This is a genomic window from Microbacterium saperdae (assembly GCF_006716345.1).
In the GTDB taxonomy this organism is placed as follows: domain Bacteria; phylum Actinomycetota; class Actinomycetes; order Actinomycetales; family Microbacteriaceae; genus Microbacterium; species Microbacterium saperdae.
In genome coordinates, this window is the sequence record NZ_VFOX01000001.1 from 1,183,606 (window position 1) to 1,644,978 (window position 461,373).

The 461,373-nt window shown below is 66.9% G+C and carries 425 protein-coding genes, 4 tRNA genes and 8 pseudogenes (2 of these 437 cut by a window edge); 269 read left to right on the forward strand and 168 right to left on the reverse strand.

Going from position 1 to position 461,373, the window contains the following annotated elements; genetic code table 11:
* From FB560_RS05630 to FB560_RS05665, 8 genes are all read right to left on the reverse strand, one after another.
* A protein-coding gene (locus tag FB560_RS05630; RefSeq protein ID WP_141871460.1) for a TetR/AcrR family transcriptional regulator crosses the window boundary here: on the reverse strand, positions 1-284 show its 5' portion. 448 nt of this gene lie to the left of the window's left edge; 284 of the gene's 732 nt are visible here — the first part of the coding sequence; its start codon is at positions 282-284; the stop codon falls past the left edge of the window.
* Positions 285-288: 4 nt separating this feature from the next.
* Complete coding sequence (locus tag FB560_RS05635; protein WP_141871461.1) at positions 289-2,052, reverse strand: ABC transporter ATP-binding protein; 1,764 nt, start codon at positions 2,050-2,052, stop codon at positions 289-291.
* A complete protein-coding gene (locus FB560_RS05640; RefSeq protein WP_141871462.1) occupies positions 2,052-3,818 on the reverse strand; it encodes an ABC transporter ATP-binding protein in 1,767 nt (588 codons plus the stop codon). Before FB560_RS05640 ends, FB560_RS05635 begins: the two co-directional genes overlap by 1 nt.
* Positions 3,815-4,615: an ABC transporter ATP-binding protein gene (locus FB560_RS05645; RefSeq protein WP_141871463.1), complete on the reverse strand. Its 801-nt coding sequence runs from the start codon at positions 4,613-4,615 to the stop codon at positions 3,815-3,817. Before FB560_RS05645 ends, FB560_RS05640 begins: the two co-directional genes overlap by 4 nt.
* Positions 4,612-5,565, reverse strand: coding sequence for a FecCD family ABC transporter permease (locus tag FB560_RS05650; RefSeq protein WP_229673398.1), 954 nt, complete (start codon positions 5,563-5,565; stop codon positions 4,612-4,614). The genes FB560_RS05645 and FB560_RS05650 overlap by 4 nt, the downstream gene beginning before the upstream one ends.
* A 35-nt stretch (positions 5,566-5,600) precedes the next feature.
* On the reverse strand, positions 5,601-6,590 hold the full coding sequence (locus FB560_RS05655; RefSeq protein WP_170198060.1) for a FecCD family ABC transporter permease: 990 nt from the start codon (positions 6,588-6,590) through the stop codon (positions 5,601-5,603).
* An 82-nt stretch (positions 6,591-6,672) separates the two neighbouring features.
* Complete coding sequence (locus FB560_RS05660; RefSeq protein ID WP_141871466.1) at positions 6,673-7,698, reverse strand: ABC transporter substrate-binding protein; 1,026 nt, start codon at positions 7,696-7,698, stop codon at positions 6,673-6,675.
* Between the two features lie 108 nt (positions 7,699-7,806).
* Positions 7,807-8,820: an ABC transporter substrate-binding protein gene (locus FB560_RS05665; protein ID WP_141871467.1), complete on the reverse strand. Its 1,014-nt coding sequence runs from the start codon at positions 8,818-8,820 to the stop codon at positions 7,807-7,809.
* Between the two features lie 431 nt (positions 8,821-9,251).
* On the opposite strand from FB560_RS05665, the gene mobF reads away from it, so the two are divergent.
* Entirely contained in the window at positions 9,252-12,755 is a 3,504-nt protein-coding gene (gene mobF, locus FB560_RS05670) for a MobF family relaxase (RefSeq protein ID WP_229673396.1), read from the forward strand.
* Positions 12,756-12,956: 201 nt separating this feature from the next.
* Positions 12,957-13,298: a hypothetical protein gene (locus tag FB560_RS05675; RefSeq protein ID WP_141871468.1), complete on the forward strand. Its 342-nt coding sequence runs from the start codon at positions 12,957-12,959 to the stop codon at positions 13,296-13,298.
* A 42-nt stretch (positions 13,299-13,340) separates the two neighbouring features.
* Here FB560_RS05675 and FB560_RS05680 read toward each other — a convergent pair whose 3' ends face one another.
* Positions 13,341-13,907: a hypothetical protein gene (locus tag FB560_RS05680; protein ID WP_141871469.1), complete on the reverse strand. Its 567-nt coding sequence runs from the start codon at positions 13,905-13,907 to the stop codon at positions 13,341-13,343.
* A gap of 377 nt (positions 13,908-14,284) precedes the next feature.
* On the opposite strand from FB560_RS05680, the gene FB560_RS05685 reads away from it, so the two are divergent.
* The 5 genes from FB560_RS05685 to FB560_RS05705 all read left to right on the forward strand — a co-directional run bounded on the left by FB560_RS05685 (position 14,285) and on the right by FB560_RS05705 (position 19,762).
* Positions 14,285-15,256, forward strand: a complete 972-nt coding sequence (locus FB560_RS05685; RefSeq protein WP_267901900.1) for a tyrosine-type recombinase/integrase — start codon at positions 14,285-14,287, stop codon at positions 15,254-15,256.
* A gap of 132 nt (positions 15,257-15,388) precedes the next feature.
* Positions 15,389-17,044, forward strand: coding sequence for an HsdM family class I SAM-dependent methyltransferase (locus FB560_RS05690; protein ID WP_141871471.1), 1,656 nt, complete (start codon positions 15,389-15,391; stop codon positions 17,042-17,044).
* On the forward strand, positions 17,034-18,068 hold the full coding sequence (locus FB560_RS05695) for a hypothetical protein (protein WP_141871472.1): 1,035 nt from the start codon (positions 17,034-17,036) through the stop codon (positions 18,066-18,068). The genes FB560_RS05690 and FB560_RS05695 overlap by 11 nt, the downstream gene beginning before the upstream one ends.
* Before the next feature lie 230 nt (positions 18,069-18,298).
* Positions 18,299-19,084: a hypothetical protein gene (locus tag FB560_RS05700; protein WP_141871473.1), complete on the forward strand. Its 786-nt coding sequence runs from the start codon at positions 18,299-18,301 to the stop codon at positions 19,082-19,084.
* A 39-nt stretch (positions 19,085-19,123) separates the two neighbouring features.
* Positions 19,124-19,762, forward strand: a complete 639-nt coding sequence (locus tag FB560_RS05705; protein ID WP_141871474.1) for a hypothetical protein — start codon at positions 19,124-19,126, stop codon at positions 19,760-19,762.
* A 579-nt stretch (positions 19,763-20,341) separates the two neighbouring features.
* Here the strand turns inward: FB560_RS05705 and FB560_RS05710 are convergent.
* Both FB560_RS05710 and FB560_RS05715 read right to left on the reverse strand, forming a co-directional pair.
* A complete protein-coding gene (locus FB560_RS05710; RefSeq protein ID WP_141871475.1) occupies positions 20,342-20,848 on the reverse strand; it encodes a GNAT family N-acetyltransferase in 507 nt (168 codons plus the stop codon).
* Entirely contained in the window at positions 20,845-21,195 is a 351-nt protein-coding gene (locus FB560_RS05715; RefSeq protein ID WP_141871476.1) for an ArsR/SmtB family transcription factor, read from the reverse strand. The genes FB560_RS05710 and FB560_RS05715 overlap by 4 nt, the downstream gene beginning before the upstream one ends.
* A gap of 92 nt (positions 21,196-21,287) precedes the next feature.
* Between FB560_RS05715 and FB560_RS05720 the strand changes: the two genes are divergently transcribed.
* The gene (locus tag FB560_RS05720) at positions 21,288-22,649 is read left to right on the forward strand and encodes an NAD(P)-binding domain-containing protein (protein ID WP_141871477.1); all 1,362 of its coding nucleotides are present in this window, start codon (positions 21,288-21,290) and stop codon (positions 22,647-22,649) included.
* Entirely contained in the window at positions 22,643-23,065 is a 423-nt protein-coding gene (locus tag FB560_RS05725) for an arsenate reductase ArsC (RefSeq protein WP_141871478.1), read from the forward strand. Before FB560_RS05720 ends, FB560_RS05725 begins: the two co-directional genes overlap by 7 nt.
* 90 nt (positions 23,066-23,155) lie before the next feature.
* Here FB560_RS05725 and FB560_RS05730 read toward each other — a convergent pair whose 3' ends face one another.
* The 4 genes from FB560_RS05730 to FB560_RS05745 all read right to left on the reverse strand — a co-directional run bounded on the left by FB560_RS05730 (position 23,156) and on the right by FB560_RS05745 (position 26,245).
* Positions 23,156-23,812 (reverse strand): family 16 glycoside hydrolase, encoded by a 657-nt coding sequence (locus tag FB560_RS05730; protein ID WP_211349948.1) that lies wholly within the window; start codon positions 23,810-23,812, stop codon positions 23,156-23,158.
* A gap of 62 nt (positions 23,813-23,874) precedes the next feature.
* On the reverse strand, positions 23,875-24,855 hold the full coding sequence (locus tag FB560_RS05735) for a zinc-binding alcohol dehydrogenase family protein (protein WP_141871479.1): 981 nt from the start codon (positions 24,853-24,855) through the stop codon (positions 23,875-23,877).
* A complete protein-coding gene (locus tag FB560_RS05740) occupies positions 24,852-25,301 on the reverse strand; it encodes a MarR family winged helix-turn-helix transcriptional regulator (RefSeq protein ID WP_141871480.1) in 450 nt (149 codons plus the stop codon). The genes FB560_RS05735 and FB560_RS05740 overlap by 4 nt, the downstream gene beginning before the upstream one ends.
* Positions 25,302-25,654: 353 nt before the next feature.
* Complete coding sequence (locus FB560_RS05745) at positions 25,655-26,245, reverse strand: TetR/AcrR family transcriptional regulator (RefSeq protein WP_141871481.1); 591 nt, start codon at positions 26,243-26,245, stop codon at positions 25,655-25,657.
* 141 nt (positions 26,246-26,386) lie between these two features.
* Here FB560_RS05745 and FB560_RS05750 point away from each other — a divergent pair, with 141 nt between their 5' ends.
* Positions 26,387-27,862, forward strand: coding sequence for a DHA2 family efflux MFS transporter permease subunit (locus tag FB560_RS05750; RefSeq protein WP_141871482.1), 1,476 nt, complete (start codon positions 26,387-26,389; stop codon positions 27,860-27,862).
* A gap of 97 nt (positions 27,863-27,959) precedes the next feature.
* On the opposite strand, the gene FB560_RS20885 is transcribed toward FB560_RS05750, so the two are convergent.
* From FB560_RS20885 to FB560_RS05760, 3 genes are all read right to left on the reverse strand, one after another.
* Positions 27,960-28,328, reverse strand: coding sequence for a transposase (locus FB560_RS20885; protein ID WP_325058560.1), 369 nt, complete (start codon positions 28,326-28,328; stop codon positions 27,960-27,962).
* A 12-nt stretch (positions 28,329-28,340) separates the two neighbouring features.
* Entirely contained in the window at positions 28,341-29,030 is a 690-nt protein-coding gene (locus FB560_RS20890) for an IS110 family transposase (protein ID WP_229673390.1), read from the reverse strand.
* Positions 29,031-29,503: 473 nt separating this feature from the next.
* On the reverse strand, positions 29,504-30,184 hold the full coding sequence (locus tag FB560_RS05760; RefSeq protein ID WP_141871483.1) for a TetR/AcrR family transcriptional regulator: 681 nt from the start codon (positions 30,182-30,184) through the stop codon (positions 29,504-29,506).
* A gap of 118 nt (positions 30,185-30,302) precedes the next feature.
* Between FB560_RS05760 and FB560_RS05765 the strand changes: the two genes are divergently transcribed.
* The 6 genes and pseudogenes from FB560_RS05765 (at position 30,303) to FB560_RS05780 (ending at position 36,277) form a co-directional block, all read left to right on the forward strand.
* Positions 30,303-31,772: an MFS transporter gene (locus FB560_RS05765; protein ID WP_141871484.1), complete on the forward strand. Its 1,470-nt coding sequence runs from the start codon at positions 30,303-30,305 to the stop codon at positions 31,770-31,772.
* Positions 31,773-32,927 (forward strand): AI-2E family transporter, encoded by a 1,155-nt coding sequence (locus FB560_RS05770; protein ID WP_141871485.1) that lies wholly within the window; start codon positions 31,773-31,775, stop codon positions 32,925-32,927.
* Positions 32,928-33,028: 101 nt separating this feature from the next.
* A complete protein-coding gene (locus FB560_RS05775) occupies positions 33,029-34,063 on the forward strand; it encodes a hypothetical protein (protein WP_141871486.1) in 1,035 nt (344 codons plus the stop codon).
* Between the two features lie 259 nt (positions 34,064-34,322).
* A complete protein-coding gene (locus FB560_RS20665; RefSeq protein ID WP_170197991.1) occupies positions 34,323-34,499 on the forward strand; it encodes a hypothetical protein in 177 nt (58 codons plus the stop codon).
* 221 nt (positions 34,500-34,720) lie between these two features.
* Positions 34,721-34,849, forward strand: a pseudogene (locus FB560_RS21095) (transposase); the annotation flags it as partial.
* Positions 34,844-36,277 (forward strand): annotated as a pseudogene (locus FB560_RS05780) (IS30 family transposase). The pseudogenes FB560_RS21095 and FB560_RS05780, both read left to right, overlap by 6 nt.
* Before the next feature lies 1 nt (position 36,278).
* Here the strand turns inward: FB560_RS05780 and FB560_RS05785 are convergent.
* Both FB560_RS05785 and FB560_RS05790 read right to left on the reverse strand, forming a co-directional pair.
* Positions 36,279-36,713, reverse strand: coding sequence for an IS3 family transposase (locus FB560_RS05785; RefSeq protein ID WP_141871487.1), 435 nt, complete (start codon positions 36,711-36,713; stop codon positions 36,279-36,281).
* Entirely contained in the window at positions 36,713-37,027 is a 315-nt protein-coding gene (locus FB560_RS05790) for a transposase (protein ID WP_170198061.1), read from the reverse strand. Before FB560_RS05790 ends, FB560_RS05785 begins: the two co-directional genes overlap by 1 nt.
* 110 nt (positions 37,028-37,137) lie before the next feature.
* Between FB560_RS05790 and FB560_RS20895 the strand changes: the two genes are divergently transcribed.
* From FB560_RS20895 to FB560_RS05805, 4 genes are all read left to right on the forward strand, one after another.
* Positions 37,138-37,422, forward strand: a complete 285-nt coding sequence (locus FB560_RS20895) for an ABC transporter permease family protein (RefSeq protein WP_229673388.1) — start codon at positions 37,138-37,140, stop codon at positions 37,420-37,422.
* Positions 37,423-37,431: 9 nt separating this feature from the next.
* Positions 37,432-37,926 carry a carbohydrate ABC transporter permease gene (locus tag FB560_RS20900; protein ID WP_267901911.1) on the forward strand — a complete coding sequence of 165 codons (495 nt, stop codon included), beginning with the start codon at positions 37,432-37,434 and terminating at the stop codon, positions 37,924-37,926.
* 480 nt (positions 37,927-38,406) lie between these two features.
* A complete protein-coding gene (locus FB560_RS21155; RefSeq protein WP_188895296.1) occupies positions 38,407-38,811 on the forward strand; it encodes an ROK family protein in 405 nt (134 codons plus the stop codon).
* A 758-nt stretch (positions 38,812-39,569) separates the two neighbouring features.
* Positions 39,570-39,872, forward strand: a complete 303-nt coding sequence (locus FB560_RS05805; RefSeq protein WP_267901912.1) for a TetR family transcriptional regulator C-terminal domain-containing protein — start codon at positions 39,570-39,572, stop codon at positions 39,870-39,872.
* A 50-nt stretch (positions 39,873-39,922) separates the two neighbouring features.
* On the opposite strand, the gene FB560_RS05810 is transcribed toward FB560_RS05805, so the two are convergent.
* A complete protein-coding gene (locus FB560_RS05810) occupies positions 39,923-40,834 on the reverse strand; it encodes a sugar phosphate isomerase/epimerase family protein (RefSeq protein WP_170198064.1) in 912 nt (303 codons plus the stop codon).
* A complete protein-coding gene (locus FB560_RS05815) occupies positions 40,831-41,703 on the reverse strand; it encodes a 3-keto-disaccharide hydrolase (protein WP_141871492.1) in 873 nt (290 codons plus the stop codon). Before FB560_RS05815 ends, FB560_RS05810 begins: the two co-directional genes overlap by 4 nt.
* A 170-nt stretch (positions 41,704-41,873) precedes the next feature.
* Here FB560_RS05815 and FB560_RS05820 point away from each other — a divergent pair, with 170 nt between their 5' ends.
* The 8 genes from FB560_RS05820 (at position 41,874) to FB560_RS05855 (ending at position 50,738) form a co-directional block, all read left to right on the forward strand.
* Positions 41,874-42,767: a sugar phosphate isomerase/epimerase family protein gene (locus FB560_RS05820; RefSeq protein ID WP_141871493.1), complete on the forward strand. Its 894-nt coding sequence runs from the start codon at positions 41,874-41,876 to the stop codon at positions 42,765-42,767.
* Entirely contained in the window at positions 42,764-43,813 is a 1,050-nt protein-coding gene (locus FB560_RS05825; RefSeq protein WP_229673387.1) for a Gfo/Idh/MocA family protein, read from the forward strand. Before FB560_RS05820 ends, FB560_RS05825 begins: the two co-directional genes overlap by 4 nt.
* Complete coding sequence (locus tag FB560_RS05830; RefSeq protein ID WP_141871494.1) at positions 43,810-44,595, forward strand: hypothetical protein; 786 nt, start codon at positions 43,810-43,812, stop codon at positions 44,593-44,595. The genes FB560_RS05825 and FB560_RS05830 overlap by 4 nt, the downstream gene beginning before the upstream one ends.
* Before the next feature lie 208 nt (positions 44,596-44,803).
* A complete protein-coding gene (locus tag FB560_RS05835; RefSeq protein WP_170198065.1) occupies positions 44,804-46,372 on the forward strand; it encodes an ABC transporter substrate-binding protein in 1,569 nt (522 codons plus the stop codon).
* 86 nt (positions 46,373-46,458) lie between these two features.
* Complete coding sequence (locus FB560_RS05840; RefSeq protein ID WP_141871496.1) at positions 46,459-47,400, forward strand: ABC transporter permease; 942 nt, start codon at positions 46,459-46,461, stop codon at positions 47,398-47,400.
* The gene (locus tag FB560_RS05845) at positions 47,397-49,214 is read left to right on the forward strand and encodes a dipeptide/oligopeptide/nickel ABC transporter permease/ATP-binding protein (RefSeq protein ID WP_141871497.1); all 1,818 of its coding nucleotides are present in this window, start codon (positions 47,397-47,399) and stop codon (positions 49,212-49,214) included. The genes FB560_RS05840 and FB560_RS05845 overlap by 4 nt, the downstream gene beginning before the upstream one ends.
* Positions 49,201-50,058: an ATP-binding cassette domain-containing protein gene (locus tag FB560_RS05850; protein ID WP_141871498.1), complete on the forward strand. Its 858-nt coding sequence runs from the start codon at positions 49,201-49,203 to the stop codon at positions 50,056-50,058. The genes FB560_RS05845 and FB560_RS05850 overlap by 14 nt, the downstream gene beginning before the upstream one ends.
* 53 nt (positions 50,059-50,111) lie before the next feature.
* Entirely contained in the window at positions 50,112-50,738 is a 627-nt protein-coding gene (locus FB560_RS05855; RefSeq protein ID WP_141871499.1) for a TetR/AcrR family transcriptional regulator, read from the forward strand.
* A gap of 686 nt (positions 50,739-51,424) precedes the next feature.
* Here the strand turns inward: FB560_RS05855 and FB560_RS05860 are convergent.
* The 7 genes from FB560_RS05860 to FB560_RS05890 are packed head-to-tail and all read right to left on the reverse strand — an operon-like array spanning position 51,425 to position 57,724.
* The gene (locus FB560_RS05860) at positions 51,425-52,198 is read right to left on the reverse strand and encodes an ROK family protein (protein ID WP_141871500.1); all 774 of its coding nucleotides are present in this window, start codon (positions 52,196-52,198) and stop codon (positions 51,425-51,427) included.
* Complete coding sequence (locus tag FB560_RS05865) at positions 52,195-53,208, reverse strand: sugar phosphate isomerase/epimerase family protein (protein WP_170198066.1); 1,014 nt, start codon at positions 53,206-53,208, stop codon at positions 52,195-52,197. The genes FB560_RS05860 and FB560_RS05865 overlap by 4 nt, the downstream gene beginning before the upstream one ends.
* Positions 53,205-54,359: a Gfo/Idh/MocA family protein gene (locus tag FB560_RS05870; protein WP_141871501.1), complete on the reverse strand. Its 1,155-nt coding sequence runs from the start codon at positions 54,357-54,359 to the stop codon at positions 53,205-53,207. Before FB560_RS05870 ends, FB560_RS05865 begins: the two co-directional genes overlap by 4 nt.
* Complete coding sequence (locus FB560_RS05875; protein ID WP_211349949.1) at positions 54,356-55,255, reverse strand: sugar phosphate isomerase/epimerase family protein; 900 nt, start codon at positions 55,253-55,255, stop codon at positions 54,356-54,358. The genes FB560_RS05870 and FB560_RS05875 overlap by 4 nt, the downstream gene beginning before the upstream one ends.
* The gene (locus FB560_RS05880) at positions 55,252-56,196 is read right to left on the reverse strand and encodes a TolB family protein (protein ID WP_141871502.1); all 945 of its coding nucleotides are present in this window, start codon (positions 56,194-56,196) and stop codon (positions 55,252-55,254) included. The genes FB560_RS05875 and FB560_RS05880 overlap by 4 nt, the downstream gene beginning before the upstream one ends.
* Positions 56,193-56,660, reverse strand: a complete 468-nt coding sequence (locus FB560_RS05885; protein WP_141871503.1) for a heme-degrading domain-containing protein — start codon at positions 56,658-56,660, stop codon at positions 56,193-56,195. The genes FB560_RS05880 and FB560_RS05885 overlap by 4 nt, the downstream gene beginning before the upstream one ends.
* Before the next feature lie 29 nt (positions 56,661-56,689).
* Positions 56,690-57,724 (reverse strand): Gfo/Idh/MocA family protein, encoded by a 1,035-nt coding sequence (locus FB560_RS05890; RefSeq protein WP_141871504.1) that lies wholly within the window; start codon positions 57,722-57,724, stop codon positions 56,690-56,692.
* A gap of 137 nt (positions 57,725-57,861) precedes the next feature.
* Here FB560_RS05890 and FB560_RS05895 point away from each other — a divergent pair, with 137 nt between their 5' ends.
* Positions 57,862-59,127, forward strand: coding sequence for an MFS transporter (locus FB560_RS05895; RefSeq protein WP_141871505.1), 1,266 nt, complete (start codon positions 57,862-57,864; stop codon positions 59,125-59,127).
* Positions 59,128-59,232: 105 nt separating this feature from the next.
* On the opposite strand, the gene FB560_RS05900 is transcribed toward FB560_RS05895, so the two are convergent.
* On the reverse strand, positions 59,233-60,216 hold the full coding sequence (locus FB560_RS05900; RefSeq protein ID WP_141871506.1) for a LacI family DNA-binding transcriptional regulator: 984 nt from the start codon (positions 60,214-60,216) through the stop codon (positions 59,233-59,235).
* Positions 60,217-60,335: 119 nt separating this feature from the next.
* Between FB560_RS05900 and FB560_RS05905 the strand changes: the two genes are divergently transcribed.
* The 8 genes and pseudogenes from FB560_RS05905 to FB560_RS21225 form a co-directional block, all read left to right on the forward strand.
* A complete protein-coding gene (locus FB560_RS05905) occupies positions 60,336-60,770 on the forward strand; it encodes a TetR/AcrR family transcriptional regulator (RefSeq protein WP_170198067.1) in 435 nt (144 codons plus the stop codon).
* 229 nt (positions 60,771-60,999) lie between these two features.
* The gene (locus FB560_RS05910; protein ID WP_170198068.1) at positions 61,000-61,980 is read left to right on the forward strand and encodes a sensor histidine kinase; all 981 of its coding nucleotides are present in this window, start codon (positions 61,000-61,002) and stop codon (positions 61,978-61,980) included.
* Positions 61,977-62,642 carry a response regulator transcription factor gene (locus FB560_RS05915; protein WP_141871509.1) on the forward strand — a complete coding sequence of 222 codons (666 nt, stop codon included), beginning with the start codon at positions 61,977-61,979 and terminating at the stop codon, positions 62,640-62,642. The genes FB560_RS05910 and FB560_RS05915 overlap by 4 nt, the downstream gene beginning before the upstream one ends.
* Positions 62,643-62,705: 63 nt before the next feature.
* Positions 62,706-63,461, forward strand: a complete 756-nt coding sequence (locus FB560_RS05920; RefSeq protein WP_141871510.1) for an ABC transporter ATP-binding protein — start codon at positions 62,706-62,708, stop codon at positions 63,459-63,461.
* Positions 63,458-64,213 carry an ABC transporter permease gene (locus FB560_RS05925; RefSeq protein WP_141871511.1) on the forward strand — a complete coding sequence of 252 codons (756 nt, stop codon included), beginning with the start codon at positions 63,458-63,460 and terminating at the stop codon, positions 64,211-64,213. Before FB560_RS05920 ends, FB560_RS05925 begins: the two co-directional genes overlap by 4 nt.
* Positions 64,214-64,222: 9 nt before the next feature.
* Entirely contained in the window at positions 64,223-64,978 is a 756-nt protein-coding gene (locus FB560_RS05930; RefSeq protein WP_170198069.1) for an ABC transporter permease, read from the forward strand.
* 321 nt (positions 64,979-65,299) lie between these two features.
* Entirely contained in the window at positions 65,300-65,515 is a 216-nt protein-coding gene (locus tag FB560_RS05935; RefSeq protein WP_170198070.1) for a transposase, read from the forward strand.
* 168 nt (positions 65,516-65,683) lie between these two features.
* Positions 65,684-65,995: pseudogene (locus tag FB560_RS21225) on the forward strand (IS30 family transposase); the annotation flags it as partial.
* Here the strand turns inward: FB560_RS21225 and FB560_RS21165 are convergent.
* A pseudogene (locus tag FB560_RS21165) lies at positions 65,984-66,562 on the reverse strand (nucleotide kinase domain-containing protein); the annotation flags it as partial. The pseudogenes FB560_RS21225 and FB560_RS21165 overlap by 12 nt on opposite strands.
* Before the next feature lie 75 nt (positions 66,563-66,637).
* The gene (locus FB560_RS05950; protein ID WP_141871514.1) at positions 66,638-66,988 is read right to left on the reverse strand and encodes a RipA family octameric membrane protein; all 351 of its coding nucleotides are present in this window, start codon (positions 66,986-66,988) and stop codon (positions 66,638-66,640) included.
* 240 nt (positions 66,989-67,228) lie between these two features.
* Here FB560_RS05950 and FB560_RS05955 point away from each other — a divergent pair, with 240 nt between their 5' ends.
* Both FB560_RS05955 and FB560_RS05960 read left to right on the forward strand, forming a co-directional pair.
* Positions 67,229-68,140 carry a helix-turn-helix domain-containing protein gene (locus tag FB560_RS05955; RefSeq protein ID WP_141871515.1) on the forward strand — a complete coding sequence of 304 codons (912 nt, stop codon included), beginning with the start codon at positions 67,229-67,231 and terminating at the stop codon, positions 68,138-68,140.
* Positions 68,137-69,003, forward strand: a complete 867-nt coding sequence (locus FB560_RS05960; protein WP_141871516.1) for a hypothetical protein — start codon at positions 68,137-68,139, stop codon at positions 69,001-69,003. The genes FB560_RS05955 and FB560_RS05960 overlap by 4 nt, the downstream gene beginning before the upstream one ends.
* 471 nt (positions 69,004-69,474) lie before the next feature.
* Here the strand turns inward: FB560_RS05960 and FB560_RS05965 are convergent, their stop codons facing one another.
* The 3 genes from FB560_RS05965 to FB560_RS05975 all read right to left on the reverse strand — a co-directional run bounded on the left by FB560_RS05965 (position 69,475) and on the right by FB560_RS05975 (position 73,237).
* Positions 69,475-69,864 (reverse strand): Rossmann-fold NAD(P)-binding domain-containing protein, encoded by a 390-nt coding sequence (locus FB560_RS05965; RefSeq protein WP_141871517.1) that lies wholly within the window; start codon positions 69,862-69,864, stop codon positions 69,475-69,477.
* 1,239 nt (positions 69,865-71,103) lie between these two features.
* Positions 71,104-71,694 (reverse strand): TetR/AcrR family transcriptional regulator, encoded by a 591-nt coding sequence (locus FB560_RS05970; protein WP_211349950.1) that lies wholly within the window; start codon positions 71,692-71,694, stop codon positions 71,104-71,106.
* A gap of 10 nt (positions 71,695-71,704) precedes the next feature.
* Positions 71,705-73,237: an MFS transporter gene (locus FB560_RS05975; RefSeq protein WP_141871518.1), complete on the reverse strand. Its 1,533-nt coding sequence runs from the start codon at positions 73,235-73,237 to the stop codon at positions 71,705-71,707.
* 292 nt (positions 73,238-73,529) lie between these two features.
* Between FB560_RS05975 and FB560_RS05980 the strand changes: the two genes are divergently transcribed.
* Positions 73,530-73,817, forward strand: coding sequence for a ClbS/DfsB family four-helix bundle protein (locus FB560_RS05980; protein ID WP_141871519.1), 288 nt, complete (start codon positions 73,530-73,532; stop codon positions 73,815-73,817).
* A gap of 582 nt (positions 73,818-74,399) precedes the next feature.
* On the opposite strand, the gene FB560_RS21170 is transcribed toward FB560_RS05980, so the two are convergent.
* From FB560_RS21170 to FB560_RS05995, 3 genes are read right to left on the reverse strand one after another with little or no spacing between them, the layout of a single operon-like run.
* Positions 74,400-74,564, reverse strand: coding sequence for a DUF6112 family protein (locus FB560_RS21170; RefSeq protein ID WP_407662547.1), 165 nt, complete (start codon positions 74,562-74,564; stop codon positions 74,400-74,402).
* Positions 74,561-74,878, reverse strand: coding sequence for a hypothetical protein (locus tag FB560_RS05990; protein WP_141871520.1), 318 nt, complete (start codon positions 74,876-74,878; stop codon positions 74,561-74,563). The genes FB560_RS21170 and FB560_RS05990 overlap by 4 nt, the downstream gene beginning before the upstream one ends.
* 43 nt (positions 74,879-74,921) lie before the next feature.
* On the reverse strand, positions 74,922-76,019 hold the full coding sequence (locus FB560_RS05995; protein WP_170198072.1) for an MFS transporter: 1,098 nt from the start codon (positions 76,017-76,019) through the stop codon (positions 74,922-74,924).
* A gap of 362 nt (positions 76,020-76,381) precedes the next feature.
* On the opposite strand from FB560_RS05995, the gene FB560_RS06000 reads away from it, so the two are divergent.
* The 9 genes from FB560_RS06000 to cofD all read left to right on the forward strand — a co-directional run bounded on the left by FB560_RS06000 (position 76,382) and on the right by cofD (position 86,399).
* On the forward strand, positions 76,382-77,287 hold the full coding sequence (locus tag FB560_RS06000; protein WP_141871522.1) for an LLM class flavin-dependent oxidoreductase: 906 nt from the start codon (positions 76,382-76,384) through the stop codon (positions 77,285-77,287).
* Positions 77,288-77,324: 37 nt separating this feature from the next.
* Positions 77,325-78,182 carry a DUF1028 domain-containing protein gene (locus tag FB560_RS06005; RefSeq protein WP_141871523.1) on the forward strand — a complete coding sequence of 286 codons (858 nt, stop codon included), beginning with the start codon at positions 77,325-77,327 and terminating at the stop codon, positions 78,180-78,182.
* Entirely contained in the window at positions 78,179-79,069 is an 891-nt protein-coding gene (locus FB560_RS06010; RefSeq protein ID WP_141871524.1) for a dimethylarginine dimethylaminohydrolase family protein, read from the forward strand. The genes FB560_RS06005 and FB560_RS06010 overlap by 4 nt, the downstream gene beginning before the upstream one ends.
* Before the next feature lies 1 nt (position 79,070).
* Positions 79,071-80,099, forward strand: coding sequence for a glucose-6-phosphate dehydrogenase (coenzyme-F420) (fgd, locus tag FB560_RS06015; protein ID WP_141871525.1), 1,029 nt, complete (start codon positions 79,071-79,073; stop codon positions 80,097-80,099).
* 92 nt (positions 80,100-80,191) lie between these two features.
* Positions 80,192-80,971, forward strand: a complete 780-nt coding sequence (gene cofE / locus FB560_RS06020) for a coenzyme F420-0:L-glutamate ligase (protein ID WP_141871526.1) — start codon at positions 80,192-80,194, stop codon at positions 80,969-80,971.
* Between the two features lie 43 nt (positions 80,972-81,014).
* Positions 81,015-83,291 (forward strand): 7,8-didemethyl-8-hydroxy-5-deazariboflavin synthase CofG, encoded by a 2,277-nt coding sequence (cofG, locus tag FB560_RS06025; protein ID WP_141871527.1) that lies wholly within the window; start codon positions 81,015-81,017, stop codon positions 83,289-83,291.
* The gene (locus FB560_RS06030) at positions 83,288-84,763 is read left to right on the forward strand and encodes a flavin-containing monooxygenase (RefSeq protein ID WP_170198073.1); all 1,476 of its coding nucleotides are present in this window, start codon (positions 83,288-83,290) and stop codon (positions 84,761-84,763) included. Before cofG ends, FB560_RS06030 begins: the two co-directional genes overlap by 4 nt.
* Positions 84,760-85,404, forward strand: a complete 645-nt coding sequence (gene cofC / locus FB560_RS06035; protein WP_141871528.1) for a 2-phospho-L-lactate guanylyltransferase — start codon at positions 84,760-84,762, stop codon at positions 85,402-85,404. The genes FB560_RS06030 and cofC overlap by 4 nt, the downstream gene beginning before the upstream one ends.
* Complete coding sequence (gene cofD, locus FB560_RS06040; RefSeq protein WP_141871529.1) at positions 85,401-86,399, forward strand: 2-phospho-L-lactate transferase; 999 nt, start codon at positions 85,401-85,403, stop codon at positions 86,397-86,399. The genes cofC and cofD overlap by 4 nt, the downstream gene beginning before the upstream one ends.
* Before the next feature lie 46 nt (positions 86,400-86,445).
* Here the strand turns inward: cofD and ctlX are convergent, their stop codons facing one another.
* The 6 genes from ctlX to FB560_RS06070 all read right to left on the reverse strand — a co-directional run bounded on the left by ctlX (position 86,446) and on the right by FB560_RS06070 (position 93,038).
* Positions 86,446-87,351 (reverse strand): citrulline utilization hydrolase CtlX, encoded by a 906-nt coding sequence (gene ctlX, locus FB560_RS06045; RefSeq protein WP_211349951.1) that lies wholly within the window; start codon positions 87,349-87,351, stop codon positions 86,446-86,448.
* A gap of 25 nt (positions 87,352-87,376) precedes the next feature.
* The gene (locus FB560_RS06050; protein ID WP_141871531.1) at positions 87,377-88,405 is read right to left on the reverse strand and encodes an ornithine cyclodeaminase; all 1,029 of its coding nucleotides are present in this window, start codon (positions 88,403-88,405) and stop codon (positions 87,377-87,379) included.
* A gap of 70 nt (positions 88,406-88,475) precedes the next feature.
* Entirely contained in the window at positions 88,476-89,609 is a 1,134-nt protein-coding gene (locus FB560_RS06055; protein WP_141871532.1) for a M20 family metallopeptidase, read from the reverse strand.
* A complete protein-coding gene (locus FB560_RS06060; protein WP_141871533.1) occupies positions 89,606-91,609 on the reverse strand; it encodes a hydantoinase/carbamoylase family amidase in 2,004 nt (667 codons plus the stop codon). The genes FB560_RS06055 and FB560_RS06060 overlap by 4 nt, the downstream gene beginning before the upstream one ends.
* 1 nt (position 91,610) lies before the next feature.
* Positions 91,611-92,066, reverse strand: a complete 456-nt coding sequence (locus tag FB560_RS06065) for a YybH family protein (RefSeq protein WP_141871534.1) — start codon at positions 92,064-92,066, stop codon at positions 91,611-91,613.
* A gap of 27 nt (positions 92,067-92,093) precedes the next feature.
* Positions 92,094-93,038: an LLM class flavin-dependent oxidoreductase gene (locus FB560_RS06070; RefSeq protein ID WP_141871535.1), complete on the reverse strand. Its 945-nt coding sequence runs from the start codon at positions 93,036-93,038 to the stop codon at positions 92,094-92,096.
* A 65-nt stretch (positions 93,039-93,103) separates the two neighbouring features.
* On the opposite strand from FB560_RS06070, the gene FB560_RS06075 reads away from it, so the two are divergent.
* From FB560_RS06075 to FB560_RS06130, 12 genes are all read left to right on the forward strand, one after another.
* Entirely contained in the window at positions 93,104-93,721 is a 618-nt protein-coding gene (locus tag FB560_RS06075; protein WP_141871536.1) for a TetR/AcrR family transcriptional regulator, read from the forward strand.
* Positions 93,722-93,796: 75 nt separating this feature from the next.
* Complete coding sequence (locus FB560_RS06080; RefSeq protein WP_141871537.1) at positions 93,797-94,759, forward strand: ABC transporter permease; 963 nt, start codon at positions 93,797-93,799, stop codon at positions 94,757-94,759.
* A 116-nt stretch (positions 94,760-94,875) separates the two neighbouring features.
* Positions 94,876-95,649, forward strand: coding sequence for an ABC transporter permease (locus FB560_RS06085; protein WP_170198074.1), 774 nt, complete (start codon positions 94,876-94,878; stop codon positions 95,647-95,649).
* Positions 95,646-96,557, forward strand: a complete 912-nt coding sequence (locus FB560_RS06090; RefSeq protein WP_141871539.1) for an ABC transporter ATP-binding protein — start codon at positions 95,646-95,648, stop codon at positions 96,555-96,557. Before FB560_RS06085 ends, FB560_RS06090 begins: the two co-directional genes overlap by 4 nt.
* Positions 96,554-97,324: an ABC transporter ATP-binding protein gene (locus FB560_RS06095; protein WP_141871540.1), complete on the forward strand. Its 771-nt coding sequence runs from the start codon at positions 96,554-96,556 to the stop codon at positions 97,322-97,324. Before FB560_RS06090 ends, FB560_RS06095 begins: the two co-directional genes overlap by 4 nt.
* 11 nt (positions 97,325-97,335) lie before the next feature.
* Positions 97,336-98,919: an ABC transporter substrate-binding protein gene (locus FB560_RS06100; protein ID WP_141871541.1), complete on the forward strand. Its 1,584-nt coding sequence runs from the start codon at positions 97,336-97,338 to the stop codon at positions 98,917-98,919.
* Positions 98,920-99,114: 195 nt separating this feature from the next.
* Positions 99,115-100,272: a CaiB/BaiF CoA transferase family protein gene (locus FB560_RS06105; RefSeq protein ID WP_229673384.1), complete on the forward strand. Its 1,158-nt coding sequence runs from the start codon at positions 99,115-99,117 to the stop codon at positions 100,270-100,272.
* Entirely contained in the window at positions 100,253-101,449 is a 1,197-nt protein-coding gene (locus FB560_RS06110) for an acyl-CoA dehydrogenase family protein (protein ID WP_141873141.1), read from the forward strand. Before FB560_RS06105 ends, FB560_RS06110 begins: the two co-directional genes overlap by 20 nt.
* A 15-nt stretch (positions 101,450-101,464) precedes the next feature.
* Complete coding sequence (gene fabG / locus FB560_RS06115; RefSeq protein ID WP_141871543.1) at positions 101,465-102,265, forward strand: 3-oxoacyl-ACP reductase FabG; 801 nt, start codon at positions 101,465-101,467, stop codon at positions 102,263-102,265.
* On the forward strand, positions 102,265-103,440 hold the full coding sequence (locus FB560_RS06120; RefSeq protein WP_141871544.1) for a thiolase family protein: 1,176 nt from the start codon (positions 102,265-102,267) through the stop codon (positions 103,438-103,440). The genes fabG and FB560_RS06120 overlap by 1 nt, the downstream gene beginning before the upstream one ends.
* Positions 103,437-103,910 carry a MaoC family dehydratase gene (locus tag FB560_RS06125; RefSeq protein ID WP_211349952.1) on the forward strand — a complete coding sequence of 158 codons (474 nt, stop codon included), beginning with the start codon at positions 103,437-103,439 and terminating at the stop codon, positions 103,908-103,910. Before FB560_RS06120 ends, FB560_RS06125 begins: the two co-directional genes overlap by 4 nt.
* Positions 103,907-105,064 carry an acyl-CoA dehydrogenase family protein gene (locus tag FB560_RS06130; RefSeq protein WP_141871545.1) on the forward strand — a complete coding sequence of 386 codons (1,158 nt, stop codon included), beginning with the start codon at positions 103,907-103,909 and terminating at the stop codon, positions 105,062-105,064. The genes FB560_RS06125 and FB560_RS06130 overlap by 4 nt, the downstream gene beginning before the upstream one ends.
* A gap of 296 nt (positions 105,065-105,360) precedes the next feature.
* Here FB560_RS06130 and FB560_RS06135 read toward each other — a convergent pair whose 3' ends face one another.
* The 3 genes from FB560_RS06135 to FB560_RS06145 are packed head-to-tail and all read right to left on the reverse strand — an operon-like array spanning position 105,361 to position 107,581.
* Entirely contained in the window at positions 105,361-106,530 is a 1,170-nt protein-coding gene (locus tag FB560_RS06135) for an MFS transporter (RefSeq protein WP_141871546.1), read from the reverse strand.
* Positions 106,527-107,162, reverse strand: coding sequence for a cysteine hydrolase (locus tag FB560_RS06140; protein ID WP_141871547.1), 636 nt, complete (start codon positions 107,160-107,162; stop codon positions 106,527-106,529). The genes FB560_RS06135 and FB560_RS06140 overlap by 4 nt, the downstream gene beginning before the upstream one ends.
* A gap of 26 nt (positions 107,163-107,188) precedes the next feature.
* Entirely contained in the window at positions 107,189-107,581 is a 393-nt protein-coding gene (locus FB560_RS06145) for a heme-binding protein (protein ID WP_141871548.1), read from the reverse strand.
* 123 nt (positions 107,582-107,704) lie between these two features.
* On the opposite strand from FB560_RS06145, the gene FB560_RS06150 reads away from it, so the two are divergent.
* Positions 107,705-108,424, forward strand: coding sequence for an IclR family transcriptional regulator (locus FB560_RS06150; protein WP_141871549.1), 720 nt, complete (start codon positions 107,705-107,707; stop codon positions 108,422-108,424).
* A gap of 95 nt (positions 108,425-108,519) precedes the next feature.
* Here the strand turns inward: FB560_RS06150 and FB560_RS06155 are convergent, their stop codons facing one another.
* Positions 108,520-109,524, reverse strand: a complete 1,005-nt coding sequence (locus FB560_RS06155; RefSeq protein WP_267901901.1) for a LacI family DNA-binding transcriptional regulator — start codon at positions 109,522-109,524, stop codon at positions 108,520-108,522.
* Between the two features lie 155 nt (positions 109,525-109,679).
* On the opposite strand from FB560_RS06155, the gene FB560_RS06160 reads away from it, so the two are divergent.
* From FB560_RS06160 to FB560_RS06190, 7 genes are read left to right on the forward strand one after another with little or no spacing between them, the layout of a single operon-like run.
* Entirely contained in the window at positions 109,680-111,029 is a 1,350-nt protein-coding gene (locus FB560_RS06160; protein WP_141871551.1) for an FAD-dependent oxidoreductase, read from the forward strand.
* Positions 111,029-112,045: a zinc-dependent alcohol dehydrogenase gene (locus tag FB560_RS06165; protein WP_170198076.1), complete on the forward strand. Its 1,017-nt coding sequence runs from the start codon at positions 111,029-111,031 to the stop codon at positions 112,043-112,045. The genes FB560_RS06160 and FB560_RS06165 overlap by 1 nt, the downstream gene beginning before the upstream one ends.
* A 42-nt stretch (positions 112,046-112,087) precedes the next feature.
* Positions 112,088-113,479 carry an MFS transporter gene (locus FB560_RS06170; protein WP_211349953.1) on the forward strand — a complete coding sequence of 464 codons (1,392 nt, stop codon included), beginning with the start codon at positions 112,088-112,090 and terminating at the stop codon, positions 113,477-113,479.
* Complete coding sequence (locus tag FB560_RS06175; RefSeq protein ID WP_188895290.1) at positions 113,476-114,597, forward strand: Gfo/Idh/MocA family protein; 1,122 nt, start codon at positions 113,476-113,478, stop codon at positions 114,595-114,597. The genes FB560_RS06170 and FB560_RS06175 overlap by 4 nt, the downstream gene beginning before the upstream one ends.
* Positions 114,594-115,448, forward strand: a complete 855-nt coding sequence (locus tag FB560_RS06180) for a sugar phosphate isomerase/epimerase family protein (protein ID WP_141871553.1) — start codon at positions 114,594-114,596, stop codon at positions 115,446-115,448. Before FB560_RS06175 ends, FB560_RS06180 begins: the two co-directional genes overlap by 4 nt.
* The gene (locus FB560_RS06185; protein ID WP_141871554.1) at positions 115,445-116,611 is read left to right on the forward strand and encodes a dihydrodipicolinate synthase family protein; all 1,167 of its coding nucleotides are present in this window, start codon (positions 115,445-115,447) and stop codon (positions 116,609-116,611) included. The genes FB560_RS06180 and FB560_RS06185 overlap by 4 nt, the downstream gene beginning before the upstream one ends.
* Positions 116,612-116,671: 60 nt before the next feature.
* A complete protein-coding gene (locus FB560_RS06190) occupies positions 116,672-117,853 on the forward strand; it encodes a glycerate kinase (RefSeq protein WP_141871555.1) in 1,182 nt (393 codons plus the stop codon).
* A 94-nt stretch (positions 117,854-117,947) separates the two neighbouring features.
* On the opposite strand, the gene FB560_RS06195 is transcribed toward FB560_RS06190, so the two are convergent.
* The 6 genes from FB560_RS06195 to FB560_RS06220 all read right to left on the reverse strand — a co-directional run bounded on the left by FB560_RS06195 (position 117,948) and on the right by FB560_RS06220 (position 127,346).
* Positions 117,948-120,629, reverse strand: a complete 2,682-nt coding sequence (locus tag FB560_RS06195; RefSeq protein WP_141871556.1) for a right-handed parallel beta-helix repeat-containing protein — start codon at positions 120,627-120,629, stop codon at positions 117,948-117,950.
* A gap of 31 nt (positions 120,630-120,660) precedes the next feature.
* Positions 120,661-121,548 carry a nucleoside hydrolase gene (locus tag FB560_RS06200; RefSeq protein ID WP_141871557.1) on the reverse strand — a complete coding sequence of 296 codons (888 nt, stop codon included), beginning with the start codon at positions 121,546-121,548 and terminating at the stop codon, positions 120,661-120,663.
* On the reverse strand, positions 121,545-124,205 hold the full coding sequence (locus tag FB560_RS06205; protein ID WP_141871558.1) for an alpha-L-rhamnosidase: 2,661 nt from the start codon (positions 124,203-124,205) through the stop codon (positions 121,545-121,547). The genes FB560_RS06200 and FB560_RS06205 overlap by 4 nt, the downstream gene beginning before the upstream one ends.
* Positions 124,202-125,053 carry a carbohydrate ABC transporter permease gene (locus FB560_RS06210; protein ID WP_141871559.1) on the reverse strand — a complete coding sequence of 284 codons (852 nt, stop codon included), beginning with the start codon at positions 125,051-125,053 and terminating at the stop codon, positions 124,202-124,204. Before FB560_RS06210 ends, FB560_RS06205 begins: the two co-directional genes overlap by 4 nt.
* The gene (locus FB560_RS06215) at positions 125,050-125,970 is read right to left on the reverse strand and encodes a carbohydrate ABC transporter permease (protein ID WP_141871560.1); all 921 of its coding nucleotides are present in this window, start codon (positions 125,968-125,970) and stop codon (positions 125,050-125,052) included. Before FB560_RS06215 ends, FB560_RS06210 begins: the two co-directional genes overlap by 4 nt.
* Positions 125,971-126,047: 77 nt before the next feature.
* Positions 126,048-127,346, reverse strand: coding sequence for an ABC transporter substrate-binding protein (locus FB560_RS06220; RefSeq protein WP_141871561.1), 1,299 nt, complete (start codon positions 127,344-127,346; stop codon positions 126,048-126,050).
* A gap of 227 nt (positions 127,347-127,573) precedes the next feature.
* Here FB560_RS06220 and FB560_RS06225 point away from each other — a divergent pair, with 227 nt between their 5' ends.
* From FB560_RS06225 to FB560_RS20905, 5 genes and pseudogenes are all read left to right on the forward strand, one after another.
* Positions 127,574-128,584: a LacI family DNA-binding transcriptional regulator gene (locus tag FB560_RS06225; RefSeq protein WP_229673383.1), complete on the forward strand. Its 1,011-nt coding sequence runs from the start codon at positions 127,574-127,576 to the stop codon at positions 128,582-128,584.
* A 134-nt stretch (positions 128,585-128,718) separates the two neighbouring features.
* Positions 128,719-128,865 (forward strand): LacI family DNA-binding transcriptional regulator, encoded by a 147-nt coding sequence (locus tag FB560_RS21175; RefSeq protein ID WP_407662563.1) that lies wholly within the window; start codon positions 128,719-128,721, stop codon positions 128,863-128,865.
* Positions 128,866-129,477: 612 nt separating this feature from the next.
* On the forward strand, positions 129,478-129,771 hold the full coding sequence (locus FB560_RS21180) for a TetR/AcrR family transcriptional regulator (protein ID WP_141871564.1): 294 nt from the start codon (positions 129,478-129,480) through the stop codon (positions 129,769-129,771).
* Between the two features lie 324 nt (positions 129,772-130,095).
* Positions 130,096-130,278: a hypothetical protein gene (locus tag FB560_RS21185; protein ID WP_407662564.1), complete on the forward strand. Its 183-nt coding sequence runs from the start codon at positions 130,096-130,098 to the stop codon at positions 130,276-130,278.
* 218 nt (positions 130,279-130,496) lie between these two features.
* Positions 130,497-130,783 (forward strand): annotated as a pseudogene (locus tag FB560_RS20905) (transposase); the annotation flags it as partial.
* A gap of 129 nt (positions 130,784-130,912) precedes the next feature.
* Here FB560_RS20905 and FB560_RS20910 read toward each other — a convergent pair.
* Positions 130,913-131,605: a TetR/AcrR family transcriptional regulator gene (locus tag FB560_RS20910; protein WP_229673418.1), complete on the reverse strand. Its 693-nt coding sequence runs from the start codon at positions 131,603-131,605 to the stop codon at positions 130,913-130,915.
* Here FB560_RS20910 and FB560_RS06250 point away from each other — a divergent pair.
* Positions 131,582-132,019, forward strand: a pseudogene (locus FB560_RS06250) (transposase); the annotation flags it as partial. The gene FB560_RS20910 and the pseudogene FB560_RS06250 sit on opposite strands and share 24 nt — an antisense overlap.
* Before the next feature lie 117 nt (positions 132,020-132,136).
* On the opposite strand, the gene FB560_RS06255 reads toward FB560_RS06250, so the two are convergent.
* Together FB560_RS06255 and FB560_RS06260 are read right to left on the reverse strand one after the other, a co-directional pair.
* Positions 132,137-132,376: a tyrosine-type recombinase/integrase gene (locus FB560_RS06255; protein ID WP_267901902.1), complete on the reverse strand. Its 240-nt coding sequence runs from the start codon at positions 132,374-132,376 to the stop codon at positions 132,137-132,139.
* Positions 132,377-132,481: 105 nt separating this feature from the next.
* A pseudogene (locus tag FB560_RS06260) lies at positions 132,482-133,735 on the reverse strand (IS3 family transposase).
* 99 nt (positions 133,736-133,834) lie between these two features.
* On the opposite strand from FB560_RS06260, the gene FB560_RS06265 reads away from it, so the two are divergent.
* Positions 133,835-134,083: a GntR family transcriptional regulator gene (locus FB560_RS06265; RefSeq protein ID WP_141871566.1), complete on the forward strand. Its 249-nt coding sequence runs from the start codon at positions 133,835-133,837 to the stop codon at positions 134,081-134,083.
* Positions 134,047-134,487, forward strand: a complete 441-nt coding sequence (locus tag FB560_RS06270; RefSeq protein ID WP_407662570.1) for an FCD domain-containing protein — start codon at positions 134,047-134,049, stop codon at positions 134,485-134,487. The genes FB560_RS06265 and FB560_RS06270 overlap by 37 nt, the downstream gene beginning before the upstream one ends.
* A 365-nt stretch (positions 134,488-134,852) precedes the next feature.
* Here the strand turns inward: FB560_RS06270 and FB560_RS20675 are convergent, their stop codons facing one another.
* Together FB560_RS20675 and FB560_RS06275 are read right to left on the reverse strand one after the other, a co-directional pair.
* Positions 134,853-134,990, reverse strand: a complete 138-nt coding sequence (locus FB560_RS20675; protein ID WP_170198078.1) for a hypothetical protein — start codon at positions 134,988-134,990, stop codon at positions 134,853-134,855.
* Positions 134,991-135,496: 506 nt separating this feature from the next.
* On the reverse strand, positions 135,497-136,213 hold the full coding sequence (locus FB560_RS06275) for a VIT1/CCC1 transporter family protein (RefSeq protein ID WP_141871568.1): 717 nt from the start codon (positions 136,211-136,213) through the stop codon (positions 135,497-135,499).
* A gap of 326 nt (positions 136,214-136,539) precedes the next feature.
* On the opposite strand from FB560_RS06275, the gene FB560_RS06280 reads away from it, so the two are divergent.
* Both FB560_RS06280 and FB560_RS06285 read left to right on the forward strand, forming a co-directional pair.
* Positions 136,540-137,208: a GntR family transcriptional regulator gene (locus FB560_RS06280; protein WP_141871569.1), complete on the forward strand. Its 669-nt coding sequence runs from the start codon at positions 136,540-136,542 to the stop codon at positions 137,206-137,208.
* A 63-nt stretch (positions 137,209-137,271) separates the two neighbouring features.
* Positions 137,272-138,054, forward strand: a complete 783-nt coding sequence (locus tag FB560_RS06285; protein ID WP_087132791.1) for an acetoin reductase — start codon at positions 137,272-137,274, stop codon at positions 138,052-138,054.
* Between the two features lie 245 nt (positions 138,055-138,299).
* Here the strand turns inward: FB560_RS06285 and FB560_RS06290 are convergent, their stop codons facing one another.
* The 4 genes from FB560_RS06290 to FB560_RS06305 all read right to left on the reverse strand — a co-directional run bounded on the left by FB560_RS06290 (position 138,300) and on the right by FB560_RS06305 (position 142,249).
* A complete protein-coding gene (locus FB560_RS06290) occupies positions 138,300-139,079 on the reverse strand; it encodes an amino acid ABC transporter ATP-binding protein (protein WP_141871570.1) in 780 nt (259 codons plus the stop codon).
* Positions 139,072-140,016, reverse strand: coding sequence for an amino acid ABC transporter permease (locus FB560_RS06295; RefSeq protein ID WP_211349954.1), 945 nt, complete (start codon positions 140,014-140,016; stop codon positions 139,072-139,074). The genes FB560_RS06290 and FB560_RS06295 overlap by 8 nt, the downstream gene beginning before the upstream one ends.
* A gap of 61 nt (positions 140,017-140,077) precedes the next feature.
* Positions 140,078-141,016, reverse strand: a complete 939-nt coding sequence (locus FB560_RS06300) for an ABC transporter substrate-binding protein (RefSeq protein ID WP_141871572.1) — start codon at positions 141,014-141,016, stop codon at positions 140,078-140,080.
* Positions 141,017-141,046: 30 nt separating this feature from the next.
* Entirely contained in the window at positions 141,047-142,249 is a 1,203-nt protein-coding gene (locus FB560_RS06305; protein ID WP_141871573.1) for a cysteine desulfurase-like protein, read from the reverse strand.
* Positions 142,250-142,765: 516 nt separating this feature from the next.
* Between FB560_RS06305 and FB560_RS06310 the strand changes: the two genes are divergently transcribed.
* Both FB560_RS06310 and FB560_RS06315 read left to right on the forward strand, forming a co-directional pair.
* The gene (locus FB560_RS06310; RefSeq protein WP_211349955.1) at positions 142,766-143,422 is read left to right on the forward strand and encodes a GntR family transcriptional regulator; all 657 of its coding nucleotides are present in this window, start codon (positions 142,766-142,768) and stop codon (positions 143,420-143,422) included.
* 59 nt (positions 143,423-143,481) lie between these two features.
* Positions 143,482-144,651, forward strand: a complete 1,170-nt coding sequence (locus FB560_RS06315; protein WP_325058561.1) for an MFS transporter — start codon at positions 143,482-143,484, stop codon at positions 144,649-144,651.
* Positions 144,652-145,097: 446 nt separating this feature from the next.
* Here the strand turns inward: FB560_RS06315 and FB560_RS06320 are convergent, their stop codons facing one another.
* The 3 genes from FB560_RS06320 to FB560_RS06330 all read right to left on the reverse strand — a co-directional run bounded on the left by FB560_RS06320 (position 145,098) and on the right by FB560_RS06330 (position 150,692).
* A complete protein-coding gene (locus tag FB560_RS06320; RefSeq protein ID WP_141871575.1) occupies positions 145,098-146,681 on the reverse strand; it encodes an APC family permease in 1,584 nt (527 codons plus the stop codon).
* A 27-nt stretch (positions 146,682-146,708) separates the two neighbouring features.
* The gene (locus FB560_RS06325; protein ID WP_141871576.1) at positions 146,709-148,112 is read right to left on the reverse strand and encodes a glutamate decarboxylase; all 1,404 of its coding nucleotides are present in this window, start codon (positions 148,110-148,112) and stop codon (positions 146,709-146,711) included.
* 450 nt (positions 148,113-148,562) lie between these two features.
* The gene (locus FB560_RS06330; protein ID WP_141871577.1) at positions 148,563-150,692 is read right to left on the reverse strand and encodes a DUF5979 domain-containing protein; all 2,130 of its coding nucleotides are present in this window, start codon (positions 150,690-150,692) and stop codon (positions 148,563-148,565) included.
* Positions 150,693-151,205: 513 nt separating this feature from the next.
* On the opposite strand from FB560_RS06330, the gene FB560_RS06335 reads away from it, so the two are divergent.
* Positions 151,206-152,945 (forward strand): lipase family protein, encoded by a 1,740-nt coding sequence (locus FB560_RS06335; protein ID WP_141871578.1) that lies wholly within the window; start codon positions 151,206-151,208, stop codon positions 152,943-152,945.
* 244 nt (positions 152,946-153,189) lie between these two features.
* On the opposite strand, the pseudogene FB560_RS21100 reads toward FB560_RS06335, so the two are convergent.
* Positions 153,190-154,061: pseudogene (locus FB560_RS21100) on the reverse strand (integrase core domain-containing protein).
* Between the two features lie 461 nt (positions 154,062-154,522).
* Positions 154,523-155,968: an AraC family transcriptional regulator gene (locus tag FB560_RS06345; protein ID WP_170198079.1), complete on the reverse strand. Its 1,446-nt coding sequence runs from the start codon at positions 155,966-155,968 to the stop codon at positions 154,523-154,525.
* A 151-nt stretch (positions 155,969-156,119) separates the two neighbouring features.
* Between FB560_RS06345 and fepB the strand changes: the two genes are divergently transcribed.
* The 6 genes from fepB (at position 156,120) to FB560_RS06375 (ending at position 162,101) form a co-directional block, all read left to right on the forward strand.
* Positions 156,120-157,112, forward strand: a complete 993-nt coding sequence (gene fepB, locus FB560_RS06350) for a Fe2+-enterobactin ABC transporter substrate-binding protein (protein WP_141871580.1) — start codon at positions 156,120-156,122, stop codon at positions 157,110-157,112.
* A 49-nt stretch (positions 157,113-157,161) separates the two neighbouring features.
* Entirely contained in the window at positions 157,162-158,214 is a 1,053-nt protein-coding gene (locus tag FB560_RS06355; protein ID WP_141871581.1) for a FecCD family ABC transporter permease, read from the forward strand.
* 38 nt (positions 158,215-158,252) lie between these two features.
* Positions 158,253-159,290 carry a FecCD family ABC transporter permease gene (locus tag FB560_RS06360; protein ID WP_141871582.1) on the forward strand — a complete coding sequence of 346 codons (1,038 nt, stop codon included), beginning with the start codon at positions 158,253-158,255 and terminating at the stop codon, positions 159,288-159,290.
* Positions 159,290-160,102: an ABC transporter ATP-binding protein gene (locus tag FB560_RS06365; protein WP_141871583.1), complete on the forward strand. Its 813-nt coding sequence runs from the start codon at positions 159,290-159,292 to the stop codon at positions 160,100-160,102. The genes FB560_RS06360 and FB560_RS06365 overlap by 1 nt, the downstream gene beginning before the upstream one ends.
* Positions 160,099-161,181 (forward strand): LLM class flavin-dependent oxidoreductase, encoded by a 1,083-nt coding sequence (locus FB560_RS06370; RefSeq protein WP_141871584.1) that lies wholly within the window; start codon positions 160,099-160,101, stop codon positions 161,179-161,181. The genes FB560_RS06365 and FB560_RS06370 overlap by 4 nt, the downstream gene beginning before the upstream one ends.
* Positions 161,182-161,408: 227 nt before the next feature.
* On the forward strand, positions 161,409-162,101 hold the full coding sequence (locus tag FB560_RS06375; protein ID WP_141871585.1) for a hypothetical protein: 693 nt from the start codon (positions 161,409-161,411) through the stop codon (positions 162,099-162,101).
* Positions 162,102-162,532: 431 nt separating this feature from the next.
* Here FB560_RS06375 and FB560_RS06380 read toward each other — a convergent pair whose 3' ends face one another.
* The 9 genes from FB560_RS06380 to FB560_RS06420 all read right to left on the reverse strand — a co-directional run bounded on the left by FB560_RS06380 (position 162,533) and on the right by FB560_RS06420 (position 179,095).
* Complete coding sequence (locus FB560_RS06380) at positions 162,533-166,027, reverse strand: DEAD/DEAH box helicase (RefSeq protein WP_141871586.1); 3,495 nt, start codon at positions 166,025-166,027, stop codon at positions 162,533-162,535.
* A complete protein-coding gene (locus tag FB560_RS06385; RefSeq protein WP_170198080.1) occupies positions 166,011-166,718 on the reverse strand; it encodes a Hachiman antiphage defense system protein HamA in 708 nt (235 codons plus the stop codon). The genes FB560_RS06380 and FB560_RS06385 overlap by 17 nt, the downstream gene beginning before the upstream one ends.
* Positions 166,719-166,896: 178 nt before the next feature.
* On the reverse strand, positions 166,897-168,786 hold the full coding sequence (locus tag FB560_RS06390; RefSeq protein ID WP_141871588.1) for a hypothetical protein: 1,890 nt from the start codon (positions 168,784-168,786) through the stop codon (positions 166,897-166,899).
* 622 nt (positions 168,787-169,408) lie between these two features.
* Positions 169,409-170,626 carry a phospholipase D-like domain-containing protein gene (locus tag FB560_RS06395; RefSeq protein ID WP_141871589.1) on the reverse strand — a complete coding sequence of 406 codons (1,218 nt, stop codon included), beginning with the start codon at positions 170,624-170,626 and terminating at the stop codon, positions 169,409-169,411.
* Positions 170,623-174,015 carry a serine/threonine-protein kinase gene (locus FB560_RS06400; protein ID WP_141871590.1) on the reverse strand — a complete coding sequence of 1,131 codons (3,393 nt, stop codon included), beginning with the start codon at positions 174,013-174,015 and terminating at the stop codon, positions 170,623-170,625. Before FB560_RS06400 ends, FB560_RS06395 begins: the two co-directional genes overlap by 4 nt.
* Positions 174,016-175,092: 1,077 nt before the next feature.
* The gene (locus FB560_RS06405; protein ID WP_141871591.1) at positions 175,093-176,019 is read right to left on the reverse strand and encodes a toll/interleukin-1 receptor domain-containing protein; all 927 of its coding nucleotides are present in this window, start codon (positions 176,017-176,019) and stop codon (positions 175,093-175,095) included.
* A 439-nt stretch (positions 176,020-176,458) separates the two neighbouring features.
* Positions 176,459-177,157, reverse strand: coding sequence for an SIP domain-containing protein (locus FB560_RS06410; RefSeq protein WP_141871592.1), 699 nt, complete (start codon positions 177,155-177,157; stop codon positions 176,459-176,461).
* 70 nt (positions 177,158-177,227) lie between these two features.
* Positions 177,228-177,623 (reverse strand): RidA family protein, encoded by a 396-nt coding sequence (locus FB560_RS06415; RefSeq protein ID WP_141871593.1) that lies wholly within the window; start codon positions 177,621-177,623, stop codon positions 177,228-177,230.
* On the reverse strand, positions 177,620-179,095 hold the full coding sequence (locus tag FB560_RS06420) for an FAD-dependent monooxygenase (RefSeq protein ID WP_141871594.1): 1,476 nt from the start codon (positions 179,093-179,095) through the stop codon (positions 177,620-177,622). Before FB560_RS06420 ends, FB560_RS06415 begins: the two co-directional genes overlap by 4 nt.
* A gap of 50 nt (positions 179,096-179,145) precedes the next feature.
* Here FB560_RS06420 and FB560_RS06425 point away from each other — a divergent pair, with 50 nt between their 5' ends.
* Positions 179,146-179,766 (forward strand): TetR/AcrR family transcriptional regulator C-terminal domain-containing protein, encoded by a 621-nt coding sequence (locus FB560_RS06425; RefSeq protein ID WP_170198081.1) that lies wholly within the window; start codon positions 179,146-179,148, stop codon positions 179,764-179,766.
* Between the two features lie 64 nt (positions 179,767-179,830).
* Here FB560_RS06425 and FB560_RS06430 read toward each other — a convergent pair whose 3' ends face one another.
* A complete protein-coding gene (locus FB560_RS06430) occupies positions 179,831-180,343 on the reverse strand; it encodes a hypothetical protein (protein ID WP_141871596.1) in 513 nt (170 codons plus the stop codon).
* Positions 180,344-180,380: 37 nt separating this feature from the next.
* Complete coding sequence (locus FB560_RS06435) at positions 180,381-181,202, reverse strand: leucine-rich repeat domain-containing protein (protein WP_141871597.1); 822 nt, start codon at positions 181,200-181,202, stop codon at positions 180,381-180,383.
* Positions 181,203-181,373: 171 nt separating this feature from the next.
* Between FB560_RS06435 and FB560_RS06440 the strand changes: the two genes are divergently transcribed.
* The 4 genes from FB560_RS06440 (at position 181,374) to FB560_RS06455 (ending at position 185,831) form a co-directional block, all read left to right on the forward strand.
* Positions 181,374-182,060, forward strand: a complete 687-nt coding sequence (locus tag FB560_RS06440; protein WP_141871598.1) for a hypothetical protein — start codon at positions 181,374-181,376, stop codon at positions 182,058-182,060.
* Between the two features lie 230 nt (positions 182,061-182,290).
* Positions 182,291-182,635 carry a hypothetical protein gene (locus tag FB560_RS06445; protein ID WP_141871599.1) on the forward strand — a complete coding sequence of 115 codons (345 nt, stop codon included), beginning with the start codon at positions 182,291-182,293 and terminating at the stop codon, positions 182,633-182,635.
* A 114-nt stretch (positions 182,636-182,749) separates the two neighbouring features.
* Positions 182,750-184,195: a hypothetical protein gene (locus FB560_RS06450; RefSeq protein WP_141871600.1), complete on the forward strand. Its 1,446-nt coding sequence runs from the start codon at positions 182,750-182,752 to the stop codon at positions 184,193-184,195.
* A gap of 514 nt (positions 184,196-184,709) precedes the next feature.
* On the forward strand, positions 184,710-185,831 hold the full coding sequence (locus tag FB560_RS06455; protein WP_141871601.1) for an FUSC family protein: 1,122 nt from the start codon (positions 184,710-184,712) through the stop codon (positions 185,829-185,831).
* 6 nt (positions 185,832-185,837) lie between these two features.
* On the opposite strand, the gene FB560_RS06460 is transcribed toward FB560_RS06455, so the two are convergent.
* Positions 185,838-186,434 (reverse strand): TetR/AcrR family transcriptional regulator, encoded by a 597-nt coding sequence (locus tag FB560_RS06460; protein WP_141871602.1) that lies wholly within the window; start codon positions 186,432-186,434, stop codon positions 185,838-185,840.
* Positions 186,435-186,467: 33 nt separating this feature from the next.
* Here FB560_RS06460 and FB560_RS06465 point away from each other — a divergent pair, with 33 nt between their 5' ends.
* Positions 186,468-187,433, forward strand: coding sequence for a DMT family transporter (locus tag FB560_RS06465; protein WP_141871603.1), 966 nt, complete (start codon positions 186,468-186,470; stop codon positions 187,431-187,433).
* On the opposite strand, the gene FB560_RS06470 is transcribed toward FB560_RS06465, so the two are convergent.
* The 4 genes from FB560_RS06470 to pdhA all read right to left on the reverse strand — a co-directional run bounded on the left by FB560_RS06470 (position 187,390) and on the right by pdhA (position 192,103).
* Positions 187,390-188,565 (reverse strand): ice-binding family protein, encoded by a 1,176-nt coding sequence (locus FB560_RS06470; RefSeq protein WP_170198082.1) that lies wholly within the window; start codon positions 188,563-188,565, stop codon positions 187,390-187,392. The two genes, FB560_RS06465 and FB560_RS06470, sit on opposite strands and share 44 nt — an antisense overlap.
* Before the next feature lie 236 nt (positions 188,566-188,801).
* Positions 188,802-190,007 carry a dihydrolipoamide acetyltransferase family protein gene (locus FB560_RS06475; protein ID WP_141871605.1) on the reverse strand — a complete coding sequence of 402 codons (1,206 nt, stop codon included), beginning with the start codon at positions 190,005-190,007 and terminating at the stop codon, positions 188,802-188,804.
* 9 nt (positions 190,008-190,016) lie between these two features.
* Positions 190,017-191,009, reverse strand: coding sequence for an alpha-ketoacid dehydrogenase subunit beta (locus FB560_RS06480; protein WP_141871606.1), 993 nt, complete (start codon positions 191,007-191,009; stop codon positions 190,017-190,019).
* The gene (gene pdhA / locus FB560_RS06485) at positions 191,006-192,103 is read right to left on the reverse strand and encodes a pyruvate dehydrogenase (acetyl-transferring) E1 component subunit alpha (protein ID WP_141871607.1); all 1,098 of its coding nucleotides are present in this window, start codon (positions 192,101-192,103) and stop codon (positions 191,006-191,008) included. The genes FB560_RS06480 and pdhA overlap by 4 nt, the downstream gene beginning before the upstream one ends.
* Before the next feature lie 143 nt (positions 192,104-192,246).
* Between pdhA and FB560_RS06490 the strand changes: the two genes are divergently transcribed.
* A complete protein-coding gene (locus tag FB560_RS06490) occupies positions 192,247-192,843 on the forward strand; it encodes a TetR/AcrR family transcriptional regulator (RefSeq protein ID WP_141871608.1) in 597 nt (198 codons plus the stop codon).
* Positions 192,844-192,849: 6 nt separating this feature from the next.
* Here FB560_RS06490 and helR read toward each other — a convergent pair whose 3' ends face one another.
* Positions 192,850-194,994, reverse strand: a complete 2,145-nt coding sequence (gene helR / locus FB560_RS06495; protein ID WP_141871609.1) for an RNA polymerase recycling motor ATPase HelR — start codon at positions 194,992-194,994, stop codon at positions 192,850-192,852.
* A gap of 507 nt (positions 194,995-195,501) precedes the next feature.
* Here helR and FB560_RS06500 point away from each other — a divergent pair.
* Positions 195,502-195,885 carry a hypothetical protein gene (locus FB560_RS06500; protein ID WP_141871610.1) on the forward strand — a complete coding sequence of 128 codons (384 nt, stop codon included), beginning with the start codon at positions 195,502-195,504 and terminating at the stop codon, positions 195,883-195,885.
* An 11-nt stretch (positions 195,886-195,896) separates the two neighbouring features.
* Here FB560_RS06500 and FB560_RS06505 read toward each other — a convergent pair whose 3' ends face one another.
* Genes FB560_RS06505 through FB560_RS06515 form a run of 3 tightly spaced genes read right to left on the reverse strand, consistent with a single transcriptional unit; the run spans position 195,897 to position 201,714 of the window.
* A complete protein-coding gene (locus tag FB560_RS06505; RefSeq protein WP_141871611.1) occupies positions 195,897-199,361 on the reverse strand; it encodes an error-prone DNA polymerase in 3,465 nt (1,154 codons plus the stop codon).
* Positions 199,361-200,899 carry a DNA polymerase Y family protein gene (locus FB560_RS06510; RefSeq protein WP_141871612.1) on the reverse strand — a complete coding sequence of 513 codons (1,539 nt, stop codon included), beginning with the start codon at positions 200,897-200,899 and terminating at the stop codon, positions 199,361-199,363. The genes FB560_RS06505 and FB560_RS06510 overlap by 1 nt, the downstream gene beginning before the upstream one ends.
* Positions 200,896-201,714 carry a hypothetical protein gene (locus FB560_RS06515; protein WP_141871613.1) on the reverse strand — a complete coding sequence of 273 codons (819 nt, stop codon included), beginning with the start codon at positions 201,712-201,714 and terminating at the stop codon, positions 200,896-200,898. Before FB560_RS06515 ends, FB560_RS06510 begins: the two co-directional genes overlap by 4 nt.
* A gap of 167 nt (positions 201,715-201,881) precedes the next feature.
* Between FB560_RS06515 and FB560_RS06520 the strand changes: the two genes are divergently transcribed.
* From FB560_RS06520 to FB560_RS06545, 6 genes are all read left to right on the forward strand, one after another.
* Positions 201,882-202,352 (forward strand): prepilin peptidase, encoded by a 471-nt coding sequence (locus FB560_RS06520; protein ID WP_141871614.1) that lies wholly within the window; start codon positions 201,882-201,884, stop codon positions 202,350-202,352.
* 55 nt (positions 202,353-202,407) lie between these two features.
* Complete coding sequence (locus FB560_RS06525) at positions 202,408-202,620, forward strand: response regulator (protein WP_141871615.1); 213 nt, start codon at positions 202,408-202,410, stop codon at positions 202,618-202,620.
* A complete protein-coding gene (locus FB560_RS06530; protein ID WP_141871616.1) occupies positions 202,613-203,227 on the forward strand; it encodes a CYTH domain-containing protein in 615 nt (204 codons plus the stop codon). The genes FB560_RS06525 and FB560_RS06530 overlap by 8 nt, the downstream gene beginning before the upstream one ends.
* Before the next feature lie 105 nt (positions 203,228-203,332).
* Positions 203,333-204,517, forward strand: coding sequence for a type III polyketide synthase (locus tag FB560_RS06535; protein ID WP_170198083.1), 1,185 nt, complete (start codon positions 203,333-203,335; stop codon positions 204,515-204,517).
* The gene (locus tag FB560_RS06540) at positions 204,507-205,229 is read left to right on the forward strand and encodes a methyltransferase domain-containing protein (RefSeq protein WP_141871617.1); all 723 of its coding nucleotides are present in this window, start codon (positions 204,507-204,509) and stop codon (positions 205,227-205,229) included. Before FB560_RS06535 ends, FB560_RS06540 begins: the two co-directional genes overlap by 11 nt.
* Complete coding sequence (locus tag FB560_RS06545; RefSeq protein ID WP_141871618.1) at positions 205,216-206,340, forward strand: FAD-dependent oxidoreductase; 1,125 nt, start codon at positions 205,216-205,218, stop codon at positions 206,338-206,340. The genes FB560_RS06540 and FB560_RS06545 overlap by 14 nt, the downstream gene beginning before the upstream one ends.
* Positions 206,341-206,392: 52 nt before the next feature.
* Here the strand turns inward: FB560_RS06545 and lpdA are convergent, their stop codons facing one another.
* The gene (lpdA, locus tag FB560_RS06550; RefSeq protein ID WP_141871619.1) at positions 206,393-207,790 is read right to left on the reverse strand and encodes a dihydrolipoyl dehydrogenase; all 1,398 of its coding nucleotides are present in this window, start codon (positions 207,788-207,790) and stop codon (positions 206,393-206,395) included.
* A gap of 9 nt (positions 207,791-207,799) precedes the next feature.
* Positions 207,800-208,450: a copper resistance CopC family protein gene (locus tag FB560_RS06555; protein ID WP_141871620.1), complete on the reverse strand. Its 651-nt coding sequence runs from the start codon at positions 208,448-208,450 to the stop codon at positions 207,800-207,802.
* Between the two features lie 100 nt (positions 208,451-208,550).
* Here FB560_RS06555 and FB560_RS06560 point away from each other — a divergent pair, with 100 nt between their 5' ends.
* The 3 genes from FB560_RS06560 (at position 208,551) to FB560_RS06570 (ending at position 210,367) form a co-directional block, all read left to right on the forward strand.
* Entirely contained in the window at positions 208,551-209,036 is a 486-nt protein-coding gene (locus FB560_RS06560) for an FHA domain-containing protein (protein WP_141871621.1), read from the forward strand.
* Entirely contained in the window at positions 209,036-209,722 is a 687-nt protein-coding gene (gene ftsR, locus FB560_RS06565; RefSeq protein WP_141871622.1) for a transcriptional regulator FtsR, read from the forward strand. The genes FB560_RS06560 and ftsR overlap by 1 nt, the downstream gene beginning before the upstream one ends.
* 99 nt (positions 209,723-209,821) lie before the next feature.
* Positions 209,822-210,367 (forward strand): MerR family transcriptional regulator, encoded by a 546-nt coding sequence (locus FB560_RS06570; protein ID WP_141871623.1) that lies wholly within the window; start codon positions 209,822-209,824, stop codon positions 210,365-210,367.
* A gap of 72 nt (positions 210,368-210,439) precedes the next feature.
* On the opposite strand, the gene FB560_RS06575 is transcribed toward FB560_RS06570, so the two are convergent.
* Entirely contained in the window at positions 210,440-211,252 is an 813-nt protein-coding gene (locus FB560_RS06575) for a ParA family protein (RefSeq protein WP_141871624.1), read from the reverse strand.
* A 93-nt stretch (positions 211,253-211,345) separates the two neighbouring features.
* On the opposite strand from FB560_RS06575, the gene FB560_RS06580 reads away from it, so the two are divergent.
* The 3 genes from FB560_RS06580 (at position 211,346) to def (FB560_RS06590) (ending at position 217,269) form a co-directional block, all read left to right on the forward strand.
* Positions 211,346-214,753, forward strand: coding sequence for a pyruvate carboxylase (locus FB560_RS06580; RefSeq protein ID WP_141871625.1), 3,408 nt, complete (start codon positions 211,346-211,348; stop codon positions 214,751-214,753).
* A gap of 66 nt (positions 214,754-214,819) precedes the next feature.
* Complete coding sequence (locus FB560_RS06585; protein WP_141871626.1) at positions 214,820-216,778, forward strand: MinD/ParA family ATP-binding protein; 1,959 nt, start codon at positions 214,820-214,822, stop codon at positions 216,776-216,778.
* Complete coding sequence (gene def / locus FB560_RS06590; RefSeq protein ID WP_141871627.1) at positions 216,778-217,269, forward strand: peptide deformylase; 492 nt, start codon at positions 216,778-216,780, stop codon at positions 217,267-217,269. The genes FB560_RS06585 and def (FB560_RS06590) overlap by 1 nt, the downstream gene beginning before the upstream one ends.
* A gap of 74 nt (positions 217,270-217,343) precedes the next feature.
* Here the strand turns inward: def (FB560_RS06590) and FB560_RS06595 are convergent, their stop codons facing one another.
* On the reverse strand, positions 217,344-219,176 hold the full coding sequence (locus tag FB560_RS06595) for an AMP-dependent synthetase/ligase (RefSeq protein WP_141871628.1): 1,833 nt from the start codon (positions 219,174-219,176) through the stop codon (positions 217,344-217,346).
* A gap of 150 nt (positions 219,177-219,326) precedes the next feature.
* Here FB560_RS06595 and FB560_RS06600 point away from each other — a divergent pair, with 150 nt between their 5' ends.
* The gene (locus tag FB560_RS06600; protein ID WP_141871629.1) at positions 219,327-220,025 is read left to right on the forward strand and encodes a lysophospholipid acyltransferase family protein; all 699 of its coding nucleotides are present in this window, start codon (positions 219,327-219,329) and stop codon (positions 220,023-220,025) included.
* Positions 220,026-220,062: 37 nt separating this feature from the next.
* Entirely contained in the window at positions 220,063-221,403 is a 1,341-nt protein-coding gene (locus tag FB560_RS06605; RefSeq protein ID WP_141871630.1) for a class II 3-deoxy-7-phosphoheptulonate synthase, read from the forward strand.
* Between the two features lie 101 nt (positions 221,404-221,504).
* On the opposite strand, the gene pknB is transcribed toward FB560_RS06605, so the two are convergent.
* Positions 221,505-223,454, reverse strand: a complete 1,950-nt coding sequence (pknB, locus tag FB560_RS06610) for a Stk1 family PASTA domain-containing Ser/Thr kinase (RefSeq protein WP_141871631.1) — start codon at positions 223,452-223,454, stop codon at positions 221,505-221,507.
* A gap of 78 nt (positions 223,455-223,532) precedes the next feature.
* On the reverse strand, positions 223,533-224,699 hold the full coding sequence (locus tag FB560_RS06615) for a LysM peptidoglycan-binding domain-containing protein (protein WP_141871632.1): 1,167 nt from the start codon (positions 224,697-224,699) through the stop codon (positions 223,533-223,535).
* A 122-nt stretch (positions 224,700-224,821) separates the two neighbouring features.
* Here FB560_RS06615 and FB560_RS06620 point away from each other — a divergent pair, with 122 nt between their 5' ends.
* Positions 224,822-225,181: an Rv2175c family DNA-binding protein gene (locus FB560_RS06620; protein WP_407662548.1), complete on the forward strand. Its 360-nt coding sequence runs from the start codon at positions 224,822-224,824 to the stop codon at positions 225,179-225,181.
* A gap of 26 nt (positions 225,182-225,207) precedes the next feature.
* Here the strand turns inward: FB560_RS06620 and FB560_RS06625 are convergent, their stop codons facing one another.
* Entirely contained in the window at positions 225,208-226,233 is a 1,026-nt protein-coding gene (locus FB560_RS06625) for a polyprenyl synthetase family protein (protein WP_407662565.1), read from the reverse strand.
* A gap of 159 nt (positions 226,234-226,392) precedes the next feature.
* Here FB560_RS06625 and FB560_RS06630 point away from each other — a divergent pair, with 159 nt between their 5' ends.
* From FB560_RS06630 to FB560_RS06760, 27 genes are all read left to right on the forward strand, one after another.
* On the forward strand, positions 226,393-226,767 hold the full coding sequence (locus tag FB560_RS06630; protein ID WP_141871634.1) for a DUF3040 domain-containing protein: 375 nt from the start codon (positions 226,393-226,395) through the stop codon (positions 226,765-226,767).
* 289 nt (positions 226,768-227,056) lie between these two features.
* Positions 227,057-227,488 (forward strand): division/cell wall cluster transcriptional repressor MraZ, encoded by a 432-nt coding sequence (gene mraZ, locus FB560_RS06635; protein ID WP_029261553.1) that lies wholly within the window; start codon positions 227,057-227,059, stop codon positions 227,486-227,488.
* Between the two features lie 102 nt (positions 227,489-227,590).
* Positions 227,591-228,529: a 16S rRNA (cytosine(1402)-N(4))-methyltransferase RsmH gene (gene rsmH / locus FB560_RS06640; RefSeq protein ID WP_141871635.1), complete on the forward strand. Its 939-nt coding sequence runs from the start codon at positions 227,591-227,593 to the stop codon at positions 228,527-228,529.
* Complete coding sequence (locus FB560_RS06645) at positions 228,526-229,086, forward strand: hypothetical protein (protein ID WP_141871636.1); 561 nt, start codon at positions 228,526-228,528, stop codon at positions 229,084-229,086. Before rsmH ends, FB560_RS06645 begins: the two co-directional genes overlap by 4 nt.
* A 44-nt stretch (positions 229,087-229,130) precedes the next feature.
* Entirely contained in the window at positions 229,131-230,897 is a 1,767-nt protein-coding gene (locus tag FB560_RS06650) for a peptidoglycan D,D-transpeptidase FtsI family protein (RefSeq protein WP_141871637.1), read from the forward strand.
* Positions 230,898-230,924: 27 nt separating this feature from the next.
* Positions 230,925-232,337 (forward strand): UDP-N-acetylmuramoyl-tripeptide--D-alanyl-D-alanine ligase, encoded by a 1,413-nt coding sequence (locus tag FB560_RS06655; RefSeq protein ID WP_141871638.1) that lies wholly within the window; start codon positions 230,925-230,927, stop codon positions 232,335-232,337.
* A complete protein-coding gene (gene mraY, locus FB560_RS06660) occupies positions 232,334-233,440 on the forward strand; it encodes a phospho-N-acetylmuramoyl-pentapeptide-transferase (RefSeq protein WP_141871639.1) in 1,107 nt (368 codons plus the stop codon). Before FB560_RS06655 ends, mraY begins: the two co-directional genes overlap by 4 nt.
* Positions 233,430-234,965, forward strand: coding sequence for a UDP-N-acetylmuramoyl-L-alanine--D-glutamate ligase (gene murD / locus FB560_RS06665; RefSeq protein WP_141871640.1), 1,536 nt, complete (start codon positions 233,430-233,432; stop codon positions 234,963-234,965). Before mraY ends, murD begins: the two co-directional genes overlap by 11 nt.
* Positions 234,934-236,175: a putative lipid II flippase FtsW gene (gene ftsW, locus FB560_RS06670; RefSeq protein WP_141871641.1), complete on the forward strand. Its 1,242-nt coding sequence runs from the start codon at positions 234,934-234,936 to the stop codon at positions 236,173-236,175. Before murD ends, ftsW begins: the two co-directional genes overlap by 32 nt.
* Positions 236,172-237,251, forward strand: a complete 1,080-nt coding sequence (locus FB560_RS06675) for a UDP-N-acetylglucosamine--N-acetylmuramyl-(pentapeptide) pyrophosphoryl-undecaprenol N-acetylglucosamine transferase (protein ID WP_141871642.1) — start codon at positions 236,172-236,174, stop codon at positions 237,249-237,251. Before ftsW ends, FB560_RS06675 begins: the two co-directional genes overlap by 4 nt.
* Positions 237,252-237,263: 12 nt before the next feature.
* Positions 237,264-238,664 carry a UDP-N-acetylmuramate--L-alanine ligase gene (gene murC / locus FB560_RS06680; RefSeq protein WP_141871643.1) on the forward strand — a complete coding sequence of 467 codons (1,401 nt, stop codon included), beginning with the start codon at positions 237,264-237,266 and terminating at the stop codon, positions 238,662-238,664.
* Between the two features lie 3 nt (positions 238,665-238,667).
* Positions 238,668-239,606 carry an FtsQ-type POTRA domain-containing protein gene (locus FB560_RS06685; protein WP_141871644.1) on the forward strand — a complete coding sequence of 313 codons (939 nt, stop codon included), beginning with the start codon at positions 238,668-238,670 and terminating at the stop codon, positions 239,604-239,606.
* A gap of 223 nt (positions 239,607-239,829) precedes the next feature.
* Positions 239,830-240,972: a cell division protein FtsZ gene (ftsZ, locus tag FB560_RS06690; protein ID WP_141871645.1), complete on the forward strand. Its 1,143-nt coding sequence runs from the start codon at positions 239,830-239,832 to the stop codon at positions 240,970-240,972.
* Positions 240,969-241,673 (forward strand): YggS family pyridoxal phosphate-dependent enzyme, encoded by a 705-nt coding sequence (locus tag FB560_RS06695; protein WP_188895207.1) that lies wholly within the window; start codon positions 240,969-240,971, stop codon positions 241,671-241,673. The genes ftsZ and FB560_RS06695 overlap by 4 nt, the downstream gene beginning before the upstream one ends.
* A 42-nt stretch (positions 241,674-241,715) precedes the next feature.
* Positions 241,716-242,189: a cell division protein SepF gene (locus tag FB560_RS06700; RefSeq protein ID WP_141871646.1), complete on the forward strand. Its 474-nt coding sequence runs from the start codon at positions 241,716-241,718 to the stop codon at positions 242,187-242,189.
* Between the two features lie 3 nt (positions 242,190-242,192).
* Positions 242,193-242,489 carry a YggT family protein gene (locus FB560_RS06705; RefSeq protein ID WP_141871647.1) on the forward strand — a complete coding sequence of 99 codons (297 nt, stop codon included), beginning with the start codon at positions 242,193-242,195 and terminating at the stop codon, positions 242,487-242,489.
* 151 nt (positions 242,490-242,640) lie between these two features.
* Entirely contained in the window at positions 242,641-243,249 is a 609-nt protein-coding gene (locus FB560_RS06710) for a DivIVA domain-containing protein (RefSeq protein WP_141871648.1), read from the forward strand.
* Between the two features lie 10 nt (positions 243,250-243,259).
* Positions 243,260-243,922 (forward strand): signal peptidase II, encoded by a 663-nt coding sequence (lspA, locus tag FB560_RS06715; protein WP_229673201.1) that lies wholly within the window; start codon positions 243,260-243,262, stop codon positions 243,920-243,922.
* Positions 243,923-243,925: 3 nt separating this feature from the next.
* Positions 243,926-244,846: an RluA family pseudouridine synthase gene (locus FB560_RS06720; protein WP_141871649.1), complete on the forward strand. Its 921-nt coding sequence runs from the start codon at positions 243,926-243,928 to the stop codon at positions 244,844-244,846.
* Between the two features lie 45 nt (positions 244,847-244,891).
* Positions 244,892-245,470 carry a GNAT family N-acetyltransferase gene (locus tag FB560_RS06725; RefSeq protein WP_141871650.1) on the forward strand — a complete coding sequence of 193 codons (579 nt, stop codon included), beginning with the start codon at positions 244,892-244,894 and terminating at the stop codon, positions 245,468-245,470.
* Between the two features lie 52 nt (positions 245,471-245,522).
* Positions 245,523-246,128, forward strand: coding sequence for an RNA polymerase sigma factor (locus FB560_RS06730; RefSeq protein ID WP_141871651.1), 606 nt, complete (start codon positions 245,523-245,525; stop codon positions 246,126-246,128).
* A complete protein-coding gene (locus FB560_RS06735; RefSeq protein WP_141871652.1) occupies positions 246,103-247,179 on the forward strand; it encodes a hypothetical protein in 1,077 nt (358 codons plus the stop codon). The genes FB560_RS06730 and FB560_RS06735 overlap by 26 nt, the downstream gene beginning before the upstream one ends.
* Positions 247,180-247,324: 145 nt before the next feature.
* Positions 247,325-250,843 (forward strand): DNA polymerase III subunit alpha, encoded by a 3,519-nt coding sequence (dnaE, locus tag FB560_RS06740; RefSeq protein WP_141871653.1) that lies wholly within the window; start codon positions 247,325-247,327, stop codon positions 250,841-250,843.
* 72 nt (positions 250,844-250,915) lie between these two features.
* Complete coding sequence (locus tag FB560_RS06745) at positions 250,916-252,118, forward strand: hypothetical protein (protein ID WP_141871654.1); 1,203 nt, start codon at positions 250,916-250,918, stop codon at positions 252,116-252,118.
* Positions 252,119-252,120: 2 nt separating this feature from the next.
* The gene (hisD, locus tag FB560_RS06750; RefSeq protein WP_141871655.1) at positions 252,121-253,425 is read left to right on the forward strand and encodes a histidinol dehydrogenase; all 1,305 of its coding nucleotides are present in this window, start codon (positions 252,121-252,123) and stop codon (positions 253,423-253,425) included.
* A gap of 9 nt (positions 253,426-253,434) precedes the next feature.
* Positions 253,435-253,905: a transcriptional regulator NrdR gene (gene nrdR, locus FB560_RS06755; RefSeq protein WP_141871656.1), complete on the forward strand. Its 471-nt coding sequence runs from the start codon at positions 253,435-253,437 to the stop codon at positions 253,903-253,905.
* 10 nt (positions 253,906-253,915) lie between these two features.
* The gene (locus tag FB560_RS06760; protein WP_141871657.1) at positions 253,916-254,938 is read left to right on the forward strand and encodes a quinone-dependent dihydroorotate dehydrogenase; all 1,023 of its coding nucleotides are present in this window, start codon (positions 253,916-253,918) and stop codon (positions 254,936-254,938) included.
* 68 nt (positions 254,939-255,006) lie between these two features.
* Here FB560_RS06760 and FB560_RS06765 read toward each other — a convergent pair whose 3' ends face one another.
* Positions 255,007-255,579: a DUF3043 domain-containing protein gene (locus FB560_RS06765; RefSeq protein WP_141871658.1), complete on the reverse strand. Its 573-nt coding sequence runs from the start codon at positions 255,577-255,579 to the stop codon at positions 255,007-255,009.
* Between the two features lie 46 nt (positions 255,580-255,625).
* Here FB560_RS06765 and FB560_RS06770 point away from each other — a divergent pair, with 46 nt between their 5' ends.
* The 5 genes from FB560_RS06770 (at position 255,626) to FB560_RS06790 (ending at position 260,720) form a co-directional block, all read left to right on the forward strand.
* The gene (locus FB560_RS06770; protein WP_141871659.1) at positions 255,626-257,035 is read left to right on the forward strand and encodes a dipeptidase; all 1,410 of its coding nucleotides are present in this window, start codon (positions 255,626-255,628) and stop codon (positions 257,033-257,035) included.
* 102 nt (positions 257,036-257,137) lie between these two features.
* Positions 257,138-257,506, forward strand: a complete 369-nt coding sequence (erpA, locus tag FB560_RS06775; RefSeq protein WP_141871660.1) for an iron-sulfur cluster insertion protein ErpA — start codon at positions 257,138-257,140, stop codon at positions 257,504-257,506.
* A gap of 142 nt (positions 257,507-257,648) precedes the next feature.
* A complete protein-coding gene (gene ctaC, locus FB560_RS06780) occupies positions 257,649-258,545 on the forward strand; it encodes an aa3-type cytochrome oxidase subunit II (RefSeq protein ID WP_141871661.1) in 897 nt (298 codons plus the stop codon).
* Between the two features lie 3 nt (positions 258,546-258,548).
* Entirely contained in the window at positions 258,549-260,282 is a 1,734-nt protein-coding gene (ctaD, locus tag FB560_RS06785; RefSeq protein WP_188895205.1) for an aa3-type cytochrome oxidase subunit I, read from the forward strand.
* 3 nt (positions 260,283-260,285) lie between these two features.
* A complete protein-coding gene (locus FB560_RS06790) occupies positions 260,286-260,720 on the forward strand; it encodes a cytochrome c oxidase subunit 4 (protein WP_141871662.1) in 435 nt (144 codons plus the stop codon).
* Positions 260,721-260,783: 63 nt separating this feature from the next.
* Here FB560_RS06790 and FB560_RS06795 read toward each other — a convergent pair whose 3' ends face one another.
* The 7 genes from FB560_RS06795 to ctaE form a co-directional block, all read right to left on the reverse strand.
* Positions 260,784-261,203, reverse strand: a complete 420-nt coding sequence (locus FB560_RS06795) for a rhodanese-like domain-containing protein (protein WP_141871663.1) — start codon at positions 261,201-261,203, stop codon at positions 260,784-260,786.
* A gap of 86 nt (positions 261,204-261,289) precedes the next feature.
* Positions 261,290-261,793 carry a GNAT family N-acetyltransferase gene (locus tag FB560_RS06800; RefSeq protein ID WP_229673198.1) on the reverse strand — a complete coding sequence of 168 codons (504 nt, stop codon included), beginning with the start codon at positions 261,791-261,793 and terminating at the stop codon, positions 261,290-261,292.
* Entirely contained in the window at positions 261,790-262,203 is a 414-nt protein-coding gene (locus tag FB560_RS06805) for a RidA family protein (RefSeq protein WP_141871664.1), read from the reverse strand. Before FB560_RS06805 ends, FB560_RS06800 begins: the two co-directional genes overlap by 4 nt.
* Before the next feature lie 79 nt (positions 262,204-262,282).
* Positions 262,283-264,097, reverse strand: coding sequence for a cytochrome bc1 complex cytochrome b subunit (gene qcrB / locus FB560_RS06810; RefSeq protein WP_141871665.1), 1,815 nt, complete (start codon positions 264,095-264,097; stop codon positions 262,283-262,285).
* On the reverse strand, positions 264,094-265,170 hold the full coding sequence (gene qcrA, locus FB560_RS06815) for a cytochrome bc1 complex Rieske iron-sulfur subunit (protein WP_141871666.1): 1,077 nt from the start codon (positions 265,168-265,170) through the stop codon (positions 264,094-264,096). The genes qcrB and qcrA overlap by 4 nt, the downstream gene beginning before the upstream one ends.
* Positions 265,171-265,206: 36 nt before the next feature.
* Positions 265,207-266,010, reverse strand: coding sequence for a cytochrome bc1 complex diheme cytochrome c subunit (gene qcrC / locus FB560_RS06820; RefSeq protein WP_141871667.1), 804 nt, complete (start codon positions 266,008-266,010; stop codon positions 265,207-265,209).
* A 20-nt stretch (positions 266,011-266,030) separates the two neighbouring features.
* The gene (ctaE, locus tag FB560_RS06825; protein WP_141871668.1) at positions 266,031-266,684 is read right to left on the reverse strand and encodes an aa3-type cytochrome oxidase subunit III; all 654 of its coding nucleotides are present in this window, start codon (positions 266,682-266,684) and stop codon (positions 266,031-266,033) included.
* Between the two features lie 191 nt (positions 266,685-266,875).
* Between ctaE and trpD the strand changes: the two genes are divergently transcribed.
* Positions 266,876-267,940 (forward strand): anthranilate phosphoribosyltransferase, encoded by a 1,065-nt coding sequence (gene trpD / locus FB560_RS06830; protein WP_141871669.1) that lies wholly within the window; start codon positions 266,876-266,878, stop codon positions 267,938-267,940.
* An 11-nt stretch (positions 267,941-267,951) separates the two neighbouring features.
* The gene (locus tag FB560_RS06835; RefSeq protein ID WP_141871670.1) at positions 267,952-268,938 is read left to right on the forward strand and encodes a PHP domain-containing protein; all 987 of its coding nucleotides are present in this window, start codon (positions 267,952-267,954) and stop codon (positions 268,936-268,938) included.
* 27 nt (positions 268,939-268,965) lie between these two features.
* Here FB560_RS06835 and FB560_RS06840 read toward each other — a convergent pair whose 3' ends face one another.
* Positions 268,966-269,898, reverse strand: coding sequence for a 5'-3' exonuclease (locus FB560_RS06840; protein ID WP_141871671.1), 933 nt, complete (start codon positions 269,896-269,898; stop codon positions 268,966-268,968).
* 86 nt (positions 269,899-269,984) lie between these two features.
* Here FB560_RS06840 and FB560_RS06845 point away from each other — a divergent pair, with 86 nt between their 5' ends.
* The gene (locus tag FB560_RS06845) at positions 269,985-270,710 is read left to right on the forward strand and encodes a hypothetical protein (protein ID WP_141871672.1); all 726 of its coding nucleotides are present in this window, start codon (positions 269,985-269,987) and stop codon (positions 270,708-270,710) included.
* 16 nt (positions 270,711-270,726) lie between these two features.
* Here FB560_RS06845 and FB560_RS06850 read toward each other — a convergent pair whose 3' ends face one another.
* Entirely contained in the window at positions 270,727-271,446 is a 720-nt protein-coding gene (locus FB560_RS06850; RefSeq protein WP_141871673.1) for a hypothetical protein, read from the reverse strand.
* Positions 271,447-271,553: 107 nt separating this feature from the next.
* Positions 271,554-272,093, reverse strand: coding sequence for a hypothetical protein (locus FB560_RS06855; protein WP_141871674.1), 540 nt, complete (start codon positions 272,091-272,093; stop codon positions 271,554-271,556).
* Positions 272,094-272,330: 237 nt separating this feature from the next.
* Between FB560_RS06855 and rpsA the strand changes: the two genes are divergently transcribed.
* From rpsA to FB560_RS06875, 4 genes are all read left to right on the forward strand, one after another.
* A complete protein-coding gene (rpsA, locus tag FB560_RS06860) occupies positions 272,331-273,788 on the forward strand; it encodes a 30S ribosomal protein S1 (RefSeq protein ID WP_141871675.1) in 1,458 nt (485 codons plus the stop codon).
* A gap of 107 nt (positions 273,789-273,895) precedes the next feature.
* A complete protein-coding gene (gene coaE / locus FB560_RS06865; protein ID WP_141871676.1) occupies positions 273,896-274,495 on the forward strand; it encodes a dephospho-CoA kinase in 600 nt (199 codons plus the stop codon).
* The gene (locus FB560_RS06870; protein WP_229673196.1) at positions 274,492-275,709 is read left to right on the forward strand and encodes an MFS transporter; all 1,218 of its coding nucleotides are present in this window, start codon (positions 274,492-274,494) and stop codon (positions 275,707-275,709) included. The genes coaE and FB560_RS06870 overlap by 4 nt, the downstream gene beginning before the upstream one ends.
* A gap of 41 nt (positions 275,710-275,750) precedes the next feature.
* Complete coding sequence (locus FB560_RS06875; protein WP_141871677.1) at positions 275,751-276,542, forward strand: GNAT family N-acetyltransferase; 792 nt, start codon at positions 275,751-275,753, stop codon at positions 276,540-276,542.
* On the opposite strand, the gene FB560_RS06880 is transcribed toward FB560_RS06875, so the two are convergent.
* Complete coding sequence (locus FB560_RS06880) at positions 276,515-277,129, reverse strand: DUF4126 domain-containing protein (RefSeq protein ID WP_141871678.1); 615 nt, start codon at positions 277,127-277,129, stop codon at positions 276,515-276,517. The two genes, FB560_RS06875 and FB560_RS06880, sit on opposite strands and share 28 nt — an antisense overlap.
* A 67-nt stretch (positions 277,130-277,196) precedes the next feature.
* On the opposite strand from FB560_RS06880, the gene uvrB reads away from it, so the two are divergent.
* Entirely contained in the window at positions 277,197-279,269 is a 2,073-nt protein-coding gene (gene uvrB / locus FB560_RS06885) for an excinuclease ABC subunit UvrB (protein WP_141871679.1), read from the forward strand.
* Positions 279,270-279,289: 20 nt separating this feature from the next.
* Complete coding sequence (locus FB560_RS06890; RefSeq protein WP_141871680.1) at positions 279,290-279,622, forward strand: TfoX/Sxy family protein; 333 nt, start codon at positions 279,290-279,292, stop codon at positions 279,620-279,622.
* 40 nt (positions 279,623-279,662) lie between these two features.
* On the opposite strand, the gene FB560_RS06895 is transcribed toward FB560_RS06890, so the two are convergent.
* Positions 279,663-279,905, reverse strand: coding sequence for a hypothetical protein (locus tag FB560_RS06895; RefSeq protein ID WP_141871681.1), 243 nt, complete (start codon positions 279,903-279,905; stop codon positions 279,663-279,665).
* A 45-nt stretch (positions 279,906-279,950) separates the two neighbouring features.
* Here FB560_RS06895 and FB560_RS06900 point away from each other — a divergent pair, with 45 nt between their 5' ends.
* The 12 genes from FB560_RS06900 (at position 279,951) to FB560_RS06955 (ending at position 292,583) form a co-directional block, all read left to right on the forward strand.
* On the forward strand, positions 279,951-280,394 hold the full coding sequence (locus FB560_RS06900) for a MarR family winged helix-turn-helix transcriptional regulator (protein ID WP_141871682.1): 444 nt from the start codon (positions 279,951-279,953) through the stop codon (positions 280,392-280,394).
* Between the two features lie 52 nt (positions 280,395-280,446).
* Entirely contained in the window at positions 280,447-283,335 is a 2,889-nt protein-coding gene (gene uvrA, locus FB560_RS06905; protein WP_141871683.1) for an excinuclease ABC subunit UvrA, read from the forward strand.
* The gene (gene uvrC, locus FB560_RS06910) at positions 283,335-285,236 is read left to right on the forward strand and encodes an excinuclease ABC subunit UvrC (protein ID WP_141871684.1); all 1,902 of its coding nucleotides are present in this window, start codon (positions 283,335-283,337) and stop codon (positions 285,234-285,236) included. The genes uvrA and uvrC overlap by 1 nt, the downstream gene beginning before the upstream one ends.
* 34 nt (positions 285,237-285,270) lie before the next feature.
* Complete coding sequence (gene rapZ / locus FB560_RS06915) at positions 285,271-286,143, forward strand: RNase adapter RapZ (protein ID WP_141871685.1); 873 nt, start codon at positions 285,271-285,273, stop codon at positions 286,141-286,143.
* A gap of 68 nt (positions 286,144-286,211) precedes the next feature.
* Complete coding sequence (gene whiA, locus FB560_RS06920; protein WP_141871686.1) at positions 286,212-287,189, forward strand: DNA-binding protein WhiA; 978 nt, start codon at positions 286,212-286,214, stop codon at positions 287,187-287,189.
* Between the two features lie 12 nt (positions 287,190-287,201).
* The gene (locus FB560_RS06925) at positions 287,202-287,978 is read left to right on the forward strand and encodes a hypothetical protein (RefSeq protein WP_141871687.1); all 777 of its coding nucleotides are present in this window, start codon (positions 287,202-287,204) and stop codon (positions 287,976-287,978) included.
* A gap of 163 nt (positions 287,979-288,141) precedes the next feature.
* On the forward strand, positions 288,142-288,768 hold the full coding sequence (locus FB560_RS06930) for a superoxide dismutase (RefSeq protein ID WP_141871688.1): 627 nt from the start codon (positions 288,142-288,144) through the stop codon (positions 288,766-288,768).
* Between the two features lie 114 nt (positions 288,769-288,882).
* Positions 288,883-289,893: a type I glyceraldehyde-3-phosphate dehydrogenase gene (gene gap, locus FB560_RS06935; protein ID WP_141871689.1), complete on the forward strand. Its 1,011-nt coding sequence runs from the start codon at positions 288,883-288,885 to the stop codon at positions 289,891-289,893.
* A gap of 10 nt (positions 289,894-289,903) precedes the next feature.
* Complete coding sequence (locus FB560_RS06940; RefSeq protein WP_141871690.1) at positions 289,904-291,118, forward strand: phosphoglycerate kinase; 1,215 nt, start codon at positions 289,904-289,906, stop codon at positions 291,116-291,118.
* Positions 291,109-291,900, forward strand: coding sequence for a triose-phosphate isomerase (tpiA, locus tag FB560_RS06945; protein ID WP_141871691.1), 792 nt, complete (start codon positions 291,109-291,111; stop codon positions 291,898-291,900). The genes FB560_RS06940 and tpiA overlap by 10 nt, the downstream gene beginning before the upstream one ends.
* 81 nt (positions 291,901-291,981) lie before the next feature.
* A complete protein-coding gene (gene secG, locus FB560_RS06950) occupies positions 291,982-292,230 on the forward strand; it encodes a preprotein translocase subunit SecG (protein ID WP_141871692.1) in 249 nt (82 codons plus the stop codon).
* On the forward strand, positions 292,230-292,583 hold the full coding sequence (locus tag FB560_RS06955; protein ID WP_141871693.1) for an RNA polymerase-binding protein RbpA: 354 nt from the start codon (positions 292,230-292,232) through the stop codon (positions 292,581-292,583). The genes secG and FB560_RS06955 overlap by 1 nt, the downstream gene beginning before the upstream one ends.
* A gap of 60 nt (positions 292,584-292,643) precedes the next feature.
* Here FB560_RS06955 and FB560_RS06960 read toward each other — a convergent pair whose 3' ends face one another.
* A complete protein-coding gene (locus tag FB560_RS06960; protein WP_141871694.1) occupies positions 292,644-293,894 on the reverse strand; it encodes a hypothetical protein in 1,251 nt (416 codons plus the stop codon).
* Positions 293,895-293,948: 54 nt separating this feature from the next.
* Between FB560_RS06960 and FB560_RS06965 the strand changes: the two genes are divergently transcribed.
* Positions 293,949-295,319, forward strand: coding sequence for a class I SAM-dependent methyltransferase (locus FB560_RS06965; protein WP_141871695.1), 1,371 nt, complete (start codon positions 293,949-293,951; stop codon positions 295,317-295,319).
* A 47-nt stretch (positions 295,320-295,366) separates the two neighbouring features.
* Here the strand turns inward: FB560_RS06965 and FB560_RS06970 are convergent.
* Positions 295,367-295,440, reverse strand: a tRNA-Gly gene (locus tag FB560_RS06970).
* A 109-nt stretch (positions 295,441-295,549) separates the two neighbouring features.
* Here FB560_RS06970 and FB560_RS06975 point away from each other — a divergent pair.
* From FB560_RS06975 to FB560_RS07025, 11 genes are all read left to right on the forward strand, one after another.
* Positions 295,550-295,623: transfer RNA gene (locus tag FB560_RS06975), tRNA-Pro, on the forward strand.
* Between the two features lie 62 nt (positions 295,624-295,685).
* Positions 295,686-297,170, forward strand: coding sequence for a trigger factor (gene tig / locus FB560_RS06980; protein ID WP_141871696.1), 1,485 nt, complete (start codon positions 295,686-295,688; stop codon positions 297,168-297,170).
* A gap of 72 nt (positions 297,171-297,242) precedes the next feature.
* Complete coding sequence (locus FB560_RS06985) at positions 297,243-297,725, forward strand: tetratricopeptide repeat protein (protein ID WP_141871697.1); 483 nt, start codon at positions 297,243-297,245, stop codon at positions 297,723-297,725.
* Between the two features lie 81 nt (positions 297,726-297,806).
* A complete protein-coding gene (locus FB560_RS06990; RefSeq protein ID WP_141871698.1) occupies positions 297,807-298,403 on the forward strand; it encodes an ATP-dependent Clp protease proteolytic subunit in 597 nt (198 codons plus the stop codon).
* 20 nt (positions 298,404-298,423) lie between these two features.
* Positions 298,424-299,065 carry an ATP-dependent Clp protease proteolytic subunit gene (locus FB560_RS06995; RefSeq protein ID WP_141871699.1) on the forward strand — a complete coding sequence of 214 codons (642 nt, stop codon included), beginning with the start codon at positions 298,424-298,426 and terminating at the stop codon, positions 299,063-299,065.
* Between the two features lie 155 nt (positions 299,066-299,220).
* Positions 299,221-300,156, forward strand: coding sequence for a sugar-binding transcriptional regulator (locus FB560_RS07000; RefSeq protein WP_229673195.1), 936 nt, complete (start codon positions 299,221-299,223; stop codon positions 300,154-300,156).
* On the forward strand, positions 300,153-301,154 hold the full coding sequence (gene deoC / locus FB560_RS07005; RefSeq protein ID WP_141871700.1) for a deoxyribose-phosphate aldolase: 1,002 nt from the start codon (positions 300,153-300,155) through the stop codon (positions 301,152-301,154). Before FB560_RS07000 ends, deoC begins: the two co-directional genes overlap by 4 nt.
* A 10-nt stretch (positions 301,155-301,164) precedes the next feature.
* On the forward strand, positions 301,165-302,607 hold the full coding sequence (locus FB560_RS07010; protein ID WP_141871701.1) for an aldehyde dehydrogenase family protein: 1,443 nt from the start codon (positions 301,165-301,167) through the stop codon (positions 302,605-302,607).
* The gene (locus tag FB560_RS07015; protein WP_141871702.1) at positions 302,604-303,455 is read left to right on the forward strand and encodes an aldehyde dehydrogenase family protein; all 852 of its coding nucleotides are present in this window, start codon (positions 302,604-302,606) and stop codon (positions 303,453-303,455) included. The genes FB560_RS07010 and FB560_RS07015 overlap by 4 nt, the downstream gene beginning before the upstream one ends.
* A 164-nt stretch (positions 303,456-303,619) precedes the next feature.
* The gene (gene clpX / locus FB560_RS07020) at positions 303,620-304,888 is read left to right on the forward strand and encodes an ATP-dependent Clp protease ATP-binding subunit ClpX (RefSeq protein ID WP_141871703.1); all 1,269 of its coding nucleotides are present in this window, start codon (positions 303,620-303,622) and stop codon (positions 304,886-304,888) included.
* A 13-nt stretch (positions 304,889-304,901) separates the two neighbouring features.
* The gene (locus FB560_RS07025; protein WP_141871704.1) at positions 304,902-305,432 is read left to right on the forward strand and encodes an NUDIX hydrolase; all 531 of its coding nucleotides are present in this window, start codon (positions 304,902-304,904) and stop codon (positions 305,430-305,432) included.
* A 9-nt stretch (positions 305,433-305,441) separates the two neighbouring features.
* Here FB560_RS07025 and FB560_RS07030 read toward each other — a convergent pair whose 3' ends face one another.
* Both FB560_RS07030 and FB560_RS07035 read right to left on the reverse strand, forming a co-directional pair.
* Complete coding sequence (locus FB560_RS07030) at positions 305,442-307,493, reverse strand: M3 family metallopeptidase (protein ID WP_141871705.1); 2,052 nt, start codon at positions 307,491-307,493, stop codon at positions 305,442-305,444.
* Positions 307,494-307,509: 16 nt separating this feature from the next.
* The gene (locus FB560_RS07035) at positions 307,510-308,442 is read right to left on the reverse strand and encodes a LysR family transcriptional regulator (RefSeq protein ID WP_141871706.1); all 933 of its coding nucleotides are present in this window, start codon (positions 308,440-308,442) and stop codon (positions 307,510-307,512) included.
* Positions 308,443-308,528: 86 nt separating this feature from the next.
* On the opposite strand from FB560_RS07035, the gene tdh reads away from it, so the two are divergent.
* Positions 308,529-309,572 carry an L-threonine 3-dehydrogenase gene (gene tdh / locus FB560_RS07040; protein ID WP_141871707.1) on the forward strand — a complete coding sequence of 348 codons (1,044 nt, stop codon included), beginning with the start codon at positions 308,529-308,531 and terminating at the stop codon, positions 309,570-309,572.
* Positions 309,572-310,750, forward strand: coding sequence for a glycine C-acetyltransferase (locus tag FB560_RS07045; protein WP_141871708.1), 1,179 nt, complete (start codon positions 309,572-309,574; stop codon positions 310,748-310,750). The genes tdh and FB560_RS07045 overlap by 1 nt, the downstream gene beginning before the upstream one ends.
* A gap of 83 nt (positions 310,751-310,833) precedes the next feature.
* Here FB560_RS07045 and FB560_RS07050 read toward each other — a convergent pair whose 3' ends face one another.
* Both FB560_RS07050 and valS read right to left on the reverse strand, forming a co-directional pair.
* Positions 310,834-311,049: a hypothetical protein gene (locus FB560_RS07050; protein ID WP_141871709.1), complete on the reverse strand. Its 216-nt coding sequence runs from the start codon at positions 311,047-311,049 to the stop codon at positions 310,834-310,836.
* Positions 311,049-313,643: a valine--tRNA ligase gene (gene valS, locus FB560_RS07055; RefSeq protein ID WP_141871710.1), complete on the reverse strand. Its 2,595-nt coding sequence runs from the start codon at positions 313,641-313,643 to the stop codon at positions 311,049-311,051. The genes FB560_RS07050 and valS overlap by 1 nt, the downstream gene beginning before the upstream one ends.
* Before the next feature lie 171 nt (positions 313,644-313,814).
* Here valS and FB560_RS07060 point away from each other — a divergent pair, with 171 nt between their 5' ends.
* From FB560_RS07060 to FB560_RS07075, 4 genes are read left to right on the forward strand one after another with little or no spacing between them, the layout of a single operon-like run.
* Positions 313,815-315,434, forward strand: a complete 1,620-nt coding sequence (locus tag FB560_RS07060) for an ABC transporter substrate-binding protein (RefSeq protein WP_141871711.1) — start codon at positions 313,815-313,817, stop codon at positions 315,432-315,434.
* Positions 315,435-315,468: 34 nt separating this feature from the next.
* Positions 315,469-316,419, forward strand: a complete 951-nt coding sequence (locus FB560_RS07065) for an ABC transporter permease (protein WP_141871712.1) — start codon at positions 315,469-315,471, stop codon at positions 316,417-316,419.
* The gene (locus FB560_RS07070) at positions 316,416-317,228 is read left to right on the forward strand and encodes an ABC transporter permease (protein ID WP_141871713.1); all 813 of its coding nucleotides are present in this window, start codon (positions 316,416-316,418) and stop codon (positions 317,226-317,228) included. The genes FB560_RS07065 and FB560_RS07070 overlap by 4 nt, the downstream gene beginning before the upstream one ends.
* On the forward strand, positions 317,225-318,775 hold the full coding sequence (locus tag FB560_RS07075) for an ATP-binding cassette domain-containing protein (protein WP_188895203.1): 1,551 nt from the start codon (positions 317,225-317,227) through the stop codon (positions 318,773-318,775). The genes FB560_RS07070 and FB560_RS07075 overlap by 4 nt, the downstream gene beginning before the upstream one ends.
* Here FB560_RS07075 and FB560_RS07080 read toward each other — a convergent pair.
* Positions 318,765-319,415, reverse strand: a complete 651-nt coding sequence (locus FB560_RS07080; protein ID WP_141871714.1) for a pentapeptide repeat-containing protein — start codon at positions 319,413-319,415, stop codon at positions 318,765-318,767. The two genes, FB560_RS07075 and FB560_RS07080, sit on opposite strands and share 11 nt — an antisense overlap.
* 247 nt (positions 319,416-319,662) lie before the next feature.
* Between FB560_RS07080 and FB560_RS07085 the strand changes: the two genes are divergently transcribed.
* The 5 genes from FB560_RS07085 (at position 319,663) to ndk (ending at position 326,434) form a co-directional block, all read left to right on the forward strand.
* Complete coding sequence (locus FB560_RS07085; RefSeq protein WP_141871715.1) at positions 319,663-320,505, forward strand: endonuclease domain-containing protein; 843 nt, start codon at positions 319,663-319,665, stop codon at positions 320,503-320,505.
* A gap of 389 nt (positions 320,506-320,894) precedes the next feature.
* Positions 320,895-324,257, forward strand: coding sequence for an isoleucine--tRNA ligase (gene ileS / locus FB560_RS07090; RefSeq protein ID WP_141871716.1), 3,363 nt, complete (start codon positions 320,895-320,897; stop codon positions 324,255-324,257).
* Entirely contained in the window at positions 324,254-325,606 is a 1,353-nt protein-coding gene (locus tag FB560_RS07095; protein ID WP_141871717.1) for a bifunctional folylpolyglutamate synthase/dihydrofolate synthase, read from the forward strand. The genes ileS and FB560_RS07095 overlap by 4 nt, the downstream gene beginning before the upstream one ends.
* Positions 325,603-326,016, forward strand: a complete 414-nt coding sequence (locus FB560_RS07100) for a DUF4233 domain-containing protein (RefSeq protein ID WP_229673194.1) — start codon at positions 325,603-325,605, stop codon at positions 326,014-326,016. The genes FB560_RS07095 and FB560_RS07100 overlap by 4 nt, the downstream gene beginning before the upstream one ends.
* Position 326,017: 1 nt before the next feature.
* On the forward strand, positions 326,018-326,434 hold the full coding sequence (gene ndk / locus FB560_RS07105; RefSeq protein ID WP_017830321.1) for a nucleoside-diphosphate kinase: 417 nt from the start codon (positions 326,018-326,020) through the stop codon (positions 326,432-326,434).
* A 175-nt stretch (positions 326,435-326,609) separates the two neighbouring features.
* On the opposite strand, the gene FB560_RS07110 is transcribed toward ndk, so the two are convergent.
* Entirely contained in the window at positions 326,610-327,227 is a 618-nt protein-coding gene (locus FB560_RS07110) for a vitamin K epoxide reductase family protein (RefSeq protein ID WP_141871719.1), read from the reverse strand.
* 280 nt (positions 327,228-327,507) lie between these two features.
* Here FB560_RS07110 and FB560_RS07115 point away from each other — a divergent pair, with 280 nt between their 5' ends.
* On the forward strand, positions 327,508-330,087 hold the full coding sequence (locus tag FB560_RS07115) for an Rne/Rng family ribonuclease (protein WP_188895200.1): 2,580 nt from the start codon (positions 327,508-327,510) through the stop codon (positions 330,085-330,087).
* On the opposite strand, the gene FB560_RS07120 is transcribed toward FB560_RS07115, so the two are convergent.
* Positions 330,052-330,318 (reverse strand): DUF4031 domain-containing protein, encoded by a 267-nt coding sequence (locus tag FB560_RS07120; RefSeq protein WP_141871720.1) that lies wholly within the window; start codon positions 330,316-330,318, stop codon positions 330,052-330,054. The two genes, FB560_RS07115 and FB560_RS07120, sit on opposite strands and share 36 nt — an antisense overlap.
* A 211-nt stretch (positions 330,319-330,529) precedes the next feature.
* Between FB560_RS07120 and rplU the strand changes: the two genes are divergently transcribed.
* From rplU to rsfS, 9 genes are all read left to right on the forward strand, one after another.
* Positions 330,530-330,838, forward strand: coding sequence for a 50S ribosomal protein L21 (gene rplU, locus FB560_RS07125; RefSeq protein WP_170198084.1), 309 nt, complete (start codon positions 330,530-330,532; stop codon positions 330,836-330,838).
* 19 nt (positions 330,839-330,857) lie between these two features.
* Positions 330,858-331,115, forward strand: a complete 258-nt coding sequence (gene rpmA / locus FB560_RS07130; protein ID WP_141871721.1) for a 50S ribosomal protein L27 — start codon at positions 330,858-330,860, stop codon at positions 331,113-331,115.
* Positions 331,116-331,194: 79 nt separating this feature from the next.
* Positions 331,195-332,691, forward strand: coding sequence for a GTPase ObgE (obgE, locus tag FB560_RS07135; RefSeq protein ID WP_141871722.1), 1,497 nt, complete (start codon positions 331,195-331,197; stop codon positions 332,689-332,691).
* Positions 332,688-333,470 (forward strand): glutamate 5-kinase, encoded by a 783-nt coding sequence (gene proB, locus FB560_RS07140; protein WP_141871723.1) that lies wholly within the window; start codon positions 332,688-332,690, stop codon positions 333,468-333,470. Before obgE ends, proB begins: the two co-directional genes overlap by 4 nt.
* Positions 333,471-333,530: 60 nt before the next feature.
* A complete protein-coding gene (locus tag FB560_RS07145; protein WP_141871724.1) occupies positions 333,531-334,784 on the forward strand; it encodes a glutamate-5-semialdehyde dehydrogenase in 1,254 nt (417 codons plus the stop codon).
* 51 nt (positions 334,785-334,835) lie between these two features.
* The gene (locus tag FB560_RS07150) at positions 334,836-335,060 is read left to right on the forward strand and encodes a hypothetical protein (RefSeq protein ID WP_141871725.1); all 225 of its coding nucleotides are present in this window, start codon (positions 334,836-334,838) and stop codon (positions 335,058-335,060) included.
* Positions 335,061-335,066: 6 nt separating this feature from the next.
* The gene (gene nadD / locus FB560_RS07155; protein ID WP_141871726.1) at positions 335,067-335,669 is read left to right on the forward strand and encodes a nicotinate-nucleotide adenylyltransferase; all 603 of its coding nucleotides are present in this window, start codon (positions 335,067-335,069) and stop codon (positions 335,667-335,669) included.
* A complete protein-coding gene (locus FB560_RS07160) occupies positions 335,666-336,820 on the forward strand; it encodes a hypothetical protein (RefSeq protein ID WP_141871727.1) in 1,155 nt (384 codons plus the stop codon). Before nadD ends, FB560_RS07160 begins: the two co-directional genes overlap by 4 nt.
* The gene (gene rsfS / locus FB560_RS07165; protein ID WP_141871728.1) at positions 336,820-337,197 is read left to right on the forward strand and encodes a ribosome silencing factor; all 378 of its coding nucleotides are present in this window, start codon (positions 336,820-336,822) and stop codon (positions 337,195-337,197) included. Before FB560_RS07160 ends, rsfS begins: the two co-directional genes overlap by 1 nt.
* 57 nt (positions 337,198-337,254) lie before the next feature.
* Here the strand turns inward: rsfS and FB560_RS07170 are convergent, their stop codons facing one another.
* Complete coding sequence (locus FB560_RS07170) at positions 337,255-338,922, reverse strand: dipeptide ABC transporter ATP-binding protein (protein WP_211349956.1); 1,668 nt, start codon at positions 338,920-338,922, stop codon at positions 337,255-337,257.
* Between the two features lie 159 nt (positions 338,923-339,081).
* On the opposite strand from FB560_RS07170, the gene FB560_RS07175 reads away from it, so the two are divergent.
* The 8 genes from FB560_RS07175 (at position 339,082) to FB560_RS07210 (ending at position 347,323) form a co-directional block, all read left to right on the forward strand.
* Entirely contained in the window at positions 339,082-340,290 is a 1,209-nt protein-coding gene (locus FB560_RS07175) for a dipeptidase (RefSeq protein WP_141871729.1), read from the forward strand.
* A complete protein-coding gene (locus FB560_RS07180; RefSeq protein ID WP_141871730.1) occupies positions 340,290-341,909 on the forward strand; it encodes an ABC transporter substrate-binding protein in 1,620 nt (539 codons plus the stop codon). The genes FB560_RS07175 and FB560_RS07180 overlap by 1 nt, the downstream gene beginning before the upstream one ends.
* A gap of 32 nt (positions 341,910-341,941) precedes the next feature.
* Positions 341,942-342,904, forward strand: coding sequence for an ABC transporter permease (locus FB560_RS07185; protein WP_141871731.1), 963 nt, complete (start codon positions 341,942-341,944; stop codon positions 342,902-342,904).
* Positions 342,901-343,800, forward strand: coding sequence for an ABC transporter permease (locus FB560_RS07190; RefSeq protein WP_141871732.1), 900 nt, complete (start codon positions 342,901-342,903; stop codon positions 343,798-343,800). The genes FB560_RS07185 and FB560_RS07190 overlap by 4 nt, the downstream gene beginning before the upstream one ends.
* A 9-nt stretch (positions 343,801-343,809) precedes the next feature.
* Positions 343,810-344,988 (forward strand): M24 family metallopeptidase, encoded by a 1,179-nt coding sequence (locus FB560_RS07195; RefSeq protein ID WP_141871733.1) that lies wholly within the window; start codon positions 343,810-343,812, stop codon positions 344,986-344,988.
* Positions 344,989-345,020: 32 nt separating this feature from the next.
* Positions 345,021-345,920, forward strand: coding sequence for an alpha/beta fold hydrolase (locus FB560_RS07200; RefSeq protein ID WP_141871734.1), 900 nt, complete (start codon positions 345,021-345,023; stop codon positions 345,918-345,920).
* Complete coding sequence (locus FB560_RS07205; RefSeq protein WP_229673193.1) at positions 345,866-346,945, forward strand: Lrp/AsnC family transcriptional regulator; 1,080 nt, start codon at positions 345,866-345,868, stop codon at positions 346,943-346,945. Before FB560_RS07200 ends, FB560_RS07205 begins: the two co-directional genes overlap by 55 nt.
* A 96-nt stretch (positions 346,946-347,041) precedes the next feature.
* Positions 347,042-347,323 carry a hypothetical protein gene (locus FB560_RS07210; protein ID WP_141871735.1) on the forward strand — a complete coding sequence of 94 codons (282 nt, stop codon included), beginning with the start codon at positions 347,042-347,044 and terminating at the stop codon, positions 347,321-347,323.
* Between the two features lie 20 nt (positions 347,324-347,343).
* On the opposite strand, the gene FB560_RS07215 is transcribed toward FB560_RS07210, so the two are convergent.
* The 3 genes from FB560_RS07215 to FB560_RS07225 all read right to left on the reverse strand — a co-directional run bounded on the left by FB560_RS07215 (position 347,344) and on the right by FB560_RS07225 (position 348,673).
* The gene (locus FB560_RS07215) at positions 347,344-347,532 is read right to left on the reverse strand and encodes a hypothetical protein (protein WP_141871736.1); all 189 of its coding nucleotides are present in this window, start codon (positions 347,530-347,532) and stop codon (positions 347,344-347,346) included.
* Between the two features lie 117 nt (positions 347,533-347,649).
* On the reverse strand, positions 347,650-348,336 hold the full coding sequence (locus FB560_RS07220; RefSeq protein ID WP_170198085.1) for a response regulator transcription factor: 687 nt from the start codon (positions 348,334-348,336) through the stop codon (positions 347,650-347,652).
* Positions 348,337-348,600: 264 nt separating this feature from the next.
* Positions 348,601-348,673, reverse strand: a tRNA-Ala gene (locus tag FB560_RS07225).
* Between the two features lie 109 nt (positions 348,674-348,782).
* Here FB560_RS07225 and FB560_RS07230 point away from each other — a divergent pair.
* The 6 genes from FB560_RS07230 (at position 348,783) to FB560_RS07255 (ending at position 353,647) form a co-directional block, all read left to right on the forward strand.
* Positions 348,783-349,223, forward strand: a complete 441-nt coding sequence (locus tag FB560_RS07230; protein WP_141871738.1) for a GNAT family N-acetyltransferase — start codon at positions 348,783-348,785, stop codon at positions 349,221-349,223.
* Between the two features lie 61 nt (positions 349,224-349,284).
* The gene (locus FB560_RS07235; RefSeq protein ID WP_141871739.1) at positions 349,285-350,355 is read left to right on the forward strand and encodes an NAD(P)-binding domain-containing protein; all 1,071 of its coding nucleotides are present in this window, start codon (positions 349,285-349,287) and stop codon (positions 350,353-350,355) included.
* A 66-nt stretch (positions 350,356-350,421) separates the two neighbouring features.
* Entirely contained in the window at positions 350,422-351,213 is a 792-nt protein-coding gene (locus tag FB560_RS07240) for a hypothetical protein (RefSeq protein ID WP_141871740.1), read from the forward strand.
* The gene (locus tag FB560_RS07245) at positions 351,210-351,737 is read left to right on the forward strand and encodes a hypothetical protein (protein WP_141871741.1); all 528 of its coding nucleotides are present in this window, start codon (positions 351,210-351,212) and stop codon (positions 351,735-351,737) included. The genes FB560_RS07240 and FB560_RS07245 overlap by 4 nt, the downstream gene beginning before the upstream one ends.
* Positions 351,738-351,766: 29 nt before the next feature.
* The gene (locus tag FB560_RS07250) at positions 351,767-352,423 is read left to right on the forward strand and encodes an NAD(P)H-binding protein (protein ID WP_141871742.1); all 657 of its coding nucleotides are present in this window, start codon (positions 351,767-351,769) and stop codon (positions 352,421-352,423) included.
* A 33-nt stretch (positions 352,424-352,456) separates the two neighbouring features.
* The gene (locus FB560_RS07255) at positions 352,457-353,647 is read left to right on the forward strand and encodes a glycoside hydrolase family 3 N-terminal domain-containing protein (protein ID WP_170198086.1); all 1,191 of its coding nucleotides are present in this window, start codon (positions 352,457-352,459) and stop codon (positions 353,645-353,647) included.
* Positions 353,648-353,651: 4 nt separating this feature from the next.
* Here FB560_RS07255 and FB560_RS07260 read toward each other — a convergent pair whose 3' ends face one another.
* Genes FB560_RS07260 through FB560_RS07270 form a run of 3 tightly spaced genes read right to left on the reverse strand, consistent with a single transcriptional unit; the run spans position 353,652 to position 356,215 of the window.
* Positions 353,652-354,512, reverse strand: a complete 861-nt coding sequence (locus tag FB560_RS07260) for a 3-methyladenine DNA glycosylase (RefSeq protein WP_141871743.1) — start codon at positions 354,510-354,512, stop codon at positions 353,652-353,654.
* A gap of 1 nt (position 354,513) precedes the next feature.
* A complete protein-coding gene (locus FB560_RS07265) occupies positions 354,514-355,539 on the reverse strand; it encodes an App1 family protein (protein WP_141871744.1) in 1,026 nt (341 codons plus the stop codon).
* 4 nt (positions 355,540-355,543) lie between these two features.
* A complete protein-coding gene (locus FB560_RS07270) occupies positions 355,544-356,215 on the reverse strand; it encodes a DedA family protein (protein ID WP_141871745.1) in 672 nt (223 codons plus the stop codon).
* A gap of 41 nt (positions 356,216-356,256) precedes the next feature.
* Here FB560_RS07270 and FB560_RS07275 point away from each other — a divergent pair, with 41 nt between their 5' ends.
* Together FB560_RS07275 and leuS are read left to right on the forward strand one after the other, a co-directional pair.
* A complete protein-coding gene (locus FB560_RS07275) occupies positions 356,257-357,573 on the forward strand; it encodes an anthranilate synthase component I family protein (RefSeq protein WP_141871746.1) in 1,317 nt (438 codons plus the stop codon).
* 34 nt (positions 357,574-357,607) lie between these two features.
* Positions 357,608-360,184: a leucine--tRNA ligase gene (leuS, locus tag FB560_RS07280; RefSeq protein WP_141871747.1), complete on the forward strand. Its 2,577-nt coding sequence runs from the start codon at positions 357,608-357,610 to the stop codon at positions 360,182-360,184.
* Between the two features lie 57 nt (positions 360,185-360,241).
* On the opposite strand, the gene FB560_RS07285 is transcribed toward leuS, so the two are convergent.
* The gene (locus FB560_RS07285) at positions 360,242-361,240 is read right to left on the reverse strand and encodes a hypothetical protein (RefSeq protein ID WP_141871748.1); all 999 of its coding nucleotides are present in this window, start codon (positions 361,238-361,240) and stop codon (positions 360,242-360,244) included.
* A 183-nt stretch (positions 361,241-361,423) separates the two neighbouring features.
* On the opposite strand from FB560_RS07285, the gene FB560_RS07290 reads away from it, so the two are divergent.
* From FB560_RS07290 to holA, 5 genes are all read left to right on the forward strand, one after another.
* The gene (locus FB560_RS07290) at positions 361,424-362,038 is read left to right on the forward strand and encodes a helix-hairpin-helix domain-containing protein (RefSeq protein ID WP_141871749.1); all 615 of its coding nucleotides are present in this window, start codon (positions 361,424-361,426) and stop codon (positions 362,036-362,038) included.
* Positions 362,039-362,103: 65 nt separating this feature from the next.
* Entirely contained in the window at positions 362,104-362,739 is a 636-nt protein-coding gene (locus tag FB560_RS07295; RefSeq protein WP_141871750.1) for a DUF1684 domain-containing protein, read from the forward strand.
* Positions 362,740-362,775: 36 nt separating this feature from the next.
* On the forward strand, positions 362,776-364,050 hold the full coding sequence (locus FB560_RS07300; RefSeq protein WP_141871751.1) for a hypothetical protein: 1,275 nt from the start codon (positions 362,776-362,778) through the stop codon (positions 364,048-364,050).
* Between the two features lie 187 nt (positions 364,051-364,237).
* A complete protein-coding gene (locus tag FB560_RS07305; RefSeq protein ID WP_141871752.1) occupies positions 364,238-366,559 on the forward strand; it encodes a ComEC/Rec2 family competence protein in 2,322 nt (773 codons plus the stop codon).
* Positions 366,560-366,568: 9 nt separating this feature from the next.
* A complete protein-coding gene (gene holA, locus FB560_RS07310) occupies positions 366,569-367,606 on the forward strand; it encodes a DNA polymerase III subunit delta (protein ID WP_141871753.1) in 1,038 nt (345 codons plus the stop codon).
* A gap of 89 nt (positions 367,607-367,695) precedes the next feature.
* On the opposite strand, the gene rpsT is transcribed toward holA, so the two are convergent.
* On the reverse strand, positions 367,696-367,956 hold the full coding sequence (rpsT, locus tag FB560_RS07315) for a 30S ribosomal protein S20 (RefSeq protein WP_141871754.1): 261 nt from the start codon (positions 367,954-367,956) through the stop codon (positions 367,696-367,698).
* A 256-nt stretch (positions 367,957-368,212) separates the two neighbouring features.
* Between rpsT and FB560_RS07320 the strand changes: the two genes are divergently transcribed.
* Complete coding sequence (locus FB560_RS07320) at positions 368,213-369,601, forward strand: GH1 family beta-glucosidase (protein ID WP_141871755.1); 1,389 nt, start codon at positions 368,213-368,215, stop codon at positions 369,599-369,601.
* Positions 369,598-370,821, forward strand: coding sequence for an MFS transporter (locus tag FB560_RS07325; protein WP_229673192.1), 1,224 nt, complete (start codon positions 369,598-369,600; stop codon positions 370,819-370,821). Before FB560_RS07320 ends, FB560_RS07325 begins: the two co-directional genes overlap by 4 nt.
* On the opposite strand, the gene FB560_RS07330 is transcribed toward FB560_RS07325, so the two are convergent.
* The 5 genes from FB560_RS07330 to FB560_RS07350 all read right to left on the reverse strand — a co-directional run bounded on the left by FB560_RS07330 (position 370,816) and on the right by FB560_RS07350 (position 377,343).
* A complete protein-coding gene (locus tag FB560_RS07330) occupies positions 370,816-371,544 on the reverse strand; it encodes an alpha/beta fold hydrolase (RefSeq protein WP_141871756.1) in 729 nt (242 codons plus the stop codon). The two genes, FB560_RS07325 and FB560_RS07330, sit on opposite strands and share 6 nt — an antisense overlap.
* A gap of 96 nt (positions 371,545-371,640) precedes the next feature.
* Positions 371,641-373,350: an ABC transporter family substrate-binding protein gene (locus FB560_RS07335; RefSeq protein ID WP_141871757.1), complete on the reverse strand. Its 1,710-nt coding sequence runs from the start codon at positions 373,348-373,350 to the stop codon at positions 371,641-371,643.
* 117 nt (positions 373,351-373,467) lie between these two features.
* Complete coding sequence (locus tag FB560_RS07340) at positions 373,468-375,426, reverse strand: ABC transporter ATP-binding protein (protein WP_141871758.1); 1,959 nt, start codon at positions 375,424-375,426, stop codon at positions 373,468-373,470.
* Positions 375,423-376,358, reverse strand: a complete 936-nt coding sequence (locus tag FB560_RS07345) for an ABC transporter permease (RefSeq protein ID WP_170198087.1) — start codon at positions 376,356-376,358, stop codon at positions 375,423-375,425. The genes FB560_RS07340 and FB560_RS07345 overlap by 4 nt, the downstream gene beginning before the upstream one ends.
* 1 nt (position 376,359) lies before the next feature.
* Complete coding sequence (locus FB560_RS07350) at positions 376,360-377,343, reverse strand: ABC transporter permease (protein ID WP_141871759.1); 984 nt, start codon at positions 377,341-377,343, stop codon at positions 376,360-376,362.
* A gap of 240 nt (positions 377,344-377,583) precedes the next feature.
* On the opposite strand from FB560_RS07350, the gene lepA reads away from it, so the two are divergent.
* The 4 genes from lepA (at position 377,584) to hemW (ending at position 381,880) form a co-directional block, all read left to right on the forward strand.
* The gene (lepA, locus tag FB560_RS07355) at positions 377,584-379,437 is read left to right on the forward strand and encodes a translation elongation factor 4 (RefSeq protein ID WP_141871760.1); all 1,854 of its coding nucleotides are present in this window, start codon (positions 377,584-377,586) and stop codon (positions 379,435-379,437) included.
* A 2-nt stretch (positions 379,438-379,439) separates the two neighbouring features.
* Positions 379,440-379,922, forward strand: a complete 483-nt coding sequence (locus FB560_RS07360; protein WP_141871761.1) for a DUF1990 family protein — start codon at positions 379,440-379,442, stop codon at positions 379,920-379,922.
* Positions 379,923-380,009: 87 nt separating this feature from the next.
* Entirely contained in the window at positions 380,010-380,663 is a 654-nt protein-coding gene (locus tag FB560_RS07365; protein ID WP_141871762.1) for a DUF1990 family protein, read from the forward strand.
* Positions 380,663-381,880 carry a radical SAM family heme chaperone HemW gene (gene hemW, locus FB560_RS07370; protein ID WP_141871763.1) on the forward strand — a complete coding sequence of 406 codons (1,218 nt, stop codon included), beginning with the start codon at positions 380,663-380,665 and terminating at the stop codon, positions 381,878-381,880. Before FB560_RS07365 ends, hemW begins: the two co-directional genes overlap by 1 nt.
* 3 nt (positions 381,881-381,883) lie before the next feature.
* Here the strand turns inward: hemW and FB560_RS07375 are convergent, their stop codons facing one another.
* The 3 genes from FB560_RS07375 to FB560_RS07385 are packed head-to-tail and all read right to left on the reverse strand — an operon-like array spanning position 381,884 to position 387,089.
* Positions 381,884-383,302 carry a carboxylesterase/lipase family protein gene (locus FB560_RS07375; RefSeq protein ID WP_229673191.1) on the reverse strand — a complete coding sequence of 473 codons (1,419 nt, stop codon included), beginning with the start codon at positions 383,300-383,302 and terminating at the stop codon, positions 381,884-381,886.
* A gap of 5 nt (positions 383,303-383,307) precedes the next feature.
* Complete coding sequence (locus tag FB560_RS07380) at positions 383,308-385,728, reverse strand: alpha-L-rhamnosidase-related protein (RefSeq protein ID WP_141871765.1); 2,421 nt, start codon at positions 385,726-385,728, stop codon at positions 383,308-383,310.
* Positions 385,725-387,089 carry an MFS transporter gene (locus FB560_RS07385; RefSeq protein ID WP_170198088.1) on the reverse strand — a complete coding sequence of 455 codons (1,365 nt, stop codon included), beginning with the start codon at positions 387,087-387,089 and terminating at the stop codon, positions 385,725-385,727. The genes FB560_RS07380 and FB560_RS07385 overlap by 4 nt, the downstream gene beginning before the upstream one ends.
* A 106-nt stretch (positions 387,090-387,195) precedes the next feature.
* Here FB560_RS07385 and FB560_RS07390 point away from each other — a divergent pair, with 106 nt between their 5' ends.
* The 15 genes from FB560_RS07390 (at position 387,196) to FB560_RS07460 (ending at position 400,552) form a co-directional block, all read left to right on the forward strand.
* Complete coding sequence (locus tag FB560_RS07390; protein WP_141871767.1) at positions 387,196-388,395, forward strand: PucR family transcriptional regulator; 1,200 nt, start codon at positions 387,196-387,198, stop codon at positions 388,393-388,395.
* A 73-nt stretch (positions 388,396-388,468) separates the two neighbouring features.
* Positions 388,469-389,500 carry a heat-inducible transcriptional repressor HrcA gene (gene hrcA, locus FB560_RS07395; RefSeq protein ID WP_141871768.1) on the forward strand — a complete coding sequence of 344 codons (1,032 nt, stop codon included), beginning with the start codon at positions 388,469-388,471 and terminating at the stop codon, positions 389,498-389,500.
* Between the two features lie 41 nt (positions 389,501-389,541).
* Positions 389,542-390,660, forward strand: a complete 1,119-nt coding sequence (dnaJ, locus tag FB560_RS07400) for a molecular chaperone DnaJ (protein WP_141871769.1) — start codon at positions 389,542-389,544, stop codon at positions 390,658-390,660.
* Between the two features lie 3 nt (positions 390,661-390,663).
* Entirely contained in the window at positions 390,664-391,392 is a 729-nt protein-coding gene (locus tag FB560_RS07405; RefSeq protein WP_141871770.1) for a 16S rRNA (uracil(1498)-N(3))-methyltransferase, read from the forward strand.
* Positions 391,393-391,437: 45 nt separating this feature from the next.
* Complete coding sequence (locus tag FB560_RS07410; protein WP_141871771.1) at positions 391,438-391,788, forward strand: histidine triad nucleotide-binding protein; 351 nt, start codon at positions 391,438-391,440, stop codon at positions 391,786-391,788.
* A 79-nt stretch (positions 391,789-391,867) separates the two neighbouring features.
* Positions 391,868-392,893 carry a PhoH family protein gene (locus tag FB560_RS07415; protein ID WP_229673238.1) on the forward strand — a complete coding sequence of 342 codons (1,026 nt, stop codon included), beginning with the start codon at positions 391,868-391,870 and terminating at the stop codon, positions 392,891-392,893.
* Positions 392,890-393,348: an rRNA maturation RNase YbeY gene (gene ybeY, locus FB560_RS07420; protein ID WP_141871772.1), complete on the forward strand. Its 459-nt coding sequence runs from the start codon at positions 392,890-392,892 to the stop codon at positions 393,346-393,348. The genes FB560_RS07415 and ybeY overlap by 4 nt, the downstream gene beginning before the upstream one ends.
* Entirely contained in the window at positions 393,345-394,640 is a 1,296-nt protein-coding gene (locus FB560_RS07425) for a hemolysin family protein (RefSeq protein WP_141871773.1), read from the forward strand. The genes ybeY and FB560_RS07425 overlap by 4 nt, the downstream gene beginning before the upstream one ends.
* Positions 394,633-395,529, forward strand: a complete 897-nt coding sequence (era, locus tag FB560_RS07430; RefSeq protein WP_188895196.1) for a GTPase Era — start codon at positions 394,633-394,635, stop codon at positions 395,527-395,529. The genes FB560_RS07425 and era overlap by 8 nt, the downstream gene beginning before the upstream one ends.
* Positions 395,530-395,583: 54 nt before the next feature.
* The gene (locus tag FB560_RS07435; RefSeq protein ID WP_141871775.1) at positions 395,584-396,135 is read left to right on the forward strand and encodes an RNA polymerase sigma factor; all 552 of its coding nucleotides are present in this window, start codon (positions 395,584-395,586) and stop codon (positions 396,133-396,135) included.
* The gene (locus FB560_RS07440; protein ID WP_229673189.1) at positions 396,119-397,108 is read left to right on the forward strand and encodes a hypothetical protein; all 990 of its coding nucleotides are present in this window, start codon (positions 396,119-396,121) and stop codon (positions 397,106-397,108) included. The genes FB560_RS07435 and FB560_RS07440 overlap by 17 nt, the downstream gene beginning before the upstream one ends.
* On the forward strand, positions 397,105-397,581 hold the full coding sequence (locus FB560_RS07445) for a hypothetical protein (RefSeq protein ID WP_141871776.1): 477 nt from the start codon (positions 397,105-397,107) through the stop codon (positions 397,579-397,581). The genes FB560_RS07440 and FB560_RS07445 overlap by 4 nt, the downstream gene beginning before the upstream one ends.
* 98 nt (positions 397,582-397,679) lie before the next feature.
* A complete protein-coding gene (locus tag FB560_RS07450) occupies positions 397,680-398,654 on the forward strand; it encodes a hypothetical protein (protein WP_141871777.1) in 975 nt (324 codons plus the stop codon).
* On the forward strand, positions 398,651-399,226 hold the full coding sequence (locus FB560_RS07455; protein WP_141871778.1) for an RNA polymerase sigma factor: 576 nt from the start codon (positions 398,651-398,653) through the stop codon (positions 399,224-399,226). Before FB560_RS07450 ends, FB560_RS07455 begins: the two co-directional genes overlap by 4 nt.
* 390 nt (positions 399,227-399,616) lie before the next feature.
* The gene (locus FB560_RS07460) at positions 399,617-400,552 is read left to right on the forward strand and encodes a quinone oxidoreductase family protein (protein ID WP_141871779.1); all 936 of its coding nucleotides are present in this window, start codon (positions 399,617-399,619) and stop codon (positions 400,550-400,552) included.
* A gap of 1 nt (position 400,553) precedes the next feature.
* Here FB560_RS07460 and FB560_RS07465 read toward each other — a convergent pair whose 3' ends face one another.
* Positions 400,554-401,201, reverse strand: a complete 648-nt coding sequence (locus FB560_RS07465; protein ID WP_141871780.1) for a hypothetical protein — start codon at positions 401,199-401,201, stop codon at positions 400,554-400,556.
* A gap of 194 nt (positions 401,202-401,395) precedes the next feature.
* Between FB560_RS07465 and leuA the strand changes: the two genes are divergently transcribed.
* Entirely contained in the window at positions 401,396-403,150 is a 1,755-nt protein-coding gene (gene leuA, locus FB560_RS07470) for a 2-isopropylmalate synthase (RefSeq protein ID WP_141871781.1), read from the forward strand.
* Between the two features lie 110 nt (positions 403,151-403,260).
* Here leuA and FB560_RS07475 read toward each other — a convergent pair whose 3' ends face one another.
* The gene (locus tag FB560_RS07475; RefSeq protein WP_141871782.1) at positions 403,261-403,959 is read right to left on the reverse strand and encodes a trimeric intracellular cation channel family protein; all 699 of its coding nucleotides are present in this window, start codon (positions 403,957-403,959) and stop codon (positions 403,261-403,263) included.
* 34 nt (positions 403,960-403,993) lie between these two features.
* Here FB560_RS07475 and recO point away from each other — a divergent pair, with 34 nt between their 5' ends.
* Both recO and FB560_RS07485 read left to right on the forward strand, forming a co-directional pair.
* Positions 403,994-404,737: a DNA repair protein RecO gene (recO, locus tag FB560_RS07480; protein ID WP_141871783.1), complete on the forward strand. Its 744-nt coding sequence runs from the start codon at positions 403,994-403,996 to the stop codon at positions 404,735-404,737.
* Complete coding sequence (locus tag FB560_RS07485) at positions 404,734-405,537, forward strand: isoprenyl transferase (RefSeq protein WP_141871784.1); 804 nt, start codon at positions 404,734-404,736, stop codon at positions 405,535-405,537. Before recO ends, FB560_RS07485 begins: the two co-directional genes overlap by 4 nt.
* On the opposite strand, the gene FB560_RS07490 is transcribed toward FB560_RS07485, so the two are convergent.
* On the reverse strand, positions 405,477-406,091 hold the full coding sequence (locus tag FB560_RS07490; RefSeq protein WP_141871785.1) for a P-loop NTPase family protein: 615 nt from the start codon (positions 406,089-406,091) through the stop codon (positions 405,477-405,479). The two genes, FB560_RS07485 and FB560_RS07490, sit on opposite strands and share 61 nt — an antisense overlap.
* 126 nt (positions 406,092-406,217) lie before the next feature.
* Positions 406,218-406,514: a GIY-YIG nuclease family protein gene (locus FB560_RS07495; protein ID WP_141871786.1), complete on the reverse strand. Its 297-nt coding sequence runs from the start codon at positions 406,512-406,514 to the stop codon at positions 406,218-406,220.
* A gap of 314 nt (positions 406,515-406,828) precedes the next feature.
* On the opposite strand from FB560_RS07495, the gene FB560_RS07500 reads away from it, so the two are divergent.
* Positions 406,829-407,515, forward strand: coding sequence for a DsbA family oxidoreductase (locus tag FB560_RS07500; RefSeq protein WP_141871787.1), 687 nt, complete (start codon positions 406,829-406,831; stop codon positions 407,513-407,515).
* Positions 407,516-407,586: 71 nt separating this feature from the next.
* On the opposite strand, the gene FB560_RS07505 is transcribed toward FB560_RS07500, so the two are convergent.
* The gene (locus FB560_RS07505; RefSeq protein ID WP_141871788.1) at positions 407,587-408,081 is read right to left on the reverse strand and encodes a glutathione peroxidase; all 495 of its coding nucleotides are present in this window, start codon (positions 408,079-408,081) and stop codon (positions 407,587-407,589) included.
* A gap of 60 nt (positions 408,082-408,141) precedes the next feature.
* Here FB560_RS07505 and dusB point away from each other — a divergent pair, with 60 nt between their 5' ends.
* The 5 genes from dusB to FB560_RS07530 all read left to right on the forward strand — a co-directional run bounded on the left by dusB (position 408,142) and on the right by FB560_RS07530 (position 413,534).
* Complete coding sequence (gene dusB / locus FB560_RS07510; protein WP_141871789.1) at positions 408,142-409,296, forward strand: tRNA dihydrouridine synthase DusB; 1,155 nt, start codon at positions 408,142-408,144, stop codon at positions 409,294-409,296.
* Entirely contained in the window at positions 409,286-410,689 is a 1,404-nt protein-coding gene (locus tag FB560_RS07515; protein ID WP_141871790.1) for a deoxyguanosinetriphosphate triphosphohydrolase, read from the forward strand. The genes dusB and FB560_RS07515 overlap by 11 nt, the downstream gene beginning before the upstream one ends.
* Positions 410,689-412,551 (forward strand): DNA primase, encoded by a 1,863-nt coding sequence (dnaG, locus tag FB560_RS07520; RefSeq protein ID WP_141871791.1) that lies wholly within the window; start codon positions 410,689-410,691, stop codon positions 412,549-412,551. The genes FB560_RS07515 and dnaG overlap by 1 nt, the downstream gene beginning before the upstream one ends.
* A gap of 36 nt (positions 412,552-412,587) precedes the next feature.
* Positions 412,588-413,361: an ATP-binding cassette domain-containing protein gene (locus FB560_RS07525; RefSeq protein WP_141871792.1), complete on the forward strand. Its 774-nt coding sequence runs from the start codon at positions 412,588-412,590 to the stop codon at positions 413,359-413,361.
* Positions 413,362-413,458: 97 nt separating this feature from the next.
* Positions 413,459-413,534: transfer RNA gene (locus FB560_RS07530), tRNA-Asn, on the forward strand.
* A 115-nt stretch (positions 413,535-413,649) separates the two neighbouring features.
* Here FB560_RS07530 and FB560_RS07535 read toward each other — a convergent pair.
* Together FB560_RS07535 and def (FB560_RS07540) are read right to left on the reverse strand one after the other, a co-directional pair.
* Complete coding sequence (locus FB560_RS07535) at positions 413,650-414,165, reverse strand: septum formation family protein (RefSeq protein ID WP_141871793.1); 516 nt, start codon at positions 414,163-414,165, stop codon at positions 413,650-413,652.
* Positions 414,166-414,304: 139 nt separating this feature from the next.
* A complete protein-coding gene (gene def / locus FB560_RS07540; protein WP_141871794.1) occupies positions 414,305-414,871 on the reverse strand; it encodes a peptide deformylase in 567 nt (188 codons plus the stop codon).
* Between the two features lie 61 nt (positions 414,872-414,932).
* Here def (FB560_RS07540) and FB560_RS07545 point away from each other — a divergent pair, with 61 nt between their 5' ends.
* A complete protein-coding gene (locus FB560_RS07545; protein ID WP_229673237.1) occupies positions 414,933-415,973 on the forward strand; it encodes a DMT family transporter in 1,041 nt (346 codons plus the stop codon).
* A gap of 36 nt (positions 415,974-416,009) precedes the next feature.
* Here FB560_RS07545 and pgl read toward each other — a convergent pair whose 3' ends face one another.
* From pgl to tkt, 6 genes are read right to left on the reverse strand one after another with little or no spacing between them, the layout of a single operon-like run.
* Positions 416,010-416,795 carry a 6-phosphogluconolactonase gene (pgl, locus tag FB560_RS07550; protein ID WP_188895192.1) on the reverse strand — a complete coding sequence of 262 codons (786 nt, stop codon included), beginning with the start codon at positions 416,793-416,795 and terminating at the stop codon, positions 416,010-416,012.
* Entirely contained in the window at positions 416,795-417,730 is a 936-nt protein-coding gene (locus FB560_RS07555) for a glucose-6-phosphate dehydrogenase assembly protein OpcA (protein WP_141871796.1), read from the reverse strand. Before FB560_RS07555 ends, pgl begins: the two co-directional genes overlap by 1 nt.
* Positions 417,727-419,277, reverse strand: coding sequence for a glucose-6-phosphate dehydrogenase (gene zwf, locus FB560_RS07560; RefSeq protein WP_141871797.1), 1,551 nt, complete (start codon positions 419,275-419,277; stop codon positions 417,727-417,729). Before zwf ends, FB560_RS07555 begins: the two co-directional genes overlap by 4 nt.
* Positions 419,278-419,299: 22 nt before the next feature.
* A complete protein-coding gene (locus FB560_RS07565) occupies positions 419,300-420,907 on the reverse strand; it encodes a glucose-6-phosphate isomerase (RefSeq protein ID WP_141871798.1) in 1,608 nt (535 codons plus the stop codon).
* Entirely contained in the window at positions 420,904-422,016 is a 1,113-nt protein-coding gene (gene tal / locus FB560_RS07570) for a transaldolase (protein ID WP_141871799.1), read from the reverse strand. The genes FB560_RS07565 and tal overlap by 4 nt, the downstream gene beginning before the upstream one ends.
* Positions 422,013-424,130, reverse strand: a complete 2,118-nt coding sequence (tkt, locus tag FB560_RS07575) for a transketolase (RefSeq protein ID WP_407662549.1) — start codon at positions 424,128-424,130, stop codon at positions 422,013-422,015. The genes tal and tkt overlap by 4 nt, the downstream gene beginning before the upstream one ends.
* A gap of 251 nt (positions 424,131-424,381) precedes the next feature.
* On the opposite strand from tkt, the gene FB560_RS07580 reads away from it, so the two are divergent.
* Positions 424,382-425,287: a heme o synthase gene (locus FB560_RS07580; protein ID WP_141873164.1), complete on the forward strand. Its 906-nt coding sequence runs from the start codon at positions 424,382-424,384 to the stop codon at positions 425,285-425,287.
* Positions 425,288-425,358: 71 nt separating this feature from the next.
* On the opposite strand, the gene FB560_RS07585 is transcribed toward FB560_RS07580, so the two are convergent.
* Together FB560_RS07585 and FB560_RS07590 are read right to left on the reverse strand one after the other, a co-directional pair.
* Complete coding sequence (locus FB560_RS07585; RefSeq protein WP_229673185.1) at positions 425,359-425,772, reverse strand: hypothetical protein; 414 nt, start codon at positions 425,770-425,772, stop codon at positions 425,359-425,361.
* Between the two features lie 83 nt (positions 425,773-425,855).
* Entirely contained in the window at positions 425,856-426,968 is a 1,113-nt protein-coding gene (locus FB560_RS07590) for a COX15/CtaA family protein (protein ID WP_141871801.1), read from the reverse strand.
* Positions 426,969-427,200: 232 nt separating this feature from the next.
* On the opposite strand from FB560_RS07590, the gene sufB reads away from it, so the two are divergent.
* From sufB to FB560_RS07625, 7 genes are read left to right on the forward strand one after another with little or no spacing between them, the layout of a single operon-like run.
* The gene (gene sufB / locus FB560_RS07595) at positions 427,201-428,619 is read left to right on the forward strand and encodes a Fe-S cluster assembly protein SufB (protein ID WP_141871802.1); all 1,419 of its coding nucleotides are present in this window, start codon (positions 427,201-427,203) and stop codon (positions 428,617-428,619) included.
* Between the two features lie 35 nt (positions 428,620-428,654).
* Positions 428,655-429,860, forward strand: a complete 1,206-nt coding sequence (gene sufD / locus FB560_RS07600) for a Fe-S cluster assembly protein SufD (protein ID WP_141871803.1) — start codon at positions 428,655-428,657, stop codon at positions 429,858-429,860.
* Positions 429,857-430,183: a Rieske 2Fe-2S domain-containing protein gene (locus FB560_RS07605; RefSeq protein ID WP_141871804.1), complete on the forward strand. Its 327-nt coding sequence runs from the start codon at positions 429,857-429,859 to the stop codon at positions 430,181-430,183. Before sufD ends, FB560_RS07605 begins: the two co-directional genes overlap by 4 nt.
* Positions 430,184-430,954: a Fe-S cluster assembly ATPase SufC gene (sufC, locus tag FB560_RS07610; protein WP_141871805.1), complete on the forward strand. Its 771-nt coding sequence runs from the start codon at positions 430,184-430,186 to the stop codon at positions 430,952-430,954.
* A 9-nt stretch (positions 430,955-430,963) separates the two neighbouring features.
* A complete protein-coding gene (locus FB560_RS07615) occupies positions 430,964-431,293 on the forward strand; it encodes a metal-sulfur cluster assembly factor (RefSeq protein ID WP_141871806.1) in 330 nt (109 codons plus the stop codon).
* 2 nt (positions 431,294-431,295) lie between these two features.
* Positions 431,296-432,450 carry a MalY/PatB family protein gene (locus FB560_RS07620; RefSeq protein ID WP_188895190.1) on the forward strand — a complete coding sequence of 385 codons (1,155 nt, stop codon included), beginning with the start codon at positions 431,296-431,298 and terminating at the stop codon, positions 432,448-432,450.
* Positions 432,447-433,817: an MFS transporter gene (locus tag FB560_RS07625; protein WP_141871808.1), complete on the forward strand. Its 1,371-nt coding sequence runs from the start codon at positions 432,447-432,449 to the stop codon at positions 433,815-433,817. Before FB560_RS07620 ends, FB560_RS07625 begins: the two co-directional genes overlap by 4 nt.
* Here FB560_RS07625 and FB560_RS07630 read toward each other — a convergent pair.
* A complete protein-coding gene (locus FB560_RS07630) occupies positions 433,780-434,376 on the reverse strand; it encodes a TetR/AcrR family transcriptional regulator (RefSeq protein ID WP_141871809.1) in 597 nt (198 codons plus the stop codon). The two genes, FB560_RS07625 and FB560_RS07630, sit on opposite strands and share 38 nt — an antisense overlap.
* Positions 434,377-434,441: 65 nt before the next feature.
* On the opposite strand from FB560_RS07630, the gene FB560_RS07635 reads away from it, so the two are divergent.
* Genes FB560_RS07635 through FB560_RS07645 form a run of 3 tightly spaced genes read left to right on the forward strand, consistent with a single transcriptional unit; the run spans position 434,442 to position 436,301 of the window.
* Positions 434,442-435,029 (forward strand): biotin transporter BioY, encoded by a 588-nt coding sequence (locus tag FB560_RS07635; RefSeq protein WP_141871810.1) that lies wholly within the window; start codon positions 434,442-434,444, stop codon positions 435,027-435,029.
* Positions 435,019-435,711, forward strand: a complete 693-nt coding sequence (locus FB560_RS07640; RefSeq protein WP_141871811.1) for an energy-coupling factor ABC transporter ATP-binding protein — start codon at positions 435,019-435,021, stop codon at positions 435,709-435,711. The genes FB560_RS07635 and FB560_RS07640 overlap by 11 nt, the downstream gene beginning before the upstream one ends.
* Entirely contained in the window at positions 435,708-436,301 is a 594-nt protein-coding gene (locus tag FB560_RS07645; protein ID WP_141871812.1) for an energy-coupling factor transporter transmembrane component T family protein, read from the forward strand. The genes FB560_RS07640 and FB560_RS07645 overlap by 4 nt, the downstream gene beginning before the upstream one ends.
* 10 nt (positions 436,302-436,311) lie before the next feature.
* Here FB560_RS07645 and FB560_RS07650 read toward each other — a convergent pair whose 3' ends face one another.
* The 4 genes from FB560_RS07650 to FB560_RS07665 form a co-directional block, all read right to left on the reverse strand.
* Positions 436,312-437,613, reverse strand: a complete 1,302-nt coding sequence (locus tag FB560_RS07650) for an acyltransferase family protein (protein ID WP_141871813.1) — start codon at positions 437,611-437,613, stop codon at positions 436,312-436,314.
* Between the two features lie 98 nt (positions 437,614-437,711).
* On the reverse strand, positions 437,712-438,383 hold the full coding sequence (locus FB560_RS07655) for a response regulator (RefSeq protein WP_141871814.1): 672 nt from the start codon (positions 438,381-438,383) through the stop codon (positions 437,712-437,714).
* Entirely contained in the window at positions 438,380-439,663 is a 1,284-nt protein-coding gene (locus tag FB560_RS07660) for a sensor histidine kinase (RefSeq protein ID WP_141871815.1), read from the reverse strand. The genes FB560_RS07655 and FB560_RS07660 overlap by 4 nt, the downstream gene beginning before the upstream one ends.
* A 5-nt stretch (positions 439,664-439,668) precedes the next feature.
* Positions 439,669-440,286, reverse strand: a complete 618-nt coding sequence (locus FB560_RS07665; protein WP_141871816.1) for a DedA family protein — start codon at positions 440,284-440,286, stop codon at positions 439,669-439,671.
* 172 nt (positions 440,287-440,458) lie between these two features.
* Here FB560_RS07665 and FB560_RS07670 point away from each other — a divergent pair, with 172 nt between their 5' ends.
* Both FB560_RS07670 and FB560_RS07675 read left to right on the forward strand, forming a co-directional pair.
* Positions 440,459-442,057 (forward strand): ABC-F family ATP-binding cassette domain-containing protein, encoded by a 1,599-nt coding sequence (locus tag FB560_RS07670; protein ID WP_141871817.1) that lies wholly within the window; start codon positions 440,459-440,461, stop codon positions 442,055-442,057.
* A gap of 31 nt (positions 442,058-442,088) precedes the next feature.
* Positions 442,089-442,673, forward strand: coding sequence for a pyridoxine/pyridoxamine 5'-phosphate oxidase (locus tag FB560_RS07675; RefSeq protein ID WP_407662550.1), 585 nt, complete (start codon positions 442,089-442,091; stop codon positions 442,671-442,673).
* 24 nt (positions 442,674-442,697) lie between these two features.
* On the opposite strand, the gene FB560_RS07680 is transcribed toward FB560_RS07675, so the two are convergent.
* The 4 genes from FB560_RS07680 to FB560_RS07695 are packed head-to-tail and all read right to left on the reverse strand — an operon-like array spanning position 442,698 to position 444,760.
* Complete coding sequence (locus FB560_RS07680; protein ID WP_141871818.1) at positions 442,698-443,513, reverse strand: SURF1 family cytochrome oxidase biogenesis protein; 816 nt, start codon at positions 443,511-443,513, stop codon at positions 442,698-442,700.
* The gene (locus FB560_RS07685) at positions 443,510-443,704 is read right to left on the reverse strand and encodes a hypothetical protein (protein ID WP_141871819.1); all 195 of its coding nucleotides are present in this window, start codon (positions 443,702-443,704) and stop codon (positions 443,510-443,512) included. The genes FB560_RS07680 and FB560_RS07685 overlap by 4 nt, the downstream gene beginning before the upstream one ends.
* On the reverse strand, positions 443,701-444,051 hold the full coding sequence (locus FB560_RS07690) for a DUF3099 domain-containing protein (protein ID WP_141871820.1): 351 nt from the start codon (positions 444,049-444,051) through the stop codon (positions 443,701-443,703). The genes FB560_RS07685 and FB560_RS07690 overlap by 4 nt, the downstream gene beginning before the upstream one ends.
* 52 nt (positions 444,052-444,103) lie before the next feature.
* The gene (locus FB560_RS07695) at positions 444,104-444,760 is read right to left on the reverse strand and encodes a DUF4190 domain-containing protein (protein WP_141871821.1); all 657 of its coding nucleotides are present in this window, start codon (positions 444,758-444,760) and stop codon (positions 444,104-444,106) included.
* 141 nt (positions 444,761-444,901) lie between these two features.
* Here FB560_RS07695 and FB560_RS07700 point away from each other — a divergent pair, with 141 nt between their 5' ends.
* A complete protein-coding gene (locus FB560_RS07700) occupies positions 444,902-445,612 on the forward strand; it encodes a beta-ketoacyl-ACP reductase (protein WP_141871822.1) in 711 nt (236 codons plus the stop codon).
* A 24-nt stretch (positions 445,613-445,636) separates the two neighbouring features.
* Here FB560_RS07700 and FB560_RS07705 read toward each other — a convergent pair whose 3' ends face one another.
* The 4 genes from FB560_RS07705 to FB560_RS07720 form a co-directional block, all read right to left on the reverse strand.
* Positions 445,637-446,332, reverse strand: a complete 696-nt coding sequence (locus FB560_RS07705) for an alpha/beta fold hydrolase (protein WP_141871823.1) — start codon at positions 446,330-446,332, stop codon at positions 445,637-445,639.
* 116 nt (positions 446,333-446,448) lie between these two features.
* The gene (locus tag FB560_RS07710; RefSeq protein WP_141871824.1) at positions 446,449-447,276 is read right to left on the reverse strand and encodes a MerR family transcriptional regulator; all 828 of its coding nucleotides are present in this window, start codon (positions 447,274-447,276) and stop codon (positions 446,449-446,451) included.
* 67 nt (positions 447,277-447,343) lie between these two features.
* Positions 447,344-447,979 carry a phosphoserine phosphatase SerB gene (serB, locus tag FB560_RS07715; protein WP_141871825.1) on the reverse strand — a complete coding sequence of 212 codons (636 nt, stop codon included), beginning with the start codon at positions 447,977-447,979 and terminating at the stop codon, positions 447,344-447,346.
* Between the two features lie 49 nt (positions 447,980-448,028).
* Positions 448,029-449,270 carry a glucose-1-phosphate adenylyltransferase gene (locus FB560_RS07720; protein WP_141871826.1) on the reverse strand — a complete coding sequence of 414 codons (1,242 nt, stop codon included), beginning with the start codon at positions 449,268-449,270 and terminating at the stop codon, positions 448,029-448,031.
* A gap of 46 nt (positions 449,271-449,316) precedes the next feature.
* Here FB560_RS07720 and glgA point away from each other — a divergent pair, with 46 nt between their 5' ends.
* The 3 genes from glgA to FB560_RS07735 all read left to right on the forward strand — a co-directional run bounded on the left by glgA (position 449,317) and on the right by FB560_RS07735 (position 451,653).
* Positions 449,317-450,501: a glycogen synthase gene (gene glgA, locus FB560_RS07725; protein WP_141871827.1), complete on the forward strand. Its 1,185-nt coding sequence runs from the start codon at positions 449,317-449,319 to the stop codon at positions 450,499-450,501.
* A 17-nt stretch (positions 450,502-450,518) separates the two neighbouring features.
* Positions 450,519-451,304, forward strand: coding sequence for an ABC transporter ATP-binding protein (locus FB560_RS07730; RefSeq protein WP_141871828.1), 786 nt, complete (start codon positions 450,519-450,521; stop codon positions 451,302-451,304).
* Between the two features lie 91 nt (positions 451,305-451,395).
* Positions 451,396-451,653 carry a type B 50S ribosomal protein L31 gene (locus FB560_RS07735; protein WP_141871829.1) on the forward strand — a complete coding sequence of 86 codons (258 nt, stop codon included), beginning with the start codon at positions 451,396-451,398 and terminating at the stop codon, positions 451,651-451,653.
* Positions 451,654-451,740: 87 nt separating this feature from the next.
* Here the strand turns inward: FB560_RS07735 and FB560_RS07740 are convergent, their stop codons facing one another.
* Positions 451,741-452,988 carry an alpha/beta fold hydrolase gene (locus FB560_RS07740; protein WP_141871830.1) on the reverse strand — a complete coding sequence of 416 codons (1,248 nt, stop codon included), beginning with the start codon at positions 452,986-452,988 and terminating at the stop codon, positions 451,741-451,743.
* A 46-nt stretch (positions 452,989-453,034) separates the two neighbouring features.
* The gene (locus FB560_RS07745) at positions 453,035-455,035 is read right to left on the reverse strand and encodes a DUF262 domain-containing protein (RefSeq protein ID WP_141871831.1); all 2,001 of its coding nucleotides are present in this window, start codon (positions 455,033-455,035) and stop codon (positions 453,035-453,037) included.
* Between the two features lie 176 nt (positions 455,036-455,211).
* On the opposite strand from FB560_RS07745, the gene FB560_RS07750 reads away from it, so the two are divergent.
* Both FB560_RS07750 and FB560_RS07755 read left to right on the forward strand, forming a co-directional pair.
* Positions 455,212-455,985 carry a hypothetical protein gene (locus FB560_RS07750; protein WP_141873166.1) on the forward strand — a complete coding sequence of 258 codons (774 nt, stop codon included), beginning with the start codon at positions 455,212-455,214 and terminating at the stop codon, positions 455,983-455,985.
* A 207-nt stretch (positions 455,986-456,192) separates the two neighbouring features.
* Complete coding sequence (locus FB560_RS07755; protein ID WP_141871832.1) at positions 456,193-456,696, forward strand: DUF3145 domain-containing protein; 504 nt, start codon at positions 456,193-456,195, stop codon at positions 456,694-456,696.
* A 159-nt stretch (positions 456,697-456,855) separates the two neighbouring features.
* Here FB560_RS07755 and FB560_RS07760 read toward each other — a convergent pair whose 3' ends face one another.
* Positions 456,856-458,259, reverse strand: coding sequence for an aminotransferase-like domain-containing protein (locus tag FB560_RS07760; RefSeq protein ID WP_141871833.1), 1,404 nt, complete (start codon positions 458,257-458,259; stop codon positions 456,856-456,858).
* Between the two features lie 95 nt (positions 458,260-458,354).
* Between FB560_RS07760 and yczE the strand changes: the two genes are divergently transcribed.
* Positions 458,355-459,020 (forward strand): membrane protein YczE, encoded by a 666-nt coding sequence (gene yczE, locus FB560_RS07765; protein ID WP_141871834.1) that lies wholly within the window; start codon positions 458,355-458,357, stop codon positions 459,018-459,020.
* A gap of 62 nt (positions 459,021-459,082) precedes the next feature.
* Here yczE and FB560_RS07770 read toward each other — a convergent pair whose 3' ends face one another.
* The 3 genes from FB560_RS07770 to FB560_RS07780 all read right to left on the reverse strand — a co-directional run.
* Positions 459,083-460,321, reverse strand: coding sequence for a beta-ketoacyl-[acyl-carrier-protein] synthase family protein (locus FB560_RS07770; protein ID WP_141871835.1), 1,239 nt, complete (start codon positions 460,319-460,321; stop codon positions 459,083-459,085).
* 95 nt (positions 460,322-460,416) lie between these two features.
* On the reverse strand, positions 460,417-460,665 hold the full coding sequence (locus FB560_RS07775; RefSeq protein WP_017830435.1) for an acyl carrier protein: 249 nt from the start codon (positions 460,663-460,665) through the stop codon (positions 460,417-460,419).
* A 68-nt stretch (positions 460,666-460,733) separates the two neighbouring features.
* On the reverse strand, positions 460,734-461,373 hold the 3' portion of the coding sequence (locus FB560_RS07780; RefSeq protein WP_141871836.1) for a beta-ketoacyl-ACP synthase III. 362 nt of this gene lie beyond the right edge of the window; only the last 640 of its 1,002 coding nucleotides appear in the window; its start codon lies beyond the right edge, outside the window; its stop codon occupies positions 460,734-460,736.

Consider the following 461,373-nt stretch of genomic DNA (forward strand, 5'->3'; position numbering starts at 1 on the left):
AGGCATTCGGCGTAGGCGAGGAGCACAGCGCGCCAGTCGCCCGCGACCGTGGGCCAGGGAATGTCATCGACGACGCGGTCCCAGGCCAGGGCGAGCATCGTTGCGCGATCGGGCACATGGCGGTAGATCGTCGCGGGGGTGACATCGAGGCGTTCGGCGACGAGTGGTACGGTCACGTCGGTGAAGCCGATGTCGAGCACCGCGGTGAGGACGTCATCGCGGGTGATCTTCGGTGGTCGGCCGATCAACGGTTCGCCCTTGGGCCGTCTGGGTGCGGTGGGCATGGATTCAGTCCATCACATTCGCAGACTTCGATATGCGCCAGCCTTCGCTCTGGTTGCGGAGTCGCCAGAAGGTGGCGTAGGTGCCGTTCTGCGCGCGGAGCTCGTCGTGGGTGCCTTGCTCCACGATGCGGCCACGGTCCATGACGATGATGCGGTCGGCGGCCACGATGGGCGCGAGCCGGTGGGTGGTGAGGAGGATGGTCCGTTCTCTTCGAAGCGTCAGCAGGGTGCGCAGCACGAGGGTTTCTGTCTCGGGGTCCAGTGCGCTTGTGGGTTCGTCGAGGATGAGGATCGGCGCCGATGTGAGGAGCGCACGCGCGAGGGCGACTCGTTGCCGCTCGCCGCCGGAGAGCTGTCGCCCGCCGGCACCGACGGCGGTGTCCCAACGGTCCGGCAACGCGTCGAGAAGTGTTGTCAATCCTGTCTTCTCGGCGATGTCGTCGAGTTCGTCATCGCTGGCCGTGCGCCGGCCGATCGCGACGTTCTCCCGCAGTGTGCCCGCGAAGACCGCGCTCTCCTGAGTGACGAGGGCGATATGGGACCCGACCTGCTCGGCGTCCATTCCTCGCACGTCGAGACCGAGGACACGGATGGTGCCGGTTGCTGGGTCGAGGTGGCGGGAGAGCAGAGCGGCGAGCGTGCTCTTGCCGCTTCCGGAGCGGCCGACGACGGCGGTCAGGGAGCCCTCTTCGACCTGGAGCGTCACATCATCGAGCACCGTCGTCGTGCCGTAGGCGGCGCTCACGCCGACCGCGGTGAGGAGCGCCGCCGGTGGTACGTACCCCGCGGGTGTATCGACGGCGAGCGGGCGCTCCGAGAGAAGTGCATCGATCTCGTCGAGATGCGCGGTCGCCATTCGGAGCGCCGCCCCGTAGGTTCCGGCCTCACCGAGGGGGCGCAGCGCGAGGAACGCGGCGACCAGCGCGGCGAGGACGGTTCCTGCCCGATCGGCGGGTAGACCTCCGGATGCCGCCGTCCCGGCGACGACGAGGAGCACTATCAGGAAGGCGAGTTGCACGATGGAATGGGTCGAGGCGATTGCGGGGATGACGCTGAGCACCTGGGCGCGCTCAGCGCGGCGATGACGGTCGAACGCCGCGTTCAGTCGGTCTCTGCCGATGGATCCCGGCCGCCCGGTGCGCAGCGTCTCCTGCCCTTGAGCGAATTCGACGATGCGGTCTGAGAGCTCGGCTTCGCTGCGGTGCACGGCGCCGTCGCGCCGCGTTCCGACGCGTTGCGCCAAGAGCATTGCCGCCAGAGCGAGGAGAATGCTCGGCACGGTGACGACAGCGACGAGCGGATCAAGGATCGCGGTCCCGGCGATCACCGTCACCGGCACGATGATCGCGCGGATGAGCGGTGTGAGCTGGTGATTGGGCAGGCCGAGGACGGCGATCGATCCTCGGTTGAGCACGGAGGATGCGCGCCCGCGATGGGCGGCGGTGAACCAGCCGGGCGGAAGCATGGCGAGGTGGTCCGCGATGCGGCGACGGAGGGTGCCGAGCAGGTCGAGGGAGACGTCGAATCCGCGCAGCGTTGAGACGTAGCTCATCAACCCTGCAAGCATGGCGAGCAGGGCGCAGGCGACCGCCGCCGTGGTTGCCGCGCTGATGTCGTTGCGGAGCAGGGCGGACAGCGCAACAGCCCCGACGACGGTGGCGATGCCGATGACGATCGCGGTGAGCAGCGAGGCGACGAGGTAGCGCGTCATGAGTGAGGCGCGGCCCGCCCCGAGGAGTCTGCGGAAGCGGCGGACGATGGTGATCATCACTGTTCCCCTTCGGTGGGGTCTTCTGGTCGCATGAGCTGGGCGTTCCAGAGCCTGCGGTAGAGCCCTGTCTGTGCGAGCAATTGCTCGTGCGCGCCCTGCTGCACGATGCTGCCGGAGTCGAGCACGATGATGCTGTCGGCATCCGCGATGGTCTCGAGGCGGTGGGAGACGACGACCGTGGTGGTCCCTGGTGCTGCTGCGAGCAGCGAGGCGAGCCCGCGCTGCACGTCATGTTCGGTCTCGACGTCCACACGGGCGGTGGGCTCGTCCAGAACGAGGACGCGGGGCGGCAGGTAGGCCACCCGGGCGATGGCCAGTCGTTGCTGCTGCCCGCCGGAGAAGGTGTGCTCCTCACCGGCTATGGTTTCGGCGGCGCGCGGCAGAGCCTGAACGAACTCCTCTGCTGAGGCCGCACGCAGTGCTGCGGCGATTCGCTCCGGGTCAGGATCGGAGGTGAGCGTGATGTTCTCGGCGACGCTTGCCCGCAGCAGGTGGCTGTGCTGGCCGAGGTAGCCGATCGCCGAGCGTCGTGCGTCCCGATCGATGGCCGAGAGCGGGACATCTCCGATGTGCACGGACCCGGAGGAGGGGGTGATCAGTCCGACGATGATCCGGGCCAGCGTGGTCTTGCCCGCACCGCTGGGCCCGACGATCGCGACTTGGGCACCCTGAGCGATGCGTAGCGTGATGCGATCGAGGATCGGGGTGCCGTCACGTTCGTAGCTCACATCGTCCAGCGTGATGTCTGCGACCGGTGGAAAGGGCTCTGTGCCCCGCGCTTGCTCGCCAGGAGTGTCGAGGATGTCCTGGATGGCCTTGGCGGAACCGCGAGCCATCTGCAGGGAGCGGGAGTTGTCGGCGATGGCGGTCAGCGGCTGGGAGACGGAGAGGCCGAGGAGGGCGACGGGGATGAGCGCGAGCGGCGAGGTCCAGCCCGCGGCGACGAATGCCGTGCCGGAGCCGATCACGATGGCCAGGAGAGTGACCGGGGAGACGAGTTGCGCCTGCAGCGTCTCGGGTTGGATGAGTGGCTTGGCCCAGCTGAGGAAGTAGTCGACGAACCGGGTGTCAGCTCGCCGCAGGCGGGTGGTGAGCGCTCCGGCGCGGCCGAAGGAGCGCAGCAGCGGCACGGTGTCGAGGAACTCGGTGATCTCGATGCCGAGCGCTCCGGCTGCCGCACCGTAGCCTGGCATCTTCTCGGCGTTGACGGCCGACATCCGCCGCCCGAGGAACACGGCCGCCACGACGGGAACCGCCAGCACCAGCAAGAGCCGAACGTCGATGACAGCGATCGCTGCGGCGGCGAATCCGGGAGCAGCGATCGCTGCGGTGAGGTCGGTGTAGGAGTGCGCGACGAGATGGTGCATCTTCGTGACGTCGTCGGCGACCACTGTGCGGATGCCGCCCGCGGGGTGATCCTGGAACCACGAGAAGGGTGCGCGCTCCAGCGCGTCGGCGAGGCGGTGGCGGATGCCGTGGGCGAGGTCGGCGTCCGCCTGATGGGTGAGCACATCGGCGAGGATTCGCAGAGCGACCCCGCCGATCAGTCCCAGCGCGATGCCCACGAGCCATCCCCACGGCGCAGCCGACGTGACGAGCAGGGCGTCGGCGAGTCCTGCGACGGCGAGGAGGCCAGCGGTGGTGCACGCGCAGGAGAGCGCCGTGAGCGCGATGGCGGCTCGGACGCGCCAGCGGACGGGGCGGATCAGCTGGGCAACCTCCGCGGGCTGTGGTCGGAGGCGGGACTGCTGCGTCGCGTTCATCGTTCGTCTCCTCCCACGCGCGGGACGACCATCGGCGTGCCCGTGACCGGGTCGGGCACGATGAGCGCGTCGAGGCCGAAGGCGTTCTGCACCGTCTCAGTGGTGAGCACCGTGTCGGGGGTGCCCTGGGCGGCGATCCGCCCCTGGTCGAGGGCGACGATGTGGGTGGCGTATCGCGCAGCCTGATTCAGGTCGTGGAGTACGAGCACGAGGGTGCGTCCGGTGTCACGGTTGAGTCGTCGGCAGAGTTCGAGGAGTTCGTACTGATGGGCGATGTCGAGGAAGGTCGTGGGTTCGTCGAGCAGCATGAGGGGGGTGTCCTGTGCGAGCACCATCGCGATGAACGCGCGCTGGCGCTGCCCGCCGGAGAGTGAGCCCACGGGATGGTCGGTCGCCTCGGTGAGGCTCGTCTGGGCCAAGGCGAGAGCAACCTTCTCGTCGTCCTCGTCGCTCCAACGCTGGAAGGTGCCGCGGTGCGGATGGCGTCCCCGGCGCACGAGATCGCGAACGGTGATCCCGTCCGGCAGCAAGGGTTGTTGCGGCAGCACTGCGAGACGCTGCGCGGCCTGTTTCGTGGGCCACTCCTGGAGGTCCCTGCCATCGAGGAGCACACGTCCTGAACTCGGTCGGAGCACGCGTGCGAGCCCGCCCAGCAGAGTCGACTTGCCGCAGCCGTTGGGGCCGATGAACACGGTGACGGAGCCTGCGGGGATCTCCAGATCGAGGTCCTCGATGATCGGGCGTCCGCCATAGCCGAGTGTCACTCGTTGGGCGATCAGTGGGGCGGGGGTGTTCATGCTTTCTTCCTGGTTTCCGAGATCAGCAGCCATACGAGGTAGACACCGCCGACGCAGACTGTGAGCACGCCGACAGGCAGTTGGATGCCGGGGATGGCATGCATTGCGATGAGGTCCGAGGCCAGCAGCACGATCGACCCCGTGAGCATCACCGTCAGCGGCTGGGTCTGCCCCGCGCCGGTGATCCGGCGGGCGATCTGCGGTGCGGCGAGGGCGACGAAGGCGATGGGCCCGGTCACCGCGGTGGCCAGGGCCACGAGCACGACCCCACCGAGGACCATGCCCCACCGCAGGCGTTCGAGCGCGACTCCTGTGCCGATCGCGAGAGTGTCACCGAGCTCGAACTGGTGCATCGACCGGGTCATCGGCAGCACTGCGGCTATCGCAACGATGAGCAGCACCGCGGTCGGCGCTGCCTGCTCCCATCGCAGGCCGCTGAGCGAGCCGATGCCCCAGACACTGGCGGCACGGGCGACTTCCACTCGGGCGGTGAGCAGAAGGTAGCCGTTGAGCGAGGTGAGCAGAGCGCTGATCCCGATGCCGACGATCACGAGGCGGAATCCATCGAGCCCACCTCGGTAGGCGAGCAGGGTGACGACGATCGCGGTGATCAGGCCGCCCCCGACCGCGCCGGCCGCGAGAGCAGCGTATCCGCCGCCGAAGAACAGCAGCGACATCAGCGCCCCCGTGTAGGCGCCGGTGGAGAAGCCGATGACGTCTGGGCTTCCGAGCGGGTTGCGCGTCAGCGTCTGGAAGATCGCGCCGGCGAGGGCGAGCGCTGCACCGATGATGATCGCGCACAGGGTTTGCGGGAGGCGCCAGCTCAGGAGCACGAGTCGTTTGAGGCCGGTCTCCTGGCCGGTGAGGACGGCGATCATGTCGGCCATGGTGACCTGCACATCGCCGAGGGAGAGCGCGGCGAGGAACAAGATCACGAGCGTGGCGATCATGACGGGTAAGACCCACTGCACAGAACGCCGGGTGATCATCGCGGGACCCCGATCATCCGGCGCGCAAGCACGATGAGCAACGGTGCGCCGATCGCCGCTGTCACGAGGCCCACCGGGACTTCCCCTGACGGCAGGACGACGCGGGCGAGGATGTCAGCGGCGAGGAAGATGGCCGGGCCGATCACGATGGCGCCGGCGACGCTCCCGCCGAGTGAGGGGCCGACGAGCCGACGCGCAATATGCGCGACAACAAGTCCGAAGAAGAGGATCGGGCCCGCCGCGGCCGTCGCGGCACCGGCGAGCACAGCGACGGCGAGGATCGCGAGAGCGTTCGTGCGGCGGACATTCACCCCGAGAGAGACCGCTGTCGTATCGCCGGACGAGAGCATCCCCAGCCCTCGCAGCGAGAAGAGCGCGACGAGGAGTCCGGCCGCGACCAGCGGCGCGGTGACCGTCACCGCGGAAAGATCGGTGGTGGCGATGGATCCGGTGTTCCAGTCCCGCAGCCGCGCGAAGGCCGTCGGGAACACGATGGTCAGAGCAGTCGTGGCTCCGCTGAGCACTGCGCCCAGGGCGACACCCGTGAGGGTGAGCCGCACCACGGCGGTGCCCTGTGCTCCGGCCGTGCCGATGAGGAACACGATCGTCATCAGGACTCCCGCGCCGAGCAGCGCCCACCATACGAAGCTCGCAGGCGCCGCGGTCCCGGCGACCGTGATGGCGACGGCGACCGCGAAGGCCGCCCCAGCGTTCACACCGAGCACGCCGGGGTCACCGAGGGGGTTGCGGGTGACGGCCTGCGCGATGCAGCCGGCGACGCCGAACGCGCAGCCGGCGAGGATCGCCACCAGGGTTCGCGGCAGACGCAGCTCCGCGACGATGACGTGCGCCGCGGAACCGTCGAAGGCGAACAGCGCAGGCAGCACATCGACAGGGCCGGCCTTCCCGGCACCGATGCACAGACTCGCCCCGGCGAGCAGGACGACGATCAGCGCCGTGGCGGCCACGATCAACGGTCGTCGCACATCATCTCCTTGGATCGGGTGGTCTCGGGCAAGGCGATGACGTCGCCAGGCGCGAATGCGCCGGGCGACATCATGGCCCCGGTCAGGAGCCGATCGCGGCCTGCAGGGCGTCCCACCGCTCGATGGCGTCGTCGATCGTGCCGAGGGGGGCAGAGACGCCGCTCGTGAGGATGGTCTCGATGTCGTCCAGCACCCACCACGTGCCGAGAGCGAAGTTCGCCGACCACAGCTCGCCATTGGCAAGGAACACGCGATCGTTCTGTGCCGCGGAGAGCGTCGAGAAGGTCGGCAGCGCCTGCACGGCAGCGGCGTTGTAGATCGAGCCGTCCATCAGCACGACCGTGTCGGCGTCATGCTCGGGCAGTTCCTCCGCCGAGAACATCACAGCGGTCGTCGACGCACCTGAGGGAACACCATCGACCTCGACCTGTGGGCGCGTGAACCCGACGGCTTCGAGGGTGAGCGACATCGGGTTGATCATCGCCGGGGAGTAGTAGATGTCCTGGAACGACCCGAGCACGGAGATCGAGCCGATATCACTGCCTGCTTCGGCGGTCACGGCATCGAGCTTCTTCTGCAGCGCGGTGGCGACGGCATCCGCCTGCTCCTCGCGCTGGAACGCCTGCCCGGTGAGCTCGAGCATCTCCTGCCACGGCTTCTCGTAGGGCAGCACGATCGTCGGGGCGATCTCGCTGAAGCTCGGGTAGGTCTCCTCGATCGTCGCACCCGGTGTCGTGAGCACGATGAGATCGGGCTCCTCGGCGGCGATCGCCTCGAAGTCGGGCTCCAGGATCATCGTCGGCGCAGCGATGAGCTCGACGCCTTCCTCTTCGAGGATGACCGCGCCCACCTCACTGCTGAGCCCACCGAACACGACGTCCGGAACCACACCGATCTCCATCATGTTGAGGGCCGCGTACTCGTCGAGCACCACAATCTTGCCCGGGTTCACCGGCACGTTCTCCGTCGTGCCCGCCTCGTGGGTGACCGAATAGGTGTCGGCGGAGGGCTCGGCGGTCTCCGAGGAGTCGGGGCCGGCTGAACAGCCCGCGAGGAGGAGGGCCGAGATGGCGGCGGCAGCGAGGAGCTGTGGTGAACGGAGGCGCATGATGCTGTGGAACCCTTCTGAGAAGCCGACTTATGAGCCGCGCATATCGAAATAGCTTAGGCCTACCTTACCTAACGTTCGATCTCTGCATGTCGCTAGCCGGGCGGATCACCCAATCGCGGCTCGGAGCGCGCGCCAGCGATCGACGGCGTCATCGATAGTTCCCAGACCCGTCTCTCCAGCGAGGATCATCTCGAGATCATCCAGTAGCCACCATGTGCCCAACGCGAAGTTTCCGGACCACAGCTCGCCATTGGCTACATACGCTCTCCCTTCCCTGACTGCCGTGAGCGAGTTGAAGGTCGGCAGCGCCTGAACGGCCTCAGCGTTGTACACAGAGCCAGAAAGCACCACTACCGCATCAGCCTCGTGCTCCGGCAGCTCCTCCGGGCTCCACGGCACAGTGGAAGTGGAGAAACCCGAGGCTTCCGCCTCTCCCTCGACCGGCGGTCGCGTGAAGCCAGCCTGCTGCAGTGTCACCGAGAGAGGATTGGTGATGACCGGGGAGTAATAGAAGTCCTGGAAAGCAGCGAGAACGGCCATGCTTCCACGGGTGCCGGGGATCGCTAGCACGTCATCGAGGCGTTGCTGCAACGCAGCGCGGGTCACCTCCGCCTCCGCCTCACGATGGAACGTCTCACCGACGACCTGCAGCATCTCCTGCCACGGCTTCTCGTATGGCAGTACGATCGTCGGCGCAATCTCGCTGAAGCTCGGAAAGCTCTCCGCGATCGACTCTCCTGGATCGGTCAGGACGATCAAGTCAGGTTCCTGCGCAGCGACAGCCTCGAAGTCCGGCTCGAGGATCATCGTCGGCGCCGCAATGAGGTTCACCCCCTCCTCCTTGAGAACGACGGCACCCACCTCGCTGCTGAGCCCACCAAAGACGACATCCGGAACCACACCGACGTCCAGCATGTTCAATGCCGCGTACTCGTCGAGCACCACAATCCTCTGTGGATGCACCGGCACGTCCGTCGTCGCCCCCGCCTCATGGGCGACGCTGTAGGTGTCGTTGGACAACTTCTCCGACTCAGGCGCGACCGCACACGACGAAAGCAGTGAACCTGCTACTCCCGCGCCCACCGCAGCCGCGACCACCCTTACCCGAACAGCCTTCATTACTCAGCTCCGCACTATCGATAACGATTATCACTATTACTATAGGCGCATCTCATAAGCGTGTCGTGCGGTCCAGACGGCTGCGGCCATTCCATGCTCATGTCACGGTGCGCTGACACGGAACGCGCTCAACGGCCGCGAGCTGTCCATCACACCGGAGAGTTCCGGAGCAGGTGAAGATCGCCCACGCCGCTACTCGTCTCCTCCGCTCACGAACAAGACAGCACGCAGGGCTACCCGCGGAGGTGAAATCACAACCAAGCAGCATGCAGCGGGTGCCACCCCTGCTCGCGGCTATGGACCAGGCGCATGCCGTCGCTTCTCCGAAGAGCGCTGTCGGCATGAAACTCTGTGCGGCATGCGTCGCAAGGGACACCGCCGTCTTCGGCGTAGTCAGCGGAAGAGTCGTCGCGTACCTGAGGGGTGTGACGGTGTCGATCAGGGTGATGACGGCCGGTGATGGATACCGGTACCTGCTGAACTCTGTCGTCACCGGAGACGGCGACCGTGACGCCGCCTCCGTGCTGACGAGGTACTACCTCGAGTCGGGAACACCCTCTGGCGCCTGGATTGGGGCTGGGCTTCCTGGTCTCTCGGGCGACATTGCCGCTGGTGCCCTCGTGAGTGAGGAGCAGTTGCGGCGGCTGATGGGCCACGGGCAGGACCCGAACAGCGGTGAGCAGCTGGGGCGTCCGTACCGGAAGTTCGCGACCGCAGCGGAACGTGTCGATCGTCGACAAGGCAAGCTCTCTGACTCGCTTACTGACGAGGAGCGTGCGACCCAGACCGCGCTGATCGAGGCCGAGGAAGCGGCGAAGCCAACGGGCGCGCCGGTGGCGGGATTCGATCTGACGTTCTCGGTTCCGAAGTCCGTCTCCACGCTGTGGGCGGTCGCTGACGTAGGCACGCAGGCGCTGATCACCCAGGCTCATCACGCGGCGATCCAAGATGTGATTGAGCTGTTCGAGCGTGATGTCGCGATGACCCGGATCGGCGCGAAAGGGCCGCGGGGCGCAGTCGCCCAGGTCGAAGTCCAGGGTGTGATCGCGGCAGCGTACGACCACTACGACTCCAGAGCATCGGATCCGCAGCTCCACACCCATGTGGTGATCGCGAATCGGGTGCAGGCCGTTCATGACTGGAAGTGGCGGACCCTCGACTCTCGGGCGATCCATGCTGCGGTGACGGGGCTGTCGGAGCATTACAACGCGGTCCTCTCCGACCATCTCACCCAGGTGCTCGGCGTGGGATGGGAGGTGCGCGAGCGGGGTGCGGGCAGGTCGACGGCGTGGGAGATCGCCGGTGTGCCGCAGGAGCTGATGGATGAGTTCTCGTCCCGCACCCGTGATATCGAGCAGGTCAAGGACCGCCTCGTCGCCGACTACGTGGCCAAGCATGGGCGGCAGCCGTCGCCGAAGTTGCTGTGGCAGTTCCGGCAACAGGCCACTTTGGAGACCCGGCCCCCGAAGCATCACCACTCGCTGAGCGGCCTCACCACCGGCTGGCGTAAGCGTGCGACCGAGCTTCTCGGGGAGGATGCTCCGACGTGGGCCACAACGCTGCTGACCGGGAGCGTTGGGGAGCCGCTGCTGCGCGCGGACGACATCCCTCTCGGCGATCTCGATCAGGTTGCCGAGGTCGTGGTGGCGCGGGTGAGTGATCGGCGGGCGACGTGGAAACGATGGAACCTGCATGCGGAGGTTGTCCGGCAGACGATGGGACTCCGGTTCGCGTCCGCGACCGACCGCGACCACATCACTCAGCAGATCGTCGACGCCGCAGAAAGCGCGTCTCTGCGGCTGACTCCGCCGGAGCTGGCGTCGAGCCCGCCGAACTTCCGCCGCATGGACGGGACGAGCGTGTTCCGCCCGAAAGCAGCGACCGTGTTCTCCTCCGAACAGCTGCTCGCTGCCGAAGACCGCCTCCTCACCGCGTCGAACAACAGGAGCGCTCCGACCGTGCCCCTCACGTGGGTCGAGCAGGCCGCGCGGAGGAAGAACCGAGACGGCCACACGTTGTCACCGGATCAGGAGCGGGCGATCGCGAAGATCGGCGTCTCTGCCCGTACCCTTGACGTCCTCGTCGGCCCCGCGGGGACGGGGAAGACCACGACGATGTCCGCGTTGCGGCGGGCGTGGGAGAAACGCCACGGCACTGGCTCCGTGATCGGTCTGGCACCGTCTGCTGCTGCCGCTGATGTCCTGGCCGGGGATTTGGGGATCTCGACGGAGAACACGGCGAAGTGGCTCCACGAACACCGCCACGGCAACTGGAACCTCACACCCGGTCAACTCGTCATCATCGACGAAGCCTCCCTCGCCGGAACCCTCGCCCTCGACACCATCACCACCCACGCCACCGAGGCCGGCGCGAAGGTACTCCTTGTCGGCGACTGGGCGCAGCTCGCGGCCGTGGATGCGGGTGGGGCGTTCGGAATGGTCGTCCGCGACCGGGACGATACCCCGGAGCTGAATGATGTGCGCCGGTTCCGCAACGAGTGGGAGAAACACGCCTCCCTCGGCCTGCGCATCGGCGACACCGACGTCATCGACACCTACCTCGACCACGACCGCATCACCCCAGGCGGCTACGAGGACATCCTCGAACAGGCATACCAGGCGTGGCGCGCCGACCAAGCCGAAGGGAAAGCATCGGTGTTGATTGCGGAGACCCTCGACACCGTCTCCGAGCTCAACACCCGCGCCCGCACCGACCGCATTCTCGCCGGTGACGTCGCCCTCGACGGCGTACGGCTCCATGACGGGAACGAGGCTTCCCGTGGCGACCTGGTCATCACCCGGAAGAACGATCGGCGACTCTCGCTGGGCCGCGGGTGGGTGAAGAACGGCGACCGGTGGACCGTCACCCAAGCTCACGACGATGGTTCCCTGACCGTCCGCCGCGCCCACTCGAAGTGGCGGACCACCATCACGCTGCCCGCTGCATACGTTGCCGCGAACGTGGAGCTGGGATACGCGATCACCGCCCACCGTGCGCAGGGCTCCACCGTCGATACCGCGCACGCGATCGTGCACTCACCCGAGATGACCCGCGAGTCCCTGTATGTGGCGATGACCCGCGGCCGGGAGTCCAACCGGGCCTACATCGCGACCGACGAGCATCACCTCGAAGAACACCAGCATCGGGATGACCTGCAGATGACTGCTCGGAGCATCCTCTACAGCATCCTGCAGCACGTCGGTGCCGAGCAGTCCGCACACGAGACCATCACCGCGGAGCAGGACATTTGGGGGTCACTCGGCCAACTGGCTGCCGAGTACGACACCATCGCCCAGGAAGCGCAGCAGGACCGGTGGGTTACCCTCCTCGAACACGGCGGCCTCACCCCACAGACGATCGACGAACTTGTCGAGGCAGAGTCGTTCGGGATCCTCACCACCGAACTGCGCCGCCTCGAAGCAGACGGCCACGACATCGACGATCTCCTGCCACGCATCACCCGCGCCGGCGGCCTCGACGGGGTGGAGGACCTCGGCTCGCTGCTGCGGTACCGGATCCAGAAGGTCGCCGCCACCTACCAGCCCTCAACTCGTCGGGGGTCACTGATCGCCGGCCTCGTCCCGCGCGCGACCGGCATCACCGACCCGGCCATGCGGCAAGCGCTCCACGAACGGGAACAGCTCATGAACCAACGCCTCGACACGCTCACCGCGAAGGCGATCGAACAAGCTGCGCCCTGGCTGGAGACCCTCAGCGATCTCGCCCCGGAAGCGCAAGCTGGAGCGGTGCGTGCGGTCGTCGCGTATCGCGACCGGTGGGGCATCACCTCCACCACCCCTCTTGGACCCGTGCCCAGTGATGACGCGCAGAGGGTCGACTACGAACGCACCCGCGGACTCATCACGAACCACCAGCCCGACCCGCACGACACGGCACCCGGAGCTCCGCACAGGCGCAGCGGCCGAACCTTGTGATCGTCACCGACCGCCCGGCGTGGATTGTGCTTCCGTTGCTGAGCGGTCGCCGGTATCCTGATGGTGGCAGGAGCAACCACACGCCAAGCCCCCAGGATCTACAAGGGGCGACGCAGACCGTTCGAGAAGAATCTCGGGCACTCAACCACTCAGGACCAGCCACACCGCAATAGTCCTGCGTGCGAAAGTGAGGCCCACATCATGCTCCTGAACAGGCTCTGGAACGCCAGCATCCACACCCGCGTCTTCTTGCGCCGCTGGATGCCCACCAACATTCTCCTCGACCGGCTCCGCACCAGAACCGGACTGAAATGGGGTGTCCCCGCGATGCTCCTCGGTGTCGTCTACCTCCTCATCGCCGCCACCTGCACCGGCCTCATCGAGCAGGGATGGAGCAAATGGCTCCACCCCATGTTCTTCCTCGCTCTGTGGAACGGGCTGAAGTTCCTCTTCTTCGGTCCGTGGAGCCTCGTGCTGCTGGTTCGTGCGCGGGTGCGTGAGATGCGAGTGCACGGCAGCGCCGGGCACACCAAGCCCGTGTAGTGCGGCAGTTTTCACCGCGGCTTTCTGTACCCGGCCACAGTTTTATGCGTCCGAACCCGAGTCGTAGAACGGGCGCACGCCATCCACCCAGTCAGGAGTTTCGATGCTCTCGGAGCGAGGGACTTCGGTTGGCCAGTTCTTGAGAAACCAATACTCGGCAGATTCAAGTGGCGCCCATAGAGGCCGGTCCTGGACGTGCCGCTGGTACCACTCTGCCCGCTGAGTGTAACGACTGGCAGTCGGCCTGGTCGTGAGCTTGGACCACGTCCAGTCAGTCAGCCCGGCGAAGTCGTACGGCAAATCCTTGAAAGGGCTGGGAGCATCAACACGCCTCGCACGATGCGTCTTCTCCCCGCGCACGAACATCAGCCCACCGACCACCTCGCCTGCAGTCGACGCGAGCAGAGCGTCGTCTTGCTTCATGTTCTTCTGGATGTCCTTGGCAATGATGTATGCCTCGAAGAGGTCGTATGCAGCGTCGAGACCCCAGTTCGCGGCAACCGCCACAGCCTCGACATCACGAGAGTGGCGCAGCTCCTTCAACAAGCCCGCCGCCCACATGAGCGATCGCAGACGGATCCGGTACATCGCCTCAAGATCCCCATCCATAAAAGAAACGTTACTGCGAGCACTTCGAGGACAACTCCGCTGAACCAGGGCTCCCTTACGCGAGGGGGCGTTTCTCACTCGCCAGACTGGACGGATGCACCAACAACTCCACAGCGACCACCACGCCGTCTCCTTCCGCATCAACTCCACAATGGAGGTGGCCATCCGTGGCTAGACCTCGCACCCCGATCGGAACCTTCGGCATCATCAGCACTCGCCGCACAGACGGCGGACGTTACGTCGCCCGCACCCGGTACCGCGACTGGGATGGCAAAAGTCGACACGTCCAGGTCACCGGTGCGACCCGGCCCGCCGCAGAACGGTCGCTGAAGAAGAAACTCGTTGAACGTGACCTCTTCCACCCAGGCTTCTCCGGGATGAGCGCAGACAGTTCCTTTCCTGCGCTTGTGTCTTATTGGCTCGAAGACATGGATCTCGAAGATCGTCTCTCGCCAACGACGAGGCTGCTGTACGAGCGCAACATGCGCACCCTCGTTCTACCCTTCTTCAAGGACGTCACACTTCGGGAGATCGGGGTGGCCCGCTGCGACTACTTCCTCAAGCAGCTCGCGAAGCAGAGCTACAACCGCGCACGCCAAGCCCGAGTCGTCCTCCGCCTCGCGCTCGGCCTCGCCGTTCGGCACGAGATTCTTCCGCGCAACCCGATGGATCATGTCTCCCGTCTCCGACGCCCCGCACGCATCCCTGACGTGTTCACCTGGGACGATCTCAAAGCCATCCGCGCAGGCATCAGCGCTTGGGAACAGCGCCCGATCAAGTCGGGTCCGAAACCGGACGGGCAACTCGGCCAGATCGTGGAAGTCATGCTCGGCACCTCAGCACGCATCGGCGAGCTCCTCGCGATACGCCTCGGAGACCTCGACCTCGAGCCCCCGATCCCGTCGCTACGGATCTCCGGAACGATCGTCAGCCGGAAGGAAGAACACACGCACCGGCAGGATCACCCCAAGACAGCCCGATCCGTCCGTCGCGTCGCCCTGCCCGGCTTCGCGCTCCGAGCGATCCAGGAGCGCCTCCGCAAGATTCGTTTCACCCACCCAGACGCGTTGCTGTTCTCCACCCGCATCGGGACACCACACACGACCAACAACATCCGCAGGCAGCTTCGCGACGTGATGGAGAAAGCCGGGGTTACTGACGTCACCCCGCACCGATTCCGCCGCACCGCAGCGACCGCGATCAACGAGATCGGGGGGCTACAGCTCGCCTCCGAGCTCCTCGGGCATAGCGACCCCTCGATCACTCGCGAGCACTACATCCGTCGCAACGAGACCGTGAACCCGATCACCGCGGACTTCCTGGAGCAAGCGTTCGGAAGACCAGCGTGACGGCACGGCAGACCGCGGCCAGGGCGCGAGACGGCGTGTCTCGCCACGCGACCTGGCGGTTTCGGTGGGGGAGAGCACGCCATGCTGGGTAGCATCCCCGTGTCTGTCGGGGGTGTACGACAGAATGGAGGCATGCTTGAAACCGCCGCACCTCCTGCCGACACGGCAGAACTACGCAAAGCTCGCGGCGCGTTCTTCACGCCCGATGCGATAACGCGCTATGTGACCGACTGGGCGATCCGAAGCTCAACGGACACCGTCCTCGAACCCTCCGCTGGTGATGCGGCGTTCCTCGTCCAAGCAGTGCGCCGCCTCCACGAGCACGGCGCTGACACGCCCGCCGTCGACGGCGTGGAGATCCACGAGCACAGCGCCGCAGTCGCGCACCGTCGGGTTGAGGAAGCCGGGGGCAGCCCGAACATCACGGTGAGCGACTTCTTCCTCGTCGAACCAGAAGCCCGTTACTCCGTCGTGGTCGGCAATCCGCCCTACATCCGCTACCAGGACTTCACCGGCGAGTCTCGAACCAGATCACGCGCAGCAGCCCTGAAAGCCGGGGTCTCTCTGACCGCGCTGGCATCAAGCTGGGCCGCGTTCACGGTCCACTCCGCCCTCTTCCTGAAGGACGGCGGGCGGATGGGGCTCGTACTCCCCGCAGAACTTCTCAGCGTGAACTACGCGGCGGCTGTTCGACAGTTCCTCTTCGACCGATTCCGCAGCGTTGAACTCGTTCTGTTCGCCGAACAGGTTTTTCCCGAAGCGGAAGCCGATGTCGTGCTGCTCCTCGCAGACGGGTTTAACGAAGGTCCCACTGATCACGCGACGATCTACCAGGCTCAAGACGCCGATGCTCTCGCGTCTCTGAGTGGTTCGCTTACCTGGAAACCTACAGATCCATCAGCGAAGTGGACGGGACTGTTGGTAGACCCTGACGCGGTGGAGCCCCTTCGCACGCTCCGAGCAGAAGGCCATTTCACGAGCCTTGACACCTGGGGTGACACCACTCTTGGAATGGTCACTGGCAATAACCGGTACTTCGCACTCTCACCGGCACGAGTCAAAGAGCTCGGTATTCCTCGCAAAGACCTCGTGCGGCTCTCGCCGCCAGGCAGCTCCCATCTCAGAGGCCTTGAACTCTCCAGCAGCGCGATGATCAAGCTCGGGCAGCAAGGCAAATCTACCTGGCTGTTCCGCCCAGCCGACAGGCCGTCTCCAGCTGCCCAGGCATACATCGACACCGGACATCTCGCGGGTGTCGACGAAGCATACAAGTGCCGGGTGCGGAACCCGTGGTATCGAGTGCCGCTGCTGCCACCCGCCGACTTGCTGCTGACATGCATGAACGCCGACACCCCGAGACTCACGACAAACACCGCAGGCGCGCACCACCTCAACTCCGTCCACGGTGTCTACCTCGACGAGCAAAACCGGGAGCTGGGGCGCGACCTCCTGCCTATCGCGAGCCTCAACTCGGTCACTCTTCTCAACGCCGAAATGGTGGGACGCGCGTATGGGGGAGGGATTCTCAAGCTCGAGCCACGCGAGGCCGACGTCTGGGCCATGCCCTCACCCGCACACGTACAAGCTCGCGCCGAGCAACTGCGTCTCATCAAGCAGGACGTCACGAAGCTCCTCCAACAAGGAGACCTCATCGCAGCAGTCAAACTCGTCGACGACGTCCTGCTCGTGGATCCCGAGCTCGTTACAGAATCCGAACTCGACCATGTGCGAGACGCCCACGCCGCCTTGGCTGGCCGACGCCAAGCAAGGGGACGAAGTGGCCACTGAACCATCGACAAAGGCGAAAGCGTGGGCGATTTTTGATCGCATCGTCGCTGATGCCGCCCCCAGCGGGGAGCACAGCAACCCTTGGGTCAAAGACGAGGGTGGAGCTCTCTCTTATGAGCCCGACTACGACACGCTCATCAAGCTTCTCGGAGTCCCGCTCTACCTGAAAGCCCCCACCACGACGGGCGTACCCGCTCTCGCGTTGGACGTCTGGCTTTCGTATGAGCTCCGTCGCTCCGGGTTCGATGCCGATGCCGCTTGGCCGCGTCCTTCGGCACCGCGAATCTTGCCTGGCCCCATCGTGAGCCTGCTCAACAAGGTCACAGCCAAGGAACGCGATGCGCTCTGGAAGAGACTTCAGGCAAAGACACCACCCACCGGAGCAGCTGCCTCCTCGGCGAACATCCTTGGCAAGAACTATCTCAAGCAGGTCGACGTCGTCATGTCGAACTGGGCAGCAGGACCAGAGCTCCTCATAAGCACAAAACGGATGGACTCCAGCTTCGGCAAGAACGCTGCCAACCGGGTCGAAGAATCATACGGCGATGCGAAGAACCTCCGTCTCCGCCACCCTCTCGCCGCACTCGGCTTCGTCTACGGGCTCCGATCAACCATCTTCGACGAGTCGCCCGACAAGGCGGAATGGCTCATCGACCTGCTCCAGAAGCTTGGACGAGAAGATGACGCCTACCACGCGGTCTGCCTCATCGTCATTGAGTACGGCAGTCACCTCTCCGTTGAAGAATCGGATGATGATCAGGGCGATGGCGAAGATCCACTCGCCGAGGCAGGTGTCGACGGCAGCGAAGACTCAGACGACGACATCGAAGAACATGTCGAGCAGTCGGATGTCGAGGTGGCACTATCAAGCCTTCCTCCGGTGCACCTTCCTTGGGGCAAGGTGCCGGTTGATTTACGACCCGACCGATTCATCGCTGAAATGGTCCGCCGAGTGATCGACGCAACTCCAGTGAACATGCACACAGAGGCCCGTTCCCGGCGTGCTCGAGCTTCACTCCGGTAATAATCACGAATGTTGCGAGGATGACACGGCAGTGCTGAAAGCTACTATGAGCCTTACTGGGTGCTTTTGTGCCCGAGCAGTGCCTTGTACATCGCTGTTGATGTATATCCCCGCCGTGGGGCAAACCGATTGGAAGTGAATTGGCTAGAAAACGTACCCAGATGAGAAGCGTCGCGGCTTACTCGATTCATGGTCGAGACGCGTCTGGAGTAATTGATTACCCAGAGTTCGTGAATGTGGTCGCAGATCTTGCTTCCGCGCGCGAGAGCCGCAAGGTCGTGCTCGGACAGGTTGTCGCAGTGACGCAGACCAGCCGCATCAGCGAGGACGTCACGGCTCTGAGGTTCATCTCTGGCAGTGAAGATCAGGTGCCGGTCTTCTACAACGAACGGACTGGCTCCGAAGAGTCGGTCGAACGAGATGAAGGCGTATTTGCGGTCGCGGTCTGGGCGATTTTCAACACGACCTCGCGCCTCGTTGCGATTGAACGTAAACGGCCAGGCGTCTCCACCGCAATCATCGAACGATACCTGCAGGCTCTTGGGCGAGATGCCGGTTATGACAGGCTGACGATCGACCTCAATCAAGTCACCTCCGAGGAGTTTGATAGGGCGGTTCAAGAACTCGAGACGGTCAAGAAGGTAACCGTTGCCGTTAACCAGCCCAACTTGGACTGGTCAGACGACAGCAACGAAATTCATAAATATGCTGAAGAATCCAGTGCAGCAAGTGCTCGCGTTGAACTTGTCGCACCAAGGGGTGAGGGCCTTTCAAAGAAGAAGGGTATTGTGCAGGACATTTTGGGTCTTGCTCGCAAGAAGATTTCCTCGCTGAAGAACGTCGTCGTTGTCGGCCAAGCTCCCGGTGAAGCCGGGAACAAGACGATCAACCTTGAGAGGTATGCAAGGAAGACCCAGGTTGAGGTTGAGCGAGGAGCTACCGCGTTCGAGGAGCTCGATGCGATCAGGGAGTCCTCTTTGGAAATGATCGCAGAAGACGAAGGTGCAACTGCGTAGTCAATTCCGTTGCTCATCGCGCAACCAAGGAGGTGGGGCATGGGAAAAAAGCGGACGCAAGGTTTCTGGAGTGGAGAAGTTTGGGGAAGGCGTAAACAACTCCTGAAGGATCCCGCGCTCTGGGTCTCTTTGGTTCTCGCATGCGTTACAGGCCTTATAGCGCCATTTATTCCGCTCGGTGCACTGTATGTTCAGGACCTAGCGAATTATGCACTCCTCTATGCTGCGCTGAGTTTTGGAGCTGCGATCGCTGGGGCGGGTATCGCGTTGGGTGTTCCTGGTGATAAACGTGTTCGCAGGTGGTCAAATCTGAAGCCTCAAGGGTCCAGGTACTCCGCTTTTCAGAATTTGCTTTTCACCTTCGCCTGGTCGGCAATGATCCAGATCGGTCTGGTCTTAGTTTCTTTTCTGGCGATCGCGTTCGGGACGGGGTTCGCAGTAATCCCACTCGGAGTTGCGTTTTCTGACGCCTGGTTTCACTACTTCGTGGTTTATCTAGCGTTTTGGCTTTGGTGGTATGCATTGTTCGAGCTATCGGCCGTAGTGAGGATTTTCATGCAGGTTGCTGGCGCGATCGTAAAGGAGAATGTGTTGAACGTTGATGAGGGGGGCAAAGAAGAGTCGGCTACCGGCGGAGGGCCGGAAGCGAAGAAGTCTCTCATCTTGCCGCATGATTAGTGTGAGATTCGGGACAGGCGATTGCTCGCGTCCAGGGTTCGCAGTCCCGACTGTCGCGACCCACGATCGCGGAGCACGCCTTCCCAGTGCGGAGACCTTCGGCGGTGTCTCCGTAAACCCCACGTAAACCCTGACGAATCTGTCAATGGCTACCAAGAGCCGGGACCTGGCCGGGACCTGATGCATGCAAACCGTGCAATCCATGACGTGAAACTGGGCCGTTTGAGTAGCAGAGAAGCCCAGAAAATCAACGATCTGGGCTGAACCGTCTACCTGGGGGTTCAGCGGTCGTAGAGCAGGTTGTGTAGGGGCCCGTTCTGGATTTTTCACCTGGTGAGGTGCTGATTCTTGCTGTCCTAGGGGCTCGCAGTTTGAAGGAAAAGACGCGGCTTCCGGGACCGGATCGGGACCACGGGCACTCTGACGCACTTGACCGCGAGTCACTCTTGTTCGCGCGACACGCTCTCGTCGTGGTTGGTCGCGTGGTGCTGCCGGGCCTAGGCGCTGTCAGGAGCGTGCAGCAATTCGGCCGGGGCTCCGACTCCTGAACTCTCATCTGTGTGGGTTCGGTCGCGCTGTTCACGTGGTGCGCCGGCGTTCGATGAGCACGGTGTCTCGCCAGGTTCCGGCGAGTGGCCCGTAGGTCATGAGGACGATGCGTTCGCGGGTGCCGACGGTGCGGAATCCGTGCTGGTGGTGCAGGCGCAGGCTGGCGGTGTTCTCGGGGAACAGCGAGGACTGGATGGTCCAGATGCCTGCCTGGTCGGCGGCGTCGATGAACGCGGTCAGGAGCCGTCCGCCGACCCCGCGCCCACGAGCGGTATCGGCCACGTAGATGGAGTGCTCGACCACTCCACAGTATACGCGCCTGGCCGACACCAGAGAGGCGGCGGCCCACCCGATCACCGCGCCCGCGTCGTCGGCGGCGACCAGCCGTGGGACGGGAACCTTGCCAGTGTCGAACGCTTCCCGGCTGGGTGGTTCGGCTTCGAAGGTGGCGTGCCCGGTCGCGATGCCCTCGGCGTAGATGCGCTCCACATCGGGCCAGTCCGCCGGGATCATCGGGCGGATGACGATGTGGCTCATCGCGGCAGCAGGGTCCGGGCCGCGGTCTCCAGCGCGCCGCCTGTGACGCGGTAGTAGGCCCACTTGCCGCGCTGCTCGCGAGTCGCCAGTCCCGCGTCGACGAGCTGCTTCATGTGATGCGACACGGTCGGTTGAGACAGCCCCACCGGGTCGGTGAGGTCACACACGCACAGCTCACCGTCGGTGCTGGCTGCGATCAGCGACAGCAGCCGCACCCTGGTCGGGTCGCCGAGCGCCTTGAACACCTTCGCGATCTGCTGCGCGTCGGCCTCGTCCAGCGCGCCGCCGGTCACGGTCGCGCAGCACGCGCCGGCGTCCTGGTCGAGCAGCGGGAGGATCGTGGTCATGCATACCATCCTGCCAGACGTATTGACATGTGTCGATGCATCGAGCACGCTCAATACATCGATGGTCTTCAATGCGAGAGGTGGGTCAGGTAATGGCGAATCGGGTGACGGTGGATCGTCCGGTGGTGGTGATCGGCGCGGGCCCGCAGGGGCTTGCGGCAGCGGCGCACCTGGTGGAGCGCGGCCTTGAGCCGCTGGTGCTGGAAGCCGGGGATGGCACTGCGGCGGCGGTATCGGAGTGGGGGCACGTCCGGCTGTTCTCGCAGTGGCCCGAGCTGGCCGACCCCGCCGCTGCCCGGATGCTCGCCCCGACCGGATGGACGGCCCCGACATCGGGGTACCCGACCGGCGCCGAGTGGGTCTCCGGCTACCTCGCGCCCCTCGCGAAGGCACTCGGCGACCGGGTGCGCTACGGGGCGCGGGTGGTCGGCGTGGGACGGAAGGGCCGGGACTTGCTCGTGGACGCTGGCCGGGCGGAGCAGCCGTTCCTCGTCCACGTGCGCGATGGCGCCGGCATCGAGTCGCGGATCGAGGCTCGCGCGGTCATGGACGCGTCCGGCACCTGGGGCACACCGAACCCCGCGGGTGCGGACGGCCTGCCCGCGCTCGGAGAGCACGCCGCCGCTGACGCGGGTCTGCTGACCTACCGCATCCCCGCGTTCGAAGGCGCCGCCGAGCTCGCGGGGCGGCACGTGGTCGTGGTCGGGAACGGGCACTCCGCAGCCACCGCGATCACCGAGCTGGGCCGGATCGCCCGCGCACACCCCGACACACGGATCACCTGGGTGCTGCGGCGCGGCACCGTGGGCACCACCTTCGGCGGCGGCGACGCCGACGAACTCCCCGCCCGCGGCGCGCTCGGACAGCGAGCCAAGGCCGCCGTCACCGACAAACTGGTCGACCTCGTCACCGGGTTCCGCACCGAACGCATCGACCTCACCGGCGGCCAGGCGGTGCTCGCCGCTGAGGACGGCCGGACCCTCGACCCCGCCGATCGGATCGTGGTGCTGACCGGGTTCCGGCCCGACCTTTCGTTCCTCTCCGAGGTGCGGCTGGAGCTGGACTACCGGATGCAAGCCCCGGTTCGGATCGCGGCGGACATCGATCCGAACACCCACTCGTGCGGGTCCGTGCGCGCCACCGGCGCGGCCGACCTCGCCCAGCCCGAGCCCGGCTTCTACATCGTCGGCGCGAAGTCCTACGGGAGAGCCCCGACGTTTCTCGCCCTCACCGGCTACGAGCAGGTCCGCTCCATCGCCGCGGAGCTGGCCGGCGACCGCGGCGCCGCCAGTCGGGTCGAGCTGGTCCTGCCCGACACCGGTGTCTGCGGCGGCTCCGGCGTGTTCGACACCAGCACCCCGACCGGGTCCTGCTGCGCCGCGCCCGGGCTCCAGCCGGTCAGCGTCGGCCTCGCGCCCGTCGCGGCGGCAGTCCCGGCGGAAGGAGAATGCTGACCATGACTCGGCCGAGCGTGCTGTTCATGTGCGTCCACAACGCGGGCCGGTCGCAAATGGCCGCCGGTTACCTGCAAGCGTTCGCCGGGGACCGGATCGAGGTCCGCTCCGCCGGTTCCCAGCCCGCCGAGCACGTCAACCCCGTCGCGGTCGAGGCGATGGCTGAGGATGGCATCGACATCACCGGCGCACAGCCCAGGGTCATCACCCCCGAAGCTGTCGAAGCATCCACGGTCGTGGTCACGATGGGCTGCGGCGACGAATGCCCCTACTATCCCGGCGTCCGCTACCTCGACTGGCAACTCGACGACCCCGCCGGACTCAGCATCGAAGCCGTGCGCCCCATCCGCGACGGCATAAGACACCGCGTCCAGATCCTCGTCGCCGAACTACTCGACCAGTCCACAGCACCGTGAGAACGTGAGCTCCGTGAACACCCCCAGGTGTCCCTGGTGAAGCGGCGATCTCTGGGGGCCTGCGTCAGCGTGTTCGGGGCGTGTGCGAGCTCACGTCGGGGTGCTGACCGTGAGCCGGGAGAAGAAGGCCTCAGTGCCGATGTCGACGAACAGCCCAACGGTTCCTGAGTGTGGCGGTATGAGCGGGCGATCGATGTCGAGCACCTCGACGTCGTTGACGGTGGCGGTGATCTGGGCTTCGCCGATGTCGACTCGGAGGGTGTTCCATTCGTCGGGGCCGATGTCGGCGCCGGCCTCATGGGGTCCGTCGGGCCGCTCGGTGCGTAGCCGGTCGAAGGGCCAGTCCGGGTAGGCGAAGTACTGGATCGCCCGCTGGTCACGGGGAGTGGGCGGGTTGACCTTCCTGCCGTTCAACGGCCGAAGGTAGACCGATTGGAACGCGGAGGCGTCCTCCTGCACGTGGAAGACGATGCCGGCGAACGCGCGGGAGGGGAAGTCGGTCTTGCCGTTGAGACGGGAGAGGATGTCGACCTCGATCACCCCGGTACGCAGCGTCACGGGCAGTTCGACGAACGTGGCCTGATCCACGTAGTCGACGCCCGGCGTGCCGTGCGCGGTGATGTCATCGGTCAGCTCGACGCGCAGCGCTGTGCGTCCGGCGATGGGCGCGGGCCGTCCGGTCACGGAGCGCAGTCGTGCCCCCTCTGGCAGTTCGGTCAACGGCGAAGTGAACGTCGGCATGGTCATGGGGCGCTCCTTGGGGTGGCGGGCGAGGTGGGCGGCGTGCGCGATCTCCAGCGGCGGGATCATCACAGGACGACCACACCCTTGCCGCCCACAGTCCCGGCTTCCATGTCCCGGTGGGCGTGGACGATGTCCTCGAGTCGGTACGTGCGTCCGACCGGGACGACGGCTCGCCCGTCGCGCACGGCATCCAGGTAGTGCTGGAGGGTCTGCGGGGACAGGTCGGCAGCTTCTCCGGAGTAGGCGCTGAGGCGGACACCGTTGGGGAGCCAGTCCATCGGGTAGAAGTCGGGGATCGTCCACTGATCCGACAGCATGCCGGTGAAGCACACCGTCCCCCCGATGCGGACGGCACGCAGGGTGTCTCTCAGCACGTTGACCCCCACCAGCTCGATCGCCCCGTCGACACCGTCGGGCAGGACGCGACGGATCTGGGCGGAGATGTCGCCGTCGTCGATGAGGACGTGATCGACCCCGACCCGCTTCATCTGTTCTCGGGCAGCTTCGCGGCGGGTGGTGGCATACACCGTCATCCCGCCGAGTTTCGCGAGCACCGTCGCGGCCAGACCGACCGACGAGGTCCCACCGCGGATCAGGATGCTATCGCCCGCACGCGCCTGCAGGCCGGTGGTGAGCGACCCGTGGGCGGTTTGCAGCATCTCCGGCACCGCGCCCAGAGCGCCCCATGGCAGGTCGCTATGGAAGGGGATGACCTGTCCGGCTGGCACGACGACGTACTCGGCGTACCCGCCGTCGAACGTCCGCCCCATGCCGCCCATCATCGTCACCACCTGCGCACCCGGGGAGAACTCGCCGCCGGGGGCGTCCTCGACGATTCCGGTCGCCTCGATGCCCGGGACACGGGGGAACGAGCCGAAGGAGGCGAGACCCTGCCGGAAGTGCAACTCGGAGCGATTCAACCCGAACGCCTTCACCCGGATCAGCACCTCACCCGGCCTGACGACCGGTACCGGGATGTCTCGCACGTTCAGGACATCGGGCGGGCCGGGAGCGTCGACAACGACCGCCCGCATCATGCGCGTCATACCAAGGCCCCCTCATCAGCCGACACGAGGCGCGCCTGGAGGCGCACCAGTGCGGCCGTGACCGCCGCCACATCCGTGGTGTCGCCGAGCACAGCCGTCAGTGTCCTGCGTGCGAGGCGTTCGCCCTCCGTGCGGGCACGTTCGCCGGCATCGGTGAGCACGATCAGCGATGACCTGCGGTCGTCCGGATGCGGACGACGCACGGCGAGGCCGTCACGCTCCAGCCGGTCCACCAGCTTGCTCGCCGCCCCGACCGTGATCGACAGCCCCGCGCGAAGGTCCCGGACTCGCCTGCCGCCACCGTGGCGGTGCAGGACACGCAACGCCATCCACGTGCCCAACCCCACCTGATCCGCGGCCAGAAGCTCACCCTCCACCCGGTTCCACAGGGCCGTCTCGACACCGACCAGAAGATCGAAGAACTCCACACCCGCCTCCAACATCATCAGCAGTAAGCATATTCCCAGGAATCTATATGTGCACGAAGCTGGGCTCGAGCCGCGCCAGATGTGAAGGGTGCGTGACGCACCAAGAGTGCGTGAGGCACCGCGTTGCCCGCCCTCCACACGCAGACTCCGCCCGCCAGGGGGCGACCGGGCATGGGAGAGTATCCGCCGTCGAAGCGCCGAGCGGAGTTGGTTCAGGAGGGTTTTGGTGTCAACGATCGATCGCACCGTCGTGCACACGGGGCACGACGGTCAGTGCGGTCGACCTGCTCGCTCAAGCATGCGCTTCACGCTCTACCGCACTCCTAGTCGGGCGGCGTGCCATCCGTTGGACCGCCGTTGTCGTCTGCGACTCACGGCATCTGGATTCCGCGGACGATGAGGCCGAGGAGATAGTCGTTGCGGGTGTCGTCGGTGGCCATGAAGAGCACGAGGCCGCCGATGAGCTGCACCAGGTCGCGTGCGGTGAGATCGGGATCGACGGCGTGTGCGGCGTGCGCTCGTTTCAGGACGTTGCCGACCGCGGTATCGATCTGCTCGGTAGTGCGACGGTCGAACTCAGGGTCATGGTTGGCGGCCTGGTTCAGCTCGCCGATGATCGCCCGGTTCATCTGCGAGAAGACCACGAAGGCGTGCAGCCACTCGACGAGCCCCTCCCACGGCTCCCGCGTCCTGGAGATCTCTGCGGCGAGGGCTCCGAGCTGTTGGAGGTTCTCCTCATAGATGGCTCGGATCAGGTCGATGCGTGTGGGGAAGTTGCGGAAGAGGGTGCCGGTGCCCACTCCGGCCCGCTTCGCGACATCGTCCATGGACGCCTCGTGCGGCTTCTCGGTGAAGACCTCGTGCGCGGCAATGAGCAGCCGTTCCCGGTTCCGGCGGGCGTCGGCTCGCATCGCCCGTCGAGGGGCGGCGGCTTCAGCGTCTGCCGGGGGACGGGGTGGCATCGTTGCTCCTCCTGCTCACTCCTCAAGCGTATCGGAGTCTGATTCCGGTTATAGTGGAGTCGTACTCCGGATAGCAGGCGTGGGGACTCGAGAGGACACCATGACGAAGACGCAGTTCACGACTGGGACGGTGGTGGGCCGGTGATCGGCGGCCAGGACTCCCCAACGCAGCTCGACTCGGATGAGTCAGCGCCGGCCGTCGGCGAGCGTCTCGCGCCCGGCACGGCACTGGTGCTGGGGTTGCTGGTGGTTGCCGCGTTCGTGGTGGTGTTGAACGAAACGATCATGAACGTGGCACTGGCGAGCCTCATCGAGGATCTCGGGATCACGGCGGCGACGGCTCAGTGGCTGACCACGGGCTACATGCTCACGATGGCGATCGTGATCCCGACCTCGGGCTATCTGTTGCAGCGCTTCACCGTCCGGCAGGTGTTCATCACCGCGATGTCGCTGTTCACGATCGGCACCCTGGTCGCTGCGCTCTCGCCGGGTTTCGGGATGCTGCTGACCGGCAGGATCGTGCAGGCCTCCGGTGCGGCGGTGATGATGCCGCTGCTGATGACGGCCGTGCTGCATACCGTGCCGGCAGGGCGCCGCGGCACGCTCATGGGCACCATCGCGATCGTCACCTCCGCCGCCCCCGCGCTCGGGCCCGCGGTGTCGGGGGCGGTGCTCAGCGTCGCGGAGTGGCCCTTCCTCTTCTGGACGGTCCTGCCGATCGCCGTCACCGCGCTCCTGCTGGGCATCTTCCGGCTGCGCAACGTGACCCAGACCCGTCGGCTCCCGATCGACGTGCTCTCGGTCGTCCTTTCCGCTCTCGCGTTCGGCGGCATCGTGTTCGGGCTCGCGAGCATCGGCGAGTCCGCGAGCGGCGAGGCTCCCATCGCCCCCTGGATCCCCCTCACCATCGGCATTGTCGTCCTGCTGGTGTTCGTCCTCCGGCAACGACGCCTCGCCCGCCGGGACCTCGCACTGCTGGATCTGCGCACGTTCCGCACACCCCAGTTCGCGGCCGCGATCATCGTCACCGCCCTGATCGCGATGACCCTGTTCGGCACCCTCACCGTCCTCCCGCTCTACCTGCAAGACGCACTCGGCGTCAACACACTTGCCACCGGCCTGCTGCTGCTGCCCGGCGGCCTCATCCTCGCCGTGCTCTCACCCGTCGTCGGGCGACTGTATGACCGGCTCGGTGCGGGTCCGCTCGTCGTGCCCGGGGCAGTGCTCCTTGCACTGTCTCAGGTCGCCTTCGCGGTGACCCTCGCGCAGCAGGGCTCCGCGCTGCTGGCGATGGGCATGTTCACCGTGATGCACGCCGCGCTGGCCTTCCTCTTCACCCCGCTGATGACCGCGGCACTCAGCCCGCTCCCGGCCGAGCTCTACTCCCACGGCAGCGCCACCTTCTCCACCGTGCAACAGCTCGCCGGCGCCGCCGGCACCGCGACCCTCGTCACCCTCATGACCATCGGCTCCACACGCGCCGGGGTCGGCAGCGGCATCGGCACCGGAATCCAATACGCCTACTGCGGCGCATCCATGATCGCCATTCTCGCTGTCCTCGGAGCAGTAGCACTCACGCTCATCACCCGACGCAACTCGTTGAAGGAAACGGGATAAAGGAATCAGTGACTGCCTCGGGCGTTCAATCGGGACTGTCTGAACAACAATGAAGATGTTCTTGATGGCTTCGGCCGGGGCTGACCTGCTGACGGCCCTATAGAAGTCGAGTGATGCCGAGGTCGGTTTTCAGGTCGTGGTAGACCTCTCGGGCGATGAAGCGTTTGAGGCAGCGAAGAACGTCTTTCTTCGAGAGTCCCTCGGTGAGCCTGCGTTGCGCGTAGGCGATCGTGGGCTCGTGGTAACGGAGTCGGCAGACGGCGATCGTGTGGAGCGCGGCGTTGGCTTGTCGATCGCCGCCGCGATGCAGACGCATCCGCTGGGTCTTGCCCGACGAGACGGGGATGGGTGCGACCCCGCAGAGCCGTGCGAACGCGGCTTCGGAGCGAAGTCGGTCGATGTTTTGCCCCGCGGTGATCAGCAATTGCGATGCGTGACCGGTGCCGATGGCGAGCTTGGAGATCAGGGTGGGCGCCGTTCAGGCGACGAGTTCTTCCAACACGACGTCGACCTCACGGATTTCAGCGGTGAGGTCCAGAACGCGCTTCGCGAGTGTCCGGAGCGAGTACTTCGTGGCGTGGAACGGGTCGGCGAGGTCGTCGCGGTCTGGTCTCAGGCCCGCGCCGCGCTCGATCAGCGCGGCGGTGGTGCGCTCGGTGATCTGTTCGCGGAGTTCGGCAGGCGCGGTGATGAGTAGATCACGGAGTTGGAGTTGCGTGCGGGTGCGGGAACGGATCGCGGAGTCCCGGCTGACCCGGAGGATTCGGATGGACTCGACGACACCAGTGGTGTTCTTCGGCACGACCGCGGCCTGGCCGGAGAGAGCCTTCATCGCCGCCGCCTCAGCATCAATCGCGTCGTCCTTGCAGCGGCGGGCACGCAGATGAGGATGAGGCTGGTTGACCTCGACGATGTCCACGCCGCGGGCGAGGAGGAACCTGGTCAACCCGGCGGCATACGATCCCGTCGACTCGATTCCGATCTTGTCGATCACGCCGAAGCTTCCGAGCCAGTCCAACGCATCTTGGTAGCCGCGGGTCGAGGCGGGGAATTCCTGGCTGCCGAGGCGGCGGCCCGACGAGTCGAGGGCGGCGACGTGGTGGGTGTTCGAATGCGCGTCGATCCGACCGACGATGATCGTGCCGGTCAGCTGGTGGTGCTCTCTCAAGGGGTTCCTCTCTGACGGAAAAGTCCCTCGGGGAGGTCGGAGCGGACGCAACAATGACGAGGCATCGTGTTCGAACAAGGTCCTATGAAGTCACGTTCCACCTGGCCCCGAGAGGCTCCGGGACAGTGACGGCGAACCTCGGCCGAGACGACTCGTCGGTGTCAGGACAACGGCACACGCCGTGTCAGTTAAACAGCAGGTCAGCCCCGGCCGAAGCCGTCAAGAACATCTTCATTGTTTATCGGACAGACCCTCGCCGCCACCTGCACCGGACTCATCGAGCGGGGATGGAGCGAGTGGCTCTACCTGGCCTTCTTCTGGGCGCTGTGGAACGGGCTGAAGTTCCTCCTCTTCGGGCCGTGGAGCGTGGTGCACGTTGGTACGTGCGCGACTTCGCGAACGCCGGGCGTACGGCTTAGCTAGCCCTGTCCGAACCTGAACAGGGCTGTGCTCACAGGTTTTCGAATGGTTGATCAGTCGGATGCCCAGACGCGCGGCAACTCGGTGGGGGTGAGGAGTGCGGTGAGGAGGTCTCGTACTGGGCCTTCGAGGTCGGTGTCGGTGGCTGCGGCGAGTGGTTGCAGCCCGGTCGTTGAGCGGAGATGTACTACCCCGAGAACTGCGGCGAGTGCGACCTGGGCGCGGAGGAGTGCTGCGTCCGTGTCGGTCTCGCCGGCGGCCCATCCGGATGCGGCGGCCATGCGTTCGGCGAATGAGCGCAGAATTTTTCGACGTAGTTCGTCTGCTCTCTCGTCGCCGGAGCGTTGCAGCAGCAGGAGAATTTGGACAGAGTCCGCTGCGGACGGTAGCTCGCCGAGTCGTTGCAGGATCGTGTCTGCAATACCCGCGACAGTGACGTCTCCCCGAGCGGTCATGTCTTCGCGGCGGTGACGGCTGAGGTGCTTACCTGCGTCCGTGATGCACGCCTCGAACAGGCCCTCTTTGGAGGAGAAATAGCGGTTGATGAGCGCGACGTTCACGCCGGCGTCGGTGGCGATGTCGCGAACGGTGGTTGCGCCGTACCCATCCCGAGCGAAGCGAGATCGGGCCGCGTCCAGGAGTCGCTGGCGGGTGGCGGTCGCGTTTCGCGCCCGGCCCGCGCGTTGTGTTGCGGGCAAGCGCTCGGCACCGGCCGGTTCGTCGGGCGTGTTCATATCGTCTCCATCGTCGTCACCGCAGCCTTCGCGTCCACCTCTCAGATAAACGACGGCTGACACGCTTGGTGTAAGTAGTAGTCTACTTAAGTCAGCGCTTGTTTACATGAGGAGTGGCATGTCGAGTTCGTCGTCTCGTCGGGGTGCGGGGGCCGCTCGAGCGGCGGGGGAGCGGCATACGAATGGAGCGCTGCTCGTTGCGTACTTGGCGTTGGGCGGGTTGTCGTTCGCGGTGCTGCAGTCACTTGTTGCTCCGGCGTTGGGTTCGATCGGCCATGACTTGGGGGTGTCGACCGGGGATGCGTCGTGGGTGCTGACGGCGTATCTGTTGGCTGCGGCGGTGCTGACCCCGGTGCTGGGGCGTCTGGGAGACATGGTCGGGAAGCGCCGCGTGCTGATCGTCGTTCTGGTTCTCCTGTTGGTCGGTACCGTGTTGGCTGCGGTGGCGCCGAACTTGACGGTGCTGATCATGGCGAGAGTATTGCAGGGGGCGGCGGGGGCGATCATGCCGTTGTCGATCGGTGTGGTGCGGGATGAGTTGGATCCGGATCGGGTGGGTGTGACGATCGGATTGTTGTCGGCGATTTTCGGCGTCGGTGCGGGGGTGGGGATCGTGGCGGCGGGCCCGATCGTGGAGGCGCTCTCGTGGAGGTGGCTGTTTTGGTTGCCTGCCGTGTTGGTGGTGATTGCGTTGTTCGGCGCGATCTTCGGAATGCCGGATTCGCCGGTGAAAACACCGGGTCGTATCGATCTTCTCGGCACGGGGATCTTGACGGTGTCGTTGGTGGCGTTGCTGCTGGGTATCGGGGAGGGGGCCACGTGGGGGTGGGCCTCGGTGGCAACAGTGTCGCTGCTGATCGTGGGGGGTGTGGCGCTGGTGGTGTTTGTGCTGGTGGAGCTGCGGCTGTCGGCGCCGTTGATCGATATTCCGTTGTGGCGGAACCGGGGAGTATGGACAGCCCACCTGGTCGCATTGGCTTTCGGGTTCGTGATGTTCGGGACCTTCGTGCTGGTGCCCACCCTGCTGCAGTTACCGACGGCGACCGGGTACGGGTTCGGGGTGTCGGTCACCGCTTCGGGTCTGTTCCTGCTGCCGACGGTGGCGATGATGGTGGTCAGCGGACCGATCGCGGGTCTCCTGGTCCGCAAGGCGGGCGCGAAGCTCCCCATGCTGATCGGCTCGGCGATCGCCATGCTCGCGTTCCTTGTTCCCGCTGTCGGACACGATCAGTTATGGCAGGTCGTGCTGTCCGGGGCGCTGACCGGCGTGGGAGTGGGGTTCGCGTTGGCGGCGACGTCGAACGCGATCATTGAAAGCGTCCCCGCGACGCAGACTGGGGAAGCGATCAGCGTGAACACGATCATGCGGACCGTGGGCAGCAGCCTCGGCACCGCGGTGATCGGCGCTGTGCTCTCCTCTCAGGGCACCTCTGCTGGTGCACCGGCGGATGCTGCGTTCACCGGGGGGTTCTGGGTCTGCGCTGTTGTCGGTGCGATCGCGATCGCCGCCGCCGTGATGGCTCCTGCTGCCCGGGACGCGGCACGCCGAGTCCCCGCAGCTCGCGACATCGACCGGAAAGATGGATAGATGCCGCTGTTCAGAAGACGCACGGAACCGCAGGCCTGGTCAACGACGGAGGCTGAGGTGCTCCCGGTGGGGATACGGATCGCCGGCGCATGGTCGTGGCGGATCCTCGCGATCGTCGGAGTGCTCACGGTGATCGGCTTTCTCGTGGTGCAGCTGAGGTTGCTGGTGATCCCGCTGCTGATCGCGGTCGTGCTGGCTGCGCTGCTCGTCCCGTTCAAGAATTTTCTGACTCGGCACCGGTGGCCGGTCTGGGCGGCGATCACTGTCGCCGAGCTGAGCGTTCTGGTGGTGGTGGGAGCACTGGGGTATCTGGTGGTCACGCAGATCACGTCAGGGTTTGGAGGACTTGCTGAGCAGACGGTGGCGTCTTTCACGGAGTTCCGGAAGTTCCTTGCGGAGTCTGCGTTGCAGGTGTCCGGGGCTGACCTGGATGCCTTCGTCCAACAGGTCTGGGCGATGATTCAGGAGGATGGAGCGGCGCTGGCGTCCGGGGCTGCGGCGTTCGGTTCCAGTGTGGGCCATGTCTTCGCTGGCGTCCTCCTGGCCCTGTTCTCGACGCTGTTCTTCCTCATCGACGGAGATCGGATCTGGGCCTGGATCGTGCGCCTGTTCCCGCGCCGCGCCCGCCCGGCCACCGATGAGGCGGGACGTGCCGGATGGGCGACCCTGCAGTCGTTCGTGAAGGTGCAGATCCTCGTCGCGTTCATCGATGCGGTCGGCATCGGCCTCGGCGCAGCACTGCTGGGAGTCCCGCTCGCTATCCCGATCGGCGTGCTCGTGTTCCTGGGATCCTTCATCCCCGTCATCGGCGCCGTCGTGACCGGCGCGGTCGCCGTGTTCATCGCACTCGTCTACAACGGATGGGTGATCGCGCTGATCATGCTGGGTATCGTCCTCCTCGTCCAACAGCTCGAAGGACACGTCCTGCAACCGCTCATCATGGGCTCCGCCGTGAAAGTGCACCCCCTCGCGGTCGTCCTCGCCGTCGCAGGCGGATCGATCGTCGCAGGCATCCCCGGAGCACTATTCGCTGTGCCGCTGGTTGCTACGGTCAATGCGATGGTCATGAGCATTGCGGGAGGAGCGTGGCGCGACCACCCCGACCTCGTGCCGTCGCCAACTGGCCCGGCGGAACGCAGGCGGGAACACCGATGAACCTTTCGCTGACGGAAGAAAAGTCCAGCCGTCGCGGGTCTCGACGTTCAGAGAAGAAATCCTCGTCTCCGGACTCTCTGCGCGTACTGATGCGTGGTGCGGTGGCGGCCGAGTCTCGTGCGCTGGCGTTCGCGTTTGTCGCGCTTGTCGTGGGGATCGTCGTTGGCGCCTTCGTGTTCGCTGGCGAGCCGGCTGCTCTCTCCGGGGCGAGATCTGTCGGGGTGACGGCAGCGTTCCTGGCTGGCGTGTCGGCCGGGGTGGCGTTCGCGACGAACTACCTGCGCTTGGTCCGCAGCACGCGGCCGCGTCCTCTCAGCATCGGGGTGAGGTGGCGGATCGGGGTGGACACGGTCGCATTGACCGTCTCCGCCGTCATCGTCGTCAGCCTGCTCACCGGAACCGTGTTCGCTGTGCTGCAGCTCGCCTTCCGCGACTTCGCCCTCGACCCGCCTGCCGCCGCTGTCGTCACCGGCGCCGTCGCCGCCGTGGCGGCATACCTGCTCACCGGTGCCGCCTCGCAACTCACCACCCGGGCGATCGCGAACCTCCTCGCCATGCTGCTGGTCAGCGGCGGGTTGGCGAGCATGCTCTCCGCGCGAAATACCACCTGGTGGCAGCACAACTTCAGTGCTCTCGGTAGCGGCGACGGCTTCTCGCCCTACACGTTCAACATCACACTCGTGTTCGCCGGCCTCGTCATCATCACGCTCACCCACCATCTCACTCATGACATCCAGCAGCTATCCGCCCCGGACGCGACTTCCCGGATCCGAGTGCTGCGGGCGTGGCTGATCACCGTCGGAGCCCTGTTCGCCGGCGTCGGGATGGTGTCCGTCGATGAAGCCGAACCTCTGCACATTGTCATCGCCACCACGATGTCGGTCGCGTTCGCTGGACTCATCGCCACGAGTACCTGGCTGGTGCCATGGTTGCCTCGCAGTTTCACCTTCGTCTCCGTCATCGTGCTTGCGGCGTTCGGGGTCGTCGCGCTCCTCATGTGGCCGATCGGCTACTTCAATCTCACCGCCATGGAACTGCTCAGCTCCATCCTCCTCCTCACCTGGCTCCTGCTCTTCGTGCGAGCCATCGCCGCCACCGCGGACGACGATCAACCAGGGGGACTGATGTCTGATTGACGGTGGATCTGGTCGTGCCTGTCCGAGAAAGAGGGCGATGACCGAGCACCCAGGCGATGAGACGCATGGCAGGCAGCACAGCCCATGAGAGCGCCGCAAAGGCACGGGGTTGAAGGCTGTGTTGACCGCGGTGCCCAGGGGCGTGACAGTTGGTTCGAGCCGAAAACCGCGAAGAAGCGGTAGCGTCGCCTGACTGGAGTGGATGAGATTGATGTGCCGGGTTCGGGGGAGGCTCATAGATCTGTGGAGGATAAGAGCTATGGCAGCGCCGAGGAAGTGGGGCGAGGAGTTGAAGAGCCAGGCCACTCGCTCGGCGTTGAGCGCTCGTCGTAACGCCGTGACGAAGACCGGAGCGATTGAACGGATCGCGGATCAGCTTTGTATCAATCCGGAAGCGCTGCGCAACTCGTTCGCCAGGCCGAGAATGATCCCGTGAAGGCGCCCGGGTGACGACCGCTGACAGGTTGCGACAGGGGCAAGGGGAAAGCTCTGCCCGGCCGGGGAGAACTCTTCTGCGTGCACCGACCCACCCTGGGCGTTGCCCTCGCACTGCAAGACTCCCCAGCGAGGTCGGACGGGGATCCGCAGCATTGTATGGATCATGAAGTAGACCTTGGATTCCAGCAGTCGTCGCAACATCAGCGGCGAGGAGCGGAGATGCCGGCGAGGAAGTACACGGAGCAGCAGAGGTTGGCGTTTCTGGCGTTAATCGATCGGGGCGGATCGGTGCGGGCAGCTGCGCTGGCCGCCGGAGTGAGTCCGGATCGCGGCTACCGATGGATGAAGCAGGCGGGGCTGTCGACGCCGCGAAGCACGCAGCGCAAGCACACCCCGGAGGACAAGGCAGAGTTCTTCAGACGGCTCGCTGTGAGCGGCAACGTCTCGGCGGTCGCACGCGAACTCGGCTTCAACTGTGTCACCTGCTACGCCTGGGCGCGTAAGGCGGGGATCTTCACGGGCGCTTACGCGGACGCGAAGCGGCAGGAGTTCCTCCGGATTCGACGTGAGGGCGTATCGCGCCGCGAGGCCGCCCAACGGCTGGGCGTCGAATCCCACCAGGCGCTGGACTGGGACAAGGGCATCCGCGTGTTCTCCAAGGGCCGGATCTACCCTGACGGCAGAGTGGTGCTCTACCGGCCCGGGGAGGTCCTGGCGAACGTGAAGAACCCGAGAACTGCATGGGTGCAAGGCGAACGTGTCCCCATTGCCCGCGTCGAGCAGGTCATCGATGCCCGCTACCCCAGCCTCCTCGAACGAGAACGGCTGAAGGACCTGATGATGACGGTCTGTCGATCCGGAAGATCGCGGCGATGATGGGGCGGGCGCCTTCGACGATTAGCCGTGAAGTGAGACGCAACACCGTCAGCAGGAGTGGCTATCTGCCTCACACGGCGCACCGCGTCTCTGCGAAGCGGCGTGAACGCCCGCGGGCAGCAAAGCTCGCGGTCGACGGCCCTCCGCGGGACTATGTCGCCGCCAAGCTCAAGAAACGATGGTCGCCGGAGCAGATCCGCCATCGGCTTCAGCGAGACTTTCCCCATGACCCGGGGATGCGCGTGAGCTGCGTGACGATCTACCAGGCCATCTATGTCCACGCGCATGGAGAGCTGAGACGCGAGTTGGCAGGCTCACTGCGTCGTGGTCGTTCGCGCCGCAAACCGCACCGTGACCCGCCGACGCGCACGAGCAGGTTCATCGACGAGATGACACCGATCTCCCAGCGCCCCGCCGACGTCGAAGGCCGCACGATCCCCGGGCACTGGGAAGGCGACCTGATCGTCGGCGCCGGCAGCGGTTCAGCCGTCGCGACACTCGTTGAAAGGACCACACGCTACGTGGTCCTCGGCCATCTTCCGATCGAGCGCACTGCCGATGCTGTTCGCGACAGCCTCGTCACCGCGTTGCAGGGGATGCCGGCCGTCCGAAGAAGACCCTCACCTGGGATCAGGGCGCGGAGATGAGCGAGCACCGGGCCTTCTCCCTTGCCACGGACATGGCGGTCACTTCTGCGAACGCGCTTCACCCTGGCAGCGCGGCACGAACGAGAACACCAACGGGCTGCTCCGGCAGTATCTGCCCAAAGGCACAAACCTCCGCACCCACGATGCCGTGGCCCTCGCCGCGATCGCCGACGAACTGAACGACCGACCGCGCAAGGCGCTGGACTGGGACACTCCGACGGAGCGGATGAGTGCTTTACTGAGCTCGGGATAGTTCACACCGTTGCGACGACTGCTGGAATCCAAGAGGTGCGCAGATACGTGATGTCGCCCACCCATATCTGGTTCAATGCTCCAACATCCCACTGCCGTTTTGCGGCGTCTGCGGGGTAAGCATCAGCGTGGCCGATGATCGTTGTCGTCCGCCACCGCTTCGGGCAGATGCCCCGCAACCCGAGGCGACGCATGGTCTTCGCGACTGTCTTCCGAGAGATGATCTCACCGTCCTCACGAAGATCAGCGAGGATATTCGGCGACCCGGACACCTCGTCAGACTCGCCATGGAACCAGGAAATCTTCTGCTCGATCCTCTCCTGGCGGACAGCGCGTTTCGATGGGGCCCGACCGAGCCAGGCGTAGTAACCGGAGCGAGCGACTTCGAGGAGCCTGGCCATCCGCACGATCGTGAAGTTGCTCTTCTCCACCCGCATCAGTTCGAACGCTTCCCGTTCGTATCCGACGCTTCCTGGGCGAAGAAGAGCGACGCTTTTTTCAAGAACGCCCGATCCATGTTCAGCTCCGCGTTTTCCTTACGCAACCGAGCAAGCTCGGCGCGCTCCGTCTCGGACAACGCCCCCGCGTCGGCCTCGTGCTGGACCTTGTAAGCCTTGACCCAGTTGCCGAGCGTCTGCTCAACAATGCCGAGCTCCCGTGCCACCGTCGCGACCGGCCGGCCGGTGCTAATCGCCAGCCTCACAGCCTCGTCTTTGTACTCAGGCGTGTATGCCTTGCGCTGGTTTCCCATACTGAACATCCTCCATTAGAGAGTGCCCACCGAACGGGGTCACGGCCAGCGCTCACTCTCGCGATCGTCTTCATGAGTCGCGGTCGCGAACGTGCGAGAAAGGCCAACTGATGCTGGAAACACGCTCCCGTAGAACGGCGGTCGGGCTTCAGATCGCCGCCACCCTCCTGATCATCCCGTTTCTGTTCCCGCTGGTGGTAACGGTGCAGGGATCCTTCGGGGGCCGCGGGTGGGGCAACTATGAAGCCGTCCTCGCGATTCCGAATCTCTGGCGGTACTTCCTCGACAGCACGGTGATCGCGCTGTCGGTGATCGCTATCGTCTTCATCTGCACCCTTCTCGCCGCTTTCGCGTTCTCGAAGCTCCGAGTGCCGGCGAAGGAGTTCTTCTTCTGACTGCTGCTTCTGGGGCTCACGCTCCCTGAGATCGTCCTGATCACGCCGCTTTTCGCCACCGCCGCGGCGACGGGGCTGTACGACACGCTCTGGGCGGTCATCATCCCGACGGCCGCCTTGCAGATTCCGTTCACCGTTCTGATCGTGCGCAGCTTTTTCGATGGCATCCCGAACGAACTCTTCGAGGCTGCGAGGGCGGAAGGTGCGAGTACTCTGCGCATGTTCGTCTCGATCGTGCTGCCGCTATCGCGCCCCATCGCGGCGACCGTCGTGATCCTCACCCTGATCACCAGCTGGAACGCCTACTTGCTGCCTCTCGTGTTCTTGCAGAGCGCCGACAACCAGACGGTCACGTTGCTGAGCCAGTTCTTCGTCGGGAAATTCGTGAACGACCAGACCAAGGTCCTTGCGGGGTCGGTCATCGTCGCTCTTCCGGAGATTCTTGCTTACGTCCTGCTGCAGCGATACTTCGAAAAGGGCTTGACTGCGGGCGCGGTCAAGTAGGAGGTAGGCACTCGTGGAGTTCACGCTCACACTGCCGGCTCCTTCGCTCTCCGCGAGCGTCAGCCGACCTGTCGTCGCGTCGACGATCGCCCGCCTCGTAGCTTCCGGCGCCGCAGACTCAAAAGCCGAGCTCGGCCGACTGACGGGTCTTTCCAGAACGATCGTGGATGCGTCAGTGCGCGCTCTCATCCAGATGGGAACTCTGCGCATTAGTGGCAGCCCAGTGCGCGTGGGCGGAGGTCGGTCGGTTGAGAAACTTGAACTCGACCCGCTCTTCGGACTCATTCTGGTCGTCGACTGCGGAGCATCGCACGCCAGCCTGACGGTGTGCGATCTCCATCAGAGGGTGCTCGCGCATCGCGAACTCGAGATCCATCTGGCGAGAGGTCCAGGACGGACGGTCGCGATGCTGGGCGATTACTTCACCGCGATGCTTTCGGATCTCGGCGTGGAAGCTCGTCCGAGAGTCGTCGTGGTGGGGTGCCCGCACCGATGGACCATCGAGCGGGCACCGTGGCTCGGCCGCCGCTCCTGCCGAGTTGGGATGGCTATCCCCTCGTCGCGACGCTGCGGGAACGACTCGAGGTTCCTGTCATATTGGAGAACGATGTCAATCTGCGAGCTCTCGGCGAGACACGTTCCCGGCCACCCGAACAGGGCCCCGTGGTCTATGTGAAGGTAGGTACAGGAATCGGTGCGGGCATCGTGAATGCTGACGGCACCATCCTGCGCGGCGCGGACGGAGCCGCTGGCGATATCGGGCACCTTCGCGTGATCGACTCCGATGCGCTCTGCTCCTGCGGCGGTCGAGGATGTCTCGAAGCCGTGGCCTCGGCGGGAGCCGTCGGCAGGGCGCTCGGGGTGCGCGACGAGGATCTCGGATAGACTCTCTCGGAGCTGATCTCCGCCAGGGATCCGGAGACAATGGCTCTGCTTGGTCGAAGCGCCCAGGCGCTGGGGCAAGCGATCGTGAATCTCGTCTATCTCCTGAACCTGGTGCGGATCGTGGTGGGGGGTGGGGGCTCTCCGAGGACAGTGATGAGCTGCTCGCCGGTATTCGATCAACGATCTACGGCCAGGCGCTCCCTCTGGCCACGCGCGATCTTCACATCGTGGAGCCGAGCCTCGGAGCCCGTTCAGGGATCGCCGGTGGGCTGGCGATCGGGATCGACGCGCTCCTGAACCCAGAAGCGATGTCCGGTCGCATGCGTCAGGGGCGGTCGCTGTCCGTGCATTGACCCATCCGTGGGCCTGAGGGGTAAGCGTGCAGCGATGGTGTGAGGGGCGTCGCGCCTTCGTGCCGCGCACACTCGAGTGACGCGCGATCACTGATCTTGCATGTTGGTAAAGTTCAGCCATGGCGCGACGTGGAGAGTATCCGAAGGGTGAGGCTCGTTGTGAGGAGATCCTCCAGACCGTCATGCGGGTCCTCGCTGCGGACAGATACCGGACATCTCGTTGCGCATGATCGGCCGCGAGATGGAGATCGAACCGGCGCACATCCTCTATTACTTCTCGAGCCGCGAAGAGCTTCTCCAGAAAATGATCGAGAGGTGGGACGAAGAGAACCTGGCGGAACTTGAGGGGACGCCGAGCCTGGATGCCCTTGCGGCAGCGGTGCGCCGCAAGGGCAGATTCCGGGCATCGTTCATCTCTATCTCACGTACGCGGCGGAGGCGGTGCACAGTGAGCACGCGGCGCACGATTTCTTCCGACAGCGATTCGCGACGAGCCGCGAGTTCTTCGCCGCGGCGATCCGCGATGAGGCGGCGCGCGGGCTCATTCGCGAGGGCGTCGATCCCGACGCGGAGGCTCGCAAGCTGCTGGCGCTCGCCGATGGGCTGCAGCTTCAGACGCTCTCGGACCCGCGCATCGATGCTGCTGCCGGCATCACCGACGCGCTGGCGGAACTACGCGTGGTCGACGCGCGCACAAGCGCACCGTGATCGCGGGGCGGACAAGACCGCCCGCCCCGCGATCGTTGGCTTCTCGACGCTCAGGCGTGGTCGGGGAAGTGGTGCCGCACCGCCTGCACGACAGATGCCGTCCGTTCCCACGGATCGCCGAGCACGCCTTCCCACTCGATACTGATGTCGCCGCTGTATCCGCTGCTCGCGACCGTCGACAGCGCGCGCTCGAGGTCGAGAAGAGGCGTGCCGTCCGAGGCGTTGTCGAACGCCTTTGCATGCACCAGTGCTGCCACCGGCGCGAGCCGGGCGATGGCGTCGTAGACAGGATCCGTGTCCAGCCCGGTGTCGATCGGGGATTCGCCGAGGAATCGCGCGTGCGAGACGCTGATCAGCGGTTCGAAGTTCCCCAGGTCGAGGAGTATGCCCAGTCGGTGCTCTCCGACGTCCGCACGGAGCGAGAGCAGGTAGTCGGGGTCGGAACTCTCGCCACCGTGATTCTCCACGAGGAGCATGAGGCCACGTTGCGCTGCGAACTCGGAGAGCTCCACGAGTGCGGCGATGAGTCCGGCGCGATCGCCTTCGTGGTTGCCGGCCGCGACGTTGCCCGTGTTCACCCGCACGTAGCGTGCCTTCAGGTCGGCGGCGATGGTGATCCATCGCTTGATGCGAAGGATATCGTCGGCCCGATGCTCGGCGTTCGCGCTGGAAAGGTCTCCGGCATCGATCGGCACGGTGAGGAGCTCCACGTCGGAGGCATCGAGTGCTGCGCGAAGTTCTGTCACCCGTTCGTCATCGGAGCGGTCGAACTGAATCTGGCAGAGTTCGACCGCCCGCACCCCCAGCTCGTCTTTCGCGAGCTGGAAGAACTCCTCGAGAGTGTGCTTCTGCGGCAGAGGGATCTCGATCTCCGTGAGCGATCCGTCCTCGCCCCGCGTCTCCATCCTCACGGGGCCGAGGGCTCGGACGAGGCTGAAGCTCGACACGGCGACGGTGCTCATGCGCTCTGCTCCTGCGACTCGATGTCCCGAACGCGGATGTTTCGCCAGCGACATTGGGCGCCGGGTGCCCACCGGGCATCTCCGAACATCTCGTCGTTGTCGTGCACCTCGAGGGCGAGGTGTCCACGGGTGCCCAGATGTGCCAGGACGGCGTCCGGATCGTAGTCGGGAGAGTCCAGCGTCGCCGTGTCGAGCTCGGCGATCTTCACGCCGTTCACCCACGTCGTGATGACGGGGAGGGCGCCGACGCAGCGGATGCGGATCTCGTTCCACTCGCCGAACTTCCACGCGTCGAGGAAGTCGTTCACGTCTGCGGCGTAGGAGAGCCGCGCGATCTTCTCCGGGGTCACGGGCTCGACGCTCGTCGGGGGGTCGTCTGCAGCCAGGCCGACGATGGTGCCGTTCTCATCCCGGCGTGAGACCACGGCGAACGGGAGAGCGGAGAAGCTGGCCAGTCCGTTGCCGAAGAATCCGCCGATTCCCCCGGATTCGCGGTGATCGATCAACACCTGGAAACCCGCCCAGTCGTCCGTCTTGCGGCGCAGCATCACACCGGTGTCTGCCGGCCAGTCCGGGCGTGCTTCCAGAACCAGCTCGAAGTCGCCGAAGGTCGCGTCGGAGACCAGGTAGCCGCCATAGCCGGGCGTCGACTGCTCGCCGATCAGGATGCCGTCCTCCACGAACCACCGCGCCGCGTGGAGCTCAGGGTGCTCCGGAATCTTCATTCCATGCTCTTCGATGTAGTCCGTCAGGTGGGGTCCTCCGGGATACAGGCTTCCGTACACGCGCGGTTCGGCGTGCCATCCCGACAGTGTCGAGCCGTCGAAGATCGGGCGGAAGCCCGTCTCATCATGTGTGTCCAGCGTCATCGCTCGGGTCCTCACCAATCGTCCTTGAAGGGGGTCTCAATATTTACGACTGTTCAATATCTCGCGCTCGATGTCAAGCGAACTCGAGCAAAAATTTGTGTGGTGTTTTATTTTTACGTTTGATAAGTTTTCACCAGCGACCACCGGCGGTCGCTGAAGGAGGATCACCAATGGCGACGACCCACCCACCCGCGATCAACCCGCTCCCCTGGATCCTGAACGATCTGGGCTACCGCCTCGATCGAGAGGTCCTGACCCGGGCGATGGCAGAACTCCACGACGTCGGGTACCGGCATCTGACGGTCGAGAAGCCACTCGAGATGTCCACCGCGGACTATCGTGCGCTTCTCTCGGATAACGGATTCGCACCCGCACCGGGGTACTTCTCCGGCAACTTCTCGGATGCCGATCAGCATGGTGCGCTTGTCGAGTCGATCAAGAAGCACGCTGCCCTGCATGCGGAACTCGGATTGGACCGCGCCTTCATCGCCGAAGACATCGTTCCGGCTCGACTGGCAGTCCCGGCCAAGGGTGTCGGCTTCGACCCTGAGCGAATCGCTGTCATCGCCGAGGGGATGCGTCTCGCGGCCGATGCGGCAGCGATCGAGGGGGTGCGGTACGGATTGCACCCCCATGTCGCCACCGGCGTCGAGACGGAAGCGGAGGCCAGGGAGGTGCTCGACCGTACAGCGGGATCTTCGCTCGGCTTCGGGCCCGACACCGGCCACATCGCGTGGGCGGGCGGAGACCCCGCGGCTCTGATCGCCGACTACTCGACCCGCGTTCTGAGCGTCCACGTGAAGGATGTCGACAACGAGGCGATCCTCGCCGCAGCGCGACACGGCGACGACTACCTCGCGGCGACCAATGCGCGAAAGGTCTGGCGGGAGCCCGGTCGCGGAGATGTCGACTGGGAAGGCGTGCTCCGTGCCCTCGCCCCTGACTTCTCCGGCTGGTTCGTCGTCGAGGTGGATGTTCCCTTCGCGTCGACGCCCGCGGAGAGTGCCGCCCAGTCCCTCGAGTTCATCCGCCGCGTGGTGTCCTTCGAGGAGGTGTCGACGTGAGCGACCCCATCTGGCTCGGCATCGTCGGCGCGGGACCGGCGACTCAGGCCATCCATATCCCGACGCTGGCACGTCTCGGCGACAGGTTCGCCGTCGCCGTCGTCATGGACATCGACGCGGCGGTGGCGAAGTCCGTCGCCGCACGAGCGGGCGCCCGCGCGACCACCGACTTTGATGACCTGATCCAGGATCCGGCGGTCGAGGTTGTCGCGATCTGCACGCCACCCTCCCTGCACGCCGAGCAGGTGATCGCGGCCATGGAGGCGGGCAAACGCGCGGTGTTCTGCGAGAAGCCGTTGGCCACGACCCTCGAAGAGGCGAACAGGATCGTCGAGGTCGCAGAGCGCACCGGCGTGCCGTTGGTCGTCGGAGCGATGCATGCCTTCGACCCCGGGTGGCTCGCCGTGCAGACCGAGGTGGAGGAACTCGCGCAGACCGCGCACACCGTGCGGTCGAGCATCGTACTCCCGTTCAACGACCGGTTCGAGGATCTCGCCACCGAGATCCTCAGCCGTCCCGCGCCGCCGGCATTCGGTGAGATGGATGCCGAGGCGCGCGCGGGGCTGCTCTCGATGGCGGTGCTCGGGCTCGCGGTGCACGATCTCCCACTCGTGAGACGATTCGTCCCCTCCCCGGAGAAGATCGACGTGACCTCGGCGAAGCTGCTGTCGCCCTTCGGTTACGCCATCTCCGGTCAGGACAGCGGGCGGACCATCGACATCTTCGGGCTCATCAACGCGCAGTGGGACGCGCATTGGACTCTGGAGGTCATCTCCGACGACATCGTGTTGCATGTCGACTTCACCCCCTCGTTCGTCCATGCAGGGTCAGCGACCGCCACGGTCATCCGTGCCGACGGCACCCGCGCAGTGCATGGCCCATTCGGTCACAACGGGTACGAGAGTGAGTGGCGCGTGATCGGCGAGATCCTCGACGGTGACGCGAGCCACGCACCCGCGCTGCAGTCCCTGGTGGACGATCTCACCTTCGTCGTCACGATCGCTGATCGATCATTCGCTCTCTTCCGAAAGGACGCGCGTTCATGAGTACACCAGTGAAGATCCACGCCGACTCGGGCGCTGAGCCGCTCTTTCGGGAGGTTCTGGCTTCTCTGCCGCTGAGCTATGCGCGCGCGCCAGAGGTGGGCGATGCCGATGTCGTGGTAGCGGACGGAGCAGCCGGGTGGCCAGGACGAGTGTCCGCGCACCTCGATGCCGGAGTCGCCACCGCGCTGATCGTCGACCCGCGGCCGGACGACTCCGCGGCAGTGCGCGATCTTGCGCAAGCGGCCGAGGCATCCGGAGCACGCCTCGCCGTGAGCGAGACGGCTGCGAGCAATCCGGCCGTTCACGACATCGCGCCTCAGCTGGAAGGACTCGACACCATCACTGTGGTGAGTCGTGGCCCTGCCTCGGCGTCGGACCTGCTCTTCGATCAGCTTCGACTCCTCAGAGCGCTGGGCATCGGACAGCTCGTGGAGAGGGACGCGACCCGCGGACGCAAGTCCGTGGTTGTCACTCTCGACGGCGCGCTGGGCGGGCGGGCTCTGCTCGTCAAGCTTCAGGCATCCACCACTGAGGCGGGGGTGTTGCAGCATCGGGTGCAGGCGTACGGGGCGGCCAGCATCGTGACCGCTGAGCTCTACGGCGCCGACACGGCACGGCCCGCTCGCGTGGAGTGCAGCACGGCCGATGCGGCGTCCACGACTCCGACGATCTTCGAGAGTGCGCATCGCGCGAGCTGGCGCGCGCTTCACAGGGAGGGATCGACCGTGGACCTGGAGGCTTTCGCAGACGATATCGACCTCCTCGGCGTTCACGCGTCGTGATCTCTCGGCGGCTCCATCTCCACATTTAGTGATCCGGATCAGGAGTTTTCAGTGCGCTTCGCTGAAGACTTCTTCGTTACTGAAAATATACTTGCGGTAAAAATTTGCTGCTGATAAATTCTGGCTCAGCCGGTTGAAGATGACCGCGCACGAGTTGCTATTCCCGACGCGATGCCGCGTTCGGTATGAGACCAATGGAGGTACAGCAATGACGGGAACGGAACAGGTCGCACACGCGACCGAACCGGTCTACAAGCGCCGGGGCATTCGTCGCCTCGCCACAGCGATGCTGGCGGTCGTCGCGCTCTCGCTCACCGCGTGCGCGAGTACGGGCGGAGCAGGGCAGGCAGAGCCTGACACACAGAAGCTCACCCTGGCGCTGGATTCGACACCCATCCTCAACTACACGCAGACCGGCATGAGTGGCACCGTCAGCTGGGTGTGGTCGTCGATCTACGACACCCTCCTGAAGGTCGAACCCGATGGCTCCGTGTCTCCGAACGCGGCCGAGAGCTTCGAGGTGAGCGAGGATGCCACCACGACGACGTTGACGCTGCGGGAGGGGATGACCTTCACCGATGGTTCCCCTGTCGACGCGTCCGCTGTCAAGGCTTCGATCGAGAACATCCGCGATGCAGGTGGCCCCGATTCCGGGCGCCTCGCGGGGGTCGAAGTCGAGGCGGTGGACGACTCCACGATCGCGCTGCATTCCCCCCAGCCCAACGGCCTGATGCCGATGTACATGGCCGTCCAGCTCGGAGCGATCGCGAACCCCGCGTTCTTCGACGGCGCTGACGCCGACACCAACCCGCAGGGCTCGGGGCCGTATGTCCTCAATGCCGAGAAGACGACCTCAGGGTCGATCTACGTCCTCGACCGCAACGTGGACTACTGGAACAAAGACGCCTACCCGTACGAACAGCTCGAGCTCCGCGTGCTCGAGGATGAGACCGCTCGAATCTCGGCTCTTCGCACCGGGCAGATCGACGGCGCGACTGTCGCCCCCACCTCCGTGAACCAGTTCGCCGAGGACCAGTTCAATCGCATCACCAGCAACAGCACGATCGAGGGTCTCTTCATCTTCGACCGCACGGGCGAGAAGGTGCCCGCGCTGGGTGACGCACGGGTGCGACAGGCCATGAACATGGTGTGGGATCGCGATTCCATCGTGAAGAACCTCTACGGAGGCGAAGCCATCACCACGTCTGAGCCGTACCAGGCCGAGAATGACCTGTATGACCCGGCGCTCGAGGAGCTGTACCCCTACGACATCGAGGGCGCGCGCAAGCTGATGGCGGAAGCCGGTTACGCAGACGGATTCGACCTGACCATCCCGTCGATCCCCGGTTTCAACAAGTCCAACCCGATGGTCGTTCAGCAGCTCGGTGAGATCGGCATCCGCGTGACGGAAGAGGACCTTCCGATCACGTCGTTCTTCACGGAGGTCCTCGGAGGTAAGTACGCCGTCATCTCTCTGGGTATCGAGTCCCGCTCGGCGCTGTGGGATCTTGCCAACATCGTGCACCGCGGGTCGGTCTGGAACATCTTCCACACCGGCTCGGACGAGCTCGATGCGCTCGTCCTCGCGGCACAGTCCGCCACCGGCGACGAAGCGGATGAGATCTTCGACCGTGTCTCGGAGATCGTGATGGAGGAGGCCTGGTTCGCGCCGTGGGCGGCCCCGACCGCGTATCTGGTGACTGCCAAAGACGTGACGGCGACACCGATCGCCGGCAGCAGCTACCCGTTCCTCTACACGTTCGCACCGGCGGACTGACCGGCACCAAAACCGCAGTGTTCGGGGTGGAGGACGCCCACGGTGGCCTCCACCCCGAATCGCCGACATCGCCCAAAGGAGAACGCATGTCGAAGTTCATTCTCAAGAAAGTGCTCGGGGCGCTGGTCCTGCTCGTGATCGGAACCGGACTCACTTTCCTCCTCGTGTTCTCGAACACGAGGGGTCTCGTCAGGCAGGTTCTCGGCGAGGGCGCCACGGAGGAGCAGATTCAGGCGCGGACCGAAGCGCTGGGTCTCAACCAGCCGGTGCTCGTGCAGTACGGGCAGTGGGTCGCCGACCTCCTCCGCGGCAACCTCGGCAGCAGCTACTACACGGGCGAGCCGGTGACGGTGGTGCTCAGCAGTCGCATCCCCGTGACTCTGTCGGTCGTCATCACCGCGGTGATCCTGATGCTGATCCTCAGCGTCGTGGTCGGCGTCGTCGCGGCGGTGAAGGGCGGTTGGATCGATCGAGTGCTGCAGGTCGGGGGAATTCTCGGCGGCGCGATTCCCGGATTCATCGTCGCGATCATCCTGGTGTTCACCCTCGCAGTCGCGATCCCCCTGTTCCCTGCCACCGGGTACGTGAGTCCCACCGACAGCGTGGAGGGATGGATCCGAACGCTCGTGCTACCGGTCACTGCGGTGCTCGTCACCTCCGTCGCCGGCGCGGCATTGCAGTTTCGAGGCGCGATGATGGATGCGCTTTCTCAGGACTACGTCCGCACGCTCCGCGCTCGCGGGGTCCCGGAGACGGCGATCGTTCTGAGGCACGCACTCCGCAACGCCGCACTGCCCGGACTCACAACCATCTCCCTGCAGACCATCGGGCTCATGGGCGGCGTGGTCATCATCGAGAAGATCTTCGCGCTTCCCGGGGTCGCCGCTCAGCTCACCACGAGCGCGATCCTGCGGGACATCCCGATCGTGATGGGCGCGGTGCTCTTCACCATCTGCGTCGTCGTGATCGTCAACATCCTGCTTGCCCTGATCACGGGTTGGATCAACCCGAAGGAGCGTGTCTCATGACCGTCGCACCCGGAACAGTCACGGTCGCTGTCGCCACCACCGACCTCGCCCCTGTCGGCGTTCTTCGCAGACTTGCCAGGAACCCCGTGGCCCTGGTCTCCACCCTCTTCCTTCTGCTGGTGCTGGTCCTGGGCATTCTCGCCCCCTGGATCGCGCCTTTCCCGCCCAACCAGACGAACCTGGACTTCACGAACGCGCCACCTTTCCAGGGGCCGTACATCCTCGGCGGTGACATGGCCGGTCGAGACATCCTCTCGCGGCTGCTGATCGCTACCGTTGGAACCCTGCAGGCAGGCGTGGTGCTGTTGCTCGTCTCCCTGGCACTCGGCGTCACGACCGGACTGGTGGCCGGCTACTTCGGAGGCACCGTCGATGCCGTGCTGTCGTGGGTGGCGAACATCACCCTGACTCTGCCCGGCATGGTTCTGCTCGTGGCGATGTACACCGTTCTCGGCCCGAACATCATCGTGTTCATGGCCATCTTCGGCCTACTGATCTTCCCTGGTTACTTCTGGCTCGTGCGCACCCTGGTGGTGAACGTGCGCAGCGAGCTGTACATCGACGCGGCACGTGTCGCTGGCCTCTCCGATTCTCGGATCATCTCCCGGCACGTCCTGCGCGCCGTGCGTGGTCCGATCATCATCCAGAGCTCCTTCGTCCTCGCTGCCGGTATCGCCGCACAGGCGTCCCTCGAGTTCATCGGTCTCGGCAACTCGACGGTGCCGTCGTGGGGCGGTGTGCTCAATGAAGCCTTCCTCGGCATCTACGTCGCACCGCTCTCGCTGGTGTGGCCGGCTCTGCTGATCACGCTGGTCACGCTCGCACTCGTCCTGCTCGGGAACACACTGCGCGACACGCTGCAGACCTCGGGATCCCGCCACGTCGCTCTGACCCGGAAGGCGGTCGCGAAGATTCAGGCCGATGCCGGCTATGCGCCAGGTGCCACGACGTCCGCCGCGCGCGCAGCGGCCGACACGATCGAGCCGCTGCTGCGCATCGAGGGACTTCGCCTCGGGTATCCCGACTCCGCGCACTCCGTCGTGCCGGTGGTCAAGGGCGTCGACCTCGCGGTCGCACCGGGCGAGATCCACGGTCTGGTGGGGGAGTCCGGATCGGGCAAGTCGCAGGTCGCCTTCTCCGTGCTCGGCATCCTGCCCAAGGAAGCGGTGATCCTCGGCGGGCGCATCGGCTTCGAGGGGCAGGAGCTGCTCGGCTCTCCGGCCGCGTTCAAGAACGTCCGGGGTCGCAAGATCGCGTACATTCCCCAAGAGCCGATGAGCAATCTCGACCCCACGTTCACCGTTGGTCAGCAACTGATCTACGGTCTGCAGGCGGTCAAGCGCATCGGTCGGGGAGCAGCACGGCGCGAGCTGGTCGAGCTGCTGCAGCGAGTCGGGATCAAGAATGCGGATGCCGTGTTCGATCTTTATCCCCACCAGGTCTCGGGCGGTATGGCCCAGCGCATCCTGATCGCCGGGGCGTTGGCGGGTGATCCGGATCTGATCATCGCCGACGAGCCCACGACCGCGTTGGATGTCACCGTCCAGGCGGAGGTCCTCGATCTCCTCCGAGATCTGCGCGCGGAGCGGAACCTCGGAATGGTCCTCGTCACCCACAACTTCGGAGTGGTCGCGGACATCTGCGACCGCATCAGCGTCATGCGCGAGGGCGTCATCGTGGAGTCCGACACCGCGGAGGCTCTCTTCGAGAACCCCACGCATGAGTACACGCAGATGCTGCTCGGGTCGTCGATGACGAACCGTCCCGCGCGTCAGCCCTTGAACACCACGGCAGGACATCATGAGCACAACTAACATCACCTCCCCGGTCGCCGTCCGCGATCAGCCGCTGCTGTCGCTGCGGAACCTCGACGTCGCCTACCGGTCGCGCGGTTTCCGTAAGCCGCCCGCGCACATCATCCGCGACGTCAGCGTGGACATCCATCCCGGCGAGATCGTGGGACTCGTCGGGGAGTCCGGGTCCGGGAAGACCACTCTCGGCCGGGCCGTGCTGGGACTCGCTCCCGTGGTCGGCGGAGAGGTGATCTTCGACGGGCAGGACATCTCCGGCCTGACGAGGCGACAGCGTCGGCCGTTCGCCAAGGACATCCAGGTCATCTTCCAGGATCCGTACTCATCGTTGAACCCGGCGTTGACCATCGAGGAGATCCTCGCTGAGCCGCTCCTGGCGAACGGGGAGAAGACGGGTCGCGAGACCGTGCGCGATCTCCTCGACAAGGTGCATCTGCCCCGGGACGCCGGTCGTCGTCTGGCGCGGGAGTTCTCCGGCGGCCAGCGCCAACGCATCGCCATCGCGCGAGCGTTGGCGCTGAACCCGCGGCTGATCATCTGTGATGAGCCCACGAGTGCGCTGGACCTGTCGACACAGGCCCGGATCGTCGACCTTCTGCTCGAACTGCAGGAGCGCACCGGGGTCGCGATGCTGTTCATCACGCACGACCTGGATGTGGTGCGCGTCGTCAGCCATCGGATCGCGGTGATGCTGCACGGCGAGATCGTGGAGACGGGACCCTCTGCCGTCATCACGAGCAACCCGCAGCATCCCTACACCCAGCGGCTGTTGATGGCGGCGCCGGTGCCTGATCCTAAGCGCCAGGCCGAGCGTCGGGAGAGTCGACGGCAACTGGCGCAATCCTGATGCGCACCGCTCTATTTCCCGAGCCTGCGCCCCTCGGGAGATAGAGTCCTCGCATGGCCAGGCAGGGAAAATACGCGAAAGGTGCCGCTCGCCGCGAAGAGATTCTGGCGGCGACGACACGAATTCTCGCGGACGACGGATACCGGAATCTCTCGCTGAGGTACATCGCCCGGGACCTCGGTATCGAACCCGCGCACATCCTGTACTACTTCGACAGCCGTGAAGAGCTACTGCAGAAGGTGCTCGAGCGGTGGGATCAGGGCAACCCGGGGATCATGCTGATCGAGCCCGGCGAGATTCTCGATCGCTACGTCGAGGCGGTCGGATCGAACCTGGCGATCCCCGGCATCGTGCACCTCTATCTGATCTTCGCCGCGGAGGCGGTTCACCCCGATCACGCCGCCCACGACTACTTTCGACAGCGGTTTCGTGCCGTGTGCGAACTTCTCACCCGCGGTCTCGAATACGAGATGTCGACAGGGAAGCTGCGTGACGATATCGACGTCACGATCGAAGCGCAGAAGCTGATCGCGTTGGCCGACGGGCTGCAATTGCAGGCGCTGAGCGATCCCTCGTTGAATCCCTCCACGATGATCGCCGGTGCGATCGCCTCGCTCCGCACGCACGTGTCTGATCCCGACGCATCGAAGGCAGTCGGCGCCTCGCGAGGAACCGTCTGATCGCGGCTACGGCCCCGCGTCCGACCGCAGAGCCGCTCGCTGCGCCAGCTCCTGGAGCGCCTCGAGATCCGCGGAAGAACGCGAAAGCGATGATCCGGTCGATCGGTGGCCGCCGCGACCAGGCGACGCATCGTTTCCGCTCCACAGCCGACGGCGCGAGCTAGCTGGTGCAGCGACCACCCCTGAGCGCGGAACTCCCGGACGATCGGGAGAAGCGGCGTCGCATCGACCGGCTCGATCCGCGGGCTTACGCCTCTTCGGCGGGCATGGTCGACGCGCGACCGCCGCCGCGCCTCTATGCACGTCAGGCCGTTCTCGCCACGCGGGCACTGGGACTCGTCCGTGCAACCGGCGAGCGCGCCGCGCGCAGTGCCGTGGTCCACGGGCTTGCCCACGCCGCTGAGCCGTTGTGCGCGGTACTGCTCCACATAGCGCCGTCGGGCCTGGGAGCACGTCACCTTCCCGAGGTTCCAGTGCGGGCACGCGCGGTCGTCGCGGCATCCGCGCCGATACCCCCATGCGGCGGGGGAGCGGCTGATCGAGCGCGAGGCGCGAGGTCTGGTAGCCGGATCGGTGTCGGATGGCGGCTTCGACGCACGTCAGCTGCCGCGTTCCTCGATTGGGGCACCCGCCGACCGACCGGCAGCCATCCGTGAATCCGGCCACGCTGCCGTGCGGCGCGTGGCTCATGTCCGTGTGCCTCCCCGCCCATCCGCGTGGTCCCCGGTGACGGAGATGGCCGCCCCGATGATGCGCGCGTCGTTGCCGTAGGCCGCCCGGATGGTGCGGATCGTCGGGGGCAGGCGCGGGGCGATCTCGTCGAAGTAGATGCTTCCGCCCCCGCCGATGATGAAGCGGGACGGGGAGAACAGACGCTGCAGCGTCGAGAGATAGCTGCTGATGCGCGTCGCCCACTCCGGCACTTCGATTCCGTCCCGGCGGAGCGCGGAGAAGGCGACGTGCTGGTCGACGAGGCGTCCGTCGACGGTGAGGTGTCCGAGTTCGGTGTTGGGCGTCAGAACTCCGTCGGTGAAGAGCACCGATCCGACGCCGGTGCCGAGAGTCACGGCGATCGTCACGCCGGCGCGGTGGGACGCGGGAAGGGCTGACACCTCCGCGAGCCCTGCCGCATCGGCGTCGTTGAGGACCCGGACGGGAGCCCGTAACGCGTCTGAGAAGAGACCGATCGCGTCGAGCCCGATCCACTCGTGGTCGATGTTCGCGGCGGTGCGGGTGGTTCCTCGATCGACCACGGCGGGCAGGCAGATGCCGATCGGGTCCCCCGCGCGCCGATCGCACCGCGCGGCGAGCTCGTGCACGGCGGCGGCGACGCCCGCAGGATGGCCTCCTGCGGGCGTCGCGACCTCATGCCGTTCGACGATCTCGGCGGTGCGGAGGTCGACGAGGCCCCCCTTGATCGAGGTGCCTCCGACGTCGATTCCGAGTATCGCTGCGCTCATTGGTTGCTGAACGCGACGTCGAACGACGTCTCGGGGAGCTTCCACAGCAGGGATCGGATGTACTGCACCGCCTCGGCGGCACCGTGCAGGCGGTCCATGCCCGCGTCCTCCCACTCGATCGAGATCGGGCCGGTGTATCCGATCGCGGAGAGGGCGCGGAATGCGTCCTCCCAGGCGATATCGCCGTGTCCGGTGGAGACGAAGTCCCAGCCGCGTCGCGGATCTCCCCATGGCAGATGCGAACCCAGGATCCCCTGTCGCCCAGACGCCGAGCGAATACGGGTGTCCTTGCAGTCGACGTGGTAGATCCGGTCGGCGAAGTCGGAGATGAACCCGACTGTGTCGATGCCTTGCCACGCCATGTGCGAGGGGTCCCAGTTGAATCCGAACGCATCGCGGCAGTCGATGGCATCGAGGGTGCGCACCGAGGTCCAGTAGTCGTACGCGATCTCCGAGGGATGCACCTCGTGCGCGAAGCGCACACCCTCGCTGTCGAACACATCGAGGATCGGGTTCCATCGGTGCGCGAAGTCCTCGTAGCCGGCGTCGATCACGCTCGCGGGCACCGGCGGGAACATCGCCACGTACGGCCAGATCTTCGATCCGGTGAAACCGACGACCGTCTCAGCGCCGAGTCTGCGAGCGACCCGCGCGGCACGTTTCATGTCCTCGGCGGCGCGCTGTCGTACACCTTCGGCCTCGCCATCGCCCCAGACGTAGTCGCGAAGGATCGCCTGGTGCCGGAAGTCGATCGGATCGTCGCACACGGCTTGACCGGCAAGGTGGTTCGAGATCGCCCACACCTTCAGCCCGTACCGATCGAGCACGTCGAGCCGTGACTGCAGGTAGGCGTCATCCTCGTCTGCGCGGCGGAGGTCGAGGTGGTCTCCTGAAGCCGCGATCTCGAGACCGTCGTATCCCCACTCCGATGCGCGACGCGCGACCTCCTCGAACGGCATGTCCGCCCACTGGCCGGTGAAAAGCGTCACCGGAGCTCGTCCGGCGCTCATGCGGCCACCTCGGCATCCTCAGCGGCGGGAGCGATCTCGGTCCATGACCCTGAGCGTGACGCGTGCAGGAAGGATTCGATGATCTCCACTGAACGCACACCGTCGGCGATGGTGGGAAGACCTTCGGGCTTCTCGCCGCGCACCGCGGCGTAGGTGTCGCGCAGGAAGGCCGCGAACGCATCCGGCCACCCCTGGGGATGCCCCGCCGGTGTCAGATTGAGACGCGCCTGATCGGGGGACACATCCCCCTCGCCCCGACGGACGATGCTCGCCCCGTTCTCGGAGCCGAACCACACCGCATCCGGCTGTTCCTGATCGAACACGGCAGACTGCTCGGAGCCGTCGACTTCGAGCCACAGCCGGTTCTTGCGCCCACCGGACACCTGGGAGAGCACGGTGTTCGCGAGAACTCCGTGCTCCGTGCGGAACGTGACCACGGCGATGTCCTCTGTCAGAGTCGCCACCCGCTTGCCCCCGACGCCGGTGCTGAACGACGGTCCTGAGGCGATCGGGCGCGTGGGGTGCGCGATCGATGCCGATGCCGTGAGCGCCGTGAACCTTTCCCCGGACACGAACTCGGCGAGGTCTGCCCAGTGCGAACCGATGTCGGCGAAGGCGCGTGAGGCGCCCCCCGCTTCCGGGTCGATGCGCCAGGTCGATGCTTCTGCGGACAGGAGCCAGTCCTGGAGGTAGGAACCGTGGACCAGGAGCACGCGACCGAGGTCGCCGGCGATTCGCCGTGCCCTGATCTCGCGCACGAGAGGGTGGTAGCGGTAGACGTAGGGGACCGTCGCCACGGTTCCGGCGCGTTCGACGGCGGCAGCGAGGTCTCTGGCATCCTCAACCGTGGTCGCCACCGGCTTCTCCACGACGATGTTCAGCCCCGCGTTCGTCACGGCCTTGGCGAGGTCGAGGTGAGTGTTGTTCGGCGTGCAGATATGCACCACATCGGGTCGTGCCTCGATGAGGTCGTCCAGGCTCGCCCACGCCGCGGGCAGAGCCCACGCCTCAGCCGCTTCCGCTGAGCGTTCGGGTCGGGAACCGAGCACGCCGACGACGATCGCGCCGGTATCGCGCGCGGCGCGGACGTGCGCCGTGGCGATCATGCCGGTGCCGATGATCCCCACGCGCAGGGCCTCTGTGGCGGTCATGATGCCGCTCCGGCGAAGTAGGGGTGAGAGTTCAAGAAGCGCAGCGATTCCGCGCTGCTCTCCTCGGCGTCGCGGAGATGTGGCACGTCGACCTCGATGATGAACCATCCGTCGAAGTCACGCGGCAGCGCAGCGACCACGGCATTGAAATCGATGTCTCCCCGGCCGGGCTCGATCCAGACGTGCGCATCGCCCGTGGCGGTCGCGTAGTCATCGCCGCGGAGTCGGGCCGTGTCGGCTGCCAGCTGGTCGACGTCCTTCAGATGCACGTTCAGAACACGATCCGCGTAGTCGTGGATGATGGTGTCGGGTCGCGTGCCGCCCCATCGGAGGTGACCGGTGTCGGGGCCGAACAGGAGGGGGCTGCCCGCGGTGGCGTCGAGCACTCCGCGGACCTCGCTCTCGACCTCGATGGCGGAGCCGACATGCGGGTGCAGTCCGTAGCGGACGCCTTCCGCCGCGGCGACCTCGGCGGCCTTCGCCATGCCTTCGGCGATGATAAGCGTGCGCTCCGCGTCGGGCTCGTGGCCGACGGCGGGGTGCGCGAGTCGACCCGGATCCATGTCGTTCGCGATGAACGCGCTGTCGACGCCGAGCGCGAGGTGATTCGCGGCGTGGCGGCGGATGTCTTCGAGCGCCTGCGCGTGTCGGGAGCGATCGTGGAACGACGCGGAGAAATACCCCGGTGCTGCTCGCAGGCCGTGGCTCGCGAGCAGGTCGTCGTAGTCCGCTGCGGTGAGCTCCGGCGGGAGCTCGATCGTGATGTGCGTGAATCCGACGCGTGCGAGAGCCGTCATCGCCGTGTCCAGCACCTCGCGATCGAGGCGATATCCGGCTCCGTTCAGAATCCAGGGCAGCGGATTGATGGCGGTGCGGTGGGGCAGGGTGGTGCTCACGCTTCGTCCTCCTCGGAGATGGTGGTGATGGGGTAGTCGACGAAACCGAAGGCCGACCCATCGGGGGCCCAGCTGGGCACGTTGATGGTGCCCTGGCCGCCGTCGAGCGCGACGATGGTCTCGGGGTGCGACCAGTCGTCGCCGCGCACCAGGCGGAGTTCCACCGGGAGATCTGCCGGATGCCCGGTCGTGCCGGACGGATAGCTGAGGTACACGGTGATGTCACCGGAGGGCGCCGGATGCGGGAACCAGTTGACGCGCTCGTCGAAGGTGAGCTGTTCGAGTTCGGTGCCGTCCGGGCGGATCCGCGCGATCTGCGCGTGACCGGGGAACTCGGAGAACTGCTCGGTGTTGAAGTAGATCCACTGCCCGTCCGGCGACCATTCGCAGCCGTCTGCAGGACCGGGGTGCGTGGTCACAGCCTGGTCGGCCGTGCCGTCGATCGAGATCGTGTGGATCGTGGCCGATGCCCACCAGTTCTCGCCGTCGGGATCCAACCTCACGTATCCGAGGCGCTGGCCATCGGGACTGATCCCGTGGAGGAAGTGCATTCCTCCGTCGTCCGGGGTGACACGAGCGGCAGCGCCCCCGGCGAGGGGGACGGCCCAGATGTGCCAGTCGTTCGCCGAGGCGTAGATGGTCGCTCCGTCGGGGGAGAGCACGTGGTCGTTGTTCACGTCCGGAAGCCCGGATGCGGCGACACCCGTGGGCGCTTCGCCCCCACGGGTGGGAAGCGTCCACAGCTCGCCATCCCCATTGATGAGAAGTCGGTCATCCTGGGTCCAGTTCGGAGCTTCGTAGAGGCGATCCGTGGTCTCGAAGATCGTGCGGATGGCGCCTCCGTCGCGCTCCCACACGCGGATGCGTGCAGACTGGCCCGCCGCCAGGATCCGCTGCGGGACCTCCGTCGTCTCCGTCTCCGTCTCCGTGGTGTCGCTCATCGGTTCGCCGCTTCCGCGAGATGCGCGCGGATGCCCTCGACCACGAGGTCGTGATCCTCCATCGAGGCGAGCCCGGAGGCGGAGACCGCCGCGACGACGCCGGCGCCTCGGACGCGGATCGGGAACGATCCTCCGGTGACCGCGTAGTCCTCGCCGAGCCAGCTCGCGAACGGGTCGATGCCCGCAGCCCGCAGCTGAGCCTCGACCAGCGCGCTGCTCTTCTCCATGCGCAGGACGACGTTGGCTTTGCGGGAGAGCCAGACGTGCTGGTCGGGAGTGACCCCGGGGAGAGCGGAGCGGAAGAGCGTGAATCCGGGGCGCTGGATGTCGATGCCCACGGCGTGCCCGGCGCGGCGTGCCGTCTCGGTGATGCGGGTGCCGAGGAGCCACGCCTGTTCGAGGTCGAATGCCTCGAATACGAGCTCCTCTTCCTGGCGGGTCAATGTGTCGATCAGTTCAGTCATGCGTTCATTCCCTTCGTCGTGTGTGAGGGTCAGCGCCGCGCGAGCTGTGCGCGGGCCTCGTCGATGGTGGCGAGGATCGAGATGGTCTCCTCGTGTGTGTGGACCGGGGACTCGACGCGTCCTTCGCCGACGAAGCGAGCCAGCGCATTGGCCTCCCAGGCCAGTCCGTCGAACCACTGGAGTCCGGTCGGATCGGCCCAGGTGATCGGGGTGGAGAGGTAGTCGGCTCCGACGATGCTGAAGGTGGTCGGGTTGTAGAACGGGCCGTCCAGTACGATGCTGGCCTCGGACCCTGCGATCACACCCGTCATCGGCGTGCGGGCGACGATCGACGAGTGCAGGGTGGACTGCGCGCCGCCCTCGTGCGTGAGGACGAGGGTGGAGAACGCGTCGACCCGGGTGTCGGTCATCCTTCCGGACGCCAGGACCTCGGTGGGGGCGCCGAGAACCATCGACGAGAACTGCACGGGGTAGATGCCGAGATCGAGCAGTGCGCCACCACCGAGCTCGGGGCGGAACAACCGGTGTTCCGGTCCGGCCGCGATGGACTGGCCGTGGTCGGCGAGAACCGCCGAGATATCGCCGAGGACGCGGTCCGCCAGTAGCTGCTGAATCACCGAGGTCTGGGGAAGGTAGCGCGTCCACATCCCCTCCATGACGAGCGTTCCCGCCGACCGGGCAGCATCCGTCAGCTGGCGGGCCTCCGCCGCGCTCACGACGATCGGCTTCTCGATCAGCACGTGCTTGCCTGCCGCGATCGCGGCGAGTCCGACCCGAAGGTGATCGCTCGGCGGGGTGGCGACGTAGATGACGTCGACCTCCGGGTCGTTCACGAGGGCGTCCAGGGATGTGTGGACGCGATCGATGCCGTGAGCGGCCGCGAACTCGCCTCCTCGCTCGGACGAACGGGAAGAGACCGCGACCAGACGCTGAGAAGTGTGCGCCCGGAGAGCCTTCGCGAACTCTCCCGCGATCCATCCGGGCCCCACGATGCCCCATCTGAGCGAGGGCTCACCGGCGTCTGCGCGGTACAGCGTGGGTGTGGGGAAATGTTCTGGGAGCATGCGCTTTCCGTTTCGACATCGTTGTGGACTTTCCACTTAGCACGAGATAAAGTAGCGGACATCACTCAGATTAGCACGTGCTAATCCGTCGTCAACAAAGGTGTTCGGAGCGATACACAGACTCAAGGAGGCGTCGCATGACTACGGAATTGCCCGCACATCCGTACACGACGGAAACCCCGGTGAAGCGGGGCAGCGGCCTGTATTTCACGGCGTTGGGGCTTGCCCAGTTCGGAATCTTCATCGCGATCCTCGCGCCGGTGATGATCAGCATGCAGCTGAAGGCGCAGGAGATAAATCCGGGCGACGCGGCTTCCGTCGTCGGAACCGTGCTTCCCTTCGGTGCGCTCGGCGCGCTGATCGGAAACCCGGTGTTCGGTGCACTGAGCGATGCCACCCGTACACGATGGGGTCGCCGCAAGCCGTGGTTGCTCGCGGGAATCCTCGGCCTGCTGGCCGGACTCGCGTGGCTCGTGGTCAGTAACAGTGTTCTCGAGCTGACCCTCGCCTGGCTGGTGTGCCAGCTCGCATCCAACGCGGCATCCGCAGCACTCATCGCGAGCTTCGCCGACAACGTCCCCGAGAATCAGCGCGGTCGCGGATCGAGCATCTTCGCCCTCGCGCAGAACGTGTCGATCCTCGCCGGCATCTACGGCGCCGTTCTCCTCGCCGACAACCTGCCCCTGCTGTTCCTGCTCCCGGGTGTGATCGGCGTGGTACTCGTCGCCATCTACGTCTTCGTGACTCCGGACCGTCTTCCCGACGTCGAGCCGAGGAAGTTCTCGTTCACTCGGATCCTCAGCACGTTCTGGACCAATCCGATCAAGTTCCCGGACTTCGGCCTTGCCTGGTGGTCGCGATTCCTGATCATCTTCGCGTCGATGCTGTTCACCACCTATCGCTTCCTCTACATGCAGGACCATCTCGGTCTGGAAGCGGATGTCGCGCTGTCCGCTGTGGCGAACGGGGTCCTGTTCTACACGATCGCGTTGATGGTCGCCGGTGTCGTCTCCGGCTGGCTCTCCGATCGCCTGGGCCGTCGCAAGATCTTCGTCTTCAGCTCCACGCTGCTCTTCGGCGTCGGGCTCGTTCTTCTCGCCTTCGCGGGAGACATCGCCGCGTTCTACATCGCCGAAGTGGTGATGGGTCTCGCCTACGGGGTCTACACGGCCGTCGACACCGCGCTGGTCGTCGATGTGCTCCCGGACCCGGACAAGCCCGGCAAGGACCTGGGCGTCATCAACATCGCGAACTCGCTGCCGCAGTCGCTCGCGCCGGCTCTCGGTCTGCTGCTTCTCAGCATCGGCGGTGGCACCGGGAACTATGTGGCGCTGCTCTGGGGTGCCGGCGTCATCGCGGTGATCGGAGCCCTCGTCGTGCTGCCGATCCGCGGCGTCCGGTAGGCGCGCACCACCGACCGAGAGGTGCCCGCCGACTCCGTCGAGGAGTCGGCGGGAACCTTCGCTGTGCGGTCGCGCCCGGCCGAGCGGATGTGCTCGGGCCTCGATCTAGCGAGCGGGAGTCGGGCCCGTCGTCTCGCGAACGACCAGGGTTGCGGGCGTGGCGATGCTCGACGGAGGTCGTTGAAAGTCTTCGAGTCGCTGCAGGATGGCCGACAGCGTCGCATCTGCGGTCGCGTCGACGTCCTGATGGACGGTCGTGAGCTGGTTGTAGGAGAGTGAGGCGACGTAGCTGTCGTCGAAACCGACGACGGAGATGCTACCCGGGACGGAGACCCCAGCGCGCGCGAAGACGGACAGGGCCCCCACGGCACTGAGGTCTCCTGCGCAGATCAACGCCGTTGGGCGTCGATCTCGGCGCAGAATCTCACGAGCGGCCGCGGCGCCGTCCTCCTCGGAGAATGCGCCGGAAATCACCTCGCTCTGCCCGGCCAGCCCGAACTTCTGCATCGCGCGCTGGTAGGAGAGCGCGCGATCGTGTCCGACTTTGCCGGCCTGCCCGCCGACGTACACAATATCGCGGTGGCCGAGAGAGACCAGATGTTCGACGACCAGTCGAAGTCCCTCGTCCTCGTCGATGTGCACATTGTCACTGGTGCCCGTGTCGTTCCATTCGCCGAGCAGGACCGTCGGAATCCGTGTGCTGGCGTCGAGGAATTCACCCGAGAAGGACTCGAGGTTGAAGGCGACGAGTGCCTCGACCCGCTCTTCGATGAGCTGAGCCACGACGTCATCCGTGGACCGATCGGGGGTCGTGGGGCCGAGGGCGATTCCGTATCCGAGCTCGGCGGCTTTCCGGAACAGCCTCTCGACGACGCGTACCTGGAACGGGCTGCCCATCCAGAAGATGGCGCCGATGAGTTTCGTGCGGTTGCGGCGGAGTAACCGTGCAGAGGCGTTCGGGCGGTAACCGAGTTCACGCGCCGCCGCCAGGATGCGCTCCCGTGACTGCTGCGACGGACCCGGCTTGTCTCTCATCACCATCGAGACCAGCGCGCGGGAGACACCTGCGCGCTCTGCCACATCGCTCATCGTCGGATGGGTCATCGAGTGGCTCTCGCCTGGCGCTGCGTTTTCCGAAACCACATCAGCAGTCTTGCATGTCGGCGGGCTGTCCTGTGTGCCGGCGCCGGGTTCGCTACGCTCGGATCATGGGATGGCGGGGCGGTTACGCCAAGGGGGTGCTGCGTCGCGAGTCGATTCTCGAAGCGACGACGGTGGAACTCGCTTCACAGCCCTTCGAGCGCAGGTCTCTTCGTTCGATCGGCAAGGCGATCGGCGTGGAACCCGCGCACATCGTCTACTACTTCGGCTCGAGAGATGGGCTGTTCGAAGCCATGATCCAACGCTGGGACGATGACACCCAGGAGGCTGCCGCATTCGATGCCGACCCGTCGCGGCCGCTGGACTTCTTCGTGTTGCACGTGCGGCTCAACGCGCTCGTTCCCGGACTCGTGCAGCTCTACCTCAGCCTCTTGTCGGACGCGACCGTCGATCACCATCCGTCGCATGCGTTCATAACTGACTTGGCTGGATTTGGGGCAGTCGCAGGTGCTCTGGGAGCAGTAGTGGGCGTTGACGGATAGGGCCGTTGGAGGCGGCGATTCTAGGATGGGGAGGGTGGAGGTCGTGAACGAAGGCTCAGGAGGGCGTGGGAAGCTGCGCGCCGGTTCTGCTGGTTCTTCACGGCTTCGGACGTGACTGGTCGCCCTGGGAACGCTGTTCTTTTCGCTGACTGGCTTCGCGGGGATGTGGCCTAGCGTCGCAGTCTCGGCCGACCTGCGCCCTTGGCAGATTGTTCTTGGAGCGGTCGCGGTGCTCGGCGCGGTGCTGAGTAGGCGGTTTCCCCTCGTCGGCGTGTTCCTGGCTGGAATCGCAACGGCGGTCGGATGGTCGTTCGGTGTGACGGTCGATCCGTTCCTCTTGGTAAGCGTTGGCGTACTCACTTTCGCCGAGCGACGCGGGTCGCGGCGGTTCCCCTGGTGGCTGCTTATCGCGTGGGCGGGGCTCATGGTGACCGCGCTCATCTTGGGGAGCCATCCCGAGGCTGCGGGGTTCGAGGACCGGATGCGGGGCGTTCTGCTGAGCGCTATCGTTCTGGCTGCTGCTTGGGTGCTCGGTGTGCGCACGCGTCAAGCTCGATTGGAGGCCGCTGCTCGTGCTCGCACGGATGAGCGGCTACGTCTGGCGCGCGATGTTCACGACGCGCTTTCGCATTCCCTTGGAGCGATCGGTGTCCAAGCAGGAGTGGCAGCGCACGTCACTGCGCTCAGTGAGCCTGAGTTGCGGGCTACCTTGCAGGAGGTGGAGTCGCAGGCGCGCAGTTCGTTGCTCGAGTTGAAGTTGTTGCTATACAGCGAACGATCCACCCGATCTGAGTCAGGCACCGTGTCACTTCCTTTGACATGTCTTCTTCGCGACACTGCGCGCACGGCGGAGCGTTCCGGCCTGGAAGTCGAACTGGACAGCATGGAGAGCGTTGACGCGCTGCCTGCTGTTGTTCGTACGACGGTGCATCGAATCGTTCAAGAAGCGGTCACGAACGCGATCCGGCATGCTAAAGCATCGAGGCTCCGCATCTCGGCGACGGTGCGGGATGCAACGGTCGAGGTGATCGTCAGCGACGACGGTATCGGTGTACCGGACGGCGTACATGAGGGTCATGGCCTGGCCGGGATGCGGGAACGGGTGGCGCTGGTGGGTGGAGAGCTCAGCGTCGAATCAGCGCCGACGGGCCTCACGGTGACCGCTCGCCTGCCGGTGTCAGCCGCGGACGAGAACGAAGTGCGGGCGTGAGCGCGATCCGGGTGCTGATCGCCGACGATGAGGCTGTGATTCGTTCTTCGCTGCGGCTCTTGGTCGAGCACGAGCCTGGCATGTCGGTGATCGGAGAGGCCGCTGATGGCGAAGAGGCTATCGATCTGGCGCGCGAGCATCGGCCTGATGTGGTGCTCATGGACGTGCAGATGCCACGCATGAGCGGGCTCGAAGCGACTCGCTCGCTGTGCTCGGAAGCGGCAGGGCCCAGGGTGATCGTGTTGACCATGTTCGACCTGGATGAGTATGTGTTCGAGGCGTTGCGTGCGGGCGCGTCCGGGTTCCTGCTCAAGAACAGCCCGCCGAGCGAGGTACTGCGCGCGATCCGCGTCGCCCACGCCGGGGAGGCGCTGCTCGCCCCGGAGGTAACACGACGCCTGATCGACCGCTTCGCCGGTCCCTCACGCGATCACACTGCCGACTCCGGCGTGAGTCGCCTCACAGAGCGGGAACGAGAGACCCTGCAACTGGTCGGGCGAGGCTTGTCGAACGCGGAGATCGCTGCTGCGTTGTTCGTCACCCAGACCACGGTGCGCACCTATGTCAGTCGTATCCTCTCGAAGCTCGGTGCGCGGGATAGGGCGCAGCTCGTCGTGGTGGCGTATGAGTCGGGGCTGGTCGGCACACTGTCTTCGGGCTGAGCACCTGGGATTGTCAACTCTCGCAGACTGACGCGGCGCGCGGTTCTCGGTTGGCTGGAAGACATGATCGAAGTCAGCCATCTCGTCAAGCGTCACGGCTCGCGCGCAGTCGTCGACGATGTCAGTTTCACCGCCACGACGGGCCGCGTCACCGGGTTTCTCGGGCCGAACGGCGCAGGCAAGTCGAGCACGCTGCGTATCCTTCTCGGCCTCGACCGGGCCGCCTCCGGAACCGCCTTGATCGGCGGGAAACCCTACCGTTCCCTGAACCGGCCACTGCTCCAAGTGGGGGCGATGCTCGACGGCCCCGGCGCGAACAAGGGACGGACGGCCAGAGCGCACCTGCGCTGGGTGGCACAGTCGAACGCGATCCCGTCCGTGCGGGTGGACGAGGTGCTGGCTCTGACCGGGTTGCAGGACGCAGCGAGGAAACGAATCGGCGGGTTCTCGCTGGGGATGGGACAGCGGCTCGGAATCGCAACCGCACTGCTCGGTGACCCGGACATTCTGGTGCTTGATGAGCCGACGAACGGCCTCGACCCTGACGGCATCCGGTGGATGCGCCGTTTTCTGCGCTCGCTCGCCTATGCGGGTAAGGCGGTGCTCGTGTCAAGTCATCTGATGAGTGAGATGGAAGACACCGCTGACGATTTCGTGGTGATCGCCCAAGGCAGAGTCGTCGCCTCCGGCACCAGAGCCGAGGTCAAGTGCGTGCACGCGAGCCTAGAAGACGCGTTCTTCGCGCTCACCGATGAACACACGGAGTATCGCGCCGCGACCGACTACCCCGACAGCAGTGACGGTGAGGGGCAGCGATGATCGCGCTGATCCGCTCGGAAACAACGAAGCTGCTGACCACGAAGGCTACTTGGATTCTCGCGTTGGTCACCGTGCTCGGCACACTGCCAATGGCGTGGACGAACTCCGCGTCCTCCGCTGATCTTCCCGCCGACAGCGAGCTGCTGTTTTCCTTAGTACCCATCCCACCCGAGTACCAGGGGTTCGAGATGGCCGGGTTCGGGTATGTGCTGATCGTCGCCCTGGCCGCGCTCTGGTCTGGCAGCGAGTACGGGAGCGGCAAACAGATTCGCACCACCCTGCTTGCTACACCGAAACGCCTGCGCGTCTTCGTCGTGAAAGCCGTGCTACTGGCCCTCGTCGTCGCTCTCATTGCCCTAGTCACCATGACCGGCACCATCATCATCACTCACGCCGCAGCCAATACCGGGATCGACCCGTGGGCCTTGACGCCCGCGATCTGGGCGAACCTCGGCGGCGTCACCCTCGCCTGGACACTGACCGCGCTGATCGCCTTCGCGGTCGGCACCATCGCCCGCACTGCGATCCTGCCGCTCATCCTGATCGTGCCGCTCGTGATCGGCGTCGGCGACTTCCTCGCAGGCTTCTGGCCGGGCGCGAAGTTCCTTCCGACAACCGCGGGCGCGGCGATGTTCAACGATCCGGCCTCCGGCACCTTCCTTGATCCCGCAATGGGTGCGCTCGTGCAAGCAGGATGGGCCATCGTTCTCCTGGTGGCTGCGGGCGTCGCCTTCACGCGCCGAGACTTGTAGGAGATGCAAATGACCCGTATCGGCTTTCGTCATACTCTGCGTGCGGAGTTCACCAAGACGCTGACGCTCCGCAGCATCCAAGGAACCCTTGCCGCAGCGCTCGTCGTGCCCGCAGCGCTCGCTCTCGCATCCGGTCTCGCCTTCGACCCCGCCCGTGGGGCGCAGTTCCCCCTCGAATCGCACGGCTTCGAGACCGCAGGGTTCGGGCAACCACTGGTGATCCTGCTCGCTGCCCTCATCACCGGTACCGAATACCTCGACGGACAACTCCGCACCACCTTGATCGCCACCCCGCAACGAGGGCGAGTGCTCGCCGCAAAACTTCTCATCGTGGCCGGCCTCGGCGCAGCGATCGGCTGGGTCGCTATCGGAGCCTCCGTGCTCATCAAACACGCGGCGCTCGGAGCGCACGGCCTCCCGCTCGATCAGTTCACGGCCGGGATGGGCTGGAACCTCGTCGGCGTCGGAATCAACTACGCCCTGATCGCGCTCATCGCCGCAGGCATCAACATCATCGCCCGCACCTTCATCGTGACCCTCGTCGTGCTCGTTCCCCTCGTCCTCGGCATCACCATCTCTCTCGTTGGCGTGACCCCACTTCTGAAGTACCTCCCCGACCTCGCCGGTATCCAGCTCCTCATGCCCTACCCAGGCGTCGGCGTACTCGAACCACTACCCGGAGGCATCGTCATGACACTGTGGGCGGTCGTACTCATCGGAGTCGCCTGGGGGTTCTTCCGCACCCGCGACACCCCAACCAGTTAGCCCGTCGCGGTTAAGTCCGAGGACTCCTCCTACGCGCAAACACCACCGGCGCCGCACCCCTCAATAGCTATCGCACCGGATGAGCTATCCGACGCCCTGCTGACGCGCGCCTCGATTTGGGTTCCGTTGACGCACCTCCCTTCTGCGAGGCGTCACCGTGGACGAACACACCTCACCCGCTACCAACATCGCTGCGGGAACGACTGGCTCAACCAGCAGCAGTTTCGAGAGCCCAGAAGGTCTACGTGCCCTGCTCACCCGCCTGCACGAGTCCGGCCGTGACCCCGTTCGGTGGGCACTCTCTAATGGAGGATGTTCAGTGTGGGAAACCAGCGCAAGGCATACACGCCTGAGTACAAAGACGAGGCTGTGAGGCTGGCGATTAGCACCGGCCGGCCGGTCGCGACGGTGGCACGGGAGCTCGGCATTGTTGAGCAGACGCTCGGCAACTGGGTCAAGGCTTACAAGGTCCAGCACGAGGCCGACGCGGGGGCGTTGTCCGAGACGGAGCGATCGATGGCCACTCACGTCGGGTGATCGGCTGGGCTATCGATGACCACATGCGCACCGATCTCGTCGAGGACGCCCTGCAGATGGCGATCACGCTCCGCGGGACGCTGCCAGAGAATGTCGTGTTTCACACCGATAGAGGGACCCAAGGCGATTTCAACTGGTCGTCGCAACACCTCGTTCAGGAGGTGTCAGATGGTTCGTCGTCAGCAGGCCGCGGACAGGGCGATTCGGCCGATGCTCCGCTCGCCGGGGCATCCGAAGTTCCAGAAGCCCGTCGAGGCGGCGTTTTGGGGCGAGATCGCGAAGGGTCTGCTTGCGGGGGAAGCGGCAGGGGGTGTCGGCGTGGCGCCCGCGGTCGGCGCGAGATGGTTCCGACACGCTGGCGGCATGGCGCCGTTCGAAATCACCCAGCAGCCATCGGGTCGCTACCGCGCCGGAGGCCAGCACGTGTTCGATGAGTCGCAGATGGTTGAGATGCTTGCGGCGCGCACCAAAGGGCGGCGGCGGAATGATGTATGCGGGTGAGTAGATGCGCTCGCCCCGCGACAACGCCTGCTCCAACATGCTGTCGATGACAGGCACGTCGAAGGACTCCGTTGACACGCTGCCAACTGCCTGTTCGATCAGGTTCCAGGTCTCGGGCTTGTTGAAGAAGCGGAATAGCAACGTCCTCAACAGCACGTCTTCGGCGCTCTGCGGCCCGTCATATTGGGTGCGGATGAGCTCCTGCGACACACGATCGGCCGCGCGATACGCGTTCGTGAAGCGGTGCGCGCTGAGGATTTCGTCCTCCGACCATGGGCCACGCATTCCGGCAAGTCGTCGATGGTAGATCCGCTGTCGCTCCGCGGCTACGTGCCAGTAGCTCCTCAGCACCGGGCTAGCTATGAGAGTGCGCGATCCCACTCGTATGGACCTCATGGCACCTCCTCTGTGTTGCCGCGCTCGACTGTGGGCAAGAGTGGCATGCGCCGGCTTATCTCGGGTTCCCACACGACGGGAGCCAGGCCGTGGCGCAATCGTACGTCGCGTATCCCGGCCCAGCGCGCAGGGGTGCCGTGTGTCCCCCATAGATCAGGGTGGACACCATCAGACCGCGCTGTCACGTCGCCGCGACGAGCAGAGCTGTCGCGAGTCCGGCGGTCATCAGGATGAGGCCCGCAACGGTGACAGCGCGAAAGACCCACGAGTACTTTGCCATTCGCCGCCAGCCGTGCGCCGTATCGGTATAGAGCACGTATCGGCAAGCATCGCCTGAAGCTCGCGAAGTGGGCGCTCGGCCAACTTCACGAGTGTTCTGTTCCGTTCTTTGAGAAGAAGAAACGCTATCGATGCGATAGCTCCGACTCCTGCGAGGGCGGCGGCGATCCAGTAGCTCTTCAGTCCGACGAAAGTGCCATAACCTGCGGTAAGCAGCGCAAATAGGACGAAGTACATGTTCATCGTCCTGATGCGCTGATCGGCATGCAGGGCGAACCAACTCCACGCATGGTCCATGGCTGCTCCGAACGGGTCCGATGGGGCCATTTTGGTGGAGCATGTGCCTACGCTACTTCGTGCGTGCGCTGTCGACCAGGCAGGCTTGGTCCGCGTAGCGGTCTGCGCCGTCCAAATGCGTCGCGGGGTCGGGTGTGCTGCCGTCGTCATCGGTCCTCCTGAAAACTCAGTGATCGGTCTGACCTAGACTGGCGCACTCCAGGGTATGATTGCGTATACGCAAACGAAGGAGGTGAAGCTGTGGACGCGGCAACGATGGTGAAGCGCGTGCGCGCGCTCAGCGGCGTCACCCGCAAGGAGCTCGCCCAGCTCGCTGGCCTTTCGCCCTCAACGATCGGGCGGATCGAACAGGGCGCACTGGACCCGACGTGGGGGACGCTCTCGCGCATCCTTGAGTCAACCGGATACCGCATCAACGGGGACACCGTGGTCTCGGCCGGCGACCAGACGGCGATCACCGCCGCCCGCCCCGTGCTGGAATCATTGCTCACCCCTGCTGCCACGGCGATGGCGGACGCTCTTGCTCCCGCGAGAGCGATTATGAACGCGGCTGCACGCGATATCAGTCGCTCGCTTGCGGACGAGATGGCAGCAGCCACCCGGGTCGCGCTCGCGCCCACGATGGAGATGTTCCAGCAGGCTGCCAGCTCTGTCGTCAACCAGTGGCTTGGCCGGTGGGCTCGCGCGGGGTGGCTGTCGGATCGAACGGACGCCGACGACGCGGTGAGTGTCGCGGTCGCTGCGGGCAACGCCTGCAAGATCGCCCGCCGTAACGTCGCCCGCCGTCATGTCGTCGCTCCCAACGGATGGCGCACGCTTGCGCGCCGGTTGGACGAGGAAGGCATCGACTACGCCGTCTCCGGACTCATTGCCGCCCGTCCGGATCGGGCGACCGCGACAGCGGTAAGCCCGGTGATCTACGTCGACGACCCATTCCTGGCGGTCACCAGGCTCGGCCTGGAGGAGACCGTGCCAGGGCGTGGTGTCCTACTGATCGCTCCCGGCGATGACGAGCTCACGCGCGTTGAAATCGATGGAGGCATCCGGTTCGTCTCACGCGCGCAGGGCGTGCTCGACGCATTCGCAGGCTCCGGTCGGGAGCCCGACAAGGCCGAGGACACGCTCCGCTCACTGCTGGCGGTCTCCGCATGACCGGCGACTTCGACGACCTCGAGATCGAGATCATCACCTCGCGGCGAGCCCTCATCGACGTTATCACCGGTCTCGCCGACCAGCGTGAAGCACTCACCGTGCTCGGCGGCCACGCGGTCGTCGAAGTCACCCAGGGCATCCTGGCGCTCCCTCCGGACGACACAACCCGCGACGGCGACCTCGGCGTCACCCCGAAGCTGCCCAGCGACGCCCCGAACCTCAGCGCCCGGATGACCGAGCTCGGCTTCGAAGCCGCGCGTCCTGAGCGCCCCGGCGTATGGTCACCGATCTCGCAGCGCGACCGCGACATCCACGACCGCGACAGCGTCGACCTCATCGCCCCGATGTCGCTCGCCCGCGGCGACCTCACCACGAACCGCAGCATCCGCGCCGCCCGCATCGGCGCCCACGGCAAGCACGCCGTCTCCGCGACACACGGCACCGAGCTCAGCATCCTCGACCGCCAGTGGCGTACGCTCCGCTCGTTCGACGGCGGGCCGACCGTCGACGCCTACGTCGCCGGCGCCTCCGCGCTGCTGTGCGCGAAGGCGTACAAAATCCACGACCGGCTCGATCCCACCGAGCTGCGCCGCAACGCCGACCGGCTGCGCCCGAAGGACTTCGCCGACCTCTACCGCCTCCTCCTCGTCATCACACCCGAGGACGCGGCGGGCGTCTTCGCCCAAGGGACCGCGGACCCGAAGATCAGCGACGCCGTCGCGCTCGGCAACGACTATCTCATCGAAATCCTCACCGACGCCTCGACTGTCGCCAGCATGGTCGCCGACGCCTGGGGCGACACCTCCCGCGAGGCCGAGTTCCACGCACACGTCGACAACTGGCGCCGACGCTTCGCTGCTTGAGGGATCGTGCGGATCGCCTCCTCGTGGTCGGCCCCTGCGTCGTGTCGCGGGGCCACTGTCGGCTCCGGGAAGAGGGCCGGCCCGGCGGCCGCGCCGTAGCGCCCAGGTCCCGGCCGGGTCGGCCTAGGCGCCGAAGCTGCCGCGCACCTCACTTGGGAGAAGACGCACTAACGGATGCTTCCATAAACCCCGCATGAACCCTTGGCGCAGGCGCGAACGACTACCAAGAGCCGGGACCTGGCCGGGACCTGATGCATGCAATCCATGCAATTCCTGACGTGAAATGGTGTCGCAATTCCTGACGTGAAATGGTGTCGTCTGAGGGGCACCGTGGCCCGAAAAATCAATGAACTGGGCTGAACCGTCTACCTGGGGGTCAGGGGGTCGCAGGTTCACATCCTGTCGTCCCGACAGAAAAGCCCAGGTGAAAGCGTTTTTCTCGCCTCGGCTTCGTCGTTTACGTTCGAGGGTTTATGGGGACCTTCGAGGACTGAGATGCATGCCGTGTTGATTCGGGCTAGACGTGTGGCCGCGCGGCCCGGAGGGTGTCGATGAGGGGTGTGGTTGCCCGGCTGATCCGGGATGCTGGGCGAGGTCGCCGGCAGCGATCGCGGTGTCGATCTCGGTGATGAGGGTGATGATCCCCTCAGGGACGCCGGCAGTGCGGAGGATCTCCGCGTGCTGATCAGCGGTGGTGTTCTGCACACTAATATCCCTGCCGAGCACTTCGGTGAGCACGGTGCCCAATTCTTGTTGTGTCCACGCGTCGTCGCCGCAGAGCTCGTAGATCGTGGCCGGGTCCTCGGTGGTGAGGACGACGGCGGCTGCGGCGGCGTAGTCGGCGCGGGACGCGCTGGCCACACGCCCGTTACCGGCGTTGGTCAGCAGTGTTCCGGTCTGGCAACAGCGTCCAGGGTCGGTAGGTAGTTCTCGCTGTACCAGCCGTTGCGCAGGATCGAGTAGTTCAGGCCGGAGGCGACCAGGTGAGCCTCGGTCTGCACATGTTCCGGGGCAACCGGGTGTAACGGTGGTGTCGGCGCCGAGCGTGTTCTCGTCACGACCACCAAGGGGTGGAAGCCGGCCGTATTAGGGTTCGGAAACCCGACCGCGATCGATTACGGAACGCGAGTCATACAAGTGCTGAAGGGGGCGAGCGGTTGATATGAGCCTTCCGAACCTGCCGATCAGTGGTCAGGTGTGTTCGAAACGGACACGGGGAATACAGCGAATAGCGCGTGGAATCTCTGAGCCGGGCGGCCGCGAGCCGATTGCCGATCAACCGCCTGATTGAGCCTCAACTGTCTGGGCGTCAACGAGAGACTATCCGCCAGCGTCCCACGTCAGAAAGCGACGGCGCCTTGTATGGTGCCACGCACAGCTGAGCCTTGTGTGTAGCTCGGTCCTATCTGAGTGAAACCGGGGACTGTTCGAGCAACCTGCTCCCAATGAGGCAACGAAGCCCTCGATCGCGATGGTTGGGATCTGATAGGGCTCATACCAGTTGCTGGTGTGCTCGTGTTCGTGACCGGCTTCGCGCCAGGACAACCCTACGGAGCCGCCGTCATAGATCGTTAAGGTAGTCGCCGGGTTTCTCGGGCGGGAGGTAGCGCCCGTGCAGCGTTGTCCGGGTCTGGCAGAAGTTCACGTCCTCGAGGGGACCGTACGGGGAGCTCCCGGAAAGCCACCATCGGGCCGCCATGGTTGCTTGGTGGGCGATGCCAGTTATCTCGTGTCGGGGCTCAACGCGCGGTCGTCCCGTGCGGGGTCGTGCAGCGCCTGCCAGCACGGCACGCTCGGCGGTGCCGGCCGCGGCCGCCATATCGTCGTAGAGCTGCTGCAGCGCTTCCTCCCGCGGCGTGCCCCGTCGAGGCGTGAACGATATGCCACTTCGAGTTGTCGCTCCTTCATCCAGAGGGTGTCCGCGCCAGTGCGAAGCGGTGCCCCAAACGCGTCGTTGCGGAACACCAGGTGGGGCGCGACCGGAATCGCGGGGATCACGAGCGCGACAGCCCGCGTGTCCGTCGGCGATGGGATGGCGAAGGCCTGGACGCCGAAGAGTTGAGCCGCGCAAGCCGCCGCCTCTGGAGCGCCGTCTCGTGGCTAGGGGGCAGGGGAGCTCGTGAGGGTGTGGGGTGGGTGCGTGAGTGCGATGAGGTCCGCTTCGAGCGTGGCGCGATCGTGGTCGGTGAGGACGGCGCCCCACAGGGGGGCACTGTTGCTGCCGTCAGTCGCTGCTATGACGATCCGAACGATCACGGGATCGAGCCCATCGGCCATGAGCGCAGCACGCCAGGTCGCAGCGTCGCGTTGAGCGAGCTCTTCCAGTCCGCCCTCCAAGGCGAGGTGCATCGTCAGAGACAGATACGCGTGGAGCCCGGTGGGGTCGTCCGCGTGCGAGAAGCCGACCCGGAGATACGCTCGGGCCAGATGCCCGGGGGAGTCTTCGGGCTCGGCGGTAGCAGTCTGTTCGACTTCCGCTCGGAATCGGCGCATGAGCTCGGTGGCAACGCCTTTCAGAAGTGCTTCCTTGTTCGGGAAGTGATACAGCAGGCCGCCCTTGGATACTCCGGCGGCGTCCGCGATCTCCGTGACAGGGATTGCGGTGCCATGTGTGCTGATCAGGGTGGCGGCGGCGTCGAGGATCTGTTGTCTGGTGTCTTCTGCGCTGCGTCCCGCGATGCGTGCCATCATGCCCTCCTCCTCATGTTTCCTCGGTCGTGATAGGTGAGTTCAGTGGTCGCCCGGTGGGGCGGTCTTTGATGTTCGGGATGAGATTGAACGCTGCGACCGCGGCGAGCACCATGACGCCGCCGGCGATGAGGGTCGTTGATTGCATAGCCGATACGAACGAGTGCTGCGCGGCCTCCCATGCGGCTGTCCCGGCATCGAGCACGGTCGCCGCGGAGGCGAGGGAGTCTTCGGCGTGCGTTGCTGCCTCCGGAGCGACGCCGTCCGGCAGATCAAGACCTCCCCGGTAGAACACCGTGATGAGAGAACCAAGGATCGCGATACCCAGAGCGACGCCGAGCTCGTAGGCGGTCTCCGAGATCGAGGCAGCAGCTCCCGCTTTCGCGGGTTTCACGGCGGAGACGACCGCGTCCACGCTGAGGGTCTCCGCGATCCCGATCCCCAATCCCAGCGGGACGATCGCCAGCAACACCCACAGGAGGTTCTCGCTGCTCTCCAGCACCGCGATGAGCCCGAGACCTGCAGCTGCGGTGAGGAGGGCGACGCCGATCGCACGGCCGCGTCCGAGTCGGGTGAGGAGGAACCCGACGGCCGCGACCGCGGACATCGCTGCGGCGGCGGCCGGGAGTTGCGCGAGGCCGGCTTGCAGCGGGGTGAGTCCTCGGGCGAGTTGCAGGTACTGGGAGAAGAAGAACAGCACTCCGCTGAGGGCGAACACCGAGATGAAGTTCACCGACACCGCGCCGCTGAACGCCGGGTTGCGGAACAGGTCCACGTCGATCATCGGCTGGGCACTGCGTCGCTGACGGCGAACGAACAACACGCCGCCGAGCATCGAGGTCACGATCGCGACCATGCCGCTTACTCCGAAGGTCCCGCCGGTGATCTGTTTGATCGTGTACACGAACGGCACGATCGCGAGCATCGACAACGCGCTGGAGAGCAAGTCGAACGTGCCCGGGTTCGGGTTCCGCGACTCCGGAAGAATCCAGATGCCGACGGCGAGCACCATGATCATCACCGGGATGTTGATCAGGAATACCGACCCCCACCAGAACTGCTCCAGCAGGGCTCCGCCGACCAATGGCCCGAGCGCGATACCGCTGGCGGACGCTGAAGACCAGATCGCGATCGCCCGGGTGCGCTCCACCTGGTCGGTGAAGATGTTCCGGATCAGGGACAGCGTCGAGGGCATGATCGTCGCGCCCGCCACGCCCAGTAGCAGCCGGGCGGCGATGAGGACTTCCGGAGTGGGCGCGAAGGCTGCGATCGCGGAAGCGATTCCGAACGCGGATGCGCCGATCAGGAGCAGCTTCTTCCTCCCGATTCGATCGGCGAGGTTCCCCATCGTCACCAGCAGACCCGCCAAGGCCAGCGAGTAGATGTCACCGATCCACAGCACCTGAGTCGCTGACGGCGACAGCTCCGCCGTTAGCGACGGCACGGCCAAGTAGAGCACCGTGCCATCGATCGCCAGCAGGAGCACCGCCCCCACCAGCACGGCCAATGCTCCCCACCGTCGTGCCGGACTCATCATCATGCTCATTCGCACATCCCTAAACTAAACCGTCGCACCGGTACAGTTTATGTCGATCGACCTGAACGTCACCTGATCGAGAAGGGATGCGCACTCGGATGATGAGTCGCTCGTGATGCGCGAAAGTGGGACAGCGGCCTGGAGGCCATAGGGACCCCAGGCCGCTGCTCCGTATGCGGCGCTGAAATGTCAGCGCCCCGTTTCGAATACATCCGACACACCACCGAGACCCCGCCTGAAGAGGCCGCCAACGGATAGTGACGGGGCGCGTTAGCGGTCGCAAAGACGATACGAGGGACGAATGGCTGTGCCGGTCAGTAAGGATGAGCATCTGGTGGCGATCGAGAAGAAATTCGCCCAACTCAGCGAAGACCTTGACAGGATCCCCGAAGAAACCCTGAGGGAATTCGTCTTGGATGGTCACGTCACGGACACGATGATGAGCCCCTCGTACCTGGTGGCGCACTTGATCGGCTGGAATCGACAGATCCTCACCAGCTTCGCCAGGATCGCATTCGGCATCCACCCATCGCGCCCCGCGTGCTTCCTAAGCGATGGGAGGATGTCCTCGCCGCATGCTTCGCGGTGAGGACGCCGCGTAGATGATTGGGGAGGAGGTCACGGACACGCTGCAATTCATCGAGGACTCACTGGCCTATCGGCTGCCATGGGGCTGGAAGCGGTCCAGGTCCGAGCGACGGCCAACGACGCCCGCCGCACCGACCGAGCTTCCCGCCGCACCCGCCCCCGCGCTTGCCCCGGCTCCGCCCCTGCACCGGCACCGGCTCCGCCGGTTACGGCGGGCGTTGCGGTCCCGGCCGTTGCCGCCGGGGCGCCGGAGGGTGGCGACGTCGGTCCGCTGCATCCGCCACTACCGCCGCCGGTGGGCTTTCCGCTGGTGTCACCGCCGCCATCGACACTGTCGCCCTTCAGCGATGCGGGAACCGGGACGGGCCGGTTCAGTGCCGACTTCGCCTCCTGCTCGCTGCTCATCGAGTGATACATGTCGAAGCCGACGAAGGACAGGAACTTGTAGGTGATGCACGGGGCGAACGCGGCGGTGAGCATCAGCACGACCCCAGTGATCGGGTCCGAGATGGAGGCACGGTCCGCCTCGATTGGTGCGGACACCTGGCCGATGTCGACTCCACCGGATCCGCGCGTTCTGCTCTCAGCACGCCGCCTGACCGGCACCGTAGTTCCGGTCAGGCGGCGTGCCGGCGTCAAGGAGGAAGTTCACCCAGGCGACCTCGGCCCCGGCGAGCGACGCTGCGCCGAGGGAGACGAACAGGCGATCAAATCCGTGCGGAGGTCCTAGGTGGCCCCCAGGGGTCACGAGGTCGTGTGCGTGCGACGTTCTCCCCGGAGTTCGCCGCTGGGCATCAGCATGCCGGCCTTTGCAGTCCCCTGGAGTTCGTCGCCGTCAAAGGTGACGGTGAAGTCGAGGTGAACCGGGAGAGGTTTCGTGACGTCGGCTCCCCAGCGTGCCGATAGCGCCGTTCCGTCCTGAGGCAGGGTCGTCACTTCCGTGAGCGGGACGGTCTCGCCGCTCGCAGTCGACGTGGGGTCGCCGTCGAAGGAGAAAACGATCGCGATGGGGCCGAGAGGGGTCTGCAGCGTGGCGTCCCAGACGCCGGTGAGAGTGGACATTGATCTCCTTGTGTCAGTGTTTTCGTGCAGGGAGGGGATAGTTTTAGCGGACGCCGCGTATCAGCCACGCGACGGCTCCACTGATCAGGACGAGCACACCGGCGATGAGGAACATCGCTGCGTAGCCGGAGAGGCTGATCAACAGTGCCGCTGCGACCGGGCCGATCGCGATCGCGATCATCGTCGCGACATTGATGATGCTCAGATCGCGTGCGCGGCGCTGTTCGTCGGGCAGCAGGCGGATGGTCATCGCCATGCTCACGGCCTCGTAGGCGCCGAAGCCGATGCCTGTGAGGGCAGCGAGTACGAGTACCCCCGTCCAGCTCGCCGTCAGCGCACCGAGGAGCGTTCCGCAGGCGAATGCAGCGGTCGCGCCGATGATGTAGATCTTGAACCGTTGCGTGCGGTCGGCGAGTGATCCTGTTAGGAGAGCCGCGACGATCACTGCTGGTCCATATAGCGCCGTCAGAATGAGCACCCCTTCATCGGTGCTGCTGTCTGGGTAGAGCTCTTCAAAGCGCACGACGTCCTGAAGATAGAAGAAGAGGTAAGTGATCGCGATGTTCTGTCCGAGCGCGAACAGGAACCGATGCACCCAGGCGAGTGCAAGATCCCGGTCGTTCGGGAGGAGTTCCCGCCATGCCGTGGAGCGGACTTGCTTCTGATCAGGGCGGGCAGTGTCCTGCCTCACGGTGAAGATGAAGAAGATCTGCGAGAGGACGATCAGACCTGCCAGAAGCGAATACGCCCGGTCGGGGGAACCCGCGAGCGTCTGCGCCAGTGTTCCGACAACCGGGGCGCAGGCCCAAGAGATCCCGAGACATGCTGACGCCGTACCGCTGCGATGGGCGGGAACCATGTCGGGGATCGTCGCCGTCAGTGGTGCCATTAGCATGTTCGCCCCCACTTGCAGCACGGTCCACCACAGGGTCAATTCGGCGACGGATCCTGCGTGTCCCGCAAGAATGGCAGCGGGTGCGATCACCAACACTCCGCCGAGAAGCCAAGGACGACGTCGCCCCCAGCGAGTGGACGTCATATCGCTCAACCAGCCGACGAGGGGATTGGTGGCGATGCCGATGAAGCCGCCGATGCCGGTGATGATCGCGAGGGAAACCACCCGGTTGTCGGGGTCGAGCACCGCGACCTGCGCGGGGAGGGTGGTGAGCACGGGGCCGAGAATGATCGCCCACAGCGCAGTGCTCGCCGCTGTCAGCGCCGGGTAATAGGCGCGGCTGACAAGACGGGGTGTTGCGTTTGCTGTCGCCATTGCCTCTCCTCAATCGTAACCACGATCCGACACATGAATGGTCGGTTGGCCAATTAAAATGTGCTGACAGGTGATGTGTCAAGTTGTGCCCTGTCGGACCCGTAGATGACGAAACTCTGCGGGAATGGCGGGAGCGGTAAGTGGGCGTGGAAAGATGTTGACAATCACCGGATCACTCTTTATATTGGCCAAAGGGCCGGAATAAGTCGGCTCCTGCACTTCGGGATGGTGACATGCGCATCAGCGTCAGCTTCAGCGGCTTCGGACCGATCGAGACCACGCTTCGCACTGCGCGCGCTGCCGAGGCCGCCGGCCTCGACGGCGTGTGGTACTGCGAGCACGTGGGTTTCCGGGATGCGGTCGTCCCTGCATCGGTGATGCTCGACCGCCATCCCGATCTCGATGTGGGGCTCGTTGGGCCCGCGCCGGTGAGCCGGCACCCAGCGGTCCTGGCGATGGAGCTCGCCGACCTCAGCGAACTCGGACCCGGGCGCGTGCGCGCCCAGCTGGGCCTCGGCGACGCGCGGCTAGTCGGCAGGATCGGAGGCGTGAGCGGATCGCTCGCGCACGTGCGGGAGTATGTCGAGGCCACGCGCATGGCGCTTGCCGGCGAACCTCTGACAGGGAAGTGGGCGGGGCACGTGTTCGACGGCTACCAGACTCTGGCGCGTCCCGAACCCCCGGCACTGGACGTCATGGCGATCCGGCCGAAGATGCTGGAGTTATCTGCGCGCGTCGCCGACGGCGTTTCGCTGTCGACAGGAGCATCGGTGGAGTACTTGTCGGCCTCTGTCCAGAGGATCGAGCAGATCCTTGAAGAGTGCGGACGGGAACGCGGGAGCTTCCGTGTCACCGCGCAGGCCTTCGGCACCCTTGCCGACACTCAGAAGGATGCCGAGGATCGGCTACGTCCTACCCTCGGCATCTTTTCGCCGGACATTCTCGGTATCCTCGCACCGAACTGCGCACCGGCAGAAGATGTCGCACGGATGGCCATCGCGACCACGCCGGAGAGGCTCGCCGAGCGCCTCGCGGAGTATCGGGACGCCGGTGTCGATGAGATCGCGCTCGATCTCTCCGCCCCGGACGATGAGATCGAAGACATCATGCGCGTTTTCGCCACGGCCCGAACCGTGTGATGCCTACTAGGCGAGAACTGGAAACGACGGAGGTCCGATGACATACTCGATCGTTGCGCGCGATGCCGAGACCGGTGAGATGGGCGTCGCCGTCGCATCTCACGCCTTTGCCGTGGGGAGCGCGGTCGCGTTCGGGGTCGCCGGCGTCGGCGCCGTCGCGACACAGGGCTCCCCCCTCGTCGGCGACGCGGAACGGCTGCTCGATGCCCTCGCCCGGGGAGAGCGCGCCGAAGACGCGCTCTCCGAACTCGTCTCGAGCAACGGCGGATCCCCGCTCCAACAGACCGCCGTGGTCGGCATGCACGGCGCTGCGGCCGCGCACACCGGAGCCTTCTGCGTGCGGTTCGCGGGACACAGCGTTGTCGACGAGGTCGCATGTCAGGGCAACCTCCTGGCGACGGACGGCGTCTGGGAGCGTATGCAGGAGGCGTACACCCACGCACGAGCTCCCTGGGAGGAGCGTCTTCTTAGTGCGCTCCGGGCCGCGCTCGCGGTCGGCGGCGACCTCCGGGGGCAACAGTCGGCAGCGCTCCTGATCGTCGGCCCGCACCGCGGCTCGCGACCTCGCATCGATCTGAGGGTCGACGACCACGCGGATCCCCTTGCGGAGATCCAGCGCCTGCTCGACCTCGACAGGGCCGATGCCCTGCTCAGGGCGGGGATCCGTGCGGTGACGGGTGGGGGCCGGGATGATGTCGTCGCCGCGCGCGATGCGTTGAACGCCGCTCAGGAGATCTTCGGACCCGAGAACCAGGAACCTACTTTCTGGGCAGGGGTCGTAGCCGAATCCTTGGGAGAGGGAAACGACCATTATCCTGCCGACCCGTCCTGGCAGGAGCTCAGACTTCGTCTGCTGCAGAGGCACATTCCGGGCGGCGAAAAGGAGAACGCATGATCCAGATATCCAATCCTTCTGACATTGCCCCTCTTCGCGAGGTCATCGTCGGCCCGTACAAAACGTTCACCTGGTGGGATCTGGTCTGGGGGTCGCTTCGCTACCCCGACGTGGCCAGCATCAGGTACGCCCGCAACAACACCGTCGCGGTGCCGAGGCATGAAATCGCCCGGCCACAGCACGAAGGATTCGTGCGGATGCTCGAAGAGCACGGCGTGCGGGTGCGCACTCTCGACAGCCTCGCCGACGTCTCCATCCAGCTTTACCCGCGCGACCTCGCTTTCGCCGTCGACGACGTCCTCTTCCTCGCGCGCTCCCGTGACCCGATTCGCCGGAAAGAGCAGCGGGCCCTCCGGCCCTACCTCGACGATATCTCTCGTGTCGAGACGTTGGCAGGCGGGCGGATCGAGGGCGGCGACGTCATCGTCACTGACGATGTTGTCCTCGTCGGCCTCAGCGAGGCCACCGATCTGACCGGCATCAGTGCTTTGCGCGAGGGGTTCGATCGCGCCGGGATCAGCCGTGAGATCCTGCCGATCGAGTTCTCGGGTCGAGGAGTCGTCCACCTGGACACCAAGTTCACGATGGTCGGCGCCCAACTCGGCTACATCCACTCGGCATCCCTCACCCCGTATTCGCGTGCACAGCTGGCCGAGAGATTTGAGCTCATCGAGGCCGATGACACGGAGGCCCGCGGTCTCATGGTCAACACCGTCGCCCTCGCTCCTGACCGCATAGTCATCGATCACCGGGCCCGTCGTCTCGCCGAGGCGCTTCGCCTTCGCGGCATCGAACCGATCCGGCACGACTTCTCAGAGGTCACCAGGTTCCCGGGCGGTTTCCGCTGCGCGACGCTGCCGCTGAGGCGCGGCGAGAAAGAGGTATGAGATGTCCCTGACCATCGGGTACAAGGCCAGCGCCGAGCAGTTCGGTCCGCGGGAGTTGGTGGAACTCGGCGTCCTCGCAGAGCGACATGGCTTCGAGTCGGCCTTCGTCAGCGACCACTTCCAGCCATGGCGTCACACGGGCGGACACGCACCTTTCTCTCTCGCGTGGCTCGCCGCGGTGGGGGAGCGGACCTCATCCATCGTGCTCGGCACCAGCGTGCTCACGCCGAGTTTCCGCTACAACCCCGCCGTTCTCGCCCAAGCGTTCGCCACACTCGGATCCTTGTATCCCGGTCGGATCGTCGCCGGTCTCGGGTCGGGCGAAGCGCTAAACGAGATCGCGACAGGAGCCCTCGACGACGCCGCGCCCTGGCCGGCTTTCGCGCAGCGTCTGGGCCGGCTGCGCGAGGCCGTGCGGCTCATGCGGCAGTTGTGGAGCGAGGAGCGGGTGAGCTTCTCGGGAGAGTACTTCCGCACGCGAGACGCATCGATCTACGACCGCCCCGACCGCCCCGTCCCGGTCTACATCGCGGCGGGCGGACCTGTCGTGGCACGGTACGCGGGTCGCGAAGCGGACGGACTCATCTGCACATCGGGGAAGGGCATGTCGTTGTACACGGAACGTCTCCTCCCGGCGCTCGACGAGGGAGCAGATGCCGCGGACCGTCCGGCGGCGTCGGTCGACCGCATGATCGAGATCAAGCTTTCGTACGAGACGGATCCGGTGCGGGCACGGGAGAACACCAGGTTCTGGGCGCCTCTGTCCTTGTCGGCCGAGCAGAAGCACACGATCTCCGACCCCGTCGAGATGGAGCGTGCGGCGGACGCGCTGCCGATCGACCAGATCACCGCCCGATGGATCGTCGGCGATGATCCCGAGCGGATCGTGGACCAGGTACGCCCTTACGTCGACGCGGGATTCACTCATCTGGTCTTCCACGCGCCCGGTGCAGAACAGCGACGGTTCCTGACGCTCTTCGAGCGTGATCTAGCGCCACGGATACGCGCGCTGTCACCTGTGGAGCGCTGAGCTGTGCTGCCTTCGCGACGGCCGTCGGCCTCGGTCGGCCCTGGGCACCGGCGACGCGGATCAGCGCGGAGCCTGAGAAGGAGGGGCCGGCGATGCTGACCGTCTTCGCCCTCGAGGGAATCCGCGAGATAGAACCCGGAGACGACCTTGTCGAGACCATCCTCGGCACCGGTATCCGGCTCGAGAACGGCGACATCCTCGTCGTCACCTCGAAGATCGTCTCCAAGGCGGAAGGCCGGTACGTGCGGGCCACCGACCGCGAGGAGGCGATCACAGCCGAGACGGTCCGTACGGTTGCCTCCCGAACGTCCCACGGCCACACGACACGCATCGTCGAGAACCGTCTGGGTATCGTCTCCGCCGCAGCCGGGGTCGACGCGAGCAACACGCCCGAGGGCTGGGTGCTGCTGCTGCCCGTCGATCCGGACGCGAGTGCGCGAGACCTCGCCGCAAGGCTGCGCGATGCCACAGGCGCCCAGGTCGGCGTGATCGTCAGTGATACCCTCGGCCGCCCCTGGAGGCAGGGACAGGCGGACGTCGCCATCGGTGGGGGAGGCGTGCGGATGATCCTCGATCTGCGCGGCACCGTTGACGCCGGAGGCAAGCCTCTCACGGTTACGGCAGTATGCGTGGCGGACGAGCTCGCGGCGACCGCTGACCTCGTCAAGGGCAAAACCGACGGAAAGCCCGTCGCAGTAGTCCGCGGTCGTGGCGACCTCGTGGGAGGACTGGATCTTCCTGGTGCGGCGGGCGTGGTTCGGCGACGCGAGGCAGACATGTTCTGGCTGGGCACCGCCGAGGCGCTGGAGCAAGGGTACCGGGAAGGGTACTCGGCGGGCGCGCAGGCAGTTTCCCAGAGGCCGCGACCATGAGCCCATCTTCTGTTCGTTCGTCGCGCCGCACCGGGGCCGCCTGATGTACGTCTCCGCGGAGGCGACCCAAGTCGAGAGGCTTCTCGGCGCTCGAGGCGACGCCCTCGACGATCTTCTCGACCACGCATCGAGCCTGCGGGACGAGGGGCTGAATAGGATCGGCCGCCCGAAGACCATCACCTATTCGAGGAAGGCCTTCATCCCGCTAACTACCCTCTGCCGTGACCGCTGCCACTACTGCACCTTCGTGGACACCCCCTCGCAACTGCGTCGCAAAGGACAGCGCCTCTACATGTCGGAGGAGCAGGTGCTCACCGTCGCACGACGTGGCGCGGCCCTCGGCTGCAAGGAAGCGCTACTCACACTGGGGGATCGGCCGGAGAGCCGGTGGCCGCAGGCCAGGGAATGGCTCGACGAGCATGGATTCGCGTCCACGCTCGACTATGTCGGAGCGATGGCCCGCCTGATACGGGAGGAGACGGGCCTGCTACCGCATCTCAACCCCGGCGTGATGAGCCACGACGAGATGGTCACACTTCGACCGACGGCCCCGTCGATGGGAATGATGCTCGAGACGACGTCGCGCGCCCTCTTCACGGAGCCCGGCCGAGCGCACTACGGCTCGCCGGACAAGGATCCGGCAGTCCGCCTCCGGGTCATCGAAGACGCGGGTCGAGCGCGGATCCCGTTCACCACTGGTGTACTGATCGGGATCGGCGAGTCTCTGGCGGACCGTGCGGAGTCCCTGCTGAGGCTTCGTGATCTGCACGAACGATACGGTCACATCCAGGAGGTGATCGTTCAGAACTTCCGTGCCAAGTCGCACACCGTCATGCAGTCGGTGCCCGACGCGCACAGACGGGACTACCTCGCGGCCGTCGCGGTCGCGAGAATCGTTTTCGGGCCCGACATGCGCATCCAAGTCCCTCCGAACCTGTCTGACCCCACGGAGTTCGAGTCGCTGATCCGGGCCGGCATCGATGATTGGGGCGGCGTGTCACCGCTGACGGCGGACCACGTGAATCCCGAACGGCCGTGGCCGCAGATCGATGACCTCGCCGCGTTGACCGCCGGTGCCGGTTTCCGGCTGCGGGAGAGGCTCACCGTGCATCCCTCATATCTGCGGGAGCCCACCGCCTGGATCGACGACGCCCTCGTGCCTGCGGTCCTTACACTGGCCGATCCGCTGACCATGCTCGCCAGCGAGCGAGAGCCGTCGTCACCGATGCGCGGGCACGGGGAGAACGAGCGCGGGAGTCGCGTGCGTCGGAGCGGACAGAGCATCGTCGACCGTGCCAGCGCTGATCCGGAGAATGTCGACGATGCGGAGTGGGCGCACCTTCTGCATCTCACCGGGGATGGGCTCGAACGACTTGCCGTCGTGGCGGACGAGGTACGCCGTTTCACCGTCGGCGAGTCGATCGGCCTCGTCGCGAACCGCAACGTGACCTCGACATACTGGAGCGCCCGTCCGATGCCGGGCAGGTTCACCATCGCCGGGTTGGCCGCGATCGTCGACGACGCCGCAGAAACCGGCGCGACGGAGATCTGTCTCCAAGGGCAGATCCCGAGGGAGGAACCAGACGACGGATACCTGCAGCTCGCGCGCATCGTCAAAGCGACGTCCCCCGACCTCCACCTGCACGCCTTCCGGCCCGGCGACATCTGCGACCATGCGGACCGCATGGGCGTGACCATCGACGACGCGGTGAGAGACCTCCGGGAAGCGGGCGTCGACACGATCCCCGGAACCGGCGTGAAGATCCTCTCGGAGAGAGTGCGCGCGCGCAGCGGACCGGAAGATATCCCCGTCGACCGGTGGATCGACGTCATCATCGCGGCGCACCGTGCCGGGCTGCGTTCTTCGTCGGTCATTCACTACGGCCACGCAGAGTCGGCGGATGAACGGGTGGCGCACCTCCGGAAGATCATCGAGATCCAGCGCCTGACGGGCGGATTCACCGAGATGGTGCCGATGCCCCATCCGCACGGGGTGCCCTTGGTCTCAGGGCGATCACCAGAAGATGAGCATCGAGCCATGTTCGCGGTGGCCAGGCTGATGCTCTCCTCAACCGTTCCGCACATTCAAGTGCCGTGGACGCGGCTGAACGACCGACACATCCTGGCCGTGCTCCGCTCCGGCGGAGACGACCTCGGTGGCACCCTCTTCGACGGGCGCATCCTCCCCGCCATCGGTGCGGAACACGGCCGGGAGATGCGGCCCTCCCGTGCCCGTGGCATCACCGCAAGTCTCTTCCGCCCCCTGCGGCAACGCACCACCGACTATAAGGATGTCCCTGCGGAACGGCGGATCCTATGACTGTCGTCGACGTCGATGTGCTCGTGGTCGGCGCGGGCTTTTCCGGGATAGCGGCGGCGATGATGCTGAAGCAGACGGGGCTGTCCTTCCAGATCCTCGAACGGGCATCCACCTTGGGAGGAACGTGGAGGGACAACGTTTATCCCGGGGTAGCCTGCGACGTCCCGTCGCACCTCTACAGCCTCGCCACCCATCCCGATCCCCGGTGGTCCCGTCTCTTCGCGCCCGGGGCTGAGATCCGAGAGTACCTCGAGCGCGTCGCCAGTGCAGAGGGGATAGACGCGCGCATGAGATTCGACTCTCCCGTCCGCCGCGCATCCTGGACGGGAAGTCAGTGGCTGGTCGAGGTCGGAGGAACGAATCCGCGTACCCTCTCCTCCCAGTCGATCGTGCTGGCGTGCGGTCGGCTGACCGAACCACAGTTTCCGCGGATACCGGGGCTCGGTGGCTTCCCGGGGCCGACGATGCACACCGCTCGCTGGTCGCCGGACACGGAACTGCGCAACCGTCGCGTCGCGCTCGTCGGAACCGGCGCCAGCGCGGTGCAGCTCCTGCCGGAGCTGGTGGCCGAGGGCGCGACCGTGACGCTGTTTCAGCGCACGCCCCCCTGGGTGCTCCCGAAGGGGGACCGGGCGATCACGCCGGAAGAGAGGGAGAGGATGTCCTCCGTCCCCGGTGCGCTGGAGGAAGTCAGGAAGCAGCTGTTCGATGAGGGCGAGGCCCGATACGCGTCCAGGTCCGGGGAACGGCAGGCGACGAAGGCGGCGCGGGAGGCGGCACGATCCCACCTCAGGTCCCAGGTCGCCGATCCGGGGCTGCGGGAAAGCCTGATGCCTCGCTATCCGTTCGGCTGCAAACGGGTTCTTCTGTCCGACGACTTCTATCCGGCTCTCGCCTCCCCGGCCGTCACCCTCGAGCCCAGTGCGCTGGCCGCGATCAGGGGTGAGGAGCTCGTCGCGGCGAGCGGGAGCATCCATCGCGCCGATCTGCTCGTGTTCGCGACCGGCTTCGAGACGATCCATCAACCGTACGCGGATATCGTCGAGGGAGAGGACGGGTACACGCTGGCTGAGCATTGGTCGTCGGGGATGGCATCGGTGGGGTCCACCCTGGTCGCGCGCTTCCCGGATCTTTACATCCTCAACGGGCCGAACGCCGCACTCGGACACAACTCCTCGCTTCTGATGATCGAAGAGCAATGCCGCCTCATCGAGCGCTGCGTGAGGGATCGTCGTCGGCCCGTCCGGGTGAGCACGCACGCGCAGGCTTCCTACACCGAGGGCATCATCCGCAGAAGCCGGGGCACGCCCTGGGTGTCGGGTGGATGCACAAACTGGTACGTCGACGAGCGCAACGGGCGACTGAGCCTGCTCTGGCCTGGCACGGTTGGTGACTTCCGCGAGGAGATCGACAGGATCTTTCCGATCGGTGCTGACGGGCGGGTACTGGCCGAGGCGGAGGCTGCACGATGAGCGTGGTCGCTCCGGCGTGGACGATCATCATCCCGCTCAAGGACTTCCGTGTTGCGAAGTCCCGACTCCTTGGTGTCGGTCGTCCGAGACTGGCACGCGCCATGGCGGCGGACACGCTCAGAGCCGTGGCTGCCTGCCGGTCGGTGGAGGAGATCGTCGTGGTCGCTTCGAACGTCGAGAGCGTGAGTCCGCTGCTTCCCCGTAAGGCACGGGTGGTCGCTGAAGGTGCACCCGGAGGCGTCAACAAGGCGATCGCGATCGGTCGGTCCTCGACGAGTCGCCGGCGACGTCGCGCGGCGCTGGTCGGTGACCTTCCTTTCCTGACCCCCGAGGATCTCGCCGAGGCGCTCGTACAGGCTGCGGAGTGCCGAGCCGGGGTCGTGCCGGACAAAGAGGGCACGGGCACGACCATGGTCACCTGGAATGCGGAGGTCGAGATCATGACCCACTTCGGTCGAGGTTCCTTTCACAGACACACCGATGCGGGATACGCGCCGCTGTTGCTCCGAAACACGTCCGGCGTTCGATGGGATGTCGATGTTCGCGAAGACCTTGCGCCGGCGCTTCCTGCTGAAGGGACGGAGACCCTTCGGGTGATCGCGTCGTTGGCGCGACGGGTCGACGTGAAGGAGTGGCGATGAACGCCCGCACGCCTCGCATCACCGTGCTCGCCGGCGGGGTCGGCGGCTCTCGTTTTCTCGTGGGGATGCGCGAGACGGTGCGCCGTCGCGGGATCGACCGCGCCCAGGACCATCTCGTTGCGATCGTGAACACGGGAGACGACCTCTGGTTGTCGGGGATCAGGCTCCAGCCCGATATCGATTCCATCCTGTACGCGCTGGCCGGGGTGAACGACGCGGAGCGTGGATGGGGACGCCGTGAGGAGACGGAACGGGTCGCTCGGGAGCTTCGAAGCTGGGGAGCCGGGTGGCCGTGGTTCACGCTGGGAGACCTCGATCTCGGAACGCACATCGCCCGCACGGGATGGCTCCGCGACGGTCTGACGCCCACGCAGGTGGTGGAGCTCCTGGGTCGTCGATGGGATCTCGGGGTTCGCATGCTCCCGATGACCGACACGGAGGTCGATACGCTCGTCACCGTGCGAGACGGCGACGATGTGCGCCAGCTGCACTTTCAAGAGTGGTGGACGAGGCATCGAGCGGCGCTGACCCCCCTACGTTTCGATAACCCCGGTATCGACAGCGCCCTTCCCGCGCCGGGGGTGACCGAGGCGATCCTCGACGCAGACGTCGTCGTCCTGGCCCCGTCGAACCCGGTCGTCTCGATCGGTCCGATCCTTGCCGTCCCGGGGATGCGCACCGCGCTCCAGTCCACGAAGGCGCGGGTCGTGGGTGTGTCTCCCATCATCGACGGCGCCGTGGTCAGGGGCATGGCGGACATCTGCCTGGAGGCCCTCGGCGTCGCCACGAGTGCAGATACGGTGGCGGCCCTGTACGGTGCGCGAGAGCGTGGCGGGCTCCTCGACGCCTGGCTCGTGGCCGAGGAGGATCGAGCGCTCGTCCCCGCCATCCGTGAGATCGGCATTCGTGCTCTCGTCGCGCCCCTGTGGATGCACGGCGGCACGGCGTCCGCGGATGTCGCGGAAGCCGCGCTCGGCGCAAGCGGGTTCGAATAGGAAGGAGAGGGGGAGATCGCCTGCGCCGGAGTGCACCACGTTCGCGTCAGGACACGGCGGGCAGCGCATCCCGGCGCCCGAGGCGGATCTCGGCGAGCATGCAGCGGACGGAACCTCCGGCGCGCTCGATCGTCGGTATGTCCAATCGAACTAGCTTCGCCCCCTTCTCCAGCGCGCGTCGCTGATCGCGCGTCAATGCAGTATGCGCTCGTGTAGACATCGCGATGATCGGGCCGGAAGGGGCATCCAATTCCAGGATGTTGGCGGCGAAGTCGCCGATCTGCGCGACGTCGAGGTCGATGACCGTGCGTTCCTGCGTCTCGAGGGCTTCTCGCAGCCGCCCGCGCTCGTCATGGTGGGGGAGGAGCTCGGGACACAGGACCGCGAAGCTCTCGCCGATGCTCAGCAGGACATTGGTGTGGTACACCGGCAATCCCTCCGAATCGGCCGTATCGAAGCGATGTGGCCGATACCCGAGGAGGTCGCACACCTGCTCGAACAGCCCGTCGTCGGTGCGCTGCGAGCGGGCCATGAACGCGATACGGGTGGAGTGATCGAAGACGATCGCCCCGGTGCCCTCCAACGCGCGGCCTTCATCTTCAGCGGCGGTCAAGTCGACGAGTTCAGAGACCTCGAACTCGTGGCGAAGATGCTCGATGACGTCCGCACGGCGCTCGCTCCTCCGATTGGGCGCATGCATGGGGTACAGGACGAGCTTTCCGTCCGCATGGGTCGAGAACCAGTTGTTGGGGAACACCGCGTCCGGACGATCGACGCGATCATCGTCGAAGAGCTCGACCTCGACACCGTGTCGGCGAAGGACGAAGGCGGCCTGATCGACCTCGTCGCGCGCTCGCCGAGAGACCTCTGAGGCGGTGACGTCGTCGGCGCTTTGGAAAGCGTTGTCGCTCAGAGTTTGAGGATTGACATGAAAATGGTGCGGTCGGATCATCACGACCGTGCGTGCCCCTCCCATCTCAACCAATGGGGGCAAGGGGACCGACGAGGCCGAACAGGTCTTTGGGATCGTCCGGGGCCACGATCAGATCGATCGGCGTCGTATACCCGGTTCCGGCGACCTGGTCGCGGACGAACCGGAGCGCGGAGAAGTCCTCGATGGCGAAGCCGACGGAGTCGAAAGTCGTGACCTCGTCCCGGCCGACGCGACCCGGTTCCGTCCCCGTCAGCACCCGCCACAGTTCTGTGACAGGGAAGCTCTCTGGCATCTGCTGGATTTCGCCTTCGATGCGCGTCTGCGGCGGATACTCCACGAACACCCTGCCGAGGGAGAGGATGGCAGGATCGAGTTCGGTCTTGCCCGGGCAATCGCCCCCGAGGGCGTTGATGTGGGTGCCCGGATCGATGTCCGACGCGGAGAGCACCACTGCGCGGGTCTTGTCCGCTGTGCATACCGTCACGATGTCGGCGCCGCGTGCGGCATGGCCGGCAGAAGACGCGACCGTCACCTCGAAGCCGAGGGGGAGCAGGTTGCGCGAGAGCTTGACCACGGCGTCAGGGTCGGTGTCGAACACGCGGACGCTCTCAATACCGAGCATCTCCCGGAACGCGATGGCCTGGAACTCCGACTGACTGCCGGCCCCCACCAACGCCATCACGGCGGAGTCGGGGCGAGCGAGTGCGCGGGCCGCCAACGCCGACGTCGCCGCCGTGCGCAATGCCGTGAGCAGGGTCATCTCAGCGACGAAGGTCGGATACCCGTTGTGTACATCGGCGAGGACGCCGAACGCGGTGACGGTCTGGAACCCGCGGGCCGGATTCTCCGGATGACCGTTGACGTACTTGAACGCGTACTCTTCCCCGTCGCTCGTCGGCATCAGCTCGATCACGCCGAACGGCGTATGGCTCGCCACTCGAGGAACCTTGTCGAAGCGCTCCCAACGTCGAAAATCGTCATCGAGATACTCGACCATGCCGCGTATGATCGTGCCCACCCCGGCATCCCGGACCCACCGCGTCATGGACCGCACATCGATCAGGCTTGTCATTGCTTCCTCCTCGGGTTCAGTGTCTGAGGCACCCGCCTGTGGTGGCGGCGTACACGGGATATCCGGTCGCTCAGGACAGCAGCCGGGACGCGAAGGACGCATGCATCGCTGCACCGACCGCGAGACAGTCGTCGTCGAGGCGGAACTGCGAGGTATGCACCGGCGAGGCCTCCGGCGAGCCGGCTCCGATGAACAAGAGCGCGGACGGCACGCGATCGGCGATGAGGGCGAAGTCCTCCGACGAGGTCAACGGCTCCGGCATCTGAAGGAACCGACCCTCCGTGATCTGGTCGGCGACGGCGGCCGCGTCGGCGAACACCACGGCATCGTTCACGAGGACGGGGGCGTATGGTCCGGACCAGTTCACGTCGACTCCCGCCGTCGTGGTGACGACTCGCTCGAGCGCCGCACGGCCTGCCTCTTCGCCCGTGGTGGAATGCGCCCGGATGGTCCCTCTGATCACCGCGGAGTCGGAGATGACGTTGCTTGCCGAGCCGGTCGTGAGCAGGGTCACGGAGAGGACGAAGCCAGAGCTCTCCGGCTGCTCGTCGACATCGGCGAGCTCGAGCGCCAGTCGTGCGGCGCCGAGCAGCGGAGTTTCCCGCGTCCCGGCCGTGGAACCGTGGCCCCCGGCACCGCGGACGACCAGTTCGAACGGCGTGCTCGACGCCATCTGCGTACCCGGTCGCCCCGCAAGGCATCCCACGGGGAGTTGCGGTGCCACATGCAGCGCGAACGCCGCGTCGATGCCGTCACAGATTCCGGCGTCGACCATCAGAGCCGCACCACCATGCCCTTCTTCTCCCGGCTGGAAGACCAGGCGTACCGTCCCTTGCAGAGTGTCGCGTTTCTCGCACAGAATGTGTGCAGCCCCCAGAAGCATGGCGGTGTGCGCATCGTGCCCGCAGGCATGCATCACGCCAGGGGCGTCCGCAAAGCAATCCGCACCCGGAGCCTCGTCCAGCGGGAGCGCGTCCATGTCTGCCCTGAGGAGCACCGTCGGACCGTCGCCGCCGGAGATGACGGCCGTGACGAAGAGATCGTCGTCGGTGCTGATGATGTCGACCCCGATATCCTCCAGCACCTCGCGGACGTAGCGGCGGGTGCGGGGCAAATCGAGACCGATCTCCGCGCGCCGATGGAGCTCCTGACGCCAATGGCGCATCGATGCGGTGAGGCGGTCCGAGATATCCCGAGGCTTCATTGATGCGCTCGCAGCACGCGGTCTGTGAGAGTGGCGAGTGCGCGCACTCCGCCGGCCAGGAGGTCGTCGTCTGTGTGCTCGTTCGCGGCGTGACTGACCCCGCCGCGGCTGGGAACGAACAGCATGACGGTCGGCACGCCGGCGGCGGAGATCTCGCAGGCATCATGAAGCGGCCCACTGACAAGGGCGTCGTGTTCTCCGGTGATCGCTGAGGCGACGGTGGAGGCTTCCCCGACGAGGTCGGACGAGAAGCGCACCGGCGGTGTGGTCCACACCGGTGTCTGTTCGCACTCGACCTCCTCCTCCTCGCTGATGCGGTGGAACTCCTCAGAGATCTCCGACCACAGCGCCTCCAGCTCTCCCGCGTCCTGATGGCGCACGTCGAGCATGAGCGTCACCTGCGCGGCGATCGCGGTGGGGGTGGGGGGCGTGGCGGAGAGCACTCCGCAGGTGATCAGACCGTTGCGCGACAGTGCCGCCGTCCGGGCGGCGACCAGGGCGCGCGAGGCAACCATGACCGGATCGTGGCGCAGGTCCATCGGAGTGCCTCCGGCATGCCCCGGCGTGCCGGTCAGAACCAGTCGATGCCGTTGCACGCCGAGGGAACCGGTGACAGCGGCGAGATCCTGCCCGGTCTTCTCGAGAACGGGCCCCTGCTCGATGTGAAGCTCGAGGTAAGCCGCCACGTCGTCGAGGTCCGCCGTCGCGAGGTGGATGCGTGTCAGGTCGACGCCGTTCTCCTTCAGCACGTCCTCACTGCGGCGACCGTCGGAGTCGACGAGTCGCCGGAGCGCATCCACGTCGAGGGCGCCCGTGAAGGCCGCAGACCCATAAAGGCTCCGCCCGAAGCGCGCGCCTTCTTCATCGGCCCAGTCGGTCAGGCGCACGGTCAGAGGCGGGGTGCCCTGAGCAGCAAGAGTGCGCAAGACTTCGAGGCCCGCCATTACTCCGAACGCACCGTCGAGATTGCCGCCGTCGGGCACCGAGTCGAGGTGGCTTCCGATCATCAGCGTGCGAGACGAGGTGCCCGGCAGCTCGGCGTGGTGGTTTCCCGCTTCGTCCGTCCAGTGACGGACCCCGGGAATCTCGTCGAGCAGAGTCGAGAAGAGTGCGCGAGCATCGCGCCAGCGGGCGCTCCAGCACAGTCGCTGCGCCCCGCGATCGTCCTGTGTCAGGCGTCGCAGCGACTCGAGGTCCGCGATGGTCCGTTCGGGACGCACCGGCGTGCTCCAGAAGCCCGTCAGCACGGACGCGATGCGGTCGGCATCCTCGAGGTGCGGGAGGTGTCCGAGGCCGGCCATCGTGAGGGGCACGCTGCCTGCCGCTTCGGCGAGGCTCGCTACCGCTTCGGGCGGACACGTCAGATCTTCGCGGCCACCCAGGACGAGGAGAGGGTGGGGAGTGGCCGAGGCGAACGAGTCCAACGGGGTGCAGAACGCCATCTCGAGAATCCCTGTGGCAGTCTCGACGTCATTGCTCGACGCACGTTCGATGGCTTGTCTCACCAGATCGGCCGGCGCATCAGGACGGTAGGAGACGTGGGGGATGACCTCGTTGAAGAATGCGCGGGGGCCGACGGCGCGGAGCGCGGCTGCGGCCTCTTCGAAACGAGCCCGGTTGCCACCGAGGGACGTTCCCACGGTGGTCACCGTGCTGACCCTGTCGGGGTGCGCCGCCGCGTAGGCGAGAGCCACGCCGCCGCCGAAGGACGACCCGACGACGTGAGCGCGGTCGATGCCGCACGCCGTCAGAAGCGCCTGAACGGACTGCACGCACACGTCAATCGAAAGCGGGCGCACCTCATGAGACCCCCCGTGCCCGGGAAGGTCGATGGCGAGAACGGAATGGTCTTCGAGACGCTCGGATAGCGCCAGCCATTCCGCAGCCTCGCCGTTCGCTCCGTGCACGAGCACGACGTGTGACGAGCCTTCGGGCCCGAGACGCCGCCACCCGGTGACCGTGCCGTTCGCCGTCGCCGCTGATACCGGGGTCGCGTTCACGTCAGCGCCCGCCCAGCAGGCCGGGGAGGTGGGGCGACCCGTGGTAGTGGATCATCTTCCACTCCCCGTCATCGCGCCGATACACCTCCGTGCATCGGAACTTTCGGTCGAGGTCTCCTCCAGCCTCTGCCCCGGCACCGTCTCCGAAGTCCACTTTGAGCAACGCATGGCAATGCACGACCGCAAGGTCTCCGCTGATCAGGTAATCGTCGCCCCATGCCTCGGAGACGGCGCGGGGGGACCCCGCTTGGGCCATCATTTCCCGCAGGCGCAACCACAGCAGGATGATCTCCGACTGTCCGTAGAAGTCAGCGCCGACCGTGTTCCACATCACGAAGTCGGGGTGTACGTGGGCTCGCAGCCAATCCACGTCCGCGGTCTCGTTGGCCACGACCCAGCCGTTATGGAGCGCTTTGAGGTCGGCGAGCTCGCGCTCGAAGTTGTCGGTGATGGACATCGTCTTCTTCCTAACTGTTTGGGTGACTCAAAGGACGGTGGTGCGGCTGTCGCGCGAGGCGGTCAGGCTGCCGAGAGCGGCAGCGAGCAGCCCGGGGGCGTGGTGGATGTCGAGCGCAACCTCATCCACGCCGGCATCGGCGTACTCCGAGAGGCGGGCGCCGAGATCCTCCGGCGTCCCCGCGATACTCATCCGCTCGGCATCGCGGCGCGGATCCAGTCCCGGGGCGAGGATCGCGAGCACCGCGGGGGAGAAGCGCGCGAGACGGGAAGCCGCGTTCTCGACGGCGCCGGCGAGCGTCTTGTCGACGCTGCCGATCGCCTGCGCGTTGATTCGGAAAGTGTCACGGGGGCGACCGATCTCCTTCAGAATCTTCTCGATCTTGCTGACGGCATGCTTGATGTAGTCGATCGAGGCCCCGGTCGACAGAGACACGCCATCGCCGGTCCGCGCGGCGAGCTCGAGCATTCGCGGACGGATCGCCATGATGTCCAGTGGGACCGAGGACGGTTCGCGGAGCTGGAAATCCTCGAATAGGTGTCCGGCCCAGACACCCGACATGCGCTGACCCGAAAGGGTGCCTCGCACGGATTCGACGTACTCTCGGACCAGTGCGACCGAATTGCTGCCCCCGCCGATGCGTTGCATGAGCGCGGTTCCGCCCAGACCGAGCTGCGCCCGTAGTCGCCCCGGAGCGATCTCGGCAAGGCTGGCGAACTCCATCGCGAGAACTGCGCCGTGTCTGCTCACCGGCGCGGGGCCGACGATGCCCACGTCCAGACCCGGATACCGATCGAGAAGCAGCGCGGTCGGTACCACTGCGTCGTGCCAACCTACATGCTCGCAGTACCACAACCCATCTAGCCCGGCGGTGTGAGCCGCCTCCGCGATCTCCATGCTCTCGCGCAGCGGAGCTATGCCACTGAAGCTAAGCGAAAGACGGAGGCGTCTGCGCGACGAGTTATCGGCCATTTGGCCAAAATAACCGATCGCCAACGTCACGGTCAAGTGCGACCCGTCGAGATAGGGTCAGGGGTATGCCGAAGATCGTTGATCATGCTGCGCGCAGACTCGAGCTAGCCGACGCGTGCTTGCGTGTCGTATCCAGAAGCGGCCTGGCCGGGGCGACGACGCGTGAGATCGCCAGGGAGGCGGGCGTGTCGCACGGCATCATCGCCCACTACTTCTCGGGCAAGGATGAGATCCTCCACGCCGCACTGCAGCGGTCACTCGATCTGTTGACCGTGAGGGTCGACGACACGGTGGCGACCCTCGTGGGGGCACGGGCTTTGCGTGCCGCGCTCGTGCAGGCGATCCCCAGTGACCCCTCTTCGCTCACTGGGGAGCAAATCGAGCTGGCATTCTGGGGACAGGCGCTGACCGATCCCCGCCTCGCGGCTGAGCGGTGGCAGTCCTATGTGCGATGGCGCCGGCTGCTGATGCCGCTTGTGCTGGAGGCCCGCCGCCTCGGAGAGATGCCGGAGAACGTCGATCCCAGCGTTGTCGTGGAGGCGCTGATCGCTCTCGTCGACGGTCTCGGCGCCCAGGCGGCTCTGTATCCGGAGCGGGTCGCGGTGGGTGACCAGCGTGCAGCTCTGGATGCGGTTCTCCGTGCCTTCGGCATCGTGATCGAAGAGCCGGGTTTCTCTGCATGAAAAGCTTGACAAACAGCGTGTGATCACTCATCCTCTGTTCATTGGCCATCTGTCCGATGAAGAAACCAGGATGTCGTGCATTCACCAGGCTTTTCCGGATTCGTCGTCCGCCGAATCCTCGCATCTGCTGCGACGTTGCTCGTGGTCGCGCTCATCGTGTTCCTGCTTATCAGGAGCATTCCCGGTGACCCGACCATCACGATCCTCGGGCTGGACTCCTCGCAGGACGAGCGGGACAGGCTGCGCGACAGACTGGGGTTGAACGCCCCGCTGTGGTCGCAGTTCACCCACTGGCTCCTCCAGATCCTGCAGGGCGACCTCGGGTATTCGTACCGCGAAGGCAGTGACATCGCTTCGATTGTCCTTCCCGCCTTTCGGGCCACGCTGTCGCTGACGCTGGCAGCGACCGTCCTGGCGGTCGCCATCGCGCTCGTGTTCGGGCTCTTAGGCACCCATGAAGTGCGCATCGTCCGGCGCGTCTCGGATGCTGTGGAGGCGTTCCTCCTCTCAGCGCCACAGTATTCGGTTGCCCTGCTCCTGCTGATCGTGTTCACGGTCCTGGTTCCCGTCTTCCCCTCCGGTGGCATCTGGAACAGCTCGGATCCCTCGCCGGCATCTGTGGCATCCCATCTCTTCCTCCCCGCCCTCGCCCTCGCTCTCGCGACCGGAGCGCAACTCGGCCGCTCTCTGAAGACCTCCGTCGACGCGATCCATTCGACAGAACTGGTTCCTTCTCTCCGGATGCGTGGATTGTCGCCCGCCCGGGTGGCGGGACACGTGTTCCACAACGCGCTTCCCCCGGTCGTGACTTTGCTCGGATTCCAGATGGGATGGATGCTCGGCGGCGCGATCTTCGTGGAGACCATCTTCTCGATCCCCGGTCTCGGCTCCCTCGTGGTCCAAGCGGTCGGGGCCCGTGACTACGACCTGGTCCAGGTCACAGCCTTCGTCATTGCTGCCGCCTTCATCCTCCTTTTGCTCATCGTCGATGTCGTCGTCGCGCTCATCGACCCCCGAATCCGAGTAGGACGACTATGACCGTTCACGCAGGAATAGCGCCCCGCACCGAGCGGATCCGCGCTCACGTCCCCGGGAAATCCCGAAGGCTCTGGACACGAATACCGCTCCGCTCCCGGGTTGCGGGCACCGTCATCGTGCTGCTGATCCTCGTCACCGGCGCCTTCGCGCTCGTTCCGATAGGCGACCCCCTCGCCGGTAACCTCGCCGAACGTCTCCTCCCGATCGGAACCGATGGCCATCCCCTCGGAACCGACGGTCAAGGCCGTGACCTGCTCATCCGTCTGGTCCATGGCACGGCGCTGTCCTTGTTCATCGGCATCGCCCCCATCATCGTCGCGTCAGTCATGGGAGTGGTCCTCGGGTTGGCCGCCGGTCTCGGACCTCGGTGGGTGAACCAACTCATCATGCGGTTCAGTGATGTCATGTTCGCGTTCCCGGGGATCCTCTTCTCGCTGCTGGTCGCCGTCACTCTCGGCGTCGGCGTCGGCACGTTGATCCTCGCGCTTACGGTCATCTGGATTGCGCCGATCGTGCGCATCGCCGAGACGGAGGTGCTCCGGGTGCGAGGGTTCGACTTCGTGGCCGCGGCGCGGGTGAGTGGCGCGGGAAACCTCAGGATCGCGGCGCAGCAGGTTCTGCCGTTGGTGCTACCAGCCGTACTCGCCTACGCGACGTCCCTGGTCGGAGCGAACATCGCGATCGGCGGAGGCCTCGGGTTCATCGGGCTCGGGGTGCCGATTCCGACCCCCGAACTCGGTGCGATCCTCCAGGAGCTCCAGGTCACGGTGTTCACGGACCCGACGCTCGCGCTGCTCCCGGTGGCGGTCATCCTGTCGCTCGCGGTGCTCTTCCCGGTGGTAGGCGACGGGCTGAGAGAGGCCCTGGACGTGAGGGGGGACAACGCATGACCGGCCTCCTCACAGTGAGAGACCTTACTGTCTCCTTCGGAGAGTTCACCGCGGTCTCGGACGTGTCGCTCGTGCTGCATGCCGGACAGATCACGGTGCTGCTCGGCGAATCGGGAAGCGGTAAGACTGTGCTCTCGCGTACGATCGCTGGGATCGGTCCGACCCGCTCGCGGCAGAGCGGAGAGATCAGATTCGACGAGGTCGACGTCATCGGCGCCCCTGAGAGAACACTGCGTCGACTACGTGGGAGTCAGATCGGGTTCGTCGCTCAGGACCCATCGACGTCGCTCGACCCCGTGCGCCGGATCGGCTCTCAGCTCGGGGAGGTGCTGCGAGTCCACGGCGTGACGTCCACGCGGAGAGAGACGACGGCGCGCGTGCGTGAGCTGCTGCACCTGGTCGAACTTCACGATGAGGTACGTGTCTTGCATTCCTATCCACATGAGCTGAGCGGTGGCATGCGTCAGAGGGTGGCGATCGCCCTCGCGCTGGCAGCGGGTCCGCGTCTGCTCGTCGCCGATGAGCCGTCGAGCGCGCTGGATGCGTCCGTCGGCGTCCGCATCGTCGATCTCATCGACGACCTCCGTGTCCGATTCGACACCTCCGTTCTCTTCGTCACCCACGATGTGCGAATCGCCGCCCGGATCGCGAATCGTCCGATCGATCGTGTCGCCGTGATGCTTCACGGACGACTTCTCGAGTACGGGCAGGCGGAGGCAGTGCTCCTTCGACCCGCCCATCCGTACACGCGCGCACTGCTGGGGGCTGAGCCTCGCCCGGGAGTTCCCCGCGGCGAGCTCGCTGTCGTCCCGGACTCGATGCGGGACCGAACGGATTGGCCTCCTCTTCGGGAGTGTGAGCCAGGACACCTCGTCGCGATCGGCGTCGGGGAGGAGGAAAGGCTATGAACGAGCGACTTCTTCGTGTCGATGGCGTGTCCAAGAGGTTCGGCAACCACCAGGCGCTGTCCGACGTCTCCTTCTCCCTGGATCCCGGTGCGACACTCGGGGTGGTAGGCGAGTCCGGGTCCGGAAAGTCGACTCTCGGGAGAATCGTCCTGGGACTGATCTCTCCGACCTCAGGTCTGGTGAGTCTCGATCATGCGTCCTTCGCTGACCGTAACAGGTCGCAGCGCCGTGCGTTTCGGCGAGCCGTGCAGCTCATTCCCCAGGATCCGCGCAACGCCCTCAACCCGACGATGACGATCGAGCAGAACTTGTTCTTCCATCTGCGGGCTCAGGGCGCGCCTCGATCGTCCTGGCGCGAGCGGGCATTGGAGTCCCTGGATCTCGTGGGGCTTCCCGCGGCCGCTTTGGCCGTGTACCCGCATGAGATCTCGGGAGGACAGGCGCAGCGCGTTGCCATAGCCCGCGCGATCTCGAACGACCCTCGACTCATCGTCTGCGACGAGGCCGTTTCTGCGCTGGACAAGTCGGTTCAGGCGCAGGTGCTGAACACGCTGTCGGCCATGCAGGCGAGCAAGACGGTCGCGATGCTCTTCATCAGCCACGACCTGGCTGTCGTCGAGCACATGAGCGACGAGGTCCTGGTCCTCAAAGACGGCGTCGTCGTCGAATCAGGGAGGGTCGCGGACGTGATGCGAAGTCCACAAGACGCCTACACACGTGACCTGATCGCCGCCAGCACCAAATCACACGCACCACAGGAACTGTGAAAGGAACCCACATGAACGGCACACGTAAACGAACGGTCGTTGCCGCGCTCGGCATCATCTTGTCCGCGTCGCTCTTCGCAGGCTGCGCCACGGGAGCCACCGAACAAGACGGAGACGCGGAGCAGACGCTCGTCATCGGTTCGCAGATGGCGACGATCTCCAACCTCGACACCACTCGCGCCACCAGCGGCGGCTACGAGAACCAGAGGCTCATCGCCCACATGATGTACGAAGGTCTGACCAAGCGCGACGTCTCGGATCCCGACGTCCCTGCGGGAGTGGCGCCGGCGCTGGCGGAGTCCTGGACCGTGGCTGACGACGGGCTCACCTACACCTTCTTCCTTCGCGAGCAGGTGACGTTCCACGACGGAACACCCTGGGATGCCGACGCGGCGGTGTACAACTTCGATCGTTATCTCAACGAGGACAACCCGAACTACGATCCCGCGCTTCTGTCCTGGTTCGATCCTGGTGCCTACATCGAGTCGGTGGAGAAAGTCGATGACATGACCATAGCGCTGCACCTTCACACCCCATACGCTTATCTGCTCGAGGATCTGTACAGCGTCTACTTCGGCAGTCCTGCGGTGCTCGAGAAGTCCGGCGGCAAGGGGATGGCGGAGAATCCGACCGGGACAGGGCCGTTCAAGTTCGAGGAGCAGAGCAGCCCGACGGAGATCTCCTTCGTCAAGAACGACGACTGGTGGGGCGAGGGGCCGAAGCTCGATCGAATCATCGTGAAGCTGATTCCCGATCCGTCCGCCCGAACGGCGGCGCTGCGAAGCGGGACGGTGGACTGGATCGAGGGCGCTCAGCCCGACGACCTTGCGAGTCTGAAAGACGCTGGGTTCACCGTCACCTCCAAGGAGTTCGATTGGGAGTGGTCGTGGCAGCTCTTCGTCGATCGCCCACCGTTCGACGATGTGCGAGTGCGGGAGGCGCTGAACTTCGCGATCGACCGTGAGACGATCGCGACCACGCTGCTCGCCGGCACCGCAGTGCCTGCCCAGCAGATCCTGTCGAGTGCGAGCCGCTTCTATGACTCGGCCAACGACACGTACGAGTACGACCCGGAGAAGGCAAGGAAGTTGCTTGATGACGCAGGATATGCGGACGGCCTCGACATCACCGTCGGCTATGTCAGCGCGGGCTCTGGCGCGATGCAGCCCAAGGCGATGAACGAGGCGATCCAGGCACAGCTGGCCGAGGTCGGAATCAATGTCACGCTGCAGCCGCTCGACTTCGGTGCGTTCTACGGAGCGCTCGCAGGAAAGGACGTCGACTGGAATGCGGCGAACGGCGCGCTCAACCTCGAGCGACCCGGAACGTGGGGCTGGCTGTTCCTCTGCGGCCAGAGCTGGTACGGGTACTGCAACCCGGAGGTGGATACCCTGCTGCAGCAGGCGGCGAGCACTCCGGACGATGACGCGCGGACTGCAAAGGTGACCGAGGCGACGGCCCTCCTCACAGAGGACGCCGCGTGGCTCTCTGTCGTAGGCGACACGGCACCGAGGGCGATGGCCTCGTCGGTGAAGGGCTTCGAGCAGCCGATGAGCTGGGCGCTCGACTTCGCCGGAGTCTACATAGAGGAGTGACCCGCTCGGGCTCTTCGCTCTCGGGTGGCACATCCACGGCCGAGAGCGAAGAGCTCGGCGAGCACCAGGACTTCTTCATCAAGAGAAAGAGTATGTGTGAACCCTCCTCCACCTGCCCCGCAGCCTTCGATTGGTGCACTCTCCGGGGTCGTCGTCGCTGACTTCAGCCGTGTGCTCGCCGGGCCATACTGCACCATGCTGCTGGCGGACATGGGGGCCACCGTGGTCAAGGTGGAGTCTCCGCGCGGTGACGACACGCGCCGGTGGATGCCTCCGGACAGAGGAGGAGAAGCCTCCTACTATCTTTCGGTGAACCGTAACAAGTTCTCGGTCGTCCTGGACCTCACTGATCCTGCTGACAGGCAAGCCGCCATACAACTGGCCGATCGCGCGGACATTCTCATCGAGAACTTCCGTCCGGGAAGCATGGACAAATACGGACTCGGTTACGAAGCCCTCAGACGGACTCGTCCTGACCTGGTATACGCATCCGTCACAGGCTTTGGTGCGGCGGGAGGCGCAGCGCTTGGGGGATACGACCTGCTGGCACAGGCGCTCTCCGGGTTCATGAGCGTCACGGGGCCGGAGGACGGAGATCCTCATCGCGCCGGCGTCGCGGTGTTCGACGTCATCACCGGTCTGCATGCCGCGATAGGAGTGCTCGCAGCACTGCGCCACCGGGACCTGACCGGGCAGGGGCAGCGAATCGAGGTGAACCTGCTGTCCTCGGCTCTTTCGGGGATGGTCAACCAGACCGCCGCGTGGGTCACTGCCGGGGTGGAGCCGGGACGCACCGGCAACGAGCATCCGAGCCTCTACCCCTATGAGCCGATGCAGACAGGGGACGGCGCATTGGTCCTGGCGGTTGGCAACGACGCTCAGTTCGTCAAGCTCTGCGATGTCCTCTGTCTTCATGACGCGGCTCGTGACCCTCGATATGCCACCGTTCGAGATCGTAACCAGCACCGTGTGGCCCTCCGTGCGGCCATCACAGAGCGCCTGGCGGCTCGAACCGCACACGAGTGGTTCGACATCTTGTCTGTGGAGGGGATTCCCTGCGCGCCGATACTCTCGATCGCGGAAGGCATCGCCTTCGCGGAACGGCTCGGTCTCGATCCCGTGGCGTGGACGGGACAGGGACCGCGGAGGATGCCGACTGTGCGTCATCCCATTGATTTCAGCGCTACCCCCGCCACACACCTCACCTCACCGCCTGAGCTGGGGCAGGATGACGCCCGGGTGCGAGCGTGGCTCCGCGAGGGAGGAGATCTCCGTTCGCCAGACGGGGCGGCAGTCATCTCACCGATCGTCACGGAACCCACGGAGGGGCACGATGAATCATCTGGCAGCTGATCGTTACCGGAGCTATTACCTGTTGGACGACACATTGGGGGCGCAGGAGCGGGACGTAGCCTCCCGCGTCCGAGCTTTCGTCGATCGCGACCTTCTGCCCGTCATCAACGAGTACTGGGAGCGGGCCGAGTTCCCTCACCAGCTCGTCCCCCTGCTCGCCGATCTGGATGTTGCAGGCGGTGCGATCGAGGGATACGGATGTCCGAGGCTCACACGGCTCGGTGTAGGAATCGTCGCGCGGGAGCTCAGCCGCGGCGATGGCTCGATGAACACCTTCCTCGCCGTCCACTCGGGGCTGACCATGGGATCCATCAGCATGCTCGGTGATGAGGAGCAGAAGAGCCGATGGCTGCCGGATATGGCCCGTCTTCGCAAGATCGGAGCCTTCGCTCTCACGGAGCCGGAGCACGGCTCGGACTCCGTGGCGCTGGAGACCAGTGCTCGTCGCGAAGGTGACTTCTATATCCTCAACGGGCGGAAGCGCTGGATCGGCAACGCGAGTTTCGCTGACATCGTTGTCATCTGGGCGCGCGACGAGGACGACGGCCATGTGAAGGGATTCGTCCTTGAGAAGCACGACGACGGTACCTTCCCGAGCGGCTATGAGACCACGGTAATCACCGGCAAGATAGGCAAAAGAGCGGTGCTCCAGCCCGATGTCGTCCTGAAAGACCTGCGTATCCCCGTCGGGAATCGTCTCGCGCACGCAGAAACGTTCCGCGACGTGTCACGAGTGCTTGCGACGACGCGCAGCGGCGCGGCCTGGGAGGCGCTGGGACATGCGACTGCCGCCTATGAGATCGCCCTCGCCTATGCGGGGGAGCGCTCACAGTTCGGGCGTCCGATCGCCTCGTTCCAACTCGTCCAGCACCGGCTCGCGAACATGCTGTCCGAGCTCACCGCAATGGAGCTGATCTGCTTCCGGCTGGCCGACCTCTCCGGTCGAGGTCAGATGACCAGTGCCATGGCGTCGCTCGCCAAGATGCACACGGCACAGAAAGGACGGTGGATCTGCTCGACAGCTCGCGACATCCTGGGCGGCAATGGACTTCTCCTCGAGAACCATGTCGCTCGCCATCTGACCGACATGGAGGTCGTCCACACCTATGAGGGAACCGACAGCATCCAGGCGCTCATCGTCGGGCGCGACATCACCGGCGTCTCGGCGTTCGCATAGATCGGAGCGATAGTCATGGAATCCAGTGGGGTGAAGCCGTCGCGGAGGTTCGGCAGCCAGATCGCTGTGGTCACCGGTGCAGCCGGGGGCATCGGTCATGCGACGGCGTTGAGACTCGCTCGTGAGGGGGCGACGTCCGTGATCATCGACCTCGACGCACAGCGCACCGAGGCTGCGGTGGCAGCGATCGGTGCGGACCTCGAGGTCGCGGACTCCGGCGGAGGGGCGTTCGGGATCGCTTGCGATGTGTCAGACAGCAGCGCCGTCGAACACACGTTCGCCGAGATCGTCGCCCGTTTCGGCGGGATAGACGTCCTCGTGAACAACGCCGGGATCACACGAGACAACCTGCTGTTCAAGCTGGAGCGACCCGACTGGGACGCGGTGATGACGACGAACCTGACAAGCGTCTACCTCTGCTGTCGCGCAGCACAGAGTTCGATGGTCGACCGCGGTCGAGGGCGTATCGTCAACGTCAGCTCGCGCTCGGCTTTGGGCAACCGCGGGCAGGCCAACTATGCGGCCGCGAAGGCAGGCGTGCAAGGGCTGACGGCGACCCTGGCCATCGAGCTCGGCCCCTTCGGGATCACCGTGAACGCGGTCGCGCCCGGCTATATCGCGACGGGAATGACCGCGTCCACTGCCCGCCGAGTGGGTTTGTCGGCCGAGGAGCATATGGCGATCGCTGCCGAACGCACGCCGTTGCGTCGCGTCGGGGTTCCCGACGACATCGCCTCGGTCATCGTCTTCTTCGCGAGTGACGATGCCGGCTATGTGTCCGGTCAGACCCTTTACGTCAACGGGGGAGCTCGCTGATGGTGGCGTTTCTGGTGGGTGGCGTGCGCACACCCGTCGGGCGATACGGCGGGGTGTTGTCGGGCGTGCGGACGGACGACCTTGCGGCCGTGGTCCTCGCTGAGGTCGTCCGCCGGGCGGGACTCGATGCGGCGCATGTCGATGAGGTCATCCTCGGCTGCACGAATCAGGCGGGGGAGGATAACCGGAACGTTGCACGGATGGCTGTGCTCCTCGCGGGCTATCCCGTCGATGTGCCCGCCATCACGGTGAATCGTCTGTGTGCGTCTGGCCTGTCGGCGATAATCTCTGCCGCGCAGATGGTGGAATGCGGGGCGGCCGACATCGTCGTCGCGGGCGGGGTCGAGTCGATGTCGCGTGCGCCGTGGGTCCTGGCGAAGCCGGAGAAGCCGTTCTCCAAGCCGGGAGAGATCGCGGAGACCTCGATCGGATCACGGTTCGTCAATCCTCGTCATCAGCCCGAGTCGACGATGTCGATGCCGGAGACGGCCGAGGCCGTCGCCCGGCTCGATGGCATAACCAGAGAGGATGCGGATTCGTTCGCTCTGCTTTCGCACCGTCGAGCAGTTACCGCGATCGACGAGGGACGACTGGATGCCGAGATCGTTCCGGTGCAGACTCCGACCTGTGTCGTCACTCGTGACGAAGGTCCGCGGCGAGACACCAGCATGGAGAGACTCGGATCACTCCGCCCCGTCGTCTCTGCCGATGGGGTGGTCACCGCGGGCAACGCGAGCTCTCTCAACGACGGCGCATCGGCGATTCTGGTGGTCAGCGAACGGGCGATCCGGCGCTTCGGCCTTCAGCCGCGCGCCCGCGTCGTTGCCGGGGCCGCAGCCGGAGTCGAGCCCCGCTTCATGGGACTGGGGCCCGTCCCGGCGACCGAGAAGGTGCTGCACCGGAGCGGATGGTCCATGGGCGGCATTGACGCCGTCGAGCTGAACGAAGCCTTCGCGACACAGTCCCTCGCCTGCCTTCGCAGGCTGGCCATCGACCCAGGCATCGTGAACACGGATGGCGGCGCGATCGCCTTGGGGCATCCTCTCGGGTCTTCCGGGGCGCGGATCACCATCACCCTTCTGGGGCGGATGGAGCGCGCTGATGCCCGGCGCGGCCTTGCCACACTCTGTGTCGGCGTCGGACAGGGCGTCGCCCTCCTCGTTGAGGCGCCATGAGCGTGCGCATGATCGACGGAGTCCGCGAGCTGCGCACCCTCGTGGGAAGCGAACTCGGCGTCAGCCCTTGGCTGGAGGTAGCTCAGGATCGGGTGGACGCGTTCGCGGACATCACCGAGGACCGGCAGTGGATCCACGTCGACCCTGAAATGGCAGCGGACGGGCCGTTCGGGGGGACGGTGGCGCACGGTTACCTGACCCTCGCGCTGCTCCCCACGCTCGCTGCGAGAACCTATCGTGTCGACGACATCTCCGCCGTGGTGAACTATGGGCTCGAGAGAGTGCGCTTCCCCAGGCCGATCCGTGTGGGAGAGCACATCCGCGATCGAATCACTCTGGCCTCGATGGGCGAGTTCCGGGCGGGTGCGCGTCTCGTGATCGACCACTACGTGGAAGTGCGCGGTTCGACTTCACCAGCTTGCGTGGCACAGACCGTGTCCCTTTTGGCATCTGCGGGCGGAGACTCATGACAACCACCATCGATACGCTCCTCGACCTGGAGAGCCGGTTGACCCCGGCCGAGATCATGTGGCGCGAGGTCGCGCGCACTCTCGTGGACGAGCACATCCGTCCTGTCATCGACGACGATTTCGAAGCGCAACGCTTTCGCCCGGAGATTCTCCGTGCTCTCGGCCGCACGGGTTTGCTCTCGCTCCCGATCGCTTCGAGGGATGACGGCGAGACAGTTGGATACGGTCTTGCCTGCATGGAACTCGAAGCCGGAGACTCGTCCTATCGCACGCTCCTCTCGGTGCAGAGCTCCCTCGCCATGACGTCGATCGACTCGTACGGCAGCGAGGAGCAGAAGGACAGGTGGCTGCCGGCGATGGCCGCGGGGGAGGCGCTGGGGTGCTTCGCGTTGACCGAACCTCACAGCGGCAGCGATCCGGGAGGGATGACGACTTCCGCGACGAGACGGGGGGACGACTGGGTGCTCTCGGGCGCCAAGCGCTGGATCGGATTGGCGAACCACGCGGACGTGGCGGTGGTGTGGGCGCGGGCGGAGGACGGCGTTCGGGGTTTCCTGGTCGACACCGCGAGCCGGGGTTTCAGTGCCGTCCCGATCGGCGGGAAGCTGTCGTTGCGAGCGTCGGTGCAGTGCGACGTGACCTTCGACGACGTCGTCGTTCCGTCTTCGGCGGCACTTCCCGGCGCCGAGGGCCTGGGAACCGCACTGGCCTGCCTCGTGAATGCGCGGTACGGGATCGCGTGGGGGGTGATGGGGGCCGCCCGGAGCAGCTTCGAGTCCGCTCTCGACCTCTCGCGGCGGAGACGGGCGTTCGGTGAGCCGCTCGCGCGCAGGCAGCTGGTCCAGGCGAAGCTAGCAGACATGTTCACCGACTATCAGCGCGGTGTCCTGGTGGCTCTGCACCTCGGGCGGCTCAAGGCCGAGAAGAGACTCAGCGCAGCGCAGGTCAGCACCGGAAAGCTCGGCAACGTCCGTCTCGCGCAGCGAATCGTGCGGACCGCGCGCGGCGTCTTGGGAGGGGACGGAGTGACCTCTGCCTTCCCCGTCATGCGACACATGGCCAATCTCGAGGCCGTCTCCACCTACGAGGGCACGGAGGAGATTCATCAGTTGATCATCGGGCGCACGTTGACGGCCGAGAACGCGATCCGGTAGCCGCTTGTCGCCGACGGACCCCCGGCGAGCGTGGATACGACGACCGCCACCGCGGTGCACCAGCGCGATCGTCAGTTCCACGCACGGGGGTGGCAACGACGACGGAGACGAGCCCACTGAAGCACCGTCGTGGTCTGCGCTGTTCGCTGGTCAGGGGGCAGCTCTGTCCCCGGCACGAGCGCTGAGAGTACGTTGGCTAGCGTGGACACGTGGATCTGTGGGTGGGGCTCTCATCTGTGTCCGGCGTGGGGCTCGAGGGTGCGGTTGGAAGTGAGAGCGCCGCTCTGCCGCGTCCCTCACCCTCGGCTGGTGCCGTGGTGCTGTGTCGGTCGAGTGATGGCCAGGCTGGTGATGAGCGCGAGGACTGCGAGTGTGAGCGCGACCCAGGGTGTCTGGGCCACGCCAGTCGTCTCGACGAGCATTCCACCAGCCCAGGATGCCAGCGCAATCCCGCCGTTGAATGCTGCGATGTTCAGGCCGCTGGCAGCTTTTTCCGCGCCCGGGCCTCGACTGCTTGCCAGTGCGACAGCATGTGTCTGCACGGGCGGAGAGATAAGGAACGCGAACACGCCCCACACCGCGATGACGATGGCGATGCCGACCGAACTGGAGGAGGTCAGGAGCAGGCTGAGAAAAGCCACGATCAGCCCGGCTAGTGCGATGCGGATGACGCGGACGGTGCCGATGCGGTCGGCGAGTGCACCGCCGGCAAGGTTCCCGATGACCGTGGCGCCGCCGAAGAGGAACAGTGCCAGAGCCACTCCTGTGGTGGTGTAACCGGCAGGCCCGGTCAGGAGGGGTTCGAGGTAGGTGAACACCGCGAAGGTTGCGCCGAAACCGAGGCCGGTGACGAGGTAGGTCATGGCGACAGGACGGTCCTTTAGCAAGGCCAGTTGCTCGCGCAGGCTCACTGATTCTCCGGTTCGAGTGGAAGGGATGAGCAGCGCGATGGCGAGCGCTGCGATTCCGCCGAGCGCGGCGACGATGACGAAGGTGGTGCGCCAGCCGACGGCGTTGCCGATGATGGTGCCCAGGGGAACCCCGATGACCATTGCGACGGTCAGACCGAGGAACATCAAGGATATGGCTCTGGCTGCTTTGTCTTTTGGGACGATCGCTGCGGCTGCTGGTGCGCCCAGGGCGAAGACAGTGCCGTGGGCGGCGCCCGCGAGGACGCGGCCGATCAGGAGTCCGGTGAATCCTCCGGCGGTGGCGACGAGCACGTTCCCGGCGGCGAAGGCGATCATGAGCGCGACCAGCGCCCATCGAGAGTCGTAGCGGCTGAGCCAGCTCGTCAGCAGCGGGGAAAGTGCTGTGATCGCGAGCGCATAGAAGGTCACCAGCAGACCAGCGGTGCCGATGCTCACGTCGGTCTCTGCGGCGATGGTGGGCAGCAGGCCGACGAGGACGAACTCGCTGATACCGATCGCGAACGCCGCGACGGTGAGGGAGAGCAGCCTGATCACCGTGCTTCTTCCTTCAAGTCGCCCTGATCGAGCGCGGCGAGGACGGCGTTCGTCTCGATGACGGGGGCGATGTCGGCGAACCCGTAGAGCAGGTCCGCAGCATGCGCGTCAGCGGTGGTCGATGCGGTCGCGTCACTGACGACAAGGGGCGTGTAGCCGAGGTCGGCGGCATCACGAGCGGTCGTTCCCACGGCATGATTGGTGTGTACCCCGGTAAGCACCAGGTGCGTTTTTCCGGCGCACCGAAGGATAGTGTCGAGCGCTGTATCGTGGAACGCGCTCATCCGGCTGCGCTCCACCCGCAGGTCACCGGTAACGGGTTCGGCGCCTGTGACCGGCGCCGCACCGTAGGTGTCTCGTTCGACGGTGCGATGGGTGGTGATCGCCTCGAACAGAGGGATGTTGGTGCCGGCTCCGCCAGTTTCGGGATCGACGACGAAGTGGACGTGGATGACCGGAACGCCGGTCTGTCTCGCCGCATCGGCGATCCGTGCTGCGTTGGCGACGACACCAACCTCACGGGCATGCACAAGCGCGGCCGTGCCACCCGATGCACCGTCGTCGGCCACGTTGTCATTCTGCAGGCCGATGACCAGCACCGCGGTGCGGGCAGGATCAAGAGTGAAGCTCATGAGGTCTCCTTCCGTGCGAGGGCGGCTCAGAAGGCGGCGGCACCGACGCGGGCAAGATCTTCGTCGGCTTCGAGGGTGGCTCCGGCCACCCCGATACCACCGACGACCTGGCCACCGTCGCGAAGGACGACGCTCCCGCCGAAGCTGATCAGTCCGCCGTTGGTGTGTTCGATCGAGTAGGTCGGCTCGCCCGGACGGGCGATCTCGGCGAAGTCGATGCCGTCCATCCCGAACAGCGCAGCGGTACGCGCTTTCTTCTGTGCCACGTCCACCGGTCCGATGAGCGCTGCGTCGGTGCGGGCGAACCCCACCAGCACCCCCGCGGCGTCGACGACGGCGACCGCGACACCGAAGCCCGCCTGCTCGGCCTTCGCGACCACCGTGTCGATGGCGGCCTGAGTCCGCATTCGCTGAGACATGATTCCTCCATGTGGAACTATGAGCGAGAAGTTCGCTAGAGATTTGGTGTACATGAAAACTGTAACGTAGATCACGACAGTACGCGAACTGCATCCCGGCTTGAGGTGATATAATTCAGCATTATGGAATGCTCAATTCGCGGACCGGTTCGCGTCATTCAGTCAGTGCAACGTGCGTTCGGGCTGGTCGAACGGCTCGCTGCCGCCCCAGAGGGGCTGAGGCTGAGTGAGCTCGCCGACGGTGCGGACTTGAACCGCAGCACGGCGCACAACCTGCTCGCTTCCCTCGACGCGATCGGCTGGGTCGAGCAGCCTTCCAAGGGCGGTCCCTACCGGCTCACCGGCAGAATGGGTCAGTTGATGTGGCGACGGATCGAGGCCGAGGAGGTTCTCCGTGCTCGAGTACACCCGATTCTGGAGTCGCTGTCCGCGCAGACCGGAGAGACCGCCTACCTGGCATTCGCCTCCGGTGAGCAATACCTGTGCGCGGACGCCGTGGAGTCCTCAGAACCCCTTCACCTGACGGTGAAGATCGGGGAGCGAGAGCCCCTGCTCGGCACCGCGATCGGGCATGCGCTCCTCGCCGCAGACGCCGCCCTGGCTGAGCGCATGGCATCTGCTGACTCTACGGGCTGGGCCGAGTCTGCCCCGGCAGTCGCGGATGCCGCAGCCCAGGGGTTTGCCGTCGATGAAGATGCATTCCATCCCGGGGTGTCCTGCGTCGCCGTCGTGGTGGGCTTTGGTGCGGCCATCGGAGTCGCCGGGCCCAGCAGCCGCCTTTCCGGCCCCCGATTGGCCGATATCGCCCGCCAGATGCTTCACCGAAGTCGGGATCTCGACTGACGCACGATCGTCGGACTCAGGGGAGGTACTCAAGGGGCGTCACGCGACGGTTTCCTTGGTCTCACTGAGCCGGGGTTGCAGTGCGTTGCCGGCCGTCAAGCGATCGGATTCCGGGGGGCGGTGGTTCGGCCCAGGCGAAGCCTGTACTCGGGGGGCACGGGAGTGCTGTGGGTCACGATGCATTCGACGGCGAGCCTGCCGAGCTCCGCCAGCGGCAACTCGATCGATGTCAGGTCGAAGACCCGGCCGGTGTCGGTGCCACCGATGCCGGCGATGGCGATGTCCTCGGGGATGCGGAGACCCGCCTGCCAGATGGCGGCGAGTGCGCCGATGGCCGTCTCATCGTTGGTGCAGATGATCGCGTCCGGTCGCGTGGCGCTTGCAAGGAGTCGTTCGGTGGCTGCGCGACCGCTTATCTGGCTCATGCCATCGAGGCCTGCAACGCGCGGGAGCCGATCCTGGTTGTACATCGCTCGCCGGTAGCCGCTGATTCGCATCTCCGCGGCGACCAGCCCCGGCAGGCCGCCCACGAAGGCGATCTGGCGGTTGCCGAGATCAAGCAGATGTGTCGTCAAGTCGTAGGAGCTCGCCTCATTGTCGATGACGATCTCGGTCGCTGCGAACCCTCGTGGTGCGAGGCTGATCACGTCCGTGCCATCTCGCATGGCGTGATTCACCTCACGCGCGAGCTCGGCGGTGCCGGGTGCGCCGTCGATATCGCTTCCGCAGAAGACGATGCCAGCCGCCCCGTGCTCACGCAAGACCTGGAACCGGCTGCGCTCCTGGTAGGGGTCGCGGTTCGCGTTGGCGAGCACGGTGACATAGCCGGCGGCGGCGGCGGCGACCTCGATTCCCCGAGTCATCTCGGCGAAGTACGGATCGAGCACATCGCTGGCGATGACGCCGATCAGGCGACTGCGGCCGTTCTTCAGTGCTCGAGCGGCAGCGCTGCGTCGATAGCCGGCCGTCTCCGCGGCGGTCGTCACGGCGGCGCGAGTGGCATCGGACACCGGATGATCCCGATCGGTGTCATTGAGCACCCGCGAAGCAGTGGTGACGGACACACCCGCCAAACGCGCTACCTCACGCAAGGTCGCCACTGTCTGCCTCCGCTCTTCATGCTGGAGCCAGCGTATGTCAATGAAGGGGTTGACATCCGCCGACTCGCGCGGATATGTTGTGGGAAACGTTACCCGTTCTGATTTAGGTCAGGACGTGGAGAACGGAAAACGTTACCCCTCAAAGGAGAGATCATATGAACGATGCAACGGAAACGTACGATCTCATCGTCGTCGGCGCAGGAGCGGCCGGACTCGCGACTGCCAATCGGGCAATTGACCTCGGTGCGCGCGTTCTCGTCCTCGAGAAGGCGGGCCAGCCCGGCGGATCCGCTGCCCTGTCGGCGGGCATCCTCTGGACCGCGCCCGACCTCGACACGCTCCACCGCATCCAGCCCGACGCCGATCCCGTCCTCGGCCCGCTCGTCGTCGAAAGCTACCAGCAGGCGGTCGACGACGTTCGAGCCGCGGGTGTGACCGTCAGTGAACCCTGGCACGACCATCTGGAGTGGGGCACCGCACGCAAGATCGACATCGCGGCGCTGTTCGAGGTCTGGTCGCAGAAGGTCGAGTCATCGGGCTCCCTCCGGACCGGTGTCAGCGGTGTAGAGCTCGTGCGCAACGGCGACGCCGTCGTCGGCGTGCGGTACCGGCACGATGACGCTCAGCGCGAGGCCCACGCCGGCGGTGTGGTGCTCGCCACTGGCGGCTTCCAGGGAGACGCCCAGCTGAAGCAGACCTTCATCGGCAACGGCGCAGACGACATCGCCGTGCGCAGCAACCCGAACTCGGTCGGCGACGGTCTGCGCCTAGGGCTCGAGGCGGGAGCGGCGACGAGCCGTCACCTCTCCGGGTTTTACGGGCACACGCTTCCGAGTCCGCTCGCGGTCGATGCGAGCGTCTTCCTGCGACTGACGCTCTACTTCTCCGCCTACGGAATCATCGTCAACAGGCAAGGACGCAGATTCACCGACGAATCGCTCGGTGACGAGGTGTCGAACCAATTCCTCGTGCGTCAGCCCGGTCATCGCGGCGTGCTGATCTGGGACGACGAGGTGCAGCAGCAGCGCGCCCTCGCCGTGCCCTACCCCAGTGGTATGGCGCTTGATCGTCACGCAGCGGCGACCAAGCACGGAGCCCGGACGGCCGAGGCTGACACCCTCGAAGAATTGGTCGAGATCGTGTCGAGCTGGAGCGTGGACGCCGCGGGGCTGACCAGCACGCTCGATGCCTACCGGCGTGCCTCGACAGGCGAGTCTGTCGCCCTTGACGCTCCTCTTCCGCACCGTCCCTCGCCGCTGAGCACGCCGCCTTTCCGTGCGGTGGAGATACAGCCGTGCATCACGATCCCCTTCGGAGGACTGCGCGTCGACGGCGATAGCCGTGTGCTCGATCATGACGGTGCTCCGGTGTCCGGGCTGTACGCGGCCGGTGCTGACGCGGGCGGTGCGCAGGATCTCCGCTACATCGGCGGTATCGTGTTCGGCTTGGTCTTCGGACGCCGCGCGGCCGACCATGCGCTCGCCTCGGTGCTGACGAGGGCATGATGCTCACCGAGCCCGCGATCCGCTGGGTCGGGCCGCGCCGAGTCGTCGCGGACGATCCCGCCGCGGACCGCGGCGTGACCCTCGCCCCTGGGCGCGTTCGCATCGAGGTCACTAGTGCCGGCCTCTGCGGCACCGACCTGTCGGTGTGGAACGGCACGAATGAGCGCGCCGAACCCGGCACGGTGCTCGGCCACGAGTTTGGAGGACGCATCATCGCCTTCGGTGACGGCGTCGACTCTATGCAGATCGGCGACCTTGTGGCGGTCGACCCCAACCTCTCATGCGGACGCTGTCAGCGGTGTCTCGACGGCCGTCGTGCTCTGTGCATCCAGCGTCGTCTTCTGGGTGTGGATGTCGATGGCGGTCTGCAACAGACGATCGATGTCGACGCCGCGCAGCTCATACCCGTCCCGGGCGCCGACCCGCGGGCGCTCGGTCTCGTCGAACCGCTCGCGGTCGGCATCCACGCCGTCGACCGGGCCGGCATCGCCGAGGGCGCGCGAGTGGGCGTCATCGGTGGAGGTCCGATCGGCATGGCCGCGGCCGTCGAGGCACATCTACGGGGTGCGGTCTGCAGCGTCCTTGAAGCCGATCCGGCGCGCCGGCGGGCGATAGTCGATGTCGGCATCGCCGACTCCGTCGAGAATCCCTGGGAGAACCGGTCGCTCGATGTGGTCATCGACTCAGTGGCGCGAGAGGCGACCGTCAGGATCGCCCTCGACGCCGTCCGCGACGGCGGATCGGTGTGTCTCGTCGGTCTCTCGCACGACGCCCACCTGCCTGGGCCGGAATCGCTCGTTCGCCGGGAGATCACCCTCACCGGGTCCTTCTGCTATCGGACGGCCGACCTGCGGCGGGCGGCCGAGATCGTCGCCGACCGTGGCGTCGGCGTCATCCCGGTCGAGCTCGTGGACGGGTTGGACGCCGTGCCGCAGCTGCTCGAATCCCTCGCCGCCGGCCGGATCGGCCGCGGCAAATCGATCGTCATTCCGCGCATCACCGCGGACATCCCCTGATCCGCACGGCCCAACCCTGACTCTGCAACGAAGGAGATCTCAGTGAATCAGTCCACAAGCGCTGTCGATCAGCGCAAGAACAGCCCCACCCGTGCGGCCATCGCCGCGATGGCCGGAGGCACGCTCGAGTACTACGACAACTACATCTACGCTCTGGCCGCCGCGCTCGTCTTCGGGCAGGTGTTCTTCCCCGGCGACGATCCCGGTCTGAGCACCGTGCTAGCGCTGGCCACGTTCGCCGTGTCGTACGTGGCCCGGCCACTCGGCGCCGTCCTGCTCGGCCACTTCGGCGATCGGATCGGTCGCAAGAAGGTGCTTGTTTTCATTCTCGTGCTCATGGGCACCTGCACCTTCGTCGTTGGGCTGCTGCCTGGCTATGCGCAGATCGGCGCCTGGGCGCCAATCCTGCTGGTGACCCTGCGCCTGCTCCAGGGCATCTCGGTGGGCGGGGAGACCGCCGCCGCAACCGTGCTCACGATCGAGATCGCGCCGGCGCGGCGTCGGGCGTTCTTCACCAGCTGGGCACCCAATGGCATCGTCGGCGGATTCGTGCTCGCGACGCTCATCTTCATCCCGATCTCCGCGCTGCCGGAGGAGGCCCTGCTGAGCTGGGGGTGGCGGCTGCCCTTCCTGCTGAGCGCAATCGTCACGGTGGCGGGCTTCGTCATACGCGCGACGCTTGACGAGCCCGAGGCATTCATCGAGGCCAAGGAGGACAACGCGCTCGTGAAGGTACCAGTGCTGGAGGTCTTTCGGTCGCACTGGGCATCCATCCTGCGCGTCGTCTTCTGCTCGCTGGCCTTCGCGATCGATACGGTAATCAAGGTGTTCGCACTCGCCTTCGCGACGAGGGAGTATGGCCTCGCCGAAAGCACCATGCTCTGGGTGCTGATCGTGAGCCACGTGGGCGCGCTCGTGACGCAGCCGATTCTCGCGATGCTCGCCGACCGCATCGGCCGCCGGCCGGTGTTCATCGCAGGCAACCTCGCATGCGCGGCGATGCTGTTCGCCTACTTCGGCGCGATCCAGGCGCAGAACGTTCCCTTGCTCTTCGTCACCGGATTCCTGTCAGTGGCTGGCGCTTATGCGGCCATCAATGCGGTATACCCGTCGATGTTCGCCGAGATGTTCAACCTCAAGGTTCGCCAGACCGGCATGGCTCTGGGCCAGCAGATCGGCCTGATCGCCGCCGGCTTCGCGCCGAGCGTGTACCTGGCCCTGACCGCGGGCGATCCGAAGAACTGGCTGCCGGTCGCGATCATCTCCGCGGTGATCGCCGGCATTGCCGCCCTCACCGCGCTCCTGTCGAAGGAGACCGCGTTCGTGCCGCTCGACGACCTGGGGTCGCCCATCACACGCAGCCACACGATCGCCGGCGGAGAACACATCGCATCGTCTGCCGAGTCGTCCACCACGATCGGGGTGCAGTCGTGAGCGCACCCATTCGCATCGGCATCGTCGGCTGTGGCAACATCGCCGACAACCATGTGGCCGCGTATCGGGCGGCCGACGGCGCAGAGGTCGTCGCGGTCTGCGACGTCGACCGAGCCCGAGCACAAGCGTTCGCCGACCAACGAGGCATCCCCTCGGCGACCGGATCCGTGGCCGAGCTTCTCGTTCTCGATCTCGACGCCATCAGCGTCTGCACACCGCACCCCACCCACGAGGAGGTCGTCGTCGCAGCCGCGCAGGCCGGCGTGCACGTGCTCTGCGAGAAGCCGATCTCGACGAGCGCGGCCGCGGCCGAGCGAATGATCGAGGCGACCGCCGCGGCCGGGGTCACGTTCGGCGTCGTGTTCCAACGTCGGTTTTGGCCCGGAGCCCAGCGGCTGCACCGCGCGATCGTCGACGGCACGCTCGGCACTCCGATGCTGGGACACTGCCGGGTGCTGCTGCACCGCGGGAAGGAATACTATGACTCCGCGCCCTGGCGCGGCACCTGGGACGCCGACGGCGGCGGCGTGCTCATGACCCAGGCCATCCACTACATCGATCTGCTGCAGTGGTTCATGGGTGAGCCCGTCGAGGTGTACGGCCGCGCTGGCTCCTTCACACTGGCTGACTCGATCGAAGTCGAGGACACGGCTGCTGCCGTGATCACTTTCGCCTCGGGTGCGATCGCCACCCTCTCGGCGACAGTGGCCGCGACGCCCAACCTCGGCAGTGAGCTCACCATCACCGGGAGTACGGGCGCGACCATTAGCATCGGGGAGTACCCCGAAGGATCGGACGCGGATGTCGAGATCTGGGCAGTTCCGGGCGACGAACAGGCGGTTTCGACCCTCGCATCCGGTGGCTTCCGTCCCGACAAGTCGGTGGCCGAGGTGAATGCATCACTGCAGCACCTCCACCGCCGTCAGATCGAGGACTTCGTCGCTGCCATCCGTGAGGGCCGCGAGCCTGCCGTGACGGGTGCGCAGGCGCTGCGCTCGCTGCAGATTGTTGAAGCGGTCTATGTCTCCGCTCGCAGCGGTGAACCGGTTCGGCTGGCCCATCGCGGCGAAGCGCGTATCTTCACCCATCTTCCCGTTCCTTCGGAGGTCTCCGCATGATCCCGCTCCTCAGTATCAACCAGGCGACCACCCGCCCGTATGCGCTCACGGACACAGCCCGCGCGTCGTCCGCCGCGGGCGTCCGTCACCTCGGGCTCTGGCTGGAGCCTGTGGCAGAGCTCGGTGCCGCTGAGACGGTGCGCCTGCTCGACGAGACGGGCATCCGGGCGACCTCCATGTCGCGAACCGGTTTCGTGGCAGACAAGTCGGGTGCCGCGTTGCACTCGGCGCTCGACGATGTGCGGCGGGCGATCGAGCTGTCCGCCGCCGTGGGCGCGCCGACGTTGTCGTTCATCGCCGGCGGTCTCGCCCCGGGGGACCGCGACCTGCGCGCCGGGGCGGGACGCGTGCGCGATGCGCTCGAGGTGCTCGCGCCGGAGGCGCGCGCGGCGGGTGTGCGGCTGCAGCTCGAGCCCCTGCACCCGTTGTTCGCGACCTCCCGCAGCGTCGTCACCACCGTGCGCCAGGCTCTCGGGATCATCGAAGGGCTGCCGGTCGAGAGCGTCGGCATCCTCGTCGACGCCTACGCGACGTTCTGGGATGCTGACCTGCACGACGCCCTGCTCGCCGCGGGAGAGCGCATAGCGGGTTACCAGGTGAATGACTTCGTCCTCCCACTGCCTGCGGAGGACCACATGCTGGGCAGGTTGCTCCCGGGCGAGGGGGGCATCGACCTCGATGCCATCACGGCCAGCGTGATCCAGGCCGGATATACAGATCCCATCGAGGTCGAGGTGTTCCATGAGCAGCTCTGGGCGCTGCCGCTCGAGACGATCATCGAGCGGACCGTGCGGACCTTCACCACAGCGGTCGTCGCCCCGATCACGGCGCGGACCGAGGTTCCCGTATGAGCACCGTTACCGCGATCTCCCTGCCGCGCGCCGACGGTTCCCTGCGTTCGGTGGGCCTGCGCCGGCCGGCCGAACTGTCGACGAGCAGCATGCCGGCCACATCGCGCGTGGCATTCGCAGCCGGACACGTGGTCGCCGACGCGCTCCGTTCGAGCGCGGGCAGTGGGACCTTTGTCGACTGGGACGCAACCCTCGGCATCCGCCATCGACTCTGGGATCTGGGTCTCGGCGTGGCCGAGAGCATGGACACGGCTCAACGCGGAATGGGCATCGCACCCCGCACCGCGCTCGAACTCGGGCGGCGAACGATCGCGGAAGCGGCGGGGCGCGGGGCGAGCGTAGTGGTCGGGATCGCGACCGACACGCTGGATCCGGCGGAGCGCGACCTGTCGGCGATCGGCGACGCGTATCTCGAGCAACTGAGCGAGATCGAGGACGCGGGCGGCCGGGTCGTCCTCATGGCCAGCCGGCAGCTCGCGGCGGCGGCCACCGGGCCGGACGACTACCTGCGCGTCTACGATCGGGTGCTGCGTGCGGCGCGGCGTCCGGTCGTGCTGCACTGGCTCGGCGAGATGTTCGACCCGGCCCTCGCCGGCTACTGGGGCAGCCCCGACCTCGCTGCATCGAGCGGGACTGTGCTCGCGCTGATCCGCGACCACGCGGAGCGCATCGATGGTCTCAAGATGTCGCTGCTCGACGAGGCGCACGAGGTCGCGTTCCGGCGACGGCTGCCGACAGGTGTGCGGCCGTACACCGGCGACGATTTCAACTATGTTCCGCTGATCGCCGGTGATGAGGAGGGGCACAGCGACGCGCTGCTGGGTGCTTTCTCGGCGATTCCGCGCTTTGCGTCGGCATCACTCGCCGCGCTCGACCGCGGAGACGTGGAAGGGTTCCGATCGATCCTCGGCCCGACGCAAGAGCTCAGCCGGCTGATCTTCGAGTCCCCGACGCAGTATTACAAAGTCGGGGTCGTCTGGCTGAGTTACCTCACCGGCTGGCAGTCGCATTTCAGGATGATCGCGGGGTTCGAGACGGGACGCAGCCTGCTGCACCTCGCGCGGGTCTTCGAGGCCGCGAACGAGATCGGGCTCTTCGTCGATCCCGATCTGGCTGCGGGGAGAGCGACCGCGTACTTCCGCGGTGTCGGCGTCGATGTGTGAGCATGCGGGGCGTCGCTGCCTGGGCGTCGGAGCCGCGTCGGGGAGCGGGCGGGCTGACTCATGACCGACTCCTCCGCCCGGCCGCTGCGCGTGCTCGTGGCACCCGACAAGTTCAAGGGCTCGCTCACCGCAGTCGAGGCCGCGGAAGCGATCGCCGCGGGTGTGCTCGATGCGGCCCCCGATGCAGTGGTGCGACAAATGCCGATCGCTGACGGCGGCGAGGGCACGCTCGAAGCCTTCGCCGCGGCCGGAGCCGAGCTCGAGACCGTCGCGGTCAGTGGCCCGCTGGGTACCACGGTCGAGGCGCGCTGGGCAGTGCACGGCTCGACCGTGGTCATCGAGCTCGCCGAGGCCTCCGGACTGCGGCTCGTCACTGAACCCGGGCCGGCGCACGCCCTCACCGCCGACACGAGGGGGGTGGGCGAGCTGATGCGCATCGCCCTCGACCGGGGGTTCCGCGACATCGTCGTCGCCGTTGGCGGCAGCGCCTCGACCGATGGCGGCTTCGGCGCGATCCGCGAGCTCGGTCTGCGGGTGCGGGATTCCGCGGATGCCGACATCGCCGACGTGCGCTCGCTGTCGGAGTGCGCGACCATCGACGTCAGCGGTCTGGATGCAAGACTGGCGGACTGTCGAATCGTGATCGCCACCGACGTCGGATCTCCGCTGACCGGCAAGACCGGCGCGGCGCGCGTGTTCGCACCGCAGAAGGGCGCCGACGAGCGTGCAGTCGGCGCTCTCGAGGATCGCCTCAACGCGTGGGGCCGGGTCCTCGACGCCCATGCGGACGCCTGCGTGAGCGCGATGCCGGGCGTGGGCGCCGCAGGCGGCTTTGCGGCCGCGTTCCTGGCCGTCGGATGTGCAGAAGTGCGATCGGGAGCCGATGAGATCGCCGCCGTCACGGGCATCGAGCGCGCCGTGCGCGAGAGTGACCTCGTCGTGATCGGCGAGGGGTCTCTCGATGAGCAGTCGCTGCTGGGCAAGGGGCCCGTGGCTCTAGCGCATCTGGCACATGCGGCCGGCTCCCGCGTCATCGCCGTCTGTGGACGCAGCACCTTGACTCGGCAGCAGCTCTCCGAAGCGCACATCAGCGTACTGCGAACGATCGTCGAGCTGGAGCCCGATCCGAAAGCATCGTTGAGTCAGGCAGCGTCGCTGTCGCGGAAAGCAGCGGCCCGAGCGACGATCGAAGCGAGCTGCTCCCTCGCGTCGCGCCCCGAGGGCGTGGTGCTTGATCGATGACCGTGCGTAGCTCCGCCCCGAGAACATCAGGAAGGGGCCGCGATTCCGTGCGATCCTTCCTTTGCGGCTGACACCCGATGAGGGCAGCTGGTCGCTAGTATGCGACGTTCGACACCGAAATCGAATCGACGTTCAGTGTGCCCGTCCCTGCGATCGGATCGAATCGGATCTGGGAGATCGTCCCCGTCCAGTTCGGGTTGCCGCCGACGAAGAACGCGTAGTCGGTGTACCCGTCGTCCTGAGGCACGACGAGCGCTGCGATGCTCTTCGGTCCGTCCCAGCCTGGTGACGTCGTCGTGGTCCAGTAGATCTGCGCGAAGTTGTTCGTGCCGTTGTTCTTCATCCTGACTTTGACGAAGCCGTAGCGTGCGGCATCGATACCGAGCGATCCGGGGGAGAAGACATAGGGGTCGGGACCCGTTGCGGTGAGGGTGTTCACGCCGCCGGAGACCGATTGAGTGACGTCGTTGCCCGCAGTCCAACCTTCTGTCGACCCGACGGTGTCGAAGCTCCACGTTCGCGCCGAAGCCGGTGCGGGTCCGCGGTTCGAGACTGAGATCGAGTCGACTGAAACTGTGCCGGCTTTGTCGATCGGGTCGAATCGCAGTTGGGTGATCGTGCCTTTCCAAGCCGCGACCCTGGTCAGGTCGAAGATGTAGGTGGTGTATCCCGGGTCGGTGGCGGTGATCGTCGCCGACACGCTCTTCGCGGCCGTCCACGTCGGGTCCGTCAGCGTCGTGAAGAAGAACTCGCCGCGTGTGCTCGACGAGGAGTTCTTCATTCGCACCTTGATGTACTCGGTGGCGTCGCTGTTGATTCGGAGCCCGCCAGGCGAGAAGAGGTACGGATCGTTCCCTGTCGCATTGATGACGTTCGATCCGGCGGAAACCGACTGCGTCGCCTGGTTGCCGACCGTCCACCCCTCGGGGTTCCCTGCCGTGTCGAAGTTCCAGGAGGCACTGACATGCTCGGCGTCGGTCGGCCCGGACGTGTACGCCACGGTGGGCATCCAGCTCGTCACGTCGCCCGTGTCGGTCGCACCGGCGGCGACCTCGAAGCGGACGACATCGCCTGCGGTGACGGAGAGCCCGTCGATGTAGGTCTCGAAACCGCCGAGGTCGTTGTAGGCGACCGATTTCGATCCGGTCGCCGGCCACACCGCTGTACCGTTGCGGGTGATCTTTGTGATCACCCCGTCACCGCTGCCGATGTCGGACTTGGCGACGCGGCCGCGGACGGAGACCGTGCCGGTCACGGGAGCGGTCCAGGCGCGGGCGACGCTGCAGTCACTGCAGGACTTGGGTGTGGCCTCGAAACGAGACACGTTGGGCACAAGGGTCGTCGCCGAGGGCTGCCACCGCTGCGCGGTCGAGTCGAAATAGGCCAAGTCGGACCATCCCGCGCCGTTCTTGGACTGATACGACCATGCCGATGTCTGCGATGGCCCGAAACCGGCCGACGAGTTGAAGACGCTGGCACGGCTCCCGATCGCGAGGTTGTGCGTGAAGGTGAAGCCGCTGAAGTTCGACCCCTCCTTGTACGTCAGCCCCTTCGGCTCGTGGAACAGGTTCTCGCGGATCGTGCCGGTAGGCGTCGCGTCGTTGCCGTAGCGACGGATGGAACCGTTCCCGTTCGAGACGAAGGTGTTGCCGGAGATATCGCTGTCGGTGAGGTTCGGGGTCGGACCGTGGATGGCCAGGTACGAGAGCCCCGCCCCGGCGTTGTCTGCGATGTAGTTCTCGCTCACCGCGACGCGCCTCGTCTCCGCCTCGAAGTCGATGGCCACCATATCGCTCGATGCGGTGTTGAGGACGTGGGTGAAGGAATTGTTGAAGAACCGCGCGTCGGACACGTCCGCGAGATAGATCGCGGCGGTGCCGGTCTGCGAGGCGCAGCTCGCCTCTCGGTCGAACGAGGAGTTCATCATGGTGACGTACTGCGCTCCGGTGATGCGCATTCCGTCGTCGCAGCCGGACGATGCGTAGTCGCCCTGATTGTCCTCGTGCAGAACGAGGTGGTTGAACAGCACGTTGCCGACGATCCGGATCGTCGGGTCGGTGATCTTGTCGTAGTCGTCGTTGAACCAGTCGAGGGAGATCGTGTCGAGGTTGCGTGTGCCTTCGATCCGGTCGAACGTGAGGCCGTCGAGGACGCGAGCGGTCGCGGGGTTCGATGGAGAGAACGTCTTCGAGGTGAACTCGATGCCGGCGGAGTTCCAGATCGCGTCGCCGGTGGCGGCGTTGCCACTGCCCGAGCCCTGGTGGATGCCGTGGATGTCGTGCAGGAAGAGGTCCTGGAACACCATCTCGCGATTGCCGACTGTGGAGTAGTTCACCAGAATGCCCGTGCCGGCGTGGCCGACTTCCAGGTCGGAGACCGTCCAGTAGCTCGGATCCTTCAGGATGATTCCGCGATCGGCTTCGTCACCGTTGCGGATAATCTTCGGACGCGCACCGGAGCCGTACGCGCCGAGAGTGATCCGATTGGTCGCCGTGCCCTTGCCGCTGAGCGTGAGCTGCTGGTTCCATTGCGAACCGCGCGCGAGAAGCAGCTGTTCGCCGGGGGCGAGGCTCCCCCGTGTGTTCACGGGGGAGAAAGTGCACCAGGGCGAACTCTGGCTCGTGCCGGGCCCCGCGTCTGAGCACGATCCGCCGTTGCTGACGTAGTGGGTGGTGCCGTCCGCATACGCGGGGGCCGAGGAGAGTGGGAGGAGCGTCGCGGAGAGGGCGGCGACGATCACTCCCTTCGCTACGAGTTTCTTCCATGTCGACTTCATCGTCGTTCAGGCCCTTCTTCGTGGGTGGGTTTCATTTCAGGTGGCTGTCGACGGCACGAGCGAGTGTCTCGTCGTCGGCTGTGGCGATCGCATATCTATGGCGTCCGTGCGGATCAGCGTCGAAAGCGTTTGCGCCCGTCGCGGAGACCGACACTCGCCCCGCGGCGGACAGGCGGAACATCGGCTGTAGCGGCGGCACGGCGAGCAGCACCGTCAGCGGATCCCAGCTCTCCCGCCCTCGCCCCGCGCCGGTGAAGTGGCGATAGGACGCTCCCACGACCGACGTCGACTGCTGCGAGACGTGCCGGCCGGATATGACGCTCACTCCAACCTCGTAACCGAGGAAATCGATGGGCGTCGGCCATTCGTCGAGGAACCGTGCGGAGAGAGCCGGAGAGTAGGCCATGTTGAACTCGGTGCCCGTGGGGAATGTGCCGGCCATGGCCACGGTTCGATGGACGCGATCATGCACGAGCTCCCGTCCCGTCAGCGGCGAGAGCTCATCAGGAGGCGAGTCGAGCAAGGCGACGAAGTTGTCGAAGAGGCCCAGTGATATGGCGGTGACCGATTCGCTGGCCGCGCCGGCGAGAGCCCGGCGGTGCACCCTCCAGGCGGGCTCGGGCTCCGCGCTTTCCGCTCGATCGGCGTGCGCGAACGTCTCTGCCACGAAGCGTGCGAAATCGTGGCTGTAGACGGAGTCGTCGCGCCAGCCGAGGTCGCCGATGGGGGCGTCGCAGGCGAGTTCGTCGAGCAGGGCGCGCACGGCCAGCGGGCCGAATCTGCTCGGGGTGTTGACACCGATGGACAGGATCTTCGCGCGGCCGGCGGCGGAGAGCGCGCAGGCGACCGCCAGTGCACCGATATCGTCGACGTCGCTGTAGACGTCGGTCTCGATGAGGAGCAGAGGTGCGCCGTTCATGCCGGTACGACCTTCGCTTCGGTGTCGGCCGCGTCGGCGGAGACCGTGAAGTTCGTGCGTCCTGCGACCCCGTGATGCGACTGATTCGGGAGGATGACGTCGGCGGAGCTGCCGGGAGGGAGGACGACGTCCAGGTGATACCCCGATTCATCCCGTGTCCAGCCCACTTCGATGAGTCCGCGAACGCTCTCGTAGCTCGCACGGACGTGATCGAAGCGATCCGTGAACTGCGGGGCGATCCGGAGTCGACGGAATCCCACCGAGTCCTCTGCCTGCTCGATGCCTGCGACGTGGCGGTAGAGCCACTCGCCGACCGAGCCCAACGAGTAGTGGTTGAACGAGTTCATCTCGACGGTCTGGAAACCGGCATGCTCGGTCCAGCCGTCCCACCGCTCCCAGATCGTGGTCGCGCCGTGACGGATCGAGTAGCCCCAAGAGGGGAACTCCTCCTGGAAGAGCAGCGCGTAGGCGAGGTCGGGGCGATTGATGTCGACGAGCGTGGGACAGAGCAGGCTGACGCCGAGGAATCCTGTCGTGAGCCGAGCCCCTCGTGACTCGAGATCTCGGACGAGATGAGCGGAGAGGGAATCACGATGGCGGTCGTCGACGAGTCGCCATGCGAGTGCGAACAGGTAGGCCGTCTGCGTGTGCCCGCACAGACGTCCGGATTCCTCCAAGAAGGTCTCCTCGAAGAGAACGCGCAGACGGCGTGCCTCGGCCCGATGATGCCGGGCATCCTGGAAGCGGCCGAGTGCGCTCGCCGCGTCGGCGATGAGATCCGTGGAGCGGATTCGGTAGGCGGCGGCGACCAGGGGGCGTGACGTATCCGCATCGACCGACAGCCAATCGCCGTAGTTGTTGCCCACCGCGTTGGTCCAGAGGCCATCCGGGTTCTGCGAGGCGACCCACTCCACCCAGGCCTGCATGCTCGGGTAGTGACGCTCGAGCAACTCGCGATCTCCATAGACCCGGTAGAGATGCCACGGCACGATTACCGCGGCGTCGCCCCAACCCGGAGCGCCGATGTCGAAGTTGTGTGACGTCGGCGGTGCCGGCACGACGTCAGGGACGACGCCACTCGGCCGTTGGCTTGCGCGGAGGTCATCGAGCCAGCGCGTCAGGAACGCGTGCACGTCGCTGTTGTACGAAGCCGTGGGCGCGAAGATCTGCGTGTCGGCAGTCCATCCCAGTCGTTCGTCGCGTTGGGGGCAATCGGTGGGGACGGCGACGAAGTTTCCTGACTGCCCCCAGGAGATGTTGGAGTAGATCTGATTGACCAGTGCCGATGACGTGGAGAAGGCGCCGGCGCGGGGAACATCGGTCGACAGCACCACGGCCGTCACCTGTGTCGGATCCAGTGGTCGGTCGAGGCCGACGATTTCGAGGTAGCGGAAGCCATGGACGGTGAAGACGGGCTCGAAGGTCTCGTCCTCACCGGAGGCGACGACGAGATCCCGTGCCTCTGCGGTGCGCAGGTTCGCTCGGTACACGCGGGTCCCGTCGAGCATCTCGCCGTGGAGAAGTTCCACGACCGAACCCGCACGCTGCCCCGTCAGGTCGAGGCGGACCCGTCCGACGAGGTTCTGCCCGAAGTCCACAACCGTCGTCCCCGCCTCGGTCACGGTGATCCCCACGGGCGTGCGTTCGTCGATGACGCGGACCGGTGGGGCGCTCTGCGCTCGGAGCATCCCGGTGTCCGCGCCGCTCACGACGGCGTTGCGCCAGCTCGAGTCGTCGAACGCCGGTTCGCGCCATCCCGCTGTGCATGAGGCATGGTCGTGGTACTCGCCCATGAGCAGGTCGGCCATCACGATGGATCCGGACCGCTCTCGCCACTGTGTGTCTGAAGATATGACGGTGGTCGTCCCGTTCGCGTGCAGAATCTCCAACGCACAGATGAGTTCCGGTCGATGCCCGTACTGGTCCGCCTGGCTCCGTGCGTTGTATCCGAGATAGCCTGACCACCATCCGTCCGCGACCTGCACGGCGAGCACGTTCTCGCCATCGCGCAGTGCGTCCGTGACGTCGTAGGCCTGGTACTCGATCCGCGACTCGTAGCGCGTCCAACCCGGTGCCAGTTCGTCGTCGCCCGCCCTGAGCCCGTTCACGTGGGCCCGGTGGATTCCCCGCGCGCTGATGTAGAGGCGGGCGCGGATGGCGGGCGTCTCGACGCGGAACGCTCGACGCAGTTGAAGCGGGGCGCCGCTGTACATCGTCCGCCAGGTCCGCGGGAGCGGAGTCGCCAGGCCGGGGTCGAGGGACTCACCGTCCGAATCGAACCATGGTGCCGCGTTGCGGGAGATCCACGAAGCGCCGAGCTCTGCCCATGTGTCGTCCTGCAGTCCCGTCTCGAAGCGCGATGTCGCGGTGCCCGTGCTTCCCGTGTCGTCGGTCGTCGTGACCGTCCAGGTGTAGAAGCTGCGCGGGCGCAGGGCGGGCCCGTCGTATCGATGCTGCACGGCATCCGATGGCACCACCCCGCTGCTCCAGCGGAAACCATCGGGGTGCGCCGGTTGCGGCTCGGCGGTGACGACCAACTCGTAGGTCGCACACTCGGCGTAGGTCTCGGAGCGGAGGCGCCAGGCGAACCAGGGGTGGGTCTCGTCGATCTCGAGGGGTTCGCGGCGGGCGTTCGTCCGCAGATCGTAGGGAATCATCCCTTCACACCTCCTCCGATCGCCAGAGATGACAGGAAGGAGCGCTGCGCGAGGAAGAACGCCAGGTAGACCGGGAGTGCCGTCAGGACCATGGCTGCGAACACAGGGGAGTATCCGTAGATGAACTTCTTCGCCGCAAGGTCGGCCACGCCGATTGGCAGGGTGAACAGTTCCGCGCTGCGGAGAGAGACCAGCGCGTAGATGTACTCGTTCCACGCCGACATGAACGCGAGGATCGCGACGGTGGCAGCGGCCGGGGCGATGAGAGGCAACATGATGTGCCGGAACGTCTGCCATGCGCTCGCGCGATCGATCTCTGCCGCTTCGGCATAGGAGGCCGGTACCGCATCGAAGTGCGTCTTCATCAGGTAGACGCCGATCGGAAGCGTTCCCGCCGCATACGGTGCGATCAATCCGATGTGGGTGTTGAGGATGCCGAGGTCTCGTGAGATGAGGAAGACAGGCAGGAGCAGTATCGGTGCAGGAACCACGAGCATTCCGAGGAACGCGAGGAACACGAGGTTGCTGCCCGGAAACCGCAACTTCGAGATCGCATAGCCCGCGCCGGCGCAGCACGCGACAGACAGGATCACCACGGCAGCAGTGACGAGGAGGCTGTTGAGGAAGTACTGCGGCAGCGGCGTCGTCTCGAACGCTCTGGCGTAGCCGGAGAAGTCAGGTGAGAGCGGCAGACCCCAAGGATCGGAGAGGATTGCGCCATCCGAGCGCAGTGACTGCATGACGAGCCAGAGGAGGGGATACGCGGAGATGAGAGCGAACGCCCAGGTCAGCATGGTCGCTGCAAGCGGGGCACGGAGACCGCGCCGTTTCAGATGGGTGGATGTCATTTGTCGACCTTCCGCCGAGCGATGAGACGTGCTGCGGCTCGGTTTCTCAAGACGGGAAGCAGAGCGACCAACACCAGAACCACGCCGATGACGAGGCCGAGCGCGTTGGCATAGCCGTACTCGTTGTTCACGAAGCCTTGGATGAAGACGTAGAGAGTGGCGATCGTCGTTGCGCCGACGGGCCCGCCGTGAGTGAGGAGATAGACGAGGTCGAACGACCGGAAGAGCTGCACGGTCAGGATGAAGGCAACGAGGACGATCGTCGGGCGCACCATGGGCAGGACCACGCGCAGCATGATCGTCGGGTGCCCGGCGCCATCGAGTTTGGCGGCTTCCATCACTTCTCCGGGCAGCGAGATCATGGCGCCGAAGATCAGCAGCATGGCAAAGGGGATGGTGACCCAGATCTGCACGAGGGAGACGCTGCCGAGTGCCGTGCCCTCACCTGTCAGCCACGGTCCGGCCCAGACTCCGAGGCCCACCGATCGCAACGCGGTGTTGACCAAGCCGTTCTCGGGCTCCAGCATGCACTGCCACAACAGGGCCGTCACCACCAGCGGCATGATGTACGGGATCATGACGAGCAACTGGAGGAATCGCCATCCCGCGACGCGGAGGAACAAGAAGTACGCGATCACGAAACCGATGGCGATGGAGAAGAACACCACGATCGCGGCGAACACGATGTTGCGGCCGAAGGCGGCGTACAGGCCGGGATCAGTGAGCGCGCGGGCATAGTTCTCGGCGCCGACTCGCTGCTTGTCGCCGAACCCGGAGGCGCTCGTGGTGCTGTAGTCCGCGGCGGTGAAGATGGGCCAGAGCAGGAACAACAGCATGAGCACGAGGGCCGGGAGCGTCATGGTGAACCCGAGGGCGCGCGAGGAGCGACGCAAGGGGCGACGGGCGGTTCGAGGCACGGTGTTCCTTTTCCGGGTATCAGGGCGGTTGCAGGGGCTCGGGGCGCGGCTCACTGCGACCGCACCCCGAGCCGGGTTCACTCTGTGACGAAGAGGCCTGCTGTCGCCTGCGCCGCCTCTTCCGGCGTGATCTTGCCGAGGATCAGGTTGGGGAGGATCTCCGTGTTGTACGTGGTCGCGCCTGCTGTCGTGAAGGAGGGCATTGCGGCCTCGTCGGCGAAGCCGTTCGCCGCGGCTTCCAAGTACGCGGTCATCAGGGGGCTCGCGGCGGCCACGTCGACGTCGGTGCTGGGGATCGTGAACTCCGACGCTGCGAGCGAGGTCTGCACCTCCGGGGAGGTGAGGTACTTCGCAAACGCCACTGCGGCGGACTGGTTATCGGAGGAGGCGCTCACTGCGAGGACGTTGGCGCCGCCGCCGCCGATGGTCCGGTTCGGCGTCTTGCCGTCGAGCGCCGGCAGAACATACGATCCGAGTTCGAAGGACGCGCCTTCGGAGACGGATTTCAAGAAGTTCTCCGGCACGGTGATGAACTGGGCGGTCTTGCCCTGGAGGAAGAGCGCGGTCTCGGCGGCGATGTCCGTCGTGATCTGGCTATCGGTCCAGCAGTCAGCCTCAGCCATCTCCTGGATGATCTCGAAGCTGCGGATGTAGCTGGGGTTCGAGACATCGAAGTCGTCTTCCGACTCGCCCTGCATGGTCTGGTCCTGGGCCAGCATCGCCCACCAATTGATCCATGCGGCACCCGTGAGGGACATGGGGATGTAGCCGGCTGACGACAGCGCTCGGCAGTTGGAGAGCAGATCGTCGAACGACGCGGGCGGCGTCACGCCGACCTCGTCGAAGACATCCTTGTTGTAGAGAGAGGCGACGCTGATCGCGGTGAAGGGGACGCCCCAGGTGCCATCCGCCTTGATGCCGGAGTTCGCTCCCGCGAGCAGGGAGGGGATGAAGGTGGAGCCCCAGTCGCTGTCGGCCGTGTCGTCGTAGTCGGGAGTCGCGAGGGCGTCGTCGAGGTCGAGCAGCTGGTCGGCGTCGGCGAGAGCAACGAGGGTGGGCCCCTGCACGGCGAACACATCCGGCAGATCGCCGCTCGACGCGAGAGTCTGCATCTTGGTCGCGTAGGAGTCCACTGCCGTGAAGTCCAGGTTGACCGTCACGTTCGGGTACTTCTTCGAGAATCCGTCGATGAGTTCTTGGTCGGCGTAAGCCCACCAGGTCGAGAACGTGATCTCTCCGGAGATCTCCGACGGATCGGTGACGAGCTCGGTGTCTCCCGAGCTGGGAGCGGTTCCGCCGACGCAGGCGGTCATGAGGAGCGCGGCGATGGTGATGCCGCCGAGGGACGCCAGTCGGCGAGGGGTGCTGCGAAACATCTTCGTTTCTCCTTGCAGGGATATGGTCGAGTGGGATCACGTTATAACGATTCAAAAGAATTATGCAACTGCCGATTCGCTCGGCGTGCGAAACGTTACATTCACGCGTGCTGTTAGAGTTAAAACGTTAAAACAACGAAGACCCTCGTCGAGGCATGTGGGCTCTCCCCCTTCGAGGTCATGTGCGCGGCGGTCATAATCGATCAAACGAACGGAAAGGCGGCATCGTGGGCGCAGTCGGGTTGCGTGAGGTCGCCGCGCGTGCGAACGTCTCAGCGGGCACGGTCTCCAATTTCCTCAACCACCCCGGCCGGGTCGCCCCGGATACTGCTGCCAGGATCCGTTCGGCGATCAACGATCTCGGATACGTCGGCAACAGCGCCGCACGCACACTCCGCGTGGGAGAGAGCCGCACGATCGGTCACATCGCATTCGAAGTGGGCAATCCGTTCTTTCACGATTTCGCTCGTGGTGTCGAGGAGCGCGCGGCGGAGGCGGGGTACTCGGTACTGATCGCGAACAGCGCGGCCTCCGCGGAGCGGGAGGCGTCATACCTCGACCTCTTCGAGTCCCAGCGTGCGAGAGGAATCCTGCTCTCACCGGTAGGGGAGGTCGATTCGCGAGTCGAGAATCTCATTCGCCGTGGTATTCCCACGGTCCTCATCGATCGAGTCGCGGATACCTCGCTGTGCTCGTCGATCTCTGTCGACGACGTCGCGGGTGGGCGCATGGCCGTCGAGCATCTCCTCGAGCAGGGACGACGCAGGATCCTGTTCGTGGGAGGCCCTCTGGCGATCGATACGGTGTCAGATCGCCTCGTCGGCGCGACCAGCGCGATCGAACGGGTCGGCGACGCAGCGCTCGAGGTCGTCGAGGTGGGTTCCCGGACGATCGCGACGGGCCGCGAGATCGGTCGACTCATCCGTGAGCGGCCAGCGGAAAACCGACCGGATGCGATCTTCGCGGTGAACGACCTCTTGGCGGTGGGCATCCTCCATGGGGTCCTCGAAGACCCGGCGATCCGGATCCCCGAGGACATCGCGCTCGTCGGCTACGACGACATCGATTTCGCTGCGGATGCGGTCGTGCCGTTGACTTCGGTCCGCCGCCACGGAGAGCTCTTCGGTCGCACCGCGCTCGACCTCCTCCAGCGTGAGATCGCACGGGGGGACGACGTCAGGCATGAGCGTGTCGTCTTCCAGCCGGAGCTCGTGGCCCGACGCAGTACCGTCGGCTGATGCTTCGGGACTTTGGCCCTGAGGCTGATGCATCGAGTTGCTCTGTCTGATTGCAAGCACTCTACGGGCAGCTCGGGCCGAGTCATCTCTCATCCCGCTGGGGGCTGCACCCGAGTACGGGGCGACCGGTGACGATGAGCGATGTCGCTGGACAGCTCGCAATCTCACGCTCTGCGGTCTCGTTCGCGCTCGACAATGAAGCCCAAGTGTCGGTCGAGACACGCGAGCGTGTCGGCGCCGAACCTGCCGAACTCGGCTCCCGGCCCAACGCGGGCGCATGAGCCCTTACGAGCTCGGCGGGCAGCTCATCGTCCAGCACGTCCGGAAGGATGTCGGCGACCCCGATCGGTTCCGGTCCGTTCACCGTGGTCTCCCTGAGCCTCAAAACGACGAGGGCGCCCTGCGGCCATGTCAACCTTTGCAAGGCAGTCAGCACGGGATTCCCCCGTGACGCCGTCGCCCGCAAGGGGATGGGCGGGTGCACCCTCCCGACGGAGAGCCGCTCACCTTCGAAATCGGGGTGGGTTCCGCATCCACGCAGTCGTGTGCTGAGCTGCAGGTCGCGGCCATGAGCGATTTCAAAGCGGGGGAGTGCGAAACGCCGCACGAGGCTTCGCGGCACCCGCCTATACAGGTGGCTCATACGCCAGGGGCGGAACCGATCACTGGCCCTGGTGCAGCGTTAGAGGACGGCGTCGAAAGGCTCGGGCGCCGGAGTCATAGCGCCACTTGTGACCGTCGCAGATCTGCATCCACAACCGGAGTGAATTTATGCAGGGCGGACGAGCAAGCGGGATCCTGCGCTTTGCGGCTGGCAGTATGAGGATGGTGACTTTTTCTGACGCAGAAGGCGAGCTCGACGAAGCCCGCCCGACACGGCAGCAGGCGCGGAGTTGACGGCTGCTATCCGGGCCGCGACTATTGCGGAGTTGACGGAGCATGGTTATGCCGGGGTGAGCTTCGAGGGGGTGGCGCGTCGGGCGCAGACGAGCAAGCCGGTGCTCTATCGTCGATACAGCTCTCGGGCTCATCTGGTTGTCGATGCGTGGTCGGATCGTGCGCCGTTGACACTTCCCGCTCTTGGTTCTGGTTCGCTCCGTGGGGATCTGATCGGCGGGTGTGAGGCGGTCAGTGAGAGGTTCCAGCGGGTCGATCGACGCGTACCGGCGGGTGATCGCCGAGGCTGACGACGAACTGCTCGAGGTGGTCACGAGGTTCACCTGGCGGCGTCGTCCGACGACACCATCTCGCGGATACTGGATGCGGCGCGCGAGCGGGGCGAGATCGGGGAGGGCTCGATACCGGAGCGCGTGGTGCTCCTGCCTCCTGTCCTGCTCCGTCACGAGTTGCTTTTCACGCGGGACGCGTTGTCTTCTCGTGATCGAGCATGGCTGGTTCGCGGGCCTGATCCACCTGCCGACGACCGGCCCGGTGGCCAGCTTCGTGCCGCTGCTGGTGATGGGGTGCTGTTTGGTCTCGCGATGGATTACCAAGTGTTCCTGGTCTCCCGGATGCGGGAGGAGCACGTCCACGGCAGGAATGCGCGCACCGCGGTCCATGCCGGGTTCCAGGGGTCGGCGAAGGTCGTCACCGCGGCGGCGATCATCATGCTCACGTGTTCGCGGCGTTCGTCCCCGATGGTGACGTACAGATCAAGGCGATCGGCGTGGGTCTGGCGGTCGGGGTGTTCGTAGACGCGTTCATCGTCCGGATGACCCTCATCCCCGCCGTGATGCATCTGCTGGGTGAGCGTGCGTGGGCGCTGCCGGGCCGGCTGGAACGACGTCTCCCCGTCTTCGATATCGAGGGCGATGGACTGCGGCGGGAACTGGAGCTGAAGGACTGGCCGGAGCCGGACTCCGCCCCGGTGATCGCGGCGGAGGATGTCTCGGTCCGAGACGGCGACGACGTGTATGCCGCGAACCTGATGTCCGTGACCCCGAAGTCTCTCTGGCCCGCGGTCAAGGCGATGCTGCACTCGGTCTACGACCACCCGACGCTGTCGCGGTGAACGCGCAGTTCGACCGATTGCTGGACTACGTTGCAGACAAGCTGCCCGCCGCGTTTGAGCACCTCGACGCGGCGCGACCGGACATCCTGGCGTTCACCGGATTCCCCGAAGGGTTCTGGACGCAGACCTGGTCCAACAACCCCAGCGATCGCCTCAACCGCGAGATACGCCGCCGAACCGACAGGGTCGAGCTAGAGCGCCACCACCTACGAGAGCCGGCTGACGCGGAGGCGGGTGCTCACCGCGCTGCCGACCCGGGGGATTCGTGTACGTCTCTTATCGCGGACGTGGCTTTGCCCGACGGCGGCTTGTGGCCTTCAGAGTCGCTCTCGGAGTCTTTCTCCGCCGTCGAGGATGAGGGCGAGTTTTCGGTTCAGCCACTGTCGTGGGGCCATGAGGACGGCATCGCGCATGGCAGCTCGTGCGCGTTGCAGCGCCGCAGTTTCGTCTTCGCGAGGTTTCCAGGAATCAGCCATCTCGATGCGTGACACGCCTGGTTCGGATGTGTGGCCGTCGAGCTTCTCTAGACCGAGACGGTGATCGATGACGGTATCGATGAGGAGCATGGCGTCGGGCATGGGGAATCCTTCGCGTTCGAGGTGGACTGCAAGGCCGAGGAAGATATCCATGGTGCGTTCCGGCATCAGTCCGGAGGAGAGGGCGGTCACGACGCCGGGGTGCTTGGCAAGCGCGTTCCACAGGCAGTCCCCGTACGCCAGCAGCACGTCATGCCAGTTCCCCTCGAGTGCCGGCCACTCGATGCTGTCGACCACCCTGTCCCATGCGAGCGAGAGCATGGTCGCGCGATCGGGCACATGCCGGTAGACGGTTGCGGGGGTGACGTCGAGCCGTTCAGCAATAAGCGGGATGGTGACCTCAGTGAAGCCGATCTCGAGGACGGCAGTGATGATGTCGTCGCGGGTGATTTTCGGTGGCCGGCCGATCAGCGGCTCGCCTTTGGGCCGTCTGCGTGGACTGGGCATGGTTTCAGCTACACCGGTCGGCAGCACCGGGACGCGATCGTGAAGTCTCTCCGCCCGGACTATACGGCCCCGTCCGAGCAGGCGGCGAAGGACCGGTTCGAGGAGTTCACCGCCGAGTGGGGCGAGCGATATCCGGCAACCATCCAGCTCTGGCGCAGCTCCTGGGCGGAGTTCGTGCCGTTCCTCGAAAACGACGTCGAGATCCGGCGGGTGATCTGCACGACCAACGCGATCGAGTCGATTAACGCCCGCTACCGCAGGGCGGTCCGTGCGCGCAGGCACTTCCCGAACGAGCAAGCGGCGTTGAAGTGCCTGTATCTCGTGGCACGGTCGCTTGAACCCACCGGCGGCGGGAGAGCACGCTGGATGATCAAGTGGAAGCCGGCACTGAACGCGTTCGCGATCACCTTCGCCGGACGGTTCGAGAGAACCACTCACTGATGAGAATCGCCGGACCTCACACACCGAATTTCGGACAGGCCCTTCGCAGTTGTTGAACAGCGACCCATTGACGTGGATAACGGGACCGGGACGCGGCGCAGGGTTCTCGACGTCTCTCTACAGGGTCCTCGGCGCGCTGCGGCGAGACTGGCCGCTGGCCTTGGCTGACCGTGCGACGAAAGCGCTGGCCTGCTCGGCGGCGGAAGCCAGAGGGCGGTCATCAGGGTGTAGGTGGCCGCGCGTGGTCTCGACGGAGGCGTGGCCGAGGATGTCCTGGGGAAAATCCAGCGGGATGCCGGCGTCGGCCATCCAGGTCGCCCCGGTGCGCCGGAGACCGTGACGGGTGAGATCGGGCAAGCCGAGATCTCCAGAAGGGTTTCCAAGGCCAGGCGCTCATCCTCGAAAACAAGTCACCTGTGTCCCTGACTCGCCCCGGCATGTCCGGAGAGCTGTTTGCTGGTGTCAGCCGGCTCTTTCAACCGGTTCGTTGCGAGCGTAGTCGAGTTGCTCGACCTCGAGGGGTGTGAGGTCGTCGATGGAGCCATGGGTGCGTTCGGTGTTGAACCAGAGCACCCAGGATGCGGTCGCCGCCTCGACCTGATCGACGTCCCGCCAGGGACCTTCGTGGTGGATGAGTTCGGACTTGTAGAGCCCGATCTGCGACTCCGCGAGAGAGTTGTCGTAGGCGTCGCCGACGGACCCGACGGACGGGTCGATGCCTTCGTCGACGAGCCGGTCGGTGAAGGCGATTGAGGTGTAGACGCTGCCCGCGTCGGTGTGGTGCGTGAGCCCCTCGAACCCGGGGTGACGCCTTCGCGGCGTCGGGTGAAGAGAGCCATGTCGAGGCAGTCGAGCACGAGCGCTGTGGTCATGCTCGTCGCGGCGCGCCAGCCGATGATGCGGCGGGAGTGCGCGTCGAACACGAACGCGACGTAGACCCATCCGGACCAGGTCCACACGTATGTGAAGTCGGCGACCCAGAGCTGGTTCGTGCGGAACCGGGCGAAGTGGCGGTCGACGAGGTCCGCGGGGCGGGTCTCCCGTGGATCCGTGTCGACGGGACGTTTCCTCTTCTCGCGGAGCACGCCGGCGATCCCAAGCTCACGCATGAGACGCTCGACCGTGCACCGGGCGATGTCGTGACCGTCACGGCGGAGCCGCAACCAGAGCTTTCGGGCGCCGAGCACCTTGCGGTGCGCCTGCCACGCGGCGAGGATGATCGGCTTCCACCGCTCATCCGACACGGTCTGGGATGACGGTCCGCGCCCGCGGGCGTCGTAGTAGGTCGATGGGGCGATCTTCACGCCGTGCTGGGTGAGCACAGCGCAGATCGACTCGACACCCATCGGAGCCCGCCCTCGGTGCGTTCCTTATGTTCGTCGATGAAGGCGACTATCGCTTGTGTGGCCGGTCGAGTTCGGCCGCGAAGAAAGCTGAAGCCGCCTTCAAGATCCCGTTCGCCCGCCGCAGCTCGGCGTTCTCCCGCTTCAGGCGCTTGATCTCCATCTGCGCGTCGGTCGTCACACCGGGCCGGTCTCCCGCGTCGACCTGCTCCCGACGGATCCAGGTGCGGATCGTTTCCGGCGACCCGATGCCGAGCATCTGCGCGACCGCGGTCATCGCCTGATACTCGCTCGGATAGTCGGCCCGCACCTCGGCGACCATACGGACAGCGCGCTCACGAAGCTCGCGCGGATACTTACTGGGACGTCCCATAAGACAGATCCTTCCAAGGAATCCTGTCTCCGGACATGCCGGGGCGAGTCACGGAGCGGCTTCGAGCGGAGCTCGTGGTTCGGGGGAGGAGCGTTGCGCATGGCAGTTGGTGCCGCACCGTCTGACCATGGCCACGAGTTGGCCGGGAAACCGCTGTCCGGCGAAGAGATCTTTCACCTGTTGGCGCGCCGGACAACCGACGGTTCCTACCCGCCTGGAACGCGGCTGCGGGATCACCGTTTAGCTGTCGAGTTTGGGGTGTCTCGTACTTCTGTTCGAGAAGCGATGCAGCGCCTCCAGTGTGTGTGGGGTTGGTCGAGGTGCATCCGTACCGCTTCACAGCGGTGACGGAGATCGACGCTGAAGTGATCCGGGAGACCCGTCAGTTCGCCGCGTTGCAGACAGCGGCAATGGCGCGACTCGCGATCCCAAGGCTCGGAGAGGGCGATCGCGCCTGGGCGTCACAGCTCGCCGACGAAGCTGCGGCGACGATTCACGGCGGTGGCGAATGGCTTCCAGCGCACGCTCGGCTACTCGAGCATCTGTTCCGCCGTACCGAGAACCGCTTGTTCAGTTTTCTGCTCGAAGACCTGTGGTTCGTCGTGTTGCGCAACCTCACGCAGACAGACCTATCCATGGATGAACGCGTAGCTATTGCCACAGCTGTGACGGACCTCGGTGCGGCGATCCTCGCAGCAGATGTGTCCCAGGCAGAGGCCGCCGCAAGGCGGATGTTCGGCAACTTCGACTGATCCACCACCGCTCGATAAGCGGATATGGCACAGCAAGACTGGCGCGCGAAGAAAGCGCAAGCCCTCCAGAATTCGGCGAAGCAGTTTCGTGCGAGAGCCCGCGCAAGAGACCGAACCGGAGGTGAACGCCCTCGCCGCTGAGCTGCTCTCGAACAGCGCGCCGCCCGGATCGAAGCCGGCGGCAACGACCACTCAAACGATCTGGCCCGATCTGCTGTGACGCGCAGTCGTCACCGCGCCGCCCCTATCGTGCCGTGACTGTTGCCACGGGGCACCTGAAATGGGGGCCTCGTAGGTATCCCTCTCAGCAACACACCATTGCTGAGAGGGATGCCGCTGGAGCTTCCGGTCCTTGTTTCCTGCGGTTAGGCGAGAGTGGCGGCGATGACGATCGCAGCACCGACGAGCAAGCCGGCGGCGATGCCTACCCCGACCCACAGTCCCGTATGCGAAGGGACGACAGGTTCGGGGAGTGTGAGCTCATCAGTGGACGGGAAAGGCATACCAGGATCATAGCCCCCACCTCGGCCATCGGTATGGTTGGTTCGTGACGGCAGGAGTGCCGGTGGGTTCAGCTCCAAGTGTGGTGGTTCGCGATGCAACGTCTCGGTGGTCAGGGCTGCTTCGGCGAACTTGGCAAGAAGATCAGCTGGGAGATCTGGGACTACGGACGACCGGATCCGCTCAGGTCCCGGTGACAACATCATGACAACGGAAGCTGTGTTTGAGTCCGCCCCAGCCTGATTCTGATGACTCACAACCCGCATGATTCCGAGCCGCAATCGAGACACTCCGGCCATTCCGCGGCGGTCACGTGGGTTCGACACTCAAGGCAACCCCTACCGGGGCCGCAGCCAACTACGACGCTGGCCTCGACACACTCGTGGGAGCGGCAATTTCCCAAGCCTCCCGATGGGAACGAAGCCCGGGGTCAATCACCTCGCATCGTTCGGAGGATGCCGATCTGCGGAGTCGTCAGGCGATTGCCCGGCCGGATCATCTCGGCCGTCTATGCGATCCCGGTCGTCCCCAGGAGCGTACCGATCAGGAAGGTGGCGCCTAGCGCGACCGCGCCGCCGACCACGACGCGGATCGTTGGACGCAGCACGGGGCTGCCCCCGAGACGCGCGCCGAGTGCACCGGTGACGGCGAGAGCGAGCAGCACGACGATGAATGTCGCGGGAATCCGTACGCCTGGCGGGAGGAGCATCGCCACGAACGGGATGATCCCGCCCGAGGTGAACGCGACTGCGGAAGCGAGGGCCGCCCGCCAGGGGCTGACCAGATCCTGACCGTCGATGTTCAGTTCCGCAGACAGGTGCGCGCCGAGGGCGTCGTGCGCGGTGAGCTCCTCGGCGACCTTCCGCGCCGTCTCCGGGGATATCCCCTTGGCCTGGTAGAGTCCGGTGAGCTCTTCGAGCTCCTGCGCGGGCATTTCCGAGAGTTCGCGGCGTTCCGTCGCGATGAGGGTCTTCTCGCTGTCGCTCTGACTGCTCACCGACACGTACTCGCCGAGTGTCATCGAGATCGCCCCGCCGACCAACGCCGCCGTCCCCGCGGTCAGGATCGGTGCCAGGTCATTGGTGGCACCGGCGACGCCGACGACGATCGCGGCGACCGACACGATCCCGTCGTTCGCGCCGAGCACTCCCGCGCGCAACCAGTTCAGTCGCCCTGCGATTCCGGCGGTACGCGGCTCACCCGTGTGTGGTCTCGTGGTGATCATGTGGGCGAAAACCTCCTCCGCCGGTCATGATATCCGGCTGCTCCATTGCACCTTACCCGCTGTGGTTCGCGGCAGAACCTTCGGTCCCCCGCACGGTCCCCGCACCGCCGGTGGTGCGCGGACGTGTCATCGCATCCACTGTCCGGTGTATGCGAGCGAGGGCTCGGGGAGTCCTGCAGGATCTGCGGGGCAGTCGCAGATACTCGAAGTGCCCATCTAGCTGAATAGCCCCATGGCGATCGCATCGATCTTGTCTCCTGCGACGGGGGGAGGTAGCCTAGCAATGATCATGTGACATACAAGTGACATACAAGTGAGGGTTTGTGATGATCGAATTAGCGACGGACCGTGCGTTCACCGATACGAAGAGGCGGATTATCTCAGGGGAGTTGGCAGCGGGGTCGATGATCAGCGAGAATGACGTCTCGACTCGGTTAGGGATTAGCCGTACGCCTGTCAGGGAGGCGTTCGCTATGTTGCAGACGAACGGCTGGATGCGTCTCTACCCCAAGCGCGGCGCGCTCATCCTGGACGTCCCTCCGGAAGAGGTTGATAACATTCTTGGAGTACGCCTCCTGATCGAGGGCGACGCGGCTTCCGCGATCGCGGATACACCCGATCGGCGCGAGGCGGTGGTGAGCCGATTGAGAGCCCACGTGGCGAACCAGGACATGGCTCGAGGTGATGACGATCTTGATGCGTTCCTGGATGAGGATAGCTCCTTCCACCGGGCCATCATCGAAGGTGGCGGCAACGGTATTTTGGTGACGTTCTTCGACACGATCCGCGACCGCCATCACCGCATGATGGCCCGTTCGGTCTGGCATCGTCCGGGGTATAGCGAGCGAGTCGTTGCCGAACACGGCGCTCTCGTGGATGCACTCGAACGAAGCGATACCGACACCTTCCGCGCGCTGCTCAGCGAGCATTTCTCGGGAATCCATGGTCGTGATGCCACCGCCTTCAGCGGCACAGCCACCACCTTCGGGCCGTAACAGGTCGGACAACCTGGGCGCGACGACGTTTCGTGTCGAAATCACTCTCATCGAAAGCAGATCATGACTACCAAGAAGGTTGCGCTCGTCACGGGCGCGGGACAGGGAATCGGAAGAGGAATCGCGCTGAAACTGGCGCAGGACGGGTTCGACATCGGTATCGCGGACATCCCGGCTCAGGAGCAGAAAGGCGAAGCAGTGGCTGCCGAGATCGCTGCGTTGGGCCGGAGTGCCGTGTTCGTGCCCACCGACGTGTCGAGCAGGAGCGATGTCGAGGCAGCTGTCGAGCAAACGGCATCCCGACTCGGCGGGTTCGACGTCATCGTCAACAACGCCGGAATCGCACAGGTGAAACCCCTTCTGGAGGTCACCGAACACGATCTCGAGACGGTCTTCTCCGTCAACGTCAACTCCGTGATCTTCGGCATTCAAGCGGCCGTGCGAAAGTTCGACGAGCTTGGAGTGAAGGGGAGGATCGTGAACGCCGCTTCGATCGCCGCTATCCGCGGCTTCCCCATCCTGGGTGCCTACTCGGCGTCGAAGTTCGCTGTTCGGGGCATCACCCAGGTCGCTGCCCAAGAGCTCGCACCGAAGGGCCACACAGTGAACGCGTATGCGCCCGGAATCGTCGGAACCGGAATGTGGGACCTGATCGACGCTGAGATGCACAAGATCAACGGAAAACCACTAGGGAAAAACCTCCAGGACAACGTGGAGGGCATCGCTCTCGGGCGGATCGAGACCCCCGAAGACGTCGCCGGAGTCGTATCGTTCCTCGCCGGCGACAACGCCGTGTACGTCACCGGGCAGGTCATCATCGTCGATGGTGGAATGCTCTACAACTGACCGCCCTCTCTGGTGAACGCAACGAGATCGGTGATCTCGTGTTCATCGGCGCATAGCCGTCATCTCCGCTCGGCGGCTTCACCCTGGCGGAGAAGTGCTTCCCCAACGTGGTTGACTTGAACAGACTGGGAGCATCGCCATCTCGCTAGAAACGCAGCCGCGCCGGTCAACGTTGTCCTCGGAGATGAGCGGCCTGATTGCTTCAGCGGGAACATCCGGAGGGGGCCACCAGCCAAAATCGCCCCTCACCCCGCTCTCGTCGAGCTTGCTATGAACTGTCGGGTGCGCTCGTGCTGCGGGTTCTCGAAGAACTCCACGGCTGAGGCATCCTCCACGATCTCGCCGCCGTGCATCAGCACGACGCGATCAGCGACTTCGCGCGCGAATCCCATTTCGTGCGTCACGACGATCATCGTCATTCCCTGCCGCGCGAGCTCGGTCATGACTTTCAACACTTCCCCGACGAGTTCAGGGTCGAGGGCGCTGGTGGGCTCGTCGAACAGCATGAGCTGCGGCTTCATCGCCAATGCCCGCGCGATCGCGACACGCTGCTGCTGTCCGCCGGAGAGCTGGGCCGGATAGTGCGCCATCTTGTCGGCGAGTCCGACGCTCTCCAGCAGCTCGCGCGCCTCCGCCTTCGCCGCGGCACCCGACAGTCGCCGCACTGCACGTGGCGCTTCCATGACGTTCTGCAGGGCGGTCATGTGCGGGAACAGGTTGAAGCGCTGGAACACCATGCCGATGTGCGCGCGCTGCGCTGCCATCCCTCGCTCGGTGAGCTCGCGGACGCCGTCGCGATACTCACCGAAGCCAACGAGCATGTCGTCCACCCAGATCTGACCGGCATCGATCTTTTCCAGCCGGTTGATCGCCCGCAGGAGCGTGCTCTTGCCCGCGCCGGAGGAACCGAGCAGACAGACGACCTCGCCCGCGCGCACGTCCATCGTGATGTCGCGGAGCACGGCGTTGTCGCCGAAGGATTTCTTGACCTGCCGGATGCGCACGAGCGCCGTGTTGTCATTCATCGATACCTCGCCGGGAGAAGGGGGGACGCACGAGTGCGTTGCGGATGGCCGTCCGGAGGTTCCGCGGACGACCGCGTCGGGTGCTGCCGTCGAAGGCCCGTTCCAGGTAGAACTGGCCAATGCTGGCGACCGTGACGATGATCATGTACCAGACCGCCGCGGCGAACAGCGTCTCCATCACCTCGAGATTGCGGCTGGAGATGTTCGCTGCCGCCTTCACGAGCTCGAAGTAGGTCACCACCGATGCGAGCGAGGTGGTCTTGAGCATGTTGATGAAGTTGTTGCCGGTTGGCGGGATGATGATGCGCATGGCCTGCGGCAAGATGATGCGTGCCAGCGTACGCATCGGGCTCATCCCGAGGGCATGTGCAGCCTCGGTCTGGCCGCTGTCGATGCCTTTGAGCCCACCGCGGATGATCTCGGCCATGTAGGCGCTCTCGTTGAGCGCGAGACCGAGGAGCGCGGCGGTGAACGCGGTCATGATGGCGTTGGTCGGCTGATCGATCAGCGTCCAGTTCGTGAACGGCACGCCGATCACGATGCGGTCGACCACGAGGGCGAGGTTGTACCAGACGAGGATCTGCACGAGCACGGGGACACCGCGGAAGATCCAGATGTATCCGGTCGCCACCGAGATGGCCACCGGATTGCGGGAGATGCGCATGATCGCGATGATGACGCCGATGATGACGGCCACCAGCTGCGCGGCGACCGCGAGGAGCACGGTGTTCCATGCGGCCTGGGCCATGGTGTCCAGCACGACGTACTGCAGCACGTGCGGCCACTGGATTCGTGCACCGGCCAGCACGATGATGATCCCGGCGACGGCGGCGAGCACGATGATCGCGCTCACCCATCGCCAGAAGTGCAGACGACGGTAGATTCTGGGCGCCGCCAGCGGAGTGCTGATGCGGGCGGTCGGGGGTGATGTCTTCACGGGTTCCTTTCGGGGAAGAGGAGCAGAAGCGGGGGACGGCCGAGACCGTCCCCCGCCCTCACTACTGTCCCGCGTTGATCTCGACCGTCTCGATGGCTCCGGCCTGGAGCCCCCAGGCCGCGAGGATCTCGCCGTACGTGCCGTCATCGATGAGGGACTGCAGCGATGCCGCGAGCGCTGCCCGCAGCTCCGGCGTCTCCTTGTTGACTCCGATGCCGTAGAGTGCCCCCTCGAGCGGGGGCAGGTCAACGACCTCGAAGTCCTCGCCGGAGTTGGCCGTCTGGGCGACGTAGACGAGGTTCGCCAGATCGTTGAGCTCGGCGGTCACGCGTCCGGTCTTGACCGAGTTCAGACGCTGCTGGTCGTTGTTCACGGTGACGACGTCGATCGCCTCGGCACCATCGGCGACGCACTTCTCGCTCAGCGCCAGAGCCCAGGCCTCCTGCGAGCTGCCGACGCCTGCCGTCACGCCGTGTCCGCACAGGTCGGCGGGCTCGACGATGCGGTCGGGGTTGCCCTTGGCGACGAGGATGCCGATGCCGGTCTGGAAGTAGTCGATGAAGTCGACCATCTCCTGGCGGTCGGGGCGATCGTTCATGCCCGCCATCGTGAAGTCGACGCGCTGCGACTGCAGGCTCGTGATGAGGTTCTCGAACGCGGAGTCGTTGTAGGCGACGTCGAGACCGAGTCGCTTCGCCATCGCGGTGGCGAGATCGACCTCGTACCCGATGGGCGTCGTCCCGTCGGCCGCGTAGAAGTTGGCAGGTGGGAACTGCAGGTTGGAGCCGACCTGCAGAACTCCGGCGTCCGAGTACTGCGCCGGCAGCAGCGCGGCGATCTCGGAATCCTCTTCCACCCCGGAGACGATCGCCGCCGCCGGCTGGTCGTCTGCGGTGGGCGCCGACGACTCGTCCGTGTCGGTGGGGAGCGTCGACGTGCACGCGGACAGGGCCGCGATGCCGACGAGGGAGAGGGCGAGGAGGGAAAGACGTGACTTCATTGTGTGTCCTTTCGGGGTGGGGTGGAACGTTCAGAGGGTGAGTGCACGCACCGCATGGAGAAGACGATCGACATCTTCGACCGAGGTGTACGGGGCGATGCCCGCGCGCACCGCGCCGTCGCGCAGATCGGCCCAATCCTCGGCCTCGATCGCATAGAAGCTGCCGCCCATCACGGCGACGTCCGCTCGCCCGAGTGCCGCGCAGACCTCGGCTGTAGTGCGGCCGTCGATACGGAAGAGGACGGTCGGCACATGCGTGCGCGGCGCACCGACGCGCTCAACGCCGTCGATCTCGGCGAGGCCGGCGATGAGCCGCTCGAAGAGAGCATCCTCGTGCTTCGCGACCGCCGCGTAGGAGCGCTCCAGCCGCTCGCGGCGCGTGCCGTCCCCGGGGATGATGTCAGCCAGGAACTCCACCGTCTCTGTCACGCCGGCCAGGAATTCATAGGGCAGAGTGCCTAGCTCGAATCGCTCGGGGACCTGCATGGTCGACGGGCGAAGCTTGTCGGGGACGAGCGCCTCCAGCTTCTCGACGTTGGATCCCAGCACGCCGATGTGAGGACCGCAGAACTTATACGGCGAGCACACGATGTAGTCGGCTCCGAGGGCGGTGGCATCGACGAGCTCGTGGGCCGTGTAGGCGACGGCGTCGACGTAGATCTCCGCTCCGACCGCGTGCACGGCTGCCGCGATCGCCGCGATGTCCGGCGCCGTGCCGTACAGGTTCGACGCCGCGGTCACGGCGACGAATCGCGTGCGGTCGCTGAGCACGCGACGCACATCGTCGACTGTCAGGTCACCGGTCTCGCGGTCGAAGTCGATCCAACGCAGGGTCGCGCCGGATAGCTCAGCGGCGAGCACCCACGGACGCACGTTCGCGTCGTGGTCGAGGCGACTCGCGACGATCTCATCGCCGGGGCCGAGGCGACGGGCGACGGCTCTGGCCACGTCGAACGTGATCTGCGTCGCGCTGCGGCCGAAGAACACAGCGCGCGGATCAACGTTCAGCAGGTCGCCCATCGCGGCACGGGCGCCGCGCACGATGCGGTCTGCGTTCTGCTCGCTGTAGTTGTTTCGACCGCGCTGCGAGACGGGACTCACCATCGCGTCGCGGATGGCGTCGGCGACGCGGGTCGGGGTCTGGGTGCCACCGGGCGCATCGAACAGGGCGCTTCCGGTGCGCAGGGCGGGGAATTGCTGGCGGACACGGGAAAGAGGGTAGGTCGAGGACATGGTCGAACTCCAGGCAGAGACAGAGGCGGCGCGTTCACGCTCCCGCGCGCTCCGGTCACTCCGGGAGCACGCGCATCACCTCAGGGATGACGGGTGGGAGAGACGTCGGTGCACCGATTCATCGGCGTGGATCGACAGAATCGCAGTCGCGATCGATCCGATTGCTACAGCACCGTCGTACGGCGGGCGCATGATCCCCCGATGCGCCCATTGCGCCGCTGGCGGTTCTCGCCGTGCGCTCCGTACATGTGTTTCTCCATCGACTAAGTGAAAGAGCCTGAACTCTGCGCTGATATTAGCACGCGAATACCGACTATCCCCTCTCAAGGCGCGCAGACCTCTCGGCTGTCGTACGGGTGAAGCCGGAGAACAACCGATCAACGCTATGCGCTCCCTCGCCGAACCCGCGGCAGGGACGGCTGTCGCATCGACAGCTTGCTCGACATCGTCGACGACACCTTGAATAGTATGCCACTAGTATCTATGATGTACTTGAAAGATAGGGGAGGGGAAGGCGTGAGCGAATCCGGCGGGGAGGGCAGCGCGTCGGCGTCCGAGGCCGCCTATCACCATGTACGTGCTCAGATCTTGGATGGCGCGTTGCTCGGGGGGAGCATGATGAGCGAGGGGACGGTGGCCGACGAGCTGGGTATGAGTCGTACTCCGGTGCGTGAGGCATTCCTGCGACTGCAAGGGGAGGGGTGGTTGCGTTTGTACCCCAAGCGCGGTGCGCTCGTCGTAGAGGTGAGGCCGCACGAACGCGAGGAGATCGTGCGGGCGCGCGTTCTCATCGAATCGGATGCCGTCGCCCGGGTCTCTGGCGACGCCCGGCTGCGTTCCGAGCTTGTCGAGCGGCTGCGGACGAGCCTCGGGGGGCAACGTGATGCCGCTGCGCGGGAGGACCTTCACGGTTTCGCGACGTTGGACGCTGACTTTCACGCCGCGATCGTCGAGGCCGGCGGAAACCGTCTGCTGTCGGACTTTTTTGCGTCGTTGAGCGATCGGCAGAGGCGGATGACGGCGCGGTCGCTGTGGAAGCGCGCGGATCGCCTCGAGGGGGTCCTCGACGACCACACCGAGCTCGTGCGGCTGATCGATGGTGCGCATAGCGACGCGTTCCGGATCGCGCTCGAATCTCACATCCGGCGTGCACATCGGGAGCTTTTGCCATGAGTATCACGCACTCCCTCCCAATCCCGGCGGCGGGTTCTCGGCACCGCATCCGCCCTTGGATGGCCGTGTGCGCGGCGCTCTTCGCGGTCGGGTGGGGTGGTAACGAATTCACTCCCCTGCTGGTGATGTACCGACAGGAGGACGAGATGACGCCTCTCGTGCTCGACGTTCTGCTCGGTGCGTACGTTCTCGGTATCGTGCCCGCTCTGATCCTCGGAGGCCCTCTCTCCGACCGATTCGGTCGTCGGCCGTTCTTCCTTCCGGCTCCGCTCGTCGCTGTCGCGGGGAGCGTTCTGCTCGCGCTCGGCGCTTCATCGCCGACCGTGTTGTTCGCCGGGCGAGTTCTCTCGGGTGTGGCGCTGGGGTTGGTTATGGCGGTGGGGACTGCCTGGGTGAAGGAGCTGTCGCAGGCGCCGTTCGACACCGGAGCTCGGGAAGGGAGCGGCGCAGGGCGTGCGGCGCTCGCCCTCACAGCGGGCTTTGCCCTGGGCGCGGGGGTTGCTGCGGCGCTCGCGCAGTTCGGGCCCTCACCGCAGCAGAGCCCGTACTTCGTGCACATCGTGCTAGCCATCGCATCATTCTCGCTGCTGTGGCGGGTGCCGGAGAGTAGGCGGACAAGTGATGACGGTCGGCCGTTGCTCGAGGACTTGAAGATTCCGTCCGCTGTGCATCGTCGCTTCCTTTTCGTCGTCGTGCCCATGGCGCCCTGGGTCTTCGGCACCGCGGCCAGTGCTTACGCGATACTGCCTGGCTTGATGATGTCGAAGGCTCCGGGCTTGGAGATCGCGATGAGCGGGCTCCTGTGTGTGATCGCACTAGGATGCGGCGTCGGCGCGCAGCGGATTGCGGGCCGTTTCGATGACCCCGGTTCGGCCCGCGGTGTCGGCTCGGCGCTCGCAGTCACCGTCGTGGGGATGGTGCTGGCGGCCGTCGCGGTCGGTCTCGACTCGTTGGCGTGGGTCGCCGTCGCCGCTACCGCGCTCGGGGCTGCGTATGGACTCTTGCTCGTTGGTGGTCTCCGCGAGATCCAGCGTATCGCCGGCCCCGACGATCTCGCGGGGCTCACGGCCGTGTACTACTCGCTGACCTACATCGGATTCTTCATCCCGGCCGTTCTTGCGCTAGTGGGTGCGTGGCTCCCATACACGGTCATGTTCGTCATCGGCGCGGTTCTTGCGCTCATCAGTTTCAGCATCGTCGCTCTGAGCTGGCGCAGGCACCTTCCGTAGCGCGTCGCCGGGCATCGCCGTCCGGTGGCACTGGCAGCGCGGTTGCTCCGGAGGCAGCCGCCAGGCTCCGAGCTGCTTGCGATCCCCGCGGGCCGGTCGCCGTCAAGGACGCCGTGCAGTCGAGGTGCAGCGGGAGTGGCATGGTGGCGTCTGCGCCCCGGGCGCCTGTGATCGCGCCTCCGCACGGCCGTGCGAAAGATCAGGTTCACCGCGTATCGCGACAGGTCGATCAGTATGGCAGCCATGAGCGGTCCGGTCGCGAGCGGATGGTCGCGACATTGAGGATGCTGAGATCGCGCGTCGCTTTCCTCAGGGGTATACGGATGGACATCGCCATGCTGCATCCAAGATATGGAGGACTCGCCCGAATCGTCGTCGACAGTCTCCCGCGACACGGAGTCCGTCGTCGGCAGTGGGCTATGTCATCATGCGGCGCCCGTAGGAGTTCAGTCCTCGTGACGTATCGGATTCACGAGAACGATGTCGGAGCTCGATTTCTCCGCTGCGCTCCGACGGTCCCAGGCCGGGCGTCGCATGGCGTAAAAGAGCAGCGGAGGGCCGCCCAGTAGCAGCACGATGACCGCGACGACCAGGGGATACGTGACATCGGAGAGCCCAAAGAACCCGGAAGGGCGGATAAAGGCGAGAATGAAGGCTGCGGCGCAGGAGACGAAACCCAAGCCCGCCACCAGTGGCATCACCGGCGTCCGATAGCTACGAACAACCCTCGGCTGCGTCCGGCGCAGCCGGATCGCGGCGGCGAACATCAGCATGTACATGATGAGGTAGAGCGCTGCTGCCATGTCCACCAGGGCGACGAACGCTGTGTTGCCATTGGGGACGAGGACGAAGAGCAGTGCGAGCAACGTCACGATCACTCCTTGCACCGCGAGGATGCCCACCTGCACCCCTGCCTTGTTCCGGCGCTGGAGCAACGGCGGAATCAGCCCCGTCCGCGCGGCGGCGAGCAGACCGCGTGAGGGCCCGGCAATCCACGTCACCACCGAGGCGAAAGCACCGAGTGCGACGAGCAGCGAGACCACCGGCGTGCCCCACGAGATGCCCCAGTGGTCGAAGAAGGTCTGGAAGGCCAGGTTGATGCCGTTGGTCACCCCGAGGTCGGTTTGCGGCACGGCCACGGCGATCGCGATTGTGGGGAGGATGAACACACCCAGGATAAGGATCGTGGCGAAGGCGATCGATCGGGGAAAGCCGCGTCCCGGGTTCTGCAGATCGTTCGCGTGCACCGCATTGACCTCCATGCCCGCATAGGCGAGAACGTTCGAGACCACGAGGACGATCGCGGCGATCCCCGTCCAGGGCGGTATGACCGCTGAGGGCTGCAGTGAGGTCTCGGAGTGTTCGCCCGTGCCCAGCCAGAGCGCTCCGAGCGCGATCAGGAGAACTGCGGGGAGGATCGTGCCGAAGATTCCGCTCCAGCTGCCGACTTTGGCGAAGAGGTTGCCGCCGGCGAGAGTGATGAGAGTCGATCCCCAGTAGAGGACGAGGATGACGATGGCGGTGTAGATCCCGCTCTGTGCGAGATCGGGGTTTCCGACGACGAACGACAGGCTTGCCGCGATGAAGGCGATCTGCGTGGGATACCAGACGACGTTCTGAATCCACTGGAGCCAGATCGCGACGAACCCTGCGCGTTCGCCGAAGGCCTCACGCACCCAGGTGAAGATGCCGCCTTTCCACCCCGTTGCCAGCTCCGCTGCCACGAGCGCGGTCGGCACGAGGAACAGAATCGCGGGGATGATGAAGAGCGTGATGGAGCCCAGGCCATAGGTGGCCATTGCGGGCAGGGATCGCAGCGACGCCACCAATACCACCGTGAGCATTGACAGTTGCACGACCGACATGTAGGTCGTCGCTCCTGCCGCGGGTGCGCCAATCGCCGGCCCTGTGTGGTTTCTTGGGCGGCGGTTACCTGATCGGCCGTACGGATGAGGTTTGACGTGTTCCGCCGTAGGGGCCTGAGTGCCGTCCGCGCGCTCGTCCGGTCCTGCGGACTCGTGGTGAGACATCAGCTCGTCCCTTCCTTGTGCGCTGGGTCAGTGGTGGAATCCGGAGTGTTGGCCTTCGGCGGGCAGCGGGCCTTCGAGGGCATCGAGGTAGGCGACTGCGTCCCGGAGGTCTGCGAGGAACGAGAAGGCGAGGTCGTGGCTGAACCCGTTGCGGACGACGATGCGCTGGACGGTGATGTCGACGAGGTCGGCCGGCATCGGGTACGCGGGCACGAGCCAACCCTTCATGCGGAGCCGTTCCGACAGGTGGTACAGATTCCAGTTCTGTGTGTAACCATCTCGTAGGCGCCACGCGAATACGGGGATGTCCGAGCCGTCGTTCCAGAGTTCGAAGGCCGGAATCTTCGCGATCTCGCTCGAGAGGTACAGTGCAACGTCTTGGGTCGACTGCTGCACGGCGTGGAAACCTGTGCGTCCCAGTCGCAGGAATAGGTAGTACTGCAGGAGGACCTGCGCGCCGGGGCGGGAGAAGTTCAGGGCGAATGTCGGCATGTTGCCGCCGAGATAGTTGACGCGGAAGATCAGGTCGTCGGGGAGCGCGGTGATGTCCCGCCAGACGACCCAACCGAGCCCCGGGTAGACGAGGCCGTATTTGTGTCCTGAAGTATTGATCGAGGCGACGCGCTCGATGCGGAAGTCCCATTCCAGATCCGGCTGCAGGAAGGGAGCGATCATGGCACCAGACGCGCCGTCGACGTGGATGGGCACGTCGATTCCGGTGGCTTCCTGGATGCGATCGAGCGCTGCGGCGATGGCCGCGACGGGCTCGTACATCCCTGTGTAGGTGACGCCGAGGATCGCGACGACGCCGATGGTGTTCTCGTCGACATACTTCTCGAGGCCGTGACCGTCGAGAACCTTATGCTCGTCGGAGATGGGAACATACCTTGGTTCGACCTCGAAGTAGTTGCAGAATTTCTCCCAGCACACCTGCACTGCGCTGGAGAGCACGATGTTCGGCTTCTCGGTGGATTCTCCAGCGCTGCGGCGCGCGTGCTGCCAGCGGCGCTTGAGAGCGAGGCCGCCTAGCATGCATGCTTCGGACGATCCGATCGTCGATGTCCCGATGGTCTCGGTGGGGTCCGGAGCGTGCCAGAGGTCGGCGAGCATACGCCAACACCGCGTCTCGATGGCTGCCGTCTGCGGATACTCGTCTTTGTCGATCATGTTTTTGTCGGCGGCTTCGAGGTAGAGCCGAGATGCGTGATCGTCCATCCAGGTGCCGACGAAGGTCGCGAGATTGAGTCGGGCATTCCCGTCGAGCATCATCTCGTCGTGGACGATCTGATGGGCGGTTTCCTGGAGCGATTCCTCTTCGGGGAAGAGGAACTTCGGAAGCGTCGTCGCCTCTCCCGGCCTGGAGAAGATCGGGTTGAGTTCGACCCGGTTGAATCCATCTTCATGCCGCGCTATGCGTTGCGTATCCGACACTATTTCCTCCTTCGCCGGTTCAGCGCAGGCGGGGTTGCCAACACCTAATTCCAGTGTAGTCCTGGCGATTTGTGCGATGATCGGGGACCGGATTGCGGTCCGCTTCGTCGACTCCCAGCCGACCGAGCACTTCAATCACGTCGCTGTGGAGGCGATGTCCAAAGGCGGCATCAGCATCACTGGCGCGCAGTCGCGGGGCATCGCCCCCGGAGGGGTCGAGCATTCATGGTTGCGGACTCACATGCACGTGTTTCTTGTGAGGCGGTATCCGAGCGAGTTTGTGGCGCGTTGCGATCCTCCCCGTCGGATGATGAAACATGGTCCCGCTCGACGAGGCAGGCGCCCTTCGCTATCGGGAAGGGCGCCTGTGTGCGCTCGGAGAACGTCGTGTTGCGACGACCGCTTGTACTCAGCCCCGGACCGGCAGGGAGCTTTCACGCCGAGTGCGCGCTATAGTTGGCGGGTCCGCCGACGCATGGCGACGAGAATCGCGCCAACGATGAGGGCACCGAAGGCCAGTCCAAGCATCCCACCGTCGGTACTCGATCCCGTCGTGGCGAGGCCTGCGGAGGGAGACGCCACGGTTGCAACGTTGGTGAGTTCGATTCGAACGCTCTCGCCGCCCGAGACGGTGACGGAGTTGTCGCTGAAGATCGGCGTTCCCCAGGTCACCCCGTCTAGCCTCTCAGGTGTGAGCTCCGACAGCTCCACGACGGCACCTTCGGGGATTGCCCCGCTAGTGGCCGCAGTCCCATCGTTGCGCACGGTCACTGTGCCCTCGCCTCGATTGTTCGGGCCGGTTCCGTTCGACCAGCTGTAGTGAACGAGAAATGCTGCATCGGCTGCAACGAGATCAGCACCGTCCCCGACGACCTTCTTGACGATGGAGAAGGTTCCCGTCGGTAGCGTCGGGTTGGTCAGAGTGACTTCTACCGGTGTCTCAGTGGAGATGTCGAAGGTGGAAGGGGAGAAGGAAGGCTCAGCCCAGAAGATTCCGTCGACTGTCGGGGGCGTTGTCTCTTCGAGAGTGACCGTGGCGTTGACGGGAATGGGCGCGCTCGTCACCGATGTCCCGTCGTTCTTGACTGTCATCGTCGCTTGGCCGTCAGAACCGGAGATGCCTCCTGTCCAGGAATACGTCACGGAAAACTCGGTCTCCGTTGGTACAAGGCCGGCGTTCGGACCGCCAACGGTCTTCGTGAGTGTAAAGGCGCCGGTTTGCAGCGCAGTCGGGTTTTCAAGCAGCACCTGGACAGGGGTGTCGCGGTTCATCGTGAAGGTACTCGGCGTAAAGCTGGGAGCCCCCCATATGATTCCAGGGATTGCGGTCGGAACCTGTTCGGAAAGGCTCACAGAGGCACCCTCCGGGATGGGGTCGCTGCTGACCGCAGCGCCATCGTTGTAGACGGTAAGAGAACCGCTACCTTCGGTTGCATCCGCACGACCCCCGGTCCACTGGTAGTCGACCGTGAACGAGGTGTCCTCCGCGACCGCCGGTGCGGCTGGGCCAGTGATTGTCTTTGAGACTTCGAACGTATTCAGCACATAGGTGGGTACCACCGCCGTGGATGTGTCTTCGACCGGAGTGGAAGACACTGTGGTGGTCCCGTTCACAGTCGCGGTGTTCTCGAACGATCCCGCGTGAGCCTCTTCGGCTGTCAGCGGGCCGTACGTGCCGGTACACACGAACGAATCCTGAATCGCGAGAGTCGTAGCCGGACAGACGACGTCGACGATCTTAGGATCGCTGAGGACGATGTTTCGGAGAGCTTCCTCGGATCCGGTATTGGTGACGAGGAAACTGTATGGAACGCGATCCCCTTCCGTGAAGGTCGTCTTCGTCGTTCCGGTCTGCGTCGAGTGATCGACGGATTTGACGAGGCTGATCGCACCGAGGGGATCGACGGTCGAGACGGCGAAGAGTTTCACGAGATGAACTTCATGACCGCCTCCGGTGGACGCCGAGAAGCCCATTTTGAACGTCGGAGGTGCGGGAACAGTCATCTGCACCGTCGAGACAACGGACCCGTCGATCGATACCGTGATGGTGGGGTACGGATCTTCTGCGCTCGTGGGGCTCACAACGATCTCCACCTCTCGGCCAGCATCGGAGAGGTCGGAGCCACGTAGATTCGGGTATGGCGTCGACGAGAGAAGGCAATAGCCCTCCGATCCGTTTCCGGGACCGCGAACTGCAACGCTTTGAGCGGCGGAGGAATGGGAGGCTTCACAGGCCTCTCCGACGTATGGCTGTCGGGAAAAGTTTCCATACACGTCGAGCCCGACGCCGAGGTAGCCGTTTTCGATTCCGTCCTGTCCGGCGATCGTCGCGTACCCCAGCGCGCCTCCGGAACCACCGCCGGTCGGACCGGGCTGGTCGAGCGTGTAGGCGCCGTCTGTGAGAAAGAATCCGATTCCGTCGGCGGGCCCGAGACCCGTGCCAGAGGTCGCGTACTGATATTGGGTGAAGCTGATTACCAGCCCCGCTGACGAGGGGAATGCGCGATCGTAGAGAACGTTGCTCGTCGACCCACCGGAGTTGTCAGTGAGCTGAAGGTACCCGGGGTCCGTGCCCAGCACGGGCGAATCGACGGATTTCCTGCATCCGCCTAGGTTGGAAGCCCCGGCCGGGCTGGCGGCGCCCGCTGGCGCGCCGGTTACGCATGCATCTCCGAAGCCGACCCATCGCGAATCGGTGACGGACGAACCCTCAAAGGTCTCGTTCGTGAGTTCCGAACCGGATGCTGCTCCTGCTGCAGGGACTGCCCCGTACGTGAGCATTCCTGTAAATGCGAGCAATACTGCAAACAGAGCCACGAGCGTCCCGCGTGGACGACGTGCGGACGACAATTTACCGATCCCTGGGGTTTCAAACACTGCACCACTCACATTCCGACACTCCTTCGCCTACCGGCGTCGCTTAGGATCGACGATAACTGCTCCCAGCGCGACGCCGAAATTTCGCGCCTGCTCACCGGGGGGAACTGTTGCGGGGCTCTGTTGATACGTACATGCGTTTCCATCACGCACTCCCCCAAAGTGGGCCCTGTTGTTCGCCAGGGCGGACACGTCGATTCCCGTAATCTGATCAGCGTGAGCCAAGTGCGCGACTTCACCCACACGATCGGCGGCCGCGTGGTCATCGCGGGGATCGGTGTTCTCCTGATCGTGATCGGCGGATTGCTTGTCGTTCGACCGCTCACCGCGGTAGCCGGTCTGGTGGGTGCCATTGCGGTCTGCTCGATCGTAGGAGCGGGGCTCATGGTCGCTGGGGAGCGAGCGATCGGGTGGCGATGGGCGGCCGCTACGGCGCTGGTTTCGGGTGCAGCCCTGTGTGTCGTGTTCTTCCCTGCTGTTGTCCGCTGGCTTCCGGCATTCGTTGCGGTCTTGCTTGTCGTCGGTGGAACGTGGCTCGTGTTCGCTTCCGTCAAGCGCGGAACGACGGTGACTCGCACGACGGGCGTCGCGTATGCGATTGCGAGCATGTTGCTGGCTGTTCTGGTCTGGGTATGGCCGGACGTCGCGACAATCGCGTGCGGTGCCGGATTCGCCCTCGCGATCTTCGGGAGCGGCATCATCCTGCTCCTGCGTGCAATTCGCTCGCGTAACGGGCGCGCCAGACCGCAGAGGCCGGTGCTGCGGATGATCGGCGCACTCGTGGTCCTGGTGTTTGTCATGGGCGCGGCATGGAGTTCGGTGCAATTGCGCGGGGATCTCCCGACCGTGGACGATTTCTACTCATGGGACACGGAGATTCCCGCGGTGCCCGGACAAGTCCTCCGAACCGCCCCTTACGACGGGGCTCTGCCGGTTGGCGTGCACGCAATTCGGATTCTCTACGCGACGACCTACTCCGATGGCTCGCCCGCGCTCGCAAGCGCCGTCGTGGCGTATTCCGATACCCCCGCACGAGAGCCGAGGCAGATCTTGGCGTGGCAGCACGGCACCACCGGAGTAGCGAGAGCATGCGCCCCCAGCGTCGGCGATCAGGCGCTCACGGAGTACGCGATCCCGGGGATATCCCGCGCTATTGACAGGGACTGGGTCGTGGTCGCCACGGACTACCCCGGCCAGGGAACCACAGGGCGGTATCCCTATCTGATCGGCGAGGGGGAAGGTCGCGCGACTCTCGACGGCATTCGCGCTGCGGGCCAGATCGACGGAGCATACGCATCCTCCAGCGCATGGGTGTGGGGGCACTCGCAAGGTGGTCATGCGACTCTTTGGGCAGCACAGATCGCAGTGGACTACGCACCAGAAATCGACATCCTCGGCGTCGCGGCCCTCTCAGCCGCTTCCGATCCACTCGCTTTGGCTGAGCGGATCACCGGTGCCCGTTCCAGCGCGCTCGGCGAAGTCGTCACCTCGCTGGTACTCGTGCCATATGCAGACGAGTATGCCGACGTTGATCTCGGCGCTTCGGTGCACCCCGCAGGCCAAGGCATCGTGGAGACTTTCGCGCGCCGGTGTGTCACCGATGCGACCACCCTCATATCGGTGCTCGTCGGCACAGCCTTGAGGCTCGACTCACCGCTCTACCGGATCGATGTCGGGTCCGGTCCGACTCACGATCGTCTTGCAGAGAACATTGCCGACGGTGTCGTGCCAGCGCCCCTCTTTCTGGGGCAAGGGACAGACGACGAGGTCATCCCCATCGACACGCAGCGGACACTGGATGCACGCCTGTGTGAGGCGCGACGCGCAGTCGAGACCCACGAGTATCCGGGACGCACTCACATGGGAGTGATCGCCGAGGATTCGCCACTCATCGACGACCTGTATAGCTGGGTCGATCTAGTGACCCAAGGTTACCTCCCCAGCACCTGCCCGTGACGTCTGCGGTTTTGGTGAGTCGGATGCTTCGTTATAGCCCTGATGATCCCGGTATGAGGATCAAGTTGCACACGCTGGCGTGGGCGTCTCCTCGCTAGGGGCGCGGCCCCTTGCTCTCCGGCTCGGGAGCAGGAGGAGTGGGCGAACCGTGTGGGCAGCGGGGGAGAATATGATATTGGTCTTGCAGCGTGTTCATCAGTGCCGGATGACTGCCGAGGTCCGTCGGTTCTTCAAGATAGGCGTGCTAGGCCCAGTTTCCTGGGACGTTGTGAACGCGGTCTGATGGTGTTTGACCGTTGACGCCGGTGTGGGGTCCGTGGTGGTTGTTGTGATGGAGCCAGGTGTCGTAAGCCGCGGCCCTGGCTTCCCCGCTGGCGTAACTCGTTGCGTAGGCCCACTCCAGGGCGAGCGTGCGGTTGAACCGCTCGACTTTCCCATCGGACTGCGGCCGGTAGGGCTTGGTGCGTCGGTGGTTGACCCGGTTCAGCGCGGCTGCGAAACGTGTGAGCAGTAGCAGGAGCCGTTTCCGGTCATAACGGCCGACACCTGGATTCCACTGGCAGAGGAACAAGCCTTCCGCGCGACGCCAGAACGCCGCCCCGGTCTCCTTCTGCTCGTCGTCGAGGATCTCGGAGTAGGCGACGCGCGAGTGGTCGTCGACCGCGTGGCGCAGGTCGGCGTATCCGCTGCCGTTGCTCCTGTTGTTGCGCGCGCCGGCCTGTCGCCCCAGTACTCGGTGCCCCCCGCCGTTCGGGAGTCGTCCGAGTCTCTTGATGTCGACGTGCACGAGGTCGCCGGGGTGATCCGCTTCGTACCTGGTCGGCTTCGGGGCGCGGATGGGGGCGCGGTCCCCATTGACGAGTGAACGGCGACGAGACGATGCGGTGCTCGAGGCGACGTAGGGATCCGCGACGGGGGGGGGAGAGAGAGAGAAAGCTGCCGGGCTCTGCGATCCGTGAGTTGTGCGTTGCAGTATCGGCGTGCCCATTCTGGTGGGGTAGACGGTGCGCACTGGAAGCGCTTAGCTGTCCGCCGTGCGCTCTGTCCGCCGTCGACGATCAACGACGCAACGCGCCGTCGAACTTCCGGTGTCAGCGGCGCGTTGGGGTGCGTCACTCGATGTCGCTGCTCTCAGCGAGGTGATCTCTTGACACCTTTCGTGCGCGGGACAGTCCGGCGCGGATCACGGTAGCTGTCCTGCCGAGGATCGATGGGACTTTCTCCTACGTGAACCCGTCCCAGTAGACCAGGCGCACGATCTCCTGGTCGATCGCGGGGAGCTAGGCGATGAGGGAGCGGACGTGCTCGTCCAGTTCGTCATCGCCCGCGGCTGCGGTCTACTGAATGGTGATATCCGCAGCGAGTGTCGCCCGAGCCCTGTCGCTCAACGCGGATCGGCGAATGCGTCCGCGGCGATATCACGACAACGTCTTGCGGGCAATGCCGAACAGCCAGGTTCGAAGCAGACCGGGCTCGACCTTGCTCGTCCAGCTGGATTGCCGGGCTGCGAGGAAGGTATCGCTCACCGGTGCGGAGTTCGTTGCACGGGGCCTGACCCGGTTTCCCGGACACCTTGATCATGTCCCAGCACTTTGAGCTTGTGCCTTTGAGAATCCTCTGGGCGAGTAGCCGTGCGCCCGACGGAATGCGCGGCTGAAGGCGGCGGCGTCGGCATACCCGACCCGGGCGGCGACCTGCGACGCATGCAGGCCCTCGCGCAGCAACCGCCGCGCCCACGACATTCGCGTGCGGGCGCGCCATGTCGCGAGCGTCGTGCCCGTCAGGGCCTCGACGGCGTTGCGGAGCTGGGCGGGGGGCATGCCGAGCTGTGTGGCGAGCTCAGCGGCCGACCTGCTGTCCTGCGGCTGCTCCGCCAGGCGTGCGAGGAGCGCGTATGTCGCATCGACGATCGGCATCGGGATGCTGTTCGGTTCTCCCAGACGCAGGAGCGTCTGCAGCACGATCCTCGGGTCGCCGCCGGTGATGGGTTCGGCGTCCGCGTACGCCCAGGCGGCAAGACGCAGGAGTGGCGCGTGCGCGTCCGTATGGGCGATGAGCCCGGCACCGACGTCGATGCCTCCGGGCAGCCACCCGAGCGGGATGACCGCGGCATCGGCGCCTGCCTGGAAGCCGCATGACGTGCCGGCGGGGAGGCACGCGATGTCGCCCGCGCGGACGAGGGCCGTGCGGTCGTCGAGGTTTAGCTGGACGCTGCCGACCGCGACCCAGATCACGATGTGGTACCCGTTGCGCTGCGGGCCGAGCTCGGCGCCGCCTCGTCGCGCCTCGACGGTTCCGCGGGCCTGCTCGGCGAGCTCGGAGGGCGCGACGCCCCACTCCCGATGGAACGCACGGGCGAACGCCTGCGGGCTCCCGTATCCGTGCTCCGCGGCGACCAGGGCCACACGGCGGCCGCGTCGCAGCTCTTCGGCGGCGCGTCCCAGCACGTGCCTGGTGCGCCAGCGCAGCGGGGTCCATCCGGTCTCGGCGCGGAACCGCCTGGCCAGCACGCTTGCGCCGACCCCGTGATCGGCGCCCACGGTCGCGGGGGAACGCGTCGGGTCCGCGAGGAGCGCGCCGGCGATACGACGCAGATCCGGAGATGACGGCATGGCGGGTGCCGTGATCGCCGCGGTCGGGTGCCCGATCCACCCGAGCACGTCGGCAGCGCGGACGCCGCCGCTGTGGAGCACGCCGAGACTGCGGGTGAATGCGGCCAGGAGCGCGGACTCGGCGTGCGGGGCGACGGCGGCGACGAATGGCGCTCGCGGACCGGCCTGGTGATCCTCCTCTCGGATGCGGATCGGCACGACGCAGCAGCCGTCCGCCCCGCGCACCACCGCCCCGGTGCCTGCGGGTACCCAGAGCGCCTGCCCGGCATCGAGCGACCACCGGGACGAGTCGAGCGTCGCTTCGGCGGAGCCCGCGGAGATCCAGATCAGCGCGGGTGCTCCCGGCCGTATCGCCGTGCGCGTCGGGGCAGAAGGGATCGCCTGGAGGACAGGGGTGGGGTGTGTGGACAAGAATGTGCCGATCCGGGTGCAGCTGGTGAAGTAAGGCCAGCCTAACCTCGATCTAGGAGCGCCCGAGTTCCACGCCGACGACGACGTACGCACCCGCATCCGCGGACGACTGCCCCGCCGGCCTCCGGCCAGGGGGCCATGGGAAGGAATCATGAACATCTACGCATCCGCACGCCGCCGCACGGCGGCCCTGATCGGCCTCGTGCTGGCGGGGGCACTCGCCCTCGCCGGCTGTGCCGCCACCGCCGAGGAGCCGACCTCCGAAGAGGACGCCTCGGCTGCGGCCGCCGAGTGGCCGCGCGTCTTCGAGAACGCAGACGGCACCACCACCGAGATCCCGGCCCAGCCGGAGCGGATCCTGTCCACAGCCGTCTCCGTCACCGGCACGCTGCTCGCGATCGACGCACCGGTCGTGGCGAGCGGATCGCAGGTGGGCGGCGTCTGGTTCGACCAGTGGGCCTACATCGCGGACGAGCGCGACGTGGCCAACCTGTGGAGCGTCGGCGAGTTCGATCTCGAAGCGGTGATGGCGAACGAGCCCGATCTGATCGTGGTGGCCACGAGCGGACGCGATGCGCTGACCGACCAGGTCGCCGACCTGCAGTCGATCGCGCCGACGATCGTGGTCGATTACGGCGCTCAGACCTGGCAGGACCTGGCGGTCGAGTTGGGCGAGGCCACGGGGCTGGAGGCCGAGGCCGAGGACACGATCGCGGACTTCGATGCCCTCGTGAGCGAGACCGCCGACACCATCACGGTGCCGGACGGCACCGCCAACGTCATCTCCTTCAACGGGCCCGGCCAGGACAACCCGATCGCCCGTGCGGGCGGATCGCACGCGGACCTGCTCGAGTCGCTCGGCTTCACGGTCGAGGATCCCGATCCGGCCTGGCACACCCAGGCGCAGGAACGAGCCGATTTCGTGTGGGCGACCTACGAGAACCTGCTGCAGCTGACGAGCGAGACGACGTTCATCCTGTCGGCCGACGACGAGACGGCGACGGGCTTCGCCGACGACCCCGTGCTGGCGAACGTGCCGTCGGTGGCCGCCGGTCAGGTGTACGGCCTCGGCCTGAATTCGTTCCGCATGGATCTGTACAGCTCGACCGAGATCGTCGAGCACGTCAGGGACCTGTTCTCCTGACGGGGATCGACCGGCCGCTCGGGGAGCGGCCGGTTGATCGTGCAACGCCATGATCGACACCACCTCGCCGCCCCAGGAGGCGACGTCCGCTCCGCCACGCGTGAGCCGCGGTCGCCTCGTCCTCGTCCTGGTCGCCGCGACCGTCCTCATCGGCACGCTCGTCGTGCTGAGTTCGATCGTCGGGACCCGGATGCTCGCCCCCGCCGACCTGTGGAACGCGGTGTGGACTTTCGACCCTTCAGACGACGCGCATCTGCTGCTGATGAACCGCCGTCTGCCCCGCGCCGCTCTGGCCTTGCTGGTGGGGGCGGCCCTGGGAGCAGCCGGTGTCGTGATGCAGTCGCTCACCCGCAACCCGATCGCGGAGCCCGGCCTTCTCGGCGTGAACGCGGGTGCTGCGGTGGCGGTGGCGCTGGCCATCGCCCTGGCCGGAGCCGTCGCCCCGATCGCGTACTTCGGAGCTGCTCTCGTCGGTGCCGCCGCCGCCGGGGCGCTGGTGATGCTGCTGGGCGGGGTGCGCCGTGGTTCGGACCCGGTGCGTCTCGTGCTCGCGGGCGCTGCCCTGTCCGTCGTGCTCGGCGCGCTGGCACAGATCGTGATCGTGAACGGAGACGACATGGTGTTCGACCGGTACCGCGCGTGGGCGGTCGGGTCCCTCGCCGGGCGCGACGGAGACGTGCTCCCACCCGCCGCGCTGCTGATCGGGATCGGACTCGTGCTCGTCCTTATGCTGTCGCGCGCGCTCGATGCGGCCTCACTCGGTCCGGAAGCGGCGCGCGCCCTGGGGTCGCGTCCCGCGGTGGTGTGGACGGTCGCGGGGGTGGCCGTTGTCGTGCTCGCGGGAGGCGCCACCGCGGCGGCCGGTCCCATCGCGTTCGTCGGCCTCACCGCACCGCACGTGGCGCGGATGCTGGTCGGCTCCGACCATCACCGCATGCTGCCGACTGCCATGGCACTGGGTGCGGCGCTCGTGCTCGTCGCGGATGTGCTGGGACGCGTGGTCGCACCCCCCGGCGAGGTGGGCGTCGGCATCATGGTCGCGGTCCTCGGCGGGCCGTTCTTCGTGGCGCTGGTGCGTCGCCGACGATTGGCCCCATTGTGACGGGGCTGACCACGACTGTGCCGCCTGGCGGCCGTCGTATGCTGCGGCTCGGCCGGGTCACGCTGCTGGTGCGACCGCGGACGATCATCGTGACGGCGGTGCTCGCCGTCGTGGCGCTCGCCGCCGGGGCGATCGCGATGACGGTGGGAAGCCTGCCGGTGCCTCTGCACGCGGTGCCAGGTGCCGTCTTCGGCATCGCCGACGACCCGACGACGATCCTGGCGGTGCAGGGCGTGCGACTGCCTCGCGTGCTCGCCGCGATCGGGGCCGGCGCGGCGTTGGGGGTGTCGGGATCGATCTTCCAGTCGCTCGCCCGCAACGCGCTCGGATCTCCCGATGTCATCGGCTTCACCACGGGCGCTGCGACGGGCGCGCTGGTGCAGATCGTCCTGTTCGGTGCGCAGCCCACGCAGGTCGCGCTCGGCACCATCGCGGGCGGTGTGGTCACCGCCGGCATCGTGATGCTGCTCGCACGACGCGGCGGTGGCATCGCCGGGCGGCAGCTCATCCTCGTCGGCATCGGCGTGGGGGCGATCGCCGCCGCGGTCAACGGTCTGCTCCTGGTGCGCGGCACCATCGACGCGTCGAGCCAGGCGAACCTGTGGCTGTCCGGTTCGCTCGATGCTCGTCAGTGGAGCCACACGCTGCCCGTGCTCGCCGGGGTCGCCGTCGTGATCCCGGTCGTGCTGGTGCTCTCACGACGGGCGAGTCTGATGGAGCTCGGCGACGACATCGCCGAGCAGCTGGGGGTGAGGGTGGAGCGCACGCGACTCGTGCTGGTGGGATGCGCCGTGGTGCTGGCCGCCCTCGCGACAGCAGCGGTCGGACCGATCGCGTTCGTGGCGCTCGCCGCACCGCAGCTGGTACGCCGGCTGATGCGCACGGATGCGCCGCCGGTGATCGGCGCGGCGGCGATGGGAGCGGCGCTGCTCGTGATCGCCGACCTTGTGACCCAGCTGCTGCCGGTGACGTTCGCGGTGCCCGTCGGCCGGATGACCGGTGTCGTGGGGGGTCTGTATCTGTTGTGGCTGCTGTTGCCGAGCCGAGGCGCGGCCGAGGGAAAGGGGTGGCGTTGATGTCGGATTCGATGGTGGCCGAGGGGCTGACGCTGCGGTACGACGACCGGACGATCGTCGACCATCTGGACGTGACGCTCCCCGAAGGCAGGATCACCGTGATCCTCGGGGCGAACGCCTGCGGGAAGTCCACGCTGCTGCGGGGACTCGCGCGCCTGCTCTCACCCGCATCCGGCAGGGTGATGCTCGGCGGTGATGACGTCAGGTCGTTTGCGCCGAAAGCACTCGCGCGTCGGGTGGGATTCCTGCCGCAGGCGGCGACCGCCCCGGGAGGGGTGACGGTGGCGGAGCTGGTGGCACGGGGACGGTATCCGCATCAGCGGCTGCTGCAGCAGTGGTCGCCGGAGGATGCGGATGCCGTGAACCGTGCGATGCGTTCGACGGGGGTGGCAGGGCTGCGCGATCGTCCGGTGGACGAGCTCTCCGGCGGGCAGCGGCAGCGCGCGTGGATCGCGATGCTGCTGGCGCAGGAGACGCCGGTGATGCTGCTCGACGAGCCGACAACATACCTCGACATCGCCCACCAGCTCGAGGTGTTGGAGCTCTGCCGGCGCCTCAACAGGGAGCAGGGACGCACGGTGGTGCTGGTGCTGCACGACCTCGACCAGGCATGCCGGTACGCCGACCATCTGGTGGTCATGCGGGAGGGGCGTGTGCTCGCGACCGGGGCTCCGGAGCAGGTGATGACGGCCGGGCTGGTCGCCGAGGCGTTCGGATTGGAGGCGCTGGTGCAGCGGCATCCCGTCACGGGGACGCCGATGGTGGTGCCCATCGCCCCTCTCTCCTCCGCAGACGACGAGGCGATCGCATGACGCTGGTGGCCGGGTTCTCGATCGCACCGACCTGGATGCGCGGCCAGGCCTGGCGGCGCGAGGACTCACGGGCGGAGGAGCTGCTGTCGGGCGGTCCGATCATCGATGCCGTGGTGCGCGCCGAGCGTGCGGGCTTCGATCTGGCGTTCCGTCCCGATGCGCTCACGCTGCCCTTGGGCACGATCGGGAGCGATCCCGCGCACCTCGGTCTGGACCCGATCGTGCAGGCGGCGCAGCTGGCCGGCGCCACCCGGCGGATCGGGCTCGTGGTGACGGTGTCGGCCACCTTCTCTGAGCCGTATCCGGTCGCCCGGCAGCTCGTGTCCCTGGAGCATCTGGCTCCAGGACACATCGGGTGGAACGTGGTCACGTCGCGTTCCGGCGACGAGCAGTTCTCGGTCGAGCGTCTTCCGGACTCCGCCGCACGATGGCGGCGGGCCGAGGAGCTGATCGACGTCGTCGAGTCGCTGCGTGCGGGATTCCCCGCGGCGGCGATGCGGGTCGACCGCGATTCCGGTGTGCTCGTCGACGTCGAGCGGGTGCGCCCCACGAATCATGCGGGGGAGAACTTCCGGGTCGCCGGGCCGCTCCCGCTTCCGGTGCCGACGCCGCAGCCCCTCCCGCTCATGGTCGCGGGAGGCGGGGAGTCGACGATCGCGCTGGCTGGACGACGCGCCGATGCGATGTTCGCGTCGGCGATCGAGATCGAGTCGGGGTCGTCGCAGCGCGCAGCCGTCCGTGCCGCGGCGAAGGACGCGGGGCGGCCCGACCGGCCCTTGCTGCTCCCCGGACTGTCTCTGGTGCTGGCCGGAACGAGGGGTGAGGCTGCCGCGATCGAGCGGGCGACGTACCCGCCGAGCGGTCAACGACGAGGCGCGGGACCCCACTGGTCGGTCGTAGGAACACCGGAGGATGCGGTGGCGTCCATCGTCGCTCGCGCGGAAGCACGGGCCATCGACGGCTTCATCGCGTTTCCGGTGGGGTCGTGGCGCTCTGTCGAGCTGCTGTGCGACGAGGTGATGCCACGCCTGCGCGTGCTCGGACTCGTCGGCGAAGGCACGCCCCTGTTCCATGCCTGATAAGGGCGAGGGTAGGCAATTCGATGATCCAAACAGGCTCGCTGAGGTTGGGAGTGCCCATACAGAGGGAGCATCAAAGGTCGGTGGCAGCGGGGGAACAATCGTCTGTCAGATTGACCCGAGCTTGGCAAACGAACCGATGGCGGCGATCACATCGCCCTGGCGGGACCGATGTCCGTGCCCGTGGCTAACGTGAGAACGTAGCAAATTGATGGAGGTCTGTTTGCATGGGTGAGATTCCGATTGCGGTGTCACGGCTCGGTGAGAATGATTCACGCGAAGCGCAGAATGCTCGTGCGGTGAAGTGGCTTCTCGCGCAGCCGGGCGGATCAGTGGTGATCGTGACGCCGCGGCGTGCCGTGGAAAGCGCAAGCCTCAAGCGGCTGATCGCCCAACCGAACGTACGTCACCACGCCTGGCGCGGATTTCGCGGCGGGCACTTCGACGGGCAGCGAGTGCTCTACGCTTGGCCCGATCGCCAGCATCTGAACGACCTGTGGAACGCTGACGCCGACGCCATCGTGGTCATCGAATGGGGCGTCGAGGAGACTGCCGAGTGGATCGAGGACGTGAATCCGATCCAGCTGTTCCCGGGCGAGACGATCGACCCATCGCCGCGTGCGGAGATCACGCTCGAGCCGTTGCCGAATGGCGTGGACGAGATCCTCGAGTACATCGCCGGCATGGCTGCCGGATACTCGTCGGGCCTGAAGTGGAACGAGGAGGACAAACTCAAGGCCGACATGATGAACCGTCCCGAACGCTGGGCCTCGATTACCGTCGATCAGGTACGAGCGACGTGCCGGGCACTCGGAATGCGCGGAGACGATGTCGACACCATCGCGGGCTTCCTGCAGCGCCGAAAGGAAGGTCGACGATTCAACGTGCGATCTTCTTATCGCACGTTCCAGTTCAACTGAACGCGTGGGCGACCGCTATCGTCGCCTGCCGCGACGCTACTCATCGAACGAGTCATTAGCCAACCATCCGTCGTCTACAGGTCGGAGAGGAAATGGGGAGACAGACGCGTTGTAGTAGGTGTGGTGATGGACCCGTTCTCGCGCGTCAATGCGGTTGAAAGACCGATCGCGCTCGTCGCGGGGCGACCCGGGACGAGTGAGGTCGAACATTCGGCGGCGGCCTCGTCGACGCGATGGTCGATCATCAGCCCGAACTGGTCCCGCGCGGACTCCTTCATCGACGGCTCTACCGGGCCGCCATCGGGGCGAACAATGAAAGCCCTGTTGTGCGATCCACGAGCCCGCTCACCATCAGGCCCGCGGCCGGTGATCGAGCCGTAGCCGTGAGTCACGGCGGTGCAATTTGCTGGAGCCATAGATGCGGCGGATGTCTACGCAAAGAGGTCGGACGGGCCACGGTACTCGAGCTCGACCGTGTCGCCGACGCTGGTCGCGGTGACTTTCAGTAGTCCCTGGCGACGTGGGCTCAGGCGCGCGGTCAGCACGCCAACTTGCCGGGCATCTGCTGTCTCGAGCACGGTTGCTCCGTTGGTCTGGGAGAGAGCCCGGTATGGCTCGCCGAAGCTCGGCTGGTAGCCGGGCATCCACGTCACTATCGACTGGTGCACCTCGTGAACCCACGTTCGCTGGCGGGAAGTGACGCTGCGCATGGCGAAGCTCTTCCACAGTTCGTGGGTGGTCGGAGTCGGCCACGTAATGCCTCCGGCTGCGAGTTGTGTCGCGTCGGACGTCATCCACTCATGTAGCCCGCCAAGCGTCGAGAACTTGGCTCCAGTCGACTCAACTGCGGCGAGCGCTCCCGACCGAGAGGCGAAGCCTGCACGCATCAGCGTTGACGCGGCTCTGTTGAGTGTGCCGGCTTCGACGGCGGCGACGCTTAGTCCGGTCTCCGGACCCGATAGATCCCAGGGGAATGCATCAGGGTCGGGATGCGCTGTAGCGCGGACACGGACGGCTTCGAGTGCCCACGGGAGTCGGTATGCGAGGGTGTCTTCGATGAACTCGGCCGTTTCGAGGCTGTCGTCGGCCGCGATTTCTGAGACTGGGCGCCCTCGCAGCCACCCGACCAGAATCTTCTCCCAGTTATCCGGTCGAGCCTTCGGAGTGAAGGGGAAGATGTCGAGCACGATCCTGGCGAAGCGGGTGATGGCGTCGATCGCTTCTTCATCCATGCCGAGTTGGATGGCCGCTTCGACGATTTGCAGGTGACGGTTGAGGTGCTCAGCATGTGAATCGAGTTCCCGGCCGGTCGCAAGCCCAACGCCGGCCAGGTAATAGCCGCGCCGCTGGTCCGGAGTCGTGTTCCGCCAGATCACTCCAGCTCGGGCCACGAGACCTGTCCGCAGTGCGTTGCGCACAGGTTCCTGATAGCGAGCGATCGTCCGGGCCCACAGCGACGAAGCGAGAACAGCATCGAGCGCGCTACCGAGATCGGCCTCCGTGATAGATGAGTCGCTGAGCAGACCAAGTATCGCGCAGTCCAGACTTGCGAGCTGGCCCGGCCAGGACTTCATAGCTTCGCTAGTGGTCTCTTCGTCCTCGGTCGCAATGACGGGGAAAGACCAGTCGGTAAGCCCTGTCACGTACTCGGTGAACTCGCCCCAGTCGACCTTACCGAGACTGTCGGACATCCTCTGGAGCAGGGTAGCGAGGAGTCGGAAGAGTCCGCTCTGCATATCCCGCAGCTGGGAATCCTCGACGAGCTGTTCCCAGTTCTGTCGTGCTCGTCGGGTGGGCTCGAACATCGGATGCACGACAAGTCCGGACGAATCGACGAACGCTCGTCCGGCGCGGCCAACGATATTGCGGAACTCGGCGGCGTCGATGATCTTCCGGTTGCGCCACAGACTGTGCACCACAAGCGAGCTCGCCGACAGGTTCAGTCCCTGCGCCAGCGTGGGGGAGGAAATCGTGATCTTCAGTTCTCCCTGTTGCAGAAGCTTCTCAACTTCTCTGCGGTACGGCCCGGGCAGAGAGCCGTGATGGATGGCGACGCCCATACGCAGGCAGGCAAGGAGAGGATGGTCGGCTCCGAACCACTCTTGACCGATGCTCAGCGCGGTGTTCAGGACAGTCGGGTCGCCATCGAAGACGCTGCGGAGCGCACCTTGCCTGGTCAGCTTGACAATCAACTTGGCAAACGCGTTGACAGAGGTCTTCAGCGGGCAGAACACCAGTACAGTCTGGCCGTCGTCGACCAGCCGCCAGGCGGTGGCCAGCGTCAGTTCTTGCGCGTCTTTCGGGAACGGGAGCTTGCGTTGCTTGCTGGGAACGGTCTCCGCGGTGAGGAACCGGGGCACATAGGGTTCCTCACCGCCGACAGTGATGTTCAGCCTCGCGTTGTCTTCGCGCCAGACGACCTCTCCGTACCGCAGGGTGGTGGGACGCCAGTCGCTGCTGATCAGTCCATCGGGTTCATCGTCTGTGAGCCAATCGACGAAGTCCTTCACCTCGTCGCCCTCGGGCAGGATCGCTGAGAGGCAGATGATGCGACGAGTCTTCGCATCGGGACGGCGGAGGAGGCGCTGGACCTGGACCTCGTACCGGACCTCCCGCTCGTTCGCGCCGATCATGTGTCCCTCGTCGAGCACGATAAGCCCGACATCATTGAGGAGATCCGGATCGTTGCGCAGCGCGAAGTCGAGCTTCTCGGGAGTCGAGACCACAATGTCGCGCTCCTGGAGGATGCTCTCATCGACATCACTGACCCCAGTGGTGCCGTACAAGGATGAGATGGTCTTGCCGAGGGGGACGAAGGTGCGCTCCAGTGCGGTCTCGGTCTGTGCGGAGAGCGCCCGGAGCGGGGTGACGAACACCACTCGTTTGCCTTCGGCCAGGGTCGCGAGGATGCACAGTTCGGCGATGCGAGTCTTGCCGGCGCTCGTGGGCAGGGAGAGCACGAGATTGTCTTGGGTGTTCAGGACCCGTGACGCAGCTTCCAGCTGGGAGGGCCAGAGGTCGATCTCGGAGCGGCGTCGGCGGAACAGCGAGGCGATGAATGTGGCGCGCAGGCGATCCCAGTCGCCAGCGTCCCCGTCTCCCGGGCCGGTCGGCAAGACCACGTGGAAGCTGGACTCCCACAGACCCCGGAGCAGGTGGATCGCCAGTCGATGACACCACCACTGTGGCACCATGCTCAGAGCGGCCACGCCGCGCATACCGACCTGCAGTCGCGCAATGGCGCCCGTGAGAAGAGTTGGCTCGCCACGTTCGAACGCCAGCATGGCCACGCTGATCGCGCCCATGAACGCGTCGGTCAGGGCGGTATCGACGACATCCAGGACATCGGCCCCGCCGTCGAGGTCGTTGTTCCTGTCGCTCGGGTCGAGCGTCGAGCGTAACTCCGCGGCGAGGTTTGCATCTGTCGTCTTTTCATCTGCGCGGGTTTCGGAGACGAGGCCCGTCAGCGTGTCAAGATCCCGGAGCATGAGCAGAACCAAGCATCTCTCGATGGGCGAGACGTTCTGATCATCGCGCGTCGCGGTCAGAAGTGAGTATGCCCGTGCTGAGTATCGTGCGAGGTGAAAGCTGGCTGCAGCGACCACGCGATGAAAGCCCAGTTCTGGTGTTGCCTCCCCTCGGGCGATGACGGATTCGATCGCTGCCGCTGCGTTCTCGAATGCCCGCCGGGACACGTCGGTAGATCCCTCCAGATCGCTCAGCTCCAGTCCGTGCTCCAGTAGCGCGTAACCGTAGGCGAGAAGATCGTGGCTCAGTAGGACGTCAAATGGGGGAGCGTCCTCCGGGAGAGCCCCATCGCGCCATATCATTGCGCGCGCTTCCCCGCGGGCGAGGAGTCGTCCACGGAAGCCCGGCGCCGTTGCCCGACCGATCGCGGTTTCGAGATCCTCAACGCGCCCGGGCATCACAGATCACCTTCTCGAAGACTCGACGGATGAACGCCTGGTGCTCTGGGACCTGTAGCCCCACGCCGAGTCGGCGGATCTTGCCCGTGTAGGCGTTGGTGTGATTGCGCAGCAACTTGAGAGGGTTGTTGCCGGAGAACGTGAACAGCAGGTGCAGTACATCGCTCGGTCGGATACGTGCGCGAAGTTGGGCTGCGAGGATCTTCACGTGCAACTCCGTCTCGCCCACCTCGCGCAGACGCGCGGCGACGAACATCAGTGCATGGGGCGTCGGCAGGCCGTGATCGCTCAGCAACGCCGTCTCAGCCTCGTCCAGAGTCGAAGTCGACAGACTCGCGCGACTCTTCGCCTCACCCTTGAGGAACTCGAGCTTGTCGTCGTCCACCAGGCGAACGCCGAGGAGATCATCGCCGCGCATGGGCATATCGCGGCTGTCCTTCCACCGCAGGCGCGCGATCATGCGATAGCCGAGTTCTCGCGCCACATATTGGGTGCCAAGGATCTCTCCGAGTTCGCCCGACCGGGTCCGCTTGCTGACCGGCAGCTTTCCGCTGAGGACTTCCGCCGCCTCGGGCTTGCCGAGCTCGCGTAGCATTGCCGCGATCTCATCTGCAGAAACATAGTGACGGGGCACAGCGGCAGCGGCCCATGTCACCCCCGCGTTCACCGCGGCTTCGTCGGGCGGCACCATCCTCACAACTTTGTGAGGGCCGACGTCCTCCCGCGTGGTGGTCACCCACGACTTAATCCGAGCCATCCGAGCAGTCCTCCAAAAGTTGCCTGGTAAAACGAATCGTCCGGCCTGCAGGGCGCGTGAGCTTGCGCATGATTAGCCATCGGTGGAAATGATGCGGCTGGTCGGGGTGACTTCACTGGTCGGCGCCGATGACTGAGAATTGCGCGCCGACGCTCCGACACGTCGCCTCTGCCTCGAGCAGGAGGGTGCTGAGCTGCGCGTGTCGACCCCTCAGGCTCGGAGTCGCACCTCCGGTGTCGATCTCGTACTGGCCCCTTAGCGTGTGCGGGTGGAGCACCACGACTCGGCGCCTGATCTTCCTTCCCCTGCGGAGGAGTTCGTCCGCGAAGCCGGAGGCATCGAGGCCAGGGTCTTCCTCGTTCCAAACTCGGGCATTCGCGGACAGCGCTCGGAGCTTCGCGGCGATCGCTTCCGGTTCTGCGTAAGCGAGGTTCTTGATTGCCTGGGCGATGACCACCTCGTACTCGCTCACTGACAGCCCACGATCGGAGTCCCCGCTCTTGCCACCTTTCGCGTGGATGAAGGTCAGCAGGCTCTCCCCGTCATCATCGAGCGGTGCTAGATGAAGGAAGTCCGCGATCTCGCCGCTCCCGTCATCGCACAACAGGAGTCCGGGACGCCCTTCGCCCCACCGGTCGTACGCCCAGCTGAACAATGAGTCGTCACCCATCTCGCCGATGCGAGAGAGGTCAGCCGCGCGCCGATCGGTCGCACCCAGGCGGATCGGCTTCTCCTTCGTGACGTCCACTGCGCGCGGCGTTGTGAAGTCGACCCACTCCCACCCCGTGAATGGTACTGCTGAGTAGTGCGGGAGGTACGCCACTTTCCCGGACACCACGTGGCCGTCGGAGTAGCGAATCTTCCCCCATCCCTCCTCCACGAGGATGGTCTCGATAGCCTGCTCGTAACTGTCGAGCTCGTCCGTCTGCCGCGCCGGAACGACCCTCAAGGCAACCGTGTTCGATGCCTGCGGGTATCGGATCTCGAGCATCACATCGGTGACGGGGGCCCCTTGTGCGACGAGATGAACCACCATGTGAACGGTCCGGTCTCCGGTGTCATCGTCCTCGATGATCTTCGAGTCCGTCGTGTCGAGGTCAAGACTCACCCGCTCGAGTAGAGCAAAAGCGTCGGCGGCCTCCGACGTCCACGAATCGCGTTCACCCTGAGGCGCCCAACCGATCTCGTCCGGAACTCCGAGTTTGTCCAGCGACCCGAGTGGCTGTGCAAGCTCGGCGATCGGGGCTGCTACCGCTGACGCGCCCGAGAGTAACTTCAGCGCCCACTCCGTTCGCGCACAGAAGTCGGCGAAATCTGCCGGCTGGCCCAGCCAGATCCGATGCTTGGACGGCGATAGACCGATCGACTCGTAGTCGCCAACTCCGAGCGGTACTCGCGAGCGACCGGACGAGAAGTGGTAGGTCTGATCGCCGAATTGATCGATCACCGAGCGGACGTTGAGCCCCGTGAGCTGCTTGCTATCGGCCTTCGTCTGGACAGGATGGTGCAGGCCTTTCATCCAGACCGTGGGCATCGCCCAAGTGCTATGGGTGAACGCACCGTTGATGAGATCTGCAGGCATCGGTCTTACCTTCGTCACGCTTCCGTCTTCCACGGCGCGCACAACCCGCCCCCAGTCGGACGGATGCGAGGTGTACACGGCGATCGAACGTGCGCACTTCACTACGAGGACGAGGTGCAGGACGTCGTTGAGGACTGGACTGTCGTGACGAGCGCCGGGGGGAGTGCTGATTGCAGGTCCGCGCCACCAAGAGGGGGTATCGCGTACGCGGTACACAAATCCCTTTCCCTCGACGGACGCTTTCGTGAACTTCTCGACCGCGTGCACGCTGCGGGGTTCGCCCTGCTCGCTGTTCGGACGCCCCGAGAACACCGCATTTCGGATCTCGGCGAGGAGCGTGGCCACGCTCCGGTTCGCCGAGCCGGCCATGAGCAGGCCGAGCGACAGGTACGGCCCGAAGTGGGATGGGTCGATCGTCATGGTTGAGAGCATATGGGAGCGGTGGTGCTCAGGATGTACTGTGGCGGGCCGAACTCGACCACACGGACGCGAGCCGGATTCACCATGGCCGTTATCCGGCGCTCTGCGGCCCGTGTTTCCTTCTGCTCCTCGCCTTCGTCGCGGCAATGTCCGAGGCTCCGAGCAGGATGGTCCAGCGGCAGAGCTATAGACAAAGAACGACCGGCCGCTTCGACGTTGAGGTGACAAGCTGTTGCGCGTTCGGGAACGCGTGTGGACAGAATCGAGAGCGACTAAGCGTTTGAACCCTCGGGGCGCTATGCGGGGCGCGATCCTGGGAGAGCGCCGCCCCTCGCTCCACGCACTCCGCGAGGATGGTGAGCTCGTCCTTGCGAAGCGCGCGGCCGCCAGGCATTCGGACCTGAAGGACACCGGCATAAGACCGCCCCCGGGGTGCGCCCCTATGGCTGCCAAGCGCCGAACCGACCGGGATCTGACGCACGGCGACGCGTAGCATGAAACGCGCCCTCTGCGCGGGTGGAGACGCCTAGAAGATTGGGGGAGATACACGATCCTGCTACCAACGGCCCATGGGCCGCAGGTTCAAATCTTTGTAATCCGGAATCGATGCATGCCGCGTCTATCAGCGGCGTAGTCGCGCCTCAGCTTCACTGGTGTAGGTGCTCGATTGCGTGCGTCGCCCGGCACTCCAGCTGTACTCCGAGCCCGTTCGGCCACCCGACAGCCAATCGAAAGTTGTCTCTATAGTGACGTCATCGGATATGAGATAGGACGTTCCGGACAGGTTCGCGTATGACACGGTGATGTTCGGTGTGGTCCGGGATAGCCTTCGAAGGCGTTCGGCAGCGCTCTGCTCCACGCGAGACTCCTCGGCGATGATGATCACCACACTGGTGCCGGTGCGTGCTCGATCCCTGAGGTACCTACAGAACGTTTCATTCACGACATCGCCGCGTGCTGACTGTGAGGCGATGAGCAGTCGCCTTCTCGAGTGCAACACCGCTTCCAGCAGATAGTCGAGGTGCTCGATGGATAGCACGTCGGACTGCCCCGCGTCGGGCGTCGCGTTCATCCCGAACCGGGGATCGGGAATGAAGGGGGGACGTGCGACGGCCATGTGAAGTTGCCCCGCGGCAGCGGTGGTCTGGAGCGCTGATTCATGGGCAACTGAGATTTCGTCGTCGACATACACGGCCAGCTCGAGCTCCTGCGATGAGCTGTCTCCAAACACGAGCAACTTCGCTGGAGCCCAGAGATGGCGCCGGCCAGCAAGCCTGTTGACCCGAAGAATTGTGGAGCGCCGGCCAGGCACGATTCGATTCAGATCAGCGATCTTGATGTCGTTTACGCCAATCGCGGCGGTGGCTGCGGCGGGAACGAGCGTCAGTCCTCGCTGTGTTGCTTCGCGGCGCCTCATGAGGGTCGACTGTGGGTAGGCAACGGGCTGCCAGGCGAGCCGGTCGAAGACGAAGGCAATCTCTTTGATCTCTGGCTGCGTCGCAGTCAGATCACGATTGAACGCCATTCCCTGCGCAGTCAGGGTGAACCGTGTCGAGTCTTGTCGGGTGAGGTTGCCCGCGCTTGTTTGGCGCACGGCTGCATCGAGGAGGAGATCGTGTGGCAGGCCCATGTACTTCGCGACGTCGTCGATCGTGTCGACGCCCGTCGCTGTGAAGCGAAGGAGGAACTCATCGATTGCCGGCAGGCTTCGCCGGTCTTGGATCAAGACGTCCGTGCGGAGAAGGGATACAGGCAGAGCTGCGTCCTCAACACTGAGCAGCTTGAGTCCCGGTCGCGCGTCTGAGTATCGGCGGAAAATACTCGTGTAGGTCTGGATCATTTGTCTACCGGCCTGAGCTCGCACTCTCCCGGGTGGCGCTCGACATAGTCGAGGACCTTCGAGAGCCCGCTGTCCTGGGACCTTATGAACTCGGCGTCGCCGATGATCGACAAGCCGAAACGTGCCCGGGAGAGAGCCACATTGATGCGGCGCCAGTAATCCGGACCAAGGAATCCTAGACTCCCTCTGTCGTTACTGCGGGTTACTGAAAAGAAGGCGATGTCTGCCTCCCGCCCCTGTACCGCGTCTACGGACATCGCCGTCACTGAGAGGTTCTTGAATGATCCGGCCGCGAGACGGCGGCGGATGTCGGCGACCTGGCTCATATATGGCGCAATGGCGAGAACTCTGAGCTTCTGGCCCGATTGGGGACGAATGACTCCTCGTTCGAGTGCCCGGTCGAGGCTGAGAATCTTCTCCACCATAAGTTTCGCCTCGGCGCGGTTGGCTACAGAGGTCCCCGCAGCACTTGCCTCCCGGCGTTCGTTACCGAGGGAAGAGGTATCGATCCATGTCACTGGTGCGCCAGCCCAGAGATCGTATCCGGGTAGGCCATCGTTACGCGGCGACTGAAGAAGGCCCTCGTAGAAGCACTCCGAGATCATCGCACCTATGGGGTTGATCATTCGATATTGATGTTGAAGTAAGACCTGCGAGTCAGCTGGCAGATGGTCGACGAGCCGTTGAAAGAGAGTTTCGGCGATGTCGGACGGCGTCAGGTTGTGTTCGGCCAGGATCCCGGGGCTCCGAACGAGATCTTCGTCGCTTGGAGGCAGTTGTCTGGTGTCGCCCACCACGATCCACTGCTTGGAACGCGACAGAGGAATCAAGGCTTCGGTCAACGTTGCCCGCGAAGCTTCGTCGACGATGCAGACGTCAAACTCTGTGTGGGCAACGGCCTTGTGGCGCAGGAGGCCAACGCACGTGCCGGCGACGACCGATGTGGTCGCCAAGAAAAACTCCGCGATGTCCTCGTCTGATTCGATGCGGTCAATCCACTGGGCCTGGAGCTCAACGCGAGCTAGGAAGACCTGCGCGTGTGGCTTCCCGGTGAGGATGGCGGCGAGTGCTTCTCGCGCACCGACGGGCGAAAGGTCGCTGTCCAGTAGGAGGTCGCTGCCGAGGAACGCCTGAGCGCCTCTAACGTGTTCTTTAATGCGTTCGTTAAGGTGCTCGATCCGGCCCTGGATGTCATCGGGTTGATCGACCGGTTCATCGTCTTCAAGGCCCGTGACGGAACCTGTCGATACCGGTTTCTCGTTGAGCCTGGATGCCAGAAGGAGGCGTTCGGTCCCAAGGGTAGCGACTTGTTCCAGGAGGACTGCAGCGCGGGCGTGATGCACAGGGATGTCGTACTTGATCGCCTCCTGCTCGATTGTTGCTTGAGCTCGTTTGCGTATGTCGTCTGCCCAACGGGGGAGTCGGTTCTCAAGGAGTAGTGAGTGAACAGCGGGGTCTACCGCTGACTGGTCGGATCCCGCCAGACGGACGATGTTGGTGAGGCCCACTTGGGAGATTCGTTCGAGCGCGTTGTCGACTGCTGGGTTGGTCTGCGATGCGATGAGTATGCGTTTTCGTGGGTCGCTGCGAAGCAACTGGTAGACCAGCTCCGCGATGAGTCGGGTTTTGCCTGTACCGGGAGGCCCTTCGATGACCATAAGCCCAGAGTTGCCCAGCGCGAGTTCAATCGCACGCTGCTTGTCGGCGTCCATGTCAGAGTGCCAACTGGTGACGCTGTGCCGAACGGGGGAGGCACTCGCCGAGGGGTCAACGACAATCTCGCGGATCGTGCTGTTCGGCACCTTGCCGTCGCGGATGAAGTTGAGAGCTGACCTCTGCCGTGAGAGAGCAATCGTGCTCGGGGCATCAAACGGTCGGAGGGTGCCTCGCGGCGGGATCGACTTCGCCTTCCTCCGAAGCAGGATCGTCAGATCCTTCCCGTCCTGTTCGACAACCTCGCCGCTGACACCGCGGAAGGGCTTCTCGGGAGAGATGGCCTCCCAAAATGTGCCCACGAGGTCGATGTCGGGCTCATTCAGGAGTGCGAAGGTGACCCGGCGTTCCACTTGTCCGCAGTGTCGGTATGCCATGGGTTGGGCAGACCCACGCGCGAGTTCGGCGCGGGCATCGAGGATGCGGCTCCACAGATCGAACAGCTCGTTGACTTCTGTGTCCGCGTGTGGGGAGAGCCGGGCGTCGAGATGGGCTTCGAGTAGGCGTTGCAGCGCCTGCCATCCACGCACTGCCGCGGCTGGATTTGTGGGTCGTCTCAACTCCCATCGAAAGACGGCTGGAAGCTGAACCGACCGGCGACGTTCTCGCTCGATCGTTTCGAAGTCCCGATGGGAGGCCGCGCTGATCGTAAGTGGGTCACCGTCTCGCCGAGGAGCCGATAGCGAAAATCGGTAAGAGGCGCCGTAGAGGAACATCCAGGAGCGATCAGGTGCCCCTGACTCTTGAATCCCGAACTCGGCGTGGATGGCTCCTTCGAGATCCTGGGCGACCACTGATTCTGCTGTTGCCCCCGGCGCGCGTTGTTCCAGGTCCTGACGTGCGCGACTGCTGAGACTGAGCCAGAGAGTGTTCTGACGTTTCCCGGCGTCGTCCGCTATCAGGTGCCAGGCATCCTCGAGGATGCCCTCAAGCTCCGTGGCCGACGACGGCCGCAGGTTGGGATCGAAGTCGACGCAGCGTGCGAGTATGTCGCGGACGCCGTCAGGAACGCTCGCGGCAATCAGTGCAGGCCGGATCTGGTCATAGTCAGAGATTGGTCCACCTGTCATGCATCGGATGGCGAGCACCCCGAGGCTGAAGACGTCGCGAACGTACGGTCTACGCGTCTCTTCCTCGGGCGGCGCGTAAGGGACCGAACGGAACCGTCTGACCGTGTGGGTACTGGGCGGACCCGACGCTTGGACCGTAGCGATCCCAAAATCGGCGACAAGGGGGCGCTGTTCAGCGTCGACAAGGATGTTGGCCGGTTTGATATCGCGATGCTCCATGTTGTTGAGATGCGCATACGAGATCGCGGAGACGATCGGCCGGAACATGTTGATGTAGAAGTCGTCCCAGCGGTCCCAACTGCGTTCCAACAACAGTTGATCGAGACTGGAGTCGACCCAGTCGAGCACAACGTAGGGGGTCTCGGTGTCATCGACTCCCGAATCCCGAATCCCGATAATGTTTGGGTGAGACAGACGCTGGAGGGCTTCGGTCTCACGCTCGAACATCCGCTTGGCGAATTCGTCTCGCCGTGGCTGGATGAACTTCACCGCCACGTAGTCGAAGGCCTTCAGATCAAACGCACGCACGACGGTGGACTGATTGCCTTGCGGAATCTTCGGCCCATCACTCTGAAGCGCATACTGCTTCTTGAGCACCTCACCCATGGATCTCCTCTTCAGACGCTGTAACACTATCGACAGTGTCGGACAGCTCGCGCGTGGAGAAATCGGTGGAGACGAGCCCGTCACGGACTCGCCAACATCGGGGCGCGAGAGATCGGGTCGAGAGACCGGGGGCAGGCTTCGTCGCCTTCAAGCAGCGCTAAGCGTGTCTCAGATGCCGGCACGCGGCGGAGGATTTCTTCCTCAGTATTCTGCTGGGTCACCTCAGCGCATGCGACTCGTTATCAAGGACCCGCTCGCCTTTCGCGATGTCGTAGTGTGGACCGCTTCATCCGGCGGCGTCTCGAACGAGTGCGGGCTGAACTCGGTCTTGAACTTCTTTCGACGGAACGCCGTCACCGGCGGGAGCCGATCTTCGATGCGTGGGATCGCTTCAAGACTGCGAGGTGCTCGGATCGTGGCTGCTGCTCTGTCAGCTCGTGGGCGCTGCTGTCACCGAGGCTGACCAGCGAGATCTCGCCGCTCGGGAGCTTGCAGAAAGAGCGACAGCTCAAGCCCTTGCCCACACAGCGTTATCCCGAGCGTGTGTCGAGGTCGCTCGGCTGCGCGGCTCGTTTGAGCATGACCCCGGCGTACGCTCACTCGCCGATCTGCGTAGTCGCTACGGTGCTCTGTAGGAGGTCTATCAAATCGTTCAGCGTGTACTGTCCGACATCCTGTTCGCGATCGCTTTCTGGCACATCGACGATCGAGACAGTCGCGACGGCTCCCGCGGTCTGTTTTCTGCTCTTGCAGTGGAGGATTAGAGCGACTTTGGGGGCAGTGGCGTGGGCACTGAACATCCAGAGCGGGTGCGGGATGGCATTCCGATGTGCTTGCTCCTCGCGACATCTGGTGCAACTGCTCGATCTTCTATTTCCCTGTCGTCTCGTCCGACGGCAGGTGAGCGATGCGGTCTTGCAGGTAATTGATCCTTCCGTGGACCGCCAGGAGTCAGCCAAGGATCTCGAAAAACTCTGGAGGCGCCGGGTCGCGGAAGGCAGCGGCCGGAACTCCGCACGCGCCGACAGCTGTGTCAAGACTCGTCGTGGTGCAATGTTCCCTCTCCTCGACGCACCGCTAGAGCGCTCTCGCGGCGCGTTGCCCGGCCACTGTTGCCTGAGCGTGCGCGGTGCCATCGAGTGTCGTGGTCACACGGCCGATGAGGCGCTCCATCTCGAGAACTGATACGAGCGCGTGAAGTGTTTCACGATCTGTCTCGTCGAAGCCGCCCGACGAACCGTGATTGACGAAGTGCGTGAGGAGCTCGTCGTGCAGCCCGTCGACATCGATCCCTCGTTTCCTCAGAACCGCCAACCAGACTCTCGGACGCAGCCTTGTGATTGTCGTTCCGCCAAAGGACCTCGAAACCTCAACAAGTCTCTGGTCAGCGAGGGAGGAGATGGCCTCTTCAACAAGCTCATGACTCAGGTCGAGATCAGCTAGCCGCTCAAGCAGCTGCCTCGAGCCGACTGATCCAGCGCCGTTCTCGAGGATCATGTCGACAGTCGCGTTCATCACGGCATCGTCCACGGGGTTTGGTAAGAGCTTCGGTGCGCGGCGTGAGTAGGCTGGCGGAGCTCCGAGTGGAGGCGCGACGTCTGTACTGAACAGCGTCCCGGAAATGTCTGAGACGACCCCCTGCGGCCCGAGCGACGCGAGGGAGCTGTAGCGCAGATGCTGCAGCGCGGGTGGCACTTCCACGTCGTCGATCAAAACGGGGATGATGCGTGTCCCTCTTTGAATCCGTCGGATCACTCCGGCGTCGAGCTCCTCAGCGACCCACGGCTTGGTGATCGAAGTGTTCGACAGAACAACGATGAAGACGTCCGCTTTGTCGATGCCGTGCGCGAAGACCTTGTCGACGAGTGAGTCGCCTGCTCGGATTTCCCACTCATCGACCCACGCGTCTATTCCCGCGGCTCGAAGGTTAGTGGCGAACTCGGTCACGAACCGTCCCTTGTCCTCGCTGGCGTGGCTTATGAAGGCTTTCGGTGCGTCGGGCATGCGCTCAGGTTAGCCGGACCGGCGGACACAAAGCGTAGTGAAGGAGAGAGTCTCGGTTTTTTCGGACGCCCGTGCCCTGGCGCCCCGGTGCCGGCTCGACCTGCCTGTGTGCCGACGTCGGCACGCACCTTACTGAGGGGTGAAAACGATGCCACCAACTCCGCAAAAACTCTAGAGAATCTGTGGGCGACTACCAAGAGCCGGGACCTCGCCGGGACCTGATGCATGCAAACCGTGCAATCCATGACGTGAGATGGGGTCCTCTGAGGGGCAGAGATGCCCGGAAAATCAAGGAATCCGGTCGAACCGTCTACCTGGGGGTCAAGGGGTCGCAGGTTCAAATCCTGTCAGCCCGACACAGAAAGCCCTGATGAGACATCAATCTCATCAGGGCTTTGTCGTGTCCGGCAGCAAGCTTTTCAGCCATTCGCATACGGCATCACAGCCCTGCCCGTCCGGTCGCCCAGTAGGGCTTGGTCGTGACGGCTCGGCGGTCGAGGAGTCCGTGGCCCACGAGCATCCGGCGCTGCTGCTGAAGGGAGCCGGCGTGTCCGAGGAGCAGCGCGCCGTGGATTCCGTTGAGGCGGCCGTCCGCGACAGCTTCTTCGAGCCACGCCTGTATCGCGGTTCCCGGCTCCGTGCGGCCGGGGAGGAGCTGAAACTGGGGCCATCTCTCCCGCAACGCAGCAACGGAACTCGGAGCGGTTTCGAGCGCCACAATCGATGACGGAACGGCGCGAGCGTAGGCGTCGATGGTGCCGAGTGCTGACCCGTCGCCGAGGATGAGGCGTGGGGCGGGAGGAAGTCGCAGCGGTCGGTGCTTGGTGGCGACCAACGTCACGTCTTCTCCTCTGCGCAGCCGGCGTACCCAGGCGGTTCCTGGTCCGTCGGCGTCGAGAGCGACGAGGATGCCGAGCCGGTCATGCCCGGTGACGCGGTAGGCGGTGTAACGACGTGCCTGGGTTGAGGTCACCATGATCTGAATCTCGTGACCGGGTTGCCAGCCTCCTGTGGGTGGGCTCGCCCGGAACTCGATGTCGAGGAAACCCGGCGCGGGCGCCGCGATATCGAGAACGTGGGCGGAGTAGCCGCTCAGTGTCTGGGCGAGCGTGCCGACCAGCGCGGGAAATGTGGGCATGCGGGTGCTCCGGCAGTCATTCGGTAAGGGGCGGATTCGTGTCGGCAGTGGAGGACCGCTCAGCGTGCGGTCATGGCTCCAGGTCGACGACGAGTTCCACTTCCATGAGTGCCTCGGGTGCGAAGAGGGCGTGGACGCCGATCAGCGTGCTTGCGGGCGGTTCGCTGCGCCCGTCGCGAAGCGGACCGACGACGTCGAGGAGCAGCGCGGGGTCATAGTCGACGACATAGACGGTCTCTTTCACGATGGCGTCTCGGGAGAGGCCGAGTTCATCGAGCGTGACGTCGATGTTTCGTGCGATCTGCTCCGCCTGTTCCCGGTGGCTGCCGATCCCCGCCCACGTGCCATCCACCCGTTGGGAGACCTGCCCGGAGATGAAGGCGAGCGGTCCGGTCGCCCGGACGATCTGGCTGGTGAACCCGGGCGCCCCGTGCAGGGCGGCGGGGTTCGACCGGTGGGCGGTCATCGGTGGGTTCCGTCTGCCGTCGGAGCGCCGCTGATACCAGAGAGGCCGTATCCGTCGGGGCGGACGATGATCGACCCGGCCGGGGGAAGGTCATCGGCGCGGATTCGCACCGCCTGGACATCGACAACCGGCGCCTTGCTGAGAACCGCGGGCATCGAGAGGGGAGGATGACCCGGCACGCTCACGCGGACGAAGTGTCCGTCGGACAGTGCGCGGTGCACCGATGATCCGTCGGTCAGCGGCAGGTCGGGAATCCGTCGTCCCACCCAGGAATCCGCCTCCGCCTCCGCAGCCAGCGGCTCGGGGTAGGAGACCGAGAAGCCGGACACCTCTCCGGCCATGGCGCGGTTGGCCTCCGGAACCGCGAGCAGGCCGCTGACGACCTCGCGGAGGGAGGCGTTCGCGGGGGTGAAGGTGGATACGAGCTGATACTGGGCGACAGTGTTGGCGAACAGTCGTTCTCCGATGGGTCGTCTCTCGCTCTCGTAGGTGTCGAGGAGGTACTCGGGAGCGCGGCCGGTCGCGGTCAGTGCGAGCTTCCAGCCCAGGTTCATCGCATCCTGCACTCCCACGTTCAGTCCTTGACCGCCCATCGGTGCGTGGATGTGTGCGGCGTCTCCGGCCAGGAGGATCCTGCCCGCGCGGTACGTGGAGGCAAGCCGGGTCTCGTTGGTGAAGCGGGTCAGCCAGGAAGCGTCGCGCGCGCCGAAGTCGCTGCCGGTGGTCCGTCGCAGCGACTCGCTCAGCTCGTCCAGGGTGAGGGGCTCATGCTGCGGTACGTGACGGCGCGCGGTGTCCAAGACGATGACCCGCGAATGGACGCCGTCGCCGGACGGGATAATGTTCGCCCCACCGAACTCGTTCTGGCCGCCACCGAGCGGCGCGCCGGCAGGAAGGTCGAGTACGACATCACCCATCGCGATGGAGTCCGTGGCAGGCAGCCCCGGGAAGTCGATCCCCGCGGTTCGACGCACGATGCTCCGCGCACCGTCCGTGCCCACCACCCACCGCGACGAGACCGCCGTGCCGTCCTCCAGTGCGAGATCGACCCGATCGCCGCGGTCTTCCACCGCCGTGACGAGCGCGCCGCGCCGCACCTCGACGCCGACCTCGAGCGCGTGTGCCTCGAGGATGGCCTCGGTGCGCGACTGCGGGATGAACAGCGTGAACGGGTGCGGCGAATCGAATGATGAGAAGTCCAGGCGCGTATCCAGGCCGGCGAAGTGCCAGGTCGGCATCGGGCGCCCGACTTCCAGGAAACGCGACGAGAGTCCGCGCAATCCGAAGGTCTCCAGCGTGCGCCCGTGGATCGTCAACGCGCGAGACTGGGTGACCCGCTTCCGTCGTCGCTCCAGCAGCACGACGCGCGCTCCGCCCAGGCTCGCTTCGGCGGCCAACCAGAAGCCCACCGGACCGCCTCCCACGACGGCGATGTCGTAGCCAGAAACCTGTTCCCTTACATCGTTAGTCATACCGGGAGTATTGCTCTAACAGTGTTAGGCTGTCAAGCGGAGGGATGCAGATGGACCGTCAAGAGATCGTCGATGCCGCGCTGGACCTGCTCGATGAAGGGGGCGAGGCAGGCGTCAGCATGCGAGCCGTCGCCACCCGTCTCGACGTCAAGGCGCCCTCTCTGTACTGGCATTTCCGCTCGAAACAGGATCTCCTCGAGGCCATGGCGGATGCGATCGTCGCCGAGATGGGAGATGTCGCGGTCGGCGACGGCGATCCTTCCGAGCAGCTCGTCACGCTGTTGGCTCGGTTCCGCACGTCGTTGCTCGCCCATCGCGACGGCGGCAGGGTCTTCGCCGGCACCTTCGCGCTCGGGCCGCACGTCCTCGACCTCAGCGAAGCGGCCGTGCCTCTGCTCCTGCGCAGCGGCGTCGACGATCCCGGTGATGCGTTGGATTCCTGGTTCAACCTGGTGCGGTTCACGGTGGGGTCCGTCATCGAACAGCAGTCCGCTGTCGATCAACCCCATCAGGTCGACCGCCGTAGCCTGTTCGAGCAGCTCAACGCAGAGAGACCGACGATGCTGCGGGTGGCCGCACGCATCTTCGAGCCGGACGAAGACCGACGATACGAGCGGGGAGTGCGACAGCTCCTGCGCGGCGCTGATTCACCTCGAGCCTCGACGGACTGAGCTCTCTTCTCGCGCGAGCAGCGGCACGCCATCCGCGCTCTCGAACCGCCGCAAGCGCTTCCCGTCAACTGCCGGCGGCATCGAACAGCAACCTGTCGACGACCTGTTCGCGCCGGGCTGGCCATGCGCTGATGTACCTCAGCAGATCCTCGAAGTGAGAGAACGCGACGACCGCCTCTTCGAACTCGGGCTCCGTCCCGTGGACGACTGCTCCGTCGTCGCGCACGGCCACGTACTCGTACCCGTTGCGAACGGAAAGCAGGATAGGGAGGTGACGCTTCCAGAATCGGGAGACCGTGGCCGCCTCGTCATCCGATGTCGTCGCCTGGAGGCTCAGCTGTTCCCACTCGTTCCACGCGAACGCGCCCTCGGCGTCGGTCGAGTAGTCGTCACGGGACAGGAACCACACGGTGTCGTCTGAGTTCGACAGCACCGAGAACGAGGACGCCCAGCGGATCACCGTCTCGGGTGCGGTGTGCAGCGCGGCGGGAATTCCGTCTTCCGCGGACGTCGACGGCTCGTACGCCCACCCGGCGCCCTGCAGGCATCTGATGGCACTTCGGAAGAGTTCCGTCATGCCCCCAGGCTGCCGAGCAGCTTCTTCGGGCAGACGATCACCACGTCGCGCCGGTGTTGGCCCAATCCAGTGTCGACAACTTCGCCTCGATCTTTTCGAGGCCGATGGTCCCGCATCCGACCAGGGTGAGCCTGCGCAGTCGGGGGAGGTCGTTGATGGCGGCGATACCGGTGATCTTCTTGCAGTACTGGATGTTCACGATCTCGAGTTGCTGCAGAGTGGCGAGCTCCGAGATGTCCCCCAGAGAGGTGAGGTTCTTCAGGCGCAACGACTCCAACTGGGGGAGCGCGCTGATCCCGGTGAGGCTTGTCAGCGTGCGTCCACCGATCAGTCCGAGACGGCGAAGCCCGACCGGTTCGACGAGACGGAAGATCTCCTCGTCCGTGGGCACGTTCAACAGGTTCAATTCTTCCAGCGGGAGTTCGAGCGCCTGCCGCACATTGTTCAGAGATCTCTGCGGGTAGAGGGAGAGAGCGCGGAGCCGGGGGAAGTGCTCGTTCTTGAAACGGAAGGGTTCGCCGACGTAGAGGGTCTTCAGGTTCGGCACCACGACATCCGGCCACACGAGGGTCCGATCGCTGATGTGCACCGAAAGCTCTTCCAGGCTGTCAGGGAGATCGCCCTGCCGCAGTTCGGTGACGACGGTGGGGAGGACCTTTCCTGGGCCGATGCTGAGCGATCTCAGATTCGTCATCGCCGTGATGATCTCGGGGAGACGATCGATGGGCCCCTCGAGGGGAGACCACAGGTGCACATCGGTGACGCGAGAGAGATGCTCGGTGTCGTAGGGCTGGTCGTAGAAGACGAGGTCCCTGTCCGGCACATCGAACTGGTCCTGGTGCGCGCTGTGCAACACCATGGTCCGCTTCGTCGTTGACACACTCATCCGCTCACCCCTGAATCCGTCGGCTGTCGTCGTCGCCACGACCAGATTACCGGCGCGCGCTGTCGTCCTTCCGGCCGCGGCGCGCCGGTCCCGCAATGCCTGCGCGCGCATCAGGTGCGTCCCGGTGGTCGGGATAATGGAGGGGTGACATCGAATCAGGAGGTCGTGACCTACGACGGATTGCCGGCCTCGGCGGGTGGTGCGCACTCGCTCCGCACGAAGAATCCCCGTGCGGCCGCCGAGCGCGTGCAGGCGTTCGTCGATGCCACCGTGCTGACCGTCGGTGCGCCGGAGATGTCCTTCCAACTCTGGGCCGGAGGCCCGCCCGACGTCACCGGCCGCTTCGAATCGTTCGCGGCAGCGCACTTCGGCGGACCGCAGAGTCGCCAGCGCACGCACACCCAGTGGCGGGTTCGCTCAGAGGACGTCGATGCCACGCTCGACGCCCTCAGCGGTGCTGACTCCGGAGCGGTGACCGGCCACGGTCATCCGCTGGCCTCGCTGGTCTGGAACGCGCAGGTGGCTCTGATCGACCCCGAGACAGGAACGTCGTACGAGGGGATCGATGCCGATGCGTTCGGCCGGTTCGCGGTAGATGGTTACGGGCGCCTCCTCGGTACGTCCGGGGTGCGTGCCACGTTCGGCACGACCGCCTCCTCGCTCTCGCTCTGGCTCGCCTTTCCCGCCGATGATCGCTTGCACGATGCCGCCGCTCACGTGCAGCAGCATCTGCCTTTCCGGATGTCGACGAAGCACTGGCGTCGGTGGCGTGCCACGAAGGATAGGCAGTCGTACCGCGCGGCCAAGATCACATCACCGCTGGTGTCATGAGCACGCCGTCGAAGCTCCATCGGCTCTGCGTCTTCATGACGCCCGCGGATGAAGCACGGTTCAGCGACGCCGTGCGAACCAGTCTCCCCGCGGTGAGGTTCGTCGACGCCTCTCAACAACCCGAGACACCCCTCCCGACGTTTCGCTCATCACTGAGCGAGTGCGCGGGCCCTCACGTCACACTCGTGGATACGAGCATCATCTCCGAGAGCACCTTTCATCGTGACTATGTGGTGCGTCACCCGTCCGGTCGGGGGTGGGTGTACGCGATCGTCGGTTCCGGTCTCGCGAGCCTCGTGCGGTCACGTTCCGAGGATGACAGCCTGCGGAACGGCGAGGTGCGGGCATCCGTGCCGACCGAAGACGCTCGCACCGCCGAGTACATCCGTGAACTGACGAACCTGGTGCGCGCCGGCGGGACGGGCGTGTTCGCTGTCGACCCGCTCACCGGTGACACCGCGCGTCGCGCGGAGAGGAACTTCGTCGCCTGGCCAGACGCCGCATCCCGTTTCGGGGCGAGGGCGGCGCCGTCGCTCACGAATGGCCCCACGGCGTGGTTCACCGTCGATCGCTGACGGGATCTCGTGCGGGTGCGCCGGGAACGTGGAAAGCGCGGCTGCGATACTCTGTGACCCGTGGGATTCCGGCCAACAGAGACGCCTGCTGACGTGCAGGAGCTTCACGTTCCGGTGTCGGAAGATGCACCGCATCACTTCCCCACGGCCACGGTGGTGCTCGACAGTCGCATCCTGCTCACCTCCTGGGTCGAGGGCCGCGCGACGCACCGACTCGGCATGCTCGACCTGCACACCGGGCAGTGGCGCATGTTGCCGGGGCTCCGCGGGATGCTGCGCGACGCGCTCGTCCTCTCCGGTGACCGTGCGCTGGTGCTGACCGACCACGCTCTGACCGAGATCGACGTGACCGCCGTGGAGACCACTCGGCGGTTGACCGCGGGGATCGGCAAGTACAACACCTTCCTCCGCCGCGAAGGAGACGACGTGGTCGCTGTCGGGAACTCCGCCGCGGCCATGGAATCGCTGGTCTCGTTGTCCACGATGACCCTGTGGAAGCGGAGGCGTCGGAGTCCGCATCCGCAGGACACGATTCCTGAGGGGGCTGCGCGAGCAGGCGCTGCCCGTCTCCTGCATCACGGGCCGGAGCTGCTGGTCGCCGCCACGCAGATCCGCGAGTCGGCTCCCCAGCGCCTCCTCGTGCTCTCTTCGGAGGATCTCTCGGAGATCACCTCCGTCGACTTCCCGCTCGGACTGAACAGCGCGCACGTCGTCAGTGACGGCGTGATCGCTGTGGGGCCGGACATCGGACGCGCCCGCACCCTCACAGTGATGCCGGGGCTGATTCCTCGCGTCTCGGATTCGGGTTCTCTGCCCCTCGCCGAGCTGGTGCTCATGGCGAACGAATCGGCCGCGGATCTGCGGAAGAAGAGTGCCCGCCGGAATCCGCCGCGCACCGTCTATCGTGACCACCGGCTCGAACCGGGCGACGAACTGGCTGCTGTGACCGGTCGACGTATCACCCTGGAGAACTGCGTCGCGGCCCGAGCCACGCACCGCCACGAGCGCCCCCGGATCTCGCGCGTGCAGATCACCGACCTCGAACTGCAATCCAGCTCGCTCAACGGCGCCGTGCTCGAAGACGTCACCGTCGATGGTCTGCGCTGCCCGCATGGCTCCGGGTTCCTCTTCGGCTGCGAACTCCGCCGCGTCACGCTGCGCGGACGCGTGCGCGGACTGATCCTCAACCCGACCCTCGACGACCCCGACACCGAGACGACCGCTCGCTATGCGCGCTGGCACCGCGAACGCATGCAGGACCCCGAGTGGATGCTCGACCTCACGGACGCCACAGGGGACATCACCATCCGCGGATACCCGTCACGATTCATCCGCCGCAACCCCGAACTCCAGGCCGTCGTCACTGCCGAGGCCGCGCGCACTCTCGACTGGCGTGCAATCGATCCGGGACGCTCTTCGCTCAGAATCGCTCTCCAGGAACTCGTCCGATCCGATTGGGAAGACGTGACCCTCATCGCCGACACCCATGGTGCGCGCGCCGGCGACGACCTCCGCTACATCCGGCAATTGCGAGCGTCGGGGATCGCTCGCGCAGACTAGGGCGGATCCCCACCTGAGGGCACGGGATGCGGGATGGTGTCTCCGCGTCAGAGCTCTACGGGTTGCGAAGCCTGTGTGCGGACTCGGGTGCCTGGGTCTGTCTCGACACGACCTCGCCTCGTCATCCCCTCGGCGCCGACCGCCTGGCGCACATCATCACGATGCTCGTCGATCGCGGGCATCGAGACCAGCTCCTTCTCAGGGCCGACACGACGATTGCGAGCGCCACGGCCCCGCGGCCCTGCTCTCGAGTGTGGCCCCGCGCCTGTAGGAGACGGTGGATCCCGACTCGGTGTCACGGCTCCTCGTCGCCGATCCCGCCCACGCGTGGGCAATCGCGGGGTGACGCGGAGTCCTCTGCGAGTCGGCGAGGGGCTCGAGTCCGTGGCGGCCGGCGCGCCCCGCATCCGCCGCTGTCAACCCGATCGGCGCACTGATGTTCGCCCCGTAGGGTGGGGCGCTCGTGCCATCCGGCCGACGAGCAGCCCACCTGTATCGAGAGAAGGCGACACGCATGACAGACACTGCATCGCGCGGACGAGTGCGCGCTCACGCGTCCGCCATCCGACGAGCGGCACGCCAGGCGACGGAACCGGCTCGGCTGCTCCTTGTCGCCAAGACGGCGCTGGCGGTGGGGCTCGCATGGTGGGTGGCACCGCACATGCCTGGCGTCGTGGACGACTATCCGTACTACGCACCGCTCGGGGCGCTGATCAGCATGTATCCGACGTTGATGGGGTCGGTGCGCTCCGGGTTGCAGACCATCCTCGGGCTCGCTGCCGGCATCGGACTGGCGACGCTCGTCATCCTGACGGTCGGGCCGAACTGGTGGACGATCCCCGTCGTCGTCGGTCTCGCCGTGCTCATCTCCGGGACCGGATGGTTCGGATCCGGCCGCGAGTACGTGCCGATGGCCGCTCTGTTCGTCCTCATCATCGGAGGCCAGAACGCCGATGACTACTCGCTCGGATACCTGGTGCAGACCGCGGTGGGCGTGACGATCGGCCTGCTCGTCAACGTGCTGATCGCTCCGGCGCCGCTCACCGCGCAGGCCGCGGCACGTGTCGATGCCTTCCGCGCGCACCTCGCGACGCACCTGCACGACATCGGAGACGCGATCTCCGCGTCTTGGCCGCCCGAGCGCGACCAGTGGGCGGATGATGCGGCGTCGCTCGCCGACACCACCCGGGAGATCCGCACGGCCCTGGCGGATGCCGACGACAGCCGCCGCGGCAATCCGCGTGCCCTGCTCACCCGCGCCCGACCGCGTGATGTCTGGGCCGAGATGGATGCGCTGGATGCGATCGCGCACCACATCCGTGACATCTCGGATGCTGTCGCCGACACGATCTGGGAACGCCCTGCTGCCATCGAACTCGACCCCGTCCTCCCGGATCCTCTGACCGCAGCGTGCCACGCGGTCGCCGACGCCCTCGCGTTCGGTGCGGACGACACCTCAGAAGCGCACCTCGCCCGGGGTCAGGCGGCTCGCGCGCTGCGGCACCTGCTCGAGACCGTGGACGACCGCACGATCGAAGTGCACCGCTCGATGGGGCCTGGCGTGCTCACGGCGATGCACCTGCGACGGATCCTGATCCTTGCGCGGCCGGCGCGGGAGTCGGCGGAAGAGACCTGACCCGCCTCACGCCCCGGCGTTCTCCAGCAACCCGCGCGCCAGACCGCGCGCGACCTGGAACGGCTGCGCGAACGTCTCCATCCCGACCGTGACGATGGCACCTTCGTAGAGCAGCATCATCGCCCGCGCCATCGACGCGGCATCCGTCACTCCTGCCTCCCGGCAGAGGTCGGTGAAGACGTCGAGCAGCCATGCCTTCTGCCTGGCCACCTCGGGGAACACGGGGTGCCCGTCGTGCCCGTCGCCGATCTCGGCGCGCGCGTTGATCGCGCTGCAGCCCTTCGGGCTGTACTCGTCCGACCACGTGATCGCGGCGTCGAAGATCGCCAGCACGCGGGGGATGCCCGGGGTCGCCACGCGCGACAGGTGATCGGCGACGTGTACGCGCCACTTCGCGTCCCTGTGCTGCAGGTACGCGACGACCAACGCCTCCTTCGAACCGAATCGGTCGTAGAGCGTCTTCTTGGTGACGCCGGCGGCCTCGGCGATCGTGTCGACGCCCACCGCGTGGATGCCGCGCTCGTAGAACAGGCGCGAGGCGGCGTCGAGCACACGCGAGGCTCCGGGGGTGAGCGGGGCGAGCTCGGGAACGGAGGTGGCCATGCGTCGAGTATACCAACCTGTATAGTCGTTCCAATGAGTAAACAGATCGGTGTACTTCGGCTCGGCGTCACCATCCTGGCCTCCGCGGCCTTCGTCGCGACCTGGAGTTCCGGCTTCCTCGTGCCGGCCATCGCCACCGATGCCTCTCCGCTGACCCTGCTGGTGTGGCGGTTCGTGCCGCTCGCGGTGGTGCTGATCGTCGTCGTGCTGGCATCGGGCGCGGCGCGAGGCGTGCCCCGAGCTGACATGCGCCGTCAGGCCCTGATCGGCATCTTCGCGCAGTTCGGCTACTGCGCCGCCGTGTATGCGGCGGTCGCGGCCGGTGTCGCCACCGGTACGACGGCGCTGATCGATGCCGTGCAGCCCCTGGTCGTCGCGATGCTCGTCGGGCCGCTGCTGGGGCTCCGCGTGCGCGCGGCGCAGTGGGCGGGCCTCGTGCTCGGTGCGCTCGGCGTCCTGCTGGTGGTGCGCTCACAACTCGGCGGTTCCGATGCTCCGCCTTCGGCGTACCTGCTGCCGGCGCTGGCGATGGTCTGCCTGATCATCGGCACCTTCCTCCAGCGGCGCTCCGCGGTGCACACCGGAGTCCTCCTGACGCTCGCGATCCACGTGACCGTGACCGCCGTGGCACTCCTGCTGATCGCCGCGTTCGCGGGAGCGCTCGTGCCGCCGGCATCCGGGTCGTTCTGGATCGCCGCAGCGTTCTCCGCAGCCTTCCCGACTCTCGCCGCGTACGGCCTCTACTGGTGGCTGCTGCGTCGTGTCGGGATCACCGCGCTCAATGCGCTGCTGTTCCTGGTCGCTCCCGCCACGGCAGCGGCGGGAGCGCTCCTGCTCGGCGAGCAGCTCACGGTGGTGACCCTCATCGGATTCGTGTTGTGCGGCGCAGGTGTGGGCGTGGTGCTGGCGAGCGAGTCGCGCGCATCACGCCCTCGTGACCCGCATTCGAACCCGCTCAGGCGGCGGATCGCGAGCGACGAGCCCGCGACATCGCGATGATGAGCCCACCCGTGATGAGCGCGAGGACAGCGAGGATCGGCGACAGCCCCACCTCGGCCCCGCTCTCGGCGAGCTGATCGCCAGAGCCCGTGTCTCCCGAACCGGGTGCCGGGGCCGCCGGCCCTTCGGAGATCGCCGCGGGGGCGACCGTGAGCTCGTACGTGACCGTGGCGTCGGGCTGCGTGCCGTTGGTCACGACGACGGTGACGGTGTACGTCCCCGAGGTCGTCGGCTGGCCGCTGAGGACACCGGTGGTCTCGTTCAGCGTCAGCCCTGGCGGGAGCGACCCGGAACCGACGGTGTACGTCGACGTCGGCGTGCCGGACGAGGTGATCGTGTGCGAGTAGTCGGTACCGACCACCCCGCTCGGCGGCGCGGCAGAGGTGATCGCGGGGCTCGTCCGCACGGTGCCGGGCGCTGTGGTGCAACCCGTCGGCGCGGTGATCGTGTTGGTGTCGAGCGTCACGGCACCGGTGCGGGCGAGGAGGCGGCCTGTCACCGTCGCCGCCGTCTGCGCGGTGACGGACACATCCGCCATCACGGTGCCGACGAACTGCGCACCGGTTCTGATCGTCGCGGAACTGCCGACCTGCCAGAAGACGTTGCAGGCGCTGGCGCCGTCGGTCAGGGTGATGATCGCGCCCGAGCCGATCGTCAGGGTGGAGGCGGCTTGGAAGATCCAGACGGATTCGGCCGTGCCGGAAAGCGTCAGCGCGCCGGTCAATGCGAGTTCGCCGCCTGAGTACACGCCAGGAGTCAGCGATGCGCCCGTCAGATCGCCGAGGCCGGAGGTGAGCGGAGTCAGTCCCGCTGCCACGTTGTACGCCGTGGTGAGGTCGGCCTGCGCTTGAGCGGCGACCGCATCGGTCTGGTGCAGCGTTCCGTTCACGACGGCAGGTGGGAAGCCGGTCACGGCCGTCTCGGGGCTCAGCCCGACGTCGCCGTTGAGGACCGACGGTCCGGTGTTGGTGACGGCCGACGCGGCAAGGACGGCGAAGGGGGTCGCCGTTCCGAGGTCGATAGGGCCGTCGATGGTCGTCGCGGCGTTCGCCGACGAGGCGGAGGAGAGGAGAACGAGTGCCGCGAGCAAAGAGGCAGCGACGACTGGGGTGCGTCCGCCGATAGGGGACATGACGAGCCTTCCGATAGGGAGGGGCATCGTCATCAACAGGGTCAACAGGTCCGCGCCTAGTCGTAGGTCTATCAGTACGGCGAGTTCAGCGACGGCGGGCCGGGAAACTGACAGCACAACCGTGACCTCCGCCGATCTCCGCACCCGGAGCGGCGGGGAGCCGAGAACCACGGGGCGCGGTTCCCGGCTCGATCGCTCAGCCCATCGCGGAGACGTTCTCCGTGGGGGCCGTGCGGTCAGGTCACGATCCGCAGCGGATTCTCCAGCAGTGCGACCAGCGTCGAGAGGAATCCGGCGGCGGCCGCGCCATCGATGATCCGGTGATCCGCCGTGAGTGTCACGCGCAGGCGTCGGCGCTCCACGACCTCGCCGTCGATCAGTGCGAGTTCGTCGCGGATGCCTCCGACCGCGAGGATCGCGCCCTGCGGTGGGTTGATGATCGCCGTGAAGTGCTCGATGCCGAACATGCCGAGGTTGCTGATGGTGAACGTCCCGTCGCTCATCTCGGCAGTCGTCAGCGTGCGGTCGGCCGCCTTCGCGATGAGTTCACGGGTCGTCGCGGCAAGGGTCGAGACGGCGGCGCGATCGGCGTCGCGCACCACGGGCACGACCAGTCCGGCCGGTGAGGCGACGGCGATTCCGATGTGGATCCGGGAGTGCAGGAGGGTCTGCCCTCGCCCCTCCGGAGCGTAGGAGGCGTTGATCTCCGGATGCTGCCGCAACGCGATGGCGGTGGCGCGCACCATCAGGTCGTTCACGCTGATCTTCGTCGGTGCTCCCGCGTTCGCGTCGTTGATCTGCGCCCGCAGCGACAGCAGCTCCCCGACATCGGCGGATGCCGTGGCCGTGAAGCTCGGTACCGTCGTGGCGCTCGTCGTGAGCCGCGACGCGATGGCCTGTCGCACGGCATCGAACGGCACAGGCAGCGGGTCCCGGTCGTCAGAAGGCGTGGCGGACGAGGCCGTGGAGTGCACGTAGACCGCGGAAGCGCCTACGGCCTCCAGGTCAGCGCGCACGATGCGACCGCCGGGACCGCTGCCGGAGACATCGCGGAGGTCGACACCGCGCTCCCGGGCGAGCCGACGGACCAGTGGGGTCGCCGCTCGGCGTGCGGGCGCGACATCCGCGGGCGCAGGTGCCGGTGCCGGAGCAGGAGTGGGTGCCGGTGCGGCTGCGGCTGCGGGAGGAGACGGAGCGACTTCGTCGCGGCCGTCATCCAGTCGTGCGATCGGCGTGCCGATGGCGACGTTCTCGCCCTCGGCGACGAGGATCTCGACGAGCACTCCGGCGTCGTAGGCCTCCTGTTCCATGAGCGCCTTGTCGGTCTCGATCTCGACCAGCACGTCGCCGGGCGATACGGAGTCGCCCGGCTTCTTGCGCCAGGCGGCGATCGCGCCCTCCGTCATGGTGTCGGACAGGCGTGGCATGAGGATGTCGATCATGGTGACCTTTCAGGCTCGTCGGGCGACGGCGTCGAGAGTTTCGCGGATCGCCGTGATGGCGTCGTCCACGGAGGGGAGGGCCGCGGTCTCCAGCGGCTTCGCGTACGGCATCGGAACCTCCGCCATCGCGACACGGCGCACGGGGGCGTCGAGCCAGTCGAAGGCGCCGTCGGAGATGGTCGCGGCGATCTCCGCGCCGATCCCGTACGTCAACCAGTCGTCCTCCAGCACGACGGCGCAGCTCGTCCGGCGCACCGAGTCGACGATCGTCTCGCGGTCGAGCGGGCGGAGGCTGCGCAGGTCGATCACCTCGACGTCGATGCCTTCATCGGACAGGCGCTCTGCTGCTTCCCGGGCGACCATCGCCATGCGCGAGTAGGCGACCACCGTGATGTCGCGCCCGGGGCGGGCGACCACGGCCCTCCCGATCTCGGCGGGCTCGATGTCGTCCGGCACCTCTCCGGTGGTGTTGTACAGTGCGAGGTTCTCCAGTACCAGTACCGGGTCGTCGTCGCGGATCGCGGCGAGCATGAGCGCTTTCGCATCGGCGGGTGTGGACGGTGCCACGACCTTCATGCCCGGCACGAACGCGTAATAGAGCTCGACGTTCTGCGAGTGGGTCGCGCCGAGCTGCTGCCCGCCGCCACCGGGAGTCCGGATCACCAGCGGCGCGCGCGCCTGCCCGCCGAACATGCCGTAGATCTTCGCGGCATGGTTGACGATCTGATCCAGCGCCAGCAGAGAGAAGTTGATCGTCATGATCTCCACGACCGGTCGCAGTCCGACCATCGCGGCACCGATCGCGGCGCCGGTGAACCCCTCTTCGGCGATCGGGGTGTCCCGGACGCGCTGCGGGCCGAACTCCTCGAGCATGCCGGCGGTGATCTTGTAGGACCCTTCGAACAGGCCGATCTCCTCACCGATCAGGAAGACGGCCGGATCACGGAGCATCTCCTCGCGCAGCGCGTCGTGGAGCGCCTGGCGGTAGCTGATGACGCTCATGCCATCACCTCCGTGTGCGCGGCGGACGGTCGGGGCGGCGCGGGGAACAAGGCGTCGCCAGGGAGGCGACGCGAGTCGTTGGGCACGGCCGTGGCGTAGGTGTAGTCGAACAGGGTCGAGACATCGGGGTGTGGACTCGCTTCGGCGAACGCGGCGGCAGCGGATGCGCGGGCGATGGCCTCGCGGTCGATCTCGGCGATCATGTCGTCCGTCAGGAGGTCGCGCTCGAGGAGCCGCGTGGCGAAGGCCGCGATCGGATCACCGGCCTGCGCCCGCGCGGTGTCATCTGCACTGCGGTATCGCGCGGGATCCACGACCGAGTGGCCCTTCATGCGTCCGGTCATCGTCTCCAGGAGGTAGGGGACGCCCGCGCGAGCGCTCGACAGTGCCACCCGCATCGCCGCGTGCACCGCCGCAGGGTCGTTGCCGTCGACGCGTGCAGAAGGCATGCGGTACGAGGCCGCGCGCTTGTACAGTTCCGGCTCGGCGGAGGACTGCTCGACCGTCGTGCCCATGCCCAGCCCGTTGTTGTTCACGACGTAGACGATCGGAAGGCCCCACAGTGCGGCGATGTTGAGGGATTCGTGGAAGGCGCCGATGTTCGTCGTGCCGTCACCCATCAGGCAGACGACGGCCTCGGTACCCGCGCGGTACTCGATCGCCAACGCGGTCCCGGTCGCCAGTGGCACCTGACCGCCGACGATGCCGTAGCCGCCCATGAACCGGCTCGCGATGTCGAACATGTGCATCGACCCGCCCCACCCCTTCGATACTCCATCGCTACGGCCGTACAGCTCCGCCATGATGCGTTCGGGTGCGATGCCGCGGGCCAGCGCGTAGCCGTGCTCCCGGTAGTTCGTGTAGACGTAGTCGCTGTCGTCCAGTGCCCCCATGACGCCGACGACGGTCGCCTCCTCGCCGAGATTCAGATGGCAGTAGCCCCCGACTTTCGCCTCGGCGTAGGCGCGTGCTGCCCGTTCCTCGAACCGGCGGATCATCACCATCCGTCGGTAGAACTCCTGCGACAGCTCGTCGGAGCTCGGAGGCGACGGCGGTCGGGTGGAGGTGCGGGGAGCTCTGGCTTTCGCGGACATGCGGGTTCCTCTCGTCCGGTGTGACGGGGCGCCCGCGGGGTGAGCGGACGCCTGTTGCGCCGCTGCCACGGCGCATCAGTAATGATACGTATTCCGTCTCATTATAGAATGGAAGAGGCGAGAGAGATCCACGAGGGGGCAGTATGGCGGCGGAGCACGCTCAGGCACCGCGGAAGCGGGGTCGACCGACCGAGGCGGAGCGCGCACAACGGCGCGATGACATCCTGGATGTCGCCGTGCAGCTGTTCACCGCGCGCGGATTCCATCAGGTCACGCTGGACGAGATCGCCGCCGAGGCGCATGTGACCAAGCGGACCATCTACGCCTACTTCGGCGACCGCACCGAGATCTTCCTCGCGAGCGTCGAGCGGTTGCGGGATCGTACGGTCCACCGCGACGACGCCGGAAGCAGCCTGGACGAGCTGGCGGTCACGATGGTGCGCGCGCTGCACTCCGATGAGGCGATCGGACTGCACCGACTGATGATCATCGAAGCCGCGGCCTTTCCCGAGCTGGCGCGACGCTTCTACGACGAGGGCCCGCGTGCCTACATCGCCGCCCTCAGGGACCGCATCCCCGAGGGGCAGGATGCCACCGCATCGGCACTGTTCGCCCTCCTGCTCGGAGAGCCGCATCGTCAGCGTCTGCTCGGGCTCGCACCGGCGCCCAGCGAAGCCACCGCGAGGCGGCACGCACGTGCCGCGCTCGCCCAGCTCGGCCTCTCCCCAGCGACACCCTGAGCCGTCTCACCGCAGGATGACGAGCTCCTGCGTGGCGCGGGTCATCGCGACGTAGCGGTCCACGGCGCCGGTGACGCCGTCCCCGAACTGCTCAGGTCGCACGAGCATCACGAGGTCGAACTCGAGTCCCTTGGCGCCTGCGGGGGTCAGCGAACGGACGCGTGGGGTGGGCGCGAACGACGAGTCGCCGATCACGCATGCGATTCCCTGCGTGTGCGTCGACAGCCACTCGGCGAGGATCTCCGAGAGGGCCGATGCCGTGGTCACGCGCACCGGGATGCCGCTGTCTCGTACCGAGGCCGGCACGTTCGCATCGGGGATCGCCGCACGGATGCCGGGGGCTGCCACCGCCATGACCTCGGACGGCGTGCGGTAGTTCACTCCGAGGTGCGCGATCCGCACGTCGCGGAGACCGATCCGCTCCAGTCGCTCCACCCAGCTCTCCGTGAAGCCGTGGCGCGCCTGCGCGCGATCACCCACGACCGTCAGGCTGCGCGAGGGGCAGCGCGCCAGCAACATCCGCCATTCCGCATCGCTGAGCTCCTGCGCTTCATCGACCACGATGTGCGCGAACGGACCGGCGAGTTCATCCGGCGCGGACACCGGAGGAGTATCGACGCCGATGAGCACGTTCCGGGCGTCCTGGCCCTTGAGGATCGACATGACCTTCATCTCGCTGTCGTCATCCTCGATGAGGTGGTCGACCACGTGCGACATCTGCTCCTGCGCCGAGGCGATCACCGCCTGTCGGCGATGCTCTGCTCGCGTCGCCTCCGGGTCGCCGATCCGGCGGTGCGCGGCGTCGAGGAGCGGAAGGTCGGCGTCTGTCCACGCCGTGTCCGCTTCTCTGTGCAGGAGGGCGATCTCGGCGGCGGTCAGGGCGGGGGCGCATCGTCCGAGGAACTCCGAGTCGCTCCACAGGCGACGGACGATCGCCGTGGGGGAGAGCAGCGGCCAGGCGCGCACGAACGTGCCGGTGAGCTCCTCGTCCTGTCGCAGCCACCGCCTCACGGCGTGCGGAGGCACGTCCTCGTCGTGGATCTGATCGGTGAGCATCTCGAGCAGTTCCTCCCACACCTCGTCTCGCGCTGCGTTGTGCGTGGAGGAGGGGTCGGGGGCGGAGAAGGCCTCAGCCCACTCCTCGCTGCTCAGCCACAGGTCCGCCCAGGGGGACTCCAGCCTCAGGGCTCGCTGAGGGGGCTGCTCGGAGGCGGAGGTCGCCGCCTCGATCAACGCGCCAGGATCCAGAGCCTCCTTGAGCCGAGCGACGCGCGGGTCCGTCTCACTGACCGCGTCGTGCCCCTCCGGCACGAGGTCGCGAAGCGTGCTCAGTCGGACGCTGTCCTCGCCGAGGCTCGGCAGCACATCCTCGACGTACGAGAGGTACTGGGCATTCGGTCCGACGAGCAGCATGCCGCCTCCGCCGTGCGTGAGGCGCGGTTCGGCGTAGAGCAGATGCGCCGCGCGGTGCAGGGCGACGACGGTCTTGCCCGTGCCCGGTCCGCCGTCGACGACCAGCGCTCCCGGCGACGGTGTGCGGATGATCGCGTCCTGATCGGATTGGATGGTGGACAGCACGTCGCGCATCCGCGAGGAGCGATCGGAGCCCAGGCTGGCGATGAAGGAGGACTGGTCGTCGAGTGCGTCCGGATCGCCGAACCCGTCTTCCGTGAGTGCCTCGTCCCAGTAGTCGGAGATGCGACCGTCGCTCCAGCGGTAGCGGCGGCGGGACGAGATTCCCCGTGGATCCTCCATCGTGGCGGCGAAGTACGGTTCGGCCGCCGGAGTCCGCCAGTCGATGAGAAGGCGTGTGCCGTCGTCGGCCGCGAGGCCGGAACGACCGATGTAGAGCGGCGGGCTGCCGTCGCTCGGCGTCATCCTCCCCAGGCAGAGGTCCAGCCCGAACCGGTCGAGCAGCCGCAGTCGGCTGCTGAGTCGACGGATCTCCAGGTCGCGATCGACCGCCGTGCTGCCGGTGCCGGCATGCGTCTGTCGTGCGGTGAGGAGGCGCGCCTCGGTCTCTTCGCGCTGCGCGCGCAGGGCGTCGGCGATGCGCAGGAACTGCGCGCGGTCGGCTTCGATGAGTGCGGATGCCGTCTTTCGGTGTGAAGAGGGCGGCAGCTGGAACGGGTCGAGGAAAGTCGTGGGCATGGGAGTCTCCTTCGCGCTCAGGCGGTGAGGGCGTGAGCGAGGATCGATCCTGCCCCATACAGGGGGTCTTGTGGCAAGCCCCCCTGTCGGAGATATCCTGAAAGTGGAGGAACTTCGTGTTCCTCTTCTTCGTGCCCGGGCGCGGGGCGACATGCCGACGTGACGATCGGCAGACGGATCCGCGGACGATGTCGGCGACCCGAGATCGGTGCGCGCCGTGCGGCCGACGGGTTACGGACGCGAGATGGCGGGGATTTGCCCTCTCGAGTTTCCGCCCCAGACGTGTTCTCGAGAGGGCGCACCGCCCAACCCGGACGGTAGGGGAGGCGGCGAAGATCTCGCTGCTCTCATCGGCCGATTCCCCAGGTCTCAGCCTGTAGCCCCCGCTACGCATAGCAGAATATCGCGATTTCGTCTTGTCCGCCATTTGGGGGACAAACTTTTTTGAGAAATGTGTTCGTCACACAAGGTGTTTGCCGCGACGGCCTGCGTTCCTAAGGTGGAGACATGGACAGAACGCTCGTGTGGACAGCTCAGGTCGCCATCCCCTCCGGCCACCGGGTCGAGGTGACCGAGCAGGCCGATCCGCTCACGCAGGAGCCGGTGCTCCTGTCTCTGGTCGACCTGGACACCGGCGTCCGATACCGGCGCGTCGAGGATCCACGGGGCGAGCTCGCGCGGTGGGTGGGGCGGGTCCTGGAGTGCACCGTGATCATCGGTGATCGCAGCGCGCGCACCATCCTCACCGTCGATCCCATCGGGCCGGGCGCGGTGGGAGCCAAGGTGGCACTGCGCGGAGCGGATGCGGCGGCGGACGCGGCGAAGGCGGAGGCCGACCGTTGGGGTGGGAGCGATCGCCCTCCGGCCGAGGAGCCCGAGCGGTTCTGGTGACGCCGCCTCGCTCATCGGAAGTCCCGTGAGCGATGGGTCAGACCCGTGCGCAGATCCTCGAAAGCGTCAGCCAGCACGTTCACCACACCCTCGGGTGAGCGCTCCAGGATGCCGCGGATGATCAGCGCGGGAGAGTCGCGAGCGACGCGGCGGTAACGGTTCCACACCCCGGTCGAGCAGACGACGTTGACCAGACCGCTCTCGTCCTCCAGGTTCACGAAGGTGACGCCGGCGGCCGTCGCCGGGCGCTGGCGGTGCGTGACGAGTCCGGCGACCTCGATACGGCGGCCCACCTCGTGCTCCTGCAGATCCTGTGCCGTGAGCACCCCGCGCTCCGTCAGTGCTGAGCGGAAGTGCGCCATCGGATGATCGTCGGTGGAGACGCCCGTCGCCCAGAGGTCGGCTGAGAGCTGCTCGTAACTGGTCTGATCGGAGAACAGCGGCGGCTGCACGGACACCGTCGTGCCCGGCAGGAAGCGAGCTCGGTCCTCGGCGGCGGCCCCCGCAAGCCAGATCGCCTCTCTCCGCTCCAGTCCGAGACAGGCGAAGGCTCCGGCGGTGGCGAGAGCTTCCAGCTGCGCAGCCGTGGCATCCGTGCGGCGCACCAGATCATGCAGGTCCCGGTAGGGGCCGTTCTCCTCGCGCTCGGCGACGATCCGCTCGGCCAGGGGCGCGCCGATCCCGCGTACTCCGCCGAGTCCCAGCCGTACGGCATACCCGCCGTCTCTGCGGTGGGCGACGGCCTCATCGGGAGCATCCCTGTTGAAGCGCAGCGTGGGCGGCTGCGGATCCGCAAGGCAGGAGTCGAGACCGGTGGGTGAGCGCGGCGTGGCCGCGGTGAGCGGTTCCATCGTCTCTGTCGCCCCGGAGGTCTGCAGATCGGGGCGCCGTACCTCCACGCCATGCCGCCGCGCATCGGCGGTGAGCGTCGCCGCGGAGTAGAAGCCCATCGGCTGGGAACGCAGGAGTCCCGCCAGGAACGCCCCGGGATAGTGCAGCTTCACCCAGGAGCTGGCATAGACCAGCAACGCGAACGACAGGGAATGGGACTCGGCGAAGCCGAAGTTCGCGAATGCCTGGATCTGCGCGTAGATACGGTCGGCGTCGTCGCCGACCAGCCCGCGCCTCGTCATCCCGGCGTAGAGCTTCGCCTTGACCTTCTCGATCTTCTCGAGGCCGCGCTTGGAGCCCATGGCCCGCCGCAGCAGATCGGCTTCGTCGGCCGTGCAGTCGCCCACGGCGGTCGCCATCTGGATCAGCTGCTCCTGGAAGATCGGGATGCCCAGGGTCCGCTTCAGGATGTCCTCCAGGTCGGGGTGAGGGTAGGGGATCGTGAAATCCACCGGCTTCTCACCGCGTGCCACCCGCTCCCGGTTCTCCTCGTCGTTGCGGTCCTTCGCCATCTTGCGGCGCACGAAGGGATGCACGGCTCCGCCCTGGATGGGGCCAGGCCGGATCAGGGCGATCTGGATGGTGAGGTCGTAGAAGCTCCGCGGCTGCAGGCGGGGGAGCAGGCCGATCTGAGCGCGGGACTCGACCTGGAACACCCCGATCGAGTCTGCACGGCAGAGCATGTCGTAGACGGCGGGCTCCTCCTTCGGGATGGTCTCCAGGGTCCACCTCTCACCCGTGGCCTCGTGGATCAGGTCGAAGCAGTGCTGCAGCGCGGCGAGCATCCCCAACCCCAGCAGGTCGAACTTCACCAGCCCCATCCACGCCGCGTCGTCCTTGTCCCACTGGATGACGGTGCGATCCTCCATCCGCGCATGTTCCACCGGCACGACCTCGCCCACAGGACGGGCCGTGAGCACCATTCCGCCGGAGTGGATGCCGAGATGGCGGGGTGCCTTCAACAGCTCGCCCGCGTACTCGATCACGTTCGCGGGGATGTCGTGCTCGTCGGCGACCTCCAGTCCCGTGCTCCAGCCATCGACCTGCCGTGACCACGCATCCTGTTGGCCGGGGGAGAACCCGAGAGCCCTGGCCATGTCGCGCACGGCGTTCTTCGGCCGGTACTGGATGACGTTCGCGACCTGCGCGGCCCGCTCGCGCCCGTATCGGCGATACACCCACTGGATGATCTCCTCACGCCGACGGGAGTCGAAGTCCACGTCGATGTCCGGCTCCTCTTGGCGGGTGGTCGCGAGGAAGCGTTCGAAGGGGAGCCTGTAGAGGATCGGATCCACGGCGGTGATGCCCAGCAGGTAGCAGACGGCGCTCGCCGCAGCCGACCCTCGGCCCTGGCAGAGGATGCCACGTCGCCGTGCCTCCGCGACGATGTCGTGCACGATGAGGAAGTACCCGGGGAAGTCCTTCTCCTCGATGACGTCGAGCTCGCGGCCGATGCGGCGCCGACCGTCGTCGTCCAGACGCGGGTACTTCGTGGGTACGGCCTCCCAGACCAGGGAACGCAGCCAGCTCATCGGAGTATGTCCCTCCGGCACCTCCTGCTGTGGGAGGGCAGGGCGGGCCCGGCGCAGGGGGAACGCCGACTCGGCAGCCAGCTCGAGGCCGTAGGAGATCGCTCCGGGGTAGCGCCGGAAGCGCGCGGTCATCTCCGCACCGCTGCGGAGGTGTGCGCCACCGTGAGCGGGGAGCCAGCCGTCGAGATCGTCCATGCTGCGCACTGCCCGTACCGCGGCGACGGCCTCTGCCAGCGGGGCGCGGGACGGTGTCGCATAGTGCACGTTGTTCGTCGCCACCACCGGCAGATGCATCCGGCCGGCGAGTTCGGCGAGGACGTCGTTACGGCGGGTGTCCTGCGGGTCACCGTGGTCGAAGAGCTCGACGGCGACGTGATCCGCGCCGAACAGGTCGACGAGCAGACGGAGGGGGGTTTCGGCATCCCCGTTCTCCAGTCCCCGACGCACGCTGCCCTTGCGGCATCCGGTGAGGATCGTCCACTGTCCGCCCGCGCTCGCCGCGAGCTCCTCGAGGTCGTAGACAGGGCGCCCCTTCTCAGCACCGCGCAGTTGGGCGGTCGTGATGGCCCCCGACAGCCGGTGATACCCCTCCATGCCGCGAGCGAGGACCAGCAGATGGTCGCCCAGCGGATCGGGGGTGCCCCGCTGGGGAGCGGGCAACTCGAGCGACAGCTCGGCGCCGAACACGGTCTGCAGAGGTGCCTCCATGAGGTCGGCCACCTCGGCGAAGCGGGCCGCCCCGTAGAAGCCGTCGTGATCCGTCAGCGCCAGAGCCGTGAGGCCGAGGCGTTCAGCCTCGGCCAGGAGCTCCTCCGGTGATGAGGCGCCGTCGAGGAAGGAGTAGGAGGAGTGCGCGTGCAACTCGGCGTAGGGCACGGCATCCGCAGGGCGGATGACCGGGGAGGGCGGGGTGCGCTTCCGGTGCCGACTCACGGGGCCGGGATCGACGCGGACCCCACGGGGTTCCGCTGCGGTCGGATGCGGCGGGAGATCTTCTCCGCTGAGCGTGCGCTCCAGCTCGTTCCATGACAGCGGTGGATTGTGCCAGCCCATCAGCGGTATCTCCCTTCCGCCCACCAGCGCTCGCCGGTGCAGAACACCAGCCAGGCGCGGTCGTGGTCATCGACGATCTGCAGCCGATGGCCCTTCTTCCCTCCGTCTTTCGCCCATCGGTGCTCATGGATCGGCCAGGGGCCGGCCCACCCCTGCACGGCGCTCCCGTTGATCCGTGCGGGGGCTGCGGAGAGCGCACCGCGTTCATCGACGCTGATGGTGCCGCCGTCTGCCGCATCCACTCCGATGGGGCGCGGGGGACGGAACACCTCGGCGGGGAGCGGATCGGGCAGACTCCCCGGCCAGGGGCGAGCGGGATCGCGCGGAGCGACCGTCCGCTCTCCCCACGGTGTGAGCACCTGTCGGTCGGCGAGCCACCGTCCACCCGAGAGCGCGGCGGTGACCACTCCCTCGTGGCCGAGCATCGTCTGCACGCGGGAGACGGCATGGTGCAGGCGTTCATCCGTGCCGGAACCGAACAGGCCCGGCTGATGATGGGCCGCGTCGTCCACGGCGACGGGCACGATGCGCACCACGCAGATGCCACCGAACGCGCGCGCCTCGTCGACCGGATCCTTCGCGTTCTGCGCGCCCCAGGCCTCCAACTGCCACCGGATGCGGTCGACCAGGTCGGAGGCATCGAAGCAGGTCGGATGCAGCCAGGTGCGGGAGAACACCGCTCCGTTGTCATCGGTCAGATCGATCCGGACCTCGGTGCACACGAGCGAGGCGTCGCCCAGGGCCACCAGTACCCCGTCGGCGCTCTGCCGCACGGCGAAGGCCACCTGGTCGGCGCCGGCCAGAGGCGTCTCGAACTCCACGCTCCGCACGAGCTCGGGATCGGGCGGACGCGGGGTCAGCGGCCGGGAATCCGCGCCGGCGGCGAGAGCATGCAGGCGTGCCCCGCGCTCACCGAAGCGGTCTCGCACCTCGAGCGCCGGGAGTGCCGTGAACTCGCCGAGCGTGCGTACGCCCAGTCTGATCAGGAGGTCGGGGATCTGCTCGTCTCGCAGCACCTGCACGGGGTAGGGGGCCAGGAAGTCCTTCGACAGCCCGGCGGGGACGACGGTGCGGGGCCGAGGCCCTCTGGCGGCGATCTCTGCGGTGAAGGGGCCGTCCGCGACGCCGATGCGCACTTCGGGCAGACCCGCCTCGGTGAGGACGGCGGCGAGTGCGTCCGCGGCCTCCGCCTCCCCACCGTGATAGCGGGAGACCCCTCTCGCGCGCAGTACGGCGAGTCCGGGGCGGAGCTGGGCGACACCGGGCGCGTGCTTCTCGATGAGCTGCAGCACGGGAAGGAAGGCGCGCTCGTCTCGGGCGGCATCGTGGGGCAGGACCTGCAGCGAGGAGAGGTGTCCTTGCGCGACCCGTCGACGCTGCCCTGACCGCACCCCGTGCTCCCGCGCAGAGGCCGTGCACGCCACGACGGTGTTCGCCTGCACCAGCGCAGTGGGCGGGTGCGGCGGTGGTCCGCCGAGAGCGGCACGCAGCGGCCAGTCGGGGAACCACAGCACGAGGACGCGGAGCGGTGCGTTCATCCGGCCTCCGCCCAGAGGGAGAGCTCGCGGTCGAGGACGGTGTTCCGCGGGGAGGCCTCGGGGGGCAGGGAGGGCAGTGCGGTGAGCTCGGGTCCTCGCTGCGCCTGCGCGACGCCCTGCAGCTCGGAGCCCAACGCCTCGACGAGGCCGCGGCTGCCCGGGAGTCGCACCTGCACACGGGAGGGCTGGGGAGCGCGCCTGGTGCGGGCGGTCACCGTGACCGTGCAGTCGGAGAGCAGCCCCCAGCCGGCGCCGAGGCCATGCCAGTGCGGGCCGTCGATGCGGATCGACCCTTCGCTCTGCGGCCACTCTCCTGCGGAGGATTCGGTGACCAGCAGCGTGCAGCCGCGGTCGCGCAGACGTGCGCTCAGGCGGGAGACGTCGGCATCGCGCGCGCGGCTCCCCGGATGGACGACGATCAGGGGGACGACCTCCGCGAGGGCGGATGTCGCGGCGAGCCAGCGGTCGGCGGGCTCGGGGACGAGGATCAGTCGGGTGAGGTCGATGCCGAAGGCGGCCGCGGCTTCCACGCCGAGGGTCGGCATGCCCACGACCGCGCTCCAGTGCCCCTTGCGGGAGGCGGCGCTGAGCAGGGCGAGCACCAGGCTCGGCGAGGGGGAGACGGTGTATGCGGTGCCGGTCAGCAGTCCCTCCTCCGGCAGCAACGAGGCGAATGCGGGGTCGAGGGGGAGCAGCGCATCGTCACTGCGGCGGCGCTGCATCCTGCTGATCTCACGGCGTAGCCGCAGCACCTCTCCGGCGCGGGAGTCGCCCGTCGGAGAGAGCGCGGTCACCGCTTCGAGCCCGATCCCCATGTTTCCATCCTCGAAGATATATTCGAATAAAGCAAGTCGTCTCGATCACGCTAATTCGTACATCCGACATCGTGAGAAGGGGTCGTGGAGAACGCGCGATCCGGGTCATCGGTGCGGTTATCCACAGCCGTCCGGCACCGCAGGCGACCGTTCTCTAGCCTGCGGACATGGATCTGCGCACCGTACTCGTGGCCCTCGTGCACCTGGCTCTGGCCGGTATCGGAGGATGGCTGGTCGTGATCGATGCCCGCACGCATCGCCTGCCGAATCGGATCGTGCTGCCGACGCTGGCGGGGCTGCTCGTCCTCGTGCTCCTCGACGCGGCGGGCACCGGTGAGACGCACGGCCTGATCCGCGCCCTCCTGGGAGCACTGATCCTCGGCGGTTTCTACGTCGTGCTGCGTCTGCTCAGCCCCGCGGGGATGGGCGGGGGCGACGTCAAACTCGCCCTCGTCATCGGACTGGTCCTCGGTTGGCACGGCTGGCAGGCGCTCGCCGTGGGAGCCGCCTCGGCCTTCGTGCTCGGTGCACTCTACGCACTGGCGCTGATCGCGCTCCATCGTGCGGACGGCGCGACCCGCATCGCCTTCGGGCCGTGGATGATCGCCGGCGCTGCCGTGGGCATCGTGTTCACCTGAACGGAACACCGCCCGCCCTCGCCTCGTCGGGGGAGGTCAGGGCTAGGGTGAAGTCATGGCACTCGCGCGACTTCACGGCGGCCCGCTGGACGGGCAGATCATTCCTCTCGGCGACGCGGACGACAAGCTGATCGTCCCCTACAGCGAGACGCAGGTGGTGTACAACCGCCGTGGCGAGCCCGCGAACACCGGCACCGACGACGGTCCCACCGAGATCGACTACTGGTACGACGAGGCTCTCGAGGACATCAGTCCTTCGGATGACTGAGCCCTCTCGCACGGTCGAGGTCGAGCGCAAGTACGACGTCGACGTCGCCACGCCCCTGCCGCTCTGGGAGGGGATTCCCGGGGTCGACGCCGTGACGACGGGCGAGGCCCGTGCGCTCGATGCGCGTTACCTCGACACCGAAGACGGTGCGCTGGCTCGCGCCGGGGTGGCATTGCGCCGCCGTACCGGAGGTCCGGACGAGGGCTGGCATGTGAAGGGCCCGCGTGAGGGCGACGGCCGTCTCGAACTCGGCTGGCCGCTCGGCGAGGGCGAAGACCTGCCTGAGGCCGTCGCGACCACGATCGCACGCTGGACCACTGCGCCGTTGCATCCCATCGCCCGCATCGAGAACGACCGCACCGCCTATCTCCTCACCGGGTCGGCCGGTGTCGTGGCGGAGTTCGTCGACGACCGCGTCCGCGCCACGGATCTGCGCCAGGGCGTGCAGCGCGAATGGCGCGAGTGGGAGATGGAACTGGGCCCGGCCGCGCCGGCGGATGCCGCGGGCAGGGAGTCCTTCTTCGCGGCGGTCGAGCACGCGATACGTGCGGCGGGCGGACGAGACTCCGCCTCCGGCTCCAAGCTCGCACGCGCCCTGGGATTCTGACCCGAGGTCGTCCGGCCGCGGCGTCGTTGACCACCGGTCTTCGCAGAGGTGCCGACACGGCGCAAGCCCCTTCCTCGATGGGCTCAGGGGTGCTTGAGTGACATCATGAGTCGCCCTGCCGTGTTGAGATCACTCCAGACGATCGTTCCCGACACCGTGCTGCGGCAGGACGAGGTCCGTGACGTCTTCGGCTCGCAGCCCGACCTCGGGCGGCTGGCCCAGCGGATCGTCTCCACGTCCTTCAACGTCTCGGGCATCGACACCCGGCACACCGTGATCGACGAGTTGTCGCTGACCGCGGTGGCGGAGAACCCGGTCTTCTTCGACCGCGCGACCGGCGGCCTGCTGTCTCCGAGCACGAAGACACGCAACGAGGTCTACGTCCGCGAGGCGTTCCCGCTCTTCGTCGCTGCGGCCCGTCGCGCGGTGGAGGCGGATCCGGACATCTCGGCGAGCGACATCACGCATGTCATCACCGTCTCGTGCACCGGCTTCTTCGCGCCCGGCCCCGACTACGAGATCGTGCGCTCCCTCGGGCTGAGCGACGGCGTGCAGCGCTATCACCTCGGTTTCATGGGGTGCTACGCGGCGATGCCCGCACTGCGCGCGGCGAGCCAGTTCTGCGCGGCCGATCAGGACGCGGTCGTCCTGATCGTCAGCGTCGAGCTGTGCACCCTGCATCTGCGCTCCTCCGAGGACCCCGATACGATCGTGGCCTCCTCGCTGTTCGCCGACGGTGCGGCGGCCGGCATCGTGACCGCGCGGTCCCTCGCGACCGCGCGGTCCCTCGCGACCGCGGTGCCCGGCCTGCGGCTGGACGGGTTCCACACCGCGATCGCTCCGCAGGGCGAGAGCGACATGGCCTGGATGATCGGGGACTCCGGGTTCGAGATGATCCTGTCGACCGCCGTGCCGCAGATCATCGGCGAGACCATCATCGATGCTCTCCGTCCGCTCTACGCCAGGGAAGACGGCCTGATCGCGGCCTTCGACGGCGGGACGATCGGCGAGAGCGTCGAGCACTGGGCGATCCATCCCGGGGGCCGCAGCATCCTGGATCGGGTGCAGGAGCGGCTGCACCTCAGCGACGCGCAACTGCATCCGGCCAGGGAGGTGCTCCGCGAGAACGGCAACATGTCCAGCGCGACCGTGCTGTTCGTGCTGAAGCGCATCCTGGAGCAGGAGGGCGCCCAGCCGGGTGAGCGCGTCGCCGCCATGGCGTTCGGTCCGGGACTGACCGCCGAGAGTGCCCTCTTCACCGTCGACCGGTCAGGGACCCGTGGGGCCTGACCTGTCGGCCCGGGCGGTCGATGCCCGCGAGCTGATGGACGAGCCCGATGCGGATGAGCGGATGCTCGGTCTCACCTACGACCGATTCCGCCTCGTGAACGCCCTGGTCTCGCGCCCTGGCGGTGTCTATCGACGCGACATCCGGGCCCGCGCCCGTCGCGGTCGCATACGCATCCTCGATGTGGGAGCAGGTGGGGGAGACCTGTGCCGCGATCTCGCCCGGCGCCTCCGCCGGGACGGTCTGGCCGCAGACATCACGGCGCTGGATGCCGATGAGCGGGCCATCCGGTGGGCGGCGGCGCACGACGACGGCGCCGGGATCGGGTACCGCTGCGCGCTCGCGGACGAGCTGGTCGGGGAAGGCGCGCAGTTCGATGTGGTGCTGTCCAATCATGTGCTGCACCATCTCTCCGCTGCCGAGCTGTCGCAGCTGCTCCATGACACCCGGACGCTCGTCGGCGAGTCGGGGGTGGTCGTGCATCACGACATCGCGCGGGCCGGCGCGGCTTACGCACTCTTCCGCGCCGCCACGGCGCCGTTCGCCCGCACGGTCCTGGCCGGGACCTTCATCCGCGAGGACGGGTTGATCAGCATCCGCCGCTCGTACACGCGGGAGGAGCTCGCGGCCGCTGCCCCGGAGGGGTGGTCGGTACGCGCGCGGGCGCCCTTCCGGCTCGAACTGCGGTGGGAGCCGGGCGATGCCCGACCATGAGGTCGTGATCGTGGGTGCAGGCCCCGTCGGCCTGCTGCTCGCCTGTCTGCTCGTGCAGGACGGGGTCGATGTCGTGGTGTGCGAGCGGCGCGCTGCGGCCGATCCGCGTACGCGCGCGATCGGCATCCACCGGCCGGGGCTGGATGCGCTCGATGCGGTGGAACTCGGACCGTCGGTCCGCCGGGAGGCGCTCCGGTTGGACGGCGGTGATGTGATCAGCCGAGGGCGCACGCTGGCCTCGCTCACCTTCACCTCCGATCGGCCGGTCCTCGTCCTCCCGCAGCAGCAGACCGACGCGCTGCTGCGGGAGCGGTTGAGACTGCTGTCGCCCGCCGCACTCCTCTCTGGGCACGCCGTGCGGACGGTGCGTGACGAGGGGCCGTTCGTTCGCATATCCGTCCACACGGGTGACGGCGTCCGCGAGATCACCGGGGCGCTGGTCGTGGCGGCAGACGGTGTGCGCAGTGCGCGACGCGAGGAGCTCGGGATCGCCTGGCGTCCCCGCGCGGGATCCGGCGCCTACGCGATGGCAGACGCCGCAGACCTCTCGGGCGACAGGCGCGCACGCCTGTACTGCGAGCCCGACGGTCTGGTCGAGTCCTTTCCGCTGCCCGCGGGTCGGCGGCGCTGGGTCGTGCGTCAGGGATCCACGGGAGCTGAGCCGGTGACCGCTGCGGCGTTCCTGGCCGTCGTGGAGGCCCGCACCGGTGTCCGGCCCGATGTTCCGGACGAAATGGCGCCGAGCGTCTTCGACGCCGCTCAGCACACGGCACGATCCCACGGACGGGGACGGGTGGTCCTGCTCGGCGACGCACAGCATGAGATCAGCCCGATCGGCGGGCAGGGCATGAACCTCGGGTGGATGGACGCGGTGCACCTCGCCGAGAGGATCGTGCGCGATCGCGACAGAGGGAGCTACGACTTCCGCGGCTACGGGCGGCGCACGCGACGATCCGCGCGGGTCGCGCAACGGCGCTCGGCCTTCTACATGTCGATGGGCAGACCGTCGAACGGGATACCGCTCGCCGCGCGGGACGGTCTCATCCGCTTGCTCGGCAGCCGCCCGCTGCGCCGGGCGAGTGCGGGTTTGATCACGATGCGGGGTATCTGACGCAGAAGGCCCGATCCGCGTGAGCGGACCGGGCCTTCGTGATGCGGATGGATCAGAAGTTGATCATGTGGCCGGCGAGACCGTGGAAGCCCTCCTGCAGCGCTTCCGACAGCGTCGGGTGCGTGTGCACGTTGCGTGCCAGCTCGAGCGCCGTGAGGTCCCACTTCTGGGCCAGGGTCAGTTCCGGCAGGAGCTCCGACACGTCCGGACCGATCATGTGCGCGCCGATGAGCTCGAGGTGCTCGGCGTCGGCGATCAGCTTGACGAAGCCGACGGGCTCGCCCAGGCCGTGGGCCTTGCCGTTGGCCATGAACGGGAAGGACACGACCTTGATCTCGCGTCCCTCGTCCTTCGCCTGCTGCTCCGTGAGACCGAACGAGGCGACCTGCGGCGAGCAGAACGTCGCACGCGGCATCATGCGGTAGTCGCCGAGGGTCTGTGTCTCCGCGCCGCCGATGGTCTCGGCAGCGACGACGCCCTGGGCCTCGGCCACGTGAGCCAGCTGCAGCTTGGCGGTCACGTCACCGATCGCGTAGATGCCCTCGACGTTGGTGCGCATGTGGTCGTCGATGTCGATCGCACCGCGCTCGGTGAGCTTCACGCCGGTGTTCTCCAGGCCGAAGCCCTCGATGTTCGGGGCGAAGCCGACCGACATGAGCACCTTGCCGGCATCGATCGAGCTCTGCTGCCCGTCCTTGCCGGTGTAGGTGACCGTGACGGAGGAACCGTTGTCGACGATCGTCTCGACCTTGGTGGAGGTGAGGATGTCGACGCCGTAGTTCTTGTACTGCTTCGTGATCTCCTTCGACACGTCGGCGTCCTCGTTGGGGAGCGCGCGGTCGAGGAACTCGATGATCGTGACCTTCACGCCGTAGTTCGTCAGGACGTAGGCGAACTCCATGCCGATGGCACCGGCGCCGACGATGACGATCGACTCCGGCAGCTCACGGGTCATGATCTGCTCTTCGTAGGTCACCACGTTCTCGCTCAGCGTGACGCCCGGGAGCAGTCGCACCTTGGAGCCGGTCGCGATGATCACGTTGTCGAACGTGACCTCTTCCGTCGAGCCGTCGGCCTTGGCGACCGAGATCGCCTTGGGGCCGGTGAAGGTGCCGCGACCGTTGTACTCGGTCACCTTGTTCTTCTTCATCAGGAAGTGGATGCCCTTGACGCGGCCCTCCGCGACCTCGCGGCTGCGATCGAACGCCTTGCCGAAGTCGATCGTGAACTCACCCGAGATGCCGAAGAACTCGGCCTTGTGGTTCAGGGTGTGCGCGAGCTCCGCGTTCTTCAGGAGGGCCTTGGACGGGATGCAGCCCACGTTGAGGCAGACACCGCCCCAGTACTTCTCCTCGATGATGGCGGTGGACAGGCCGAGCTGCGCGCTGCGAACCGCAGCGACGTATCCACCAGGACCTGCACCGAGGATGACGACGTCGTAATGAGGCATGCGTTAAGCCTATCGCTCCGAAGAGGGGTCGGAATCGGTCGTGGAGCCGTTCCGCCGGGCGCGAACGGTGTACCAGACGATCAGCGCCGCGATGACCGCGATGCCGCCGATCGACAGCGCCCAGATCCAGGCGGACGCGCCGGATGAGGAATCCGCCTCCGCTGCCGGAGCGGTGGTCGCATCCGGGGCGGTGGTCGGCTCCGATGAGGGAGTGGTCGTGGCCGGAGCCGTCGTGGGGGTGGCGGTGGGCGTCGATGCGGTGCCGGTGCTGACGGTGAAGAAGAACTCCTCCGATGTGGGGTGACCGTCGCTCGAGACGACCTTCCAGATGACGTGGTACTCGCCGGCTGCGGCTGCGGCCTGCAGAGGCTGCGTCACGATCGCCCCGTCCACGGTCGGTTCGCCGTCGGTGACCGAGTTCCCGTCCGCGTCGGTCACGACGACCTCGGTCGCTCCGTCGCCTGTGATCAGCTTGGCGCTGAAGGTCAGCGTCAATTCACTCGGAAGAGTGTCGACGGTGCTGTCGGCCTCCGGAGACGACGACACCAGGGCGTCGTGCGCGGAGGCGGCGAGGGGTGAGAAGAGCACCAGGAATGCGGCGAGGAGGGTCGCGGCCAGCGCGACGGGGACGACGGGGAAGCGACGGGCTGTGGTCTGCACCCTCCCAGCCTATGAAACTCCGGTCGGGGATGGCTGAGTGTGAAGGCGGCCTCCCAGGAGGGCTTCGGAATCCGTTAGTCTGGATGGTGAGGAGGGCACAGTGACAGACAGCGACAGCCGACCGGCAGGTGACTCGGCCATTCACCGTTCCGGCGAACAACGACATGACGTGACGCAGACGTTCGGACACGATTCGGACCTGTCCTTCGTGCCGTTCGGCGTGGAACTCACCGATGTGGAGCAGACCGCGATCGCGGCGCTGCCTTCGGGATCCGCGCTCCTTCTGGTGCGTTCCGGCGCTCTCGCCGGTGCGCGGTACCTCCTGGACACGGACGTGACCACGGTCGGACGCCACCCCGAGGCCGACATCTTCTTCGACGACGTGACCGTGTCCCGTCGTCATGCCGAGGTCACCCGCAACGGAGCGACCTTCGAGATCATCGACCAGCGTTCCCTGAACGGCACCTACGTGAACGGCGAACGCGTCGACCGCAGCCCGTTGGTGGACGGATCAGAGGTCCGTGTCGGCAAATTCCGCCTGAACTTCTTCGTGTCACCCGTCGATCGCCCCACGGCGAACATCTGATGGCGGCCTCTCCCGCCCGCGAACGCTCTGCGTCCGCGGGCCTGTTGAGTATCGGCCAGGTGCTGGCCAGACTCACACCGGAGTTCCCCGAGCTCACCTCCAGCAAGCTGCGCTTCCTCGAGGTCCAGGGCATCGTCACTCCCTCTCGGACTGAGTCCGGATATCGCAAGTTCTCCACGGCGGACATCGAACGGCTCCGTCTGGGTCTCACGCTGCAGCGTGATCACTATCTCCCGCTGAGCGTCATCCGTGAGCAGCTCGACGAGGCGGATGCGCGCGGCGAGGGTGCCTCCCTCACGCCGCCTCCCTCGATCGCGCCGGCGCCGCGGCGCTACCGTCGTGACGAGCTCCTCGCCGCAGCAGGGGCCGGCCCTCAGCTGCTCAACGATGCGATCAGCACGGGCGTCATCACGGCGCAGGAGAACTACTCGGAGTCGGTCGTCACGCTGCTGCGTGGTCTCGTGGCGCTCGACCGTCACGGCATCGAGCCCCGGCACCTCCGCTCACTGCGCCAGGGCGCTGAACGCGAGGTCGCGCTCATCGAGTCGGCGATGTCGGCTCTGCTCCGCCGGACGGATGCGACGTCGCGCGCCAAGGCGAGCGAGCTGGCGCCTGAACTGGCCACGAAGATCGACGAGGTGCGCTCGCTCTTCGTCAAGGATGCGTTGTCGCGGGTCCTTTCGTAACGAACTGATTGCGACACACCTTCGGCGTCGCACGGATGTCATTGCTGCTGCCTGGGCACTGCTCTACCGTGGAGATAACCGTTCCAGGGAGGAATTCAGATGAATGCGGATGAGCTCGCAGGAGACCCGCGCTTCGTGCCCGAACTCCTCTTCACGGACGGTCTTCCGGCCATGGACGACGAGGTCGGCTATCGCGGAGCCGTCGCGGCCCGTGCCGCCGGTATCACCTACCGTCAGCTCGACTACTGGGCTCGTACCGAGCTCGTGGAGCCCACCGTGCGCGGCGCCAGCGGCTCCGGTTCGCAGCGTCTGTACGGCTTCCGCGACATCCTCGTGCTCAAGCTCGTGAAGAGCCTGCTCGACACCGGCATCTCGCTCCAGCAGATCCGCACCGCGGTGGAGGAACTCCGCCGGGCCGGCATCCGCGATCTCGCCGGAACGACTCTGATGAGCGACGGCGCCTCGGTCTACCTCTGCACCTCCAACGACGAGGTCATCGACCTGGTCAGCCGGGGGCAGGGAGTGTTCGGCATCGCCGTGGGCAAAGTCCTGCGCGAGGTCGAGTCGACGCTCGTGCAGTTCGACGCGACGGTCCCCGACCCGGTGGACGAGCTCAGCGCCCGTCGATCCCAGCGTTCCGCCTAGAACAGCTTCCGCTTCACGCAGAACGGCCATCCTCGATGAGGATGGCCGTTTCGCTGTGTGCGCGTGTACTGGTCAGTTCTGCGTGCCGTTGTCCGCGACGGCGATGCGTCCGGTGCGGATGATGCGGTCGAGAAGCTGGTCGAAGTCCGCGGCGAGCTCCTGTGCGGAATCGCCGGGCCAGATGTGCAGGGGCTTCGCGGCGCCCTGGGCCTGCTGCAATGAGGTGCGCTCGGGGAGCTGGGGCGAGAGGACGAGCGGCCCGAACATGTCGCGGAGCTCCTTGATGCGGAACTGGTGCTCGATGGACTGCGGACGCACGCGGTTCACCACGATGCCGAGGGGCTGAAGACGGGGCGAGAGGCCGCGACGGATCTCCTCGATCGCGCGGAGGGCACGGTCGGCGGCGGCCACGGAGAAGAGACCGGGCTCGGTGACGACCATGACGCGGTCACTGGCCGCCCACGCCGTGCGCGTCAGGGCGTTCAAGGACGGTGCGCAGTCGATGAGCACGAGGTCGTAATCGGCTTCGACGGCGGCGAGTGCCTCCTCGAGCTTCCACACGTCGCGCACGCTGGGGTGCGGCCCGTCGAAGTTGATCGCCGAGGGGCTGCCGATGAGGACGTCGATGGTGCCGGGGTGCACCTTCGCCCATCCGCTGGAGGTGATCGCCTGTCGGACGACCTTCTCCTTCGGATTCGCCAGGACATCGGCGATGTTGAGCCGACCGGCCACCTGGATATCCATCCCGGTGGACACATCGGACTGAGGGTCGAGGTCGACGACGAGAGTACGGACGCCCCGGGCGAAGGCCGCTGAGGCCAGGCCGAGGGTCACGGTCGTCTTGCCGACGCCTCCCTTGAGAGAGCTGACGCTGAGTACGTGCACGGACTCCACGTTACCTTCCCCTAGGCTGGGGGAACACTCAGCCCCGCCCCATGTGCGTCGAAAACGCCGCACATCGAGCTTTCAGAGGTGTGCATGTTCAAGAAGATCCTTGTGGCCAATCGCGGCGAGATCGCGATCCGTGCCTTCCGTGCGGCTGTCGAAGTCGGAGCGAGGACCGTCGCCGTCTTCCCGCACGAGGACCGCGGTTCCGTGCATCGGCTGAAGGCTGATGAAGCCTACGAGATCGGCGAGCGGGGTCACCCCGTCCGCGCCTACCTCAGCGTCGACGAGATCATCCGTGTCGCGCGCGAGTCCGGCGCCGACGCGATCTACCCGGGCTACGGCTTCCTCTCCGAGAACCCGGAGCTGGCGGAGAAGGCCGCCGCGAACGGGATCGTCTTCATCGGGCCCCCAGCTGCCGTGCTCGAGATGGCCGGCAACAAGGTCGAGGCCAAGCGGCACGCGATCGAGGCCGGCGTGCCGGTGCTGCGCTCCACGGAGGCGTCGGACGACGTCGAGCTCCTCGTCTCCCAGGCGGCCGAGATCGGGTTCCCGCTCTTCGCGAAGGCGGTGGCGGGTGGCGGCGGTCGCGGGATGCGGCGTGTCGCGACCGCAGACGAGCTCGCACCGGCGCTCGCTGAGGCGATGCGCGAGGCAGCGAGTGCTTTCGGTGACGCGCGCATGTTCCTGGAGCAGGCCGTGGTGCGGCCCCGCCACATCGAGGTGCAGATCCTCGCCGACAAGACCGGCGAGACCGTCCACCTGTTCGAGCGCGACTGCTCGGTGCAGCGTCGTCACCAGAAGGTCGTCGAGATCGCTCCGGCCCCGAACCTGGATGACAGCATCCGCACCGCCCTCCACGGCTACGCGGTCGCCTTCGCGCGGTCCATCGGCTACGAGAACGCCGGTACGGTCGAGTTCCTGCTGGAGACGGCGGGGGAGCGCGCCGGCGAAGTGGTGTTCATCGAGATGAACCCGCGCATCCAGGTCGAGCACACGGTCACGGAGGAGGTCACCGACGTCGACCTCGTTCAGAGCCAGATGCGGATCGCCGCCGGGCAGTCCCTCGCGCAGCTGGGCCTGCAGCAGGAGAACCTGCACGTGCGCGGTGCGGCGCTGCAGTGCCGCATCACCACGGAGGACCCGACCCAGGGATTCCGCCCGGACACGGGAAAGATCACGACATACCGCTCGCCCGGTGGAGCCGGCATCCGTCTCGATGGCGGAACCGTGCACCAGGGCGCGCAGATCAGCCCGCATTTCGACTCGATGCTCGCCAAGCTCACCTGTCGCGGGCGTGATTTCCCCGCCGCCGTGGCCCGTGCGCGCCGCGCACTGGCGGAGTTCCGCATCCGCGGTGTCTCCACCAACATCCCGTTCCTCCAGGCGCTGCTCGAAGACGATGCCTTCATCGCCGGCGATGTCAGCACCTCGTTCATCGACGAGCGCCCTGAGCTCCTGCGTGGGCGGGTGTCGAAGGACCGTGGCACGAAGATGCTGAACTGGCTCGTGGACGTCACCGTCAACAAGCCTCACGGTGCGCATCCCGGTGCCGTCGACCCGCGGACCAAGCTCCCTGCCGTCGACCTGACCGCGCAGCCTGCCGCCGGTTCACGTCAGCGACTGCTCGAGCTCGGCCCTGAGGGCTTCGCGCGCAGCCTGCGTGAGCAGACCGCCCTGGCGATCACCGACACGACCTTCCGTGACGCCCACCAGTCCCTGCTGGCCACACGGGTGCGCACGAAGGATCTCGTCGCCGTGGCGCCGTACATCTCGCAGCTGACCCCCGGTCTGCTCTCGGTCGAGGCATGGGGTGGCGCGACGTACGATGTCGCGCTCCGGTTCCTCGGCGAAGATCCCTGGGAGCGTCTCGACAAGCTGCGGGAGGCGCTGCCGAACGTCGCGATCCAGATGCTGCTGCGCGGACGCAACACCGTCGGATACACCCCCTACCCGACGGCCGTGACCGATGCCTTCGTGGCAGAGGCGGCGGCGAGCGGCGTCGACATCTTCCGCATCTTCGACGCGCTCAACGACGTCGAGCAGATGCGGCCGGCGATCGAGGCGGTGCGCCGCACCGGCACCGCGGTCGCCGAGGTGGCGCTGTGCTACACGGGAGACCTGCTCAACCCGGCCGAGGATCTCTACACACTCGACTACTACCTCGGGCTCGCTCAGCAGATCGTCGACGCCGGAGCGCACATCATCGCGATCAAGGACATGGCGGGACTCCTGCGTCCTGCGGCCGCCGCGAAGCTCGTCGCTGCGCTCCGCGAGCGTTTCGACCTGCCGGTGCACCTGCACACCCACGACACCCCGGGTGGTCAGCTCGCGACTCTGCTCGCGGCCAGCGCGGTGGGAGTCGACGCCGTGGATGCGGCATCCGCCCCGCTGTCGGGGACCACCAGTCAGCCCTCGCTGTCGGCACTCGTCGCCGCACTCGCGCACACCGAGCGCGACAGCGGCATCGATCTCGGGGGAGTCTCCGACCTCGAGCCGTACTGGGAGGCTGTCCGTCACCAGTACGCGCCGTTCGAGTCGGGTCTGCCCGGCCCCACCGGCCGTGTCTACCACCACGAGATCCCGGGTGGTCAGCTGTCGAACCTGCGCCAGCAGGCGAAGGCGCTCGGTCTCGCCGACGACTTCGAACTCATCGAGGACATGTACGCCGCGGCGGACCGCATCCTCGGGCGCGTGCCGAAGGTGACCCCGTCGTCGAAGGTGGTCGGTGATCTCGCCCTGCACCTCGCGGCCGTCAAGGCCGACCCGGCCGACTTCGAGGCGAACCCCGAGAAGTACGACGTGCCGGACTCGGTCGTGGGCTTCATGGCCGGAGAGCTGGGCGATCTGCCCGGTGGATGGCCGGAGCCCTTCCGCACCAAGGTGCTCGCCGGTCGCTCCGTGCGCCCCGGCGTGACGGCCATCACCGCGGACGATGAAGCGGCCCTCGCGGGGGACAGCCTCACCCGGCGTGCGCGACTGAACACCCTGCTGTTCCCTGCGCCGACTCAGGAGTTCACGCAGATGCGCGAGCTGTTCGGCGACCTCTCGGTGCTCGACACGAGCGACTACCTCTACGGTCTGGTGCAGGGTCAGGAGCATCTGATCGAGATCGATCGCGGCGTGCAGCTCTACGTCGGGCTCGAAGCCATCGGCGACGCCGACGAGCGGGGCATGCGCACCGTGATGACGACGCTGAACGGCCAGCTGCGCCCGGTGTTCATACGTGATCGCTCCATCACGGTGGATGCACACGAGGTCGAGAAGGCCGACACCTCGGTGCCCGGTCAGGTGGCCGCTCCGTTCTCGGGCGTGGTGACGCTCAAGGCCGAGATCGGTGCCGTCGTCAGGGCCGGGGAACCGGTCGCTTCGATCGAGGCGATGAAGATGGAAGCGGCGATCACCTCGCCCGTCGATGGAGTCGTCGAACGCCATGCGATCGCCGAGACGCAGCAGGTGGATGCCGGAGATCTTTTGGTCGTGATCCGTCCCGCGCACTAATCTTGGGCGGGCGAGGGCCGCGCACCAGGTGCGCACCCGAGGCCCGCACAGGCTTGGAGCGACACCGTGACCCCGAAGAACACTTCAGAACCTCTCGATGAGAACTCGCTGGGGGTGCTCGATGACGCCGCGTCCGTGGACACGGCGGTCATCGGCATCCTCGGCGGGACCGCGCAGGTCAATGTCGTCCTTCCGCAGGACGAGGACGACGACCCCGATGATGAAGGGGTCCTGGACGGCGAAGTCGTCGCCGACCTCATCGTCGACGAGGTGTCCATCGAAGGCGTGAAGATGCCCGATGCGGTGTCGCCGACCACGGCGATCTCGCCGCTCGAGGCCGAGGTGGTCGCTCCCATCTCTGCGTCCGCCGCGTCTGCCGCGAAACCGGAACCGCATCCGCTCGTCTCCGAGACCGTCGGCACCGGACTCCTCAAGTCGGCGTCGAAGGCGAACACGACGAAGAAGGCGAAGAAGAAGTCGTCAACAGTGGAGAAGCCGGCGCCCGCAGAAGCGGTTCCCGAGACCGTCGCTGCCGAGGTGACGGTTCCCGAGGCCAAGGTTCCTGAGGTGAAGGCTCCCGAGGTGAGCGTTCCCGAACCGAAGGCTCCCGAGGTGAAGGCTGCCGAGGTGACGGTTCCCGAGGCCAAGGTTCCTGAAGTGAGCGTTCCCGAGGTCGAGGGTCCCGCCCCGTCTGCGCCCGCCACGCCGCCCGCCGAACCGATCGCCATGACACCGCCCGCAGATGACATCGTCATCGATGCGGTGATCGACGAGGCGCCGGCGACGCAGGTGCCGGCCGCGACGCCCACCGAGACCATCACGGACGCGGTCGTCGTCGACGAGAAGACCTCCGCAGACGACGAAGCCGCGATCGCCGCGCGATTCCTGGCCAGAGCAGACGCCGATGCGTCGGCCGAGAAGGTGACGTCCGCGTCTGCCGCATCCGCGCCGATCGAGAAGGAGACCACCGCCGTGCCCACCCCCGAAGAGAAGGCGGTCGTCACTCAGCCCACGCGCGCCGCAGCGCGTGCGGAGGTGACGCTGACCTCGAAGCGACTGGACGATCTGAGCGAGTCGGGGCGGGAGACCGCCGACCTGCTCACCGCCGATCGACTGCTCGATCCGCACCGGGTCGCCAAGCCGGAGCCGGAGGGAGCATGGAGCCACTTGCTCTACTCGATGTCCGGTCGTCGCATCAACATCGGAGACGGGAAGCGTGCCCGAGAGCGCAAGGCGCTGACCGCCCGGATCGCGGCGCCTCTCGTGGGCGGCGCTCGCTTCGTCCCCGTGTTGTCGCGCAAGGGCGGCGTCGGAAAGACGACGATCACCGCGCTCCTGGGCATGGCGCTCGCGGATGCGCGGGAGGACCGCGTGATCGCGGTCGACGCGAACCCCGACCGCGGTACGCTTGCCGACCGCGTCGTTCGTCCGCACCACTCGAAGTCGGTACGCGACCTCGTCCGCATCCACGACGAGGTGAGGGGCTACCACGACATCTCGGCGATCGTCGCACGAGATGCGACACGGCTCGACGTCCTGGCCTCGGACTCGGACCCCCGTATCGCCGAGGCGTTCAGCGACGACGACTATCGAGACGTCGCCGGCGTGGCCGCGCACTACTACTCGCTGGTGCTCACCGACACCGGAACCGGGATCGTGCACTCCGTGATGGCCGCGACGCTCGATCTCGCCGATCAGATCGTGATCGTGTCGGGGCTCAGCGTCGACGAGGCCCGACTCGCCTCCGAGACTCTCACCTGGCTCGAGACGAACGGATATGCGGAGCAGGCGCGCGACGCGATCGTCGTGCTGAACCAGTCGACGCCGGGCGCTCCGCTCGTGCGCCTGAACGAGCTGGAGTCGCACTTCGCCACCCGCGCCAAGCGCGTGGTCCGGATGCCGTACGACACCCAGATCGCAGGGGGCGGCACGATCGTCTTCGCGAACCTGCAGCCGGAGACGCGAGCGGCGGCGCGAGAGCTCGCGGCGCTGCTGGTCGAGGGTCTTCGGGGCAAGGCCGCCTGATGACCGTTCGCGAGATCCGCATCTTCGGCGACCCCGTGCTGCGCACCGTCTGCGCGCCGATAGATGAGATCGACGACGGAGTACGGGCGTTGGTGACCGACCTCATCGACACGGTCGAACTGCCAGGGCGTGCCGGTGTGGCCGCTCCGCAGATCGGAGTGGCGCTCCGCGCCTTCAGCTACAACATCGACGGCGATATCGGCTACGTGCTCAATCCGGTGCTGACCGAGGTGCGAGGCGAGGCGGTGCCGACCGGTGAAGGCTGCCTCTCCGTGCCTGGCCTGTGGCATGACGCCCTGCGGCACCCGTGGGCGCGCGTCGAGGGTATCGATCTCGACGGACAGCCGATCGTGATCGAGGGAGAGGGGCTGATGGCACAGGCGCTCCAGCACGAGACCGATCATCTCGACGGCAAGCTCTACCTCTCGCGCCTCGACGCCGAGACCCGGCGGACCGCGATGCGCGAGGTCCGCGAGAGCGCCTGGTTCTGAGCGGCGCGTCCCGCTGACACGAAAGGGCCCCCTGCGCGCACGCACAGGGGGCCCTTTCGAGGTGAAACGGGAGATCAGCCGCCGATCGCGACGTTGGTCGTGGAGACCGGCTCGTCGTACAGCGCGGAGATCTCATCCGCGAAGTCGCTCATGATCACGTTGCGCTTGATCGAGAGCTTCGGGGTGAGGTGACCGGAGGCCTCGGTCCACTCCGAGTCGAGGATCGTGAACTTGCGGATCGACTCGGCGCGGGAGACCCGCGCGTTGGCCGCATCCACCGCGCTCTGCACCTCGGCGCGGACGGCGGCGTTCTTCGACGCGTCCACGAGCGACAAGTCGGACGGGAGCCCGTTGTTGGCGAGCCAGGTCGGCAGCATCTCCGGGTCGAGGGTGACCAGCGCCGAGATGAACGGCTTCTGGTCGCCGACCACGACGACCTGCCCGATGATCGGGTTCGCGCGGATGGGATCCTCGAGCGCTGCCGGGGCGACGTTCTTGCCGCCGGCGGTGACGATGATCTCCTTCTTGCGACCCGTGATCGTGAGGAATCCCTCGGAGTCGAAGCTGCCGATGTCGCCGGTGCGGAACCATCCGCCCTCGCTGAACGCCTCGGTCGTGGCCGCCTCGTTGTTCCAGTACTCCTTGAAGACGTTGATGCCGCGGACCTCGATCTCGCCGTCATCCGCGAGGCGGACGCCGACGCCGGGGAGAGCCGGGCCGACCGTGCCGATCTTCGACTTGTCGGCCAGGTTCACTGTCGCGGGAGCCGTCGTCTCGGTCAGGCCATAGCCCTCGAGGATGACGACACCGAGGCTGTGGAAGAAGTGGCCGAGGCGCGAGCCGAGCGGGGCGGATCCGGAGACGGCGTAGACGACGTTGCCGCCCATGGCCTCGCGCAGCTTGCTGTAGACGAGCTTGTTGAACAGCGCGAACTTCAGCTTCATCCCGAACGGGATCTTCGACCCGGCCTCGATGAGCTTGGAGTGCTCGATCGCGACATCCGCCGCCGCGCGGAAGATCTTGCCCTTGCCGCCGGCCTCGGCCTTCTGCTCGGCCGAGTTGTAGACCTTCTCGAAGACGCGGGGCACGGCGAGGAGGAAGGTGGGCTTGAACGATCCGAGCGCCGGGAGCAGTTGACGGGTGTCGGGCTGGTGTCCGGTGCGCACGCCGGCATGGATGTCGAGGATCGAGATGAATCGCGCGAACACGTGTGCGGTCGTGATGAACAGCAGCGTGGATGCGCCCGGCGTCTGCACGACCTCGTTCAGCGCCTTCGCCGAGTTGCGGGAGAGCTCGACGAAGTTGCTGTGCGTCAGCACGCAGCCCTTGGGGCGGCCGGTCGAACCGGAGGTGTAGATGAGCGTCGCGATATCGGAACCGACGGCCAGGCTGCGACGTCGCTCGATCTCGGCGTCGTCGATCGAGGCTCCCTGCGCGGTGAGCGAGTCGATGGCGCCCAGGTGCAGCTGCCAGATCTCGCGGATCAGCGGCAGCTCGCTGCGCACCTCGTCGACCCGCGCGAAGTGCTCAGGGGACTCGACGATCAGCGAGATCGCCCCGGAGTCCTCCATGATCCACTGGATCTGCGAGGGGGAGCTGGTCTCGTAGATCGGCACCATCACCGCTCCCGCGTAGAAGAGCGCGAAGTCGATCAGCGTCCACTCGTATGTGGTGCGTGCCAGGAATCCGACCTTCTCGCCGGGCTGGATGCCGGCGGCGACGAACCCCTTGGCCACGGCGATGACCGCGGTCTGGAAGTCGGCGGCGGAGATGTCACGCCAGCCGTCGCCATCGGGCACGGAGAACAGAGCTCGGTCCGGGGTGGCCTTCACGCGTTCGACCAGGAGGTCGGCGATGTTCGCTTGAGGGTCGGCGGGGACGATCGCGGGGACTTCGAACTGGACCACGGCAGCTCCTTCGGTACCTGTCGGGACGGGTTGCGTTCGAGTCTAGAGCATGAGACGCGGTCGCAGAGAAGGTGAAACCGAGTCGCGAGATGAGGGTTCCGAAGCGAGACGCCCTGGTGGACGCCGAGCGCGGCGCTAGACTTCACCTCGATGTTCTACTGGCTGATGAAGTACGTGGTGATCGGCCCCTTGGTCAAAGGGATCTTCCGTCCTTGGATCGTGGGCCGAAACAACGTGCCCGCGAACGGCGCGGCGATCCTGGCCAGCAACCATCTCTCCTTCGCCGATTCGATCTTCCTTCCGCTGGTGATCGACCGCCGGATGTCATTCCTCGCCAAGAGCGATTACTTCACCGGTCGGGGCCCCAAGGGCTGGGCGACGAAGTTCTTCATGAAGGCCACGGGGCAGCTGCCGATCGACCGCTCTGGGGGCAAGGCATCCGAGGCCTCGCTGAACACCGGATTGCAGGTGCTCGGGGGAGGAGATCTGCTCGGGATCTACCCCGAGGGCACACGCAGCCCCGACGGCAAGCTGTACCGCGGACGAACCGGCATCGCACGGATGGCGTTGGAGGCCAAGGTCCCCGTCATCCCTGTCGTCATGGTCGACACCGACACCGCGATGCCGATCGGGCAGCGTCTGCCGCGCGTGGTGCGTGTCGGGATCGTGATCGGCGAGCCCCTCGACTTCTCGCGGTACGCGGGCATGGAGAACGACCGTTACATCCTCCGCTCCGTCACGGACGAGATCATGGTCGCCCTCCAGCGGCTCGGTGAACAGCACTACGAGGACGTCTACGCGTCGACCGTGAAGGACCGTCTTCCGTCGCGCGTCACACAGCGCTCCTGAGGCGTCCACGCCCCGGTGCGCCCACTAGGCTGGGGGGATGCTCCCGCACGACATCGACGCCCTGGACGCGTGGCGCTCGCTCCCCATCAAACAGCAGCCGCAGTGGCATGACGCCGCCCGCGTCGCCGAGGTCTCCAAGCAGATCGCCGGGCTTCCGCCTCTGGTGTTCGCCGGTGAGGTCGACAACCTCCGGGATCGCCTCGCTCGCGCGGCATCCGGCCGGGCTTTCCTGCTCCAGGGCGGCGACTGCGCAGAGACCTTCGCCGGTGCGACCGCGGAGCAGATCCGCAACCGCATCAAGACCGTTCTGCAGATGGCGGTCGTGCTGACCTATGGCGCATCCATGCCTATCGTCAAGATGGGCCGCATGGCCGGGCAGTTCGCCAAGCCGCGCTCCAGCGACACCGAGACGCGCGGGGATGTGACGCTGCCCGCCTACCGCGGTGACATCGTCAACGGATACGACTTCACGGAAGGCTCGCGTCAGGCGGACCCCGGTCGGCTGCTGCAGGGATACCACACCGCCGCGTCGACGCTGAACCTCATCCGCGCGTTCACGCAGGGTGGCTTCGCCGACCTTCGCGAGGTGCACTCGTGGAACAAGGGCTTCGCGCAGAACCCGGCGAACCAGCGTTACGAGCGCATGGCCGCCGAGATCGACCGCGCGATCAAGTTCATGGAGGCCGCAGGCGCGGACTTCGACGAGCTGAAGCGCGTCGAGTTCTTCACCGGGCACGAGGGCCTGCTCATGGACTACGAGCGGCCGATGACGCGCATCGACTCCCGCACGGACACCCCGTACAACACGTCGGCCCACTTCCTCTGGATCGGTGAGCGCACGCGTGAACTCGACGGCGCCCACGTCGACTACTTCTCGAAGATCCGCAACCCCATCGGCGTCAAGCTCGGACCGACGACCTCGCCCGACACCGCCCTCGCGCTGATCGACAAGCTCGACCCGAACCGTGAGCCGGGACGCCTGACCTTCATCACGCGCATGGGTGCGGGCAAGATCCGCGATGCGCTCCCGCCGCTGCTGGAAGCCGTCCGCGACTCGGGTGCACAGCCGCTGTGGGTCACCGACCCGATGCACGGCAACGGCATCACCACGCCGACCGGCTACAAGACCCGTCGTTTCGACGACGTCGTCGACGAGGTCCGTGGCTTCTTCGAGGCGCACCGCGCTGTGGGCACATTCCCCGGAGGCATCCACGTCGAGCTCACTGGCGACGACGTCACGGAGTGCCTGGGTGGATCGGAGCAGATCGACGAGGCCGCGCTCGGTACGCGCTACGAGAGCCTGTGCGATCCGCGTCTGAACCACATGCAGTCGCTCGAGCTCGCCTTCCTCGTGGCTGAGGAGCTCGAGAAGCGCTGACGTCACGTACGCGAACGACGAAGCCGCCCTTCCCGATCGGGGGAGGGCGGCTTTCTCGTCTCCCCGGAAGCCGTGCGCGCAGGCAGGGGCAGGGGGAAGGGTCAGCCCGTGAGCTGGATGGACAGCTTGACGGTGCCGCCGCGGGGGAGGGACTTGTCCGATCCGGGGTCCTGGCCGGTGACCTGCGCCATCTCCGCGAAGCCGGGAAGGTCGCCCCACGGGGCGTAGGAGGCGGAGAAACCGTTGTCCTCGAGGATCTGACGTGCCTCCACCAAGGATCGTCCGGTCACATCCGGGACGGGGAAGAGCTCCGGGCCCTTCGACACGATGAGCTGCACCGTGTCGCCGGGGCGCCAGTTGCCTTCGCTCGCACGATCCGAGACGCCGATCACACGGTCCTTCTCGACGCTGCCGCTGAACTCGTAGCGGGACTCGTCGGCGATCAGCAGCTTCTTGTCGGTCAGGGTCGACGTGGCCTCGTCGACGCTCATGCCCGACACGTCGGGGAAGGCGCCGGCGGAGACGTAGAGCTCCACCGTGTCGTCCTCGAGAAGGTCGCATCCTTCGCCGCAGGCGTAGGCGTCACCGCCCGCGCGGGGGGTGACGTAGGCGTTGATGACGACGCCGGCATCCGCATCGGAGAACAGGATGAGCGGCTCGTCCGTCACGTTGACGTTGAGCCCGCTGAGGTACTCCCTGGCATCGCTCTCGGTCTTCCCGTTCAGTGCTTCCGCGGCGTGCGACGCCGGCCCGAGCGAGATGTAGACGGTCACCTCGGTGCCCTTGTCGAGCCGTTCTCCTGCGCCGGGGGTGCTGCGGATCGCGATGTCGCGATCGATGTCGATGGAGTTCTCTTCAGCTCTGACCGGCACGAAGCCGGCATCGATGAGCGCTGCGGAGGCGTCTTCGTACGTGCCTCCTGCGACGCTGGGCACGGTGATGAGCGATCCAGGGCCGGATCCGAACCACCAGCCCACGCCGCCCGCCAGCACCGCCAGCAGCAGCACGAGAGTGAGGAGGAATGCGCCCCGCGCCCGCCGTTTCGACGCCCGTCGGCGCAGGATGGTCGCGTTGTCGACCGCCTGCGGCACGGGAGCCGTCGGATCGGCGATGACCATGGTCCCCGGCATCACCTTCGTGAGGTCGCCCGAGTCCGCCTGGGAGCGCATCGGCTGCGCGCTGGGTGCGGCGGCGACCGGCGCGACCCCCAGCGACCGTTCGATCTCACGGAGGCGCTCCAGCATCTGCTGGGCGTCGTCCGGACGCTCGTCGGGGGACTTCTCCGTCGCCCAGAGCACGAGCTCGTCGAGCTGCTCGGGTACGGCGGGGTTGCGTACGCTCGGGCGCGGCACGGATTCCGTCGCGTGCTGGAAGGCGATCTGCATCGGCTGCTCGCCCTTGTACGGCTGCTCGCCGACCAGCATCTCGTAGAGCATGATGCCGAGGGCGTAGATATCGCTGCGGGCATCCGCGGTTCCCCGCGTCACCAGCTCCGGCGCGAGGTAGGCGATCGTACCGAGCAGTTGCTGCCCGGTCGCCGTGTTCGCCGTGGTCGCCCGTGCCAGACCGAAGTCGCCGATCTTGATGCGGCCGTCCTCAGCGAGGAGCACGTTCTCCGGCTTGACGTCGCGGTGGACGATACCGGCGCGATGCGCCGCGGACAGCCCTGCGAGCACCGCGTCCATGATCGTGATGGTCTGGGGGATCGTGAGGCGCTTCTGCTCGCGGAGGAGCTCGCGCAGCGTGATGCCAGGCAGATACTCCATCACCAGGTACGCGAGCTCGCCGTCCTGCCCCTGGTCGAAGACGTTGACGACATGCGGATCCGCCAGGCGGGCAGCGGAGCGCGCCTCCTGGATGAAGCGACTCTGGAAGGCGGAATCGTCGCTGAGGTGCGCGTGCATCACCTTGAGCGCGATGCGACGCTCGAGTCGCAGATCGGTCGCGACGTAGACCGTGGCCATGCCGCCGCGGGCGATTCTGGCGCGTACCCGGTAGCGACCGTCGACAAGCCGCCCGATGAGGGGGTCGGCCTGCTGATTGGACGTCACGTCAGAATTCTATGGAGAACTGCCTGAAAGCCTGGGGAACGGCTCACCCCTGGAGCCTTCGGGTTTTCAGAATCGCGGTCATCCATGCGCGGCGAGCCACTGGTACGCCTGCGTCTCCCACTGGCCGTATCTGCTCGGATACGCCGAGATCTGGACCGCCTGAGCGGCATCCGTGAACGCCATCTTCTCCCACCCGGGGATGTCGAGCAGACCGCGCGTCACGGTTCCGTTGGGATCGTGCTGGCCGCCGTAGAAGACGCGCGTGCTGCGGTCGGCGTCCTGCACCTGGGCGGGAGTGCCCCAGCCGGTGCTCGGACGCTGCTGGAAGATGCCGAGCGAGTCCCGGTCGCCCCAGTTCAGATTCCGCAGGCCGGACTCCACCATTCCGGTCGCCAGGGCGATCGCGATCCCGCGGTCGGAGACACCGAGCTCCCGACCGATCCGGATGATGAGGGCGGCCGTGGCGATCTGCTCGGCATCGAGGGAAGCGGTGTGCTGCGCGGACGTCGTGGCAGCCGCAGCCGCCTGCGCGACGATCAGCTGCTGGCCCGGATAGATGACCGACGACGAGGCGAGACCGTTCAGGGCGAACACCGTCTGGGTGCTCGTGCCGTACTTCCGGGCGATCGCGAAGACGGTGTCACCGGCGACGACGGTGTGCGTGCGAGAGGCACCCGTGGCGGCCGGAGCCGCGACCACGGCGGGCGCGGCGGCCGCTGCCGGTGCGGAACTCCCGGAGACGGCGAGCCTCTGGCCGGGGTAGATGATCGATGCCCGGGTGAGCCCGTTCGCCGCGAGGACGGCATCGACGCTCGTGCCGTACTTGTTCGCGATGCCGTAGACGGTGTCGCCGGCGACCACGGTGTGCGTGGCTGTGGTGGGGGTGGACGCGGGTGGGGCTGCCGGTGCGGCGGCTGCTTCGGGTGCGAGGAGGCGGAGTGTCTGCCCCGGATAGATCACGGACCGCCAGGAGAGGCCGTTCCAGGTCAGCACATCGACAGTGCGGAGGCCGAACCGGCCGGCGATCGCCGAGATGGTGTCTCCGGCGCGCACGACGTAGCTCGCCGGCGCTGCCTGAGCCGGCACGAGGCGGGTGGCGCCGTTGAGCCGTTCGATCGGTGCCGTCTCCTGCGTGGCGGCGGCCGCCGGGGAGACGGCGAGGGTCCCCGCGAGTGCTCCCAGAACAGCTGCGGGCACTCCCAGCTGGATGTGACGCGCGCGACGCGTGGCGGTGTGCAGTCTCAAGGTTGCCCCCTTTTCGAGCTCCTGACACGCTGACACGGAAGTAAACAGAAGTCAACAGAAGTGACTGAAGTGACGGATGTGACTGGAGTGCCGACATGCGGTGCGCGTTCTGAGATGAGATAGTGGGCAACGTGTCTGAGAACGTTGCTGTGAACCCTGCTGCCGAGTGGCTGACGATGCCCGACCTCGTCGAAGCGCTCGATGAACCGCTCGGACGTGTGCGCCGACTCATCGACGACCACTATCTGGTCGGTTCCCGCCGCACGGGCGTCTTCGCCGTTCCCGCCGTGTTCATCGTCGACGGCCACCCCCTCAGCTCTCTGCGCGGCACGATCATCGTGCTGCAGGACGCCGGATTCACCGACGACGAACTCATCGACTGGCTGCTCGAAGACGATGAGAGCCTCGGGCGTTCTCCGATCGCCGCATTGCTGGCGGGGCACAAGAGCGAAGTCCGTCGCGTCGCACGCACCCTCGTCTGAGGCGCAGGCGGTACGGCCGGATCCGGTCAGGCGGAGCGAACTGTCGCTGCGCGTGCCAGGTCCCGCAGATCTCCGACGGCGGCGTTGTCGAGCCGAGCCCCGCTGAGGGCGAGATCGGCCTCCCGCGCATAATCGGTGATCATCGTCTCGATGCGTGCCAGGGCGCCCGACCCCTGGATCGTCGCCTGCAGGAACGACACCTGCTGTGCCGTCAGCTCGGGGTCGCCGAGCAACTCGTCGAAGACGGTCCGGGCGGGGGAATCCAGTGCCTCGCGGGTGAGCGCGACCAGAACGGTCCGCTTGCCCTCCCGAAGATCGTCGCCGGCCGGCTTTCCGGTGACGGAAGCGTCGCCGAAGACCCCGAGGACATCATCGCGCAGCTGGAAAGCCATCCCGACGGGGCGGCCGAAGCGGCGCAGTGCCTGCACTTGATCGACCTCCGCACCGGCGAACGCGGCGCCCAGGATCAACGGCTGCTCGATGCTGTAGCGCGCCGACTTGAGCGACGCGACGCGCAGCGCGCGCTCGGCATGGCTGGCGTTGTCGTTCACGATCCAGGCGGATTCCTCCGCGATGTCGAGGAACTGTCCTGTCGTGACGTCGCGTCTCATGCGCGCGTACTCGGTGCGGACCGTCCCGGCGTAGGGGTGCACCCGGAGCGCGGTCTCCAGAAGATCGTCGCTCCAGGCGACGAGCAGGTCGCCGAGCAGGATCGCGGATGCGCGTCCGAACGCGGCGGCGTCGCCGGTCCAGCGCGCGGTGCGATGCGAGTTCTCGAGAGCGCGGTGCGCGGCGGGGCGGCCTCGGCGGGTGTCGGAGTTGTCGATGAGATCGTCGTGCACGAGCGCGGCAGACTGGAAGATCTCCAAGGCGGCGCAGATGTCCCACAGTGCGTCGGTCTCGGCCGCGTTCCGATCGGAGAATCGCGCGGTGGCGCGCCAGCCCGCGTGGCAGAAGCGCGCGCGCAGTCGTTTCCCCCCGATCAGAGTCTCCGCCGCGGCACCGAGGAACCCGGCGGCGTCTGCGCCGTACTCGTCGGATTCGGTGCGCATCTGTGCGATGAATCGCTCCAGACGGAGGGCGACGGCGTCCTGGATCGGAGTGGGGGATGGCACACTCCCAGCATACGTAAAGCAAGCAGGAGCCGAACTGCTAGCCCCGGATGCCCGGGCGCGCGTAGAATGGATGAACGAATACCCGAGGGGGACGAAATGCCACTCTCCGAACAGGAGCAGCGTCTGCTCGATGAGATGGAACGCCATCTCCTCCACAACGACGCAGACGTCGTGAGCGCGCCGTCAGGCGATCGCACACTGAGCTATCGCAACCTCGTCTACGGCGCACTGCTGCTGCTGGCCGGTGTCGGCGCTCTGGTCGCCGGCGTGATCCTCGGCGACGTCTGGGGCATCGTGGTCGGTGTCATCGGATTCGCCGCGATGCTGGCGGGCGTGATGTTCGCTGTGACGCCCGTGCGACGTGCCACTCCGGTGACGCCGCGCGAGGCGACGTCCGCCAAGCGGCAGGACTCCGCGTCCTTCATGGATCGCATGAACGACCGATGGGATCGGCGACAGGACGGTCGCTGACCACCCTCTCCACTTTCTTCCCGAGAAGGCCCGGATGCTCTGAGCATCCGGGCCTTCTTGCGTCTGCGGTCCGGTGATGCTCATTCCAGGGCGCGCGGGGGCGTGTCTCGCTGCTGACCCATCCCTCCACATTCCCTCCACCCTCCTCCACCCTGAGATTCCGCGGATTATCGAGGCCGATCAAGCGTGACCGCGCCGTCGGGCGCGGATTGACCGTAGGAATGTGGAGGAAAGTGGAGTAAAGTGGGGCGCACCTCGAGTTGGCCGGACGCAGAGGGGGTGATGGCCGATGTTGCTGGGTACGCACTCACCGAAGCTGGACGACAAAGGAAGGGTCATCCTTCCCGCGAAGTTCCGTGAGGACCTCGGCGGCGGCATCGTCGTCACCCGAGGCCAGGAACGCTGCCTCTACGTCTTCAGCACGGCCGAGTTCGAGGCGATGCACGAGCGGATCCGTCAGGCTCCGCTCGCGAACAAACAGGCGCGTGACTTCATGCGACTGTTCCTCTCCGGTGCGAGTGCGGAGATGCCAGACAGCCAGAACCGCATCACCATCCCCGCGCACCTGCGTCAGTACGCAGGACTGCAGAAGGAACTCATCGTCACCGGAGTCGGCGCCCATGCCGAGATCTGGGATGCCGAGAGCTGGAACACCTACCTCGCTGCCGGCGAGGAGACCTACTCCGACCTCGAGCAGGAGGTGATTCCGGGACTCTTCTGACCACGGCTGTGATGCCCCGCCGCTCCCGCCCCGACACACTTCCCCGGTGCCGGGTCGAGAAGCGGAGGGGGATCAGAGCCGAAGGTCACCCCGAGAAAGATCATGAACCTCCGAGACATTCACACCCCCGTACTGCTCGACCGCTGCGTCGAGCTGCTCGCCCCTGCCCTGCAGGCGGACGGAGCCGTGCTCGTCGATGCCACCCTCGGCATGGGCGGACACTCCGAGGCGTTCCTGGAGCGCTTCCCCCACATCCGTCTCATCGGACTCGACCGAGACACCGATGCCCTGCGTATCGCGGGGGAGCGGCTCGCCCGCTTCACGGACCGCGTCACGCTCGTCCACACCGTCTACGACGAGATCGGGTTGCACGCACAGGGAGCCTCTGCGATCCTCTTCGACCTCGGCGTCTCCTCGCTGCAGCTCGACGAGGCCGAGCGCGGCTTCGCGTACTCCAAGGATGCGCCGCTCGACATGCGGATGGACCAGACCAAGGGCATCACCGCCGCCGAGGTCATCGCGACCTACAACGAGGGCAACCTCCGGCGCATCTTCGAGCGCTACGGAGAGGAGAAGCTCGCCGGTCGGTACGCGCGCTTCATCATCGACGCCCGTCAGAAGAAGCCGATCCTGCGCTCGGGCGAGCTCGTCGAGATCCTGATCGCGGCGACGCCGGCGGCCGCCCAGCGTGCCGGACACCCGGCCAAGCGGGTCTTCCAGGCGCTGCGCATCGAGGTGAACGCCGAACTCAACGTGCTCGCCGACGCCATCCCGTCTGCCATGGAGTCGCTGAACGTCGGCGGGCGTATCGCCGTGATGTCGTATCAGTCGCTCGAGGACCGCCTCGTGAAGCAGGCATTCGCGGCTGCTGCGGCGTCGACCGCCCCCGCAGGGCTTCCCGTCGAACTGCCGGAGCACGCCCCTCGATTCCGCATCCTCACCAAGGGGGCCGAGTTGGCGGACGACGCCGAACGCGCACGCAATCCCCGGGCGATCCCGGTGCGCCTGCGTGCCGCGGAGAAGGTCAGGGACCGCGCATGAGCCTGAACGCCACCGTCCGCAAGCCGGCGCTGCCGGTCACCCCGGCGCGCGCTCCCGAGCGTCGACTGCGTCCGGTCACCGAGAGCAGGCCTCGGCGCAAGCCCAAGCTGGCGTACGCGCTGATGGCTCTCGGCGGCGCGCTCGCCATCGGAGCCGCGCAGATCGGGCTGTCGCTGGCGATCACACAGGACTCGTTCGTGCTCGCCGACCTGTCGTCGCAACAGCGCGAACTCAATCTGCGCTCGCATGCCCTGCAGGAGGAGCTGACCGGACTCAGTTCGCCGCAGGCCCTCGCGAGCGCCGCCGCCGACCTCGGCATGGTCGTGGCGGGTTCGCCCTCCTACCTGCGTCTGAGCGACGGCGCCGTCTTCGGCGTCGGAGCAGGCGCCGACTGGACATCGACCGTCGACCCGAACGGCAGCGGCGCGGTGAGCAACTCGCTCATCACCGCTCCTCCCGTCGACACCCCGGTGCCGGAGAACGGCACGCTCGATCCCGCCACGCAGGACCTTCCGCCGGCGATCACCGACGGTCTCCCCAGCCCCACGACGCACTAGCCGCACCGCCCAGCCGACCGCCCACCATCCGACGGAGAGATCCCATGACGACACGAGCCACCCGCGGACCGCGGCGACGGACCGTCGTCGCCCTCGCCGTGATCCTCTCGGTCCTCGCCGTGTTCGTCGTGCGTCTCGTCGATATCCAGGTCGTGAGCGCGGACGAGCACGTCAACGATTCCCTCAAGCACATCGGCAAGGGCGACAGCATCTCCGGGCAGCGGGGCACGATCGTCGATGCGAGCGGTACCGTGCTGGCTTCGAGCGTGATGGTCTACGACGCGGAGCTCAGCCCGCTCGTGATCACCGAGCTGGAGAAGAAGGAGCCGAAGGTCCCCTGGGACGAAGCCGCGGACAAGATCGCGGCGGTCACCGGGCAGACCGGCGACGAGGTGCGCGCGCTCGTCGCGAACGCCCTCGCAGAGAACGCCGAGAGCCAGTACGTGCAGCTGAAGAAGTCGCTCACGACGGATCAGTACATCGAACTGCGCGATCTGAAGCTCGCCTATCTGCATATGACGGCACGCGAGACCCGGGTGTATCCCAACGGGGCGGTCGCCGGGAACATCGTCGGATTCCTCGACGGCAGCGGCAAGGCGCAGGCGGGCATCGAGAAGATGGAGCAGTCCTGCCTCGCTCCCGTCAACGGCGAGGAGAGCTATCGCATCGGAAAGGACGGGGTCGTGATCCCCGGGAGCGAGCGCACCGTGAACGCGGTGGACGGCGGCACCGTTCAGCTGACCATCAACAGCGACCTGAACTGGTACCTGCAGCAGATGATCACCGAAGAAGCTCAGAAGCAGGGCGCCAAGGGCGGAACGGTCACGGTCGTCGAGGTCAAGACCGGAAAGATCCGTGCCGCAGCGGAGTGGCCGGCGCTCGACCCCAACGACCTCGGGTCGATGACGGCGGATGACTGGGGCAGCGAGATCTTCCACCACGACTTCGAGCCTGGATCGACCTTCAAGGCCATCACCGCGGCTGCAGCGATGGAGGGGGCCGGTCTCACGCCGCTCAGCACTGTGAGCGCCTCGTCTCGCGAGAAGTTCCCGAACGGCGCCGTGATCAACGACGCGTTCTCGCATGCGGCCTACAACTACACGCTCGCCGGTGCGCTGATCGACTCCTCGAACGTCGCTCTGTCGAAGTTCGGAACGACCGTCAGCCCCGACGTGCGCTACGACTACCTGCAGCGTTTCGGAGTCGGAAAGGACACGATCGGCTTCCCGACCGAGGTCTCCGGCACTCTGCATCCGGTGAGCGAATGGGACAACCAGTCGCTGTACACCACGACGTTCGGTCAGTTCTTCACGGTCACCGCCGCACAGGTCGCGGGGGCCTACCAGGCGATCGCCAACGGCGGCGAGAAGATCGACCTGTCGCTGATCGAATCCTGCACGAAGCCGGACGGCACCGTGGTGGCCGCTGACGCGCCGAAGCACGAGCAGATCGTGACGGAGCAGACCGCCGCCGACCTCACCCGCATGCTCGAGAACGTCGCAGTGCAGGGTGGCAACGCCGAGCGCATCCAGGTTCCTGGCTATCGCGTGACCAGCAAGACCGGTACCGCGCAGGTTCCGGATGGCAAGGGCGGATACAAGGCAGGCGTGTACTACACGAGCATGGTGGGCTTCGCGCCCGTCGACGATCCGCAGTACGTCGTCGTGGTCACTCTGGACGAGCCGACTAAGGTTGTATCGTCCGCGGCCACCGCATCCGCCTTCCAGAAGGCGATGACGCAGGTGATGAAGACCTATCGCGTGATGCCGTCCTCCGTGCCGATGGATGAGTTGCTGCCCAAGTTCGAATAGCCGGCGAAAGCCGCGCCTGGAGATGTCATGATCGCCCTGTCGCTTGCTGAGATCGCCGCTACTGTCGGCGGTGAACTGCGCCTCGCCGGAAGCGATTCCGCCGAGACCGTCGTTGACGGCGTCGTCGACACCGATTCCCGCGTGATGACTCCCGGATCGATCTTCGTGGCCAAGCCGGGAGCCGAGACAGACGGGCATCGATTCGTCGGCGCGGCTGTCGCGGCGGGAGCGGCTCTGGCGATCGTCGAGCACCCGGTGGACGAGGACATCACTCAGATCGTGGTCGCTGACGTGATCACGGCGCTGGCCGACCTGGCGCGGGAGGTCGTCGCGCGCGTGCGTGCCGAGGGCGACCTGCGCATCGTGGGCATCACCGGCTCGAACGGCAAGACCACCACCAAGAACTTCCTCGCCCGCATCCTCGCCGACGAAGGGGAGACGGTCGCCCCGATCAACTCCTACAACAACGAGGTCGGTGCTCCGGTCACCATGCTGCGTGTCACGCGGAGCACCCGCTTCCTCGTGAGCGAGTTCGGCGCGGCGGCTCCGGGGAGCATCGCCCGGCTGGCCGGCCTGGTCGAGCCCGACATCGCCGTCGTGCTGATGGTCGGGATGGCGCATGCCGGCGGTTTCGGCGGTATCGAGGAGACAGCCAAGGCCAAGTCGGAGCTCGTCTCCGCGGCGAAGGCCGACGGCACCGCCGTGCTCGGCATCGACGACTCGCGCGTCGCCGCGATGCGCGATCTCGCGCAGTCGCGTGGCATGCGCGTCGTGGGGTTCGGGCAGGGTCCTGCGGCAGATGTGCGCGCGCAGGACATCGAGGTCACCGCAGCAGGAACCCGCTGCGTCATCGAGGCTGACGGCGAGCGGATCCCCCTGCACCTGCGCGTGCTCGGCGCCCACCACATCACCAACGCCCTCGCAGCCATCGCCGCGGCCCGGGCGCTCGGTGTCGCGACCGCGGACGCGATCGCGCGTCTGGAGACGGTCGAGATCGCCGAACGCTGGCGCATGCAGCCGATGGGCAGCGATCGCGTGCGCATCATCAACGACGCGTACAACGCCAGCCCCGACTCGATGGCCGCGGCGCTGCGGACCCTCGCTCAGATCACCGGGCCGGAGGAGCGGACCGTCGCGGTCCTGGGCGCCATGACCGAACTGGGCGAGAGCGCAGGGGAGGAGCACGACCGCATCGGGCTGCTCGCCGTGCGGCTGAACATCCAGCGCATCGTGGTGGTCGGTCCCGAAGCGCGCCGACTCTATCTCTCCGCCGTCGGCGAAGGCTCCTGGGACAGTGAAGCCGTCCATCTGCCCGACCAGGACGCCGCGTTCGAGTACCTCCGCACGGAACTCCGTGACGGTGATCGCGTGCTCGTCAAGTCATCCAATTCCGTGGGCCTCCGGCATCTCGGCGATCGTCTGGGAGAATTGTTCTCGTGAGGTCACTCATCATGGCGGCGGCGATCTCGCTCGCCTTCACACTGTTCCTGACTCCCGTCTTCCTCCGGCTCTTCCGGAAGTGGGGCTGGGGGCAGGTCATCCGCACCCCCGAGGCCGTGGAGAACCCGAGCCACGAGGCGAAACGCGGTACCCCCACGATGGGCGGCGTGATCTTCATCGCCGGCTCGATCGTCGGCTACTTCACCGGTGTCTACGTGAGCGGGGAGCAGCCTGCGTTGTCGGCGCTCCTGGTCATCTGGCTGATGGTCGGTTTCGGCGCCGTCGGATTCATCGACGACTACATGAAGGTGCGCAGCCAGCGCAGCCTGGGTCTCTCGGGCTGGCGCAAGGTGATCGGCCAACTGCTCGTGATCATCCCCTTCGGCATCGTCGCGCTCAACTTCCCGAACAAGTTCGGCCAGACGCCCGCGAGCGAGTCGATCTCGCTGTTCCGTGACATCACCTGGCTGAACCTCTTCGCGTTCGGCATCGTGCTCGGCTGGGCCCTGTACCTGGCCTGGATCGCCGTGATCGGTGTCGCGACGTCGAACAGCGTCAACCTCACCGACGGTCTCGACGGGCTCGCGGCCGGTGCCGGTGTCATCGTGGTCGGCGCGTACAGCGTCATCGCCTTCTGGCAGTTCAAGCAGCCCTGTGCCGGGGGAGACCCCGGTTCGCTCGGTGGCTGCTATGAAGTGCGCGATCCGTTCAACCTCGCGATCATCGCGGCATCCGTCGCCGCCGGTCTGATCGGCTTCCTCTGGTGGAACGCTCCCAAGGCGAAGGTCTTCATGGGCGACGTGGGCTCGATGGCCATCGGCGGCGTGATCACCGCGATGGCGATCCTCACCCGCACCGAGCTGCTGCTCCTCGTGATCGCCGGCGTGTTCGTCCTCTCGTCCGGTTCGGTGATCCTGCAGCGCGGCTACTTCAAGCTGACTCGTGGCAAGCGACTGTTCCTGATGAGCCCGTTCCATCATCACCTCGAGATGCGCGGCTGGGCTGAGGTCACGATCGTCGTGCGCCTGTGGATCATCGCGGGTCTGCTGGCGGTCTCGGCCGTCGGCCTGTTCTACGTCGAGTGGCTGACACGTGTCGGCTGAGCGTCTGCAGACCCTGACCAGCTGGCATGCCGACTGGAAGGGCCTGCGCGTCGCGGTTCTCGGACTGTCGATGACCGGTTTCTCGGTCGCCGACACGCTGGCGGAACTCGGCGCCGACGTGCTGGTGCTGAGCGAATCGGCGGAGGAGGAATACGCCCGGTTGTTGCCGATCATCGGCGCCAGGCTCGAGCTGGGCTCGCTCGCCGACATCCCTGAGGCGCTTGTCGACTTCGACCCCGAACTCGTCATCGCCTCGCCCGGCTTCTCGCCGACGCATCCCGTGATCCGGTGGACGCAGGAGTCGGACATCGCGCTCTGGGGTGACATCGAGCTCGCCTGGCGTCTGCGTGACAAGGTCGTGCGCGATGACGGATCCCCGGCTGACTGGGTGCTGATCACCGGTACCAACGGCAAGACCACCACGACCCAGCTCACTGCCACGCTGCTCGCTGCAGGCGGGCTGCGGGCGGCGCCCTGCGGCAACATCGGCGTCCCGGTCCTCGATGCCGTGCGCGACCCCGCCGGTTTCGATGTGCTGGTCGTGGAGCTCTCCAGCCACCAGCTCTGGTACCTCGGGCAGTCAGACGCCGAGGGGGAGCTGTTCCCGCACACCTCGGTCTGCCTCAACCTCGCCGACGACCACCTGGTGTGGCACGGCAGCGCGCAGGCCTACCGCGATGCGAAGGCCCTGGTCTACCGCAACACCCGGGTCGCGTGCGTCTACAACAAGGCCGATGAGGCCACCCGTCGCATGGTGGAGGATGCGGAGGTCGTCGACGGCGCCCGTGCCATCGGCTTCGATCTGGGGATTCCCGGTCCCAGCGACCTCGGGATCGTGGAGGGGCTGCTGGTCGACCGCGCGTTCCTCGACGATCGGTCCCGCAGCGCGCTCGAACTGACCACGCTCGCCGACCTCGATCGGGTGGGCCTCGCCGCTCCGCACATCGTGCAGAACATCCTGGCGGCCAGTGCTCTGGCGCGGTCGCTCGGAGTGGAGCCGGAGGCGATCCACTCGGCCCTCCAGGACTTCCGTCTCGACGCGCACCGCATCCAGATCATCGCCCGGCATCGCGGCATCACCTGGGTCGATGACTCCAAGGCGACGAACCCGCATGCGGCGGCATCCTCGCTCCGCGCCTACCCGGGTGCCGTGTGGGTCGTCGGTGGCGATCTCAAGGGCGTGGACCTGTCGGATCTCGTCGCCGATGCCGGACGCACCGCGAGTGCCGCCGTCGTGATCGGCGTCGAGCGGGTCGAGGTCGTGACGGCGTTCCGACGACACGCGCCCGGGGTGCCGGTGTTCGAGGTCGATGCCGGTGACACTGGACAGGTCATGAATCGTGTCGTGGAGATCGCGGCCGGGATCGTCGACGGCGAGGGAACAGTTCTGCTGGCTCCCGCTGCGGCGTCCTTCGATCAGTTCTCCAGCTACGCGGATCGCGGCCGTCGCTTCGCCGAAGCGGTGCGAGAGTGGATCGACCGGGGGAGCGACGATGACGCAGGTGGCCCGCCCTCCGGGATCTGAGTCCGGCGGTCTCGCAGCCCGCGTGTCGCTCGGACGCCGCTTCGTGCCGGTGTCGAGCGAGTTCCTCATGATCGCGTCCACCGCGCTGCTGCTGACGCTGTTCGGACTCGTGATGGTGCTGTCGGCGACCAGCGCGACGGCCATCGGCAACGGCGAGAGCCCCTGGAGCGCCGCCCTGCGTCAAGGGATCTTCGCCCTGCTCGGCGTGCCGCTGATGTTCCTCGTGAGCAGGCTCCCGATCGCCTTCCTCAAGCGCATGGCCTGGCCGGCGCTGTTCGGGGCGGTCGCCCTCCAGCTGCTGGTGTTCACGCCGCTCGGAATCGCTGACGGAGGAAACCGGAACTGGATCCAGATCGCGGGGTTCCAGCTCCAGCCGTCCGAGTTCCTCAAGCTGGCCCTCGCCCTCTGGATCGGCTACGTCCTGCTTCGCAAACAGGCGATGCTCGGCACCTGGCACCACGTCTTCATCCCGGTCGTACCCGTCGGTGCGCTTGCGATCGGCACCGTGCTCGGTGGGAAGGACCTCGGTACCGCCATGGTGCTCGTCCTGATCCTGCTCGGGTGCCTGTTCTTCTCGGGAGTGAAGCTGCGGCTGTTCATCATCCCGGTGATCCTCGGCGTCGGCGCCGTGCTCGCCTACGCGCTCTCCAGCGTCGACCGCATGCGACGCATCACGGCGTCGTGCGACAACCTCGACCTGTACTACACCGACTGCTACCAGTCGATCCACGGCATCTGGGGAATGGCGAGCGGCGGGATCTTCGGTCTCGGTCTCGGCAACTCCCAGGAGAAGTACGGATGGCTGCCCGCAGCGGGCAACGACTTCATCTTCGCGATCGTCGGAGAGGAACTCGGGCTGATCGGCTGCATCGTCGTGCTGGCGCTGTTCACGTTCTTCACGATCGGTGCGTTCCACATCATCCGCAAGACGAACGATCCCTTCATCCGCGTCGCCGCGGGTGGCATCACCGTCTGGATCGTCGGACAGGCCGTGCTCAACATCGGCGTCGTGATCGGCATCTTCCCCGTCATGGGTGTTCCGCTCCCGTTCATGTCCCAGGGCGGCACCGCGCTGTTGGCGGTCCTGCTCGCCTGCGGCGTGCTGCTGGCGTTCGCGCGCACCATCCCCGCGGTCGAGCCGGGCGGCGCCACGCAGCGTCCGGCGGCTCCCCGGGGTTCTTCGGCAGGGCGGGGTAGGGTCACCAAGTGACCTCGTACTTGCTCGCCGGCGGAGGAACCGCCGGCCATGTCAACCCCCTGCTCGCCGTCGCCGATGGGCTGCGTGCGCGCGACCCTCAGGCCGATGTGCTCGTCCTCGGCACCGCCGAAGGGCTGGAATCCCGGCTCGTCCCCGCCCGCGGCTACGAGTTGCTCATCGTCGACAAGGTCCCCTTCCCGCGCCGGCCCAACCGGCAGGCGGCGGCGTTCCCCGGCCGCTTCCGCCGGGCCATCGCCCAGGTGCGCGCACACATCCGCCAGCACGGCATCGACGTGGTCGTCGGCTTCGGGGGCTACGCCTCCGCGCCCGCCTACGTCGCGGCCCGTCGCGAGCGCATCCCCTTCGTCGTGCATGAGGCCAATGCGAAGCCCGGTCTCGCCAACGTCCTGGGGGCGCGCTGGGCCGCCGCCGTGGGCGTGGCGTTCGACGGCACCCCTCTGCGCGGTGGCGAGGTCGTCGGGATGCCACTGCGCCGCGAAGTCATCGCGCTGGACCGTGCCGCGCTCCGCGGGGAGGCGGCCGCCGCCTTCGGACTCGACGCCGACCGACCCGTCCTGCTCGTGTTCGGCGGGTCGCTCGGAGCGCAGCGCCTGAACGAGGCTCTGGCGGATTCCTGGCGTGACATCCTCGACGCCGGCTGGCAGCTGCTGCACGTCACGGGCGAGCGCAGCGACATGCCCGACCCCGGCGTGCCGGGATATTCTCTGCGCCGCTACGTCGACCGGATGGATCTGGCCTTCGCGCTCGCGGATCTGATCGTGTCGCGCTCGGGTTCGGCGACCGTCAGCGAAGTGAGCGCTCTGGGAATCCCCGCCCTCTATGTGCCGTACTCCGTGGGGAACGGTGAGCAGCGCCTCAACGCCGGCTCCGCCGTCGCTGCGGGGGCCGCGGAACTGCTCGACGACGCCACGTTCGACGGCGACGCGGTCCGGCGGATCGTCGTGCCGTTGCTCCATGACCGCGACCGCATCGCCACGATGGCGACGGCGGCCGAGAAGGTCGGCACCCGCACCGGCACCGAGAACGTGATCGCGCTCATCGATCGCGCCGTCGGTGCCCCGAACTAGACTGAGCTGGACATGATCAGACCCGACCTCTCCCTCCCGATTCCCGAGACGATCACCTCCGCGCACTTCATCGGCATCGGCGGTTCCGGCATGAGCGGACTCGCCAAGATGTTCCTCGATGCCGGCATCCGCGTTTCCGGATCCGACCGTGCCGACAGCGCCAATCTCCAGGCGCTGGCCGCTGCCGGGGCGACCGTGCACGTGGGGCACGATGCCACGCATCTCGGCGACGCCGACACGGTCGTGCACACCGGAGCGATCTGGCCGGAGAACCCGGAGTTCCTTCTCGCCAAGGAGCGCGGGCTCCATGTCATCCACCGTTCGCAGGCGCTGTACTGGCTGATCGGCTCACGCCGCCTGGTGTCCGTCGCCGGCGCGCACGGAAAGACCACGTCGACGGGCATGATCGTCACGGCGTTGCGCGACCTCGGCCTCGACCCGCACTTCGTCAACGGGGGAGTGATCGAGCAGCTCGGCATCTCCAGCGCGACGGGCACGGGCGACCTCTTCGTGATCGAGGCCGACGAGTCGGACGGCACGTTCCTGCTGTACGACACCGCCGTGGCGCTCATCACGAACGTCGACCCCGACCACCTCGACCACTTCGGATCCGAGGAAGCGTTCCACGATGCCTTCGTGCGGTTCGCGGACGCGGCCAGCGAAGCTGTCGTGATCTCGAGCGACGACGCCGGCGCACTGCGCGTCGGCGCCGGCCTCTCGCACCCGAATGTACTCACCTTCGGCCAGGCGGCGGATGCCGATATGCGCGTGACGGATGTCGTCGCCCACGGGCCGGTGGCCGCGACCATCACCCACGGTGACGACAGCGTGCGCATGCAGCTCGCGGTGCCGGGAGTGCACAACGCGATCAATGCCGCAGGATCCGTCGCGGTGCTGCGCGCACTGGGGATCGGCCTGGTCGATGCGGTGCGCGCGGTGGAAGGATTCGCCGGCACGGTGCGCCGCCTCGAGCAGCATGGCGTCGAGCGCGGGGTCACCGTCTATGACGACTACTCGCATCACCCCACCGAAGTCCGTGCCGCGCTCGAGGCGATGCGCAGCATCTCGGGTCCAGGACGCATCATCGCGATCCAGCAGCCCCACACGTACTCGCGCACGCAGCACATGTACCAGGAGTTCGCCGATGTGCTCGAGGAGTTCGCCGATCACACGGTGATGCTCGACGTGTACGGCGCGCGTGAGGATCCGGTCCCGGGAGTCACCGGAGAGCTCGTGAGCGGCGCGTTCCGCGACCCCGCCCATGTGCACTTCGTCGCCGACTGGCAGGAGGCCGCGGACTACACCGCCACCGTCGCCCGCGACGGTGATTTCGTGATCACTCTCGGCTGCGGCAACGTCTACCAGATCATCCCGCAGGTGCTCGAGTCGTTGCGCCAGACCGTCGAGGCGTAGTCCGTGCGTCGGCCCCCACCGCCTCCGACCTCCCCGGAGAGCCAGGGGGAGCAGGAGCCTGCCTCACCGTCGGTCCTCCGCCCGGCTCGGCGCGAATCGCTGGGCGCGAAGAAGCCGTCGGGCTCGATCTCACCGCCGGATGACGGCACCGAGGCCCTCGTCGGAGCCACCGATACCGAGACGCCGCCGACATCCACACGCGACGTCTGGCGAGCCGCGCGTGCCCGGCGCAAGGCACTGCGGGCGGAGATCCGTCGCTTCACGCAGCGTTCGCGACGCCGTCGGATCATCTGGTGGAGCGCCATCGGCGCCGTCGTCCTCCTGGTGGGCGGGAGCGTTGCTGCCGCCTACAGTCCCTTGTTCGCGGTGGAGAAGATCACCGTCGCCGGCGCTTCCACTCTCGACCCCGCTGCTGTCGAGGCGGCGCTGAGCGGTCAGATCGGCACGCCTCTGGCGCTCGTCGACTCGAGCGAGGTCAAGGCGGCACTGCTGGCCTTCCCGCTGATCGAGACCTATGCGCTCGAGGCCAGGCCTCCGCACGATCTGACCGTGCGGATCGTCGAGCGCACGCCGATCGGGGTGATCCGTTCGGACGCCGGTTACACCCTCGTGGATGCTGCCGGCGTGGCACTGTCGACCACCTCCGATCAACCCGCCGGACAGCCTCTGATCGACATCGCCACCGGCACCGACTCATCGGCGTTCCAGAGCGCCGGGCTCGTCGTGCGTTCCCTGCCCGCCGACCTGCGCGCACAGCTGACCGGTGTGAGCGCCAGCACCGCCGACGATGTGACCCTCACGCTCAGCAGCGGGTTGACGGTCGTGTGGGGGAGTGCCGAGAAGTCGGCACTCAAGGCTCTCGTGCTCGAGAAGGCGTTGACGGCGAAACCGGATGCCTCCACGGTCGATGTCTCGTCCGCCGAGACCGCCGTCGTCGGCTGAGTGAGCGACCCCGTGGCGGGGTCCGAGTCCTCTGTGGCGCGCAGAGCGCGTGTCGAACGCGCATTCCGACGGGAATGAAGCGACACGCCCAGCGCGCTGCGCCCACGAGCTCACGCGGCGCTTACCTTCGATCAAGAGAACGCAATACCGGGAAATACTTTACACCTCTACTTGAGGTTTAAGGTTCACCCACTTCCAAGGCTCGACTAATCGGAGGCCGGCCATGAGCCAGAACCAGAACTACCTCGCCGTGATCAAGGTCGTCGGCGTCGGCGGTGGCGGCGTCAACGCCGTCAACCGCATGATCGATCTCGGTCTCCGCGGAGTCGAGTTCATCGCCGTCAACACCGACGCGCAGGCGCTGCTCATGAGCGACGCCGACGTCAAGCTCGACGTCGGTCGTGAGCTCACGCGCGGTCTCGGCGCCGGTGCCGACCCCGAAGTGGGTCGTCGCGCCGCAGAGGACCACGCCGAGGAGATCGAGCAGGCGCTCACCGGCGCCGACATGGTCTTCGTCACCGCCGGCGAAGGCGGTGGCACCGGAACGGGTGGCGCCCCGGTCGTCGCTCGCATCGCGAAGTCGATCGGCGCCCTCACGATCGGTGTCGTCACGAAGCCGTTCTCGTTCGAAGGCCGTCGCCGCCAGAGCCAGGCCGAGGCAGGTGTGGCCAAGCTCAAGGAAGAGGTCGACACCCTCATCGTCGTGCCGAACGACCGTCTCCTCGAGATCAGCGACCGCGGCATCTCGATGATCGAGGCGTTCGCGACCGCCGACCAGGTGCTTCTCGCCGGTGTCCAGGGCATCACGGATCTGATCACGACCCCCGGTCTGATCAACCTCGACTTCGCCGACGTCAAGTCGGTCATGCAGGGTGCCGGTTCCGCGCTGATGGGTATCGGCTCCGCGCGCGGCGCTGATCGTGCGATCAAGGCCGCAGAGTTGGCCGTCGAGTCTCCGCTGCTCGAGGCGAGCATCGAAGGCGCCCACGGCGTGCTGCTCTCCATCCAGGGTGGATCGAACCTCGGTATCTTCGAGATCCACGACGCGGCCGACCTCGTCAAGGAAGCCGCGCACCCGGAGGCGAACATCATCTTCGGTACGGTCATCGACGACAGCCTCGGAGACGAGGTGCGCGTGACCGTGATCGCCGCAGGATTCGACGGTGGCGAGCCCTCGCTCCGACTGGACCCGATGGTCGTGAGCCGCCCCGCGGCGACGCTGCCCGAGGTCGCACTCTCCGATGACACCGCCGCGCCTGCTGCCGGTGCCTCGGAGCCTGAGTCCGCCCCGCAGCGCGTGACGGCGACGAGCATCGAGCCGGCGTTCGCCGACGACGACATCGACATCCCCGAATTCCTGAAGTGACGCTCGACCAGGCTCAGCAGTCACCGAGCCTGGCAGCGCGGCTGTCGGCGATCGACACACGGATCGCCGACGCCGCGCGGCTCGCCGGCCGCGACCCCGCCGAGATCACACGGATCGTCGTGACGAAGTTCCACCCGGCGTCCCTCGTGCGTGAGTTGCACGAACTGGGCGTGCGGGAAGTCGGGGAGAACCGGCAGCAGGAACTCACCTCCAAGCAGGGCGAACTCGCGGAGCTCGACCTGCGCTGGCATTTCATCGGCCAGGCGCAGACCAACAAGGCGGCCTCGATCCGCCGGAGCGCCGACGTCGTCCACTCGCTCGATCGCGACCGCCTCGCCGACGCGCTCGATCGTGTGGCCGACAGCGACGATGTGCTCGACGTGCTGGTGCAGATCAACCTCACGGATGACGAGGGCCGCGGGGGAGTGTCTCCTGCCGACGCCCCCGCGCTCGCGGAGCATGTCCTCTCGCTGCCGTCGCTGCGTCTCCGCGGTGTGATGGCCGTCGCTCCGCTCGATGAGGAACCGGCATCCGCCTTCGCTCGTCTCCATGACGTCGCGGAGAGCGTCCGAGGGCTCGCTCCGGACGCCACGTGGATCTCCGCGGGGATGACGGGCGACTTCGTCGAAGCCATCGCCGCGGGCGCGACACACCTGCGGATCGGCTCCGCAATCACGGGACCCCGGCCCGACCGGGGTTAACCTCTAACCAGACCAGCCCGAACGTTCGAACCGGAGGACACGATGGGTAACCCGCTGAAGAAGACCATGGTGTATCTCGGCCTCGCCGACGAGGAAGAAGCCTATGAAGAAGAGCAGCAGGCGCCCGCCCGCTCTCACCGTGAACGCGATCGTGACCGCGAAGAGCCCGCTCCGGCTCCGGTCACCCCGCTGCGTCGACCTGTCGCCGTGCGACAGCCTGCGGCGGGCGCTGTGAACGAGATCCTCACCGTGCACCCGAAGCAGTACCGCGACGCGCAGCTCATCGCGGAGAGCTTCCGTGAAGGCGTGCCGGTCATCATCAACCTCTCGCAGATGAGCGATGCCGACGCGCGTCGACTGATCGACTTCGCCAGTGGTCTCTCGCTCGGCCTCTACGGTCGCATCGAGCGCGTCACCTCGAAGGTCTTCCTGCTCTCGCCGGAGAACATCGCGGTGTCGGGTCATGGCGGTATCGCCCACGCAGACGCCGAGTCTGCGGGCTTCGACCAGTCGTAGCCCGTGCAACTGGTCTCTGTCGTCGCGAGCATCGTCCACCTGGTTCTGCTGCTCTACATCTTCGTGCTCTTCGCGCGCCTCGTCCTCGACTACATCCCGCTCTTCAACCGGGAATGGCGTCCCAAGGGCTTCGGCCTCGTCGCCGCGGAAGCCGTGTACACGTTGACCGATCCGCCGATCCGGTTCTTCCGGCGGATCATTCCTCCTCTGCGTATCGGCTCCCTCTCGCTCGACTTCGGATTCGCGCTCACGATGCTCATCGTGTTGATTCTGATGAACATCGTCAGACTGTTCATCTGAACCGCGAGTTCGCCCTCTTCGGGTGTCGCGTCATCGCGCCACAAAGGTGCGGGGGCTATGCTGGCACCCAGGTGCGCCCCCCGGGTTCGCGCCACATCACGACCGCGCCATACAAAACTGGCAACCGAACTCATCGAAAGAGGAGCCACTCATGGCACTTACCCCGGATGACGTCGTCACCAAGCAGTTCCAGCACGTCCGCTTCAAGGACGGGTTCGACCCCGATGAGGTGGACGACTTCCTCGACGAGATCGTCATCGAGTGGCGCAAGGCCCTCGAGGAGAACGTCGAGCTGAAGGCCAAGCTGGCCGCATACGAGTCCGGTGAGGCTCCTGCTGCCGCTCCGGCCGCCGAGGCGCCCGCCGCCGAGGTCCCCGCACCTGCTCCGGCTGCTGCCGTCGAGACCCCGGCCGAGCCGGCACCCACGGTGTCCGCCACCGCCACCGCCGGCATCATCGAGCTGGCTCAGCGCCTGCACGACGAGCATGTCGCCGAGGGTGAGGCGAAGCGCAACCAGCTGATCGCCGACGCCGAGAACGAGGTGAACCGCATCCGCAGCGAGGCCGAGGCCAAGCAGCGCGAAGAGGCCGCCCGTCTGGAGCGCGAGCGCAACACGCTCGAGGCTCGCATCACCGAACTCCGCAACTTCGAGCGCGACTACCGCTCGCAGCTGCGCGGCTACATCGAGGGCCAGCTCCGCGACCTCGACGAGAAGTCGGCGTCCACGGACTCCACGCCGGTCTCCGCGATCGGACTGTAGGTCGTAGGTCTTGTCACGACGTCGTCCCCTTCGTCGGTCGGCGGCCGGTGCGATCGTTGCGGTTCTCGCAGCGATCGTCCTGGCCGCCGATCAGTTTGTGAAGTACCTCACGATCACGAACCTGCCGTTGCAGGAGCCCGTGCCCGTGCTCGGAGAGTTCCTCCAGCTGTACTACGTGCGAAACCCCGGAGCGGCTTTCTCGCTCGGCTCCGAGGTGACGTGGATCTTCACCATCGCCTTGTCGGTGGTGGCGGCCGTGATCATCTGGAAGGCGTTCGGGTTGCGTTCGCGCCTCTGGGCCGTCGTACTCGGCTGCCTGCTGGGCGGCGTGCTCGGCAACCTCGGTGATCGGCTGTTCCGCGAACCCGGGTTCCCGGTCGGCCACGTCGTCGACATGATCTCGATGCCCTGGATGATGCCGGCGATCTTCAACGTCGCTGACGTGTTCATCGTCACCGGCATGATCTCGGTCGCTCTCCTGGTGGTCTTCGGCTTGCGTTTCGACGGTTCGCGCGAGCGCGATCACGTCGCGGTCGAGACCGAGGAGGAAGCGGAGGCGGTTGCGATCGCCGACGCCGAGAAGGCTCGTGTGGATGACGTGGACGGGTCGTCACCCGAACATGGGGCCGACGTGACCTCCGAAGGCAGCGCACCGGCCGCAGAGGGACGCTGACGCGTGGAATCGCGGTCTCTTCCCGTGCCTGACGGGCTGGAAGGCGCACGCGTCGATGCCGCCCTGGCCAAGATGCTGGGCTTCTCACGCACGTTCGCCGCCGACGTCGCGGCCGCCGGAGGCGTGCGTCTGGATGGCGTGACTCTCGACAAGTCCGACCGCCTGCGCGGTGGCGCCTGGCTCGAGGTCGAGTGGGCTCCCAAAGAGGGGCCGAAGATCGTCCCCATCGCGGTGCCGGAACTCGGCATCGTGTACGACGACGATGACATCGTGGTCGTGGACAAGCCCACCGGAGTCGCCGCTCACCCCTCGCTCGGATGGGAGGGGCCGACCGTGGTCGGCGCTCTCGCAGCTGCAGGTTTCCGTGTGGCCACCACGGGCGCTCCGGAACGGCAGGGCGTCGTGCACCGGCTGGATGTCGGCACCAGCGGCCTGATGGTCGTCGCCAAGTCCGAACAGGCGTATACGGCGCTCAAACGTGCCTTCAAGGAGCGCACGGTCGAGAAGATCTACCACGCGGTCGTCCAGGGTCATCCGGACCCCTTGGCCGGCACGATCGATGCGCCGATCGGCCGCCACCCGAACCACTCCTGGAAGTTCGCCGTCGTCCCCGACGGCAAGCCCTCCGTGACGCACTACGAGACGCTGGAGGCGTTCCCCGGTGCGTCACTCCTCGAGATCCATCTCGAGACCGGGCGCACGCACCAGATCCGCGTGCACATGGCCGCGCATCGTCATCCGTGTGTGGGTGATCCGCTCTATGGTGCCGATCCGACGCTGTCCGCTCGCCTGGGCCTGACCCGCCAGTGGCTGCACGCCCACAAGCTCGGCTTCGCGCACCCGGCCACGGGCGACTGGGTGCAGTTCGAGTCTCCGTATCCCGCGGACTTCCGCCACGCGCTCGACGTGCTGCGCGGCGAGTAACTCCCGCTACCGCGCCGTGTCGGCGGTGTGCGGGACACTGGTCGCATGGACATCGAGGTTCGCCCCGCGACCGAGTTCGACGACGTCGCTGCGCTCGTGGGGCCGAAGAAACCGACGTCGAACGTGTGCTTCTGCCTGAGCTACCGCATCGGCAGCAAGGAGAACCTCGCGCTGAAGGGCTCGGCACGCGCCGATCGGGTACGGGAGCTGTGCCACGAGGATCCGCCGCCGGGCGTGATCGCCTATCTCGATGACGAACCGGTCGGCTGGGCGGCGGTGCACCCGCGGAGCGGCACGAGCTTCGCCCGCAACCGGCTGATCCCCCACATCGACGAGCTCGACGTGTGGTCGCTCTGGTGCGTGCGCGTGCGTCCGGGGCACCGCAAGCAGGGGATCTCCCACGCCCTCATCGACGGGGCGGTCGCCTATGCGAGGGAACGCGGCGCGCCGGCGATCGAGGGATACCCGGTCGACAACGGCGGCGCGCGGGTGAATCTGACGATGGCGTACGTCGGCACGCGCAGGCTGTTCGAAAGCGCCGGTTTCACGAAGGCGGCGGATACGCAGTCGGTGCTCGACGGATTCCCGCGGGTGTTGATGCGGCTCGACCTGAGGAGCTCGTGAACTCCGACGAAGAATCCGTGAACCGTTCTCGCGGGCAGGGGCAATACTCAGTGTGAGCACCGACAGCGAGATCATCCACCGATCGCTCGACGAGCCCGGAGTCTTCTCCGAGATCTTCGAGCGGCACGTCCGGCCCGTCGGCGGCTATATCCGGCGACGGATCGGAGCCGATGCCGTTGACGACGTCCTCAGCGAGACCTTCCTCGTCGCCTTCCGCCGGCGTGCCTCGTTCGATACCCGATGGGAGTCCGCCCGCCCGTGGCTGCTGGGCATCGCGACCAAGCTGGTGAAGAGTCATCGCGCCGATGAGGCACGCCAGTGGCGGGCTTTCGAGGCCTCGTCGGCGGCGGATGCCGTGGTGCGAGAGGTACCGCACGCAGCAGCCGACGCACGCCTCGACGCCGATGCCGCGCTCCGACGCCTGGCTCCGCGGATCGCTTCTCTGGCGGCCCGTGATCGCGACACGTTGCTGCTCCATGCCTGGGGAGACCTGACGTACGAGCAGATCGCCGATGCGCTGGGCGTGCCTGTCGGCACTGTCCGATCTCGACTGAACCGCGTCCGGCGCAAGCTCGCACCACCGGGGTCGCATTCCGCGGCCCGATTGACCTGGATGGCGAAGGAGGAGAGCGATGCTGCTTTTGGAACAAGTGCGTGAGATCGGGGCCGACGAGGCCCCTGTGGAAGAGGACACCGTCCGCGTCGCGCGTCAGGCGCTCCTGCGGGAGGTCGCGCGAGCCGCTCGACCCGATCGTGTGCGTCGCCCGCACCGCAGGGCATGGGCGGGCTTCGGCATCGGAGCGGTCGTCGCGGGTACCGCCGTGACCGCGATCGTGATGGGCTCCGTCGTGGTGGCACCTGTGCCGGATGTCGCGGCCGCGGCGGTGCTCGAGAGCGCCGCCGAGGTCACGGTGGGTGCCCAGGACACGCAGTTGGAGCCGGGACAGTTCCTGCGTATCGAGACGCAGGGGGAGTATCTGCAGTTCTGGGATGCCGCATGGGCAGACGATGATGACGAGAGCACCTTCGCATTCAACGCATCTCGTGAACGCGCCGATGCCGCGGTGCTGGTGCGAGATTCTCGCGTTCTCTACGTCCCTGCCGATCGCTCGGGTGATTGGTTCTTCGACTGGGGCACCGCGGATGTCGTGAAGTCCTTCGGGGACCGAGGCGCGGAGGCTGCCGAGAAGTTCGCCGACTGGCCCGCCGCCACGGGACGCGAGAGCGGCACGATCCAGACTCTGCCGGCGGGGGAGTTCCTCGCGCCTGATGGCGACACACCTCCGCAGCCGTATCTGGCCGACACCTACAGGCCGTACTACTCGGAGATGCCGCGTGAACCGGAGAAGCTCCTGGACTGGCTTCGTGCGCGGTCGGGGATGTCCGGCGTCGAGGCCGACCGCTGGCTGGTCGCAGGCCTCTCCGACCCGTCCTCGATCAACTTGATGCCCCCTGAGCTTCGTGCCGCCTTCTTCCGGGCGATCGCGATGATCCCGGGCTTCGAGGTCGTCTCGGTCGACGACGATCAGGCCACCCTGCGCTATGTCGTGACCGGCCACCGGACGACGACGATCGCGATCGACACCGCGCACGGACTCGTGGATTCGATCGCCGAGGGGTACGGCACCGGAGGGGTGACGGGTGATGTCCCCGAGTCGGTCATCCGCGTGAGCACCACGGTCGTCGATTCGGCACCCGATCCGCGGTAGCGCCCGGATCTGAAGAGCGAGATCTGCGGTTCCGTGCACGACTGCCCAGCGGAACCGCAGATCTCTGCTCCGGTCACTCCGGACGGGCGGTCGAAACGGGCGTATCTGGCACCCGATGTCGGATGCCGAAAGTAGAATCGAACCCATGGCATCCGACTCCTTCGTCCACCTGCACGTCCACAGCGAGTACTCGATGCTGGACGGCGCGGCGAAGATCGGATCGATGACGCAGGCGGCCGCGGAGTACGGTATGCCGGCCATCGCGGTGACCGACCACGGCAACACCTTCGCCGCCTTCGAGTTCTACAAGGCGGCCAATGCCGCAGGCGTGAAGCCGATCATCGGCTTGGAGGCGTACGTCACCCCGGGCACGCACCGCAGCGACAAGACCCGCGTGCAGTGGGGCTCGCCGGATCAGAAGGGCGACGACGTCTCCGGTTCCGGTGCGTACACCCACATGACGATGTGGAGCCAGAGCACCGAGGGCATGCACAATCTCTTCCGGCTCAGCTCCCGGTCGAGCATGGAGGGCTACTACTTCAAGCCGCGCATGGACCGCGAGTTGCTCCAGACCTACTCGAAGGGCCTGATCGCGACGACCGGATGCCCCTCGGGCGAGATCCAGACCCGTCTCCGCCTCGGCCAGTACGACGCGGCCCGTGCCGCCGCCGCCGAGTTCCAGGATCTCTTCGGCAAGGAGAACTACTTCGCCGAGATCATGGACCACGGTCTGTCGATCGAGCGGCGCGTGATGACGGATCTGCTGCGCCTCGCGAAGGACCTGAACATCCCGCTGGTCGGTACCAACGACTCGCACTACACGCACCAGCATGAGGCCGACGCGCACGCCGCGCTGCTCTGCGTGCAGTCCGGTTCGACCATGGACGACCCGAACCGCTTCAAGTTCGACGGCGACGGGTACTACATCAAGACCGCGGCCGAGATGCGCCAGCTCTTCCGTGACCACCCCGAGGCCTGCGACAACACGCTGCTGATCGCGGAGCGCTGCGAGGTCGAGTTCAACACGGCGGCGAACTACATGCCCCGGTTCCCTGTACCTGACGGCGAGACCGAGGACAGCTGGCTCATCAAGGAGGTCGAAGACGGCCTCCACTACCGTTACCCCGCGGGCATTCCCGACAAGGTGCGCAAGCAGGCCGAGTACGAGACCGGCATCATCCTGCAGATGGGTTTCCCCGGATACTTCCTGGTGGTCGCCGACTTCATCAACTGGGCGAAGGACAACGGCATCCGCGTCGGTCCCGGCCGTGGTTCCGGTGCCGGTTCGATGGTCGCCTACGCCATGAAGATCACCGACCTCGACCCGCTCGAGCACGGTCTGATCTTCGAGCGGTTCCTCAACCCCGACCGCGTCTCGATGCCTGACTTCGACGTCGACTTCGATGACCGTCGTCGTGGCGAGGTCATCGACTACGTCACGGCGAAGTACGGTTCCGAGCGCGTCGCGCAGATCGTCACCTACGGCACCATCAAGTCCAAGCAGGCGCTGAAGGACGCCGGGCGCGTGCTCGGCTTCCCCTTCAGCATGGGGGAGCGGCTCACCAAGGCGATGCCGCCGCCCGTGATGGGAAAGGACATGCCGCTCGACGGCATGTTCGACTCCGCGCACCCCCGGTACAAGGAGGCGAGCGAGTTCCGTGCGCTCATCGACACCGATCCTGAAGCGAAGACGGTGTTCGATCGCGCGCTCGGCCTCGAAGGGCTGAAGCGACAGTGGGGCGTGCACGCCGCCGGTGTCATCATGTCGTCCGAGCCGCTGCTCGACATCATCCCGATCATGCGCCGCGAGCAGGACGGCCAGATCGTCACCCAGTTCGACTATCCGTCGTGCGAGTCCCTCGGCCTGATCAAGATGGACTTCCTCGGGCTGCGAAACCTGACGATCATCTCCGACGCGCTCGACAACATCCGCACGAACCGTGGCGAGGAGCTCGATCTCGAGCACCTCGCACTGGATGACCAGGGTGCGTACGACCTGCTCGGTCGCGGCGAGTCGCTCGGCGTGTTCCAGCTCGACGGCGGGCCGATGCGTTCGCTCATGCGGCTGATGCGTCCCGACAACTTCGGTGACATCTCCGCGCTCATCGCCCTCTACCGTCCGGGCCCCATGGGCGCGAACTCCCACACGAACTACGCGCTCCGCAAGAACGGCGCGCAGCCGATCACGCCGATCCACCCCGAGTTCGAGGAATCGCTCGCCGACATCCTCGAGGAGTCCTACGGTCTGATCATCTATCAGGAGCAGGTCATGGCGATCGCCCAGCGCGTCGCCGGCTTCTCGCTCGGTCAGGCCGACATCCTCCGTCGCGCGATGGGCAAGAAGAAGAAGTCGGAGCTGGACAAGCAGTTCGAAGGCTTCCAAGCGGGAATGCACGCGAACGGCTACTCCGACGGAGCGGTGAACGCGCTCTGGGAGATCCTGCTGCCGTTCTCCGACTACGCTTTCAACAAAGCGCACTCCGCGGCGTACGGCGTCGTCTCGTACTGGACCGCCTACCTCAAGGCGCATTACCCGGCCGAGTACATGGCTGCTCTTCTCACCAGCGTCGGCGACTCCAAAGACAAGATGGCGCTGTACTTGAACGAGTGCCGCCGCATGGGTATCAAGGTGCTCCCGCCCGACGTGTCCGAGTCGATCAACTTCTTCGCGGCCGTCGGCGACGACATCCGTTTCGGACTCGGCGCGGTTCGGAACGTCGGCAGCAACGTGGTCGAGGGCATCGTGAACGCGCGGAAGGACGAGCGGTTCACGTCGTTCCACCACTTCCTCGACAAGGTGCCACTGCACGTCTCGAACAAGCGCACGGTGGAATCCCTGATCAAGGCGGGCGCCTTCGACACGATGGGCGACACCCGTCGTGCCCTCATGGAAGTGCATGAGGATGCCGTGGAAGCGGCCGTCGACCGCAAGCGCAACGAAGCGCAGGGAGCAATCGGCTTCGACTTCGACAGCCTGTACGACGGCATGGAGGAGGCGGCTCCGGCGAAGGTTCCGGCGCGCCCCGAGTGGATCAAGAAGGACAAGCTCGCGTTCGAGCGGGAGATGCTCGGTCTGTACGTGTCCGACCACCCGCTCGCCGGGCTGGAGGTTCCGCTGGCGAAGCACGCATCGATCTCGATCCACGACCTCAACAACTCGGAAGACCTGCAGGACGGCGACCAGGTCACCGTCGCCGGGCTCGTCACGAGCGTGCAGCACCGCGTCGCGAAGGCCAGCGGAAATCCTTACGGCATGATCACCGTCGAGGACTTCAACGGCGAGGTCACCGTGATGTTCATGGGTAAGACCTACACCGAGTTCCAGCACACCCTGCAGCAGGACTCGATCCTCGCGGTCCGCGGTCGCGTCTCGCGACGTGACGACGGGCTCAACCTGCACGCGCAGTCGGCGTTCTCGCCGGACATCGGATCCTTCGACGCCGCGGGTCCCCTGTCACTCGTGCTCGCCGAACAGCGGGCGACCGAACGTGTCATGAGCGAGTTGGCGGAGATCCTCCGGCGTCACAACGGCGACACCGAGGTGATGCTGCGCGTGCACCGAGGAGGCACGGCGAAGGTCTTCGAGGTGCCGATGCCGGTGAAGGTCACAGCCGACCTGTTCGGCGACCTCAAGTCGCTTCTCGGACCGACCTGCCTGGGGTGAGCGGGTAGGATCGTGAGCCGTCGGGAAGCATGACGCCCCTCCCTGTCGTGCACCGTGACGAAAGGACCACTGATGAGCACGGAACTCCCTGAGATCCCGGACGCCGAGAGCGAGCCGTTCATCGACGACGACGGCGTGCTCTACGACGACGACGTCACACCCGAGTTCGGCATCCTCGGCTTCACGCTCCGCGAACTCCTCATCGTCGGCGTATGGCTGGTGGCCTTCGTCGTGTCGTTCTTCCCGTTCGCGCAGGGTGTCTCGATCTGGGGGACGGGGATCCAGTGGATCCTCCCCATCGGCGTACCGACCGTCGCGGTGTTCCTCGTGGTCCTGCGCCGGTTCTCGCCGGACGGGATCCGCCGGGTCGGATCGCTGGGCATCGATCAGTTCGCCTCCGTGGCGTTCTCGGTCGCCGCGGTGTTCTGGGTCGGTCTGCTGTGGAGCGCGGTGGCGTCCGTGATCGAGGTGGGCGTGTTCAGCCTGTGGTGGGGCGGCGTCGTCCAGTTGGTGGCCGCGCTGGCCCTCGTGGTGCTCACGGTCTTCGCCCCGATCATCCCCGGACTGAAGGAAGACTTCCATGGGCGTCTGGTGACGCTCGCACACCGCAACGCCAACCCGGTACGTCCGGTGATCCCGCGTCCGCGACCCGAGCCGGCTCCGATCGTGGCCGATCTGGAGTCGCCGGCCCCCGATTCCGACGTGACGGCGCCCGAGATCGACACCGAACCGGCGACGCACGCCGTGGACGTGGTCGAGCTGGACGTCGAGCTGTCCGGAGAGCAGGCGACCGACGAGGTGGCACGGCTCGACCTCGCCGCACAGATGCCGATCGCCTCGCACGTGTCGGGCGGCGACACCGGGACCGAAGAGGCGACGGCCGACGAGGACTACGTGCCGACGTACTCGCGACGCTCCCGGAACCAGGAGATCGTCTCCGACACGGGCAGCATCGAGTCTCTCCTCGAGACGGCGCAGACGGTCGAGACCCCCGGTTCTGCGGATACGGATGTGATCGGCGACGAGCAGTTCACAGAGGAGTCCGACGTCGAAGCCACGAACCCTCGCGAGGCTGCGGTGGCGGCGGCACAGCCGTTCTGGATCCTCGCTCCTTCCGAGCGCGACGTGCACGATGAGCGCGGAGAGCCCCTGTTCCGCATCGGTCCTGGCGCCTGGGCCCTCGTGATCGAAGACCGCGGTGGGGCGTTCGTCGTGCGCCATGATGACGGCCGAATCGGCTATCTCCACGACATCTCAGACATCACGAAGGGTTGACAGTGCGCACCATCGATCTGCGGGGGCGCGAGCTCTCGCTCGCAGGCATGCTCGCAGCAGTACCTCGGGCCACACAGGCCAGAGCAGAAGCTCTCGAGACGGCCGCCCGCATCGTCGACGACGTGCGCGAGCGCGGTGAGGACGCACTGCGCGAGCAGGCGGAGAAGTTCGACCACGTCTCGGGTCACGACGTGCGCGTGCCGGCCGAGCACATCGAGGAGGCCCTGGCGTCCGTGGATCCGGCGGTGAGAGCCGCACTCGAGGAAGCGATCGTCCGCGTGCGTCAGGGATCCGCGGCGCAGGTTCCCGCCCCCCAGACCACCGTGATCGGACCGGGCGCGCAGATCCTGCAGCGGTGGCAGCCGGTCTCGCGCGCTGGCGTCTACATCCCGGGCGGAAAAGCCCCCCTCGCGTCGAGCGTGGTCATGAACGTCGTTCCCGCTCAGGTTGCCGGCGTGCAGCAGATCGCGCTGGCCTCCCCGCCGCAGGCGGCTCACGACGGACGGATTCACCCGACGATCCTCGCCGCCGCCGGGCTGCTCGGAATCACCGAGGTCTATGCGATCGGTGGCGCAGGCGCCATCGGGGCTCTCGCCTGGGGAGTGTCCGCCATCGGGCTCGATCCTGTGGATGTCGTCTCCGGCCCGGGGAACAACTACGTCGCCTCCGCCAAGCGTGCCGTCGCCGGAGTCGTCGGCACGGACTCGGAAGCGGGAGCGACCGAGATCCTCATCGTGGCGGATGCCGGCGCCGACGCGCGTCTCGTTGCCGCCGACCTGATCAGTCAGGCCGAGCACGACGAGCAGGCATCCGCAGTGCTCGTCACCGATGCGCCCGAGCTGGCCGCCGCCGTCGATGCCGAACTGGAGCGTCAGGCTGCGGCCACGCGGCACAGTGTCCGCGTCGGTGTGGCGTTGGACGGGCCGCAGTCGGCCATCGTCCTCGTCGACGACCTGGCCATGGCGACGGACTTCAGCAATGCCTACGCGCCGGAGCACCTGGAGCTGCACGTGGCAGATGCGGCCGACGTGGCGTCTCGCTTCACGAGTGCCGGTGCGGTCTTCGTCGGAGATCAGACGCCCGTCAGCCTCGGTGACTACATGGCCGGGAGCAACCACGTCCTGCCCACGGGGGGACAGGCACGCTACGCACCGGGACTCGGCGCCTACACGTTCCTGCGTCCGCAGCAGGTCATCTCCTACGACCGCGATGCTCTCGCCGCCGTGCGGGAGGGCGTGGTCGCGCTCGCGAACGCCGAGGTGCTCCCCGCGCACGGTGAGGCGATCGAGGCTCGTTTCACGGCGTAGGTTAGACAGATGCATTGCCCTTTCTGCCGCCATTCCGACTCTCGCGTGATCGATTCGCGTACCAGCGATGACGGCTTGTCGATTCGTCGACGTCGGCAGTGCCCCGAATGCGGGGGACGCTTCACCACGACGGAGACCGCGAGCCTCAACGTGATCAAGCGGTCGGGCGTGATGGAGCCGTTCAGTCGCGAGAAGGTGATCTCGGGCGTCCGCAAGGCGTGCCAGGGGCGTCCGGTGACGGAGGCGGACCTCGCGATCCTCGCCCAGCGCGTCGAGGAGGCCGTGCGGCAGACCGGGGTGTCTCAGCTCGACACGAACGAGATCGGCCTGGCGATCCTGGGCCCGCTGCGCGACCTCGATGAGGTGGCCTTCCTGCGGTTCGCGAGCGTCTACCAGGCGTTCGATTCGCTCGAGGATTTCGAGAGTGCGATCACCGACCTTCGCGCCGATCACGCGGAGCAGGGGTCCGTCGACCGGTAATCTGGCAGGGATGTATCCGCTGCTCTTTCGCGCTGTCCTGTCGCGCTTCGACCCCGAGTTCGCCCATCACGCCGGCATGGCGGTGATCCGTGTGCTCGGCACGCCCCCGTTCTCCTGGGCGACCCGTGCACTGACACGCCCTGATCCGTCCCTGCGGGTCGAAGCGCTCGGGTTGACGTTCCCGTCGCCGTTCGGCGTCGCCGCCGGCTTCGACAAGAACGCCGTCGGCGTGCGCGGCCTCGCCGCGCTCGGCTTCGGCCACGTCGAGGTCGGCACGGTGACGGCGATCCCCCAGGAGGGCAACCCGAAGCCGCGGCTGTTCCGACTGATCGCCGACCGCGCCGTGATCAACCGCATGGGTTTCAACAATGCGGGCGCCGATGCCGCGGCTCGCCGGCTGGCGTCGCTGAAGCGCGGCGCACCCGACACCATCATCGGCGTGAACATCGGCAAGAGCCGAGTCGTCGACGTCGAGAACGCGACAGCGGACTACGTGGCCTCTGCCACGCGTCTCGCACCGCTCGCGGACTACCTCGCGGTGAACGTCTCGTCGCCGAACACTCCGGGACTGCGCGGGCTGCAGGCGGTGGAGACCCTCGCGCCGCTGCTGCGCGCCGTCCGTGCCGCCGCCGGTGCGACCCCGCTCCTGGTCAAGATCGCCCCCGACCTCCCGGATGAGGAGATCACGGCGATTGCCGAGCTGGCAGTCGCGGAAGGCCTCGACGGCATCATCGCGCACAACACCACCATCAGTCGCGAAGGGCTGTTGACCGATTCGGCGACGGTCGAGGCAGCAGGTGCCGGGGGTCTGTCCGGCGCGCCGCTCAAGGAGCGTTCGCTGCAGGTCCTGCGCCTCGTGCGCGCGGCCGTTCCGGCGGAGTTCTGCGTGATCGCGGTCGGGGGAGTCGAGACGCCCGCCGATGTGCAGGAACGTCTGGATGCCGGCGCGAACCTGGTTCAGGGCTATACCGCCTTTCTCTACCGCGGTCCGTTCTGGGGACGAGAGATCAACCGCGGGCTCATCGCCCGCTGAGATCGCCGCACACGAAGAAGGCCTCCTGCTCTGTCGAGCGAGGAGGCCTTCTTGTTGAATATGCAGCGTCAGGCGGGGTACTGGCCTCGCTTGACCTGAGGCTTCGGCAGACGCATGAAGCGCATCTGCAGCGCGCGCATCGCGGCATACCAGCCAAGACCGCGCTCCATGCGCTCCTTGCCGAACTTCTCTGCGACCTTGCGCTTGACGCGCAGGCCGAGCAGGATCATGCCGCCGACCGCGATGAGCAGGTACGCCATCATCGCGATGTACGCGTAGTAGGCGATCGCGAGCTGCGCCGGCACGAGCGAGGCGAGGATCACGAGGACCATCACGGCCATCACGAACTCTGCGGGGTGCCAGCCGGCATCCACGTAGTCACGGACCCATCGGCGCTGGGGGCCCTTGTCGCGGGCGGGGAGATACTTCTCCTCGCCGGCTGCCATACCGGCCTGCGCGCGGTTGCGTCGCTCGTTCAGCTCGGCACGCGCTGCGGCCTTCGCTTCCTTGGTGTTCGCGACCAGGGGGCGGCGGCGCGCCGCTTCCTGCTCCGCGCGGGTCGGCGTCGCACGGCCCTTGCCGACGGCGGTCGTCTCAGGGGCGTCGTCGTTCGTCGATGGGGGGACAGGGGTAGTGGCCACGAGATTCCTCGGTTCGCTGATGGTGGATCACCTTAAGATTACTCGCATGACCTCTCCTGCTCTCCCCAGTGCGTCCGACTCGGCTGTCCTCGAGGCGGTGGCGACGGGAATCCCTGCCGCGCTCTCCGACCTCGGGCACCTCGTGCGCATCCCCGGCATGGCCTGGCCCGCGTTCGATCAGACCCAGTTGCAGCGCAGCGCGGATGCCGTCGCTGCGCTCGCGCAGGACACCGGTGTCTTCGACGAGGTGCGGGTGCTGCGCGCCGCGATCCCCGGATCCGGCGAGCTGGGTCAGCCGGCCGTGCTCGCGAGCCGGGCGGCCCGCAATGGCAGACCCACGATCCTCCTGTACGCGCACCACGACGTGCAGCCTCCCGGAGACGACTCGCTGTGGGAGACGCCGCCGTTCGAGCCCACCGTCCGTGACGGTCGTCTCTACGGCCGTGGCGCCGCCGACGACAAGGCCGGCGTCATGGCGCACATCGCATCGATCCGCGCCGTTTCCGAGGTGCTGGGCGATGACCTCGATCTGGGCATCGCGCTGTTCATCGAAGGCGAGGAGGAGTACGGCTCCGCCTCGTTCGCGCAGTTCCTCTCCGACAACAAGGAGGCGCTGCGCGCCGACGCCATCGTGGTCGCGGACTCGGGCAACTGGGATTCGGTCACGCCCGGACTGACCGTGTCGCTCCGTGGGAACGCACGTTTCGTCCTCCGCGTCCGCACGCTGGATCACGCCTCGCACTCCGGGATGTTCGGGGGAGCGGTGCCCGACGCGATGATGGCGACCGTGAAGCTGCTCTCGACGCTGTGGAACGACGATGGATCCGTCGCCGTCGAAGGGCTCACCGAACGGGACTCGCCGACACCCGACTACTCGGAGGAGACTCTCCGCGATGAGGCCGGGCTGTTGCCGACGACGCAGCCGATCGGAAACGGGACGATCCTGAGCCGCATCTGGAACAAGCCGGCCGTCACGATCATCGGCATCGACACGACGAGCGTGGCATCCGCGTCCAACACGCTGCTGCCGGAGACGACGGTGGTCCTCAGTGCTCGTGTCGCCCCCGGACAGAGCGGGGCGGACGCGTACGCCGCTCTCGAGCGGCATCTCCGCGCGCATGCTCCGTTCGGGGCGGAGCTGACGTTCTCGGATGTGGATCTCGGCGATGGCTTCCTCGTCGACACCAGCGGTTGGGCGGTCGGTCTCACTCGCGATGCGATGCACGACGGGTACGGCGTCGCACCGGTCGATCTCGGCGTGGGTGGCTCCATCCCGTTCATCGCCGACCTCGTGCGGGAGTTCCCGCAGGCGCAGATCCTGGTCACCGGCGTCGAGGATCCGCATTCGAGGGCGCACAGCCCGAACGAGTCCCTGCACCTGGACACGTTCCGTCATGCCGTCGCCACGGAGGCGCTGCTGCTCGCGCGGATGAACGGGCTCGAGCGTCCGCTCTGAACGTCCTCGTGCACGGCTCTCCCGCGATCTCGCCGCCTTCACCGCATGCGACGGTAGAATTGCGGGAAAGCCGTGCCACCGCGGCCCGTCACAAGGAGCGACATGAGCGACACCACACTGACTTCGGACACCACCGGTACCAAGCCCCACGGCATCAGCCTGACTGACGCTGCCGCGGTGAAGGTCAAGAACCTCCTCGAGCAGGAGGGACGCGACGACCTGCGTCTGCGCGTCGCCGTGCAGCCCGGCGGATGCTCCGGCCTGATCTACCAGCTCTACTTCGACGAGCGCTACCTCGAGGGCGACGAGACCGTCGACTTCGACGGCGTCGAGGTCATCGTCGACAACATGAGCGTGCCGTACCTCGATGGTGCATCCATCGATTTCAAGGACACGATCTCGGAGCAGGGCTTCACGATCGACAACCCGAATGCTGCGGGCAGCTGCGCCTGCGGAGACAGCTTCCACTGATCCGCGGTGTTCGGGTGCCGTGCGCGGCCGCATGGTTCGCGACGGCGCCCGGAACCCTCCGCAACCTGCGTGGTTGGCATGAATCAGGTGTGAGGTTGCCCTAGACTTGGATGTGCCCTGTCCGCAATCTGAAAGGTGCATCGTGCCCTCGAAACACCGCCTTCGTTGGGCCGCACTCCCTGTGGGAGTCGTGGCAGCCGTGGTCCTGGCGGGATGTACCACCACCGAGTTGAACGGCTATCTGCCGGGCTTCGTGGAGGGTGAGCCTGCGGCCACCAACCAGACCGAGCGCGTGTCGTCTCTCTGGGTCAACTCCTGGATCGTCCTTCTCGCCGTCGGCGTCATCACCTGGGGCCTGATGGCCTGGGCCGCGATCGCCTACCGCCGTCGCAAGGGCCAGACCGGTCTGCCCGTGCAGATGCGGTACAACATGCCGATCGAGATCTTCTACACGATCGTGCCCCTGATCCTCGTGCTGGGAATGTTCTTCTTCACCGCGCGCGATCAGTCCGAGATCGAAGCCAAGTGGGACGACCCCGACGTCGAGATCACCGCGATCGCCAAACAGTGGGCGTGGGACTTCCAGTACGACGCCGACTCGGACGAAGACACCGTGTGGACGATGGGCATCCAGGCCCAGCCGGACAAGGACGGCAACATCGACCAGGCTCAGCTGCCGACGCTCGTGCTTCCGGTCGATGAGAAGGTCACGATCAACCTGCAGTCGCGCGATGTCATCCACTCCTTCTGGATCATCGACTTCCTCTACAAGAAGGACATGTACATCGGGAAGGACAATTCCTGGTCCTTCATCCCGACGCGTGTAGGCGAGTATGCCGGCAAGTGCGCCGAACTCTGCGGCGAGTACCACTCGATGATGCTCTTCAACGTCAAGGTCGTCGAACAGGACGAGTACGACGCCTATCTCCAGCAGCTCAAGGAGAAGGGCAACACCGGTGACATCACGGACGAGTACGACCGTCTGACTAACCTCCCCGGAACCACGCCCAAGACCGACTCCGAGGAAGGAGAGGAGTAAGCCATGTCGACAACTGAAGCCCCCCGCACCGACGAGGCCCCTCGCTCCCGACCCACTGCTCTCCCTGCCCGTCAGGCCGCTCTGATGAGCTCCTCGCGTGTCGAGCAGAAGGGCAACATCGTCGTCAAGTGGATCACGTCCACTGACCACAAGACCATCGGGTACATGTACCTGATCGCCTCTGTGCTGTTCTTCCTCCTCGGCGGTGTGATGGCTCTCGTCATCCGCGCCGAGCTGTTCGCGCCGGGAATGCAGATCATCCCGACCAAGGAGCAGTACAACCAGCTGTTCACGATGCACGGCACGATCATGCTGCTGATGTTCGCGACGCCGCTCTTCGCCGGCTTCGCGAACGCGATCCTGCCGCTGCAGCTCGGTGCGCCGGATGTCGCGTTCCCGCGTCTGAACGCCTTCGCGTTCTGGCTCTTCCTCTTCGGCTCCACGATCGCCGTCGCCGGCTTCCTCACCCCGCAGGGTGCGGCGTCGTTCGGATGGTTCGCCTACCAGCCGTTGGCGAGTGCATCGTTCTCCCCGGGTGTCGGCGGAAACCTCTGGATGGTCGGCCTCGGAATCTCGGGCTTCGGCACGATCCTCGGAGCCGTCAACTTCATCACGACCGTGATCACGATGCGTGCCCCCGGAATGACGATGTGGCGCATGCCGATCTTCTCCTGGAACACGCTCATCACGAGCCTCCTGATCCTGATGGCGTTCCCTGTGCTCGCCGCCGCGATCTTCGCCGCTGCCGCCGACCGCATCCTCGGTGCACACGTCTACGACCCGGCCAATGGCGGAGTGCTCCTCTGGCAGCACCTGTTCTGGTTCTTCGGTCACCCTGAGGTGTACATCATCGCGCTGCCGTTCTTCGGCATCGTCTCCGAGATCTTCCCGGTGTTCAGCCGCAAGCCGATCTTCGGATACAAGACGCTCGTCTACGCGACGATCGCGATCGCCGCCCTGTCCGTCGCCGTGTGGGCTCACCACATGTACGTGACCGGATCGGTGCTGCTGCCGTTCTTCGCCCTCATGACCATGCTGATCGCGGTGCCGACGGGTGTGAAGATCTTCAACTGGATCGGCACGCTCTGGCGAGGGTCCGTGACCTTCGAGACGCCGATGGTGTTCGCGCTCGGGTTCCTGGTCTCCTTCGTCTTCGGCGGTCTGACCGGTGTGATCCTCGCGGCTCCGCCGCTCGACTTCGCACTCTCCGACTCCTACTTCGTGGTCGCGCACTTCCACTACGTCGTGTTCGGTACCGTCGTGTTCGCGATGTTCGCCGGCTTCTACTTCTGGTGGCCGAAGTGGACGGGACGGATGCTCAACGAGCGTCTCGGCTACGTGCACTTCTGGATGCTGTTCATCGGCTTCCACATGACCTTCCTCATCCAGCACTGGCTGGGCGTCGACGGCATGGTGCGCCGCTACGCGGACTACTCGGCGGCCGACGGCTGGACCTGGCAGAACCAGGTGTCGACCATCGGTGCGATGATCCTCGGTGCTTCGATGCTGCCGTTCTTCCTGAACGTGTGGATCACGGCGCGCAAGGCACCCAAGGTCACCGTCAACGACCCGTGGGGCTACGGCGCATCGCTCGAGTGGGCGACGTCCTGCCCGCCGCCGCGTCACAACTTCACGTCGATCCCGCGCATCCGCAGCGAGCGGCCCGCGTTCGACCTGAATCACCCGGAAGCTGCGGAGTTCGCCACGACGGCTCCGGGCGAGCGAGAGGTCCACTGAGTCATGCGCGATAACGTCATCCTCTGGTGGGTGCTGACAGCCTTCTTCGCCCTCATCGGCGTCGTCTACACCGGCTGGCACATCCTGGCGACACCGTCCGAGAACTTCGCGGAGCGGATCGAGTGGGTCGGCACGGTCGCCCTGTTCTTCGCCGCCTTCATGGGCGCGATGATCGCGTTCTACCTCGACCGCACGCACGCCGCTCAGAAGGGCGAGCTGCCGGAAGACATCCTGACTGCGGACATCGACGACGGAGACCCCGAGCTCGGCGAGTTCAGCCCGTGGTCCTGGTGGCCGATCGTCCTCGCCGGATCCGCCGCGGTCTTCGTCGTGGGTCTGGCCGTCGGACACTTCCTGCTGCCGATCGGTCTCGCGATCTTCGTCGTCGCGATCGTCGGCTGGGTGTACGAGTACTACCGCGGCAACTTCGCCCGCTGAGCACCACCATATGAAGAAGGCCCTCGGATTCGTCCGGGGGCCTTCTTCGTCGTGGCGGGAGGGTCAGGCGTGCGAACGGATACGGGCGATCCCGGTCAGCGGGTCGACGGGGCGGTGGTGCACGCCATCCGCGTCCTCGATCGCGTACCCCTCGCGCACCCAGTACTCGAAGCCACCGATCATCTCGCGCACCCGGTAGCCGAGCTTCGCGAACTCCTGGGCGCCCTTCGCGCCGGCGTTGCAACCGGGGCTCCAGCAGTACACCACGACCTCAGCGTCGGCGCTGATCTCGAGGGGAGCTCGTGTGGCGATCTCGCTGTAGTGCATGTGCGTGGCGCCGGCGACGCGGCCCTGGGCCCACGCCTCGTCCGAGCGCACATCGATCACGACGATGCTCTCCCCGGCTTTCAGCGCGGCATGCACGTCGCTGGGGTCGGTTTCGTAGGCGAGCTTGGCGGCGTAGTAGTCGGCGCGATCGATCATGCCTCCCAGCCTAGGAGTGCGCGCCGACGATGCGCCGTCGTGTTCCGGACGCTGATGAGCGCAATTCGGTCAGCGCCCGGTCGTCGTCAGAGCTCGACGGTCATCTGCACACGGCGGCCGTAGCGGTCCAGACCGAGAGAGGCCTCGACGTCGACCAGTTCGCGCAGGAACGGCGTCTCGGGGATGCTCTCGAGAAAGCCGCACGAGGCGTAGAACGGCGCGTTCCACGGAACCTCCGCGTAGGTGCGCAAGGTGACGCGCGAATAGCCCCGTGCACGGGCCTCGTCGAGTGCCGCGGTGACGAGTTGCCGCCCGTGTCCCTGTCGGGCCGCAGAGGGCAGCACAGAGAGCTGCTCGAGGTGGGCGTGGCCGTCGACGTCGAGGACGTGGACGAAGCCCACGGGGGAGTGCGCGGGCCGGTCTTCGCCGATGAGGACGAATCCCGGTGCGGAGAGACGCTCTGCCCCGTCGCCGGATGGAGGCCACTGCCAGGCACCTAGCGCGTCGATCAGCAGCGCGTCGGCCGCTGTCTCGATCACGTGGATCATCTCGGCATCGGAGGCCTCTGCCGTGCGGATGGAGCCGTTCACGACTCTTCTCCTGCCACCGCAGCGATCGCCTCGATCTCGACGAGCTGGTGGTCGTACCCGAGTACAGTCACGCCCAGGAGAGTGCTGGGGACGTCGTGTGTGCCGAACGCAGCGTGGATGACGTCCCAGGCTGTCACGAGGTCCTGCTGTCGTGTGGAGGCCACGAGGACGCGCGTGCTGATGATGTCCGTGAGGGAAGCCCCGGCAGCCGCCAGCGCGTCCTTCAGCGTCTCGACGCATCGCTCGGCCTGGGCGGCGTAGTCACCAGGTGCGGTCGTCGTCCCGTCGTCTTCGAGAGGACAGGCACCGGCGAGGAAGATGAGGCGTGAACCGGCCGGAGCAGTTGCGGCGTACGCGTAGGGGGCATCGGCGAGGGCATCGGATCGGATGAGTCTGACTGCGGATGTCATACCTTCGATCCTTCCATGGGTACATGAAAGGGCCCTGTCCGGGTGGACAGGGCCCTTTCAAGGGGGGGAGCGGACGAGGTTACTCGCCGTCCTCCGACTTCTTCTTGCGAGGCTTCTTCACCGGCTCGGTCGCGATGACCGTGCTCGGGGTGTTCGGCGTCTCGTCGACGTGCGTCTCATCCACCGTGAGCGGGGCATCCGGGAAGCCGGCGCGCTCGTGAGCGCCCTGGATCTCGGCGACCTCGGTCTCGTCGTTGTGCGCCGTGACGTGGTGCTGGTGCGCGTCGGCCTCTTCGATCTGCGACTGCGTCAGCGGAGCCAGACGGTCTTCGAAGAACCAGCGCGAGAGCGAAGAACGGAGGTTCTCGGTCCACGGGATGCGGCCCTTGGCGTTCGGACGGACGACGAGGGGCTCGTAGCCGTCGACATCGATGAGCTTCCAGCGGTCGTACTGGTCGACCGGCTGGTGCACCTCGATGAACTCGCCACCGGGGAGGCGGACGATGCGGCCCGACTCGAAGCCGTGCAGCACGATCTCGCGGTCCTTCTTCTGGAGCGCGATGCAGATGCGCTTCGTGACGAAGTAACCGAGGATCGGTCCGATGAACAGGAGCGCCTGCAGCGTGTGGATGACACCTTCCATCGTGAGCATGAAGTGCGTCGCGATGAGGTCGGAGGATGCCGCAGCCCACAGCACCGCGTAGAAGACGACGCCGGCGACGCCGATGGCGGTGCGGGTCGCCGCGTTGCGCGGACGCTGAGCGATGTGGTGCTCGCGCTTGTCGCCCGTGACCCACGCCTCGATGAAGGGGTAGATCGCGACGAGCACGATGAACAGACCGAGCACGACCAGCGGCAGCAGGATTCCGAACGACCAGGTGCGGTCGAGGAACACGATGTCGAGGTTCGACGGTGCGAGACGCAGCGCGCCGTCCGCGAATCCGATGTACCAGTCGGGCTGGGTTCCGGCGGAGACGGGGGAGGGGTCGTACGGTCCGTAGTTCCAGATCGGGTTGATCTGGAAGAACGTCGCCATGAGCACGATCGTGCCGAAGACGATGAACAGGTAGCCGCCCATCTTCGACATGTACACCGGCATCATCGGGTAGCCCACGACGTTGTCGTTCGTGCGGCCGGGGCCGGCGAACTGCGTGTGCTTGTTGATGATCATCAGCATGAGGTGCACCACGATGAGCGCGATGACGAGCATCGGCAGCAGCAGGATGTGGAGCGTGTACAGGCGTCCGACGATGTCGGTTCCGGGGAACTCGCCACCGAACAGCAGGAACGACGTCCACGTACCGATGAGCGGGATGCCCTTGATCATGCCGTCGATGATGCGCAGACCGTTACCCGAGAGCAGGTCGTCGGGGAGCGAGTAGCCGGTGAAGCCCTCTGCCATCGCCAGGACGAACAGCACGAAGCCGATCACCCAGTTGAGCTCGCGCGGCTTGCGGAACGCACCGGTGAAGAACACGCGGAGCATGTGCACGCCGATACCGGCCACGAAGACCAGAGCGGCCCAGTGGTGGATCTGGCGGACCAGGAGTCCACCGCGCAGGTCGAAGGAGATGTGGAGCGACGACTCGAGAGCCGCCGACATCTCGATGCCACGCATCGGAGCGTAGGCGCCGGTGTAGTGGGTCTCGACCATCGAGGCCTGGAAGAAGAACGTCAGGAAGGTTCCGGAGAGGAACACGACCACGAAGCTCCACAGGGCGATCTCGCCGAGCATGAACGACCAGTGGTCAGGGAAGATCTTGCGACCGAGCTCCTTGACGAAGCCAGACAGGCTGGTGCGCTCATCGATGTAGTTCGACGCGGCACCGACGAAGCGACCGCCGAGCGGTGCCTTGGTTTCCTTGTCGTCTTTGGACAGCGTTGCGGTGCTCAATGGCGCTCCCAGAAGCTCGGGCCGACGGGTTCCTTGAAGTCGCTGCGTGCGACGAGGTAGCCCTCGTCGTCGACCGTGATGGGCAGCTGCGGCAGCGGACGTGCAGCCGGTCCGAAGATCACCTTGGCGTGATCGGTGACATCGAACTGCGACTGGTGGCACGGGCACAGCAGGTGGTGGGTCTGCTGTTCGTACAGGGCGACAGGGCAGCCGACGTGCGTGCAGACCTTGGAGTACGCGACGATGCCGTCGTACGACCAGTCCTTGCGGTCCTCGGCCTCGATGAGCTGCTCGGGACGCAGGCGCATCATCAGCACGATCGCCTTCGCCTTCTCCTCGAGGTAGCCGTCGTGGTGGCTGAGCTCGGCGAGGTCGGCGGGGATCACGTGGAATGCGGATCCGAGCGTGACGTCCGAGGCGCGGATGGGCGTGCCGTCCGGGTCGCGGACCAGGCGCATGCCTTCGTCCCACATCGTGTGCTTGAGCAGCGTGACCGGGTCACCGGCAGTGGGATCTTCCGGCGTCGAGTGCGGCGCGAGGCCACGGAACAGCGTGACGCCGGGGATGATCGACGCCACGACCGCTGCGAACAGCGAGTTGCGGATCATCGTGCGGCGTCCGAAGCCGGACTCCTCGTTCGCGTCGGAGAACGCCTGGATGGCCGCTTCGCGCGTCGAGTCCTTGCCCCGGGTGGGGTGGCGGTACTCGATGTGCTCCTTGTCGGACATCAGAGCCTTCGACCAGTGGATCGCGCCGATGCCGATGCTCAGCAGGGCCAGGGCGATGCCCAGACCGATGAAGAGGTTGTTCTGACGGATGTCGATGAGCGCGCCGCTCTCGATCGGGAACAGCATGTAGGCGGCGACCGCCCAGATGCTGCCCGCGAGCGAGAGGTAGAACAGGGTGTAGACAGTGCGGTCCGCGGTCTTCTCAGCGCGCGGGTCCTTGTCGGTCATCCGCTCGCGGTGCGGCGGAAGCCCCGGGTTCTGCACGGGATCGCTGACTGCGACACCCAGCCCTGGAGAGGGCTGGTAGGCCCTGTCAAGAGCCTGCGAGTCGTCGTCGTGTGCCATGGTGCTCCTCGTACGTTCCTCTTCGATGAATAAGCGTCAGTTGGACTTCGCCGTGATCCACACGGTGATGGCGACGAGCGCGCCGATGCCGAAGATCCACACGAACAGGCCCTCAGAGACGGGGCCCAGCGAACCGAGCGAGAATCCGCCGATCTGCACGGACTGCTGCTGGAAGAGGAGCGCGGAGATGATGTCGCGCTTGTCCTCGTCCGACAGGTTCATGTCTCCGAAGACCGGCATGTTCTGGGGGCCGGTGACCATGGCGGCGTACATGTGCAGCGCGCTGGTCTCGGTCAGAGCCGGGGCGTACTTGCCCTCGGTGAGTGCACCACCTGCGGCGGCCACGTTGTGGCACATCGCGCAGTTGACGCGGAAAAGCTCAGCACCGTTCGCCACATCGCCGCCACCATCGAGGATGTGGTCAGCGGGGAAGGTCGGGCCGGGAGCGGACTCCTGAACGAAGGACGAGATCGCGAGGATCTGGTCCTCGGTGAACTGCGGCGCCTTCTGAGGAGCCTGCGGTCCCTGCATCTGGAGCGGCATGCGACCGGTCGAGAGCTGGAACTCGGTCGCGAGCTCGCCCACACCGTACAGGCTGGGGCCGTTGGCCGTGCCCTGCAGGTCGAGTCCGTGACAGGTCGCGCAGTTCGCCTGGAACAGCTTCTCGCCGTCTTCGACGGTCAGCTGCGAGGTCGCAGCGGTCTGGGTGTCCGTCGCAGCGAATGCAGCGGACGCGCCGACGTATACCGCGCCGGTGATCATGAGGCCTGCTCCGATGAGCGCTGCCGCAGCCAGGGGGCTGCGACGGCCATTCGAACGGCGCTTCTTCTCTCGTGCCATCTCGGGGATCAGCTCCGCTCTTATTTCAGGAAGTAGATAACGACGAACAGCACGATCCAGACGACGTCGACGAAGTGCCAGTAGTAGGACACCACGATCGAGGACGTCGCCTCCTTGTGCCGGAAATTCTTGACGGCGTATGCGCGTCCGATGACGAGCAGGAACGCGATGAGTCCGCCGGTGACGTGCAGGGCGTGGAAGCCGGTGGTGAGGTAGAACGCAGAGGCGTAGGAGTCAGCCTGGATCGGCATTCCCTCGGCGACGAGCTGTGCGTACTCCCAGACCTGGCCGGAGACGAAGATCGCTCCGAGCGCGAAGGTCAGGAAGAACCACTCGACCATGCCCCAGCCGAAGAGGCGACGGCGGCCGGCGCCGTTCTTCTGGCCCTTGCCGATCTTGTAGGGCTGCAGGTCCTCGGCCGCGAACACGCCCATCTGGCACGTGAACGAGGAGAGCACGAGGATCGCGGTGTTGACGAACGCGAACGGTACGTTCAGCAGTTCGGTCCGCGCCGCCCAGAGCTCCGGGGAGGTGCTGCGAAGGGTGAAGTAGATCGCGAAGAGTCCCGCGAAGAACATCACCTCACTGCCGAGCCACACAATGGTGCCGACAGCTACCGGGTTGGGCCGCTTGATGGTTCTCGCCGCCGGGGCATACGTCGCTGAGGTCGTCACCCTTCCATTATGGCCGATCCCCAGGCGTGATTCTTGCACCGGACACCCTCGTTTTGCCCGTATTTGACTTAGGTAACCCTAAGAAAACACTGCGAATAGTCGGTGAATCCGCGGGAAACAGGGGAACCCGCCCTGACGGTCACACGTTCGGAACGATCTGCACGTTTTCCCGCGCCGATAGGATCGCACACATGGCTGATTCGCTGACCTGGTCCGATGTGCTCACCTCTCTGCTGGAGCGTCGCGATCTCAGCGTCTGGGAGTCGACGTGGGCGATGCGGCAGATCATGAACGGCGACGTCACGGAGGCACAGCTCGGCGGCTTCCTCATCGCTCTGCGCGCCAAGGGGGAGACGATCGACGAGATCGTCGGATTCCGCGACGCCATCCTCGAAGCGGCGGTGCCGCTGCCGGTGTCGCCGAACGTCCTCGACATCGTCGGCACCGGGGGGGATCGGGTGGGTACGGTGAACGTCTCGACCACCGCGGCCATTATCATCGGCGCCACGGGCATCCCCGTCGTCAAGCACGGCAACCGCGCCGCCAGCTCGGCCTCGGGGTCGTCGGATGTGCTGGGCGCTCTCGGCCTGGAGCTGTCGCTCAACCCCGAGGCCGTCGCTTCGATCCTCGACCGCACCGGTATCACGTTCGCGTGGGCCGGAGCATTCCACCCCGGCTTCAAGCATGCCGGGCCTGTGCGTTCCGAACTGGGCGTGCCCACGGTGTTCAACATGCTCGGACCGCTCTGCAACCCTGCCCGTGCCGAGGCGAACGCCGTCGGTGTCGCGCAGATCGAACGCGTCCCCCTCATCACGGGCGTGTTCCGCACCCGCGGGGCCACGGCGCTCGTGTTCCGCGGTGACGACGGCCTCGATGAGCTCACCACGACCGGCCACAGTCGGATCTGGGAGGTCACCCGTGGCGACATCCACGAGCACGACCTCGATCCTCGCGATCTGGGCATCCCCCTCGCGGAGCTCGCGGACCTCCTGGGAGGCTCGCCCGAGCACAACGCGGAAGTGCTGCGGCGCACGCTCCAGGGCGAGGTCGGCGCCGTCCGCGACATCGTGCTGCTCAACGCGGCGGCCGGCATCGTCGCCTACGAGCTGTCGCAAGACGCGACCCAGGTGCAGGTGCCGATCCTCGAGCGACTGCGCGAGGGATACCGTCGCGCGTCGGACGCGGTGGACGATGGTCGTGCCGCCGCCAAGCTGGACCAGTGGATCAGCGTGAGCCGCGAGCTCGCGACGGCCTAGGAGGCTCGAAAGTGGACCCGGTCGCCGCGCTGCTCGAGATCGCCTCGCTGCTCGAGCGCGAGCGCGCATCCCGCTATCGGGCCAAGGCGTTCCGGCAGGCTGCGGCCACGTTCGAGGAGCTTCCGGAAGAGGTGCGCACCGACCCCACACGTCTCCGTGCGAGCCGAGGTATCGGCGAGTCGACCTTCGCGGTGATCCGTCAGGCGCAGAACGGCGCCGTGCCCGACTACCTGGTGGAACTGCGCGGAGATGTCGAGCCTGAGCGGGTGTCGGAGCTGCGCCGAAAGCTCCGGGGCGACCTGCACGCCCACACGGACTGGTCGGACGGCACCACCTCGATCGCCGTGATGGCGGCGGCCGCACGCGCGCAGGGGCATGAGTACCAGGCCATCACGGATCATTCGCCACGGTTGAGGGTCGCTCGCGGGCTGTCTGCCGAGCGATTGCGCGAGCAGATCCCGCTCGTCCGCGCCGAGTCCGGCGACGGGTTCACGCTGTTGGCGGGGATCGAGGTCGACATCCTCGAAGACGGGGCACTCGATCAGGACCCCGATCTGCTCGCGGAGCTCGACGTGGTCGTCGCGTCCGTGCATTCGAAGCTGCGCATGGATGCCCGCCCGATGACGGCGCGGATGATCGCCGCTGTCTCGCATCCTCGGGTCAACGTGCTCGGACACTGCACCGGCCGCCTGGTGGAGGGCGACAGAGGAACGCGGCCGCCGTCCGTTTTCGACGCTGCGGCCGTCTTCGCCGCCTGCGCGGAGAACGGCGTGGCCGTGGAGATCAACTCTCGCCCCGAACGTCAGGACCCACCGGACGAGCTCATCGCGATCGCCTTGGCCGCAGGCTGTCTGTTCTCGATCGACTCGGACGCTCACGCGCCGGGACAGCTGTCGCTCCTCGATCACGGTGCGGAGACGGCCGAGCGTGCGGGTGTTCCTGCCGCTCGGATCGTCACCACGTGGGGGCTGGAGCGGCTGCTGGCCTGGACCGAGTGACTCTTCAGCCGGATTCCGGCTTAAGTGTCAGACCGCGGCTGCTGCGGTGACCGCGGCGATCGCGCGATCCATCGAGCTGCCCAGGTTCCACTTCGCCGCCAGTGCCAGAGCCGTGGAGGATTCCGCGTCATCGAGCCCGTGCAGTCGTGTGCCGGGTGCCGAGATCGGCAGGGACGTCGCCACCGCAACCACGGTCGGGGCGACGTCGAGGTAGGCGGAGGCTGCGAGGACCTTGGCGCGGACGCCGGCGCTCATGCCCTCACCCGCTTCGGCGGCTGCGCGGATTCCGGCGAGATCGACGTGGTTCTGCAACAGGGTCGCAGCCGTCTTCTCTCCGACGCCGGCGACTCCGGGAAGTCCGTCGGACGCGTCTCCGCGCATCGTGGCGAAGTCGGCGTACTGCGAGGGGAGCACGCCGTACTTCGCGACGACCGTGGCGTCGGTGACGATCTCGAGGTTGCTCATCCCTCGTGCGGTGTAGATCACGCGAACGTCGCGGGAGTCGTCGACGAGTTGGAAGAGGTCGCGGTCGCCCGTGACGATGTCGACGGCCATGTCGGCGTCGGTGGCGAGCGTGCCGATCACGTCGTCGGCCTCATGCTCGGCGATGCCGATGATCGGGATGTCGAGGGCCGCGAGCGTCTGGCGGATGAGCGGGATCTGCGCTTCGAGCGGGTCCGGCACCTCTTCGACATCGGGGCCTGCGGCGACGACTTCGACGACCCGGTGAGCCTTGTAGCTGGGGATGAGATCGACCCGCCACTGAGGGCGCCAGTCGTCGTCCCAGCACGCGATCACGTGCGTGGGTTGGTACAGGGTGACGAGCTTCGCGATGATGTCGAGCAGACCGCGAGCCGCATTGATGGGGGATCCATCGGGCGCGGTCACCTTGTCGGGTACGCCGTAGAACGCGCGGAAGTACAGGCTGGCGGTATCGAGCAACATGAGACGGTCGGTCACGAATCACAGTCTGGCACGGGCAGCGGACACGGGTGGGGTGTTGTGCCGGGTCTGAGACGGTTCGCCTCGCTCCGACACTCAGGGGTATGACGGTTTCTCTTCGCGCGTTCTCCTCTCTCGCCCTGGGCGGGCTCCTGCTCGCCTCCGTGTTGGTGGGCTGCTCGACGAATGCCGGGAGTTCTCCGGCGCCCGAGTCGACGGGCGAGCCGATCTCCGCAGACACGTCGTACGCGCCGCAGGCCGCGTGGCTGGACTCGACTGCTTTCGTGCTGAAGACCTGGAGCGACGCGTGCGCTCCTCAGGTGGGAGACCTCGTCGCCGGGAACCAGTCGCTCGAGATCGTGCTCGTGAAGAACGAGGACGAGATGTGCGCGACGGTGCAGACCGCGCACGGCACCTACCTCGGCCTGCCTGCCGGGTTCGATTCGTCGCGTCCGGTCGAGCTCACCATCACCGACGTGGGAGGGACGGAGACCGACCTCACCTTGCCTGCACTCGACGGCGGCGAGATCATTCCGGCGGACAGGATGAGCGGGCAGATTCCCGCCGCGGCCTGGTTCGGAGATCAGGAGCTCGCCGTGCTCACCTGGGGATCCTCGACGTGCATGCCCGGGTCCGGTGAGGTGGAGGCGGTGAGTGAGACCGAGGCCGTCGTCAGACTGCACTCGCATACGGACACGATCTGCACGAGGGACCTGGTGCCGCAGATCACGTTCGTGCCGGCGAAGGGGATCGCGGCGGACGCTGTGCTGACCCTCGCTGACCACGTGGATGCAGAAGGTGAGCCTGTGGTGTTGAGAGTCGTCAGCTAGTCGGAGACGGTATGTCTCAGCAGCCGGGGCCTGTCGGCTTCTGCGCGCAGGTGAAGGCCACGAGGGCGGTGTGGGCTTCGAAGATGCGGATCTCCTGATCAGGACCGTCGCTCGTCAGCTCGCCGGATACAGGGAACCAACCGATGCCGAGATCGACCTCGGCGGTGTAGCGCACGTCCACGTCGGCCAGGTAGGTGCCGCGCTCCTGATAGACGTGGCTCGTGGAGGTGGGGGTGAACTGCGCCTGCCCGAGGCTGCTCCACGTCTCACCGCCGGTGGCCGTCGTCGCACGATAGTCGTCGCCGTAGTCGAAGTCGTACCCGACGGGAGTGAAGCGTACGGAGATCGGGAAGCCGAAGAGCGTCCCGGTGCGGGTGTGCGCGGACGCGGCCGCGACGAAGTTCGTCGGCATGCCCGCGATGCCGACATTGCCCGGTTCACCGACGGCGGTCGTCGGATCGGGGGCGAAGGCGGCGAGGTCGGTCATCGTGATGGCCGGTAGGGCCGGTTCCTCGGGATCCGCGGGGTCCGCCTCTTCAGGCTCCTCGGTGGCTCGGAAGCAGCGGAGGTAGCTGTTCCAGTTCGCGAGGCAGTCATCGAAGCTGAACTCCTTCGGTGGAGTCCAGGTGCCGGTGTTGGTGTCGGGGATGTTGCCGGGAGCGGACGGCCCAGGCGAGCCAGGGGAGTTGCGATCGCCGGTGACCGTGAGAGTGGTGCCTGTGTTTGTGGTGCACAAGCCGGCCAAGTGAGCGTCAAACGAACATGTGCTCCCGCTCGCTGGCACGACAAGTGCCATCAACAGTGACGAGGCTGCTGTCGCGATAGCGCCCGGTGCGAGGTGCCTCAACAATCCGCGCCGTCCAGAACAGTGGAATCTGAGATCAGCAACATGTCATCGACGTGGACAAAAGTCACCTCGAGTGAGGAGGCATCCGGCCGATCTGCGGGGGTGACGTCATTCCCCTCGACATCGACCAAACGTGTGTTTGCGGCGATTATGCACACCGTTGCACTGACAACCTCTGGTGAAGAGCTGAGCAGCGTCGAAGTGCCTGTGAACGATGCGAGCGATGCCTCGCCTTCGAGGTGAAGGTCTTTCTCCGACAGCAGATTGGCGGTGTCGATGTCGGCTTCGAGTGCGCTTCCGGTAAGAAGCAACCGCGGATCGGGTGTGCTGCTACCGGATATTCGTGCGTTGCCGGCATCTATGTACGCCCGATACGTCTCCTCCGCAGCGGCGAAGGCTTCTTCCTCCGAGGCGAACGCGGGCGTCGGCGACGGTTCAGGCTCCGGGATGGGGGAGCATCCGAGGATGCCGACGGCGGACAGCGCGATGAAGCAGACGGCGAGCGGAGGGCGATGAGCGGAGTGGAGGCGAGGCACCCGGACAAGCTAATGGAATGCCGCCGCTGCCGCCGGAGTTATCCACAGCGATGTCGATGATGACACCGGCCCCATCAGCATCCGAACTTCTGATAATCTGAAGTGTCACTCGTGGCGTGCACTTGCATGCGCTCGTGACGTGCAATCCCAATCCATCCGCTGTGAAGCATGATGTCGGCCGTGCGCGGCCGTTGCCTCGCAGCCCTGAGTTCCCATTCAACAAGGACAACCCACTACATGACTACCGCAACGACCGCCCCGGCCACCAAGCAGGTCGCCATCAACGACATCGGATCTGCTGAGGACTTCCTGGCCGCGGTCGAGAAGACCCTGAAGTTCTTCAACGACGGCGACATCATCGAAGGCACGATCGTCAAGATCGACCGCGATGAGGTCCTCCTCGATGTCGGATACAAGACCGAGGGTGTCATCCCCTCGCGCGAGCTTTCGATCAAGCACGACGTCGACCCCAACGAGGTCGTCGCTGTCGGCGACCTGGTCGAGGCCCTCGTTCTCCAGAAGGAGGACAAGGAAGGCCGTCTGATCCTCTCCAAGAAGCGCGCACAGTACGAGCGTGCCTGGGGAGACGTCGAGAAGATCAAGGAGAACGACGGCGTCGTCACCGGTACCGTCATCGAGGTCGTCAAGGGTGGCCTCATCGTCGACATCGGACTCCGTGGCTTCCTTCCGGCTTCGCTCATCGAGCTGCGTCGCGTCCGCGACCTCACGCCGTACCTGGGCCAGGAGATCGAGGCGAAGATCCTCGAGCTCGACAAGAACCGCAACAACGTCGTCCTCAGCCGCCGTGCGCTGCTCGAGCAGACGCAGTCGGAGTCGCGCACCACGTTCCTGAACAACCTGCACAAGGGTCAGGTCCGCAAGGGTGTCGTGTCGTCGATCGTCAACTTCGGTGCGTTCGTCGACCTGGGTGGCGTTGACGGCCTCGTGCACGTCTCCGAGCTGTCCTGGAAGCACATCGAGCACGCCTCCGAGGTCGTCGAGGTCGGCCAGGAGGTCACCGTCGAGATCCTCGAGGTCGACCTGGACCGCGAGCGCGTCTCCCTGTCGCTGAAGGCGACGCAGGAGGACCCGTGGCAGGTCTTCGCCCGCACCCACGCGATCGGACAGGTCACGCCGGGTAAGGTCACGAAGCTCGTTCCGTTCGGTGCGTTCGTTCGCGTCGCAGACGGCATCGAGGGCCTCGTCCACATCTCCGAGCTCTCCAGCAAGCACGTCGAGCTGGCCGAGCAGGTCGTCTCCGTCGGCGAAGAGGTCTTCGTCAAGGTCATCGACATCGACCTGGAGCGTCGCCGCATCTCGCTGTCGCTCAAGCAGGCCAACGAGTCGGTCGACCCCAACGGCACCGAGTTCGACCCGGCCCTCTACGGCATGGTCGCGGAGTACGACGAGAACGGCGAGTACAAGTACCCGGAGGGCTTCGACGCCGAGACCGGTGCGTGGAAGGAAGGCTTCGACGCCCAGCGCGAGGCATGGGAGCAGGAGTACGCTGCAGCCCAGGCTCGCTGGGAGGCGCACAAGGCTCAGGTCACCAAGGCGGCCGAGGCCGAGGCAGCAGCCGGCGAGGACTTCGGCGGCGGCCAGACCTTCTCCAGCGAGACCGCTGGTGCGGGCACGCTGGCGGACGACGAGGCACTCGCGGCTCTCCGCGAGAAGCTCTCGGGCGGCAACGCTTAAGCATCACGCTCTGGAACGGGCCGTCACCTTCGGGTGGCGGCCCGTTTCGCGTCTCCCGCGCTGACGCACGACGCGGCACGGAACCGACGCGTGCCAGGATGGACACCATGCCTCTCATCGCACTCACCGGCGGCATCGCATCCGGGAAGTCGACCATCGCCCGCCGGCTCGCGGAGAACGGCGCCGTCATCGTCGACGCAGACCAGATCGTCCGAGACGTGCAGGCTCCGGGGACACCTGTGCTGCAACAGATCTCCGAGACGTTCGGGGCCGACGTGATCAGCCCGGATGGTGCGCTCGATCGTGCGGCCCTCGGCGCCAAGGTGTTCGGGGCGCCGGCTCTGCTGCAGCAGCTGAACGCGATCGTGCACCCCGCCGTGCGTGCAGAGTCGCAGCATCGGTTCGAGTCGGCACTCGCGGCAGACCCTTCTGCGGTCATCGTCTACGACGTGCCTCTGCTGGTCGAGGCCCGGGTCGACGATCCTTGGGACACCATCGTGGTGGCACATGCACCGGCCGACGAGCGCCGACGCAGGCTCGTGGAGTTGCGCGGCATGGACGAGTCCGCAGCGCAGGCGCGCATCGAGGCTCAGGTCTCCGACGAGAAGCGCCTGGCGATCGCCGACGTCGTGATCGACACCGCAGGCACACTCGCCGACACTCTCGCGCAGACGGACGCACTCTGGGAGCGGATCCGCCCGCAGTGAACCGGGAACCTTTCACAGGACACGCACCGGGGTCACCTCTCTACCGCCGTCTGATCGCCGGTCTCTTCTTCGCCGGCATCGCGACGTTCGCGCAGCTCTACTCGACGCAGGCGGTGCTGCCGCAGATCGCTGCCGATCTCACCGTGTCGCCCGCCACCGCTGCTCTCACCGTCTCCGCGACCACGCTCGGACTCGCCGCAGCAGTGATCCCGTGGTCGATCGTGGCGGACCGCATCGGCCGGATCCCCGCCATGGCGATCGGGGTCCTCGCGGCGACGGTCCTCGGTCTCTGCGCCCCGTTGAGCGGGGAGATCGGCCTGTTCCTCGTCGTGCGCGTGGCCGAGGGCGTCGCGCTGGGGGCGGTTCCCGCCGTGGCTCTCGCCTACCTCAGCGAGGAGGTCCGTCCCCGTCACGCCGCCGCCGCGGCCGGCAGCTACATCGCCGGCACGACCGTCGGGGGTCTGCTGGGTCGAATCGTCTCGGGCGTGGTGGGGGAACTCGCCGGGTGGCGGATCGGGATCTGGACGGTCGCGATCGTCTGCGCGTTCGCCGCCGTGCTGTTCCTCCTGCTCACTCCGAAGGCGCAGGGGTTCGTGCCGCGACGTTTCGACGAGCAGGGCCCCGGGATCCTCGCTCGGCTGGCCGTGTCCCTGCGCTCTCCGCAGCTGCTCGCGCTCTATGCCCAGGGATTCCTGCTCATGGGCGCCTTCGTCGCCGTCTACAACTATCTGGGGTTCCATCTCTCCGAAGCGCCCTTCCTCCTGCCCGCGTGGGTGGTCACACTGCTGTTCCTCGCCTACCTCGCCGGAACCCTCTCGTCTCCATGGGCAGGGTCGCTCGCCTCGCGCTTCGGACGTTTTCCCGTGCTGCTCGTGTCGATCCTCGTGACCGCGTGTGGTGCGCTGCTGATGTTGATCCCGAGCACGCCACTCGTGATGGGTGGGCTGCTCCTTTTCACGGCCGGATTCTTCGGCGCCCATGCAGTGGCATCGGGGTGGACACCCGTGGCGGCCACGCCGCACACGCGCGCGCAGGCGTCGTCGCTGTACTACTTCGGCTACTACGCGGGGTCGAGCCTGTTCGGGTGGGCGCTCGGGCTGGTCTTCGGAGGGGCGAGCTGGACCTGGTTCGTCTTGTTGATCGTCGCGATGTGCGCGATGTCGGCAGGGATCGCGACGCTCGGGCTCCGCGCAGCACGGACCGGTCGGCCCTGACGGCGGCTGCACCGTGAGGGAGGTCTGTCAGAGTGGCAGGTATGAGTGAAGACCTTCTCGCGGCCTACGACGCCCAGCTCCGTACGAGCGCCGAGACCGCCCACGCACTGACGGTCCACGCCCACGGGCCGCTGCGTCTCGCTGTCTTCCCCGGCGGACGGGGCTTCGTCAGCTATTCGGATCTCGGCGGCGCGGATGCCGCGCAGATCGAACTGCTCATCGATGCGGCGCTCCGCCACTTCCGCGACCAGGACGGCATCACGTCCGTCGAGTGGAAGACGCGGGGACACGACCGGGCGCCCGGTCTGCAGGAGGCGCTCGAGACGCGAGGATTCGTCGCAGAGGAGACGGAATCCATCATGATCGGTGAGGCGGCGCTGCTCGCCCACGACGTCGCGATTCCCGACGGCGTCCGCATTCGGCGCGCACGCACCGAAGCAGACGTCTGGGCGATGGAGGAGATGCAGGGTCTCGTGTTCGATGACCCGAACTGGCGTGTGCGTGCGGAGACGACCGTCCGTCGCATCCAGGAAGGTGATGAGGTCGAGCTCTGGATCGCGGAGGCCGCTGGCCGCGTCGTCAGCGCCGGCAGGTTGGAGCCGGTCGCCGGGACGCTCTTCGCGGGCCTGTGGGGCGGCGCGACGGTGGAGCCGTGGCGCGGCCGGGGGATCTATCGTGCGCTGACGGCCCAGCGCGCGCGAGCGGCATTGGCGCGAGGGAAGCGATACCTGAACTCGGATTCGACGGAGTTCTCACGGCCGATCCTGGAGCGCGCGGGTCTCGTCAAGGTGTCGACCACGACCCCCTACGTGTGGACTCCGCCATCTGGATGACCGCCCACTCGGCGCTTTCGCGCTCGACGCCTCAGCACCACCACTGCGGCGACGATGAGGCCGATGAGGAGGATCGCGGCCACGAGGGGGACGATGATCGCTGCGGCGGCCAGAATGAACGACGCGCCGTCTTCTGCGGTGCTCAGCACCGGGGCAGCGAGGCCACCGGTCGTGGCGTTGGCGGCCACGCGGGCGGTGGCCTTCACCACGTGGACCACCAGGGCGATCGCGATTCCGGAGGCGATCGGAATCCACGAGCCGGTCGAGAAGAAGGACGCGGGGTCGTCGACGGCGACCGTCTGCGCGCTGGCTCCCGCACCGAACGCGACGCCGCCGGCGGCGGGCCGGATGATGCTCTGGACGAGGTCGTTCACAGAATCGAGGGCGGGGATCTTGTCGGCCACGATCTCGAGCACGAGCAGAGCGCCGACGATCCAGAGCGCGAGGTCGCTGGAGAGCCAGGACCATCCGGTGGGCAGTTCCACGGCCGGAAGGAATCGATCGGCGAGCCCGAGCAGGAAGAGCGGCATCCAGGCATTGAGACCGGCGGCTGCGGCGAGGCTGGAGCCGACGATGAACTCGATCACGCTCCCACCTTAGGCGGAGGTGGCATCGCCGGCCCGAATGTCGGAGGGGCGGCTTACGCTGGAAGGTATGCAACCCACTCGTAGCGTCCGTCCTTTCGAGGTCATCAGCGAGTACGCCCCCGCAGGCGATCAGCCGCAGGCGATCGCCGAGCTCGCCTCGCGCATCAACGCGGGCGAGACCGACGTGGTGCTCCTCGGAGCCACCGGTACGGGCAAGTCGGCGACCACCGCATGGCTGATCGAGCAGGTGCAGCGACCGACCCTCGTGCTCGCGCACAACAAGACGCTCGCGGCGCAGCTCGCCAACGAGTTCCGCGAGCTGATGCCCAACAACGCCGTCGAGTATTTCGTCTCGTACTACGACTACTACCAGCCCGAGGCCTACGTTCCCCAGACGGACACCTTCATCGAGAAGGACTCGTCGATCAACGCCGAGGTCGAGCGTCTGCGCCATTCCACGACGAACTCGCTGCTCAGCCGGCGTGACGTCATCGTGGTGTCGACCGTCTCGTGCATCTACGGCCTCGGCGCTCCCGAAGAGTACCTGCGCGCGATGGTGGCGCTGCAGGTGGGGGAGCGGTACGACCGTGATGCGCTGATCCGTCAGTTCATCGCGATGCAGTACAACCGCAACGACGTCGATTTCTCCCGAGGGAACTTCCGTGTGCGCGGAGACACGATCGAGATCATCCCGGTGTACGAGGAGCACGCGATCAGGATCGAGCTGTTCGGCGACGAGATCGAGGCCCTCTACTCGCTGCACCCCCTCACCGGGGAGGTCATCGAGAAGCTCGCCTCCGTGCCGATCTTCCCTGCGTCGCACTACGTCGCCGGCACCGATGTGATCCAGCGCTCGATCGGCACGATCGAGAAGGAGCTCGAAGACCGACTCGCGGAGTTCGAGCGTCAGGGCAAGCTCCTCGAAGCGCAGCGTCTCCGCATGCGTACGAGCTTCGACCTCGAGATGCTCCAGCAGCTCGGGTTCTGCTCGGGTATCGAGAACTACTCGCGTCACATGGACGGGCGAGAGCCCGGCGAGCCGCCGCATACGCTGCTCGACTTCTTCCCCGATGACTTCCTGCTCGTGATCGACGAGTCCCACGTGGCCGTGCCTCAGATCGGCGCGATGTACGAGGGCGACGCCTCTCGCAAGCGCACTCTGGTCGACCACGGATTCCGCCTTCCGAGCGCGATGGACAACCGTCCGCTGCGATGGGACGAGTTCAAGAACCGCATCGGGCAGACCGTGTATCTCTCCGCCACGCCGGGCAAGTACGAGATGGGTATCGCCGACGGTGTGGTGGAGCAGATCATCCGCCCGACAGGTCTGGTCGACCCGCACATCATCGTGAAGCCGTCCAAGGGGCAGATCGACGATCTGCTCGAAGAGATCCGACTGCGCGTGGAGCGCAACGAGCGAGTGCTCGTCACGACTCTCACGAAGAAGATGTCGGAGGAGCTCACCGACTTCCTCGGAGAGCATGGAGTGCGCGTGCGGTATCTGCACTCGGATGTCGACACACTTCGCCGCGTCGAGTTGCTGAGCGAACTTCGTGCGGGCGTGTATGACGTGCTCGTCGGCATCAACCTGCTCCGCGAAGGACTGGATCTCCCCGAGGTATCGCTGGTGGCGATCCTCGACGCCGACAAGGAGGGCTTCCTGCGATCGGGGACCTCACTCATCCAGACGATCGGTCGCGCGGCACGAAACGTGTCGGGCGAGGTGCACATGTACGCCGACAAGATCACCGACTCGATGGCGAAGGCCATCGAAGAGACCGATCGTCGGCGTGAGAAGCAGGTCGCCTACAACACGGAGCACGGCATCGACCCGCAGCCGCTGCGCAAGCGGATCGCCGACATCACCGAAGTGCTGGCGCGCGAAGGCGCGGACACCGCGGAGCTGATGTCGGGGCGCGGTCGAGCCAGCGGCAAGGGCAAGTCCCCGACGCCGAACCTGCGCCGCACCGGTATCGCCGCCGAGGGTGCCCAACAGCTCGAGGCGACGATCCAGGATCTCTCGGATCAGATGCTCGCTGCAGCGGCGGAACTCAAGTTCGAGCTGGCCGGTCGTCTCCGCGATGAGGTCCAGGACCTCAAGAAGGAGTTGCGGGCGATGGAGCGTGCCGGACACGCCTGAGCGTGCGGAAGGAGCGGGCGATGGATGCGGCGGGTGAGGAACTGGCTGACCGCGTCCGCGCGCTGCTGGGCGGGTCGGCCGATGTCGAGGAGCGACGTATGTTCGGCACGCGGGCGTTTCTCGTCGACGGCCACATCCTCGTCGGCGCCCGACCAGGGGGGACGCTCCTGGTGCGCGTGGACGGACAGAGCGGTGCCGCGCTGTCCACCCGTGCCGGAGTCGCTCGCGCAGTGATGGGCGCGAGGACCATGGGGACCGGGTGGCTCGATGTGTCGAGCGGTGCCCTGGCCGACGACGGCGAGCTCATGTTCTGGCTGGACGTCGCGCGTGAGAACAGGGAGGAATCAGGCTGAGCGGCCGCATCCTCCGAGTCGCCGCGGAGGATGCGCGATGTCAGGGGCAGTGCACGAGCGTCTTGACGCCGGAGCGGTCGATCTCGTGTTCGGTCATCGGCGCGCCGCACAACGGGCAGGCGCGCTCAGCGCGCTCGGAGGCGCTGGGGGGAGGCGTCTTCTCGTAGGGGCCCACCGACGCCGGTCCCGCGAACCGGATGAGGTTGGTGTTGACCCAGGCGTAGAGCCCTCCCGCCTCGCGGATGCGCGTGCGGAGTGGTGGGCGGTCCTGGTCATGTGCCATGTTGCTTAGTGTACTAATGATTAGTGCAGATGTATAGTTGCCCTCGTGACGGCATCCGATGATCTGCTCCGGCTGGAGAACCAGCTCTGCTTCGCCTTGGTGACGGCCGCGCGCAACGTTGTGGCGATCTATCGCCCGATCCTCGAGCCACTGGGGCTCACGCACCCGCAGTACCTCGTGATGCTGGCTCTGTGGGAGCGCGACCCCCGCCCGTTGAACGATCTCGCCGCGGAGCTCGCCATGGAGCCGGCCACCGCGTCTCCGTTGGTCAAACGGTTGGAAGCCGAAGGCCTCATCGCTCGCCAACGCAGCAGCGAGGACGAGCGCCGGCTCGACATCACCCTGACCGCCACGGGGCGAGCGTTGCGCGAGCGCGCGGTGAACGTTCCGCAGCAGGTGATGGAAGCCGTCGGGATGAACGTGGGGGAGATCTCCGCCCTGCGCGACGGCCTGGGACCTTTCGTCGGGCGGCGCGCCGAATCCGACTGACGCTCGCAGCGTACGCGGAGCCAATGTCCGTGGCCCCTCGTAGACTTGTCCGGTGCCTATCGTCCCTGTAGTTTCGCCAGGAAAACTGAGTGTCCGCGGTGCCCGCGTACACAATCTCAAGAACGTCGACATCGACATTCCCCGCGACTCTCTCGTCGTGTTCACCGGCCTGTCCGGTTCGGGAAAGTCCAGCCTCGCGTTCGACACGATCTTCGCGGAAGGCCAGCGCCGGTACGTCGAATCGCTGAGCGCGTACGCGCGTCAGTTCCTCGGTCAGGTCGACCGTCCTGATGTGGACTTCATCGAAGGACTGAGCCCGGCCGTCTCGATCGACCAGAAGTCGACGAACCGCAACCCGCGCTCGACCGTGGGAACGATCACCGAGATCTACGACTACATGCGTCTGCTCTGGGCACGCATCGGCATTCCGCACTGCCCCGAGTGCGGTGAACGCATCCAGCGTCAGACCGTGCAGCAGATCGCGGATCAGCTCATGGAGCTGCCCGAGCGTACGCGCTATCAGATCGTCGCGCCCATCGTCTCGCAGAAGAAGGGCGAATTCGTCGACCTGTTCCGCGAGCTCGGCGCGAAGGGATACTCGCGCGCGATCGTCGATGGAGACCTCGTGCAGCTCGCGGAGCCCCCGACGCTCAAGAAGAGCTACAAGCACGACATCGCCGTCGTCGTAGACCGTCTCGTGGCGGCGGACGACATCCTCGGACGCGTGACGGATTCGGTCGAGACCGCGATCGGCCTCGCCGGCGGCGTCGTGCAGGTCAACTTCGTCGACGAGGAGGGCGACGCCGCCTGGCAGTCGTTCTCGGAGAAGCTCGCCTGCCCGAACGGACACGCGCTGACTCTCACGGAGATCGAGCCGCGCACGTTCTCGTTCAACGCGCCGTTCGGAGCCTGCCCGGCATGCTCCGGTCTCGGAACCCGCATGTCGGTCGACGTCGACCTCATGCTCGGCGATGAAGACCTCTCCATTCGCGAGGGCGTCATCATCCCGTGGACGACACAGGGGAAGGGCCTGTTCCAGTACTACGATCGACTGCTCGAAGGTCTGTCGCGGGACCTTGACTTCTCCCTCGACACTCCCTGGCGAGAGCTGCACTCGGACGTGCAGGACGCCGTGCTCCGTGGCGAGAACTACAAGGTCACCGTCAAGTGGAAGAACCGCTACGGACGGGAGATGCGCTACGCCTCCGGATTCGAGGGAGTGGTGCCTTACATCGAGCGGCAGTACCTGCAGGCGGAGTCGGACAACCAGCGCAACCGCTGGGGCGAGTACCTCCGAGAGGTCCCGTGCCCGGTGTGCGATGGCAATCGTCTGAAGCCCGAGGTGCTGGCAGTGCAGGTGCACGGGCACTCGATCGCCGAGGTGTCGCACCTCAGCCTCGCCGATGCGCGAGCCTTCATGGAGACCCTGGTCCTCACGGACCGCGAGTCCCAGATCGCCGCCCAGGTGCTGCGCGAGATCCGCCTCCGCCTCGACTTCCTCCTGCAGGTCGGCCTGTCCTATCTCAACCTGAGTCGTTCCGCGGGTTCGCTGTCCGGTGGCGAGGCTCAGCGCATCCGTCTGGCGACCCAGATCGGTTCGGGTCTCACGGGAGTGCTGTACGTGTTGGACGAGCCGTCGATCGGACTCCACCAGCGTGACAACCGTCGACTGATCGAGACCCTGCTGGCGTTGCGCGATCTCGGCAACACGCTCATCGTCGTGGAGCACGATGAAGAGACGATCGAGGCCGCAGACTGGGTCGTCGACATCGGCCCCGGCGCAGGTGTGAACGGTGGAGAAGTGGTCCACTCGGGTCCCTACGCCGCGTTGTTGGATGACAGCGCGTCGATGACGGGGGAGTACCTCTCCGGTCGTCGCGAGATCCCGATGCCCGAGAAGCGACGCAAGATCGACAAGAAGCGACTGCTCAGCGTGGTCGGAGCCCGTGCCAACAACCTGCAGAACGTCACGGCGGACTTCCCGCTGGGCGTGCTGACGGCGGTCACCGGGGTCAGCGGTTCGGGCAAGTCGTCCCTCGTGAACGACATCCTCTATCAGGTGCTCGCGTCGCGCCTCAACGGTGCGCGCACGGTTCCCGGCAAGCACACCCGGGTGACCGGACTCGACAACCTCGACAAGGTCGTGCACGTCGACCAGGCTCCGATCGGCCGCACTCCGCGCTCGAACCCGGCGACCTACACCGGTGTGTTCGACCGCATCCGCTCGCTGTTCAGCGAGACGCCCGAGGCGAAGGTGCGCGGCTACCAGCCGGGTCGATTCAGCTTCAACGTCAAGGGTGGCCGGTGTGAGGCGTGCTCGGGTGACGGCACGATCAAGATCGAGATGAACTTCCTCCCCGACGTGTACGTCGACTGCGAGGTCTGCCACGGCAAGCGCTACAACCGCGACACGCTCGCCGTGCACTACAAGGGCAAGAACATCGCCGAGGTGCTCGAGATGCCGATCGAGGAAGCAGCAGACTTCTTCGAGCCGATCCAGGCGATCCACCGCTACATGAAGACGCTCGTCGACGTCGGCCTCGGCTACGTCCGCCTCGGGCAGTCCGCGACCACGCTCTCCGGTGGAGAGGCGCAGCGCGTCAAGCTCGCCACCGAGCTCCAGCGCCGCAGCAACGGACGCAGCATCTACGTTCTCGACGAGCCCACCACGGGTCTCCACTTCGAAGATGTGCGCAAGCTCCTTGAGGTGCTCAACGGCCTGGTCGACAAGGGAAACACGGTCATCGTCATCGAGCACAACCTCGACGTGATCAAGTCCGCGGACTGGGTCATCGACCTCGGTCCTGAGGGCGGATCCGGCGGCGGCCAGATCATCGCGACCGGAACCCCCGAGCAGATCGCTCGTGCCGAGGGCAGCCACACCGGGCAGTTCCTCGCAGAGATCCTCGGGGAAGGGCGCTCCGCGCGGAAGGCCAGCTGATGGCCGACGTTCTGCCTTACAAGCCGAGGGCGGGGGAGATCCCGACGGATCCGGGGGTCTATCGCTTCCGCGACGCCGACGGGCGTGTGCTCTACGTGGGTAAGGCCAAGAACCTCCGTCAGCGGCTGTCGAACTACTTCGCGCCTCTGCGTACCCTCCACGAGCGCACGCGGAGGATGGTCACGACGGCGTCGTCGGTCGAGTGGACCGTCGTGCCGACCGACGTGGACTCCCTCCAGCTGGAGTACATGTGGATCAAGGAGTTCGATCCACCGTTCAACGTGCGCTACAAAGACGACAAGTCGTACCCGTTCATGGCGGTCACTCTTGCCGATGAAGCACCACGCGTGATCGTCACGAGGAACCGCAAGATCCCGGGCGCGCGTTACTTCGGGCCGTACCCGAAGGTCTGGGCCGTGCACGAGACGATCGATCTGATGATCAAGGCGTTCCCCATCCGCACCTGCAGTGATGCGAGCTATAAGCGGGCGATGCAGACCGGCCGTCCCTGCTTCCCCGGACAGATCGGCAAGTGCGGCGGCCCGTGCTCGATGACGGTGACGATCGAAGAGCACCGGGCAATGGTCGACGACTTCGTCGCGTTCATGGCCGGCGGCGACGAACGCTTCACCCGCGAACTGACCAAGCGGATGCTGTCCGCCTCCGCGGGCATGGACTACGAGGCCGCGGCGAAGTACCGTGACAAGCTCTCGGCCATCGAGGCGGTACTCGGAAAGAGCGCACTGGTACTGCCCTCCGACGAGGATGCAGACCTGTTCGGCATCGCAGAGGACGAGCTCTCCGCGGCCGTGCAGCACTTCGTGATCCGCAAGGGGCGCGTGCGCGGCGTGCGGGCGATGACCATCGAGAAGGAGATCGACATCTCGCGGGGCGAGCTCGTCGATCAGGTACTGCAGCGCGCATACGGGGAGGCGCAGGACGTCCCGCGTCGTATCCTCGTGCCCACGCTTCCCGACGACGCCCTCGAACTCGAGGAATGGCTCCGCACCAGACGCGGCCGCAAGGTCGAGCTCGCCGTCGCACAACGAGGTCAGCGCGCCGATCTGATGCGCACCGCCACACTCAATGCGCAACAGGCGCTGATCCGGCACAAGACTCGTCGCACCAGCGACTACATCGCCCGCACGCAGGCGCTCACCGATCTGCAGGACGCTCTGGGGATGACCGAGGCCCCGCTGCGCATCGAGTGCTTCGACATCTCGCACCTCAGCGGCACGAACGTCGTGGCCTCGATGGTGGTCTTCGAAGATGGGCTGCCCCGCAAGGACCAGTACCGCTCGTTCGGGATCGCCGAAACGACCGATGATACGGACTCGATGTACCAGGTGCTGCGGCGTCGGCTCGCGTACCTGGACAGACCGGAGCCCGTGGTCACGATCGACCCGACCACCGACGAGGTCGTCGGCGAGGACGGCGAGGTCGTCGGAAAGCGGAAGCCGCGGTTCGCGTACCCGCCACAGCTTCTGCTGGTCGACGGTGGCAAGCCGCAGGTCGAGGCGGCCGCGCGGGCGCTGCGCGACGCCAACCACACCGAGATCGCCGTGTGCGGCATCGCCAAGCGACTGGAGGAGGTGTGGTTGCCGGGTGAGGACTTCCCGGTGATCCTGCCGCGCACCAGCGAGGCGCTCTATCTGCTGCAACGGCTGCGCGATGAGGCGCATCGATTCGCGATCATCCACCAGCGCAAGAAGCGGAAGAACGACATCACGTCCGTGCTCGCGGAGGTACCGGGACTGGGAGCGTCACGCATCAAAGTGCTGCTCAAGCACTTCGGTTCCGTCACCGCCCTGCGTGCCGCGCCGCCGGGAGCGATCGAAGAGGTTCAGGGCATCGGGCCGGTGCTCGCGCAGAATATCCACACCCATCTCTCCACTCGCTAGTCTGGGAAGCGAGGGGGAGAAGGAGTAGTGAACCATGGCTGACGGGGACAAGGGCGAGTTCCTCATTGTCACAGGTATGTCCGGCGCCGGCCGGACGACCGTGGCCAACGCGCTGGAAGACCTCGGATGGTACGTGGTCGACAACCTCCCTCCGCAGATCCTCCGCCCGTTGCTCGACCTCACGGACATGGGCGGCAAGGCATTGCCCAAGGTCGCCGCAGTGGTCGATGTGCGTGGAGGCAACCTCTTCGACGACTTCCCCGGAGTGGCCAGGGCTCTGCGCTCGCGCGGTTCTGTGCGGGTGCTGTTCCTCGACGCCGCAGACGACGTGCTCGTTCGCCGCTTCGAAGCGGTGCGCCGACCCCAACCCCTGCAGGGCGACGGGACGCTGCTCGACGGCATCCGGATCGAGCGCAACCGCCTCGCGCCGATCCGCGAGGCCGCTGATCTCGTGATCGACACCTCCTCGCTGAACATCCACCAGCTGGCCACCCAGGTCTCCGACCTCTTCTCGGAGGAGGGCGAGGCCAGGCACCGGGTGACGCTGCTCAGTTTCGGGTTCAAGTACGGACTGCCCACCGACGTCGACCTCGTCGCCGACATGCGCTTCCTGCCCAACCCGTTCTGGAACGAGGAACTGCGCGGACTCACCGGTCAGGACGAACCCGTGCGCGACTATGTCCTCACCCGTGAGGGGGCGAAGGAGTTCCTGGACGCCTACGCCGCCGCACTCGTGCCGGTGCTGGAGGGCTATCAGCGCGAGAACAAGAGCCACTCGACGGTCGCCATCGGCTGCACGGGTGGGAAACATCGCTCCGTGGCGATGTCTGAAGAGCTCGCTCGGAGGATCGCCGCGATCCCCGGTGTCGCCGTCAATGTGCGTCACAGGGACCTCGGCCGGGAGTGAGAAGCGCGCCCAGCCGGGTAAGCTGGACGTTTGCGTCGCGATCCGGCGCGTGAACGTAGAGGAGCCTCGTGGCACTAACCACCGACGTCAAGGCCGAGCTGGTCAGCATCCGTAACGCACCCCCGACGGTGCGCGTCGCGGAGGTGACCGCCATCCTCCGGTTCGCCGGTGGATTGCACTCCATCGCCGGCCGTGTCGCCGTGGAGGCCGAGGTGGACGCGGAGACGCTCGCACGTCGCGTCGCCCGCGATCTCGCCGAGATCTACGGTGTCCGGCCCGAGATCGCGCAGGTGCAGTCGAGCACCGCGAACGAGGGTGCGCGCTGGGCCGTCCGCGTGATCGGCGCAGGAGAGACCCTCGCACGTCAGACCGGTCTGCTCGACCAGCGCCGTCGCCCGGTCCGGGGGCTGCCGAACCGCCTGACCACGGGATCGCGCGCCGAGATCGCCGGACTCTGGCGCGGTGCCTTCCTCGCCGCCGGAACCCTCAGCGAGCCGGGTCGCTCCGCGATGCTCGAGGTCGCCTGCCCGTCGTCCGAGGCGGCGATGGCCCTGGTCGGTGCCGCGCATCGTCTGGGCGTCGCCGCGAAGGCGCGCGAAGTACGCGGGATGCCGCGCGTCGTCGTCCGAGAAGGCGAGGCCATCCGCACCGTGCTCAGCGAGATGGGTGCGCAGAAGACCGCGATCGCGTGGGAAGAGCTGCGCCAGCGCCGCGAGGTGCGTGCGGGCGTCAACCGCCTCGTGAACTTCGATGACGCGAACCTGCGACGCTCGGCGCAGGCCGCCGTCGCCGCCTGCGCCCGTGTGGAGCGCGCGCTCGAGATCCTCGCCGACGAAGTTCCCGACCACCTCAAGGTGGCGGGGGAGCTGCGTCTGGCGCACCGCGATGCCAGCCTCGACGAACTCGGACACCATGCCGATCCGCCTCTGACGAAGGATGCCGTCGCCGGCCGCATCCGTCGCCTGCTCGCCATGGCCGACAAGCGGGCGCAGCAGGAGGGCATCCCCGGGACCGAAGCCGCGGTGCCGGCAGGCCTCGACGTCTGACAAGCTCGTCGTATGAGCCACATCGACTGGAGCAGTGCTGGTCTCGGATCGACGACGGTGCAGAAGCCGTTCGCCGACCTCCTCCGGGAGGCGACGGGTGTTCTGGGAGACGTTCCGACGATCACGGAAGGCCCCGTCGTCCGCTGGTACGACCGCGAGCGGCAGATCACGCTCACTCCGCTGGGTGCGGATGCCGCTCACGTCATCGTCGAAAGGGCCGATGCCGCGGCCGACGAGGAGTATCGCAGCTTCGAGTCGCTGCCGGATTCGGCCCTCCCTTACCGGTGGCGGGCGGACGATCTGGCTCTGCTCCCGAACGGGACATCGCTGCCGGGAGAGCGCGCCGTCGAGGATCTCGAGGCGCTCGCTCCCGTGCTGACACACACACTCGTCTCGCTGTGCACCGCGACGGTGACCGTCGCCGCGGCGACGGGCAGGAGCGAGATCCAGTTGCACCTGTGGCACGCCGACCCCGCACATGCCGACCTCGCCAAGGCCGACCGCTGGGCGGCGCGGAGGATGACATCGCTGACGCTCCTGCGCAAGGCGGGCGCCGGAGACATCCGTGTGATGCCGGTGGGGGAGAAGGCACTCGCGAATCGGCTCTCCTTCGCACCGACGGCGGAGGGTGCGACGGAGGCGGCCGCGTATCTCCTGACGCAGATCTCCGCGACGGGCGTGCGCATACCCGCTGACCTCCGGCTGGCGTCGACACTCACCCTCGAGCGCCGCACGCTCACGCTCAGTCCGTTCGCCCTCGGCATCATCGAGACGGGTCTCTGGGCCTGAGCGGTCGACCCGATGTGTCGGAGCAAAGCGTCATACGGCGGAAGGTTCCAGGACACGCGCGCGTTGTCGTCAGTAGGATGAGTTACGTCCGCTCTACGCCGCACATCGGTGGCGCGGAGGATCGGCAAGCGCCGCGGCGCGGCGCGGATTGGATGAAAGCGACATGGCGACCTACACGCTCCCTGACCTTCCCTACGACTTCGCAGCTCTCGAGCCGCACATCAGCGGCAAGATCATGGAACTCCACCATGACAAGCATCACGCGGCGTACGTCGCCGGTGCCAACACGGCACTCGACCAGCTCGCCGAGGCCCGTGACAGCGGCAATCTCGCCAACGTGAACAAGCTCGAGAAGGACCTCGCGTTCAACCTCGGCGGACACGTCAACCACTCGATCTTCTGGACCAACCTTTCGCCGAACGGCGGCGGCCAGCCCGAGGGCGAGCTCCAGGCCGCCATCGACGAGTACTTCGGCTCCTTCGAGAAGTTCCAGGCGCACTTCACCGCTGCAGCGACGGGCATCCAGGGCTCCGGCTGGGCCGTGCTGAGCTGGGACTCCATCGGATCGCGCCTCATCATCCAGCAGCTGTTCGACCAGCAGTCGAACACCGCCCAGGGCACCATCCCGCTGTTCCAGCTGGACATGTGGGAGCACGCCTTCTACCTGGACTACCTGAATGTCAAGGCCGACTACGTCAAGGCGGCGTGGAACATCGCCAACTGGGAGAACGTCGCCCAGCGCTTCGAGGTCGCCCGCAAGCAGACGAACGGCCTGCTGGTACTGTCGTAATCGGGTCGCGTCCCGGCGGGTCTGGCTCGTCGGGACGCCATCTCAGCCAAAAACCCCCCGCGCTTCACGCACGCAGGAATGCTGCGTGAGCGCACGAGAAACAGGGAGACCTGAGTGTCTGTCAAGATCGGTATCAACGGCTTCGGCCGTATCGGACGCAACTACTTCCGCGCGGCTCTCGCGCAGGGAGCAGACCTTGAGATCGTCGCGGTCAACGACCTCACCGACAACAAGACCCTTGCCCACTTGCTGAAGTACGACTCGGTCGGTGGCGTCCTCGACGCTGAGATCAGCTTCGACGACGACAGCATCACGGTCAACGGCAAGCAGATCAAGGCGTTCGCCGAGCGCGACCCCGCCAACCTCCCGTGGGGCGAGCTGGGTGTCGACATCGTCATCGAGTCGACCGGCTTCTTCACCAAGGCCGAGCTCGCGCGCAAGCACATCGATGCCGGCGCGAAGAAGGTCCTCATCTCGGCGCCGGGAACCGGCGTCGACGGCACGTTCGTCATGGGCGTGAACGAGGACACGTACAACGCGGAGACGGACCACATCATCTCCAACGCGTCGTGCACCACCAACTGCCTCGCGCCGCTCGCGCAGGTCTTCAACGACGCGTTCGGCATCGACCGCGGTTTCATGATGACCGCGCACGCCTACACCGCCGACCAGAACCTGCAGGACGGCCCGCACAGCGACCTCCGTCGTGCCCGCGCTGCGGCGATCAACATCACCCCGGCCTCGACCGGTGCCGCCAAGGCCATCGGCGAGGTGCTCCCCGAGCTCCAGGGCAAGCTGAGCGGCTCGTCGTACCGCGTTCCGGTTCCCACCGGATCGATCGTCGACCTGACGCTGATCACCGACCGCGAGAACCTCACGGTCGAAGAGGTCAACGAGGCGTACAAGAAGGCTGCTGCCGAGGGTCGCCTCGCCGGCTTCCTCCAGTACAACGAGGACCAGATCGTCTCCAGCGACATCGTGCACAACCCGCACTCCTCGATCTTCGACGCGACGCTGACCAACGTCAGCGGCAACCTGGTCAAGGTCTCCAGCTGGTACGACAACGAGTGGGGCTACTCCAACCGTCTCGTCGACCTGACCGAGTACGTGGCCGAGCGCCTCTAAGCTCAGACACATGACTCTGCGCACCCTGGATACGCTGGGGTCGCTCGAGGGCAAGCGCGTCATCGTCCGTTGTGATCTCAACGTCCCCCTGCGGGATGGGATCATCACGGACGATGGCCGCGTCCGCGCCTCGCTGCCGACTCTCAATGCACTGATCAACGCGGGTGCCCGCGTCGTCGTGTGCTCCCACCTCGGACGCCCGGATGGCGCGCCCGATCCTCAGTACAGCCTCGAGCCCGTCGCCCAGCGGCTGTCGGAGCTGCTCGGCAAGCCGGTCGCGTTCGCTCGCGACACGGTCGGCGAGTCCGCACAGGAAGCGGTGGCATCGCTCGAAGACGGCGGAGTCGTCGTGATCGAGAACCTCCGCTTCAATGCCGGCGAGACCGCGAAGGATGACGCCACCCGTGCGGTTTTCGCCGCGGAACTGGCTGAACTCGGCGACGTGCTGGTGTCGGACGGCTTCGGTGTCGTCCACCGCAAGCAGGCGAGCGTCTACGAGCTCGCCGAGCTCCTGCCCTCCGCCGCCGGTCTGCTGATCGCTGCAGAGCTCGACGTGCTCGACCGCCTCACCGAGAACCCGGAGCGCCCGTACGCGGTCGTGCTGGGCGGATCGAAGGTCAGCGACAAGCTCGGCGTCATCTCGCATCTGCTTCCCCGGGTCGACAAGATCCTGGTCGGTGGAGGCATGCTCTTCACCTTCCTCAAGGCGCAGGGTCACGCTGTGGCCTCGAGCCTTCTGGAAGAGGATCAGCTCGAGACCGTTCGCGGGTACCTCGCGGAAGCGGCAGAGCGCGGCGTGGAGATCGTGCTCCCCACGGACGTCGTCGTTGCGGCATCCTTCGGTGCTGATGCCGCGCATGAGGTCGCGGCGGCCGATGCGATCGAGTCGACGCCGTTCGGCGCCTCGGGTATCGGCCTCGACATCGGACCGGAGACCGCGGCACGATTCGCCGAGGTCATCCGCGGATCCCAGACGGTGTTCTGGAACGGCCCCATGGGCGTGTTCGAGTTCCCGGCCTTCGCGGCCGGCACCAAGACCGTCGCGCAGGCGCTCACCGAGGTCGACGGCCTCAGTGTGGTCGGCGGCGGCGATTCCGCTGCTGCCGTGCGTCAGCTCGGCTTCACCGACGACCAGTTCGGTCATATCTCGACCGGCGGCGGCGCAAGCCTCGAGTTCCTCGAGGGCAAGAAACTACCCGGCCTGGAGGTGCTCGGATGGGCATAACGACCCGTACCCCGCTGATCGCGGGCAACTGGAAGATGAACCTGGATCACCTGCAGGCGGTCGCGTTCGTGCAGAAGCTGCATTGGACGCTCAAGGACGCGAAGCACGAGGACGGCTCGGTCGAGGTGGCGGTCTTCCCGCCGTTCACCGACATCCGCAGCGTGCAGACGCTGATCGATGCCGACAAGATACCGTTCTCGCTCGGCGCCCAGGATGTCTCGGCGCACGACTCCGGCGCCTACACCGGCGAGGTCTCGGGCGCATTCCTTGCGAAGCTCGACGCGAAGTACGTCATCATCGGCCACTCGGAGCGACGTGAGTACCACGCCGAGGGTGACGACGTGGTGGCTGCCAAGGTGCAGGCATCGCTGAAGCACGGACTCGTGCCGGTGATCTGCGTCGGCGAGACGGCGGAGGACCTCGAGAAGTTCGGCGCCAGCGCCGTTCCCGTGGGCCAGCTCGAGGCTGCGCTGCAGGGTGTCGCCCCGACGGCGGACATCGTCGTCGCGTATGAGCCCGTCTGGGCCATCGGCTCGGGACAGGCGGCCACGCCGCAGCAGGCGCAGGACGTCTGTGCCACGCTCCGCGGCGTGATCGCGAAGGTCCTCGGCGAGGATGCAGCGGCTCGTACGCGTATCCTCTACGGCGGCTCGGTGAAGTCCGCCAACATCGCGAGCTACATGCGTGAGCCCGATGTGGACGGTGCCCTGGTCGGCGGAGCAAGCCTCGTCGTCGACGAGTTCGCCGCGATCATCCGCTTCGAGAAGCACGTCGGCGTGTGAGTGCGGCGGGGCTTCGGCCCCGCTGCACCGTATACTTGACCGTTACGGGGGCGCTCCTGCCCCAGCGAAAGGCTCTTTCTCGTGGCAATTCTCGAGTTCGTCCTGCAGGTCGTGCTGGGTATCACCAGTGTCCTGCTGACCCTCCTCATCCTTCTGCACAAGGGTCGCGGTGGTGGCCTCTCCGACATGTTCGGTGGCGGCATGACCTCTGCAGTGGGTTCCTCCGGTCTCGCGGAGCGGAACCTCAACCGCTTCACTGTCGTTCTGGCCCTGGCCTGGTTCGTGGCAATCGTCGCGCTCGGCCTCATCACGAAGTTCGAGGTGATCTGATGGCTACCGGTGGTAACGCCATTCGCGGTACACGTGTCGGTTCCGGCCCCATGGGGGAGCAGGACCACGGCTACCATGCCGACCGCATCGCGGTCTCCTACTGGGACGGACTCGGCAACGAGACGGTGCGCTACTTCGCCGCCGGTCTTCCCGAGGACGAGATCCCGGAGACGATCGATCACCCGCAGTCCGGACTCCCCGCCGGTCGCGACAAGGAGAACCCTCCTGCGCTCGCGAAGGCGGAGCCGTACAAGACGCACCTCGCCTACGTGAAGGAGCGTCGTACGGACGAAGAGGCTGTCCAGCTTCTCGACGACGCTCTGACCCAGCTGCGCGAGCGCCGGGGGCAGTGACCTCCCTCTGACGAACGACGAAGCCGCCGCGATCACTCGCGGCGGCTTTTTCGTTCCGTCTCAGCGGCAGCCCGCAGCCGCGTCGATGTAGTTCTGGGGCGGGTACCCGTATGCCCAGACGCCGTTCGCGTCATCCGTGTATCCCATGCTGATCGCCCAGGCGGTCGCCCACTTCTCGATGCTGTCCTGCGTGGAGGCGTCGTACATGTCCGCGCACTTCACGCTGATCGCATGACCGACCTCGTGCACGACCAGCGCCTTGCTCCGGTCCGCGGGCCACTGCTCGGCGACGGAGTTCGACAGTTCGATCGTCGCCCGACCGGGGTCGTCCCACCACCAGGTGGTGTAGCCGCCCATGCTGCCGTTGTATCCGACGCCGTTGACGATCGGCGCCCAATCGAAATCCAGCAGGACACCAGGGGCGAGGGAGCGGGCGAACTCCTCGATCTCCAGCCGCGCGCCCAGCAACGGACCGGACTTCTCAGCAAGCTCCGCGTCCTCCGAGGCGATGAGCTGCGCGGCCGTTGCTTGCAGGGCGCGGAATGCCGTGACCGCGTCGTCGTCGATCGTCGCGATCGCCGACGCCGTTGCGGCGGCCTCCCGCAGAGCGATGATGTCGTCGTTGCGTGCCGAGACGTGGGCGGATTCGTGCGCCCCCGCGGCCGAAGCCGTCGTCGTGAGCAACGCGACGCCGGATTCCGTCAGGGTGTTGCCGGCCGTGCCGATGGTCTCGACTTCGTCCTGCAACTGCCGGTCGAGGCGCTCCACGCGTTGCCGGTCCTCGTCGAGCGAACCGGCTCCGGTGTACAGCTCCCAGAACCACGTCGGCTTCTCGCCGATGACGGGAACAGGTTCAGCGAGAAGGGCATCGGCGGAAGACGTGGCGTCGCCGGCAGTGGCGACGGCGGCTGTCAGACTCTCCTTCGCGGCAGGGTCGACCAGGATGCCCGTGTCGCTCTCCAGGAGGAGCACTGCCGAGCCCTCGGTGTCACGGAGCTCCGTGTTCGCCTCGTCGAGTGTCAGCCGCGTGGCGGAGGTGGTGTGCGCGACCTCGCGGAACTGCTCCTCGGCCGCGTCATAGCTCCCATTCGCCGTCAGCTGCAACGTGGTGATCGTCACGATGACGGCGATCGCGCCCACGACTCCCCACACGAGGCCCGGTCGTCTCTTCCGGACGGAGGGCGCGGATGCGGATGCCGACGCGAAACGCAGGGGTAGGGCGTGCCCGCCGGGCAGTGCGCCCGACTGCCCCTCGTGCGAGCTCGCGTCGTCCACGGATTCCCTTCCCGGCCCACGCGACGGCGTGGACATTGCGATGAGTTTAGTCAGCGATTCTCGGCCCGAGCCCGACGCTAGGGTGAACTCATGCCCGCACCCGACGTCGCTGCGACAGCGATCGCCAGCGCACTGTTCGACCTGACATCCGGCCTCGCTGCCGGCACGAGCCAGACGGAAGCCGACGACGCGGTCGCGCCGGAGAGCCTGCAGCGCCGGCTCAACGGAGGCACCGAGGCCCACATCGGAGCGCACTACGCGGACGTCGTCATGAAGGACCGTTCACTCCCGGCCGATGCGCGCATCCTCGACCTCGGCTGCGGTTACGGGCGTGTGGCGTTGGACCTCGCGGAGAGACTCTCCGACGACCAGCGGTACGTCGGGCTCGACCCGCACGCCGAGGCCATCGAGTGGGCGCAGGAGAACATCGGCAGGGAGCGACCGAACTTCCGGTTCGAGCTCATCGATGTGGTGAGCAAGCCCTACAACCCCGATGGCGAACTGGACGGTGCCCGCTTCCGCTTCCCGTTCGAGGACGACAGCCTCGATCGTGTCTTCATGATCTCGGTGCTGACGCATGTCGACCTCGCCACCGTGCGCAACTACCTCGAGGAGGCGGCGCGCGTCCTCAAACCCGACACGGGGCGCCTCGTCGCCACGATCTTCCTCCTCGACAGGGAGGTCGACCGGCTGATCGCCGCTGGTCGCTCCGAGTACCGGCTCGCGTGGCAGATCGGGGAGAGCCGTGTCGAGAACCGCGAAAACCCCGAACTCGTGATCGCGCATCCCCTGGATCGTGTGCTCGACATCCTCCACGACGCAGGGTTCCCCGATTTCCGGGTGCGTCAGGGGCACTGGAGCGGCCGTCCGGCGTCCAACGTCGTCGACTTCCAGGACATGCTCGTCGCGGACTTCGGCACCGTCACCGCTGCGGCGCTGAGCGCAGAGGAGCAGGCGGAAGCGTCCGAACATGCCGCTCTGGCCGCGCGACTCGTCGAGCACGGGCTGCCCGCCGAACACCTCGCGCCCTACCTGGTGTGGTCTTTCAGCGCCATGATCAACCTGCTCAGGTGGGAGAAGCAGGGCATACAGCTCCTGCTGCGGGGAGCGGACGCGGGGGAGAGGCGCCCACTCGCTCTGGCGAGAGTCCGTGACATCGACTTCAGCGCGTGCATACCCGCGACGGCGCCCGCAGACGCATTCGTGCCGGTCGATGAGGCCGCCATCCTGGCTGCGGTCCGTGAGGCGGACCCGCGACTCGCCCGGCCCGCCCTGGTCGCGCTGCTCGGCGACGTCGTCCAGAACGGCATCGCCCTGGAGACCTCGGTTCGTGAGGGCAATGCGATCCAACGGCTCGCCGACAGCTCAGAGCGCCCGGCGCCTATCCCGCTCCCGCCCGCGGCGGAGAGCCCGGTGCGGGGGTGGCTCGCCGGCATCCTGGCCCGGTTCGGCAGGCACTGACGCAGAAATCCCGGCCGGACCATCTCTGGTCTGACCGGGATTTCAGGTGGAGGGGCTGACGAGAATCGAACTCGCATCATCTGTTTGGAAGACAGAGGCTTTACCACTAAGCTACAGCCCCGATGTCGGGCGATCTCGAGGATCAAGAACCGACATGTCGATCATAGCGGACTGTCGAGGGTGCTCCTGTCCGTTAGACTCGGTGGGGCTGAATCTGCGTGCGGATTCCCCGGGGCGTAGCTCAGTTTGGTAGAGCGCCCGCTTTGGGAGCGGGAGGTCGCAGGTTCAACTCCTGTCGCCCCGACACGGCTCGACAAGCCTTCAAGCCGCGTGTCAGCGCGGAAACCACAAGGAGAACACACCAGCATGGCGAACAGCACCGTCGAGAAGCTGACCCCGACCCGGGTCAAGCTCAGCATCACGGTCACCCCGGACGACCTCAAGCCGAGCATCGCTCACGCGTATGAGCACATCGCTCAGGACGTCTCGATCCCCGGATTCCGCAAGGGCAAGGTCCCCGCTCCGATCATCGATCAGCGCATCGGTCGCGGCGCGGTCATCGAGCATGCCGTCAACGAGGGCCTCGACAAGTTCTTCCGGGAGGCCACGGTCGAGCACAAGCTGCGCGTCGTCGGACGCCCGGCTGCCGACATCACGCAGTGGCCGAACGAGAAGGACTTCTCCGGAGACCTGCTCGTCGACATCGAGGTGGACGTGCGCCCCGAGATCGAGCTTCCCTCGTACGACGGCATCACCGTGACCGTCGACGCCGTCGAGGCCGATGAGGCCGCACTCGACGCCGAGCTCGACAACATGCGCGCGCGCTTCGGCACGCTCATCCCGGTCGACCGTCCCGCCGCGAAGGGCGACTTCGTCGAGCTCGACCTCGTCGCCACGATCGACGGCGCCGAGATCGACCGCGCCGAGGGTGTCTCCTACGAGATCGGCTCCGGAGAGCTCCTCGAGGGCATCGACGACGCGATCGAGTCGCTCACCGCCGGTGAGGACACGACCTTCCGCTCCGCGCTCGTGGGCGGCGACCACGCCGGCTCCGAGGCCGAGGTGTCCGTGAGCGTCAAGGCCGTCAAGGAGCGCGAGCTTCCTGCCGCCGACGACGACTTCGCGCAGATCGCGAGCGAGTTCGACACGATCGCCGAACTGCGCGACAGCCTCGCCGAGCGCGTGGCGCAGCAGGGCGTCTTCACGCAGGGTTCTGCGGCCCGCGACAAGCTCGTCGAGGTGCTCCTCGAGCAGATCGAGATCCCCGTTCCGCCGAAGCTCATCGAGGACGAGGTGCACAACCACCTCGAGGGCGAAGGCCGTCTCGAGGACGACGTGCACCGTGCCGAGGTCACCGAGGCGAGCGAGAAGCAGTTCCGCACGCAGGTGCTGCTCGACACGATCGCCGAGCAGGCCGACGTGCAGGTCTCGCAGGAGGAGCTCAGCCAGTACCTCGTGCAGTCCGCTGCGCAGTACGGTATGGCTCCCCAGGAGTTCGTCGAGGCGCTCCAGTCCTCGAACCAGCTCCCCGCGCTCGTCGGAGAGGTCGCGCGCAACAAGGCGCTCGCGATCGCTCTCGGCAAGGTGAACGTCGTCGACAGCAACGGCAAGACCGTCGACCTGTCCGACTTCATCGTCGTCGACGACGAGACCGCTGAGGCCGAGGCTGAGGCTGAGGAGAAGCCGGCCAAGAAGGCTCCTGCCAAGAAGCCGGCTGCGAAGAAGGCTCCTGCCAAGAAGGCCGCCGAGGCGGAGGACTCCGAGAAGGAGCCTGCCGAGAAGAAGCCCGCGGCCAAGAAGCCGGCTGCGAAGAAGGCTCCCGCGAAGAAGGCCGCCGACAAGGCGGAGTGATCGCGGATCGAATCACAGGAAGGGGCGGATGCTGCGGCATCCGCCCCTTCTCTCGTCACACGGAGGATCACGATGGACACCTGGGATGCGCGCATCGACGCGGTGTGGGGCGACGACGCTCTGACGGACGCGGAACGCATCGAACGGATCGATGATCTGGCGCGCGAGCGCCCGGACAGCGACGGGCGGGCGCTGTTCGAGCGGGCGGGCGCACGTGACTCCGCGGGAATCGAAGCAGAGGCCGAGGTCCTGTATCGGGAGGCGCTGGCGGCCGGACTGGATGACGAGCACCGTCCTCAGGCGGTGATCCAACTCGCCAGCACGCTGCGCAATCTCGATCGCGTCGATGAGGCCGTCGAGATGCTGCGCGTCGAGCGCGAGCGCGGAGGGGCATTCGCCGACGCGGCGTCCGCCTTCTACGCGCTGGCGCTGGTCTCACAGGGTGACGCCCGCGCGGGCGCCGCCGTGGCACTCGAAGCCCTCGCGCCGCACCTGCCCCGGTACACGCGCTCGGTCTCCGCCTACGCCCGCGAGCTGACCGCTCCGCCACGCTGATATGCCGACGGCGAACACGGCCTGGGGGCTGCGTTGTCGCCGGTAGATTCGAATCACTGAAACACGGAATCAGGAGCTGACATGGCTGCAGAACCCCTCGTCGCAACGAGCGTCTTCGACAGACTGCTGAAAGATCGCATCATCTGGCTGGGCTCAGAGGTGCGAGACCAGAATGCCAACGAGATCTGCGCGAAGATCCTTCTTCTCGCCGCAGAGGACTCTGAGAAGGACATCTACCTCTACATCAACTCGCCCGGTGGATCGATCACCGCCGGCATGGCGATCTACGACACGATGCAGTTCGTGCCGAACGACATCGTCACGGTCGGAATCGGCATGGCCGCCTCCATGGGCCAGCTGCTGCTGACCAGCGGCACCAAGGGCAAGCGCTACATCACGCCGAACGCGCGCGTGCTGCTGCACCAGCCCCACGGTGGCTTCGGCGGCACGTCGAGCGACATCCAGACCCAGGCGCAGCTCATCCTCTCGATGAAGAAGCGTCTGGCGGAGATCACGGCTGGACAGACCGGAAAGTCTGTCGAGCAGATCAACGAAGACGGCGACCGCGACCGCTGGTTCACGGCGGAAGAGGCGCTCGCCTACGGCTTCGTGGACCACATCCGCGAGCACGCCAGCGACGTCGCCGGTGGCGGCGGCACTGCGGACGCCGCAGAGTAACCCGGATTCGAAAGGACATCATGTACACCCCCACTTTCCAATCCGCAGGGAATCTTCCTTCCAGCCGCTACGTGCTCCCGCAGTTCGAGGAGCGCACGGCCTACGGCTTCAAGCGCCAGGACCCGTACAACAAGCTGTTCGAAGACCGCGTCATCTTCCTGGGCGTCCAGGTCGACGATGCGTCGGCAGACGACGTGATGGCGCAGCTGCTCGTGCTGGAGAGCCAGGACGCCGAGCGTGACATCACGATGTACATCAACTCGCCCGGTGGCTCGTTCACCGCGATGACGGCGATCTACGACACGATGCAGTACGTCGCGCCGCAGATCCAGACCGTCGTGCTCGGTCAGGCGGCTTCCGCTGCGTCCGTGCTGCTCGCGGCCGGTGCGCCCGGGAAGCGTCTCGCGCTGCCGAACGCCCGTGTGCTGATCCACCAGCCCGCGATGGGCGAGGCAGGTCAGGGGCAGGCGTCCGACATCGAGATCCAGGCGGCGGAGATCCTCCGTATGCGCACCTGGCTCGAGGAGACCATGGCCAAGCACACCGGCAAGCCGGTCGAGCAGATCAACCGTGACATCGACCGCGACAACATCCTCTCGGCCGCGCAGGCGCTCGAGTACGGCATCGTCGACCAGGTGCTCACCTCGCGCAAGCGCGCGTAACGATCATCCAGAAGGGGCGGCAGTCATCGCGACTGCCGCCCCTTCTGCGCGTCCGTGCGGCAGATGCGCAGGCCTCTGCAGCCCACATGCTCATATGAGCAAAGACGTGCACCTCCGCGGGAACAGTCGTACGCTGTACACGGAAGGAGGTTGCCGTGGAAGACGAACTGCTCATGGTCCGCATCGCCGAGCTGTACTACGACGAGGACAAGACTCAGGACGAGATCGGCGCCCTCCTCAAGGTGTCGCGCTGGAAGGTCGGGCGTCTGCTCACCCAGGCGCGGGAACGTGGCATCGTCCGCATCGAGATCGTGCACCCGCGCGCACGGCGCCTGGGGCTGGAGAGGCTGCTCGTCGAGCGCCACGGCCTGGCCGAAGCCGTCGTGGTGCCTGCGCCGGACGGCGACGACGGCACGCTCGAGCGCGTGGCGCAGGCCGCGGCCGACTACCTGACGGCGCTGCGCCCCGTTCCCCGGACGCTCGGCGTGAGCTGGGGTCGCACCTTGCGCGCCGTCGCCGAAGCGCTGCCGGACGGCTGGGCCAGCGGAGTGACCGTCGTGCAGCTCAACGGTGGGGTCAGCCTCAACCGTCGGTCCGGGGGAGCAGCAGGCCTTGCGGTCACGATCGCCCAGCGCGCATCCGGACACGTGTCGCTGCTGCCGAGTCCCGCGATCCTCGAGCGCGTCGAGACCAAACAGGCGATCGAGTCGGACCGCACCGTGGCCGCGATCCTCGAGGAGGCGGCGGATGCGCAGGCCTTCCTGTTCACGGCCGGCCCCTGCGACGCGACATCCGCTCATGTCGAGAACGGCTACCTCACTGCGGAGGACGTCGAGGAGCTCGCGCGACGAGGAGCGGTGGGGGATGTCCTCGGGCGCTACGTCGACGCCGAGGGGAACATCGTCGACTCGCAGCTTGACGCCCGTACGGTGGGCGTCGCGCTGGACCGACTTCGCGGCGCGGAGCGGGCGATCTTCGTGACCGCCGGCCGTGCCAAGCACGACATCGCGCGCACCGTGGTCACCAGTGGCCTGTGCAGCGTTCTGGTGACCGATGAGACCACAGCACGAGCATTGTTGGAGGAACAGTGACGACCACAGAACTCAGCCGCAGGACGGCGGTGGATGTCCTCGGCGGTGAGCCGGATGACGCCACGCTCCGTCGCTTCCTGCACGGCCTTCCCGGCGTCGACGCCGTCGGCCTGGAGCAGCGCGCCGCCGGACTCGGCACGCGCTCGATCAAGACGACGTCGAAGGCCTGGGCCCTCGACAAGATCATCACGCTGATCGACCTCACCACGCTCGAGGGTTCAGACACCCCCGGCAAGGTGCGCTCGCTCGTCGCCAAGGCGAAGAATCCCGATGCCGCCGATCCATCGACACCCAAGGTCGCCGCCGTCTGCGTCTACGGCGACATGGTGCCGGATGCGGTCGCCGCCCTCGGTGCACTGCACGGCGACCCCGATGACGGCCTGATCTCGGTCGCCGCCGTCGCGACCGCCTTCCCCAGCGGTCGCTCCTCGCTCGCGATCAAGCTCGCCGACACCGCCGAGGCGGTCGCCGCCGGTGCGGACGAGATCGACATGGTGATCGATCGTGGGGCGTTCCTGTCCGGACGGTACGGGCTGGTGTTCGACCAGATCTCCCAGGTGAAGGAGGCCTGCCGCCGCGCGGACGGCTCCTACGCCTCGCTCAAGGTCATCCTCGAGACCGGTGAACTGAACACGTACGACAACATCAAGCGCGCTTCGTGGCTCGGCATCCTCGCGGGTGGCGACTTCATCAAGACGTCGACCGGGAAGGTACAGCCGGCCGCGACCCTTCCCACCACGCTGCTGATGCTCGAGACGGTGCGCGACTGGCACCAGGGCACGGGCGAGAAGATCGGCGTCAAGCCTGCCGGCGGCATCCGCACGTCCAAGGACGCGGTGAAGTACCTCGTCACCGTCGCCGAGACGGTCGGCGAGGAGTGGCTTCAGCCGCATCTGTTCCGCTTCGGCGCTTCGAGCCTTCTGAACGACGTGCTGCTGCAGCGCCAGAAGCTCACCACCGGCCACTACTCCGGCCCCGACTACGTCACGATCGACTAGGAGCCCTCATATGTCTTTCCTGGAATACGCTCCGGCCCCCGAGTCCACGGCGGTCCTGAACCTCAAGGACAGCTACGGGCTGTTCATCGACGGCGAGTTCGTCGACGGCACCGGCTCCAGCTTCACCACGATCTCTCCCTCGAGCGAGAAGCGCATCGCCGAGATCGCCTCGGCGAGCGATGAGGACGTAGACCGCGCTGTCGCCGCCGCCCGCCGTGCCTACGACAAGACGTGGTCGAAGATGAGCGGCCGCGACCGCGGCAAGTACCTGTTCCGCATCGCTCGTCTGGTGCAGGAGCGCGCCCGCGAGCTCGCCGTCGCCGAGAGCCTCGACAACGGCAAGCCCATCAAGGAGAGCCGTGACGTCGACGTGCCTCTCGTCGCCTCCTGGTTCTTCTACTACGCCGGCTGGGCAGACAAGCTGGATCACGCCGGACTCGGCGCGAACCCGCGAGCGCTCGGCGTCGCCGGGCAGATCATCCCGTGGAACTTCCCGCTGCTGATGCTCGCGTGGAAGGTCGCTCCGGCCCTTGCGGCCGGGAACACGGTCGTGCTCAAGCCCGCCGAGACCACGCCGTTGACGGCGCTGATCTTCGCCGAGATCCTGCAGCAGGCCGACCTCCCCGCCGGAGTCGTGAACATCGTCACCGGTGCCGGCGCGACGGGGGCGTCTCTCGTCCGCCACCCGGACGTCGACAAGGTGGCCTTCACCGGCTCCACCGGCGTCGGACGCGACATCGCCCGCGCGGTCGCCGGTACGCAGAAGAAGCTGACACTCGAGCTCGGCGGCAAAGCCGCGAACATCGTGTTCGACGACGCTCCGATCGACCAGGCCGTCGAGGGCATCGTCAACGGCATCTTCTTCAACCAGGGGCATGTGTGCTGCGCCGGTAGCCGCCTTCTCGTTCAGGAGTCGATCCACGACGAAGTCATCGATCGGCTGAAGAACCGTCTGTCGACGCTGCGTCTGGGCGACCCGCTCGACAAGAACACCGACATCGGCGCCATCAACTCGGCCGCCCAGCTGGCCCGCATCCGCGAGCTCAGCGACATCGGAGAGGCCGAAGGCGCGGAGCGCTGGACCGCCGACTGCGTGATCCCCGAGAAGGGCTTCTGGTTCGCTCCGACGATCTTCACGGGTGTCGAGGCCTCGCACCGCATCGCTCGCGACGAGGTGTTCGGCCCGGTGCTCTCGGTGCTCACGTTCCGCACGCCTGCCGAGGCGATCGCCAAGGCGAACAACACGCCCTACGGGCTCTCGGCCGGCATCTGGTCGGACAAAGGATCGCGGATCCTCGCGGTCGCCGACCGTCTGCGCGCCGGTGTCATCTGGGCGAACACGTTCAACCGTTTCGATCCGTCGAGCCCGTTCGGCGGTTACAAGGAGTCCGGATACGGCCGTGAAGGCGGCCGTCAGGGTCTCACCGCGTACCTGAAGGGAGCCGCCTCGTGAGCAAGCGACTGAGCGTGCCGAAGACGTACAAGCTGGCGATCGGCGGGGCCTTCCCGCGGAGCGAGTCCGGCCGCACCTACGAAGTGCTCTCGGCGAAGGGCGCGTTCCTCGCGAACGCCGCACAGGGATCGCGCAAGGATGCCCGTGACGCCGTGGTGGCCGCTCGGGCTGCGGTGAAGGGCTGGTCGGGCGCGACCGCGTACAACCGCGGGCAGGTGCTCTACCGCGTCGCGGAGGTGCTGGAAGGCCGCCGTGCGCAGTTCGTCGACGAGATCGTCGCCCAGGAGGGCGTGTCGGCCGCGGCCGCGGGCGCGCAGGTGGACGATGCGATCGACCTGTGGGTCTGGTACGCCGGATGGTGCGACAAGTACGCGCAGGTCGCCGGCAACGCGAACCCGGTCTCCGGTCCGTACTTCAACATCTCCGTGCCCGAACCGACCGGAGTCGTGGCGATCGTCGCGCCGCAGGACTCCGCGCTGCTGGGCTTCGTCTCGGTGGTCGCCCCGGCACTCGTCGCTGGCAACACGGTCGTCGTGATCGCCAGCGAGCGGCACCCGCTCTCGGCGATCAGCCTCGCCGAGGTGCTCGCGACGAGTGACGTGCCGGGGGGAGTCGTCAACGTGCTCACCGGGTCGCCGGCCGAGATCGCGCCGTGGCTCGCTTCGCATCAGGACGTGAACGCCCTCGATCTCGCCGGCGCCGGCGACATCGACTGGGTCGACCTGCAGATCGCCGCCGCCGAGACGCTCACCCGCGTGCTCGCGCCGGGGGAGGTCGTGGCATCGCCCGAGCGGATCGGTGCCTTCACCGAGATCAAGACGGTATGGCACACGAAGAGCATGGTCTGATCTGACACGGACCTCGCGGGGCCCGCATCACGCATGTCGTGGTGCGGGCCCCCTTCTGTATCGTCTCGGACTCGGCCCCGCGGGAATCCGCGCCAATGCGTCCCGGTGTCGGATGCAGAGGTTAGGCTCGGAGGACGATCTCTGGATCCCCTAGGAGGACGCGCATGGCCCGTATCGGTGAAAGCGCTGACCTGTTCAAGTGCTCATTCTGTGGAAAGAGCCAGAAGCAGGTGCAGCAGCTCATCGCTGGCCCCGGTGTGTACATCTGCGACGAATGCGTCGAGCTGTGCAACGAGATCATCGAGGAGCGCATGGCGGAGTCTTCCGCCGACGGCGTCGCCGAGTTCGATCTGCCCAAGCCGCGAGAGATCTTCTCGTTCCTCGAGGAGTACGTCGTCGGTCAGGAGCCCGCGAAGCGCGCACTCGCCGTGGCCGTCTACAACCATTACAAGCGGATCCGTGCACGCGGAACACTGCAGACGGCCGAGCAGAAGGCCGACGAGGTCGAGATCGCCAAGAGCAACATCCTGCTCATCGGTCCGACCGGGTGCGGCAAGACCTACCTCGCGCAGACGCTCGCGAAGCAGCTCAACGTCCCGTTCGCCGTCGCCGACGCGACGGCGCTGACCGAGGCCGGCTACGTCGGTGAAGACGTCGAGAACATCCTCCTCAAGCTCATCCAGGCCGCCGACTACGACGTCAAGCGCGCCGAGCAGGGCATCATCTACATCGACGAGGTCGACAAGATCGCCCGCAAGGCCGAGAACCCGTCGATCACGCGCGACGTCTCCGGCGAGGGCGTGCAGCAGGCACTGCTGAAGATCATCGAGGGCACGGTCGCCTCGGTGCCGCCGCAGGGCGGACGTAAGCACCCGCATCAGGAGTTCCTGCAGATCGACACCTCGAACGTGCTGTTCATCGTGGCCGGTGCGTTCGCCGGGCTCGAGGACATCGTCTCGGCACGCGTCGGCAAGCACGGCATCGGCTTCGGCGCCCCGCTGCACGACAAGGGCAAGGACCTCGATCTGTTCAGCGAGGTGCTGCCCGAGGACCTGCACAAGTTCGGTCTGATCCCCGAGTTCATCGGGCGTCTGCCCGTGGTGACCTCGGTGTCGCCGCTGGATCAGGCTGCGCTCATCGACATCCTCACCGGTCCGCGCAATGCGCTGGTGAAGCAGTACCAGCGCATGTTCGAGATCGACGGTGTGCAGCTCGAGTTCGACGAGGACGCACTGCGCTCGATCGCCGACCTCGCCGTGGAGCGCAAGACCGGGGCGCGCGGACTCCGCGCGATCCTGGAAGACGTCCTCGGTCCGATCATGTTCGAGATCCCCTCGGCAGACGACGTCGCGAAGGTCATCATCACGCGCGCTGCGGTCGACGAAGGGGCACCTCCCACGATCGTCCTCGAGCGCAAGCGCAAGAGCGCCTGACCGTCGCCCGACCGTGGTTCCGGAAGCCTGGCGGACCACCGCGCGATCGATGGTCGTGGAAGACCGTTGGATCCGCCTGCGGGCCGACGACTGCGTCGATGCCGACGGACGGACGATCGCACCGTACTACGTCCTGGAACAGGCCGAATGGGTCTCGATCGTGGCGCTCACCGACGAGGGATACGCCGTGGCGATCGAGGAGTACCACCACGGCGCCGGCGTGGTCGGTGCGGGGTTGCCCGGTGGCGCGGTAGACGCGACCGAGTCCCCTTCAGCTGCGGCGTCGAGGGAGCTGGCGGAGGAGACCGGATACGTCGCCGACGAGATCGTCGACCTCGGGTGGAGCTGGGCGAACTGGGGCAACCAGGACAACCGGGTCCATCACTTCCTCGCCCGCGGATGCCGGCACGACCGCCCGCAGGAGCTCGACGCGGGTGAGACGATCGACGTGCGCGTCGTGCCGTTCGCCGAGCTCGGCGAGCAGCTCGCGCAGAGCTATCACCAGCTCACCTGGTTCAAGGCCGACGCGAGGCTCTCCGGCTGACGGCGCCTCTCAGGCCTCCAGGCCGCGGCGCTTGAGCAGCGGCGCGATGTCGGCGACGCGCCCGCGGAAGTCGTGGTACGCCTCGAGAGGGTCCTTGGATCCGCCGACGCCGAGCAGTCGCTGCCGGAACCGATCGCCGTTCTCGCGCGTGAGCCCGCCGTTCTCGCGGAACCAGTCGACGGTGTCGGCGTCGAGCACCTCGCTCCAGATGTACGAGTAGTAGCCGGCGCTGTACCCACCGGAGAAGACGTGTGCGAAGTAGGTCGAGGAGTACCGCGTCGGCACGACGGGGTCGTTCAGGCCGATGTCGGCGAGGGCCGCTGCCTCGAACGCCGCGACATCCTCGATGTCGGCATCCGTGCCCACGCGATGCCACGCCTGGTCGAGCCACGCCGCTGCCAGGTACTCGCTCGTCGCGTGTCCCTGGTCGAAGGTCTCGGTGGCGCGGAGGCGCTCCACGATCGCGGGGTCCAGAGCCTCGCCCGTCTCGTGATGCCGTGCGTAGTTGTCGAGGACCTCGGGCCAGAGGATCCACATCTCGTTGACCTGGCTCGGGAACTCGACGAAGTCGCGGAACACGTTCGTCCCGGCGAAGTGCGGGTAGGTGACCGTCGCGAAGAGGCCGTGGAGCGCGTGGCCGAACTCATGGAACAGGGTCGTGACCTCATCGAGCGTCAGCAGAGTGGGCTCGCCGTCGCCGGGCAACGGCACGTTGAGATTGTTCACCACGACGGGGGAGGTGCCACGCAGCCGTGACTGGCTCACGATCGGGTTCATCCACGCTCCGCCGCGCTTGGAGTCGCGGGTGTAGAGATCGAGGATGTAGAGCCCCAGAGGCGAGCCGTCGGCGTTGCTGACCTCGAACACCCGGGCACCGGGGTGGTAGGAGACCAGATCAGAACGCTCGGTGAAGGTCACGCCGTACAGGCGCGTCGCCGCGAAGAAGACGCCGTCCTGCAGCACCCGCTCCGCCTCGAACCAGGGGCGCAGTGCGCTCGTGTCGATGTCGTACAGCGCCTCGCGGACCTTCTCCGTGTAGAACGCCCAGTCGTGGGCCTCGACGGGGAACGGCTCCGGCTCGGTACGGTCGACGAGCAGTTGCAGCGCCTCCCGCTCCGCGCGCGCGTTCACGGCGGACGGAGCGGCCAGGGCGCGCAGCATGTCCTCGACCGCGCCGGGGTTGCCGGCGGTCTCGTCGGCGGTGATGTAGGCCGCGTGCGACTCGTACCCGAGAAGGGCGGCACGCTCGGCGCGCAGGCGGACGATCTCGCGCAGCACCGGGCGGTTGTCGTTCGCGTTGTCGCGAGACCCGCGCGCCTGCGAGGCGGCCATGATGTCCCGTCGCGAGTTCCGATTGCGCAGCTGCGCCAGGTACGGGTGGCCGGTGAAGAGCGTGAGCGAGACGAGATAGTGCCCGTCGAGCCCGCGCTCCGCGGCAGAGCGCGCGGCCGCCGAGAGCTCACCGGCACTGAGGCCGTCGAGCTGCTCTGCGGCGTCGAACACGACGGCCAGATCATTCGTATCGTTCAGGAGGTTGCGCTCGAACGTGTTGCTCAGCGTGGAGAGCTGCTGGTTGAGCAGGGTCAGGTGGGCCTTCGCCTCGTCGTCGAGGGCTGCTCCTGCGTGCGTCATCTCGCGGTGGTGACGCTCGACGAGGTAGCGCTGCTCCGGATCGAGATCGAGGGAGTCGAGCTGATCGAACACCTGCTGCACGCGCCAGTAGAGCGGGCCGTTCAGCGACACGGCATCGTTGTGGGCCGCCATCAGTGGGGCGAGCTGCTCGTCCACGGCCTGGATCTCGGGCGTCGCATCGGCGGAGCTGACCGTATAGAACGCGTGGGCCACGCGATCGAGCGTCTCACCTGCGCGTTCCAGTGCCTCGATCGTGTTCTCGAACGTCGGCATCGAGCGCACCATCGTGATCCGGGAGATCTCGTGGAGGTGCTCATCGAACGCGGCGCGGAACGCGGGAATGTAGTGCTCGGGACGGATCGCACGATAGTCGGGGATGCCGTAGGGCAAGGTCGACGGCTGGAGCAGCGGGTTCGCGGTATCGGTCATCCTCCGAGCCTAACCATCACCGGCCGCACGGGCACGAGACCCACTCGCTCAGGCGCGTCATCACCCGCTGCAGCGCGTCCACCACGACGCGCACTGATCGGCGGCGGAGGTTCTCAGGGCGCGCGAGGACATCGATCATGCGGTGCGTGCTGACGCCGTCCAGGGGCAGGCGCACGATGTCGCGATCCTGGATGCTGCGCGAGGTGAACCGCGGGAGCATGCCGATCACTCCGCCCGCGGCGACCACCGCCGAGACGGCTCCGTAGTCGTTGATGCGGTGGCGCACCTCCACGGGGCGATTCGCGACGGCGGTGATCGCACGGAGCACGTCGTCGGGGGAGTAGCCGATCCGGCTGGTCACCCACGGCTCGTCGGCGACGTCGTCGGGAGTCAATGAACGCCGTGATGCCAGCGGATGAGTGGAGGCGACGGCCACGTCGAGGGGCTCGCGCACCAGCGTGAGACTGCGCACGCCCTGCGTGGGCCAGCTCGGGGAGTGCTCCATGCGGTGGGCGAGCACGAGGTCGTAGCGCGCGGTGAGCGCGGGGAACTCGCTCTGGGCGACGTCCTCGTCCGTGAGCTGCACGGTCGGGGCGTGCTCGAGTGTCTGGAGTTCGCGCAGCAGCGCACCGAACAGCACCTGCCCCACGCTGTGGAAGCCGCTGATGCTGACGACTCCGGTCGCGGCACCTTCGAAGTCGTCCAGTGCGGTGCGCGCGGCGGCCATGGCGTCGATCGCCTCCGCCCCGGCTGCCGCGAGGACCTCTCCGGCCGGCGTGAGCACGAGCGTCCGCCCTGCACGACGGGTGAGCGGGGTCTCGATGCCGCGCTGCAATGCGGCGAGCTGCTGGGAGACGGCGGACGGCGTCACGCGCAGTGCCTCGGCGACCGCCGTCACACTGCCCAGTGCCCCGAGCTCGCGCAGGATCTGCAGCTGATGGAGTTCCACCGGTCGATTCTAGATGAAGAGGAACTTCATCGATCATGCAGGTGTTGGTGATTGTTCTACACCCGGATCTGCGGTCTGATCGAGACATGAAGGCTCTGTTCAAAGAAGCACCGGGCGCCGGATTGGCCCTCGGCGACCGCCCGGATCCCGTGGGTGGCGCGGACGATGTGATCATCCGTGTGCTGCGCACGGGGATCTGCGGCACCGATCTGCACATCCGACGATGGGACGACTGGGCGGCGTCCGCGATCTCCGCACCGCTCATCCCCGGCCACGAGTTCTACGGCGAGGTGGTCGAGGTCGGCTCTCTCGTGCACGACATCAGCGTGGGCGACCGGGTGTCCGGTGAGGGTCACATCGTGTGCGGGACATGCCGCAACTGCCGGGCGGGGAGACGCCAGATGTGCATCCGCACCATCGGCCTGGGGTTGCAGCGCGACGGCGCATTCGCGGAGTACCTCGCGCTGCCGGCCGCGAACGTCTGGGTGCACCACGCGCAGGTCTCACCGGAGCTCGGGGCGATCTTCGATCCGCTCGGCAACGCCGTGCACACCGCGCTGACCTATCCGCTGGTGGGAGAGGACGTGCTGGTCACCGGTTGCGGCCCGATCGGACTGATGGCGATCGCTGTGGCCCGTCACGCCGGTGCCCGATTCATCACCGCGACCGATGTGAGCGCACCCCGGTTGGCGATGGCACGGCAGATGGGCGCGAACGAGGTGGTCGACGTCTCGATCGGCGACATCCGCTCGGCGCAGCAGGCGCTCGGAATGCGCGAGGGCTTCGACATCGGGTTCGAGATGAGTGGCGCGCCCTCCGCGCTTCCCTCGATGATCGACAACATGAACCATGGTGGTCGCATCGCGATGCTGGGTCTGCCGAATGCGGACTTCAGCGTCGACTGGGGCAAGCTCGTCACGCACATGCTCACGATCAAGGGCATCTACGGCCGCGAGATGTTCGAGACCTGGAACGCGATGGGCGCGATGCTGCAGACGAGCGAGACGCTGCGGTCGGCGATCGGCCGAGTGATCGCCGAGGTCGTGCCGGCACGGGACTGGGAACGCGGATTCGCGGCGGCCGAGTCCGCCGGTACGGGCAAGATCATCCTCGATTGGACGGAGCTGTGATGTACGGGACTTTTCAGGCGCATCTGGAGGCGGAACTCGCCGGTATCGAGGAAGCAGGGCTCACGAAGCACGAGCGGGGCATCCGCGGTCCGCAGCGCACCGAGATCGTCGCCGACGGCTCCGAGGTGCTGAACTTCTGCGCCAACAACTACCTCGGGCTGGCCGATGATCCGCGGATCCTGGACGCGGCGACCACAGCCCTGCAGGAGTGGGGCTACGGCCTCGCCAGTGTGCGCTTCATCTGCGGCACGCAGGAGCAGCACCTGGAACTCGAGCGGCGGCTGGCCGGCTTCCTCGGTACCGACGACGCGATCCTCTACTCCTCGTGCTTCGACGCGAACGGGGGCGTGTTCGAGACGCTGTTCGGCGCGGACGACGCGATCATCTCCGACGAGCTCAACCACGCCTCGATCATCGACGGCATCCGCCTCTCCAAGGCACGGCGACTGCGGTACCGCAACCGTGACATGGCCGACCTCGAGGAGCAGCTGCGCGCGGCATCCGATGCACGGTTCCGCGTCGTGGTCACCGATGGCGTGTTCTCGATGGACGGCTACATCGCCCCGCTCGCCGAGATCTGCGACCTGGCCGAGCGGTACGACGCGCTGGTGTTCGTCGACGATTCCCACGCGGTCGGCTTCGTCGGCGAGAACGGACGGGGCACCCCGGAGTTCTGCGGAGTCGCTGACCGGGTGGACATCTACACGGGGACGTTCGGCAAGGCGCTGGGCGGTGCATCCGGCGGCTATGTGGCCGCGCACGCCGACATCGTCGCGCTGCTGCGGCAGCGGTCGCGCCCGTATCTCTTCTCGAACACCCTGGCTCCGGCGATCGTCGCCGGGACTCTGACGGCGCTGGATCTGGTCGAGGGGTCCGCCGAGCTGCGGGCGACTCTGCGCGAGAACGCCGCACTGTTCCGACGTCGGATGGCAGAGGAGGGGTTCGAGCTGCTTCCGGGCGAGCATCCGATCGTCCCGGTGATGTTCGGTGATGCCGCCCTCACAGCGCAGATCGCTCGGGAGATGCAGGCGCAGGGCATCTACGTCACCGCCTTCAGCTTCCCCGTCGTGCCGCGCGGCCTGGCGCGCATCCGCGTGCAGCTCTCGGCCGCGCACACCGCCGAGCAGGTGGAACGCTGTGTCGCGGCGTTCGTCTCGGCGCGTGCGTCGGTCGGCTGACGCCGGGACCCCCTCCTGACGTCGAGACCCCCTCCTGCGCAAAACGGCAGGAGGGGGTCTCGATGTCGCGAGAGCTGCGAGGGTCAGTCTTCGAACGGACGGGCGATGATCTCACCGGATGCCGACTGGAGGACTTCCCAGCCTGCGTCGAGCTCGGCGATCGCGCGACCCTCGAGCCACGTGAGCGTCCAGTGGCCGACGAGTCCGCGGCCCTCCACCTCGGCGATCGCCGGGCGCAGGGACGCGGGGACAGAGGCCGGTGCCGCGGTACCGGTCGCCCAACGTGTGCCCAGCTGCATCAGGAGGCCTCGACCGGGGCGAGCTCGATCGCCGTGACGGCGAACGCCTCTGCCTCGGTGAACTCGAGCTCCGCGATGCGACCGACGGCGCGCAGGTCGTCCGCGGCGGCACGCAGAGCGTCGAGCTTGCCGGCGGGTGCTGCGATGGCCGCGCGCGAGACCGGAGTCTTCTGCGATGCCTTGGCCTCGGTCTTGGCGCGGCGGATGCCGATCAGCGCCTCGCTGGCGGCGGCGAGGACGGCAGGGTCGCCGTCGATGCCGAGAGCCTCAGGCCAGGACGCGGTGTGGATCGAGCCTTCCTCGAACCACGACCACGCCTCCTCCGTCGCGAACGACAGCACCGGGGCGAGCAGCCGAAGGAGCGTGGACAGCGCCAGCCGCAGGGCGAGCGCAGCCGAGGCCTGACCCACGTCGTTCTGGTTGTATGCGCGTTCCTTCACGAGCTCCAGGTAGTCGTCGCAGAATGTCCAGAAGAACGCCTCCGTGATCTCGAGCGCGCGGGCCTGGTCGTACTTCTCGAACGCCGCGGTCGCGTCGGCGATCACGCCGTCGAGCGATGCGAGCATCGACGCGTCGAGCGCGTGCGTGACCTGTGCTCCTTCGGGAACCGGGAATGACAGCACGAACTTCGCCGCGTTCAGGACCTTGATCGCGAGGCGGCGTCCGATCTTCACCTGCGTCGGGTTCTGCGGGTCGAAGGCCGCGTCCGTGCCGAGCCTGCTCGATGCGGACCAGTAGCGGACGGCATCCGAACCGTGCGCGTCGAGGATGTCCGCCGGGGTGACGACGTTGCCCTTCGACTTCGACATCTTCTTGCGGTCCGGGTCGACGATGAAGCCCGAGATCGCGGCGCTGCGCCACGGGGCGCGGCTGTCCTCGAGCGTCGAGCGGAGCATCGTCGAGAACAGCCAGGTGCGGATGATGTCCTGACCCTGCGGCCGCAGGTCGAACGGCGCCGTGAGCTGCCACAGCTCCTCGTCGCGCTGCCATCCGCCGGCGAGCTGCGGAGTCAGCGACGACGTCGCCCAGGTGTCGAGGATGTCCGCCTCGGCGTCGAAGCCTCCGGCCGCGCCGCGCTGGTCTTCGGTGTATCCGGCCGGGACGTCGATCGTGGGGTCGATCGGCAGCGATGCGGTGTCGGGAGCCAGCACGCGGTCGTAGTCGCGCTCGCCGTTCTCGTCGAGGCCGTACCAGAGCGGGATCGGCACGCCGAAGAAGCGCTGGCGGGACACCAGCCAGTCGCCGGTGAGGCCGCCGACCCAGTTCTCGTAGCGCACGCGCATGAAGTCGGGGTGCCACGTGAGCTCCTGACCGCGCGCGACGAGCTCGTCGCGCAGTGCCACGTCACGGGCGCCGTTGCGGATGTACCACTGGCGCGTCGACACGATCTCGAGGGGGCGGTCGCCCTTCTCGAAGAACTTCACGGCGTGGTTGAAGGGCTTGCCGACCGCGGTGACGTCGCCGGTCTCCTGCAGCTTCTCCACCAGGGCCTTGCGCGCACTGAACACGGTCTTGCCCGCGAGGCTCTCGGCGTACCAGTCGATGGCCTCCGCGTTCGCGACCGACTCCGGCGCGGTCGGCAGGAAACGGCCGTCCAGGCCGATCGTGGTCATGTTCGGGAGGTGCTGGTCGGCCACCGTGTGCAGCTCACGCCACCAGACGATGTCGGTCACATCGCCGAACGTGCAGACCATCGCCGCGCCCGTGCCCTTGTCGGGCTGTGCGAGGTGGTGTCCGTGGATCTCGATCTCGGCGCCGAAGAAGGGCGTGCGCACCTTCGTGCCGATGAGGTGCTTGTGCGGACCTTCCGGGTGCGTCACGATCGCGATGCACGCGGGCAGCAGCTCGGGGCGCGTCGTGTCGATCGCGATGGAGCCGGTACCGTCCGCGAAGGGGAACTCGATGGTGTGGTACGCGGCCTGCTGGTCGCGGTCCTCGAGTTCGGCCTGGGCGATCGCAGAGCGGAAGTCGATGTCCCACAGAGTGGGGGCGAGGTCCTGGTACGCCTCGCCACGCTCGATGTTGCGCAGGAACGCGAGCTGGCTCTGGCGGATCGTCTCGTCGGAGATGGTCCGGTAGGTCTGCGTCCAGTCGACGCTCAGCCCGAGCTGGCGGAACAGCGCCTCGAACTGCTTCTCGTCCTCGATGGTCAGGCGCTCGCACAGCTCGATGAAGTTGCGGCGGCTGATCGGCACCTGGTCGGCGGCGCGGCTGGACTTGTTGTCGCCGCCCTCGAACGGAGGAGTGAAGTCATCCGTGTAGGGGAGGGTGGGGTCGCAGCGCACGCCGTAGTAGTTCTGCACGCGACGCTCGGTGGGCAGGCCGTTGTCGTCCCAGCCCATCGGGTAGAACACGGTCTTGCCGCGCATGCGCTCGAAGCGCGCCTTGACGTCGGTGTGGGTGTACGAGAACACGTGGCCGATGTGGAGGCTGCCCGATGCGGTCGGCGGCGGGGTGTCGATCGAGTAGACACCCTCGCGGCCGGACTGTGCGGCGCGGAGGCGGTCGAACAGGTACGTGCCCTGTTCTGCCCAGGTGCTGTCCCACTTCGCTTCGAGACCTTCGAGTGCGGGCTTGTCTGGAATCACGGACATGAGGGTCTCCTTGAGCGATGTATGCGGCACTGTGTGAGCGTGCCTGAGTGTGGGGTGTGCGCCTCATTCTATCGAGGGTCCGGCAGCGACGGATGCCGTCACTCTTCGACCCAGTCCAAGAATCCGCCCTAGACTGGGGACATCCCGATCCGTTCTTCCTGAGGAATCGCCATGCCCGCAAGACCCGTGCGCCGTCTCCTGCCCTTCGCCGCGCTCGCCGCGACCGCCGCGCTCGTGCTCAGCGCCTGCGCCACTCCCGCCGCGCAGAACGGCGGCGACGACGACGCCGAACTCGTCTGGTCGATCGAGGGGGCGAACCTGTCCGCAGGCCACATGGACCCGCAGGTCAGTCAGCTCGACGTGTCGGGCATGGTGCAGCGTGCGGTGCTGGACTCGCTCGTCTTCCAGGAGGACGACGGCACGTTCTCGCCGTGGCTCGCGACCGACTGGACGGTCTCGCCCGACAGCACCGAGTACACCTTCACGCTCCGCGACGACGTGACCTTCCACGACGGGGAGCCGTTCGACGCGGCGGCCGTCAAGGCGAACCTCGACCGCATCGTCGACCCCGAGACCGCATCGGCGCAGGCGGCCAGCATGCTCGGCGCCGACTTCTACGAGGGCACGGAGGTCGTCGACGATCACACCGTCACGGTGAGGTTCTCGCAGCCTTACGCCCCGTTCCTGCAGGCGGCGAGCACACCGCAGCTCGGCTTCTACTCGCCCGCCGTGTTGGCGGACTCGGCGGACAAGCTCAAGGCCGGAGGCCCCGGTATCACGGTCGGCACCGGGCCGTTCGAGCTGACCGAGTACACGCCCGATCAGGAGCTCGTGTACACCCGGAACGATGACTACGCCTGGGGTCCCCACGGCGAGAAGGCACCGGCCTTCGAGACGCTGCGGGTGGAGATCCAGCCCGAGGCGTCCGTGCGTGCCGGTGTGGTGGAGAGCGGAGAGTCGGACCTCGCGAGCAACATCCCGCCGAACCTCGCCAAGGACCTCGGCGCCGGAGTCACGGTCGACTCGATCGAGTACCCGGGCCTTCCGTACTCCCTGTACCTGAACGAGAAGTACGGCGTGTTCTCCGACGAGAAGGTGCGTCAGGCGTTCGCACGCGGCATCGACATCGATGCGGCCGTCGAGGAGATCTTCTTCGGACAGTTCCCGCGCGCGTGGAGCGTGCTCGGATCGACCACCCCCGGTTACGACGCGGCGTTGGAGGGCACCTGGGCGTTCGACCCGGATGCGGCGAACACGCTCCTCGACGAGGCGGGCTGGACGGAGCGCGACGACGAGGGGTACCGCACCAAAGACGGCAAGCGCCTCTCCGTGCGCTGGATCGCCTGGACTCCTGTACCTGACGACCGCGCGGCCCTGGCCAACGCCATCCAGTCCGATCTGAAGGACATCGGGTTCGAGGTCGTGCGCGAGGTGCTCGAGCCGGGCGCTTACAACGAGCAGTACGGTCCCAAGACCTTCGACCTGACGGACTGGGGCTTCTCCGGCGTCGACCCCGATCTGCTGCGCAGCCACCTGCACACCGACGGATTCCAGAACGCATCCCAGGTGTCGGATCCCGAGCTGGACACGCTGCTCGACACGGCCGTCGCGACGAGCGACCAGGACGAGCGCAACGCGCTCTACACGCAGCTGCAGGAGTGGAACGCCGAGTACACGGCGATCGTGCCCCTCTACAGCCCGTCCGCGATCACGGCGGTGGGCGAACGTCTGGACGGCCTCGACTACGACCTCTACGGTCGGCCCCTGTTCTACGATGTGACGGTCGGCTGAGCGCGGGGCGATTCCGCGGCGTGGAGGGGGAGCGGTGAAGGCTGTGCTCCTGCGGATCGCCGGGCTCGTCGCCTCCGTGGTCATCGTGCTGTGGGGTGCCGCCACGGTCGCGTTCCTCGCGTTCCGTGTGATCCCCGGCGACCCGGTGTCGGTCATGCTCGGCCCGCAGGCTCAGGTCAGCGAGGCCGTGAAGGACGGCATCCGCACCGAGCTCGGATTGGATCGCCCGCCGTTCGAGCAGTACCTGGCGTACCTCGGGCAGCTCGTGCGTGGAGACCTCGGTGAGTCCTACCAGCTACGGCTGCCGGTGACCGAGGTCATCGGTCGGCAGCTCGGCGCGACGTTGCAGCTGTCGGCTCTCGCGCTCGGGATCGCGGTGGTGGTCGCCCTCGTGGTCGCCCTGCTCGCGCGCGGCGAGGTGGCGCGCGCGGTGGCCACCGGGATCGAACTCATCGTGCTGTCATCGCCGGTGTTCTGGATCGGTCTGGTGCTCCTGAGTGTGTTCGCCTTCGGCCTCGGGTGGTTCCCGGTCTCCGGCAGTCGCAATCCGGCGACGATCGTCTTGCCGGCGGTTACTCTCGCCCTGCCGGTCGCTGCGCTGCTCGGACAGGTGCTGCGCGATGGACTCATTCAGGCGGAGCGGATGCCGTTCGCCGAGACCGTGCGCGCGCGGGGCGCCAGTCGTGGATGGTTCACGCTGCGGCATGGACTGCGACACGGTGCGTCCAGTGCGGTGACGCTCACCGCATATCTCACCGGGTCGGTGCTCGGTGGCGCGGTGCTGGTCGAGACGGTGTTCGCCCGCCCGGGACTCGGCCGCGTCACCCTCGCTGCGATCAGCGACCGGGATCTTCCCGTCATCTCCGGCATCATCCTGCTCAGCGCCCTCGTGTTCGTGATCGTGAACGTGATCGTCGAGCTGGTGCATCCGCTCATCGATCCCCGCCTGCACCGGGCCGCCCCCGTCTCAGGGGCGCGACGATGAGGCGGGCGCAGCGAGTGCTGCTGTGGTGCGCGGTCGCCGTCCTGCTCCTGATCGCGTTCGCAGCGGCCTTCCCCGGTGTGCTCGCGACGCACGATCCGCTGCAGACCGACGTGCGCGGGGCGCTGCTGCCCCCGGGGGACGGGCATCTGTTCGGCACCGATCAGAGCGGCCGTGACGTGTACTCCCGTGTGGTGTACGGCGCTGGACGCTCGGTGGGCGTCGGGCTGCTCGCGACCGCGATCGCCGTCGTCGTCGGGCTCGCGGTCGGAGCGCTCGCCGGTATCGCGCCTCGGGGCGTGGATGTCACCCTGATGCGCGTCAACGATGTGCTGATGGCTTTCCCCGAGTTCCTCGTCGCGCTCGTGGTGATCGCGATCCTCGGCCCCGGGCCGATCAACGTCGCTCTGGCCGTGACGTTGGCGGCCGTGCCCGTGTACATCCGCCTGGCACGGGTGCAGACCCGCACGCTGGGCGTCGCCGAACATGTGGAGGCCGCACGGATCCTCGGAGTGCCGGCCGTGCCGGCGTTCCTGCGCCACGTGCTGCCCGGTGTGCTCGGTTCGTTGAGTGTGCTCGCGACGATCGGTATCGGATCGGCCATCCTCGCGGCCTCGGGACTCAGCTTCCTCGGACTCGGTCCCGCAGAGCCGACTCCCGAGTGGGGGCTGATGCTCGCGGGAGGCCGCAACGTGCTGGGTCAGGCGTGGTGGATCTCGGTGTTCCCCGGCATCGCGATCACCCTCACGGTGGTCGCGGCGACGGTCGTCGGACGGATGCTGAGAGCCCGCTCCGAGGGGAGGACGCGATGACCGACATGTCACCGTCCGTGCTCGATGTGCAGAATCTGCGGATCGGCTTCGAGGGCGCACTCGTGGTGGACGGAGTCTCCTTCACGGTGTCCGCCGGGGAATGCGTCGCGATCGTCGGGGAGTCGGGCGCCGGGAAGTCGCTGACCGCGCGCGCCCTGCTCGGTCTCGCTCCGTCGACTGCGCGAGTGGATGCCGATCGTCTGCGTGTCGGGGGAGACGACGTGCGAGGGTGGAAGGAGTCCGCCTGGCGGCGCATCCGGGGCGCGGAGATCGCCCTGGTCTCGCAAGACGCGCTCGTCGCGCTCGACCCTCTGCAGCGGATCGGCTCGGAGATCGCGGAGCCGCTGCGGTTGCATCCCGCAGCACGGGGAGACGATGCCATCGGCGACCGGGTGCAGGCGCTGCTACGACGCGTGTGGATGCCGGAACCGGAACGCCGCGCCAGGCAGTACCCGCATGAGCTGTCCGGAGGTCTCCGCCAGCGCGCGCTGATCGCCTCGGCGATAGCGGCCGCGCCGGCCGTGCTCGTCGCGGATGAGCCCACGACCGCACTCGACGCGACCGTGCAGGCGCGCATCCTCGACCTGCTGCGAGCGATCGCGGATGCCGGGACCGCGGTCGTGTTCGTGAGTCATGACTTCGCTGCCGTGCGGCGCCTCGCGGATCGGGTGCTGGTGATGCGGCGGGGCGAGGTCGTGGAGTCCGGCACCGTGACGGAGGTGCTGGAGTCGCCGCAGCATCCGTACACGCGCCAGCTCATCGCGGCCACCATCCATGAGCCGCGGATCTCGGACCTCGGTGCCGCCGCACCCGTGCTGACAGCGACCGCGGTGTCGAAGGCGTTCGCGGGGCTGCCCGCCGTGATCGACGCCACCTTCGTCGTCTCGCAGGGACGCACGCTGGGGATCGTGGGAGAGTCCGGTTCCGGCAAGACGACGCTCGCGCGCATGATCATGGGAGTGGAGCAGCCCGACCAGGGGGAGCTGCACGAGGAGCCGGGGCACCGCGTCCAGCTCGTGCATCAGAATCCCCTCGGCGCCTTCGACCCGCGGTGGTCGATCGGCCGCTCCCTGCGCGAGGCGCTCGCTGCCGGTGGTGTGCCGCGGGCGCAGCGGCAGCGTCGGGTCGAGGAGCTTCTCGGCGAGGTCGACCTCGACCCAGGGCTCGCCGCGCGGCGTCCGGCAGAGTTGTCGGGCGGTCAGCGACAGCGTGCGGCGATCGCCCGGGCACTCGCCGCAGATCCGGACGTGCTGGTGTTGGATGAACCGGTGTCAGCGCTCGACCCGTCGGTGCGGGAGCGGGTGCTGCAGCTGCTGTTGCGCCTGCAGCGCGAACGCCGGCTCACGATGGTCTTCGTCTCGCACGACCTCGACGTGGTCCGGGCCGTGGCCGACGAGGTGCTCGTGATGCAGGACGGACGCATCGTCGAACAGGGCAGTATCGCCGAGGTGTTCGACACGCCCCGGCATCCGTTCACGCGGGAATTGCTCGCCGCGAACGGCGGTGGCGTTCCTCCCACGGAAGCGGAGCCGTCCGTCAGCCCTTGATCTGGATGCCGAGGCCGGCCGCGATGACCGGGGCCAGCTGCTGCACCTGGAATTCGGTGAGTGTGGTGCCGCGGAGACTGATCGCGTCGAGGAACGACAGAGCGTCGAGGCCGCGCAGGTCGACGTCGGTGGCACGCATGCCGCGCGGATCGACCTCATCGCACGTGGTGCGGGTGAACCGCACGCGGGTGAGCTCCGCCTGAGGGATGTCGAGCGTGCGGATGCGGCAGTCCGAGATCTCGACGTCGGCTGCGCGCGCTGCTCCGAGGTTGAGGTAGTCGATGCGCACCCCGGTCAGCTCGAGCTCCGAGATGCGCGCCGTGCTCAGATCGAGAGTGCCGATGCGTCCGCCCACGATGCGCAGTCGGCGCACACCGGCGCCACGCAGGCGGAGCGAGGCGATACGCGCGTCGGCGAGCTCGACATCGAGGATCGTGCCACCGGTCAGGTCGACGGCATCGGCATCCGCCGTCACCCGGCACTGCTCGAGCGAGGCATAGGCGAGGTCGACGGTGCCGCTGACGTCGAGCGTCGCCGCGATGAGGTCGGCATTCCGGGCCGGGAGAGCCGGGGTGAACTCGTCGGGAAGGTCGGGCGGTGAGACCCGCGGCGCAGCGGGGGATTCGGTCGAGCGGGCCATGCTCCGAGCGTACGGGGTGTTGCCGACACGGGGAGGGGCAGGTCGCGGTCCCGCAGCGCTTCCCTCGGCCATACGCGCTTCCCTCGGCCGAATCCGCGGAATCCGGCCGAGGGAACTGTCATTGGCCGAGCGAGGTGTCGGGGTGGGACGGCGAGAGCTCGCCTTCACAGCTGCGCGGCCTGGCGTGCTCTGCACAGATTGCGGTTTCAGCGCCTGACCTGACCACGGATGCTCGGATGCTGGAGGGATGTCCAGAAGCGTGGAGGCACTGTTGGCGCTGGTCGAGGCGCTCGGTGGGGTCGTGCGAACTGCTCGGCTGGTCGAGCACGGATTCAGGCGCACGACGTTGGATGCCGCCACAGCCAGCAACGCCCTCTCCCGGCCTCGTCGGGGATGGATCGCGTCGGAGAACGCGGACCCTCTCCTGGTGCAGGCTGCTCGCCATGGTGTCGTGGTGACATGCCGCACGCAAGCGGCCCGACTGGGGCTGTGGCTGCATGACGCAGGTGGACTGCCGCACGTGGCCGTCTCGCCGAACGCCGCGAGCGGCCGACCGATCGCCGTCAAGAAGCACTGGGGTGCGCCGCTCGTGCCGCGGCATCCCGATTCTCTGGTCGATGGAATCGAGAACGTGCTGGCCTCTCTCGCGGAGTGCGAGTCGTTCGAGCACGGACTGGCCACGTGGGAGTCCGCTTTGAGCAAGTCCCTCGTCACGATCGACGGACTGCGAGGGTACGCGTGGCGGCCGGCCGCTCGGCGAATCCTCGAGCGCGCCATGCCCTTCGCGGACGCCGGACTCGAGACCTACCTTCGCGAGCGTCTGCGCTGGCTGCGCCTGCCGATCCGGGTGCAGATCTGGATCGCGGGTCATCGGGTGGACACGTTGGTGGGCGACCGGCTGGTGCTTCAGATCGACGGCTCGCATCACGTGGGATCGCAGCGCACCGAGGACATCCGGCACGATGCTGATTTGATGCTGATGGGCTATCACGTCATTCGGATGTCGTACACGCAGGTCATGTTCGAGTGGCCGACCGTGCAGGAGACGGTCATGCGGGCGATCGCGCAAGGGCTGCACAGACCGCGGTAAGTGCGGCTCCTCCGCTCGGCCACGTACGCGTGCCTCGGCCGAATTCTCCGATTCTGGCCGAGGGAGCTGCACAAGGCCGAGTCAGGCGTCCGATGGGGGGCCGCGCGCCCGGAGCAGCGGCCGCGAAGCGCTCCTGAACACGACAGAACTCCGAAGCCCGACACACGCGTACACTGGAGGCACGAGCATCGATCCGGCATCACCGGGGAGCTCTCGGAAGAACAGTCCGGCAACGGACCCAGTAGAACCGAGCGGGGCAGGCCCGTCACAGCCGCAGTGAGAGTGGTGCGACCGAACCGCAGGGGGAGGGCGTGCACGTGAGGTGGTACCGCGGTCCGTGAGGATCGTCCTCGCAGGAGCATCCGCCACGACGACCACTGCGAGACACGATGACCTACCCCCGTTCCTCCTTCGGCCCCGCCGCCGACACTTCGAACAGCACCGTCGCGCCCAGCCCGCGCTTCCCGCAGATCGAGGAGGAGGTGCTCGCGTTCTGGGAAGCGGATGACACCTTCCGCGCCTCGATCGCGCAGCGTGAAGGCTCGCCCGAGTGGGTGTTCTACGACGGTCCCCCCTTCGCCAACGGCCTGCCCCACTACGGTCACCTGCTCACGGGGTATGCCAAGGACGTGTTCCCGCGTTTCCAGACCATGACCGGTCACAAGGTCGACCGGGTCTTCGGATGGGACACGCACGGTCTCCCCGCCGAGCTCGAGGCGATGAAGCAGCTCGGGATCACCGAGAAGAGCGAGATCGAGGCCATGGGCATCGACGTCTTCAACGCGAAGGCCAAGAGCTCCGTCCTCGCCTACACGCACGAGTGGCAGGACTACGTCACCCGCCAGGCGCGCTGGGTCGACTTCGAGCGCGGCTACAAGACGCTCGACCTCGGCTATATGGAGAGCGTGCTCTGGGCTTTCAAGACGCTCTACGACAAGGGGCTCGCGTACGAGGGCTACCGGGTGCTGCCGTACTGCTGGCGCGACGAGACTCCGCTGTCCGCGCACGAGCTGCGCATGGATGACGACGTCTACCAGATGCGCCAGGACCCGTCCGTCACGGTCACCTTCCCGCTCACCGGCGCCAAGGCCGAGGCTCTCGGTCTCACCGGCGTGCGCGCCCTCGCCTGGACGACCACGCCCTGGACCCTTCCGACCAACCTCGCGCTCGCCGTGGGGCCCGAGATCGAGTACGTGGTGCTTCCCGCCGGTCCGAACGGGGCGGCTGACGTGCACCAGGCCGCCGGCACGACGGATGCTGCGGTCGAAGCCTCCGCGCATCGCTACCTCCTCGCACGTGAACTCCTCGGCGGGTATGCCAAGGACCTCGGCTACGAGGGCATCGATGACGCGCTCGCCGCGGTCGATGCGACGGTTCGCGGCGCCGAGCTCGAGGATGTCACCTACGACCGCCTGTTCGACTACTACGCGGATGAGGAGACCTACGGTACGGAGAACGCCTGGCGCATCCTGGTCGACGACTACGTCACGGTCAGCGACGGCACCGGCATCGTGCACCAGGCCCCGGCCTACGGTGAGGACGACCAGCGCGTCGCCGGCGCCGCCGGCATCCCGACGATCCTCTCGCTCGACGACGGTGGACGCTTCCTCCCGAACGTCACCGACGTCGCCGGCGAGCTCTGGATGGACGCGAACACCCCGCTGGTGCGCCTCATCCGCGAGAACGGGCGCCTGATCCGCCTGCAGAGCTACGAGCACTCGTACCCGCACTGCTGGCGCTGCCGGAACCCCCTGATCTACAAGGCCGTGTCGAGCTGGTTCATCCGTGTGACGGACATCAAGGACGACATGCTCGCCAACAACGAGCAGATCACCTGGGTGCCGGAGAACGTCAAGCACGGACAGTTCGGCAAGTGGCTCGAGGGTGCGCGCGACTGGTCGATCAGCCGCAACCGTTACTGGGGCTCACCGATCCCGATCTGGAAGAGCGACGACCCGGAGTACCCGCGCGTCGACGCATACGGCTCGCTGGAGGATCTGGAGCGCGACTTCGGCACGCTGCCGCGCAACCCCGAGGGCGAGATCGATCTGCACCGTCCGTACATCGACGACCTCACCCGTCCGAACCCGGACGACCCCACCGGCAAGAGCACGATGCGCCGCATCGAAGACGTCTTCGACGTGTGGTTCGACTCGGGGTCGATGCCCTATGCCCAGGTGCACTACCCGTTCGAGAACCAGGAGTGGTTCGACTCGCACGCCCCTGCCGACTTCATCGTCGAGTACATCGGGCAGACACGTGGCTGGTTCTACGTCATGCACGTGCTGTCGACCGCGCTGTTCGACCGTCCCGCCTTCACCGGTGTGAGCTGCCACGGCATCGTGCTGGGCAGCGACGGCTACAAGATGTCGAAGTCGCTGCGCAACTATCCGGACGTCTCGGAGGTGCTCGATCGCGACGGTTCCGACGCGATGCGCTGGTTCCTGATGTCGAGCTCGGTGCTGCGCGGTGGCAACCTCGCGGTGACGGAGGAGGGCATCCGCTCCGGCGTGCGTGAGTTCCTGCTGCCGCTGTGGAACTCGTGGTACTTCTTCGCGACCTACGCCAACGCCTCCGGTTCGGACGGCTACGAGGCGATGTGGCGCACGGACTCGACCGACGTGCTCGACCGCTACATCCTGGCCCGACTCGGAGATCTGGTGCGCGAGGTGCGCGTCGACCTCGAAGGTCTCGACTCGACGACCGCGGCCGCGCGTCTGCGCGACTTCGCCGAGGTGCTCACGAACTGGTACATCCGCCGCTCGCGCGATCGGTTCTGGGTCGGAGTCACCGAGGACCCGAAGAGCCGCGAGGCGTTCGACACGCTGTACACGGTGCTGGAGACGCTGACCCGCGTGGCCGCGCCGCTCGTGCCGCTGATCAGCGAGCGCGTCTGGCAGGGCCTCACCGGCGGGCGCAGCGTGCACCTGACGGACTGGCCGGATGACGCGCAGTTCCCCGCGGCGGACGAGATCCGCGACGCGATGGATGCGGTGCGCGAGCTGTCCAGCGTCGGCAACGCGTTGCGCAAGAAGGAGAAGCTGCGCGTGCGGCTTCCCCTCGCCCGGCTCACGGTGGTCTCGCCGCTCGCGGTGACCCTCGGCCAGTTCGAGGACATCCTGCGCGAGGAGCTCAACGTGAAGTCCGTCGAGCTCGTGCCGCTCGCCGAGGACACCGCGGTGTCGTACGGCATCGACCACCGTCTGAGCGTCAACGCCCGCGCGGCCGGACCGCGTCTGGGCAAGAACGTGCAGACCGTGATCAAGGCCGCCAAGGCGGGCGACTGGTCCGAGACCGACGGCGTGGTCACGGCCGGAGGCATCCCGTTGGAGCCGTCGGAGTACGAGCTCGTGCTGGAGACCACCGGACGGCCCGAAGGGGAGGCGCTCGCGATCGTCCCGACCGGCGGTTTCGTGCTGCTCGACACGCAGACGACACCGGAGCTGGAGGCCGAGGGCCTCGCGCGCGACGTCATCCGTGCTGTGCAGGAGACGCGCAAGAACGCGGACTTCGACGTGAGCGACCGCATCCGTCTGGACCTGCGTTTCGCGAGCGATGAGGATGCGGATGCCGTCTCGGCCGCCTTCGAGATCGCCGAGGTCGCGGGGGAGACGCTCGCCCTGGAGCACTCGTTGTCGCGCGGCGATGCGGAGCTGCCGTTCGCCGAGTTCACTGCCGTGATCCCGAAGGGGACGTACGCCAACCGCGAGGACTTCACGATCGCCGTCAGCCGGATCGGAGCAGGAGCATGAGCGACAAGGACAGGGCGGATGCCGTCTACGAGACTCTCCTGAGTCGCGCGGGGGAGCGCTGGGTGCAGCCGCGCAAGGAGCGCACTGCGCGGATCCTGGCGTATCTGGATGACCCGCAGCGCACCTACCGCGTCGTGCACATCACCGGCACGAACGGCAAGACCTCCACCGCGCGCATGATCGAGAGCCTGCTGCGGGCGCACGAGCTGCGTACCGGACTGTTCACGAGCCCGCACCTGGAGCGCTTCACCGAGCGGATCATGATCGACGGCGAACCGATCGCGGATGCGGCGTTCGCCGACGCCTGGGACGAGATCGAGCCATTCGTCGGGATCGTCGACGCCGAGCTGGAGGCCGACGGCGAGGAACCGCTGACGTTCTTCGAGCTGTTGACCGTGCTCGCCTTCGTGGCGGTCGCGGATGCGCCCGTGGATGTGCTGGTGCTCGAGGTCGGCATGGGCGGGGAGTGGGACTCCACGAACACGGCGGATGGAGACGTCGCGGTGTTCGCGCCGATCGACATCGACCACGCGGACCGCCTGGGCCGCACGATCGCCGAGATCGCGCAGGTCAAGGCCGGGATCATCAAGGAGGGCGCGGCGGTCGTGTCCGCTCAGCAGCCGGCCGAGGCCGCAGAGGTCCTGCGCCGGGTCGCCGCCGAACGCAACGCGACCATCGCCTTCGAGGGCGACGAGTTCGGCCTCACAGACCAGAAGCTCGCCGTCGGCGGCCAGCTCCTCTCGATCCGCGGGCTCGCGGGGGAGTACTCCGAGGAGTACCTGCCGCTGTACGGCGCGCACCAGGGGCACAACGCCGCCCTCGCCGTGGCCGCGGTCGAGTCCCTCATCGGCGGTGCCTCCCAGCGGATCGCGGGCGACATCATCTCCGACGGACTGCAGGGCACCACCTCACCGGGACGTCTGCAGCTTCTGGGCATCGCCCCCACGGTGGTCGTGGATGCTGCGCACAATCCGCACGGCGCGCAGGCGCTCGCGCAGGCGCTGGACGACAGCTTCGACTTCGACGAGTGGGGTCTGGTGCTGGGCGTCCTGGGAGACAAGGACGCGGCGGGAATCGTCGCGCAGCTCGCCCCCGGAGTCGCGCACGTGTTCGCCACGGCCCCCGACTCCGACCGGGCGAGTGATGCGGATGCCATCGCCGACCTCGTCGAGCAGACCGGTCACCGCGCCACCGTGCACCACACCTTGGCCGAGGCCGCGGATGCCGCCCGCGAATGGGCCGCATCGTCCGACCGTCGTGCCGTCGTCATCGCCGGATCCGTCGTGCTCGCCGGTGAGGCCATCGCGCTGTCGGAGGAAGAGGACTGGAAGTCGGGGTGGCGCGCATGAGCGCGGACGCGACGCCGGCCCGTGCTCCTCGGCCCCCGCGCACGCTGGTGCAGAAGCTGGCGCCGATCGTCCTCGGCTTCGAGGCGATCGTCGTCTTCCTCGCCGGGCTCACGGTGTTCGGGCTGAAGGCGCTGCCCGCCGGCATCGAGCAGTGGTGGGCGATCGTGGGCGGTGCCGTCCTGGCACTCGCCTGCATCGCGATCGCGGGTATGGCGGCGAAGCCCTGGGCGATCACGGCGGGATGGGTCATCCAGGTGATCGTCGCCCTCTCCGCCATCCTCGTTCCCGCGATCCTGCTCGTCGTCGTGATTTTCGGCGGCATGTGGGCGTATGCGACCATCGGAGGGGCCCGATTGGACGCACGACGTCCCGCCGAGCCCTCGACAGAGACTCAGACAGAGAGTGAATGACATGGCCACCGAAGAAACCCTCGTCCTCGTCAAGCCCGACGGCGTCGCGCGCGGCCTGACCGGCGCGATCCTCGCCCGCATCGAAGCGAAGGGCTACGCGCTCGTCGACATCCGTCTCGTGGAGCCGGATCGCGACCTGCTCGCCGAGCACTACGCAGAGCATGAGGGAAAGCCGTTCTACGAGCCGCTCCTCGAGTTCATGCTCTCCGGCCCCTCGGTCGCCATCCGTCTCGCGGGCAACCGCGTGATCGAGGGCTTCCGTTCCCTCGCCGGCACGACCGACCCGACCACCGCCGCACCTGGCACGATCCGTGGCGACTTCGGTCGCGACTGGGGGCTCAAGGTGCAGCAGAACCTGGTGCACGGCTCCGACAGCCCCGAGTCCGCGGCGCGCGAGCTCGGCATCTGGTTCGACTGAGCCCGTTCATACGAAGGCCCGCCCACTGCAAAGTGGGCGGGCCTTCGTATGCCGCGCCCACGGTGCGCTAGCGGTTGGCCTTTTCTAAAAGTTGCGCTCGGGGTCCTGCACGCGTGGCGTGTGGAGCCCCGACCCTGTGTGGAGCGTCAACTAAAGCGCGAGCTTGGGGCGCAGATCAGAAGATCATGCCGATGACCTCGCCGAGAAGGTCGAGGCCGCGCAGCTGTACCAGGAGGATGATGAACGCATAGGCGAGCACAGTCGCCAGGGGAACCCAGGCCATCAGGCTGTTCGCCCGTGCCTGAACCTTCTCATTGCGAGTGAAGGTGCCGTTCCTGGTGAGATGCAGCATGGTGGCGAAGAACGTCGGGATGGTCACCGACCAGGTGAGCATGCACCAGGGGCACAGCACGCCGAGGTTCGAGGCGTAGAGGCTCTGTCCGATCAGCCAGCACACGAAGACGAAGGCGAGGGTGACGCCAGCGCCGAAGGTCGCCCAGAACCAGCGCGGGAAACGTGCTCCGGCGAGCAAGGCGACGCCGACGAAGAGCGGAGCCATCCAGCCGGCGATTCCGAGGATCGGGTTCGGGAAGCCGAACACCTCGCCCTGCCAGGATCCGAGGTTCTTGCCGCACTGGATCATCACGCTGACGTTGCAGCTCAGATCTGCCTCGGGGTTCGCGAGCTGGATGAACTTGTCCATCGTGAGCTGGAAGGCGGCGAACCACCCGATCACACTCGCGATGATCAGCCAGACGGCGTAGATGACGGGGCGGGTGCGCTGCTCGCTCATATGTGGATTATCTCAGCGACGGCTATGGATGTGGCGTGAACGCACCGGAGAAAACACCGCGTCGGAGCCGAGATGCCACGATCGGGCTCACATGATGCGATAATGGCCTGTGATGCGATGAGCGGCGCCGCCGTCACACGTATTGACGCAGACTTCGGGGCCCCATGCCCCAGCGATCAGAGCCATGAGCCGGTCGCAGACGGAATGAGTTCGCGACACCTGCGGGTGCCGCATGAGATTTCGCGGAGCACCTAGTGCCCGCGCAGGGAGCAAGCCAGAGATGGCCGACGAGAACAATGACAACAACACCCCTACCCTCGACTTCCCGGCTGACGCCGCGGAGCAGCTGACGGAGCCCACGGCTCCCGACGCAGAGGTCGCGCCCCAGGAAGCGGCCGAGGTCCCGACGGATCTCGCCACGACGGACGGCGACTCGACCGTGCCCGCTGAGGAGAATGCTGCAGAGGATGCTCCGGTCGAGGAGGACGCCCCGGTAGCGGATGCCGTGGCTGATGAGACTCCCTCCGAGGATGGTTCTGCTGCGGTGGATGCTCCTGCTGACGAGGCTCCCGCTGAGGAAGCTCCCGCCGAGGAGGCTCCGGCTGAGGAGGCTCCCGCCGAGGACGCTCCCACCGAGGAGGCGCCGTCCGACGACGCTTCCGCAGCGGAGGCCCCCGCCGCAGAGATTCCTGCTGCACCCGAGGAGCCTGCCGCTCCGGCCCCGGTCACCGCGGTCTCGCTGGGACTGCTGCCCGAGGTCTTCGTCTCGCAGGTCTCCACGCAGCTCCACTTCTACGCACCGGCGATCGTCCCGCTGCCCGCACGCCCCGAGCGTGAGCGGATCTTCGACCGCATCGCCGAGCGCGAGCAGCCGCAGGAGGAGTCGACATCGGCCCGCCGCGGTCGCCGCCGCCGCGGAGGCTCCGACGGAGACGACCAGCGCGAAGAGCCGCGCCAGCGTCAGCGCGTCGTCGAGTACATCACCGAGCCCAAGGCCATCAAGGGTTCCACCCGCCTGGAGGCGAAGAAGCAGCGCCGCCGTGACGGTCGCGATGCCGGCCGTCGCCGCCCTGTGGTGACCGAGGCCGAGTTCCTCGCCCGCCGCGAGTCCGTCGACCGCATGATGGTGGTCCGCTCGAAGAACGGCCGCACCCAGATCGGCGTCCTCGAAGACGGCGTCCTCGTCGAGCACTACGTGGCCCGCAACCAGGATGCGTCGCTGATCGGGAACGTCTACCTCGGTCGCGTGCAGAACGTGCTCCCGAGCATGGAGGCCGCGTTCGTCGACATCGGCCGCGGCCGCAACGCGGTGCTGTACTCCGGCGAGGTCGACTGGGACGGCGTCGAGACCGGCAACCAGCCCCGCCGCATCGAGCTCGCTCTGAAGCCGGGCGACCGTGTGCTGGTGCAGGTCACGAAGGACCCGGTCGGGCACAAGGGCGCACGGCTGACGAGTCAGATCTCCCTGCCCGGCCGCTACCTCGTGTACGTGCCCGGTGGATCGATGAACGGCATCAGCCGCAAGCTCCCCGACAACGAGCGCGCGCGCCTCAAGCGCATCCTGAAGGAGGTCCTGCCGGAATCCTCCGGCGTGATCGTCCGCACGGCCGCCGAGGGCGCGACGGAAGACCAGCTCACCCGCGACGTGCAGCGCCTCACCAGCCAGTGGGAGCACATCCAGAAGCAGGTCGAGAACCAGCAGGCTCCCGCGCTCCTGCACGCTGAGCCTGACCTGCTCGTCAAGATCGTCCGTGACGTCTTCAACGAGGACTTCACGAAGATGCTGATCCAGGGCGAAGAGGCGCAGCGCACCATCCGCGCCTACCTCGAGAGCGTCGCCCCCGATCTGCTCGAGCGTGTCGACTCCTACGAGGACGAGACCGATCCCTTCGACGCGTTCCGGATCACCGAGCAGATCGAGAAGGCCCTCGACCGCAAGGTCTGGCTGCCCTCCGGCGGTTCGCTCGTGATCGACCGCACCGAGGCCATGACCGTGGTCGACGTCAACACCGGGAAGTTCGTCGGTTCCGGCGGCAACCTGGAGGAGACGGTCACCAAGAACAACCTCGAGGCCGCGGAGGAGATCGTCCGGCAGCTGCGCCTGCGCGACATCGGCGGCATCATCGTCGTCGACTTCATCGACATGGTGCTCGAGTCGAACCGCGACCTCGTGCTGCGGCGTCTGATCGAATGCCTGAGCCGCGACCGCACGAAGCACCAGGTCGCCGAGGTCACCTCGCTCGGACTCGTGCAGATGACCCGTAAGAAGCTCGGGCTCGGCCTGCTGGAGACCTTCAGCGAGGCGTGCGAGGTCTGCGCCGGTCGCGGCGTGATCGTGCACCACGACCCGGTCGTGAAGCACCGCTCCAACGGCAACGGGAACAGCAACGGCAACAGCCAGAGCAACGGCAACGGCAACCAGAGCGGCCGTCGTCAGCGCGGCGGCAACGGCAACGGCAACGGCGGCGGTCAGAACCAGAGCGCCCCGCCCGCGGCGACGGTGACGCACAGCATCCCCGAGGGCGCGAAGTCCGCACTCGCGCAGATCGCCGCCTCGACGCTCGCGCCGAACGCCGAGGTCGCCGAGGTCGCCGTCGAGCTCCCCGAAGCGACGACCGAGGCTCCTGCCAAGGCCGAGCGCCCCAAGAAGGCTCGCAAGAAGCGGGGGGCTGACCGCAACGGTCCGAAGTCGCCTGCCGAGCAGCTGCTCGACTCGGTGCTGGACGCTCTTCCCGAGCCCAAGGCGCCCGGTCAGGGCCGTGGGCGGCGTCGGGTCAGCACTGCTGCCCTGACCGGCACCCCGGTGTCGGTGAACGGCGAGAGCTCAGCGCCGGTCGCGAGCGGGGATCCTGAGGCCTGAGGCGATCAGTCGTCTCACCAGTTCCTTGCCGCCGACGTGCTGAGCGCCGGCTGTGAGGAGACGGGGGATGATCTCCTCCGGAACGTCGTAGTGGTCGAGGTCGAACGCGCGCGCGGGCACATCGTGCGCCCGTGCGAACGCGTGCAGTTCATCCAGGTTGTCGTCGCTGACCAGGTGCGCCCAGAGTCGACCGTGGGCGGGCCAGAGCGGGTCGTCGACGAGTATGGTCATTTTGTCAGCCTATGGCCGGACACACCCCGTGGCTCACTTTGCGACAGGGTCCGGCATCCGGTAAAGTAGTCCCTTGGTGCGTATGCCGCCCCGTCCTCGTCGGTCGGAGTGGAGAGCCTTGCGTTCGCACCCGCCGCCCGCGGTGCATGCAAGCAACAGTCTTCCCGTGAGATTCTCGGAGCGCTTTGCTCCCCAACGAAACAGGTATGAAGTGGTTTACGCAGTAGTGCGCGCCGGTGGGCGGCAGGAGAAGGTCGAGGTCGGCACGATCGTTCAGCTCGATCGTGTGAAGGCTGCCCAGGGCGAGAACATCGAGCTCGCGGCCGTGCTGCTCGTCGATGGCACCTCTGTGACCACCGACGCTGACAAGCTCGCGAAGGTCAAGGTCACGGCTGAGGTCATCGGCAACCTGCGCGGACCGAAGATCATCATCCAGAAGTACAAGAACAAGACCGGCTACAAGAAGCGTCAGGGCCACCGCCAGGAGCTCACGCGCGTCAAGATCACCGGCATCAAGTAAAGACCGAGGAGACCAGGACATGGCACATAAAAAGGGCGCAAGCTCCACCCGTAACGGTCGTGACTCCAACGCACAGCGCCTCGGCGTGAAGCGCTTCGGCGGTCAGCAGGTCAACGCCGGCGAGATCATCGTCCGCCAGCGCGGCACGCACTTCCACCCCGGCGTGAACGTCGGCCGTGGCGGAGACGACACGCTGTTCGCTCTGGCCGCAGGCGCGGTCCAGTTCGGCGCCAAGGGTGGCCGCAAGGTCATCAACATCGTCGTCGCCGGCGAGTAATCGCAGCACGACACACACAATCATCCGGTTCGGGGCGGGCTTCGGCTCGCCCCGTCCGTGTATCTGAGGGGAACTCGACATGGTCAGCTTCGTCGACACCGTGACGCTGCATCTGCGCGCCGGCAAGGGCGGGAACGGCTGTGTCTCGGTCCACCGCGAGAAGTTCAAGCCGCTGGGCGGCCCTGATGGCGGAAACGGCGGAGACGGCGGAGACGTCGTGCTCGTCGCCGACACCCAGACGGGCACCCTGCTGTCCTACCACCACTCGCCGCACCGCTCCGGCGGGAACGGCGGACCCGGCATGGGCGACCACCGTGCCGGATTCATGGGCGAGACCCTCGAGCTCCCGGTCCCGGTCGGCACTGTCGTGAAGTCTCCCGACGGTCAGGTGCTGATCGACATGATCGTGCCGGGGGAGCGCTTCGTCGTCGCCGCCGGTGGGCAGGGCGGCCTGGGCAACGCCGCGCTCTCATCGCCGAAGCGCAAGGCTCCCGGTTTCGCACTGCTCGGCACGCCCGGATACGAGGGCGATGTCGTCCTCGAGCTCAAGACCGTGGCCGACGTCGCGCTGGTCGGCTACCCGTCCGCCGGCAAGTCGAGCCTGATCGGTGCCATCTCGGCCGCGCGGCCGAAGATCGCCGACTACCCGTTCACCACGCTGCACCCGAACCTCGGTGTCGTCCAGGCCGGCGAGTCCCGCTACACGGTCGCCGACGTGCCCGGTCTCGTCGAGGGAGCCAGCGAGGGCCGCGGTCTGGGACTCGAGTTCCTGCGCCACGTCGAGCGGTGCTCCGCGCTGCTGCACGTGCTGGACTGCGCGACGCTCGAGCCGGGTCGCGACCCGATCTCCGACCTCGACGTGATCCTCGGTGAGCTCGCCGCGTACGAGGTGCCGGAGGGCCAGACGCCGCTTCTGGAGCGTCCGCAGCTCATCGCCCTCAACAAGGTCGATGTGCCTGAGGCGCGCGACCTCGCCGAGCTCGTCCGCCCCGACCTCGAGGCCCGCGGGTTCCGCGTCTTCGAGATCTCGACCATCTCCCACGAGGGGCTGCGTCCGCTGACCTTCGCGCTGGGCGAGATCGTCGAGAAGCACCGCGCCGAGACCGTCGTCGAGGTGCCCGAGCGCATCGTCATCCGTCCGCGCCGCTCCAAGAAGGAGTTCAGCATCCGCGTGGAGGGTGGGACGTACGGCAACGTGTACCGCATCCTCGGCGAGAAGCCGGTGCGCTGGGTGCAGCAGACCGACTTCCAGAACGAAGAGGCCGTGGGCTACCTGGCCGATCGCCTGGAGCGTCTCGGCGTCGAGGACGAGCTGTTCCGCGTCGGAGCCGTTCAGGGCTCCACCGTCGTGATCGGCGAGGCCGACAGCATCGTGTTCGACTGGGAGCCGACCATGACCTCGGCCGCCGAGCTCATGACGGCCCCGCGAGGCACCGACCCGCGACTCGCGCCCAACGCGCGCCGCACCACGTCCGAGCGCCGTGAGACCTACTACGAGCGCATGGATGCCAAGGCCGAAGCCCGAGCAGAGGTGGAAGCTCAGCGTCTCGCCGCCTACCGGGGAGACGAGGAGTGACCGCACGGTCGCGGGCTGATCTCGCCACCGCGTCACGCATCGTCGTGAAGGTGGGGTCGTCCTCGATCAGTGGAGAGTCGTCCTGGCGCATCCCCGTGCTCGTCGAGGCCCTGGCTGCCGCGCACGCACGCGGCGCCGAGGTCGTGCTGGTCTCGTCCGGAGCGATCGCGACCGGCATCCCCTTCCTGCAGCTCGATGCCCGGCCCACGGACCTCGCCACGCAGCAGGCGGCCGCGGCCGTCGGGCAGACGATGCTCGTGTACCGCTACCAGGAGTCGCTGCGCCCCTTCGAGATCGTCGCGGGGCAGGTGCTCCTGACGACGGGTGACCTCGAGAACCCGACCTCGCGCAGCAACGCGCGGCGTGCGATGGAGCGGTTGATGAGCCTGCGCGTCCTGCCCATCGTGAACGAGAACGACACGGTCGCCACGCAGGAGATCCGCTTCGGCGACAACGACCGCCTCGGTGCGCTCGTCGCGCAGCTGATCGGCGCGGACGCGCTCATCCTGCTCAGCGACATCGAGTCGCTGTACACCAAGCCGCCGTCCGACCCGGGGGCGGAGCCGATCGACGTCATCGCCGCGGATGCGGACCTGAGCGGACTCGAGTTCGGCGCGACCGTCGTCAACAGCGTCGGCACCGGGGGAGCGGCGACCAAGGTCTCGGCTGCCCGACTCGCAGCCGCATCAGGGATCGGTGTGCTCGTCACCAGTGCGGACCTCGTAGACAAAGCCCTCGCCGGGGCCGAGATCGGCACCTGGTTCGAGCCCGCCGTCTGACCGTCTCCCAGGGACGTCACGCACCGATCCGGGTGATCCGGCACGCTCTAGACTGGGCGGATGACCGACCAGACCCCTCAGGTGCGTCTCGAGCGCGCAAAGGACGCCTCTCGCTCGATCGCCGCCCTCACGAGTGACGACAAGGCGCGTGCGCTCGAAGCCATCGCCGTCGCGCTGGAGTCGAACGCGGCTCCGATCATCGAAGCGAATGCGCTCGACATCGCCCGGGGGCGGGCCGATGGCATCGGCGAGTCGCTGATCGACCGTCTGCGTCTGGATGACAAGCGCGTCGCGGCGTTGGCGTCCGCCGTGCGTCAGGTAGCGGCTCTCCCCGACCCGGTCGGCCGGGTGGTCGGCGGGCACCGGATGCCGAACGGCGTGGCTCTCGAACAGGTGCGCGTGCCGTTCGGGGTGGTCGGAGCGATCTACGAGGCGCGTCCCAATGTCACGGTCGACATCGCCGCCCTCGCACTGCGTTCGGGCAACGCCGTCGTGCTGCGCGGAGGAAGCGCAGCACTCGAGTCGAACACAGTCCTCGTGCGCGTCATGCGCGAGGCGCTGGAGACGGCGGGCATCACCGCCGAAGCGATCCAGACGGTGGATGACTTCGGTCGAGACGGGGCGAAGGCCCTCATGCACGGCCGCGGCTTCATCGACGTGCTCGTGCCGCGCGGCAGCGCAGGTCTGATCGAGACCGTCGTGACCGAGTCGACGGTCCCGGTGATCGAGACAGGAGCAGGCAACGTGCACATCCTGCTCGACGAGAGCGCACCCGACGACTGGGCGCGTGACATCGTCGTGAACGCCAAGGCGCAGCGCCCGAGCGTCTGCAACGCGGTCGAGACGGTCCTCGTGCACCGCCAGGCGGCGCCGCGACTGATCCCTCTCGTCGCGAGCGCCCTGCAGAGCGAAGGCGTGAGCGTCCACGGAGACGACATCGTCGCCGGACTCGTCTCGAACGTCATCCCCGCGACCGAGGAGGACTGGGAGACGGAGTACCTCAGCCTGGACATCGCGATCAAGGTCGTCGACTCCCTCGATGACGCGCTCGATCACATCCGCCGCTACAGCACCGGGCACACGGAGTCGATCATCTCCACGGACTCCCGCAACATCGAGCGCTTCCTCGCCGAGGTCGATTCGGCCGTCGTGATGGCGAACGCCTCGACGCGCTTCACGGACGGTGCGGAGTTCGGGTTCGGCGCCGAAGTCGGCATCTCGACGCAGAAGCTGCACGCGCGAGGTCCGATGGGGTTGGCGGAACTGACCAGCACCAAGTGGCTGGCGCGTGGATCAGGGCAGACGCGCGGCTGAGGACTAGACTGGGGGACGCTGTACCGTACCCGGTCATGAAACGGAGCCCCGATGAACCTCGTCGCACAGATCGCGATGGCCGCTGCCGAAACCGAGCACCATGGCAACGTCGCCCTCGAGACCCTCATCTTCGGGGTCATCGCGGCGATCGTGTTCGCGTTCCTCGGACTGGTGACGCTGTCCTACAAGAACGTCGCCAACCGTCACTCCGCGAAGGCCGAGGCCTGGGCTGCGAAGCACGGCAAAGACAGCCACGGGGCGGGACACGGCCACTAGGCCCCCATGAATGCAGCGACCTCGCGTGCTCCGCGCATCGGCGTGATGGGCGGTACGTTCGACCCCATCCACCACGGGCACCTGGTCGCCGCCAGCGAGGTGGCGCATTCGTTCGACCTCGATGAGGTCGTGTTCGTGCCCACGGGCCATCCCTGGCAGAAGTCGGGGGTCACCCCCAGCGAGCACCGCTATCTGATGACGGTGATCGCGACGGCATCCAATCCGCAGTTCACGGTCAGTCGCGTGGACATCGACCGTGAGGGTCCGACCTACACGATCGACACGTTGAAGGATCTGAAGCGCGATCGCGGAGACGCAGATCTCTTCTTCATCACCGGCGCCGACGCCGTAGCGCAAATTCTCAGTTGGAGGGACCATGATGAGTTGTGGGAGTTGGCCCACTTCGTCGCGGTCTCTCGCCCAGGACATGTCCTGAGTACTGACGGCCTCCCGAGCGACAACGTCAGCCAACTGGAAGTGCCGGCCCTGTCGATCTCCTCGACGGCCTGCCGTGAACGCGTTCGCGACGATCAGCCGGTCTGGTATCTCGTCCCCGACGGTGTCGTCCAGTACATCGCGAAGCATCATCTGTATCGGAGCAAGGCATGAGTACATCGGATCAGCAGGAGCAGGGTCCGCTGACGCGTAAGCAGCTGCGGGAGATCCGGCTGACGGGTTCGACGCCGGTCATCACCCCAGAGGATGCCGCTGCGGCGGCCACCGCCGATATGGTCGTGCCCCCGGCGCCTCCGCTGCCGCAGCAGGCAGAGTCCTTGGAGGTCACGCCCGCCCCCGCCGTGGCGAACGACGCGGACGCCGATGTCGATCACGCTCCGCTCACCCGCCGTCAGGCGCGCGCCCAGGAGCGCGTGCGTACCGCTTCTGTTCCCGTGGTCGGTGCCGAGACGGAGTCCGGGTCGGACGAGGTCGCTCACGAGGCCTCTCCGGCCGAAGAGGCTCCGGTCGCGGAGGAGGCGGCTGTCGCCGATTCTCCGGCCATCGTGTCGGCCGTCCCCGATTTCGCCCGCCCGGTGCCCTCCGACGTCGACGACGACGATGAAGGCGTCGACGACATCGCCACAGTCGAGCCGGTGAGCGCCGTGAGCGCTGCGGACTCGGTCGGCGAGGTGCCGCTCGAGGTCGTCGACGAGCCCGCTGACGACGTCGCCGCTCTCGGACTCGACAGCGACGAGGGCGCGGATGACGTGCTCGCCGATGTCGCCGACACGGACGACGACGTGCGGCAGGGCGAGCGCCCCACCGTGAATCCCGCGTTCGGAGAAGAACTCCTCGGCGACACGGCGGATGCCCCCGCCCCATTCACCCCTTCGTTCGACGAGCTTCTCTCGGTCAGCGATTCCACCGGCTCTCAGCACATCGCGCCGAGCGCCCTCATCTTCACGCCGTCGCCCGGTGAAGGTTCCCTCTCCGGACCGGTCGCGTCCACGGGTGAGATCCTGGTCACGGGTTCCTACGAGCTGCCTCAGGGCATCGGCTCGCAGGGGCATGCGCACGGCACGACAGACGGCAAGGAGGTGGACGCCGTACTCATCGACGGCGAGCTGCCTCCCGCGTCCTCACCCACGCCGATCGCGGCGAGCTCCGCGGTCAGTACCATCAAGCCCGCCGGCGAGGTGATTCGTCCCCCCGCGCCAGAAAAGGGCAACAAGCTCATGCTCATCCTGGCGATCACGGCCGGCGGCCTCGCGCTCGCCCTGGGCGTCGTCCTCATTTTCGCCTTCACTACGAATGTGTTCTGATGCAATCACCTGAAACTGCCGAAGAAATGCTGCGTATCGCCGCAGACGCCGCCGCATCCAAGGGCGGCGAAGACCTCGTCGCCCTGAATGTGTCGGAACCGCTTCCGCTCGTCGACATCTTCCTTCTCGTCACCGGTAACAGCGAGCGCAACGTCGCCGCCATCGCCGACGAGGTCGAGGACAAACTCCTGGAATCCGGCCACAAGCGCGTGCGCCGCGAGGGACGAGCGGAATCCCGCTGGATCCTCCTGGACTTCGGCGACCTGATCGTCCACGTCTTCCACCAGGAGGAGCGGGTCTACTACGGCCTCGAGCGCCTCTGGAAGGACTGCCCGGTCGTCCCGATCGAGCTTGCGGAGCCTGTCGCGGGAGAGTGACTCCCACGGATCGCCGCCCCCGGACTGCGACAGCAGCTCCGGGGGCGGCGACTCATGTCAGGCCGACAATGCCGTGCGTCGCTGCAGCATGCCTCGTTCGGCGCGCGTCTGCGGGGGGATCGCCGACAGCAGCGACCGCGTGTAGGGGTGCGACGGGTGGCGATACACCTCTTCGGTGTCCCCGATCTCGACCATGTTGCCCAGATACATCACGGCGACGCGGTCGGCGATGTGGCGCACCAGCGAGAGGTCATGGGCGATGAAGACGATCGACATGCCCAGGCGTTCGCGCAGATCGCACAGCAGGTCGATGATCTGCGCGCGGATCGAGACGTCGAGCGCGGAGACGGGTTCGTCGCACACGAGCACGTCAGGGTGCAGTGCGAGGGCGCGGGCGATTCCGATGCGCTGGCGCTGTCCGCCGGAGAACTGATGCGGGAAACGCGAGCCCATCTCGGGTGTGAGTCCGACGAGCTCGAGCAGTTCCGCGACCCGTTCGCGACGGGTCGCGGGGGTTCCCGATCTGTTCGCCGCCAGAGGTTCGGCGATGATCTGCTGCACGGTCATGCGCGGATTCAGTGACATGTACGGGTCCTGGAAGACCATCTGCACGCCTCGGCGGAGGATCTTGCGATCCCGCAGGCGACCGCGGGTCACGTCCTGATCGCGGTAGCTCAGCGTGCCGGCATCCGGTGTGTCGAGGCCGACCAGCATCCGCGCCAGCGTGGACTTGCCGCTTCCGGACTCGCCGACGATCGCGAGGATCTCCCCGCTCCGCAGGTGCAGGTCGACTCCGGCGACGGCGGCGACGCGATGTGCACGGCGGCCGCTGCCCGAGCGGAACGTGCGCTCCAGGCCTCGGCCCTCGAGGATCGGCGGCGCGTCCACGTCTCCGTTCGCCGCGCTCACGTCGCGCGGCATGGAGTGCAGCAGCTGCTTCGTGTAGTCATGCTGCGGTGCGGTGAGCACGTTGTCGGCGCTACCGGCCTCGACGATGCGCCCTGAGCGCATCACGGCGACCTGGTCTGCCACCTCCATCACGACTCCGAGATCGTGGGTGATGAGCAGGATGCCCATGCCCAGGCGTTCGCGCAGCGAGAGCAGCAGATCGAGGATCTGGGCCTGCACCGTGACGTCGAGAGCGGTGGTCGGCTCGTCCGCGATGATGAGGTCGGGCTCCAGCGCGATGGCCATCGCGATGAGGATGCGTTGGCGCTGCCCGCCGGAGAACTGGTGGGGGAAGTCGCGCACCCGCTTGTCGGGCGTGGGGATGCCGACCAGACCGAGGAGCTCGACGGCGCGCTTCTCGGCTGCTCGTCGACTCACGGTGCGGTGCGCACGGATGAGGTCGATGATCTGGTCCCCGATGCTCAGCACGGGGTTCAGGGCGGAGAGGGCATCCTGCATCACCAGGCTCACCTGCACTCCGCGCAGGCGGCGATGCTGTTCGGCGCTCAGCGACAGGAGGTCCGTGCCGTTGAGACTCATGCTCTCGGCATCGACATCGCCCTTGTCGATCAGACCCATGATCGCTCGCGCCGTCATCGACTTCCCCGAGCCGGATTCCCCCAGCAGCGCGAAGACTTCGCCGCGGTGCACGGTCAAGTCGATGCCGTCGACGACGCGATTGCGGCGACCGTCGCTGGACAGCGTCACGGTGAGGCCGTGAACGTCGAGGACGATGCCATGCGCAGGTGCTGACGAGTTCTCCATGGATGTCATCATGCCAGTATTCTCCCTCAGAATTGTTTCGAACAGGAAACATCTCAGCCGAATTTCATCATCAAGGTTGACATCTGCGCCGAAATCATCGAGATTCGAGTGAAATCTCCCGAACATCGCTCGGGAGTCGCACCCGCATCATCGAACCGAAGGAGCGCATCCGTGCTCGAAAAAGCAGACCGCTACACCGGCTACACCGCCTATGAGTACCTCGAGGCGGGCAAGGACTATCGCGAGTTCCGTTACGCCAAGCAGATCGGCCGGGTTCCGGCCTATGAAGGGCTGGAACTCAGCGATGCGCAGAAGGAGCGCACCGAGCGCCTGCTGCGCGAGGAGACCGTGATCTCCCTGCACGAGCACGTCCAGGTCTTTCCCGAAGACATGGGGGAGCTGCGCGACCACATCCGCCAGGGCCGCGAACCCACCGGCTACCAGGGCCTCGCTCGCTCGGGTCTGACCGCTGTCTTCGACAACGGCATGGACGGCACCTGCTGCATCTCGAGCGACGCCGGGTGGAAGTACCAGGACGTCCTGTTCGACCTCGGCGTGCGCATGGCGGACCTCGCGCACCAGGACTTCGTGATCAAGGCCGAGTCGATCAAGGACATCCGTCACGCGGCGGAGACCGGACGCGTCGCGCACATCTTCGCGCTCGAGGCCTCCACCATGATCGAGAACGAGGTCGACCGTCTCGACGTGCTCTACGGCTTCGGCGTGCGTCAGATGGGCATCGCCTACTCGGAGGCGAACATGCTGGGCGGTGGGCTCAAGGAGCGCGGCGACGGCGGACTGACCTACTTCGGCGAGCGCGCCGTCGAACGCATGAACAAGTTGGGCATCGCGATCGACATCTCGCACTCGGGTGACCAGACCTGTCTCGATGTCATCGCGCACTCGAAGGTCCCGGTGTTCATCACGCACGCCGGCGCCCGCGGGTTGTGGCCGACCAACCGCATGAAGACGGATGAGACGATCATCGAGTGCGCCAAGCGCGGCGGTGTGATCGGCATCGAGGCGGCACCGCACACGACCATCTCGCCGCAGCACCCGAAGCACTCGCTGGAATCCGTCATGGACCACTTCCAGTACTGTGTCGACCTGGTGGGTCTGGAGCATGTGAGCTTCGGCCCCGACACCCTGTTCGGCGACCACGTCGGCCTGCACGATGCGTTCTCGTCGAACCTGTCGCTCGGCCAGGCGCACGCCAACGTCGAGTACGAGAAGCAGCCGTACGTCGACGGGATCGAGAACCCTGCCGAGGCGTTCTACAACATCATCGGCTGGCTTGTGAAGCACGACTACTCCGACGACGAGATTCGCGCCGTCGTCGGTGGCAACACCATGCGCGTACTCGAGGAGGTTTGGGTCTGATGAAACACAGCAAGTTCCTTGCCCTGAGCGCGGCCGCGGCTCTCGCCGTCGGTCTCGCCGGGTGCGCCCCGTCCGCGCCGGAGCCGGGGGAGTCCTCGGGCAGCACCGGCCCGAGCGACGAGACGATCAGCATCGGCACGACGACAGATGTGGTCAACTTCAACCCGGTTCTCGGCAACAGCCGGACCGACTCGTGGATCACGAACCTGATGTATCCGCACCTGCTGAGCATCAGCGAGGACGGCACCAAGGAGGCCCACGTGGCCACCGATTGGGGCTACGTGGACGACACCACCGGCTTCTACGAGATCCGCGACGATCTCACCTGGAGCGATGGTGAGCCGCTCACGGCCGAAGACGTGGCGTGGACCCTGAACGCGGTCAAGCGCGATCAGGCTCCCGGTACCTTCTACGGTCAGCTCGGCAACCTCGACACGGCGACGGCCGTGTCGGACACCCGCGTCGAGCTCACGCTCACGCAGCCCGACTCCTCGATCATCGAGGAGATCGGCTTCTGGGGCGTCGTGGTGCCGAAGCACGTCTTCGACCCCCAGGGGTCGATCGCCGAGTTCGCGAACGACGGCAGCGACGGCGGCTGGGTCGGCATGGGCCCGTTCATCATGAGCGACTTCCAGGTCGGCCAGCACTACACGCTCGAGCGCGTCGAGGACTACCCGCTGGTCGACGGCGGCGTCCCGGGACCTGCGGAAGTCGTCTACCGCGTGTATCCGGACGTGAACACCGAGATCCTCGCCCTGCAGAGCGGCGAGATCGACGTGATCGCGAACGCGCTCCCGCCGGCGCAGGTCGAACAGCTCAGCAATACCGACGGCCTGCAGGTCATCGAGGCACCGGGACTCGGCTACGCGCACCTGGTCTACAACATGGACAAGCCCGACCTCGCGAAGACCGAGGTGCGCCAGGCGCTCGCCCACGCGGTGGACTACGACGCGATCCGCACCGTGGTGCTGCAGGGCCAGGCCGTCTCGACGGGCTCCAGCGCGCTGATGCCGGTGCTCGCCAAGTACTACGACGACTCGGTGACCGAATACGAGTTCGATCCCGAGAAGTCGCGCGAGCTCATGGAGAAGGCCGGCTACACGGCAGACGCCAGCGGCGACTTCCCGGTCTCGTTCCGTCTGATCTACTCGCTGCAGGACAGCGTCACCAGCCAGTGGGCGCAGATGGTGAAGGACAGCGCGGCGGAGGCAGGCATCACGATCGAGCTGCAGGGGACGGAGCGCAACACGTACCTGGCGCAGACGAGTGAGGGTGACTACGACATCTATGCGGGCAACTTCGCGATCATGGACGACCCGGTCACGAACTTCGCACTGTCGTACCTTCCCGGGGGAGCGATCAACTACACCCACGTGGATGATTCCGACCTCAACGCCCTGATCGAAGAGGGCATGATGACGTTCGACGAGGACGACAAGATCTCGATCATGCGCGAGGCGAACAAGATCGTGCACGAGCAGGTCTACGACAACATCATGTACACGCAGAACCTGTTCTTCGCCGCCAGCGACGAGTGGGCCGGCTTCATCTCGAAGCCGAGTGAACTGCTCTCGATCGTGAACCCGCTCTCGCTCGCGAGCGCGCACCCGGTCGAGTAACAACCACCGAAATCTCGAGGAAGGTCGCCCGGGTGTCCCGAGCATCGTTCATTCTCCGTCGCGCAGGTCGAGGTCTGCTCACGATCTGGTTCGCCGTGACCGTGACGTTCCTGCTCCTGCGGCTGCTGCCCGGTGACCCTGCACTGGCGCTGGCGAGTCCGAACATGACGGATGCCATCCGGGCGACCATCCTCGAGCAGTACGGGCTGGATCAGCCCTTGATCGTGCAATACGGCCTGTACATGTGGCAGCTGCTGCAGGGGAACCTGGGTATCTCGTTCACCCAGTCGATTCCCGTTCTCGACGTTCTCCTGCAGCGTCTGCCCTGGACACTGCTGCTGACCATCACGGCACTCGTGCTGACGATCATCATCGGCATCCCGCTCGGTGTCGCGGCGGCATCCCACAAGGGGCGCTTCATCGACCGCGCCGTGCAGATCATCGGGGTGACGGGGCAGTCGCTGTTCGTCCCGAGCGTCGCGATCCTGCTGCTGTTCGTGTTCGGTCTGAACCTCGGATGGTTCCCGATCGGCGGCGCGTACACGAACAACACCTACGGACTCGAGTGGTATCTGAGTGTCGCGCAGCACCTGGTGCTGCCTGCGGTGTCGCTCATGCTCATCCAGGTCGGCTCCTACGTGCTCACGATGCGCTCGACGCTGATCGAGACGCTCGGCGAGGACTACATCCTCCTCGCGAAGGCGAACGGACTCCGCGGCCGGCGCATCCTCTGGAAGCACGCGTTGCGCAACGCGCTGCTGCCCACGACCACCCTGATCGGCCTGCAGCTCGGGTTCCTGGTCGGCGGCGCCGTGCTGACCGAGACCGTGTTCGCCTACCCGGGCATCGGACGCGGCATCTACGAAGCCGTCACCCAGCTCGACTTCCCGGTGCTGCAGGGCGCCTTCCTGATGCTCGCCGCCACCGTGGTGGTCGCGAACACGCTCACCGACATCGTCTACGGCTACTTGGACCCGAGAGTGAAGACCTCATGACCGCTCCGATTCCCTCCTCCGAGACCCTCGCTCCCAGCGAGCCGACCGCCGCAGGAAGCGAGCGCGCCAGCGCCCACACCTGGCGTGCGTTCCGACGCGACCCGCTCGGCATGATCTCCCTGGGACTGCTGATCCTGCTCGTGATCATCGCTCTCGCGGCACCCCTGATCGCCCCGTACCCCGCCAGCTACGGCCCTGACGTGCTGCGTCCCCCGAGCGGTGACCACTGGTTCGGCACCGACGCCCTCGGACGCGACGTGTTCTCCGAGGTCATCTGGGGTACGCAGCAGAGCGTGCTCGTCGCGGTCGCGGCATCCGTGATCGCCATCATCTTCGGCACGATCATCGCTGTGGTCGGTGCGTACTTCCGGCGCTTGGACAGCTTCATCAGCGTGATCGTCGACATGACGCTCTCGCTGCCCGTGCTCCCGTTGATGATCCTCATCGCCGCGCTGGTCGGTCCGAGCACCTCGACGATCATCTTCGTGGTCGCGGCGTTCTCGTGGCCCGAGGTGACCAGACTCGTCCGCTCGCAGGCGCTCACCGTCGTCGGGCTCCCGTACGTCGACGCGTCTCGGCTCATGACGACCTCGCCGCTGTGGATCATCACCCGCCACGTGCTGCCGGCTGTGACGCCGGTCGTGGTCGTCTCTGTCGTGGTGACCGCCTCGCGTGCCGTGCTGTCGGCGGCGGGGCTCGCGTTCCTCGGGCTCGGAGATCCGACCACCTGGTCGTGGGGACGGATCCTCTACGAGGCCCAGCAGGCCGGGGCCATGGTCAGCGCGTGGTGGCTGACGCTGTTCCCGTCGATCGCGATCCTGATCCTGGTGCTCTCGGCGACGCTGCTCTCCATCTCGTACAACGACGCGCGCAACCCGCGTCATCTCGCCCGCTAGGAGCCCGACATGACCGATTTCGATCAGCGTCTCACCCCCGCGTTCTTCGATCGCGTGCAGGCGCGCGTGCGGGAGCGGATGGCGGAGGAGGGCTTCGACGCCTTCCTGACCGATCACCCCGAGGACATCGCCTACCTCACCGGGTTCTTCCATCACCCGTCGGAGCGGCCCGTGGCGATCTGGTTGGACCTGACCGGACGCGTCGTCATGCTGCTGCCCGAGCTGGAACGGGAGTACGCCGAATCACAGTCGGCTCGCGCGGAGCTCGTCGCCTTCTTCGAGTATCCGGGCGTCGTGCCGCCCTTCGCGGTGCTCGCCGACGTCGTGGGGCGCCGCTGCAGGGTGGGCTTCGCGTCGACCATGTCGCACCAGCGACTCAGCGCCGTGCGAGCGGCCATGGCCGACACGGAGTTCATCGGTTCCGATCTCGTCACCCGTGCCCGCTACGTGAAGTTCCCGGAGGAGATCGTCCTGCACCGCGAGGCCGCGCGCATCACCGACCGGATGCTGGACGCCGGCGTGCAGCTGGTGACCGACGCCGTCGCCGCCGGGGGAGAGCTGCCCACCGAGGCGGAGCTCGAGCGCCACGTCACCTCCGCGGGGACGGGGCTCATGTATGCGGAGCATCGCAACGTCGTCGTCGCCTCACTCCTCGCGGGGGGACTGGTCTACTCCGGCGCGAACTCCGCATTCCCGCATGGGCTCCCTTCGGTCAACCGCCTCAAGGCCGGCGACACGTTCATGCTGTCGCTGGGATGCGCGGTGGGAGGCCGCTTCATCGAGGGCGAGCGCACCTTCGTGCTCGGCGAACCGACGCACGATCAGCGCCGCTATCACGACACGATCCGTGCCGCGCAGCAGGTGGGACGAGACACCATCCGCGCCGGGCTCGAGTGCCGCGAGGCGAACCGGCTGTGCCTCGACGTCATCCGCGACGCCGGCCTGGGCGCGTTCATCCGCCACCGCCAGGGCCACGGGATCGGACTGGGCATGCACGAGGCTCCGTGGCTGGAAGACGGCGATGCGACCCTGCTCGCAGCGGGAATGGTGGTCTCCAACGAGCCGGGCATCTACGTGCCGGGACATGCGGGCTACCGGATCAGCGACAGCATGCTCGTGACTGCGGACGGTGCCGAGGCGCTGACCACCTTCCCGCGCGCGCTCGACGACTGCACCATCGCGCTCTGAGCGCCACACCACCATCCGAGAAAGAGGAACACATGTCATCGACGCCCGAGGTGTCTCCCGAGTTCGCCGCCGCCACGACCGACCACCAGTGGGTCGAGATCAACGGCAACCACCTGGCCGTGGAGGTGCTCGGACCCGAAGGCGCGCCGGTCATCATCACCCATCACGGAGCCCCGGGGCTGGGGTCACGGGCCGAACCTCGTGCCAGTTTCGGCCGCCTCGCCGACGAGTACCGCGTGATCGTGTTCGATGCGCGCGGCAGCGGACAGAGCGAGGGGAAGGGCACCTACAGTCACGAGCAGTGGGCCGCCGACATCGACGGTCTGCGCGAGTGGATCGGCGCCGAGAAGATCGTGATGGCCGGCGGCTCCTACGGCGGATTCATGTCGATGGAATACGCGCTGCGGTACCCGGAGCGCGTGTCGGCCGTGGTGCTGCGCGACACCTCGCCCGACAACTCGAACGCGCATCTCGCGCGCGAGAACGCCCTCGCATCCGACCGTGTGACCATCGACATGGAGAAGTTCGATCGGATCGATGTGGGACAGGTGTACGACGACGAGGACCTCAAGGACTGCTGGCGCGAGATCCTGCCGCTGTACGACTTCACCTACGATCCTGAGGCGGTCGAGCGCAAGGTGCAGGCCACGCCGTACCGCTATCAGGCTCACAACTACGCGTTCTCGGTGAACCTGCCGAACTACGACCTCAAGCCCCGGCTGCAGGAGATCGGAGTGCCGACACTCATCACCGTGGGACGGACGGACTGGATCACGCCAGTATCGTGTAGCCAGGTGATCGCCGATCTCATTCCGGATTCTGAGATGGTGGTGTTCGAGAAGTCGGGACATTCGCCGCAGATCGAGGAGGCAGAGGCGTGGACCAGAACAGTGCGAGCGTTCCTGCACCGGGTGTGCCCGCCGACACGATGAGCGGAGTGCATATCTCTCGAGACGTGACCGACCTCGACCGACGCATCGTCGTCGCTCTCCAGCAGGACGGGCGGGCGAGTTGGACGTCGATCGCCGAGTTCGCCGGGGCATCCGTCTCCACCGTCACCCGCCGCGGGCAGCAACTGCTCGCCGAGGGCGTGGTGCGGGTCGGAATCGTGCCGACACTCGGCAGCGAGGGCCATGTCGAGACGTTCTTCGTACGGATCAACTGCACGCCGGGTGCGCAGCTCGCCGTGGCCCAGTCGCTGATCGGATCGCCCTACGTGCGCTTCGTCACCCTGGTGACGGGAAAGTTCGATGTCTTCGCCGAGGTCGTGATCCCCGGCGACTCCGCGAACTACGCGCATGTGCTCACCGATCTGCAGGGGATCCCGGGCGTCGAGCGGTGGCGCAGCGACCTCGTGGTGCACACGTACAAGGTGAGCTTCGACTGGGGGCGTCAACTGTACGACTCCCATGCCGAGCCCACGGCCGACCCGCAGTCCTACATGCCGGCGCCGAACACCTGTGATCCCACGCACTTCGATGACGCCGACCACGCGATCGTCGAGGAGCTCAGCATCAACGGGCGCGCATCGTTCCTGTCGATCGCCGCGAAGCTCGACATGAACGAGAGCAGCGTGCGTCGCCGGTATGAGCGCATGCGCAGTGCGGGCTGCCTCACGACCGTGACGATGGTGCCGGCGTCTGCGCTGGGCATGAGCGCCGAGACGCTGCTCATGCTCCGGGTCGAACCCTCGCACCTCGCTTCCGTCGCACAGACGCTCGCTCAGCACGTGTCGGTGCGCTTCCTCGCCACGGTGCTGGAGGAGAACTCGCTGTACTGCGAGATCATCCTGCCCTCGACCGAGACGCTGCACGACTTCCTCACCGGCACCATCGCCCACCTCAAGGGTGTGCGGGGATGGAACGCGGCGATGGAGCTGGTGTTCATGAAGCGCGGGTTCATCGAGACCCCGTGGTGGCGGGCCCAGGTGGCTTCCGCAGAGGCCGCGATCCACTGACCCTGGTCATTCGGGAGATCCTGTCAAGGGTCTATCCTGCCGTGGCCTCCTCGCGCACACTCGTATGCGGGGGACGAGGTCTGGGAGGGCTAAGGAATGTCTGATGTACCGGATCCGAGATGCGCGCTGCGCCGAGTCTCACGATCGGAGTGGGTGATCAGCGACCTGCGCTACCCACCCGATGACTCCCGGCATGCCGTCGCCCGGGTCTATGAGTTGGACGACACCGAGGTCGAAGTCGTCTGGTTGCGCGACCTGCCGCTCGCAACGCGCTACGGTTCTGCACTCGCGGTGCTCGACGATGTGCAGCGGATGCTGAGCGTCAGCAGGGCCACACGCCCGGTGACCATCCCGCATCTTCCCCCGCCGCCCGCGTAGGGCGACAGGGGAGGGTCGGATCACTCGTCGTCATCGTCGTACGGGTCGGCATCCGCGCTGCTCGCGATCCGATCGGCCTCGACGCTCGTGACCTGCGCGTCGTCCGCATCGGGATCGAGCACCGTCTCGCCGTCCACCTCGCGGGTGGGGACGCCGTCGGTCGCGTCGTCGTCGGGGATCGGCACGATCGGGGGGATGGGGTTCGACATGGTCGTGTCCTTTCGTCAGGTGCGTTCACGGTAGGACGACCAGGGGCGCGCAGGGGAGCGGGTTGACCCGCATCGGGGTTCGGAGTACAAGATCCGCCCCGCCTACGTTCGCGCGGCCTATCGCGACAGCGCCAGACGGTCGGCCCGCGACCGTTCCTCGGCGCTCGATGCGCGGTGGACCGCCGACAGGGGAGCGTCAGGCGAGTGATCCGCAGCGATCCTCGCCCCCGGCGAGATCAGGCCGTCCTCGACCGCTCGGAGGAAGAGATCGACCTTCGTGGGCGCCGCACGATCGACGATGACGTACTTCGCCCGGATGTTGCGGATGTGCTCGATTACTGTCGCCGGAGCGACATGCAGCCGTTGCGCCACCTGTGTGGCGGTTCGTCCGGACGCATACAGCGCGAGCACCTGGGATTCCCGTGCACTCAACGCGATCGGGTCGGACGAGGGGGCGCCGACGCGCGTCGTCGAGTGCGCCGCCCCCGGGATGGCGTGGCCGGCGGACGCTCGGCGGACGGCCGCGATGGTCTGTGAAGCGTCGGCGGTTCGGGGAAGAGCGCCGAGTGCGCCGGCCTGCATCGCTTCTCTGAGGAGATACGGCTGCGCGTCGGGCGCGTGCACGATGACGCGCGCGCCGAGCGGCTTCAGGCGACGCATGTTCTCAGCGGGGGTGGAGCCGTCGATGAGGTTCAGGGCGAGGATCACGACATCCAGTCCGGGGGATGCCGCCACCAGGGCGGACGCCGTCGGGGCGGCTGCCCTGACTCGGACGTCGTCACTGCTGTGGAGGATAGCGATCATCCCTCGAAGCATCACGGTGTGATCCTCGATGATTCCGACGTTGACAGACATAAGTGCCCCTTTTCGGGTCAGCGGCACTCTCCCTGACGCAGAGCATACCCATCGCCCATGCCGCTGTCCACGTGCCTGGGCGGCGGTCGGGGGAGACGTACGCGCTCCTGGTCGACTCAGGCAGGCGTCGTCGCAGCGCGCACACGAGGCGAGTCGCCGCTTTCTTCGGTCCCGTGAAACACAAAAAACCCCTGGATGACCAGGGGTTCATTGTGGACCTGGGGGGACTCGAACCCCCGACCCCCTGCATGCCATGCAGGTGCGCTACCAGCTGCGCCACAGGCCCTCATGCTGCCCTTTCGTACCGCGGGGCAACTCGAAAAGAGTACTACACGAATCAGCGCGAACACCAATCGGCGCCTCCCTCCCGGGCGCGCCGCGCCTAGGCTGACCGTATGACGAGCATCCTGCCCATCCGCCCGGAGGACTTCGACGCGTGGTCGGAGCTGTGGGACGGCTATCTGCGGTTCTACGAGTCCGAGCTTCCCGCCGAGGTCACCGCAGAGACCTTCCGACGTCTCACCGCCGATGCGGGGGTGCACGGAGCCATCGCCCGCGACGAGGACGGGACTGCGATCGGTCTGGTGCACTGGTTGACCCACCCTTCCACGTGGAGCATCTCCGGATACTGCTACCTGGAGGACCTGTTCGTCGGTCCCAGCACGCGCGGTGCGGGAACCGGGACCGCGTTGATCGCACACGTGCGCACCTGGGCGGAGCAGCAGGGGTGCGAGAAGGTGTACTGGTTGACGCAGGACGGCAATGCGACCGCACGTCGCGTGTACGACCGGGTGGCGTCGCACACCGGGTTCACTCACTACGAGATCGAGCTCTGATCACGGTTCCGTGTCTGGGGACGAGCGGAACAACGGCGCCGGCTCCGACGTTCACTCAGACGTGGACATCCTCGACAGCATCGTGATCGGTGCAGGGCAAGCGGGTCTCTCGTCGTCGTTCCATCTGGCGCGCCTCGGGATCTCGCACGTCGTGCTGGATGCGGATGCCGAGCCGGGGGGAGCGTGGAGACACCGGTGGGATGCTCTCACGATGCGCGATGTGCACGGCGTGGCCGAGCTACCGGGAGACACCCCGCCACCGCGCGACGGCGAGCGCGCGAACGTCGCCGTACCGGCGTACTTCGCCGCCTATGAACGCACCTATGACCTGCCGGTCATCCGGCCGGTGGCCGTGGAGCGCGTCGACGAGGAGGACGGGATGCTCGCGGTGCGGGCGGGGAACGACGAGTGGCGAGCGCGCACACTCGTGAACGCGACCGGCACCTGGACCCACCCTTTCCTGCCGCACTACCCCGGGATGGAGATGTTCCTGGGTGAGCAACTGCACACCGTCGACTATCCGGGACCGGCTCATTTCGTCGGCAAGCGGGTGCTGGTGGTGGGCGGCGGCGCATCGGCGGTGCAGTTCCTCGGTGCACTCGCTCCGCTGACGGACACGTTGTGGGTCACGCGGCGCGAGCCGATCTGGCGCACCGATGATTTCACCCCGGAGGCGGGAGCCGCGGCAGTCGCCCTGGTGGAGCAGCGCGTCGCGCAGGGGCTTCCTCCGCAGAGCGTGGTGAGTGTCACGGGCCTCATGCTGCGGCCACAGGAACGTGCGGCAGAGGCGCTCGGCGCCTACGCCGCACGGCGGCCGATGTTCGCGCGCGTCGAGCCCGACGGTGTGCGGTGGGCGGATGGCTCGTTCGAACGTGTCGATGTGATCCTCTGGGCGACCGGGTTCCGGCCGGCGATCAGTCACCTGGCCCCGCTGCACCTGCGCAGCGCTGCGGGCGGCATCCAGCTCGACCGCCACGGACGCGGGACCACAGCGGTACAGGATCCGCGCATCCAGCTCGTCGGATACGGACCCTCCGCCAGCACGATCGGCGCGAACCGTGCGGGTCGTTCTGCGGCGAAGGGGGTACAGCGCGCGCTGGCTTCCGCGCCCGCGGAGGCGGTGCGCACCTGATCCGCCGTGGCGGCGCCTTTCGCTGTGCGAGGAGCGCTCGTCGGATGCCGTCGGTACGCTGAGGGAATGCTCCGCATCGTCTTCACGATCATCTGGCTGGTGCTCTCGGTCTGGCTCGTCATCTGGGTCGGCGAAGGACTGTTCGGCGTGAACCAGCGCGAGTCGATCCTGCCGTTCTCCGGGGAGGACACGCTGGGAGCCCCGATCATGATCGGCGTCGCGTGGGGTCTGCTCCTGACGTTCGGCGGCACGATGTCCGGTCTCGGCCGCCGCACGAAGGTGCGCGGCGACGCCGAGATCGGCGTCGGGCGCATCGTCGAGGTCTCCCGCACAGGTCTCACGGTGAACGATGTGCCGCAGTACGACCTGTTCATCCGGGTGACGCCGCGCGCCGAGCAGGACTTCATCGCGCAGCTGCGCATGCTCGTGGAGCCGAGCGACCTCGGTACGCTTCAGGTCGGACTGCCGCTGGCCGTGCGGTACAGCCTCGCCGATCAGGACATCGTCGAGCTCGCCGATCCGAACGACCCTCTGGTGTCCGACGCGCTGATCGCGTGGCGCATCGAGCGCGGGCTCATCGATCCGCGGCAGGTCAGGGCGCGCACCACGGGGATCCAGGTGCCGGCATCCGTTCTGGAGGTGCGCCCGACCGGGCAGCGCCGCGAGGGGCAGAGCGAGCTCGCCCTGCGGGTGCTGATGGCGCCGGAAGGCGCGGCGACGTGGGAGGCCGAGACCACGGTCTTCGTGTATCCCGAGGCGATCTCGCGGCTTCAGGTCGGGGCGCCGATCTGGGCGTTCTACCGCCGGGAGGATCCGCAGACGATCGCGATCACGATCGAGAAGGAGGCGGCCCGATGAATCCGATGGACTCCGTCTTCTGGCTGCTGAACTTCCCTGCTGCGCACGGCTACGCGATGGTGTTCATCGCAGGCTTCTCGATTCTCGGACTGTTCGTGATGTCGGCACGCGGGGCGACGGCCGCCGGGGGGCTGCGGCAGATCCGCGAACGCGAAGGGCTCCTGCGCGCGCAGGATCGGCCGCGCGGGCAGATCGCCGGTCGGGTGCGGCGAATCGTCTTCCGGATCCTCGCCTTCGTGATGCTCGGATCGCTGGTGATCGGAATCCTGAGCCTCACGGGAGTGCCGGTGACCCGCGCCTACATCTACGACAACGGCCGCCCGACGACAGCCACCACGGACGGTGACTGGGTCACCTTCACGACGGCAGAGGGTGTGGAGTACACGATCGAGAGCAACTTCTTCACGCCGGCGGTGTATCCCGACCGCGACGCGTACTTCCCGACGGGGGAGCCGGTCGTGGTGCGCTATCTGCCCGGCCACCCGCAGGCCTTCGTCATCGACAGCTCGCAGACGCCCCGCTGAGATCCAGCAGGGCAGACAGAGGAGGAACCATGTCCCGCATCATCGTGTTCGGCGGCCACGGCCGTATCGCCCTGCTCCTCGCGCCACTTCTGGTGGCACGGGGAGACGAGGTGACGGCGGTCATCCGCAATCCGGCGCACACCGAGGAGGTGGAAGCAGGCGGAGCGCGGGCGCTCGTGGCCGACGTCGAGCAGATGGATGTCGATGCGATCGCCGAGGTCATCCGCGGTCACGATGCCGTGGTCTGGTCGGCGGGTGCCGGAGGCGGCTCCCCGGAACGCACCTACGCCGTCGATCGTGATGCGGCGATCCGCTCCATGGACGCCACAGGGCGCGCGGGTGTACGCCGTTACGTCATGGTCTCCTGGCTCGGCTCCACGGCCGACCACGGCGTGCCGCCGGAGGATTCCTTCTTCGCCTACGCCGACGCCAAGTGGGCGGCCGACGAGCATCTGCGCAGCATGTCGCTGGAAGGCACGATCCTCGCTCCCGGGACGCTCACCTTCGACGAGCCGACCGGCAGGATCCAGATCGATCCCGACGGGCGTGGGGCCGTAGCGCGAGCTGATGTGGCCGCGGTCATCGCCGCGACGCTGGTGGAGCCCTGCACGATCGGACGCACGCTCCGCTTCGGCAATGGAGATGAGACCGCGGCCGAGCCGATCGCCGACGCTCTCGGCTGCTGAGCGCGGCACCGATCAGAGGCTGAGCGGCAGATCATGAGAAGACGACGGGGAGCGGTGGTGGCGGGCGTGGTGCTCGTCGCCCTCGCCGCCGCGTCCACTCCTGCCGCGGCTGCGCAGGATGCTCCGGCGCAGCGGGCGGTGGTCGTTGCGACCGAGGCTCCGGGTGCCGGGCCTTCCGCGCGCGCGGCCGAGCGGGTGGCGCAGATGAGCACTGCAGAGCAGGCAGCCAGCATCGTCATGGGCCACGTCTCCGGCACGGACCCTGCCGAGCTGCGCTCCTATATGGAGGGCGGGCTCGGCGGCTTCATCCTGATGGGCGCGAACATCCCCGGTTCCGACATCGAACTGCAGAAGCTCACGGCCGCGCTGACGATCGACCCGGCACTCCCGCCGTTGATCGCGGTCGACCAAGAGGGCGGAATCGTCTCCCGGCTGCCCGGCGACGACTACCCGGCATCGACGACACTGAAGAACCTGCCCGTCGCCGACAGCACGAGGGCTTTCGCCGCGCGAGGGTCTCTGGTCGCTCGCGCCGGGATCACGGTGAACTTCGGCACCGTGGCAGATGTCACCTCCGACCCCGGTTCCTTCATCTACGGGCGTGCGCTCGGAACGGATCCTTCGAGCGCCGCGGCCCGCGTCGCCGCTGCGACGACGGCACAGGAGCAGTTCCTCGGCTCCACGCTCAAGCATTTCCCCGGTCACGGAGCCGCGCCCGGGGACTCGCACCACGCGATCCCGTCGACGGGTATGACTCTCGAGGAGTGGCGCACCTCGGACGCCGTGCCCTTCGTCGCAGGGATCGATGCCGGGGCGTCCCTGCTGATGTTCGGGCACCTGGCCTACACCGCCGTCGATGCGGAACCGGCGTCGATGTCCTCGACCTGGCACCGGATCGCCCGTGAGGAGATGGGGTTCGAGGGCGTCTCGGTGACCGACGACCTCGGCATGCTGACGTCGTCGGGCGTGCCCGAGTACGCCGACCCGATCGCCAACGCCGTCACCGCTGTCGCGGCGGGGAACGACCTCGTGCTCATGATCGCCGGCTCGTCGAGGGAGACCGCCGGTCAGATGGCCGCAGCGATCGCCGCAGCGGTCGATGCCGGAACGCTGCCTGCTGAGCGCCTCGAAGAAGCGGCCACCCGCGTGATGGCGCTGCGGCTGCAGACCTCGTCGGCGACTTCCGCCTGGACGGTGTGCCCCGACTGCACGCCGGCGGGCTGAGCCGTCAAGCGACCCTGACGGAGGTTCCGAGCCATGCCTGCAGGAGCGCGATGCGCAGAGCAGCGCCGCGGTCGGCGAATCCCCGTTGTCGACGCACGTACTCGGCCTTGCCCTCGGCGGTCTCGATAGGGACCGGGATCACACCCCACGGCGCAAGGTCGTAGGGCGCTGCCTCCATGTCGAGCAGGCGGATGTCGCGCGCCAGCTCGAACGCGTCCAACAGCAGCTCTCCGGGGATGAGCGGTCCGAGCTTCGTCGCCCACTTGTACAGGTCCATCCCGGCGTGCAGGCAGCCGGGCTGCTCGAACAGGGGCTGATCCTCACGGGTCAAGGGAGAGCGGTTGCGCGGCACAGCTTCCGGGGTGAAGAACCGGAACGCATCGAAATGGGTGCAGCGCAGATCGTGGTTCTCGACCACGGCATCCGTTCCGGCCTGTCCGAGACGGAGAGGAACCGCATGGCGGAGCTCGTCCGCGCGGTAGACCATCGCCCACTCGTGCAGCCCGAAGCAGCCGAACTGTCCCGGGCGGGATGCCGTGCGGCGGAGCATCCGCTCGACGAGTCCCGCGAGGTCGGACTTCTCCGCCGCGAAGGCAGCGGCGTCCGGTACGACGCTGTCTGCGGACCTGCCGGGGGAGTACCAGCGCCAGGCCGATCGTTCCGGAGCGTTCTCCAGCTCCACGCCGGCGCCCGGGTGCCAGCGCCGCACCTGCGCGGGCTTGTAGCCGTAGTACGTGAAGAGGAAGTCCCAGACCGGGTGCTTCTCGCCGCGCTGCGACCGTGCGCGGTGGTCCGCAGTGAGCGCATCCGCCCGCTCGTGATGAGCGGCCTCTCGGACGAGCCAGTCGGCGCGTGTCAGGGCCATGTCAGTGCAGGATGCCGGCCTCGCCGAGCAGATCGCGCAGCCCGGCGCCGTCCTCGGCGCTCACCCAGGGCGCGGTGTCTTCGGAGTGGGGTTCGCGTCCGGCGCGTCCACCAGCCATGACGGCTTCGGCGGGAAGCAGCCGGCGGATGGCGACGCCGGCGACGGACTCCGGATGCTCGTCCATGAACTGCGTGTAGATCGACTCGTCGTGCTGCCCGTCGTCGCCGATCAGCAGCCATTTCACGTCGGGGAACTCCGTGGCCAGGCGGCGCAGGTTCGTGAGCTTGTGCTCGCGGCCGCTTCGGAACCAGCGATCGTGCGTGGGGCCCCAGTCGGTCAGGAGCATGGAGCCGGCAGGGAACAGATGCCGCCCGAGGAAGCGCCAGAGCGTGGGAGCGACATTCCATGCGCCCGTGGAGAGGTAGACCATGGGGGCACCCGGGTGCTGGCGGAGCAGTTGATCCAGCAGCACGGCCATGCCGGGAACGGGGATCCGCGCGTGCTCGTCGAGCACGAAGGAGTTCCAGAAGGCGATGAACGGACGCGGGAGGGCGGTGACCATCACGGTGTCATCGACGTCGGACACCACACCGAAGTTCGTGGACTCGGCGACGATGAACGCCCGCGCCTCCACGGGTTCCTGACCTTCGACCGAGATCGTGAACGTCTGCCAGCCGGGTTCCAGGTCTGCGGCGATCCGGGTGTCGACCACCCCGCCGCGATCGGCGACCACGTGGTGGGTGGTGTCGCCGATGTGCACGTCGACGGCGGCGAAGCTCACGGGGATGCCGACGAAACTGCGCCAGCCGCGCACGCTGGCCAGTTCACCGTCTTTGTTGCGGCGCTGCGTGGGGACGATCAGCACACGCCCGACCACGCGGACCCAGCCAGGGCCCCCGTATCCGGGGAACGGCACGATCGTCGCGGAGCGGCCTCGACGGCGCGCTCGACCTTCGCGCCACACATGGAGGCGGTGCTCAAGACGGGCGAACCAGTGGATTCGGGGCGCCGGGGGTGCGGAAGCCATTGCTTCAGTCTTTCACGTCGCTCTCGTGTTCCGTGTCGGGTGCGTCCAGATGACGCGACTCGAGCCGGGTGAGGAGCTTCTTCCCGAGGAAGACCAGCAGCAGGAACAGGGCGATGATGCCGACGAAGATGTAGCCGGCGAAATGCACGCGATCCACCAGCTCGCGGAATCCCCCCGCGGCGAGAGACGTCACCGAGACGTAGGCGGTCGCCCACAGCAGGCACGCGGGCGCCGTCCAGGCCAGGAACCGCCGGTACGAGTAGCCGCTCATCCCGACGGTCAGAGGCACCAGCGAGTGCAGCACGGGCAGGAAGCGGGAGAGGAAGATGGCGAGGCCGCCGCGGCGTTCTAGATACCGCTCGGCCCTGACCCAGTTGTGCTCCCCGATACGGCGCCCCAGCCACGAGACACGGATGCGGGGTCCCAGCCAGCGTCCGAGGACGAAGCCGATGCTCTCGCCGATCAGCGCACCTATCACCACGGCGATCACCATGAACACACCTTCGAGAGGCGTGGCGACGCCCATCGAGGCGATGATGACGATCGTGTCGCCCGGGACGATGAGGCCGATGAGCACGCTCGTCTCGAGCAGCACGGCGATGCCGGCGATCAGCGTGCGGGTGACCGGATCGATGGACTGCACGAAGTCGAACATCCACAGCAGCAGGTCATCCACCCCATGAGGATACGGGAGCGCGACGGTCCTAGTCTGTAAGCGTGCCTGAACGTCTGAGCGCCCGTCAGCTCCCCGCCTGGGTCGAGCCCGTCGCGGTGTTCCGATGGCTGGAAGCGGGCGAACCCGACGTGTTCTGGCTCGATGCGGGAGCGGATGCCCGCACCGGCTGGAGCTTCATCGGACGGGGGACGGTCGCGGACCTCCCCGCACAGGTGCGGCTCGACGTCGCGCCGTCCGACGCGGCAGCTCCTCCGTTCTCGGGGGGATGGGTCGGTTGGCTCGACTATGAGAGCGGAGCCCGCGCCGCGGGAGTGCCCGTCGTCGAGAGCGCGACCGACGAAGGAGCATGGCTCCGGGCCACGCACGTCGTGGCGTTCGACCACGACGCGGGTCGGACGTGGGTGCTCGCAGAAGCTGACGACCTCGATGACTGGGCGGCCGCAGTGGCGTCGACGCCCGCCGACGTGCTCTCCGTCGTCGACGCAGAGCAGGACGCGGCGCCTCTCATCGCCGGGGCCAGGCACGATCCCGACGAGTACGCCGCACTCATCCAACACTGCCGCGCGCTGATCCGAGCGGGCATCGCCTACCAGCTGTGTCTCACGACGCGCTTCTCCGTACCCGGCAACCACGACCCCCTCGCGGTGTACCTGCGTCTCCGAGCCGCGACGCCTGCGCATCACGGCGGATTCGTCCGCATCGGAGGGCGGGCTCTGCTCAGTGCGAGCCCGGAGCAGTTCCTGCAGGCCGAGGGAGGGCTCATCCGTACCCGGCCGATCAAGGGGACCCGTCCGCGGTCCGCCGATCCCCTGCAGGATGCCGCGCTCGCCGCAGAGCTCGCCGCGAACCCCAAGGAACGCGCAGAGAACGTCATGATCGTCGACTTGATGCGAAATGACCTCTCGCGGATCTGCGAGCCGGGGACGATCCGGGTCGAGGGGCTCTGGGTGGTCGAGAGCTACCCGGCAGTGCACCAGCTGGTCAGCACGGTCACCGGAACGGTCGCGGCGGGAACGACCCTCGGCGCAGTGCTGGAGGCGACCTTCCCGGCCGGAAGCATGACGGGAGCGCCGAAGTTGTCGGCGATGACAAGGCTGCACGACCTCGAGGGAGGTCCGCGCGGCGTCTACGCCGGATGCTTCGGATACGTGGGCGTCGACGGTGCACTCGATCTGGCGATGGTGATCCGCAGCATCGTGATCGATGCCGGGGGCGCGGTCATCGGAGCGGGCGGGGGCATCACGTGGGGTTCCGATCCCGCGGCCGAGGTCGCGGAGGTGGCGACCAAGGCGAGAGCGCCGCTGGCGGCACTCGGCGCTGTCCTGCCGGTGCGCTGGGGTTCCGATATCCTGAACTGATCCCGTTTTTTCCTTCAGATTGGTCGTGTGTTCGTTGTCTGAGAACCTGTCCACAGCTCCTGCCGAGGACGAGTCGTCGTCGGCGCATGCCATCCAGGCCAAATGGCAGAAGTACTGGGCAGACAACGAGACCTTCCTCACGGGTGGCGACGACGACACGCGCCCGCGACGCTACGTGCTCGCGATGTTCCCCTACCCCTCGGGCGATCTGCACATGGGGCACGCGGAGAACTACCTCTACTCCGACATCGTGGCGCGGTTCTGGCGTCATCGCGGCCACAACGTGCTCAACCCGATCGGGTGGGACTCCTTCGGCCTGCCCGCGGAGAACGCGGCGATCCGTCGCGGTGCGGACCCGCGCGAGTGGACGTACTCGAACATCGCGCAGCAGAAGGAGGGCTTCCAGTCCTACGGCGTCTCCTTCGACTGGACGCGGGTGCTGCACACCTCTGACCCGGAGTACTACCGCTGGAACCAGTGGCTGTTCCTGAAGCTGTACGAGCGCGGCCTGGCGTACCGCAAGAAGAGCCCGGTCAACTGGTGCCCCAATGACCAGACGGTGCTGGCGAACGAGCAGGTCGTCGACGGGCGCTGCGAGCGCTGCGGCGCCGAGGTCGTCAAGAAGAAGCTCACGCAGTGGTACTTCCGCATCACCGACTACGCGGACCGTCTGCTCGATGACCTGAACCAGCTCGAGGGCTTCTGGCCGCACAAGGTGCTGCAGATGCAGCGCAACTGGATCGGCCGTTCGATCGGCGCGGATGTCGACTTCGAGATCGAGGGACGTGCCGAGCCGGTGACCGTCTTCTCGACACGTCCCGACACCCTTCACGGCGCGACGTTCTTCGTCGTGGCCCCGGACTCCGACCTGGCATCGGAGCTGGCCGCCGACGCGCCTGCCGAGGTGCGACAGCGCTTCCAGGACTATCTGGCGCAGGTGCAGAAGACGACCGACATCGACCGTCAGGCCACCGACCGCCCGAAGACCGGCGTCTTCCTCGAGCGTTACGCCATCAACCCGGTCAACGGCGAGAAGCTGCCCGTCTGGGCCGCCGACTACGTGCTGGCCGACTACGGTCACGGCGCGGTCATGGCGGTTCCCGCACACGACCAGCGCGACCTGGACTTCGCCCGCGCCTTCGACCTCCCGGTCAAGGTCGTGGTCGACACGACCGCTCCGATCACCGGCGCGATGCCTGTGATCGAGGTCGATGAAGAGGGCGTGCCGATCGACACCGGCGCCGCGCTCGATGAGCAGAACCCGGCATCCACCGGCATCGCCCTGACCGGCGAGGGCCGGATGATCAACTCCGGCGCGCTCAACGGCCTCTCCAAGCGCAACGCGATCGCACGTGCGATCGAGCAGTTGGAGTTGCGGGGAACCGGTCGCGCGGCCAAGAACTACCGCCTGCGCGACTGGCTGATCTCGCGTCAGCGCTTCTGGGGTACGCCGATCCCGATGCTGCATGCCGACGACGGTCGCATCATCCCTGTGCCCGAGGACCAGCTGCCGGTGAAGCTGCCCAGCGTCGACGGGCTCGACCTGTCGCCCAAGGGCACCTCGCCCCTTGGCGGCGCGGAGAGCTGGGTGCGCACGACCGACCCCGAGACGGGCGATCCGGTGCTGCGCGACCCCGACACCATGGACACCTTCGTCGACAGCTCGTGGTACTTCCTGCGCTTCCTGTCGCCGAACAGCGACACCGTGGCGTTCGACCCGGCGCAGGCGGACCGCTGGGCTCCCGTGGACTCTTACATCGGTGGTGTCGAGCATGCGATCCTGCACCTGCTCTACGCACGCTTCATCACCAAGGTGCTCTTCGACATGGGGCTGATCGACTTCACGGAGCCGTTCTCGAACCTGATCAACCAGGGCATGGTCATCCTCAACGGCACGAAGATGTCGAAGAGCAAGGGCAACCTGGTGCTGTTCCAGGACGAGCTGGACGCGCACGGTGCGGATGCGCTGCGCGTGGGCCTGGCCTTCGCCGGTCCGGTGGAAGACGACAAGGACTGGGCCGACGTCTCGACGACCGGTGCGCAGAAGTTCCTGGCGCGCGCGCTGCGCATCGCCGGAGAGGTCTCCAGCCCGGTCGACGTGGTGTTCGACGGCGGCAACGCCGCGCTGCGTCGCGCTTCGCACAAGCTGCTGGCCGAAGCGCCGGCACTCGTCGAGCAGACCAAGTTCAACGTGCTGGTCGCGCGCCTCATGGAGCTCGTCAACATCACCCGCAAGACGATCGACGGAGAAGCGGGCGCGGGGGATCCTGCGGTGCGTGAAGCCGCCGAGACCGTCGCGGTGATGCTCGACCTCATCGCCCCGCACACCGCGGAGGAGATGTGGGAGATCCTCGGCCACGAGCCGTCGGTCGGCCTCGTCACCTGGCGCTCCGCTGACCCGGCTCTGCTCGTCGAAGACACGATCACGGCCGTGGTGCAGGTGGGCGGCAAGGTCCGGGCGCAGCTCGAGGTTCCGGCACGCATCGGTGAGGCCGAACTCGAGGCTCTGGCCATGGCGGACGAGCGCGTGATCCGGTCCATCGGCGACCGCGAGATCGTGAAGGTCATCGTGCGCGCACCGAAGATCGTCAGCATCGCCGTCAAGGGCTGAATCCCGCTCTGATCTGATCCTGCGCCGACCCCGCCACATCGATGGCGGGGTCGGCGATCAGGTGATGGGGGTCAGGAGTGTCAGCAGCTCTGCGGGCGCCGTGCGCGCCCGCATGCTCGGATCGATCAGGCGCGTGCATCCGTCGAGCTCGACCGTCGCGGCGACCTCTCCGCCCGTGTGCTCCAGGTGGACGACGACCACGGCGGTCGCCGTCGCCGTGCACGAGCGAGCGTCCGCAGGTGCCGTGCGCGCGAGGGCGGTCAGGTCCTGCGCGGCGTCGGCGTCGAGTTCGCGCACGCCGACGAACGTCGTCGTGTCCGTGCCAGACGTGCTCTGTGCCGACGACTCGGCGGTGTAGTCGCACAGACGTGCGCCCGTGATGGCGTCTGCGTCCGGCCATGCCGGCACGGCCATCGGGATGAGCGCATCCTCGGGGAGCGGCTTGCTTCCCGATGGCAGCTGCTCGGTCCCGAGGTCGATGTCGTCGAGACCGGCGATGACCAGGAACTGCGCCTGCGTGTCGCACCCGGCCATGTTCGCGGAGTTCGACTCCACGAGTGCCGTCGGGAAGAAGGTCTCCTCCGCCACGTCCAGGGCCTCGAGCGCCTCGTCCAGTCCGACGGGTTTGGGGGCGCCGCAGCCGTCGGTCGGAATCGCGACGCGGACAACCGTGCCGTCTTCGCCCTCGATCCAGAGTTCGGGGATCAGGTAGGCGATCGCGGGGCAGGGGCCCGTCGAGGGGGAATCGCTGGGCTGCGCGAGAGCCGCGAGCACGGGACGAAGATCGCCTTCCCGTCGCTCCAGCAGTGCGCCCGACCAGGTCCCGTCCGCGTCCTCCTGCGAGGCGTAGGGGTCGCACCGCAGCACGGCGACTGCAGTGAATCCGTCCGGAACCAGACCGGCTTCGGCGTAGTCGGCCTCGTAGGTCTCGGGACATGCGACCTGGGCGACGGGCGAGGCGTCGATGCGAGGATCGGTGCCGACACCGGGAATCAGTCCGCAGCCGGCGAGCAGCATCGCACTGCCCAGCAGCGCTGACGCCATGATCCGTCGCATCGTGCCACCTCCCCTTTCGACCGTAGCCGGGGACGCGATGCGCCGGGCAACGGGGGCATAACGATCGCCTGCGGCGGAATCGCAGGGGGGACTCCGTCTGCACGCCCGTCGTGCGGTGACGGTTATGCACCGGCTCGGGTGCGGAGGGGAAAGGAGCTCTTCGGGCGCTCGTAGCGTGGCCGGATGCCCGCTACTGACACGCCACCTGTCGACGCACCGCGCACGCGGCCGCACCGTCTGCGACTGAGCATCGGGGCGGCCGTGGTGCTCGGTCTCGTCGTACTCTCGGCTGCCGTCGGCCTGGGCATCATGCGCGGCCAGGCGGCTCCGAGCGAGTCCGTTCCTCTCGCCGGCACGGCAGCATCCCCGGCGCCGAGCGGCGACCTCTATGTGCACGTGCTCGGAGCGGTGGAGCGCCCGGGACTCTACGTCCTCGACCTCGACGCCCGGCTGGTGGACGCGGTGGCAGCCGCCGGCGGGACGACGGACGACGCTGACCTCACCGCGGTCAATCTGGCCCGTGTGCTGTCAGACGGAGAGCAGATCGTGGTGCCGGTCGTCGGAGCAGTCGCGGAGACCGGCGTGCCCGCGGAGGGATCGGCCGATGGGCGGGTCGACCTGAACACCGCCGATCAGGCCGCCCTCGAGACGCTGCCGCGCATCGGTCCGGCCCTCGCGGAGCGAATCATCTCGTGGCGGGAGGAGAACGGCCGGTTCCAGTCGGTCGACGACCTGCTGGCCGTGCCCGGCATCGGGGAGAAGCTGCTGGAGGCGATCCGCGAGGGGGCCAAGGTCTGAGCGCGGCCGGACGGCAGCGGGTGGTCGGCGACCCACGCGGGGCTCATCGCCCGTAGCCTGGGCTCATGACGTTCACGAACGCCCGCACCGCCGTCGAGGTCGTCGACTGGCGCCGCCGTGTCTTCGCCCTGTACGCCGCCGTGCGGCAGGCCGAGTCTGCGGAAGAGGCGCACGAGCTGTGGCGGATCGAGAGGGACGAGCTCATGCTCCACCATCCCGCCACCGCCCTGTCGGCGGGGGATCGGACACTGTTCGAGGGCCTGCCCATCGCCTCGTACGATCCGCAGTGGCGCTTCGAGCTTCCGATCCTGCCCGCTGAACCCGGCGGATTCGACTTCGAGACCGGAACGGACGGCATCGTGCCGTTCGAGCGGATCGGTACGGTCGAGATCCCGGATGCGGGCTCGCTCGACGTCTGGCGCCTGAAGTCCTACGGGGGTGGACTGTTCATCCCGGTGCGCGATGCCCTCGCCGGCCGCCCCGGAGGAACGTATGGAGGTGGGCGGTATCTGATCGACACGATCAAGGGCGCCGATCTCGGCTCGGATGCCGCAGCCGGGACGATCGTGCTCGACTTCAACTTCGCGTACAACCCCTCCTGCGCATACGACCCCGCCTGGGCCTGCCCGCTCGCGCAGCCGGGCAATGTGTTGTCCGTCGCGGTGCCGGTGGGGGAGATGTACGCGGGGGCGAAGGGCTGATCATTTCGAGCGGGCGCACATCGATACGCTGAGACCATGGGGGAGATGAGTCGGCGAGCGCGACGACGATCCGTCGTGGTGGTTCTGCTCGGGGTTCTCACGGCGGCGATGCTCACCGCCTGCAGTGGTTCCGCGCTGCACGGAGACTTCCGCGCGGCCTTCGCGGGAGACGAGGCCGTCGAAGACTTCGAACTCTCGACGGCGGACAACATGCCGTTCGCCGACGGTCTGAGCGCCGAGGTGCGGGCTCGTGACACCGCTTCCGGCGACGAGCTGGTGGCATTGGCCGATCGTCTGAGCGAGTTCGCGCGCGAACATGAAGCCGAGGATGTGCGGATCACGATCGAGGCCGCTGAACTGATCGTTCCCGTCTTCGCGGATGCCGCGATCAGCGCCGGTGCGATGGCACGCGGACTCGATCTCGTGGATGACGATCGGGTCGACTCCGTCGTCCTCAGCGCGCGCACAGAGGCGAAAGGGATCACGGGCGTGAGCATCCGCCTCGCGGAGCCCGGAGCCGGCAGCCCCGTCGCGGCCTTCGACCTCGCCCGCACCACTCCCGTGCTGCTCGACGACGTCACCGGCGGAGCCAACCTGCATCTCACGATCGCTGCGGAGGATCAGGTACGGATCGACGGGAACGCGGGTGCCTGGGTCGACGATGTCGAACAGGTCTGGCACGCGGTGTCGAACGAGGTGCCTGTCACCGGTCTGCGCGCCGAGCCCGGACGGCTGAAGCTCACGCTCGCGACGGAAGCGGATCTCGGCGCAGCGCAGGCGCTCAGCGCCGCGAGGGCGGTCGATCTGGTGGTCGTCTTCGCGAGCCCGCTCGTGCTGCTCGGCGCTGAGGCATCCGGCGATTCGGCTCGTGCGTTGCTGGGTGCGCTGGCGTCTGCGGACGTCTCGGTCGTGCGGAATGTGTGGACCGATGACGACCGGGTCGAGTTCTTCGTCGATTCCGTGGCGCAGGCGACATCCACGGCGACGGCCTTGTCGGCACGCCCCGAATCGGCGGCGTTCACACTGCTGACGGTGACCGTGGGCGACCCCGATGAGCCGTCACTCAGTGTGACGGCGGCACCGACGAGACTCGGGGACATCGTCGCGTCCGCGGGCGACCTGCTCGCAGACGGCGACGTCGCCTCACTGGTGAGCACACCTCGCAGCGCGACGCTCGTGATGGCTGGGGATGCCACCGATGCTGAGCTCGAGAGTCGCCTGTCCGCGCTCTCCGGTCTGGCCGACGAGGGAAGTCGTCGATGTGCGAATCGCTCCGACGGCACAGGAGTCTGCGACAGCGGAGCGCCGTGAGAGGGATGGTGGCGAGGAAGCGTCGCTCGGCGACGACAATGGCGCAGGCGGGCGGCGGCTAGGAAACTCTCACTCCATCTGCACAGATGAAGCGGGATCGAGGTTCCGCGCATGTGTGGCCGTCCCGCAAGGCTGGTCCTCGCACAGCGTCCTAGCGTGGCGGGATGCGAGTGAGACCGGCAGTAGCATGACGCGGTCGGACGTGCGTCTGCTGCCGATCGTCGTCGGGGTGTGGATCGCCGCCTTGGTGGCTGTTTTCTGTCCACCGATCACGTGGTGGATGGCCGGCGGATGCCTGCTCGGAGTGCTGGTCGTCCTCGTCGGTACCCGGCGGCGGAGAGCGGCGACGGGCGCCGGGCTCGCGATCGTGACGTTCACCGCCATGACCGCCGTGCTGGTGACCGTCTCGCTGGCGCTTCCGGGACGGACGCAGGCCATCGAATCCGGCGGTCGTGTGGTGGAGGTGGTCGCGGGGGTCACGTCGTCGGCGTCGGTCGGGCAGGATGGGCGGCTGTGGTTCGACGCGCAGACGGTGAGCATCGGTGTGCGAGATCAGCCGCGGTCGGTGTCGGTACCGGTGCGGATCGGTGTCGAGCCGGGCGACGGGTTCGATCTCGGCGCAGAGATCCGTGTGGTCGGCGAGGCGGAGGCGACCGATGCGGGAGAGCGTTCGGTTCTGGTGGTCTACGCGAGTGAGACGGAGATACTGCAGCCGGCGGGAGGGGTCTTCGGAGTCGCCGCCGGCCTTCGGGAGGCGTTCGTGGCTCGGGCGGCTCGGCTACCGGAGCCGGGCGCCGGGCTGCTCCCCGGCCTCGCCGTCGGCGACACGCGTGCCGTGCCTGCGGAGCTCAACGACGACATGCGCAGCACAGGACTCAGTCACCTCACCGCGGTCAGCGGTGCCAACTGCGCGATCGTGGTGGGAGCGACCTTCTGGCTGGCGGCGCTGTGCGGGTGCCGACGCGGTCTGCGCGTCGCCCTGGCGGCCGTGGCACTGAGTGGCTTCGTCATCCTCGTCACCCCGGAGCCGAGCGTCATCAGGGCTGCCGTGCTGGCCGGAATCGCCATGGTGACGGTGCTGATCGGTCGCCCGAGAGCCGGCGCAGGCATGCTCGCACTCGGCGTGACCGGCATCCTCATCGCCGATCCGTGGTTGGCGGCGACGCCCGGGTTCGCGCTGTCAGCCGCCGCATCGGCGGCCCTCATCCTGTTCGCCCCTCCGCTCGGACGCGGACTCGGACGCGTTCTGCCGGCGCCGCTCGCGCTGGCGATCGCGGTGCCGCTGTCCGCTCAGCTCGTCTGCGGTCCGATCATCGCCCTGTTCGCGGAACAGCAGTCGCTGATCGGGGTCGTGGCGAATCTGCTCGCTGCTCCTGCCGCACCGGTGGCGACCGTGGTCGGCATGCTCGCGTGCCTGGCCGCTCCGATACCGCCGCTCGCTGATCTGTTGGCGGCCTCCGCATGGCTGCCCTCGGCGTGGATCGCGACGACGGCCACGACGGCGGCACAATTGCCGATGGCGCAGATCCTCCTCCCTGCCGGTATCCCCAGCGCTCTGCTCGTGGCGGTCGTGAGCGCGGCTATCGGAGTCGTCGTGCTGCGCAGAACGACCGTGGTGTCGGGACGGCCCCCGTTCTGGGTGCGATGGGTGCGCCGCTGCTCCGCGGCCGTGTTGATCATCGTCGCCGGCGTGGGTGCGGGGCAGGCTCTTCTGGACGGGCCGCTGGCGACGCTCCGCACACCGGAGGGATGGGCGATCGCGGCGTGCGACGTCGGGCAGGGCGACGCTCTGGTGGTGCGGTCGGATGGTGAGATCGCCCTGATCGACACCGGTCCCGATCCCGCTGCGCTCGAAGCGTGTCTGCGGTCGCTCGGTGTCGACCAGATCGATCTCCTGGTGCTGACCCATTTCGACCTGGATCACGTCGGGGGACTCGAGGCGGTCCAGGGGCGCGTCGGCGAGGTGCTCCACGGTCCGCCGTCCGAACAGGCGGACCAACGTTCGCTGGACCGCCTGGAGTCCGGCGGAGCGCTCCTCCACGACGCGACGGCAGGACTTCGTGGCATCCTCGGCGACGCCGAGTGGCGCGTGCTCTGGCCGCAGCGGGGATCCGTCGCCTTCCCCGGGGGCAACGATGCCAGCGTCGTCGTGGAGTTCGACGGCGGAGGAGTGCCTCGGTCCCTGTTCCTGGGGGACCTGTCTGCGGCTCCCCAGCGGATGCTGATGCGCACCGCCCACCTCGCCGGAGGGTACGCGGTGGTCAAGGTCGCGCATCACGGCAGCGCGGATCAGGATCCGGGGCTCTACGAATCCGTGCACGCGACACTCGCGATCTTCAGCGCCGGCGTGGACAACGACTACGGGCATCCTCGGGACGAGACACTGGAGCTGCTGTCCGCGACCGGGGCGCATCTGCTCCGCACCGACCGGCAGGGGCGTCTCCTGATCGGTGCGGAGTCGGGTGAGCTGCGGGTATGGACCGAGTCGAGCGTCGGCGCCCCCGGGTAGTCTGGGAGCATGGCAGCTCCGCGTACCTCATCCCGTGGCGGGGCGAAGCCCACGAAGATTCCTCAGGTCTCCTGGCGTGAGCCGCGACCGGCACCTCTGGTGCTCGTCTCGGGCCCAGAGGAGATCTGTGCGGAGCGCGCGATCGCCGGTGTCCGTGACTATCTGCGCGCCGAAGACCCGGCGCTCGAGGTCACCGATGTGCGTGCCGATGACTATGCGCCCGGCACGCTGCTCGCGCTGACGTCGCCCTCGCTGTTCGGCGAACCTCGACTGGTGCGCGTATCGGGCGTCGAGCGCTGCTCCGACGCATTCATCCAAGAAGCCGTCTCGTACCTGGAGCATCCGCAGGAGGGCGCGACCGTCGTCCTGCGTCACACCGGTGCCAGCGTCCGAGGCAAGAAGCTGCTCGATGCTCTCCGTGCCGGCACGGGCGGCGGGATCGAGATCGCGTGCCCGGCGATCAAGCGCGACGGCGACAGGGTCGACTTCGCGGCGGGGGAGTTCCGCACCGCGAAGAAGCGCATCGCGCCGCCCGCGTTGAGGGCGCTCGTCTCGGCCTTCGCCGACGACCTCACCGAACTGGCCGCTGCATGTCAGCAGCTCATCGGCGACGTCGAGGGCGACATCACCGAAGACATCGTCACCAAGTACTACGGCGGTCGGGTGGAGGTCTCGGCGTTCGTCGTGGCCGACACGGCGATCGCCGGCCGCTATGGTGAGGCGCTGATCGCACTGCGGCACGCGTTGGCCTCGGGCGCGGATCCGGTTCCGATGGTGGCCGCATTCGCCATGAAGCTGCGTACGATGGCCAGGGTCGCCGGCAACCGCGAGCCGAGCCGGCAGCTCGCTCAGCGTCTGGGCATGAAGGACTGGCAGGTGGATCGCGCGCGTCGTGACCTCGCAGGCTGGAACGAGCGCTCCCTGGGCATGGCGATTCAGGCGACGGCGCGGGCCGACGGTGAGGTGAAGGGCGCTGCGCGCGACCCGATCTTCGCTCTCGAGCGCATGGTCACCGTCATCGCGACCCGGCAGCCGTTCGGCGAGTAGAGGCTCAGCGCTGCGTCCCCCGCGATCGCCAGAGGACAAGAAGAAGGCCCGCCCCGAAAACGGGACGGGCCTTTCTCAGATGCTTCAGCTCAGAGAGCGGCGACCTGCTTGGCGAGAGCCGACTTGCGGTTCGACGCCTGGTTCTTGTGCAGGACACCCTTGCTGACGGCCTTGTCGAGCTTGACGGCGGCCTTCTTCAGGGATGCCTCGGCTGCTGCCTTGTCGCCGGCGGTGACGGCGGTGCGGGTCGAGCGGATGAGCGTCTTGAGCTCGCTCTTCACGGCCTTGTTGCGCTCGTTCGCCTTGGCGTTGGTCTTGTTGCGCTTGATCTGCGACTTGATGTTTGCCACGTGTGGACGCTTTCTGTACAGGAGTGATTCGGAGTGTCGGCACCAGAAGAGGGCTGCTGCACGACGGTCGTGAGGGAAGAACCCACACGCAAGCCAAGAACCAACTCTACCAGCAGTGGGCAGGATCGCGCGAAACGAAGCCCGGGCGCGGCGTCGCGGATGGGGCGAAAAGCGGCCAATGTCGAAACTCAGTCGCGGCTGGGGTGGCACCGGGTGCAGAATCATCACTATCCCGACATCGACGTCAAGGAGCGAAATGAGCCCCGACCCCGTCCGCCCCGTCCTGCCTGCCGGCTTCCGCTGGTCTGCGGCGACCTCGGCACTCCAGATCGAGGGCTCGCCCCATGCGGATGGCGGTGGCCGTTCGATCTGGGACGACTTCATCGCGACTCCGGGGGCAGTGAAGGACGGGTCGAGCGCGGATCCCGCGTGCGACAGCTATCGGCGCTCGGATGCTGACGTGGCACTCGCTTCGGGACTGCGGCTCGACCGCTACCGCTTCTCGATCCCGTGGGCGCGTGTGCAGCCGGACGGCCGGGGGACAGGGAACACGGCCGCTCTCGACCACTACTCCCGCTTCGTGGATGCGCTCCTGGCGGCGGGCGTCACACCGTTTCCGACCCTCTATCACTGGGAGATGCCCACCGCGGTCGAGGAGGACGGCGGATGGCTGAACCGCGACAACGCCGAAAGGTTCGCCGAGTACGCGTCGATCGTGGCGGCGCGGCTGGGTGATCGGGTCGCCCACTGGTACACGCTCAACGAGCCGGCGATGACCACGCTGCAGGGGTACGCCACGGGCGCTCTCGCGCCCGGACGGCAGCTGCTGTTCGATGCCCTGCCCACGGTGCACCACCAGCTGCTCGCGCACGCGCGCGCCGCGGCGGCCCTGCGCGCGCAGGGGGCCGCCCAGGTCGGACTCGTGAACAATCACACGTGGGTGCAGCCGCTGCACGACACGGCGGAGGATCAGGCGGCCGCGCTCACGTACGACACGATCCACAACGGCGTGTTCCGTGAGCCGTTGCTCGCCGGGACCTATCCCGACCTCGAGGCGTTCGGACTCCCCGACATGCCCGTGCATGACGGCGATCTTGCGCTGATCGGCTCGTCGATCGACTTCTACGGCATCAACTTCTACAACCCGACCACGGTGACGGCCGCGGATCCGTCGAGTCCCATCCCGTTCGACATCGTCCCCACGCCGGGCGCCGCGGTCACGGGGTTCGGGCCGGAATGGCCGATCGTGCCTGAGGCGCTCCGCGACCTGCTGATCGACCTGCAGGGGCGCTATCCGGAGATGCCCGCGGTGATCATCGGGGAGAACGGTGCATCGTTCCCGGAGCCCGAGCGTGCCGGACGGGTCGACGACAAGGACCGGATCGACTATCTCGCGCGCCACATCGCCGCCGTCGCCGAAGCCGTCGCGGCCGGGGTCCCGGTCGAGGAGTACACGGTCTGGTCGCTTCTGGACAACTGGGAATGGGCAGACGGCTACACCCAGCGGTTCGGTCTGGTGCACGTCGACTTCGCGAGCGGGGAGCGGACGCCCAAGGCGTCGTACGACTGGTACCGCGACCTCATCTCGAGCTCCCGCTCCGAGAACGTGCAGATCCCCACGACGCAGGAGGAGGCGACGCGATGACCACGACGACGACGAAGGTCGGTGGCCGGTGGATGACGCTGTTCACGCTCGCCTGGCTGGCGATCTGGACCGTGCAGCTCACCCCGGTCCAGCTGCTCCTCCCTCTGCAACTCGACACCCCGGAGGATGACTGGATCCGGGGAGTGGTCTCCTCGGGGCTGGTGCTCGGTATCGGCGGACTGGCGGGCATCGTGGCGGGCCCCGCGGCGGGTGCTCTGTCGGACCGTGCGGGCGTGGGGCGACCCCGCCGACGGCCGTGGGCGCTCGCGGGCGTCTGGCTCACCGCGGTGTGTCTCGTCCTCACGGGGTACGCGGAAGGCCCGTGGGCTGTGGGGGCGGCCTGGGTCGGTGTCTCGGTCGGCGTCGCCGTCTCCTCGGCAGCCTTCACCGCTCTCATCGCCGACCAGCTTCCTTCGACGCAGCGCGGGGCGGCATCCGCGGCGGTCGGATCGAGTCAGGCCGTCGGCATCGTGCTCGGAGTGGGGCTGGTCGTGCTCCTCGGGCTCGGCATCGAGGCGGGATATCTGCTGCTCGCCGCAATCATCGCGGTGGTGGGAACCGCGGCGGCGCTCCTCCTTCCCGATCCGGCTGCGACCGCACAGATGCGACCGCCGCGCGAGGGTCGTCGAGCGCTGGCGTCGCTGCGCGATCGGGACTTCGCCTGGATGCTCTCCGGCCGCCTGGTCACCAACATCGGCAATGCGCTCGGGACCGCGCTGTTCCTGTTCTTCCTCCTGCACGGGCTGGGACAGCCGAGTGCCGCGGCCCAGGACAATCTCCTCCTGCTGATCGTGGTCTACACGGTGTTCGTGGTGCTGGCCTCGGTGCTGACCGGGATCATCTCGGACCGCACCGGCAATCGCCGTCGTCTGACGATCGCCGCGACGGTCGTGCAGGCAGCCTCCGGGGTCGCGATCGCTCTCGTACCGACGTTCGAGATGACGATGGTCGCGGCAGCCCTGATGGGACTCGGCTACGGCGCCTTCTCCACGGTGGGCCTCGCGTTCGCCGCGGACCTCCTGCCCGACGAGCAGGACCACGCACGCGACCTCGGAATCGTGAACGTCACGGCGGCGCTCGGCCAGCTCATCGGTCCGGTGCTGGGGGCGGGCCTCGTGGCGCTGGTGGGCGGCTTCTGGCTGGTCTTCGTCGCCGCAGCCGTGCTGTCGATCGTGGGGGGAGTGCTCACCGCGTTCGCACGGCAGCCGGCGCGGTCATGACGCGGGCGGCGTGTCCATGGTCGCGATCGCGAGCTGCAGCACCGCGTTGAACACCTGAGGTCGCATGGCTGTCACCAGGTGCGTCGTGCGCGGGACCACGATGAGCTCGGCGTGGGGTGCGAGCCGTTGGAAGAGTCCCTCGTTCACCCGCAGCTGGTCGTACTGCCCGTTCACGAACCAGAGGGGGATGCGGATGCGTTCCAGGGCGGCCGCGATGTCGAGGTTCGCCAGGCTCTGCAAGGCACGGTCCTGCGTGTCGAGCGCATAGCCGCCGGCAGCGAAATCGGCGCGGGTCTCGAGCGGTATGGTCGCATCCAGGATGCGCTCGGTGAGCCAGAGCCCGCGATCCGGGAGTCGATCCACCGCGCGGGCGACGATCCGGTAGGCCGACAGGCTGGTGCCGCGGGGGAGTGCGGTGCAGGACGCGGCGATGAGCGCCGTCACGGGAGGTTCGGCGCCGCCGCCGACATACGCGAGGCAGAGCAGCCCGCCCATCGAGTGTCCCACCAGGAGCACGGGTCCACGCTCGGCGGCAGCCCGCACCGCCGCATCGATCGTGTGCAGCGCCTCATGGAGAGTGAAGTCCTCGTCCATCCGCGTGCCGTGACCGGGCAGGTCCACCGCGGTGCACGCGTAGCCGCGCTCGTGCAGGTACGCCACCTGCGACCGCCACATGGTGGCGGAGGTGCGGATGCCGTGCACGAGGACGATCTGGACGCTCACGTCACCAGCCTAAAGAGGCAGCCGGTAGGAGACCACCCGCCGCACACAGAAAAGCGGGGCCGGTGGAAACCACCGACCCCGCTCGAGGAAAGGGAATTACTTCTCCCAGCCCACGTTCTCCACCGGCTGGACACCGAACAGGTCCTGACCGACGTAGGGCTCGGGCGTGAGGTTCGCCAGGCCCTTCTTGGCCGTCACGATGGACGGGCCGTTGTACAGCGGGATGATGCCCCAGGTCTCGGCGAAGATCTCCGCCTCGAGCTTCATGGCGGCAGCCGTCTGCTTCTCCGGGTCGGAGATCGACTCGACCTCGTCGTGGATGCGGTTGTCGATCTCCTCAGAGCCGGTGGCCGAGAGGTTCAGACCGCTGTCGGAGCAGTAGAGCTGGCAGAACCACGCGGCACCGAACGGGTCGGACGAGGTGAAGCGGAGCCCCACGATGTCCCAGTTCTTGGTCGTGTAGTCCGTCGAGAAGTCCTGCGAGGAACGGACGTCGATCTTGACGTCGATTCCGACTTCCTTCTCCTGCGCCTGCAGCGCCTTCGCCAGTGCCTCCTGGGTCGGGTCGTCGCTGAAGATCGGGTACGTGACGGACAGCTTCACGCCGTCCTTCTCGCGGATCCCGTCGGAGCCGGCAACCCAGCCTGCGTCGTCGAGCAGCTTGTTGGCCTTGTCGACGTCGTGCGACCAACCGGCTTCAGCCAGTGCGTCGCTGTAGCCGGGCTGGAACGAGAACAGCGTGAAGGAACCTGCCGGGTCCTCCTTGTAGTTCAGGCCGTTCCAGGCGATCTGCTTCTGCTGCTCGCGGTCGACCGCGAGGAAGAAGGCCTCACGGACCTTGATGTCCTCGAACTGCGGCTTGTCGGAGTCGACCTGCAGCAGGGTGTTCGCGGTCTGCTGTGCACGGTAGGTCACGACATCCTTCATGTCCTTGACCTGTGCCAGGCGGTCCTTCGTGGCGGTGCCGACGGAGTCGATCTCGCCGTTCTTGAAGGCGTTGATCGACGCGGCGGCGTCCATGCCCTGGAACGTGACCTTGTCGAGAAGCGGTGCGTTGCCCCACCACTCGGGGTTCGGCTTGAACGAGACGAAGTCGCTGTTCGCGTCGAACTCGTCGACCGTGTACGGGCCCGCGCCCCACTCGGGGTGCAGGTCGTCGATGTACGCCTCGTTGAAGAGCTCGGGCGTGTTGATCGCCGGGTGCATGATGCCCGTCAGGAACGGCATCTTCGGCCAGGCGAACTCGCTCTTGAAGGTCACGATGGCGGTCTTGGGCGAGTCGCCCTGCTCCACCGACTCGATCTCCTTGTAGCCGTCGGTCGCGTTCGGGTTGTAGCCCTCGTCGAAGGAGCGGTTCGCCTTCCACGTCGCGTCGATGGCGGTCCAGTCCATGTCGGTGCCGTCGTTCCAGTGCGCCTTGTCCGTGAAGGTGAAGGTGAGCTGGGTCTTGCCGTCGACGACTTCCGACTTCCACTCGTCGAGGTACGCGTCGTTCTTGTACGGCGTGCCGTCCGGCTCCATGAGCAGGATCTGCGGCGTGTACCACGCGGCAAGGCGGGCGGTGTCCGAGCTCGCGTCGCTGTTGAACGAGTTCAGCTGCTCCGGAACCTCGTTGATCGGGAAGTTGACGGTGCCACCTTCCTTGAGGTTCTCGCGCGGCTGCGGGTTGTAGTCCGCTGCGTCGACGCCAGTGGCCTCTTCGCCGTTGCCGTCACCGTTGTTTCCGGTGTTGGCAGCGCACCCACCGAGGGTGAGCGCGAGGGCGGCGCCGAATGCCAGCGTGCCCATCAGCTTGTGCTGCTTCATGGTGCTCCTTTCGCCTTGCGGCGTGTCATAAGGGGAGAATAGTTCGCCTGTCGCCCGATATCTCGGGATGACGGTGAATCACGGCTAACTGTTACCGGACGGTGATCCGATGCCGGATCACCGGATGACGGGGACGTCCGTGAGCGTCGTCGGATCGAAGACGATCCGCTGCCGTGTGCGCTCGATATCGGGATCCGGAACCGGGATCGCCGACAGCAATGCCTTGGTGTACGGGTGCTGCGGATTGTCGAAGACGTCATCGACATCGCCGTGCTCGACGAAGTCGCCGAGATACATGACCGCCACGCGATCTGCGATGTGTCGGACCACGGAGAGGTCGTGGGCGACGAACAGATAGGACAGTCCGAGCTTGACCTTGAGCTCATCGAGCAGGTTGATCACCCCGGCCTGGATCGACACGTCGAGCGCCGAGACGGGCTCGTCGAGCACGACGATCTTCGGGTTCGTCGACAGGGCGCGGGCGATGCCGATGCGCTGTCGCTGACCACCGGAGAACGCCTGCGGGAAGCGATCGCTGTGCGCGGGATTGAGGCCCACGATGTCCATCAGCTCGTCGACGCGACGGTTCGCCTCCTCCTTCGGCGTGCCGATCGCGGAGAGCGGCTCCGAGATGATGTCGGCAACCGTCATGCGCGGGTCGAGTGCGCCCATGGGGTCCTGGAACACGATCTGGATGTCGCGTCGCAGGGCGCGTTCCACCTTGTGGCTGTGGATGTCGTTCACGCTCGTGCCGGCGATGACGATGTCGCCGTCCGTCTGTTTGACCATGTCCATGATCTGCAGAAGAGTCGTCGTCTTGCCGCTGCCGGACTCCCCGACGATCGCCATCGTCTCGCCCTCGCGCACGTCGAAGCTGATGCCCTTGACCGCATGGACCTCACCGACCTTGCGCTTGAGGAAGGCGCCCTTGAGGAGCGGGAAGGTCTTGGTCAGGTTCCTGACCTCGAGGGTGATCGGACGCTCCTCACGGGGTGTGCGGGTCAGCGCACTCTCCGGGATCTCGCGGACCGGGTACACGGGGAGGCCACCGAGGATGCCGCCGTCTTCGATCTCGTTCGCGCGGATGCACGCGGCGAGGTGGGTGGATCCGGACGGAGTGCCGCCGGTCCCGGTGGAGATGACACCGGTGGAGACCGGGAGCAGCTCGGGTTCGCGAGTGCGGCAGGCGTCCATCACGATCGGGCAGCGATCGGCGAACGGGCATGCATCCGGCAGGTTGATCAACAGCGGCGGGTTGCCCTTGACCGGGATCAACGGCTGCTTCTCTGCCTTGTCGACACGGGGGATGGCACCCAGGAGACCGATCGAGTACGGCATCCTCGTCTGGTGGAACAGCTCACGCACAGGGGCCTGCTCGACAGGCTTCCCGGCGTACATCACCATGACGTCATCCGCAGTGCGGGCGACGACACCCATGTCGTGGGTGATCATCATCACCGCGGCGCCGGTCTCCTTCTGCGCCTTCTCGATCAGATCGAGGATCTGAGCCTGGATCGTCACGTCGAGCGCCGTGGTCGGCTCGTCGGCGATGATGAGCTTCGGGTTGTTCGCCATCGCGATCGCGATCACGACGCGCTGACGCATACCGCCCGAGAACTCGTGGGGGAACGCCTTCATCCGCTTCTCGGGCTCGGGGATGCCGACGAGGTTGAGCAGTTCGATCGAACGCGCCCATGCCTCCTTCTTGCTGAGGCTGCGGTGCACCGTGAGGGCCTCGATCAACTGGTCGCCGATCGTGTACACCGGGGTGAGCGAGGTCAGCGGGTCCTGGAAGATCATCGCGATGCCGTTGCCGCGGATCGCGGACAGCTGCGTGTCGTTCTTGCCGAGGAGCTCCTGCCCGTCGAACATGATCGAGCCGGTGACCTTGGCGTTCTCATCGAGAAGCCCCATGATCGCCAGCGAGGTCACGGACTTGCCGGAGCCGGACTCGCCCACGATGCCGAGAGTCTTGCCGGCCTCCAGATCGAAGGAGACGCCGCGCACGGCGTCGACGCGCCCCGCCTCGGAAGCGAAGCTGACCCTGAGGTCGCGGACGGAGAGTACGGTGCTCATGCGCGGCCTCCTGCAGCCGAAGTGGGATCGAGTGCGTCGCGCAGACCGTCGGCGATGAGTGCCATCGATACGGTCAGCAGCGTCAGCGCCGCGGCGGGGAAGTAGAACAGCCAGGGTGCGCTGGTGATCGTGTTGGCGCCCGAGCCGATCAGCGAGCCCAGCGACACGTCGGGGATCTTCACGCCGAAGCCGAGGAACGAGAGGCCGGTCTCGGTGGTGACGGCCGTGACGACGCCGAGCGTGAAGTTGATGACGAGCAGCGAGCCGATGTTCGGCAGCATGTGGCGGAAAACGATGACCATGCCACGGACGCCCATGTAGCGGGCCGCCTGCACATACTCGCGCTCACGGAGCGAGAGCGCCATGGTCCAGATCACTCGTGCGGGGAAGTACCAGCCGATCACGAAGATCATGATCAGGGCGATGATGCGCCAGTCTCCACCGGACTTGTTCGAGATGAGCGACAGGATCAGGAAGCTCGGGATCACCATCATGAAGTGGATGATCAGGAGCGTGATGCGCTCGGTCCATCCGCGGAAGTAGGCGGCGGCCGTGCCGACGACCGCAGAGATGACGGTCGTGCCGATCGATACGGTGAGGGCGATCATGAGCGACCGCTGCAGGCCGACGGCGGTCTGGGCGAACGTGTCGTTCCCCGACGAGGTCGTCCCGAACCAGTGCTCTGCCGACGGCGGAGTGCTGAGGTTGAGGAAGTCGAGATCCGTGAAGCTGTACTTCGCGAGGAGAGGCGCGATCACGGCGAACAGCACCAGTGCGATGAAGATGATGATGCCGCCCACGGCGGGACGGTTGCGCATGAAGCGCCGGTAGTACAGGGACCACTTCGACATGCGCTTGCGCGGCGTGCGCGCGGCGGTGGTGTCGGGGCCGACCGGCGGCTGGATCGTGGGGTCGATCATTTCGGTGGTCATTTCAGCTCACCCTCACTCGCGGGTCGAGGACGACGACGGCCATGTCCGCCAGGATCGCTCCGATGGCGGTCAGCACCGCGCCGAATGCGGCGATGGCGACCGTCGCGTTGATGTCGTTCTTTCCCAGTGCATCGACGAAGTAGCGGCCCATGCCGTTCCACGCGAAGATCGTCTCGGTCAGCACCGCGCCCGTGAAGATCGCGGGGATGGTGAAGGCGACCTGCGTCGCGACCGGGATCATCGAGGTGCGCAGCGCGTGCTTGCGGATGGCCTGCGGCTTCGTGAGTCCCTTGGCCCTGGCCGTGCGCACGTAGTCGGCGCCGATGTTGTCGAGCAGCAGGGAGCGCTGCAGGAAGTGGATGTTCGCGTACCCGACGATGACCAGGGCGATGGTCGGCAACACGAGGTGTTGCAAGGCATCGACAAGGACGGGGAAGAAGCCCTCGACCCCCTTCGAGGAGCTACCCGTGACGTAGAAGACGCGGACGCCGACCCACTCGTTGAAGTTGATGGCCAAGAGCACCAGGGCGAGAGCGGCGACGACGATATTGACGTTCATGGTGATGATCGAGGTCGCCTGGCCGATGCGGTCGGCGAGCTTGTACTGGCGGGAAGCGGTGTACACGCCGAGCGCGATGCCGAGGATCGTGGAGATGATCGTCGCGCCGAGCACGAGCTCCGCGCTGATCCACATGCGGTAGGCGACCTGCTCGTTGACCGATCCGCCGGTGGGGCTCACGCCCCAGTCCCAGCGCAGCAGGATGTTCGACAGCCAGGTCCACCAGCGCTCGATGAGCGGGACGGTGTCGCTCAGGTTCTTCGGGATGAGCTGCTGATCGATCTGCTCGGGGGAGAGCGGAGGGCGTCGGCCGACGAAGTTGTTCTTCGGATCGAGGAAGCCCCACGCCAGGAAATAGGTGAGGTTCGTCGCGACCACGATCATCAGCAGCCAGCCGAGTGATCGGCGCAAGAGGTACTTGATCAAGGTGATGAGTCTTTCTCTTCTACGGACGCGCGCGGTATCCGTCGGCGCAACGCTGAGCCGGGAAGACAGTCAAACACCATCTGCCGATCTGCGCGACACGACGCCTCCACTTGGTCTGTGACGGAGTCTTATCGCCCACGGGATCCGGTGTCACGGATTGGTCCCGGGCAACTTCGGGAGACTATCACCCGATCGGGCGAATCGGGCATTAGCCTCCCCTCACCGTAGAATCGACGGGACATGTCACCACGCGCCCTCACTCCTCTTCAGCCTGCCGCGACGCCTTCGGCGCAGATCCGCAATTTCTGCATCATCGCGCACATCGATCACGGCAAGTCGACCCTCGCCGACCGCATGCTCCAGATCACCGGGGCCGTCTCGGAGCGGGACATGCGAGCTCAGTACCTCGACCGCATGGACATCGAGCGCGAGCGCGGCATCACCATCAAGAGCCAGGCCGTGCGGATGCCGTGGGAGCTGGGCGGTGAGACCTTCGCGCTCAACATGATCGACACCCCCGGTCACGTCGACTTCACCTATGAGGTGTCCCGTTCCCTCGCCGCGTGTGAAGGTGCGATCCTCCTCGTCGATGCGGCCCAGGGGATCGAGGCGCAGACGCTCGCCAACCTCTATCTGGCGCTCGAGAACGACCTGCACATCATCCCGGTGCTGAACAAGATCGACCTTCCCGCCGCCGACCCCGAGAAGTACGCCAAGGAGCTGGCCTCGCTGATCGGTGGCAAGCCGGAGGACGTGCTCCGCGTCTCGGGCAAGACCGGCGTCGGCGTCCAGGAACTGCTGGACCGCCTCGTGCAGGAGATCCCGGCGCCCCGGGGGGATTCGGATGCGCCGGCGCGCGCCATGATCTTCGACTCGGTGTACGACGCCTATCGCGGTGTCGTCACCTACGTGCGCATGATCGACGGCAGCCTCTCGCCCCGCGAGCGGATCCAGATGATGTCGACCGGTGCCAATCACGAGCTTCTCGAGATCGGGGTGTCCAGCCCCGAACCGATCCCGTCCAAGGGGCTCGGCGTCGGCGAGGTGGGGTACCTGATCACCGGCGTGAAGGACGTGCGTCTGTCGAAGGTCGGCGACACGGTCACGACCGCGCGCAAGCCGGCGACCGATGCTCTTCCCGGCTACACGGACCCCAAGCCGATGGTGTTCTCCGGCCTGTACCCGATCGACGGCAGCGACTACGCGGAGTTGCGTGAGGCGCTCGACAAGCTCAAGCTGTCCGATGCCTCCCTCGTCTACGAGCCCGAGACGTCTGTCGCCCTCGGCTTCGGCTTCCGCTGTGGATTCCTGGGACTGCTGCACCTCGAGATCATCACCGAGCGGCTGGCGCGCGAGTTCGACCTCGACCTGATCACCACCGCGCCCAGTGTGATCTACGAGGTTCTGACCTCGGACACCGGCGAGACGGTCACCGTCACGAACCCCAGCGAGTACCCGGACGGCCGCATCGGCTCGGTCTCGGAGCCGATGGTGAAGGCCGCCATCCTGCTGCCCAAGGACTACGTGGGCACGGTCATGGAACTCTGCCAGTCGCGCCGGGGGACGTTGCTGGGCATGGAGTACTTCTCCGAGGAGCGCGTCGAGCTGCGCTACAACATCCCTCTCGGTGAGATCGTCTTCGACTTCTTTGACCAGCTGAAGTCGAAGACCCAGGGGTACGCGTCGCTCGACTACGAGCCGTCGGGCCAGCAGGAGGCCGACCTCGTGAAGGTCGACATCCTCCTCCAGGGCGAGAAGGTCGATGCTTTCAGCTCGATCGTCCACCGGGACAAGGCCTACAGCTACGGAACGATGATGGCGGAGCGGCTGCGCAAGCTGATTCCCCGGCAGCAGTTCGAGGTGCCGATCCAGGCCGCCATCGGTGCACGCATCATCGCTCGCGAGACGATCCGCGCGATCCGCAAGGACGTGCTCGCCAAGTGCTACGGCGGTGACATCACCCGAAAGCGCAAGCTCCTCGAGAAGCAGAAAGAGGGCAAGAAGCGCATGAAGATGGTGGGCCGCGTCGAGGTTCCCCAGGAGGCGTTCATCGCGGCGCTCTCCGGCGACGTCGACGGCAAGGACAAGAAGTAGGGATGCCATTCCCGGCGTATGAGCGGGGGACGACCCGTCATCCGCTCGATGCTGTCCCGGCGGGGCTGCGGCTCACCGAGCGATCCGTCGTGGTTCCGCCGAGAGCCCGCGACGCGGTCGCCGCGCTGGTGAGCTCGTGGGAGTTCAAGCGACGAGCAGGGTTCGAGGTCCCTGCGGACGCTCCCGCGGCTGATGGGGAGGGGATCCTCGCGAAGCGGATGTTCGGCATCCGGTTCGCCGAACCCGTGCGTGTGGTGTGGGCGGGGCGAGACGGTTTCGGCTACGAGACACGCCCGGGGCATCCGCTCTACGGCGAAGAGTCGTTCGTGCTGGATGCGGACGGGGTCTTCACCGCGCGGTCGCTCTCCTGCCCCTCGAACCTGTTCTGGCGCCTCGCGGCACCGGCTCTCCGTGTGCTGCAGCTCTCGGTGTCGCGCGCCTACATCCGCATCGTCCAGTCCGAGATCGCGACCGCTTCGCGCTGAGCCGTCGGGTGGCCGGCGGCGACGGCATGTGACCGCCGACGGCGCGTGGGGGTGTTCGCTCAGGTAACCCCCAGTAGGCTGGAACTCATGCGGCGCGGGACTTTCCGAGACGACACGGTGGACTATGCGGCCGTGGGTGCGACCCACGCGCCCGATCTGATGCAGTACCCGCCGGAGCGCAGTATCCCGGCGGAGGACTCCTGGCGGATCGGCAGTGGGGTCGAGCGTTTCCAGAGCGCCGGCGAATCGCTGCTCTCGTGGACCGCGCAACGTGCAGCAGGGCTCGGCGTCGAAGATGTGCGTCCCGCTCCCGGTCCCGCCTACGCAGGAGTGAGCTTCGATGCGGAGGGCAACCCGATCGCGCCGAGCAAGCGCGATGTCGAACCGCGCTACGACGCCGAGGGCATGCCGTTCGTGGGTCCGGGTATGACGCTGCACCTGCGCGGACGCGTCGGCGGTATGCGGGCGGACGCAGAGCTCCGGGTCATCTCGGTGACCGAGGAGACCCGCCGGATCGGGTTCGTGCTGGGCACGGTCGGCGGCTCTGTCGTCAGCGGCGAGGAGTCCTTCGACCTCGACTGGCGAGAGGACAATGACGAGGTCTGGTTCACCGTGCGCGCGTTCGACTCTCCGAACTCGTTGCTCTACCGCACCGTCCCGGCGCTCGTGAAGCGGCGCCGACGGGAACTCTTCGCTCGCTACCTCCGGGCGATCTCTCCGCTCTACGCGACCCCCCTCTGATGGCGGGACCGCTGCCCCTGGGAGATCCGGCACCGACCGACGGCCGCCTGCCCGACGATCTGCCGATCGACACCCACGTCCCGTTCTCGGCGTACCTGCACATCCCGTTCTGCCGTGTGCGCTGCGGCTACTGCGACTTCAACACCTACACGTCCAGCGAGCTGCGCGGCGCGAAGCAGGAGGACTACGCGACCACCCTCGAGACCGAGATCTCCCTCGCGCGACGAGTCCTCGGCGACGCCGGGGCGCTGCGCCCGATGGACACGGTCTTCTTCGGCGGCGGTACGCCGACACTCCTCCCGGCCGGAGACCTGGCCCGGATGCTCGACGCGGCGGTCTCGGCGTTCGGTCTCGCCGAGGGGGCGGAGGTCACGGTCGAGGCGAACCCCGACACGGTCACACCCCAGGTCGCGCGCACGCTCGCCGATGCCGGCGTCACCCGCCTCTCGGTCGGCATGCAGTCGGCGGTGCCGCACGTGCTGGCCGCTCTGGACCGCACGCACCGCCCCGAGAACGTCCGCACCGCTGTGGCGGCGGCCAAGGATGCCGGTCTCGCCGTGAGCGTCGACCTGATCTACGGTGCTCCGGGTGAGTCGCTCTCCGATTGGGAGGCGTCGCTCGACGCCGCTCTCGCGCTCGAGTCGGACCATATCTCGGCGTACGCGCTGATCATCGAGGACGGCACGAAGCTCGCCCGACAGATCAGGCGAGGTGAGGTTCCCACGCCGGACGACGATGTACAGGCCGACATGTACGAGCTCGCCGATGCGCGACTCGGATCGGCCGGATTCGACTGGTACGAGGTCAGCAACTGGGCGCGCAGCCCTGAGCAGCGCTCCCGTCACAATCTCGCGTACTGGCGGGGCAGCGACTGGTGGGGCTTCGGACCCGGTGCGCACAGCCACGTCGCCGGGCTGCGATGGTGGAATGTGAAACATCCCGCCGCATACGCGCAGCGTCTCGCCGCCGCAGAATCCCCGGCCGCGGGGACGGAGCGGCCGGACTCGCAGGCTCAGATGCTCGAACGCGTCCTCCTGCTCAGCCGGCTCGCCGAGGGCATCGCCATCGCGGACCTGCCGGAAGGCAACCGCACGCGGGTGGCCGGCCTCATCGCCGACGGCATGGTCGACGCGGCATCGGCGATCCGCGGGCGCGTGACGCTCACCCTGCGAGGACGGCTGCTCGCCGACGCCGTGGTGCGGGAGCTGACCGACTGACGCTCAGCGCGGCAGCAGGTCGAGACCCGCGGTCCGGCGTTGCGGTACGGTCGTGCTCTCGGTATCGAAGAGTCGCGTCGTGCGACCGGATCCGTACACGGGCCAGCCGGGGTCGCCCGTCGTGATGAACGAGACCCAGGCGGTGTTCATCTCGACCGCGAGACCCCGCGGCGCCTCCGGCCCTGCGAGCCGCTGCGCCTCGTCGTCATCGAGCTTGTCGAACACGAAGCCGAGCTCCAGGGCGTGCGCGGCACGCAGATCGCGCACCGGGCTCGGCCAGGCGAACTCGTAGACGTAGGTGGACGAGGGCTTCGCTCGGGCTACGAGGGTGAGTCCGCGGCGCAGGATCATGTCGGTCGCGAGCTGGCCGAACACTTCACCCGTGGATGCTCCGGGCCGCTCGTCGCGGTATGCCTTCACCGCACGACGGGAGATGCGCAGGGCGAGCGCGGCGACGAACAGCTTGACCTCGGTGATGCCGGCCACGGCCTCGGGCGGGAACCACAGCCGGTACTCATCGGTGTTGGTGCCGATCAGCAGGGGGGTTTCGATCGTCCCGAGCACCTCGTGCGGCGAACGCGGGAGGGTCTCCGGATCGATCGCGACCTGGAAGCCCGGTGCGCCGCCGAGCGGGGACGAGCCGGCGGACTGCTGCCGTCGGGTCTCGAGCAGCTGCTCGGGAGGGATCGCGGCGAAGGAGGCGCGATCGGCTCGGATCCCCAGACGCTTCGCCATCTGGGTGGTCACGCGCGCGGCTTTGGCGGGAGTCTGCGCCTCGAGGGGACCCGATTCGATGATGGCCCTGGCGATCAGCGCGCGGGAGTCGTCACGGGCGAGAAGCGCGGAGACGAGCGCCCCGCCGGCGGATTCGCCCATCACGGTGATCTGCGCGGCATCGCCCCCGAATGCGGCCACCTCGGCATGCACCCATTCGAGAGCCGTCGCGACGTCACGCAGCCCCAGGTTGCGCTGCGCGTCGTCGAGCACCGAGAAGCCCTCGGCCCCGAGGCGGTAGTTGATCGAGACGTACACGATGCCCGCGCGCGCGAACACCGCACCGTCGTACAGCGACAGCGCCGCAGTCCCGCGTTCCAGGGCACCGCCGTGGATCCAGAGCACGACGGGTGCGCGTTCCGCATCCGCCGGTGCCCAGACATTCGCCGTGAGGATGTCGTCGCCAGGGATGTGCACGGAGCCGAGCAGTTCTCCGATCGCGCCGGGGTAGGGGAGCTGCGGGGCGGTGGGGCCGAACTGGGTGGCGCTGCGGACGTCCTCCCACGGGACGACCGGCTGCGGGGCGCGGAACCGATTCTCGCCGAAAGGCGGCGCCGCATAGGGGATGCCGAGGAAGCGGTGGATCCCGTCGGCCGTCGATCCCTGGACGGTGCCGGCGCGGAGGGTGATCTGGGGATCAGGCGTCATGTTCGTCATCGTAGGTCACGTGTGATCCGATGCGACCCGGCGGGAAGCGTGGTGACGTCGCCGTTCCACTCGACGTGCGCCGGCACCGGTGTGTCGAGGACGAGGAGCTCGGGCTCGACGCGCAGCACGATGTCGCCGTGGGGCGTGGGGACGCGCGCCTCCGCCCATTCCAGGCCCTCCAGCTTCGGCGCGATGCGAGCAGTCCGGTAGCCCGGCTCGGCGGGGGTGACACCGAGGGTGTGCACGATGACGTCTCGCGCGACCGTCGCCGACCATCCATGGCAGTACGAGCCGCCTTCCCAGCACTCCCTGAGCGCCGTCGGACCGGAAGTGAGCAGTCGTGTCCAGTCCCGGTAGAGAGGTCGCAGCTCGCCGCCCAGCGCGGCCACGGCATCGTGCACCACCGCACGGAAGAACGGTTGGCCTCCCACGACCAGCGACTCCGTGTCCCAGTCGGGGGCGTCGCGCCGCCAGACGGGAGCGCCGGCGCTCGGGCCGAGGGAGTCCGCCCCGTGATCGGCGAGAGGACTGCGGGTGAACATGGCTTCCCGGTCGGTGAGGAGGGCCCGAATCGCATCGTGCCGCGTCGGGGGGACGAGTCCTGCCAGGAACGCGGTGGCGGCGACGTGTTCGCTGACGCTGCGACCACGGGTGCCGTCGGTGAGGATGTTGTCGCGATAGGCCTGTCGTCCGGCATCCCAGAACGCCTCGAAACCGACCTCGACCTCTGCCCACACCCGATCCGCCCACGCGGCTCTGCCCTCGTCTCCGAGCCATCGGGCGATGTCGGAGAACTGGCGCAGCGCACGTGCCCACAGCGCGGTGAGGGCGGCACTGGAGCCCTCGACCTGCACCGGGGACCAATCGATGAGCACCCACCCGGGGACTTCGGCCAGCCGCCCGTCGTGCAGGGAGGGGAGGAACCAGCGCAGGACGGATTCGACGGCGGGCAGCAGCGGCATGATCAGAGCAGGGTCGCCGGTGTACCGGTAGAGGTTGTGCACGCTGGCGACCCAGTGCAGAGACCAATCCGGGATGGTCGGGATGCGTGGTGAGGCGAAGTCGCCCGCCGCCGCCATGGGGAGGATGCCGTCGGGGCGGGGCCGTGCGAGCAACGCGGGGTTCCAGGCGGCGAGCGACCAGTCGGACGTCGCGACCAGGTCGACGCTCTGATGCACGATCGAGTCGCCGGTCCACGCGCGCTGCTCGCGGGTGGGGCAATCGATGTAGGCATCGACAGCGCTCAGATCCACCGTGCGCAACGAGACGTCGACGATCCGCTGGAGCTCTTCATCGCTGCACGCGAAGTGCGCGCCCTGGCGGGGGCGGTGTGCCTCGTGCACTTCCGCACGCACAAGGCGGGGTAGAGCGCCGGAAGCGGAGGTCGCACTGAGCACGAGGTAGCGCCCGCCCACGCTGTCGAAGGGTTCGAACACGGTCTTACCCTCCGCCAGCACGATCTGCAGCGGTGCGGCACTCTCGAACGCCGCAGGGCCGACGGCCTCCAGGAGGCCCCCGCGCACGATGTCTCCTGCCGCACCGGAGAACGTCAGTCGCAGGCGACCGCTCACGATACGTCCTGCATCGATCACGGTGACGGCACCGGCGGTGATGTCGGCGGAGAGCAGATCGACCAGCGTCGTCGTCGACTCGGCAGTGCGGGCCGATGTGCTGGGGGTGAGCGCAGCGCGGGGCAGGTCGACCAGGGTGCCGGTCGTCTGCGGCCGCCGCGAGGGCAGGAGTGCACCGTAGGGCTCCCCGCCGGGGGTGGTGCGCCCCCGCGGACCGATGACGGACTGCTCGCCGATCACGCGCGCCGGCAGCCACGATTGCACGTCGGCATCCAGGGCCATCCAGGTGGGATCGAACAGTCGTGCGTCGAACAGCTCGGCGGGCTGAGAGGCGAGGAGACCCTGAGGGTGAGCGACCGTCCAGGCTTCGCAATCGGTGACGAGCCAACGCGCGTCCGTCGCGACGACGACCTCGCCGTCGATCTCCAGTTCCGCGGCGAAGGCTCCGCCGCCCATCGTGTGAGACGGACGCGAAGGAGCCCACCACGGGTTCGCGTCGCCGTAGAAGCGAGCCATCACCGCGATCACGTTGCGACCGGGACGAAGCAGCGACGCGATGTCCCATTCGTCGTAGGTCAGCGAATCGGAATCATGACGGCCGGGCCCTGCGCCGACGCGCTCGCCGTTGATGAACACGATGTAGCGCGCGTCGGCGGTCGCGTAGAGGGCAGCGGTGCGGGGTACCGCTTCGAGTGAGAACTCCCGGCGCAGGAGGACGCGCTGGTCGAACTGGGTCGGATCGTGGGCGCCGATCGGTTCCGCCGGGCCGGGGGTGAGGAGTCCGGATCGCGTGCTCCAGATCCATTCTCCCTGCCAGCGGCGGGGAGCGCGTGCGGAGGGCCAGGTGGCGGTCATCGAGCGTCGTTCCTCTCGTTCAGGGCGGCGCGGGTCTCTGCCGCGACCGTGCGGGTGATGGGATAGGCGAGGAAGACCAGTCCGCCGATGACGACGAGTGCGGCAGGCACACCGCCCTGAGCCAGCGCGATGCCGGCGAGTGCCTCGGGGGTCTGCTCTGCGCCGGCGACGTAGCCCGAGAACGCGAGCACGTAGGCGATGAGCGCCCCTCCGATCCCGGCGCCGGCTTTCGCGGCGAAGGAGCCGATCGAGGCGAGCGTGCCTTCGGTGCGGAACCCGCCTTTGAGCTCGACGAAGTCGGTGAGCTCGGCGAGCATCGCGTAGTTCAGCGCCACCGCCCCACCGAAACCGAGTCCTGCCACGCCGAAGCAGACCAGATAGGAGGGGCCCTGCAGGCCGGGGAGGAGCAGGATCGAGCCGACGCCCAGTGCGGCGATCACGAGGCTGCTGAGGTAGACGGGCTTGAATCCGATGCGCTGCCCGAGCAGAGGGCCGGAGATGCTGCCGAGCATCATCGGCACGACCATCACCAGGGCGACCGCGCTGACCAGTCCCGCGCTTCCGGCGTAGTAGGTGAAGAAGAACGGGATGCCGGCCATCAGAGCGGCGTTGGCAGCGCTTGTTGCGAGCTTCGAGACGAGAAGCACGGGGACGGCCCGACTGGAGAGGAAGAGCGCCTTCGCATCCGAGAAGCGATAGGGCTCCGCCGTGGAGGGAGCCACCCGCTCACGCACCAGAAGTGCGCCCGTCGCGGTGAGAGCGAACGAGACGACGGCGATGATCACGACATAGACCTGCCAGCCGAGCGCGCCACCGCCGAGAAGGGCGACCACGGGCAGGGACACGCCGATCACGACGAGAGTCCCGATCAGGTAGGTCGTCCCCTTGATCGCGGCGAGTTGTCCGCGCGAACGGGGAGAGGCGCTCATCGCCGGGAGCAGCGCGTTCAAGGGGATGTCCATCAGATCGAACGCCAACCCCCAGATGAGGTACGTGATCCAGGCGGCGACCAGAGATGCGCCGACGAACCCGGGTGCGAGGAAGAGGGCGACGAAGGCCACGGCTCCGACCGCTCCTCCGATGAGCAGATAGCTGCGGAAGCGACCCCAGGAGGTACGCGGCAGATGATCGACGAGGTAACCCATGATGGGGTCGGTTGCGCCGTCGACCAGCCGCGCGACGAGCAGCAGTGTGCCCACCGCGGCGGCGTTGATGCCGACATGGTCGGTCAGGTAGATCAGCAGGAAGGAGCTGATCACCGTGCTCAGGATGATGTTGCCGAAGTTCGCGGCGAAGTAGCCGATCTTCTCGACGAGGCGCACATCGCTCTTCATCGCGGCGCGGGCGGAAACAGTGGTCATCATCGACCTTTCGGAGACGAGGGAAGCGTTCATTCATGTTCGATCACATCTCCCTCCTGTCAGTAGTGGTCTCCGTCCGGAGTATCGACGGCCTAAGTTGTGACACATGACAAACATCGAACCGACTCTCGGCGGAACGAGCGTGCGCGACATCGTGCTCGGGAATCGCGAGATCGTCGATCGGATCATCACCGCGATCGCCCCCACCAACCCGGAGCAGCACGGGACCGGTGACGCCTCCCAGGCCGCCGACATCCGATGGGCTGTGGAGCACAGCCTTCAGGCTGCCGCAGACTCGCTGACGGGGCGGCCGAACGACGACGAGTTGCTGCGCGCCTCCGCCGTGCGGCGATTCGAGGAAGGGTCGTCGTTCTCCTCCGTCATCGCGGCGTACCACCGCGGCGTCGCCGTCATCTGGGAGCAGTTGCGCGCACACGCGGGGCGAGAGGATGACGCGACTCTTGCCGAGTGCGCGCGACTGCTCTTCGTCCACCTGGAACGGATCACCTCCGCGCTCGCCGCAGACTTCGAACGCACCTGGACCGTTTCTCGGCTCGGCGAGAGAGACGCCCGCTTCGCGATCTTCACGGCACTCACCCAAGGTGGCGACGCCGAAGGCGAGGCGCACCGCTCGGGACGGACTCTGGCCTCGCGCTACGGCATCCTCGTCGTCCGGCTGCGGCGAGCGGAGGATTCATCTCCCGGTGATGTCATCGCCCGCCGGGAGACGCAACGGCTGCGATCGGCGATCGACTCCGTGGCCGGGGGCGAGGTTCTCGCCGTTCTCGGCGCCGCCGGCGGGACCGCACTCGTGCCCTTGCGTGACGGCGGCGACACGATCGAAGACCTGCGGCGTGCACTCCAGGCCGGTTTCGGGCGCAACTGCACCGGTGCGTGGGTGGAGGCAGGGATCTCAGAGATCGCCGACGCGCTGCACGTGGCGGAGGAACTGCTCGAGATCGCGCTCGCGATCCGCGGGGAAGGCGAGGTCCACACCCTCGACGACCTGCTCCTGGAGTATCAGAGTGCGCGCCCGGGACCGGGGAGAGCACTGCTCGCCCGACGCATCGACGGCGTCGGCGACGAACTCCTGCAGACGGTCGATGCGTATCTCGCGTCCGGAGGCGATCGGCGCTCGACGGCGGCTGCGCTGCACGTGCATCCCAACACCGTGGATTACCGACTCGGACGCGTCCTGACCCTCACCGGGATGGAGGCGACGACGCCGGAGGGGGCCGCGCAGCTCCGCGCCGCACGTGTCGCGAACCGCCTCGAGAGGGCGGCGCACGAGCGACTCGACGGGTGAGACGGGCGGAAAGCTCCGCGCACCGGTAGAATTGGCACTCTGAGTATCCGAGTGCCAGCGGAAGGGGAAGTCGATGGTCACAGAACGAGGACTCCAGGTTCTCCGCGCGATCGTGCAGGACTATGTCGAGACCCACGAACCCGTCGGCAGCCGCTCGATCGTCGACCGGCATTCGTTCGGCGTGTCCGCGGCCACGATCCGCAACGACATGGCGCTGCTCGAGGACGAGGAGCTGATCACGGCTCCGCACACCTCGTCCGGTCGGGTTCCGACCGACAAGGGCTACCGCGTCTTCGTCAACCACCTCGCCCAGCTCCGGCCCATGTCGGCGGCGCAGCGTTCGGCGATCGAGTCGTTCCTCGCCGAGCCCTCCGACCTCGACGACTTGATGGTGCGCACGGTGCGCGTGCTCACACAGCTCACCGGCCAGGTGGCTCTGGCCCAGTACCCGTCGTTCGCCCGCGCGCACCTCACGCACCTCGAACTCGTGGCCCTGGCGCCCAACAGGCTCCTGATCGTCCTCGTGACCGATGCCGGCGGTGTCTCGCAGCGGATGGCGCCGCTGCCGGTCGAACTCGATGAAGCGGACCTCGCTCTGCTTCGCGCTCGACTGTCGGCGCTGATCACCGGCCGTGCCGTCAGTGACGCAGCGGACCGCCTCCAGAACCTTCTCGCCACGGTGGACACACCCAACGATGCCGCACTGCGCACGCTCGCCGCGATCGTGATCGACGAGCTGGGCGAGTTCCGTCAAGAGAAGCTCGTCATGGCGGGTGCAGCGACGCTCGCCCGTCGGGAACAGGACTTCCGCGGCAGCATCCATCCGCTCCTCGAGGCCATCGAGGAGCAGGTGACCCTGCTGCGGCTGATGAGTGAGATGGTGACCGACGAGCACGGCCTCGCGGCCAGCATCGGCACCGAGAACGCGCCGTTCGGCCTCGGCGAGGCATCGATCGTTGCGAGCAACTATGCCGCCCCCAGCGGGATGGCTCGCGTCGGTGTGATGGGGCCGACGCGCATGGATTATCCGAGCAACCTCGCGGCAGCACGGGCGGTCGCCCGCTACCTGACGCGGATGCTCGATGAAGACGAGGCGAGCCGCTGACACGCGGCTCCCAGACGACAGACACACGCAGAAAGGCGATTGTGGCGGACCACTATGAGGTTCTCGGGGTGTCCCGAGACGCTTCCATCGACGAGATCAAGAAGGCGTACCGACGCCTGGCACGGCAGCTGCACCCGGACGTGAATCCGGGAGAGGATGCCGCGGAGAAGTTCAAGCTCGTCACCCACGCGTACGACGTTCTCAGCGACGACGAGTCGCGCCGTCGCTACGACATGGGCGGCGGAGACGGCGCGGCCGGGAACTTCGGAGGGTTCGGCGGCTTCGGCGACATCTTCGAGACGTTCTTCGGAGCCGCTCAGGGCGGCGGACGTGGCGGACGGCCGCGCTCGCGTCGTGAGCGCGGCCAGGACGCGCTCGTCCGTGTCACCCTCGACCTCGGTGACGTCGTGTTCGGCGCCCACCGTGACATCGACGTCGACACGGCTGTGCTGTGCGAGACGTGTCAGGGTTCCTGCTGCCAGGAGGGCACATCGCCGGTCACCTGCGACATCTGCGGCGGCTCCGGCCACGTGCAGCGCCAGGTGCGCAGCCTGCTCGGCAACGTCGTCACCTCGCAGCCCTGCGGCACGTGCGAGGGCTACGGCACCACGATCCCGTACCCGTGCGGAACCTGCGGTGGCCAGGGGCGGGTGCGCTCGCGCCGCACGGTGTCGCTCGACATCCCGGCCGGCGTCGAGACCGGCCTTCGCCTGCAGCTGCCCGGCTCGGGCGAGGTCGGCAAGGCCGGTGGCCCCAACGGCGACCTGTACGTCGAGGTCACGGTCAACCCGCACGCCGCGTTCAGCCGTGACGGCGACGATCTGCTCGCGACGCTCGAGGTCTCGATGACCGATGCGATCCTCGGTACCGAGACCGCGATCCAGGGTCTGGATGGCGAAGTCGACCTCGAAATCCGGCCCGGCGTGCAGTCCGGAGACGTGCTCACCATCAAAGGGCGCGGGATCACACCGCTCCGCGGCACGCAGCGCGGCGACCTCCGTGTGGGCGTGCAGGTCGTGACGCCGACGAAGCTCGACTCCGCGCAACGCGCGCTGATCGAGGACTTCGCCAAGAAGGCGAAGGCACCGGGCCCGCAGCTCGCCCAGTTCCAGCAGGGGCTGTTCTCCAAGCTGCGCGACCGGTTCCGCGGACAGCACTGACCCATGGCGCTGCACTTCCTGCTCGAATCGGCGTCGGATGCGGCCGTCGGAGACGTCGTCTCGTTGACCGGCGCCGAGGCGAAGCATGCCGCGGTCGTGCGGCGGTTGCGGGTCGGCGAGGCGATCACGATCGGCGACGGCAGGGGAGTCTGGCTCTCCGGTGTCGCCGAGGAGGTCTCTCCCGGGAAGGTCGACGTGCGGATCTCCGAGCGCACGGAGCAGGCCGCTCCTGCGCCACGCATCGTGCTCGTGCAGGCGCTGGCGAAGGGCGACCGCGATGAACTCGCTGTCCAGGCGGCGTGCGAACTGGGCGTCGACGAGATCGTGCCCTGGCAGGCGAGCCGCAGCGTCTCACGGTGGGAGGGCGCCAAGGCCGTGAAGGGCAGGGAGCGCTGGGCATCGATCGTGCGCGGGGCCGCGAAGCAGGCGCATCGTGCCTGGGTGCCCGACGTCGGTGCTCCCGTCACGACCGCGCAGCTCGCGCAGAGGGCGGCGACGCAACGCGTGCTGCTGTTGGATCCGACCGCGACCGGGCGACTGTCCGAGATCGTCGCCGACGGCCGTGACCTCGTGCTCGTCGTCGGCCCGGAGGGCGGTATCGCTCCCGAGGAGCTGACCCGTCTCACCGAGGCCGGTGCCGAGCGCGCGCTGCTCGGCGACACCGTGCTGCGTACGTCGACGGCCGGGCCTGCGGCGATCGCGGTGCTCTCGGTGGCGCTCGGTCGCTGGTGAGCGTCCCCCCGCGCCCGGTGCGCAGTGGTCAGTAGACTTGAAGCCATGACGGAACCCTCGATCTTCACGCGCATCCTGACCGGGGAGATCCCTGCCGAGATCATCGGCGAGACCGACCGGCTGTTCGCGTTGCGCGATATCGCGCCGCAGGCGCCGGTGCATCTGCTGGTGATCCCGAAGACCGCGGACTACCGCGACGTGACCGAACTCGCGGCCGGTGACCCCGGACTTCTCGCCGAACTGGTCGCGTTCGCGAAGGAGCTGGCGGCTCAGCACACTCCCGACGGCGACTTCCGTCTGGTCTTCAACACCGGTGCGAACGCCGGACAGACCGTTTTCCACGTCCACGCTCACATCCTGGGTGGCGGACTGACCGAGAAGAGCGTCGGTGCCTGACAACCACGAACCGGTCGAGCGCAGCCTGGGAGGGCGTGAGCCCGAGGCCGTCGAGAAGATCTACGCCGATGGCGTCGCCATGGTGCAGCTGCTCGGCCCGCAGGACCGCCTGCTCCGCATGCTCGAGAAGGAGCATCGCGACGTGCAGGTGCTCGTGCGGGGCAACGAGATCACGCTCAGCGGCGGCGTCGCGGAGGTCGCGAACGCGAAGAAGCTCGTCGATGAGCTGCTGGCGATGACGAAGGCCGGGCACGATCTGGCCCCGAGCGACGTGACGAACTCGGCGCGGCTGCTGCGCCGTGATGGCGGCCCGCGCCCGAGCGAGGTCCTGGGCGAGGCGATCCTCTCGACGCGGGGCAAGGTGATCCGTCCCAAGACGCTGGGTCAGAAGGAGTACGTCGACGCGATCGAGGAGAACACGATCGTGTTCGGCATCGGTCCCGCCGGTACCGGCAAGACCTACCTCGCGATGGCGAAGGCCGTGCAGGCACTGCAGCGCAAAGAGGTCAGCCGCATCATCCTGACGCGCCCGGCCGTCGAGGCGGGCGAGCGGCTGGGATTCCTGCCTGGCACGCTCACCGACAAGATCGACCCGTATCTGCGCCCGCTCTACGACGCGCTCAACGAGATGATGGACCCGGAGATCGTGCCGCGCCTGATGGCGTCGGGGACGATCGAGGTCGCCCCTCTCGCCTACATGCGCGGACGCACGCTCAACGACTCGTTCGTGGTGCTCGACGAAGCGCAGAACACCACTCCCGAGCAGATGAAGATGTTCCTGACGCGACTCGGCTTCGGCACGCGGATGGTGGTCACCGGCGACATCACACAGGTCGATCTGCCGCAGGGATCGTCGGGGCTGCGCCTCGTGACACGCGTGCTCGACGGCATCGACGACATCCATTTCTCCCGGCTCACGAGCGACGACGTCGTGCGCCACTCGCTCGTCGGACGCATCGTCGACGCGTACAGCGAGTACGACGAGAAACGCACAGCGCAGCGGTTCGAGCGCGAGCAGGCGGCGGAGTTCGCCAACCGTGCAGACCGCCGTGGCGCCCAACGACCTGGACCGCGCGATCGCGCGCCGAAACGAGGACTCTCATGATCGAGATCAACAACGAGTCGGCCATCGATGTCGACGAGACCGTGCTGCAGCGCCTGACCGACTACAACCTGGCGCAGCTGCACGTCAGCGCGGACGCTGAGGTCGCGATCGTGCTCGTCGACGAGGGCGCCATGGAGGCGCTCCATGTGCAGTGGATGGACGAGCCCGGTCCCACCGACGTGCTCAGCTTCCCGATGGACGAGTTGCGTCCCGGTACGGAGGATCGTCCGACGGCCCCCGGTCTGCTCGGCGACATCGTGCTGTGCCCGCAGGTCGCGGAGACGCAGGCGCAGGCCGCCAAGCACACGCTGATGGACGAGTTGATCCTGCTCACGACCCACGGGTTGCTGCACCTCCTCGGATTCGATCACGCCGAGCCCGATGAGGAACGTGAGATGTTCGGCCTCCAGAAGCAGCTCATCGAAGGCTTCGCCGCGTCTGAACGTCGACGATGACGGCGGCCTTCCTCCTCGCCGGCGCCGTTCTGCTCGTCGCCTTCGGCGGTCTGATGGCCGCCATCGACGCGGCATTCGGTGTCTCGTCGCGGTCCGACCTCGAGGAGATGGGCAGCGAGGGGCGCAACGCTCGGCAGCTGGCGCGGATCGCCGCTGATCCGGATGCGCACGTCAACTCGGTCGCCTTCATCCGCGTGCTGGCAGAGACCGCCGCCGCCGTGCTCGTGACCGTCGCCTTCATGTTCTTGTTCGACAACATCTGGTGGGCGATGCTCGCCGCCGCGGTGCTGATGACGGGGATCAGCTTCGTGCTCGTCGGAGCCAGCCCTCGTACCTTCGGGCGCGATCACGCGGACGGGCTGCTGCGCGCGAACGCCCCGGTGGTCAGGGGACTGCGGATCTTCCTCGGACCGATCGCGCAGGGACTGGTCGCACTGGGCAACCGTGTCACCCCCGGCGCCGGACGCAGCTCGTTCAGCTCGGAGGAGCAGCTGCTCAGCATGGTCGACGAGGCGGCGTCCAACGACCTCATCGAAGCCGATGACCGCGACCTGATCCACTCGGTGTTCGACTTCACCGATCAGTTCGTGCGTGCGGTGATGGTTCCTCGTACCGAGATGGTGACGGTGGACGCGACCGCTTCGACGAGCGAGGCCATGGCGCTGTTCCTGAACCGTGGTGTCTCCCGGATGCCGGTCGTCGACGACGATGCCGACGACGTGGTCGGCGTGCTGTATCTGAAGGATCTCGTGCAGTTCGCGTTCCGCGACGAGAACGCGTGGCGCACGGCATCCATCCGTCCGATCTCGCGACCGGCGACGTTCGTTCCCGAATCGATGCGTGCCGAGACGCTGCTGCAGCAGATGAAGCGCGACGCGGTGCACGTGTGTCTCGTGATCGACGAGCACGGCGGGATCTCTGGTCTGGTGACGCTCGAGGATCTGATCGAGGAACTCGTCGGAGAGATCTCCGACGAGTACGATCAGGTATCCGCCGAGTTCGTCGATCTCGGTGACGGTCGTTACCGCGTGAGTGCCCGTCTCTCGCTGGAAGACGTCGGCGATCTCTTCGGACTCGAGCTCGAGGATGAAGATGTCGACTCGATCGGCGGACTGCTCGGCAAGGCTCTCGGGCAGGTGCCCCAGCCCGGCGCGACGGCGACGGTCGAGGGTCTGGTGTTGACCGGGGGCGCCTCGCGTGGGCGAGGACGAGGAATTGCGACGGTGTTCGTCGAACGAGCAGCCGTCGATGTGGAATCGACAGAAGATGAGGGAGAGCGACGCGATGACTGAGCAGACGCGAAGTGGGTTCGTGACCTTCGTCGGGCGCCCGAATGTGGGCAAGTCCACGCTGACCAACGCGCTGGTGGGAGAGAAGATCGCGATCACCAGCGAGAAGCCGCAGACGACGCGGCGCGCGATCCGCGGCATCGTGAATCGCCCGGAGGGGCAGCTCGTCATCGTGGACACCCCGGGGATCCACAAGCCGCGCACGTTGCTCGGCGAACGCCTCAACGACCTCGTCGATCAGGTTCTCGGCGACGTCGACGTGATCGGGTTCTGCGTTCCCGCGACGGAGAAGGTCGGGCCGGGAGATCGTCGTATCGCGGCGTCGCTGGACGGGTATCCGCGCGCCAAGAAGGTCGCGATCGTCACCAAGACCGATGCGGCGGGCCGAGACGACATCACCGAGCGCCTGCTCGAGGTCGATGCGCTGCGTGAGGACTGGGCGGCGGTCGTGCCGCTCTCGGCACTCACCCGCGATCAGCTCGAGGTGCTCGCGGATGAGCTGCTCAGCCTGATGCCCAAGGGGCCGCCCCTGTATGAAGAGGGGATCACGACCGATGAGTCGCAGGAGGACCGCATCGCCGAGATGATCCGCGAAGCGGCACTCGAGGGCGTTCGCGATGAGTTGCCGCACTCGATCGCCGTGATCATCGACGAGGTCTCCCGGCGTGAGGACAGCGACTTCACCGACGTGCACGCGCAGATCGTCGTCGAGCGTGACAGCCAGAAGGCGATCATCATCGGCCACAAGGGCAAGCGGCTGCGCGACGTCGGCGCCCGCGCGCGCGGCGGTATCGAGGAGCTTCTCGGTACCCGGGTGTTCCTCGGCCTGCACGTGAAGGTCGCCAAGGAATGGCAGCGCGACCCGAAGCAGTTGGGCCGGCTCGGATTCTGACATGAGCCCGAGAGACGGATCGACGGCGGCGGGAAGGCCGCCGACCTCGCAGAAATGACCGGCCGCAGCGAAGACCCGAACTCGCTGCAGGACGAGGTCTTCACACGAGTCTTCGACGCCAACTGGGCGGCGCTACGTCATCACATCGAAGGTGCCGTCGCGGACGACGACGAGGTCACCGAGATCGTCTCCGCCGTGTTCCTCGAAGCCTGGACGCGGTTGGACGTCGCCAAGCCGATGGGTCGCGTGTGGCTGTTCCGCGCGGCCGATCGTGAACTGCGCGCCCGTACGGGACGTGCGCCGAGCAGGCTGGCAGTGCTCGATGCCGTGCACCACGGCATGGCAGGAACCTCTGAGGAGCCCGGTGAAGCGGACCTCTCTGCCGATCAGATGCCGGATCGTGACAGTGTCCTTCGCGCTTTGGCTGTCCTCACCTCGCGTCAGAGGCGTATCATCATGCTGGCATACTGGGACGGGCTCACCGAGGGGGAGATCTCAGAGCTGACGCGGTATCCGCGCCGCAGCGTGCGGACGATGTTGCGCCGCGCAGAGAAGCGGATGCGGGATGCGCTGGGCCTGGAGGGGGCGAGTGAGCGTGAGGGGTGACGAAGCTGTGCTCGAACGAGCATTGACGGAGGCCGATCCGGCGCGCACTCCGCGTGACGCGGCCCCCGATGCCCGCGCCCTCGCCACCCGAGATCGTATTCTGCGCAAGGCTCGCGCCGCGCAGCGTCCTCATTCCCGCGCCATCGGATGGGCGTCCGGTGCCGTCGCCGTCGGCGCCTCGGCCATCTTCGCCGTCGCCATGCTGCTGCCGCAGGAGACGGCCTCCGCCGGCACCCCGGCACCGCTTCATTTCGACGGCTCCAGCACGATCGCGGAGATCGTAGAGGGCGCGGATGCCGATCTCGCGGCCGTCTCGGGTCCCTCCGTGCCTCTGCGCAAGGTGAATGCGGCTTCCTGGGGCTTTTCGGTCGACGTGGTCGATGAGAGCACGCATGTCGCGCCACAGCTGTCCGAACTGACCTGGAGCCCCGATGGCTCCGGACGCATGACGATCGTGCGCGGCGTCCCTTACGACCCCACCGACGCGGTCGCGAACAATCGCGCCGAAGTGAGCAGCAGCGGCGACGTCGTCTCGGATCTGATCATGGCGCCCGGAGACTTCGTGCCGCCATGGAGCGAGATGCCCGGAGATTCGCGCGACGACATCGTCGCTCTGCTGACCGCATTCGGGATGCCTGCCGGCCCGACCGCCTTCGACATCGAATCGGCGCTCACCTCGACGTTCGACATGTGGACGCTCACCAACACGCAGCATCGCGAGATCCTCGCGCTGCTCGAGGAGACCGGGGAAGGAGTGGCTCTCGGCGATTCCACCGACCGGCTCGGACGCCCCGTGGCCGGAATCCAGTTCTTCACGCCCGACAAGGGCGCCAAGGACGTCGTGCTCGTGTCGCTCGACACCGGACGGATCGTCGGAGTCGAGCGGACCGCGATCATCGCAGACGAAGTCTTCCCGGCGGGAGCGATCATCGCGTACCGGATGTGGGACGTGGAGAGTGGAGTGATCCGATGAAGCGCACAGGCGTGATGTTCACATTGATGCTCGCGGCCGTGTTCGCGATCGGTGCCGTCCCGGCCGCCGCATCCGCCGCGGAGCCGGTCATCGTCCCGGAGCCTGCGATCGCCGAGATGCTGGCGGAGGTTCCCGGTGGCGTCCTGATCGACAGCAACCATGCAGTGTGGCCGGAACTCGACATGGAGATGACCGTTCCGGTCGCATCAGGCGTGTCGGCGCGGGCGGTCGCCGGCTGTGCGACAGGCAAGATCTGCGCCTTCAACGCGGCATTCGCCGACGGCAACTTCCTCAGTTTCGGGACGTGCGGGATCCACAGCATCCCCTCGAGCTTCACCGTGAAGTCGGTCGCGAATGCACGCTCGTCAGGAACGGCGCAGGCGCGCAACGGAGCGACCGTGCTCAAGTCGATCAGCGCCGGCACCTACCAGAACACGACTGGTACGGTGACGAACATCCGTTGCATCCTCTGAGCGGTCAGATCGGCGATTGATCTCGGTCAGACCCCATCCGTGCGCCGCAGAGAAGGTTCGCGCGGTTCGAAGTCAGTGAAGTGAACGTGGAGAACTCAGTGCCAGAGAACGCGTCTCTGGAGACGATGCTGCGCGCGGCGGCACCGGCGCGCACCGCTGCGGACGCGAAGCCGAACGCAGCGGCGCTGCTGGCTCGCGACCGCATCCTGCGTACCGATCAGCGCCCGCAGCGCCGGGGTCGAACGATGGTCATCGGCTGGGCATCGGGGCTGGCACTCGCCACCGCATCCGTGATCGTCGCAGCCGTGGTGATGATGCCGCAGACGACGGCGCGCGCAGGAGCAGCGCTCTCGTCATCCGCCCTCTTGCCGACTGTCGCCGAGGTCGTGGAAGACGCGCACACGGAGCTGGCGGCATCCGCCGGGCCCGTCGAGCCGAGGCGCTTCGTCAAGACGGCATCCTGGAACTTCTCCGTCGACGCCGGCACCGGAGAGCTCCGCGTCTTCACGCAGCTCTCGACCATCTCCTGGGAGGCCGACGGATCCGGTCACGTGGTCATCGTGAACAGCGCGGAACAGGACCCGAACGACGCCGAGTGGTACTCGCATTCGCAGATACCCACGTCCGGATCGACCGAGGAGTTCCCGATGCTGCCCGGGGAATTCCTCACTCCGGTGACGGATCCACCGGGGGAGTCCCTGGCAGCGATGCGCGAGGCACTCGACGCTCTGCAGTTGCCCCGAGATGCGTCCGCGTTCGAGGTCGTGACGGCGATCACAACCCTGCTCGGGCAGTGGACGCTGACGAACGCGCAGCACGCCGCCCTCCTGACCATCATCGAGGAAGCAGGCGATGTCGGGATCGTTCCCGTGACGAATGATCGTCTCGGGCGACCGGTCACCGGTCTGCGCGTGCTGTCTGCGGACGGCGCGGTCAGCGATGTGGTCTTCGTCTCGACCGATACCGGACGCATCGTGGGTCTCGAGCGGAACGTGATCAAGGGTGACGATCTGCTCCCGGCGGGAGCGATCATGGGGTATCAGCTCTGGGACCTCGAAGGACTGGTCGGATGAGCGGCCGGTCGGAGGCCCGCAGCACGCAGAGAGAAGCGATCTTCAAAGAGATCTACGACACACTCTGGGCACCCGTGCAACGTCATGTCGAGTGTGTGGTCGAGGACGACTCCGAAGTGACGGAGATCGTTTCGGATGTGTTCCTCCTGGCCTGGCGCAAACTCGATGCCGCGAAACCCCTCGGCCTCATCTGGTTGATCAGAGCTGCGGACAACAAGCTCAAGGATCGCGAGCGCAGCCGGCGTGCCCGTGCGCGCGCGATGGAGACGGTCCATGCCGTGTATGCGGCGCCGGGTGACGACGACATGCTCGACACCCTCGCCGTGCGCCACGCGGTCGTCAAGGCGCTGACACAGCGCGAGCGCCGCATCGTGATGCTGGCGTACTGGGATCAGCTCTCGGCCGGGGAGATCGCCGAGTTGCTCCGCTGCTCCCAGGCGTCCGTGTGGACGACACTCAGCCGGGCACGGAAGAAGCTGGAGAGGGAGCTCGGGCTCGGAGAGAGCGAAGGAGCGGCCGAGGCGCGACAGGCTGTCGAGGCCGCACGCCCTGCACCTCGCACGACCGGGTGACACGGCGTATTTTCGGAGGCGGAGTCCACGACCGAAGCGCCGTGGACAGGGCGCATTGCGCGAGACGCGAATACCTGACATACGAGTTAATCCATGCGTTGGACTTTGCTCTCAGGGGGGTAGACGGCCTACCGTTTTAGTGAGCCACTCGGCCGTCGAGGAAACGATTGCCCTCGTCCCCGACGACCGGGTGGATCGCAACTGGCCACGCCTGTCCCTACCGGGGGGTAAGGGCAGTGGGGCAGAGGCGAAGGCTTCACTCTCGAATCCGGGGGGCATGCGAGAGGAAGTCGCAGACGGTGGCGTTTCGTTGAAAGCGGAACGTCACCGTCTTCTGGTTCGGGGTTCCGCGAGATGATGGACGCACCGATCTTCACAGGAGGCGCGACCATGGCCCAGCACTGGATTGCCACGACGGCAGGAGCTCCGGAGGCCTGGACCTTCGAGGAGTATGACGTTGCGGAGCCCGCCGAGGGCGAGGTCACGATCCGCGTCCACGCGGCAGGCGTCAATCCGGCCGACGCCAAGCACGTCGCCGCCCCACGCGCTGGCCTCGAGTTCCCTGTGCCGATCGGGTACGAGATCTCGGGCGAGATCACGGCTATCGGACCGCGCACGCGCATCGGCTCCGGTGACGCGGAGATCGGTGACGAGGTCGTCGCCTTCCGCATCTACGGAGGATACGCGACCGACATCGCGGTTCCCGCGGCAAAGGTGTTCGCGAAACCCACGACGCTTACGCATCCTGAGGCAGCGAACCTCCTGCTCGCCGGCACCACCGCGGCCGAGATGCTCTCCGTCGTCGGCGCTGCGCCGGGGGAGACGATCCTGCTCCACGGCGCGTCGGGTGCGGTGGGCGTCAGCGTGCTGCAGCAGGCGCACCTCCGCGGCATCCGCGTGATCGGCACGGCCAGTGAGGAGCGCTTCGCCGAGATCCGTCGTTTTGGCGGAATCCCGGTCCGCTACGGTGTCGGGCTGCTCGACCGGGTGCGACAGGCCGCTGGCGCCCCGCTCTCGGCAGCTCTCGACGCGGTCGGCACGGACGAAGCCATCGACACATCTCTCGAGCTCGTCGCCGACCCCCGACGTATCTTCACGATCGCTGCCTTCGGACGTGCGTCCGAGGCCGGCATCCTTGCGATCGCCGGCTCAATGCCCGCCAGCGCGACGTTCCGCGATGAGGTGCGCGGTGAGCTGACGGCGCTCGCGCAGAACGGCGATCTCGTCGTCCCCGTGGCGCGGACCTATCCGCTGGATCAGGCACCGGAAGCCCACCGGTTCCTCGCGACCGGTCACCCCGGCGGCAAGATCGCGCTGATCCCGTAGGTCAGTCGATCTCGCGCAGCGCCGACGTCACCACCACGACACCGTCGCCGAACTCGGCATCCGCGGCATCCTGGATCGTTCCGTCGTCCCACACAACCTGCAGCCACACGTAGCCACGATCGGTCCAGATGCTCAGCGCGTCCTGGCCCAGACGTGCCGCGATGTCATCCTGGATCGTCGTGAGCTCGGCCTCGGCGGTCGTGCCATCGACACCATCCGTGGGGTCCTCCGGTCGGATCGGGTCGTAGAGGGCGAGCATGATGGGCGGATCGGTGTTGAGGTACCGCTCGCCGTCGTATGTGCCGTAGACGGCATACGTTCCCCACGTCACGTCACCGCTGGTCTCGCTGCCGTCGACGCCGTCCCACGTCCAGTCGTCCAGTGGGATGCCGGTGCACTGCGGCGGATACGACTCCGCGACGGCGCCGAGGCAGAGCTGCACGTCGCCGTCGACGTCCATCACCGTTCCGGTCGCGATCACGCGCCCGTTCGGGAGGCCGGGCTGTGCTGTCTCCAGGAGCTGATCGGACGAGACCGTCGTGCTGGTCGGCGCAGGGGAGCCCCCCGGCCCCGTTGCGCACGCGCTCAGCGCGAGGAGCCCGGCGAGGGATGCCGAGGCGAGGACCAGGCGACGCTGCGATGTACTCATGACTGAGAGTGTCGGTCTCGTGCCGATCGTCTCAACATCGTCGAATCGGTTTCAGCTTCCCTGCTACCATGACCACATGCCTTTCGGCGGACTGCTTCTTCTTAGCTGCCGCGACGAGTCCTAAAAGCTAGGGCCTTCCTCGTCGCGGCGCTTGTGTTGGCCCGTTTACCCTGACGAAGAGAAGAAGCCCCATCATGCAGAACACTCAGCGCCCGTCCGCGATGCCGATCCACAAGTACCGGCCGTTCCACGAGCAGATCAACGTCCACCTGCCTGACCGCACGTGGCCCGACGCCCGCATCACCGAGGCGCCCCGCTGGTGCGCTGTCGACCTCCGCGATGGCAATCAGGCTCTCATCGACCCGATGTCGCCTGAGCGCAAGCGCGTCATGTTCGAGTTGCTCGTCAGCATGGGCTACAAGGAGATCGAAGTCGGCTTCCCGTCGGCGAGCCAGACCGACTTCGACTTCGTGCGTCAGCTCATCGAAGAGAACCTGATCCCGGACGACGTCACCATCCAGGTGCTGACCCAGGCACGCGAGCACCTCATCGCCCGCACCTACGAGTCGATCGCCGGCGCCAAGCAGGCCATCGTGCACCTGTACAACTCCACGAGCGTGCTGCAGCGCGAGGTCGTGTTCCGCACGGACAAGCAGGGCATCATCGACATCGCGCTCGAGGGCGCTCGGCTGTGCCGCCAGTTCGAGAAGACCATCCCGGACACGAAGGTCTACTACGAGTACTCGCCCGAGAGCTACACGGGCACCGAGCTCGAGTTCGCCGTCGACATCTGCAACCAGGTGATCGAGGTCTTCGAGCCCACCCCTGACCGCAAGGTCATCATCAACCTGCCCGCGACCGTCGAGATGGCGTCGCCGAACGTCTACGCCGACTCGATCGAGTGGATGAGCCGCCACCTCGCCCACCGCGAGAACGTGATCCTGTCGCTGCACCCGCACAACGACCGCGGCACCGCGATCGCCGCCGCCGAGCTCGGCTACATGGCCGGTGCCGACCGTATCGAGGGCTGCCTCTTCGGCAACGGTGAGCGCACGGGCAACGTCGACATCGTCGCGCTGGGCATCAACCTGTTCACGCAGGGCATCGACCCGCAGATCGACTTCAGCGACATCGACCAGGTCAAGCGCACGGTCGAGTACTGCAACCAGCTGCCGGTGCCCGAGCGCAGCCCCTGGGCGGGAGACCTGGTCTTCACCGCGTTCAGCGGATCGCACCAGGACGCGATCAAGAAGGGCTTCGAGGCCATGGCCGTGCGTGCCGAGGCCGAGGGCGTCACGGTCGACGACATCGAGTGGGCCGTGCCGTACCTGCCCATCGATCCGAAGGACCTGGGCCGCTCGTATGAGGCCGTCATCCGCGTCAACTCGCAGTCCGGCAAGGGCGGCGTCGCCTACCTGCTGAAGGCGGACCATGCGATCGACCTGCCCCGCAAGCTGCAGATCGAGTTCTCGGGCGTGGTGCAGGCCAAGACGGATGCCGAGGGCGGCGAGGTCACCAGCGAGCAGATCTGGTCGATCTTCAACGACGAGTACCTCCCGGCCGCCGACACCGCGGCCAAGTGGGGCCGCTTCGAACTGCTCGCGACGCAGACCCGCAGCGACATGTCGGGCGATGTCGTACTCGATGTCGTGCTGCGCGACGACGACCAGCAGGTCTCGGTCAGCGGCAACGGCAACGGTCCGGTCGCGGCCTTCGTCGAGGTGCTGCGCGGACAGGGCTTCGACATCACGGTCTACGACTACGTCGAGCACGCTCTCAGTGCCGGCGGCGACGCGCAGGCCGCGGCCTACGTCGAGCTGCAGGTCGGCGACCAGCGCCTGTGGGGCGTCGGCATCGACGGCGACATCTCGACCGCGTCGCTCAAGGCGATCGTCTCGGGCGTGAACCGTTCGATCCGCACCCGCCAGCAGGAGCTCGCGGCCGTCTGAGCCGGACGCCCTTCGTCTCGCTCCGCTCGCTCAGGGTGCGGACTCCCGCTCCCTGAGCGGACGGAGTCCCGCTCCCTGAGCGAGGAGCGAAGCGACGAGACGGAGGGGGCCTAGAGGTCGACGCCGGGCTTGACGATCGCGATCGCGCCGGTCTCGGCGGCGACCTTGCGACGGTACAGGCGCCGCTGCTCCGGCAGGGAGACGTCGAAGCTGACCGCGAGCACGCGGATGACGGCCGTCACGACGATCCCGATCACGGCAGCCAGGGTGATCGGCATCGCCAGGGCGTTCGCCACGGCGATGAACGCACAGCCGGCACCTGCGGCCACGGCGTAGAGCGACCCGACGTGCATGATCGACGTCGGCAGGCCCATGAGCATGTCGCGCAGCACGCCCCCGCCGACGGCCGCGCACACGCCGATGAAGACGGCGGGGACGGGCGGGATGCCGAAGGCGATGGCCTTGCTCGTGCCGAAGGCCCCGAACATCCCGATCACGACGGCGTCGAGCACCACGATGACGGTGTTCAGTCGGTTGAAGAGACCCGCCAGCAGCATCCCGAGCAGGGCCGCACCCGTGGCCGTCAACAGATACCAGTTGCTCTGCAGGGTCGCCGGTGTCTGCCCGAGCAGGATGTCGCGGATCAGACCGCCGCCCATCCCGATCATGATGCCGATGATCGCCACGCCCAGCCAGTCGAGCCGTCGCTGGCCCTGGAACCCCGATGCGAACATCGCGCCCTGCACGCCACCGAGGCCGACGCCGAGCAGATCCGCCCAGAGCGGAATGGAGAAGAGCGGTTCGGTCACGCCTCTATTCTCGCGCACGGAGGATAATCGAACAGTGCCCACCTACCGAGACGAAGCGGTGATCCTGCGCACTCACAAGCTCGGTGAGGCGGATCGCATCGTCATCATGCTCTCCCGACGTCACGGCAAGCTCCGCGCCGTCGCGAAGGGCGTGCGCCGCACCTCGTCGAAGTTCGGCTCCCGGCTGGAGCCGTTCATGGTCGCCGATGTGCAGCTGTACCAGGGGCGATCGCTCGACATCGTGCAGCAGGCGGAGTCCCTCGGCTCCTACGGCTCCGAGATCGCGGCGCATTACGACCGCTACACCGCGGCGAACGCGATGGTCGAGACCGCGGACCGGCTCAGCGATTCCGAGGCCACCTCCGACCAGTATCTGCTGCTCGTCGGCGGCCTGCGTGCCCTCTCGCGGGGCGAGCATGTCCCGCGCAGCATCCTCGACTCCTATCTGCTCCGGGTCATGGCGCTGTCGGGCTGGGCGCCGTCGCTGGAGGACTGTGCCCGGTGTGCCGCTCCCGGTCCGCACACGACGTTCGTCGCACAGCTGGGTGGTCTCATCTGCAGCGACTGCGCACCGGCCGGCAGCCCGCGTGTCGCCGAGAAGACCCTCGCGCTGCTGCGCTCGCTGATGCGGGGAGAGTGGGATGCCATCGATGCGGCGCCGCACGCCGATACCGCCGCCGCATCGGGCCTGGTCGCCGCGTACGCTCAATGGCACTTGGAGCGCGGCATCCGTTCGCTCGCCCATGTGTCCGACATCCCTCGAGAAGGAGCACGGTGAGTCCCCAGCCGTTCACGCACAAAGACGCCGTGGCGTACCGCCCCCTCGACTGGACGGGTGTGTATCCGCCCACGTTCCCTGCCGTCCCCGAGCACGTGGCGATCGTGATGGACGGCAACGGACGATGGGCGAACCGGCGCGGCCTCAACCGCATCGAAGGCCACAAGGCCGGCGAGGAAGTGCTGCTCGACGTGGTCGCCGGCGCGATCCAGGCCGGAGTCAAGCACCTCTCGGTGTACGCCTTCTCGACCGAGAACTGGGCACGCTCTCCCGAGGAGGTGCGCTTCCTCATGGGGTACAACCGTGACGTGCTGCACCGTCGACGCGATCAGCTCAACGAATGGGGCGTGCGTGTGCGCTGGGCGGGGCGCAAGCCTCGTCTCTGGGGCAGCGTCATCAAGGAACTGCAGTACGCGGAGCAGCTCACCCGCGGCAACGACACCCTGACGCTCACGATGTGCGTGAACTACGGCGGTCGCATCGAGATCGTCGATGCGATGCGGTCCATCGCCGCCGATGTCGCTGCCGGACGCGTGAAGCCGAACGCGATCAGCGAGAAGATGATCCGCCGGCACCTGTACGTGCCGGACATGCCGGATGTCGACCTGTTCCTGCGCAGCTCGGGGGAGCAGCGCACCTCCAACTTCCTGCTCTGGGAGTCCGCCTATGCCGAGATGGTTTTCCTCGACACGCTCTGGCCGGACTTCTCGCGCGAGGAGCTGTGGCGCGCGATCGGCGTCTACCTGTCGCGCGACCGCCGCTTCGGCGGGGCGACCGACGCTCCCGACGCTTCGGCCTGAGCGCGCAGCCACCGCTCCGTCTCACGCGGATGGCGCAGGCGCACGATCGTGAGATGCGGGAAGCGCTCGCGCTTCACCGGCATCTGCTGCCCCCAGAAGAAACGCGTCTTGGTCTGCCACGCCAGGATGTTGCCGGAGGGGTCCCGCGTCTTCAGGAGCTGACGGAGCGGCTTCTCCACGTTCCCGTTGTACATCTCGGTGCGACGGATGCTGCGACTCAGCGTGCGGCGGAGCAGTCGACCGCGCACCACAGGCCAGGGGTAGTCGAGCCAGATCGCGAGCTGGGCGCGCGGAGTCATGATCTCGTCCGTGCCTTTGCTGGTGTACTGCCACTCGGTGATCCAGCGGTCCTCGGCGGCGAACGCCCGTACGTCATCGAGGAACTCCGGACGCGGCGTCCAGTTCGGGCCGTGGAACAGGGCGTCGATCTCGACGTGGCGGAGCCCCCACATCTCACCGATGCGGCCTGCGAGCGTGGTCTTGCCCGAACCGGTGATCCCCGCGACGAGTATCCGTTCCGGCCTCAGGGGCAGGGGATCGGAGGCGGAGAGCATCCGAGAATCCTACCCATGGACTGTGTCTCTGAGCGAGAAGTGTGGAGCCCTTCGTCTCGCTTCGCTCGCTCAGGGTGCGGGCAGTATGTCTCCTGAGCGAGGAGCGCAGCGACGAGACGAAGGGCGTCAGTCGGTGCCGGTCGCGTCGCGTTGGCGTTTGCTCCAGCCCGGCAGCTCGTCATAGCGTCCCTCGATGAGGAGGAGCTTCTTGGCTCGAGTCCATCCATGGATGCGGCGCTCCCATCCATACGCCTCCTCGATGCGTGAGAATTCTGAGCTCCACACGAGCTCGACGGGACGACGTCGTCGCGTGTAGTCGCATCCTTCACCGAACTGGTGCTGCGCGAGACGCCGTTCGAGGTCGAGCGTGCTTCCGGTGTAGAAGCTTCCATCGCGGCACTGGAGGATGTAGACGAACGGCATCCGAGGACGCTATCGGCTTTCCGGGAGCAAGGAACGCGCTGTCCACAGGAGGTGCGCCCTTCGTCTCGCTGCGCTCGCTCAGGGAGCGGCGGGTGCGCAGGTGCGGCGGTGCGCCCTTCGTCTCGCGGCGCTCGCTCAGGGAGCGGCGGGTGCGCAGGTGCGGCGGTGCGCCCTTCGTCTCGCTTCGCTCGCTCAGGGAGCGGCTCCTGAGCGAGGAGCGCAGCGACGAGACGAAGGGCGCTCAGTGTGCTACATCTCGGGCCATGGCGGGGAAGGACGGAATAACTCATAGGCGCATGGGGTTGGATGAAGATGTGAGCGAACCTATCTCTATCGACATCTGGTCCGACATCGCGTGCCCGTGGTGCTACATCGGCAAGCGCAACCTCGAGAAGGGCCTCGAAGCCGTCGCCGGCGATGACGATGCCCCAGAAGTGAGGGTGACGTTCCACTCCTTCGAGCTTTCCCCCGACACTCCCGTCGACTTCGACGGCGACGAGATCGACTTCCTGGCAGGCCACAAGGGCATGCCGCGTGACCAGGTCGAGCAGATGCTCTCCAACGTCACCGGCGTGGCCAAGAACGCCGGTCTCGAGTACCGCTTCGACCTGCTGCAGCACACGAACACGGTCAAGGCGCACGAGCTCCTGCACTTCGCAAAGGCGGAGGGCGTGCAGCACGAAATGGAGGAGCGGCTGATGTCCGCCTACTTCACCGAGGGCAAGCACGTCGGGCGCATCGACGACCTCGTCGAGCTCGCTGCCGAAGTGGGCCTCGACGCCGACGCGGCACGCGAAGCGCTCGAGTCAGCTCGTCACCTCCCGGACGTGCGCCAGGATCAGGACCAGGCACGCGCCTACGGCATCCAGGGCGTGCCGTTCTTCGTGATCGACGGCCAGTACGGCATCAGCGGCGCTCAGCCGCCCGCCGCCTTCGAGAACGTGCTGCGAGACCTGTGGGCCAAGCGCGACGAGGCCGCCGAGGAATCCGCCGCCGTCTGAGCGCATCCGCATACACGAAGCCCCTCCTGACTCTCGAACAGTCAGGAGGGGCTTCGTCTGTCCGCAGCCGTCTAGCGGGTGAGCGCGGCCTCGATCGCGCTGACGATCTCGGGATCGTTGGGCTTCTGCTTCGGACGGAAGCGGAGCACATCGCCGTCGGGGAGCACCAGGAACTTCTCGAAGTTCCACTCCACGCGGCCGGCCTTGCCACCGGCGTCCGGGGCCTCCTTCAGCGCTTTGTAGAGGTCGGAGGCGTTCCGGCCGTTGACCTTGACCTTGTCGTTGACGGGGAAGCTCACGCCGTAGGTGGTGGAGCAGAACTCCAGGATCTCGTCCACGGAGCCCGGCTCCTGGCCGAAGAACTGATTGCAGGGGAAGCCCACGACGGAGAAGCCCCTGTCGCTGTACAACCGCTGCAGCTCCTCGAGCTGCTCGTACTGCGGGGTGAGGCCGCACTTCGAGGCGACGTTCACCACCAGAACCACATCGGCACCGAGATCGTCGAGGGTCTTCTCGTTGCCCTGGGCGTCGGTGAACGGGATCGAACGGAGCGCAGAATCGGTCATACTTCACAGCTTAGGTCGATGGGGCACCAGGGGCTCCGCGTCTGGGAGAATAGAGGGGACATGACTCTCGCCACCGCCTCCGCACGCACACTTCGCATCGGTCCCATCGACCTCGACGTGCCGGTCGTCCTCGCGCCCATGGCGGGGATCACGAACACCGCTTTCCGCCGTCTCTGCCGTGAGTACGGCGCAGGACTCTACGTCAGCGAGATGATCACCTCGCGTGCTCTCGTCGAGCGCAACGAGACGACCATGCGACTGATCCGCCACCACGAGTCCGAGACGCCGCGTTCGATCCAGCTCTACGGCGTCGACCCGAAGACGATCGCCGACGCGGTGCGCATCATCGTCGCAGAGGACCATGCCGATCACATCGATCTGAACTTCGGATGCCCGGTGCCCAAGGTCACGCGCAAGGGCGGGGGAGCAGCACTTCCCTGGAAGAGCTCGCTGTTCTCCGACATCGTCACGCAGGCCGTGAAGGCCGCCGGCGACATCCCTCTCACGGTCAAGATGCGCAAGGGCATCGATCGTGACCACCTCACCTTCCTCGACGCAGGGCGCGCTGCCGAGGACGCGGGAGTGGCCGCCATCGCGCTGCATGCGCGCACGGCAGGTGAGTACTACTCCGGGCACGCCGACTGGAACGCGATCGGTGAACTCAAGCAGGCTGTCACGAGCATCCCGGTGCTCGGCAATGGAGACATCTGGTCGGCGGACGACGCCGTGCGCATGATGGAGCAGACCGACTGCGACGGCGTCGTCGTCGGCCGAGGATGCCTCGGTCGCCCCTGGCTCTTCGGCGAGCTGGCCACGGCGTTCGGCGGCGAGGGCAAGACGGTCGATGCGACACTCGGTTTCGTGGCCGACGCCTTCAAGCGGCACGCGGAACTGCTCGTCGAGTTCTTCGAGGACGAGGATCGCGGCTGCCGCGACATCCGCAAGCACGTGTCCTGGTACTTCAAGGGCTATCCGGTCGGTGGCGACATCCGCACCGGCCTCGCCACGTCATCCAGCCTCGCCGAGATCGACGAGCTGCTCGCCCGTCTCGACCACTCCGCTCCCTATCCCGGCGCTGACGCCGAGGGACAGCGCGGCCGCGCGGGGCATGCCAAGCGCACGGCACTGCCGGACAAGTGGCTGGAGTCGCGCGAGATCGCGGCCTCGACCTCGGAGATGATGCGAGGAGCGGAGATCGAGAACAGTGGTGGTTGATGCTTCGACCGGTCGGGGCGCTGCGCGTGCTGACGGCTACGACCCGCGCGACGCCGAGCGTTTCGTCGCGGAGACCCACCGCTCGGAGCGCAACGATTTCGCGCGTGATCGAGCCCGCGTGCTCCATTCGGCCGCACTGCGCCGACTCGCGGCCAAGACGCAGGTGCTCAGCCCTGCCAGCACGGCCGATTTCGCGCGCAACCGGCTCACCCACTCGCTCGAAGTCGCCCAGGTCGGCCGAGAGCTCGCCACGGCGCTGGGCGTCTCGGAAGACGTCGTCGACACCGCCTGCCTGAGCCACGATCTCGGGCATCCGCCGTTCGGTCACAACGGCGAGCGGGCATTGAACGAATGGGCCGAGCACATCGGCGGGTTCGAGGGCAACGCGCAGTCGCTGCGCATCCTCACCCGACTGGAGGCGAAGGTCCTCGACGCGGATGACCGTTCCGTCGGACTGAACCTCACACGCGCCAGCCTCGATGCCACGTGCAAGTACCCGTGGACCGTCGACAGTCCCGTGCCCGACCCCGGTGGGCGCCTGAAGTTCGGCGTCTACCCCGAGGACGAGGCCGTCTTCCGGTGGATGCGCCAGGGAGCGCCGGGGCGTTTGCGCTGCATCGAAGCCGAGATCATGGATCTCTCGGACGACATCGGCTACTCGGTCCATGACTTCGAAGACGCGATCGTGAACGGCTACGTCGATGTCTCCCAGCTGTCGGACCCTCGGGAGCACGATGCGCTTCTCGGCCGCATCCAGCAGTGGGTCGGCTACGACTTCACCCGCGACGAATTGGCCGATGCGCTCTACCGCCTCGCCTCGCAGTCGATGTGGTTGGAATCCTTCGACCGCTCGCGCCGCGACCTCGCGCGCCTGAAGAACCTCACCAGCGACCTGATCGGGCGCTTCGCTCGTGCGTCGGTCTCGGCGACGCGCGAGGCTTATGCCGGTCCCGCGCTCGTCCGCTACAACGCGCACGTGGTCGTGCCTCGCGTGATCGAGGTCGAGATCGCGGTGCTCAAGGGCATCATGGGGCAGGCGATCGTGACGATCGAGGCTCGCAAGGGCGTGTACAAGGAGCAGCGCCGCGTGCTCAAGCGGCTCGCGGATGTGCTGTGGTCGACCGACGCGCTGTGGTCGGCGGGCGCCGACGTGCTCGAGCCGGCCTTCGCCGCCGACTTCGTCGACGCGACCAGCGACGCCGAGCGTGCCCGTGTCATCGTCGATCAGATCGCCAGCCTGACGGATCAGAGCGCGATCGACTGGCACAACCGCCTCGTCGGCGAGATCGATCCGGCCGAGGTCGGCATCTGGACGCCGCGGCATGCCAGGCATCCGCGTCCCGGTGCACACGGGAGCGCCGAAAGGCAGGCCGTCGTCGAAGGGGTCGGCTGATGCCCCGTATCCGGCAGGCGGACGTCGATGAGGTCAAGGCGCGCACGAACATCGCCGACATCGTGGGCGAGCGCGTCGCACTGAAGTCCGCCGGCGTCGGATCGCTCAAGGGCCTGTGCCCGTTCCACGACGAGAAGAGCCCGAGCTTCCACGTGCGCCAGCAGGTGGGCTACTACCACTGCTTCGGCTGCGGTGAATCGGGCGACGTCTACTCTTTCCTGCGGGAGATGGACCACGTCAGCTTCACCGAGGCGGTCGAGCGGCTGGCCGGACGCATCGGCTACACGCTGCACTACGAGGACGGGGGCGCCGCCCCCGAGACGAGCGGACGCAGCCGGCTGTACGCCGCGAACACGGCGGCTGCGGAGTTCTTCCGTGCGCAGCTGCTCTCTCCGGATGCCGAGGCAGGACGACGTTTCCTGGGCGAGCGCGGCTTCGACGCCGGTGCGGCGGCCCACTTCGGTGTCGGCTTCGCGCCGCGTGGGTGGGACGGGATGCTGAAGGCTCTCACCGCGCAGGGCTTTACGCGGGAGGAGCTCAGCAACGCCGGGCTCGTCTCGACCGGTCAGCGCGGCGTCTACGACCGCTTCCGCGGCCGGCTCGTGTGGCCGATTCGCGACGTGTCCGGCCAGACGATCGGCTTCGGTGCCCGCAAGCTCTTCGATGACGACCAGGGACCGAAGTACCTGAACACCCCGGAGACCCCGATCTACAAGAAGGCCCAGGTGCTCTACGGGCTCGATCTCGCGAAGCGCGACATCGCCCGCGGAGACCCCCGTCGGGTCGTGGTCGTCGAGGGATACACCGACGTGATGGCGTGCCACCTGGCCGGCCTCACGACCGCGGTCGCGACCTGTGGCACGGCCTTCGGCACCGAGCACATCAAGGTGCTGCGGCGCGTGATGGGCGACGACAACGCTTCGGGCGAGGTCGTGTTCACCTTCGACGGCGACGAGGCCGGGCAGAAAGCGGCACTGCGGGCGTTCACCGAGGATGACCGCTTCAACGCGCAGACCTTCGTCGCGGTCGCTCCTGACAGCCTCGACCCCTGCGACCTGCGCCTGCAGCGCGGCGACGCCGCGGTACGCGGTCTGATGGACACCAAGGTGCCGATGTTCGAGTTCGCGATGGACCGCAAGCTCGCCGGGTTCGATCTCTCGACCGTCGAGGGTCGCGTGGGCGCGCTGCGCGGAGCCGCGCCGATCGTCGCCGAGATCCGCGACCGCCTGCTGCGTCCGGGATACGAGCGCGTGCTCGCCCGGCGCCTCGGGATGGACCCGACAGAGGTGCACACCGAGGTCGAGCGTTCTTCGCGCGGTGGCCAGACTGCGCCTCCTGCGCGCCGAGAGCAGCAGGCGCCGATCGATCCGGCGACGGGCGCGCCCGGTATCGCCCCGGTGACACTGGCGAGTCTTCCCCGGTCGCCCGATGTGGCCGTGGAACGGGATGCGTTGATGGGCGCGCTGCAGTACGGCCATCAGGTCGACCAGGCGCTGCTCAACCGGGCGCTCAGCACACCGTTCCGCACGGCGGGACTCGACGCGGTGCGTGAAGCCGTGGCCGCTGCGCCGGATCGCACCAGGGCGGGGTGGGTCACCGACGCCGTCAACAGCGTCCGCGAGCCCTACCGATCGCTCGGTGGGGAGTTGCTGATGACCCCGTTCCCTGCCCGGGATGAGGAGCGCGCGGTAGCGACCGTCGCCGATCTCGCCCGCCGACTCATCCTGCGCCAGCTCGAGCATGAGAAGCAGGAGATGCTCGGCGCCGTGCAGCGCGTACCGGCCGACTCCGACGGCGGGCGAGCGCTGCGGATGCGCTTGCGGGACATCGACGCGGAGCGTCAGAGGTTCGCCGAGTCGTAACGCGGCTCGCATCCCGAGGCACGGCAGGATGGAGTCATGTCTCGACGGCCGGAATCTCAGAACGCGATCGAGTGCTCCGATCTGGTCATCGACCGTATCGGGCACGGATTGCCGACGCGCGCCGTCGACGGCGTGACGTTCTCGCTCGCGCCGGGGAACCTGATCTGCGTCGCCGGTCCCACGGGCTCGGGGAAGTCGACGCTGGTGGCCGCTCTCGCGGGGTCCACCGATCCTTCGGTGCGAGTCGTCGGCGGCAGCGCGCACGTCTGCGGAGTGGACGTGCGTCGCCCCGGGCGCAAGCACCGCATCCTCACGTATCGCACGGGTTTCGTGCCGCAGGGCGCCGGGGGTGATCTGCCACCGAGGCTCACCGTGAACGAGGTGATCGCCGAGCCGATCCTCATGCGTGAGAAGCGTGTGAACTCCAAGGCGCTGTCGATCCGCGTGGCCACACTTCTCGACGAACTGCACCTGCCGCTGGGCACGGCGGCGAAGTTCCCGTACGAGCTGAGCGCGGGCATGCGGCAGCGCGTCGCGATCGCGCGCTCCTTCATCCTCGAGCCCCAGGTGCTCATCGCTGACGAACCCCTCGCGAATCTCGATCTCGAGGTGCGTCCCGTGGTGTTCGACGCGATCACGAGGAGACGCAAGGAGCAGGGTATGGCGGCCCTGCTCGTCACGAACGATGCCGATTTCATCCGCGAACTCAACGCCGAGACGCTCATGCTGCGCAGCGGGCATGTCGTCGCCCGCGGCGTGGGCAAGGACCTGCTCTGGGTGCCGAACGCCGAGGCGGATTCGCAGCACTGAGTGCGACACGCCCGAGGGACGGAGAAGCGTCCCCGGTGTCACGAGTAGCGCGCGGAGTTTGCTAAGCTTGTCGAGTTGCCCGCGCAGCGGAGCACATTCCTCGGTAGCTCAATTGGCAGAGCAGCCGGCTGTTAACCGGCAGGTTCTTGGTTCGAGTCCAAGCCGGGGAGCCAATAAGGGTCCGGAACTCCTCAGAGTTCCGGACCCTTCCCATTTGTCGCGCAACTCGAGGCAACGAAAAGACCCCGCCGAGTGATCGGCGGGGCCTTTTCCGAGGCGAGCTTCAGGTCAGCGTGCAGCGCCCTTGAGCGATCCGGTGACCGGGCCGGCCGGGTCCGAGATCACGCACTGCACGACACGGTCGTTGAGCTGCTCCCAGGTGTCCTTGGTCGGGTTGATCGGGTAGACGTCCAGCGTCGACTCGTCCCACGTGACGCCGACGAAAGTGGTGAACGCGTCGCCGACGCACTCCTGGCCCGCCGCGTCGACATCCTCTTCCGAGAACTCGCCGTCCGGCATCGTGATCTCGTAGTAGACCTCTTCGTCGTGCTCCTCGGAGCACGGCACGACGTCGGCGTCCTCGAGCAGGCCGCTCGGGCTCTCCAGCTTGCAGTCGCCCACCTTGAGGGCGAAGATGCCGATGTTCGCGCTCTCCGTGACCTGACCGGTCTCGTCGTCGCGGTCGGCGTCGGCCGTGCCGCCGCCGAGGATGCTGTTGATGGCGCTACAGCCGCTCAGGGCGACCGTGAGTGCCAGAGCCGTTCCGGCCAGCACCAGTGCGCGTCGCTTGCGCAGTTTCATCATGATTGTTCCCCTCCAGAGTCCCGTGTGCGGGCATGACAGATACCCGCCTCGAAAACGCTAGCCGTCGGAGAGTCTGTGATGCAACTCGAAAACCGCTGTGGTTCCGCTGGGAGCGGTGCCGGTCCGCGGAGCGGGGAGATCAGCCTTCGAGGTCGTCGACTCCGGGCATCCAGCTGGAGCCCGGCCGTCCCCATCCGCGCTTGCGAGCGATCTTCTGAACAGTCTTCCAATCGCCGTCCGAAAGACGGTCGACGTAGAGGATGCCGTCGAGGTGGTCGAACTCGTGCTGCATGATGCGCGCGCGCCATCCGTCGACCTCGATCGAGACCGGGCTGCCATCGAGATCGGTGGCGGTGACGCGCACACGCTCCGACCGGCGCAAAGGGAATCTCTCGCCGGGGAAGGACAGGCAGCCCTCGGACTCCAGGTCGGGATCAGGGTCACCGGGCTCGAGCGGCGTCATCCAGAGTTCGGGATTGATCAGGACACCGCGCCAGGGCTGATCGTCGTCATCCACATACGAGTACGTGTATATGCGCAGTGCCACGCCGACCTGCGGGGCCGCGAGACCGACGCCAGGGGCGGTGTCCATGGTCTCGAACATGTCGGCGACGAGCGTGCGGACCTCGTCCGTGATCTCGTCGACACGGGAGGCGGGGGAGTGCAGAACGGGGTCGCCCATGATGCGAATCGGAAGTACAGCCACGTCACAACCCTAGTGCGCGGGGTGGGCCGGGTAGGGTCTTAGTGTGAGCGCAGGGGTGTGGATGAACGCGGTGGAAGACGTCGGCGACCAGCTCGTCGGCGCGTTCCAGAACCCTGGGCTGCTGCTCGGCATCCCGCTGGCATTGGCCGGTGCCGTCTTCATGTCTTTGGGTGCGCAGTATCAGCACCGCGGCGTGGAGAAGGTCGAGCGGCTCAGCGGCTCCACGGGTACCTCGGGGCTCAGCGTCGCGCAGCTCAAGGGGCTGCTCACGCGTCCGTCCTGGATCCTCGGAACGCTGATGCTCGGGCTGGCGATCGTGTGCCAGCTCGCCGCGCTGGTGAAGGCCCCGCTGATCGTCGTGCAGCCGCTCGGAGCGATCGCGCTCGTCATCACGACCCTGCTCAACGCGCGGATCTCCGGTCATTCGCCCACCCGACAGTCGATCACCGCGATCGTGTGCTGCGTGGGAGGCATCTTCCTCTTCGTCTTCTTCGCGGCGATCTTCGCCACGGAGCAGGACATCACCGATCGCGAGCTCTTCGTCATCCTGGCGATCCTGCTCGTGGTGATCATCATCCTCGGCGCATGCTGGTTGATACTCCGGCATCGCATGCGCGCCCTCTTCTACGTCATCGGCGCCGGCATCCTCTACGGATTCGTGGCGACGCTCGCCAAGGTCGTCATCAAGCGCATCGAGGCGGGGAACTTCGAGTGGATCACGGCGATCTGCGTCCTGGCGCTGGTCGCCGCATCGGCCGTCGGTGCGTACTTCGTGCAGACCGCCTACAGCTCGGGGCCGCCGGACCTCGTGATCGCCGGACTCACCGTGGTCGACCCCCTCATCGCCGTGCTCATCGGCATGGTGATCCTCGGCGAGGCCTCGGCCGCGCCGCCGTGGGTGCTGGTGATCTTCGGGGTCGCCGGAGCGATCGCCGTCTGGGGTGTCATCGGTCTCGCCCGGTACCACCCGCAAGTGCTCAGCGACAGCCAAGAGCTGGGCATCACACGCGGGAGCGACCCTTCCGCAGGGTCCGAATCGACGCCGTCGAGCGATTCCGCTCACCCCGGCGACTCGCTCCCGGGCACGTCGAACACCCCATAGCCCGGCGCGAACGCCCGGCAACGCGGTGATCGGTTCTCAGTACGCCGGATCGATCAGGTCGGGGGAGACCTCGGCAGCGGCCGCTTCGTCGACGAAGAACACGGTGCGCTTGCGCCCCTTGGCTCCGGCGGCAGGCACACTCGTGTAGCTCGCCCCGGCGAGAGCAAGACCGAGAGCAGAGGCTTTGTCCGCCCCCGTCATCACGAGCCAGACGCGCTTCGAGGAGTTGAGGACGGGACGCGTGAGCGTGACCCGCTCGGGCGGCGGCTTGGGGGAGTCGCGCACCGGAAGTGCGGCAGCATCCGTGACCGTGACCTCATCGCGATCCGGGAAGAGCGAGGCGATGTGGCCATCCGGCCCGACCCCGAGGAAGCACACCGCGAAGGACGGCCACGCATGCTCATCGGTGCCGAAACGGGCCAACTCCGCGGCGTAGGCCGCGGCCGACTCGTCGAGGGTGAGCCCGGTGTCCGGCCCGGCGACCTCATGCACGTTCTCCGGCGGCACCGGGATGTGGTCGAGGAGCGCCTGGCGCGACTGCAGCGAGTTGCGGTCAGGGTCGTCGCGCGGGACGAACCTCTCATCGCCCCACCAGAAGTGCACGAGCGACCAGTCGATCGACGCCGACCGCGGGTGCTCCGCCGTCGCGCGCAACACCGCTCCGCCCATCGAGCCGCCGGTCAGGGCGATGTGGGCGATACGACCGTTGCGGGTGCGCGCACGCACTCGCGTCAGGAATCGTTCGGCCACGCTCGCGGCGAGGGCAGCAGGCGTGGGTTCGACCACGACCCGCTTCTCTGCGGACGGTGTCTGCGACGACATCATTCTCCTGTCTCGGGCGGACCCAGCTTCTCCCAGCCCTCCGTGATCACTCGACCGTACAGGACGTCGGGGTCCAGTCGGCGCAGCTCCTCCGCCAGGCACTCCCGCAGGGTGCGACGCGGCAGGTGCAGATCGTGGTTCGGCTGACCCGGCTGCGTGAGAACGGCGACGCCAGGCGTCGGACGCTCCAGCAGGATGTCACCGGACGCTCGGGTCAGACGCACCGACTTGATGCCCTCTTCCCAGTGCGCAGGGTCCTCGTACGACCAGCGCACGGGAACGTCGAGTGCCATCTGCAGCCAGGCTGCCAGCAGAGCCGTGGACGGCGACGCGGCGGCACCCCGGACCTCCACGCCGGTGATCGCCTCGTAGGGCGGCTGATCGAGGACGGCGGCGAGCTGCTCCCGCCAGTGCGTCAGACGCGTCCAGGCCAGGTCGGTGTCGCCGGGAGCATGGGTCTCGCCGAGGAGTGCGAGACGGTCGCGCACGTCGGTCGCCGTCGCGGCATCCGTGATGCGTCGCTGCGCGATCTTGCCGAGCGGAGACTGGGCGGGCGCCACCGGCGCCGCTTCCGGCCACCAGGCGACGACGGGAGCGTCGGGCAGGAGGAGACCGGTGATCAGGCTCTCCTCGTTGCTGGCGGCATCGCCGAAGGCGCGGAGGACCACGACTTCACTGGCACCGGCGTCGCCGCCGACGCGGATCTGCGCGTCGAGTCGGGAATCGCCGTCTCCGGTCGTGATCACGATCACACGCATCGGGTGCTCGCGGGAAGCGTCGTTGGCGGCGTCGATGGCCGCCTCAGCCACACCGTTTCGCGCGGAGATCACGAGTGTCAGCACGCGCCCGAGTGCGACGGCGCCGCCCTCTTCGCGCACCTTCACCAGCTGCTTGGCGACCTGACTGACTGTCGTGTCGGGAAGGTCGATGATCACGGTCGTCTCCAGACTCGTCCGTCGCGGGCCAACAGGGCGTCGGCCGAGGCCGGTCCCCACGAGCCGGGCGCATACTGCTCCACAGGGCCGCCCTCGGCCGCCCAGTACTCCTCCACCGGGTCGAGGATCTTCCAGGAGAGCTCGACCTCTTCGTGCCGCGGGAACAGCGGCGGGTCGCCCAGGAGGACGTCCAGGATGAGACGCTCGTACGCCTCAGGGCTCGCCTCGGTGAATGCGTGGCCGTAGCCGAAGTCCATCGTGACGTCGCGCACGTTCGAGCCGCTGCCGGGCACCTTCGAGCCGAAGCGGATCGTGACACCCTCATCGGGCTGCACACGGATCACCAGCGCGTTCTGGCCGAGCTCGGACGCGTTGCCGCGACCGAACAGGTGCTGCGGTGCGCGCTTGAAGACCACGGCGATCTCGGTGACGCGGCGCCCGAGGCGCTTGCCGGTGCGCAGGTAGAACGGCACATCGGCCCAGCGGCGCGTATCGATCTCGAGCTTGATCGCCGCATAGGTCTCGGTGGTCGACTCGGGGTTCATGCCCTCCTCGGCCAGGAAGCCCGTCACCTTCTCGCCGCCCTGCCATCCGCCGTCGTACTGACCGCGGGCGGTCGCGAGGGAGAGGTCCTCCGGAACGTGGACGGCCGCGAGCACCTTCTCCTTCTCGGCACGCAGGTGCTCGGCGGAGAGACTGATCGGCTCCTCCATCGCGGTGAGTGCGAGCAGCTGCAGCAGGTGGTTCTGGATCACGTCGCGGGCTGCGCCGATGCCGTCGTAGTACCCGGCACGTCCGCCCACGCCGATGTCCTCGGCCATGGTGATCTGCACGTGGTCGACGTAGTTGCGGTTCCAGATCGGCTCGTACAGCTCGTTGGCGAAGCGCAGCGCCAGGATGTTCTGCACCGTCTCCTTGCCGAGGTAGTGGTCGATGCGGAAGATCGAATCCGCCGGGAACGCGACCTCGAGGGCGGCGTTCAGTGCGCGCGCCGACTCCAGGTCGTGTCCGAACGGCTTCTCGATGACCACACGCCGCCAGCGCTCGTCGTCGTCGCTGTTCTCGCCGACCAGTCCCGAATCCTTCAACTGCTTCGCGACGAGGGGGAAGTCCTTCGGCGGGATCGAGAGGTAGAACGCATGGTTGCCCATGGTTCCCCGCTCGACATCGAGCTGATCGATCGTCTCGCGCAGCTTTCGGAACGAGTCCGGGTTGTCGAACTCGCCCGAGACGAAGCGGATGCCCTGCAGCAGCTGCGCCCACGTCTCCTCGCGGAACGGGGTGCGCGCGTGCTGCTTGACCGCGTCATAGACGACCTGCGCGAAGTCCTGGTCTTCCCAGTCGCGTCGGGCGAACCCGACGAGGGCGAATCCAGGGGGGAGCAGGCCGCGGTTGGCGAGGTCGTAGACCGCGGGCATGAGCTTCTTGCGCGAGAGGTCCCCGGTCACGCCGAAGATCACGAGGGCGCTGGGCCCCGCGATCCGGTTGAGACGGCGATCGTCGGGGTCGCGCAGCGGGTTCTGCCCGCGCGAGATGGGAACAGACATCGGTGGGGGATTCTCCTGCTGTCTACTTCTGAGCGGCTTCGAAGAGGGTGAGCACGTCGGCGGACGAATCGGTGATCGTCAGCGACACGACCGGACGGCCATGCTCGGCCAGAACCGCGGCGTCGCCGGCGGCCTGTGCCTCGATGAGCTGCCCGAAGGTGAACGGGCGCTCGGGGATTTCGAGATCGACGTCGGTGCGTTCCAGGATCTGAAGGAACACGCCCTGGGCCGGTCCGCCCTTGTGGTACTGACCCGTCGAGTGCAGGAACCGCGGTCCCCACCCGAACGTGGTCGGTCGTCCGGAGTCGGCCGCGACGAGCTCGCGGAGACCCTGGAGCTGGGGCACGTCGATCCGGTTCACGTACGCCTGGATGGAGACGTACCCGTCGGCAGCGAGCTGAGCCCACAGCGCGTCCAGCACGCTTTCGACGGTGCCGGAGACGGCCAGTGCCGCGTCTGAGACACGGACCTCGACGCCGTCCTGCGTGAACGCCGGTGCCGTCGGCTCTGGACGTGCATCCAGCAGACCGCGTGCGGCGATCTTCGCCGACTCGACGTCGGGCTGGTCGAAGGGGTTGATGCCCAGCAGGTGCCCGGCGATCGCGGTGGCGTACTCCCACACGACGAGCTGTGCGCCGAGCGTGCCGCTGACGAGGATCTCGCCTTCGTGGCGCTCGCGCAGGTGGAACTCGTTCGCGTCGTCGACCAGGCGCACGATCTGCAGGTCCGCAGGATGCGTGTCCAGCTCCGGAGAGACGGGGAGCAGCACGACGGGCAGGATGCCGGTGCCGTCCTTGCCCGTGGACTCGGCGATCAGCTGCTCGATCCAGTCGGGCAGTCCCTTGATGTGGGTGCCGTCCGTGATCAGGCCGAGCTTGTCGCGGCGCGGCGTGGTCGCGGCGATCGCGGCGGCCAGACGCAGAGCGGGGTTCTCGGCGGAGTCCACCGCGACCTCGAGCAGCGACGCCTCGGCCTCGTTGAGCAGTTCGTCGATGTCGACGCCGGCGAGGCCGGACGGGACCAGGCCGAACGCGGTGAGCGCCGAGTAGCGTCCGCCCACGTTCGGGTCCGCGTTGAAGACGCGGTAGCCGGCCTCGCGGGCCGAGGAGTCGAGTGGGGAGCCGGGGTCGGTGACGACCACGATGCGCTCCACCGGGTCGATGCCGAGGTCACGGAACGCGGCCTCGAACGTGCGACGCTGCGAGTCGGTCTCGACCGTGGAGCCGGACTTCGACGAGACGACGAGCACGGTGTCCGCGAGCCCCTCGTCGAGTGCGGCGAGCACCTGACCGGGAGCGGTCGAGTCCAGGATCGTGAGCGGCACGCCCGCGGTCTGCGCGATGACCTCGGGCGCGAGCGACGAGCCGCCCATGCCCGCCAGCACGACGCGAGTGACGCCCTTGGCGTTCAGCCCGTCGCGAAGAGCGGTGATCTCCGCCACCAGCGGACGGGAGACCGACACGGCCTCGACCCAGCCCAGGCGGACCGCTGCCTCGGCTTCGGCGTCCGCACCCCAGAGGGTGTTGTCGCCGCCCGTGATCCGCGACGCCACGAGGTCGCGCACGAGTCCGGGGACCGTCTCGTCGATCGCGACGCGGGGTGCGCCGGACGCGTGGATCGAGAACGTCATCGCTGGGCCTCCAGGCCCTCGGAGACCTGCGCGAGCAGATCGTGCCAGGAGTCGATGAACTTCGCGACGCCCTCGTCCTCGAGCACCTGGGTGACATCGGCGAAGTCGACGCCGACGGCAGCGAGATCGGCGAAGACCTGGTGCGCCTCTGCATAGCCGCCGGTGATCGTGTCACCGGTGACGACACCGTGGTCGAACGTGGCCTCGAGCGTCTTCTCGGGCATCGTGTTGACGACGCCCTCGGCGACGAGCTCGGTGACGTAGAGCGTGTCGGGCAGGTTCGGGTCCTTGACACCGGTCGAGGCCCACAGCGGACGCTGCAGGTTCGCGCCCAGCTTGATGAGGTCCTGTGCCCGCTTCTCGGCGAACTTCTGCTCGAAGAGCTCGTAGGCGAGACGCGCGTTGGCGAGTCCGGCCTTGCTCTTGAGAGCGAGTGCTTCGTCGGTGCCGATCTCGCTGAGACGCTTGTCGGTCTCGGTGTCGACGCGCGACACGAAGAACGAGGCGACCGAGTGGATGCTCGACAGGTCGAAGTCGGCGCTGTGCGCGCGCTCGAGACCGGCGATGTACGCGTCGATGACCTCGGCGTAGCGCTCCAGGCTGAAGATCAGGGTGACGTTGACGCTGATCCCGGTGGCGATGGCCTCGGTGATCGCCGGAAGGCCCGCCTTGGTGGCGGGGATCTTCACGAGCAGGTTGGGGCGATCGACCTTGGCCCAGAGCTGCTTGGCCTGGGCGACCGTGCCGTCGGTGTCGTGCGCGAGGTCGGGGGAGACCTCGATCGAGACGCGGCCGTCCACGTGGTTCGATGCCTCCCACACAGGGCGGAACACGTCGAGTGCGGCGGCGACATCCTGCGTGGTGGCGGCGAAGACCGCCTCCTCCGCGGTCGCGCCGGTCGCGGCGAGCTCAGTGACCTGGGCGTCGTACGACGTGTCGTTCTTGTCGGTGATCGCATTCGCGAAGATCGTCGGGTTCGTGGTGACGCCCACGACGTTGCGCGAGGCGATCAGGTCGGCGAGGTTGCCCGACGAGATGCGCGTGCGGGAGAGGTCGTCGAGCCAGATGCTGACGCCGGCGGCGGCGAGCTGTGCGGTGGGGGTGCTCATGCGTTCTCCTTGGTGCTGTTGGCTGCGATGGTCTCGCGAGCGGCCGCGATGACGGCCTCGGTGGTGATGCCGAACTTCTCGAACAGGGTCTTGTAGTCGGCGGAGGCGCCGAAGTGGTCGATGCCGACGGAACGTCCGCGGTCGCCGACGATGCCGCGCCACGAGAGCACGGAACCGGCCTCGACCGAGACGCGAGCGGTGACGGCGGCGGGAAGCACGCTCTCGCGGTACGCCTCGTCCTGCTCGTCGAACCATTCCAGCGAAGGAGCGGAGACGACGCGGACGCCGACGCCCTCTTCGCCCAGTGCGGCGCGGGCGGCCACGGCGAGCTGCACTTCGGAGCCGGTCGCGATGATGATCACGTCGGGCGTGCCGTTCGGAGCTTCGGCGAGCACGTACGCGCCCTTGGCGACGTTCGATGCGGCTGCGAAGGTCTCTCCCTCTGCTGCGCCGTCTCCGCGCTCGAACACCGGGATGTTCTGACGCGTCAAGGCGATACCGGCCGGGCCCTCCTGGCGGCGCAGGATCTCGAGCCATGCCTCCGAGGTCTCGTTCGCATCCGCGGGACGGACGACGGCGAGGTTCGGGATGGCGCGCAGCGTCGCGATCTGCTCGATCGGCTGGTGCGTGGGGCCGTCCTCGCCGAGGGCGACGGAGTCGTGGGTCCAGACGAAGACGCTGGGCACGTTCATGAGGGCGGCGAGACGGACGGCCGGACGCATGTAGTCGCTGAAGATGAGGAAGGTGCCGCCGAAGGCGCGGGTCTTGCCGTGCAGCACGATGCCGTTGACGATGGCGCCCATGGCGTGCTCGCGGATGCCGAAGTGCAGCACGCGGCCGTACGGCGTGCCCGACCACTCGTGCGTCGACCACTCCGACGGGATGAAGGACGGGGCGCCCTTGATCGTGGTGAGGTTCGACTCGGCGAGGTCGGCCGATCCGCCCCACAGCTCGGGGAGCTCGGCGGCGAGGGCGTTGATGGCCTGACCGGATGCGGCGCGGGTCGAGACGTCCTTGCCGGCTTCGAACACCGGCAGCGCGGAGGAGATGTCGCTGGGCAGCTCGCCGGACTCGAGGCGGTCGAGCAGCTGCTTGCGCTCGGGGTTCGCGGCAGCCCAGGCGTCGAACGACGTCTGCCACTCGGCGCGGGCCTCGGCGGCGCGAGCGGCGAGGCCGCGGGTGTGCGCGATCACGTCGTCGGCGACCGCGAAGTGCTGCTCGGGGTCGAAGCCGAGCACCTTCTTCGTCGCAGCGAGCTCATCGGCGCCGAGTGCGGATCCGTGGATCTTGCCGGAGTTCTGCTTGCCGGGCGAAGGCCAGCCGATGATGGTCTTGAGGATGATGAGCGACGGCTTCGAGGTCTCGCCCTTGGCAGCCTCGATCGCGGCGTAGAGCTCGGCGACGTCTTCGACGTACTCGCCGGTCTTCTTCCAGTCGACGGTCTGGACCTGCCAGCCGTACGCCTCGTAGCGCTTCGCCACGTCTTCGGTGAAGGCGACGTTCGTGTCGTCCTCGATCGAGATCTGGTTGGAGTCGTAGATCGCGATCAGGTTGCCGAGCTGCTGGTGACCCGCCAGCGAGGATGCCTCGCTGGTGACGCCCTCCTGCAGGTCGCCGTCGCCGGCGATCGTGTAGATGAAGTGGTCGAACGGGCTGGTGCCCGCGGCGGCCTCGGGGTCGAAGAGGCCGCGCTCGTAGCGGGCGGCGTACGCGAAGCCCACGGCGGAGGCGAGCCCCTGGCCGAGCGGGCCGGTCGTGATCTCCACGCCCTTGGTGTGGCCGTACTCCGGGTGTCCAGGGGTGAGCGAGCCCCAGGTACGCAGCGCCTTCAGGTCGTCGAGCTCGAGACCGAAACCGCCGAGGTAGAGCTCGACGTACTGCGTGAGGGACGAGTGTCCGACCGAGAGGATGAAGCGGTCACGGCCGAGCCAGTCGGTGTCGGTGGGGTCGTGACGGAGCACCCGCTGGTACAGCAGGTATGCCGCCGGCGCGAGGCTCATGGCGGTGCCGGGGTGGCCGTTCCCGACCTTCTCGACGGCGTCCGCCGCCAGGATTCGTGCGGTGTCCACCGCACGCCGATCGATTTCTTCCCACTGCAATTCCGACACGTCCATGCCCTTTCCGACAGTTTCAAGGGCGCCGTTATTCCCTGGCGCATCCGCGTCTGCCCAGGCGCGACCGCCTCGAGGAAAAAGGGGATCACAGCGCCAGGCGCGAGTGTTTTCAGCATAGCGGTGTGCCCATTCCGTCTGACGCTGTCTTACGTCGAGCGCCGCGCCCGCGCGGAGTTCGAGCGGCGAGCTCGGTGCCCTAGACTGGAAGGGCTGTCATGACGCGTGTGGAGGAGGCGATCGAGATCTCGACGATGTCTGATCAGACCGTGGGGACGCAGTCCTTCGGTCGTACGGTGAAGGCCTACGTCGCCCTCACGAAGCCGCGCGTCCTGGAACTCCTGCTGGTTTCGACCGTGCCGGTGATGTTCCTGGCCCAGGGCGGACTGCCCGACATGTGGTTGGTGCTCGCGACCGTCATCGGCGGCTCGCTGAGCGCCGGTTCTGCCGCAGCATTCAACATGTACCTCGATCGCGACATCGATGCGCACATGCACCGCACCGAGAACCGTCCGCTCGTCACGGGTGAGATCACTCCCCGCGGCGCGCTGATCTTCTCGTGGACTCTCGCCATCCTCTCGACGGTGTGGCTGCTGGCCACGACCAACTGGTTGACCGCGGCGCTCTCCGCGGGTGCGATCTTCTTCTACGTGGTCATCTACACGATGATCCTCAAGCGTCGTACCGAGCAGAACATCGTCTGGGGCGGGATCGCCGGGTGCTTCCCCGTCCTCATCGGATGGTCCGCGGTCACGGGATCCCTCGACTGGCCGGCGTTCATCCTCTTCCTGCTGATCTTCCTCTGGACGCCGCCGCACTACTGGCCGCTGTCGATGAAGTACCGCGACGACTACGAGGACGTCGACGTCCCGATGCTGGGTGTCACCCGCAACGCCTCGCAGGTCGGTCTGCAGGTCATCCTCTACGCGTGGGCCACGGTGGCCTGCTCCCTGCTGCTGGTGCCGATCGCGAACATGGGACTGGTGTACACGGTCTCGGCGCTGGTCTTCGGCGGCTGGTTCATCTACGAATCCCACCGGCTCTACAACCAGGCGGTCCGCGGCACCGAGCCGCGTCCGATGCGCGTCTTCCACGCGTCGATCACCTACCTCACGCTGATCTTCGTGGCTGTCGCGGTCGACCCGCTGCTGCCGTTCTGACCTGATCGGACAACACAGAAGGAGGGGCGCCGTCACACGGCGCCCCTCCTTCTGCGTTACAGCCTGTGCGCTCAGCGCGTGGGTGCCGTCTCCGGCTCCACGACGACGGCTTCCGGCTCGGAGTCCGCGTCGATGACCGGTGCGTCCGTCGTCACGGCGGGGGTCTCGTCGATCGTGCTGTCGGCCTCCGCGGTCCAGTCGATCGGCTCGACGACGACCGGCGCAGCGGTCGGGATGAGAGCTCGCACGGCGGTGAGAGCCACGGCGAGCAGGATGCCCAGCACGCCGGCGCCGAGCAGCGCGGCGCCCACGACGACCAGCGACTGGCCGACATAGACCTCGACACCGGTCGCGGTGCCGTCGGCCAGCGTGGTCGTCATCGTGCCGATCTGGCCGGAGATGATCCACCCGCCCACGGCGGCAGATGCCGCGGACAGGACGAGGAGGAGCCAGAAGCCGATGCTGCGTGTCAGTGACTTGTTCATGTCGACCACCATCGCCGATGCGCTGATGAGTCCGCGATGCGCCGCCTATGGATCGACTGTGCGCGGGCCGGGCCGGCGGCCGGTCAGTCCTTCGCGACGACGCGGCGCTTCAGATGCAGCACCACCACGGTGTAGGTCGCTGCCGACAGTGAGGCGAGCACCATGTGGATGCCGACCAGGAGCGGCGGCAGCCCTTCCCTGGCCTGCCAGATGCCGACACCGACCTGCACCAGGATCGCGAGCACCAGGACGAGGAGCCAGCGGCGCGGAGGAAGGCGCAGAGCCCAGGCCGAAACGGTGAGGGTGAGCACGAGCGCGGCCAGGATGTATCCGGGCCAGGAGTGCACGTGCGCGAGGATCGTCGCATCGAAGCCGTGGCGCAGCACATCCGCATCGCCCGAGTGCGGGCCAGAGCCCGTGGTGAGGACGCCGAAGATGATGGTCACGGCGAGAGCGAGGCCGGTGACGTGCGTGAGGATCGCGAACCACTTCGGTACCGCGCGCTCACGCGGACCCGGCGCCTCGTACAGCCGCACCAGGAAGGCGGCGGTGACGCACACCAGCAGCAACGACGAGGTGTAGTGGAAGCCGACGATGAACGGATTCAGGCCGGTCAGCACGGTGATGCCGCCGACGAGGGCCTGCGCCACCACGCCGATCAGCGTGATCCAGGCGAGCAGGACCAGGTCGCGACGCGCGGGGGTCGTGCGCACCGAGTGCACGGCCGCAGCGATGACCGCGAGCAGCAGCACGCCCAGGGCGATCGGGGAGGCCGGGATGTGCAGCGGCGCGGCGATCGCGAAGGCGACGGCGGCGGCGACGATCCCGCCGAGCGCGAACCAGAGCGCGCGGATGAGCGAGCGCCGACCACTGATGGTGTGCAGTACCAGCAGCACGACGGCGAGGGCGATGATGCCGACGACACCCGTCATGAGGCGGTTTCCGAACTCGATGAGTCCGTGGATGCCCTGGACCTCGAGGATCGGGACGAGCGATTCCGGCGTGCAGAGCGGCCAGTCCGAGCATCCGAGACCGGACCCGGTGAGGCGCACGGCGCCGCCGGTTCCGATGATGATCGTCTCGCTGAGGAACGACAGCCACGCGAGAATGCGGAGCGCACGCCCCCACAGTGCGGGGCGAGGGGCCTCGATGGCTCGCCCCTCGGTGCTCGTGGCAGGGATCGTCGTCTCGGGCATTAGTCCTCCGGACCGCGGGTGGCATCGCGAGCACGGCCCGGCCACCAGGCGGAACCTGTAGAATCGAATTGTTGTGATGAGCGCTTACCGCGCTGAAGCATCGTCAACAGTTTAGGCGCGATGGATGCGCTGGTGATGAGGGCCACCTACGGCACCCGCTCCCCGCCGATTCGGCGGGGGATCCGGTGTGTCGGGGCGGATGACACCGTTGAGGCCCGATAAGGAGAGTGTGATGTCGGATGTGCTGATCGACCGCCCAGAGCTGGAAAGCCTGGGGGTGTACGAATTCGGGTGGCACGACGCCGATGCTGCGGGCGCCATCGCGAAGCGAGGGATCTCCGAAGAGGTGGTCCGTGGCATCTCTGCACTCAAGAACGAACCCGAGTGGATGCTGAAGACGCGCCTGAAGGGCTATCAGCTCTTCGGCCGCAAACCCATGCCCACGTGGGGTGCCGATCTCAGCGAGATCGACTTCGACAACATCAAGTACTTCGTGCGCTCCACGGAGAAGCAGGCGCAGTCGTGGGAAGACCTTCCTGCGGAGATCCGTGAGACCTACGAGCGCCTCGGCATCCCCGAGGCCGAGCGTCAGCGCCTCGTGGCCGGCGTGGCTGCTCAGTACGAGTCCGAGGTCGTCTACCACCAGATCCGTGAGGACCTGGAGGAGCAGGGTGTCATCTTCATGGACACCGACACTGCTCTGCGCGAGCACCCTGAGATCTTCCAGGAGTACTTCGGCACCGTGATCCCGGCCGGCGACAACAAGTTCGCCGCGCTGAACACGGCCGTCTGGTCGGGCGGATCCTTCGTCTACGTCCCCAAGGGCGTGCACGTCGAGATCCCGCTGCAGGCGTACTTCCGTATCAACACCGAGAACATGGGTCAGTTCGAGCGGACCCTGATCATCGCCGACGAGGACAGCTACGTCCACTACATCGAGGGCTGCACGGCCCCGATCTACAAGTCGGACTCGCTGCACTCGGCCGTCGTAGAGATCATCGTGAAGAAGAACGCCCGCGTGCGCTACACGACGATCCAGAACTGGTCGAACAACGTCTACAACCTCGTCACCAAGCGTGCTGTCGCCCACGAGGGCGCCACGATGGAGTGGGTCGACGGCAACATCGGCTCCAAGGTGACCATGAAGTACCCGTCGATCTACCTGATGGGGGAGCACGCCAAGGGCGAGACCCTCTCGGTGGCCTTCGCCGGTCCTGGGCAGCACCAGGACGCCGGCGCGAAGATGATCCACATGGCGCCGTACACGCAGTCGTCGATCATCTCGAAGTCGATCGCCCGTGGCGGTGGACGCGCGGGTTACCGCGGCGAGGTGCGCGTCGACGCAGCGGCACACCACTCGGCGAACACCGTGCGTTGCGATGCGCTGCTGGTGGACACCAAGTCCCGCTCCGACACGTATCCGGCGATCGACATCCGTGTCGACGACGTGCAGCTCGGCCACGAGGCCACGGTCTCGAAGGTCAGCGAAGAGCAGCTGTTCTACCTGCAGTCCCGCGGCATGCCCGAGGACGAGGCGATGGCGATGATCGTGCGCGGCTTCATCGAGCCGATCGCGCGTGAGCTGCCGATGGAGTACGCGATGGAGCTCAACAAGCTCATCGAAATGGGCATGGAAGGCAGTGTGGGATGACCGTCCCTCTGACGATGAATGGAAGTGTCGGCTAGATGACGGCCCAGACGACGACGCCGACGGCGTCGCACCTTACGAGCGCCCACGTGGACCCGGCGGCCCAGGTGGCCAGCGCAGGCTTCGTGCCCGTGCAGACCCGCTCCGAGCGACCGCACTCCTTCGAGCCCTCCGAATTTGGCACGCCCACCGGGCGTGAGGTCAACTGGAAGCACACGCCGGTCGCGCAGCTCACCTCGCTGTTCGCGGTCGCCGAGCCCAACGACGGTGTGCGCTACGACATCCAGTCGGGGGAGCAGTACTTCGCCGCGCCTCTCGCCGCCGGCACCGCCCCTCGTGGCGAGGTCTTCCTCGCCGAGGACATCACGGCCGCCGTGGCGTGGCAGGGTGCGACGGACGCGCTGCACATCCGCATCCCTCGCGAAGAAGAGGTCGCGGAGCCCGTCTTCCTCACGATCGAGGGACTCGGCGCCGACCGTCGCGCCGACGCCCACATCGTGATCGAGGCGCTCGAGCACAGCGTCGCCACGGTGGTGCTGCAGCACACCGGCAGCGTCCAGTACACGCAGAACCTCGAGATCATCGCGCGACCCGGCTCGAAGCTCACCGTGATCAGCCTCCAGCAGTGGCAGGATGACGCGGTCCACACGTCGGCCCACCAGGCCCGTGTCGACGCCGATGCGACTCTCAAGCACTTCGTGGTCAGCTTCGGCGGCGGTGTCGTGCGCGTGAACCCGAACGTCGAGCTCGCGGGTGCGGGTTCCGAGGGCTACCTCTACGGCCTCTCCTACGCGGATGCCGGTCAGCACCTCGAGAGCCAGGTCTACCTGCACCACAAGGGCCCGCGCACCAAGGGCGACGTGCTCTACAAGGGAGCGCTGCAGGGACAGGGCGCGCACAGCGTCTGGATCGGCGACGTCCTCATCGGGCAGAACGCCACCGGCACCGATTCCTACGAGGCCAACCGCAACCTCGTGCTCACCGAAGGTGCGCGCGCCGACTCGATCCCCAACCTGGAGATCGAGACGGGCGACATCCTCGGCGCCGGCCACGCGAGCGCGACCGGTCGTTTCGACGACGAGCAGCTGTTCTACCTGCAGGCCAGGGGCATCAGCGAAGAAGAGGCACGTCGCCTCGTCGTGCTCGGATTCCTCACCGACATCGTGCAGCGACTCGGCATCCCGGCTCTGGAGACGGAGCTGCTCGACGCGATCGAGACCGAACTCGCGGCGGTGGATGCATGACCGCCGAGCGCGTCTGCGGTCTCTCCGAACTCGAGCAGGACACGCCTCTGCGTGTCGACCCGGGCGGAGTGGCGATCACCGTCATCAAGGATGGCGATGGCGTCGTGCACGCCATCGGCGACACCTGCACGCATGGAGAGATCTCCCTCTCCGAGGGCTTCGTCGAAGGTGACACGGTCGAGTGCTGGGCCCACGGCTCCGCGTTCTCGCTGATCACCGGCGTGCCCCAGAACCTCCCCGCTTATGAGCCCGTCCCGGTCTACGTCGTCGTGATCGACGGCGACGACGTGCTCATCGACCCGACCGTGATTAAGGAAGTCTGAATGTCTGTTCTCGAGATCCGCGACCTGTACGTGACGGTCGAGACCGAGTCGGGGACCACCCCGATCCTCAACGGAATCACCCTCACCATGAACACGGGTGAGACGCACGCGATCATGGGCCCCAACGGCTCCGGCAAGTCGACGCTCGCGTACACGATCGCCGGCCACCCCAAGTACACCGTGACGAGCGGTTCGATCACCTTCGACGGCGCAGACGTGCTCGAGATGACGGTCGACGAGCGTGCGCGTGCGGGGCTGTTCCTGGCGATGCAGTACCCGGTCGAGATCCCCGGCGTCACCGTCACGAACTTCCTGCGTACCGCGAAGACGGCGCTCGACGGTGAGGCGCCGGCGATCCGCGGGTGGACCAAGGACGTCAAGGCGGCCATGGCGAACCTGCGCATGGACCCGAAGTTCGCGCAGCGCAACGTCAACGAGGGGTTCTCCGGCGGTGAGAAGAAGCGCCACGAGATCCTGCAGCTCGAGGTTCTGAAGCCGAAGTTCGCGATTCTCGATGAGACCGACTCCGGTCTCGACGTCGACGCGCTGAAGATCGTCTCCGAGGGTGTCAACCGCGCCAAGGAGTCCACGGGACTCGGCGTGCTGCTGATCACCCACTACACGCGCATCCTCCGCTACATCCGCCCCGACTTCGTGCACGTGGTCGTCGCAGGCAAGATCGTGGAAGAGGGCGGCCCGGAGCTCGCCGATCGGCTCGAGGACGAGGGATACGACCGTTTCCTCGACCCCGCAGCCCCTCTCGAGGCGTAGGCTGACCGCATGACCGCGACGCTCACGGACCAGAAGTATGACGAGGTCACCGAGGCCCTGAAAGACGTGATGGACCCCGAGCTGGGGATCAACGTCGTCGACCTCGGCCTCATCTACGACCTCGCCTGGGATGACGAGAACGATGCTCTCGTCATCCACATGACCCTCACCAGCGCGGGCTGCCCTCTGACGGATGTGCTCGAGGACCAGACCGCGCAGGCGCTGGACAGCGTCGTCGACCGGTTCCGGATCAACTGGGTCTGGATGCCGCCGTGGGGTCCTGAGCGCATCACCGATGACGGGCGCGACATGATGCGCGCGCTCGGCTTCGCGATCTGAGGATGCTGCGCGTCACGGCTCTGCCGCTCGACGAGCTGCGTGAACGAACCAGCGAGAAGTGGCGGGAGTACCCCGCCGACGTGCTTCCGCTGTTCGTGGCGGAGACCGACTTCCCGTTGGCTCCTGCGATCACCGAGGCGCTCCGGCGCGCGGTGGAGACAGGCGACACCGGATATGTGGCCTCGCGCACGCCCCTCGCCGATGCCTACGCCGCGTTCGCACAGCGTCGCCTCGGGTGGCAGGTGGATTCGGCGCGCACGCGCAGCACGGCCGACGTCAGCATGGGCATCGTCGAGATCCTGCGCCGCGTGACGCGGCCGGGGGAGCGCGTCGTGGTGACGCCGCCCGTGTACCCGCCGTTCTACGACCTGGTCGTGGAAGCGGGTGCGGAGGTCGAACGCGTCCCCCTTCTCGACACGGGAGCAGGCTGGGAGCTCGACCTGGATGGCATCCGCGCGGCGTTCGCAGACGGGGCGACCGCGATCCTGCTGTGCAACCCGCACAACCCGACCGGTACCGTTCACGACCGGTCGACTCTCGCGGCCCTCGCCGAGATCGCCGACGAGTTCGGCGCGAGCGTGGTCTCGGACGAGATCCACGCACCGCTGGCGCAGCCGGGAACCGGATTCACGCCGTTCCTGTCGGTGAACGACGCCGCGGAGCGCGTGGGTTACGCCGTGGTCAGCGCCAGCAAGGCGTTCAATCTCGCGGGGCTCAAGTGCGCCCTCATGGTGACGGCGCACGATGCGACCACCGCCGTGGTGCGTGGCCTTCCGATCGAAGTGGAATGGCGCACCGGACAGTTCGGGCTGCTGGCGGCCGTGGCCGCCTTCTCGGAGCAGAGCGATGCGTGGCTCGATGGCCTGCTGCACACGCTCGACGAGAACCGCGTGCTGCTGGAGCGCCTCCTGGCGCAGCACCTTCCGGGCGCGCGCTACCGGATTCCGGATGCGGGATATCTCGCGTGGATCGACCTGACAGATCTCGGCTGGGGCGACAACCCCGCCAAGCGCATCCTGCGTGAGGCGAAGGTCGCTCTGCACTACGGCCCCGCTTTCGGGGCCGAGGGCAGGGGGTACGTGCGCCTGAACTTCGGCACCAGCCCGGAGATCATCACCGAGGCCGTCGAACGCATCTCCGCTCTCGTGGCGCGATGACCGCGGGGCAGGCCGAAGCGTCGATCTGGGACCGCGAGCGCCGCTGGGTGACCCTCGGTGCGGTCGCCCTCATCTTCCTCGCCGCGATCGAGTCGCTGGCGGTCACGACGGTGATGCCGATCGTCAGCGAGGCGCTCGACGGGCAGTCGCTGTATGCCGTCGCCTTCGCCGGGACGCTGGCCACCAGCGTGATCGGGATGGTCGCCGCAGGAGCCTGGTCCGACGCGCGCGGGCCGCGCGGCGCGCTCTACGCCGCGGTCTCGCTGTTCCTGATCGGTCTCGTCCTCTCCGGCTTCGCGGTGACGATGCACCAGTTCCTCGCCGGACGCCTCGTGCAGGGGCTCGGCGCGGGAGGACAGACCGTCGCGCTGTACGTGGTCGTCGCGCGGCTGTATCCACCCCATCTGCACGGTCGGGTGTTCGCCGCGTTCGCCGCGGCGTGGGTGGTCCCGTCGATGATCGGGCCCTTCCTCGCCGGGGCCGTCGCCGAGTTCCTGGATTGGCGCTGGGCCTTCCTGGGGGTCGCGGTGCTCACTGCGGCGGCGTTCCTCACGATCGCCGCACGCCTGCGCGGAGTCGACCTCGGTCATGGCGTCCCGCAGGATCGGCGCGCCGTGGTGATGCGCCTGCTGCTGGCCGTCGTCGTTGCCGTGTTCGCGGTGCTCATCGGGTTCTCCGCCGACATGGTGCCGCCTGTGGGGTGGCCGGTCGCGATCGGTGCGGTCGTGGTGATCGGTGTCGCGTTGCTTCCGCTCGTCCCCAGGTCCACGCTGCGTGCGGGGCGCGGCCTTCCCAGTGTCGTGTTGATGCGCGGCCTCGTCGCAGGTGCCTTCTTCGCCGCCGAAGCCTATATCCCGTATCTGCTGATGAAGCGGTTCGACTTCACGGCGACCTGGGCCGGGATCGCGCTGATGCTCGCCGCTTTCGCGTGGGCGGGCGCCTCCGCGCTGCAGGGCCGCTACGGCGAACAGCTCGGCAACCGCCGCATCACGGTGATCAGTCTGAGCCTGCTGGTCGCGGCGATCGTCAGCGTGCTGCTCACGTCGCTGTGGGGGATCTCGCCCCTGCTCGTAATTCTCGGTTGGGCGCTCGGCGGCGGGGGCATGGGGTTGCTGTATCCGCGCCTGACCGTGCTGACCCTGGCGTACTCGGGCCCGGACGATCAGGGATTCAACTCCTCCGCGCTGTCGATCTCGGACGCCACAGGGTCCGCCGTCGCGATCGCGATCGCGGGTCTCGGCGTCGCCACTCTCGGCGGCGGCGTGGGAGCGTTCAGCGTGGTCTTCGCCTTCTGTGTCGTGCTGGTGTTCCTCGCTGCCGTTCCCGGACTCAGGCTCGGTCACGCAGCGGAACAGAAGAGCTCCTGACAGTTCCGGTGAGCGCGGTCACGCCGAGGTCGAAGACGCGGTCGAGGCCGGCGGTGACATCGTCTGCCGTGGGACTCTCGTCGCCGGGGAGCACGGCGCCGTAGCTGTCGGCGTGCATGCGCTGCTGCACGAGGGTCGCGTGGCCGAGGATGAAGTGCATGATCGCCGCGGCGCGCTGCTCCGGCGCGTCGGCGCCGTCTGCGACGAGGGCATCGTGCACCGCGTTCTGCGCTGACGAGGAGCCCAGGCGGAGCGCGTAGGTGCTCAGCACGAGCTCGGCACCGTCGCGGCACGCGAACAGGGCGTCGCGGATGCCGCGCGCAGTGACCAAGACGGAGGCGTCGCCGTGCGGGATGCCGGCCGTGATCCGATCGGCCAGTTCGGCCAGGAGTGCCTGTTTGCTCGCGAAGTGCCAGTAGAGCGCGCTCGGCTGCACATCGAGGCGTCCGGCGATCCGACGCATCGACAGATCGGCCAGTCCGACCTCGTCGAGCAGCGCCAGGGCGGCGCGGGCGACGGCGTCGCGGTCATGACGTGTCGAGTTGTGCGCGGGGCTCATGCTCTCACTATACTGAACGCCGTTCACGTGAACACTGTTCAGGAAGCTTTTCGAGAGGATGAACCATGACAGAGAACCGCACCGACCTCGGTCGCGATCTGGGACGTATCGCGGTCTTCGCCGCGCTCATCGTCGTGTTCGGAATGGTCACGGTGCCGCTCCCCGGTGGTGTGCCGATCACGGCGCAGACGCTCGGTGTGATGCTGGCCGGAGCGGTGCTGGGGCCGAGGAGAGGACCTCTCGCTGTGCTGGTCGTGCTCGCGCTGGCCGCGGTCGGGCTTCCGGTGCTGGCGGGCGGACGAGGCGGGCTCGGCGTGTTCGTCGGCCCCACGGCCGGCTACCTGGTCGGCTGGGTGGCCGGTGCGCTGGTGATCGGCCTGATCGTGCACGGTGGACGGATCACCTGGTGGCGCACGGCGCTCGGCACGGTGCTCGGCGGAATCCTCGTGGTCTACCTGTTCGGCATCCCGGTGCAGGCCCTCGTCCTCGGGGTGGACCTCGGTCCGACCGCGTTGTCGAGCCTCGCCTTCCTCCCGGGTGATCTGCTCAAGGCGGCTGCGGCCACCGCCCTGACGCTCGCGCTGCGTCGTGCGTACCCGCCCGCATTCGGCGTGCGGTCGTTCGCGCCGCAGTCCTCGGCGCATGCCGGTTGAGACCGAGGCGACGTCTGTCTCGGTCGAACGGGTCAGCGTCGAGATCGACGGCCGTACGATCCTGACCGACGTCTCGGCGGATCTCACGGCGCGCCGCATCGCGGTGATCGGGGCCAACGGTTCGGGGAAGTCGACGTTCGCGCGGCTGCTCAACGGACTCGCGGCTCCGACATCCGGTCAGGTGCGCGTGCACGGACTCGACACGGTGCGCGACCGCTCCGCCGTCCGTCGGCGGGTCGGGTTCGTGTTCACCGATCCCGATGCGCAGATCCTGATGCCCACCCCCGCCGAAGACCTCGCGCTCTCGCTCCGGGGGCAGCCGAGAGCAGACGTGGCCGCCAAGGTCGTGGCCACCTTGGCGGAGCATGGGCTGGACGCGCACGCGGACGCACCGGCGTCGAGCCTGTCTGGTGGTCAGAAGCAGATGCTCGCCCTCGCGTCCGTCCTCATCACCGAGCCGGCCGTCGTGGTCGCGGATGAGCCGACGACCCTGCTCGATCTCGCCAACGCGCGGCGGGTGGGCGATCTGCTCCTGTCCCAGCGAGCTCAGCTCGTCCTGGTGACGCACGACCTCGACCTCGCCGCTCGGTGCGATGTCGCGATGCGGTTCGAGGCAGGGCGGTTGGTGCACCAGGGCGAGCCGGCGGAGGTGATCGACGCCTACCGCCGGGCGTGCGCATGATCCAGCTCTATCGTCCGGGCGCCAGTGTCGTGCACCGCGCACCCACCGGCAGCAAGCTGGCCGTGCTGACGGTCGCCGCGCTTCTGCTCTCGCTCGTGCCTCAGACGGCGGGGAGCATCGGCGTCGTGCTGCTCGCCGTCAGCGCCCTCTACCGGGTGGCGGGGTTCCCCATGCGCGTGCTCGGATCCGAGCTGTGGCGCATCCGGTGGCTCGTCCTGGTGCTCGGAGTGGCTCTCGCGGTGTTCTTCTCGCCGCTGATCGCCTGGATCAACACCGGGCGCGTGGTCGCTCTCCTGCTTCTCGCGAGCCTGCTCACGCTGACGACGCGCATGGCGGACCTACTCGATGCGCTGCACCGGATGCTCCGGCCCCTGCGGCGGCTCGGGGTCGATGCGGATGCGGTCGCCATGACGCTCTCGCTCACGATAACCATGATCCCCGTCGTCGCCGGGTTCGCTGAACATGTGCGTGATGCGCACCGTGCGCGCGGCGTGCGCCCTGGCGTCCGCGCGGTCATCCCGCTGCTCGTCCTCGCGCTGCGTCATGCCGACGACGTGAGCGACGCACTGGTCGCCCGGGGGATCGGCTGACCTGGTCTGCTCAGACGACGGCGGTTCGAGGCGTCGAGCTCGATGAGCGCGCCTGCGCGAGCCGCAGCGCCGGGATCACGAGCGCGAGTGCGATCGCGGCGGTGGCGACCGAGGTGCCGAGCACGAGAAGCAGGAGGATCCCCACCAGCGCCAGGAACACCGCCGCCGTGATGCGAGTCGAGGACGCGGAGCACGCAGGCGCGGGCAGGCTCTCGAATCGCGAGGTGGACACGGCGACGAGCGCCGTCAGGGACAGCGCGAGAGCGAGCCAGAGCGGACGCGCGGCCCACCAGTCCATGCTGCCGAGCGGAGGCAGCTCGACGCCGCTGAGCATCGCGAACACGGCGGTGACGCCGGCCATCACCAGCAGCACCGGCATGTGCCACAGGTAGATGCTCATCGTCCGAGGGGTCACGAACGCGGTGAACGCCGCCGCGACAGGACGTCGACTGATCTGTTCGAGCCGATCACGTGTCAGCGACAGTGCGCTGGTGTGCACCACACCGACCAGGAGCAGCGCGGCGGTCGGCGGGTTGATGTTCGCGATCAGGTCGGGGGAATAGGTCCCTGTCGCGAAGGTGAGGATCAGGACGCCGAGCGCTACGGCCCCTGCCGCAGCGCGGGTGCGCCGGGACAGCGCATCGATGCGACCGTCGGCGAGGAAGAAGCCGAGCTGTTGGAGCGCCATCCAGACGAATGCGAGATTCAGGAAACCTACCGCGTCGACGCCGCTGATCGCTCGGAGACCGTCGACGGCGACCGCAGCCGCCGTGAGCAGACCGATCGTGAGGAGAGGTGCACGCTCGTGCGCGGCGGCGAGGGCCGGGAGCAGGGCTTGGCACATCAGGAAGACCGCGAGGAACCACAGCGGCTGGCCGTAGCGGAATCCGGCGATGGCCAGCAGATCGGCGGGGATGCCGAGCACGGTGAGCACCGCGAGGGCGAGCGCCACCACGCCGATCGTGATCACCGCAGGACGCAGCAGCCGATGCAGTCGCGCAGCCACGAAGGATCGTGCGGAGCCCCCTCGTTCGCGCATTCGGCGGTACGCGATGAGACCAGAGAACCCTCCGATCACGAAGAACAGCGGCATGACCTGCAGCACCCAGCTGAGGGGAGCGATCCACGCCGACCCCTCACTGGCGTTGGCGAACACCGGACCCGCATCGGTCACCGTGACGCCGACCATGATCGCGTGCAGCAGCACCACACCGATCACGCAGAGCACGCGGACGAAGTCGATGCCGGTGTCGCGGAGGCCGCGGGGCGGCTGTGACGGAGCGGCGGTGAACGGCGCCGGGGCGATGGTCATGAGTCCTCCTGAGGAACGGTGTCCCCGGAGACTATGGAGCCGGTGCCGGTCGAGACATCACCCTCCGGTGCCGTCTCGACCCCCTACCGCGGAGGGAGTCAGGATGAAGGTTCGACCAGACCCGTGTCGTAGGCGAGGATGACCGCGTGCACGCGGTCGCGCAGCTGCAGCTTGGCCAGTACCTTGCCGACGTGCGTCTTGACCGTCTGTTCCGCGATGAACAGGTCGGCGGCGATCTCGGTGTTGGACCTGCCGCGCCCGATCAGCACCAGCACCTCGCGCTCGCGATCGGTGAGGTCTGCCAGCGCCGTGGTGGAGCGCTGCCCCTGCGGGCGACGGCCCGCGAACTGCTCGATCATCCGCCGGGTGACGCTGGGGGCCAGGAGTGCGTCCCCGGCGGCGACCACGCGGACGGCGTGCACGAGCTCCTCCGGCAGCGCATCCTTGAGCAGGAAGCCGCTCGCTCCGGCCGCGAGCGCGTCGTACACGTAGTCGTCGATGTCGAAGGTCGTGAGCATCAGGATCCGCGGCACGTGCGCTGCCGGGTAGGAGGGCCCGAGGATGCGCCGAGTCGCCTCGATGCCGTCCAGCTCCGGCATCCGCACATCCATCAGGATCACGTCGGGGTCGACGCGCGCGGAGAGCGTCACCGCCTCTGCGCCGTTCGCCGCCTGACCGACGACGTGGATCCCGTCGTGGGCGTCGAGGAGCGCGGCGAAGCCGGCGCGCACCATGGCCTGGTCATCGGCGATGAGGACGCTGATCGTCACGTGTTCTCCCTGTCGGTGGTGCGCGGTTCGGCGCCCGGATGATCTGAGACGGAGCCGGAAGGATCGGATGCCAGCGGAAGGACGGCATCGACGGTCCACGCTCCCTCCTGATCCGGCCCCGCACGAAGGCTGCCTCCGAGGAGTTCGGCGCGCTCGCGCATGCCGCGCAGGCCGTAGCCCCCGCTCGGGTCGCTCGGGGCTTCCAGCGATGCGTCGTTGTGCACGCGGATGCGTATCGAGGCGGAATCGGCGTGCACGCGCACCGTGACGCGCGCGCCGGGGGAATGGCGGACCGCATTGCTCAGCGCTTCCTGCACGATGCGGAAGGCGGCGATCTGCACCGCGGAATCCGCGCCGGCGGCGGCGTGGCCGCCCTCGATGACCAGTCCGACGTCGACACCGGCTCGACGGATGCTGTCGACGAGACTCGGGATGTCATCGATCCCGTGCTGCGGCGCCAACTCCGCGGTCTGGTCCTCCGTGCGCAGCACGCCGAGCATCCGCCGCATCTCGGCCAGCGACGTGCGCGCCGTGGCGGCGATGTCGTCGAACTCGGCCGCTGCCACCTCGCCGATCTCCGGGAGCCGGTAGCGCGCGGTCGAGGCCTGCACCTGGATCACCGACATGCTGTGGGCGACCACATCGTGCAGCTCGCGTGCGATGCGCGTGCGTTCCTCGACGAGCGCGCGCCGGGACTCCTCGAGAGCACTGTGCTCGCGCTCGCGGGTCAGCTCGGCGCCGAGCCGGAGTCTCCCCGCGGCCAAGGTGGCGATGAGATACATCGCCACAGCGACCGACGCGGTCACGATCAGGTCCGCGGTCGCGCTGCCGGAGGAGCCGGAGGTCGCCACCATGTCGGGACGCAGCAGGGGCGCGATGAGGGAGGAGATCAGGCCGATGATCAGTGTGAAGGCTCCGAGTCGTGCGCCGTGGATGAAGGTCACGACGCCGACGAACAGGACGAACGTCAGTAGAGCCGGCACCGACCATGGCCACGGAGCCGAGACCGCGCGCGAGGAGTCGACCGTCAACGGCAGCAGGAACGCCGCGGCGCAGAACATCGCGATCGCCGTGCGCGGCCGTGTGAGCGAGAGCAGGGGAGCGGCGCAGACGGCGGCGCCGAGGACGAACGAGAGCGGAAGGAGAGTGCCCGAGAGCGTCGTCTGCAGTGCGACGAGCGTGGCGAACAGCGCGACCGTCGCCGCGCACAGCGCCACGAGAGCGGCGGTGCGCCGGGTGATCCACGGGGCGCGCGCTGCGCGAGGTCGGCGACGGGCCATGACTGTCATCCTGCCAGTTGGAGAGCGGCGACACGGCGGCGCCGAACGGCCGCGACGCGATCGATCACGAGCCCGACGAGCAGCGCGATCGCGATGCCCAGCGCTGCGCTCAGCAACGGCTGTCCCTTGACCCACGATCCGGCGAGCAACCCGATCGCCAGGCTGAAGGCGCTCCAGCTGAGCCCGCCGATCAGGCTGAGCGGCAGGAAGCGACGCCAGGGGAACCCGAGAGCACCGGCAGACATGTTGACGGCCACGCGTCCGACCGGCACGTACCTGGCGCCCAGGATCAGCACCGCGCTGCGATTCTCGAGAGCGCGCTGCGCGGAGGTGAACACCGTCACGACGCGCGGCCGGCGCATCCACGCGAATCGTGTCGTGCCCACCTTGCGGCCGATCAGGAAGGCGATGTTGTCGCCGATCGCGGCACCGAGTGCGGCGATGGCGCCGAGGAGGAGCAGATCGGCACCCCCGGTGGATGCGGCCACTGCAGCGGCCGCGACCAACACGGTCTCACTCGGAACCGGAGGGAAGAAGCCGTCGAGGATCGTCACCCCGAACAGGACCAGGTACAGCCAGGGCGAGGCGACGGCCTGCATGATGAGCTCGTTGATGACATCCACCCCTGAACGCTATGGAAGAGGCGCCGGTGGGAGCATCCCTCTCCGGTATCGACGCCCTCACTCTCCGGGTTGATCTTCCTGAGTGCGCGGGCGGTCCGCGCCCAGCCCGACCCGCTTATACTGGGAGGCTGGCCCCTCGGCCGACTTCCACCCGAAAGAACGGACATCCGCTGTGCTCGCCGTGCACGACCTCGAGATCCGCGTGGGCGCACGCCTGCTCATGGAGAACGTCTCGTTCCGCGTCGCCGATGGCGACAAGATCGGGCTCGTCGGTCGCAATGGCGCCGGGAAGACGACTCTCACCAAGGTGCTGGCCGGCGATCTGCTGCCGGCAGACGGAACGGTCACCCGTTCGGGGGAGCTCGGATACCTGCCGCAGGACCCGCGTTCCGGCAACCCGGAAGACCTCGCGCGCACCCGCATCCTCGATGCCCGTGGACTCGGTCAGCTGAACCTCGGCATGACCGAGGCTTCGCTCGAGATGGGGTCGGATGACCCTGCCGTGGCGGCGAAGGCCATGAAGCGCTACGGACAGCTGACGGAGCAGTTCGAGGCGCAGGGCGGCTACGCCGCCGAGGCGCAGGCAGCCTCGATCGCGCACAACCTCTCTCTGCCCGACCGCATCCTCGACCAGCCGCTCTCTACCCTCTCGGGTGGACAGCGCCGTCGTATCGAGCTCGCACGCATCCTGTTCTCGGATGCGCAGACGATGATCCTCGACGAGCCGACCAACCACCTCGACGCCGACAGCGTCGTGTGGCTGCGTGAGTTCCTGAAGGGCTACAAGGGTGGGCTGATCGTCATCAGCCACGATGTGGAGCTCGTCGGCGAGACCGTCAACCGGGTGTTCTACCTCGACGCCAACCGTCAGATCATCGACACCTACAACATGAACTGGAAGAACTACCTGCGCCAGCGGGTGGCCGACGAGGAGCGCCGCAAGAAGGAGCGCGCCAACGTCGAGAAGAAGGCGACGACCCTGCAGCTGCAGGCCGCCCGCTTCGGGGCGAAGGCCTCGAAGGCGGCCGCCGCCCACCAGATGGTGGCCCGCGCCGAGAAGATGCTCGCCGGACTCGATGATGTGCGTCAGGAAGACCGCGTCGCGAAGCTGCGGTTCCCGAAGCCCGCTCCGTGCGGCAAGACGCCCATGATGGCGTCGGGTCTGTCGAAGTCCTACGGTTCGCTGGAGATCTTCACCGACGTCGATCTCGCGATCGACCGTGGCTCAAAGGTCGTGGTCCTCGGACTCAACGGTGCCGGAAAGACGACGCTGCTCCGGATGCTCGCGGGTGTCGACCAGCCGGACACGGGACAGCTCGAGCCCGGGCACGGCCTCAAGGTCGGGTACTACGCCCAGGAGCACGAGAACCTCGACGTGAACCGTTCGGTGCTGGAGAACATGGTCTCCGCTGCTCCGCACATCACGGAGACCGAGGCGCGCAAGGTGCTGGGCTCGTTCCTGTTCACGGGCGATGACGTGCTCAAGCCCGCCGGGGTGCTCTCCGGTGGTGAGAAGACGCGTCTCTCGCTCGCGACGCTGGTCGTCTCGTCCGCGAACCTGCTGCTCCTCGACGAGCCGACGAACAACCTGGACCCCGCGTCCCGCGAGGAGATCCTCGGTGCCCTGGCGCACTACGAGGGCGCGGTCGTCCTGGTCTCCCACGATCCCGGCGCGGTGCAGTCGCTCAACCCCGAGCGCGTGCTGATCCTTCCCGACGGTGTCGAGGACATCTGGAGCCAGGAGTATCAGGACCTGATCGAGCTCGCCTGACCGCGCGTCCTCTCGTGGCATAGTCGAGAGGGTGACTCACGACGAATCGGATCTCGACGCTCTCCCGATCAACGAGTGGTTGCGGGGGCGACATGCCCTCACAGGAACCAGCCCGGAGTGGGACCTGGACGCACTACCGGACGATCCCACCACGCTCTTCGCGACCTGGTTGCGGGTCGCGGCGGCCGGGGGCGTCGCCGAGCCGCACACCGTCACGCTGGCGACCGTGGACGCCGACGGCGTTCCCGATGCGCGCACGCTCATCCTGAAGCGGATCGATGAGCAGGGGTGGGCGTTCGCGAGCACGAGGTCTTCCCGCAAGGCCCGGCAGCTCGTCGACTCGCCCGCAGCGGCTCTGAACTTCTGGTGGCAGCCGCAGGTGCGTGCGGTGCGCGTGCGCGGCCACGTGGTGGAGGCGACTCCGGAGGAGAGCGCCGCCGATCTCGCCGCTCGCTCGGCTGCTGCGCGCGCGGATGTGTCCGACGGAGACTGGGTGCTGTGGAGGATCGTTCCGAGCCGGATCGAGTTCTGGCAGGGCTCGAGGGATCGCCGACACACGCGTGTGGTCTACGCCCCACACGGGGACGGGTGGACGCACGAGTTCACGCGCGGCTGATCAGCGCGGCGCAGGGAGGCGGGGTCAGACGTTCGCGTCGAGGAGCTCATCCTCGACATCGGCGTCCTTGTCGCGGCGACGAGACTTCTTCACCGGTGTCGGCACGCCCTCGACCTCTTCACGATGCTTCACGATCTCGGTGCGGATGATGTAGCCGATGAAGACGAAGCCCATGATGGCGAACAGGATCCACTGGATCGCGTACGACAGGTGCGGGCCGGGGTCGTCGGTGGGCGAGGAGAACCCACCCAGCGCGTTCGCCGCGGCGGGATCTTCGCTGACCAGCTGGCCGTAGGCGCCGGTGATCACGTCGCCGTCGACCAGCTTCGCGATCGACGGGAGGTTGATCGTCGGAACCTGACCTTCCGGAGCGCCGCGACCGGATGCAGGGAGTTGCTCGCCGGGACGCAGCCGGACGATGACCTCCGCCTCGCCGGATGGCGGGCTCGCCACGGAGTCGGGGGAGTCGCCGTCACCCGGCGGGACCCAGCCGCGGTCGACGATGAACACGCGTCCGTCGACATCCTGGAACGGCACCAGCACCTCGAACGCGCTCGTACCGCCGTGCGGCCGGTTGCGGACCAGCAGCTGCTGGTCCGCGAGGTATTCGCCGCGGAGGATCACCGGGTGCCACTCATCGCCGGGGGAGAGCTGCCCATCGGCGCCGATCAGATCGGACAGGGGGACAGGATCCGCGTCGTAGTTCTGCTCCACGAGCGCGATCTGCTCCGACCGCGTCTCGTTGCGGTCGAACTGCCAGTTGGACAGGAACACGCACGCGATGGCGAAACCGATCGCGATCAGCACGTAGACGCACCACCGCATCATCCGTCGACTCATGCAGGAACGCCTTCTCGTACGGCGACGGGGAAGTCTCGTGCGGCGAGGTAGTCATGCAGGAACGTGACGTGCTCATCGCACGCGAGCCAGATCTTCTCGCGGTCGACAGGGTGGATGCGGGGGTTGCGCCAGACGACATGGTGCGTCGCCGCGTTCCGGCAGCCGGCACGCGAGCATTCGATCTCGGTCACGACTCGTCCCGCCGGCTCTCATCGATGCGGAACACCGCAGGGCCGGCTTCGTCGAGAGGGGCGACATACGGGCGCGGCGCCTCGACCTCCAGAGTGGGGGACTCTGCCGTGGTCTCGGTGCTGTCGCTGCCGGCGTTCGCGAACACCACGGCGATGTAGGGGAGTACTGCCGCCGCGATCGCGAAGATCCAGGTGTACCAGCCGTAGGGCTGGATGAACACCATCAGCCCGAAGCAGATGATGCGGATCGTCATGGTGAGGGCGTAGCGGCGCACACGATGGTCGCCCTCGGCCTGCGGCGACTGCGGCAGGGAGGTGACGGCGGGGATGGCGCGCTTGCTCTTCACGATACCTCCAGCCTACGCCGGTGGCGGCCTCGCGGCGTGCCGATGAGGACGTTCAGCTGTTGAAGATGAAGGGCAGGCTGAAGGCCCCGAAAGCCACGAAGCTGATGATCATGAAGATGAGTCCCAGAGCGAGGAAGCCCAGCATGATGTAGCCGATGATGAGGCCGGCGAAGGCCACGCCGCGTCCGCCGATCGCAGGGTTGTTCCTGGTCTGCTTCAGGGCCATGTGACCGGTGACCACGGCGGCGATCGCGGCCAGGATCGGAAGCAGGAGCCAGCTGAAGATGACGCTGACGATCGCGCAGATGAGAGAGGTGATCGCGAGCCCGCTTGTCGGGCGGGGAGCGGCCAGCGGATACGTGGGAGCGCCGTAGACCGGGTAGGGGCCGGGCTGTGGGGCGGGTGCTCCGTAGACCTGCTGCTGCTGCGGCGGCGGCGGCGCTGCGGGGTATCCGGGCGCATATCCCGGCTGTGCCGGCGCGTTGTATGCCGGCGCGGCGGGTGCCTGGCCGTACGTCGGGGCGGCCCCGGGGTATGCCTGTGTGGGCGCAGGCGGTGTCGACGGCGCGGTGGTCGGGTAGGCCGGAGGCGCGGGGTAGGCGGGCGGTGCCGCGGGGGAAGCGACGGGAGGCGCCGGAGGTGCGGGGGGTACGGGCGGCGGCGTGAGCGGCTGCGCGCCTGCGGAGGGAGGAGTGCTGTCGTCGCTCATGGTGGTGCCCTTTCGTCGCACTCAGCGTTTCAGCATGGCCGGTATCTGTCAAACGTCCCTCAGAACGCTCGCCGGAGGCATGCTCGATAGGATCGAGGTCGACTCTTCCGTCGTCCTTCAGTCAGATCAGGAGTGTTACCCATGAGTGCTCAGCGTGTCGTCCTCGTCACCGGAGGCAACCGCGGCATCGGCCGCGCGATCGCCGAGCGCTTCGTGCGAGACGGTTACCGTGTCGCCGTCACCGCTCGTAGCGGTGAAGGGCCCGAGGGAACTCTGACCGTGCGCGCGGATGTCACAGACGCCGCCGCGCTCGACGCCGCGTTCACCGAGGTGGAGCAGCAGCTCGGCCCCGTCGAGATCGTCGTGGCGAATGCGGGCATCACCAAGGACACGCTCCTGCTCCGGATGACCGAGGACGACTTCGACAGCGTGGTCGCGACGAATCTCGGCGGCACGTTCCGTGTGGTCAAGCGTGCGTCGAAGGGCATGCTGCGTGCTCGTTTCGGCCGCGTCATCCTCATCTCGAGCGTCGTCGGGCTCTACGGCTCTGCCGGTCAGGTCAACTACTCGGCCTCGAAGAGCGCGCTCGTCGGGTTCGCCCGGTCGCTGACCCGTGAGCTCGGCAGCCGCGGAATCACCGCGAATGTCGTCGCACCGGGCTTCATCGAGACCGACATGACGGCGGAGCTGCCGGAAGAGACGCAGAAGCAGTACAAGGCCAACATCCCGGCCGGGCGCTTCGCGACGCCGGACGAGGTCGCCGGTGTCGTGACCTGGCTCGCCGGCGACGATGCCGGCTACATCTCGGGGGCGGTCATCCCCGTCGACGGTGGACTCGGAATGGGGCACTGAGCCGTCTTCGCGACGTACCTCCTCTCAGCGCGCGACGGCCGCGTTGAGAAGCTCGGTCAGACGCGCGGGCACCGAGAACTGCGGCCAGTGCGCTGAGCCGATGCGCACCACCTCGGCATCCGCGATGGCGTGGAACTCGTCGGCGTACGGTCCCCACTGGTCGATCTGAGCCTCGAACGCCTCCTGATCGAGTCCTCCCATGAGCAGCGTCACGGGAACGTCGTAGCGAGCGCGGTTCGCGAGCACGATCTGATCGGTCGGCACGCGTGCGGGCACGCTCGATGTCAGGGGCACGGTGCGCTCGCGGGTCTCCTCGTCGAGGTCGTGCACGTCTTCATCGGGGAAGTAATCCCACCCCGGGAAGGGGATGACGCCGTCGCGCACCGTGAACTCGCTGATGCCGAACCCCGAAGGCGGAGGCACCGTGTCGACGAAGATCACGCGCGAGACGCGACCGGGACGCGCATCGGCGACCCCCCACGCGACATTCCCTCCGCCGCTGTGCCCGACCACGATGCATGAGTCCGGCAGGGAGTCGACGACCTGCACGACGGAGTCGACCCAGTCGGCGATGCCGATCTCGGCGGACTCGGATGCCGGCGTGCCGAGGCCCGGCATCGTCAGCGGATGCACGCGGTGCCCTGCCGCTTCGAGCCCGGGGATCACCTCGTCCCAACTGGATGCGTCGAGCCAGAGTCCGGGGATCAGGATGATGTCCATGAACCGACGCTAGCGCTGTCCTCCGACATTCGCGACGGTGCTCGACGCGCGCCCCGGCACCGGCCGCATCGCGACGGTCGGCACCGGGACGTCATGCCGCGGAGGGCGGACGAGCGTCAGGCGAGCGGGACGCACACCTCGGTCAGCAGGCCGTCCTCGTCGGCATCCGAAGGAGTGACGAGGTATCGGTTGAACGCCTTGGCGGCGAGCGTCCCGTCGCTTCGTGCGGACACGCCGTCGGACACGATGCGGGCGCTGATCAGGTCGTGCGCTTCGGTGATCCGATCGTAGGATCCCTCCACGAGAGCGACCAGGCAGTCGCGTTCCGGCAGCTCATGCCGCTCGAGTGGCGACTCGACGCGGGTGTCCGGAGCGACAGGGAAGAAGATCGAGAGGTCGACGTCCCGGTCGGTGAACTGATCGTCGTGCTCGATCACACCACACGGTTCGACAGGGATGATCGAGCGGGCATCGAGCAGCGGGAGCATCCGGTCCCACAGCAGATGCTCATCGGAGTAGGTCGGCACGGTGCCGCGAAGCGCGATGACGGTCATGGCGGGGATCGTCGTGCGACGGATGGTGATCGACATGGTGTTGTCTCCTGGGTCGAGTAATCGATTGATGAGGGATACCCGTCCCTGGGCCGCGCGCTGCTCCTCGACCAGGCTCTCGCGCTGCAACCGCAGCGCGTGGGGCCAGGCGGGGGTACCGCGGGCGGCGAGGAGCGCGCCGATGGCGGAGACGCCGAACCCCACATCGCGGAGATTGCGGATGTCGATCGCGTCGACCAGCTGGTCCGCAGAGTATCTCCGGTACCCGCTGGAGGCGTCGATGTCGACGGGCACCAGCACGCCGTGCGTGTCGTAGTGGCGCAGCATCCGCACCGACAGCCGACTCAGGGAGCTGAATCGACCGATCGTCATGAGATTCGTGGTCTCGGCCATGAACCCATGCTCTCGTCTGACACCGTGTGAGAGTCAACTCACGGCCGGGCGAGTCCCTCCGCCGCGATCAGGGCAGCAGCGGGATGACCTGAGACAGGTCCTGCGGACCGATCACGAGGCTCGCGGCCGCGCGCACGGCGGGCTTCGCGTTGAACGCCAGACCGAGGCCGGCGACGGCCATCATGGCGAGGTCGTTCGCCCCGTCTCCGATCGCGATCGTGGCGTGCGAGGGGACGCCGAGCTCGGCAGCCCATTCCTGCAGGAACGCGGCTTTGGCTGCGCCGTCGACGATCGGACCGTCGACCTCGCCACTCAATGCGCCATCCGTCACCTGGAGCCGGTTCGCCCGCCATCGGTCGACCCCGAGGTCGGGGGCGACGGAATCGAGGATCTCGTGGAACCCGCCAGACACGACGCCGACGACTCCGCCGCGCTCGTGCACGGCAGCGGTGAGCTCGCGCACGCCGGGGGTGGGCTCGATCCGGGCGCGCACCCGCGTGAACGCCTCGACCGGTACGCCGCGCAGCGCCGCGACACGGGAACGCAGGCTCGTCGAGAAGTCGACCTCTCCGCGCATCGCGGCCTCCGTCGCCGCCTGCACCTCGTCACGCCGTCCCGCCTCGTCGGCGAGCAGCTCGATCACCTCGTTGCGGATGAGGGTGGAGTCGGCATCGAGGACGACGAGGAAACGCGCAGCAGTCACGCGAACGAGCCTAGCGACCGCGCAGACGTGTGATCGACCGTGAGACGCGTCAGCGCTCGATGAACACGCCCTTGCCGACGACCGTGATCCCGGACTCCGTGACGGTGAAGCCCCGAGCCAGATCGCGTTCGCGATCGACGCCGACGGTCGCCCCGTCCGCCAACACGACGTTCTTGTCGAGGATCGCCCGGTGCACCCGTGACCCGGCGCCGACGTGCACGTGATCGAAGACCACGGAATCGGTGATCGTCGAGCCGCCGCCCGCGAGGGTCCAGGGGCCGACGACGCTGCGCTCCAGATGCGTACCCGAGAGCACAGACCCCAGCGACACGATCGAGTCGATCGCGTTCCCGATCCGACCGACCGAGTCGCGCACGAACTTCGCGGGGGGCGAGTTGACCGCCTGCGAGTGGATGGGCCACTCCATGTTGTAGAGGTTGAAGATCGGCAGCGTCGAGATCAGGTCGCGGTGGGCGTCGTAGAAGGAGTCGATCGTACCGACGTCGCGCCAGTAGGAACGGTCGCGTGGGGACGACCCAGGGACCTCGTTCTGCTTCATGTCGTAGTAGCCGGCCTCGCCGCGGTCGACGAAGTACGGGACGATGTCGCCACCCATGTCGTGGCCGGAGGTGGGGGACTCCCCGTCGGCCTCGACCGCGGCGATGAGCGCATCCGCGTCGAAGATGTAGTTGCCCATCGAGGCGAGCACCTCATGCGGGGAATCCTCGAGTCCGGCGGCATCCGTCGGCTTCTCCAGGAACTGCTTGATCCGGCCCGTGCTCGAGTCGGCGTCGATCACGCCGAACTGCGAGGCGAGCGCGAGCGGCTGGCGGATGCCGGCCACGGTCGCCTTCGCACCGGACTCGATGTGCGCCTCGAGCATCTGACGGAAGTCCATGCGGTAGACGTGATCGGCGCCGATGACCACGACGATGTCGGGCTTCTCGTCGTTGATCAGGTTCATGCTCTGCAGGATCGCGTCGGCAGAACCCGAGAACCAGCGCTTTCCGAGACGCTGCTGGGCCGGCACCGAGGTCACGTAGGAGTCGAGCAGGGCCGACATGCGCCAGGTCTGCGAGATGTGCCGATCGAGGCTGTGCGACTTGTACTGCGTCAGCACGACGACCTGACGGAGGCCCGAGTTGATGAGGTTCGAGATGGCGAAATCGATCAATCGATACTGTCCGCCGAACGGCACCGCAGGTTTGGCGCGATCGGCCGTGAGGGGCATGAGGCGCTTGCCCTCGCCGCCGGCGAGGATGATCCCGAAGACCTTCTTTGGAGCGGACATGGCTCCACCATAGATGCGATCCGGCTCGCTGTACTAGCGTTCAGACATGCGAGTTGAAATGATCACGAAGGAGTATCCGCCGGAGATCTACGGCGGTGCCGGAGTGCACGTCGCGGAGCTCGTCACGGCGCTGCGCGAGAGCATCGAGGTGCGTGTCCGCGCCTTCGGTGCGCCACGCGAAGAGACGGGGACATTCGCGTATCGCGCGCCTGCCGAACTCGCCTCGGCGAACGCCGCCCTGCAGACGCTCGGCACCGATCTCGAGATCGTCTCGGCGATCGCGGATGCCGACATCGTGCACAGTCACACCTGGTACGCGAACTTCGCGGGTCACCTCGCCGGGCAGCTTCACGGTATCCCTCACGTGCTCACCGCGCACAGCCTCGAACCGCTGCGGCCGTGGAAGGCCGAGCAGCTCGGAGGGGGGTACGCCGTCTCCAGCGGTATCGAGAAGCTCGCGTATGAGAACGCGGCAGCCGTGATCGCTGTCAGCGCCGGTATGCGCGCCGACATCCTGCGCAGCTATCCGCAGGTCGACCCGGCCAAGGTGCGCGTGATCCACAACGGCATCGACGTCGACCGTTGGCGTCCGGTGCACGACGACGCCTTCCTGCAGTCGGTCGGCATGGACCCGAAGCGTCCGTCCGTCGTCTTCGTCGGCCGGATCACGCGGCAGAAGGGGCTGCCCTATCTGCTCCAGGCCGCGCGACTCCTGCCGCCAGAGGTCCAGCTGGTCCTGTGCGCCGGCGCACCGGACACCCCCGAGATCATGGCGGAGGTGCAGGAGGGAGTGCGTCTCCTGCAGCAGACGCGCGACGGCGTCATCTGGATCGAGAAGATGCTGCCGCGCGATGAGCTGTCAGCCATCCTGACCGCCGCGACGACGTTCGTGTGCCCCTCCGTCTACGAGCCGCTGGGCATCGTGAACCTCGAGGCCATGGCGTGCGGAGCCGCTGTCGTCGGCACCGCGACGGGCGGCATCCCCGAGGTCGTCGCCGACCACGTCACCGGTCGGCTGGTGCCGATCGAGCAGGTGCAGGACGGCACCGGGACGCCCGTGGATCCCGAGCGGTACGTCGCCGATCTCGCCGCCGTGCTCACCGAGGTCACCTCGGACCCTGAGCGGGCGCGCGAGTACGGCGCGGCGGGACGCGAGCGCGCACGCCGGGACTTCAGTTGGGGTGCGATCGCCGACACGACGCGCGCGCTGTACGCCGAGCTGACCGACTGAGCCGATAGGCTGGAGGCATGTCGAGCGCCCTGGAATTCACCGACGTCGTCGTGCGCCGCGAGGGCCGCAACATCATCGATCACGTGACCTGGCAGGTCTCGGACGATCAGCGATGGGTGATCCTCGGACCCAACGGCGCGGGCAAGACGACGCTGCTCCAACTCGCAGACACCCTGATGCATCCGACCTCCGGTACGGTCACCGTGCTGGGGGAGACCATGGGCCGCACGGACGTCTTCGAAGTGCGTCCGCGCATCGGATTCGCCTCCTCCGCCATGGCCAAGCGCGTTCCCCGCGATGAGACCGTGCTGAACACGGTCCTGACCGCCGCGTACTCCGTGCTGGGGCGCTGGAACGAGAGCTACGAGGACATCGACGAGCGGCGCGCGCTGCGCGTGCTCGGCGACTGGCGCCTCGAGCACCTGGCCGACCGCACGTTCGGTACCCTCAGCGACGGCGAGCAGAAGCGCGTCCAGATCGCGCGCGCCGTGATGACCGACCCCGAACTGCTCCTCCTGGACGAGCCGACCGCGTCGCTCGACCTGGGTTCGCGCGAAGAACTGCTCGCGTTGCTCAGCGGCTACGCCTCGTCGCCGAGCACGCCGGCGATGCTCATGGTCACGCATCATGTCGAGGAGATTCCGGTCGGATTCACCCATGTGATGCTGCTGCGCGAAGGTCGCGTGGTCGCCGCCGGTCCGATCGCGGAGACGCTGACGGCCGAGGCGCTCACCGAAGCCTTCGGCATGCCGATCGTGCTCAGCAGCGAAGACGGCCGCTACGCCGCCCGCGCGGCATCCTGACGAGGATCTGTTAGAATCGATCCTTGGTGCTCTCTGCACCGCAGACTTCCCTCGTCCCTGGCACAATCCAGGGCAGCAACTAAGGAATCCCATGAAGACTGACATTCACCCCGAGTACCGGGCCATCGTTTTCCGTGACCTCGGTTCGGGCGAGACGTTCCTCACCCGCTCCACCGTCACGAGCGACAAGACCATCGAGCTGGACGGCGTGGAGTACCCCGTCATCGATGTCGAGATCTCCTCCGCCTCGCACCCGTTCTACACGGGAAAGCAGCGCATCATGGACTCGGCCGGTCGCGTCGAGAAGTTCAACCAGCGCTTCAAGGGCTTCGGCGGCTCCTCCAACTGAGGTCCGTCCCACGAAGGCCCCGCACTCCTCGGAGTGGCGGGGCCTTCGTCGTCTGTCAGAGGTCGAGCGTGATGCGCCCATCGGATCTCAGCGGATGCGACGGCCCTGCGCCAGGTCGATGAGTCGGCTCAGCACCGGTCCGGAGCGGAGGCCGTTGTGCTCGTGCTCACTGGTGACCCACAGGTGGACTCCGGGGAGCAGCCGCGCCGTCTCGAGCGAGAACTCCATCGGCACGTAGACGTCGTTCACGTACACTGCGGCGGCACCCGTGGCTCCGGACGCGGCGATGGCCGCCGCGTCGTAGATCTGCGGCCATTCGAACTCAGCCAATTCGAGTGCGACCTCGCGCCAGGGCCGGAACGCCGGCACGGTCTCCGTCCATTCGCGGCGGATGTGCTCGCCGGTGAAGAGCGTGACGTCGTCCCGGAAGTCCACGGGCTCCGTGCGCTCGGCCGACCAGCCCGTCGCGTGACCGTCGGCGTAGCTGGACTCGTGGAACGCGAAGTACAGGGGGTTGCGACCGTCGTACGGCATCGCGTGCATGAGGTCGTACCGGAAGGCGTTCGACGCGGGATCGCGCTCCAGCAGAGACCACACGGTCTGCCAGCCGTCGTCCGTGCCGAGCGCAGAGCCGAACGACCGCAGCCGCGACGGCGACACGATCTCGCCGTCGGGGAGCACGATCTCGCCGGCGTCGGCGAGGTCGACCAGACGGCGCATGACGTCGCGGTGCTCGGGGAAGCGCCGGTAGTACCGCTCCGACGCGGTGCGCATCTTGTCGTAGCAGAGGGCGTACACGTCATCCGGGTTCCGGCCGATCGCGCTGAGTCCGCCCGTGATGTAGACGTCTTCGAGTGAGGCGCTGTCCGTGGAGAGGTAGGCGAGTGTCGTGAAGCCGCCGAACGACTGTCCGAGCACGCTCCAGGTGTCGGCTCCGAGGTGCGCGCGCATCGCTTCGCAGTCACGGACGATGGCATCGGCCCGCAGGTGCGTCAGGTGCTCGGCCACTGCGGAGGCACCGCGCTCGAGGTCGGCATCGCCGACAGGGGTGGAGCGCCCGGTGCCGCGCTGGTCCAGCAGGACCAGCCGGTAGTGCGCGAGTGCCTCGTCGAGCCAGGCCGGTGCCGTGGAACGGTGGAACGGACGCGGCGCCTCGTGTCCGGGGCCTCCCTGCAAGAACACCAGGTAGGGGAGCGACTCTCCGCCTTCGCGGGAGACGACGGCGGCGAAGATGTCGATCGTGCGGCTGTCGGCGGGGTCACCCCAGACCAGGGGGACGGTGAGCGTGTGCTCTTCGACGGTCAGATCCAGCAGATGACGGACAACGGTGCTCACCCATCGAGCCTAGCGTCCGCGCTGCGGCGTCCGCAGGTCGCGTCGACTACATCACGTTCCCGATGTAGGAGTACTTGACGAACACCTCGGCGGCGATGCCGGACTCATCCAGCACGCCCTGCACCGCGTTCATCATGTAGTTGGAGTCCCAGCCCATGTAGAGGAAGTGCGTGTCGTCCAGAGCATCCCACTGGCCCTTCCAGGCCATCGCGTCGTAGACGGGACCGCCATGTGTCGCGCAGTAGCTGACGGCCGCGGGGCGGGTATCGGTCCACGCCCGCCGGAACACGCGATTGAAGAGGTGCTTGACGTCGTACACCTCCCACCGCTCTCCGCGGTACTCCACGTAGTCGAACTCGCGCTCCCAGCCGGCGGGCCACCCGCGTCGGCGCACCGCGTCCAGGATCGGGGTCAGGCCGTCATCATCGATCTCGGGGAGCGCGGGGCGGGCCCAGATCCGCAGGAGGTCCGCCGTGAGACGGACCGTGCGGCTCGTGATGGCGGCCGTGTCCCACACGGGCACGCTCTCGAGGTCTCGCGTCGCGGCGACGGCGCTGCGGGCGTAGGCGTCATCGCGCTTCACCGGAAAGGAGGCCCCGAAGACGCGCTCGGTCAGGGGTTGCTCGAGGAGCGTCAGGTTTCCGAGCGTCGGTGCGAGTGCACGATGGCTGTTCTGCTCGTCTTCGCTGTACTCGCTCCAGGGCCGCACCCCGTCGCCGGACCAGGCATCACCGGGAACCGGGGGAACGATGTGCTCGATATCGAAGCCTTCAGTGTCTTCGATGCCCTGCAACCGCCCGAGCACATACGCGGCGTGGGGGAGTTCGCTGTACTTCAGCACCGCACCCACTCGCTCATCCGACGGGGTGATGCGTGCCAGCGCACGGGCGAGCGAATCGCGACCCTGCGCGCGGGCACGGCACAGCCGTGCGATCAGCCGTTCGGTGGGGAGGTTCACCAGCGCGCGGCGGAGATAGAGCGCCTGGATCCAGTCGAGCGTCTCGAGGAGTTCCGCGCGCCCGGCGACACCGCGGCTGTAGTCGCTGTACACGCTCAGGACGAGGGGGTACGCAGCGCGACCGAAGGTGTTCACGTGGCGGAGCTGGCGGGCGATCTCAGGATCGTTCTCTTGGGCCGGATCCAACAGGATGCCGTAGATCTGCGCATAGTGGCGCCACACCTCGGCATGCGCTTGCAGGTGCTCGACATCGACGTGCGGGAAGGACTGGCGGAAGGCGCTGTACACGCCGTGCTCGCCGTTCGCGGCGACTTCGCGTCCGGTCGTCATCACGAGGTAGTGGCGCCAGAACGCGCCGATCGCCTCGCCGGTGTGCCGCTCGATCGGCAGCCAGAAACGTGCCTCGACGTCGAGCTGCTCGCTGTGGGTCAGGCCCATCAGGATGTAGTTGTGGATCAGTTCGTGATCACGCAGCGGTTCGCCCGTGGAGTTGAGGCTCTCGAAGATCTGCTGTGCGTTCGCTTCCGCGCCGAGCGTGATCGACACGTGCTCGAGCTTCTGCAGGCCACGCCAGACCGACGGTGCCTCCTCCGCATGGATCTGGCTCCGGAAGAACGCGTAGTTGTCATCGAACCGCGACCCGCGATCGGCGTCTCCTCGGCGGTCCAGCACGACGGACTCGTACAACTCCGCCCAGGCGTCGTGCGGGCGCAGCTTGGTGCGGGCGGGGTCATCCTGCCGGATCAGCACGCGCTCGAGCTCGGATGCCAGCGCGGGATCCGACTCCTTCACCGAGTGGTGCAGGGCGGCGACCAGGAGCATGAGCGTCGTGATGCGCTGCTGGCCGTCGATGAGGATCAGATCGCTGTCGCCGGTGGAATCGTGGGCGGACAGGATCGACCCGATGAAATGCCGGTGCGCATCGTCGTCGGCGGCGACGGCGCGCACGTCGGAGAGCAGGCGCTCGCATCCGCCGATGTCCCAGCGGTACTGCCGCTGATACACGGGGACGACGATGGTGGTGGAACCGGCTGCGAGCCACTCGATCGTGTTGACTGCTGTCGCCTCGACGTTGGTGGCGGTGCTCATGCTGGTGTCTCGTCCTCCCGTAGCGCAGGACGCCGAGGACTCGCCGGGCGCCCGATTCAGTCTATTCGGTTATTCACGGCGGCCCTCGGAGGGGCGCACAGGCGTCGCTGTTAGGCTTGCCTTATCAGGGCCTGTTAAAACGTGCTGGCCCCCGATGAAAGGACATGACCTACATCATGGGATACATCAAATCCGCAGCGCTCGAGGAAAAGGGCTTCGTCGTCCTCGACAGCTACAACCAGGAGCTCGACCCCAAGGAATGGCTCGACATCGAGTACAACGACTGGAAGTCGTCGGGCGACACGCGATTCGCTCCGCTCGCCAGCGCCTTCGGTGACATCGAGTGCAACGGCTTCTGGAACCACAAGCCACCGCGCACCGACAAGGACGGCGTCTGGATCGACTCGCAGACCGAGAAGGCCCCGAACCTCACGCGTCGGGCGCAGGAGCCGGGTGCGAACGTCGGCCGCTGCCGCGTGATCGAGCTGCAGCCCACGCCCTATGGCGACTGCCTCTACAACCTTCACCAGGACGACAACAACCGTCTGAACCCGGATGGCACCGGCTGGGTGGTGCGCGGGTTCTTCAACCTCACCGATGACAAGGACAGCTACTTCGTCCTGCGCGAGAACCGCACCGACCCGAGCATCGAGTACCGCATCGCTCTTCCGGCCGGCGCTCAGCTCATCGTCGACACGCAGCGCCTGTGGCACGCCGCGACCCACAACGGTGACGAGCCGCGCTACTGCCTGATCACGTCCTGGACCTCGGGCCCGGAGCTCGACGCCTACATCGCCAAGTACAACGGCACCGACGACGTCCCCAACTACGAGGTCGCTCAGGACGTGCTGGAACACGGCTACGCCGAGCAGGCCCGCAAGGACGCCGCACGCGCTGCCTACTATGCCGCCAAGGGCCAGCAGGTGAAGCAGGCGATGAGCGAGGCCTGAGCCTCCCGGATTCGCCGGCTCCGACCTCTCGGTCACCGAGCCCACCACAGCAGGAAGGCCCCGGTCCCCGGACCGGGGCCTTCTTCGTGGGAACTACATGCTTGTGATTTCGTCCGCGGTGGGCGAGAATGGGCCCACAACCGCATAATCTCGCCACTTCGTGGTTCAGGTCGTTGGGGAAGACGCACCTGATGAAACGGAGAGATCATGGCGACGGCTTACGCACGCGGAGTGGTTTACGTCCACTCTGCGCCTCGCGCGCTCTGCCCGCACCTGGAATGGGCGGTGGGTCGCGCTATCGGGCGTGCGGTGAATTTCGACTGGACTGACCAGCCGGTGCTCGACGGTGCTCGCCGTGCGGAGTTCTACTGGGATGGACCGGTCGGCACCGGTGCTGCTCTCGCGACCGCGATCCGCGGCTGGGAGCACCTCCGCTTCGAGGTGACGGAGGATCCGACACCCCGTAGCGACGGTGGGCGCTGGCTGCACACCCCGGACCTCGGCATCCACTACGCGCAGACCGATGCCGCCGGCAACATCGTGATCGGCGAGGACCGCATCCGCTATGCGATGGAGATCGCAGCAGGGAATGCGCTCGAATTGCAGCGGGAGTTGGACATCGCTCTCGGATCCGCCTGGGACGAAGAGCTGGAGCCGTTCCGTCATGCCAGCGATGACGCGCGCGTCGTCTGGCTCCACAAGGTCGGCTAGTTCGCGACCATCACACAGACCTGGAGCGGGGGAGGCGTGAGTATCGGATGCCGGTGATTCATCCCGGACGCTGAGAAGACGTTTTCCCGCTCCACATGACGAGGACCCCGCCCCTGGAGACAGCGACGGGGTCTTCGTCTGCGCGGGTACGGCGGCGTCTCAGATCACCGCGGCGTGCGGCAGCTCCTCCGGCCGAGGAACCGCGCCACCGTGCAGGTCGTTCCAGGCGAGTCGCAGTCGCTCCATCGCCATGGCCGTGCGCTCCGGCGGCAGGGTGATCGGGATCCGCAGACGTCGCTCCAGCACCCCGCCCGTGGTGAATCGCGGGCCGGGGGGCAGGATGAGCTCGCGCTCGCGCGCGGCCAGGGAGAGTCTCGTCGACACCGGCGCGCCGAGGTCCACCCAGGTGGACAGCCCGCCGACGGTCTGCGGCATCCGGATCCCGTCGATCGCATCGAGGCCGGCGGCGACGGCGGCGCGTCCTGCCCGCAGCCGCTCGCGGACGTGGGCGGTGAGCGCCGGCATCTCTGCCAGCAGCTCCACGGCGATGCATTGCTCGAGCAGGGCCGTGCCGAGCTCGAACGACGGGCGCACGGCGAGGAGGCGCGTGATGAGCGAGCGCTCGGCGCGGATCCACCCGAGACGCATACCGCCCCACGCGATCTTCGACATCGATCCGACCGTGACCACGTGGGGGTTGTACGCGGCGAGTGGAAGGGGTGACCATCCGCGATCGATGTCGAGTTCCGAGGTCGTCTCGTCGACGATCAGGATCATGCCGGCGCTGCGCGCCGTGGTCGCGATGCGTTCCCGCTCGCCGTCTGGCAGGGTCGCGCCGGTCGGGTTGTGGAAGTCGGGGATCAGGTAGGCCAGGTGGGGATGATCGGCGAGAAGGACCTCGGTCAGGTGCCGTGCGTCCCATCCGTCGACGTCGACCGGCGTCGGCAGCAGTCGATAGCCGTGTCGATGCAGAGCCTCCAGAGCATGCGGGAACGTCGGCTGTTCGACGAGCGCGCGCTCACCGCGTCGTCCGATCGTGGCGAGCACCAGGTTGAAGGCGTTCAGGGCGCCGGAGGTGATGATGATCTCGTCCGCTGATGTGTCGACGCCGCGCTGAGTGAATCGCTGAGCGACCGCATCGCGGAGTTCGGGGAGGCCGCGCAGCGAGTAGCCGCTGGTGCCCCGCAGGGCGGCAAGGCGGGGCAGGGACCGTACGGTGGCGTCGTACAGGCCCGGCGTCGAGTCCATCGAGGCGATCGACAGATCGATCGCGGAATCCGGTTCCGAGGAGTCCCGGATGATGGAGGTGCGCGGGAGTGTCACGCGTGTGCTCCCGCCGTGCAGGCGGGTCACGTAGCCGTCGCTCTCGAGCAGCCCGTACACGCGAGTGATGGTGGATCGCGAACGGCGCAGCTCGAGCGCGAGGGACCGCTCGCTCGGCAGACGCTCCCCGACCGTGAGGCGGCCGTCGAGGATCAGCGCCCGCACGTGTCCGGCCAGCGCCGCGGCCGTCGCACCGGCGACGTTCTGCGCACCGAGCTGCTGCACGAGTCGAGAGGTCATGCTCCCAGCATGCCGCAAAGTGGACTCGGTGAACGAGGCCACTTCTCGCACAGTGGTCTGGATGGTGGGCGTCAGCCGAGAGCCACCATGGAGGGATGCACCTTCGATCCCTCTTCCTCCCCCTCACCGCGACCAGTCGTCGCGACCTGGGCGAACGCGGCCTCCAGCTGCTCCTCGGCCTCTTCCTCTACGGGGTCGCGCTGGGGTTGATGGTGCGTGGCGGTATCGGCGTCTCACCGTGGGACGTACTCGCGCTGGGCGTCGCCGGGCAGTCTGGTCTCGGTTACGGGGTGGTGACCAATCTGGTCGCGGTCGTGGTGCTGCTCCTGTGGATCCCGCTGCGTCAACGCGTGGGACTCGGCACGTTGCTCAACGCCCTGTTGATCGGTCCGAGCGCCGACCTGACGCTCGCCGTCGTCCCCGCGCCTCCATCGATCTGGGTCGGGGCGCCGATGTTCCTGCTCGGTCTGGTGCTCCTCGCATTCGCCACGGGACTCTACATCTCCGCGAACTTCGGGCCGGGGCCACGGGACGGCCTGATGACGGGCCTCGTGCGCCGCACGGGCTGGTCGGTCTGGGTCGTGCGCACGCTCATCGAGGGCAGCGTCCTCGTCATCGGGTTCCTGCTCGGTGGTCCGGTGGGCGTCGGCACGGTGCTCTTCGCGCTGGGCATCGGGCCGCTGGTCGGCTGGTTCCTGCCGCGCATCACCGCTCTCCGCGATGCGCGCTCGCACCGGCTCAGCCGGCAGGCGGCCGTATAGCGGTTCCGACCTACGAGAAGAGGCCCCCGGACATGATCCGAGGGCCTCTTCCCGTGTGTTCGTCAGTCGACGCTGGCGAAGGCCACGACGGCGTTGTGCCCGCCGAAGCCGAACGAGTTGCTGATCGCGATCTGCGGGCCGTCTCCGAGCGGGGTCGGCTCGCCCGAGAGGCGGAACGGCACGGCCGGGTCCGGCTCGGTCATGTTGATCGTCGGCGGGGCGACGCGGTCGCGCAGGGCGAGGATCGAGAAGATCGCCTCGAGCGCGCCGGTGCCTCCCAGCAGGTGGCCCGTGGAGGCCTTGGTGGCCGAGACGGGGATCTCGCTGAGACGCTCGCCGAAGACCCGCTTCAGAGCGACATACTCGTTGGGGTCACCGACCGGGGTCGAGGTCGCGTGCGCGTTGATGTGCGTGACCTGATCGGGCGTGACGCCCGCCTCTTCCAGAGCCTGGGTCACCGCACGTGCGGCACCGGCACCCTCGGGGTCGTTGCCCGTGATGTGGTACGAGTCGGCGGTGATCCCACCGCCGATCAGATAGGCGTAGATCTTCGCGCCGCGCGCCTTGGCGTGCTCCTCGGTCTCGAGGATCAGCACGGCCGCGCCCTCGCCCATGACGAAGCCGTCACGGTCGATCGCGCCGGGGCGGGAAGCCGTGGCCGGGTCGTCGTTGCGGCGCGAGAGCGCCTGCGCGGAGGAGAACGAGGCCATCGTGATGGGGTGGATCGCAGACTCGGTGCCGCCGGCGATCACGACGTCGGCGAGGCCGTCCTGCAGGTGGTGGAAAGCGTGGATGAGCGACTCGGTGCTCGAGGCGCAGGCGCTCACGACGGTCTGCGCATAGGCGCGCGCCTGGAACTGCAGCGACAGGTTGCCGGCGGCGGCGTTGGCCATCAGCATCGGCACGGTCAGCGGCATGACACGTCGCGGACCCTTCTCGCGCAGGGTGTCCCACGCGTCGAGGAGCGTCCAGAGGCCGCCGATGCCGGTGGCGAAGTCGACACCGAGACGCTCGGGGGCGACCTCGGGGGAGCCGGCATCCGCCCACGCCTCACGCGCGGCGATCAGGGCGAACTGCGAGGAGGGGTCGAGCCGCTTCGCCTCGTGGCGGGGCAGGACCTCTTCGGGGCGCACGATGGCCTCGGCGGCGAAGGTGACGGGCAGTTCGTACTGCTTCACCCAGTCGTGCTCGAGTGTGCGGGTTCCGGACATGCCTGCGAGCAGGTTGGTCCAGTTCTCCGGAGCGGTACCGCCGATGGCGGAAGTGGCGCCGATGCCGGTGACGACGATGCGCTTGGTCATGGTGTGGTTCCTTGTCGGGCGGTGTGTTCGAGCGGATTGCGGGCAAGGCGGAGGATGCCACGCCCCGCAGGTGCGGGGGTGGCATCCTGCGTGGATTACTCCTGGCCTGCGACGATGAAGCTGACGGCGTCGCCGACGGTCTTCAGGTTCTTGACCTCGTCGTCGGGGATGGTGACGCCGAACTTCTCCTCGGCGTTGACGACGATCGTCATCATGGAGATCGAGTCGATGTCGAGGTCATCCGTGAACGACTTCTCGAGGGCGACCTCGGAAGCGTTGATGCCGGTCTCGTCGGTGATGAGCTCTGCGAGGCCTGCGAGGACCTCATCGTTGGTGAAAGCCATGTGGTCTTCCTCTTTCTTGCGGGTTGTATTCGGAACCGTGGAACAGTCTAGGGAAGGTCGAGTCCTTCTCATGGGAGGACGACGACCTGAGCGGCGAACACGAGACCGGCGCCGAAGCCGATCTGCAGTGCGAGGCCGCCCGAGAGCTCGGGGTGCTCGGACATCAGGCGGTGGCTGGCGAGAGGGATCGAGGCGGCCGAGGTGTTGCCGGTGGTCTCGATGTCGCGCGCGATGACCGTGGTCTCCGGCAGCTTGAGCTGCTTGGCGAACTCGTCGATGATGCGCATGTTCGCCTGGTGCGGGATGAACGCGGCGATGTCGGACGGCTCGACGCCGGCCTTGTCGAGCGCTTCACGGGCGACCTTCGCCATCTCCCACACTGCCCAGCGGAACACGGTCTGCCCCTCCTGACGGAGTGTGGGCCACGGCACCTCGCCGTCGCGGAACTGCGTCAGGGTGCCGTTCATGCCGACCGCATCGGCCTTCGACCCGTCGGATCCCCACACGGCCGGAGAGATGCCGGGCGTGTCGCTCGGACCGATCACGGCCGCACCTGCGCCGTCGCCGAGCAGGAACGAGATGCTCCGGTCGGCGGGGTCGACGACGTCGGAGAGCTTCTCCGCGCCGATCACCAGCGCGTAGTGGGCGGCACCCGCGCGGATCAGCGCATCTGCCTGAGCGACCGCGTAGGAGTACCCCGCGCACGCG

Coding starts and splice junctions, on each gene's coding strand:
- FB560_RS05925 (WP_141871511.1), top strand. CDS start 63,458: ATGATCGCGCTGATCCGCTCGGAAACAACGAAGCTGCTGACCACGAAG.
- FB560_RS07260 (WP_141871743.1), bottom strand. CDS start 354,512: ATGGCCCTGACACGCGCCGACTGGCTCGTCCGAGAGGCCGCTCATCAC.
- FB560_RS05635 (WP_141871461.1), bottom strand. CDS start 2,052: ATGATCACCATCGTCCGCCGCTTCCGCAGACTCCTCGGGGCGGGCCGC.
- FB560_RS07565 (WP_141871798.1), bottom strand. CDS start 420,907: ATGACGTTCTCGATCCACGCGTCCGGCGCACCCCGCGTCGCGATCGAC.
- FB560_RS06380 (WP_141871586.1), bottom strand. CDS start 166,027: ATGCCCGGGCGCGTTGAGGATCTCGAAACCGCGATCGGTCGGGCAACG.
- coaE (WP_141871676.1), top strand. CDS start 273,896: ATGCCTCTCATCGCACTCACCGGCGGCATCGCATCCGGGAAGTCGACC.
- FB560_RS06190 (WP_141871555.1), top strand. CDS start 116,672: ATGACCGACTCCTCCGCCCGGCCGCTGCGCGTGCTCGTGGCACCCGAC.
- FB560_RS06000 (WP_141871522.1), top strand. CDS start 76,382: ATGCGCATCAGCGTCAGCTTCAGCGGCTTCGGACCGATCGAGACCACG.
- FB560_RS07775 (WP_017830435.1), bottom strand. CDS start 460,665: ATGGCTTTCACCAACGATGAGGTCCTCGCAGGCCTCGCAGAGCTCATC.
- FB560_RS06700 (WP_141871646.1), top strand. CDS start 241,716: ATGGGTAACCCGCTGAAGAAGACCATGGTGTATCTCGGCCTCGCCGAC.
- FB560_RS06165 (WP_170198076.1), top strand. CDS start 111,029: ATGCTCACCGAGCCCGCGATCCGCTGGGTCGGGCCGCGCCGAGTCGTC.
- glgA (WP_141871827.1), top strand. CDS start 449,317: ATGCGAGTTGAAATGATCACGAAGGAGTATCCGCCGGAGATCTACGGC.
- FB560_RS06770 (WP_141871659.1), top strand. CDS start 255,626: ATGACCTCTCCTGCTCTCCCCAGTGCGTCCGACTCGGCTGTCCTCGAG.
- FB560_RS07730 (WP_141871828.1), top strand. CDS start 450,519: ATGTCGAGCGCCCTGGAATTCACCGACGTCGTCGTGCGCCGCGAGGGC.
- FB560_RS07060 (WP_141871711.1), top strand. CDS start 313,815: ATGCCCGCAAGACCCGTGCGCCGTCTCCTGCCCTTCGCCGCGCTCGCC.
- FB560_RS07305 (WP_141871752.1), top strand. CDS start 364,238: ATGACGCGGTCGGACGTGCGTCTGCTGCCGATCGTCGTCGGGGTGTGG.
- FB560_RS06095 (WP_141871540.1), top strand. CDS start 96,554: ATGAACGAGCGACTTCTTCGTGTCGATGGCGTGTCCAAGAGGTTCGGC.
- FB560_RS07095 (WP_141871717.1), top strand. CDS start 324,254: ATGAGCGACAAGGACAGGGCGGATGCCGTCTACGAGACTCTCCTGAGT.
- FB560_RS07120 (WP_141871720.1), bottom strand. CDS start 330,318: ATGACCATACTCGTCGACGACCCGCTCTGGCCCGCCCACGGTCGACTC.
- FB560_RS07210 (WP_141871735.1), top strand. CDS start 347,042: ATGTCTGATGTACCGGATCCGAGATGCGCGCTGCGCCGAGTCTCACGA.
- FB560_RS06525 (WP_141871615.1), top strand. CDS start 202,408: ATGGCACTCGCGCGACTTCACGGCGGCCCGCTGGACGGGCAGATCATT.
- FB560_RS06110 (WP_141873141.1), top strand. CDS start 100,253: ATGAATCATCTGGCAGCTGATCGTTACCGGAGCTATTACCTGTTGGAC.
- FB560_RS06895 (WP_141871681.1), bottom strand. CDS start 279,905: ATGGCACATGACCAGGACCGCCCACCACTCCGCACGCGCATCCGCGAG.
- FB560_RS06070 (WP_141871535.1), bottom strand. CDS start 93,038: ATGGCCGATAACTCGTCGCGCAGACGCCTCCGTCTTTCGCTTAGCTTC.
- FB560_RS07110 (WP_141871719.1), bottom strand. CDS start 327,227: ATGAGCGAGCAGCGCACCCGCCCCGTCATCTACGCCGTCTGGCTGATC.
- FB560_RS06130 (WP_141871545.1), top strand. CDS start 103,907: ATGACAACCACCATCGATACGCTCCTCGACCTGGAGAGCCGGTTGACC.
- FB560_RS06760 (WP_141871657.1), top strand. CDS start 253,916: ATGTATCCGCTGCTCTTTCGCGCTGTCCTGTCGCGCTTCGACCCCGAG.
- rsmH (WP_141871635.1), top strand. CDS start 227,591: ATGAACCTCCGAGACATTCACACCCCCGTACTGCTCGACCGCTGCGTC.
- FB560_RS06415 (WP_141871593.1), bottom strand. CDS start 177,623: ATGACCGCCCACCGGTCGAACCCCGCCGCCCTGCACGGGGCGCCCGGG.
- FB560_RS06510 (WP_141871612.1), bottom strand. CDS start 200,899: ATGAACGCACCGCTCCGCGTCCTCGTGCTGTGGTTCCCCGACTGGCCG.
- FB560_RS05840 (WP_141871496.1), top strand. CDS start 46,459: ATGTCGAAGTTCATTCTCAAGAAAGTGCTCGGGGCGCTGGTCCTGCTC.
- FB560_RS07295 (WP_141871750.1), top strand. CDS start 362,104: ATGACGTTCACGAACGCCCGCACCGCCGTCGAGGTCGTCGACTGGCGC.
- FB560_RS06995 (WP_141871699.1), top strand. CDS start 298,424: ATGTACACCCCCACTTTCCAATCCGCAGGGAATCTTCCTTCCAGCCGC.
- FB560_RS06455 (WP_141871601.1), top strand. CDS start 184,710: ATGACAGACACTGCATCGCGCGGACGAGTGCGCGCTCACGCGTCCGCC.
- FB560_RS21185 (WP_407662564.1), top strand. CDS start 130,096: ATGCGGGAGGAGCACGTCCACGGCAGGAATGCGCGCACCGCGGTCCAT.
- FB560_RS06515 (WP_141871613.1), bottom strand. CDS start 201,714: ATGGGGATCGGGCTCGAAGCGGTGACCGCGCTCTCTCCGACGGGCGAC.
- FB560_RS07630 (WP_141871809.1), bottom strand. CDS start 434,376: ATGAGCCCCGCGCACAACTCGACACGTCATGACCGCGACGCCGTCGCC.
- FB560_RS07325 (WP_229673192.1), top strand. CDS start 369,598: ATGACCACGACGACGACGAAGGTCGGTGGCCGGTGGATGACGCTGTTC.
- FB560_RS06375 (WP_141871585.1), top strand. CDS start 161,409: ATGGGTGAGATTCCGATTGCGGTGTCACGGCTCGGTGAGAATGATTCA.
- tkt (WP_407662549.1), bottom strand. CDS start 424,130: ATGGACGTGTCGGAATTGCAGTGGGAAGAAATCGATCGGCGTGCGGTG.
- FB560_RS06275 (WP_141871568.1), bottom strand. CDS start 136,213: ATGATCACCACGAGACCACACACGGGTGAGCCGCGTACCGCCGGAATC.
- FB560_RS05865 (WP_170198066.1), bottom strand. CDS start 53,208: ATGAGCGCCGGACGAGCTCCGGTGACGCTTTTCACCGGCCAGTGGGCG.
- FB560_RS07190 (WP_141871732.1), top strand. CDS start 342,901: ATGACCGCTCCGATTCCCTCCTCCGAGACCCTCGCTCCCAGCGAGCCG.
- FB560_RS07525 (WP_141871792.1), top strand. CDS start 412,588: ATGTCTCGACGGCCGGAATCTCAGAACGCGATCGAGTGCTCCGATCTG.
- FB560_RS06630 (WP_141871634.1), top strand. CDS start 226,393: ATGCCACTCTCCGAACAGGAGCAGCGTCTGCTCGATGAGATGGAACGC.
- nadD (WP_141871726.1), top strand. CDS start 335,067: ATGAATGCAGCGACCTCGCGTGCTCCGCGCATCGGCGTGATGGGCGGT.
- FB560_RS07335 (WP_141871757.1), bottom strand. CDS start 373,350: ATGAAGCAGCACAAGCTGATGGGCACGCTGGCATTCGGCGCCGCCCTC.
- FB560_RS05920 (WP_141871510.1), top strand. CDS start 62,706: ATGATCGAAGTCAGCCATCTCGTCAAGCGTCACGGCTCGCGCGCAGTC.
- FB560_RS06465 (WP_141871603.1), top strand. CDS start 186,468: ATGAGTAAACAGATCGGTGTACTTCGGCTCGGCGTCACCATCCTGGCC.
- FB560_RS06185 (WP_141871554.1), top strand. CDS start 115,445: ATGAGCACCGTTACCGCGATCTCCCTGCCGCGCGCCGACGGTTCCCTG.
- FB560_RS07080 (WP_141871714.1), bottom strand. CDS start 319,415: ATGGCCCGCTCGACCGAATCCCCCGCTGCGCCGCGGGTCTCACCGCCC.
- ctaD (WP_188895205.1), top strand. CDS start 258,549: ATGTCGACAACTGAAGCCCCCCGCACCGACGAGGCCCCTCGCTCCCGA.
- FB560_RS07545 (WP_229673237.1), top strand. CDS start 414,933: ATGAACGCGGTGGAAGACGTCGGCGACCAGCTCGTCGGCGCGTTCCAG.
- FB560_RS05650 (WP_229673398.1), bottom strand. CDS start 5,565: ATGATCGCCACGCTCGTGATCTTGTTCCTCGCCGCGCTCTCCCTCGGC.
- FB560_RS06065 (WP_141871534.1), bottom strand. CDS start 92,066: ATGTCCATCACCGACAACTTCGAGCGCGAGCTCGCCGACCTCAAAGCG.
- FB560_RS06265 (WP_141871566.1), top strand. CDS start 133,835: ATGGCAGTTGGTGCCGCACCGTCTGACCATGGCCACGAGTTGGCCGGG.
- lpdA (WP_141871619.1), bottom strand. CDS start 207,790: ATGCCTCATTACGACGTCGTCATCCTCGGTGCAGGTCCTGGTGGATAC.
- tal (WP_141871799.1), bottom strand. CDS start 422,016: ATGAGCACCCCCACCGCACAGCTCGCCGCCGCCGGCGTCAGCATCTGG.
- FB560_RS05735 (WP_141871479.1), bottom strand. CDS start 24,855: ATGACGCGCATGATGCGGGCGGTCGTTGTCGACGCTCCCGGCCCGCCC.
- FB560_RS06805 (WP_141871664.1), bottom strand. CDS start 262,203: ATGACATCCGCAGTCAGACTCATCCGATCCGATGCCCTCGCCGATGCC.
- ybeY (WP_141871772.1), top strand. CDS start 392,890: ATGATCGAGATCAACAACGAGTCGGCCATCGATGTCGACGAGACCGTG.
- FB560_RS05930 (WP_170198069.1), top strand. CDS start 64,223: ATGACCCGTATCGGCTTTCGTCATACTCTGCGTGCGGAGTTCACCAAG.
- FB560_RS06960 (WP_141871694.1), bottom strand. CDS start 293,894: ATGTCCACGCCGTCGCGTGGGCCGGGAAGGGAATCCGTGGACGACGCG.
- FB560_RS07255 (WP_170198086.1), top strand. CDS start 352,457: ATGAGAAGACGACGGGGAGCGGTGGTGGCGGGCGTGGTGCTCGTCGCC.
- FB560_RS06395 (WP_141871589.1), bottom strand. CDS start 170,626: ATGATCCAGACCTACACGAGTATTTTCCGCCGATACTCAGACGCGCGA.
- sufD (WP_141871803.1), top strand. CDS start 428,655: ATGACGGCCCAGACGACGACGCCGACGGCGTCGCACCTTACGAGCGCC.
- FB560_RS07445 (WP_141871776.1), top strand. CDS start 397,105: ATGAAGCGCACAGGCGTGATGTTCACATTGATGCTCGCGGCCGTGTTC.
- FB560_RS06360 (WP_141871582.1), top strand. CDS start 158,253: ATGCTGCGGCTCGGCCGGGTCACGCTGCTGGTGCGACCGCGGACGATC.
- FB560_RS07320 (WP_141871755.1), top strand. CDS start 368,213: ATGAGCCCCGACCCCGTCCGCCCCGTCCTGCCTGCCGGCTTCCGCTGG.
- FB560_RS05950 (WP_141871514.1), bottom strand. CDS start 66,988: ATGGACCATGCGTGGAGTTGGTTCGCCCTGCATGCCGATCAGCGCATC.
- FB560_RS07590 (WP_141871801.1), bottom strand. CDS start 426,968: ATGCCCGAGACGACGATCCCTGCCACGAGCACCGAGGGGCGAGCCATC.
- FB560_RS07160 (WP_141871727.1), top strand. CDS start 335,666: ATGAGTACATCGGATCAGCAGGAGCAGGGTCCGCTGACGCGTAAGCAG.
- FB560_RS06220 (WP_141871561.1), bottom strand. CDS start 127,346: ATGTTTCGCAGCACCCCTCGCCGACTGGCGTCCCTCGGCGGCATCACC.
- FB560_RS06075 (WP_141871536.1), top strand. CDS start 93,104: ATGCCGAAGATCGTTGATCATGCTGCGCGCAGACTCGAGCTAGCCGAC.
- FB560_RS07360 (WP_141871761.1), top strand. CDS start 379,440: ATGCCATTCCCGGCGTATGAGCGGGGGACGACCCGTCATCCGCTCGAT.
- FB560_RS05680 (WP_141871469.1), bottom strand. CDS start 13,907: ATGGATGGGGATCTTGAGGCGATGTACCGGATCCGTCTGCGATCGCTC.
- FB560_RS06545 (WP_141871618.1), top strand. CDS start 205,216: ATGCCCGACCATGAGGTCGTGATCGTGGGTGCAGGCCCCGTCGGCCTG.
- FB560_RS05665 (WP_141871467.1), bottom strand. CDS start 8,820: ATGAAGGCTGTTCGGGTAAGGGTGGTCGCGGCTGCGGTGGGCGCGGGA.
- FB560_RS05725 (WP_141871478.1), top strand. CDS start 22,643: ATGCTGACCATGACTCGGCCGAGCGTGCTGTTCATGTGCGTCCACAAC.
- FB560_RS06425 (WP_170198081.1), top strand. CDS start 179,146: ATGGACCGTCAAGAGATCGTCGATGCCGCGCTGGACCTGCTCGATGAA.
- FB560_RS05770 (WP_141871485.1), top strand. CDS start 31,773: ATGCCGCTGTTCAGAAGACGCACGGAACCGCAGGCCTGGTCAACGACG.
- FB560_RS05790 (WP_170198061.1), bottom strand. CDS start 37,027: ATGGGAAACCAGCGCAAGGCATACACGCCTGAGTACAAAGACGAGGCT.
- FB560_RS07220 (WP_170198085.1), bottom strand. CDS start 348,336: ATGATCGCTATCCTCCACAGCAGTGACGACGTCCGAGTCAGGGCAGCC.
- FB560_RS07030 (WP_141871705.1), bottom strand. CDS start 307,493: ATGACCGATACCGCGAACCCGCTGCTCCAGCCGTCGACCTTGCCCTAC.
- FB560_RS06370 (WP_141871584.1), top strand. CDS start 160,099: ATGACGCTGGTGGCCGGGTTCTCGATCGCACCGACCTGGATGCGCGGC.
- FB560_RS05690 (WP_141871471.1), top strand. CDS start 15,389: ATGCTTGAAACCGCCGCACCTCCTGCCGACACGGCAGAACTACGCAAA.
- FB560_RS06600 (WP_141871629.1), top strand. CDS start 219,327: ATGTTCTACTGGCTGATGAAGTACGTGGTGATCGGCCCCTTGGTCAAA.
- FB560_RS07010 (WP_141871701.1), top strand. CDS start 301,165: ATGTCTTTCCTGGAATACGCTCCGGCCCCCGAGTCCACGGCGGTCCTG.
- hemW (WP_141871763.1), top strand. CDS start 380,663: ATGGCGGGACCGCTGCCCCTGGGAGATCCGGCACCGACCGACGGCCGC.
- FB560_RS07465 (WP_141871780.1), bottom strand. CDS start 401,201: ATGAGTACATCGCAGCGTCGCCTGGTCCTCGCCTCGGCATCCCTCGCC.
- erpA (WP_141871660.1), top strand. CDS start 257,138: ATGAGCGACACCACACTGACTTCGGACACCACCGGTACCAAGCCCCAC.
- FB560_RS06365 (WP_141871583.1), top strand. CDS start 159,290: ATGTCGGATTCGATGGTGGCCGAGGGGCTGACGCTGCGGTACGACGAC.
- FB560_RS06570 (WP_141871623.1), top strand. CDS start 209,822: ATGAATGCGGATGAGCTCGCAGGAGACCCGCGCTTCGTGCCCGAACTC.
- FB560_RS06460 (WP_141871602.1), bottom strand. CDS start 186,434: ATGGCCACCTCCGTTCCCGAGCTCGCCCCGCTCACCCCCGGAGCCTCG.
- obgE (WP_141871722.1), top strand. CDS start 331,195: ATGGTCAGCTTCGTCGACACCGTGACGCTGCATCTGCGCGCCGGCAAG.
- FB560_RS06100 (WP_141871541.1), top strand. CDS start 97,336: ATGAACGGCACACGTAAACGAACGGTCGTTGCCGCGCTCGGCATCATC.
- FB560_RS07755 (WP_141871832.1), top strand. CDS start 456,193: ATGGCGACGGCTTACGCACGCGGAGTGGTTTACGTCCACTCTGCGCCT.
- FB560_RS07760 (WP_141871833.1), bottom strand. CDS start 458,259: ATGACCTCTCGACTCGTGCAGCAGCTCGGTGCGCAGAACGTCGCCGGT.
- FB560_RS05815 (WP_141871492.1), bottom strand. CDS start 41,703: ATGACGCTGGACACACATGATGAGACGGGCTTCCGCCCGATCTTCGAC.
- FB560_RS06300 (WP_141871572.1), bottom strand. CDS start 141,016: ATGAAGTCACGTCTTTCCCTCCTCGCCCTCTCCCTCGTCGGCATCGCG.
- FB560_RS07585 (WP_229673185.1), bottom strand. CDS start 425,772: ATGAACAAGTCACTGACACGCAGCATCGGCTTCTGGCTCCTCCTCGTC.
- FB560_RS06505 (WP_141871611.1), bottom strand. CDS start 199,361: ATGGGCTGGCACAATCCACCGCTGTCATGGAACGAGCTGGAGCGCACG.
- FB560_RS05710 (WP_141871475.1), bottom strand. CDS start 20,848: ATGAGCCACATCGTCATCCGCCCGATGATCCCGGCGGACTGGCCCGAT.
- FB560_RS07455 (WP_141871778.1), top strand. CDS start 398,651: ATGAGCGGCCGGTCGGAGGCCCGCAGCACGCAGAGAGAAGCGATCTTC.
- FB560_RS05715 (WP_141871476.1), bottom strand. CDS start 21,195: ATGACCACGATCCTCCCGCTGCTCGACCAGGACGCCGGCGCGTGCTGC.
- FB560_RS07710 (WP_141871824.1), bottom strand. CDS start 447,276: ATGGCCGAGACCACGAATCTCATGACGATCGGTCGATTCAGCTCCCTG.
- FB560_RS07390 (WP_141871767.1), top strand. CDS start 387,196: ATGACAAACATCGAACCGACTCTCGGCGGAACGAGCGTGCGCGACATC.
- FB560_RS06745 (WP_141871654.1), top strand. CDS start 250,916: ATGAGCACGGAACTCCCTGAGATCCCGGACGCCGAGAGCGAGCCGTTC.
- rpmA (WP_141871721.1), top strand. CDS start 330,858: ATGGCACATAAAAAGGGCGCAAGCTCCACCCGTAACGGTCGTGACTCC.
- FB560_RS05705 (WP_141871474.1), top strand. CDS start 19,124: ATGGGAAAAAAGCGGACGCAAGGTTTCTGGAGTGGAGAAGTTTGGGGA.
- cofD (WP_141871529.1), top strand. CDS start 85,401: ATGAACGCCCGCACGCCTCGCATCACCGTGCTCGCCGGCGGGGTCGGC.
- FB560_RS07150 (WP_141871725.1), top strand. CDS start 334,836: ATGAACCTCGTCGCACAGATCGCGATGGCCGCTGCCGAAACCGAGCAC.
- FB560_RS07075 (WP_188895203.1), top strand. CDS start 317,225: ATGACCGACATGTCACCGTCCGTGCTCGATGTGCAGAATCTGCGGATC.
- FB560_RS07425 (WP_141871773.1), top strand. CDS start 393,345: ATGACGGCGGCCTTCCTCCTCGCCGGCGCCGTTCTGCTCGTCGCCTTC.
- FB560_RS07170 (WP_211349956.1), bottom strand. CDS start 338,922: ATGATGACATCCATGGAGAACTCGTCAGCACCTGCGCATGGCATCGTC.
- fgd (WP_141871525.1), top strand. CDS start 79,071: ATGTCCCTGACCATCGGGTACAAGGCCAGCGCCGAGCAGTTCGGTCCG.
- leuA (WP_141871781.1), top strand. CDS start 401,396: ATGCAGAACACTCAGCGCCCGTCCGCGATGCCGATCCACAAGTACCGG.
- ileS (WP_141871716.1), top strand. CDS start 320,895: ATGACCTACCCCCGTTCCTCCTTCGGCCCCGCCGCCGACACTTCGAAC.
- FB560_RS07385 (WP_170198088.1), bottom strand. CDS start 387,089: ATGACCACTGTTTCCGCCCGCGCCGCGATGAAGAGCGATGTGCGCCTC.
- FB560_RS06385 (WP_170198080.1), bottom strand. CDS start 166,718: ATGGTGCCGCCCGACGAAGCCGCGGTGAACGCGGGGGTGACATGGGCC.
- FB560_RS05895 (WP_141871505.1), top strand. CDS start 57,862: ATGACTACGGAATTGCCCGCACATCCGTACACGACGGAAACCCCGGTG.
- FB560_RS05730 (WP_211349948.1), bottom strand. CDS start 23,812: ATGACCATGCCGACGTTCACTTCGCCGTTGACCGAACTGCCAGAGGGG.
- helR (WP_141871609.1), bottom strand. CDS start 194,994: ATGCCCACGACTTTCCTCGACCCGTTCCAGCTGCCGCCCTCTTCACAC.
- hrcA (WP_141871768.1), top strand. CDS start 388,469: ATGGTCACAGAACGAGGACTCCAGGTTCTCCGCGCGATCGTGCAGGAC.
- FB560_RS06520 (WP_141871614.1), top strand. CDS start 201,882: ATGGATCTGCGCACCGTACTCGTGGCCCTCGTGCACCTGGCTCTGGCC.
- FB560_RS06990 (WP_141871698.1), top strand. CDS start 297,807: ATGGCTGCAGAACCCCTCGTCGCAACGAGCGTCTTCGACAGACTGCTG.
- FB560_RS07050 (WP_141871709.1), bottom strand. CDS start 311,049: ATGCAGCTGGGCACACGTTGGGCGACCGGTACCGCGGCACCGGCCTCT.
- FB560_RS06725 (WP_141871650.1), top strand. CDS start 244,892: ATGGACATCGAGGTTCGCCCCGCGACCGAGTTCGACGACGTCGCTGCG.
- FB560_RS06930 (WP_141871688.1), top strand. CDS start 288,142: ATGGCGACCTACACGCTCCCTGACCTTCCCTACGACTTCGCAGCTCTC.
- FB560_RS06500 (WP_141871610.1), top strand. CDS start 195,502: ATGGACAGAACGCTCGTGTGGACAGCTCAGGTCGCCATCCCCTCCGGC.
- FB560_RS05660 (WP_141871466.1), bottom strand. CDS start 7,698: ATGCGCCTCCGTTCACCACAGCTCCTCGCTGCCGCCGCCATCTCGGCC.
- FB560_RS21175 (WP_407662563.1), top strand. CDS start 128,719: ATGAGCGATGTCGCTGGACAGCTCGCAATCTCACGCTCTGCGGTCTCG.
- FB560_RS07650 (WP_141871813.1), bottom strand. CDS start 437,613: ATGACCATCGCCCCGGCGCCGTTCACCGCCGCTCCGTCACAGCCGCCC.
- FB560_RS06875 (WP_141871677.1), top strand. CDS start 275,751: ATGAGTGAAGACCTTCTCGCGGCCTACGACGCCCAGCTCCGTACGAGC.
- FB560_RS07580 (WP_141873164.1), top strand. CDS start 424,382: ATGTCTGATCAGACCGTGGGGACGCAGTCCTTCGGTCGTACGGTGAAG.
- FB560_RS05685 (WP_267901900.1), top strand. CDS start 14,285: ATGAGCGCAGACAGTTCCTTTCCTGCGCTTGTGTCTTATTGGCTCGAA.
- FB560_RS06925 (WP_141871687.1), top strand. CDS start 287,202: ATGAGCCACATCGACTGGAGCAGTGCTGGTCTCGGATCGACGACGGTG.
- FB560_RS05980 (WP_141871519.1), top strand. CDS start 73,530: ATGGCTGTGCCGGTCAGTAAGGATGAGCATCTGGTGGCGATCGAGAAG.
- FB560_RS07380 (WP_141871765.1), bottom strand. CDS start 385,728: ATGACCGCCACCTGGCCCTCCGCACGCGCTCCCCGCCGCTGGCAGGGA.
- FB560_RS06655 (WP_141871638.1), top strand. CDS start 230,925: ATGATCGCCCTGTCGCTTGCTGAGATCGCCGCTACTGTCGGCGGTGAA.
- FB560_RS06005 (WP_141871523.1), top strand. CDS start 77,325: ATGACATACTCGATCGTTGCGCGCGATGCCGAGACCGGTGAGATGGGC.
- FB560_RS07145 (WP_141871724.1), top strand. CDS start 333,531: ATGACCGACCAGACCCCTCAGGTGCGTCTCGAGCGCGCAAAGGACGCC.
- FB560_RS07705 (WP_141871823.1), bottom strand. CDS start 446,332: ATGGACATCATCCTGATCCCCGGACTCTGGCTCGACGCATCCAGTTGG.
- FB560_RS05765 (WP_141871484.1), top strand. CDS start 30,303: ATGTCGAGTTCGTCGTCTCGTCGGGGTGCGGGGGCCGCTCGAGCGGCG.
- FB560_RS06315 (WP_325058561.1), top strand. CDS start 143,482: ATGGCCGTGTGCGCGGCGCTCTTCGCGGTCGGGTGGGGTGGTAACGAA.
- FB560_RS05885 (WP_141871503.1), bottom strand. CDS start 56,660: ATGACTGAACTGATCGACACATTGACCCGCCAGGAAGAGGAGCTCGTA.
- yczE (WP_141871834.1), top strand. CDS start 458,355: ATGCACCTTCGATCCCTCTTCCTCCCCCTCACCGCGACCAGTCGTCGC.
- FB560_RS05880 (WP_141871502.1), bottom strand. CDS start 56,196: ATGAGCGACACCACGGAGACGGAGACGGAGACGACGGAGGTCCCGCAG.
- FB560_RS07070 (WP_141871713.1), top strand. CDS start 316,416: ATGAGGCGGGCGCAGCGAGTGCTGCTGTGGTGCGCGGTCGCCGTCCTG.
- ftsZ (WP_141871645.1), top strand. CDS start 239,830: ATGAGCCAGAACCAGAACTACCTCGCCGTGATCAAGGTCGTCGGCGTC.
- FB560_RS07285 (WP_141871748.1), bottom strand. CDS start 361,240: ATGCGACGGATCATGGCGTCAGCGCTGCTGGGCAGTGCGATGCTGCTC.
- FB560_RS07490 (WP_141871785.1), bottom strand. CDS start 406,091: ATGCTCTCCGCCTCCGATCCCCTGCCCCTGAGGCCGGAACGGATACTC.
- FB560_RS07435 (WP_141871775.1), top strand. CDS start 395,584: ATGACCGGCCGCAGCGAAGACCCGAACTCGCTGCAGGACGAGGTCTTC.
- ftsW (WP_141871641.1), top strand. CDS start 234,934: ATGACGCAGGTGGCCCGCCCTCCGGGATCTGAGTCCGGCGGTCTCGCA.
- FB560_RS06280 (WP_141871569.1), top strand. CDS start 136,540: ATGATCGAATTAGCGACGGACCGTGCGTTCACCGATACGAAGAGGCGG.
- FB560_RS05890 (WP_141871504.1), bottom strand. CDS start 57,724: ATGCTCCCAGAACATTTCCCCACACCCACGCTGTACCGCGCAGACGCC.
- def (WP_141871627.1), top strand. CDS start 216,778: ATGACCGTTCGCGAGATCCGCATCTTCGGCGACCCCGTGCTGCGCACC.
- FB560_RS07460 (WP_141871779.1), top strand. CDS start 399,617: ATGGCCCAGCACTGGATTGCCACGACGGCAGGAGCTCCGGAGGCCTGG.
- FB560_RS06420 (WP_141871594.1), bottom strand. CDS start 179,095: ATGACTAACGATGTAAGGGAACAGGTTTCTGGCTACGACATCGCCGTC.
- trpD (WP_141871669.1), top strand. CDS start 266,876: ATGGCTGATTCGCTGACCTGGTCCGATGTGCTCACCTCTCTGCTGGAG.
- FB560_RS06965 (WP_141871695.1), top strand. CDS start 293,949: ATGCCCGCACCCGACGTCGCTGCGACAGCGATCGCCAGCGCACTGTTC.
- FB560_RS07745 (WP_141871831.1), bottom strand. CDS start 455,035: ATGAGCACCGCCACCAACGTCGAGGCGACAGCAGTCAACACGATCGAG.
- FB560_RS06140 (WP_141871547.1), bottom strand. CDS start 107,162: ATGAGCTTCACTCTTGATCCTGCCCGCACCGCGGTGCTGGTCATCGGC.
- FB560_RS06535 (WP_170198083.1), top strand. CDS start 203,333: ATGAGTCGCCCTGCCGTGTTGAGATCACTCCAGACGATCGTTCCCGAC.
- FB560_RS06390 (WP_141871588.1), bottom strand. CDS start 168,786: ATGACGATCGACCCATCCCACTTCGGGCCGTACCTGTCGCTCGGCCTG.
- FB560_RS07200 (WP_141871734.1), top strand. CDS start 345,021: ATGTCATCGACGCCCGAGGTGTCTCCCGAGTTCGCCGCCGCCACGACC.
- FB560_RS07660 (WP_141871815.1), bottom strand. CDS start 439,663: ATGGCCCGTCGCCGACCTCGCGCAGCGCGCGCCCCGTGGATCACCCGG.
- FB560_RS06125 (WP_211349952.1), top strand. CDS start 103,437: ATGAGCGTGCGCATGATCGACGGAGTCCGCGAGCTGCGCACCCTCGTG.
- FB560_RS06200 (WP_141871557.1), bottom strand. CDS start 121,548: ATGAACGGCGCACCTCTGCTCCTCATCGAGACCGACGTCTACAGCGAC.
- FB560_RS05975 (WP_141871518.1), bottom strand. CDS start 73,237: ATGAGCATGATGATGAGTCCGGCACGACGGTGGGGAGCATTGGCCGTG.
- FB560_RS05740 (WP_141871480.1), bottom strand. CDS start 25,301: ATGATGTTGGAGGCGGGTGTGGAGTTCTTCGATCTTCTGGTCGGTGTC.
- FB560_RS06405 (WP_141871591.1), bottom strand. CDS start 176,019: ATGCCCGACGCACCGAAAGCCTTCATAAGCCACGCCAGCGAGGACAAG.
- sufB (WP_141871802.1), top strand. CDS start 427,201: ATGTCGGATGTGCTGATCGACCGCCCAGAGCTGGAAAGCCTGGGGGTG.
- rapZ (WP_141871685.1), top strand. CDS start 285,271: ATGGCTGACGGGGACAAGGGCGAGTTCCTCATTGTCACAGGTATGTCC.
- FB560_RS07340 (WP_141871758.1), bottom strand. CDS start 375,426: ATGAGCACCGTACTCTCCGTCCGCGACCTCAGGGTCAGCTTCGCTTCC.
- FB560_RS07365 (WP_141871762.1), top strand. CDS start 380,010: ATGCGGCGCGGGACTTTCCGAGACGACACGGTGGACTATGCGGCCGTG.
- FB560_RS06150 (WP_141871549.1), top strand. CDS start 107,705: ATGGAATGCTCAATTCGCGGACCGGTTCGCGTCATTCAGTCAGTGCAA.
- FB560_RS07735 (WP_141871829.1), top strand. CDS start 451,396: ATGAAGACTGACATTCACCCCGAGTACCGGGCCATCGTTTTCCGTGAC.
- holA (WP_141871753.1), top strand. CDS start 366,569: ATGGCAGCTCCGCGTACCTCATCCCGTGGCGGGGCGAAGCCCACGAAG.
- FB560_RS06430 (WP_141871596.1), bottom strand. CDS start 180,343: ATGACGGAACTCTTCCGAAGTGCCATCAGATGCCTGCAGGGCGCCGGG.
- FB560_RS05850 (WP_141871498.1), top strand. CDS start 49,201: ATGAGCACAACTAACATCACCTCCCCGGTCGCCGTCCGCGATCAGCCG.
- FB560_RS07635 (WP_141871810.1), top strand. CDS start 434,442: ATGACAGAGAACCGCACCGACCTCGGTCGCGATCTGGGACGTATCGCG.
- FB560_RS07640 (WP_141871811.1), top strand. CDS start 435,019: ATGCCGGTTGAGACCGAGGCGACGTCTGTCTCGGTCGAACGGGTCAGC.
- FB560_RS06940 (WP_141871690.1), top strand. CDS start 289,904: ATGACTCTGCGCACCCTGGATACGCTGGGGTCGCTCGAGGGCAAGCGC.
- FB560_RS05960 (WP_141871516.1), top strand. CDS start 68,137: ATGACCGGCGACTTCGACGACCTCGAGATCGAGATCATCACCTCGCGG.
- FB560_RS05990 (WP_141871520.1), bottom strand. CDS start 74,878: ATGTCCACTCTCACCGGCGTCTGGGACGCCACGCTGCAGACCCCTCTC.
- FB560_RS06210 (WP_141871559.1), bottom strand. CDS start 125,053: ATGACATCCACCCATCTGAAACGGCGCGGTCTCCGTGCCCCGCTTGCA.
- FB560_RS06145 (WP_141871548.1), bottom strand. CDS start 107,581: ATGTCTCAGCGAATGCGGACTCAGGCCGCCATCGACACGGTGGTCGCG.
- FB560_RS06530 (WP_141871616.1), top strand. CDS start 202,613: ATGACTGAGCCCTCTCGCACGGTCGAGGTCGAGCGCAAGTACGACGTC.
- murC (WP_141871643.1), top strand. CDS start 237,264: ATGATCAGACCCGACCTCTCCCTCCCGATTCCCGAGACGATCACCTCC.
- FB560_RS06955 (WP_141871693.1), top strand. CDS start 292,230: ATGGCTACCGGTGGTAACGCCATTCGCGGTACACGTGTCGGTTCCGGC.
- clpX (WP_141871703.1), top strand. CDS start 303,620: ATGGCCCGTATCGGTGAAAGCGCTGACCTGTTCAAGTGCTCATTCTGT.
- tpiA (WP_141871691.1), top strand. CDS start 291,109: ATGGGCATAACGACCCGTACCCCGCTGATCGCGGGCAACTGGAAGATG.
- FB560_RS07375 (WP_229673191.1), bottom strand. CDS start 383,302: ATGACGCCTGATCCCCAGATCACCCTCCGCGCCGGCACCGTCCAGGGA.
- FB560_RS20665 (WP_170197991.1), top strand. CDS start 34,323: ATGGCAGCGCCGAGGAAGTGGGGCGAGGAGTTGAAGAGCCAGGCCACT.
- dusB (WP_141871789.1), top strand. CDS start 408,142: ATGACTCTCGCCACCGCCTCCGCACGCACACTTCGCATCGGTCCCATC.
- FB560_RS05900 (WP_141871506.1), bottom strand. CDS start 60,216: ATGAGCGATGTGGCAGAGCGCGCAGGTGTCTCCCGCGCGCTGGTCTCG.
- FB560_RS07230 (WP_141871738.1), top strand. CDS start 348,783: ATGACGAGCATCCTGCCCATCCGCCCGGAGGACTTCGACGCGTGGTCG.
- FB560_RS07750 (WP_141873166.1), top strand. CDS start 455,212: ATGGGATACATCAAATCCGCAGCGCTCGAGGAAAAGGGCTTCGTCGTC.
- FB560_RS05720 (WP_141871477.1), top strand. CDS start 21,288: ATGGCGAATCGGGTGACGGTGGATCGTCCGGTGGTGGTGATCGGCGCG.
- FB560_RS07625 (WP_141871808.1), top strand. CDS start 432,447: ATGACCGCGGGGCAGGCCGAAGCGTCGATCTGGGACCGCGAGCGCCGC.
- FB560_RS06735 (WP_141871652.1), top strand. CDS start 246,103: ATGCTGCTTTTGGAACAAGTGCGTGAGATCGGGGCCGACGAGGCCCCT.
- FB560_RS07085 (WP_141871715.1), top strand. CDS start 319,663: ATGTCCAGAAGCGTGGAGGCACTGTTGGCGCTGGTCGAGGCGCTCGGT.
- FB560_RS07215 (WP_141871736.1), bottom strand. CDS start 347,532: ATGTCGAACCCCATCCCCCCGATCGTGCCGATCCCCGACGACGACGCG.
- FB560_RS05645 (WP_141871463.1), bottom strand. CDS start 4,615: ATGAACACCCCCGCCCCACTGATCGCCCAACGAGTGACACTCGGCTAT.
- FB560_RS07415 (WP_229673238.1), top strand. CDS start 391,868: ATGGTGCAGCTGCTCGGCCCGCAGGACCGCCTGCTCCGCATGCTCGAG.
- FB560_RS05675 (WP_141871468.1), top strand. CDS start 12,957: ATGCTCCTGAACAGGCTCTGGAACGCCAGCATCCACACCCGCGTCTTC.
- FB560_RS06710 (WP_141871648.1), top strand. CDS start 242,641: ATGGCACTTACCCCGGATGACGTCGTCACCAAGCAGTTCCAGCACGTC.
- FB560_RS07680 (WP_141871818.1), bottom strand. CDS start 443,513: ATGAGTCGACGGATGATGCGGTGGTGCGTCTACGTGCTGATCGCGATC.
- FB560_RS06580 (WP_141871625.1), top strand. CDS start 211,346: ATGTTCAAGAAGATCCTTGTGGCCAATCGCGGCGAGATCGCGATCCGT.
- FB560_RS06605 (WP_141871630.1), top strand. CDS start 220,063: ATGCTCCCGCACGACATCGACGCCCTGGACGCGTGGCGCTCGCTCCCC.
- FB560_RS06030 (WP_170198073.1), top strand. CDS start 83,288: ATGACTGTCGTCGACGTCGATGTGCTCGTGGTCGGCGCGGGCTTTTCC.
- FB560_RS06890 (WP_141871680.1), top strand. CDS start 279,290: ATGGATGCGGCGGGTGAGGAACTGGCTGACCGCGTCCGCGCGCTGCTG.
- rsfS (WP_141871728.1), top strand. CDS start 336,820: ATGCAATCACCTGAAACTGCCGAAGAAATGCTGCGTATCGCCGCAGAC.
- FB560_RS07195 (WP_141871733.1), top strand. CDS start 343,810: ATGACCGATTTCGATCAGCGTCTCACCCCCGCGTTCTTCGATCGCGTG.
- ctlX (WP_211349951.1), bottom strand. CDS start 87,351: ATGATCCGACCGCACCATTTTCATGTCAATCCTCAAACTCTGAGCGAC.
- FB560_RS06790 (WP_141871662.1), top strand. CDS start 260,286: ATGCGCGATAACGTCATCCTCTGGTGGGTGCTGACAGCCTTCTTCGCC.
- uvrC (WP_141871684.1), top strand. CDS start 283,335: ATGGCCGACGTTCTGCCTTACAAGCCGAGGGCGGGGGAGATCCCGACG.
- qcrA (WP_141871666.1), bottom strand. CDS start 265,170: ATGGCACACGACGACGACTCGCAGGCTCTTGACAGGGCCTACCAGCCC.
- FB560_RS07700 (WP_141871822.1), top strand. CDS start 444,902: ATGAGTGCTCAGCGTGTCGTCCTCGTCACCGGAGGCAACCGCGGCATC.
- FB560_RS06410 (WP_141871592.1), bottom strand. CDS start 177,157: ATGCCCACATTTCCCGCGCTGGTCGGCACGCTCGCCCAGACACTGAGC.
- FB560_RS06400 (WP_141871590.1), bottom strand. CDS start 174,015: ATGGGTGAGGTGCTCAAGAAGCAGTATGCGCTTCAGAGTGATGGGCCG.
- FB560_RS06470 (WP_170198082.1), bottom strand. CDS start 188,565: ATGTCCCCTATCGGCGGACGCACCCCAGTCGTCGCTGCCTCTTTGCTC.
- FB560_RS07115 (WP_188895200.1), top strand. CDS start 327,508: ATGGCCGACGAGAACAATGACAACAACACCCCTACCCTCGACTTCCCG.
- rpsA (WP_141871675.1), top strand. CDS start 272,331: ATGACTACCGCAACGACCGCCCCGGCCACCAAGCAGGTCGCCATCAAC.
- FB560_RS06845 (WP_141871672.1), top strand. CDS start 269,985: ATGACGGTTTCTCTTCGCGCGTTCTCCTCTCTCGCCCTGGGCGGGCTC.
- FB560_RS20895 (WP_229673388.1), top strand. CDS start 37,138: ATGCTGGAAACACGCTCCCGTAGAACGGCGGTCGGGCTTCAGATCGCC.
- mraZ (WP_029261553.1), top strand. CDS start 227,057: ATGTTGCTGGGTACGCACTCACCGAAGCTGGACGACAAAGGAAGGGTC.
- valS (WP_141871710.1), bottom strand. CDS start 313,643: ATGTCCGTGATTCCAGACAAGCCCGCACTCGAAGGTCTCGAAGCGAAG.
- FB560_RS06285 (WP_087132791.1), top strand. CDS start 137,272: ATGACTACCAAGAAGGTTGCGCTCGTCACGGGCGCGGGACAGGGAATC.
- fabG (WP_141871543.1), top strand. CDS start 101,465: ATGGAATCCAGTGGGGTGAAGCCGTCGCGGAGGTTCGGCAGCCAGATC.
- FB560_RS06650 (WP_141871637.1), top strand. CDS start 229,131: ATGACGACACGAGCCACCCGCGGACCGCGGCGACGGACCGTCGTCGCC.
- FB560_RS06625 (WP_407662565.1), bottom strand. CDS start 226,233: ATGCGCACCGAATCCGACGAGTACGGCGCAGACGCCGCCGGGTTCCTC.
- FB560_RS06180 (WP_141871553.1), top strand. CDS start 114,594: ATGATCCCGCTCCTCAGTATCAACCAGGCGACCACCCGCCCGTATGCG.
- cofC (WP_141871528.1), top strand. CDS start 84,760: ATGAGCGTGGTCGCTCCGGCGTGGACGATCATCATCCCGCTCAAGGAC.
- FB560_RS05640 (WP_141871462.1), bottom strand. CDS start 3,818: ATGAACGCGACGCAGCAGTCCCGCCTCCGACCACAGCCCGCGGAGGTT.
- dnaE (WP_141871653.1), top strand. CDS start 247,325: ATGGCATCCGACTCCTTCGTCCACCTGCACGTCCACAGCGAGTACTCG.
- FB560_RS07695 (WP_141871821.1), bottom strand. CDS start 444,760: ATGAGCGACGACAGCACTCCTCCCTCCGCAGGCGCGCAGCCGCTCACG.
- FB560_RS07250 (WP_141871742.1), top strand. CDS start 351,767: ATGTCCCGCATCATCGTGTTCGGCGGCCACGGCCGTATCGCCCTGCTC.
- FB560_RS06985 (WP_141871697.1), top strand. CDS start 297,243: ATGGACACCTGGGATGCGCGCATCGACGCGGTGTGGGGCGACGACGCT.
- FB560_RS07770 (WP_141871835.1), bottom strand. CDS start 460,321: ATGACCAAGCGCATCGTCGTCACCGGCATCGGCGCCACTTCCGCCATC.
- FB560_RS07300 (WP_141871751.1), top strand. CDS start 362,776: ATGGGGGAGATGAGTCGGCGAGCGCGACGACGATCCGTCGTGGTGGTT.
- FB560_RS06480 (WP_141871606.1), bottom strand. CDS start 191,009: ATGAGCGTCATCAGCTACCGCCAGGCGCTCCACGACGCGCTGCGCGAG.
- tig (WP_141871696.1), top strand. CDS start 295,686: ATGGCGAACAGCACCGTCGAGAAGCTGACCCCGACCCGGGTCAAGCTC.
- FB560_RS07410 (WP_141871771.1), top strand. CDS start 391,438: ATGACGGAACCCTCGATCTTCACGCGCATCCTGACCGGGGAGATCCCT.
- FB560_RS06195 (WP_141871556.1), bottom strand. CDS start 120,629: ATGAAGTCGACATGGAAGAAACTCGTAGCGAAGGGAGTGATCGTCGCC.
- FB560_RS07265 (WP_141871744.1), bottom strand. CDS start 355,539: ATGGCTTCCGCACCCCCGGCGCCCCGAATCCACTGGTTCGCCCGTCTT.
- FB560_RS06435 (WP_141871597.1), bottom strand. CDS start 181,202: ATGGTGTTGCACAGCGCGCACCAGGACCAGTTCGATGTGCCGGACAGG.
- FB560_RS06490 (WP_141871608.1), top strand. CDS start 192,247: ATGGCGGCGGAGCACGCTCAGGCACCGCGGAAGCGGGGTCGACCGACC.
- FB560_RS05845 (WP_141871497.1), top strand. CDS start 47,397: ATGACCGTCGCACCCGGAACAGTCACGGTCGCTGTCGCCACCACCGAC.
- FB560_RS07290 (WP_141871749.1), top strand. CDS start 361,424: ATGCCCGCTACTGACACGCCACCTGTCGACGCACCGCGCACGCGGCCG.
- FB560_RS07720 (WP_141871826.1), bottom strand. CDS start 449,270: ATGTCCGCTCCAAAGAAGGTCTTCGGGATCATCCTCGCCGGCGGCGAG.
- FB560_RS07345 (WP_170198087.1), bottom strand. CDS start 376,358: ATGACCACCGAAATGATCGACCCCACGATCCAGCCGCCGGTCGGCCCC.
- FB560_RS07245 (WP_141871741.1), top strand. CDS start 351,210: ATGAATCCGATGGACTCCGTCTTCTGGCTGCTGAACTTCCCTGCTGCG.
- FB560_RS07045 (WP_141871708.1), top strand. CDS start 309,572: ATGTACGGGACTTTTCAGGCGCATCTGGAGGCGGAACTCGCCGGTATC.
- FB560_RS07100 (WP_229673194.1), top strand. CDS start 325,603: ATGAGCGCGGACGCGACGCCGGCCCGTGCTCCTCGGCCCCCGCGCACG.
- tdh (WP_141871707.1), top strand. CDS start 308,529: ATGAAGGCTCTGTTCAAAGAAGCACCGGGCGCCGGATTGGCCCTCGGC.
- FB560_RS06305 (WP_141871573.1), bottom strand. CDS start 142,249: ATGTCCTCGACCTACCCTCTTTCCCGTGTCCGCCAGCAATTCCCCGCC.
- FB560_RS05835 (WP_170198065.1), top strand. CDS start 44,804: ATGACGGGAACGGAACAGGTCGCACACGCGACCGAACCGGTCTACAAG.
- FB560_RS06795 (WP_141871663.1), bottom strand. CDS start 261,203: ATGATCGATCGCGCCGACTACTACGCCGCCAAGCTCGCCTACGAAACC.
- FB560_RS06010 (WP_141871524.1), top strand. CDS start 78,179: ATGATCCAGATATCCAATCCTTCTGACATTGCCCCTCTTCGCGAGGTC.
- FB560_RS07535 (WP_141871793.1), bottom strand. CDS start 414,165: ATGATGAAACTGCGCAAGCGACGCGCACTGGTGCTGGCCGGAACGGCT.
- FB560_RS06475 (WP_141871605.1), bottom strand. CDS start 190,007: ATGATCGACATCCTCATGCCACGCCTGTCCGACACCATGACGGAGGGC.
- FB560_RS05745 (WP_141871481.1), bottom strand. CDS start 26,245: ATGCCACCCCGTCCCCCGGCAGACGCTGAAGCCGCCGCCCCTCGACGG.
- FB560_RS06050 (WP_141871531.1), bottom strand. CDS start 88,405: ATGACAAGCCTGATCGATGTGCGGTCCATGACGCGGTGGGTCCGGGAT.
- FB560_RS07605 (WP_141871804.1), top strand. CDS start 429,857: ATGACCGCCGAGCGCGTCTGCGGTCTCTCCGAACTCGAGCAGGACACG.
- FB560_RS07615 (WP_141871806.1), top strand. CDS start 430,964: ATGACCGCGACGCTCACGGACCAGAAGTATGACGAGGTCACCGAGGCC.
- FB560_RS07645 (WP_141871812.1), top strand. CDS start 435,708: ATGATCCAGCTCTATCGTCCGGGCGCCAGTGTCGTGCACCGCGCACCC.
- FB560_RS05830 (WP_141871494.1), top strand. CDS start 43,810: ATGAGTACACCAGTGAAGATCCACGCCGACTCGGGCGCTGAGCCGCTC.
- FB560_RS05870 (WP_141871501.1), bottom strand. CDS start 54,359: ATGACCGCCACAGAGGCCCTGCGCGTGGGGATCATCGGCACCGGCATG.
- FB560_RS05785 (WP_141871487.1), bottom strand. CDS start 36,713: ATGCGGGTGGAGAAGAGCAACTTCACGATCGTGCGGATGGCCAGGCTC.
- FB560_RS06645 (WP_141871636.1), top strand. CDS start 228,526: ATGAGCCTGAACGCCACCGTCCGCAAGCCGGCGCTGCCGGTCACCCCG.
- FB560_RS06055 (WP_141871532.1), bottom strand. CDS start 89,609: ATGAAGCCTCGGGATATCTCGGACCGCCTCACCGCATCGATGCGCCAT.
- FB560_RS06090 (WP_141871539.1), top strand. CDS start 95,646: ATGACCGGCCTCCTCACAGTGAGAGACCTTACTGTCTCCTTCGGAGAG.
- zwf (WP_141871797.1), bottom strand. CDS start 419,277: ATGTCTGTTCCCATCTCGCGCGGGCAGAACCCGCTGCGCGACCCCGAC.
- fepB (WP_141871580.1), top strand. CDS start 156,120: ATGAACATCTACGCATCCGCACGCCGCCGCACGGCGGCCCTGATCGGC.
- FB560_RS06355 (WP_141871581.1), top strand. CDS start 157,162: ATGATCGACACCACCTCGCCGCCCCAGGAGGCGACGTCCGCTCCGCCA.
- dnaG (WP_141871791.1), top strand. CDS start 410,689: ATGCCCCGTATCCGGCAGGCGGACGTCGATGAGGTCAAGGCGCGCACG.
- pgl (WP_188895192.1), bottom strand. CDS start 416,795: ATGTCGTCGCAGACACCGTCCGCAGAGAAGCGGGTCGTGGTCGAACCC.
- sufC (WP_141871805.1), top strand. CDS start 430,184: ATGTCTGTTCTCGAGATCCGCGACCTGTACGTGACGGTCGAGACCGAG.
- FB560_RS05810 (WP_170198064.1), bottom strand. CDS start 40,834: ATGAGCACCGTCGCCGTGTCGAGCTTCAGCCTCGTCCGAGCCCTCGGC.
- pdhA (WP_141871607.1), bottom strand. CDS start 192,103: ATGTCCGCGAAAGCCAGAGCTCCCCGCACCTCCACCCGACCGCCGTCG.
- FB560_RS05860 (WP_141871500.1), bottom strand. CDS start 52,198: ATGAGCGCAGCGATACTCGGAATCGACGTCGGAGGCACCTCGATCAAG.
- era (WP_188895196.1), top strand. CDS start 394,633: ATGACTGAGCAGACGCGAAGTGGGTTCGTGACCTTCGTCGGGCGCCCG.
- FB560_RS05855 (WP_141871499.1), top strand. CDS start 50,112: ATGGCCAGGCAGGGAAAATACGCGAAAGGTGCCGCTCGCCGCGAAGAG.
- FB560_RS06290 (WP_141871570.1), bottom strand. CDS start 139,079: ATGAATGACAACACGGCGCTCGTGCGCATCCGGCAGGTCAAGAAATCC.
- FB560_RS06160 (WP_141871551.1), top strand. CDS start 109,680: ATGAACGATGCAACGGAAACGTACGATCTCATCGTCGTCGGCGCAGGA.
- FB560_RS05760 (WP_141871483.1), bottom strand. CDS start 30,184: ATGAACACGCCCGACGAACCGGCCGGTGCCGAGCGCTTGCCCGCAACA.
- nrdR (WP_141871656.1), top strand. CDS start 253,435: ATGCATTGCCCTTTCTGCCGCCATTCCGACTCTCGCGTGATCGATTCG.
- ndk (WP_017830321.1), top strand. CDS start 326,018: ATGGCCACCGAAGAAACCCTCGTCCTCGTCAAGCCCGACGGCGTCGCG.
- FB560_RS06205 (WP_141871558.1), bottom strand. CDS start 124,205: ATGATTCCCTACGATCTGCGGACGAACGCCCGCCGCGAACCCCTCGAG.
- cofG (WP_141871527.1), top strand. CDS start 81,015: ATGTACGTCTCCGCGGAGGCGACCCAAGTCGAGAGGCTTCTCGGCGCT.
- FB560_RS07240 (WP_141871740.1), top strand. CDS start 350,422: ATGCTCCGCATCGTCTTCACGATCATCTGGCTGGTGCTCTCGGTCTGG.
- FB560_RS07180 (WP_141871730.1), top strand. CDS start 340,290: ATGAAACACAGCAAGTTCCTTGCCCTGAGCGCGGCCGCGGCTCTCGCC.
- FB560_RS06320 (WP_141871575.1), bottom strand. CDS start 146,681: ATGTCTCACCACGAGTCCGCAGGACCGGACGAGCGCGCGGACGGCACT.
- lepA (WP_141871760.1), top strand. CDS start 377,584: ATGTCACCACGCGCCCTCACTCCTCTTCAGCCTGCCGCGACGCCTTCG.
- FB560_RS06120 (WP_141871544.1), top strand. CDS start 102,265: ATGGTGGCGTTTCTGGTGGGTGGCGTGCGCACACCCGTCGGGCGATAC.
- FB560_RS05820 (WP_141871493.1), top strand. CDS start 41,874: ATGGCGACGACCCACCCACCCGCGATCAACCCGCTCCCCTGGATCCTG.
- qcrC (WP_141871667.1), bottom strand. CDS start 266,010: ATGGCACGAGAGAAGAAGCGCCGTTCGAATGGCCGTCGCAGCCCCCTG.
- FB560_RS06105 (WP_229673384.1), top strand. CDS start 99,115: ATGCTGCTGGCGGACATGGGGGCCACCGTGGTCAAGGTGGAGTCTCCG.
- cofE (WP_141871526.1), top strand. CDS start 80,192: ATGCTGACCGTCTTCGCCCTCGAGGGAATCCGCGAGATAGAACCCGGA.
- FB560_RS05905 (WP_170198067.1), top strand. CDS start 60,336: ATGGGATGGCGGGGCGGTTACGCCAAGGGGGTGCTGCGTCGCGAGTCG.
- FB560_RS07505 (WP_141871788.1), bottom strand. CDS start 408,081: ATGACCGATTCTGCGCTCCGTTCGATCCCGTTCACCGACGCCCAGGGC.
- uvrB (WP_141871679.1), top strand. CDS start 277,197: ATGCAACCCACTCGTAGCGTCCGTCCTTTCGAGGTCATCAGCGAGTAC.
- ftsR (WP_141871622.1), top strand. CDS start 209,036: ATGGCGGCCTCTCCCGCCCGCGAACGCTCTGCGTCCGCGGGCCTGTTG.
- FB560_RS07620 (WP_188895190.1), top strand. CDS start 431,296: ATGCTGCGCGTCACGGCTCTGCCGCTCGACGAGCTGCGTGAACGAACC.
- FB560_RS07405 (WP_141871770.1), top strand. CDS start 390,664: ATGGCGCTGCACTTCCTGCTCGAATCGGCGTCGGATGCGGCCGTCGGA.
- FB560_RS20675 (WP_170198078.1), bottom strand. CDS start 134,990: ATGCCTTTCCCGTCCACTGATGAGCTCACACTCCCCGAACCTGTCGTC.
- FB560_RS07495 (WP_141871786.1), bottom strand. CDS start 406,514: ATGCCGTTCGTCTACATCCTCCAGTGCCGCGATGGAAGCTTCTACACC.
- FB560_RS05970 (WP_211349950.1), bottom strand. CDS start 71,694: ATGATGGCACGCATCGCGGGACGCAGCGCAGAAGACACCAGACAACAG.